The following is a 329,864-nucleotide window of genomic DNA, read 5'->3' as shown; positions in this document are numbered from 1 at the left end:
AACTTCCCTCCTTTTCTATAATTTTCTGATTCATACGCATCTTATTTTATCATAAAGGTTCAAAGTTTTCCACAAGAACTGGAAAAGAATTCACATTGTTAGCTAAAGTTATCCACAGAATGTGAATAAAGCTAAACTTCCTTATTCTAATAGGCTTCCTAATTGATTTAACAGTGGATAATTTTGTTATTTTAAAAAAAAGAAAATAACAGTTTTATTTAAAACTGTTTATAATTCTTTGATATTCTTCTTCGCTTTCAAAAGGAATAATCAGCTTTCCTTTACTCTGGCTTTTTAACTGAATAGAAACTTCCAGACCAAGAATTTTTTTAATTTTTTCCTCTTCAGATTTAGCAAACAGTTCTTTATTAGGTTTCTTTTTGAGACTCTTTTTTTGCTGGAGAAGCTTTTCAACTGCTCGAACCGATAAATCTTCTCGATAGATTTTTTCCAGCCATAGTAACTGTTCCTCTTCTTTTAAAGGAACTAGCAGACGGGCATGTCCTTGAGAAATCTCTTCTTCCTTGATAGCTTGACGAACTTCTTTAGACAGCTGTAAAAGTCTGACAATATTGCTGATATAGGGTCTAGATTTTCCCATGATTTTAGCAATTTCATCATGTGTCAAGCCTTTGTCAATCAAATTTTGATAAGACTCAGCTTCTTCTATAGGATTCAAGTCTTCTCTTTGAAGATTTTCGATAATGGCCTGTTTCAGCATTTCATCATCAGATAATTCTTTGACGACAGCTGGGATCGTTTCTAGGCCAAGAAAAGAGGCAGCTCTAAATCTCCGTTCTCCTGCTAAAATTTCATAACCAAAAAGTGAAGATTTCCGAAGAATGATTGGCTGAATGAGACCATTTTCTTTGATTGATGCCGCTAATTCTTCAATCTTTTTTTGTGAAAATTGTTTACGAGGCTGATAAGGATTGGTTCGAATGTCTTTAAGTGCAATATATTGAAAGTTTTCCATTTGTATATAGAATAACACACCTTTACGATTGTGTAAAGGTGTGTTGACAATCTTGTAAATAGGTTAATTTGAGCTTAACTCTTTTGTTGATTTAGTGAGTTTGATTTTGACTGTTTGAGATTTACCATCTCGATAATAAGTAATTTCTACTTCATCTCCAATACTATGCTTGTAGAGAGCAGATTGTAAATCACTAGTGGATTCCACATCTGTGTTATCTACTTTTGTAATGACATCATTTTTTTGAAGCTTGCCATCAGCAGGCATTCCTTGCTGAACAGAACGAACAAGAACACCTGATTTCACTGAAGAAGGAAGATTTAATTTAGAAAAATCAGAAGTTGTCAGATTAGATAAATCCATCATTTGAATTCCTAAAGCAGGACGTGTGACTGTTCCATTTTTCTCAAGTTGATTGATAATATTTACGACATCATTAGATGGAATCGCAAATCCCATCCCTTCAACAGAGGTTTGGCCATTTGTTGAGATTTTACTTGAAGTAATCCCAATAACTTGTCCTTGTATGTTAATCAACGGACCGCCAGAGTTACCAGGATTGATTGCAGCATCTGTTTGCAGTGCAGTTGTTGAAATATTTTCACCATTTTCAGATTGTAACGTAACGTTTCTGCCTAAACTAGAAATAATTCCTTGTGTGACAGAGTTAGCATATTCTGTTCCAAGAGGACTTCCGATAGCGATAGCTGTCTCACCAACTGTCAGAGATTTAGAATCTCCAAATTCAGCGACATCAGTCACTTTTTCAGAGCTAATTTTAACGACAGAGATATCTGAATAAACATCTGATCCAACTACTTCACCTGGAACCTTGTTTCCATCAGCTAGCAAGATATCTACATTGGTTGATCCGTTAAGAACGTGGGTGTTGGTTACTAGATAGGCTGATTTTCCGTCTTTTTTATAAATTACGCCAGAACCTTCACTGGAGATTTGTGATTCATCGTTGGAAGATTCATCATTGATAACGCTGCTAGAAGATTCAGCATAAGTAATTACTGAAACAACCGCATTTTGAACCTTTTTCACAGCTTCTGAAATGTCTGTAGAGTTTTTATATGAAGTAGTTACACTGGTTGTTGAATTTCCATTCATTTTTACACGTGAAGTTACTAATGTAGTAACATAATTCCCTAAACTTCCGCCGATAAAACCTACAATTAACACTGCAAAAAGCAATAAAGCCTTTTTGATGGCATTTGAAGAGTTTTTCATGTTTTCCTCCTTGAATTACAATTGATGAAATTATAGTTAGCTAAACTTAATTATAACTTAAATCCTCTAAGTTTTCCACACCTTGTGGAAAACTTATAAAAACTGTTGATAGGAATTAGAAAATACACAGATTAGCCGATTTCCAGATAAATTTTACTTGTTAATAAAGTGTGAAGTATAGATGAATATGATAGAATATACTTATGAAAATAAAACTTGTAACAGTTGGAAAACTGAAAGAAAAATATTTAAAGGATGGAATTGCTGAATACATGAAGCGTCTCAATCGATTCTGCAAGGTGGAAATGGTTGAGCTAGCGGATGAAAAAACACCTGATAAAGCTAGTGATTTAGAAAATCAGCAGATTCTTGAAAAAGAAGGAAATAAAATTCTGGCTAAAATCAATGAGCGTGAATTTGTTATTGTTTTGGCAATTGAAGGAAAGCAATTTCCGTCAGAAAAGTTTAGTCAGCTCATGATGGATACTACAGTGCATGGCTTTTCTGATATCACTTTTGTTATTGGGGGAAGTTTAGGTTTATCTCCTGCTGTAAAAAAACGGGCAAATCTTCTGATGAGTTTTGGCAAATTAACGCTACCTCATCAACTGATGCGCCTTGTTTTAATAGAGCAGATCTATCGAGCTTTTATGATTCAGCAGGGGAGTCCTTATCATAAGTAATCTTGACGGCAACCCTATTTTCTGATAGAATGAGATGGTATTGGTCTCATAGCTCAGCTGGATAGAGCATTCGCCTTCTAAGCGAACGGTCGCAGGTTCGAATCCTGCTGAGATCAGAAAGGTAAAAAAATGCGAAGTATTTTACAATATTTCGTGTTTTTTTCTTCTATTTTTTTGGTATAATGTCATTTTGGGGATAAAAAATGACATTTCAGGGAAAATTGTCACTAACTCTTTCTATTTTTCTATAATGATAAATGTAAGGTGACTTACAAGATAAAAAGATAGGAGATAGTTATGAAAATCTATTCTTTTCAAATTGCTGCAAATAGCAATTCACTTGTTCAAACCTTTTGGGATTTAAGAGGTGTTCCAAATCCATGGGGTTGGATTTTTGGAAGATAAGAATTTTAAAGTTTAGGGGAGAAATTTATGTCACTTGAAATAATAGGATTAATTGTTCATCCTTTTATTAATGTAGCTGCATTTTTGGTGATTTTATCAAAAATCACTAAAATTAATCATACTCGCTTTTTTGTAGCTGTTTGCTTTGGTCTTGAGATTATAATTCCGTTTATAATTGCTTTTTTAGGGCATGTGTTTTCATTTGAAATCTCATTTCCATCTTATACGCTGTCATTTTTTCTCCCTCTATTTATAGTTTGGTATTTTTGTAGAGTTGAAAAAATTAAAAAATATCAATCTTTCTTACTTTCCTTATTTTTATGTTTGTCAATTGATAGCTCTACTACTTTCTTTTCAGTTATTATTTCATCTGTTTTAGGAGATGATTTTGTAGCTCAGTACATGGGCTTGTTTCTGACATGTATCAACTTAATATCCTTGTTCTTTATGGTAAAGGTTATTGATATTTTTGATTTCAGAATAGATTATCTTAAAAGAAGTTTCTTTAAATCTCAGATTCTGATGATTAGTAGTTTATATGCAATAAATTGGCTGATTTTAAATCTCTCTCACTGGATTAGTAATATAAAGCATTTCAACAGTTTTAGCAGTATGATTGCTACTATTTGTTTCTTGGCCTTTCTTTCTACCTTGGTGACATTCAAGGACAGCCGTGAGAAATACGAGAAAGAAGAGCGTTTGCGTCAAAAAGAATCTGAACAGCTTCGACTTCAGGAATATACTGATGAAATTGTGAGCTTGTACTATGAAATCAAAGGATTTCGTCATGATTATGCTAGCATGTTGACGAGTATGCAAGTGGCTATTCAAACTGGAGATATCAAGGAAATTGAGCACATTTATCAAGAAGTTTTGGCTGATGCAAATTTGAACCTGCGTTCAGATAAATATACAGTTTTTGATTTGAATAATGTAGGAGATTCAGCTTTAAGAAGTGTCATGACTGAGACAATCTTTCAAGCGCGTGAACATCAGATTCAGCTGACTTTTGAAGTTAAGGATAAAGTGGAACGCCTTCCAATCAAGTTGTTAGATCTTGTGAGAATTGCTAGTATTTTATTAAATAATGCTATTGAGAGTGCCATTGACAGCCTGGAAAAAATTGTCCATGTTTCTCTGGTTCAACTGGATGATAGAACCATTTTTGTTGTTCAAAATTCTCGTAAAGAAGGAAAATTGGATTTGGAAGAACTCTATCAGCCCGAATTTTCAACTAAAGGAGAAAATAGAGGCTACGGATTAAATAACATCAAGGAAATTTTAGATAGGTATGAATTTATCACTCTTGATACACAAATTGAGCCAAACAATTTTACACAGATTTTAACAATTAGGAGATAGAATTTATGAAAGTGTTAGTTTTAGAGGATACCGTATCTCATCAAGTCAGGATGGAAACGACATTAGCAGAAATTGCTGAGGAACTTGGAATTGACATCCAGGTTCAGGTTACAGGAAAAATCAAAGAATTCAAAAAATATATTGAAAATGGAGACGTTAACCAGCTTTATTTTTTGGATATTGACATTAAGGGGGAGGAAACAAAAGGGCTGGAAGTAGCTCAATTTATCCGTCATCATAATCCTTATGCCATTATAGTTTTTGTAACCTCAAAATCTGAATTTGCTACTATGACTTTTAAATATAAAGTATCAGCACTTGATTTTATCGATAAAGATATCAACAATGATGCTTTTAAAAATAGAATCAAAGACAGTATTCTTTACACTAAGAGTACACTAATTGAAAATACCAATATGGTAGATTATTTTGAATATAGTTATCGTGGCAATGATGTTCGAATGCCTTATAACGATATTTTGTATATCGAAACGACAGGGAGCTCTCATAAACTTCGGATTGTCGGTAAAAATTTTCTTAAGGAGTTTTATGGAACGATAACAGATATTCAAGAAAAAGATCAGCAATCTAAACGATTTTTTTCACCACATAAATCTTATCTGGTTAATATTGGCAACATTGTTGATTATGACAAGAAAAATCGAGAAATTATTTTTTATGAAAATCATCGCTGTCCGGTCACTCGTTTAAGAGTGAAATATTTGAAAGATATTTTCGAAAATAAAGGGAAAAGAGTTGACAAAGCTTAAAAACCTGATATAATGGAATATGTTCTGAAAGAGAGCATACCATATGGTCCGTTGGTCAAGGGGTTAAGACACCGCCTTTTCACGGCGGTAACACGGGTTCGAATCCCGTACGGACTATATTATCCGGCATAGCTCAGTTGGTAGTAGCGCATGACTGTTAATCATGATGTCGTAGGTTCGAGTCCTACTGCCGGAGCTAGAGACACTCCTAGTGGGTGTTTTTTTATTGTTCAAAAAAAAGGCCTTCACTAGCATTGTACTGACCCCAAAAAGTTAGACAATTTATTTAAGCGAAGGATTTAGTTCTGTATTGCACAGGGCTAAGTCCTTTTAGTTTGACTTTGATTCGTTTGTTATTGTAGTAATCAATGTAGTCTACAATAGCTTGCTCAAGTTCTTCTAAAGACCTAAAGTTCTTCTCATAACCGTAGAACATTTCGGATTTCAAGATGCCAAAGAAGGACTCCATCATGCCGTTGTCTGGGCTGTTACCCTTGCGTGATATGGATGGCTGAATTCCCTTACTCTCTAGAAACCGATGATAAGAATCATGTTGGTATTGCCAGCCTTGGTCACTATGGAGAATTGTATTCTCGTAGTGTTTCTCTGTGAACGCCTGTTCCAACATCGTTTTTACTTGCTCTAAATTTGGTGAAGTAGAAAGATGATAAGCAATGATTTCACTGTTATATCCATCTAGAACTGGCGATAAATACAATTTCTGCCTGCTATTTGGAATGGCAAACTCTGTCACATCCGTATAGCATTTTTCCATTGGCTTGGATGCTTCAAACTGGCGTTGAATGAGATTCTCTGCTTTCTTGCCAATCTCTCCTTGGTAAGAAGAATACTTACGTTTTCGACGAATACGTGCCATTAAACCAAGGACTTTCATCAGACCTTGGACCTTTTTATGATTGACTACGAAGCTACGATTTCTTAGTTCAAGAGTAACTCTCCGATAGCCATAATTTCCTTTATGCTCACTATAAATTGACTGAATTTCAGCTTTAAGTTCTTGATTCTTATCTGGTTGATCTAGCTGTTTTAAGTGATAGTAGTAAGTTGAGCGAGCTAAATGTGCCGTTTCAAGAAGTAAATCTAATCGAAATCCTCCTGAAACCATTTCTCTAACTGTCTCTGCCTTTCTCTCTCTAAGGCTTCGTCCCTGTCTTCTAGCTCTTTTAACTTTTTTAGGTAGGCCACCTCGGTACGTAGACGCTCATTCTCCTCTTGAAGTCGCTCTAGTTCTGTCATTTCTTCCCAAGTTTTCTTCCGTTTACGTCCCATTTTAGCTGGTCTCCCTCTTGTTTTCTCGACAATAGTATACCCGTTTTTCTTGTATTGTGCCAGCCAATTTGAAAGTAATCCACTACTTGGGAGAGCATAATCCAGAGAAACGCTTAGTTGCGAACGACCCTCAAGTAGGACTTTATCAATCATTTTTTGTTTTAATTTTTTCGAGTAATAACGGTTTTTCCCTTTTTTGGCGATTTCTATTCCGTAGCGATCAATCAATCGGATTAAGTACTTAAGATTTGAAAGGTTCATTCCATATTTATCTGAAAGTCGCTTTAAGCTGATTCCTTGTTTTCTTAGTTCATAGATTCGAACTTTATCCTCATAAGTTAATTTCATTTAAAAACACCCCAAAAGTTAGATTTTTCTGTCTAACTTTTGGGGTGCGGTTCACATTTTAATGAAGAGCCTTATTTTTTTATATTGGTAAGGAGCTGTTTTTTTGATATATTTACATTCTCTGCCGTTTTCTACGTAGAAAATTATAGCAAACAAATAAGATTATGCCAGATATGAAGGCAATGCCACCTTCTTTCAGCCCATTAGGAATGAAAGTGAGGACAACTTTTCCTTCTCCTTTTTTCACATCTAATTTCATAAAGCCGTTTTGAGCTCGTTTTAGTGTGACAGGCTTCCCATTAAGAGTGGCTGACCATCCCTTATCATAAGGAATGGTAAAGAATAATGAAGTATCCTTTTCCGCTCTATAGTTTGTTTTTACTGTGTTTAAATCAGTAGTTGTGGAAACGGGCTGCTCTTTTAATTTTTGAATGACATTTTGATATTGCTCAGTATTAACAGCAAAAAATTCTGGCGTATCAAATGAAACTGTCGAATTGTTTGGGAATGTAAAGCGAACAGACACTGTCTGACTTTGACTGAAATAGCCAGCATTAAAGAAAGGAAATACATTATTAGTTGTATAACGTTCTGTAAAGTTATTGACAGTAATGTCAACATCTGTTTGATCATCATTACTAAAATCAATCCCAGCAACATTAACATATAGTTGACTGTTAGCAGGTACATTGACAGTATAGATTACACTAGCAAAGCTTGTATTATGCTCTCTGTCAACATCCACAGTCACTCTGTTACCAATTTGTTTGACATTTTCATTAGTAGTTATAGCATCTACTTTATCATAATATTTAAAATCAAAGCCAGTTAATTGATTCAAAAATTCTGTCTGATTATCTAAAGTCAAATTTGTAAACTTGACATCATGGTAAACATCATTGGTCAGAAAAGCTAAACCAAGAGCAGCATCATTTTGGTAGAGAGACATTTCTTTTTCAGTTTTCTCAGGAAGAAAACCAAATTTTTGAGGATCTGTCTCAGATAGATTGTAGCGAACACCAAAAATACTGTCCATTAAAATACTGTTGTTTTGATAACGTAGATTCAGATTTGTTCCTGCTGATTTAAAACCAAGTTTATCTAAAGTAGAACTTGCCTGAGTATTTCTGACAGATGAGAACTGGGAAATTCCATTGTAGTTGAATTTCATACTGTCATTTCCCGTTTGTGGATTCAATCTTTCAGTTCTAAAAAAGTCAATATTTTCCTTTTTGGAATAATTGACAAGCTTGTCAATCTCGTCAAGGTGACTGGAATATGAAGAACGAGTGGCAAATACCCATTCTTTAGCAATTCCTCCAACTTGATAATAGGAATTAAGCGACAATTCAAAAGTAACAAAGAAAAGCAAGACAGGGAGAATGATTTTTGGTTGAATCGAAGATTTTGCTAAGACAAAGCTAATCAAGAGATAAGCCAGCAGAAATTCTAATGTTAGAATATAATTCTCAGGAGCCAAAAAGTCATAATGTTTTCTCTGAATAAAAGTAAGAATGAATCCGAGGCTGAGCAAAGTGAAACTAATGGCAACATTCATTACTTTCACATCTTTCCAACGATTTAAAGTCTCAGCAGCCATATAGATAACTATCAGAGAAAATAGCCAAGAATAACGATGAAGAAACATGTTCGGAGCATGCATTCCCTGCCAAAGTAAGTCTAAATATTGAAGATAAAAACTAGCTATGAAAATTGCAATAAGTAAAAAGTAGCAAAGTTTCACGTGAAACTTAACAGATTTTAAGGTAAAAAATAAGATAGCCAGAATCAATGGGAAGGTGCCGACATAAATCATAGGGATAGAACCATACTTGGTTGTATCAAAACTCCCAATAAAATTTTTAGCAAACACATCTAAGAACCAACTTTTTTCTGTCAACAATAACGAAACTTTTGTTAAGGTTTCACCATGAGTACTTATATCTAGGTAAGTTGGTAGAATCATGATTAGGCTAGTAAGACCTGCTAAAGCAGATACGACTGTAAAGTCAAGTAAACTTTTAATTCTATTTTTGAAATCCCAAGATAATTGAAGAAGGTACCAAAAGACCAAAAAGATCGCCATCATATATCCAAAATAATAGTTTTGGATGAAGAGAATTGACAATGTTGTAAAGTATAGTACTCTGCCTTTTCCAGTTATCAACCTATGTAAACCTAGGACTATCAAAGGTGCAAGGATAAACACATCTAGCCAGGTTTTAATTTCCAATTGACTGACTGAAAAACTCATTAAAGAAAATGAAGTTGAAAGAGTGATGATGAGTAAAGTTGGAATCTTTTTAAATATTCCTTTGATACTGATAAAGGTAGAAAGTCCAATTAATCCGAACTTGATTAAGGTAAATAGATAGACGGCATCTGGCATTGATTTCAAATCAAAGAAATAAACCAAAGGAGATAGGAAGCTACCTAAATAATAACTGGATAAAGCATAGAAATTCTGTCCAAGTCCACTGGAGAAAGTATAGAAAATACTATCTGTGCCATGAAGAATATTTCTTAGGTTGGTATCAAAAATGACATATTGATGAAAGCCGTCACCAAGCAAGGGAGACGTTTCGCTATTCCAGTAAATTCCATACATCAAGTAGACAAAGAACATGATGAAAAATGGAAGAAAGAAGGCACAAAAATAAGGCCAATTTTTTTTAAAATATTCTTTAATGTGATTCATATTTCTTATATAGAAAGAGGCAGAAACGTTGTTTCATGCCTCTGTAAAGCTTTGTAAACGTAAATTGACAAGGAATTAATCTTTCCAAAGTTCTTTAACTTTTGCCTGAACTTCTTGATTTTCCAAGAATTCATCATAGGTTTCGTCAATGCGGTCAATCACACCATTTTTAGATAGGACAATGATATGGTTGGCCAAGGTTTGAATAAATTCATGGTCATGACTGGCAAAAATAATGGATCCTTTGAAGTTTTTCAAGCCATCATTTAAGCTGGAGATTGATTCCAAATCTAAGTGATTGGTTGGATCGTCCAAGACTAAAACGTTGGATTTAAGCAACATCAGCTTAGATAGCATAACCCGAACTTTTTCTCCTCCTGACAAGACATTGACAGACTTGTTAACCTCATCTCCAGAAAAAAGCATGCGTCCAAGGAAACCTCGGAGGAAGGTGTTGTCATCCTCTTCTTTGCTAGCAAATTGACGCAGCCAGTCAAGGATTGATTCACCACTAGCAAAGTCACGAGAATTATCTTTTGGTAGGTAAGATTGACTGGTTGTGACACCCCACTTGACAGTTCCTTCATACTCAATATCACCCATTAAAGCACGAATTAAAGCTGTTGTTTGGATGTCGTTTTGACCAATCAAAGCTGTTTTATCGCCAGGACGTAAAATGAAGTTAATATTATCAAGAATAGTTTCTCCGTCTATCTTGACAGAAAGGTTTTCCACTGTCAAGAGATCATTACCGATCTCACGTTCTGCTTTGAAGCTGATAAATGGGTATTTACGGCTAGATGGAACAATTTCTTCTAATTCAATCTTGTCAAGCATCTTTTTACGAGAAGTTGCTTGTTTTGATTTTGAAGCATTGGCAGAAAAACGAGCAACAAATTCTTGAAGTTGCTTGATTTTTTCTTCTGCTTTGGCATTTCGGTCAGCGAGCAGCTTAGCCGCTAGTTCACTTGATTCTTTCCAGAAATCATAGTTTCCAACATAGAGTTTGATTTTTCCAAAGTCAAGGTCGGCCATATGAGTGCAGACTTTATTCAAAAAGTGACGGTCGTGGGATACAACAATAACTGTATTGTCAAAATCGATAAGAAAGTCTTCCAGCCAAGTAATAGACTGAATATCCAAACCGTTAGTTGGCTCGTCCAGAAGTAAGACATCAGGTTTACCAAAAAGGGCTTTGGCTAAGAGTACTTTGACCTTGTCTCCGTTAGAGAGCTCGCTCATATTTTGGTAGTGAAGATCTTCCGGAATATTGAGGTTTTGCAATAATTGAGAGGCTTCACTTTCAGCTTCCCAGCCACCTAGTTCAGCAAACTCTCCCTCAAGCTCGGCCGCACGTACACCATCTTCATCAGAAAAATCAGGCTTCATATAAATAGCATCTTTTTCTTTCATGATGTTGTAGAGATGCTCATTTCCCATGATTACAACATCAATAGCCCGTTCTTCTTCATAGTCAAAGTGGTTCTGGCGAAGGACTGAAAGACGTTCATTTGGTCCTAGAGAAATGTGGCCTGTTGTTGGCTCGATATCGCCAGCTAAAATTTTTAAAAAGGTTGATTTTCCAGCACCGTTAGCTCCAATCAATCCATAAGTATTTCCTTCTGTAAATTTGATGTTGACTTCATCAAACAATTTTCGGTCACTGAAACGCAGTGATACATCTGATACTGTAAGCAATGTCTTTCTCCTATATATATAATCTTCTTCATTTTACTAGAAAACAGAACTTTTTTCAAATAATTCTGAGATAAAAAGAAAAAAACGAAGCCGAAAGAAAAAAGGAGAATAGAATGAACTAAGACTTTTAGTTTTTCCAGCCAGAATGGTTTGTCAATTAGGTTTACAAATATTGTAAAGGGATGTCAATCAAGCTGTAAAAACTGGATTTTTTGCTTTTTTCTAGAAACTTCTTTCTCATTTTCATTGAAAATGATATAATGAACTCATTATAAATTGAGGAGTAATAAATGACTAAACCAATTATTTTAACAGGAGATCGTCCGACAGGAAAATTGCATATTGGTCATTATGTAGGAAGTTTACGGAACCGCGTGCTTTTGCAGGATCAGGGTAAATATGAGATGTTCGTATTTTTGGCTGATCAGCAAGCTTTGACAGATCATGCAAAGGATCCTCAGACAATTGTTGAGTCTATTGGTAATGTAGCTTTAGATTATCTAGCGGCTGGATTGGATCCTGAAAAGGTGACTATTTTTATTCAAAGTCAGATTCCTGAGTTGGCAGAGTTGTCAATGTATTACATGAATTTGGTGTCATTGGCTCGTCTTGAGCGTAATCCTACTGTCAAGACTGAGATTGCGCAAAAAGGATTTGGTGAAAGTTTGCCGACTGGGTTTTTAGTTTATCCAATTTCTCAAGCAGCAGATATTACTGCTTTTAAAGCTAATTTTGTACCAGTCGGACATGATCAAAAGCCTATGATTGAGCAGACTCGGGAAATTGTTCGTTCCTTTAACCACGCTTATCAGACAGATGTTTTAGTAGAACCGGAAGGGATTTATCCTGAAAATGAAGCAGCTGGACGTTTGCCTGGATTGGATGGCAATGCTAAGATGTCTAAATCTCTTAATAACGGTATTTATCTGGCAGATGATATGGATATTCTGCAAAAGAAAGTTATGAGCATGTATACAGATCCAAATCATATCAGAGTGGAAGATCCTGGAAAAGTTGAGGGAAATATGGTCTTTCATTATCTGGATGTTTTTGGCCGCCCCGAAGATGCTGCTGATATTGCTGCAATGAAAGAGCATTATCAAAGAGGTGGTCTGGGAGATGTCAAAACCAAACGCTATCTGTTAGAAATTTTAGAGCGAGAGTTAGGCCCGATTCGTGAACGTCGTGTGGAGTTTGCTAAAGACATGGGACAGGTTTATCAGATGCTGCAAGAAGGATGTGATAAGGCACGTCAGACTGCCGCTCAGACTCTTTCGGAAGTGAAGTCTGCGATGGGGATTAATTATTTTAAATAACGAACATTATTGATTATAAATCACAAAAACTATCGTTTTTAGTTTCAAAAATGATGGTTTTTATTTTTTGTGTAATAATGATTGACAATTTCCTATAGAATGGTATGATATTAACAACAAAAAAACCAGCTCTTATTCAAAGAAAACTGAACTTCAATTTTCTTTGGGTATTAGTTCAAATAAGAAGGAAAAGAGGAAACTGTGGATGTCTAACTGGGACACTAAATTTTTGAAAAAAGGTTTTACCTTTGATGATGTGCTTCTGATTCCTGCTGAAAGCCATGTACTGCCCAATGATGCTGATTTGAGTACCAAGCTTGCTGAGAATTTGACCTTGAATATCCCAATCATTACTGCCGCTATGGACACTGTTACAGAGAGTCAGATGGCTATCGCTATTGCCCGTGCTGGCGGTCTTGGAGTTATCCACAAAAATATGTCTATTGAGCAACAGGCCGATGAAGTTCGAAAGGTTAAACGTTCTGAGAATGGCGTTATTATTGATCCTTTTTTCCTAACGCCAGAGCATACGATTGCTGAAGCAGATGAGCTAATGGGACGTTACCGCATCAGTGGTGTTCCTGTTGTAGAAACTCTTGAAAATCGTAAGTTAGTAGGGATTCTAACTAATCGTGATTTGCGTTTTATTTCTGACTATGACCAACCTATTTCTCGCCATATGACCAGTGAGAATCTTGTAACGGCGCCTGTTGGAACAGATTTGGGAACTGCAGAGCGTATTTTGCAAGAACACCGGATTGAAAAGTTGCCTTTGGTTGATGATAAGGGCTGTCTTTCGGGTTTGATTACCATTAAAGATATTGAAAAGGTTATTGAGTTTCCAAATGCTGCTAAAGATGAGTTTGGTCGTCTTTTGGTCGCTGGTGCTGTCGGTGTTACTTCAGATACTTTCGAACGTGCAGAAGCTCTCTTTGAAGCGGGTGCAGATGCGATTGTTATTGATACTGCTCATGGCCACTCAGCTGGAGTTTTGCGCAAGATTGCTGAGATTCGTGCTCATTTCCCTGATCGCACCTTGATTGCTGGAAATATTGCAACTGCTGAGGGTGCGCGTGCACTTTTTGATGCAGGTGTGGATGTTGTTAAGGTCGGAATTGGTCCTGGTTCTATCTGTACAACCCGTGTCATTGCTGGTGTTGGTGTTCCTCAAGTAACTGCTATTTATGATGCAGCTGCTGTGGCACGTGAATATGGAAAAACCATCATTGCTGATGGTGGAATTAAGTATTCTGGAGATATTGTCAAGGCTTTGGCTGCAGGCGGAAATGCTGTTATGTTAGGTTCAATGTTTGCAGGAACAGACGAAGCGCCAGGCGAGACGGAAATCTTCCAAGGTCGGAAATTTAAGACTTACCGTGGTATGGGATCCATCGCCGCTATGAAGAAGGGCTCTAGTGACCGTTACTTCCAAGGGTCTGTTAATGAAGCTAATAAACTAGTTCCAGAAGGAATTGAAGGCCGTGTGGCGTATAAGGGAGCTGCTGCAGATATTGTCTTCCAGATGCTGGGTGGTATCCGCTCTGGAATGGGCTATGTTGGTGCTGCAAATCTGCAAGAACTTCACGATGATGCTCAGTTTATTGAGATGAGTGGCGCTGGATTAAAGGAAAGCCACCCTCATGATGTACAAATCACAAATGAAGCCCCTAACTATTCAGTTCAATAAAAAATAAAACGAGGTTGGGAATTTTTCCTAACCTCGTTTTAAATTTACGATTTAAATTGACATATGTTTACAATTTAAAAGACTATAAAAGCTGTTCTAATAACAATTCGATATAATTCGTTTACACTATAAGCAATATTTTGTAAATGAAATTTACAAAAACGTAAAGTTTGTGTAATGCTAGGATTGAGACATGATTTGTCCTTGCTGAATGGTGAAAATTTTAATATCTTGTGGAAGATTTTTTAAATGTTCTAAAGTTGTTGTAGTGATGAAAGTTTGAATATCCTGAGAGATAGTTTCTAATAATTTTAGTTGACGGTTATTGTCAAGTTCGCTCATTACATCGTCAAGCAACAAAATAGGTGTTTCCTTTGTAATGCTTTCTATTAACTTGATTTCGGCTAGTTTCAGTGATAAAACAAGACTGCGATGCTGACCTTGACTACCAAAGTTGGCATCCATTTGATTGATAAAAAAAGCAATATCATCACGATGGGGACCAACACCTGTATTTTTTTTGAATAGGTCGCGTTTACGGCTGCTTATTAAGGAAGAGCGGTAAGTTTCTTCTAAATTGTCAATTTGGTGTAAAGGAATAGATGACAGATACTTGACAGTCAATTTTTCCAAATTTTGAGAGATGTCCCAGTGCTTGTCTTGGGCAAAGCTTTCTAATTTTTGCAAAAAATCCAACCGATGCTTTATGACACGACAGCCATAGTCAACCAGCTGTTCATCAAGGACAGTCAAGAAAGTTTCGTCAACTTTATCATTAGCTTTCAGATAGGAATTGCGTTGTTTAAGGACATGATTATAATTGGATAAATCTGATAGATAGACAGGCTTGATTTGTCCAAGCTCAATGTCTATAAATTTACGACGTAGACTGGGAGAACCTTTAATCAACTGTAAATCTTCAGGAGCAAAAAGAACAACATTCATAGTTCCAATATAGTCTGATAATTTACTTTGTTTCAAGTGATTGACTTTTGTGATGCGACCTTTTGGTGTCAAGTTAATGTCAAGGGGAACTTTACCAGTCTTTTTTTCTAAGATGCCAGAGACAAGGAGATCATTTTCTGTAAAATGAATCAAATCCTTATCTGAACGTGTGCGGTGGCTTCTTGTTAAGGCTAGGAAATAAACAGCTTCTAAAATATTGGTTTTACCTTGTGCGTTCTGGCCTAGAAAGACATTTAAACCAGGATGGAAGTCAATATCAGCTTCCTGATAATTTCGGAAATGCTTGATTTTTAATGATTGCAGCCACATGATTAGATACCAGGGAAGCGAACAGGGCTTTTAGTAGTTTTCTGCTTTTTAGGTACCCCTGTATTCCTACGCTTTTCTTTTTTAGAAGTCTGCGATTTTTTTAAATCCTTGTTCATGGCTTTGACAAGTTCAGCAACTCGTTTTTTTTCTGCGATTTCTTTTTGGTGTTGCAGAATTTCTTCTTGACTAGGAGCTGTCAGATTAATTTCAATTCCTTGCTTGGGAAGGGAAATCGTGTCATTGACACGGAGTTTTTTTCCCCGGCGGTTTTCTCGCTCACCGTTAAAAAGAACTGGATATTCACTTAGAAATGTTTTAATTGCTCCGCCGCTTTGGATAATTCCTGTTTCTTTTAAAAGGGCTTGTAGCGTGATGTAGTCATCAAATAATTTATATTCCATATTTCACCTCAACCCTGTCATTATACCATATTTGTTAGTAAAAAGTACTGAGGTGCTTTGGATAAAATTCGAAAATTTCCTCCTGTTATCAGAAAACGTTTTAATCAGCAAAAAGCTTGGTAGAACAAACAAATCAGAGGCATTTCATGATATAATAGTAGTCTATATTATTCAGTATGAGGGGCGTCATGGAAATCACTAAAGGAGTTCGTCTCCATTTTATTCAATCAGAAAAATTTAAAACAAACAAAATTAGGGTTCGTTTTTCAGCGCCTATGTCCAAAGAAACAGTAGCTGGTCGGGTTTTAACAGCAAGCATGCTAGAAACTGTCAATGCGGTTTATCCTACTTCGCAGGCCTTCAGGGAGCGTTTGGCCAATTTGTATGGTGCTGATTATTCTACGAGTCTTTCAAGGAGAGGATTGGTCCATTATTTAGATATCAATCTTTCTTTTGTGCGGGATAAATTTTTGAGTCGCAAGAATGTCCTGACAGATGCCATGCTTGATTTTTTGAAAGCCAGCTTGTTTTCTCCATTGGTAAGTCAAGACGCTTTTGATGAATCTGCTTTTGAAATTGAGAAGAAAAATATCTTGAATGATTTGGAAGCAGAAATTGAGAATCATTTTTATCATGCTCATCGAGAATTAGACAAACTCTTTTATGAAGAAGAGGAAATGCAGATGCCTCGTGTTGGGACAATTGAATTAATCCAGAAAGAGACAGCTGCAAGCAGTTTTGTTGCTTTTCAGGAGATGCTTCAGGAAAATCAGATTGACTTTTTCTTTATTGGGGACTTTAATGAAGTGGCTGTTCGGGAGAAAATTCAATCTTTCAATTTTGCACCTCGCCAACAAGAACTTCAGTTAGTTTATCAGCAAGAATATTCCAATGTTTTACGAGAAGGACTGGAGCAGAAAGATGTCCATCAGTCAATTATTGAGTTGGCCTATCACTTCCCTATTCAGTACGGAGAGAGTGAGCACCTGCCTTTGGTCGTTTTAAATGCTTTGCTAGGTGGCTTTGCCCATTCGAAATTATTTGTCAATCTTCGTGAAAAGGAAGGGCTGGCTTATACAATTTCTAGCAATTTTGATATTTTTTCAGGAATGATGCGGATTTACGCTGGTATTGACCGCAGTAATCGGACCAGAACAGTTGCTTTAATCAACCGACAGATTGTTGATTTGAAGCGTGGGAATTTTAGTCAGGAAGAACTGAATCAAACCAAGAAAATGCTGAGAAATTCAGTATTGTTAGCTCAGGATCGACAGAATACAATCTTGGAGAGAGCTTATATGGCTTCTGTTTTAGGGAACAAATTCTTATCTCTTGAAGCTTGGCTGGAAGCTTTGGAACAGGTTCATAAGGATGATATTATCAAGTCAGCTGGCCTCTTAAAATTACAAGCTATTTACTTTATGGAAGGAAAATAATGCAGGGAGAAGTGCTAGAAAAAATCAATTATTCAGCAGTGGGAGAAACTGTCTATCAGACAGTCTTGGCAAATGGTTTGCGTGTTTTTCTTCTGCCTAAAAATGATTTTAATGAAACTTATGGGATTATCTCAACTAATTTTGGTTCAGTGGATACTGGGATTGTTTCACGTGAAACCAAGCAGGTCACTCAATATCCGGCTGGAATAGCTCATTTTTTGGAACATAAGCTTTTTGAAGGCCCGCAGGGAAAGGATTTGCTGCTGGAATTTACTAAGTTAGGTGCTGAGAGTAATGCCTTTACAAGCTTTACTCGGACTAGCTATCTATTTTCTGCAACGGATAATATTTCAGAAAACCTACAGCTTTTACAAGAACTGGTTCATCGGGCTGATTTCACAAAAGAATCCATTTTGCGGGAACAGGATATTATCGGCCAAGAAATTGAAATGTATCAAGATAATCCGGATTATCGTCTCTTTTTTGGAGCCTTGGCCAATCTCTATCCTCAAACACCTCTGGCAGAAGACATTGCAGGAACGAAAGAGTCTATCTCTGAGATTACCGTCGAAAATTTAAAGGAAAATTTCAGTAACTTTTATCATCCTTCTAATATGACTTTGTTTGTGATTGGTAATTTTGATTTGGAACAGATAGCTGCAGAGATTGCAGAACAGCAGGCAAAATTAATTTTTGCTGGGAGTTCGGAACCGATTGAAAAAATTCCTGTTAGTCTTCACCCAGTGGTATCAACGGACACCTACCGAATGGAGGTAGCTAGTCCAAAACTGGCAGTTGGGATTCGGGGAACAGACTTTGTTGATGAATCGGAGTTGTATCGCTATAAAATCACTTTGAAACTCTTATTTGCCATGATGTTTGGCTGGACTTCCAAGCGTTTCCAGTCCCTCTATGAAAGTGGGAAAATGGATAATTCTTTAACGCTGGAAGTGGAAGTAGAAAAAGATTTTCACTTTGTCATGCTGACGATGGACACTCAGGAACCGGTGGGACTTTCTCATCAGTTTCGCTCAGCCATCAAGAATTTTGACAAGGATCCGGATGTGACAGAAGAGCACTTGGATACGATTAAAAGCGAGATGTTTGGTGATTTTCTGCACGGTTTAAACTCGCTTGAGTATATTGCAACCCAATATGAACCGCATTTGACGGGTGAGAATCTGTTTGATTTGCCAAAAATTTTACAGGACATCAGCCTGAATGATGTGATAAAACTAGGTCATCGATTTATCGATCAGTGTGATATGACAGATTTTACTATTTTTCCAAAATAATTCCAGAATCGTTTTTAAAATTTTGTTAAAATAGTGAAGAATAGAAAAAAGGGAAAAGTAAGTATGAGAAAAAAAACGATAGGAGAAGTGTTGAAGCTTGCCCGAACCAATCAAGGGCTGAGCTTAGAGGAATTGTCAAAAAAGACAGATATCCAGCAGGATTTGCTGGAAGCGCTGGAACGAAATGACTATGATTTGCTTCCTAGTCCTTTCTATGCCCGTAGCTTCTTACGGAAATATGCTTGGGCTGTAGATTTGGATGAATCCATTATTCTGGAGGCTTACGAAGCTGGTGAGATGATTGTCTTTGATGAAGTGGCACTGGCAGCAGATGAGGAATTCAGGAGCAGAAAAAATAAAAATAAAAGCTCTTTTCTGCCCTTGTTCTATTTTCTCTTATTGGCTTCAGCTATTGCAGCTTTCGTTGCATACTATATTTGGAACTATGCTCATACTAATTCGGTAAGTTTCAAAGCATCTAACAGCAATTATAGTCTGGTTTCCTCTACAAGCATTAACAGTCAGAAGAGTTCCTTTTCTTCGGTTGATTCTAAGTCAGTTTCTTCCTCAGTTAGCAAATTGACAGTTAGTGGAAGCGGAGAGAATTTGATTGCTGAGTATAGCGGAGCAAGTCAGCCTGTCAAAGTGACCGTTTCTGTGGAGCAAACGACCAATTTGGTAAGCATAAGCGATTCAGAACTAGCCGAAGGTATCACCTTATCTCCTGAAAAATCAAGCCAGACGGTTTCTCTTGAGCCAGGCAATAAGTATCTTATTACGTTAGCACCTGTTAAAGGAGCAACTGTGACGATAGAAGGACAAAAACTAGATACTTCGGCTTTGACTAGCGATAGTGGAACCATTAGTTTGAACATTACGAAAGGATAAAAACGAAGAGAATCCCATGAAAAAAGAAAATATTCCAAATGCCTTAACCCTTGTTAGAATTGCTTTAATCCCTGTATTTGTTGTGATTTTAACATTCGGTCATTCTTATGCCATGCATATATTGGCAGCTTTTATCTTTGCTTTTGCCAGTATAACTGATTACCTAGATGGTTATTTGGCTCGAAAGTGGGAAGTGGTAACAAACTTTGGTAAATTTGCTGATCCCATGGCTGATAAGCTTTTAGTGATGTCTGCTTTTATCATGTTGATCGAGATGAAAATGGCTCCTGCCTGGGTTGTGGCTATTATTATTTGCCGGGAATTGGCAGTAACAGGTCTGCGCTTGCTTCTAGTAGAAACAGGCGGTACAGTCTTGGCGGCTGCTATGCCTGGTAAAATCAAGACCTTCACGCAGATGTTTGCTATTATTTTTCTACTGATTCATTGGACTCTCTTAGGACAAATCCTTCTGTACATTGCTTTAATCTTTACGATTTATTCTGGATATGACTACTTCAAGGGAAGTGCCTATCTCTTTAAAGACACCTTTAAATAATATGGAAAATATCATCGAAGTAAGAAATCTTAAGTACAAATACGATAGTGAGTCTGAGAATTACACTTTAAATGATGTCTCTTTTCAGGTAAAAAAAGGGGAATGGCTGTCTATTGTCGGTCATAATGGCAGTGGAAAATCAACCACTGTTCGTTTGATTGACGGCCTTTTAGAAGCGGAAAGCGGAGATATTATTATCTCAGGCGATAAGCTGACAGCTGAAAACGTCTGGGAAAAACGTCGACAGATTGGCATGGTATTCCAAAATCCAGATAATCAGTTTGTCGGTGCAACTGTAGAAGACGATGTAGCCTTTGGTTTGGAAAATCAAGGGCTGGACTATGATCTGATGGTAGAGCGAGTCCAGCAGGCATTAGAGCTTGTCGGCATGCAGGATTTTAAGGAGCGTGAACCAGCTCGTCTTTCCGGAGGGCAAAAACAGCGGGTAGCTGTTGCAGGTGTGGTAGCTCTGAGACCGGATATTATTATTTTGGATGAAGCAACTAGCATGCTAGATCCAGAGGGACGTTTGGATCTTATCCAGACCGTGAAAAAAATTAAAGATAAGAATCAGCTGACCGTCATCTCTATCACTCATGACCTGGATGAAATAGCCTTAAGCGACCGTGTTTTGGTCATGAAAGAGGGTCAGGTTGAGTCTACCGCTACCCCGAGAGAGCTTTTTTCTCGAGAAGATTTGGAAGAGCTAGGATTGGATCAGCCATTTGTTAATCAGGTAAAGGCGGCTTTGCGTCAGTCAGGGCTTTCTCTGCCAGACTCTTACTTAACAGAAAAAGAATTGCAGGATCAACTATGGGCATTACTCTCAAAAATGTAAGTTATACTTATCAAGCTGGCACTCCTTTTGAGGGACCAGCGCTTTTTGGAGTGGATTTGGAGATAAAATCGGGCAGTTATACAGCTCTTATCGGGCATACTGGCAGCGGTAAGTCAACCATTCTTCAGCTTTTAAATGGCTTGCTGGTTCCCGATCAGGGTAGTGTTGAAGTAGGCAGTACAGTCATCACAGCTGATTCTGTCAATAAAGACATTAAACAGGTGCGCAAGAAGGTCGGTCTAGTCTTTCAATTTCCGGAAAGTCAAGTTTTTGATGAAACAGTTTTGAAAGATGTGGCTTTTGGTCCTCAGAATTTTGGTGTTTCTAAGGAAGAAGCGGAAGCTTTGGCGCGTGAAAAGCTACACTTGGTCGGGATTTCTGAGGATTTGTTCAATCGCAGTCCTTTCGAACTTTCTGGTGGCCAGATGCGTAGGGTAGCCATCGCTGGTATACTAGCCATGGAGCCCGATATCTTGGTTTTGGATGAGCCGACAGCAGGACTTGATCCATCCGGTCGAAAAGAACTGATGAGGCTCTTTGAAGAGCTGCATCGTGCCGGTATGACCATTGTTTTGGTAACACACCTAATGGATGATGTAGCCAACTTTGCTGATACAGTCTATGTTTTAGATAAGGGCAGAGTAGTCAAGAGCGGTCAGCCTGCTCAGGTCTTTCAGGATTTGGATTTTATGGAGAGTATTCAATTGGGTGTTCCTAAGATTACAAAATTTGCTCACGAATTGGCGGAGAAAGGGATGAATTTCTCGCATTATCCTATTACAATTGAAGAATTCAAGGAGATCTTGCATGGATAAGTTGATTTTAGGTCGCTATATTCCCGGAAATTCAATCATCCATCGTTTGGATCCGCGGAGCAAGTTGCTGGCGATGTTTCTTTTTATTCTATTAATTTTCTGGGCTAATAATCTTGTGACCAATCTGCTGTTGTTTGTTTTCGTTTTTAGTTTGGTCTTGCTGTCTAAGGTTCCTTTGAAGTTCTTTTTAAAGGGTATCCAGTCCATGGTTTTTATCATAGCTTTTACCACCTTGTTCCAGCTGTTTTTAACCTCTGGAGGGGCCACAATCTTTCGATTCGCTTTTATCAGAATTACAGAACTAGGACTGTCACAGGCTGGAATTATTTTTAGCCGCTTTATTCTGATTATTTTCTTTTCTACTCTTCTGACTCTGACAACGACGCCCTTAAGCTTGTCCGATGCGGTTGAGTCTTTGTTGAAACCACTGAAGGTTTTCAAAGTGCCAGCACATGAGATTGGTCTGATGCTCTCTATGAGCCTGCGCTTCGTTCCAACGTTGATGGATGATACTACTCGGATTATGAACGCCCAGAGGGCGCGTGGTGTTGACTTTGGCGAGGGAAAGCTTGTTCAAAAGGTTAAATCTATTATTCCCATTCTAATCCCTTTGTTTGCTTCTAGTTTTAAAAGGGCAGATGCTCTAGCAATTGCCATGGAAGCGCGCGGTTATAATGGAGGTGAAGGCCGGACACGTTTTCGCCGCTTGGCATGGAAAAGAAATGACAGCTTGGCTATTATTAGCTTACTTATATTAGGTGTTCTGCTTTATATATTGAAAAACTGACCTATTGTTTAAAGTGTTTTTAGAGAATAGTATAAGTTAAACTTGTCTATTTTTTGCTTGGTCAAAGAAAATATTTGGCAAAAAAGCTCTAAAAGTCTGTTTTTAACGTCTAAACTAAATGTTCTTGTAACGTTTGACTTGGTAATGTAACTTTTTGGTAATATTTTATGTGTAAGATAGTATTATCACCGAAAGGAGAATTACATTTTAATGAACAAAAAAACAGCAAAATGGACTTTAACAGGTGCAGTCGCTGCAGCGGCTTTCTTGGTTTCAGGTATTGCAAATGCTGAGACCTATACAGTTGAAGCCGGTGATACTTTATCAGCTATTGCTAACGAAAAAAATACAACTCTTGAGAAATTAGTAGAGTTAAACAAGATTGCAGATCCAAATCACATCCGTGTTGGTCAAATCTTGGAACTTGGAAATAGTGCCAAAACGTCTGAAACAAGCGTAGCAGCAACTGCAACTCCCGTAAATAATTATGCAGCACCTGCAGCAACAGCTAATTCAGCAGCAACTTCAGGAGGCCTTGTACTTAGCAATGGTAATACCGCTGGTGCAACTGGTTCTTATGCAGCATCACGTATGGCAGAAATGACTGGTGTTCCTGCATCAACTTGGGAAGCTATCATTGCCCGTGAATCAAATGGTCAAGTAGATGCTTACAACCCTTCAGGTGCTAGTGGTCTTTTCCAAACAATGCCAGGTTGGGGTTCAACAGCTACTGTTGATGATCAAATCCAATCAGCATATAGCGCCTATAGTGCTCAAGGACTTTCAGCTTGGGGTTACTAAGATAAAACTAAAAAAACCACAGAATCCCTGTGGTTTTTTTAGTTTACATAAAATTGACAATTTATAAGCAAAAAATGGTAGTGTAGATAAAGATTTAAAGATAACAATCTTATCTAGATTGACAGCTATGTAAAGTTATGAAAAGTGTTCGTTTAATATTTTTAAAATGTGTTTGGGAGAATGAGCCAGGAAATCTGCTCCATTTTCTAGTAACTCTTTTTGGCTGCCAAAGCCCCAAAGGACTCCTAGAGTTGAGATTCCTACTTCTTTACCGCCAATTATATCAAACTTTGTATCGCCTATAATTATGGTTTCTTCTGGATTTGCATCTAGTGTTCGCAGAGCTCGGAGCAGAACATCTGCTTTGTGAAATGAATCTGGCAGTGAGCCAAAAATATCATCAAATTGCTCAGAGATAGCTAGATTTGCTAATAAATCTTGTGCTGTGGGTTGATTCTTACTCGTTGTTACATAAATTTTATAACCAGCTTCTTTTAACTGTGTCAGTAATTCTGGTATCCCTTCATAGAGGCGAACGCCCCAGATGCCTTTTTCCTTATAGAAGCTACGATAATAGTTAATCGCTTCTGGAACTTGGCTTTCTTCAAGAACAGAAGCGAAGCTTACTTCCAGAGGAGGCCCCATAAAACTTTTTATAATATTTTCTTCAGGGCACTCTTTTCCAAGTTGTTTAAAACTGTATTCAAAGGATTTTTGGATGCCCTTTGAACTGTCAACTAAGGTTCCATCCAAATCAAAGAAGATATATTTCAAATGGCTCATCTTGTCTCCTTTTTTACTATCTAGTAAATCTACTTGACAAATTTGTCAAGGTTATTCTCCAAAGATTTCTTTTGAAAGTCTGCGACCTGTCGGTGTTGTAGCTAGACCACCTTCAGCTGTTTCTCTGAAAGCAGTAGGCAGACTTGACCCGACTTGATACATGGCGTCAACAACTTCGTCAACAGGAATTTTAGACTCGATTCCTGCAAGAGCCATATCAGCTGCAATAAAGGCGTAACTGGCTCCCATAGCATTTCGCTTGACACAAGGAACTTCCACCAGACCAGCTACTGGATCACAAATCAAGCCCAGCATGTTTTTGATGACAAAACAAATAGCTTGACTGGCTTGAAAAGGTGAACCTCCAGCAGCCAGAACTAAAGCAGCTGCACTCATAGCAGAAGCAGAGCCAACCTCAGCTTGACAGCCACCTTCAGCACCTGAAATTGAGGCGTTATTGGCAATAACTAGGCCAAAAGCGCCTGCAGCTAATAGAAAGTTTAGCTGTTCTTCTTCTGAGAGTCCTAATTTTTCAATAGCAGATGTAAGAACAGCTGGCAGACAGCCAGCGCTGCCGGCCGTTGGTGTGGCACAAACCAAGCCCATTTTAGCATTATGCTCATTGACAGCAATAGCATTTTTTGCAGCAGTCAGCACAGTGTGGTCTGATAAAGCCTTTCCTGACTGGATATAATGATCAAGTTTTGCTGCGTCACCACCAGTCAATCCGCTTCGAGACTTGCTCTCATCGAGTCCAAGAAGGACAGAGGCTTTCATGACTTCCAGATTGCGATGCATTAGCCGCAGGACTTCATCTCTTTCACGACCAGTCAATTCATACTCGGTAGCAATCATCAATTCAGCAACATTTCCTTGGTAATCCAAGTCAGCTTGCTCTACCAATTCTTTGATGGAATAAAACATATTTTCTCCTATTTAAAGAAATTTACATTATGCAGATGAGGAATATTGCGAATTTCATCGATGGCTTCCTCACAGCTGCGGCTGTCAACTTCAATAATCATAATCGCTTTTTCCCCAGCCTTCTCACGAGTGACATTCATCTGAGCTATATTGATATTGTAGCGTGACAGAGCTTCGGTGACATGGGCAATCATACCTGGGACATCTTGATGGACAATAATGATGGTCGGAGTATTCATGCTCAGAGATACTGAAAATCCATTCAGCTCCGTTACTTGAATGTTGCCGCCACCGATAGAGACTCCAGTCACACTGATTGTTTTATGGTCATTTTTGACTGTAATCTTTGTCGTATTGGGGTGGGGAGCATTGCTATCCTTTTGAATCGTCCAGACAATCTTGATACCGCGTTTATGGGCGATTTCAAGGCTGTTAGGAATCTCTGGATCATCTGTATCCATACCTAAAATCCCTGCTACAAGAGCCAAGTCAGTTCCGTGACCTCGGTAAGTTTTGGCAAAAGAGTTAAAGAGCTGGAACTCTACTTCCGTAGGATCATCATTAAAAATAGAGGAGACAATTTTTCCAATACGGACGGCACCTGCCGTATGGCTGCTTGATGGACCTATCATCACAGGTCCGATAATATCAAAAACAGAGTGAAATCTTAGTGAAGTCATGATTTCTCCTTGCAGCTTATTTATTATTTTCATTATAACAAAGTTAAGGGCTTTCTGCTGATTTTTTAAATGAATTAAAAGTGGATATTATAAAATTTTGTTAGAGAGGAAAGTAAACGAGAAAATCAATAAATTTACAACATTGTAAACATTCTTTACAGATAATAAATTTAGTTAAATTTCTGATTTGTTTTCCTAATCCTTTCGTGCTATAATAGGGCTTGCTCAAACGACCTTCAATCGTTGAAGCACAGCACGACCTTCAATCGTGAAATAACGAAAAGATGGGAGAACACAATGAGTGATAACTCTAAGACTCGTGTCGTTGTTGGTATGAGCGGAGGTGTCGATTCATCAGTAACTGCCTTGCTCTTGAAAGAGCAAGGTTACGATGTAATTGGTATCTTCATGAAAAACTGGGACGACACAGATGAATTTGGTGTCTGCACAGCCACAGAAGACTACAAGGATGTGGCAGCTGTTGCAGACCAGATTGGCATTCCTTACTACTCTGTCAACTTTGAGAAAGAGTACTGGGAACGTGTTTTTGAATACTTCTTGGCGGAATACCGAGCTGGTAGGACTCCAAATCCAGATGTCATGTGTAACAAGGAAATCAAGTTTAAAGCCTTCCTTGACTATGCCTTGACACTGGGCGCTGATTACGTTGCAACGGGTCACTATGCTCAGGTGAAGAGAGACCAAGATGGCTTGGTTCACATGCTGCGTGGCAAGGACAACAATAAGGATCAGACTTACTTCCTAAGCCAACTATCACAGGAACAACTGCAAAAGACTATGTTTCCTCTGGGTCATTTAGAAAAACCAGAAGTTCGAGCAATTGCTGAAAGAGCTGGTTTAGCTACAGCTAAGAAAAAAGACTCGACAGGTATTTGCTTCATTGGTGAGAAGAATTTTAAAGAATTTCTGAGTCAATATTTACCAGCTCAGCCGGGTCGCATGATGACCTTGGAAGGCCGAGATATGGGCCAGCATGCTGGCTTGATGTATTATACTATTGGTCAGCGAGGTGGTCTTGGAATTGGTGGTCAGCACGGGGGAGATAATCAGCCTTGGTTTGTGGTTGGAAAAGATCTCAGCCAAAATATTCTTTATGTCGGTCAGGGCTTTTACCATGACAATTTGATGTCAACCAGTCTTGACGCTAGTCAGGTTCATTTCACAAAAGAAATGCCAGAAGAATTTACTATGGAATGTACAGCTAAGTTCCGTTATCGTCAGCCGGATTCCAAGGTGACAGTTACTGTAAAGGGTGACAAGGCTGTTGTCAACTTTGATAAACCACAAAGGGCTATTACTCCAGGTCAAGCAGTCGTCTTCTATGATGGAGATGAGTGCCTGGGTGGAGGCTTGATTGACAGAGCTTATAAGAATGGTCAAGTCTTGCAGTACATTTAGATTGACAATCTAGCTCAATCTGCTACAATAAGATAAGCAATACCTATGATGGTCAAAGCTCATGGATGTTGCAGGCTTTTTTGTCCTGCACTTCTAGAGAATTGGCCTTTTTTGGTGAAAAAATGAAGGAAAAAGAAATGTCACACAATTTTACTGAAAGTTATGATATTATCGTGATTGGAGCAGGGCATGCTGGGGTTGAGGCATCGCTTGCTGCCAGTCGAATGGGCTGTAAAGTTCTTTTGGCAACCATCAATATTGAGATGCTGGCTTTTATGCCCTGCAATCCATCTATCGGAGGGTCTGCAAAAGGCATTGTCGTTCGTGAAGTAGATGCTTTGGGCGGAGAGATGGCCAAGAATATTGACAAGAGCTATATCCAGATGAAAATGCTCAATACTGGTAAAGGACCCGCTGTTCGGGCTCTTCGGGCGCAGGCGGATAAGGAAGTCTACTCCAAAGAAATGCGGAAGACTGTCGAAAATCAAGAAAATCTGACTCTGCGGCAAACCATGATTAATGAAATCTTGGTAGAAGATGGTAAGGTCATTGGGGTTAAGACAGCGACGCAACAGGAATATGCAGCTAAAGCTGTCATTGTTACCACTGGAACAGCCTTGCGGGGAGAAATTATCATTGGTGATCTCAAGTATTCATCTGGTCCTAACCATAGTCTAGCAGCCATTCCTTTGGCTGATAATCTGCGGGATCTAGGTTTTGAAATTGGTCGTTTTAAGACAGGAACGCCACCGCGTGTCAAGGCATCATCTATCAATTATGATGTGACTGAAATTCAGCCAGGTGATGAAAAGGCCAATCATTTCTCTTACACTTCTCGTGATGAGGACTATGTGAAAGATCAAGTGCCTTGCTGGTTGACTTATACCAATGCGGAAAGTCACGAAATTATCCAAAATAACCTGCACCGGGCTCCTATGTTTTCAGGTATCGTTAAGGGTGTGGGCCCTCGCTATTGCCCGTCAATCGAGGATAAGATTGTCCGTTTTGCGGATAAGGAACGCCACCAGCTTTTCTTAGAACCTGAGGGTCGTGATACAGAAGAGGTTTATGTGCAGGGGCTGTCAACCAGTCTGCCAGAAGATGTACAAAAGGACTTGGTTCACTCTATCAAAGGTTTAGAAAATGCTGAGATGATGCGGACAGGCTATGCCATTGAGTACGATATGATCATGCCCCACCAGTTACGGGCAACCTTGGAAACTAAGAAAATTTCAGGGCTCTTTACAGCAGGTCAGACCAATGGAACTTCTGGTTATGAAGAAGCCGCTGGTCAAGGGATTATTGCTGGGATTAATGCGGCCTTGAAGATCCAAGGGAAGCCGGAGTTAATCTTGAAGCGCAGTGATGGTTACATTGGAGTCATGATTGATGATTTGGTGACCAAGGGGACCGTAGAACCCTATCGACTTTTGACCAGCCGAGCTGAGTACCGTTTGATTCTCCGTCATGACAATGCAGATATGCGTTTGACAGAGATGGGACGAGAAATTGGTCTGGTTGATGATGAGCGCTGGGCTCGTTTTGAGATTAAAAAGAATCAGTTTGACAATGAAATGAAGCGTTTGGAATCCATCAAACTAAAACCTGTCAAGGAAACAAACGCTAAAGTAGAAGAGCTTGGCTTTAAGCCTCTGACGGATGCAGTAACTGCCAAAGAATTTATGCGACGGCCAGAAGTATCTTACCAAGATGTAGTTCAGTTCATTGGTCCGGCGGCAGAGGAGCTTGATGAAAAGATTATCGAGCTAATTGAGACAGAGATTAAGTACGAAGGTTATATTTCTAAAGCTCTCGATCAGGTTGAAAAGATGAAGCGTATGGAAGAGAAGCGGATTCCAGCTAATATTGACTGGGATGATATTGACTCGATTGCGACTGAAGCTCGACAGAAGTTTAAGAAAATCAATCCAGAAACAATTGGTCAGGCTAGTCGTATTTCTGGTGTCAATCCAGCAGATATTTCCATTTTGATGGTTTACTTAGAAGGCAAGTCTAGAAGCATTTCTAAAAATCAAGCGAAGTAACTCTTGTAAAAGGCTTAGTTTCCTTTGAGAAGCAGCCTTTTTGTGTAAATTTACAAGAGGTTTACAATGTTGTAAACTTTGAAATGCTGTTTTTCGCTTTCTTTACCCTTCTTAAATGCTTTACTTATTGGGAGAAATTCGCTTTTTTCTAGGATTTATGGTAAAATGGCGGAATAAGAGGTCTATGATGAGAAAATTTCGTTTTGCCCCAATTCACTTGGCGATGGCGGGTCTAATTTCCTTTATAATCTTAGCCATCTGTCTGAGGCTTTTTGGTGATAGTTTGGCCATGCTAGCTGCTCTCATGCTTGTGCTGGCTCTTTTGATTGTGCTTTTTATCCAGCAACAGAGAGTATCCGAGCTAGATGAGATTGAGCAGATTCATTATGTCAATCATCAAGCAGAAGGAAGCCTCGCTTCCTTGCTGGATAAGATGCCAGTTGGTGTCATTAAAATCAGTGAAGATAATGGTGATGTAGAGTGGTTTAATCCCTATGCGGAACTGATTTTTACAACCGAAGATGGTGATTTTGATGCTGATATGCTCAAGAATATCATGAAGGCTGCTTATTCAGACTCTGGTCATTATGCTACGGTTGGAGACAAGAAATATTCGGTTTACTTGGACCGTGCATCCAGTGTGTTTTATTTTTTTGATGCATCCAATGAATACGAAGCCACTGTTGGTCTGGTAACAACGCGCCCGGTAATCGGGATTATCTCGGTGGATAATTATGATGATTTGGAAGATGTTGTTTCAGACACGGATATCAGTCATATCAATAGCTTTGTGGCCAACTTCGTAGCAGAATTTTCTGAGCAGTTTCATATGTTTTACCGTCGGGTTGGCATGGATCGGTTCTATCTTTTTACGGATTACACAGTGCTGGAACAGCTGATGGAAAATAAATTTTCTATCATTGATCAATTCCGGACGGAAGCTAAAAATCGAGAGCTGTCGCTGACACTCAGTATGGGCTTTTCTTATGGTGATGGCAATCATGATGAAATCGGTCGGGTCGCCCTGCTTAACCTCAACTTAGCTGAAGTTCGGGGTGGGGATCAAGCTGTCGTCAAAGAAAATAATGACAACATGAATCCAATCTTCTTTGGTGGAGGAACGGCGTCAGCTGTTAAGCGCACGCGCACCCGTACTCGGGCTATGATGACTGCAATCTCTGATAAGATTAAGAGTGTGGATCAGGTCTTTATAGTCGGACATAAAAATCTGGATATGGATGCCTTGGGGTCTTCTCTTGGTATGCAGCTCTTTGCTAGTAATATCATTGAGAAAGCTTATGTGGTCTATGATCCGTCTCAGATGGCTTCTGACATTGAGCGGTCCATTACAAAGCTCCAGCAGGAAGGGGCTGATTATCTGGTGCCGCTTTCTGAAGCAGTAAATATGGTGACCAATCGGTCGCTCTTGATTATGGTTGACCACTCCAAGATATCTCTGACTCTGTCTAAGGATTTCTTTGATCAATTCAGTCAGATTATCGTAGTGGACCACCATCGTCGTGATGAAGATTTTCCGGAAAATGCTGTGATTGCCTATATCGAAAGTGGGGCTAGCAGTGCCAGTGAATTGGTAACGGAGCTGATTCAGTTCCAGAATTCTAAAAAGAATCGTCTCAGTAAGATGCAAGCCAGCATTCTCATGGCGGGGATTATGCTTGACACCAAAGGATTTTCATCTCGAGTCACCAGTCGGACCTTTGATGTGGCCAGCTATCTGCGGACTCGAGGCAGTGACAGTGTTGTGATTCAGGACATTTCCGCTACGAATTTTGAGGAATATCGTGCGATTAATGAGCTGATTTTAAATGGCAAGAAGATATTGCCAAATGTCATTGTAGCAGCTGGTCCAGAGGAGAACACTTATGATACGGTTGTCATCAGTAAGGCAGCTGATACCATGCTATCCATGTCAGGAATTGAAGCTACTTTTGTCGTGAGCAAGAATACCAAAGGCTATGTGTCTATTTCGGCTCGCAGTCGCAGCAAAATCAACGTTCAGCGAATTATGGAAAAGCTGGGCGGTGGCGGTCATTTCAATCTGGCGGCAGCTCAAATTGAAGGTAAAACAGTTTCTGAGGTCCTTCAGTCGTTGAATCAAGAAATTATGGATCAAGTCATTAAAGAGGAAGTAATAATAGACGAGGAGAAAAAAGTATGAAAGTAATTTTTTTAGCAGATGTAAAAGGCAAGGGCAAAAAAGGCGAAATCAAGGAAATGCCGACTGGCTATGCTCAAAATTTTCTGATTAAGAAAAATTTAGCCAAGGAAGCAACAGCGCAGGCTATCGGTGAGCTGCGCGGTAAGCAAAAGTCTGAAGAAAAAGCCCACGCTGAACTAGTGGCAGAAGCTCAGGCTATTAAGGCTAAGTTAGCAGAAGAAGCTACTCTTGTTGAATTTACTGAAAAAGTTGGTCCGGACGGCCGCACCTTTGGCTCTATTACCAGCAAGAAAATAGCAGAAGAGCTGCAGAAGCAGTTTGGCATTAAAATTGACAAGCGCCATATTAAGGTGGACTCACCGATTCGCTCCATTGGTCTGATCGATGTTCCAGTGAAAATTTATCAGGATATAACTGGGGTGATTCGTTTGCGGGTTAAAGAAGGATAATAGTGATTTGAAGGAAGGATTTACCGATGGCAGAGATTGATGAACTCCGAGCTCAGCCTCAGGATATTTTAGCGGAGCAGTCCGTTTTAGGAGCCATTTTCATTGATGAGAGCAAACTGGTCTTTGTTCGTGAGTATATCGAGCCTGCTGACTTCTTTAAGTATGCCAATCGCTTGATTTTCAAGGCTATGATTGACTTGGCTGACCGCGGCGATGCCATTGATGCAACGACGGTTCGCAATATTTTAGACAGTCAGGGTGACTTGCAGAATATCGGCGGTCTCAGCTACTTGGTGGAAGTGGTCAATTCTGTGCCAACCTCTGCCAATGCTGAATACTATGCTAAAATCGTTGCAGAAAAGGCTATTCTAAGGCGGCTGATTTCGCGTCTGACAGAGTCTATCAATCAAGCCTACGATGGTGACCGTCTGTCAGAGGAAATTATTGCCGGAGCTGAAAAAGCTCTGATTGATGTCAGTGAAACAGCTAACCGCAGCGGTTTTAAAAATATCCGTGATGTGCTGAATCTTAACTTTGGCAATCTGGAGGCTCGGTCTCTGCAGACATCAGATATCACTGGGATTGCGACTGGCTACCGTGAGCTGGACAAGATGACGACTGGTCTGCATGAGGAAGAATTAATCATTTTGGCGGCCCGGCCAGCGGTCGGAAAGACAGCCTTTGCCCTCAATATCGCTCAGAATATCGGAACCAAGCTGGATAAGACTGTAGCCATTTTCTCTCTGGAAATGGGGGCGGAGAGCTTGGTGGACCGGATGCTGGCTTCAGAAGGGGTGATTAATTCTCATTCCATTCGTACGGGGCAACTGACAGATGAAGAGTGGCAAAAATATACCATTGCGACAGCTAATCTGGCTAACGCTAGTATCTATATCGATGATACACCAGGGATTCGGATTACAGAGATTCGCTCGCGGGCTCGAAAACTGGCCCAGGAAACGGGGAATCTAGGGCTGGTTTTGATTGACTATTTGCAGCTGATTACGGGAACTGGGCGTGAAAACCGCCAGCAAGAGGTTTCGGAAATTTCCCGGCAGTTGAAAATCTTGGCTAAGGAGCTCAAGGTCCCGGTCATTGCGCTGAGTCAGCTCTCGCGTGGCGTAGAGCAGCGGCAGGATAAGCGACCAGTGCTGTCTGATATTCGGGAATCAGGTTCCATTGAGCAGGATGCGGATATCGTTGCTTTCCTTTACCGGGATGATTATTATGATCGGGCTGGTGAGGAGGAAGAAGGCATTCCCAACAACAAGGTTGAAGTCATTATTGAGAAAAACCGGAGTGGGGCGCGTGGTACAGTAGAGTTAATTTTCCAGAAAGAGTATAATAAATTCTCAAGTATTTCCAAAAGAGAGGACGAATAAAGATGAGTGATGCATTTACAGATGTGGCAAAAATGAAAAAAATCAAAGAAGATGTCAAGGCGCATGAAGGACAAATCGTCGAGATGACGCTGGAAAACGGCCGTAAGCGCCAAAAAAGCAAGCAAGGCCGTCTGATTGAAGTTTATCCGTCTTTGTTTATCGTGGAATATTCCAATGAAGGCGGTCAGCCAGGAGAAATTTCCAATACCTATGTAGAGTCTTATACTTATTCTGACATTTTGACAGAAAAGAACCTCATCCGTTATTTTGATGAATAGAAAGGTCCAGTGGGCCTTTTTACTTATATTTGAAGCAATTCCTCAGTCAAATCGACTTATATAGAGGATGATAAGCAAAGAAAACAGGTGGTCATCATGATTAAAAATTTGGTTTTTGATTTGGGCAATGTTCTGATTGAATGGAATTCTAAGAAAATCCTGACATATTTTGAACCTGAGAAAGAGCGGCGGCAGGTCCTTAGACAGGCCATTTTTGAGTCAGGTGTCTGGCATAAGACAGACAAAGGAGAGCTGAGTTTGAAAGATGCCTGTGAGGGAGTCCAGACTCAGCTAGATGCTTCCTATCATTCTGTCGTTAAGAATATCTTTTATCATTGGTATGAGGTTGTGCATGTTTACAGTGGTTTACAGGAAAGAATTCGGCTATGGGCTAATCAGGGCGGCTATCGAATCTATATCTTGTCAACCACTTGTGAGATTTTTTATCATATTGAAAAAGCTGGTTTGTTGCCCATTTACCCACTGCTGTCGGGCTATATCCTTTCCTCAGAGGTCGGTGTCGTCAAGCCAGAAGCAGAGATTTACCAAAAGCTGTTGAAAAAATATAATCTGAATCCAGTAGAATCCGTCTTCATTGATGATATTCAGGCTAACTTAGATACGGCAGCTGAATTGGGCTTTGAAACCATCTTATCCACAAGCGAGACAGAGAATATCAGGGCCTTGGAGACTTTGCTGGCTGCGAAAGGGAAGTTTGACTGATGGATGATAGTTTGCTTCATTTATAGTTGAAACATAGTGAGTCCAAGCTCCTACCTTGACATTTGCTGATGATTGCGCTATCATAGTCCTATATATGGGAGTCTGTGTACAGTCTGAGAGGAAGTGTAAGCTTCGACCGCACCTGATCTGGGTAATGCCAGCGTAGGAATCATACCGAAAATAGTGGTATTGTGCGCCTTTTCCATATATGGAAAAGGCTTTTTCTTTTATCATCTTTATCGATGGTGATATCTTGAAGAATTGCAGCGCTAAAAATGTAGGAAAGGAGAAAAATCGTTCTAATGAAAATACTACAAAGGCTGATGCGGCAGCAGATCGGTCTCTTAGGTATGCTGGGTGTCCTTGTCATCTGGCAGGTTATGGGTTGGCTCAAGCTCTTGCCCAAGTTTATCCTGCCGACACCTCTGGAAATCGGTCAGGCCTTTATCAGAGATGCTGGCTTTCTAGCAAGTCATAGCTGGGCGACCTTAAGAGTAGCCTTACTGGGTTTAGTCTTGGGTGTCATCTTGGCCTGTATACTTGCTATACTCATGGACAGCATGAGCTGGCTCAATGATCTGATTTATCCCATGATGGTCGTGGTGCAGACGATCCCGACCATTGCTTTGGCGCCAATTCTGGTTCTCTGGCTGGGTTATGGGATTTTGCCCAAGATTGTGCTGATTATTCTGACGACAACCTTTCCGATTATCGTCAGTATTCTGGATGGTTTTCGGCATTGTGACCGGGATACTCTGACTCTCTTTGAGCTTATGCAGGCCAATCGCTGGCAGATTCTCTGGCATTTTAAGATTCCAGCTAGTCTGCCCTATTTCTATGCGGGCTTGCGCGTCAGTGTTTCCTATGCCTTTATCACGACTGTGGTTTCTGAATGGCTGGGCGGTTTCGAAGGCTTGGGTGTCTATATGATTCAGTCCAAGAAACTTTTCCAGTACGATACCATGTTTGCCATTATCATATTGGTTTCGGTCATCAGCCTTCTGGGGATGAAGCTGGTGGCTGTCAGTGAAAAATATGTCATCAAGTGGAAATAGGAGCTCAGCTCTGCTATTTTCCAAATAAAGAAAAGAGGATAATGATGAAAAAAAGTTATAAAGTCTTGTTGGCAGGTTTGGCTGCCGTGTCAATCATTGGCCTAGCGGCCTGCGGTCAGTCGAAATCTACGTCTGAAAGCAAGGATAAAAAGATTGATTTTATCCTAGACTGGTCACCTAACACTAACCATACCGGCCTTTATGTGGCTCAGGAAAAGGGCTACTTCAAGGAAGCAGGCGTGGATGTGGATATCAAGTTGCCGCCTGAAGATAGCAGTTCGGATTTGATTATCAACGGCAAGGCACCTTTTGGTATTTACTTCCAGGACTCTATGGCTAAAAAACTGGATAAGGGGGCAGAAATCACAGCTGTTGCGGCTATTGTAGAGCATAATACTTCGGGTATCATTTCCAAGAAGTCGGCTGGGATTACAAGTCCTAAGGATCTGGCTGGGAAGAAATATGGTACCTGGAATGATCCAGTGGAGCTAGGCATGCTCAAAACCTTGGTTGAAAGCCAAGGCGGCCAGTTTGATGAAGTGGAAAAAGTTCCCAACAACGATTCCAACTCTATTACGCCGATTGAAAATGGTTTGTTTGATGCAGCGTGGATTTATCATGGCTGGGATGGTATTATGGCCCAGTCTCAGGGCATGGACACGAATTTCTTTTACATGAAGGACTATGTCAAGGAGTTTGACTATTATTCTCCAGTCATCATTGCCAATAATGACTATCTGAAGAAGAATCCGGACGAGGCGAAAAAGGTCCTGCAGGCTATCAAGAAGGGATATCAATATGCCATGGAGCACCCTGAAGAAGCAGCGGATATTTTAATCAAGCATGCGCCAGAGCTGAAAAACAAGCGTGACTTTGTCTTAGCTTCTCAAAAATATCTGTCTGAGCAATATGCATCAGATAAGGACAAGTGGGGTCAGTTTGAGGCTAGCCGCTGGAATGCCTTTTACAAATGGGCCAAGGATAAGGGTATCGTGGACAATGACTTGAGTGACAAGGGATTCAGCAACGATTATATAAAATAATGACAGAAATTAAACTTGAAAATGTAAGCTATGCTTATGATGAGCAGCAGATTTTGAAAGATATCAGCCTACAGGTAGAAGCAGGCCAGATCGTAGCGATTTTGGGGCCTAGTGGAGTCGGGAAAACGACCCTCTTTAATCTGATTGCTGGGATTTTGGAGGTCCAGTCGGGCAGGATTGTCCTAGACGGGCAGGAAAATCCCAAGGGCCGGGTGAGTTATATGCTGCAGAAGGACTTGCTGCTAGAGCACAAGACAGTGCTGGGCAATGTCATCTTGCCCCTCTTAATCCGAAAAGTATCAAAAAAGGAAGCGACGGAGCAGGCAAGTCAGATTTTGAAAGAGTTCGGGCTCTTTGATGTAGCAGACAAGTATCCACATGAGCTGAGTGGGGGGATGCGGCAGCGCGTGGCTCTGCTACGGACCTATATGTTCGGTCACAAGCTATTTCTTCTAGACGAGGCCTTTAGTGCCTTGGATGAGCTGACTAAGATGGAGCTGCACGCTTGGTATCTGGATATTCATCGCAGGCTGGGTCTGACGACCCTTCTCATTACTCATAGCATCGAGGAAGCTCTGGCTCTCAGCGACCATATCTATATTCTGAAAAATCGGCCTGGAGAAGTCGTTACAGATCTCCAACTGACTTGGTCAGACAGTGAGGATAAGGAATTGCAGAAGCTGCGATATAAGCAGGAGATTTTGAAGATTTTGGGAGTGTGAAGGAATGGCCTGAATTTATTTGCTTTAAAGAAACAACCTAAATCAAGCCTTTTGGCTTGATTTTTTGGATGAGCCCCTTTACTTTTGAATTTATTCATGGTACAATAACCTTTGTGTGAAATAGCAGCAGGAAAGCATGGAGCTCGTCAACAGAACATCAGCTATAAAAGTAGCCTTAGCTGTTTGGGCGAAAATGTTCTGCACGAATCAGGGCTTTCTAAGTGACTATTTCCTCAAAAATATTTTACAGGAGGACATTTTTATGTCACGTTATACAGGACCATCTTGGAAACAAGCTCGTCGTTTGGGTCTTTCTCTTACTGGTACAGGTAAAGAATTGGCTCGCCGTAACTATGTACCTGGTCAACATGGACCAAACAACCGCAGCAAATTGTCAGAATACGGTTTGCAATTGGCTGAAAAGCAAAAACTTCGTTTCACTTACGGTGTAGGTGAAAAACAATTCCGTAACTTGTTTGTTCAAGCTTCAAAAATCAAAGAAGGAATCCTTGGTTTCAACTTCATGCTTCTCTTGGAGCGTCGCTTGGATAACGTTGTTTACCGTCTTGGTCTTGCGACTACTCGTCGTCAAGCTCGTCAATTCGTAAACCACGGTCACATCCTTGTTGACGGCAAACGCGTTGATATCCCATCATACCGCGTAACTCCAGGTCAAGTAATCTCAGTTCGTGAGAAATCATTGAAAGTGCCTGCAATCCTTGAAGCTGTTGAAGCAACTCTTGGACGTCCAGCATTCGTATCATTCGATGCTGAAAAATTAGAAGGTTCATTGACTCGCCTTCCAGAGCGCGATGAAATCAACCCAGAAATCAACGAAGCACTTATCGTTGAATTCTACAACAAAATGCTTTAATTTGTATTTGTTCAGAAGTCGGTTTCCCGGCTTCTTTTTTAATATTCTCAGTGAACTAATAAACCTGATTCTAACTAAGAATAGGTCGAAAAGAGGCAGCTGTTTTTCAGAAATTTAGTGATTTCTTTCTGCTCCTATCCAATCAGGTGAGACACTTTGTAAAGATTTTTTCCAGCTTTTTTACGGAAGATTTGCTGAAATGGTGTATAATGGGGACAAGACAGAAACAGAAAATTGTATGAAAGGAGTAGCGATGAAGGTTCTAGTGACAGGAGCGACTGGCTTTCTAGGAAAGTATGTTGTTGAAGAGCTGGCTGAACAAGGCTATCAGGTGCGGGCTTTTGGTCGTAATCTGAAGGCTGGTCGGCAGTTAGAAGGTCCTTCAGTAGAGTTTTTTGCTGGAGATTTTACCAGAGAAGAAGAAATTTTTGCAGCCTGCGAAGGAGTGGATGCAGTGGTGCACGCTGGTGCTCTCTCAACGATTTGGGGACCCTGGGAGCAGTTTTATCAGACCAATGTAGTAGGAACCAAGTTGGTTATGGAAGCCTGCCGACATTTTGGAGTGCAACGACTGGTCTATATTTCCTCTCCGAGTGTTTATGCTGCGCCGCGTGACCAACTTGCTATCAAAGAAGAGGCTGCTCCTCAGGAGAATGAGCTGAATTTTTATATCAAAAGCAAGCTCATGGCTGAGCGGATTGTCCGAAGTTATCCTCAAGTTCCATCAGTTATCTTGCGTCCTAGAGGGCTTTTTGGTATTGGAGATACCAGTATCTTTCCTAGGATTCTGCGCTTAAGTCAAAAACTGGCGATTCCACTTATCAGAGATGGCCAGCAAATGATGGACATGACCTGTGTGGAAAACGTAGCCTTGGCTGTTCGTCTGGCTTTGGAAATGTCAGAAGCGCAAGGAAAAGTTTACAACATTACCAACGGAGAATCCCGTAGTTTCAAAGATATGCTGGATGAAGCTTTGGAAGGTTTACAGGTTCGTAAACGTTATATTAAGTTGCCTGCTGCTTTTCTAGGTCTTCTGGCACAGGGCTTTGAAAGCTTTTATCGCTTTTTTAATATTGAAAAAGAGCCTCCTCTGACTCTTTACACTTATTACTTAATGCGTTACAGTCAAACTCTGGATATATCAGCAGCAGTAAGGGATTTGGGCTATCAACCCAAGTTGACAATCAGTGAAGGGATTGCAAAATATGTCCAACATTATCGAGAAAATTGAGTATCTTCAGCCTGGGCGCTGCAGCAGTCACTTGCAGCAGATGTTTAAGGGAGTTGCCAAGAAAAAAATGATTTTTCCAGCTGGCGTTTTCTTCTTGAAGCATCGTGAGAAAGGCTATATTCTCTATGACACTGGCTATTCTCCAGCTATTCTGAAGCCCAATTTCAAATACTGGCTTTATGGTCTGGGAACGCCTGTTGATATGTCAGAAGAGGAGCGTGTAGATCGTCTGCTTGAGCAAAAAGGAATTGCGCCAGAAGATATTTCTTATGTCATCTTGTCGCACTTGCATCCAGATCACATCGGCGGAGCCGCTTTCTTTCCCAAGGCCCGCTTTATTATGACCAAGACCGTTTTCGAAACTTACAAGCGTGGGAAGCTTAAGGATTTGATTTTCAAGGAATTTCTTCCGCAGGATTTTGAGAGTCGGTTGGAAGTGGTGGAACCTCAGCAGGTCCAAGCAGAATTCCTCTATCGCAAGACAGTTGACTTGTTTGGGGATGGCAGTATATATCTGGCCTCAGTTGATGGCCATGCCGCTGGTCAAGCTTGTCTCTTTTTGCCAGATTATCATCTGTTTATCGGAGCTGATTTGTGCTGGGGCGTGGATCTGTTGCCTTATACGGAGCAGATGCGTTTCTTGCCGTCACTAATCCAAGATAACAAGGAAGAATACATGGCTGGTGTGGCCTTGCTGCGGCAGTTGATTGCTGTCGGCTATCAGGTGCTAGTCAGTCATGATCCGGCCGAGAGAGCGGAGCAAATTTTGTATGAAACTAGGAACATTTCTAAAAACCTTTAGCGTCATGCGCTGGGGAAATCGATTTAAAAATCGACAGGCCCTGGAAAGCTATCAAGTCAAGGCTTTAGCAATCTATCGGGAATTTCTGCAGCAGGAATCACCTTATTTCAAATCAGGTATTCCAGCAGATTTTAAGATGAATAAGGCCTTTATGATGGAGCATTTCAATGAGCTCAATACTCAGGGGCTGGATCGAGATGAGTTGTTAGCCTTGGCACTGGAGAGCGAGCGGACACGTGATTTCAGTCCCATGATAGGAGAAATTGCTGTTGGCTTGTCTTCAGGGACATCCGGTCATCGAGGCTTGTTTGTCACTACTGAAAAGGAGCGCAGTATGTGGGCGGCAGCCATCTTGGCCAAGATGCTGCCTAAAGGTAAACTCTTTGGGCACAAAATAGCCTTCTTTCTTCGAGCAGATAACCAGCTCTATCAGACTGTCAATTCAGGCTTGATTTCTCTGGAGTATTTTGATACTTTTCAGGGAGCCGAAGAGCACATAGAGCGCTTGAATGCTTACCAGCCAACGATTTTGGTAGCACCAGCATCAATGCTCTTGGAGCTAGCTAAACAAGTCCAGGTAGGGAATTTGAAAATTGCTCCTAGCAAAGTCGTATCGGTGGCAGAGATTTTGGAAGAGCCAGATCGGCAGAGGATTCAAGCAGGTTTTGGTATGAAAAAGGTAGATCAGGTCTACCAAGCAACCGAGGGCTTTCTAGCTTGCTCTTGTGTCCATGGGAATCTTCATCTAAACGAAGATATTGTCCATGTAGATAAGAACTACTTGGATGATAGGCGCTTTTATCCAATAATTACGGATTTTAAGCGGACTTCTCAGCCAATTTTTCAATATGAGCTGAATGATATCTTGGTGGAAAATCCTGAACCTTGTCCCTGCGGCTCGGTCTTTACACGGATTGACAGGATTGAGGGGCGCTCAGATGATATTTTCATGTTTGAAAATGCTGCAGGTCAGTCGGTGGAGGTCTTTCCAGACTTTATCCGCCGTTGTCTGCTCTTGGTTGATGGGATTGGAGAATATCAAGTCGCTCAGAAAAAGGACTACTCGCTGACCATTGCTATCGAACATCGTAGTCAGCAGCGAGAAGACGAGATTATCCAGCAGTTTCAGAATTTGGCGACTGATAAAGACTTTCTTATGCCGGCTATTTCTTTTGAAGATTATCAGCGGGACAGAAGCCGTAAGTTGAAACGTATCTATCGGGCTTAAGAATGCTCCAAGTGGAAAAACATATGAATCAGAGGCTGAAGCGCTTTGGCAGTTTACCCAGCTGCCGAGCAGCCCCAAGTCTGACAAGAAGGAGTTTAATATGACTGCAGTAAAGAATCATATAAAGATAGTTGGTTACGGTACGCATCTACCTAGAAATACCGTGACTTTTAAGGATCAGACTCGGTATCGGGTGGTGGAAAATGAAGAAACCCAGCTTTCCATGGCGGTTAAGGCGATTGAAAAAGCCTTAGAGCAAGCGGGTTTGACAATCAAAGACATCGATTGTATCGTGTCAGCCAGTGCGGTGGGCGTTCAGCCTATTCCCTGCACTGCGGCCCTGATTCATGAGTTGGTAGCTAAGGGCTTGTCCATTCCAGCCATGGATATCAATACGACCTGCACCAGTTTTATCTCGGCTTTGAGTCTCATGTCTCATTTGTTGGAGGCTGGTGAGTACCAAAGGATCCTCATCGTGTCCAGTGAGGTTGGAAGTTTGGGTCTCAATCCCAATCAGAAGGAAAGTTTTGAGTTGTTCAGTGATGGGGCTGCGGCTTTGATTTTTGAAGCAACAGAGGAAGAGAGAGGTGTCATCTCCAGCCTGCAGCGGACCTGGTCTGAGGGAGCTCATGATACAGAGATTCGCGGTGGTTTGACATCTTTTCAGCCTAAGGAGTATTCGGATGCTACCAAGACTCACTACATGTTTGACATGAATGGTAAGAAGATTCTCTTGCTCTCTGCCAGAAAAATTCCAGAAATGTTTAAAGAATTTAAAGAAAAGAGTGGCCTCAGCCTATCTGACTTGGATTATATCATTCCGCATCAGGCGAGTCGTGCCCTGCCAATGGTCATGCGCAGCTTGGGTATTCCTGATGATAAATACCTCAATATTGTTCAAGACTATGGTAATATGGTATCAGTAGCAGTGCCCTTTTCTCTCTGTTATGCTCTGGAGCGCAAGCTAGTCAAGGAAGGGGACACCATCGCTCTGATGGGAACAGCAGCTGGTATGACAGTTAATATGCTGGCTATGAAACTATAATATAAGGAAAATAGGGTGTACAGAACCAAAAGAGGTTTCGTACACCCTGTTTAATTTTTCAAAATATGAAAAGAGCTGGAACCCATTGGGTTCCAGCAACTTCTTACAGCATTTTCAAAAGAAATTCTGCTATTTGTTCAGGACTTTCTTTTTTTCCTCTGGCAATCCACATCTGGCAGACACCAAAGAAGGCATTGGCGAGAAAGACTCTGCTGTATTCTTTTTCAAAATGATTGTAAACACGTCTACTAAAACGGTCCTGCAGACTATCTGCCAACATCACCTGCAGCTTATGGCGCAGAAAATTCTGAATCTCTTTCGTGCCGTTTTCTGTCAAAAGAGCAGCCAAGAGTGGCTCTAGCTGGAGGAACTGAAAGACCTCTGTAATCGCAGTTTGAACATCTTCTTGATTATTCTCAAAAATATATCCCAACTGATGAAAGAGGTTTTGCTGATAACGTTCAATCATATCGTACTTGTCCTTGTAGTGAGTATAAAAACTACTACGGCTGATGCCAGCAGCTTGAGCTAACTGGACAGTAGTGATATGGTCGAAGGACTGCTTATGCAGTAGTGAAACCATGGCTCTTTCAATAATAGCCTTGGTTTTTCGGCGTTTATTGCTTTCTAACATAAAATCTCCCTTTGAGGCTAAGCCTCAGTCTGCTCTTCAAGCGAATAGCCATCATAGCAAACTACTTTTTCTTTTTCTCCGTGTACTATTATATCAAATGTTTTTCCAGTGGAAAAGAGTTAAATTCCGGAATTAAGCATAGATAGTCAAAATTTTATCTGATTAGGCTTAGTCGACTGGTAAAATAATAAAGCCGAGGCTTAAAGTAAAGTCTCGGCTGTCGTTCAGAACATTATTTGAAGCAGAGGTAGTCAGGGTCAGGAGTGACGTAAAGTAGCTCGCCTTCCTGTGAGAAGATAATAGAAATTTGTTCATTTTTATAAGAGTATAGAATATATTTGTTTTGCAACCTTGATGCTTGAGCAATATCAACTGCACCTGCTAAAAAGGCACGCGCTTGTTCAGTGCTTATTTTTCTAACATAAAACTGATTTTCTGTGTACCTACCTATGGGAAAATACCTTTTGTTTACAGATTATTCAGGGATTAAAGACAGTAGGACTAACTTATTCCGCTTCCTTGCAATCTTTTTAAACAAAATTGGACACGGTGTCCATTTTTTAAAAAATAAACTTGTAATAATTTTCGATTGGTGTATAATCAATTTTATCGAAATTTGGACACTGTGTATAATTTTAGGAGGTAGACATGTTAAGAGAATGGAAAGCTATTTTAAAAAAGCCGACTTTTATCATTGTGATGTTAGGAGTCTCTATGATTCCAGCCTTGTATAACGTTATTTTCTTGAGCTCCATGTGGGATCCGTATGGAAAGGTATCGGACTTGCCAGTGGCGGTCGTCAATCAGGATAAAGCTGTAACTGCTAGTGGTAAGACCTTGTCTATAGGCGAGGATGTTGTTTCCAGCCTCAAGGAAAATAAAAATCTGGATTTTCACTTCGTCAGTAAAGAAGATGCTCAAAATGGTCTGGAAAAGGGTGATTACTACATGGTTGTGACGCTTCCAAGTGATTTATCTGAACGTGCAGCCAGTATTTTGACCGATAATCCTCAGCAAATGAAGATTGACTATCAAACGTCTAGCGGACACAGTTTTATTGCTGGTAAGATGAGTGATTCAGCTATGGCTTCTTTGAAGCAGACGGTGGCGCAAAATGTGACGGATACTTATACAAGCGTCATATTTAAGAATATGGGAGATCTAAAAACTGGCTTGGTGAAGGCATCCGATGGTGCTCAGCAATTAGCATCAGGTAGCCAACAACTAGGTTCAGGCAGTCAGACAATTGCAGATAACTTAAGAACTCTGAATCAAGCTACGAGCAAATTATCGTCCGGTGCAGCTCAATTTAACACAGGACTACAGACTTATACTGGGAGTGTTGCACAAGTATCGTCTGGGCTGGGTAGTTTGTCAAATGGGATAAACACTTATGCAAATGGTGTAAGTACTGTGGCCACAGGTGCAAATCAGCTGTCGGGTCGATCAGCAGACTTATTGGGTGGAGTCCAACAGCTCACCCAGTCAGGAGATGGAGTTCAGGCCTTATCGACAGGTGTGACAAATCTGAATACTGGCTTGGCCACATTAAAGTCCTCGGTAGATACCACCTTAGCTAACAACCAGCAAAACGTCAATGATTTAGCAAACGGTTTGACACAGTTGAATGCTAGTATTCAAGCTGCAGCAAGTGACTCAGCAGTATCGACAGACAGCATTGAAGCTTCACTGACTAGCATAGCGGCATCCACTCAGGCCATTATCAATAATAATCAAGACGCCAAGGCCGCAGCTTTGGCAAGTGTCCAAGGGACCAGCGCTTATCGAGGACTTTCTAGTGAGGCTAAGGCTGAGATTGATGCAGCAGTCGGTGCTAGTCAAGCGGGAAGTGACCAATCTGCTCAGGCAATTTTATCAGAAGTTGATACGATGAGGGCTTCTCTTGAAGTGATAAAAGCTACCAGTCAAACGAAGATTAGTCAATTAGGAGGTGCATCAAATCAAGTTCTGCCACAGGCAGCTAGCATGATCAATGGCCTTTATAATGGCTTATCAACGGTGAGTACTGGCCTCGGTTCAGCAAGTGGAGGAGCCAATCAACTAGTCGCAGGTGTAGATACCCTAAATGAGAAACTAACGACTGGCGCAACACAATTGGAACAAGGGGTGACAAGCTATACCAATGCAGTCGGTCAGCTATCTGAGGGGACATCAGCTTTGGCAAGTAAGAATCCTGATTTGCTAGCAAATACAACAAAATTAGCAAACGGGGCAGCCCAATTAACAGACAAATCTCCAGAATTGACCTCTAGTTTTGGGAAATTAGCAGATGGAACCAATCAATTAGCGAGCGGAACAGAAAAGCTGGCTGATGGCAGCAGTGCTTTAACAGATAATCTCTCCAAACTTACTGAGGGAACGAGCAATTTGTCTAGTGGCCTCTCAGATGCAGGCGATAAATTGTCGATGGTTTCTACTAAGGAAGACAATGCAAAAACTCTAGCAGATCCTCTGACACTGAGCAAGACAGATGAGAATAAGGTAGAAAAAAACGGCATTGGGATGGCGCCTTATATGATTTCAGTAGCTTTATTTGTGGCGGCTATTTCAACCAACATCATTTTTAGCACACTTCCATCGGGCCAAGAACCTAGGACGAAACGAGACTGGCTGAAGGCCCGTATAGAGGTAAATGGAGTCATTTCTGTCGTAGCGGGTGTTTTGGTCTATGGTGCTGTGCACTTGATAGGCCTATCTGCAAACCATGAGTGGGCAACCCTTGGTTTGATTGTCCTAGCCAGCATGACCTTTATGGCTCTTGTAACGGCTTTGGTTACTTGGGATAGCAAGCTCGGCGCCTTTGCTTCTCTGATTCTTTTGCTTTTACAGCTGGCTTCTAGTGCAGGAACCTATCCGCTGGAGCTGACTAGTAAGATTTTCCAAGTTATCAACCCTTGGCTGCCAATGAGCTATTCTGTATCGGGCTTACGTCAAACGATTTCTATGAACGGTCAAATTGGTAGTCAAGTGCTCTTCCTTGCTTTTGTTTTAGTTCTTTTCATGGCACTTGGCACTCTGGTCTATCGAACAGATAAAAAACAGCTAGCTTAGGGTTCGTACTTTTATGAATCTGTAAAAATGTAGATGAAAAGTCTATCTGTAATTCTTTTAGTTTTTATCTAATCAACATCTCCTGAAAAGGGAGATGTTTTGTTTTCTTTAAGTTTTCTTTATCTTTCTTTTAAGTTTTCATCTTTAAAATTGCATTACATTCAAGAAAGATAGAGAGGTGAGAAGCCCATGGCAGAAAAATTTTTTAAACATCATTTTCAGCGCTTTGAAACCAAATACATCATTTCCAAGGAAACTTTGCTGGATCTATTGCTAGAGTTTGAAGGCTATCTGGTGGAGGATGAGCGAGCTTATTCGACTATTAACAATCTCTACTACGATACGCCGTTTTATCAGCTCATTCGTGAGTCCTTGGAAAATCCTTGCTTTGACGAGAAGGTGCGCTTGCGGACTTATCAAGAGCATCCGACCGAAGATAGTCAAGTCTTTTTGGAAATCAAGAAAAAGACAGAAGGTCTGGTCACCAAACGCCGGCTTGCAGCAGATTTGCTGACAGCGGAAGCCTATCTGGATGGTGATTATAGTCAGCTAACTGACCTTCAGATAGATAAGGAAATGGTCTGGTTGACCCAGCATTTTGGCAACATTCAGCCCATGATGTATATCGGCTACAATCGTTATTCGATGAAGGGGATTGAGGATGAGCGGATACGGATTACCTTTGATCACGACCTGACCTACCGTCCTTATGATCTGAGTCTCTTAGCTGGTCGCCATGGAGATCATCTCCTGCCAGCTAACCACGTGATTATGGAAGTTAAGATTCCAGAAGCTTGTCCGCTATGGCTGAGCGAGAGCATGGATCGCTACCAACTGTCTCCGAGCTCTTTCTCCAAATACGGCTTTGCTTATAAAAAGGCAAACTGTATCAGCAGCAAATAAAAAAGATAGGAAAAGAAAAATGAAACAATCAAAATCAACTCTTAAAAAAATTAAATTGATGATTCCACTGGTCTTGATGACAGCAGTGCTAGGAGCATGCAGCTCAAACGCCAGCAGTTCTACAACTTCAAGCACTACCCAGGCTGCTAATGCTACAAGCACCAGTCAGACTAAAACCAATACTTCTGATTACTTTGCCTCAGAGGACTCAGACGCTTCTTATGATGAGTCTAAGGCGACAACCATCAGCCTGAGTGGATCCAGTGCCAAGACCTCTGGTGACGGCGCTAGTGTCTCCGGCTCTACCGTGACAATCTCAGAAGCTGGGACCTATATCGTTTCCGGAACGAGTGAAAATGTGCAGATTGTCGTCAAAGCAGGTGATAGCGACAAGGTCCAAATCGTCCTAAATGGTGTAACCATGAGCGGGACAGATGCAGCTATTCTGGTAGAAAATGCGGGTAAAACAAGCCTAACTCTGGCTGACGGCAGCCAAAACACCATCTCAGACTCATCAAATCATAGCAATACGGATGCAGATGCAGCTATCTATAGTAACTCTGATCTGACTCTCAATGGCTCTGGAAGTCTGACAGTTGACGGCAAGTATGAAACAGCGATTAAGTCTGAGCAGACCTTGCGGGTGACAGGTGGCACTTATACGCTCAAGGCATCTAAGAATGGTCTGTCTGCAGCTTCAGCCATTAATATCAAGGACGCTACTATCGATATCACAGCGACAGAAGATGCTATCCACGCGGACAATGATGAAGATACTTCTCTGGGAAATCTCTATATTCAGTCCGGCACTATCACGATTAATGCAGGTGATGATGGTCTACACGCTAGCAATATTGCTTTGATTGATGGTGGAACGATTACAGTTTCTAAGAGTGTAGAAGCTCTGGAAGGAACCAATGTCACCATTAATGGCGGCAAGCTGGACCTTTATGCGACAGACGATGGTATCAATGCAGCTAGTGACGTAACTGGCGCTGATATCTTTATCAAGATTACCGATGGCGATATCAAGGTCGAGGTCGGTGAAGGTGATACAGACGCTATCGACTCCAACGGCGATGTTATTATGTCAGGAGGAAACTTAGACATTACTTCTACGGTATCTGCCTTTGACTTTGACGGAACGGCTACCTACACTGGCGGTACTATCACGGTCAATGGTGAAAGCCGAACAGAAATCACAGCAGACGGACCTGGCGCTGGTGGACCCGGTGGCGGCGGTGCCCCGGGCGGCCAAGGCGGTTTTGGTGGACGATAAGAAAGCCGATGAGATAACAATGAAATAGTGCCAAATGAAAAAGAAGAATCCTCATTCCGGCTGGAATGAGGATTTCTTGCTATTCATCAATTCTGATAGATAATTTCTCCGTATCCACCGTCACTTGAGCACCGATGGTAATGGTAAAGAGTGGCTGAGTATGAGCAAAGTCCAAGTCATAGAGGACGGGAATCGTCTTTAGAATTGGATGTTTGTCCAAGATATAAAGGAGCAGCTCCTCTGTCATCTGGCATTCTTTTGGAAAGCGGCCGATGAGAAGGGCTTTCGGGTTAGGATAGGCCTGAAGGAGGGCAGCTAGATTGCGGTCGAACTCCACATAATCATCTTCCTCCGCCTCTTCAACAAAGAGGACATAGTTTTCATCTGTCGGGGCATAGGGGGTGCCGCGCAGAAGTGAGAAAGTGGAGAGATTGCCGCCGATAATAGTGGCTTGGGCTTGCCCGTGATGATAGACTTTCCACTCTGTCTCATGGAAGGTCATTGGCGCATCGGGCAGATACCAAGCATTGTCGCCCCATTTTTCACTAGGAGTCAATTCATAAGAAGTCTGGCTGATGGCCTTGAGCCAGCTCTCGGTCTGATAGTCCTGCAGGGCATCCATCTTAAAGCTGGAGTAGGACGGTCCCATGTAGGTTTTCATGCCGGTCTTGCTATAGATAGCGTTGAGCAAGGCTGTTGTATCTGAGTAGCCGCAGAAAATCTTAGGATTTCTAGCAATCAATTCAAAGTCCAGATAGGGTAGGAGCTCATTGCAGTTGAAACCGCCGATAGTGGCCAGAATAGCATCAACGGAGTCATCCGAAAAGGCAGCATGGATGTCTGCCACCCGGCTTTCGATGGAGGCAGAGTCTAACATATCATTTTCCAGATAATGCTCCGAAAAAGACACGGTAAATCCTAACTTTTCCAAGCGCTCTTTGGCGGCTAGATTGGCCTCAAAGCCACCGATGTGTTCGATGGACGACGAGGGGCTGACGACCCGAATGTGCATACCAGGTGTGAGTTTTTTCATAGGAACCTCCTTGGGATAAATTTTTATAGAATATCATAGCACAAAGGCCAAGACCTGTAAAGCAAACTTAGGTCAGTGCGGGAATTTTTATCAAAAAAAGGGAGCCGCTGAAGACTCCCTGATTGTATATATTCTTTTCTATGATTTATTCGCTGAGCTTAATGCTACCGCTTTCGACGCTGGCAGTAAGTGTAGTTGTCGGATTTTCGACTTTACGGATGGCAGAGCCGCCAAGTTCATGGCCTTTGGAGTGCTCTACACTTATACTACTAGGGATGTCAATTTCACCTAGATCCGTTTTCAGATCAAAGGATAGCTGCGACAAACTGCCAGAAACCAGATGCAGATTAATATCGCCCAGTTGGTTAGTGATAGAGATTGTACCAGCTAATTCCAACTGTTCAGAGTTCAGTGAGCCGCTTGAGATTTTCAGAGTGCTGTCGGAGATTTTGCTCGAGTTTAGATTGACCTCTCCCAGAGAGTTTGATATTTCGCCAGATGCGAACTGGCTGTTGCTCAGAGTGATGGTACCCGAAGAATCAATGATTTTTCCAGAGCTAATCTGACTGTTATTGATGGTAATCTCTCCCAGAGAGTTCTTAAATTTACCAGATGCGAATTGGCTATCATTCACAGTCAACGAGCCACTGGATAGAGAGAAGTCAGCATTTTTGGCTGATAGATTGGACAGCGTAACATCTCCTAATGACGAACTGCCGCTGAATGTCTCAAGCTTGGTCCCCTTGGGCAGGGAAAGCTCCACAGTACGCTTCTCCTGAGATTCTTGGTCAAATAAGCTGAGTAAGGAGCGGATGCCAGTGCTTATGTGGAAGGAGCGGATGCCAGCGCTTATGTGGAAGGAGCCTGCACCATCTTCCTTGATGTTTAAGTTTCCGTTTTCAGAACTTGTCGTGATTTTTCCAAGCGAGCTTCCATCAATCTGATAGTTACCATCGCTTTGGTAATAGGTCAAGTGAGCCTTGTCATCAGGAGATTCGCTGATGACGAGGTTTCTAGCCGCTAAGTTAATATTTAGGGAAGAAAGATCAGAGAAACTTTCTTCTTTTTTCGTGAGTTTTACCTTGCTCTTGGCAGAATTGACCAAGTCATTGACACCGCCTGTCATGGAGCCGATAGTGGTCAAGGCTCCACCAAAGAGGCAGGCTAAAACAGCTGCGGATAAAAGAGGTTTTTTCAATTTGATGTTAGCCATGACGTGCTCCTTTCTTTGCGAAAAGTTGAGCTAGTTTGACAAAGCCAGCCTTGCCAAACTGAGTAACAGGAGAAATGCCTGCGTAGAAGATGCCGGACAGTCCCAAAGCTAGAACACTGAGCCCCAGAGTGAACAGGAAGGCCGGGATCGATGTCGTCAGTCCCACTGTCAAAGTGTCCCAGATCAGGCTGATGCCAAAGATAAAGAATGCAAAGTTACCTATAGCCATGACTAGAGCAAAGATAAAGACTAAGAGGAAGAAAACGAACGTCAAAAGTGCTGCTACTATAAAGAGCGGAATAGCCAAGGGTGCTGCCAAAATGGATAGGATAGCAATCTGGACGATGCTCTTAGTGTTTTTTGATGAACTGCTGTCTTGATTATCTTCCTCAACTTTTTTGTCCAAAAGATTCAACATAATCTCGTGGGCCGCTTCCTTAGGGCTGCCTAGATCAGCAATAGCGGCTGCCTCGCCCTCTGGGCCCACCTCGTCGAAGTACTCAGTGAAGTAATCCATAGCTTCCTCATAGTCCTTGCGTGGCAGTTTTTTTAGATATTTTTCTAGCTCAGCTAGATACTCGGTTCTTGTCATGACGGATACTCCCTTCTATGATACCGCTGATGGTCATGGTATAAGTTTGCCACTCTTCTTTTAGAGTGAGTAGATGTTCATGCCCGTAGGCAGTGAGTGAATAGTATTTTCGTTTTCGTCCTTGGTACTCCTGCGAATAAGTCGTGAGGCAGTCATTTTGCTCCAGCTTCTTCAGAATGGGGTAAAGTGTTGATTCTTTGATATTGGCAATCAGCTTGATTGTCTGGCTGATTTCATAACCGTAGGAATCGTCTTTTTCAAGGATGGCTAAGATGAGAAACTCAATCAAAGCCGATGATGTGGGGAAAGACATAGGACCACCTCCTTGTGTAAAATATTTATATATAATCTTTCTATATATAGTCTACAACCTCTTAGGAAAAAAGTCAAGCAAAATATATAAAATTTTTATATATTTTTTGAAAAAGTCTTTTAATGGCTGTTTATAAGGCACATCAAAGTACCTTTCTTCCTTACAAGAACTTTACATCTTCCTTAGCTTTTGTGTTGAAAACATCTTCCATAAAATGGTAAAATGGTGTAAGTCTAACTAAAAATATAAGAGAGATCAATGAAAAAACATCAAACCCTATATAAATTTTTGGGCCAAACCCTACTATATTTTGTTATCTTTCTGGCCTTGCTTTATTTCTTTAGCTATCTGGGTCAGGGTCAGGGTGGCTTTATCTATAATGAATTTTAATGTGAGAGAGTAGGAAACAATGTCAAATAAAGTGATACATGATATGATTGAAGCGATTGAGCATTTTGCTCAGGTGCAGCCGGATTTTCCGGTTTATGATATTTTAGGTCAAGTTCATACTTATGGTGATTTAAAGAAGGATTCCGATTCGCTGGCGGCTCAGATTGACCGTTTGGGACTTCCTGACAAGTCTCCGGTTGTGGTCTTTGGCGGTCAGGAATACGAAATGTTGGCTACTTTTGTGGCCTTGACCAAGTCTGGTCATGCCTACATTCCTATCGACAGCCACTCAGCCTTGGAGCGCGTGGCAGCGATTGTGGAAGTTGCTGAGCCAAGCTTGATTATTGCCATCAATGATTTTCCGCTGGCAGATGTAGCAGCTCCTATTTTCAGTGCGGAGCAAGTTCAGACGGCTTTCAGAGAGGGAGCATCCTATGAGCTTAGCCATCCGGTGCAGGGAGATGATAATTATTACATCATTTTCACATCAGGGACGACTGGCAAGCCTAAGGGGGTGCAGATTTCCCATAATAATCTGCTCAGCTTTACGAATTGGATGATTACGGATAAGGAGTTTGCGACTCCGGCTCGTCCTCAAATGTTGGCTCAGCCGCCTTATTCTTTTGACTTGTCAGTCATGTATTGGGCGCCGACTTTGGCCTTAGGAGGAACACTTTTTGCCCTACCTTCGGCTGTGACTCAGGATTTCAAGCAGCTGTTTGAGACGATTCTCAGTCTGCCTATTGCTATCTGGACTTCGACGCCTTCCTTTGCGGACATGGCCTTGCTGTCGGATGACTTTAATAGTCAGAAGCTGCCTCAGCTGACGCATTTCTACTTTGACGGCGAGGAGTTGACAGTCAAGACAGCTCAGAAGCTGCGCGATCGCTTCCCTCAAGCTCGCATTATCAATGCCTATGGTCCAACTGAGGCAACAGTGGCCCTGTCTGCAGTAGCAGTGACAGATGAGATGCTGCAAAATTGCAAGCGCCTGCCGATTGGCTATACCAAGGCGGACTCTCCTACCTTTGTCATTGATGAAGAGGGACAGAAGGTACCGAATGGCCAGCAGGGAGAAATCATCGTCTGCGGCCCAGCTGTATCCAAGGGCTATCTGAATAATCCTGAGAAGACAGCGGAGGCTTTCTTTGAATTTGAAGGTCTGCCAGCCTATCATACAGGAGATGTTGGCTCAATGACAGATGAAGGCTTGCTGCTCTACGGCGGCCGGATGGACTTCCAGATCAAGTTTAATGGTTTCCGTATTGAGCTGGAGGATGTGTCTCAGAACCTGAACAAATCTAAATACGTTGAGTCTGCGGTGGCTGTGCCCCGCTACAATAAGGACCACAAGGTCCAAAATCTACTGGCCTACGTCATCCTCAAAGACGGTGTGGCTGAGCAGTTTGAGCGGGAAATCGATATTACCAAGGCAATCAAGGAAGACTTGCAGGATATCATGATGTCCTATATGATGCCGTCCAAGTTTCTCTATCGAGAGACCCTGCCTCTGACCCCGAATGGCAAGATTGACATTAAGGGGCTTATTAGCGAGGTCAATAAGCGATGATGGATTTCTTGAAACAGCTCCCTCACTTGGAACCCTACGGCAATCCAGTTTACTTTGTCTATATCGTTCTAGCAGTTCTGCCAATCTTTGTTGGACTTTTCTTTAAGAAACGCTTCCCCCTTTATGAAGCCTTGGTCAGCTTGGTCTTTATCGTCCTGATGCTGACAGGCCCTAGTCTGGCGCAGCTTTGTGCTCTGCTGGGCTATGTCATCTGGCAGATAGTTTGGGTTTACTCATACAAGCTCTATCGCCGGTCGCGGGACAGCAAGTGGATCTTTTATCTGCATACCTTGCTGGCGGTTCTGCCGCTTGTGCTTGTTAAGGTAGAGCCCGCAATCAGCGGTCATCAGTCTCTCTTTGGCTTTTTGGGAATTTCCTATCTGACCTTTCGCTCGGTAGGGATGATGATTGAGATGCGCGATGGGGTTCTGACAGAGTTCACGCTCTGGGAGTTCTTGCGTTTCCTGCTCTTCATGCCGACCTTTTCGAGTGGACCCATTGATCGTTTTAAGCGTTTCAATGAAGACTATTTGAACATTCCTGAGCGAGATGAGCTGCTGGATATGCTAGAGCAGTCTGTCAAGTATATCATGCTAGGCTTCCTTTATAAGTTTATCCTGGCCCATATCTTTGGACATCTCTTGCTGGGTCATGTCAAGACCTACGCTCTCTATACCGGCGGTTTCTTTAATCTGGGGACTCTGGGCGTCATGTATGTCTTTGGTCTGGATCTCTTCTTTGACTTTGCCGGTTATTCGATGTTTGCGCTAGCTATTTCCAATCTCATGGGAATCAAGAGCCCTATCAACTTTGATAAGCCTTTTCTCTCACGCGATTTGAAAGAATTTTGGAATCGCTGGCACATGAGTCTGTCCTTTTGGTTCCGTGATTTTGTCTTTATGCGGCTGGTCATGGTCCTGATGCGCAATAAGGTCTTTAAAAACCGCAACACGACCTCTAGTGTAGCCTATCTGATCAACATGCTGATCATGGGCTTCTGGCATGGTGTGACCTGGTACTATATCGCCTACGGTCTCTTTCATGGAGCTGGTCTGGTCGTCAATGATGCCTGGCTGCGCAAGAAGAAAACGCTAAACAAGGAGCGCAAGGCTAAGGGGCTTCCGCCTCTGCCAGACAATAAATGGACTCAAGCTTTGGGGATTGTGGTGACCTTTCACGCAGTCATGTTCTCATTTTTAATCTTTTCGGGATTTTTAAATGAGCTTTGGTTTAAAAAATAAAAATGAATGAGGAAGAAAAATGGATATAAAAGCAGAAGTAATTGAAATTATTGAAGAACTATTTATGGAAGATGTGTCAGACATGATGGACGAGGATTTGTTTGATGCTGGTGTCCTAGACAGTATGGGAACGGTCGAACTGATTGTTGAGCTGGAAAACCGTTTTGATATCCGCGTGCCAGTGTCAGAGTTTGGCCGTGATGACTGGAACACAGCCAATAAAATCGTTGAAGGCGTAACGGAGCTTCGCAATGCTTAAACGACTCTGGCTGATTCTGGGGCCAGTTTTCTGCGCTATGGTCATGGTTGCCCTGCTCTTTTTCTTCTATCCGCTTGATAAAAAGCATGATATAGAAGCAGAGAAGCGCTCGGCAGTGACCCTGACAGCAGAAAACTTCAAGAGCCGCAGTAAGAAAGTGACAGCCTTGACCGATAAGAAGATGCGCTTTGTTCCCTTTTTTGGCTCTAGCGAGTGGCTGCGCTTTGATAGCATGCATCCAGCAGTGCTGGCTGAGAAGTACGACCGCTCCTATCGGCCTTATTTTCTAGGTCAGCGTGGGGCAGCATCATTTAATCAGTACTTTGGTATGCAGCAGATGTCCTCTGAGTTGGAGGGGCAAACGGCGGTCTATGTGGTGTCACCTCAGTGGTTTACCAAGACTGGCTATGATGCTTCGGCCTTTCAGCAGTACTTCAATAGCGATCAGCTGACGGCCTATCTGTCTCAGCAGCAAGGAGATGCGGCGGCGCAATATGCAGCCCAGCGCCTCCTTCAGCTCTATCCAGATGTCGCTATGGCAGAGAGCGTCCAGAAGCTGTCTGAAGGTAAAAAGCTGAGCAGCTTTGAAGAGCGCCATATTGAGATGATGGCTCATCTTAATGAGCGCCAAGATGCTTTTTTTAGCAACTTTGCTGCCCTTAATAATGGAAATTATGACCAGCGAATTTTGCCTTATATGGCGGATCTGCCAGATACCTTCTCCTATAAAGCTTTGGAAGAGATTGCCACAGCAGAAGCCAAGAAGAAGACCAATAACAACCAATTCGGCATAGACAATCAATTTTACAAGACCCGTCTGGCCGGCAAGGTTGCCAAGCTCAGAGGTTTTCAAACCAAGCAATCTTATGAAAAATCTCCTGAGTACAACGACTTGCAGCTGGTTCTGGACCAGTTCGCCAAGTCAAAGACCAATGTCATCTTCATCATTCCACCGGTCAATTCTAAGTGGATGGAGTATACAGGACTCAGTCCAGAAATGTACCAGCGGACAGTGGCTAAGATTCGTTACCAGCTGGAAAGTCAGGGTTTTACCAACATCGCTGATTTTTCTAAGGACGGCGACAAGCCTTACTTCATGCAGGACACTATTCACATGGGCTGGAATGGCTGGCTGGCCTTTGATAAGGCGGTTGATCCTTTTGTAGCCAATCCACAGCCAGCGCCAAACTATCAGATGAATGACCGCTTCTTCAGCAAGGAATGGTCTCAGTACACTGGCAAACCAGAAGAATTCAAATAAGGTTGGGACTTTCCAGCCTTATTTTTATAAAGGAGGAAAGATGAAGATTCGTTTGTCCCAAATAGAAGATATCCCAGCCATTATGGCGATTTATGATGTGGCTCGTCAGTTCATGAAAGATCAGGGCAATCCGACTCAGTGGGATGGAGGCTATCCCAGCGCGGGCTTGATTGAGGATGATATTGCGGCTGGCTACTCCTTTGTTGTCGAGGAAGAAGGGCAGCTGGTCGGCACCTTTGCTTTTATCATTGGAGAAGACCCGACCTATCAGGTCATCGAAAAAGGAGCCTGGCATTTTGTGGAGCCTTACGGCACCATTCATCGCATCGCTTCAAATGGCCAAGTCAGAGGCCTATCCCGTCAGGTCTTTGATTTTTGCTGCCAGCAGATTCTCTATTTGCGAATCGATACCCATGCGGACAATCAGCCTATGCAGGCAGCTGTGCTGAACTATGGCTTTAGGGAGTGCGGAATTATTCATGTGGCAGACGGCAGTCCTCGCCTGGCTTATGACTATCATCAATAAAAAAATCTGCTCTTGAGCAGATTTTTTGCGTTATATCAAAACATACTTTTCTATAGCTTCTGCAACTCCGTGCTCATTGTTACTTTTGGTCACGGCTTTGGCTTCGGTTTTGACGGCTTCAGGGGCATTGCCCATAGCGACTCCAAGTCCAGCTAGGCGGAGCATAGGAAGGTCATTGAAGTTGTCTCCGATTGACATGACCTGCTCTAGAGGCACTTGGTAGTGCTGGGCAAGTTCGTGCAAGGCTTGCTCCTTGGAGACATGCTTGGCTGTGACTTCCATGTAGTTGTCCTTAGAGAGGTAGAAGGCTGTCTTGGGAAAGTCTAAAGTCTGCAGGTAGTCATGGAGTTTCTGGATGATAGGCGCTTCATCAATGAGGAGTAACTTGTGAGCAGGCATTAGAACATCCAGCACTGGCATTAACACATTCTGAATCATCGGCTGCTCACCTGTAATCTCAGCCTCTATCTGCACCCATTTATCTAGACGATCAGCGATCCAATCCTTACCGGAATAGAGATTGATTGACACACTAGGAAATTCAGCCTTGACCAGCTCTATAAAAGTGCGGATTTCTTTCTTGTCGAGAGGATGCTCGATAATAGTTTCATAAGCTTGCGGGTCGCCCTTGATGACCAGAGCGCCATTGTAGCAAGCTAACGGATTATCTCCCAGTCCCAGCTCACGCGCAATCGGCTCCATGCCTAGAGGAGAGCGAGCAGAAGCGAGGACGAAAGGGATTTTTTCTCGGCTTAGCAGGGGAATCATGTCCTTGAGTTTAGAATCTACTTGGTGCTGGTCGTCCAAAATGGTACCGTCAATATCGCTGATAATCAGACGAATCGCTTGTTTTATCATAGCTCATCCTCCTATGTGTCTAATGGATCGATTTAATAAATTATTTTAACCTTGTCTCCAAGCAGTTTTTGGACTTCAGGGCTGGGCGCTTGGTCCGTAATCCAGTAGTCAAAGTCGCTGACAGGACCCAGGATGTACTTAGACTCTTTCTGCCACTTGTCTTGCTCGGCCAGCAGGATTTTAGTCTTGGTGTGCTTCAAAGCCAGTTTTTTCAGGTGGGCATCAGCTTCGTCTTCAAAGCTGACTAGACCGTCAGAGACACTAGCTGCCCCTATAAAGGCAATGTCAAAGGAAATTTGCTCCAGCAGCTCTGCTTCATTGAGCGCGTAGTAGAATCGGTTTTTGGGATAAAATTTTCCGCCTAAGAGGTGAAAGTCCACTTTGTCCTGACTGCTCAGCATGATCGCATTATCCAGAGAATGGGAGTAGATTGTCATAGGCTCCTTGATGCGCTGGGCCAGATGGAGGACGATGGTTGAGACATCAAAGAAAGCAATCTGCTCCGGCTTGAGAAAGTCATTGGCCTTCTGAGCAATAGCCTTTTTTTCTTGATTTAGTTGGTTGATACGATCGTTAAAGGAGGGGATTTGCCGGCTAGTATCCAGCGGGATAATACCTCCGTGGGTGCGCTGTACAAGCCTACGCTCGCTCAAAATCGAAAAATCTCGCCGAATAGTATCTTTAGAAACCTGAAAATGCTCAATCATATCCTTGGCTGACAGCTGTTTTTTCTCAGCCAAGAGCTCTAAAATTTCAGCTAAGCGTTGTTCTTGGTACATGCTTGTCCCTCCCTACTTTTCTAGATAGAGTATAACACAATTGATAAGTTTTTAAAAGCATTTATAATCATTTGTAAGTCATTAAGAATTACATTGGAGAAAATCAAAAAACCGAGCAAATCTCGGTTTTCATGATTTATAATAATTGAAAGACTTTTTTCAATTAAGGTGTTTGGATATTGACAGATCCATCGCTGCCGACCTTAACATCAACACCGCCGCCTTGAACATGAACGCCATCTTCATTTACGCTAACACCAGCGTTATCAGTTTGTACATTAGCAGCACCGTCTCCGTTAGTTTCAACAGAAGCATCGCCGCTTTCGTCATCGCCATTTACATTAACGCTAGTATCACCGCCGTTTACGTTGACTTTGGCACTGCCGCTTTCTTCAGATGTGCTGCTAGAGCTTGTCTTAGCTTTAGATGAAGAAGATACGCTTGAGCTGGAACTTGAGCTTTCTTCAGTCTTCTTATCTGCAGAATTTCCGCAAGCTGCTAAAAAGAAAAGTGCAATTAGTGGTAATAAAAATAAAGAAATTTTAGATAATTTTTTCATCTTACCCCTCCTTCTAGTATAATATTAAACAAATATTTCATTTGAAGCAATGAAAAACTAGATTGATACATAAATAACATACTCTGTTAATAAAAATGTTACAAAATATATGCAAAACAATTAGAGAAAACATAGATTTTATAAGCTTTTTCGCGATTTCCTGCTTATTCAGCATGTAATCGTTTTGTAATACAATTCTTGTCCGTGAGAAGGAAAAAAATAACATTTTTGCAACATTTCTTTTCCTCTGTAAATGGAGAAATCATGCTATAATCAACCTATGTTATCAAGAAATTTTCAGAAACTAATCGAGGCAGACACAGTTGCGGCAGCGCGAGCTTTGCTAGGTATGCAGCTGATTCTAAATGGCCAGAAGTTAGGCCGAATTGTCGAAACAGAAGCCTATCTAGGAAGTCAGGACAGCGCCTGTCATTCAGCTAGAGGGCGCCGCTCCCCTAAGAATGAATCCATGTATCTGCCAGCTGGTCACTGGTATGTTTATCAGATTTATGGTCATCAGATGCTGAATTTGGTGACCAAGGCTGAAAATGTAGCCGAAGCCGTACTGATTCGAGCCTTGGAGCTGCCGGACGGCCGACTTATAGCTAATGGTCCTGGCAAGCTAACCAAGTATGCTGGGATTGATAAGCGCTTTGATGGACAGAGTTTAGCGACTTCCAGTCTGCAATTAGCCCATGACCTGACTCCCAATCAGATTGCCAGCCGTTCGCGGATTGGTGTGACCTGCACAGATGCCTGGCGGGAGGAGCCCTTAGGCTTTTATGTGGCTGGCAATCGTCATGTCTCAAAAGTGCCCAAGCGAGGCCTGCTGGATGATGAGGACACTTGGAAGAAGGAGTAAAAGATGAAGAAAACAGAGATTTTTGAGCAAGTTGTAGAAATTATGCGAGAGGATTCCTCTACAAAGAAAGACATCACGGGTGCAAATCCCGAAGAATATCGAGCGCGTATCACAGACCAGATGAGCCAAGAGGACTTTCTCTACCAGATGCATTGTTATATAGCCAGTTTTGGGATTTTGTCTCATGTTTGGTTTGGGCTTAAGGAAACGCAACCGCCCGGCTTTAAACTGAGATACTACCAAGACTGCCTCTACGTCCTGCAGGCAAATAGCGATACGAGGCTGAAACGTGGAGACCAGATTCTAGCCTTAGATGGAAAAGCCTTGCCTCAGGTGTATCAAGAGCACAAGGATTATTTTGTCAGTTCCACACTAGAGCGACAGCACAAGGAGTGGGCTTACTTTGTGGGGCATGCCGGAGAAGTTACGGTGGTGCGCAATGGCAAGGAAGAGCAACTACATGTTCAGCCGACCGCTCACCCAAAGAAGCCACCGCAGTTTGAATGTCGCAATCTTTCTGAGGACATCGTCTATCTTAAGTTAGAAGATTTTACGGATGAGGCTGCTATCAGTCAGCTATATGCAGACAGCCAAGCAGCAATTGAGCAGGCCAAGTATTTAATCATTGATGTTCGAGTCAATTATGGCGGGACGGACTCGCTTTATTATCCACTTTTCAAATATATTCTCCCTCAGGGAAAGGCCTTCAGAGACTTAGATTTGCCAAGCGATGATGGGATGGAGATTCTCTATACTGATAGAAATGTTGATTTGCGTCAGCAACTGATGCAAAGTATCCTGGAAGATTCAAACTTATCAGCAGAAACTCACCAAATCATTAAAGAATTTCTAAAAGAGCTAGAAGAAAATCGAGGGAAAGGTTATGTCCTCTATGGCGATGAAGACAGCAATCAAAACTTTCTGCCAGATGTCCTAGGCCTAGCTCGACCTGAAAAAGTCTTTGTGCTAGCAGATGTTACCTGTGGGTCTTCAGGTGATAATTTTGTTGATACTATGAAAAAGATGCCCAAGGTTACGGTCCTAGGGCGTCCGACTATGGGAATTTTGGATTATTCCAATTGCTGCGTGAAGGATTTTGGTGACTATGAGCTCTTGTTTCCCACTTCACGTGACATTAGGATTGATCAAGGAAAGGGCATGAATGACAGGGGAGTTGAACCAGATATCTTGATTCCTTGGACACCAGAGCACTTAGAACGGGATGTGGACCTGGAAGAGTGCCTCAACTATTGCAAAAACGCTTAGGCTTTCTAAGCGTTTTTTCGTCTATATTAGATCTTGTCAAACTTCTCAATGTAAAAGAGTGTTAGCGTCACAATGGCAGCCAAGCCAATGAGAATGAGGATGGCTGGAGTCCAGGAATGGAATAAATCAAAGCTGTATCCAAAGAGGCTAGGTCCAAAGGCGGCCAGAATATAACCGCCAGTCTGGGCCAAGCCAGATAGCTGAGCGGTTTGTTCAGGAGTACTGGTTTTCAGCGAGAAAGTGACCATGAGGTAGGGGAAGAGGGCGCTGACGGACATACCGATTAGCAGATTGAGGATGAGCCAGTAGACAAAGGAATCTGTCTTTACCAGCAGCATACCCAGACCGACCATACCGGTTACAGAAAAGAGAGCAATCATTCCCAAGCGTTTTTTAGCGGATAGACGCGTTGTCAGACTAGGTATCGTCATAGCCAAAGGAAGGCTGATAAAGGAAAAGACAGAGGCCAAGAAACCAGTAGCATCATTGGAAAGTCCTGCCAACTGACCAAGAGTCGGCAGCCAAGTGATAGCCGTATAGAAGAGTAAAGACTGCAGACCACCGAAAACAATCAGAGCCCATACTCTAGGATTTTTTAGCAGGGAACCCATTTGCTGCTCGCGGTTTTTACTAGTCAGTTTGTGATTGTGCCGGCTGTTGGGAAGCCAAATCAAGCAGGCCAGTAAGCAGATGAGGGTCAGGACGAGAATCAGTCCTTTCCAGCCAGCTAAGCGGACAATCGGCGCAGCCAAGGGAGACATGACTGAGATGGCCAGTCCCATAGAAGTGATATAGAGCGTGGTTAGAAATCCAATTTTCTCTGGCTGATTAGCCTGAATGACATTGGGCAAGAGCACATTTAAGACAGCGATGGCAGCCCCTAGCATGATTGTACCTGCGTAGAGTAGAGGCAGGTTAAAAATACGAATAAAAGAGCCCAGAGTCAGCACAATAATAGCTATGGTAAAGAGCTTTTCCAGGCCGACCTTTTGAGCCAGGCGTGGGGAAAAGGCTGAGCAGAGGGCAAACATAATCAAGGGCAGGCTAGTCAGCAGTCCCAGAGAGTTGACGGGAACTTGCAGCCCCTTAGCAATATCGCCCAGCACAACAGGCAGAACTGCAAAAGGTGCCCGTAGGACAACGCCCACCATCAGAATACCTGGAAGTAGAAATTTCGAATGTTGCTTTTTCATAAAGTTAAGTTTCCTCATATATAAATATCAAAATAAAATCAGTCCATCAAATCCAGAAAATACTGGCTGATAACTGTTTCTGGCAATGTTTTCTTTTGCTGGAGCCACCAGCTGACCGTCTCCACAAAGGTAGAAGTCACGTAATTTCTCAGAAAGGGCTCTGGCAGCTGAGATTTTTTTCGCAGGAGCTGTTCCTGAATCATCGGAAAGAGATAGTTTTCCAGCTCAATCTTTAAGCGATTGGTGAAATAGATATTTTTCGAAAGCAGCAAGGTTGCAATCTTGTCCTGATTCTTTTGGAAATGCTTGAAAATGTGGGTGGTTGCTTCAAAGAGATCCTTGCCGTCGTCGCGTTCAAGAAAGGTATGCTGAAAGAGATCTTGGCAAACCTCCTCTAGCAAAGCTTCCTTAGTATCGAAATGGGCATAAAAAGTCGACCGGCCAACGTCTGCCAGGTCGATGATTTCTTGCACGGTGATGCTTTCATAGCTTTTTTGATGCAGCAGGCTGATAAAAGCTTGGTAAATGGCTGCGCGTGATTTCTTGACTCGTCTGTCCATAGCATTTCGGAACAAAAGAGCAGGATTGTTCAGTAACGGACAAAGCTCCTCAATTGCTTCTTGTTTCCTTTCTGAGAATAAGGGATAATAAAGATGAAAACTGAACAAGGTGTTCCGTTTTGATTACATTATACTATAAATTTAGCCAAACTGAAAGGAGGCTACTGTGAAATCTAGTAAAAATATGACTATTGCCTTTCTGTTAAACTTTTCCTTTGCCATTCTTGAGTTTATCTTTGGCTTCATGTTCAATTCCAGCGCTGTATTAGCCGACGCTGTGCACGACACAGGAGACGCGATGGCTATCGGACTCTCTACCCTTTTTGAAAAAATTTCTAATAAAAAAGAAGACAAGAAATACACTCTGGGCTACAAGCGCTACAGTCTTTTAGGAGCCCTGCTGACCTCGGTCATCTTGCTAGTCGGCTCGACCTTGGTGATTATCGAGAATGTACCCAAGGTCTTTGCGCCTGAAAAGGTTAATTATGACGGCATGCTGGTGCTGGGTATCTTTGCCATTATAGTCAATCTAGCAGCCAGCAAGGTGGTCGGCCATGGTCATGGACACAGTCATAATGAGTCTATTCTCAGTCTCCATTTTTTAGAGGACATTCTGGGTTGGGTTGCTGTTATTCTGGTCTCTATCGTTCTGCGCTTTACCGACTGGTATTTTCTTGACCCGCTGCTTTCCCTGCTCATTGCAGGCTTCATCCTCAGCAAGGCCCTGCCTAAGTTCTGGGAAAATATCAAGATTTTTCTGGATCATATCCCTAGCGATATTGATCTGAGTCAGCTTTATCAGGAAATTCTGGCAGTTGAAAACGTTCAGACTATTACCCAGCTCAATGTCTGGACCACAGACGGTATGGAAAAATTTGCTATGATCCATATCTGTCTTGAAAATCCAGATCTGCTGGCCGAGACCCAAACCACCCTGCGTCAAGAATTGCAAGCCTATGGCATCACCAAAATCACTATCCAGACGGATAGCAGCTTGGAAGAGCATGAAGAGTGGTGCCTGGGTGGAGAGGGCGATTTAAAACCTCATATTTAAATAGTATTACTGTAAACATATCTCTACAGTCCGATAATCGGGCTGTTTTTTTGTTTTATAGTCTGATTGCCATTTTTTAAGTAATTCTATTTTTATGATTTTCTTCTTATTTAAAGCCTCTATTTCTTCGTCTGAAAATTTGAGCTTTTTAAATCTTGTTACTTTGCCTGCAAAAATAGACAAGCCGCGCACATTGTGCATTTTTAGATAGGTTTTACATATAATAAAATGCAAATGTATTGACAATGCTTTTTCTTTAGCATATACTATTGGGTAGGAAGAAACAGGCAAAGCTTGCTAAGCCTTGTCCTGAAGCGCCTTTCCTAAGCATATCGACTACCGATTAGAAGAGGACAGATGCTGTCACACTGTCCATCTGAAGGTTGAAAAAGAAGCAGTAAAAGGGAAATTTCCTCAAAAAAATTTGCTTTTTTTTATCCTCGAAGTAAAAAAACGCTTTAAAAAAGTGTCAAAAAGCTTGATATAACAAGGTTTTATCAAAATTAAACATTTTTTTAAATGTAATCATTTTTTTCGAGGCAAACTTATTGACAAGTTGTCAATTATGTCATATACTGTGATAGGTAAATGTTTTTTAAAGCAAATAAAGCTTTTGTTCCTAGCATTTCCTACCAAAATATGCATATCGGTAAAAAGAAAAAACCATAAGACAAGAATTCTTATCTTATGGCATTGGCTGCTTGCTGATTCGGGTTAAACCAACTTCACACACACACGGTTTAACCTAAATCTCAAAGCATGAGAAATTTTGCAAGAGAACTTGCTTTGTATAGTATCTAAGAACGCAAGAACAAATGTTTTTGGCATCTGCTTTTTTGCGCCCCTTTTGACAAATCTAAAACGCCCCTTGTCAATCCTAGGATTGGTTTAAGGACTGTTTACTAGGTTTATCAAATGGAGATACTGCTCAAAGCATCTAACTTAAAACATTAAGTTTGGTTCTATTGGTAAATTTTCCATGTACTAGCCTAACTTAAAAAGCTTAAAGAAACCTTAAAGGAATCTTTAAGCGAGGGAGATTTTTTTAAGAAAGCTGTTATCTATTAACGCATAGAAAGAATTGAAGGATTTTTACAAAAAAATCACAGACAGGAGAAACAAATGGCACTAATCGCTATATTGGTTCAATTCAATCTGATAACGGCAGCTCAAAAAGAAGAAATTCTTCAAGATATGCCACAATCAAACATGCAGTTAGAGAGATATCTAATCAGCAAGGGCTATGTGACAGAAGAAGATATGCTGAAAGTCATGAGTTACTACTATCGTGTACCTCATGTCAATCTATCACAGTTTGTGATAGAAAAGGAAGCTGTCGAGAAGGTTTCAGAAAAAGTTGCTAAACGTCATGGATTGATTCCGATCTCTTTCACAGATGGGGAAGAGGGAGAAGAACCCAAGTTAATAGTTGCGATGGCAGACCCAAGCAACTATATCGCCCTAGATGACGTTAAAATCGTCTCTAAGATGGTGGTAGAACCTTATGTAACTTTTCGGGATGATATTGAGAAGTATATCGATCAATACTATTCCAAAGGAGAAGAAGCCCAACAGGCAGCGACCGAAATCGAAGGTTTTAATGTGGATGAAGAGATCGTCGAAGAAGATCTCGAAATCAAAAACGCTCCGGTTGTACGTTTGATTGACTCGATTATCAGTCAGGCAATCAAGACGCGGACCAGCGATATCCATATTGAGCCCTTTGAAAAAGTTGTTCGTGTTCGTTTCCGGGTTGACGGGACCTTGGTGGAAAACATGCAGTTGAAAGCCAATGCTCACTCAGCCATTGCGACACGGATTAAGATCATGAGTGGTCTGGACATCGCTGAGCGGCGGATTCCTCAGGATGGACGGATTGAGACAACCATCGACGGCAAAGAAGTCGATATGCGGGTTTCAGTCTTGCCTACTGTATTCGGTGAAAAAATCGTTATTCGGATTTTGAGCCGGAATGCAACTCTCCTCAGTAAAGAGGAGTTGGGATTCTCGCCAACCAATCAGAAGCTCTTTGAAGATATTCTTAAGGCTCCGGAAGGCATTATCTTGCTGACTGGTCCGACAGGAAGCGGAAAGACAACCACTCTCTATACAGCGCTCCGTGAGCTCAATGATGTAGGAAAAAATATCATCACCGTTGAAGATCCGGTTGAGTACCGATTGGAAGGGGTCAACCAAGTTCAGGTAAATAATAAAGCTGGACTGACCTTCGCGAGTGGTTTGAGAAGTATCCTGCGTCAGGACCCGGACATCGTTCTCTTGGGGGAAATTCGGGACGAAGAGACAGCTAGTATCGCGGTTCGTGCCGCTATCACTGGTCACGTCGTTCTCTCGACTATTCACACCAATGACACAGCTAGTACAGTCAACCGTTTGGTCGATATGGGCATCAAGCCTTATCTGGTATCAACGGCGACTGTCGGTATTATCGCACAGCGCTTGATTAAGCGCATCTGTCCTAAGTGTAAGACTGAATATACTGTAGAAACAAATGAACATGCAGGTATCGGTATTCACAAGGGAGACACCTTGTATCGCGGACGCGGTTGCAACTACTGCAGCGGTACGGGATACTATGGACGTATAGCTATCCACGAAATCATGGCAGTGACAAGGGAGATTAAATCACTAATTAATGATGGTGGAACAACGTCACAGCTTCGAGCAGAAGCTAAGAAAAATGGTATGCGAGACTTGGCGGAGGAGGCCATTGATATCGCAAAACAGGGGACTACAACGATTGAAGAAGCAATGAAGATTGCCTTTAGTCTAGAAGGGGAAGTTTAGGATGAATTTGGATGAGTTAATTAAGCAGGCGATTGAAGCGGGTGCATCAGATATCCACTTCACGGTTGGCGCTGAGCCAACCATGCGTCTGCACGGGAGGTTAACACAACTCAACAATACAATTTTGACCAACGAAGACACGGTTCGCTTCACCAAGCATATTTTAAATGAGAAGCAGATTGCTCATCTTTTAGAAGTCGGTGAAGTGGACTGTGCCTACGAGGTCGATAATGGCTATCGCTTGCGGGTCAATATCTTTAAGCAGAAAAACAACTGCGGGATTGCCTTGCGGGTCATTCCCAAGGATATTCCATCTATGGAATCTCTGGGATTGCCACCAGTTATCAAAAAGCTAGCTGAGAAACGCCGGGGGCTGATATTGGTTACCGGGCCAACAGGAAGCGGAAAGTCAACGACCCTGGCAACCATGATCAACTACATGAATAGCTTGCGGGACGAGCACATCATCACAATTGAAGATCCGATCGAGTACATGCATACGCATAATAAGTGCTTGGTCAACCAACGTGAGCTGGGAGCGGATACGCAAAGCTTCGGCAATGCCCTCCGCGGTGCCCTTCGTCAGGACCCGGATGTCATCCTAGTTGGTGAGATGCGGGATAAAGAAACGATTGAAATCGCTCTGCGTGCGGCGGAAACAGGTCACTTGGTCCTGTCAACTCTCCACACGGTCGGTGCCGTAAACACCATGGACCGGATTATCGACGTATTTCCAGCCGAGCAGCAGGAGCAGATCCGTGTGCAGCTTTCCGCCGTTATGGAAGGCGTTGTATCGCAGCAGCTTATGCGTACAGCGACCGGCAAAGGTCGTGTAGCTGCCTTTGAAATCATGCTGGGAACACCCGCTATTCGCAACCTCATTCGCGAAGGTAAGACCCACCAGCTGCTAACCCCAATCCAAACAGGGGCTCAGCTAGGCATGATTACCATGGACACTTCGCTCATGGGACTCTATCGTCGCAATGTCATCGACCAAAGAACACTGCTGTCTTACTCAGTGGACCGCGCTCAAGTTGAAAAATCCCTAGGAATAGTGGGGTACTAGAGCATGACAGTATATGTTTGTAAATACTTAGACACTCGCCAAGGGGTCGTCACACTAGAGGTGGACGCTCCTAACCGGACAGACGCCGTCAATCGGATCCGTCTCAAAGGGAAGCCAATCAGTGTCGAAGAAAAGGTCATGGGTTCTAAGGAGATTGTCCTTTTCCAAAGCAAGAAGATCAAGCTCAAGGACATATCGCTCTTCTGTAAGCAGATGTCAGTTATGCTGGAGTCAGGGATTCCCCTCAATAATGCAGTGGATATCCTAGAACAACAGGCTACTTCAAAGAACCTCAAATCTAGCCTTAAAATCGTCAGCAAGAGCCTAAAAGAAGGTAGTCAGCTGTCCAAGGCTATGCTGGATCAGGAAGGGATGTTTCCCGATCTCCTGATCCGTATGGTGCAGGCTGGTGAAAAGACTGGTAAGCTGGACGAGGTGCTGGAAAAGATGTCTGAGCACTATAACAAAGAGCTCAAGACCAGCCGCCAGATTCGTGGAGCTATGATCTATCCTGCAGTCCTGGCCTTTCTGGCTGTGGCGGCAGTCCTGGCCTTGCTCTATGTCGTTATCCCAAGCTTCTCAGGAATCTTTGAGCAGAGTGGGATGGCCATGCCGCTACCAACGCGTATCGTACTAGCAGCTAGTAACTTTGTCCGCTCTTCATGGTACATCCTCTTCGGTGTGATAGGGATTCTGGTCTTCCTCTTCTTACGCTATCGCAGTACAGAGGCAGGCCGCTACCAACTGGATCGGCTCAAGCTTAATCTGCCGGTCATCAAGGGGCCAATGCAGAAGATTGTCACTGCTCGCTTTGCCAGCACCTTGGCTATCTTGACCAGTGCAGGTATCCCTTTGGTCGAGGCTATTGAGTCTGCTGCTGCAACGACCAACAACGCTGTCGTCATTGAAAAGATGAAGATCGCTAATGAAGGTCTGCAAAAAGGGGAACGTCTGACAGGGATGATTACCTCAACCGGTCTCTTCCCGCCTATGATGCTCTCGATGGTCAAAATCGGTGAGGAGTCTGGGTCTCTGGAGTCCATGCTGGTCAAGACATCAGATTATTATGAAGAAGAGCTTGAAACAGCTATCAAGCAGTTGCTCTCACTCTTGGAGCCAGCCATGATCATCGTCATGGGGGTTATCATCGGAGGTATCGTTGCCTCTGTCATGCTGCCAATGTTTGAGCTTGCTCACGCTGTGGATGCAGGATCTGGAGCCGACCAGTAGGAAGGTGTTTCAGAAAAGTTTAGGAGGTAGCAGGGCAACTGCTCTGCACAAAAAGTTAGGAAAACCGTTCTGATGCTGGGAGTTTGTAGGGTCTCCCAGCTAGGAACAAAACAAATGCCCCTGTGGGCAAAAATAGTAAAAATTGTGAAAAAATAGGAGATCTATTCAAAATGTTAAACAAATTGCAAAAGTTCCGTCAGGACTTGAAGAAAAAAGGTAAAGGTTTTACCTTGGTTGAGTTAATCGTGGTAATTATCATTATCGCTATCATTGCAGCTGTAGCTATCCCAGCTATCACTTCCTTCCAAGATAACGCACGCCGTTCACGTATCCAATCAGAACACCGTGAGCTGGTATCAGCTATCCAGTCTTATATCGGAGCGCAAGATGATCCATCTAATCCAGGTGAGATTACACTTGAAAAACTAGCACCATACATTTCTAAAAATGCTAAAGGCGATTCAACTAAAATCGTAGATGCTCTAGCTAAGAATGGTACTGCAACTGCTCATACAATTGACTCAACAAACCATATTTTGACTTCTACCTTTAAGCCATCAGGCGCTAAAGATGCTTCAAAAGATAAAGTATGGAAGTATGACTGGTCAGCTAATGGTGTAAATGCCAACTAAAGAAGTAATCTCTAGTTAAGCTGTTTCAAAAAGTGGTAATACTTATCAAATCATCTAAGAAAAGATGAATTAAAACCCTACATTTGAGAGATATTAAAAAGGCTGCTCAGCAGCCCTTGTGAAAAAGAATTAGGAGAAGTTAGTGCTCAACAAATTGCAAGAATTTCGTCGTAATTTGAAGAAAAAAAGCAAAGGTTTTACCTTGGTTGAGTTGATTGTGGTTATCATCATTATCGCGATTATCACAGCTGTAGCGGTTCCTGCCCTTACTTCTTTCCAAGATAACGCGCGTCGTTCACGTATTCAATCGGAACACCGTGAGTTGGCAACTGCTATTCAGTCTTATATCGGATCACAGGATGACCCGGAAACTGTAAAGTCAATTACAATGGAGCAATTGGCACCATATATCTCTAAAAATTCTAAGGGAGATTCGGCTAAGATTATGGATGCCCTTGCTAAGAATGATACGGAGCCAGCTCATAAAATTGATGGAACAACTTTGGTTTCGACCTTCCATCCCTCAGGAGTGGGAACTGATAAAACCAAGGACAAAACTTGGCTTTACGATTGGAGATATAGTGGTTCAAATACAAACTAGCCCAATTAAATTTAAAACTAAGCTGATATTCAGCGAAAAATAAAGATAAAAAGAAAATAGGAGAATATTTAAATGTTAAACAAATTGCAAAAATTCCGTCAGGATTTGAAGAAAAAAGGTAAAGGTTTCACCTTGGTTGAGTTGATCGTGGTAATCATCATTATCGCTATCATCGCAGCTGTAGCGATTCCAGCTATTACTTCCTTCCAAGACAATGCACGTCGTTCGCGTATTCAATCAGAACACCGTGAGCTGGTATCAGCTATCCAATCTTATATCGGCGCGCAAGATGATCCAACTAATCCAGGTGAAATCACTCTTGAAAAACTAGCACCATACATTTCTAAAAATGCTAAAGGCGACTCAACTAAGATTGTAGATGCTCTGGCTAAGAATGACAAAAACACAGCTCATACAATTGACTCAACAAACCATGTTTTGACATCTACTTTTATCCCATCTGGCAAACAAGCAGGTGATAAAAATCAAAAACAATGGAAGTATGACTGGTCAGCTAACGGTGTTAACACTTCAGCGACAGCAAACAACAATGCTGGTGGCGCTACTCCATAATCATCAAATCATCTAAACATAGAGATTTCTCTACTCCGACTGCTTTAGCAGTCGGATATTACCAAAGTAGTTGTCAGACTGTGACAACTATTTTGGCAATATCAAAAGTAGAAATATTAGGAGAAGACTAAAATGAAAGGAAAAAAAAGACAGGGGTCTACGTTGCCCATGGTTATTGTGACCATTGTGATTCTGGTCGCTATGATTGGTATTTTAGCATCTATCGTAGATACTGGGCAAACCCAAACTCAGCGCATGTTTAGCTACCTAAAAGCTAAGTACACAGCGACTTCTGGCACGCAGTTGGCTTGGGGTGCCTATTTGGATCCTGTTGACGGCAATCCGTCATCAGTTTATGAAGAGTTTTACGAGCGGGCTCATAGCACGGATCCTTCAAGCGTGCCGATTAAGTCAACCCATACTTTTAAGGATGGCGGTGTAGCAGAGATCGAGATGAATGGTCAGCTTGTAGATGGTCTGACAGGTCCGGAAAATTATAATATCACGATTAAATCGAAGTCAAAATTAGCTGGGTCCAATGACTATTATGAGCATATTGTAACATTCAACTTTGACACAAAAGGAATTCGCTCAGAAGAAGGCCATGTAAGATCGGCACAAAAGTAAAAAAATAGGTAGGAATGATGAAACAAATACAAAAAGGTTTTACCCTGGTCGAGATGATTATGGCTATCATGTTGATGAGCATGATAGCACTCATTATCGGCGTTATATTTAACACCATGTTTTCCAGCCGAGAATTGATCGAGCGTGAAGCCAGTATCCAGGCGGAAATGCGAACCTCCATGCAGTACGTGGACCGAACTGTTGGTAAGGCAACCTCAATCTTTATCTTGGATGATTCCAAGTTCAAAGGTTCCAAGCAAGGACTAACCAGAGAATGGAGCTATATCGGCCTATCTGCGGATGGCAAGAAGGTCATGAACTATGTATGGAATAAGAAAAAACAGGACTGGGATGTCAGCGAGCTGGGAACCAAATCTCTCTACAATATGAAGTTGGACTTGGAGTTTAAGACAGAGGGCGCCTATCAGGACAACCGCTTGATTAGCTATAATCTGACAGGGAAATATCCAGATACCAATAACAAGTTAGGCATTGATACAGCTATATCAGCACTCAATACTAAGCAGGTCTTTTCCAAGGTTGCTAAAGGCAAGAAAGGGATTGCTATTGCTTATCGAACTGACCCTATTCAAGGGCAGATGAATATTGCCGTTTCTTTTGTTTTTGATACATCTGGTTCTATGAATTGGGATTTGCAGGGAAGAGAGACTAAAAAAAGTGGTAATGAGAGTCGTATGGATATTCTACGAAAGAAATCCGTAATCATGATCAAGGACCTTGCGGAAATTGGGAATATTAGTGTGAACTTAGTGGGCTTCTCTACTTCAGCAAAATATATTCAACAAAATTTTTCTAATTTAGATAACGGTACAAATACTATTATAGCCACCATAAATAAACGTGAAAATTTAAACCCGGATGGTGTTACAAATCCAGGGGACGGACTTCGCTATGGGATGATTAGTCTGCAGTCTCAACCAGCTCAGCTTAAATATATAGTTCTATTGACTGACGGGATACCTAATGCTTATTTAGTAGATTCAAGGGCCTTGTACGCTGGCAATAGAGTAGATCTTAGCCAGGGAGCTGGTCGTGTAACTTTTAACAATCCTATTTATGATCTGTCCCCAACTTTAGGGTATGAGTACAGTCGTCTGGGTTATGATTTGTATTCTAGAGACTCCATAACGCGTGAAAACTCTATTGCTTATGCTGGAGAAGTGTCTAAAAAATTTGGCCTTGGTGTTAAGCGGGTCAATGTGATTGGTTTTTCTGGTGTGGACCATGAAATCGCTTATGGTCAAAGCTTGACAGATAGGATTGGCGAGGGTGGTATGGAGACTAAATATGTATCAGCTACGAATGAAGAAGCTTTGCAAAAGACCTTTTCTGACATTAAAAAGCAGATTCAACAGGATTTGTGGTTTGTATCAGGGCCGTAGAAGGGAGCAGGGATGAAAAGATTAAAGAGACACAGAGGGATTACACTGGTCGAAGTCTTGGTTTCTCTGATTCTGATTGGAGTTATTGCCGCAGGGTTCTTGACATTCTTTTCTGGGAGTTTTAATAATATTCTCCGTCAGCGAGGTCAGAATGCTATCAACTTTGATATTCAGGAGTCTTTCGAGAAACAACTGGCTGAAAGCAAGAAACACGAAGGTACAGGAACAGATGTTGAAACCTTTACTTACCAAATCGGTAATGGAACCAAGCAGAGTATCGATGTAAAAGGTACAAATCTGTCTTATAATGATAGAATCAAAAAAATCCATCTTTTTGCTGCTAATGCAATCGAAACCCCGCTGGGACTTCCCGATATGAAGGTTACTATCCCTGGTGGGAAAAGGTATTATTATGCTGGCATGGGGATAACGACTCCTGGTGGTAAGGTAGATATAGCTGATAGTAAGAAAAAGAGTAAAACTAGGATTTACACAGAATCTGGATGGTTTCTAAGTGATCGTGCTATAGGACAAGGGGTGTCTGGCATTGTCCCAGTGGGAACGATAGGCCAAAAAGGTGACGGCACTATATCTCAGACGCTTTTCCCAGAAATGCCGACAGATTTTAAACAATTATCAAAGTTAGAAACCGGGATACATATTACAGATGATATGAGAGGGAAGTACCTGACTTTTGCTGCTCGAGCCATTAACTCTTATGGACGGGTAGGAAATTATCAGGAAGCTGACCGTATCTGGATTATGGGTCTGCCAGTTACACAAAACTTGCGTCTTCATACGGATGCTGACTTGGCTCTGCTTAAGAATGGAAATACTACCTCGCTTATACCAACTGATAACCAGTCACATACTAATACAGAAGTAAGAGATTATTTTAATGATGTTGTTTATGGTGCGACTATCCCTGTTCTGAATTACAAAGAGCCTGCAATTAACCAAGCTCGACAGTTAATAGCACTTGATGGTCGTACGATGCAGTTTAGTAATCATAACTTTAACAATGGCTATACGACTTCTGTATTGATTGGGAATCGTCAGCAGACCGGACCGCTTCTAACCTATAAACTAGATGATACACTAACTTGGGGGATTAATCTGGAAAACGATGGTAGAATTGCTATTAAAACAGTAGATACAACTACAGCTAATAACGGTGGTCAGGAATATATACAAAATGTTAAGTTAGACTATAGTAATGATAATTCTATACAAGTGCGTAGTGCTGCGAAGAATGGCTCTTTAGGGATTGAAATTTTTATCAATGGACAATCAGTCTATAATAAAACAGTTTCGCTGACCAGAAACAGAACGACGCATAATATTAGTAGTGGTCAGATTATCTTTGGTGGCAATACTTACATTAATGAGTTTGCAGTTTATACTGAAAGTCTGAATAACAGCAATATACAAAAACTTGCTGAATACTTCCGCGATAAGTACAAGGCGAGCCAATAGGGAAATAGTTTTTAGGAAAAATAAGGGAGATTAGGAGATTATGGCAAAAAATATGTTTTCGTCCAAGGGGCGCAGAAGAGCTCTGGACGAAGAAGACAATGAGAAAAAAGGCTCATTTTTAGGAAAATTAAATAAACCGCTCTTCTCATCAAAAGGGAAACATAAAGAACACTTATCTATTCAAGGAGTTCAGATCAAGTCAGATCGTCAAGAAGACTTTGACGATGAGGAAAAGTCAACAGCAAAAGGGAGCTTCTTAACCAAGCTCAACAAGCCGCTCTTTTCTAAGAATAGTGGCAGTGATGACATGCCTGCTAAGTCTGGAAATCGTTCACTCTTTGCTAAGAAAGGCAGTGGTGCAGCGAGCCAACCGGTCACTAGAATGCATGCACCTTATACTATGTTTGGCAAGCCAATCAAGGGCAATCTGATGGCCATTGACTTCACTGATGAATCAGTCTATCTGGTTGTTGCCAGACAAAAGCGCAATGAGCTGGAGATTATCAAAATGGCATCTGCTAATCTGCCAGAAGGTGTTGTACTGAATAGTGAGATTATCGACCCGATTACTCTCAAAAACATTATCAGTGACCTGATGGAGCAGCATGCAATCACTGCTAAGTACGCTTTCTTTGCTCTGGGCAATACCAATATCATCGCCCGTTCGGTTGATGTAGCCGCTAGTGTGCAGAATGATGAGGATATTGAGGGCTTGGTATCTTACGAGCTCCAGCAATATCTGGATATCGATCCGACTTCTTATGTTATTCAATTCCAAGAGCAGGAGTCTAATTCAGTTTTTCCGCTTGATGAAGATACTCGCTCACTCATGGTCTATGCTGTGCCAAAAGGCGTGGTAGAGCAATATCTGGGCTTGGCTGAGAATTTGAAGCTGACACCTTATGTCTTTGACCTTCAGTCTAATACCTTTGAAAAATGGCTGGAACGCGTTCAGGCGGTTAACAATCGTGCTAAGAAGCTGACCAAGGAAAATGTCGGCATGGTACATCTGAGCAAGAGCTTCATTGGTGTTTATCTCTACTCAGAAGGCAAGTTTGTGACCAGCAACTATCTCAACCGTGGCTACAAGGACATCCTGAGCTATGCAGACGACGCTAGTCTATTGCAGAAGCTTCCAGCAGTGGCTTCAGATGATCTGGATACGGGTCTCTTGAAGAGGGCCTTGGATGAGTGGGTGGCTGATGCTAAGAACCACATTCTCAATACTGAAAACTTCTTTAGCGGGTCAACTGGTCTCAACATTGACAGCTTCTACGTCTTTGGTGACCAGGACATTTGCTGGCAGTTGGCAGCTATTCTGAAGCAGAGCATGAATCGGGAATTCATCTCAATTGATAACGTAGATTATGAGAATGTACTGTGGGAAGGTTCTGCCGAGTTTAATGCGGAGTTCATTCCAGCTACAGCCATGTTGATTAGGAGAGCAAACTAATGCGGAGAGATTTAAACTACTTTTCAAAATATCATGTGGCACCGGCTAAGGCTAGTCCACTGAAACTTGCTGCTATTTCGGCTTTTGCTGGGATTGTAGCGATTATGATTGTGCTGATTGGTTTCTTCCAGTTTAGCGCTATGCACCTCCAAGGCGAGATTGACCGAGCGGAGCAGACACTCAAGAGTCCAGAGATGGCTCAAGAGCTGAAGGCAGTCTCTGAGACTGAAGATAAGATTGTTACGGTCAAGAATGACGAACTTCTCTTTACCAGCCTAGAAGGCGACTTCCGCCGCCTGCACCGAGTAAACAAAGCCTTTATGGACTTCCTTAATAAAAATGTGACAAGAAACTTGGTCTTTGACGATATCAAGATTAATAACGACAATGTAGAAATCAATGGTTCGTCTCAAGAGCATCTTTCTATCGCTAAGTTTGAGGAAGAGCTTCGTAAGTCTGAGAAGTTTAACCATATTTTTGTGGACAACATTACTCGCGAGGAAAAGGATAACAATACAGTGTACAAGTTTAACATTAAAATTTTGACGAAGGATGTAGATTTCAATGAAGAGCAAAAATGAGAAAGAAAAGAAAAAAATCCTGAGTAATTTAAATGAGCGTGACAAGAAATTGTTGGCCTGTGTTGGAGGAGTAGCGGTACTTGCTGGTGGTGGGTATCTGGTAACAAATTCTTATACACGGATGGCGCAGTTAGCTGAAGAGCATGCAACTATCTCGACAGAGTTGGAAGGCAAGAATGCCAAGATTAGTCAGAGGAAGTCTCTTACCAAACAGCTCCAAACATTGAATGCTAAGACTCTGGATCAGGCTAAGAAATACTATGGTACGACCAATCAAGGGGAGTTTATCTTCTTGATTGACAAGCTAGTCAACGAAAGCGGTATTAAATTCAAGTCTGTCAACTACACTGAGAGCACAGAGTTGGAACTCCAGCAGGAGGGATTGGCTGCGACTTCGTCCAAAGGGCAAAACTCCAACTCTTCTGGTACGACTAGCAGTTCAAGCTCGAGTGAGACGTCTTCTTCATCCAGTACGACCTCTAGCTCGTCTGGTACCTCGTCTTCATCTTCATCTAGCAGCAGTTCTTCATCTGATGCGAATACTGCAACAACAACTGCAGCTAATACAGCGACACCAGGGAACGGAACGACCAATAATACCAACATCACGCAGATGACAGCGGACATTGAGTTCGAAGGAACTTATACACAGGTTCTGAAATTGTTGGAATTGATTGATGGCAATCAACAAAAAATCGTTTCCAGCGAGCTGGAATTAGGCGGAAAGAAAAGCCTGTCTAGCACGGAGGAAAACAAAAACCCTGATCTAACCAGCGGTAAAATCAAGCTACGTTTCTATCAGGTTAAAGATGTCGAGCGCTATGTGACTCTAGAGAGCAATGTCGATAAGACACCGATTCAGTTTGCTAACTGGGAGTCTCCATTTGCGATTCCGACTTGGCAGGCGGGTTCTATATCTGTAACGACAGCTGGTGGCGGCACAGATGCAACTGGCAATAAGGGCAGTTTGGGGGCCGCAACAACCAATACAACTAGCAGCGCGAATGCTAACAGCAGTACCAATCTAGCTCCATCTTATCTGGAGCAGCTTAGCACTCAGTCTAGTCGGAACGATGGTCTGTCAGCTTATTACAATTCATCAACTATCTACCGCTTCGAATCACCACTGAAGCTGATTCAGTCAGGCGGCAGCAATCAATATGATGTGACGGTTGACAATACGGACTTCCTTGAGGGTTCAGGTTCCAATGTGGTTAAGATTCCAGCAACCAAGTCTTCTACTATGTATGAAATGGAATTTGCAGCACCGTATGTATCCTTGAACAATAAGCCGGATGCTATCAGCTTCTCTCTATCTCTGTCTAATCAATGGCAGGGTAAGATTGGCTTGATTGTCAAGAATGCCAGTGGGCAGAAAATTTACCTTCATGTCATTCGTCCAAACAGCTGGACTGGCTGGCGCGAAGTTAGCTTCGATCCTGAAAACATTCCAGGATTCAGCTATCCAATGACTATTGTGGGTTACTACTTTGAAACTCCAAGCGGAGAAAGCCCTGAAACGACTATGAAGCTGGATAACCTATCTGTGAACAACTTGGTAGTCAGCTAAAATACTTTGAAAAAATACCAAATAAGTCTATGGTTTAAAATTTCAAGAGCATGAGTAAATTTTTCTTAAAAAAATGCTAAAAACCAAGTTATTAGACTAGTATTCACGGTGCATTTATAGTAAACTAAAACATAGAGATATTTGAAGTATAATACAAGCAAACTCAGAATAGACGCCCGAGTCTATTTTGGGTTTTAATGGAGTTTATGGAAAAACAAAATCAAGACTGGTTTTGCATTGAAAAAGTTTAATATCATTTAGAAAGTGGGGGGTGTCGAAAATATTCAAATGGCATATTTTTTACCTTTTGGAGCAGGGCTTATAGCGCTGCATACGATTAGCATTTTATTTGTTTCTAGGATTTCATTAATAAAGCGCCTTTTTCTCGTAGTATGGGTCATGCTATTTGCGATTGGTGCTCCATTCCTCTTTCAACAAGTTCCCGGCATAGCCTTTGTTGGACTCTGTGCTTTGGCCTTGGCAGTCTATATGGTGCTGCTCTTTTCACAGGAGCTAGCTCCAGTCAAGAAGAGAGCAACTGCTTCAGCGCGAAGCAGAAGCCAGAAGCATACCAAGAGCACACGCAAGAAAGCGGAAGCGACGAGCGCAGGCTTGTCATCTGCTAGAGATTTGAACTTATCCAATGCTTCAACCGGTAGGATGAGAAAGGAAAGTAAAGAAAGGGTTCAGGCTGAGGAAAGTCCGGCAAGGCAGAGGGTATCTGCTTCTGGTCGCACCCTAGCAGACCGTTCTATCAAAAAGGATATGACAAGATTTGAGAAAGTAAAACCTCTCTACCCTGTTGATAACTTGGCTACAGCTCCTGCATTTGGAGAGTACGAGCCAAACAGTCAGCTAGCGGCAGCTGAGGTCGGCATGGTGGGTATGGACCACAGCGCACAAAAGGCCAATGATGAATTTTTGCAGTCCCTGCTTCATCACCGCAAGGGTTCTACTAAGATTAAGGTGGCCAACTCTCTGATTCAGCCTACGGAAGCAAATGCAGCCGGCAATCAAGGCTATACAGATATAGATGATCCAGCCTTTGAGACTGCTGTTCTGTCTAAGATTAGACCGATGTCCTATACGGAGTCTAGCTATGGCAACTTCAGACCGCAGGCGGTTGAGGTGACAGGTGTTGTTTCTCAAGATGAGGAAGAATTCTTCATTGAGCAAGAACAAGCTCAGCAGCCAGTGGCAGAAGAAGTAGGAGGCAACAGCCTAGAAGATGTTTTTGCTGCTACGGGAGATATCAAGCCAGTTAGAGCAGAAGAGTCGAGAGCAGCAAACAGCTTAGAATCTCTCTTCTTTGCTGACTCAGACACTGAGCCACAAGCTAAAATGGATTCCGCCTTCAGTCAAGCAGCTGCAGAGCCAGAATTTTCTGCTACTGAAGAGTCTATGGTTAGCCGTGATCGTGCTGATATTCAGGGTTATCAAGATATTCTCAGCCAGATTCAGCATGATTTGTTGGGATCTGAAGAGGAAGATTTGACTGCTGAAGTGGCAGAGGCTTGGGAGGAAGAAAGCAGCTTCGAACCTGCTGCAGAAACGTTTGAATTTGAAGAAGCTGCTGAACCAGCGGTTGTTCAATCAGTTTCTGAAGACGCTCTTTGGACACAGGCTGAGCCTATCCAAAAAGCAGTTGCAGATGAAACAGAAGAAGACTTGCTCAAGGGAATTGCTGACATCCTCAAAGCTGAAGAAGCACAAACCAAAGCAGCTCCGGTCGTTCCGGCTGTAGATGAAACAGAAGAAGATTTGCTTCAGAAAATCACTGACATCCTCAAGGCTGAGGAAGCAGCAGAAGCAAGACAAGCAGCAACTGCGGGAGATAAAGAAGTCTATTTCCAATTCCTCCTACTGGAAAGTCAGGAATTATTGGCTTCTAATGCAGTTCAAGAAGCTGAGAGCTATCTGAAAGAAATTGTCCAAGGCAGCTCAGATCAAAATCTTCGTCAAGAAGCGTTCAATATGCTGGACAAAATCGTGAAAAATTAATACTATATAAACATACAATTGATTGTAATCAATTAGAAGGGTTTTAGGGGAAATTATGAAAAGTTGTAAAACAATCACAGGGACCGTTGTCATTGAGATTGAAAAAGGGATGGGACTGGGTGAAGTCCATGAAGTCTTTGTTGACGAGGGGGTCAATCTGACTTTTGTCATTAAGTCAAAGCAGTCTGAACAGCCTTTTGCCTTGCTGTCTAGCAAGAACATCCAAGGCATCGGTGACTTTGCGGTCATGGTAGAAAACAGCTCAGTTTTTCAAGAGCTGGAAGAGGCCGATCTGAAGGTCTTAAACGACAAGCAGGGTAGTGTCTTTGACGAAATTGTTATCACAATTGATGGAAACAAGGTGGGAACTGTTGTTGACTATCATATTGATGAAAAGAATGAAATTGGCTACTTGGTGGTTAATTCTGAAGATGCCAGCGAGGAAATTCAGATTCCTAAATCACGCATCTTGATGATTGGTAAAGAGTACATTATCCTCAATGATGAAAAAAAGACAGCTCCTCATCTTGAAGCAGATGTAGAAATGGGCCGTCTGGCTGCAGCAGATTTGCTCCATGAGACTGAGGCTGCAAAACCTGCCGAAAAAATTGAGGAAGTAGTTGCTGAAGCACCTGTATTTGAGCCAGTTGTAGATGAAAAAGCAGATGTGAAAGAAGAAGCTGCGACAGATTTGACAGAGGCCTTGGCTGCTGTAGGTCTGGGATCTGCTGCTCCTGAGTTGGAGTTTTCTGAAGCAGTCGTAGAGACAGCAGAAGAACCAGAAGTCCAAGACTTGGTACAAGAAACAACAGCTCCAGCTGAAGAAGAAGTTGAAGAAACAGATGCAGCGCTGAGTCTGGATGCTGCTTTGGAAGAAGTATTGGCAGCACCTGCTGAGGAAGTAGAAACAACTATCAGCACAGCGCCAGTTGCTGAAGAAGAGTCAGGAGCAAAGAAAGCTGTTAACGACTTTATCGATCGGCAAAAACGTCTTCTGGTAGGCAAAACACTGCAAAAAGATCTTGTTAATGCAGATGGAGGAGTTATCCTGAATGCCGGAGATACTGTTTCAGATGACATCATTGATTTTCTTCGCCGTATCGACCGTAAATTCCTTATCCGCTTAGCTGAATGCGTAGTATAAGGTTGGGATGAGATTCATGTCAAGAAGAAAAAGAAAGGTTTCATCAAAATATCAAAAACTACTTCCAGCAGCGACACTTGCTGCCTTTCTGCTGGGTAGTTTATTTTATGTCATTTTTGTCTTTAATCCAACGATTGACCTGAGTATCAATGGCCGTCCCTCTATGAAGGTTCGCTCTCGGAGCGAAGCTGAGATTGAAGTTTACAGAGAACTGCCCTATAAGGCGACTTTTCAGCTGTCTACGGGGCAACACTTCTCTGTAGATATGCGCTTTTTAGGACTGAGCTATTTCACAGAAGAAGAGCTCAGGCGGCTGGATAATATCTCAGCCAAGACAGTTTGGGATAAGTTTACACCGTTTTTCGATACCAAGGAAAACCTGCAGATTTCCATCTATCCCAATCGACTCTTTTGGCTCAGACCTTTAAATGATGTCTTGGCTGCCCATCCTGATGTTCTCAGTCAGCTTCCAACGACCAATCATCTGGTCATGGACGGCGAGTCTAACGTAAAGGTGGGAGACAAGTCTAATGGCTATAAGATTGACCCTGCTGCTTTTATCCAAGCATCTGAGGAGATTGCCAAGACTGGTAAATTTGATGATGTCAAGGTTGAGAGTATACCTGTCGAAGCAGAAGATCAAAGTGAGCTTCTGAGCCAATATACGCACTTTATAGAGCGTAAGGAAGTACCACTGCCGACCAACGCTGCCCAAGCTCAAAACATGAAGACAGCCTTTTACAAGCTGCAGAATGTTTACTTGGCTCCTGGTGAGACCAAGTCTATCTCAGAATTACTGGGCGCTTTGAATGCAGAATCTGGCTATCTGCCAGTCAAGGGCAAGGATAATAAAGAAGTTTACGGTCAGGGTGCTGAGCAGATTGTAGATGCCATTCAGCAGCTCGCCTTTTCACGGACCAATGTTATTTCCTATCGAGGACAGTATTTCAACATCGGAACGCCGGCAGAAGGTTTGACCGAATTGACCATTCAAAACAATACAGAAACAGATATGGTGTTTTCATTAAGTTTGGAGGAGGGGCAAGTATCCATCATTCTGGCATCTAAGTGATACTCAAGGGAAGTCGAAGTTTGACATCGTCACCTAAGATTTTCAAAGAGTATAAAAAGGGAAAAATTATGATTGCAAGTTTAGTATTTATATTAGGTGTCGTATTTGGGAGCTTTTTCAATGTCGTCATCTACCGTGTGCCACTGGAAAAGAGCATTGCCAAAGGTCGGTCCATGTGCCCGTCCTGCGGCCATGTCTTGACTTCGGTGGAGCTGATTCCGGTTGTGTCGATTATCATGCAGGGCTTTAAATGCAAGCACTGCAAGGAGCCGATTTCACCGCGCTATCTCATTGTGGAGCTCCTGACGGGTCTGCTCTGGTTGGCCTCTTATCTGATCTTTCAAGATCAGGGGCCATGGATGGTTGTTTCAGCCTGTCTTTTGGTATCGCTTTGTCTCATTATCGGTTATATCGATTTTGATACTCAGTACATCTCGGACTCGGTTCTGCTGGTTTTCTGGCTGGGCCGCATGGCTGTTACGTTTTTTACCAATGAGTTCAATTGGGACCTGCTCCTTTCGCTGCTAGTCGGCGCTGGTCTCTACTCTCTCATTTATTTTGGGGCCAAGGCTTATTACAAGAAAGAGGCTTTCGGGATGGGAGACATTCTCTACTTAGCTGCCCTGAGCAGTTGGTTTAGCCCCTTGAATACGCTGATTTTGGGATATGGTTCTTTCTTTGTGGCTGGAGCTATTCTCTTAATCGCAACCATCTTTAAGAAATTCAAATTTAAGTTGAAAGAAGAAGTCCCTTTTGGTCCTGCTATGAGTATCATGGCGGTCATCCTATATTTCTGGGGAGGAATTTAGGAAACCAAAAGCGACAATAGAAATGGATAGAAAAAATGTTTAGGAAGAAAAAAGTTATCATAGCATTAGCGACAGCTACTGTCCTTTCAGGCAGTGTGCTGCCTGTCAGCCGCCCAGCGGCAAATGAAAAGGCCAGTCTGGATCCGTCTTTAGTGCAGGTGTCAGATCAGTTTCAGGCCAAGAAAACAGGAGCAGTCGTCTTTTCAGAAGATGTAACAGTGCCAAGCACAGTGTCAGCCGATTTCATTGATAGTCGTCTGGCTGGCACACCGATGGCTGGATTGGGAAAAGCTTTCAAAAAAGCAGAGAAAGATCATGGAGTTAATGCAATTTTTCTCGTAGGGCTGGCTATTCACGAATCGGATTACGGCCGCAGTCAGATTGCTCAGGCCAAGCACAACCTGTTTGGTTTCATGGCTTATGACTCCAGTCCTTTTTCCAGTGCAGGAAATTTCGCAACATTTGACGATGGTATAGATACCGTTGCCCGCTATCTCAGCGAGCACTATCTCAAGCCTGGCGGTCAGTTCTATAATGGTAAGAGCATGGCTGCTATCAATGTAAGATACGCATCTGACAAAACTTGGTCAAGCAAGATTATGATTCGTATTCGAAATTTTTTGAAAAAAGGTTAAGGAGGCTGGGACAATCGTGTCTCAGCTTGCTTTATTATAGAAAGAATTTCTTTTGGTGAGGCGATTGACGGGTTTTTCTTGCTCTCTGGGGCTCTAAAAACTCCTAATCGTCCTTTCGGGACTAGAAAATAAAAAAATTGCTTCTGCGACATCGTCTTTTATGGCGAAAAACGATTTAATTAGGGGATTTATGAAGAGAAAGTTTGACGTAAGCGATGTGTTAAAGGAAGCCTGGGGACTGACTGTTGATTACTTTTTTGTATGGACAGCAGGGCTTGCTATCATTCAACTGCCGTTTTTTATTCTGGGGCTGTTAATTCTATTTTTTTCTCCATTGACTTCTACATTTCTTCCAAGAATAATTCTACTGGGATTTCTATGTTCTTTTGTAATTGCTTATATCCATAAGTTTTCCTTGACCATGGTTCGTAATCCGCAGATGGTGCGAAGAAACTTCTGGAGGGCAGTTGGCTACAGTATTTCTGATGGCTTTTTTGGGCGTTTACTTTCTGTGTCTATTTACGTATTCATGTTTTTCTTGGCTATGTTACTTCTTTTTGTATACTTCTATAATGTCTTGATGCCAGATGCAAATTTTCGAGAGAATATGGGAACTTGGATGATTTGGGTTGCAAATAACCAAGAGAAGATAGCTAGCATGCTCTTCCTAGTTTTTTTGATAGCACCAATGTTTAACTTGGTATTCCATTTGTTTTACAGCTATTTTATCGTCTCTCACTTCTTCTTATTGCCCTATATTATTCAAGATACCAACTCCTCTGATAATCTCTTGCGTCCTCTGTCAGCCTTTGGCAGCTTGGGTAAGTCCTTTTCTCGTATGAATGGTCAGAGGGGGCGTTACTTACTGGTAGAGCTTGTCTTAAAGCTTATTCCTGTAGTATTGGGTCTAATAGAAGTTTTGAGTTTGCTTTTTGGTGCTGGTGTGTCTAATATTGTGGGAATGATTGTTAGTATGATAAATGGCTTTTTGCTGATTTATGCCTTGGCAGCTCGTTCGGTTATGGCCGACATCCTGATGTCTTATGATCGGGAAATAGTTAATTTTGGAGATTAATATTTATGAAAAAATTAGAAAGGGTTTTAGGATTTAGGATAATGAACGATGAATGATGTAAAAGTAACAAGGGTTTTCAGAGAAGCTTGGATTTTTGTTACAGAATATTATTTTGTCTGGCTGAAAGGCCTTTTGCTGGTCGGAATCCCGCTTGCAGTGCTGGGCTGGTTTCTTTTTCCGCTGGTTTCGAGTTGGTCTTACCGGTCCATTTTAGTCTTGACTTGTTTGGCATTTATAATTGCCTTCGGTTTTGCTTACGTCAATAAATTTGCCTTGACAGTGATACGAAATCCGCAGATGGTTAAGCTCTATTTTGGCTATGCGATTTGGTACAGTATCTCAGATGGCTTGCTTACTCGCCTCTTTTATTCCTTCATTGTCAGTGCAGTCCAGGTTCTGATTCTGTACATGGGTTGGTCGGCAATCGGCATCAATCTTGGGGTGGCTAGTCTCTTTGCCTTTTATCGGAGAGCAGTAAGTCCAGAGGCCATTGTAATTTTCCAGTTTCTTTTTCCTTTCTTGTTCATGGTTTTTTACCTGCTCTTCACTTATCTGGTTGATTCGCACTTCTTTTTGCTGTCTTATATCATTCAGGATACTAGCTCCAGGGACAATCTGGCCAAGCCGCTTTCTTTTTATGGCTGTTTGAGAAAGTCAGTCCTACTGATGAAGGAGCGCAGGGGTCGTTATGTTCTGCTCAGCTTTTTTCTCGCTTCTTTTGGTGGGTTGATTGGCTTGGGTACTCATCTCCTGATGGATCTGATAAGGCAGTATATTGGTCCCTTGCTGGGTGAACTGGATGATTTACTTGGCCTGATCCAGATGATTCCTGTTCTGGTTTTCAGTAGCTTTTACTGTGTATTTGTTCTGGTTGTTCGGACAGTTTTTGCTGATACTCTGATGGAAAATGATGCAGAAGTGGTGGATTTTGGTGATTAATTTAGGAAGTAGAAAGACCAGACAATACTTGATAGAAACAAGAGGAAGGATATGAAATCAGTAACAAGAATCTTAATAACAGCTTTGGTGCTAACTGGGATTGGCTTTATTCCTCTCCCTTATGAATTAGAGACCGTGAGGCCGGCTTTGAATGCCAAAGACTTTGTCCAAGTTCAAGGAGGAACTGATAAAGGAAAAGGTAAAATCTATGTCATGGCTGTTGGTGTTTCCAAGGCTCGAGTGTTCAGTCTCTTTTTGACTCTGCTGCCTAATTACAGGCTGGAAACAGAGTATGTCTCTGTTCCTGAAAACTATTTCGATAAGGAGAAGGGACGGGAAGAGCGAGAGAACAGCACTATGGGATCTTCCCATCTCAATGCCTTGCAGGTGGCTTATCAGGCTGCTGGTCGTACAGTTGAGATTAGACATAAAGAGATTTACGTAGGTGGTATCAGCAGTGAGACGCCTCTGTCAAAGGAGCTGCAGAAAGGCGATGTGATTTTAAAGATTGACAATCAGACTTACACTAGCCCATACGACATCGTTGATCAGATGGAACAGCGGCCAGTCGGCGATGTGGTATCAATTGAGTACAGTCGTAATGGTGTAATCGGTTTGGCTAGCGGTCCTGTGATTGTGGATGAGACAACTGGTAAGCCTGGTTTGGGAATTGAATTGGGTTCTAAAGCCAGTGTTGCCATGAATCCTCTAACGGAGTTTAAGAGCAACGGTGTAGCAGGTCCTTCTGGTGGACTCATGTTCAGTTTGGAGCTTTACAACCAGCTCGTATCTGAAGACATTACCAAAGGAAAAACTATTGCTGGTACTGGAACGATTGACCACAAGGGAAATGTTGGCCGGATTGGCGGGATAGAGATGAAGGTCATGGCTGCCGATAAGGCAGGCGCTGAGATTTTCTTTGTTCCTGATGATACCATTGACGCCGATATTGCCCAGTACAATCCCAAGTTGCGCTCTAACTACCATGAGGCACTTCGTGCTTCTATTAAAATCAAGAGTAAAATGAAAATCGTCCCTGTCAAAACTTTCAACGAAGCTTTGAACTATCTCAGAGAGATGGAATAAGGGAGTCTGCTACTCTTGAATAATCAAAAGAAACACAAGCCCCTGCTGGTTATTTATCTGGCAAGGGCTTTTATTATAGAATTTTTTCAAATAATTAACACCTTAGCACATAAATACTTGATTTCTAAATCGCTGTGTGATATATTTATAACATAAAGAGTGTTAAATATTTCTAACATAAAGAAAGGAGTCTATCATGAAAAAAATCAAAAAACGGGTGGCCTCATTACGATGATCGCCGCAGCTATCTTTATTGATTTTACTGTTTTATTTGGTTCTAATCTTAGTTGGGGACCCAAGTTAGTTATTATTGGTCTGTCAGGGATAGGTCAGATTGTAGCTATTTGGGGCTGGCTACACATGAAACCATGGCCTCATAAGAGTCAGAAAGGTAAGGGAAAGACTATTTTTGACTTGTCTGCTAAGCTGTACACGATGCTTTTGTTTGCAGCAACCATTTTTTATACAGTAGGGATTTGGGTTGCGACCCCAAGCGAAAGATCTGGCATTAAAGAATGGATTTTGGGAGTTGGCCTCGTTATTGAAGTGATTGTATTTGGTTTTTTCTCTTTGAAAAATGTCAAGGAAACTCCAGATGAACGTTTCTATGCTAATCTAGCTAAGGCAGCTAGCTTGATGTTTGTCTTTATACTAGGCGCACTGATGATCCTAGCAGTTATCATTGGATACATGGGGTCTCTCACTCTTTACATGGGCCAGATTTTGATTAGCATAGCTGCCTTGATTTGCATCTTTGCAGTTGTTTATCTTGTCTTAGAACGGAGAGGATAACCATGGCCAAAGAAAGCAAGATTATCACTAATCTCAAATCCGTTCGCGAATCCATGGGTATGACCCAGCAGGAGCTAGCCGACCGCATCGGCATGCGGCGCGAGACAATTCTGCATTTGGAAAATAACCGCTACAATCCTTCGCTGGAAATGGCTCTCAAAATTGCTCAAATCTTCAATCTGAAAGTAGAAGACCTCTTTGAACTCAGACAGAAAGAGGAGACGTAATTCTTTTCGAGACCTAGTATTAAGTTTGTTGTTCAGTTAGGGCTTGAAACAAAAAGAAAAAATCCTTTGAAATGCTGATTTCAAAGGATTTTTGTTAAATAAATTACTTAACTTCTGTAAACACAACGTGCTTGCGAAGTTTTGGTGAGTATTTCTTCAATTGAAGACGGTCTGGCGTGTTACGTTTGTTTTTAGAAGTAAGGTACAAGCGTTCACCAGATTCTTTGTGTTCAAGTGTGATATTTACGCGCATGGTAGCTCCCTTCTATTATTCTGCTGCAGCAGCTTTGGCAATCTTACGGCCCTTGTAGTATCCTTTAAGGGATACACGGTGAGAGCGTGAGTAATCACCAGTAGTTTCATCAAAAGTTACAGTTGGAGCTGTCACTTTGTAGTGAGTGCGGCGTTTGTTTTTCTTCGCTTTGGAAGTGCGACGTGCAGGTACTGCCATTGTTTGTTTCTCCTTTTAGATTGTGAATTCGATTCAATTTGATGATTTTCATCAACTTTAATAGTATAACAAAACTTTTTTGTAAAGTAAAGTTACTTGACAGATTTTTTCTTCTTTTTAAGAAAAACCTGAGCTTCTAGTTGTCATCTTTTTGCTTGAGAGGAAAAAGTTTCAAATTCGCCTCCATATTTTCCTAATCTTCTGAAAATTTAAAAATTTTCCTCTGTAAAATACAGCCTAAGTGTGGTATAATAAAGCACAAAGATTACTGCAATGAAAGGGAAAGCTATGACAGATAAGGATATTCGTCACAGAAGTAAGATTTATGACAGTATGGTTAAATCTCCTAACCGTGCCATGCTTCGCGCGACGGGGATGACAGATAAAGATTTTGAAACGCCTATTGTTGGGGTGATTTCCACTTGGGCGGAAAATACACCTTGTAACATCCATTTGCATGACTTGGGCAAGCTGGCCAAGGAAGGCATCAAAGCAGAGGGCGCTTGGCCTGTTCAGTACGGGACTATTACGGTTGCGGACGGGATTGCCATGGGAACACCGGGCATGCGCTTCTCTTTGACATCTCGTGATATCATTGCGGACTCTATTGAGGCTGCGATGGGTGGTCACAACGTGGATGCCTTTGTTGCTATCGGTGGCTGTGACAAGAACATGCCTGGTTCTATGATTGCCATTGCTAACATGGATATTCCTGCTATCTTTGCCTACGGCGGAACGATTGCACCGGGGAATCTGGACGGTAAGGACATTGACTTGGTTTCTGTCTTTGAAGGAATCGGGAAATGGAACCATGGTGACTTGACAGCTGAGGAAGTGCGCCGCATTGAGTGTAATGCCTGTCCTGGCCCTGGTGGCTGTGGCGGTATGTACACGGCCAATACTATGGCGACGGCTATTGAAGTTCTGGGCATGAGTCTGCCAGGATCTTCTTCTCACCCAGCTGAGTCCAAGGACAAGCAAGAGGATATTGAAGCAGCTGGCCGTGCCGTTGTGAAAATGCTGAAAATGGGGCTGAAGCCTTCTGATATCTTGACACGTGAAGCCTTTGAAGATGCAATCACAGTGACTATGGCTCTGGGTGGTTCTACCAATGCTACCCTGCACTTGCTGGCCATGGCTCATGCGGCCAATGTTGAGCTAACGCTTGATGACTTTAATGTCATTCAAGAGAAGGTACCACATTTGGCTGACTTGAAACCATCCGGTCAGTATGTCTTCCAAGACCTTTACGAGGTTGGTGGAGTACCGGCTGTGATGAAATATCTCTTGGCGAACGGCTTCCTGCATGGTGATCGCATCACTTGTACAGGTAAGACGGTGGCAGAGAATCTAGCAGAATTTGCTGATCTGACACCAGGTCAAAAGGTCATTATGCCGCTTGAAAATCCAAAACGTGCAGACGGTCCGCTTATCATCTTGCATGGTAATCTAGCTCCAGACGGCGCTGTTGCTAAGGTTTCTGGTGTTAAAGTACGCCGTCACGTCGGACCGGCCAAGGTCTTTGACTCAGAAGAAGCCGCTATTGATGCGGTACTGGCCGATGAAGTGGTCGATGGCGATGTGGTTGTAGTTCGCTACGTTGGACCAAAGGGTGGCCCTGGTATGCCAGAGATGCTGTCACTTTCGTCTATTATCGTAGGGAAGGGGCAAGGAGACAAGGTGGCTCTTCTAACAGATGGTCGCTTCTCAGGTGGTACTTACGGCCTGGTTGTCGGACACATTGCTCCGGAAGCTCAGGATGGTGGCCCGATTGCCTATCTTCGTACAGGCGATATGGTCACGGTTGACCAAGATACCAAGGAAATTTCCATGGCAGTCTCTGACGAAGAGTTGGCGAAACGCAAGGCAGAAACGACCATCCCACCGCTTTATAGTCGCGGGGTACTTGGTAAATATGCTCACATGGTATCCTCTGCCGCTAAAGGTGCTGTTACAGACTTCTGGAAACCAGAAGAAACTGGTAAAAAATAGCTTATATATGATAAAAGAACCCGCTAGTTTTTCTAGCGGGTTTAGTGTTTTTATTTTAAATGTAGATAAATTAAGTACCTTCTTATCTAGGACTGATCCCCAGAGCAATGCGACCGAAACGGCTGATACGAGTGATTTTCCAAGCAGGAGACCAAGTAACCTCGACAGAGGCACTTTCAATCTCATCGATTTTTTTAAGAGAATCCATAATGGCGATGGGCAGACTCTCAGCACAGTCACAGGCCGTATCAGTAAAGGTCATGACAACCTTGCAGTGGCCGTTTTCGTCTAAGTTAATTTCATAAATCAACCCTAAGTTATAGACATCCAGCTCTACATCCGGATCGTAAATACGCTCGAGCTTCTCCACCAACTTATCCTGAATGGCAGCTGCTCGGTCGTTGATTTTGATGTCGTCTCTCATAGCTATTCCCTTCTATTCTGAGTTGAATTGTTTTTATTTTCTCACAATTCAGACTTTTTTTCAAGCTATTTTGGAACGTGAAAACGGATTTAGTTCTTCCAAATGAAAAATCCCTTTCGGACTCCTCAAAATGGCGGACTTATGATAGAATATAAGTACTAAAGAAGGCGGAGGTCAGAAGATGAAATTACAAAAACCTAAAGGAACTCAGGACATTCTTCCTCAAGAATCAGCCAAGTGGCAGTATGTAGAAGACTTTGCCCGCAAGACATTTAGAAAATATAATTACGGTGAAATTCGTACGCCAATTTTTGAGCACTATGAAGTCATTAGCCGCTCTGTCGGGGATACGACAGACATTGTGACTAAGGAAATGTATGACTTTTATGACAAGGGTGACCGCCATATCACGCTGCGTCCAGAGGGGACAGCGCCTGTGGTGCGTTCTTATGTAGAGAATAAGCTTTTTGCTCCTGAAGTGCAAAAGCCTGTTAAAGTCTACTATATGGGCTCTATGTTCCGCTATGAGCGGCCTCAGGCTGGACGTCTGCGGGAGTTTCACCAGATTGGTGCAGAGTGTTTTGGCTCTAGTAATCCTGCTACAGATGTAGAAATGATTGCCATGGCGGCTCAGTTTTTCAAGGATATTGGCATTACCAATGTCAGCTTGGAGCTTAACTCACTGGGGAATCCTGAGAGCAGAGCTGCTTACCGTCAGGCCTTGATTGATTATCTGACCCCATTGAAGGCTAGCCTATCAGCAGATAGCCAACGTCGCTTGGAGGAGAATCCGCTGCGCGTGCTGGATTCTAAAGAGCCCGAGGACAAGGCGGCTGTAGAAGGTGCACCGTCTATTCTGGACTATCTAGATGAGGAGAGCAGTGCCTACTTTGCGGCTGTTCGCTCCATGCTAGAGACCTTACAGATTCCTTATGTCATCAATACCAACATGGTCCGTGGCTTGGACTACTATAATCACACAATTTTCGAGTTTACGACAGAGGTGGCTGGCAGTCAGCTGACTATTTGTGCTGGCGGCCGTTATGATGGGCTGGTGGCTTACTTTGGTGGCCCTGAAACGCCAGGTGTTGGCTTTGGTATGGGCTTAGAACGCCTACTTCTCGTACTTGACAAGCAAGGAGTAGAGCTGCCGATTGAAACCGCTCTGGATGTTTATGTAGCGGTTCTAGGACCTGGTGCCAATGGCAGAGCTTTGGAGTTAGTGCAGGCTCTCCGTACACAGGGCTTTGCGGCAGAGAGGGATTATCTCGACCGCAAGCTCAAGGCTCAGTTCAAATCCGCTGATATCTTTAAAGCTAAAACTCTTATCACCTTGGGTGAAAGCGAAGTGGAAAGCGGTCAAGTGACTGTTAAGAACAATCATAATCGTGAAGAGATTACTGTTAGCCTAGACCAAATCCAAGAAAACTATCAGCTTATTTTTGAGAAATTAGGGTTTTAAAGGTTTGAACTTGACAGTCAGAAACGCTATAGTATCAGAGGTTTGAACGAACTTAGTTGACAACATGTCGATATATTTTCTAAAAAAATATCTTTAAAAACTTGAAACATAAAGTGATTATTGATATAATGTACTCGTTATATAAATTTGCTAAAGGAGAAACAACTATGGCACAAATTAAATTGACTCCAGAAGAACTTCGTACATCTGCAAACAGATACACTGAAGGTTCTGAAAATGTAACTCAAGTTTTGACTACATTGACTAATGAACAAGCAATTATTGCCGATAACTGGGATGGTTCTGCATTTGATAGCTTTGAAGCACAATTCAATGAATTGTCTCCAAAAATCAAAGAATTTGCACAATTGCTCCAAGATATCAATGCACAGTTGGTTAAAGTTGCTGACATCGTTGAGCAAACTGACCAAGATATCGCTGCACAAATTCACTAATTTTGTTATAACGGCTTTAGGAAGGCAAGAGCCTTCCTATTTTTGTAAAGATTTAAAATGAAAAAAAGGCAGTTTCTTTCATATTTGATAAGAAAATCACTGCAATGTAAAGGCAAGCTCTGACAATCTGAATCAACATCTGAATTAGACTGTTAGAGCTGTTTGTGTCTTTCTGTGCGCTTTTTTATGTAACAGTAAACTAAAAAATTTAAAAAGAAAAAGAAATTTACATCCATGGGAAATAAAAAATTACTTAAGTATATAGGAAACGTTGTTTTAGTCATCGCCTTGCTGGCTGCAGTAGTGACGCTGAATGTCGCAGTGCAGAAGAATACAAGCAGTGCTAGAGACAGCAAAATCAAAACAGATCAAAAGACTAAACTGAATGTCGCGGTCGTCAATGAAGACCGGGCTGTTAAGGTTGACAAGAAAGAGTATAATCTTGGAGCTAGCTATGTCAAAAATCTAGAACGGGATGACTCTCAAAACTGGTACATCGTGACACGTGGAGCTGCAGATGCTGGCCTGGAAAATGGGAAATACCAACTGGTCGTGACGATTCCAAGTGACTTTTCGGAAAAAGTGCTAGATGTCAATGCTATCAGTGCAGATCGGACAATCGTCACTTATAAAGTTAACGCTGCAGGAAATCAGCAGATTGAAAATGAGGCCAACAGTCTGGCTAAGGATATTATCGCAGATCTAAATAGCCAGTTGGTTGATATGTATATGGCAAGCATCTTGAGCAATCTGTACACAGCTCAGCAAAATGTGCAGGCTAGTTCAGAGGTGCAAATTACCAATATTGGCAATTATCGAACCAACTTGTTGGAGTCTGCCATTGGCTCTAAGAATATCTTCCCAACATTAGTCAGTATGTCTGCTTCATCTGTTGAAGCCAATAACTCTCTGAAGACGACTCTGGAAACTTATGCTAAGGCTTTTGATGACTTGGATAACTCTCAGGCCACTTATGGCAAGAATTTTGATAGTCTTCTCAAACAGCGAGCGGATGACCAAGTCAACTATGCCGCATTTATGAAGCAACTGATGGAAATGGACGAAAAAGTTGTCCATGATGATACTCAAAAACTCTACGCTAAGTTAGAAGAAACACAAAAAGATTTCACTAAACAGCTTGGCCCAACAGATGATGTGAAAGATGTGGATGTTGATAATGTCAGTCAGCAATTACAGGATTTGGAAACTGCTTTGGAAACTGAACGTGGTCAATTAGATGTCCATAAACAGCAGATTAAGGACTTTGTTGATAATAAATTAAGAACTTACTATGGTGTTGAAGAAGGCAAGCCTATTACTCTTAGCGCAGTGTTAGGAGATGCTATAACAAGCTACGATGCTTCTTTGAAGGCACAAATAGCTGAAGCAGTAAAAGCTTTGCCAGCTTCTCAACCAACAGAGGTGAAATTTGGATTGCCTGTTCCTGCTCTTGACTATTCAACCATTTCGCAATTTGGAACACCACAAGGAAATGGAAGTGCTGAGTTAGACAATTTGGCAGCAGCTGCAGAGAAAGCGGCTAGCTCTACAGCCGGCCCAGTTAATAGCCAGGTTGGAAAGGCTACTTTGTCAGTCACTCCACCAACAGGTGTAACAATTAAAACTATTACATACAATGGCGAAACAGTAACAAATGGGCAAGAAATTAATTTGGCTGAAGGCGCTAATTTTAATGTGCAGTTCAGTGTAGCTAGTGATGCTGCAGCCACTTCAGTTGACAGCTCAATTGATATTTCTCTGAATGGTATTAAGGTTGCAAGTGCGCCGGTGAATGTAGAGGATGCACAAAAAGCGGCAGCGGCATATGGAGCTAAAGTACAGGAGATTTCTTCTGCCTATCAACACGTTATGTCTTTAATCCAAGTTTATAATTCTTTTGATGAGTTGAAAAATAAAGATATGTCCGAATCTTTATCTACCCTTTTGATAAATGCTATTAATTCGAATCTAGATAGTTATCAAAACAGCTTGTCTAAAAGTAACGATGGTAAGAGTCAAGGGGTTAAAGAAACTTTAGATGAAACGATTAGTAACTTGAAAAACAAGATTGAAGACGTCAAAGGAACGAACGCTAAACTCGCAGCAGAGATTGGTGAGCAGCTCAATCTTTATGAAAATCTACAAACTAGAATGTCAGATATTTCAAAAGCTCAGGCTTCTTCTACAGATGCATTGGCTAAAACAGACACCGATTTGTCATCTCTGAATTCAGAATTCTCATCCTTGTTGTCTTCGACTTCTGGTGTTAAGTCCTCTTCACAGACCAATGTGCAGGCAGCTGATAGTGTCAACCAGATCTTCAGCAGTTTCAATCGTGAGCTGGAAAATGCGCAAGGAACGACAGAGAAACTGTCTGCGAATGCTGAAAGCTTGATGGGGCAATTCAATAAGGAATTGGAAGATAATGGCAACTTTGTGGAGTCCTTTGTCAAGGTTCTTAATAATGCCTATGAGAACGGGGTTCCTAATGAAGTGTTACTGGACTTCCTATCTAATCCAGTTGCTCAATCTTCTTCATCTGTCAAAGCGACTGTCAATGTTTACCGTCCATTTACTTGGATTCTCTTGCTGGAGATTGTCAGTCTCTTTACGGCTTATCTCTTTGCAACGCAAAATATTGTGCGCAAGGTTAAAGACCGCTTTAAGCTTAATAAACTACAAGATACAGATATTACGACTGTGGGCATCCTAGGCTTCCTGTCTCTGACGATTGGGCTAGTTATTGGGATTGTCTCCAGCATGCAGCTTCACATCGGCAAGGAATATGTTCCATCTTGGGTCTTGTTGATTGTGGTTGCTAGCTTTGTCTTGATTCAGGGGCAGTATTTGTTCCTCAAGCATCTGCGCGTGATGGGCATGGGCTTGGCCTTCTTCATGATTGTCAGCTTTGTTTATCTATCTAATGCTATTGGTACGACAGCAAGCTTGACTGGCTTCCCAGCCTTTATCAAGAGCTTGAATGCCTTGTCTGTGCTAGAAGGCATGCTGTCAGGTTACTTTGACGGCAAGACCGCTGGCTTCTTTGCCATCTTTGGTCTGATTGTCTTGCTGGCTCTGCTAGTTGCAGCTAATATCTTTATCAAGACTAGAACATTAAAAACTGAGGAAGTTTAAAAGAGTATGAAAAGAATTCTGTTTTTATTCCTACTCCTAGGTTCGTTTGCGGTGACGGCTGTTGCCGCAGATGAGCTAAAGGATAATCGTCTGCAGATAGATAATTCGCGGATTGAAAAAGAGCAAGAACTGAACTTTGGTGCACAATCGGAAGGCACCAAGTCTCTTTTCGTTGCTGAGAATCAGGAAAAAATTCAGGAAATGAAGCAGTATCAAAATAAACAGTTGGCCACAGAAGCGGGACAACTGTTTTCTGCTATACAGGGGCCGACGGATATTTACCATTCCAAGGAGCTTTTTCAGCCGGGAACGGAAAAATTGTCCAAGCTGCAGACGAGTTTGAAAAGCGATGAAGAAAGCAGCTGGGATGATTTTCTGCCAGGAGTAGTCTACTTTGTAGCAGCCATACTCTTGGTCAGTATGACTGTCTTTGTCAGCTATCGTATCAGTAAGGGAGAAGTATAAAATGGAAGGACATATCAACATCACCCTCCGTTTGCGGGATAAGGACGTGGATATTCGCATTCCTAAGCGGATTGAGGTCCGTCGCTTCATTCGGGAGATTGATCAGATTTTCAATATTGAAGGAAAGCGCCATAAGTATCAGCTGCGGATTATTAACAAGGGGTTGATACTGGATGAGGGCAAGGTTTTGGCTGATTATCCAGTCACAACGGGAGATTTAGTAGAAATTGAGGAGATTTAAGGTGACTGAGGAAAAATTTGTATTTGCTGAACAAGAGTTTATCTATGAAAAAAATGACAAGAATTGGAGCCTAACACTGAAGCGTTCGGATGTGGCAACGCAGGATTTGCGAGAGCTCTTGCTTTTGGACCTGCACCATCCGCTTTTCTTGGAACAGGAGACTAAGGCTGACCATGATAGTGTCTATTTCACCTATCAGATTGAGCCTTTGGGGCTGTCCAAGGAAGAGATTGAAAAGCGTACGATTTCTGAGCGGATTCGTCTGGCTCTCAATGTGTTTGCCCTAGAGGCGGCGCTGGAATTGCCGGTTACTTTTTTGCTGCATCCTAGCAATCTCTTTATTACCAAGGATGCGCAGGCGAAGATTGCTTATCGCGGAGTTCCGGGTATCATGACACCTCAGTCTATTTCTCGGGAGGACTTTTTGCGTCAGGCTAAGTGCTTTGCGGTGACGCTCTTTGCAGATCTGGACTTTATGGAGCTTTACAAGGGCTCGCTAGAGCTAGAAACTCTGCCAGATTTCTTAGTGGAACTGCGTGAGGCTGACAGTCTGGAAGATGCGGTTGCTGTTTTGGAGAAATCCTATCAGGAAAAGGCTGCAGAAGAAGCAGAGAAGCAGACACTGGTCTCCAAGCGCCAGCATAAGATTTTCAAACTGGCAACCATCTGGCTGACAGCAGCTGTTGTGATTTTGACCATTCCTTTGATTTACCTGATTTTCATACAAAATCCTTTTAAGGAAAAGCTGTTACAGGCGGATACTGCCTTTATCAAAGTGGACTACAGCAAGGTCATCGATGAGCTGGAGGGAATCTCTCCTAAGAGTCTGCCGAATACACAGAAATATGAACTCGCCTATTCTTATATCCAGGGGCTGGAATTTTCCGATGATCAGCGCAAGGTCATCCTGAACAATGTCACACTTAAATCAGATGATTTGTATCTCAATTACTGGATTCAAGTTGGACGTAATGATTTTGAAGATGCTTTAGACACAGCCAAACGGATTAATGACTCAGATTTGATTATCTATGCCTTGACGCAGGAGATGAAAAAGGTGCGTGAGGATGATAGTTTGTCTGGTAAGGATCGGGAGACTAAGCTTGAGTCCTTGGAAGGCGAGTATAAGAAATACTGGGATAGCCGCAAGGAGCTTTTGACTGGTGATTCTAGCTCAAGCGCTTCTGGCGAGGAAGGTTCTTCAGGAGCAAGTTCTTCCTCCAGCAGTGAAGCGTCATCTAGCAGTAGCGCGAAGGAGTAAGTATGAGCAAGACAATCATCATCTATACAGACCATCTGCGCTATGAGCTGCAGCTGACAGAGGACAAGAAAGTTCTCTTGGCAGCGAGTGAGAAGGCCCAGCTTTACCTGCCCCATCAGGAGACTCCTATCCAGCTTCAGCTAGCTAAAGAGCAAGTCTTTTATCAGATGGGGGAAGAAACGGGTGTCGTAACTGACGGTATGACCCTGGGTAATCTCACCTTGTATCAATCTGATTCAGAACCGGCCGTTTACGACCTGCTGGACAGAAAAGAATTACTCATCAGCGACCAGAAGGGAGCAGCTATTAGTCTGGAAGCGCCTTTGGAGTTGCTCTTGAAGCGAACAAATGATTCTTGGCTTTTGACCAAGATGCGAGGTCAAGTCTACCTCAATCACGTTGAGTGGACAGGGGACCAAATTCAGCTGGAAGCCGGCGACGAGCTAAGCATAGAAGGTATCTGCCTCAAGGTCTATCCAGAAGAAATCTGGGTGATTGGTCCAGCTACGGTCAGCTCTAACCTGACCTTGCGGGGGGCTTCTCGCCATGGTTTTTATCCAGACTATCCAGACTATCACCGCTCACCGCGGATTATCTATCGGAGTTCAGAGGACAAGATTCAGATTGCTCCGCCAAGCAAGGAGCCTCAAAAGCCCAATGATGAGCTCTTGAGGCTGATTGTGCCGCCGCTCCTTATGGTTGGGGTGACGGTATTGATTACACTAGTTCAGCCGCGGGGGATCTATATCCTCGTTACAGTTACTATGTCAATCGCCAGTGCTATCTTTTCGGTTCGAGGTTTCTTCAAAAACCGCAAGAAGTTCAAGGAAGACAAGAAAGAGCGCATCGATCTTTATCACCTCTATCTAAAAGACAAGGCTATTGAGCTGAACAAGTTGGAACGTGAGCAGCGTGATGGCATGCTCTACCATTTTCCAAACATTAACGAACTGACGGGTCTGGTGACAGACTACAGCCACCGCATCTACGAGAAGACACCGCTTCACTTTGACTTTCTTTACTATCGCTTGGGACTTGGCCAGGTGCCAACCTCCTATAAGCTGACCTATGGTCAAGAGGAGCGGAGTGGAAAGAAAGATGCGCTGGAAGAGGAGGGCTATGCTCTCTACACTCGGCATAAGAAAATTCCCGATCTTCCTATCGTAGCTAATCTTAGCCATGGACCGGTCGGTTATATCGGTCCGCGCAATCTGGTCTTGGAACAGCTCCAGCTCTTGGTCATGCAGTTAGCGGTCTTTCACTCCTATCACGATGTGCAGGTCATTACCATCATGCCAGAGGAGGAGCGCGACCAATGGGATTGGCTGCGCTGGCTACCGCATGCGACTCTACAAGAGCTGAATGTCCGTGGCTTTGTCTATAACCAACGGACGCACGATCAGGTCCTAAACAGCCTGAATCAAATCCTAAAACTGCGCAAGGCGCAGAAGGAAGAAGCTACCCGGCAGGAGACGACACTCTACAGCCCTCACTATGTGGTATTGATCACAGATGAAAAGCTGATTCTCGACCATATCATCATGGAGTTCTTTACTGAGGATCCGACTGACCTGGGCTGCTCACTGATCTTCGTGCAGGATGTGATGAGCTCGCTGTCGGAGAATATCAAGACGGTTGTCAATATCAAGGACCGCAACACTGGTCAGTTAGTCATGGAAGAGGGAATCCTCAGAGAGATTGATTTCCGCTTGGATCATTTCCCAGAAGGCTATGACAAGGAGCAAATCGCTCGGACCTTGGCGCCGCTCAATCACTTACAGAATCTCAAAAGCTCAATCCCTGATACGGTGACCTTTATGGAGATGTATGGGGCAGAGACCTTCTCGGACCTGCAAGTCCTGCAAAAGTGGCAACAGAATGCGCCGTATAAGAGTTTGGCAGTGCCGATCGGCCTGCGGGGCAAGGAAGACCTGGTCTACCTCAACCTGCATGAAAAGGCTCACGGCCCGCACGGGCTGATTGCCGGGACAACCGGATCTGGTAAGTCAGAGACTATCCAATCCTATATCCTGAGTCTGGCTGTCAACTTCCACCCACACGATGTGGCCTTTCTGCTCATCGACTACAAGGGTGGGGGAATGGCCAACCTCTTCAAGAACCTGCCTCATCTCTTGGGAACCATTACCAACTTGGACGGGGCCCAATCCATGCGGGCGCTGGCTTCCATCAATGCGGAGATTCACCGTCGGGAGCGGCTCTTCAGAGAGTTTGAAGTCAATCATATCAACCAATATCAAAAGAAATTTAAGAACGGGGAAGCAACCGAACCCCTGCCCCATCTCTTCCTCATCTCGGATGAGTTCGCAGAGCTGAAGGTCAACCAGCCTGACTTTATCAAGGAGCTGGTATCTATCGCTCGGGTCGGACGTTCCCTTGGGGTCCACTTGATCCTGGCTACTCAGAAACCATCTGGGGTGGTGGATGACCAGATCTGGTCCAACTCCCGCTTTAAGCTGGCGCTCAAGGTGGCAGATCGGACGGACTCGATGGAAATGCTTAAGACGCCCGATGCGGCAGAGATCACCCAGACAGGTCGGGCCTATCTGCAGGTCGGCAATAATGAAGTCTATGAACTCTTCCAGTCAGCCTGGTCAGGGGCAGACTACCAGCCGGATAAGGACGAGATGGGAATTGAAGACCATACCATCTACCTGATCAACGACCTAGGCCAATATGAGGTGCTCAATCAAGACCTGTCAGGTCTCGACTTAGCCGAGGATATCAAGGAAGTACCGACAGAGCTGGAGGCTATTGTCAGTCAGATTCAACTGCTGACAGAGAGCCAGCAGATTCCTCCAGTACCACAGCCATGGCTGCCGCCGCTTAAAGAGCGGATGACTCTGCAAGAGTTGGAACCGATCCAGCCGCAGGAAGCCTGGGAGCAAAAGAAGCCTGTCTCTGTCCTTCTGGGAATAGCGGATATTCCGCAGGCGCAGAAGCAAGAGCCTGTCTCTGTCAATCTGTCCAAGGATGGGCATATCCTGCTCTACGGAAGTCCTGGTACGGGGAAGACAACCTTCCTGCAAAGTGCGGCCATGGACTTGGCTCGCAAGTTCAGTCCCAAAGATGTCACGCTCTACCTGATGGACTTCGGGACCAATGGTCTGGCACCGCTGGGGCAATTACCGCAGGTGGCCGATACCCTGCTTTTGGATCAGACGGAGAAGATTGCCAAGTTTGTACGCATCATGGAGCGGGAGCTCAACCGGCGTAAGAAGCTTTTGTCCGACTACGGTGTTGGGACATTGGAGCTCTACCGTCAGGCTAGCGGTCAGCAAGAGCCGGCTATCGTTATCCTGCTGGACAGCTATGAGTCCATGAAGGAAGAGGCTTATGAAGCGGAGCTCTTCAGGCTCTTAGTGCGGATCTCCCGTGAAGGTCTCAGCATCGGTGTTCACCTCTTGGTGACAGCGGGCCGTCAGTCCAACCTTCGGGCGCAGTTTTATGCCAACTTCAAGCACCAGCTGAGTCTGCCACAGAATGATGTGGGAGAAGTTCGCTCGATTGTGGGCTCTACCCCTCTTGCGGCGACCATGGAAGACATCAAGGGTCGGGCGCTCATGAAGCGTGACGAGGTTGATGTTATCCAACTGGCTCTGCCAGTAGCGGGTGCTAATGATGCGCAAGTCCTCAACAACCTGCGTCAAGAAGTCGCTTCTCTCCAAGAAGCTTGGACTGGACAACGCCCAAGTGCTATTCCGATGGTACCAGAGGAGTTGACAGAGGCAGACTTCTATAGCCGGGCTAGTGTCCAAGCTGCTTATGAGCAGGGCTTAGTACCGCTAGGACTGGATATGGAGACGGTTGAATCTGTTAATTGGCAATTAAATAAAGGAAATCTTCTTTATTTAACAGAACAAGAAAGTCAAATGATTGCTTTTGTAAATCAAATTCGAAGGGGGATGCAGCGTGTAATTATACTCGCTCCTACTTATCATAATTTGAATGAGCAAGAGAACGTAATCCTAGCGAATGGATCCCAAAAAGTTTCAGAGCTTCTTGAAGATATAGAAAAACGTATTACAATACGAACTAAGGAACGTAAGAATAAGCATGAAGCGACAGTGATAATCTATCAAATGACAGAATTGATGACAGAACTTGATAGTGTGGATCAAGGACGATTAGCTTTTGTCTTAGAGAAAGGATTAAGAGCTGGCTACGCTTCTATCGCAATGACTTCTCCAAATATTATTCGCAGTATAGATGTTGCATCTAAGATTGCAAGAGGCTTTAAACAATCTTTGGTGGCTATGCGTATAAGCGAGCAAACTGTCTTTAGCTCTCTTAACAACCGTCCGATTCGTGAAGGCATCTTAGATTTACAGACTCATTATTATATTCTTGATAATACGGTACACAAGATTAAAGTTTTGATGAAATAACAACAGTTATTTTAAACCAAATTATAAAATAGAGAGGAAACAAAATGAACGGTTTTAATTATTTATATACCCCTATGACTTTTCCTGGTAATCCTTTTGGAGCGTCAGCAGGTTTGAAAGCCAAAAAAGCACGATTGGAGGCCATCAAGAGTAGATTAGAAGGATATTCCTGCAATATTGATGATAAGCAGGTAACCAATGCATTGAATGGTTCAATAGGCACGATTGGAAGTATGAACTTTAGTATTAATGGTTCTCTAGGTAGCGTAGCTGGAGATAAGTACGATGAAGAGCGAAAACAAGAACAAACTGATATCAAAACTTTATCCACTTTATTGGATACAAAACGTGATACGATGGTGGAATTATTGAAGCTTGAAATCGCCTCTTTAGGATCTCAGATTTCGGCAGCTGTGGCTAGTGAATGGGAAGAATATCAAAATAATAGCTTAAATAGCTTACTTAAAACGCCAACGTTTAAGACAAAATAGAATAGAGAAGGTGACGACAGATGAGTTATAGTGTTAAAGCGCACAATTTGGGCGGTATTCAAAGCTATGGGGAATCAATTACGAGCTTTTCAGCCGCACTGACAGCGGCAGCTGCACAAACGCAGCGCTCGTTTACGGATCGTGTAGGAGGCCAAAGAGGAGAGGTGATTAAAGCCTTTTTTGGTAAGTTAAATATTTTGCAGGATCAAGTCTTTCAACAAGCCCCAGAAGCTTTAAAAGCTTATGGAGAAGGAGTTTCAGAATTTGGTCATACTGTCCAAGGCCTAGGGTTTGGCAAATTTGCCTATACTGATAAAGGTGCTATTGACGGTATTGTTAATACACTAAAAGGCCCTCAGTATGAAGAGATGATTGCCAAGAAAAATGGCTTAAAATCTTTGATGGAAGAAGCACAAGAGGCATTAGGTTTTGGGACCGTTGATTTCACAGGATATGATGAGAGAGCCCAGGGTTTCATTAATGATGAAGTTAATGCTCGTAACACTACTCATCAAGGCATTTCGGATGCGGATGATGCTTTAAAGACAATAGCTGAGACAGGTAAGGCAGCCTTCGAAGACTTGGCTGGTGTGATAAAAAATGCTCAAGCTATTATATCAGCAGGTCCAGAAAGAACTTACAATAATATTATGAAAAATAAAGCTGTAACGGTTGAAAAACTTGATTACTTGGATTTTATTCAAAATGAAGCAGATGCCGAAATCATGCTTGCAGCTTGGGAAGGTAATTTAGAAAAAACAGGTAAAATCGATCCAAAAACAATTAGTCAAAGTGGTTACTTGATTATTTCTATGGAGATTTCATCTGCTGTAGAGGAGAATGATAAAGATAAAATTGAACGTTATTTTGATTCATTTGGGAAACTAGATGTTGAAACCACTAAGGCTCATATAAAAAATCTAAAAGAAGTTAATAAAGGGTATGCTAAAAATTTGATAGCCGTTCAAGCAGGTCTGAAAGAGGCTAAATATGATGAAAACAGTCCAGAAATGCTTGCGCTGAAGAAAAGGTTGAATGCAATCAATAAATTTAATGGCTTACTTCAGTCTGTGGAGGAATTAAATATAGGTACTAGCACATCTAGCAATTATAGTAGTAGTACAATGTATACTCATCATACGGAATATGGCTTTAAAATTCTAGATTTAGGGAAAGAAAATGATGTTATTCAATTTGAAGTAACAGAAAATCAAGATGGAGTTCTAAAAACGAAACGTTATAGTAGCAGTATTTCACAAACAGTTAGTGACGAAGCTCTTTCGGAAGCAGTTAAGGGGTTAGGAGATAGTGTAGAGAAGAAAGAAAAAGAAGGGATGCATAATTTCTTGAATATATTGAATGCAGCAGCTGATTTCGTCCCTGGAGGAAAACCAACAAAAGTGGCCTTAGGAGCCTTTAAAGCTATCCTAAACTCAGTGGATTCTTCCATTGATCTGAGTGGGGGAGCTGCTACTGTGGGAAGTGCTGTTCCTGAAAAAATTAAAATAGGAGGTAAAGAAATACCTGTGAAAGAATTTACTACTGGTACAGGTAGATTACTAGCTGCATGGAAAAAACATGAAGATAACTTAAGTGGACAAAATAAAGAAATTCTAGAAGCACGCATGAAAGTTATTAACAGGCTTACAGGTAAGGGCGGAATCTCATTGATTCAAGAAAATGTTCCGAAGTATGATGTTTGGAAGGGAGATGTTCCTACAAATACTCCTAAAGTATTAAAAATAGATATAAGCAATTACTATGATTATGATGCCTATCTTCGAGAGGAATATTTAAATCAGTATGGCGTTAAGCAATATTTCGAATCAGGGATTACAAATACAAGTATGGAAGAATATATGAAACTTATAGATAAGACAACAAGTCCAGAAGTTCAGGAATATCTAAAAGGACAGTCTAGTCTGACCATTGAAAAGATGGATGAAAATCAACTCCGCGGGCTTGTCAATGCCCTTGACAAGCTTCCGAAAGGGAGGGAAGGATTTGTAGATAACTACTTAGCAAATAATAAATATCGGGAGGCTCAATAATGAAAATTTCGAAAAAGGCTGCATTTATTATCGCATTTGTTGCAGTTCTTTTGGTCTCACCTTATCTAGCTTACAAATACTATGAAAACAGATATATAAAACCATATTCTACTTTCTTATTAAAGCGAAAAATTGCAGATTATAAATATATTGAGAACGGGAAAGCCTTGGTGATTAAGTGGGATTATGATAATCTGCTTGACTATTGGATTACAGAGAATTCTACATCTGTTACTTTGGGAGCCCCTGTTGTTGGGCAAACGAAGATTGTACAAGAGTATAATAAATTGCTCACGTTAACTCCCCTAAGAAATGAACCTCTTGAAGACGAGTATTGGAAGATTGCAGTCTATGATATAAAAGAGAAAGGCTTTCCTTCCAAAGAATACGATGTTTTTAAAATGACTCGAGATTACGATTCAGACTATATTCCTACAAGAATTGCCTCTATAATCTATATCAGTGAGGGGCGAGAGTTATTGGACATTCATTTAAAAAATGCCAAAGATGGTTCTCTTGTCACAAAGTCGATTGACCTAGAAAAAGGAAAGATTGTAGAATTAGGTAAGGAACAAGATTATGAGCAATATGCTACTGCAACAAATTTTTATAATTTACTGCCCGAATCTAAAGACTACTTCATGCTTAATTGGGAAACTGGTGTTTCTGCAGGCGGGAAGTTGGATAAAGATGCCCTTATCCGTCAAAAGTATCCTGATGCAGCAAAGCTTGTAGAAGATAACAATGGCTCAATTGTAGTCCTGGCTGATAAGCCAAGTATCGAAAACAACATGCCGATTTATCAGCTGCTGTATAAAAAAGGGACCAATTTATTCGAAAATGTAACAATACCCGCAGAAAGCTCAATAGATGGGCAAGAGCATATTGTCAACAGCCAAGAAGAGTTTATTAAATATTATCATAAAAAAGAGGAAGGGATTCCTAAATATAGAATGTAAACTCTATCCAACAATATTTTTACTGAGAATAGAAAGGATATATAGATGAGTCGTAAAGAGATAGATGCTGAAAAGTTAACAGCCTTCAAAACTAGTATGCAGGAGATGAATAAAAGATTTGAGGGAGAAATTACAGGGCTAATCCAATCCTCTGCAACAGAATCTATGCAGGGAGCAGAGGACACCCTTAACAAAATGAGTGCTAATTTAGTAAACACAGTAGATTCTCTGGATGTATATTTAAATCAAGTAGCTTATTATTTTTTGCAAATGGATAACGACTTAGCTACAGGAATTGCTACTGAGACTTCGATGTTTACTTATTCTAATCCACAAGCTAGGCTGACTCCTGCACAGAAAAAGCAGTATAATGTATCAAAACAAATGAAAGAAGACTATAAACTTCCATAATTTCATTGACCACCTGAATTATCAATTCAGGTGGTTTTCTTGGCTCTTTGTCAACTGTAGTGGGTTCCCAAAAAGTCCTCTCCTTTTTGATATTCAAAGCGATGATGATTCTAGTTTTAAAGTTGTCAAAGTTCCGAAAGCGTTGCGCTTGATGACTTTGATGAGGTTGTTAGTAGCTTCTAGTTTTGCATTTGAGTAGGGCAGTTCCAGCGCGTTCAAGATCTTGTCCTTATCTTTCATAAAGGTCTTAAAAACAGCTTGAAAGATAGGATTTACACAAGAAATAGTATCTTCAATGAGACCAAAGAAATGATCAGCTTGTTTCTCTTGAAAATGAAAAAGCAAGAGTTGATAGATTTCATAGTGTTCTCGGAGTTCTTGAGAGTAAGAAAGTAGCTTTTTCAGAATCTCTCTATTGGCCAAGTGCATGCGAAAAGTTGGACGATAAAATCGTTTATGACTTAGTTTCCGACTATCCTGTCTCGTTCATTTCTTTCCATTCCCCGTCCTATCTCTCGTATGGTATAATGGAACAAGGACATTTTCCTTTTAGTACTTTGAAAACTCTATATTTTTTGAATCCTTTATCTGCTCTGCTATTTCCAAAAAAATAAAATAACTGACCTGGGCTGCTCACTGATCTTCGTACAGGATGTGATGAGCTCGCTGTCGGAGAATATCAAGACGGTTGTCAATATCAAGGACCGCAACACTGGTCAGTTAGTCATGGAAGAGGGAATCCTCAGAGAGATTGATTTCCGCTTGGATCATTTCCCAGAAGGCTATGACAAGGAGCAAATCGCTCGGACCTTGGCGCCGCTCAATCACTTACAGAATCTCAAAAGCTCAATCCCTGATACGGTGACCTTTATGGAGATGTATGGGGCAGAGACCTTCTCGGACCTGCAAGTCCTGCAAAAGTGGCAACAGAATGCGCCGTATAAGAGTTTGGCAGTGCCGATCGGCCTGCGGGGCAAGGAAGACCTGGTCTACCTCAACCTGCATGAAAAGGCTCACGGCCCGCACGGGCTGATTGCCGGGACAACCGGATCTGGTAAGTCAGAGACTATCCAATCCTATATCCTGAGTCTGGCTGTCAACTTCCACCCACACGATGTGGCCTTTCTGCTCATCGACTACAAGGGTGGGGGAATGGCCAACCTCTTCAAGAACTTGCCCCATCTCTTGGGAACCATTACCAACTTGGACGGGGCCCAATCCATGCGGGCGCTGGCTTCCATCAATGCGGAGATTCACCGTCGGGAGCGACTCTTCAGAGAGTTTGAAGTCAATCATATCAACCAATATCAAAAGAAATTTAAAAACGGGGAAGCAACCGAACCCCTGCCCCATCTCTTCCTCATCTCGGATGAGTTCGCAGAGCTGAAGGTTAACCAGCCTGACTTTATCAAGGAGCTGGTATCCATCGCTCGGGTCGGACGTTCCCTTGGGGTCCACTTGATCCTGGCTACTCAGAAGCCCTCTGGGGTGGTGGATGACCAGATCTGGTCCAACTCCCGCTTTAAGCTGGCGCTCAAGGTGGCAGACCGGACGGATTCGATGGAAATGCTTAAGACGCCAGATGCGGCAGAGATCACCCAGACAGGTCGGGCCTATCTGCAGGTCGGCAATAATGAAGTCTATGAGCTCTTCCAGTCAGCCTGGTCAGGGGCAGACTACCAGCCGGATAAGGACGAGATGGGAATTGAAGACCATACCATCTACCTGATCAACGACCTAGGCCAATATGAGGTGCTCAATCAAGACCTGTCAGGTCTCGACTTAGCCGAGGATATCAAGGAAGTACCGACAGAGCTGGAGGCTATTGTCAGTCAGATTCAACTGCTGACAGAGAGCCAGCAGATTCCTCCAGTACCACAGCCATGGCTGCCGCCGCTTAAAGAGCGGATGACTCTGCAAGAGTTGGAACCGATCCAGCCGCAGGAAGCCTGGGAGCAAAAGAAGCCTGTCTCTGTCCTTCTGGGAATAGCGGATATTCCGCAGGCGCAGAAGCAAGAGCCTGTCTCTGTCAATCTGTCCAAGGATGGGCATATCCTGCTCTACGGAAGTCCTGGTACGGGGAAGACAACCTTCCTGCAAAGTGCGGCCATGGACTTGGCTCGCAAGTTCAGTCCCAAAGATGTCACGCTCTACCTGATGGACTTCGGGACCAATGGTCTGGCACCGCTGGGGCAATTACCGCAGGTGGCCGATACCCTGCTTTTGGATCAGACGGAGAAGATTGCCAAGTTTGTACGCATCATGGAGCGGGAGCTCAACCGGCGTAAGAAGCTTTTGTCCGACTACGGTGTTGGGACATTGGAGCTCTACCGTCAGGCTAGCGGTCAGCAAGAGCCGGCCATCGTCATCCTGCTGGACAGTTATGAGTCCATGAAGGAAGAGGCCTATGAAGCGGAGCTCTTCAGGCTCTTAGTGCGGATCTCCCGTGAAGGTCTCAGCATCGGTGTTCACCTCTTGGTGACAGCGGGCCGTCAGTCCAACCTTCGGGCGCAGTTTTATGCCAACTTCAAGCACCAGCTGAGTCTGCCGCAGAATGATGTAGGAGAAGTCCGCTCGATCGTGGGCTCTACCCCTCTTGCGAAAACCATGGAAGACATCAAGGGCCGGGCGCTTATGAAGCGTGATGAAGTTGATGTTATCCAGCTAGCTTTGCCAGTAGCGGGTGCCAATGATGCGCAAGTCCTCAACAACCTGCGTCAAGAAGTCGCTTCTCTCCAAGAAGCTTGGACCGGACAGCGCCCAAGTGCCATTCCAATGGTACCAGAGGAGTTGACTGAGGCGGACTTCTATAGCCGGGCTAGTGTCCAAGCTGCTTATGAGCAGGGCTTGGTACCTCTGGGACTGGATATGGAGACGGTTGAACCAATTACTTGGAACCTATCTAAGGGCAATCTTCTCTACTTAACAGATAAAGAAGAGCAGATGAGTGCTTTGACTCGACATATTGCACGAGGCAAGCAGAAGGTAATTGTGCTAGCGCCGAAGTATCATTCTATACCAGAGATAGAAGGTGTCTTGTTAGTCAGTGGAAAAGAAGCTATAGAATTGATGATTACGGGAATCGAAGAGAAAATTCATGCCAGATTAGAAAAACAAAATACCCAACACGTAGCGACTGTTATTGCCTATAATATGACAGAACTAACCGAGGAACTATCACAATCAGCTCTTGGAATTTTAGAATTTGTTCTGGATAAAGGAATAAAAGCTGGTTATGGAAGTGTTTGTATGGCAAATCCTTCCCTTAACAGACAGACTGATTCGGTATCAAGAAAAGCGAGAAGTTATAAACAATCTTTGCTGAGTATGAGGATAAATGATCAGGTAGTTATTAGTGTTAATAATAAGCCTCTTCGAGAAGGTTTATTGCCTAGTCAAGTTCACTATTACACAGCTGATAACTTAGCTAGTAGAATAAAGGTCATTATGAAATGACAATAAATGAAAGGATGATGTAAAATGGGAGAAAAAGCAAAACTCCAAGCAGAAAGAACTGCTGCACTTTCTAAATTACAAAGAGTTGGTGATAAAATTGATGCATTGACAACAGCAAAAAATAAGCTAGAAAGCTATAATACTGAGATTTCCTATAAACTGATTGACAATGATTCTATTGCTGATACCTATCATTTAGATGGAACTAAATATGAAAAGATGACGACCGATGAACAAAAGCTATTAACTGATTTGACAGGTTTGTTTAATAGCAAGAGAGATCCAGTTATTACAGCTTTAGAATCTAAGATATCATCTTTGGGAATAGAGCGGGATGAGTTAGAAGATCTTATCACTAGTTTAGATTTTTCCATTTCCTATGCTAAGAATTAAAAATAAAGGAGAGCTAGATGAGTAAAGTCACTGTTGCAAGAATACCAGATATTGATAGATATGCTGGTGGTGTAAAAAATATTGCAAATACTTATAAATCAACTTTGGCAACTGCTAATCAGCAGTTAGTTGTTAAAAGCAAAGGTCAAAAAGCTGATGCTGTCAACAAATACCTTGAAAAATTAAATATTTTACAGTCTCAGATTTTCACACATTTTCCTCATGAAATAGGAAATTTTGGAACAAAAGTAAAAAATTATGCAGACGATTTAACGGGATTGGGTTTTGAAAATCTAGTTTGGTCACTAGATGGAGGTTCTGGGGCAGATGGGGTTGCTACTAAACTGAAAGGCGAACAGTCTAAAGAAGTTGAAGCTATATCTCAAGGCTTTCAGTCGGTTTTAAATACAGCGACAGATTTATTAGATCAAGACCGTATCAATCTGACAGATGATATCACTAAGACAAAGCAAGGATTAGAAGATTCAGCTAAACAGCGGACAACTACAGACGGCTCTATCCAAACTTCTTATGAAGTTTTTAAGTCTAGCATGCAATCTGCTGAGGAACTATTCAAAGGATTTGAAGGAATAATTACAAATGCCCAAGCTTTAACTACACTTAGTGTTGACAAGGTTTTAAGTATGATTCACAATAATCAATTAAAAGCCACTGATATGGGGATTTTAGATGCCGTTCAGGATACAGGAGATGCAGCTGTTGTTGAAGCTATTTATGCTTCTAAAAATAAATTTGAAAGTTTAGGGGATATTGATGCTACTAATGTGAGTGATGCTATGTCTATGGTGATTTTCAAAGAAGTTACCGGTAGAGCTATGCAACCAGGGGAGAGTCTGGAAGATCTTGAGACCTTTATTTATAGAGTGAGTTTCCAAGATAAGGACAAAGCGAGCATCTATATGGAGAAACTAACAAAAGCAGGTGATAAGATTGGTCTCTTAATGATTGGGCAAGGATTAGAGGAACAAGCGAAATTTCCAGAAAATCCAACAGAAGAAAACCTGCTTCGCTATAGTCAGGAATGGCAGAACTCACAGGCTAAACTGCAGGAAATCAATAATCGCTTAAATCGTACAGCAGCACTAACCAGTTTGTTTGAGGGTCTATATGCTTATGAAATCGGAGGCGTATGGACTGGGTCTAGAGAGTATAAACACCGTAGTGCTAATATGTTTAAAAAGGGCAGCTTGAAATTTACAAATGATAATCAGATGGAATTTGTATTGGAAGAAACAAATGATGGGAATACTAGCAAAGTAACTACTATCAATACTTATCACTATGCTGATGAAAATGGCGTTCAGGGTGACAAAGCTCTGCAAAATCTTCAAGGTCTGAAAGCTGAGAGAGATAAAGCTTTGTTAAACTTTGTGACGGATATTGCAAAATCAGCCTCCGTCTTTGCGCCTACTCCCGTTTCAGTTGGTATTGCAGTCGCATCAGACTTGGCGCGACTCTCTTACTCTACAAATATGAGTACGGGAGCTAGAACGGTAACGAACTTTAAGGATTTAATTGAAAACAAGAATGCAAAGAATAGTTTTGGATTCAGCGGTAATACCGCACGCGCCCTGTTTGATTATATAGATACATCCCAAAAACTTAATGCAAAAGAACAAGAAAACTTAAGTGGACTAAACGGCACTCTCTTTGGGGTAGGAGGAAATTCGGCAGAGATAAACGGAAAAACAATTAGTGTTCGTTATGCTCCAGCCTTTGACTTGCAGTCTGCTATGGAAGTGAAGGATATTCAGGAGAGTGGCTATCGGGCCCACTTCTTCCGCCAGAAAATGGGGGATCATCTCTATGGATCGACTGAGGAAATCAAAGAGGCCATAGGGGATGGTAAATCTGAAGAAGCTATAAAATATTTGAATGATTATATTGACAAAATGAAGACTAGTAGATCTGGTGGTCAGCTAGCTTCTAATGTCCGTCAGCTCCTTGAGGGTGGTGGTGAGCGTGACTTTAAGATTGTCAATTCTTTAGAACCATCTTCAAATCCAAGTGATATGACAGAAATTACAACTAAGGAGTACTGGGAAGGGATTAAGAAAGCAACTAGACAAGATGAATTGGGAACTTATTTTGGGAAGGATCCCTCTAAGTTTCTTTCTAAGCTTCATGAGGACTATGACCAGCTACTTGATAGTTCGGCTACAAAAAAATAGCCTAGAAAGTGAGATAATATGAAATGGATAAAAAATAAATGGGTCATCACCTCCCTCCTTCTAATTTCTATTTTTTCTGCAATAATCATATACAACAATCTCACTGCAAAAAAGGATGAAGTGAAGTATGATGATTATTCAACCAAAGTGGATAAGATATTATTATTCGGTGATAAGCAACAGTATGTTGTTGGCCTGGACAAAGAAGGTCGCGAAACTGGCGCAAGGCCTACTCAAAACTATCTGGTATATCAGGAGCGTAGGATGCAGGAACGTCTTGGCAATAATAATCATCAGCTAGAGGGAGATTATTGGTATCTGATTCTACATGACCTGCGTACGAAGGATTTTAAGAAACGTAAGATTGATCTTTATAAGGAGCTATATAGATATGATCATAAGCTTCAACCTTGGGGCTATGATCCTGTATACTATAATGGGAAAGATTATGTCGCTGTGTTGGTTTCTCTTAAAGAAGAACCTGATAGTCGCAATGGCCGTTATCTCTTTTGGGATATAGAGGCAGAGAAGTTCCAAGAAGCTCCTCGCGATTTTGACGCCAAGACTTATAGTGAGGAGCTAGGAATGAGATTTATGTATACTAATTTGAGTGATGCTATGACGCCCTACCATTCAGGTATAATATCTTGGACTCTCTCATTTTCTAAGCTTGATAGTGAAGAGAAATTGCCTAAGACAGCTAATATCAATTTGTATCAGGAATGTCCAGAGATGGTGAAACTAGTGCAGGAAGAAAAAATATTTGAAGTATATTTGCGAAAGGGGCAAAACACAAAAGAGTCTGTCTTTGAGGATATGCGTCATTGGTTTGCGCCGATCGGTCAAGATAAGATAGATGTGATAGCAACCGATCCTAAAACGGGAGAACAAACCCCCATCAACTCTTATCAAGAGATGGAAGCTTGGTGGGATCAGCATTAAGCCATAGGTAAAAAATAGGTTGATATGAAATGGATCAAAAATAAATGGGTCATTAGCTCCCTCCTTCTACTTGCTATTTTTTCTGCAGTACTCATACACCACCATCTTACTGCTAAGAAGGATGACGTTAAGTATAATGATTATTCAATAAAAGTGGATAAGATATTATTATTCGGTGATAAGCAACAGTATGTGGTTGGCTTGGATAAAAAAGGTCGCGATACTGGAGCAGAGCCAACTCAAAACTATCTGGTATCTCAGGAGCGTAGGATGCAGGAACGTCTTGCCAATAATAATCATCAGCTAGAGGGAGATTATTGGTATCTGATTCTACATGACTTGCGTACGAAGGATTTTAAGAAACGTAAGATTGATCTCTATAAGCAGCTATACAGATATGATTATCGGCTTCAACCATGGGGTTGGGATGCTGTTTACTACAATGGGAAAGATTATGTGGCTGTGCAAGTCACCCTGAAAGAAGATCCGGATACCCAAAATGGTCGTAGTCGCTATCTCTTTTTGGATTTAGAGACAGAGCGCTTTCAGGAAGCTCCACAAGGTTTTGACACGAAGACTTATAGGGAGGAGATGGATATGGGGTTTGGTCCGACAAACCTTCAAGAAGCAATGGATCCTTACCATGCAGGTATAATATTTTGGCATCTCTCATTTTCTGGGTTTAATGATAAGGAGAAATTTCCGAAGACAGCTAATATCAATTTGTATCAGGAATGTCCAGAGATGGTAAAATTAGTACAGGAAGAAAAAATATTTGAAGTATATTTGCGAAAGGGACAAAACACAAAAGAGTCTGTCTTTGAGGATATGCGTCATTGGTTTGCGCCGATTGGTCAGGATAAAATAGATGTTGTAGCAACGAATCCTAAAACAGGAGAGCAAACCCCCATCAACTCATATCAAGAGATGGAAGATTGGTGGAGTCAAAATTGAACAATAGACTTAGAAATGAAAGGAGTTTTACATGTCGGAACGTAATATAGATGGAAATGCAATATGGAATGCCCATGTTCAGTTTGTACAAGTACCTGGAACAGAGGGAGAAGAGTTTTCGTGGATTGAAGATGATTCAAAGGCTTCAATTCAAGCGGCAGATGCCCAGTTAGTGGCTGCTTCATCTAAGCTTAGTAATGTTGTCGAATCATTATCCGCGTACCTTGATGAAGTTGCTAGAAAATTTGTAGAGGCTGATGATGCTCTTGCGCAGTCTATTGGTACTTTGGAAGTCTTGTCATTGCAAGAGTATGACAAGCGACAAGCGGAAGAAAGAGTAAAGAAAGCAGACAAGTACATATCAGAGGCTAAAACGCCAGAAGAAAAATATAGACGTCAAAAGAATACTCAAATAGTACAACAACAATTGGAACAACTTCCGTAATTTCATTGACCACCTGAATCCTAATTCGGGTGGTTTTCTTTTTCACCTCATTCCTCTACCTAGCTATTTTCCAAAAGTTTCCGGTTTCTGTTCTAACCTTTCATTCTTATGCTATAATAGTCTATAGAAAGTCGAGGGAATGATGAAGAAAATATTATTGGTAGTTGTAGTGCAGAGCTTGGCTATCTTTGTGATTACTGGTCTGCTTTGTTTATTTATGCGAGGGGATTTTTTCTTCCGTGCTTTAGCGCCAATTTTTGGTCTAGCAGCGGGAGGGTTTCGCTTCTTGACAGCCATGGTGACAAAAGCATTTGCACCTAGTCTCTATGAGGATAGCAAGAAAAATGAATAATCTATAGAGCTGACAGTAGGTCTGGGGTCTTTGCCTCAGGCCTTTTGTCATAATTGTCAGCATTAGTCATGCGGAGTTTTAATATTTTTTAGAAAAAGAACGGACAGAAGGGCTTTCTTAGGCGCTTTGTGGTAAAATAGTAACAGAATTAAAAATTTGGAGAGTAAAGATGAAACGTTCTATGTATGCTGGGCGTGTTCGCAAGGAGCATGTTGGTCAGGAAGTCACTTTGAAGGGTTGGGTAGCCCGCCGTCGGGATTTGGGCGGTCTGATTTTCATTGATTTGCGCGACCGCGAAGGCATTATGCAGCTGGTCATCAATCCTGAGACTGTGGCTGCTGAAGTCATGGCGACAGCGGAAAGCCTGCGCAGTGAGTATGTGCTAGAGGTGACAGGTAAGGTGGCTGCGCGTGAGCAGGCCAATGACAAGCTGGCGACAGGAAGCGTGGAGCTGCATGTGGAAAGTCTGACTGTCTTAAATACAGCCAAGACGACGCCTTTTGAAATCAAAGACGGCATCGAGGTGAATGACGATACGCGCTTGCGCTACCGTTATCTGGACTTGCGCCGTCCAGAGATGCTGGAAAACTTTAAGCTCCGTGCCAAGGTGACCCACTCTATCCGCAACTATCTAGATGAGCTGGAGTTCCTTGATGTGGAAACGCCTTTCCTATCTAAGTCAACACCGGAAGGGGCGCGTGATTACTTGGTGCCTAGCCGGGTTCATCAGGGCCATTTTTACGCACTGCCACAGAGTCCGCAGATTACCAAGCAGCTCTTGATGAATGCTGGCTTCGACCGTTATTACCAGATTGTTAAATGCTTCCGTGACGAGGACTTGCGTGGTGACCGTCAGCCAGAGTTTACTCAGGTAGACTTGGAGACTTCTTTCTTGTCTGATCAGGAGATTCAGGACATTACGGAAGGCTTGATTGCTCGTGTTATGAAAGAAACCAAAGGTATTGATGTTTCTCTGCCTTTCCCGCGTATGAAGTATGATGATGCTATGGCTCTTTATGGTGTTGATAAGCCTGATACTCGTTTTGAGATGTTGTTGCAGGACTTGACAGATCTTGTCAAGGGAGTTGACTTCAAGGTCTTTTCAGAAGCTCCAGCTGTCAAGGCAATCGTGGTGAAAAATGCTGCAGACAAATACTCTCGCAAGGATATCGACAAGTTGACAGAGCAAGCAAAACAGCATGGTGCTAAAGGTCTTGCTTGGGTGAAGGTGACTGATGGTGAGCTGGCTGGTCCAGTTGCTAAGTTCTTGACAGAATTGACAAGTCAGTTGACAGAAGCTTTACAGCTTGAAAATAATGACCTAGTTCTCTTTGTAGCTGATACTTTGGAAGTGGCAAATGCTGCTTTGGGAGCTCTTCGTGTACGTTTGGCCAAAGAGTTGGACTTAATTGACCCTGATACATTTAACTACCTTTGGGTAGTAGATTGGCCTATGTTTGAATGGTCAGAAGAAGAGGGCCGCTATATGAGTGCCCACCATCCTTTCACCCTGCCTCAGAAAGATTCTGAGCAAGGGCTGGAAGGCGACCTGAGCAAGGTACGGGCTGTGGCTTATGATATCGTCCTCAATGGTTATGAGTTAGGCGGCGGCAGTCTTCGGATTAACCAGAAAGACTTGCAGGAGCGGATGTTCAAGGCGCTTGGTTTCTCAGCTCAAGAAGCTGCCGAGCAGTTTGGCTTCCTTCTGGAGGCTATGGACTATGGTTTTCCACCGCATGGCGGCTTGGCTCTAGGCTTGGACCGCTTCGTGATGCTCTTGGCTGGTGAAGAAAATATCCGCGAAGTCATTGCCTTTCCGAAAAACAACAAGGCTTCTGATCCAATGACACAGGCGCCTAGCCCAGTGCCGGTCGCTCAACTAGAGGAATTAAGTTTACAAGTGGAAGCACATGAAGAAGACTAATTTTTATAAACTCTTTCGCTATTATGTCCGCAGGTTTGCTTATAATTTTAAGATTTTGCGGTCTTTAAAGAGTATCTCGCGTGAGAAGTACGATGAGAAGATTTCTGCCTCGCTTGTCTATGGCTTTTTGTCGGCTGTCGCAGTCAATTTCTTCTTTCAGCCGGGGCATGTTTATTCCAGCGGGGCGACTGGTCTGGCGCAGGTCATTACTGCCCTCAGTACTCGCTTCTTTGGTTTTACCATTCCGGTTTCTGTGACCTTTTACGCTATTAATATTCCGCTGATGATTCTGGCCTGGTACCAGATTGGGCATAAGTTTACCATTTTCACCTTTATCACGGTTACCATGAGCTCGCTCTTTATCCAGTTTGTGCCAGAAGTAACCTTGACTGACAATCCTATTATCAACGCCCTTTTCGGCGGTGTGGTCATGGGGGCGGGGATTGGCTTTGCCCTTAAGTCCAGTATTTCCAGCGGTGGGACGGATATTGTCAGTCTGACTGTTCGCAAGAAAACAGGTCGGAATGTCGGCCATATTTCCTTTATTGTCAATGGGATTATTATGCTGATTGCGGGTCTGACCTTTGGATGGGAATATGCGCTGTACTCCATGATTACCATTTTTGTATCTAGCCGGGTGACGGATGCTGTCTTTACCAAGCAGAAGCGCATGCAGGCTATGATTATCACCAGCCATCCGGACAGGGTGATTGATAAGATTCACAACAAGCTGCATCGCGGGGCGACAGTGATCCATGGCGCCGAGGGAACTTACAATCATGAGCAAAAAGCCGTTCTGGTGACGGTTATTACCCGAGCTGAGTTTAATGAATTCAAGCAAATCATGAAAAATACGGATCCAACTGCCTTCGTCTCCGTCGCAGATAATGTCCATATCTTGGGACTCTTTGTTGAGGAGTGAAGAGATTCATTGGGTTTGGGAATGCGAAGCGGTATAGTTGGGAGTTTGTGCTTAAAATGAGCTTTTATGATAGGAGATTAATGTGCGGTAGGACAATAGTCCCACCGCTTTCTATTCTCTATTGTGGAGGGTGGAAATCTCAAGTAAGAAAGGATATATAAATGCAGGAGATTTTCAGACTATGACGACTTATAAAAAAATCATGAATATCGCCTTGCCGGCTATGGCGGAGAATTTTTTGCAGATGCTCATGGGAATGGTCGACAGCTATCTGGTGGCCAGTCTTGGGCTGATTGCGATTTCCGGTGTCTCAGTGGCTGGCAACATCATTACTATTTATCAGGCAATCTTTATCGCTCTAGGGGCTGCTATTTCCAGTCTCATCTCCAAGACTCTGGCTCAGGGAGACAAGGAGCGTCTGGCCTATCATACAGCCGAGGCTATCAAGCTGACTTTATTTCTGAGTCTTCTGCTAGGCTTCGTTTCCCTACTCTTTGGCAGGCAGATGCTGGATCTTCTGGGGACAGAAACGGCGGTTGCTGAAGCAGGCGGTCTTTATCTGGCTCTGGTTGGTGGGACTATTGTTCTGCTAGGCTTGATGACTTCTTTTGGAGCTTTAGTGCGGGTCACACGCAATCCTAGATTCCCCATGTATGTCAGTCTTCTGACCAATGTCCTCAATGCCCTCTTTTCCGGTCTGGGGATTTACGTCTTTGGGCTTGGTATTATCGGTGTAGCGCTGGGAACGGTGCTGGCTCGTCTAGTTGGTGTGCTGATTCTTTGGCGGGAGCTGGATTTGTCCACAATCCGCTGGAGCTGGGGCTTAGATGGAGAGCTCTTGCGCCTGACTCTGCCGGCTGCTGGAGAGCGGCTCATGATGCGGGCCGGTGATGTAGTGATTATCGCCATTGTGGTCGTCTTTGGAACGGACGCAGTAGCGGGGAATGCCATCGGTGAAGTACTGACACAGTTTAATTATATGCCAATCTTCGGGGTCGCGACAGCAACAGTCATGCTGGTAGGCCATGCGGTAGGTGAGGGAGATATGAAAGAAGTCGGTCTGATTCGTCAGCGGACCTTCTGGTTGTCTTTTGCTTGCATGCTGCCCGTGGCTCTAGGAATTTTTGCTTTTGGTCGGCCGCTGACCTTGCTCTATACGGACAATAGCGGAGCTATCACAGCCAGCCTTTCGGTCATGCTTTTCTCCCTGCTGGGAACTCCCATGGCAGTCGGAACCGTGATTTACACAGCTATCTGGCAGGGGCTGGGGAATGCCAGACTGCCCTTTTATGCCACGACTGTTGGCATGTGGCTGATTCGCATCGTTGCCGGTTACTTGCTGGGAGTGACCTTTGGCTTGGGTCTGCCGGGGGTTTGGACTGGGATGCTCTTGGACAATGGCTTCCGCTGGCTATTTTTAAAGGTTTTATTTGACAGAAAAATGAGGGAAATCACATGACAAAAGCGTTTATTTGGGATTTGGACGGCACCTTGCTGGATTCCTATGATGCTATTTTGGCGGGTATTGAGGAAACCTATGCTCACTATGGTCTGGACTTCGACAGGGCGAGTATTCACAGCTATATCCTAAAGCACTCTGTCCAGAAACTCTTGGAAAAAGTGGCATCTGAGAAAGGGCTGGACGCTGCTGAGATGAATGCCTTCCGTGGAGCAAGCCTAAAGGAGAAAAATGCTCAGGTCCATCTGATGGAAGGAGCTACGGAGATACTGGCCTGGGCTGAAGAGCAGGGCATTGCCCAGTTCGTCTATACCCACAAGGGACTCAATGCCCATCAAATCTTGCAAGGCTTGGGCATTCATGATTATTTTACAGAAATCATCACAACAGCCAATGGCTTTGAGCGCAAGCCTCATCCAGAAGGTGTCGACTATCTGCTCGCGAAATATGGCCTGGACAAGCAGGAGACCTACTATATCGGCGACCGGACGCTAGATGTGGATGTTGCCGTCAACAGTGGCATCCAGAGCATTAACTTCTGTGACTACCGACCAGAAATCAATCAGAAAATAGAGAAGTTGATGGATATCAAGCAATTATTTACAAGATAAAAAGCAGACCAGAACTGATCTACTGTCAGTCTAGCCTGCTTTTTCTTTTACATATGCTCAATGTGAAGTTCTAGCAAGAACTCAAGAGCCTCGGTAGAACAGTTTTCTTTTTCAATTGCGAAACCAGTGTTCTCTCCTATCAAGATATAAAAATCTTGCTTTGTCATAATAACTTTGACAATATCATCATAGGTATAGTGAAATTCACCACGTATGTTTCTTGCTATAAAAGCCTCTCTGTCAAATATCAGAGTGACTTCCATGTTCTGAAATAAAGGATTTTTTTGATAAGCCCTCTTTATCTTATAATTCATGCCAAAAAAGTACATAGAGGCGAAAATAGGGGGAAACAATATGATGGATATTATCTTTTCCTCTAATGGGCCGAGCATTACGTAGGTGAACAGCCCGATTATCAGTATGATTATGTATAATACAAATCCTTTTCGTCGCACGAGAATAGCCCATGAAAATCTTTTATAAACTTCTTCAGTCATAAGAGTTGTAATACGGATTGGAAACATCTTTTACCTCCAGTTTTTATTATTATACCATATATGAGCGATAAGATTTAGCCGAGCCTTGCTAGTCGATGCCATATTTTATAGGAGGTGAGTGATTCTTTCGTCTTTATCTAAAACTAGCACATCTGGCATGGAAAGATTATGCCAAAAGTTATAATCAATTCTGGAATCGAATGCGCTTAGTAAAATGCAGATAAGGTTACCGTGAGAGCTAATGATAATCTCTTCGTTTTGGTGTTTGCTTTCCAGTTCATGAAGAAAGGCTAAGGCTCGCTGTTGAGCTTGTTGATTAGACTCGCCACCAACAAATGAAAAAGTCGGCTGTGACCAAAGTTGCATGAGGGCTTCTTCAAAGTCTTGGTCGGCAATCGCTTGACTGCTTAGCTTTCGCTCTATTAGCCGTTTGTCGGTTTGAATAGCGAGTTTCAGACTCTGAGCTAAAGGCTCAACCGTTTGGATGGCTCTTCTGTAGGGGCTGGAATAAATGGCGGTAATGGATTTGTCTGCTAAAAATTCAAGCTGTGCCAAGGATTCTCGCCCTTTGTCTGATAATGGTCGGTTGATTTCATCAGGTGTATAGTTAGAATGCGCATGACGGATAAAATAGTAAGTGTTTTTCATAGGATGATTATAGCAAAATTTACATCTCCATTCATTTTCTACCTATTTTCCACGCCGCTGTTCCTGTCTTTGTCCGCCTTTCGTGTTATAATAAACCTATGGAAAATAAGAATAAGTTATTATTAATCGACGGTTCGTCCGTTGCTTTTCGCGCTTTTTTTGCGCTTTATAATCAAATTGACCGTTTCAAGAGTCCATCGGGCCTGCATACCAATGCCATTTATGGCTTCCACCTCATGCTCAATCATCTCTTGGAGCGCGTGCAGCCGACTCATGTCCTGGTAGCTTTTGATGCTGGTAAGACGACCTTCCGGACCGAGATGTATGCCGACTATAAGGCTGGTCGGGCCAAGACACCGGATGAATTTCGTGAGCAGCTGCCTTTTATCCGTGAAATGCTGAAACATCTAGGCATTCACTACTACGACTTAGCTCAGTACGAGGCGGATGACATCATCGGAACCTTGGACAAGATGGCTGAAAAAACAGCAGTGCCTTACGATGTGACCATTGTCAGCGGCGATAAAGATTTGATTCAGCTGACGGATGATAATACCGTAGTGGAGATTTCTAAGAAAGGCGTGGCCGAGTTCGAGGAATTTACCCCAGCCTACCTCATGGAAAAGATGGGCATCACACCAGAGCAGTTTATTGACCTCAAGGCGCTGATGGGCGATCAGTCGGACAATATCCCTGGAGTGACCAAGATTGGTGAGAAGACTGGTCTCAAGCTCCTCTTGGAGTATGGCTCTTTGGAAAATCTCTATGAAAATATTGACCAGCTCAAGGCTTCCAAGATGAAGGAAAATCTAATCAATGACAAGGACAAGGCTTTCTTATCAAAAACCCTAGCCACCATCTATACTCAGGCTCCGATTGAAATCGGGCTGGATGATTTGGTTTATAAGGGTCCTCAGATAGAGACCCTGAGCAAGTTCTATGACGAGATGGGCTTCAAGCAGCTCAAGGCTCAGCTAGGAACTGGTCAAGAGCCGGTAGAAGTCAAACCAATTGAATTTACCAAAGTGACTGAGGTGACAGCGGATATGCTGGCACCAGAGCAATTCTTCTATTTTGAAATCTTGGGTGACAACTACCACAAGGAAGAGATCGTTGGTCTTGTCTGGGGGGATAGCCGTCAGATTTATGTCGGCTCCAGTGATTTACTACACCAGCCTCTCTTTCAGGAGTTTTTGACAAAAACAGCTCTAAAAACCTACGACCTCAAGCGGACCAAGGTACTGCTCAGTCATTATGGCATTGAGCTACCAGCAGCATCCTTTGATGCGCGCCTAGCCAAGTATCTGCTTTCTACAGTTGAGGATAATGAGCTGGCGACTATTGCTCGGCTTTACGGCCAAACCATTCTGCCGACTGATGATGAGGTTTATGGCAAGGGGGCCAAGCGCGCTCTGCCGGAGCAAGAGCAGCTCTTTGAGCATCTAGCTCGTAAGGTTCAAGTACTGCTGGAAACAGAAGAGCCGATGCAAGAACAGCTCCGCGCCCATGATCAGCTAGATTTGTTGCTTGAAATGGAGCAGCCGCTGGCCTTTGTCTTAGCCAAGATGGAGATTGCGGGGATCAAGGTTGAGCGGGAAACCCTGCAGGGTATGCAGGCGGAAAATGAAAAGACGCTGGAAAGTCTAACGCAGGAGATTTATAATCTGGCTGGTCAGGAGTTTAATATCAACTCGCCGAAACAGCTGGGAACCATTCTCTTTGAGGATATGGGGCTGCCGCTGGAGTACACTAAAAAGACCAAGACGGGCTACTCGACAGCAGTCGATGTGCTGGAGCGTTTAGCGCCGATTGCACCGATTGTGTCTAAGATTCTGGAATACCGTCAAATCAGCAAGCTTCAGTCCACTTATATCATCGGACTGCAGGAGGCGATTGCGGCTGACGGCAAGATTCACACTCGCTATGTTCAGGATTTGACCCAGACGGGCCGTCTGTCCTCGGTTGACCCGAACTTGCAGAATATCCCTGTTCGTTTGGAGCAGGGGCGCCTCATTCGCAAGGCTTTTGTGCCGGAATGGGCAGACAGCGTACTACTCAGCTCGGATTATTCCCAGATTGAGCTGCGGGTGCTGGCTCACATTTCGCAGGACGAGCATCTGATTGCTGCCTTTCAGCATGGAGAAGATATTCACACGGCTACCGCCATGCGGGTCTTTGGTATTGAAAAGGCAGAGGATGTGACACCTAATGACCGTCGTAATGCTAAGGCTGTCAACTTCGGAGTAGTTTATGGAATTTCCGACTTCGGACTGGCCAATAATTTGGGAATTTCCCGCAAGGCTGCCAAGGACTACATTGAGACCTATTTTGAGCGTTTCCCTGGTATCAAGAATTATATGGAAACCATCGTTCGCGAAGCGCGTGATAAAGGCTATGTAGAGACCATTTATCATCGCCGCCGCTCCTTGCCGGACATCAATTCCCGCAACTTTAACATCCGAAATTTTGCGGAGCGCACAGCTATTAACAGCCCAATCCAAGGCTCCGCCGCAGACATTCTCAAAGTTGCTATGATTAATCTGGATCGAGCTCTGACAGAGAAAAATTTCAAGTCTCGCATGCTCTTGCAGGTGCACGATGAAATCGTGTTAGAAGTGCCAAATGACGAACTAACAGCCGTCCGCCAACTAGTCAAAGAAACCATGGAAGCTGCGATTGAGCTGGCCGTTCCACTAGTAGCTGATGAAAATGCCGGCCAAACTTGGTACGAGGCGAAGTAAAACAAGATACAAAGAGCGTCAAAACCGACTGAAAATTAGCAATTCGGACGAAGGAGCGATGCTCCTAGAATGGATTATCTATTTTCCAAGGTTTTAGCTCATGTTCAGTTTAAGATATCAAGGGCGTGAAATACAAAGTGAAAATAGAAAGCTGACACAGTATTCGATGAATGCAAGGAAGCTTGTCTTTTTCACACGGTGTTTAGCCCGGATTCAGCTAAGACGCAAATACTACAAAACTATCCAGCTTTATTATGAATGAGGAGGAAGCCTATGACTTATCATTTTCAAAATCCCAGCGACGCAATCGTCAAGCATTATTTGAACAACAGCAAAGTAATTGCTGTTGTTGGACTGTCTGACCGCGAAGAAACGACCAGCAACCGCGTGTCCAAGGAGATGCAGGAGCGAGGTTATCGCATTATCCCTGTCAATCCGCGGGCAGCGAGCAGTCAGATTCTTGGTGAGACTGTTTATGCAAGTCTCAAAGATATTCCTTTTCCGGTGGATATTGTCGATGTATACCGTCGCAGTGAGTTTTTGCCGGATGTGGCACTTGATTTTCTGCAGTCGGATGCCAAGATTTTCTGGGCTCAGTTGGGCTTGGAGAGCGAGGAGGCTGAGCAGATTTTGCGGACAGCCGGTCGGGATGATATTGTCATGGATCGCTGTATTAAACGCGAGCATACACGCTTGATTCTGGGCGAATAAGATGGCCGAGTTAGTTATCATTCGTGGAAATTCCGGCTCTGGTAAGTCTAGTCTCGCTGGGAAACTGCAGACTCACTACGGCCGAGGAACTCTCCTGATATCGCAGGATACGGTTAGACGGGATATGCTCAAGGAAAAGGTTGAGCCAGGGAATTTGTCTATTGACCTGACAGAGACATTGGCACGCTTCGGCTACGAACATGAGTTACTGGTTCTGGTAGAAGGATTTTATGAGACAGACATTTATGGACAAATGCTAGAACGGTTGAAAAAAATCTTCGCTCCGCAGGTCTTTGCTTACTACTATGACCTATCCTTTGAAGAAACAGTCCGTCGCCATCAGACCAGAGCTAAACAAGAAGAATTTACCCCAGCAGACATGAAGCGCTGGTGGAAAGACAGAGACTTCTTAGGATGGGAAGAGGAAGCCTTTTTCACAGATGAGGATTCACTAGAGGCAGCCTTTGACAAAATCTGCGCCACCCTTGACAAGACAGCCTATAATAGCAAATAAAAAAACAACTCACAAGCTTAGGACAAGGAGTCCTGTGCCTGTGGGTTGTTTTTATGTGAGATTGCGTTTTATCTTTTCAATTCCTCATAAAAGAGAATGTGAGCAGTCGCTGTATAAGGGAGAACTATAAAATTCAGCAAGCCGTAAGTTAATCTGGCCAATAAATTCCAGCCGATGAAGCTCAGATCTAGCACAAATAGCTTTCCTTTATAGCCTTTCATTAGCTTCCGGCTTTGACGGATAGCATAGAAAGCTCCCTGGTAACTCCCAGCCTCAAGCTGGTCATAGAGGATAAACTCTGCTTGAGCATAGGCATAGTACTGAGGGATGGCAATACCTAAGCCAGTGAATATCAAGAGGGTTCCCAGTAACATACCAGGGGTGTATTGAAGAATCTGCTGGCCTGCAGCACTTTGAGCCGTCACTACTGTATGGGCTGGGATTTTTTCCGAAATAGAGAGGATTTTATAAGCATTAAAGATTGCTAGAAGACTCCCGTAGAACATAGGAATATTCCAAAGAAAAATCAGTAGTTGCTTGAGCAAAACCGTCTTGAAGACAGGTGTGAAAGTCTTGCTCGTAAAAAGCCGGCCAATATCTGAAAAGCCAACGTCATCCTTTGTCTTACGAAGGACCTTCATCATGGTATAGCTAGCAGAAAGCAGTAGCAAGGTCAAGATAAACTGGATGGTTGTTGGGAAAAGATTTTTGCTAATGAGAAGATAGATGGACTGGCTAAAAGTTAGGCTGGGAATGGAATCTCTTAGATTGTCATTAAGGGAAAGTAAGATGCTGAGGATGCTGACAAGGGTTGGGGCCGCAAACAAAAGAAAAATCCCTCTCGTTTGATTTCGGACGGTACGAGCCTGAGCTCTGATGTGACTTAGATTCATAATTCCTCCATTTGGATTTGTCTGTTACATTATATCATACCCCGTGACAGATAGAAGTTTTTTTGGTAAAATCATACGGTATCTTGTGAGCTATTGTTGCTCATTATATAGAAGAAAAATCGCTGGGACTGTTTTTCCCAGCAGGAGGAAACATGTCAACATCACCGATTCAATATCGTTTGATTAAAAAAGAAAAGCATACAGGTGCTCGTTTGGGGGAAATTATCACGCCTCACGGGACTTTTCCGACGCCTATGTTTATGCCGGTTGGTACCCAGGCGACGGTCAAGACCCAGTCACCAAAAGAGCTCAAGCAAATGGGTTCTGGTATCATCTTGTCCAATACTTACCACCTCTGGCTGCGGCCGGGCGATGAGTTGATTGCCCGTGCAGGTGGCTTGCACAAGTTCATGAACTGGGATCAGCCAATTCTGACGGATAGCGGTGGTTTTCAGGTCTATTCTCTAGCTGACAGCCGCAATATCACAGAAGAAGGAGTAACTTTCAAGAACCACCTCAATGGATCTAAGATGTTCCTATCGCCAGAAAAGGCCATTTCCATCCAGAACAATCTGGGCAGTGACATTATGATGTCCTTTGATGAATGCCCGCAGTTCTACCAGCCTTATGATTATGTCAAGAAGTCCATTGAGCGGACTAGCCGTTGGGCAGAGCGTGGACTCAAGGCCCACAGCCGTCCACACGACCAAGGTCTCTTTGGGATTGTTCAGGGTGCTGGCTTTGAAGATTTGCGTCGTCAGTCTGCTCAAGACTTGGTCAGCATGGATTTTCCGGGCTACTCTATTGGAGGACTGGCTGTTGGTGAGTCCCACGAAGAGATGAATGCTGTGCTGGACTTCACAACGCCTATGCTGCCTGAAAACAAGCCTCGCTATCTCATGGGAGTTGGAGCGCCAGATAGCTTGATTGACGGGGTTATCCGTGGTGTGGATATGTTTGACTGCGTCCTGCCGACTCGGATTGCCCGAAACGGTACCTGTATGACCAGCGAAGGACGTCTAGTTGTTAAAAACGCTCAGTTTGAGGAAGATTTCACGCCGCTTGACCAAAACTGTGACTGCTACACATGTACCAACTACACGCGGGCCTATATCCGCCACTTGCTCAAAGCGGATGAAACCTTTGGCATCCGCCTGACCAGCTATCATAATCTCTACTTCTTGGTAAACCTTATGAAGAAGGTGCGCCAAGCTATCATGGATGACAACCTGCTGGAATTCCGTGAAGACTTTATTGAGCGCTACGGCTACAATAAATCCAGCCGAAATTTCTAAGAAGTTCCATTTGAAAGGGGAAGCCATGTCTGATGAAGAGAAATTGCTGAAAAGATTGACAGCGTATCTGTCAGACGACCAGAAACACACCCTGCGTATTTACGGTCATGGTGCTTCGGGGAAGTCAACCTTTGCTCGAAAACTTCAGCTAGCCTTGGGTGAGGACCGAGCCAATCTGTTGGAAACAGATCCTTATGTAATTACTGGAGAGTATCGAGATTTGCTCAGTTCCAAAGATTTTCCTCATCAAAAAGTCACAGCCTGCCTCCCAGCCGTTCATGAACTCGGGAGTCTGGAGCGAGATATTTGTGCCTTGCAGTCTGGTCTGGATATTCTGACCATTGGCACAGCTTGGTCGCCTAGCTTGCGATTATCAGCCCAAAAGCCTATTCTGATAGTAGAAGGTATGTCGGCTGCCTTTTTGCCTGAAAGTTTGTTTGATTTGTCGATTTGCTTTTACACGGATAATCAGACTGAGTTAGAACGCCGCTTAGCTCGGGATGTGGCTGTGCGAGAGCGCAGGCCAGAGTGGATAGAGCAGACGCATCTAGCTCGACGAGAGCAATATAGGCACTTTTATCAACCCTATTTAGCAGCTGCCGACCTTGTCATCTGCCAGTCAGGCAACAGCTTTCGCATCGAAAAGGACAGCCCCTTACTATAAAACAAAGTAGCCAAGGGTAAATTTTCGTTTCTAGTCTCACTGATGTGCGTCAGTGGGATTTTGTATTTTCTGAATACAAAATCGAATAAATAGGTTAAAAGTCTAAATTTTCTTCTCTATAATGATTTACAAGACTTATAAATTGTTTAGAAAACACTTTCATAAAAAATCATCCTAAAAATCTTTAAAAAATTACTCAAATCCCTTGCAATGACTGGTTCTTTGTGTTAAGATACTATGGTGCTGTAAAAATACAGTGTGTAGCTTTGATGCAAGAGGTTGCGACACGCTCGGTTGCATTGCCACGCAATCACCTGTCGGTTTTCTTGTGGAGCTAGCCTATTATCTTAAATAGACGAAAAGGAGAAAAAGATGGCAAACAAAAAAATCCGCATCCGTTTGAAAGCTTACGAACATCGTACACTTGATACAGCGGCTGCAAAAATCGTAGAAACTGCTACTCGTACTGGTGCTGAAGTTGCGGGTCCAATCCCACTTCCAACTGAGCGCAGCCTCTACACAATCATTCGTGCGACTCACAAATACAAAGACTCTCGCGAACAATTTGAAATGCGTACTCACAAACGCTTGATCGATATCATCAACCCAACTCAAAAAACAGTTGACGCTTTGATGAAATTAGATCTTCCAAGTGGTGTGAACGTAGAGATTAAACTTTAATCTGAAGCTTGATCTAAACCAGAGCATGAAAAACGCTCGTTAAAAACTTTTTGAAAAAAATTATAGAAAAGGAAACATTTTCTCATGACAAAAGGAATCTTAGGGAAAAAAGTGGGAATGACTCAAATCTTCACTGAAGCTGGCGAATTAATCCCTGTAACTGTTGTTGAAGCAGCTCCAAACGTTGTTCTTCAAGTTAAAACAGTTGAAACAGATGGTTACAACGCAGTTCAAGTTGGTTTTGATGACCTTCGTGACGTATTGAGCAACAAACCTGCCAAAGGCCATGTAGCGAAAGCTAACACAGCTCCTAAGCGCTTCATTCGTGAATTCAAAAACATTGAAGGCTTGGAAGTAGGAGCAGAAATCACTGTCGATACATTCGAAGCTGGTGATGTTGTTGATGTAACAGGAACTTCAAAAGGTAAAGGTTTCCAAGGTGTTATCAAGCGCCACGGCCAATCTCGTGGTCCAATGGCTCACGGTTCTCGTTACCACCGTCGTCCTGGTTCAATGGGACCAGTTGCGCCAAACCGCGTGTTCAAAAACAAACGCTTGGCTGGACGTATGGGTGGCAACCGCGTAACGATTCAAAACCTTGAAATCGTACAAGTTGTTCCAGAGAAGAACGTTATCCTGATTAAAGGTAACGTACCAGGTGCTAAGAAATCTCTTATCACTATCAAGTCAGCAGTTAAAGCTGGTAAATAATAAAGAAAGGGGAAATCAGTCACAATGGCAAACGTAAAATTATTTGACCAAACTGGTAAAGAAGCTGGTGAAGTAGTTCTGAACGATGCGGTCTTTGGTATTGAGCCAAATGAATCAGTTGTCTTTGATGTTATCATCAGCCAACGCGCTAGCCTTCGTCAAGGAACTCACGCTGTTAAAAACCGTTCTGCAGTATCAGGCGGCGGACGCAAACCATGGCGTCAAAAAGGAACTGGACGTGCTCGTCAAGGGTCTATCCGCTCTCCACAATGGCGTGGCGGTGGTATCGTATTCGGTCCAACTCCTCGTTCATATGCTTACAAACTTCCACGTAAAGTTCGTAGATTGGCATTGAAATCAGTTTACTCTGAAAAAGTTGCTGAAAACAAATTCGTAGCTGTAGACAGCCTTTCATTTACAGCTCCAAAAACTGCTGAGTTTGCAAAAGTGCTTGCTGCACTGAGCATCGATACGAAAGTTCTTGTTATCCTTGAAGAAGGAAATGAATTCGCTGCACTTTCAGCTCGCAACCTTCCAAACGTGAAAGTTGCAACTGCAACAACTGCAAGCGTTCTGGACATCGTAAACAGCGATAAACTTCTGGTTACTCAGGCAGCTATCTCTAAAATCGAGGAGGTTCTTGCATAATGAATTTGTACGACGTAATCAAAAAACCTGTTATCACTGAAGGCTCAATGGCTCAGTACGAAGCAGGCAAATACGTATTTGAAGTGGACACTCGCGCTCACAAGCTCTTGATCAAGCAAGCTATTGAAGCTGCTTTTGAAGGAGTTAAGGTTGCTAACGTTAACACTATCAATGTAAAACCAAAAGCAAAACGCGTTGGACGCTACACTGGTTTTACAAACAAAACTAAAAAAGCTATCGTAACACTGACAGCTGATTCTAAAGCAATCGAGTTGTTCGGTGCAGAAGAAGAATAATCTAAGGAGGAAATATCGTGGGAATTCGTGTTTATAAACCAACAACAAACGGTCGCCGTAATATGACTTCTTTGGATTTCGCTGAAATCACTACCAGCACTCCAGAAAAATCTTTGCTTGTTTCTTTGAAGAGCAAGGCTGGTCGTAATAACAACGGTCGCATCACTGTTCGTCACCAAGGTGGCGGCCACAAGCGTCACTACCGTTTGATTGACTTCAAGCGTAACAAAGACGCTGTTGAAGCAGTTGTAAAAACAATTGAGTATGATCCAAATCGTTCAGCAAACATCGCTTTGGTTCACTACACTGACGGTGTGAAGGCTTATATCATCGCTCCTAAAGGTCTTGAAGTTGGTCAACGCATCGTTTCAGGTCCTGAAGCAGATATCAAAGTCGGAAACGCTCTTCCGCTTGCTAACATCCCAGTTGGTACTTTGGTTCACAACATTGAGTTGAAACCAGGCCGCGGTGGAGAATTGGTTCGTGCTGCTGGAGCTTCTGCTCAAGTATTGGGTCAAGAAGGTAAGTACACACTTGTTCGTCTTCAATCAGGCGAAGTTCGTATGATTCTTGGTACTTGCCGCGCTACAGTTGGTGTTGTTGGAAACGAACAACATGGACTTGTAAACCTTGGTAAAGCAGGACGTAGCCGTTGGAAAGGCATCCGCCCAACAGTTCGCGGTTCTGTAATGAACCCTAACGATCACCCACACGGTGGTGGTGAAGGTAAAGCACCAGTTGGTCGTAAAGCGCCATCTACTCCATGGGGCAAACCTGCTCTTGGACTTAAAACTCGTAACAAAAAAGCGAAATCTGACAAACTTATCGTTCGTCGTCGCAACGAGAAATAATTTAAAACAATCTATCCGCCAGCTCGGTAGCGCTGCTTAGTCAGCGCAGGCCGCTGTGGTACTTATTTAAAGGAGAAAATATAAAATGGGACGCAGTCTTAAAAAAGGACCTTTCGTCGATGAGCATCTGATGAAGAAAGTTGAAGCTCAAGCTAACGACGAAAAGAAAAAAGTCATCAAAACTTGGTCACGTCGTTCAACGATCTTCCCAAGTTTCATTGGTTACACAATCGCAGTTTATGACGGACGTAAACACGTGCCTGTTTACATCCAGGAAGACATGGTAGGTCACAAGCTTGGTGAATTTGCGCCAACTCGTACTTACAAGGGTCACGCTGCAGACGACAAGAAAACACGTAGAAAATAAGGAGAACATAAATGGCAGAAATTACTTCAGCTAAAGCAATGGCTCGTACAGTGCGTGTTTCACCTCGTAAATCTCGTCTGGTTCTTGACAATATTCGTGGTAAAAACGTCGCTGACGCAATCGCAATCTTGAAATTCACTCCAAACAAAGCTGCTGGCATTATCGAAAAAGTTTTGAACTCTGCAATCGCTAATGCTGAAAACAACTTTGGTTTGGAAAAAGCAAACTTGGTAGTATCTGAAGCTTTCGCAAACGAAGGACCAACTATGAAACGTTTCCGTCCGCGCGCTAAAGGTTCAGCTTCACCAATCAACAAACGCACAAGCCACATCACTGTGGTCGTTGCAGAAAAATAAGGAGGTAACATCGTGGGTCAAAAAGTACATCCAATTGGTATGCGTGTCGGCATCATCCGTGATTGGGATGCCAAATGGTATGCTGAAAAAGAATACGCGGATTACCTTCATGAAGATCTTGCAATCCGTAAATTCGTTCAAAAAGAATTGGCTGACGCAGCTATTTCAACTATTGAAATTGAACGCGCAGTAAACAAAGTAAACGTTTCTCTTCATACTGCTAAGCCAGGTATGGTTATCGGTAAAGGCGGAGCAAACGTTGATGCACTTCGTGCAAAACTCAACAAATTGACTGGAAAACAAGTCCACATCAACATCATCGAAATCAAGCGTCCTGACTTGGATGCGCATCTGGTTGGTGAAGGAATTGCTCGCCAACTTGAGCAGCGTGTTGCTTTCCGTCGTGCTCAAAAACAAGCTATCCAACGTACAATGCGTGCAGGAGCTAAAGGAATCAAAACTCAAGTATCAGGTCGTTTGAACGGTGCAGATATTGCCCGCAGCGAAGGTTACTCTGAGGGAACTGTTCCGCTTCACACTCTTCGTGCGGATATCGATTACGCTTGGGAAGAAGCTGATACTACTTACGGTAAACTGGGTGTTAAAGTCTGGATCTACCGTGGAGAAGTCCTTCCAGCTCGTAAAAACACTAAAGGAGGTAAATAACCAATGTTAGTACCTAAACGTGTTAAACACCGTCGCGAATTCCGTGGAAAAATGCGCGGTGAAGCTAAAGGCGGAAAAGAAGTAGCATTTGGAGAATACGGTCTTCAAGCAACTACTAGCCACTGGATCACTAACCGCCAAATCGAAGCTGCCCGTATCGCTATGACTCGTTACATGAAACGTGGTGGTAAAGTTTGGATTAAAATCTTCCCACACAAATCATACACTGCAAAAGCTATCGGTGTACGGATGGGATCTGGTAAAGGTGCTCCAGAAGGATGGGTTGCACCAGTTAAGCGTGGCAAAGTAATGTTTGAAGTTGCTGGTGTTTCAGAAGAAATCGCTCGCGAAGCACTTCGCCTTGCAAGCCACAAACTTCCAGTTAAATGTAAATTCGTAAAACGTGAAGCAGAATAAGGAGAAGGCATGAAACTTAATGAAGTAAAAGAATTTGTTAAAGAACTTCGTGGTCTTTCTCAAGAAGAACTCGCGAAGCGTGAAAATGAATTGAAGAAAGAATTGTTTGATCTTCGTTTCCAAGCAGCTGCTGGCCAATTGGAGCAGACAGCTCGCCTGAAAGAAGTGAAAAAGCAAATCGCTCGTATCAAAACTGTTCAATCAGAAGTTAAATAATAGACTAGGGAAGGAGAATTTCAATGGAACGCAATAATCGTAAAGTTCTTGTCGGACGCGTTGTTTCTGACAAAATGGACAAAACAATCACAGTTGTAGTTGAAACTAAACGTAACCACCCAGTCTATGGTAAACGTATTAACTACTCTAAGAAGTACAAAGCACATGACGAAAACAATGTTGCCAAAGAAGGCGATATCGTTCGTATCATGGAAACTCGTCCGCTTTCAGCTACAAAACGCTTCCGTCTTGTAGAAGTCGTTGAAGAAGCGGTTATCATCTAATCAAACCAGAAAGGAGAAAACTTAAATGATTCAAACAGAAACTCGTTTGAAAGTTGCCGACAACAGCGGCGCTCGCGAAATCTTGACAATCAAAGTTCTTGGTGGCTCAGGACGTAAGTTCGCTAACATCGGTGATGTAATCGTTGCGTCTGTAAAACAAGCTACTCCTGGTGGTGCGGTTAAGAAAGGTGACGTTGTAAAAGCTGTTATCGTTCGTACTAAATCAGGTGCTCGTCGTAAAGATGGTTCATACATCAAATTTGACGAAAACGCTGCAGTCATCATCCGTGAAGACAAAACTCCTCGCGGAACTCGTATCTTCGGCCCAGTTGCTCGCGAATTGCGTGACGGCGGCTTCATGAAGATCGTATCATTGGCTCCAGAAGTACTTTAATCAAAATTAACAAACACAGTCCCCTGACAAAAGTCAGGGTGCCCTATGGGCGTAAGAATTAAGAGGAGAAATAAATGTTTGTAAAAAAAGGCGACAAAGTTCGCGTAATTGCTGGTAAAGACAAGGGTGTTGAAGCGCTTGTTGTTACAGCTCTTCCAAAAGTAAACAAAGTTGTTGTTGAAGGTGTAAACATCGTTAAGAAACACCAAAAACCAAATAACGAAAACCCTCAAGGTGCTATCGTGGAAAAAGAAGCACCAATCCATGTGTCAAACGTTCAAGTTCTTGACAAAAATGGTGTTGCAGGACGTGTTGGCTACAAGTTTGTAGACGGCAAAAAAGTTCGTTACAATAAAAAATCAGGCGAAGTGCTTGACTAATCACGAAGGAAAGGAGAAGTATAATGGCAAATCGTTTAAAAGAAAAATATCTTAAAGAAGTAGTTCCATCTTTGACTGAAAAGTTCAACTACTCATCTGTTATGGCTGTGCCAAAAGTGGATAAAATCGTTTTGAACATGGGTGTCGGTGACGCTGTATCAAACGCTAAAAACCTTGAAAAAGCTGCTGAAGAATTGGCTCTTATCTCAGGTCAAAAACCACTGATCACTAAAGCTAAAAAATCAATCGCCGGCTTCCGTCTTCGTGAAGGTGTAGCGATCGGTGCTAAAGTAACCCTTCGTGGCGAACGTATGTATGAATTCTTGGATAAATTGGTTTCAGTTTCTCTTCCACGTGTTCGTGACTTCCACGGTGTTCCAACAAAATCTTTTGATGGACGCGGAAACTACACACTTGGTGTGAAAGAACAATTGATCTTCCCAGAAATCAACTTTGATGACGTTGATAAGACTCGCGGTCTTGACATCGTTATCGTAACAACTGCTAACACTGACGAAGAGTCACGCGAATTGCTTACAGGCCTTGGAATGCCTTTTGCAAAATAATATAGGAGGTAAAACAAATGGCTAAAAAATCAATGATTGCTAAGAACAAACGCCCAGCTAAGTTCTCTACGCAAGCTTATACTCGTTGTGAAAAATGTGGCCGTCCACATTCCGTTTACCGCAAGTTTAAACTTTGCCGTGTTTGCTTCCGTGAATTAGCATACAAAGGACAAATCCCAGGCGTTACCAAAGCATCTTGGTAATTCTAGCTTCCAATTCCGTTATGATTCCGCGTTATCGGCTTTTGCCTAACTTTAGTTATGCCTGCAAGCCGATGCCTAGACTCACTTAGGAATTGAAACCTAGAAACATATTCTGAGCATAGCTCAATCATTAACTAGCAAGTGCAGCTTGCAAACTACTAGTAAGAGGAGAAATATAAAATGGTTATGACTGACCCAATTGCAGACTTTCTGACACGTATCCGTAATGCTAACCAAGCAAACCACGAAGTGCTTGAAGTGCCTGCGTCAAACATCAAAAAAGGGATTGCTGAAATCCTGAAGCGTGAAGGTTTTGTAAAAAACGTTGAAATCATTGAAGATGACAAACAAGGCATCATCCGTGTATTCCTTAAATACGGACAAAATGGTGAAAAAGTTATCACTGGTTTGAAACGTATTTCAAAACCAGGTCTGCGTGTTTACAAGAAACGCGAAGATCTTCCAAAAGTTCTGAATGGACTTGGAATTGCTATCCTTTCAACATCTGAAGGCTTGCTGACTGATAAAGAAGCACGCCAAAAGAATGTTGGTGGAGAAGTTATCGCTTACGTTTGGTAAAATCAAGATACAAAGAGCGTCATGGGCAATGTGAAAATAGGAAATCTGACAAAGAGTGTTAACACTCTAGGAAGATTTGTCTTTTTCACACAGACCATAGCTCGTGTTCAATTTAGCTGATTTACTGATCAGCTAAATAGAGAGTAAAATAGTTTAGGAGAAAAAGATGAAAGCTACTGAATTGAATGAAAAACTTATTGTTGCAGAAGACGCTTTGGCTGAATTGTCAAAAGATGACCTTGTATCTCTTTTATGTGAAATTGGTTATAGTCCTGCGGCTATTGATGTATTGACAGAATATCAGGAATTTGTCAAAGCTTTTCGAAAGAAACTAGGTTTGCTCTAATCCGAATGCCCCCCCGTGAAAACTGGTCGCATGCGGCCTGACAATCTAACAGGAGAATATATACATGTCACGTATTGGTAATAAAGTTATCGTGTTGCCTGCTGGTGTTGAAATCAGCAACAAAGACAACGTTGTAACTGTAAAAGGACCTAAAGGAGAACTGACTCGTGAGTTCTCAAAAGATATTGAAATCCGTGTGGAAGGAACTGAAGTAACTCTTCACCGTCCAAACGATTCAAAAGAAATGAAAACAATCCACGGAACAACTCGCGCCCTTTTGAACAACATGGTTGTTGGTGTATCAGAAGGATTCAAGAAAGAACTTGAAATGCGTGGGGTTGGTTACCGTGCTCAACTTCAAGGCAAAAAGCTTGTACTTTCAGTTGGTAAATCTCATCCAGATGAAGTAGAAGCACCAGAAGGCATCACTTTTGAACTTCCAAACCCAACAACTATCGTTGTCAGCGGAATTTCAAAAGAAGTAGTTGGACAAACTGCAGCTTACGTACGTAGCCTGCGTGCTCCAGAGCCATACAAAGGTAAAGGTATCCGCTACGTTGGTGAATTCGTTCGCCGTAAAGAAGGTAAAACTGGTAAATAATCTTGTCTGGCTGATTTTTTCAGACAAACAAGTTGTTTCCCAAGGTTGTGCCTAGGCACTCATTAAAATTAAGAGGTGAAAATTGTGATTACGAAACCAGATAAAAATAAAATCCGCCAAAAACGCCACCGTCGCGTTCGCGGAAAACTCTCTGGAACTGCTGATCGCCCACGTTTGAACGTATTCCGTTCTAATACAGGCATCTACGCTCAAGTGATTGATGACGTAGCGGGTGTAACGCTCGCAAGCGCTTCAACTCTTGACAAAGAAGTTTCAAAAGGAACTAAAACAGAACAAGCCGTTGTTGTTGGTAAGCTCGTTGCTGAACGTGCAGTTGCTAAAGGTATTTCTGAAGTCGTCTTCGACCGCGGTGGATATCTCTATCACGGACGTGTAAAAGCTTTGGCTGATGCAGCTCGTGAAAACGGATTGAAATTCTAAGAGGAGGACACTAGAAAATGGCATTTAAAGACAACGCAGTTGAACTTGAAGAACGTTTAGTTGCCATCAACCGTGTTACAAAAGTTGTTAAAGGTGGACGTCGTCTTCGCTTTGCAGCTCTTGTAGTTGTTGGTGATCGCAATGGTCGTGTTGGCTTCGGTACTGGTAAAGCTCAAGAAGTACCAGAAGCAATCCGCAAGGCAGTTGAAGATGCGAAGAAGAATTTGATTGAAGTACCAATGGTTGGCACAACAATTCCTCACGAAGTTCTTTCAGAATTTGGCGGAGCGAAAGTATTGCTTAAGCCAGCTGTTGAGGGTTCTGGAGTTGCTGCTGGTGGCGCGGTTCGTGCCGTCATCGAGTTGGCAGGTGTAGCAGATGTTACATCTAAATCTCTTGGCTCTAACACTCCAATCAACATCGTTCGCGCAACTGTTGAAGGTTTGAAACAATTAAAACGCGCTGAAGAAGTTGCTGCCCTTCGTGGTATTTCAGTTTCTGACTTGGCATAAGAAAGGGGATAACATGGCTCAAATTAAAATTACTTTGACTAAGTCTCCAATCGGACGCATCCCGTCACAACGTAAAACTGTTGTAGCACTTGGACTTGGCAAATTGAACAGCTCAGTTATCAAAGAAGATAATCCAGCAGTACGCGGTATGATTACTGCAGTATCACACTTGGTAACTGTTGAAGAAGTTAAATAAGCTTTGCTGGTTTAACAACTTTAAATTAAAATACGTTAGGGGATGGGATTTTCTCAGCCCCTAAAACTAAATATATGTATAGGCGAGTTTATATAGGAGACACCTTTTCTCCTATATGAGCGCTAGCATTTTACAAAAGAGGAGAAATAATATAATGAAACTTCATGAATTACAACCTGCTGCAGGTTCTCGTAAAGTCCGCAACCGTGTTGGTCGTGGTACATCATCTGGTAACGGTAAAACATCTGGCCGTGGTCAAAAAGGTCAAAAAGCTCGTAGCGGTGGCGGCGTTCGCCTTGGTTTTGAAGGTGGACAAACTCCATTGTTCCGTCGTCTTCCAAAACGTGGTTTCTTGAACATCAACCGCAAAGAATATGCGATTGTTAACCTTGACCAACTGAACGCCTTTGAAGATGGCGCTGAAGTAACACCAGTTGTTCTCATCGAAGCAGGTATTGTAAAAGCTGAAAAATCAGGTATCAAGATTCTTGGTAACGGAGAATTGACAAAGAAATTGACTGTTAAGGCAGCTAAATTCTCTAAATCAGCTGAAGAAGCTATCACTGCTAAAGGTGGTTCAGTGGAAGTCATCTAAGCGAGGTGACCTATGTTTTTCAAACTATTAAAAGACGCATTTAAAATCAAACAGGTACGGTCTAAGATTCTGTTCACGATTTTTATCATCTTAGTTTTCCGTATCGGTACAACCATAACGGTTCCGGGGATTAATGCCAAAGCCTTAAGCAATTTGAATGATTTACCATTCTTGAATATGCTGAGCTTGGTCTCTGGTAATGCCATGCGCAACTTCTCTGTCTTTGCACTTGGGGTCAGTCCTTATATCACAGCTTCTATCGTTGTTCAGTTGCTGCAGATGGACTTGCTTCCGAAGTTTGTAGAGTGGGGCAAGCAAGGGGAAGTAGGACGTAGGAAGCTGAATCAAGCGACTCGTTATATCGCCCTAGTATTGGCCTTTGTGCAGGCAATAGGGATTACCGCTGGTTTTGATACTCTCTCAAGAGCTAATCTGGTTGCCAATCCTAATGTGCAGACCTACGCTTTGATTTGCGTTCTTCTAGCAACTGGTTCAATGATTGTAACTTGGCTGGGTGAACAGATTACAGACAAGGGTTACGGGAATGGCGTTTCCATGATTATCTTCGCTGGTATCGTTTCCGCTATCCCTGATATGATTAAAGGTATCTATGAAGATTACTTTGTCAATATCCCTAGTGAACGTTTGACTTCATCTTTCATTTTTGTAGGAATTCTGATTGTGGCAGTCCTGCTTATCATTTACTTTACAACCTTTGTACAGCAGGCTGAATATAAAATTCCAGTTCAGTATACGAAAGTAGCTAAGGGTGCACCTTCTAGCTCCTATCTGCCACTGAAAGTCAATCCGGCTGGGGTTATTCCAGTAATCTTTGCCAGCTCGATTACAGCTGCACCGGCAGCGATTTTCCAAGTTGTCAGTGCCTTGGGCTATGACGCAGATTGGGTTAAGACAGCTCAGTCACTTTTGGCAACAACGACCATTAGTGGTATGTTCATGTATGCCTTTCTGATTGTCCTCTTTACCTTCTTCTATACTTTTGTACAGATTAATCCAGAGAAGACAGCAGAAAATCTGCAAAAGAGCGGAGCCTACATTCCAGGTGTTCGTCCGGGTAAAGGAACAGAAGACTACATGTCTAAGCTGTTGCGTCGTTTGGCAACAGTGGGCTCTCTTTTCCTAGGTTTCATCTCTATCCTGCCTATCTTGGCTAAAGATGTATTTGGATTGACAGATGCCGTTGCTCTTGGAGGAACCAGTCTCTTGATCATCATCTCAACTGGTATTGAGGGAATGAAACAGCTAGAAGGCTACCTGCTGAAGAGAAAGTATGTCGGCTTTATGGATACTTCAGAGTAAGGGAACTTTTGAATAGCTTTTCTAATGAGAAGCCTGTTCAGATAACCTTTCTTGAACCGAAAATAAACAAAATAAAAGGGGACAGAGTAGACTCACCCCCTTCTATTTTGTTTTTAAACGAGTTTATTAATCGGTTTAATAGATTGCTTTAAAAACAAAAAAGGAGACCAATCATGAATCTTTTGATTATGGGCTTACCAGGTGCTGGTAAAGGAACTCAAGCTGCTAAAATCGTTGAGAACTTCAATGTTGCGCATATTTCGACTGGAGATATGTTCCGTGCGGCGATTGCTAACCAAACAGAGATGGGCGTTTTAGCCAAGTCCTATATTGACAAGGGCGAGTTGGTGCCAGATGAAGTCACAAACGGAATCGTTAAAGAACGCCTTTCACAGAACGACATCAAAGAAACAGGTTTCTTGTTGGATGGTTACCCACGTACGATTGAACAAGCACATGCCTTGGACCAAACTCTGACAGAGCTTGATTTGGCTTTGGATGGCGTTATCAATATCGAAGTGGATCCTAACAGCTTGCTGGAGCGTTTGAGCGGTCGGATTATCCATCGTGAAACAGGCGAAACCTTCCACAAGGTCTTCAATCCGCCAGCAGACTACAAGGAAGAGGATTATTACCAGCGTGAAGATGATAAGCCTGAGACGGTTAAACGTCGTTTGGATGTCAATATTGCTCAGGGTCAGCCGATTATTGATCACTATCGCAGAAAAGGTCTGGTCCATGATATTCAAGGAAATCAAGATATTAATGATGTCTTCTCAGCTATCGAAAAAGTCTTGACAAATTTGAAATAAAAGCGTTTTTCCTGCTTGCAATATTTGACAAGTAGTGATACAATGAATTAGTCTGACTTATAATTGTTACCTCTGTGCTCAGAGGGATCAAATCGAAATTTATGGAGGTACTTTTGCGTGGCAAAAGACGATGTGATTGAGGTTGAAGGCAAGGTAGTTGATACAATGCCTAATGCAATGTTTACGGTTGAACTTGAAAATGGACATCAGATTTTAGCAACAGTTTCTGGTAAAATTCGTAAAAACTATATTCGTATTTTAGCGGGAGACCGTGTGACTGTAGAAATGAGTCCTTATGATTTGACACGTGGACGGATCACATACCGCTTTAAATAATCGAAAAACTTGGAGGGAAAAAATGAAAGTAAGACCATCGGTCAAACCAATTTGCGAATACTGCAAAGTTATTCGTCGTAATGGTCGTGTTATGGTAATTTGCCCAGCAAATCCAAAACACAAACAACGTCAAGGATAAGATAGAAAGGAGAAAAAATGGCTCGTATTGCTGGAGTTGACATTCCAAATGACAAACGTGTAGTCGTTTCACTGACTTATGTGTACGGTATCGGACTTCCAACTTCTAAGAAAATCTTGGCAGCTGCTGGAGTTTCAGAAGACATCCGTGTAAAAGATCTTACAATCGAACAAGAAGACGCTATCCGTCGTGAAGTAGATGCGATTAAAGTTGAAGGTGACCTTCGTCGTGAAGTAAACTTGAACATCAAGCGTTTGATGGAAATCGGTTCATACCGTGGAATCCGTCACCGTCGTGGACTTCCTGTCCGTGGACAAAACACTAAAAATAATGCCCGTACTCGTAAAGGTAAAGCTGTTGCGATTGCAGGTAAGAAAAAATAATATAAGGAGGTAAAAAGTCTTGGCTAAACCAACACGTAAACGTCGTGTGAAGAAAAATATCGAATCCGGTATTGCTCATATTCACGCTACATTTAATAACACTATTGTTATGATTACTGATGTGCATGGTAACGCGATTGCTTGGTCATCTGCTGGAGCTCTTGGATTTAAAGGTTCTCGTAAATCTACACCATTTGCTGCCCAAATGGCATCTGAAGCAGCTGCTAAATCTGCACAGGAACACGGTCTGAAATCAGTTGAAGTTACTGTAAAAGGTCCAGGTTCTGGTCGTGAGTCTGCTATTCGTGCTCTTGCTGCCGCTGGTCTTGAAGTAACAGCTATTCGTGATGTGACTCCTGTACCACACAATGGTGCTCGTCCTCCAAAACGTCGCCGTGTATAATCACCAACCGTTACACTGCTTTTCGTTTAAGAGGGAGTATAGCAAATGATTGAGTTTGAAAAACCAAATATAACAAAAATTGATGAAAATAAAGATTATGGCAAGTTTGTAGTAGAGCCGCTTGAGCGTGGTTATGGTACAACACTGGGAAATTCTCTTCGCCGTGTGCTTTTGGCTTCACTTCCAGGTGCTGCTGTTACTTCAATTAATATTGAAGGTGTTTTGCACGAGTTTGATACAATTTCCGGTGTCCGCGAAGACGTGATGCAAATTATTCTGAACGTCAAAGGGATTGCTGTAAAATCTTACGTCCAAGACGAAAAGATTATTGAACTGGATGTTGAAGGACCAGCAGAAGTAACTGCCGGAGACATTTTGACAGACAGTGATATTGAAATTATAAACCCTGATCATTATCTCTTTACAATCGGAGAAGGCGCAAGCTTTAAGGCAACGATGACTGTTAACAGCGGCCGTGGTTATGTGCCTGCTGATGAAAATAAGAAAGATGATGCACCAGTGGGAACACTTGCGGTGGATTCTATCTATACGCCAGTGACAAAAGTTAATTACCAAGTTGAGCCAGCTCGTGTTGGTAGCAACGATGGTTTTGACAAACTAACCCTTGAAATTTTAACGAACGGAACAATTATTCCAGAAGATGCTTTGGGACTTTCAGCCCGCATCCTTACGGAACATTTGAATCTCTTCACTAATCTGACAGAAGTAGCTATCGCTGCAGACGTTATGAAGGAAGCAGAAAAGACTTCTGATGACCGCATTTTGGAACGGACCATCGAAGAATTAGATTTGTCAGTTCGCTCATACAACTGTTTGAAACGTGCAGGTATCAATACTGTATTTGATTTGACAGAAAAATCTGAGCCTGAAATGATGAAAGTTCGTAACTTAGGACGTAAGAGTCTGGAAGAAGTAAAAGTTAAACTTGCTGATCTCGGTCTGGGGTTAAAAAACGATAAATAAAGGAGGAATACATGGCTTACCGTAAACTAGGACGCACTAGCTCACAACGTAAAGCAATGCTTCGCGATTTGACTACTGATTTGCTGATCAACGAATCAATCGTGACAACTGAAGCTCGTGCTAAAGAAATCCGTAAAACAGTTGAAAAAATGATTACATTGGGCAAACGTGGAGACTTGCACGCTCGTCGTCAAGCTGCAGCTTTTGTACGCAATGAAATCGCATCAGAAAACTATGATGAAGCAACAGAAAAGTATACTACAACTACTGCTCTTCAAAAATTGTTCTCTGAGATTGCACCACGCTATGCAGAGCGCAACGGTGGATATACTCGTATCCTGAAAACTGAACCGCGCCGTGGAGATGCTGCGCCAATGGCAATCATCGAATTAGTTTAAGATCATCAATCTTTGTTGAGTGTTATGATGATGGAATAGAATCTCTATTCTTAGTCTAGCTCTGGTCTACCGCTAGGATTCTTTCCTAGCGGGAACACTCATCATATAGTTGATAATAGGTAGACGCTTGTTTACGAAATTGCTTTTAAGGCAAAAACAATTTCGTAAGCAGGCGTTTTTGTATGAGGCTAGGAAAATACCTGAAATTTTGTTATAATACTCTAACACTATCAAAAATTTATAGGAAATGGAAATGACTGATTCAATCCAAATTTTAAAAGAGCGTTATTTAAAGAATATTAAAGAGAATCCAACGGTATACATTGGCATTGAGTTAGAATTTCCTATTGTCAATAGCCAGGGCGGAGCGACTGATACAAATGTTGCAAAAAATCTCTTGAAACGTCTGTTGGAAGAGTATGATTTTGAGGCGGAACGATTTGATAGAGACGGCAATCCCATTCAACTAAAATCTACTAAAAATGAAGACAGAATTCTTTTTGAGGTCTCTTACAATACTTTGGAATTTGCTTTTGCCAAGGCTTCCAGAATCCAAGAAGTTGAAGAGCGTTTTAAGAAGTATCTAGACATTATTCAGCCAATTCTGCGTGAAGAACATCATGAAATTCAAGGAGAAGGTATTCATCCTTTCTGGGCTGAAAATGATAATAGTCCAGTTAAATATCCAAGATATGAAATGCTGATGCAGTATTTAGCTATGGGAAAGAACATGGAAGGTTTGCACAATTATCCAGAATATGGTGCTTTTATTTGTGGGAGTCAAGTTCAGCTGGATGTCTCAAGAGAAAATTATTTAACTGTTATCAATGTCTTCAATCAAATTGAAGGTGCTAAGGCATACCTTTTTGCCAATTCAGAGTTTTCAGATTCTTCTTGGAATACAAAAATCGCTCGAGATATTTTCTGGGAGCAATCGATGCATGGCATTTTACAGGAAAATGCGGGTGTTAATTCGAAAGATTTTCAAACTGAAGATGAATTTTTTGCATATCTTGATAGATCAGCACTTTTTACTGCCGAACGAAATGGTCAATCCTACTATTTCTATCCGATAGCTGCTAATGAATACTTGAGCCAGAAAACTATTGAGGCTTATGACCTTTCAGGCGAAAAAGCAAACTTGACTCCAAGGGAAGCAGACTTCAAGAATCACAGAAGTTACCAGTATCAAGATTTGACGACACGGGGGACAGTAGAGTTTCGGAGCGTTTGCACCCAGCCTTTTGATAAAACTTTTGCTTCTGCCGCTTTTCATCTTGGTATTTTAGAAAACTTGGAGAATGTAAAAGCCTATTTACAAGACGCTCCCTTCTTTCAGGAGGAAGGCCGGGATTACAAAGCTTTAAGAAGAAAGTTTTCTAAAAAAGAGTTGTCTGCAAGTGAAAGAGAGCATATTTATGAATTCACAAAGAGTTTGCTTCAGCTGGCTAGAGCTGGTTTATTAGCTCGTCAACTAGGTGAGGAAGCTTATCTTCCCTCTCTTTAATAGAGGCTAGCCTCTGATGAATAAAAAATTCTAGAAAAATTTTAAAAAAAATGGGAAAAGGTATTGACAGGAGGTGTGGTTGGGTGATATACTAATATAGTTGTCGCGAAAGACAAAGCCCTTTGAAAACTGAACAAGACGAACCAAGTGCAGGGTGACATAGAGATATGTAACCTGTCAAAAAAACGAAAATAAATCTGTCAGTGGACAGTAATGAGTGCGAACTCAAACTTTTTAATGAGAGTTTGATCCTGGCTCAGGACGAACGCTGGCGGCGTGCCTAATACATGCAAGTAGAACGCTGAAGAGAGGAGCTTGCTCTTCTTGGATGAGTTGCGAACGGGTGAGTAACGCGTAGGTAACCTGCCTGGTAGCGGGGGATAACTATTGGAAACGATAGCTAATACCGCATGAAATTGCTTATCGCATGATAATTAATTGAAAGATGCAATTGCATCACTACCAGATGGACCTGCGTTGTATTAGCTAGTTGGTGAGGTAACGGCTCACCAAGGCGACGATACATAGCCGACCTGAGAGGGTGATCGGCCACACTGGGACTGAGACACGGCCCAGACTCCTACGGGAGGCAGCAGTAGGGAATCTTCGGCAATGGGGGGAACCCTGACCGAGCAACGCCGCGTGAGTGAAGAAGGTTTTCGGATCGTAAAGCTCTGTTGTAAGAGAAGAACGGGTGTGAGAGTGGAAAGTTCACACTGTGACGGTATCTTACCAGAAAGGGACGGCTAACTACGTGCCAGCAGCCGCGGTAATACGTAGGTCCCGAGCGTTGTCCGGATTTATTGGGCGTAAAGCGAGCGCAGGCGGTTAGATAAGTCTGAAGTTAAAGGCTGTGGCTTAACCATAGTATGCTTTGGAAACTGTTTAACTTGAGTGCAGAAGGGGAGAGTGGAATTCCATGTGTAGCGGTGAAATGCGTAGATATATGGAGGAACACCGGTGGCGAAAGCGGCTCTCTGGTCTGTAACTGACGCTGAGGCTCGAAAGCGTGGGGAGCAAACAGGATTAGATACCCTGGTAGTCCACGCCGTAAACGATGAGTGCTAGGTGTTAGGCCCTTTCCGGGGCTTAGTGCCGCAGCTAACGCATTAAGCACTCCGCCTGGGGAGTACGACCGCAAGGTTGAAACTCAAAGGAATTGACGGGGGCCCGCACAAGCGGTGGAGCATGTGGTTTAATTCGAAGCAACGCGAAGAACCTTACCAGGTCTTGACATCCCTCTGACCGCTCTAGAGATAGAGTTTTCCTTCGGGACAGAGGTGACAGGTGGTGCATGGTTGTCGTCAGCTCGTGTCGTGAGATGTTGGGTTAAGTCCCGCAACGAGCGCAACCCCTATTGTTAGTTGCCATCATTGAGTTGGGCACTCTAGCGAGACTGCCGGTAATAAACCGGAGGAAGGTGGGGATGACGTCAAATCATCATGCCCCTTATGACCTGGGCTACACACGTGCTACAATGGCTGGTACAACGAGTCGCAAGCCGGTGACGGCAAGCTAATCTCTGAAAGCCAGTCTCAGTTCGGATTGTAGGCTGCAACTCGCCTACATGAAGTCGGAATCGCTAGTAATCGCGGATCAGCACGCCGCGGTGAATACGTTCCCGGGCCTTGTACACACCGCCCGTCACACCACGAGAGTTTGTAACACCCGAAGTCGGTGAGGTAACCGCAAGGAGCCAGCCGCCTAAGGTGGGATAGATGATTGGGGTGAAGTCGTAACAAGGTAGCCGTATCGGAAGGTGCGGCTGGATCACCTCCTTTCTAAGGAGTCCGTAAGGACATACGGAATGCACTTGAGTCTTGTTTAGTTTTGAGAGGGCTATGTGGGGCCTTAGCTCAGCTGGGAGAGCGCCTGCTTTGCACGCAGGAGGTCAGCGGTTCGATCCCGCTAGGCTCCATTATCTAGTTTGACTAGATAAAGAACTTGTCCATTGAAAATTGAATACCGATATCAAATAGTAACAAGAAAATAAACCGAAAACGCTGTGAATATTAATGAGTTTAAGACTGAAAGGTCAAAATAAGGTTAAGTTAGTAAGGGCGCACGGTGGATGCCTTGGCACTAGGAGCCGATGAAGGACGTGACAAACGACGAAATGCCTCGGGGAGCTGTAAGTAAGCACTTGATCCGGGGATGTCCGAATGGGGGAACCCAACAGGTTGATGCCTGTTACCCATTTCTGTTAAGGGAATGAGGAGGAAGACGCAGTGAACTGAAACATCTAAGTAGCTGCAGGAAGAGAAAGCAAAAGCGATTGCCTTAGTAGCGGCGAGCGAAGAGGCAGGAGGGCAAACCGAAGAGTTTACTCTTCGGGGTTGTAGGACTGCAATGTGGACTCAGAATTTATAGAAGAATGACTTGGGAAAGTCAGCCAAAGAGAGTAAGAGCCTCGTATTTTAAATAGATTCTGTACCTAGCAGTATCCTGAGTACGGCGGGACACGTGAAATCCCGTCGGAATCTGGGAGGACCATCTCCCAACCCTAAATACTCCCTAGTGACCGATAGTGAACCAGTACCGTGAGGGAAAGGTGAAAAGCACCCCGGGAGGGGAGTGAAATAGAACCTGAAACCGTGTGCCTACAACAAGTTCGAGCCCGTTCATGGGTGAGAGCGTGCCTTTTGTAGAATGAACCGGCGAGTTACGTTATGATGCGAGGTTAAGTTGAAGAGACGGAGCCGTAGGGAAACCGAGTCTGAATAGGGCGCTTTAGTATCATGATGTAGACCCGAAACCATGTGACCTACCCATGAGCAGGTTGAAGGTGCGGTAAAACGCACTGGAGGACCGAACCAGGGCACGTTGAAAAGTGCTTGGATGACTTGTGGGTAGCGGAGAAATTCCAAACGAACTTGGAGATAGCTGGTTCTCTCCGAAATAGCTTTAGGGCTAGCGTCGACATCAAGATTCTTGGAGGTAGAGCACTGTTTGGGTGAGGGGTCCATCCCGGATTACCAATCTCAGATAAACTCCGAATGCCAATGAATTATGGTCGGCAGTCAGACTGCGAGTGCTAAGATCCGTAGTCGAAAGGGAAACAGCCCAGACCACCAGCTAAGGTCCCAAAATAATTGTTAAGTGGAAAAGGATGTGGGGTTGCACAGACAACTAGGATGTTAGCTTAGAAGCAGCTATTCATTCAAAGAGTGCGTAATAGCTCACTAGTCGAGTGACCCTGCGCCGAAAATGTACCGGGGCTAAAACAATTTACCGAAGCTGTGGATACCTTTTATAGGTATGGTAGGAGAGCGTTCTATGTGTGGAGAAGGTGTACCGTGAGGAGCGCTGGAACGCATAGAAGTGAGAATGCCGGTATGAGTAGCGCAAGACAGGTGAGAATCCTGTCCACCGTAAGACTAAGGTTTCCAGGGGAAGGCTCGTCCGCCCTGGGTTAGTCGGGACCTAAGGAGAGACCGAAAGGTGTATCCGATGGCCAACAGGTTGAGATTCCTGTACTAGAGTATGAAGTGATGGAGGGACGCAGTAGGCTAACTCGTGCGTACGAATGGATGTACGTCTAAGCAGTGAGGCGTGGTATGAGTCAAATGCTTATACCTATAACGTTGAGCTGTGATGGGGAGCGAAGTTTAGTAGCGAGTGAGTGATGTCACACTGCCAAGAAAAGCTTCTAGCGTTGTATCATACTCTACCCGTACCGCAAACCGACACAGGTAGTCGAGGCGAGTAGCCTCAGGTGAGCGAGAGAACTCTCGTTAAGGAACTCGGCAAAATGACCCCGTAACTTCGGGAGAAGGGGTGCTGACTTTTGTCAGCCGCAGTGAATAGGCCCAAGCAACTGTTTATCAAAAACACAGCTCTCTGCTAAATCGTAAGATGATGTATAGGGGGTGACGCCTGCCCGGTGCTGGAAGGTTAAGAGGAGTGCTTAGCGGTAACGCGAAGGTATGAATTGAAGCCCCAGTAAACGGCGGCCGTAACTATAACGGTCCTAAGGTAGCGAAATTCCTTGTCGGGTAAGTTCCGACCCGCACGAAAGGCGTAATGATTTGGGCACTGTCTCAACGAGAGACTCGGTGAAATTTTAGTACCTGTGAAGATGCAGGTTACCCGCGACAGGACGGAAAGACCCCATGGAGCTTTACTGCAGTTTGATATTGAGTGTCTGTGCCACATGTACAGGATAGGTAGGAGCCTATGAAATCGGGACGCCAGTTTCGATGGAGGCGTTGTTGGGATACTACCCTTGTGTTATGGCCACTCTAACCCGGTAGGTTTATCATCTACGGAGACAGTGTCTGACGGGCAGTTTGACTGGGGCGGTCGCCTCCTAAAAGGTAACGGAGGCGCCCAAAGGTTCCCTCAGACTGGTTGGAAATCAGTCGCAGAGTGTAAAGGTATAAGGGAGCTTGACTGCGAGAGCTACAACTCGAGCAGGGACGAAAGTCGGGCTTAGTGATCCGGTGGTTCCGCATGGAAGGGCCATCGCTCAACGGATAAAAGCTACCCTGGGGATAACAGGCTTATCTCCCCCAAGAGTTCACATCGACGGGGAGGTTTGGCACCTCGATGTCGGCTCGTCGCATCCTGGGGCTGTAGTCGGTCCCAAGGGTTGGGCTGTTCGCCCATTAAAGCGGCACGCGAGCTGGGTTCAGAACGTCGTGAGACAGTTCGGTCCCTATCCGTCGCGGGCGTAGGAAATTTGAGAGGATCTGCTCCTAGTACGAGAGGACCAGAGTGGACTTACCGCTGGTGTACCAGTTGTTCTGCCAAGAGCATCGCTGGGTAGCTATGTAGGGAAGGGATAAACGCTGAAAGCATCTAAGTGTGAAACCCACCTCAAGATGAGATTTCCCATAACGCAAGTTAGTAAGAGCCCTGAGAGAAGATCAGGTTGATAGGTTAGAAGTGGAAGTGTGGTGACACATGGAGCGGACTAATACTAATCGCTCGAGGACTTATCCTAGAATAAGAAATTCATCAGAGTGCAGCGAATGGTTTGAGTTTTTGTGAGATTTGATATTGTATTCAATTTTGAGTTGACAAGGCTTGTCTGAGAGGACAGGACAGTTAATTCAATAGTTAAGTGACGATAGCCTAGGAGATACACCTGTACCCATGCCGAACACAGCAGTTAAGCCCTAGAACGCCGGAAGTAGTTGGGGGTTGCCCCCTGTGAGATATGGTAGTCGCTTAGCGAAGGGAGTTTAGCTCAGCTGGGAGAGCATCTGCCTTACAAGCAGAGGGTCAGCGGTTCGATCCCGTTAACTCCCATATTCAAGCGGGTGTAGTTTAGTGGTAAAACTACAGCCTTCCAAGCTGTTGTCGCGAGTTCGATTCTCGTCACCCGCTTTGAACGAAAGTTCATACCAAGTTTTTTGAACTTGGGCGCGTAGCTCAGGTGGTTAGAGCGCACGCCTGATAAGCGTGAGGTCGGTGGTTCGAGTCCACTCGTGCCCATTTTAATAATATTATGGTCCGTTGGTCAAGGGGTTAAGACACCGCCTTTTCACGGCGGTAACACGGGTTCGAATCCCGTACGGACTATATATTTGGAGGATTACCCAAGTCCGGCTGAAGGGAACGGTCTTGAAAACCGTCAGGCGTGTAAAAGCGTGCGTGGGTTCGAATCCCACATCCTCCTTAGGGACGAATAGTATTGACGCGGGATGGAGCAGCTAGGTAGCTCGTCGGGCTCATAACCCGAAGGTCGTAGGTTCAAATCCTGCTCCCGCAATAATTGGCTCGGTAGCTCAGTTGGTAGAGCAATGGATTGAAGCTCCATGTGTCGGCGGTTCGATTCCGTCTCGCGCCATAATTTTATAATCGGAAGGGTAGCGAAGAGGCTAAACGCGGCGGACTGTAAATCCGCTCCTTCGGGTTCGGGGGTTCGAATCCCTCCCCTTCCATAACCTTTACGGGCATAGTTTAAAGGTAGAACTAAGGTCTCCAAAACCTTCAGTGTGGGTTCAATTCCTACTGCCCGTGTTTAAATATGGCGGGTGTGGTGAAGTGGTTAACACACCAGATTGTGGCTCTGGCATGCGTGGGTTCGATCCCCATCACTCGCCTATTTATTATTATTGGGGTATCGCCAAGCGGTAAGGCAAGGGACTTTGACTCCCTCATGCGTTGGTTCGAATCCAGCTACCCCAGTTAAAAACTTGAGCCGGCGTGGCGGAATTGGCAGACGCGCTGGACTCAAAATCCAGTGTCCGCAAGGACGTGCCGGTTCGACCCCGGCCGCCGGTATAGCTTAAGTTTAGCGAAGCATTTTAGTTTCGTTTTTTTTTGTTTTCTCTTTAATAATTATTTGCAAGCTAATGCGGAAGATTGAATCATGATTTTACTTGTAAATCCACACTCAACTAATGTAATGGATTCAACATCAAATTTGTTATAGAATCTAGAATGATAATATGAATCAGCTCGCTTTGTTCTTTTTTATTCTCTGATTGAATTTTATTTAAGGCTTAAGAATCTAATTGTAAGATTAAATATTTTTTGTGAAAAGCATCTTACTTTTACTGAAAATTCTTGACTCTTTTCTTTTTTGTGGTATAATTAACCAGTAAAGCTTTAACTGGTTAAGAGAAGGAGGGAAGGAATGACTCATTTAGCGCAGAAGATCGATCAATTTTTAAATGAAGTTATTTTGAAAGCAGAAAATCAGCATGAGATTCTGATAGGTTCTTGCACGAGTGATGTGCCTTTAACCAATACGCAGGAGCATATTTTGATGCTTTTATCTGAGGAATCTTTGACAAATTCTGATTTGGCAAAAAGACTGAATGTGAGTCAAGCCGCTGTGACCAAGGCTGTGAAATCTTTGGTTCAGCAAGAGATGCTGCAAACCTTTAAAGATAAGAGAGATGCACGGGTCACTTTTTACCGTTTGACTGAATTAGCTCAGCCGATTGCAAAGGAACATCAACATCATCATTCGCATACTTTGGAGACCTATCAAAAATTGGCAGAGCAGTTTTCTGCTAGTGAACAGGCGGTGATTGCGAAGTTCTTGGAAGCCTTAGTGGGAGAGATTGGTAAATGAGATATATCACAGTGGATAATCTTTCCTTTTACTATGACAAGGAGCCTGTGCTAGAGCATATTCATTATTTTCTAGACAGCGGTGAGTTTGTGACCTTGACTGGTGAAAATGGAGCTGCTAAGACTACGCTTATCAAGGCTAGTTTAGGTATTTTGCAGCCTAAGCATGGGGAAGTGAAGATTTCCAAGACTAATGTGCGAGGCAAGAAATTGCGGATTGCCTACCTTCCTCAGCAGATTGCTAGTTTTAATGCTGGTTTTCCTAGTACGGTGTATGAGTTTGTCAAGTCGGGACGTTATCCGCGCAAGGGTTGGTTTCGTCGTTTGAATGAGCATGATGAGGAGCATATCAAGGTAAGTCTGGAGTCGGTTGGAATGTGGGAACATCGGGATAAGCGGATTGGTTCTCTCTCTGGCGGGCAAAAGCAGAGGGCAGTGATTGCTCGGATGTTTGCTTCGGATCCGGATATTTTTGTCCTTGATGAGCCGACAACAGGTATGGATGCAGGCAGCAAGGATGAATTTTACAAGCTCATGCACCATAGTGCTCATCAGCATGGGAAAGCTGTCTTGATGATTACACACGATCCGGAAGAAGTTCGTAAATATGCCGACCGCAACATTCATCTGGTTCGTAATCAGGACTCGCCTTGGCGCTGTTTCAATGTGCATGAAAGCGACAATAGTCAGGAGGTGAGTCATGCTTAATCTATTTTCCTATGATTTTATGCAGCGAGCCTTCTTGGCAGTTATTGCCATGAGCCTCTTCTCACCGATTCTGGGGACCTTCCTGATTTTACGTCGGCAGAGCCTTATGAGTGACACCCTCAGTCACGTTTCATTGGCAGGTGTAGCTTTTGGCTTGGTTCTTGGACTATCGCCCACTCTCACAACGGTGCTTGTCGTCATTGCCGCAGCAGTCTTCTTAGAGTATCTGCGGACTATCTATAAGAATTTCATGGAAATCGGAACGGCCATTCTCATGTCAACCGGCTTAGCTATTTCCCTGATTGTTATGAGTAAAGGCAAGAGTTCTAGCTCGATGAGTCTGGACCAGTATCTATTTGGATCCATTGTGACTATCAGTAGGGAGCAGGTGATTTCTCTCTTTGTCATTGCTGCTGTGGTGCTTGTCTTGACCTTCCTCTTCATTCGCCCCATGTACATCTTGACCTTTGATGAGGATACGGCCTTTGTGGATGGGCTGCCTGTGCGTACCATGTCCATTCTCTTTAATATCGTGACGGGTGTTGCGATTGCCCTCATGATTCCAGCTGCGGGAGCCTTGCTAGTTTCGACCATTATGGTCTTGCCAGCCAGTATTGCTCTGCGGATTGGGAAAAATTTCAAGTCGGTTATTTTGCTGGCAAATGCCATTGGTTTCTTTGGTATGATTGCCGGACTTTATATTTCTTACTATGCAGAGACGCCAGCTAGCGCTAGCATTACGATTATTTTCGTCAGCTTGTTCTTGCTGGTCAATCTGGTCAAAAAATTTATGAAATAGGAGCAGAAAATGAAAAAAATTAGCTTACTATTAGCAGGTTTACTGAGTATTTTCTTAGTAGCTTGTTCCAATCAAAAAAATGCAGATGGCAAGCTCAATATTGTCACGACTTTTTATCCTGTTTATGAGTTTACCAAGCAGGTGGCTGGAGATGAGGCCAATGTTGAACTTCTAATCGGGGCAGGTACAGAGCCGCATGATTATGAGCCTTCAGCTAAGGCAGTTGCGACGATTCAGGATGCAGATGCCTTTGTCTATGAAAATGAAAACATGGAGACTTGGGTTCCAGATTTGCTAAAAAACTTGAAAAATAAGGAAGAAAAGGTTATCAAGGCGACTGGAAATATGCTCTTGCTGCCTGGCAGTGAAGAGGAAGAAGACCACGACCATGGGGAAGAGGGACATCATCATGCCTATGATCCCCATGTTTGGTTATCTCCGAAGCGGGCTATTAAAATGGTGGAGCACATCCGTGATAGCCTGAGCAAGTCTTATCCTGACAAGAAAGCGGCTTTTGAGAAAAATGCAGCGGCTTATATCAAGAAGCTGGAAGCCTTGGACAAGGAATATGAGGATGGGTTGGCCAATGCCAAGCAAAAGAGCTTTGTTACTCAGCACGCTGCCTTTAACTATCTGGCATTGGACTATGGCTTGAAGCAGGTGCCAATTTCTGGACTTTCACCAGACAGTGAGCCATCCGCTTCACGCTTGGCTGAATTGACCGAGTATATTAAGAAAAATAAAATCAAGTATATTTACTTTGAAGAGAATGCTTCCCAGGCTTTGGCTTCTACATTAGCTAAGGAAACAGGTGTAGAGCTTGATGTCCTGAATCCGCTGGAAAGCTTGACCGAAGAGCAGACCAAGGATGGGGCAGACTATGTTTCTATCATGCAGTCCAATCTAAAGGCTCTCAAGAAGACAACTGACCAAGAGGGAGCGGAGATTGCAGCCGAGAAAGAAGAAGACGATAAGACAGTCCAAAACGGCTACTTTGAAGACAGTGCCGTCAAGGATCGTACTTTGTCTGACTATGCTGGCGAGTGGCAGTCTGTTTACCCCTATCTGAAGGATGGTACTTTGGACCAAGTCTTTGACTACAAGTCTAAGCTGACTGGGAAAATGACGGCAGCTGAATACAAGGCCTACTATGACAAGGGCTACAAAACAGATGTTTCCAATATCAATATCACAGACAAAACTATGGAATTTGTGGTAGATGGAAAATCCAAGAAATATACTTATAAATACGTTGGTAAGCATACTCTGACTTACTCTAAGGGAAATCGTGGAGTTCGCTTTATGTTTGAAGCGACAGACGCGGATGCTGGGGAGTACAAGTATGTTCAGTTTAGCGACCACAACATTGCACCTACCAAGGCAGCTCACTTCCACATCTTCTATGGAGGCGAAAGCCAGGAAGCTCTCTTTGATGAGCTGGAAAACTGGCCAACCTACTATCCAAGTAAGTTGACCGGTCAAGAAATTGCCCAAGAGATGTTGGCACACTAATATAAATAAATTAAGAAGACGGGATTATCCCGCCTTCTTTTTTGTATATCAGGAATTGACGATAAAAACACTTGACAAACTACGATTACAAATGTAAACTAATAAAGAGTTAGATTACAAATGTAAATGATAAGGGAGTGTTAAACAATGGAACAGCAAAATATTAGCCAAGCAGAATGGCAAGTGATGCGTGTGCTATGGGCCTATCCACACAGTCGCAGTACAGAGATTATAGCTCGTTTGGAAGCCGATTTTTCCTGGAAACCGGCAACCATCAAGACTCTTTTGAATCGTCTGAAGACCAAAGAATTTATCGCTATGGAAAAGATCGAGGGTAAGTTTTACTATGATGCTCAGATTTTAGAAGCGGACCATCTGGAAAGTACTTGGCAGGCTCTTTTTGACAATATCTGTAACACTAAACACGGAGAGCTTTTGATTTCGATGATTGAGAGAAGTCAGTTCAGTCAAGGGGACTTGGAGCGGCTCAGTCAGGTCATTGATAAGAAAAGAGCCTCGGCTCCTTTGGAAGTCAAATGCGACTGCTCTCAAGGCCAGTGTCGTTGCGGTCACGGAAAGGAGACGCATTGATGAGTGAGAAGAAAGAATACAAGCTCTCAGGAATGACTTGCGCTGCCTGTGCTATGACGGTAGAGATGGCGGTCAAGGACTTGGAAACAGTCGAGGATGTCAGTGTCAATCTGGCGACAGAACGTCTCAGTTTGCTGCCTAAGGCAGGATTTGACAGCCAGCAAGTGCTGGATGCTGTAGCCGAGGCTGGTTATCAGGCAGAAGAAAAAGGAAAAGACAAACCGTCTGATGTAAGCGAAGAAGCTGTGATTAAAGCTCAGAAATTGCAAAAAAAGAAACAAGAGTTACTGATTCTTTTGATTACGGCTCTGCCTTTGCTTTATATCTCAATGGGTAGTATGGTCGGTCTTCCTCTGCCTAGCTTCTTAGACCATATGGTGCATCCCTTGGTCTTCGTTCTGTCACAACTACTTTTGACTCTGCCTGCTGTGTGGATTGGTCGTGGTTTCTATCAGAGGGGATTTCGCAATCTTATCAAGCGACATCCCAATATGGATAGTTTGATTGCGGTGGGAACCAGTGCAGCATTTCTTTATAGCCTCTACTCGGTCAGTCAGGTTTTTCTAGGTCATCATGCCTTTGTTCATCAGCTCTATTTTGAGTCTGTTGCAGTGATTATTGCCTTAGTTCTTCTGGGTAAATATCTGGAAAGTTCAGCCAAGGGGAAAACGTCTCAAGCGATTCAATCTCTGCTTGAGCTAGTGCCTAGTCAGGCGACAGTGATTCGCTATGGCGAGGCTGTAACCATTGATACGGAGGATATCCGAGTTGGAGACATTATCCGTATCAAGCCAGGGGAGCGTATGCCGGTAGATGGCTTAGTGACAGACGGGCAGACCTTTGTGGATGAGTCTATGATGACTGGTGAAAGTGTCCCGATTGAAAAGAAAGTCGGCGACACCATTACCAGTGCCACAATCAATCAAAATGGTAGTATTGATTACCAAGCAACTAGGGTGGGTTCGGATACGACCTTAGCTCAGATTGTTAGATTAGTGGAGGAAGCGCAAGGGTCTAAGGCTCCGATAGCGGCTTTGGCCGATAAGATTTCGCTCTATTTTGTCCCAATCGTGCTGAGCTTGGCTACTTTGTCCGCGCTTGGCTGGTATTTTCTGGATGGTGAGAGTCTTAGCTTTTCTCTGTCAATCTTTATCGCAGTTCTGGTCATTGCCTGCCCTTGTGCGCTGGGGTTAGCTACTCCGACAGCCATCATGGTCGGGACTGGTAAAGGAGCTGAAAATGGGATTCTGATTAAGTCTGGGCAAGCTTTGGAAGCAGCTTATCAGCTGGATACTATTGTTCTTGATAAGACTGGGACGATTACGGTTGGTAAGCCCAGTCTGACGGATTTGTTACCTTTGAGTGATTTTAATCGCTCTGACTTATTGCAGCTAATAGCCAGTGCTGAGCAGCATTCTGAGCATCCTTTGGCTCAGGCTATCTTAGAAGCAACTGAAGAGGAGGGGCTTGACTTACTGCCTGTCAGTCATTTTGAGGCTATGGTTGGACGAGGCTTATCCGCTCAGGTTGAGGGCAGACAGCTTCTGGTGGGAAATGAGTCATTGATGAAAGACAAGAACATTGACAGCAGTGTCTTTCAAGAACAGTTGTTAGAGCTGTCCAAGGAAGGGAAGACAGCCATGTTTGTCGCAGTAGATGGACAGCTAGCTGGTATTTTAGCGGTAGCAGATGAGATGAAGTCTAGCAGCCTGAAGGCAGTGCAGGAGCTCCAGTCTATGGGGCTGGAAGTCATCATGCTGACAGGAGATCGTGAAGAAACAGCGACAGCTATTGCCCAGAAAGCTGGCATCCAAAAAGTCATCGCAGGTGTATTGCCAGATGGGAAGGCCGCTGCTATCAAGAACTTACAGGAAGCTGGGAAAAAACTGGCTATGGTAGGAGACGGTATCAATGATGCGCCGGCTCTGGTCCAGGCCGATGTTGGAATTGCCATCGGCTCTGGCGCCGATGTGGCTATTGAGTCAGCAGATGTAGTGCTCATGCATAGTGATTTGCAGGATGTAGTCAAGGCTATCAAGCTCAGCCAAGCGACCATCCGTAATATCAAGGAAAATCTCTTCTGGGCTTTTGCCTACAATACACTAGGTATTCCGATTGCTATGGGGCTATTGCATCTTTTCGGCGGTCCCTTGCTCAATCCTATGCTGGCTGGTCTAGCCATGAGCTTGAGCTCAGTGTCGGTTGTCGTCAATGCTCTGCGTCTAGGACGCTTTAAAATGAACTAAATATACGGAGGAATGAATCTATGAAACAAACAGTTCAGTTAGAAAATTTATCTTGTCAAAATTGTGTCAAACACGTCACCCAGCACTTCCTATCTATGGAGGGAGTGTCAGATGTGGCGGTAGACCTAGAAAAGCAGACAGCCCAAGTCACGACTGATAAGCCTTGCGGTGCATCTGATTATGAAGCAGCTCTGGCAAAAACAATCTACAGGGTTCTGGATGTGGCAGAAGCTGAGTAAATAAGGTCAGTAGCTGTGCGCCTGCCCAGCTGCTAGGATTCTTCTTGTAAAAAGCGATAAAATAATCTATAATGTTACTAATCACATGATTTATCTTACCGTGAGAAAGAGGAGAAAAATGAAGAAAAAAGCTTTACCTTTTTTACTAGCAGGAGCTGCTTTATTAGCTATGACAGCTTGCTCGAATGGCAGTGCTACGAATCAATCAGAGACTACTACTAGCAGTACGGGCTCGGTAACAAGTTCTGTGGAGCAGGCATCCAGTCAATCAACTGCAGCAGCATCTTCAGCAGCTAGCAGCGCTAGCTCAGAGAGTGCGAGCACAGAAAAAACCAAGGAGAAGAAGGAAGCGATGGACATTTCAGCACTTGCAAATGGCAATTATGCCAGCGTTAAAGGAACCTGGCAGGATGCTTCTGGCAACCAGCTTGTTTTTGATGACAAGGGCTTGGTTTCAAGTGGTTATGAATTGTATGGAGCTTCTCTGACAGACTATGGCACTGCTGCTGGAGGTGTCTACGGCGGAGAAAGCGGAGGTTTTCTGATTGAGTTTCTTCCTAAGGGAGTTAAGGTCGCAGACAAGGAAAACTTTACAGACAACTCCGATGCTGGCCAAGATAGAATCTGGACAGGTGTTGGCCTGAATAGCTTTGACGAACAAGGCAGCTTCTATTATCGCGTAGATTAAATGAAGCTTGGTGTTTAATTTTATAGCTTATATATTGATGAGAGCAGGAGACTAACTGCTCTCTTTTCTTTGGGAGAGTAAGAAATTTCACAGACAAAAAAAGCCTGCCTAAATTAGGCGGGCTTCATAATTTTGAGTTGAATTAGGATTCACTGTGAGGTGTTATAAACTGATCCATAGGGGTTGAAATCACATTCAGGAAGAGCTTGGCGAAATCCTCTGCTGGCATAGGATCTTCTTTGATAATCCAAATTTCAATGAGGGAGTTAATCCATCTAACAACAATTTCCGTAGCCATTTCTTTTGGAATTCCCAATTTTTTAGAGTCAATTTCTAAATTTTGCACGACCCACTGAGTGAAGAAGGTAGATAGATAGTCACTCCAGAAAGGATCGATAGCTGTAGTATAGAGCACCTTCATCCATTTCCTATGTTCATAAAGGGTAGGAATCATATGTTGGGCAAAGAAACAGAACGGATTTTCTCCATTTCCTTCTTCGTAGCTTTCATACAGGGGCAAAAACGGAGTCATAATTGTCTGGCGGATGTATTGGATAATGTCTTCAACATTACTAAAATGCTTTTTATAGATAGCCTGGCGCGATAGACCAGCTTGTTTTGCAATCTCTGAAAAAGTAAAATAAGACTTTTCAGGATTTTGCTCTGCCAGCTCAATTAAGGCATTAACGACTTTGTCTCGAGTATCTTGGGGCATAAGTACCTTCCTTCTTTTATATTAAGTTCTTGCTGGTATGTCTAAAAAAATAGAGCAGACTCCAACAGAGCAGTTTACCATTTGTCAACTAAAATGATAACACTTTATAGAGAAAATGTCCAATTATTTTTAAAATTTAATATAAAAAAACCAGTCTTCCCTTACAAGGACCGGTTCTGTCATTTCTCTGTTTTTCTTCTAGGTGGTTATACGATAACAATTTTGTTTGAAGGACCAGCAGAACTATCATAGGCAGCAAAGCTGGTTAGGGGTGAAGATACAAGGTTGAGAAATGTCTTAGAAAACTGCTTGCAAGGAACGGGGTCATCCTGAGTGATCCAATTCTCGATAAGAGAACTAATCCAGCCGGCCAGCAGTTGATTGGCCAGGTCTTCAGGAATACCTAATTTTTGATGGTCAAGATTTAGATTCTGCTCGATCCAGTCCTTGTAACTGGCAGTAATAAAATCGCTCCACAGGGGATCGACAGAACTAGTATATAATATTTTAATGCGTTGGCGTTGCTCATAAATAGCGGGAAGAATCGTTTGAGCCAAAAAAGTGAAAGGATCTAAGTCCGCTTCAGAATGGTTGCTATTCCAGTTGGGAGCAAAGGCTTGCTCCACCATATCTTGGCGAATGTATTCGATAATTTCAGTAGTGTTATTAAAGTGTCGTTTGTAAATAGCCTGTCTTGATAAACCGGCTTCTTTAGCGATTTCTGTAAAGGTAAAACGCGGTCTATCTGGCTGTTTATCTGCTAATTCAAAAAATGCATCCAAAATCCTATCTCGTGTATTAAGAGCCATAATTTTATCCCTCCTATACCATTTTACTTTTTCTGTCTGAAATAAGCTAGAAAATAGCCCAGAATTTTTACTAAAAAAGTTTACACATTGTTAAATGGAAAAATTTTTAGTTTAATTTCTGGACATCTTGTCTATTTAAAAACTGGACAATTTTATAATAAATGTACATAAATCAAGCCGATAATTCTTTTATTTTAACAAGTTAATATGATAAAATAATAAAAAGAAAATCTTATCAGAAGTCAAATAGAAAGTGTAGTTTAACGATTACCTAATCTGAAAGATTTACGGGAGGTTTGACTGGACTTTTTATTAAGGGTTACTGATCGGGATCATAAAATATGTTCAGGGGAGAATAAAATGAAAAGAACAGAAAAAGTTTTGCGATATTCTATTCGGAAGTCAGTTTTAGGTGTTGGTTCAGTCCTTATTTGTGCTCTGTTTTTGGGTCACAGTATGGTGGCGGCAGATGAGGAGCAGCCTGTTGCAAATGCAGTAGAGACTCCGGCCGCTGCATCACCAGTAAATCAGGATTTGACAACGGTCAGGGAGGCTGCTAATACGGAAGTAGGTACGTTTCTGGCTGAGAAAGTGACAGATCTTGGGAATAATCCAAATTTGTCAGATGAGGAGCTTGCAGCAGCTAAGGAGGAAGTCAATCAAACAGCTGCGAAGGCTCAGAATGAAATTGCTGCAGCTGAGGATAAAGAAAGGATTGATCAAGCTAAGGAAGATGGATTGGCAGACATCAACTCTGTCAATCCAGTCGGCAAAGATTTGCTTCTAGATGAAATCCAAAATGGAAAAGCAGAGTTTGATAAACTTGTAGATAGTAGCGATTTACTGCCTGAGGAGCAAAAGAAAAGCTTCCAAGAGTCTGTAAGGAAGAAGGCTGCAGAAGCAGAGGATGCAATTCAGAAATTAGATGTTAATGCAGCAACAGCAGAGCAGGCGGAAGTGATTCAAGAGCAGGCAGTAACCGAGGAAGATAAGTTTTTCAAATTTATAGCAAGTTCAACCGTAGATTTCACTCTGGCTGCCAAATTAGCTGACTTGGAAGCAAATCCTAATCTTTCAGAAGCAGAAAAGAAAGCAGTTAGAGGCGAGATAGAGCAGGTGGTGGAAGCAGCCAAGAAGGCTATTGAAGGAGCAGATTCTCAGGAAGTCTATGACCGGGAAAAAGAAACAGCTATAGCCCGCTTAGCCAAGATTCACCCTATTGGCAAAGAGCAGTTCTTAAAAGAAATTCAGGAAGAAAAAACAGCTACTATCGAGGCTGTTGAGAAGAGTCAAAGTCTTTCTGTTGAGGAAAAAACTGCAGCTAAAAAGAAAATTGAAGATGCAGCAGCCATAGCTCAAAAAGCAATTGCAGCTTATAATGCTTGGGTTGAAAGTCCTGATGATGCCGAAAAAATTCAAGAACAGGTAGCGGCAGAGAAGCAAGGTTTGCTGAAAGCTACGACTGGACTGAAACTAGATCTTGCTCTGTCTGATAAGCTAGCAGACTTACGGAGCAACCCGAATCTGTCAGATGCAGAACGGGCTACGGCTAAAGCTGAAGCGGAAGCAACTCTAGCAGATGCGAAAACAGCGCTTGAAAAGGCTGATGCCGAAGAAGAACTAGAGAGAATTGAGGAAGCTGGAATTGCTAGCTTGGACACGATTCATCCAGTTGGCAAAGATTTGGTTTTAGATGAGCTTGAAGAAGAAGTCGACAAACAGATTGAAGCAATTGAACATCACCAAAGACTTTCAGAACTCGATAAAAAGCAAGCTAAAGAAAAGATTCGAGCAGTATTAAAGACGGTGACAGATGCGATTGCGCAGCTAGATGATAGTGTAGACAGTGCTGAAAAAGCAGAGAAGCTGCAGGAACAGATTGCTGCTGAGCAGACAAAAGCTCTTGAAAATCTAGAAGCGATTGTCAAGAATGCTGCTAAAGCTAAGACAGCTTCTTCTATTCCAAGTGATTCACCACAAGAAACCAGGAAAGAATTTAGTGGAGGCGTCAGCGACTCTGAGCCAGCAATAGCAACGGCGTCGGAATATGATTTGTCTAGCCATGAAGTTGGAACTCATCCCGATACAGCTCCGCAGTCCTCAGTACAACCAGAATTCAGTGGCAATGTTAATGATTCAGAAGCACCAACAGCAACGTGGCCTGAATTTACAGGAGGCGTCAATGATTCTGATCCAACTATAACAGAAAACAACGCCTATGATGCTGGCGTTCAGCCATCAGTCAGGAGTGCACATCCAGACAGCGCTCCTCAGATGGCGGCTCTTCCGGAATTTACCGGCGGTGTCAATGCTGCTGACGCGGCAGTAGCTGATGCTTTACCTGCTTACCAAGTAACTAGCGGTATTTTGCCAGCAGTTGATGGGGCCAAATCAGTACAAGAGCAGTCTTCATTAGCTAAGGTCACCCAGCTAGATCAGCTTAAAAACAAGGGAAGTAAGAGTGGTGCGTCAGTCTTGCCGCATACGGGTCAAGCTTCTAATGCTCTTCTCACAGTTGCAGGAGTTATCAGCGCTTTAGGCGCAGCTGGATTGTCACTCCGTAGTAGAAAAAAGAAGGATAAGTTTTGAAGAGGCCACTTGGTCTCTTTTCTGATGGAGAAAATTTTTAAAAATTATGCAAACGTTTTACTAAAAGTGCTTGAAAAAGTCAAAAAAAAACGATATAATGGACAATGTGAAAGCGCTTTGCAAACGAGAGCTTGAAAGAAAATATTTTTATTCAAAAGAAGGGGCTTATTATGGTCGAATTAAATCTGAAAAATATCTATAAAAAATATCCCAACAGCGACCACTACTCAGTGGAAGACTTCAATCTAGATATCAAGGACAAGGAATTTATCGTCTTTGTTGGTCCGTCTGGTTGCGGGAAATCAACTACGCTGCGTATGATTGCAGGTCTTGAAGACATCACTGAAGGAACTGCCTCTATTGACGGTACAGTGGTCAATGATGTAGCTCCAAAAGACCGCGACATCGCCATGGTCTTCCAGAACTATGCCCTTTATCCGCACATGACTGTCTACGACAACATGGCTTTTGGTCTCAAGCTGCGCAAGTACAGCAAGGAAGATATTGAAAAACGGGTCAATGAAGCAGCAGAAATTCTGGGCTTGAAGGAATTTTTGCAGCGTAAGCCAGCTGATTTGTCTGGTGGTCAGCGTCAGCGGGTAGCTATGGGACGCGCTATCGTTCGGGATGCAAAGGTTTTCCTTATGGATGAGCCTCTGTCTAACTTGGATGCTAAGCTGCGTGTTTCTATGCGGGCGGAGATTGCTAAGATTCACCGCCGTATCGGGGCAACAACTATTTACGTTACCCACGACCAGACTGAAGCTATGACTCTGGCTGACCGGATTGTTATCATGTCAGCAACCAAGAATCCTGCTGGAACTGGAACGATTGGACGAGTGGAACAGATTGGTACGCCGCAGGAAGTCTATAACAACCCAGTTAATAAGTTCGTTGCCGGCTTCATTGGCAGCCCAGCTATGAACTTCATCCCAGTTAAGCTTGAAAGGAATGAGATTGTCGCAGAAGGACTGCGCTTGACTGTGCCAGAAGGAGCTCTTAAGGTTCTGCGGGAGAAAGGATACGAGGGCAAGGAGCTAATCTTCGGTATTCGTCCGGAAGATATCAATGCGGAAGCTGCTTTCTTGGAAACTTTCCCGAATTCAGTTGTGCATGCTAAAATTTCTGTTTCAGAATTGCTGGGAGCAGAGTCTCATCTCTACTGCCAAGTGGGTTCTAGTGAGTTTGTAGCGCGTGTGGATTCACGGGATTACCTAGAAACTGGTGCGGGTATTGACCTAGGCTTTGACCTCAATAAAGCGCACTTCTTTGATCCAGAGACAGAGAAGACAGTCTATTAATCAGTTGATAAACAAAGAACGCAGACAGGCTTGTCTGCGTTTTTAAAATGGCTGTTATAACATCATTTTTTACTGAAAGGTGATCAGATTTTTTCTTGTTTTAGTTTTCCGATAAGAATCTCAGCTGAAATGGTGGCATGTGTAAGCTGCTCCCAATTGATTAGATTTTTTTCAACATGAAAGAGTAAAGGAGTCATCTGCAGCAGGGCAGTTTTCTCCTCAGAATGCAGAGCATGGGTTGATTCTACGGTTTTTCTAGATAGAATCGTAAAGTGCTTCTGGAAGTGCTGGATGATATCTTGATTAGAATAATCTTTTTGACGGAGCTGGTCAGCTACTTTAGTTCGAATTTCTTTCAGATGATTCTCTGTTGGGATGACTTTAATGATAAGTCCCTCTTTTTTCAATACTCGTTGAAATTCATGGTAATTAGCTGGTGAGAAGATGTCCAGCAAGACATCCATGCTTTGATCCTGAACGGGCAAGTGTGCCAAATCCCCGACGAACCATTTTACAGCCAGGCTCTGATCGCTTTTGGCAGCTAACTGGATGGAATCTTTGGATAAATCAAAAGCGTAAATTTCTTTGTTGGGGAATTTTTCCTGAATTTTTCGAGCATAGTAGCCCTCTCCGCAAGCGACGTCTAGAATGGTCTGTTCTTCAGGCAGGGCCTGCAGCAGATCCTGCAACTCGTCTAGGATATGCTGATAAAAGCCGGCTTCCAAGATGACTTGCCTATTTTGAAAGCTTGTTTTGTCATAGTCTTTAGCTTGTTTAGCCTGGGGAGCTAGATTGACATAACCGAATTTGGCGATGTCGTAGGAATGGCGATTAGGACACTTGAGGCTGTTTTCTTCCATAGCCAAGCTTTGCTGGCAGAGTGGACAGGCCAGAGCTGGAGCTTGGGCAAAACGGGCAAGTTTTGGTTTCATAGGCGTTCTCTTTCTATTGTTTTTATAGTAAGGTATAGAAAAATCCGATTATTTGAATCGGATTTTTATCTTTAGTAGGTCAGGACAAAGTATTTCTTTTTACCGCGGCGGATAACTGTTAGCTCGTCTTCCAGTTTATCTGAGGCGCTGAGGACATAGTCTAAATCTTGAATGCGCTCACCATTGAGATAGATAGCGCCGTTTTGGACGTCCTCGCGAGCTTGACGTTTTGAGTTTACCACGCCAGCTGTCACAAGCAGTTCTACAATATTGAGGTTGTCTTCTGCTTGGACCTGATAGTTAGGCACACCGCGCAGGCCTTGTTTGAGTTCCTTGACGGACAAATTCTTGATATTTCCGGCAAAGAGCTGCTCAGTGATGTTGAGAGCTTCTTGATATGCTTCTTGACCGTGAACCAGACTGACCACTTCGCGAGCCAGAACTTTCTGCGCCAATCGTTCGTGTGGTGCTGCTTCAAACTGTTGGCGAATCTCTTCGATTTCATCCAAGGACAGGAAGGTGAAGATTTTCAGGAAGCGGATAGCGTCTGCGTCCATGACATTCATCCAGAATTGATACATTTCGTAAGGAGAAGTCTTGTCAGGATTGAGCCAGACAGCATTACCTTCTGACTTACCAAATTTTTTGCCAGTAGCATCGGTAATGAGCGGAACGGTTATCACATGGCCAGTCTTGTCAGCCTTGCGGCGCAGGAGTTCTGTACCTGCTGTCATGTTGCCCCACTGGTCAGAACCACCGATTTGCAGGGTTACACCGTGATTTTGATTGAGGACATAGAAGTCATATCCTTGCATGATCTGGTAGGCGAATTCTGTATAGGAAATCCCTGTCTCAATCCGGCTCTTGACAGAATCTTTACTCATCATGTAGTTGACAGTGAAGTATTTGCCGACATCGCGCAGGAAGTCGATAAAGCTGATGCTGCTGAACCAGTCATAATTGTTGACCATTTCGGCCTTATTATCACCCTTTTCAAAGTCCAGAAAGCGAGAAAGCTGATCTTGGATAGATTTCACCCAGCCTTCCACAGTTTCCTTGGTTTGGAGGCTGCGTTCTGCATCCCTAAAGGATGGATCGCCAATCAATCCAGTTGCTCCACCGACCAGAGCGTAGGGTTTATGGCCAGCTAGTTGCAGGCGGCGGCTAGTCAGAATGGCTACTAAGTGGCCAAGGTGCAGGCTGTCAGCGGTCGGATCGTATCCACTATAATAAGAGACTTGTCCTTCTTCTAAGGCCTTGCGTAAAGCTGCTTCATCAGTAGTTTGGAATACCAAGCCACGTTCTTTTAGCTCATCAAAAATGTGCATCATGTCTCTCCTATTCTAAAAGCCAAGAAATTGGCTTATCTATATTTTAAATTTATGTTACTCTATTGTATCATAAAGCTTTTAAATAGCAATGATTCCTTGAAATAAATCATAGATATTTGGTATAATGGGAAGATAACAAGGAGAATCAAACTTGGAACAATTAATAGAGAAATTAAAAGAGTTCTGGGGAAAAGCCCAGCAGTTTATCAAAAAAATACATCTTCCAGAATGGAGCAAGAAAATCGGCAGTGGTAACAACGGCTGGTCTATCAGTGATGTTTTTGCTGTTTTCTTGCGGACTTTTAAACTTCTGATGAATATGGCTTTTGTGTTTATCTTCTTCGGTGGCGTAATCGGTGCTGGGATTGGGATAGGCTATGCAGCTAGTCTTTTCAGTAAGGTGGAAGTGCCCAAGCAGGAAGAGCTGGTCAAGCAGGTGAATAATATCTCTGGTATTTCTAAGCTTACCTATGCCGATGGCAGTTTGATTGCAGAAGTGGACAATGATTTGCTCCGCATCCCAGTTAAGAGTGACGCCATCTCTGAAAATGTTAAAAAAGCCGTTATAGCTACAGAGGATGAGAACTTTGAAACGCATAACGGAGTGGTGCCCAAGGCTGTGCTTCGGGCTACGCTCGGTTCAGTTGTTGGAGTTGGCTCGTCTAGCGGGGGGTCAACCATTACCCAGCAGTTGATCAAGCAGCAGGTGGTGGGCGATGCGCCGACCTTCAAGCGGAAAGCGGCGGAGATTGTTGATGCGCTGGCTTTGGAGCGCTACATGTCTAAGGATGATATTTTGACGACTTACTTGAACGTTTCGCCTTTTGGGCGCAACAATAAGGGGCAGAATATCGCCGGTGTGGAAGAAGCTGCTCAAGGGATTTTTGGTGTCTCTGCTAAGGATTTGACAGTGCCCCAGTCCGCTTTTATTGCCGGCTTGCCACAGAGTCCGATTGTTTATTCGCCTTATGCTGCGGATGGTAGTCTCAAGAGTGCAGGAGATATGGCTCTGGGCTTGGAACGTGCCAAGGATGTGCTCTATAATATGTATCGGACGGGCCAGCTAAGCGAGAAAGAGTACAAGGAGTACAAGGACTACGACCTGACCAAGGATTTCAAGCCTTCTGAAAGCTCGGAAAAATCTTCGCATGGCTACCTTTACTACACAGCGATTGAAGAAGCCCAGCAGACCATGTACGAGTACTTGATCCAGCGGGACAATGTTTCCCAGCAAGAGCTGAAAAACAATGATACTGTCAAGGCCTACAAGGAATTGGCTGCTAAAGAACTGAGCGATGGCGGCTATACTGTCACCACCACGATTAACAAGAACATCCACACTGCTATGCAAAATGCAGTAGCGAACTATGGCGGCGTCTTGGACGACGGAACTGGTGCAATTGAAGTGGGAAATGTCCTCTTGGATAATAAAACCGGTGCTGTGATTGGCTTTGTCGGAGGCAGAGATTATGCTTCTAATCAGAACAATCACGCCTTTGATACGGAACGCTCACCGGGTTCGACTATTAAGCCGATTTTGGCTTATGGGATTGCTATTGACCAAGGTCTGATGGGCAGCGCCAGCGTTCTTTCTAACTATCCGACTAACTTTTCAAGTGGTGATCCAATCATGCACGTAGATAGCCGTGGTACAGCCATGATGGACCTGCAAGAAGCGCTTAATACTTCTTGGAATATCCCGGCTTATTGGACTTACCGCGGATTACGCGAAAAAGGTGTCAATGTCCGTGGCTATATGGAAAAAATGGGTTATTACATTGATGACTATAGCATTGAGAGTCTCCCAATGGGCGGCGGAATCGAAGTATCTGTGGCTCAGCATACCAATGGTTTCCAAACCTTGGCTAATAATGGAACCTACCAGAAAAAATACATGGTTGAAAAAATCACAGACCGAGATGGCAAGGTGATTTACCAGCATAAGGCCAATCCTGTTCAGATTTACAGTCCAGCTGCGGCTACGATTATGCAGGAGCTCATGCGGGGAGTTATCAATTCTGGGGCTACTACGACCTATAAATCCAGAATCAGTCAGGTCAATGGAACCTTGGCTGGAGCTGATTGGATTGGTAAAACTGGAACGACCAACACCAACGGTGATATGTGGCTGATGCTTTCTACTCCTAAGATGACTCTGGGAGGCTGGATTGGTCATGATGATAATAGCTCTATGGCGGCGTTGACTGGTTATAACAATAACGCTTCCTACATGGCCTATATGGCAGATGCTATCTATCAGGCAGATCCGAATGCCTGGGGTGTTGGTGATAAGTTCACTCTTGATCCGAGTGTGATTAAGTCTGATGTACTCAAGTCCACAGGGGAAAAGCCAGGTACAGTAACGGTAAACGGCCGCTCTGTTAATCTCAGCGGTCCTACAGTGCCTAGCTATTGGGCTAAAAACGGTGCTCCGACCACGACCTACCGCTTTGGTATCGGGGCATCAGATGCGGATTATCAGAAGGCTTGGTCAGCTATACTGGGCGGTTCTACCTCTAATTCTAATTCAAGTTCCAATTCTAACAATAATCGGCAGGGGAACTAGCGCATCAAGAACAGTTTTTAACTTTTCAGAAAGCGGATGAAATCCTTGCAATTTCTAGCTAAATAAGGTATAATGATAACAATAATTTGTCGTGTGCTTTATTTGAAATATTGTCCAAATAGAAGCTTACAGCAGTTAAATCAAACTTGAATAAGTCAGATTTAGCTGCTCTTTTTGTGCCTATTTTTAGGAAAAACGGATTATGTAACCATAATTTAATTTTTCTGAAAATTATACAAAAGGGACTGATTGTAGCTGTTTTGCAGCATTGTAAATGAAAGAGGATTTTCCTCTGAAAACATTTCACAGAACTCGCCCTCAAAGCGTTGAGAAAAAGATACGTCTTTTCTCGCTTTATCAAGGGCTTAGTATCTTATCATAAAGGAGTAAAAACTTGGCAGGACATGAAGTTCGATACGGTAAACACCGTACCCGTCGTAGTTTTTCAAGAATTAAGGAAGTTCTTGATTTACCAAATTTGATTGAAATCCAAACGGATTCGTTCCAAGATTTCTTGGATCATGGTCTGAAGGAAGTCTTTGAAGATGTACTTCCTATTTCAAACTTTACCGACACCATGGAATTGGAATTTGTCGGCTATGAAATCCGTGAGCCTAAATATACGCTGGAAGAAGCCCGCATCCACGATGCCAGCTATTCAGCGCCAATCTTTGTAACTTTCCGTCTGATTAACAAGGAAACTGGTGAAATCAAGACTCAGGAAGTCTTCTTTGGTGATTTCCCAATCATGACTGAAATGGGAACCTTCATCATCAATGGTGGAGAGCGGATTATCGTATCCCAGTTGGTGCGTTCTCCAGGGGTTTACTTTAACGATAAAGTTGATAAAAATGGAAAAGTTGGCTACGGTTCAACGGTTATTCCTAACCGCGGAGCTTGGTTAGAGTTGGAAACAGACTCAAAAGACATTGCCTACACTCGTATTGACCGGACACGGAAGATTCCTTTTACCACTCTGGTGCGTGCGCTTGGTTTCTCAGGAGATGATGAGATCTTGGACATCTTTGGTGACAGCGACTTGGTGCGCAATACCATTGAAAAAGATATCCACAAGAACCCAATGGACTCTCGTACAGATGAAGCCCTGAAAGAAATCTATGAGCGTCTTCGTCCAGGTGAGCCTAAGACGGCTGAAAGTTCTCGTTCCCTTCTTGAAGCGCGTTTCTTTGATCCGCATCGTTATGATTTGGCAGCGGTTGGTCGGTACAAGATTAATAAGAAACTCAGCGTCAAGACACGCTTGCTGAACCAAACCATTGCAGAGCCATTGGTAGATGCTGAAACTGGAGAAATCTTGGTTGAAGCTGGTACAGTTATGACCCGCAGTGTGATTGACAGCATTGCAGAGCAGCTGGACAATGGTTTGAACAAAATCACTTATATTCCAAACGACTCAGCTGTCTTGACAGACCTTGTAGAATTGCAGAAGTTCAAGGTTGTGGCACCAACTGATCCAGACCGCGTTGTGACCATCATCGGTAACGCAAATCCTTCTGACAAGGTACGGATTGTGACACCAGCTGATATCTTGGCTGAGATGAGCTACTTCCTCAACTTGGCTGAAGGCATTGGTCGCGTAGATGATATTGACCACTTGGGGAACCGTCGTATTCGTGCAGTTGGCGAGCTTTTGGCTAACCAAGTTCGACTCGGACTTTCTCGGATGGAGCGTAATGTTCGTGAACGGATGTCTGTTCAGGACAATGAAGTACTAACTCCACAGCAAATCATCAATATCCGTCCTGTGACTGCAGCTATTAAAGAATTCTTTGGTTCTTCACAATTGTCACAGTTCATGGACCAACACAATCCGCTGTCTGAACTTTCTCACAAGCGCCGTCTGTCTGCCTTGGGACCTGGTGGTTTAACACGTGACCGCGCTGGCTATGAAGTGCGTGACGTGCACTATACTCACTACGGTCGTATGTGTCCGATTGAAACGCCTGAAGGACCAAACATCGGTTTGATCAATAACTTGTCTTCTTATGGACACCTTAACAAATACGGATTTATTCAAACACCTTACCGTAAGGTAGACCGTGAAGCTGGCGTAGTAACCAACGAAATCGTTTGGCTGACAGCTGATGAGGAAGATGAATTTATCGTAGCGCAGGCCAACTCTAAGCTTAATGAAAAAGGCGGCTTTGCAGAGCCTATCGTTATGGGACGCCACCAAGGTAATAACCAAGAATTCCCATCAGACCAAGTAGACTACATGGATGTATCGCCTAAGCAGGTAGTTGCCGTAGCGACAGCATGTATTCCTTTCTTGGAAAATGACGACTCCAACCGTGCCCTCATGGGAGCCAACATGCAACGTCAGGCTGTGCCTTTGATTGATCCAAAAGCGCCTTACGTTGGTACTGGTATGGAATACCAAGCTGCCCACGACTCTGGTGCAGCAGTTATTGCCCAGCATGATGGTAAGGTTACCTATGCAGATGCAGACAAGGTTGAAGTCCGCCGTGAAGACGGTTCTCTCGATGTTTACCAAATTCAAAAATTCCGCCGTTCCAACTCAGGAACTGCTTACAACCAACGTACCTTGGTAAAAGTTGGCGATGTCGTTGAAAAAGGCGACTTTATCGCTGACGGACCTTCTATGGAAAATGGAGAAATGGCTCTGGGACAAAACCCAATCGTTGCCTACATGACATGGGAAGGTTACAACTTCGAGGATGCGGTTATCATGAGTGAGCGTCTGGTGAAAGACGATGTCTACACCTCAGTTCACTTGGAAGAATACGAATCAGAAACTCGCGACACCAAGCTTGGTCCTGAAGAAATTACCCGCGAAATTCCAAACGTAGGGGAAGATGCCCTGCGCAATCTGGACGAAATGGGGATTATCCGCATCGGGGCGGAAGTCAAGGAAGGCGACATCCTAGTCGGAAAAGTCACTCCTAAGGGTGAAAAAGACCTTTCTGCTGAAGAACGCCTGCTTCATGCCATCTTTGGTGACAAGTCTCGTGAAGTCCGTGATACCTCTCTGCGTGTGCCACACGGTGCCGACGGAGTGGTTCGTGACGTGAAGATCTTTACCCGTGCTAATGGTGATGAACTGCAATCTGGCGTTAATATGCTGGTTCGCGTCTACATCGCTCAAAAACGTAAGATCAAGGTCGGAGATAAGATGGCCGGTCGTCACGGAAACAAGGGGGTTGTATCCCGTATCGTTCCTGTGGAAGACATGCCTTACTTGCCAGATGGAACACCAGTTGATATCATGCTAAACCCACTCGGGGTACCATCTCGTATGAACATTGGTCAGGTTATGGAGCTTCACCTTGGTATGGCAGCACGTAACTTGGGCATCCATATTGCAACACCAGTCTTTGATGGAGCAAGCTCAGAAGACCTCTGGGATACAGTACGCGAAGCTGGTATGGACAGCGATGCCAAGACTATTCTCTACGACGGACGTACCGGTGAGCCGTTTGACAATCGTGTATCTGTCGGTGTCATGTACATGATTAAGCTCCACCACATGGTAGATGACAAACTCCATGCCCGCTCAGTAGGACCTTACTCAATGGTTACCCAACAGCCGCTCGGAGGTAAAGCTCAGTTTGGTGGACAACGTTTTGGTGAGATGGAAGTTTGGGCCTTGGAAGCTTACGGTGCTTCTAACGTTCTGCAAGAAATCCTGACTTACAAGTCAGATGATGTCAACGGACGTTTGAAGGCTTATGAAGCTATTACCAAAGGGAAACCAATTCCAAAACCAGGTGTGCCAGAATCCTTCCGCGTTCTTGTCAAAGAATTGCAATCTCTTGGTCTGGACATGCGCGTTCTCGATGAAGATGACAATGAAGTAGAACTGCGTGACCTAGACGAAGGTGAAGATGATGACGTGATTCACGTTGATGATCTTGAAAAAGCGCGTGAAAAAGCAGCTCAAGAAGCGAAAGCAGCTTTTGAGGCTGAAGGAAAAGAATAAGAATACACACTGATTAGAAAATGAAGAAAGGTAAGAAATAGTGGTTGATGTAAATCGTTTTAAAAGTATGCAAATCACCCTAGCTTCTCCCAATAAGGTCCGTTCATGGTCTTATGGGGAAGTGAAGAAACCTGAAACAATCAATTACCGAACCCTGAAACCAGAACGCGAAGGTCTTTTTGACGAAGTGATCTTCGGTCCAACAAAGGACTGGGAATGTGCCTGTGGTAAGTACAAACGGATTCGTTACAAAGGAATCGTCTGTGACCGCTGTGGTGTTGAAGTAACTCGTGCTAAGGTTCGCCGTGAGCGCATGGGTCACATCGAACTGAAGGCTCCTGTTTCACATATTTGGTACTTTAAAGGAATTCCAAGCCGCATGGGGCTCACTTTGGATATGAGCCCACGTGCCCTGGAAGAAGTCATTTATTTTGCGGCTTATGTGGTGATTGACCCTAAGGATACACCGCTAGAGCACAAGTCCATCATGACGGAGCGTGAGTATCGTGAGCGTTTACGCGAGTACGGTGCAGGTTCATTTGTAGCCAAAATGGGAGCAGAAGCTATTCAAGACCTCTTAAAACAAGTGGACTTGGAAGCTGAGATTGCTGTCCTCAAAGAAGAATTGAAAACTGCTTCAGGTCAAAAACGGATCAAGGCTGTCCGTCGCTTGGATGTTTTGGACGCCTTCTACAAGTCTGGCAATAAGCCAGAATGGATGGTTCTTAATATCCTGCCGGTTATTCCGCCAGATTTGCGCCCGATGGTTCAGCTGGATGGTGGTCGTTTTGCGGCTTCTGACCTCAATGATCTCTATCGCCGGGTTATCAACCGGAACAACCGTTTGGCTCGTTTGTTGGAACTCAATGCCCCTGGTATCATCGTTCAAAATGAGAAGCGGATGCTTCAAGAAGCGGTTGATGCGTTGATTGACAATGGTCGTCGTGGTCGTCCGATTACAGGACCAGGCAGCCGTCCGCTTAAGTCTCTGAGCCATATGCTGAAAGGGAAACAAGGCCGTTTTCGTCAAAACTTGCTGGGTAAACGGGTTGACTTTTCAGGTCGTTCCGTTATCGCCGTGGGTCCTACATTGAAAATGTATCAATGTGGTGTGCCGCGTGAAATGGCGATTGAGCTCTTCAAGCCGTTTGTGATGCGGGAAATCGTTGCTCGCGATATCGTGCAGAACGTTAAAGCTGCCAAACGCTTGGTAGAGCGTGGAGATGAGCGTATCTGGGATATTTTGGAAGAGGTAATCAAGGAACACCCAGTGCTTCTTAACCGCGCACCGACCCTTCACCGTTTGGGAATCCAGGCCTTTGAGCCAGTTCTGATTGATGGTAAAGCTCTTCGTTTGCATCCGCTGGTCTGTGAAGCCTACAATGCCGACTTTGACGGTGACCAAATGGCTATCCACGTACCGCTTTCAGAGGAAGCGCAAGCTGAAGCTCGTATCCTCATGCTGGCTGCTGAGCACATCTTGAATCCGAAAGACGGTAAGCCAGTTGTAACACCATCTCAGGATATGGTCTTGGGGAACTACTATCTGACCATGGAAGAGGCTGGTCGCGAAGGCGAAGGCATGATTTTCAAGGATATGGATGAGGCGGTGATGGCTCTCCGCAATGGCTATGTTCACTTGCATACTCGTGTTGGTATCGCAACAGACAGTCTTAATAAGCCTTGGACAGAAGACCAGAAGCATAAGATTTTGATTACAACTGTTGGTAAAATCCTTTTTAACGCGATTATGCCAGAGGAGTTGCCTTATCTGCAAGAGCCAACCAATGCTAACTTAACAGAAGGTGTGCCAGCTAAGTATTTCTTGGAGTCAGGACAAAATATCAAGGAAGTCATTGAACAGCTTGAAATCAATGTTCCGTTTAAGAAGAAAAATCTTGGGAATATCATTGCGGAAATCTTTAAACGCTTCCGTACAACAGAAACATCTGCTCTTCTTGACCGCTTGAAGAATCTGGGTTATCATCATTCTACTTTGGCTGGTCTGACAGTGGGTATCGCTGATATCCCAGTTGTCGAAGACAAGGCTGAGATTATTGAAGAATCCCATAAGCGTGTTGAACAAATTACTAAACAATTCCGTCGCGGTATGATTACTGATGACGAACGCTACAATGCAGTTACTGCTGAGTGGCGGGCGGCTCGTGAGAAATTGGAAAAACGTCTGGTTGCCAACCAGGATCCGAAGAACCCTATCGTTATGATGATGGACTCTGGAGCTCGGGGTAACATCTCCAACTTCTCTCAGTTGGCTGGTATGCGTGGTTTGATGGCTGCGCCAAATGGACGTATCATGGAATTGCCAATCTTGTCTAACTTCCGTGAAGGTCTGTCCGTTCTGGAAATGTTCTTCTCTACCCACGGTGCTCGTAAGGGTATGACCGATACGGCCCTTAAGACTGCCGACTCAGGTTACCTGACTCGTCGTCTGGTTGACGTTGCCCAAGATGTGATTATCCGTGAAGACGACTGTGGTACAGACCGCGGCTTGCTCATCACTTCTATCACAGAAGGCAAGGAAATGATCGAGTCTCTGGAAGAGCGTCTCAATGGTCGTTACACTAAGAAAACAGTTAAACACCCAGAAACTGGTGCTGTCATTATTGGTCCAAATGAATTGATCACAGAAGATAAGGCACGTGAAATCGTTAATGCTGGTGTTGAAGAAGTGACAATCCGCTCTGTCTTTACATGTAACACCCGCCACGGTGTCTGCCGTCATTGTTACGGTATCAACTTGGCAACTGGCGATGCGGTTGAAGTTGGTGAAGCAGTCGGAACAATCGCTGCTCAATCCATCGGGGAACCTGGTACACAGCTGACCATGCGTACCTTCCACACGGGTGGTGTTGCCTCCAATACCGATATCACACAAGGTCTTCCTCGTGTCCAAGAAATCTTTGAAGCCCGCAATCCGAAAGGGGAAGCGGTCATCACTGAAGTCAAGGGTGAGGTTACTGCTATCGAAGAAGATGCATCTACTCGTACCAAGAAGGTCTTTGTTAAAGGCCAAACTGGCGAAGGTGAATATGTGGTACCATTTACAGCCCGCATGAAGGTTGAAGTGGGTGACCAAGTTTCTCGTGGTGCTGCCTTGACTGAAGGTTCTATCCAGCCTAAGCACTTGCTGGCTGTTCGGGATGTCTTGTCTGTTGAAACTTACCTGCTTGCTGAAGTACAGAAAGTTTACCGCAGCCAAGGGGTAGAAATCGGCGATAAACACATTGAGGTAATGGTTCGTCAAATGATTCGCAAGGTGCGCGTCATGGATCCAGGAGATACAGATCTTCTTATGGGAACTCTCATGGATATAACCGACTTTACAGATGCTAACCGTGATGTGGTTATCTCAGGCGGTGTGCCTGCGACAGCTCGTCCAGTCCTCATGGGAATTACCAAAGCTTCCCTTGAAACTAACAGCTTCCTGTCTGCAGCTTCCTTCCAGGAAACAACTCGTGTCCTGACAGATGCTGCTATCCGTGGTAAGAAAGACCACCTGCTCGGACTCAAGGAAAATGTTATCATCGGTAAGATTATCCCAGCTGGTACTGGTATGGCCCGCTATCGCAACTTGGAGCCTCAGGCTGTCAATGAAGTTGAAATTATCGACGAAGTGACAGAACTGCCAGGTGGATTTGAAACTGAAGAAAATATTGTTCTTAAATAAAGAACTTTCCCTCCCGATTTTCGGGAGGGATTTTTTGTTGCAGCCGATAATTTCTTGCTCACCACTAAATATTATCCTATAATATACTTAGAAAGTTGTTTTTAAGTTCTCCGTTATGGATAAACAACTATAGAAGAAACACTCGAGATTTTCTATTTTAGTTTTTCTATGATGCGAGACGCCATATTCATTTTTAATCAGGGAGGTAGCTGGTTTTTTGTAGTATGATAGCGCTAGGTTATACTATTTTAAAAATCCTAAAATAGTAGGAGGAGAGGTTTGAAATTTAAAAAAAGAGGAGGTTGGTTTTAATGGTGGTGGTCGAAGTTTGTAGAGAACGATAGCTGGCGTTTATCTAGCTAGCTCATTCATGAAGGGAAGATTTTGAAATATAAAGAATAGAAAACAATTAGATTACAAATAGAATAATATTTTATTACAATGAATAAGGATTAAAAAATATAGGTAAAAAACACAAAATTCTGCATAAAATACGACTTTAAGCCTATAAGTTCTTTCCTTTTTATTTATTTTTTTGAGAAAACCGAAAAATTTCAGCAATTTTAAGTTACAGTTAAGTTAAGAAAATTAAAATAATCTTAAATAAGTTACCAACATGTAAATTACTATTAAGAAAGTATAAAATAATAGTTCATGCTTTGATTATTGAAACGCTTGATGGTAAAATAACTAAGGTTACTTAAAACAAACATTTTTTAGTAAAAAGTTAATATAACAATGTTGATTTTTGGTGAGGAAAAATGAAGAAAATTAAGGTAATGGTTGTTTTTGGAACTCGTCCAGAAGCAATTAAGATGGCTCCACTGGTTATTGAACTGAAGAAGCAGGCAGACTTGTTTGAAACGACAACAGTTGTGACTGCTCAGCATCGTCAGATGCTGGATCAGGTACTTGAAACTTTTAAGATTAAGCCTGATTATGATTTGGATATTATGGGGAAGAATCAAACCCTGACAGATATTACTGTCAAGATCTTGCATAAGCTAGATGATATCTTAAAGGAAAACAAGCCAGATATTATGCTGGTGCACGGTGATACGACAACGACTTTTGCGGCTAGTCTTGCAGCGTTTTATAATCAAGTTCGTATCGGCCACGTAGAAGCTGGGTTGCGGACTTGGAATAAATATTCTCCTTTCCCAGAAGAGATGAATCGTCAGATGACCGACTCTTTGACTGACTTGTATTTTGCGCCAACAGAACAGAGTAAGGCTAACTTGCTCAAGGAAAACCATCCAGCAGAAACAGTTTTTGTGACAGGGAATACAGCTATTGACGCTCTCAAGCTGACCGTCCAGTCTGATTATCATCACGAGGTGCTTGATCGTATTAATCCAGCTCGCAAGATGATTTTGGTGACCATGCATCGCCGGGAAAATCAAGGTGAGCCGATGAGAAGGGTCTTTCGAACTCTACGGCAGATTGTAGATGCCCATGATGATGTGGAAATTGTCTATCCCGTTCACCTGAGCCCAGCGGTTCAGGAAGCGGCTAGAGAAATTCTGAGTGACAATGAGAAAATTCATCTGATTGAGCCTTTAGATGTGTTGGATTTCCATAATATCGCAGCTAAAAGCTACTTTATCATGTCAGACTCAGGCGGAGTGCAGGAAGAAGCGCCTTCCTTAGGTAAGCCTGTACTGGTACTTCGTGATACAACAGAGAGACCAGAAGGAGTTGAGGCCGGCACATTGAAGCTGGTCGGTACAGAAACTCAAGCAGTAGCAGAGGCAATGGAAGCCCTGCTGACAGATGAGTCACTCTATCAGGAAATGGCCCAAGCCAGCAATCCGTATGGTGATGGTAAGGCTTCTGAGCGGATTGCTCAAGCTATTGCCCACTATTTTAAGCAGACGGCTAGGCCAGAAGAATTTAAGACAGGAGTAAAAAATGTTTAGGAAAAAAGGACTAGAAAAATCATTAGCAGTCTTTGTGCTGGCAATTGGACTAATTCTTTTCTACAGTTGGAATTTTGCAGCTAACATATTTTATATTGGAATCGCTCTGATTTTATTAGGTATTTTTAGTGTCTTTGTCCTATCCGATCTCTTGGTGACATGGGCTATGATTCTGGGTGTGGTTATCGCAACTTTAATCTTGCTCTTTGATGTAACCTACCTACCAGATAATCAAGTTCTCTTCTTGCTTTATGTCTTCCCTGTCAGCGCTTGGCTGACCAGTCGAGTGAATTTCTATCTTCACCAGCGCTTGGGATTAGTGCAGGATGACAGTGAAGATGCTGCTGAGGCCTATGAAGAAATGGTTCAGAAAGTAAATCAGAAACAAGCTCCAGCCTTTCAGGCCTTATTGGTCCATTGGGCGCATAATCATCATTTTTATCAAATTCACTCTCGGGAGTACAAGCGGATGCTCAAGAGAATTTTACGACTGCTTAACTGGGACTTCCAGAATGTAGAAACAGTTTACTATGTATCCAATGGTAACTTTCTCGTTCTGGTAGAAGATCTGGATCAGGAAGTCAAGGAATATTTCCAAGAGAAAGTGCGTGACGATTTAACGATGATGCACTTTGAGAATAAGAAAACTGATCAAAAAATTCAGTTTCAGTCTGGCAGTTTAAAACTGAACGCTCAAAATATTGACAAATTCCATAATTTCGATGACGCTTTGAGCAATCTGGAGCGTCAGCTTGAAACCGACATTATCGTAGAATACTAGGAGGTAAACACATGTCTTTAACAGAAGTATTTTTTATCATCTCTATGGTGCTAAGTATCTTTTTTGCTATTAGCTTTTTGGTCCTCTTCATTTATTATCTGGTTATTTACAATCGGGTCAATAAAAATTTTAGGGCGGTGACTCGTCATGATTAGTCAACTTATTATGATTGTCACTCTGTTCTCCATCTGGATGTCTCTGGCTTGGGCTTTGGTTATTCTATGCTCTTCCGTGCATTTCTGGATGAAACGCAGTGACTTCAACGTGGATACCAGCCCATTGGAACATTATCCTATGGTTACAGTCGTTGTCCCAGCCCACAATGAAGATGTGGTTATCGCTCAGACGACTAAGGCCATTCTGGATTTGGACTATCCTCATGACCGAGTGGAAGTTCTGCTCTTTGCGGACAATTGCTCGGATGACACTTATCAAGAAATGCTGAAAGTACAGGCTATGCCTGAGTATGCTGGACGCAATATTACAATTACAGACCGTACAGGTACGGGAGGTAAGGCAGGGGTGCTGAATGATGCCCTGAAGATGGCCAAGGGTGAATATATCTGTGTCTATGATGCGGATGCCATGCCAGAAAAGAATGCTCTTTACTTCCTAGTCAAGAAAGTTTTGGAAGATCCAGAACGCCACGTTGCTTCTTTCGGACGCAACAAGACTCGCAATGCCAACCAGAACTTCCTGACACGTTGTATCAATCAAGAAATCGTTGTAACTCAGCGTGTTTACCACGTAGGTATGTGGCATCTCTTCAAGATTGGGCGGATTCCAGGTACGAACTTCTTGATTAACACGGAGTTTGTTAAGAGTATTGGTGGTTGGAAAAATGGTGCCTTGACAGAGGATACGGAAATTTCCTTTAAGATTATGCAGAGCGGCAAGCTGATTGCTTTGGCTTATAATTCAGAGGCCTTCCAACAAGAGCCAGAAACCCTCAAGTCCTACTACATGCAGCGTAAGCGCTGGGCTAAGGGAAATTACGAGGTAGTTCTTGCCAACTTCAAGCATCTTTTTAGCGGCGGTAACTGGCGCGTGAAACTGGAAGTGTTCAATTATTCTTGTATCTTCTTCTGGTTCAATCTGGCGATTGTCTTATCTGACTTGGTTTTCTTTGCCAATGTAGCGGCAATGATTACCCAGCTCTTTATCCCGGATGTGCGGATTCCTTTCGCTTTTGATGCTCAGAATATCTATATCGTCCAGCTGATGCTCTTTAACTGGCTTCTGATGATTTTGCTTTATCTTTTGCAGATCAATATCGCCCTGGCTTCTCAGTTTGGACAGGCGACCACCAAACAGATTTGGCTGGCCCTTGTGTCCTATTTGACTTACTCTCAGCTCTTTATCGTTGTTTCTTTAGATGCAGTAGGATCTGTTATCTTGGACAAGATTTTGAAGCGGAAAGAAACCAAGTGGGTTAAAACAAAACGATTTGCAGGTTAGGAGAAAGTGTGAAAAGAACAAGATTAAGATTTATTTGGTTTGTGACAATTCTGGCTGTTTTGGCTGGTATCCTGCTGTACACCCGCATGGGCAGTACTCCTAATATCAAAAAGAAGATATACAGCCAATGGTCTAAAGAATATGTCGTAACCAAGGACAAATTGTCTTATATCAGGACGACAAACAGTAATACTGAAGATGTTGTGCTGTCTGAGGCACAGGGTTATGGCATGGTGATTGCTGTGGATGCAGCTAAGCAAGGCGATGCCAGTTCGGCTGATTTTGAAAAGCTCTACCAATATTATCTAGCTCATCGTCTGAAAGATACCCAGCTCATGTCTTGGAAACAGACGATTAAGGATGGTAAGAGCAACCATGAAGACGAAAACAATGCTACAGACGGCGATCTCTACATTGCCTATGCTTTGATTCAGGCTGCTAAACAGTGGCCAGACAAGGCTAAAGAATACCAAGATCAGGCACAGGCTATTCTGAAAGATGTCTTGGCATATAACTATAATGAAAGCAACGGCGTTTTGACAGTTGGGAACTGGGCAAATGCAGAATCGAAATTTTATAATCTCATGCGGACTTCTGATACATTGCCGCAGCAGTTCCAAGCTTTCTATGAGTTGACAAAGGATAAGCAATGGCTGACAATCCGGGATAACATGCTCAGCAAACTTGAAGCAATCAGCGCTGATAATAAGACTGGTTTGATACCAGACTTTATCTGGGTTGAAGGCGACAAAGTTCGGGCAGCTGATGCTGATACAGTTGAGTCTGCAAATGATGGCTATTATTCTTATAATGCCTGCCGACTTCCTTACAACTTGGCTCAAAGCAAGGATGAAAAAAGTCAAAAAATGCTGAAGAAGATGTTGAACTTCTTCCTCAGTCAAGAAAAGATCTATGCGGGCTACACTTTGAAAGGGAAAGCTCTAAATAGTAATCAGGCTGGCAGCTTTACTGCTCCAGTATTCTATGCGGCTAACAACAACATTGAATTCCGCAAATTGGTGCAGCAGAATAAATATCTCTTCATGCAAGGCTTGCCGTCAGATAATTACTATGACGCAGCTGTGACTACAATGATTGCTTTAGAAACTTTATAATGCAGAAACGAGTAAGATGAACATTTTGCTTAAGCTCATGCAGACAATAAGGTGGGACAAAATGATATTTGTCTCACTTTTTTTGAACAAAAAGATTAAGATTTATTTGACAAACCGTTAAAATAGAAAGCCTTTATAAGAACGCAACATTTGTTTCTAAGATTATTAAGATTACTATCCGTGAGGTTAATCTTCATATCATGAAGAGTGATGTGCTTGTCTCCGTTCCAATAAAGTTCTTGTTTTCTGATTTTGAGCAAAATAGTTTTGTTCGTCAAAGAATTCATATATAATATACGGTACAAAGAGAGGACGAGTATGTATTGTGTAATTGAGATGTACGGGGACTATGAACCGTGGTGGTTTCTGGATGGCTGGGAAGAGGATATCGTTGCAAAGAAGCAGTTCGATGATTATTATGAAGCCCTTAAGTATTATAAAAGCCGCTGGCTGCAAATGGAAGAGCAGTCACCTTTGTATAAGAGCCGCAGTGATTTAATGACAATTTTTTGGGATCCGGAGGATCAGCGCTGGTGCGAGGAGTGCGATGAGAATGTTCAGCAGTACCACTCGCTGTTTTTGCTGGAGAATGATTGCCAGATTCCTAAGAGCAAGTACCGGCCAGGCTATACTAAGCAGAACGGTCTTGAAAAGCACCAAGCTTGTTCAGTTAAACTAAAAAACGCTAAGCCTCTTTAAATCGAAAGAATATATTTTGCAAATCTGATAATATAGCAGCAGAAGAGACCTAACTTGTTAGAAGTTAAGTTTCTTCCGCTGTTTTTTCTTTTTCTGGATTTTTTGCGAATAGTAAGGTGAGGAGGATGTATGGTTCAAGAAATTGCAAAAGAAATGATTAGGCAGGCTCGGCAAGAGGGGGCGCAGGATATTTACCTCATTCCTAAGACTACTTGCTATGAGCTTTATATGAGAATCGGTGATGAACGTCGTTTTATAAAGACTTATGATTTCGAGCTTCTGTCAGCTGTTATCAGCCACTTTAAGTTTGTCGCAGGTATGAATGTTGGAGAGAAGCGCCGCAGTCAGCTTGGGTCTTGCGATTATGACTGCGAGGAAGCCAAGCTTTCAATCCGGCTGTCGACAGTTGGGGATTACCGTGGTTTTGAAAGTCTGGTTATCCGACTCCTTCATGACGAAGACAGGGAGCTGCGCTTTTGGTTTGAGCAATTGCCGGAGCTGCGCAAGAAAATTCAGGCTCGCGGCCTCTATCTATTCTCAGGACCAGTCGGCAGCGGCAAGACGACCTTGATGTATCATTTGGCTCAGCTCAAATTTTCTGGCCAGCAGGTTATGTCAATTGAAGATCCGGTTGAAATTAAGCAAGAGGCTATGCTGCAGCTGCAGCTGAACGAAACCATTGGCATGACTTATGACAGTCTGATTAAGCTGTCTCTGCGACATCGGCCGGATCTCTTGATTATCGGGGAAATCCGTGATCGAGAGACAGCTAGGGCAGTGGTTCGGGCAAGTTTGACCGGAGCTACGGTCTTTTCAACGATTCATGCCAAGAGTGTTCGCGGTGTCTATGAGCGGCTTTTGGAATTAGACGTTAGTGAGGACGAGCTAAGAATGGTGCTTCAAGGTGTTTGTTACCAGCGTTTAATTGGGGGAGGAGGTGTCGTTGATTTTGTCAGTCAAAACTATCAAGAGCACGAAGCCGCAGTCTGGAATCAGCAGATTGATCAGCTTTTTGCAGAAGGACATATCAGTGCTGAGCAAAGGCAGACAGAAAAAATTGTCTACGCCTAAGCAGAAAAAGATTATTGAGCTCTTTCATAATCTCTTTAGCAGCGGTTTTCACTTAGCAGAGATTGTAGACTTTCTGAGACGAAGTGCCTTGCTGGAGGAAGTGTATGTCGCAGAAATGCGGGCAGGCTTGTCAGCTGGTCAGTCCTTTTCAGAGATTGTCAGTCGACTGGGATTTTCCGACAGCGTTGTAACCCAGCTTTCCTTATCTGAGCTGCATGGCAATCTGACACTTAGTCTGGGCAAAATTGAGGCCTATCTGGAAAATCTGTCCAAGGTTAAGAAAAAATTGATAGAGGTAGGGACCTATCCTCTCATGCTGCTGGGCTTTTTGGTCCTTATCATGCTGGGATTGCGCAACTATCTTCTGCCTCAATTAGACAGCCAGAATCTAGCTACTCAGCTGATTAATCACCTGCCTCAGATTTTTTTGTGGAGCAGCCTTGCTTGGGCCGCCTTGGTTTCAGTGGCTCTCTTTTATTATCGAAAGTCATCCAAGATTCGTTTTTTCAGCAAACTAGCAGCTCTGCCCTTTTTTGGACATTTGGTACAGGCTTACTTGACCGCTTATTATGCTCGTGAATGGGGAAATATGATTGGTCAGGGCTTGGAACTGAGTCAGATTTTTGCGATTATGCAGGAGCAGCCTTCCCAGCTCTTTAAAGAAATCGGAGAAGACATGTCTGCAGCTTTGCAGGGCGGTCAAGGCTATGCGGACAAGGTGGCAAGCTATCCTTTCTTTAAGAAAGAATTGTCCTTAATGATCGAGTATGGTGAGGTAAAGTCCAAGTTGGGGAGTGAACTGGAAGTCTATGCTGAAAAGACTTGGGAGGAATTTTTCCTACGTATCAACCGAGCCATGAATTTCATTCAGCCCCTAGTATTTATTTTTGTTGCCTTAGTGATTGTTTTACTTTATGCGGCAATGCTCTTGCCCATTTATCAGAATATGGAGGTTCATTTGTAATGAAAAAACTTAATAAATTGAAGGTTCAAGCATTCACCCTTGTGGAAATGCTGATTGTCTTGCTGGTTATCAGCGTACTCTTGCTGCTCTTTGTGCCTAATCTGACCAAGCAAAAAGATGCTGTTTCAGATACAGGAACTGCAGCGGTGGTCAAGGTGGTAGAAAGCCAGGCAGAGCTGTATGAATTGAAGAATACCAATGAAAAGGCTAGCCTGAGCAAGCTAGTCAGCGCAGGAAATATCAGCCAGAAGCAGGCAGATTCATATAAGGCTTACTATGGAAAACACAGTGGCGAAACTCAAGCAGTTGCCAATTAAGGCTTTTACGCTGCTGGAAAGTCTCCTCGTTCTTTTTGTTGTTAGTTTTCTACTACTAGGATTATCTGGCTCGGTCAGGGCTGGCTTCAATCAGGTTCAAGAGCAACTCTTCTTTTTAGAGTTTGAGAGGCTCTACCAGGAGACGCAGAGGCTGAGCTTGGCTGGGCATGAGAAGCTTTCTCTCAAGATTTCAGGACGGCAGATTTCCAATGGCTATCAAGAGCTGGACTTTCCGCAAACTTTGCAGGAACATGAGCAGCAAGTCATTCAGTTTGACCGGGCTGGTGGGAATTCATCACTCAGCAAAATTACTTTTCAGACGGAGGACAGGACAGTTGTTTACCAGCTTTATATGGGGAATGGCAAGTTTAAAAAGACGACAGCTTCAGGCTAGCATTCTGCTGGAAGCTCTGGTTGCCATGGCAGTTTTTGCGGCTATTGCTAGTCTGCTTCTGGGACAGATTAGCCGGTCTCGTAAAGAGCAGCAGATCCTTCTGCAGCAGGAAGAGGTGCTTCGGGTAGCTCGTATGGCCCTGCAAACAGGACAAGAAGAGCTTCATATCAATGGAATTGCAGTGCGTCAGCTTAAGACAGATAAGCAGCTGCTGGTCTATCACGAAGGGGAGGTAGTTATTCGTGTCCAAAAACCTTAAAGTCAAGGCCTTTACTCTCTTGGAGGCTTTAGTAGCCTTGCTGGTTCTCAGTGGCGGTGTGTTAGTCTTTCAGGCCATGACCCAGCTCTTATCTTCAGAACTGCATCAGCAGGAAAACAATCAGCAGCAAGAGTGGCTTTTGTTTACCGACCAACTGGAGACGGAGCTTTCGCGAAGTCAATTTGACAAGGTAGAAGACAATAAAATCTACATCAGACAAGATGGCAGGGACTTGGCCTTGGGTAAATCCAAGGGCGATGATTTCCGTAAAACAGATAAGAGTGGTCGCGGCTACCAGCCCATGATTTATGGTTTAGAAGCAGCTGACGTCCGTCAGGACGGTAAGCTTGTCCATCTTCATTTTCGCTTTGAAAAAGGCTTAGAGAGGGAGTTCGTCTATCGTGTGGAAGAAGAAAGTTGAGGCAGGTATTTTACTGTATGCGCTATTGATGGCCGCTGTCTTTAGCCTGCTCCTGCAGTTTTATCTCAACCGTCAAGTCAGCAGTCAGCGTTTGCAGCTTTTCAACAGGGAAAGGACGGAAGCCTATGCAATGGCAGTTCTGACAAAAGCTACAGCCAAGGATGATAGCGGTGAGATGGAGTTTGAGCAGGGCAAGGCGGTCTACCGTAAGAAAGGGAAGGAACTGGAAATCAGCAGTCAGCTCAGCAGCGGGCATTCCTATTCCTTTACTTTTACCATTTCTAAGAAGGAGGAAGAGAAAGCTAAGGAAGACAAGAAACCAACTGAGAAAAAGGAGAAAGCGGTTTCGGACAAAGCTGGTAAGTCGGACTAATATAACTGTAAAATCTTTGTAATTTTATATATCTTGGAAAGGGGCCTTATTTTTGGTATGATAGGATGAACGGAGGATTCCATGAATTTTGAAAAGATAGAACAAGCTTATACTCTGATTCTCGAAAACGTCCAGAATATCCAAAACACTCTGGCGACCAATTTTTACGATGCTCTGATTGAGCAGAACGGCATTTACCTAGATGGAGATACGGACTTACAAGAAGTTCTGGCCAACGATGAAAAAATCCGCGCTCTGCATTTGACCAAGGAAGAGTGGCGGAGAGCCTATCAGTTTATCCTGATGAAGGCTGCCCAGACGGAGCCCATGCAGGTCAACCATCAGTTCACTCCTGATACAATTGGTTTTCTGATTACTTTCCTGCTGGACCAGCTAGCTCACGGAGAGGAAGCTGATGTATTAGAAATCGGCAGCGGAACCGGAAATTTGGCTGAGACTATTCTCAACCATACTCAAAAGAAGATAGACTATCTGGGTCTGGAGCTAGATGATTTATTAATTGACCTTTCTGCCAGCATTGCAGAGGTTATGAACTCTAAGGCTCACTTTGCTCAGGGTGATGCGGTTCGGCCTCAGGTTCTGAAAGAGAGTGACATCATTATCAGTGATTTACCGGTCGGTTATTATCCGGATGACAGTATCGCCTCTCGCTATGAAGTGGCTAGTCCGGATGAGCACACTTATGCCCACCATCTTCTAATGGAACAGTCGCTCAAATATCTTAAACCGGGAGGCTATGCCATATTTCTGGCGCCGAATGACCTCTTGACCAGCGCTCAAGCTCCTCTGCTGAAAAAATGGCTCCTAGCCAAAGCTCAGTTCATCGCGATGATAACCTTGCCAGAGTCTATTTTCTCAAGCAGCAAGCATGCCAAAACCCTTTTTGTCTTGAGGAAGCAAGAAGCGAATAACATTCAGCCTTTTATCTATCCTCTGCGGGATTTGCAGGATCATGAAGAAATGTTTAAATTCCGTCAAAGTTTTCAAAACTGGTACAAAGATAGTGAAATTCAAACAAAATTTTGATATAATGATTTTGAAAACGCTTAAAGAGGTGAAGAAATGTCGAAAACAATTTCTATTAATGCAGGAAGCTCAAGCTTAAAATGGCAACTCTACTTGATGCCGGAAGAAAAGGTCTTGGCTAAGGGCTTGCTGGAACGGATTGGTCTCAAGGATTCTATTTCAACAGTGAAGTTTGATGGTCGTTCAGAGAAGCAGGTTCTTGATATTGCAGATCACACGCAGGCCGTAAAAATTTTGCTGGACGATTTGAAACGTTTCAATATCATTGAATCTTATGATGAGATTACCGGTGTGGGCCACCGTGTTGTGGCTGGCGGTGAACACTTTAAGGATTCAGCCCTCGTTGATGAAGAAGTGATTCAAAAGGTAGAGGAGTTGTCTCTTCTAGCTCCATTGCATAATCCAGCCAATGCTGCAGGCATCCGTGCTTTTAGAGAAATTCTGCCAGACATTACCAGCGTGGTAGTCTTTGACACCTCTTTCCATACAACTATGCCGGAAAAAGCTTATCGCTATCCGATTCCGACTAAATATTACACTGAAAACAAGGTTCGCAAGTACGGAGCTCACGGTACCAGCCATGAGTATGTGGCCAAGGAAGCTGCTAAAATTTTGGGACGTCCGATTGAAGAACTCAAACTTATTACTTGCCATATCGGTAACGGAGCTTCTATCACAGCAGTTGACAAGGGCGTTTCTGTAGATACATCTATGGGATTCACACCACTTGGCGGTGTCATGATGGGAACACGTACAGGGGATATCGACCCAGCCATCATTCCTTACCTGATGCAATACACAGATGACTTTAATACTCCGGAAGATATTAGCCGCGTTTTGAATCGTGAATCTGGCTTGCTTGGAGTTTCTGAGAAGTCAAGTGATATGCGTGATATTCATGAAGCAATGCGGGCAGGTGATGCCAAGGCTCAATTAGCTAATGACATTTTTGTGGACCGGATTCAAAAATACATTGGTCAGTATCTTGCCGTCTTGAATGGAGCTGATGCTATCATCTTTACCGCAGGAATCGGTGAAAATTCTGTGACCATTCGTGAACTGGTTATTAATGGTATTTCTTGGTTTGGCTGTAACGTAGATCCAGAAAAGAATGTGCGTGGTGCAGAGGGCGTGATTTCCAGTCCTGATGCCAAGGTCAAAGTCTTGGTTATCCCGACTGACGAAGAGTTGGTCATTGCCCGTGATGTTGAACGTTTCAAAAATCAATAAAACAAAAAATCCAAAAGCTCAGTTTGACTGGGCTTTTTGTATGCTTTAAGAAAAAAATTCTTGGTCTTTGGCTTTGGAATAAACTGAGCGATTCTATCTCATAGTCACTATCAGTATTGGCTCACAATACGTGATATATAAAATGTTTGCAGTTAAGAATTGTCTATACAAAATAAGAAAATTGAGCTATACTAGGAAGGAAAAGGAGGAAGATATGAAAGCAATTCTAAAAAAATTAGAGTACATCCTACTGACTCTGTTTGTCTTATTTCTCAGCCAGATACCATTTATATTTATCCGACAGATGACTGTTTCTGAGAAGAATTTTTCAGCTGGACAGACTATCTTTGTGCTGGTTGTATATCTTTTGATTGTCTTTTTTGTTCTGAGAATGGCTAAGCAAGAAGAACTGCTGAGCCTTGACTTTAGCTTTTTCAAATGGTCTTCGTTTGGCTGGTTAGCTGTTTCTAATGTTGTCATGATTGGCGTCAACATGCTGGGAGCAATTATCATGCTGCTGGAAGGTCAGGCCATATCCACTGCCAATCAGGATGCCTTGAACGCTTTATTTCAGCATGTACCCAAGATTTTATTAGTGGTAGGAGCTGTGATTCAGGCCCCTATCTTGGAGGAAGTAGTCTTTCGCGGCTTGATTCCTCAGAAAATTTTTACCAAGCATTATGTTTGGGGATTGGTTGTAGGAGTCATTCTTTTCGGTCTTTTTCATGGTCCGACCAATATCGGCAGTTTTGTTATATATGCAGGTATGGGTGCTGTTTTAGCCGCGGTTGCTTACATATTCAAGCGTTTGGAAATGTCTATTTTAGCGCACATGCTGAGAAATGGAGTTGCAGTACTCATTATGATACTGACAGGTTTGGTGAACAAGTAGAAAAGCAGAGAATATCTGCTTTTTTTGTCATTTGAGGCACAAATTAGGACATTTGAGGGGATTTCTACCAGCTTGCTCTTACTTCTTCTATAATGATAAGAGAAGAATGGAGAGAATATGCTGAAACTAGAGAAAATCATTCAATTGTTACTACTGGCTATGTTGACTCAGACGGGACTGCTGCTCATGCTTCATCCAATGCCTCATCGCTTGGTCTTTAGTCAGGCTAATCTGCTTTTTATGGTGGGCTTGCTGGGGTTGCTTTTTTGTTGTGCCTTTTATTTTTCCAGAGAACTTCAGGAAATCAAAGGTTCTCTTCGTCAGTCAAGCAATTATCGACACTTGCTTTTCTTGTATTTTTTGATGATTTTGGTCAATGCTGCGGGGGTTCTTCTGCTGTGTGGCAAGGAGGCGCAGTCAGGACAGGCGGTGGAGCAGATGCTGACGGAGAGTTTTCTGTCATCTTCTCTTTTGCTTCTGGGGATTGACATCGCCGTTTTATCCCCTGCAGCACCGAAATTTATTGACAGTGACTCCTCTCTTCGCTATCGGAAGAGCTGGGGGATTGCACTAGGTTTGCTCTGCTTTTCCCTTGCGAAAAATCTTCAGGAAACTCTGTGTTTTCTTTCCTATCTGCTTTTGGGACTAGTCTTTGCCCATCTCCTCAGGCCTTATTTTCAGCGTTTGGAGCTGTCTATGCTGGCCCATATTCTCAGAAATATGATTATTCTCAGCCTTTTACCCTTTTGCTTTTAGAAAGTGTTTTGTCAAATAGAAGAATTATGGTAAAATGGTAAATGAAACAAGGGACTAGATAAGGTCTTCTTGTGAAGTCGAGTGCAGTTCATAGGACTGGATGCTGCATCTGCTGAGAGCTTTGCGGTACACTAGATGAGTGTGACTTTTTTGTTGAAGAGCAGGGCAGTCGATAGAAATGAGATGAAAGTCAAATGGTGAATCTAAAAGCAATTGCTCCAGATGGCCGAACGGGTCTCTGTGGCATTATCAATGCGACGCCGGATTCCTTTTCAGATGGTGGGCGCTACAATACGGTTGAGACGGCATTGGCTCAGGCTAGAAAGCTGATTGCTGAGGGAGCTCACATGCTGGATATTGGTGGTGAGTCTACTCGGCCAGGTAGTCATTTTGTGGCTATTCAAGAAGAGATAGAGCGGGTCGTGCCAGTCATTGAAGCTATTCGTCAGGAAAGTGATATTGTGATTTCTGTGGACACTTGGAAGTCTGAAGTGGCTGCAGCGGCATTGGCTGCGGGTGCAGATACCATCAACGATATTACCGGTCTCTTGGGCGATGAAAAGATGGCGGAGACAGCTGCGAAATATGGTGCGCCAGTCATTGTCATGTTTAATCCAGTGATGGCTCGTCCTCAACATGCCAGCTCAAAAGTTTTCCCAGAATTTGGCTTTGGTTCAGCCTTCACAAAGGAAGAGTTATCTCTTTTTGCAGAGCTACCAATTACAGAACTGATGTGGAAGTGTTTTGAGAAATCTTTGAAGGTGGCAGAACATGCCGGCCTTTCGCGTGATAATATCATGCTGGATCCAGGGATTGGTTTCGGTTTGACCAAGCGGGAGAATCTTCTCATTTTGCAGGAGCTGGATAGTCTCCATCAGGCTGGTTTCCCTATTTTTCTTGGGGTTTCTCGTAAACGGTTTCTCGTTAGTATCTTAGAAGAAAACGGCTTTGAGGTCAATCCTGAGACTCAGGATGGCTTCGAAAACCGTGATACAGCTTCAGCCCATCTGACTACCCTTGCGGCCAGCAGAGGCGTTGAAGTTGTCAGAGTGCACGAAGTGGCTAAGCACCGGATGGCTGCTGCCGTTGGCGATGCGATTCGTCTAGCGCAGCAGACAGAAGATCTCAATCTAGGTCAGTATAAGTAAGATGAAAAAACAAGAATTACCTGATTTAAGTTGGCTGGATGCTTATCGGACAGCCAGTCCCAATTTTGGCTTGGAGCGGATGGAGCGTTTGCTGGAGTTGCGAGGGAATCCGCATTTGCAGCTACCAGTCATCCATATTGCGGGGACTAATGGCAAGGGTTCAACCATTGCCCATCTGCGCCAACTTTTGGAGGTGCGAGACCAGCGTGTTGGCACTTTCACCTCTCCCTACCTAGTCAGCTACAATGAGCAGATTGCCATTAATGGCAATGCGATTTCCGACCAAGATCTTCAGCGATTGCTGAGCCTTTATCAGGACCTCTTAGCCCAGCATGCGACAGACTCTGGCTTGCAGGGGGTGACTGAGTTTGAGATTGTAACTGCTCTAGCTTATGATTATTTTGTCCAGCAGCAGGTGGATGTGGCTATTATCGAGGTCGGCATGGGTGGGCTTTTGGACAGTACCAATGTCTGCCAGCCCTTGCTGACTGCTATCACAACAGTCGGTCTGGATCATGTGGCCTTGCTGGGTGACAGTCTAGAGGCTATTGCCCAGCAGAAAGCTGGCATTATCAAGCCTGGAGTTCCCATTGTGACCGGTAGGTTGGAGCCAGAGGCTCTGGCAGTAGTTGAGCAAAAGGCTGCTGAAAAAGATGCTCCGCTCTTTTCTTGGTCTCAAGACTATCAAGTGGAACATCAAGAGTCAGAGGAGGGGGAGTGCTTTTCCTTTTCGAATGCCTATCGGGCCAAAGACTTGTATCAAACAGCTCTGATGGGACTGCATCAGGCAGATAATGCTGGACTAGCTCTGCACTTGTGCGACCTATACTGTCAGCTACAGTCGCTGCCCTTATTGACAAAAGCAGAGGTTGAGAGGGCTTTGCTTGCTGCTGTATGGCCTGGGCGTTTGGAAAGGATATCGGATCAGCCGCTTATCTTGCTGGATGGAGCCCATAATCCCCATGCCCTGCGGTCGCTAGCTGCGACATTGGACCAGCATTATCCGACTTATAAGAAGCACATTTTATTTGCTTGTATCCAAACCAAGGCCTTGGATGATATGGTGGAGTTGCTGCAAAAGATTCCCAAAGCAGCTATAAGCTTGACAGCCTTTGCTGATCCGCGGAGTTTTTCTAAAGAGAGCATGCAATCCTTGGCTGAGCAGCAAGGCCTCTCTTACAAAGAATGGCCGGATTATTTAGCAGATTATTTAGCAGTAGAGCATGAGTCAGATGAGCTTTTGCTGATTACGGGTTCTCTTTATTTTCTGGCTCAGGTTAGAAAATCAATCCTTGAGAATCGCAAGTTAAACTTTGCTGAGCGTCCTTCTCAGTCAAGTCAATTATCAAAAAATAAAAATGAACATAGGAGCATATATGGACACGAAGAAAATTGAAGCAGCTGTTGCCCAGATTATTGAGGCGGTTGGAGAAGACGGAAGCCGCGAAGGTTTGCAGGAGACGCCACAGCGCATTGCTAAAATGTACCAAGAAATCTTTGCTGGGCTGGGCGAGACTGCTGAGGAGCATCTGGCCAAGTCTTTTGAAATCATTGACAATAATATGGTAGTGGAGAAGGATATTTTCTTTCATTCCATGTGTGAGCATCACTTCCTGCCATTTTACGGAAAAGTTCATATCGCCTATGTGCCTAATGGTCGGGTAGCAGGCCTGTCCAAGCTGGCCCGAACAGTAGAGGTCTATGCCAAGAAACCGCAGATTCAAGAGCGATTGACCGTAGAGATTGCTGAGGCCTTGATGGACTATCTGGGTGCTCAAGGGGCCCTGGTCTGGGTGGAAGCTGAGCATATGTGTATGAATATGCGCGGAGTCAGAAAGCCTGGCACTGCAACGGTTACTACAGCAGCGCGTGGCGTTTTAGCGACGGACAAGGATCTAAAAAATGAAGCTTACAAACTGATGGGGCATTGATCTTATCAGTAGTAGAGCGTGTCGGGAAAGGCTAGATAGTTTTATCAAGGATAAAATGCAGAAACTTGAATCAGAAAGGATAAGAAAATGGATCAGCTGCGCATTAAGGATTTGGAAGTGTATGCTTATCACGGTCTGTTTGGAGCAGAGAAAGAATTGGGCCAGCGTTTTGTGCTGGATCTGATTTTGGACTATGATATGACTCGGGCTGCCAAAGCAGGCGATCTGACAGCTTCTATCCACTATGGAGAATTGGCTCAGGATTTGACCCACTGGTGTCAGGAAAGCAAGGAAGACTTGATTGAGACGTTGGCTTACAAGCTGATTGATCGGATTTTTCTGACTCATCCTTTGGTGCAGAAGGTCAGCTTGGAGGTCAAGAAGCCTTGGGCACCCGTGCCGCTGCCTTTAGAGACCTGCTCAGTCAAGCTGGTGCGTCAAAAGCGGAAAGCCTTTATCGCTCTGGGGAGCAATCAAGGAAACCTAGCTGCCAATCTGGATGCGGCTTTGGAAAAAATAGCAGAGCAAAATATAAGAGTTTTGCAGGCATCAAGCCGTATCCAGACAGAGCCTTGGGGTGGCGTTGAGCAGGATCCGTTTCTCAATCAAGTTGTTGAAGTTGAGACTTGGCTCAATCCTGAGGAGTTAATGCAGACCCTCTTGGCTATCGAAGCGGATATAGGGCGCGTGCGGGAAATCAAATGGGGTCCGCGTGTGATTGACCTGGATATTCTTTACATAGGACAGGAAGAGCTATACAGTCCGGACTTGATTGTTCCTCATCCTTATGTGGCTGAGCGAGCTTTTGTCTTGCAATCTCTGGTGGAAATCGCGCCACACTTTGTCGATCCCGTGCAGAAAAAAAGCATCCACCAGCTCTGGGATGCGGTTGAAAAATGAGAAAAGAAACTTGTCGCAAGGCAAGTTTTTTTATTGTCTGAACTTTCTCTGAACTTGCCCCTGTATACTAAAGAAAAATCAAAAGGAGTTCAGTATGGAACATATAGTGAAAATAGAAGGAGTCTGCAAAAAGCATGGCAGCAAGCAGATTTTAGAAGATATTTCTTTTACAGCTAGAAGCGGGCGGATTACAGCCTTTCTGGGCCCAAATGGTGCTGGTAAAAGCTCGACCTTGAGGATTCTCTTGGGGTTAGATCGGGCGACGTCTGGGACTGCGACTTTTGATGGGCAAACCTATCAGTCAATGACCTATCCGCTCAGAACGGTAGGTGCAGCCTTTGACGGCATTGGCGGTCTGCCAAATCGAAAGGTCTATGACCACTTGAGGATTATTGCGGCGAGTAATGCTATTTCCAAGTCTCGAATCGATGAGGTTTTGGAGATGACTGGAATTACTCATAAGAGGAAGGACCTTTTGTCAAGCCTGTCTCTAGGGGAAAGTCAGCGGCTGGGTTTGGCAGCAGCTTTGCTGGGTGATCCTCAGTTTCTTATATTAGATGAGCCGACCAATGGACTGGATCCAAGTGGGATCAAGTGGTTTAGAAAGTTCATCCGTCAGCAGGCTGATTTAGGGAAAACGGTACTTCTATCTTCTCATATCCTATCAGAGGTGCAAATGGTGACAGATGATGTAGTCTTGATTCATCATGGGCGAATTATTGAGCAGGGACAATTGGAAGAGGTGCTGCAAGATTCAGACAGCCTAGAAGATCTCTTCTTTGATTTGACAGAGGAGGTTTAAGATGAAAGAAACGATGTCCTTACTGCATTCAGAATGGTTGAAAATTTGCTCAACCAAGGCTTTCAAAGTGAGTATAGCCTTCATGCTGCTATTGGTGCCTGTCGTATCCTGGCTGGAGGGCCGACAGTATTTATCTGTCGGCTTGGATGCCACACCTGAGACGGTTCCCGGTCTGGCAGAAGCCATTGACCCGCTGGAATATCTAGGCCTCAACGGGGCCTCTATGGCAGTCATGGTTTTGGTCATTCTAGCTGGAATTTTGGGAGCTATGGAATTTCAGTCTCATAGCTTGAGAACCAGTCTTTTGACCTGTAATAACCGCCTGAAGTTGCTTGTGGGGAAACTTATGACCTTTACTTGCTTTTCTCTTGCCAGTAGCTTTTTATCAATCTACTTTAGTTATATGGTCATGCATCTGGCTTTAGGAAAGGAAGGGCTTGATCCGATTCTGCTCAATAAGGCAGCTTTGAGTTTGATTTTGTGGAAAACCTTATCTCTAACCCTCTTGGGGATCCTTTCATTTTTGTTAGGTTTATTGGCTCGGACCATGCTAGTTCCTCTGCTTTTTCTCGTGCCACAGATCTATAATCTGGGAAACTACTTGGCAGCTCACACGAGTTGGGGAACTTATCTGCCACAGCCAGCAGGAGAGTTGTTTGCGGCAACGCCAACTTCCCAATATGCCAACAATCCCTTCCAAGGGTTGTTGATACTTGGTGCATGGTTACTAGTCATCGGCGGCATGACCTCTCTGCGCTTTTTGAAGACGGATTTAGGAGGGCGATACTGATGATAATAGCTCTGATTAGAAGTGAATGGATTAAATTCCGTTCTTACTATCTCGCTCTTGGTGCAGCCTTGGTGGCTCTGGTAATCGTTCCATTTTTTCTGATGAATCTTGACTACAGTCAGACAGCAGTTGGCCAGACGAAGGCTCTGAGCGAGGCTTTGCATGCCCTCTATCTGGCGCAGCCTGTCATCGTCATCTTTACTTCGCTCTATTTTGCTCAAGAGTTTGTCAAGTCTGGGATGCGAACGAATTTTCTAACCGTATCAAATAGAAGGGCTTGGTTGGCTGGGAAAATCCTTTTTCTGGCCGTGCTGCTCCTGATCCTCTACAGTATCATGATAGGCAGCTGTTTCCTTGTTATGCTGGGTCGTTTTGACCTAGACTTTAGCTGGTCCTTACTGGGGAAATTCCTCTATTACAGCTCTTTTTGTCTTCTCAGCAATCTTTTTCTGGCTTTCTTAACTGCCGGCCTAGCTTTGCTATTTCAATCTTGGGTTGTGCCGGTGTCGGTGCTCTTTCCTCTCTTGATTGGTCTCAGCCGTTTATTGGCAACGTTCATCAAGGAAGCAAAATACCTGCCCGATCTGGCTACCCTAAATCTTTTTGAGTATGAAGGGCTTCAGCATTCAATAGATCTATCAGGGCTGGGAACACAGCTGTTATGGTTAGCTTTGGTTTGGAGCTCTGCTATATTCTTAACCTTGAAACGAGATGTTCGCTAGAGGTATGCTATAATGGAATTCATGAGACAGTATCGTATTTTGGTGGTTGATGACGACCAGAGCATTTTGAAGCTGGTGAAAAATGTCCTGGAGCTCGATGCTTATGATGTGACGACGCTTAATCGGATAGAAGAGCTAGAATTGACGCATTTTGTCGGATATGACTTGATTCTGCTGGATGTGATGATGGAGCCTGTTAATGGTTTTGAGCTGTGTTCCTACATTCGTCCTCATCTTTCGTGTCCAATCATCTTTCTGACGGCCAAGGAGTTGGAGGCGGACAAAGTGGAAGGGCTCTTTCGAGGAGCAGATGACTATATTGTCAAACCTTTTGGGACCAAAGAATTGCTGGCGCGTGTCAGAGCTCATCTTCGGCGGGAGGAAAGACGTGAGGAGCGCTATTCTGAAATTGCTTCTTGTCAATTTTATCCAGAGCGCTATGAAGTTGCCTGTTCTGGTAAAGTCTTGAAATTTTCAGAGCGAGAGTTTAAGTTACTGCATTTACTTGCTAGCAATCCCAAGCAGACCTTTTCAGCTGAACGCCTGCATATCTTGCTTTATCCAGAAAGCTCAGAAACACAGCTTCGCTCCATCTCAGAATACGTATATCAAATTCGCCAAAAATGCAAACAAGAAGGGCTGCAAGCAATCGCAACAGTGAGAGGAGTAGGCTATAGATGGCAATTAGGACCCGAAATTTCAAAAGTCTAGTCTGGACAACCAGTTTAAAAATCGTCTTTTTTCATGTTTTGATTTTTGTGCTTATAGGTTATGAATTTACGCAAGGCAGTGATCACGTTCTTTTCACCTTGTTCTTTTGGGCAGGGAGCTTGCTGCTGATTACTTTTTATCATATTTTGAAATTGCTCCGAAAAATCGACAGGGAAATAAAGATGCTAAAGAGTGAGAAGCTTTTAGAAGAAAATCAAAGCCAGCTTTTTCGGATCGAGGAAATGCTCGAAGTTTATAGCGATTTACGGAGCAGCCATCAAGAAAATGCTCGTCTTCTAGAAAAAGAGCAGCAGCATAATCAGGAGTTGATTTTACAGCTATCAGCGACATCGCACGATTTGAAGACGCCCCTAACTGTGATCAAGGGGAATGCTGAGCTCTTGGAATTGGCGCAGTTGGGCTATCCACAGGCAGACTATGCTGCTGAGATTTTGCAGGCTAGTCACAAGATGGAAGAGTATTGTGGCTCTTTGATTGATTACGCTAAGACTTTTCAGATTGATTCTAATCAGTTCAGTCAGCTTTCCTTAGGGGACTTTTTGGCTTATCTCCAGGACGATTGGGCACTGTTCAGCAAACAGGAAAGCTATCGTTTCTATCTCCAAGAAGATTGTGATCTTAGTCTGATTTTGTCAATTCATTTGGACTATCTCAAGCGAGCTTTGCTCAATATTTTACTGAATGCGCTTGAATATGCTAATCAGGACCAAAAGGAAGTGAAGCTGATGGTATCAGTGCAGCAGGACCAGTTAGTTTTTGCTATCTGGAACAATGGTCCTGCATTTTCAGAGGAGATGCTGCTAGGAGCGGAACAGCTCTTTTACCAGAGTGACCAAAGCCGCAATTCAGCTAATCCTCATCATGGTATCGGTTTAGCCTTTTCTAAGCAGGTAGCTCTCTTGCACGGTGGTCGTCTGACTCTGCTCAATCCAGACCAAGGAGGAGCATGTGTCGAGTTGGCTGTGGCTTTAAAAAGCAAATAACAAAGGAAATCAATAAAGATGATGAAAGGACTGCAATGTTTAAATTTTCAGTCCTTTTTTTGCCGCTTTCTTCTTGACAAAATATGTAAAGGGAGCTATACTATATTTGAAAAGTAAAGCTTATTTTACATTGTGAAAAGGAGGCAGCCTTGGAAAATCGAATTCAAGAATTACGAAAAAGAAAAAAGCTCAGCCAGGAGGAGCTGGCTGAGAAGCTAGAGGTCACGAGACAAACGATTATTTCTTTGGAAAAAGGCCGCTACAATGCCTCGCTGCTTTTGGCTCATAAAATTGCATCCTTTTTCAATTTAAGGATTGAAGAAGTGTTTCTCTTTGAGGAGGATGAATCATGAAATGGACTTATTTGTGTAAATGGATATTGGCTATTTTGGTGGTGGTTGGCTTATCTTATCTCCATTTGCAAGCCAATTTTATACCTAAGGAAATCCTGCCTTTTGTGGGAGTTATCTTGATTGTGGTGATGTTGAAAATTTTTCAAGCGTATGAAAAATAGGAGGCTGACATGGAAACATTAACTAAACAAGAATTTCGGAAAAAACTTCAAAGGAAGGTTATCGTAGGGCGTATCTTAACCTTTATCATCTTGGTAGGACTGGCCTGGAGCCACTTTCATTCTCTGGATGATCAGCAGGAAGGAGTCATGGTCGGCATACTGCTGGGGCTTTCTTTGCTGACCATTCGGTATAATCTTGCCCTAAGACGGGAGGAAAATTTTGAGAAGCTCTACATTCAGGTGACTGATGAGCGCAATCGCATGATTGACGAAAAGACTCGCACTCTGCTTTTTAATATTCTTTTGCTTCTGGCAGCGTGCTTGAGCGTTTTGTCTATGGTTTTTCCAATCATCTTAAGTCTCAATCAGTTTCTGACCTTGACCATTATCTTGGTTTTGGGACTTTACTATCTTTTGCGCTTTCTCCTGTCCAAGCGTTATTAACAAAAAAAGCTGGCGACGCCAGCTTTCTAAACAAGCTTTTAACAGAGCTTGTTTTTATTTTCTATAGAGTCTATCATACTGGTAAACGGGGTCCATGGTAATATGGATGCCTAGTTTGCGCAGGACGTTTTTGTCTTCATCAGTCAGAGTGACGGTGGAGTGGGCCTCGCTGCCCTTGAGATTGCCGAGTTGTTGCATGGCATTTGCTGCATCTTGATTTTCCATGGCTGTGATTGCCAGAGCCATCAAGATTTCGTTTGAGTGGAGGCGAGGATTGCGGCTGCCCAGATGATTGATTTTCAGGCCTTGGATTGGCTTGACATACTCAGGCTCGATCAGCTTGGTCCCTTTGGCGATATTGGCTAATTTCTTAATGGCATTAATCAATACAGCTGCCGTAGGGCCAAAGAGTTCAGAGGTCTTACCGGTTACGATTTCACCGTTTGGCAATTCCAAGGCCAGAGCTGGCTCGCCAGTGGTTTCAGCTTTATCGCGCGCAACAACTGTTACTTTACGGTCCAGCGGTGTGATGCCCAAGTCGTTCATCAAAAGTTCGATTTTCTTGACAGCAGATTCAGAAACGCGCTCCGCCTTGAAGTCCAGAATAGTTTGGTAGTAGCGACGGATGATTTCCTGTTGAGATGCCTCGATAGCCGCATCATTATCTACAATGGCAAAGCCGACCATGTTGACGCCCATATCCGTTGGAGAAGCATAAGGTGATTTTCCAAGGATGCGCTCTAGCATACGTTTGAGGACTGGGAAAATTTCAATATCGCGGTTGTAGTTAACAGTGGTTTTTCCGTAGGTCTGCAGATGGAAAGGATCAATCATGTTGACATCGTCCAGGTCTGCTGTCGCCGCCTCATAAGCTAAATTGACCGGATGGTGTAGGGGCAGATTCCAAACGGGGAAGGTTTCAAACTTGGCGTAGCCTGATTTGATGCCATTGATTTGGTCATGATACATGTTGGACAAGCAAGTAGCCAATTTACCAGAACCAGGACCAGGTGCGGTCACAACGACTAAATTACGGCTGGTTTTGATGTAGTCGTTTTTCCCCATACCTTCAGGTGAGATGATATGGTCCATGTCGGTCGGATAGCCCTTGATTGGGTAGTGGATATAGGAGGCAATGCCATTCTTTTCCAGCTGGCTGCGGAAGAGATCAGCTGCCGGCTGACCGGAATACTGGGTGATGACCACTGAGCCTACATAAATATCCAGCTCGTTAAAAGTATCAATTAGTCGCAGCACTTCCTGATCATAGGAAATGCCCAAATCACCACGCGCCTTAGAGTGCTCAATGTTGTTGGCATTGATAGCAATGACAATTTCTACTTGGTCTTTGAGCTCTTTGAGCAGTCTGATTTTATTGTCTGGCTCATAGCCTGGCAGGACACGGGCAGCATGGAAGTCTTCCAGCATTTTACCGCCGAATTCCATGTAAAGTTTGCCCTCAAATTGATTAATGCGCTCTAAGATATGGTCGCGCTGCAGGTTTAAGTATTTCTCAGAATCAAAAGCAATTTTTTTCATGTATATTTTCACCTCTGCTAAGCATTATAACAAAATTTTCTTCAAATTGGAAAGTTGAAAGGGAAAGTATTAGACAAAAGAGATAGCAGCCCGAATGAAGAACGGGCTGCCTTTTGAAATTAATAGTTGGTAATCGTGTCCACCGTTGAGCGATCCAGCTTTTTGACCAGAGCTTGCAGGAAAGCTTGGGCTTGTAGGAAATCGTCCATGGCATAGAGAGTTTGGTGGGAATGGATGTAGCGGGCGCAGACACCTATGGTAGTAGATGGTACGCCGCCGCTTTGGAGATGAGCAGCACCAGCATCCGTTCCGCCCTTGCCGCAGTAGTATTGATACTTGATACCTGCTTCCTCAGCAGTTGTCAAGAGGAAGTCCTTCATAGCTGGCAGCATGAGATGACCAGGGTCAAAGAAGCGAATTAGCGTTCCGTCGCCGATGGCTCCTTGACCGCCGTAGATGTCACCCGCTGGGGAGCAGTCCACAGCCAGGAAGACCTCAGGGGCAAATTTTGTCGTAGAAGCATGGGCACCACGCAGGCCAACCTCTTCTTGAACATTGGCACCGACATAGAGTTGGCTGTCTAGTGGTTGACCAGACAAGGCTTGAGCTAATTCGCTGACCATTAGGACGCCGTAGCGATTGTCCCAGGCTTTGGAGATGATATTTTTCCCGTTAGCTGTGAGAATAGCAGAGCTGTCTGGCACGATCGTGTCTCCTGGACGGATGCCGTAGCTTTCGGCTTCCGCCTTATCCGCAAAGCCTCCGTCAAAGACAATATCTGCAATTTGTGGCATAACTGGTCCGCCAGATCCGCGCGTCAGATGAGGAGGGACAGAGCCTGAGATGACAGGAATTTCCCGACCTTCACGGGTAAAGAGTTTGAAGCGTTGGCTGCTAACGACCAGCGGGTTCCAGCCACCGATTTCCACTACACGGAAAGTCCCGTCGGGCTTGATCTCGCTGACCATAAAGCCGACCTCGTCCATGTGAGCCGCTACCAATACACGGGGAGCATTTTCAGCTTCTGCATGGCGTACCCCAAAGATACCGCCTAGACCGTCAGTGACGATCTCATCGACATGCGGAGTGATTTTTTCCCGCAGGTAGCTGCGAACAGGTGCCTCGTGACCTGAAATAGCAGAAAGCTCTGTTACTTCCTTGATTTTTGAAAATAATGTTGTCATAAACTTACCTTCTTTCTGCTCCCTATTTTATCACTTTTTGCGGTAAATGAGTAGGAAAATCTTATAGCTTGCCTGAATCAAGAGGACTGCCCGCTTAGGAATCCAGCTTCTCCCAGGAAAATCTGGAATATTGTTTGTCGCCTCTGCTCTTTTGTGTTAAAATATTCTACATGAAAGCTAAAAAAATCATTTTAACCACAACCGCCCTTTTGGGGGCTGGAGCGCTGGCTTTTGGGGCAGCCAAAGTCGTACAGGAGCAGAAACGACTGCGTAATCGTGAGGAAATCGTCGAGCTTGTGCGAGATTTCTTTTCCAGTCAGGGTACTATTTCCTGCCTTTATGTCAAGCTATACGAGTCCACAGATGACCGCTTGGTTGGTGGTCTGGTCCTAGAGGATGACCGTCATTTTGCCTTTGTCTATGAAAATGGTCAGCTAAGCTACGAGGAAGAAGCATGATTATCCCTACAAATTTAGAGGGATTGGCTTCTTATGTCAATGATGGGGAGAAGACTGTCTTCTTTTTCACGGCTGAATGGTGCGGAGATTGCCGATTTATCCAACCTTTTTTGCCAGAGATAGAAGGGGAAAATCCTGACTATCGCTTTATCCAAGTGGACCGTGATGCCTATTTGGATCTGGCCAAAGAGTGGGACATTTACGGGATTCCCAGCTTAGTAGTGTTGGAAAAGGGACAGGAGATTGGCCGTCTGGTCAATCGTGACCGCAAGACCAAGAGCCAAATCAATGAATTTTTAGCTAGTATAAGAGAAAAAGGGAGCGTAAAATGATTTTTACCTATAATAAAGAATATGTCGGCGACGTGTTGATGATTATTGCTGCGGACAATCAAGGAGCTAAACTGGCAGCTGAGCGCAAGGGACGGGTAGCGCGTGTTTACCGCGAAGACAATGGCCAGACTGTTGCTTGGAATATTTTTGAGCAGTCAGACCTTTTTGAAATTGCAGAGCGCGGACAGGTCTTTTTGACAGATGAGCAAGTGGTCATTCTCAATCAGGAGCTAAGCAAGGAAGGATTCCCAGCGGACTTGGTCAATGACAGCCAGCCGAAGTTTGTGGTTGGAGAAATCGTTGATATGGTAGCTCATCCAGATAGTGATCACCTGAATATTTGCCAAGTGCAGGTAGCTGCTGATAAGACCGTTCAAATCGTGGCCGGTGCTCCTAATGCCAAAGTCGGCCTCAAAACGATTGTGGCTCTGCCGGGTGCTATGATGCCGAAAGGGAATTTGATTTTCCCGGGAGAACTTCGAGGCGAAAAGAGTTTTGGGATGATGTGCAGCCCACGGGAACTTCAGTTACCTAATGCGCCTCAAAAACGCGGCATCATTGAATTAGCCGATAGTGAACTAGTTGGAACCGCCTTTGATCCAGCCAAACATTGGCAGGGATAAGGGAGAGGATTCAACATCATAAAAAGCTCAGAAATGGGCGGGGTATCCTAATAACATCCGAAATATAAAATAGGGCGAAACGATTTGTGTAGTCGTTTCGCTCTTTTTTTATAGTAATAAATTTAGCGTTATAAATCTATCTCATGCTAATGCTAGAGAAAATAAATGATTAACAGATGAAAAATCAATCTAACACAATGATGAGTATAATGAATTTGCTTCTTACTCATTTTTCTGTCATAGAAAAAACTTACTGAGATCAAAATTAAAAGTATGGATATTAAAGTTTTCAGTAAAAAATTGAAGAAAAATAAATTCAGAAGGGTTAGGAAAAATAAAAATAAACTTACGATTAATGAGATTTTGGAGCTGCCAATCTTCTTTTTATAAGCAAAATAGGTTGAAAATAATAAGAGAATGGAGTAAACAAAAGCTATATAGTTCATTAGATATCCTCCGTAATCTAAAGTGATTTGTCTTAACAATCACAACACTGTCTCAAAAGAAGACGCAGTCGCTATTACTTTGCGAGTCGGTTGATGATTGAGGAGTGGCTGTGGGAATCTGGCTCGGAGTGCTGTATTTGTATTGGTAGATAAGGCTGTTTAGGCTGTGGTCTTCCAATGCTTTGAGGCGCTTTCTCTTGAAAACAATACCGATGAGCTGGCTGTCAGGATAGGCATAAATTTTGTGGTGGGGATGGTTAAAGGCTGCAAAGTCATGGAAACCGTCCTCCATCCAAAGACTAATCTCGGATTCTTCACTGTCTCGGCTGTAGCGAGCATGACTAATCTGCTGCATAGGAATGCAGTAGGTGGCAGCTGATAAGAGTCCGCTATAATAGTAGGTTACATTTTCGTGGTCAAAGGAGAGGATAGTCGCATGAATGGTTAGCCTGCGAATAGCAAAGATAAGGAGCAGTAAGAAGAAAGCAGCAACCAGCAGACTAAGGACAAAGAAACTAGTGTCTTTGTAGGGGTTGGAGCTAGTTAGGTAGTCTACGGCAGCCCAGGCAGAAAAACCTCCGAACCACAGAGAAATCAGGATAAAAATAAGATTTTTCACAGGGGAATGTTTAATGGCCATCGGAGCCTCCATTATACAAATCTAATAGGAAGGGGACAAAAAGCTGCAACTTTCCTTTTTATCTATACTATACCACATTTTTTTCACTTTTTGCCTCCTTTTACGAATGATAAGTTAGGAGGATATAAAATGTATAATAAAGTAATTGTAATCGGCCGGCTGACGGCTACGCCTGAACTGCACAAGACTGCGAATGAAAAATCTGTGGCCCGCGCAACGGTCGCGGTTAATCGTCGTTATAAATCTCAGAGTGGTGAGCGTGAAGCGGATTTTGTAAATGTCGTTGTCTGGGGTCGTCTAGCTGAGACTTTAGCCAGCTATGCAAGTAAGGGCAGCTTGATTTCTCTGGATGGTGAGCTACGGACTCGTCGCTATGAAAAGGAGGGGGCGACACATTATGTGACAGAGGTGCTCTGTCATAGCTTCCAGCTGCTGGAAAGTCGGGCCCAGCGCGCTCTGCGTGAAAATAATAGCGGAGCTGATTTAGCAGATTTGGTGTTGGAAGAAGAGGAACTTCCCTTTTAAGCAAGAAGCAAAGACTGGGAAATGACCTTGCTCTAAAAAATCATCATTCAGTTTTGCAGGATACAAGATCTGTTTGACTGAAAGTCTATTTCTATCAAGCTTTTAAAAGTTTAATTATGATTGTCGAGGTGGGACCAAGAATCAAAAATCATGGATTTTTTAGATTCTGTCTCGCCTCTTTTATTATAGCCATTTCTGGAAAGATTTTGCTTTTTGGTAGCTTTGTAATATAATAATCCTATATGTTTCATAAAGGCGCTTACGGCATAGGGGGTGAAAAATGGTATCAACTAAGGTCAAAAAACGGATACAGCATTATCAGAAGAAGGCTCTCTGGCCGCTTTTCATTCTGCTTATCTTGGTTTTGCTTTTTGTTTATTTCAAGGGCGTTCTGCCAGATGAGAAGCAGGTCAAGATTGGGGTGACCTACATGACCATGAACAATGACTTTTACAAGACCTTAAATGCGGAGCTGGAGAAGAAAACCAACCAGCAGGGCAGCAGGCTCTACGTTCGGGATCCTGAGCTGGATGAGGGCAAGCAGAGCCAGCAGATTGACTTTTTTGTCCGAGAAAAGGTTGATGTCATTGTCATCAATCCGGTGAAAAGCAATAGTCCAAGTATCATTTCCTCTCTTCAAAAGGCCAAGAAAGCTGGTATTAAAATCATCGTAGTAGATGCGCCTATCAGTCAGGATGTAAAAGTGGATACGACTATTGTGTCTGATAACTACCAAGCAGGCGTCCTGATTGCCCAGGACATGATGAAGCGTCTGCCTTCTGCCAATATTCTCCTTCTAGAGCACCGCAATGCCGTCTCTGCCATGGACCGGATTCAGGGATTTATTGATACGATTGAAAAACAGCCTAGCTACAAGATTATTTCCCAGAAAGAAACACTAGGCCAGACTGAGGAAACCATGCCGCAGGTCAAAGGGGCTCTGGATGAAGGTTTAGACTTTAATGTAGTTATGGCGCTCAATGATCGAGCAGCCATCGGGGCCTTGGCTGCTATTAAAAATCAAGGTCTTGATAAGAAAATCTCAATCTATGGCGTGGATGGTTCACCAGATATCAAAAACTTTCTGGCTACGACTAGCGACATAGAGGGGACCGTGGCCCAATCGCCCATTCAGATGGGACGCAAGGTGGCGCAGGTAATTGAGCTGATGCAAGAGGGGAAATCCTACGACAGCCAATACCTGATTCCAGTTCATCTGGTTAATAGGGATAATATCAGTCAATACACAGTTACAGGGTGGCAATAATGAGACCTCAAAAAAGTATATTTTACAGCAAAATAGCCTTGATGGTCATCAATCTGGTTGCCATTGTCTATAATGCGTCCATCTATCTCTTTGCGACCAACTATGTAGCAGCTAAGGGCTTCAGTCACTCGCTTTTGGAGCGTTTGGATGCCATTCCGGGCTCTCCCAGCTTGATTTTCTGGGTATCAATTAGTCTGTATGCCTGTCTGCTTTTGGTCATGTACTATCGCGAGCGCCACCCCAATCAGCTGTCCGTCTATGACAAGGCGACCATTATTGAAATCCTGCTCATGCTGGTCATCTTTTCCGTATTACACTCGTCCTACAATGGCTTGATTCTCTTGGTGTTTGCGGATATTTTCTATGGCTCTAAGGAGTTCAATTCTTCCAAGGACAAGAAGTACTGGTTTTCTTTCATTATTTTGAGCTTTGGCATGCTGCTCTTGTCCAACTATGACCTCATGTCGCTCTTTATCAAGCTGCCTTCTCTAGATACCTATATTCGTTTTTACCCAGAGTCCGTCCGGTTGTTACTGCTTTTTGGCAAGAACTTTCTCTACTCCCTCAATATAGTTGTCTTTATGATTTCCTTGCTCTTCTATATCTTGTCGGCTATTACAGAGCGTCATCGGATTGAGGAAGAGCTGCGCATGGCTTCTCAGGCCAATCGCGAGTTGAACTCTTATCTGGCCTTGTCCGAAAAAATAGCAGAAGATCGAGAGCGGAAGCGGATTGCAAGAGAGATTCACGATACATTGGGCCATGCCCTAACGGGAATTTCGGCGGGTATTGATGCGGTCAAGGTCTTGGTTGATATTGATACCAATCGGGCTAAGGAGCAGCTCAATAATGTCTCAGTCGTTGTTCGAGATGGTATCCGTGATGTCCGAGGCTCGCTCAATAAGATGCGGCCGGGAGCTCTGGAAAATAACACTTTGAAGGAAGCTCTGATTAAGATTATCCGTGAGTATGAAGCCATCTCTAATTTGGAGATTCATCTCCGCTACGAATGGGATAATATTGACCTGGATATCGCCAAGGAAGACATTGTCTTCCGGGTGATTCAGGAGTCTATTACCAACTCTGTCCGCCATGGGCATGCCAAGACTATCTGGATTGAGTTGCTGGAGGAAGAAGAAGCTTATGTAATGACCATTCAGGATGATGGTGTTGGATTTGATGAACTCCATTATGGCTATGGCCTCAAGCAGATGCAGGAGCGCCTAATGATTATTGGCGGAAGCGTCCGCTTTGAAAATCGGGACGGTTTCTACACGCATATCGAAATCCCAAAAATAGGAGGAAGACATGATTAAGGTTTTAATAGCAGACGATCAGGCCTTGATTCGCGAGTCTCTGCAAATCATCCTGTCAGCCCACGCTGATATTGAGGTTGTCGGGACAGTTGGAGACGGCAAGGAAGTGCTGGAAAAGCTTCATCGGGTGCGCCCAGATGTGATTTTGATGGATATTCGCATGCCAGTCATGGACGGTGTTCTCTGTACTAAGGCTGTCAAAGAGCAATATCCGGATGTTAAGATTATCATTCTGACAACCTTTGATGACGATGAATTTATCTTCTCCGCTCTCAAATACGGTGCGTCTGGTTATATTCTCAAAGGGGTTTCGACAGAAGAACTTCACGAAGCCATTCAGACTGTCTATCGAGGCGGAGCCATGATTAATCCCAATATTGCCACCAAGGTCTTCAAAATCTTTTCACAGATGGCCCAGTCCAACTTTGCTATCACGGTGACGGAGGAAAATATAGAGGACATGAGCCGGACGGAGTGGAAGATTATCCAGCAGATTGGCTTTGGGATTTCTAATAAAGAAATTGCAGCCAAGCTCTTTCTGTCAGAAGGGACAGTCCGAAATTACCTGTCAGGCATCCTAGCCAAGCTAAACTTGCGCGACCGAACCCAGCTGGCTATCTGGGCTGTGCAGACCGGAGTCACCCAGAGAGATTTTAGTAAGGAAAACGACAAATGAAGTGGAGATTGAGACATTTGGCCCTGCTGGTTGTCCTGATCATATCTGTTGCTTTGGCTTTTGTATTTTGGGCTTCAGCTCAGGAAAAAGTCCTGCGTATCGGGGTCTATGCTGGATCTAGCTGGGATGTGCCTAATAGCCGCGAAAACAAGGTCTTGGACAGTCTGATTAAAAAATTTGAAAAGACGCATCCTCATGTCAAGGTCGTCTACGAAAGCGGTATTCCCAAGGATGATTATGCTGACTGGTTGGCAGAGCAAGTCTTGAAAGGCGAGCAGCCGGATCTCTTTATGGTACCGGAAAACGACTTTAGCATGTTGGCTTCGACTAGCGCGCTCAAATCCTTGGATACCCTCTTAACGGATGATGAACGGACAGCCTTTTATCCAGTGGCTTATGAAGCTGGGCAATATCAGGGAGTCAGCTATGCTCTTCCAGTTGAGAGCAATCCTATCATGATGTGTGTCAATAAAGACCTGCTTGAAAAAGAAGGGATTAGCATTCCTGAGTCAGGTTGGACCCTGGCGGATTTCTATGAGATTTGCAAGAAAGTAACCAAGGATACCAATGGCGATGGTGTGGTGGATCAGTACGGTATAACAGATTACACTTGGCAGCAAGCTCTGGTAGCTTATGGCGGCCATCTTATCGATAAATCCGGTATCAATGTAGACAGCTCAGAGATGCACCAAGCCTTGGCCTTTATGAGCAAGCTAGACATGCTCAGCCAGCATTATAAGGTGAGTTCTAATGACTTTGATGAGGGGCGCGTGGCTTTCTATCCTATGAGTCTGGCCCAGTATCGGACCTACAAGCCCTACCCTTACCATGTTGCCAAGTATTCTAGCTTTTCTTGGACCTGTATCCCGATGCCGACTGCCAATAGCCAGGTGATGGGAACACAGGTTAAGACCTCGCTCTTTGCCATGTCTTCCAATAGTAAGCAAGAGAAGCTGGCTTGGGAATTTATGCTCTTGCTATCACAGGATAAAGAAAGCCAGCAGACCTTGTTTGAAAAATCGCAGGGGACCTCAGTCTTACCATCTGTGGTGAAAAGTCAACAGGCTAGAGAAATCTTACAGGCTGATGATTTTGGCTTGGATTCCTTGACTTCTGAGAGGCTAGACCACATGATGAATCGCTCCATCATTGACATCAGTCTGGAAGTGGACCGTCATACGATGGATCGGATGGACTATCTGATTCAAAATGCTATGCAGAATCAAGAGATTGATAGTGCCTTGCCGAGCATTCAAAGAGAAATAGAAAGCGGAAAATAATCTGCTTTCTTTTTTATTGCCAATTAAATCAGAAAAAGTACAGCTGCCTAGACCAATATGACAAATGTCATATTTTTCCTAACAAATGTCATCTGGGCAAAGTGACATTTGACAATATGAAACCGGTTCCATATTCTGTACAATAAAATCATAAATAAATCCTTCGTCATCTAAAGCCTGACTGGGCTACGAGCTAGAAGGATAAAGGAGGCAGGAAAGATGAAATACCTTGTACTGGTCAGCCATGGGGGACTGGCTGCAGGCGTGCAGAGTTCCTTGAAGATGTTTGCCGGAGACAAGACGGATCAGGTGATTGCGGTCGGTCTTCAGGAAGGCAAGTCAGTTGATGATTTTGCAGTTGATTTTACTCAGGCCTTGGCTGGTTTAAGCGCTGATGACAGTGTCTTAGTTCTGGCTGATATTGTAGGAGGCAGTCCTCTGACGACAGCAGCTAGCGTCTTAGCTGACATGGGTAAGCTCGACTCAGCAGTTATCTTGGGAGGTTTGAACCTGACCATGGGACTGACTGGCTTGGTTATGAAAGACATCTTGGACGGAAAAGAGCTGGCTCAGGCCATCCTTTCCGAGGCTACAGCTGCTTTGCAGGAATTTGAAGTCGTAAGCGATGCAGCTGACGAAGATGAAGATGACATTTAGTGCTTCCGCTATACATTATAAAAGATAAAAGGAGATTTTAAAGATGACAGTATCATTTGTACGGATTGACGACCGCATGATCCACGGTCAAACAGTCACTCGCTGGGCTAAGGAATACCCTTGTGATGGCTTGATTGCAGTTAATAATGCAGCCGCAGGAAACAAGGTTTTGATTCAGGCCTACAAGGGAGCTTCTGACAAGAAGACTTTTGTTTGGACCAAGGAAGCCTTCAAGGAAAAATCAGGCAAGGTCACAGAGTCAGACAGCCGTTATTTCCTCATTACGAAAAATCCTGTAGACATGAAGGAAATCCTAGTGGACCAAGGTTTTGTACCTGGGGATGTTAAGGAAATCATCGTCGGTCCTGCTAATGACCGTCCGGGAGCTGTTAAGCTGGGCAACAACCAGTCCATCACTCAGGAAGAGGCAGAAGCGATTGAGGCGATCGAAAAAGCTGGCTACAAAGTCAAATTCCAGCTCTTACCAGATGTTTCCATCGGTTACTGGAGCGATTTCAAGTCTAAATTTGGTTTTTAATTACAATAATGAAAAGGAGAGTCTATTATGACAATTTCTTGGCTGCAAGCCGCTTTACTGGGTCTTTTTGCTAGTTTAGCTTCTATGCCTGGTATGGGTGGTTCTAGTATTGGTAACTACACTCTGGGACGTCCTCTGGTCGGAGGCTTGATTAGTGGCTTGATTCTTGGAGATTTAAAAACAGGGATTATGGTTGGGGTAGCCCTTCAGGTCCTCTATATCGCTCTGGTAACACCAGGTGGTACAGTTTCCGCTGACGTGCGGGCGATCTCTTACATTGGGATTCCTCTCGCAATCTTGTTTGTTCACTCTAAAGGAATCACGTCTGAATCTGCTATCGCTGCAGCAGCTGCACCAATCGGAGCAGCAGTTGGTACTATCGGTACAGTTCTCTTCTATGGAACAGCTACTACAAACTTGCTTTGGCAACATATTGGTTGGAAAGCTGTTGAAAAAGGCGAATTCAAAAAGCTTTACGCTGTTGACTGGGTCTATCCTTGGATTTCCCACTTTGTCTTCTCTTTCCTTCCAACCATGATCATCACGAAGTTTGGTCCGAATATGGTTGAACTGATGAAAACCCACCTGCCAATGGATGGCTTCATCATGAAATCCCTCTTTACAGTCGGAGCTCTTCTCCCATGTGTCGGTATTGCCATTCTCTTGAAACAAATCGTTACCAAGGCTGCTGACTTTATCCCATTCTTTGTGGGCTTCACCTTGGCTAAGTCACTTGGTCTTAATTTGGTTGCCAGTGCAGTTGTTTCATTGATTTTTGCAGTAATTTACTATGAATTGGAAGTAATCAAATCAGCTCGAGTAACCGCGCCGGCTGGTGGAGCTGATTTTGATGACGATGAGGAGGATATCTAAGATGGCTGAAAGAAAGAAAATAACTAAAAAGACTTTAGCGAAATCATTCCACCATTGGTACTATGGTCATTTGACTTGCTTCTCTCAAGAGCACATGCAGACTTTCGGCTACTTGACCTCTATGCTGCCAATCGTGGAAGAACTCTACAAAGACAAAGCTGAGCAGAAAGAAGCTATGCAGACCTATACAGCTTTCTTCAACACAGAACCTCAGCTTGGAGCTTTGGTAGTGGGGATTACAGCTGGTTTGGAAGAAGCGCGTGCCAATGGTGACGCTGTTGACGGCGAAACTATCAATGGTATGCGTGCCGGTCTCATGGGACCTATCGCAGGTATCGGTGACTCTTTGGTTGTTGGAACTTTGATTCCAGTTCTGCTGGGGATTGCCCTTGGACTCTCTAAAGGTGGAAATCCTATCGGCGCTCTCTTCTACATCCTTGTCTGGAATGTTCTCATCTATGGCGGTATGCGCTTTGCCTACTTCAAAGGCTATGAATTAGGGGACAAGGCGGTAGAATTCCTTGTAGGACCTAAAGGACAGGCGCTTCGTAAGGCAATCAGTGTCATTGGTGGTATGGTTATCGGGGCAGTTGCTGCAACTTGGGTATCTGTAACGACTTCATTAGAGCTGAAAAATGCTGATGGCGAAGCTTTCCTGAAGTTGCAAGAAAAGATTGATGGTGTTTATCCAGGTCTCTTAACAGCTGGCTTTATCACGCTTTGTTGGTGGCTGATGGCCAAGAAAAAAGTATCACCAAACCTCGTTATGCTCCTCTTGGTTGTCATTGCTTTGATTGGTGTAGCGCTTGGCATCTTTGACCCTCAACTTAAATACTAATTCTCGCTCAATTTTAGGCTGGCAGTAAGTCCGATTTGCAGCTAGTCTAATACAAATTTGTTTGAGCAGAGTAAAAGAAAGAACGGAGAAGATCATGACAGAACAAGAATTGATTCAAGGCTATGAAACAGAAATTCACTACCAGAAGCATATGATTGAAAATCTAGGACGCTGGTTCAGTCTCTTCTTTGCCATTGCCAGCATCGGTCTTGTTCTGATTTATCTCTTTCATGAGACCAATCTCCTAGCACTTATTGCAGGAATCGTCCTAGCTCTACTTGGTATCTTAGCCATGCTTTTGTTTGGCTATGGTATCTATAGAGGACGCCTAAATCTGCAAAAAGTGATTGATGATTTTGAAGCAAAACTAAAACTTGCAAGATAGATATTCCCCTAAAGACAAGTCTGAGAGGATTTTAGCTCGGACTTGTTTTTTCTTTGACTTTAGGAGGCAGCGAAGAAAAAATAAAATTTTTCTTTCATCTAGCCGGTTTTTTTCTTGACTATTTCTGACCAAGTGATAAAATAATAACTATAGATTAGCACTCGATAGTTTAGAGTGCTAAAAATTCAATCTTTGGAGGAAAACTATGTTAAAACCATTAGGAGACCGTGTGGTCTTAAAAGTAGAAGAAAAAGAGCAGAAAGTTGGCGGATTTGTCATTGCAGGCAATGGCCAAGCAGCGACTAAGACAGCAGAAGTTGTCGCAGTCGGACAAGGTATTCGTACTTTGAACGGTGAGCTGGTAGCCCTGAGCGTTAAGGAAGGGGACAAGGTTCTCGTAGAAAATCACGCAGGCGTGGAAGTCAAGGACGGAGATGAAGCTTATCTCTTAGTCAGTGAAGCCAATATTCTAGCAGTTGTCGAGTAAGATTAGAAGAGAGGAATAATAAAATGGCAAAAGATATTAAATTTTCAGCAGATGCAAGAAGCAGCATGGTTCGTGGAGTTGACATCTTAGCGAATACTGTTAAGGTAACTTTGGGTCCTAAAGGCCGCAATGTCGTTTTGGAAAAATCCTTTGGCTCACCCCTTATCACCAATGACGGTGTGACCATTGCCAAGGAAATCGAACTGGAAGACCATTTTGAAAATATGGGCGCTAAGTTGGTGTCAGAAGTTGCTTCAAAGACCAACGATATCGCTGGTGATGGAACAACAACGGCAACTGTTTTGACACAGGCTATCGTCCGCGAAGGGATTAAAAATGTTACAGCTGGTGCTAATCCAATCGGTATCCGCCGTGGGATTGAAGCAGCCGTTGCGACAGCTGTTGAAGCCCTGAAATCTAACTCAGTACCAGTTTCCAACAAGGAAGCTATTGCTCAGGTCGCAGCCGTATCTTCTCGCAGCGAGAAAGTCGGTGAATACATCTCTGAAGCTATGGAAAAAGTTGGCAATGACGGCGTTATTACCATTGAAGAGTCCAAAGGAATGGAAACGGAACTGGATGTAGTTGAGGGAATGCAGTTTGACCGTGGCTACTTGTCTCAATATATGGTAACCGACAATGAAAAAATGGTAGCCGAACTGGACAATCCTTACATCTTGATTACTGACAAGAAAATTTCTAACATTCAAGAGATTCTTCCTTTATTGGAAAATATCTTGAAAACTAATCGTCCGCTCTTGATTGTCGCAGATGATGTGGACGGAGAAGCTCTGCCAACGCTGGTTCTTAACAAGATTCGCGGGACCTTTAATGTCGTAGCTGTTAAGGCACCAGGCTTTGGTGATCGTCGTAAGGCTATGTTGGAAGATATCGCTGTCTTGACAGGCGGTACAGTGATTACAGATGACCTTGGTTTAGAGCTCAAGGACGCTACGATTGAAGCGCTTGGACAAGCTTCTAAAGTCACTGTTGATAAGGACAGCACTGTGATTGTGGAAGGTTCTGGTAATCCAGAAGCCATTGCTAACCGTGTGGCAGTCATTAAATCGCAAATTGAAAGCAGCACTTCTGAGTTTGACCGTGAAAAACTGCAAGAGCGCCTGGCTAAATTGTCCGGTGGTGTAGCTGTGATTAAGGTCGGAGCTGCAACTGAAACAGAACTCAAAGAAATGAAACTCCGCATCGAAGATGCCCTTAACGCAACCCGTGCAGCGGTAGAAGAAGGAATCGTCTCCGGTGGTGGTACTGCCTATATCAACGTATTGGACGCTGTTGCAGGTCTTGAGTTGGCAGGGGATGAAGCGACTGGTCGTAACATCGTTCTCCGCGCCTTGGAAGAGCCCGTTCGTCAAATCGCTCTGAATGCAGGCTTTGAAGGTTCAATCGTCATTGACCGTCTGAAAAACTCTGAAGTTGGTACAGGATTTAATGCTGCGACTGGCGAATGGGTTAACATGATTGAGGCTGGAATCATTGACCCAGTTAAGGTGACTCGTTCAGCCTTGCAAAATGCCGCTTCTGTTGCTAGTCTTATCTTGACAACTGAAGCAGTAGTGGCTAATCAACCAGAACCAGCAAGCCCAGCTCCAGCTATGGATCCAGGCATGATGGGCGGTATGATGTAGAAAATAACGGGATTATATATTTCTACAAATTAGATATAATCTTTATCTTATATTTATCAATTAGAAAACTGAGCAGATTTGTTCAGTTTTTTTATTGTGACTAGTTATCTAGCAAGCATTAATAATTATGCTTATTTTTAAAAACAAATTTATATATATGAATATTTATGGTCATATAATTCATATTTGTTCATTTATTATGCATCCAAATATTACATTTTTGTTTCAAAGAAATACAAGAAGATGACGGAGGAAACGGTTTTCAATTCTTATATGACAAGGTTTTTGGAGAAATAAATTGGTTTACACATTGTCGACAAAAGCTGAACTGGTAAAGGTAAATAGTTGACTTATAGTCAATCGTATGCTAGTCTAATATATGTAGTATATTGGAAATGTAAAGGAATTTTAATATTTTTACATGTTCGATAAAAAGGAAAAAAGGAAAAAAACGGAGGGATTATTTATGAAAAGAATATCTCAGACTATTGCGCGCTTTTTCTCAGTAGCCTTTGTGCTCCTCTTTAGCCTGTTTTCTAGCAGTCAATCTGCCAGAGCCAACACGGTAGACGATGTTATCACGTCAGTAAATGTTTACAATCAAAAGGGTGAAGAATTGACTGACGGCCTCTCCCCTTGGGAAAAATTCCAGATTGACGCAAACTTTGCCTTCAATTACGGTAAGGTTCAGCCAGGAGATACTACGACCATTGGACTTCCTGCTGAATTTGCCTTGGAGGGAGCTGATTTTGAAGTCAAAGATGATGACGGCAATCTCGTAGCGACAGCTGTGGTTGATGCAAGCTCTAAACAGCTTACACTGACTTATACAGACTATGTCCTGACTCGCTCTCATATTGAAGGGAAAGTTCATCTCTTGGCTCGCGTTGATCATACAGTAGCCAGAGATAAAGGCTCTATTCCTCTGAAACTTATCGTTGGCAAGAAGATTGTTGAGTATGGGAAAATTGACTACAAAGGTCTTCCTGGCCAAGCAACTCCTTATACTTTCATAAAATACGGCTGGAATAATGCGGATAATATCAAGAGCATTACTTACAGCCTGAATATCAACCAACAAAATCAAGAATTGGATAATGTTGTTATTTCAGATACTCTGGGCTTTAATACCGGAGAAATTGATCTCAACAGCTTCCAAATTCTTAAAGGCTCATGGGTTGTTGACCCGGCTGATAACTCTTACCGACTAAGCCAGCAACGCGAGGATGTGACAGCAAATTATACGATTAATCTTGCTGCTGACAAGCGTTCCTTTACCATTAACATGGGGCATATCGGTGCCAACGAAGGATTCTATGTTCGCTACCGTGTTAACTTCCCTACAGTTCCGACTGATGGAACACTCTTCCCGAACGAAGCAATCATGCGAGCAGATAATATTGAAGAGCAAAAATCATCAGTTGCTGTCCGCTACCAACGTGCAAACGGCTATGCACATGGGGATGTCTACGGTGTGCAGGTGACTAAAAAAGACGAAGCTGGTAAAGCCTTGGCAGGTGCTGAATTCACATTGTACGATGAAGATGGTGTGACAATTGTTCAAAAAGCAACTAGTGATGCTAACGGGATTGCTTCTTTCAGCAACTTGATTAAGGAGCATTATCTGATTAAGGAAACCAAGGCACCAGAAGGTTACCAACTGTCAGATGAAGAGATTCAGGTTAATGCCGCTCAGCTCAAAAATTATGGTTCTGGTATTATTTACAAAGACTTTACCAACCGTAAGGCATTGATTACCGCTTCAGGTACCAAGACTTGGAATGATGACAACGATAAAGATGGCAAACGTCCAGACAAGATTACCGTTCGTCTCTATGCAAATGGCACTGAAGTTGCTCATAAAGAAGTTGGTCCGAATGATAAGGGTGAGTGGAAGTATGAGTTCACTGACTTGCCAGCGACTGGTGAAGATGGAAAAGATATTGTCTACTCAGTTACTGAAGACCGTGTTTATGGTTATACAGCTACTGTTGATGGTATGAACATTACCAATACACCAGTTCCAGGAGTTCCGCAACCGCCGAAACCTAGCTCGGACAATAGCTCTAAGAGCAGCAGTAGTAGTTCTAGCTCTAGCTCAAGTAGCAGTAGCACGACTTCTAGCTCAAGCAGCACTACAGGAAGCACTGTTGTGATCATCGAATCAGACAATGGTACTGGCGGAGGAAATGCCTCTAATGTTGGAACCAAGAAAGTTCTCCCTAAAGCGGGTGAGAATGCTAGCTGGATCATGATTGCTGCTGGAGTAGCTCTAGTAGGCTTGGTAGGCTTCATTGTCTTCCGTGCTAAGAAGAAATAAATTTCATCTCTGTTCCTTTGAGGGACAGAGATTTTTTACTCCAAACCCGGATTAGCTATAGCCATTTTTTAGAAAGCAAGAAAATGCTTTTTTTACAATCAGTCACTATCTTGTATTCTTTTGTTAATCCAGACTGTGATGTTCCGTAATATAGTTGTTTTAAAATAAAAAGCAACTAAGATGTTTCCTAGAACAAATTAGTTGCTCAGAACTACGGGGAAAGCCGCTTGGATATGCAAGCGTGAGGCATATCAAAACTTGATATATATAATCTTTCTTAATTCCTAAACCAAAAAAATTATAAGACATCCTTAGGAATATGCTCGGTGTGTAACCATCTTTATCAAGTTTTCGTCAAACTTATTATACTTCAGTCTTCTCTCGTAGTTTTTGTTATGCAATGCCCCCTCCTTTCTTGTGCCTAAAGGAAGGGGATTTTTCGTGTGGAAAATCTACTTTGAATTTAAGGAGATGATTGAGCTGAAAAAAGCGAAATTAAATAAGCAAAAAAGCCTTGATTTCAAGGCTTTTTCTTATCTATTTCTATGCCCCCTGCATGAATTTGTAAGAACTTTTCATATTGAAAATAAACAAAAATGTTGAAATATAGCTGATTTTAGGGAAATACTTTTAGGTATTTTCAATGTCAGGATTTAAAAATGGGGCAAAAGTGGGGCAAAAACAAATTAACGAAAAAAATATCGAGTTCGTGCATCAAGTAAATGATAAATTGCAAGAATAAGTGCAACATTTACTTGAACTCATCCTCTAGAGCTTCACTAGCAGTTCTGTAAGCTAAACATTTTCGTGGTCGGTGATTGATATCATATAAAGCCTTGGTTCCCAAAGCTTTTTTATGTTATAAACTCATTAAAAGAACCCCCAGTTAGATTTGGAATATTTTTTATTCTGTGTCACATAAAAATAAATAAAATGAATGGCTATAGCTAGAGCTAAAATGGTTGTTATACTCACTACTATTATAGGATTAGAAGCAAAGATTAAAGAGAGAATCAAGGCAGCCAGATAGAGTGTCGCTTGGACACAGTAGTAACTTTTCGAATAGCGAAGATAGTGTTTGTTATAGGGCCCATTTACTAGGACAGCAGCTTGAAAGAGGCCAAATCCGATATAAGAGAAGCTGGTTGCAAAGAGAAGATTAGCTTCAGGATTCAGAAGAAAACTCATCGAAACGGTCATCATAATAAGTCCAATGAAAATAGGATAGTGACTGTAAATTAGAAATAGTCCCTTTTGATTAGATTCTTCATCAATAGCATGGTCGAATTGACCAAAATAAAACAAGAACAGAGAAAGCATAATAATGAAATAAAGAACCGAATAAATCGAGAAATTCTCGATTGTAAAGAAGTTAGCTAGCTCCATAATCATCTCTCCAAACGTAATAATGACAAGAAGGGAGATGCGCTCGATTAAATGGGGGAGATTTACCTGGTAATGCTTATCTTTACTAAGCAAGATAATTGGCATAATAAATGTTAGCAGAATACTAGCAAATAAGACAGAGACTCCAACGTAAATAGGAAGAAGAGCTGCTAGATAGACTCCTAAACTTCCTAGACCTGTTATCCATAGAAAACCTTTGATACTTTCCCGTTCAACATTATCGGTTGATTTTCTAAAAAATTCAACCAAATATTGTAAAAATAAGGTAAAGGTTAATGTACCAACAGCCCAACAAAGATAATGAAAATATTGTTGCCAATCAGGTCCAATCATATTGGCTATAAAGAGTAAAAGTCCCATTTTGATAAACATGATTACCATGTTAAATAAAGAGTTCTTTCCATAGCGATTGGTATAAACGGTTTGAATCATCCATGAATCAGTGAGAACCAAAACAGCCATGAAAAAATCAAGGAAAGAATTCCAAGTCAAAATACCGTTATGAAGATGCTCAATTAAAGTAGTTGCTTTTGAAATTGCAAAAACAAAAACTAGGTCATAAAAAAGTTCTGAAAATTCTACACGTTTATGTTTAATAAGAGTTGTCATCTTAAGTCCTTTCTATTCTAGAAGTACAATTTATTATAACAGAAAATGGTAATGAGAGAAAAGGAGATGCTTAAATAACTTCATGTGACGCGAATTGTCAAAACCTTGGAGCACATTTACCTCATGTACCAACTCACAGGCAGAGTGTTTGATGATTGATAATGAAGAATAAGATTTTACAATAGAAAAGCGAGGATATCCTCGCTTTTTTTATTTAATCTAATAGCTCCTTATTTTCAATTAAGAGCTCTAGTGGAGATTTATCTCTTGCTTCAATAAAACCAGGTTCATATTGGGTATGAAGTGTTCTTTTCTGAGAAGTTGGATCAATATACAACTCTTTTCCATCTTCTGTGTATAGTTGGTTGCCTCTTGTTAGGTAAAGAGACGAAAAAGCTGAGAATATGATTTCCCAGCTTTTTTGAATGCGATAGAAATAGCAACTAGACTATTTACGAAAGGCCTCAATAATGTAGGTGAAGCCAGTAACTAAAAATGCAAAGGCAATGACATAAACGACAAAGACACCTGTAGCCACTGGATTGAACAGAATCACTAGACCTAGTAAAAATGTAAGCAAGGCTACCCACATGATATTGCTACCAATAATAGGGAAAATCAATCCTAGACGATTGCCTTTAAAGAAAGCAATAATGGCTTCTACAATTAACCAAATTCCTACAATGGTCGGAATGACGACCGGCAGGGTCACAAAGCCATAAGCCACGAGGTAAAGAGCTAAGAGAAGACTAACAAACCCTTGGAAAAGATAAACAGGTGAGCGAAGCTCTTTTGGTGCAGAGAAATAGCCTAAAATAGCTGCTATAGAAGAAACCAGTAAACCAAATGCAATCCACCAGCTGTAAGCAACAAGATTAGCTACTGGGTTTGTAAATAGCAAAAGTCCTAAAAAGACAAAAACAACTCCTGCAAGGAATAGCAGTAAACGATTAGAAAATTTCATACCAATACCTCCGATATAGTATAGTTTGCTAATAAAACTATTGTACTTATTTTTATAGAAAATGTCAATAAAATAAATAAACAATTTGGAAGTTTCAGTCTGACTTACAAAAAGAAAAGGAGTTTTCACTCCTTTTCACAGATTGAAGACAAAGTCCTTATAAAAGTGTCTTCTAAAGATTTTAACTTCAATCTGAAGCGAGGTTATCCTCGCTTTTTCTATTTATCAAACAATTCCTTATTTTCAATTAAGAGTTCTAGTGGAGATTTATCCCTTGCTACAATAAAACCAGGTTCATATTGGTTATGAAGTGTTCTTTTCTGAGAAGTTGGATCAATATACAACTCATCTCCATCTTCTGTGTATAGTTGGTTGCCTCTTGTTAAGTAAAGTAAATCCTCTAAGTACTGTCCATCAGTTTCTAGAAAATCTTCGATGTATTTGACAGCTTTTAAAATCTCACTTACTTTATCAGAGTATTCATTAGATTCAAGAACACTCTTTTCTAACTCAATCTCTTTACTCGTTCCAAAGAGTTGGGTTGGAGTTGCATTAAAATATTCTGCTATCTTATCCAAATTTGCAAAGGTAGGATAGCTTTTTTGTTTTTCGTAATCAGAGATGGACTGTTTACCGATTCCTAAATCTTCAGCTAGTTGAGTTTGGCTTACTCCTTTTTCTATGCGCAATCGTGCCAAATTGGGTCCAAAATTTTGAATAATAAAGGTCATGGGAAACTCCTATTTTTATTTTTAACTTATTTTATCACCTATAAACTTACAAATCAAGTTTTTAGCTGACTTGCCCAAATATTTTTTATAAAATATATTTATAACTTAGAAATAAGTTATAAATGATAAAAAATAGTTCATAAGTTTAGGGACAGTGAGTGAGGAGGAAGTTGAGGATGAGACTATGACTTATGACTATTCGAAGCCTTGGAGCTAGAAATTGTGTGGACAAGGACAAGGGACGAGCCTGACGGAAAGTCAGGCGAAGTCCTGCAGACTGCCGTCCAGACAATTTCTAGCCAAGCAAAAGCTGGCTATTCTAACAGCCAGCAAAAAGGGACACTTAGGACAACGTCCAAAGAACGACGGAACGAACAAACGTTGATTTGACGGTGTTTCCGAGACCTAAAAAATCTAAAAGAAGGGGGGACAATTTTGTTGGTTTCTATACAAGATTTAAGAAGTACTCAAGAACGATGTGATGTAGGAGAATTAGTACAGCGGATAGATGTCAGTATTGATAGATTAACGGTTATCTGGGATACAGACATTGGTTCCCTAAGACGAATTTTCAAAAATCTGAAACAGGCAATAAGTACAAGAGTTGATTCATTTGAAATACATGATAACGTACGAGATGATGTATTTACTTTAGCTAAAGATTTTAATGAGTATGATTCAATCAATATTATATTTTTCCAATTATCCACTTATGGAAATGAGCAATTGATTCGAATTGATTTTAATCCTAATACTTTAAAAGAATTTGGCGGAATGAAAGTATGGAGGCAATTAATGTACTTTGCTAGATTGAATTCATTGACGGTACGCTTGTCTCGTTTTGATTTGGCATTTGACATTTTCAACAGGCCTGAAATCGTTAATTTGCAACATATTAAAGGTGGTGTTACCCATAAGGCCTTCTATGGTAGAGGGGGTGAATTAGAGACGAAATATTGGGGTTCTAGCGGTAGTAATGTACAAGTTAGGTTATATGATAAGAATAAAGAAATCATTGCTCACAAGCGCGAAGAGAAGCTAGATTTGGATGTAAATCCGTTTTGGTGGAGACTAGAGTTCCAACTCAGAACCAAAGCGATTGGTGAGGAGATGGTCCAAGATGTTATGAATCGACTTGATAATTTCGGATTTTATAAGCTAGAACATATTCGAGTGGAGCAAAGAGCATTTACAATTATCTTTCTCAACAATCCTGAACTGTTATCATTGGCTTTTCCAAATTTAAAATCAGACAGCATCAAAAAGAAAAAAACAAGAGTCCGCAAACTATTGAGAGAAGAAACGAACCAATTTGCGGAAGAATTAAAAGAAGTATTAATACAGAATCTCCCTAAATTAAATACAGAATTACAACTACTTGTAGGTGAGTTTCTGAATTTAGGAAATAAATAAGGAGGATAACTATGGACAATAATTTAATTAGTAACAAAGAATTAATTGAAATGGGCTATCGCCCTCATACAGCGAATGATATCATTCATCAGGCAAGAGAATTACTTGTATCACGAGGCTATACATTTTATAATCGCAAACGTTTGATGGTTGTTCCCAAAAGTGTTGTAAATGAGATTCTAGGAACAGAGGTGGCGTAATATGGCAAGTGTTCGTTACCGAAAGCGAGGAGATAGTAACTTATGGACCTATGAAATTCGTAACGAAGGAAAAACTGTTGTTCATAATAGCGGTTTTAAAACAAAAAAACTTGCAGAGTCAGAAGCTGAACCGATTCTGCAAGAACTTCGTTTAGGAAAAAGAATTTCTAGAGATATTTCTCTTGTAGATCTATATCAAGAATGGCTTGAATTAAAAATTCTACCGAGTAGTAGGTCGGAAGAGACAAAGAAAAAATATCTTCTCCGTAAAAACACAATTGAAAGATTATTTGGAAATAAAAAAGTCACTCAAATTCGTGCGAGTGAATACCAAAGAATAATGAATAAGTATGGGCAAACAGTTGGTAGAAATTTTCTTGGTAGATTGAATACTGGGATTCATCAGAGCATCCAAATGGCAATTGCCGACAAAGTTCTAATAGATGATTTTACACAACATGTCGAGTTATTTTCATCCAAAGAACAACAGATGACGGAAGAGAAATATTTACATACCGAAAAGGACTATCTGGATTTACTTTTAGCAGTAAAGAGAAAATTTGATTACCAACGTTCAATTGTTCCTTATATCGTCTATTTTCTATTAAAAACAGGCATGAGATTTGGAGAGTTAATAGCGTTAACTTGGAATGAAGTTGACTTTGACAGAGGACTGCTAAAAACATATAGGAGGTTTAATACCCTTTCTCATAAATTTGTCCCTCCAAAAAACAAAACGTCTATTCGGATGGTACCGATAGACGAAGAATGTATTAAGATATTACAATTTCTAAAAATTGAACAAGAGAAGGCTAATAAAGAGCTAGGAATCAAGAATAGGTATAAAATGATTTTTCAGCATTATGGATATATTCACTTGGTACCAGATATTGCAAGTGTCAATAAAGCTTTGAGTGTTCTTTTAAATGAATTAGATATTTATCCAATTATCACGACAAAAGGAGCACGTCATACCTATGGAAGCTACCTCTGGCACAAAGGTTTTGACCTTGGAGTTATTGCAAAAATTCTAGGGCATAGAGATATTTCAATGTTAGTAGAAGTATATGGACACACTTTAGAAGAGAAAATTTTTGAGGAATTTAATCAAATAAGAGATGTTTGGAAAGATTGCTCATAAAAAAATGTGGGGCAAACGATGGGGCAAATCAGTTATAGACAAGCAAAAAAGCCTTGTAAATCAAGGCTTCTTCCTGTTAATTTAGATGCCCCCTGCAGGGATCGAACCTGCGACCCACGGATTAAGAGTCCGCTGCTCTGCCAGCTGAGCTAAGGAGGCAATAGAAAAAGCTGTATTGGTGCCGGACCTTCACGATTTGTATTGAACCCGCGCAATTAAGCAGGTGGGCAACTCGCTCTAACTGAAGCTGCTTCCGCGTGACACGGCTTGCATGCTGTTAGAAGTCTTTTGTTTCCCTAATAATACAAAAAATAGTCGGTCAACACTTAAGTGTGAAGTCGTACACCACAGCGTTTCTATAATTATAATACCATAAATTTTGAAAAATTCAAGAGAAAAATGTGATTTTTTGCAAACGATGTCATCATTTTTTTAAGTCGTCAATCTTATCCTTAGTCATCCCAAGGGCTCGCTCGTATTTGCCATTCTTGTTAGGAGTGAAATAATTGGCATCTTTTATCTTGTCGGGCAGATAGTCCTGCTTGACCCAATTGCCAGGATAGGAGTGAGGGTAGAGATAGTCCTGAGCATTACCCAATTCCTTGCTGCCGGCATAGTGTCCGTCGCGTAAGTGGCGGGGGATGGGCAGATTTCCATTCTTTCTTAGGTCGGCTAGGGCCTTGTCCATGGCTAGATAGGCTGAGTTGGACTTGGGCGATAGAGCTAGATCAATGACAATATTGGCAATAATGATACGAGCTTCAGGAAAACCGATCCGCTGAGCTGCCTCCAGAGCTGTAACGGTATGGACTTGAGCGTCAGGATTTGCTAGGCCAATATCTTCGTAAGCGATAACGGTCAAACGTCGAGCTAGGCTAGGCAGGTCTCCTGCCTCAATGAGGCGGGCTGCGTAGTGGAGACTGGCATTGACATCGGAGCCACGGATAGACTTCTGCAGGGCAGAGAGGACATCGTAATGGCCGTCTCCGTCCTTATCCATGGTGATATAGCTTTTTTGCAGGCTGTTTTCCATGACATCGAGTGTGATGTGGCGAATGCCCTTGCTATCTTCTGGGGTAGAGAGTACGGCTAGGTCCAGCGAGTTATAGGCGGAGCGCAGGTCTCCGTTGGTAGAGATGGCGATGAAGTCCAGAGCTTCATCGTCTAGCTCCACTGGGAAATTAAATCCTCGTTCCTTATCCGTCAAGGTTAGCTGGATGGCTGTCCGGATGTCTTCGTTGCTGAGGGGCTCAAGCTCAAATATCTGAACTCGGCTTCGGATGGCAGGAGTGACAGAAAAGAAAGGATTTTCTGTCGTCGCTCCAATCATGATGACCAGACCACTTTCTAATAGCGGCAGTAGAAAGTCTTGTTTGGTCTTGTCCAAGCGGTGAATCTCATCCAGCAGGAGCACCAGTCCGCCGGAAAATTTCGCTTCTTCAGCGATCTCCTGCAGGCGTTTCTTACTATCTACGGTGGCGTTAAAGGTCCGGAAGGCAAACTTGGTTGTACCGGCAATAGCCGAGGCGATAGAGGTCTTGCCGATGCCGGGTGGCCCGTAGAGGATCATCGAGGACAGGCGATTGGCTTCAACCATGCGACGGATGATTTTCCCGGGTCCGACCAGATGTTGCTGGCCGATGATCTGATCAATGTCAGTAGGTCGCATGCGCAGGGCGAGGTTTTCTGGCATAAAATTTCCTTTCTGCAAGTGTTTTTCTTGGCTTTTTGTGTTACTATTGTAGATAGTAATATTTTATCACAATGAAAAGAGGAAATCATGGCTAAGTACGGTTTTTTGGAGATATTGGACGAGGAAATGGGGAAGAACTTTCCTTTTGATTATGAAATAAACTGGGACAAGAAGAATCACGCAGTCGAGCTTGCCTTTCTCCTTGAGGTGCAAAATCCAAGCGGAATTGAGACGGTTGATGCTGAGGGAAATGCCTCGGCTGAGGATATTTACTTTGAGGAAGCCGTGCTTTTCTACAATCCGACCAAGTCTCGTTTTGAGGCCGAGGATTATCTGGCTGCCCTGCCCTATGAGCCTAAGAAGGGCCTGTCACGGGAGTTTCTGGCTTATTTTGTGGATTTCCTAACCCAAACGGCTGAGTCTGGTCTCGATGCACTCATGGACTTCTTAGCGGATCCAGAGGCAGCAGAGTTTGAGATAGCTTGGAATGCTGAGGCTTTTGAAAATGGCAGAGCTGACTTGACTGAGACAGACTTTTATCCTTATCCGAGGTATTAGGAGGCGCTTATGGAAAATGCAGAAGGACTAGATTTACTGCAAAAACAGATGGAATTTTCTGGCTGCAAGATTGCTTTGATATGTGATGATAAGCTGCTGACTATCTTGCGAGACGATATTTCAACCATTCCTTGGCCCAATATGTGGGAGCTGCCGGGCGGTGGCCGAGAGGACGAGGAGACACCTTTTGAATGCGTCCAACGAGAGGTTTTTGAAGAGCTTGGTTTGAAGCTTGAAGAAGCGGATATTCTCTGGGCCAAGGAATATCAAGGAATGCTTGATCCAGACGAAACTTCTATTTTTATGGTGGGAACCATCACTCAGGAAGATTTTGCCAGTATCGTCTTTGGTGATGAGGGCCAGGCTTATCAGATGATGGATGTGAGCCAGTTTTTAGCAGCTGCCAAGGTTATTCCGCAGCTGCAGGACAGGTTGAGAGATTATTTGGAGGTGCGAGCATGATTCATATTGAGCGGGCGGGAGCTGAGGATTTAGAGACCATTATTGCCATTCAGCGAGCGAGTTTTAAGGCTGTTTATGAAAAATATCAGGATCAATACGACCCCTATCTGGAGGAGCGAGAGCGGATTCGCTGGAAGCTGGTTGAGCGGCCCAATAGTTTTTATTATTTTGTCAAAGACGGCGAGAAGATTCTGGGCTTTATCCGCTTGAATACAAATGATGAACAGACAGCAGGCTGGATTGGGACAGTGGCGATTTTGCCAGAGCACCAGAATAAAGGATATGGCTCTGAGGGGCTTGGCCTGATAGAGGAGACATTCTCTACCATTAGGCAATGGGATTTGTGTACGGTTTTCCAGGACAAAGGCATGGTGGCTTTTTATGAGAAAAACGGCTATCATCAGACCCATACGGAGCCCGAGAAAGCGGGCATGGATATGGTCTATATGACGAAGACAATGAAATAAACAAAGAAAGGATTGTTCAGTTAAATTTCTAAACTGAACCCGCCCTAAATACTATGCCAAAAAGATAAAGTTTTCTTATACGCAAGCGTCGTCAGAGAATTTCCTATTTTGGCTTTGTGTTTTACGGGCATGGTATCTTAATGATGGACACTTGGCAGGAATTAACGATTGAAGTGAAGCGTGAGGCGGAGGAAGCAGCCTCTAATATTCTGATTGAGCTGGGCAGTCAGGGTGTGGCTATCGATGACAGCGCAGATTATCTGGGGCAGGTTGACCAGTATGGTGAGCTTTTTCCAGAAGTTGAGCAGAGCGAGCGGGTCAAGATTACCGGCTACTACCCGGATTCAGTGGATATAGAGGCTGTTGCGGCCCAGGCCAATGAGCGACTGGCTGAGCTGGATGGCTTTGGCTTGGAGACGGGAGATATTCAGCTGACTCGGCAGGAACTGGCTGAGGAAGACTGGGCGGATAACTGGAAGAAGTACTTTGAGCCGGCTCGGATTACCCATGACTTGACTATTGTGCCGTCCTGGACGGAGTATGAAGCGACAGCTGGTGAGAAGATTATCAAGCTGGATCCTGGCATGGCCTTCGGTACGGGCACTCACCCGACGACCAAGATGAGCCTCTTTGCGCTGGAGCAGGTCTTGCGAGGCGGAGAAACTGTGCTGGATGTGGGCACAGGCAGCGGCGTCCTCTCCATTGCCAGCTCTCTCTTGGGCGCTAAGGAGATCTACGCCTATGATTTAGACGAGGTGGCGGTGCGCGTGGCTCAGGAAAATATTGAGCTCAACCCTGGTATGGAGAACATTCATGTGGCTCCGGGGGATCTTCTCCGAGGTGTAGAAATCAAGGCGGATGTCATTGTTGCCAATATCTTGGCCGATATTCTCATCCATCTGACAGAGGATGCCTACCGTCTGGTCAAGGATGAGGGCTATCTGATTATGAGTGGGATTATTTCTGAGAAGTGGGAAATGGTGCGCGAGTCAGCAGAAACGGCAGGATTTTTCCTGGAAACGCATATGATTCAGGGCGAATGGAATGCCTGTGTCTTTAAGAAAACGCAGGACATTTCAGGCGTGATAGGTGGTTAGATGCAGCAGTATTTTATAAAAGGAAGTCCTCAGTCTCCTCTGGTGGTCACGGATAAGGACACGGCCAAACACATGTTTTCAGTCATGCGGCTCAAAGAGGGCGACCAAGTCACACTGGTCTTTGATGATGGCGTGAAACGGCTGGCTCGGGTATTGGATCCCAACCAGCAGAGCTTGGAAATCTTGGAGGAGCTGGCAGACAATACAGAGTTGCCGGTTCAAGTGACCATTGCTTCGGGCTTTCCTAAAGGCGATAAGTTGGAATTCATCACTCAGAAGGTAACGGAGCTAGGAGCCAGTGCTATCTGGGCTTTCCCAGCTGACTGGTCAGTGGCCAAGTGGGATGGCAAAAAGCTGGCTAAAAAGAGTGAAAAACTAGAGAAAATTGCTCAGGGAGCAGCCGAGCAGAGCAAGCGCAATCTGATTCCTGAGATTCGGCTCTTTAATAAAAAAGCAGACTTCCTGGCGGCCTTGGCAGACTTTGACCGTATCATCGTGGCCTATGAAGAATCGGCCAAAGAAGGAGAAGCTGCAGCTCTAGTCCGAGCTCTGTCAGGCTTGGCAGCCGGAGCAAAAGTGCTCTTTATCTTCGGGCCGGAGGGTGGTCTATCGCCAGATGAAGTAGCGGCCTTTGGCCAAGCAGGTGCTGTATCAGCAGGTCTAGGCCCACGTATCCTGCGGGCTGAAACAGCTCCGCTTTATGCCTTGACCGCAGTCAGTGTTTTGCTGGAATTAAGCAGTGACAGTCTTTAAAAAGCAAAATCAGCAGCCAAAATAGCTGCTGATTTTTTAATTATTGTCTTTCTCGTTTTTTAAAGGCGAAGATTCCTGCAAGTCCGGTCATGACAAGTCCCAAGAGTCCAAGCGAGGATGTCTTTTCTCCAGTTGCTGGGAGGCTTTCTGCTCCTGCCTGTCTGTGGGATGCCTGCTTGTTTGTGCTAGGGTCAACAGCAGTCAAGACAGGGAAGTCTACTCTACTATGCTGCAGATTGGCTGCTTCGACTGCGATAGTCGGAGAGCTTGACTGTTCGATAGGCACCGGTTCAGTTTTCGGTGCGACGTAGACGAATTTGTATTCGCCGAATCCTTCTTGGGCAGAAGCTGCTAGATAGACGATGTCTCCGTCAGTACCAATCAAGTTCTTGGCCTTATCAGCTGTCAGGAAGCGCAGGTCTAGTCCCTTGATGGTATCAGCGAAATGCCAGTTCTGATCTGCACTTGGATTGATATTTTTGACAGCCAAAATATAGTTGATGATAGCTTGGCGGTTTTCCAGATTGAGCAGACGGTTGAGGCTGGCTTCTCGAACACCTGGGAAGTTACCGTTGGACCGGTAGTTGTTGGTCACGACGATAAATTCCTGATTTGGATCAATCTCCTTGCCTTGGTATTTCAGATTACGGACTCGACTGGCATTTGGGTTGGCCAGTTTGCCTTCGCGGTCGTATTTATTAGGCTGGGTAATGTCAAACTCATAGGTAACACCGTCGATAACATCAAAGTTATAAGTCCGGTAGTCAGTATTGACCAGATTTTGCGGTTGGCTATTGTTTGGGTCAATGGTATTGAACTGGCCCGCTGACATTTCCAACCATTCTTTGAGCTGGGCACCGTTGACCTTGAGGATAGCTGTGACATTGTCATAGAGATAGAGGTCTGCTACATTCTTGATGGCAATAGGACCAGCTGGAATGTCTGTGTAAGCCGTTGCGTCCCCACGAGTTCCTGCCTTGAAAGGCGCTGCTGCAGACAGGATAGGAAGATTGGCTTCAGGCGTGCCAGCCAGCTCTTGCTTAGCATACCAAAGCTGGGCATTGTTGACGATTTGCACGGATGGATCGTCTTTGACCAGAGAGAAGTAGCTTGTAATCGGTGCAGTCGTAGTGCCGACTTGCTGGCGGACATAGTTAATAGTCCCTTGGTGGGATTCTTTGGCAATGTCAATGACGCGCTGATCTGCTACATTAGACTTGGTATCTACCTTGCGGATGGAGCCTTTGCTGTCAGTGACTTTCCATTTGCCGTCGGTATAGTTGAGCTTGAGGTCGATGACGCCCAGATGGTCGCCGTATTTTCCAGCCATGGTTACTGGAGTGCCATTGATTTTACCGTTGACACCGTCTACACCAGGATATTTTTCGTAGAATCCAGTTCCATTTCCGCTTGGAAATTCTGCGTGGGAGTGGCCCGTTACAACAGCATCCACACCTGGCAGACTGGCAATTTGATAGCCTTCATTTTCCTCGCCTTTTTCATACTTGTCATCTCCGATACCGGAGTGAGAAAGCACCAAAGTGATGTCTGCACCAGCCTTGCGCATCTCAGGAATGATGTCTCGAATGGCCTCAACAGAATCGCGAACGACCACTTTTCCTTCTAGGTTTGCCTTATCCCAGTTGAGGATCTGTGGCGGTACAATCCCAGTCACACCAATCTTGACGGTCGTCAAGCGTCCCTGAGTATCCGTAAAGGTCTTTTCGATGATTTTGTAAGGCTGATAAATGAATTTACCAGTCGCTGGATCCAGCACATTGGCATTGACAATAGGCAAGCCAGCTGTCTCAATCACGCGGTTGAGATAGTCCAGACCGTAGTTGAACTCATGGTTCCCTAGCGTACCAGCTTCAAAGCCCAGAGCCTGTAGAGCAGCATACATAGGGTGCTGCTCGCCCTTCTCCACAGGATTCACAATGGCCTTGTAGGTTCCAAGCGGCGTTCCTTGGATGGTATCGCCATTGTCAACTAAGAGGACGTTCGGATTTTCTTTCTTGGCCTTCTCGATTAGCACGGCTGTTTTAGCCAGTCCTAAGGTCTCCACCGGCTTGTCCTGATAGTAGTCGTAGTTGACCAAGTTGGTATGGAGGTCGGTCGTTGCCAAGATACGAACATCGACAGTCTGTCCCTCCACGGGTTTAGTGTCCTCAGTAGCCGCGACATTGCGAGCCATAGCCATCAGAGCATCAGCGTTTCCGCTGGCATTTTCTGGGGAAATAGCAGAGCTAGGATCCGTGCTCTCTGGTGTCGCAGTAGCTTCAGTAGGATTTGCAGCAGTCGTTGGTTTTGCTTCCGCTGCGCTGCTTTCTACTGGGGCAGGATTAGCAGTGACTGCTGGAGCATTCTCATCAGCTTGAACAGCATTTACAGCTGCCGCAAGAGCCGCTGCACTCAAAAGCACAACCGTTTTTTGAAGGGATGATTTAGACATAATATCTCCTTTATTAAAATGAATTTCAGACTTATATTATACTATATTAAAGCGCTCTCATCAAGAAGAAATTTCCAGTATAGAGCTTTTATGCTTTCTAATATTGGTTTGAAAATACTGAATGAAGACATCAGCGGATAAGTGAATAATCGGATGGAGGTAGAATAAAATAGAGTTTTAAAAATTTATGGTACACTATAGAGTGACTGAAATAAGTTACTTTGTTAAGTATAATAAACAAGGAGAATATCATGGAAAAGAGAATTTTTCTCAAAATATTACTTTTAGGGGGAGTCATGATAGGATTAATAGGATGTGGAGAAAAGAGGAGCAGCCGAGATTGGATTGAGAATAAGGTAGCTGAAGTGAGTCGCGTCTATCCCACTGAAAACCTATTGGATTTGTTTAAGCAATTTCCGTATGGGTTTAAAGTAGAGCAAGTGTATATCAAACGGGGGACTTATCTTATCGAAATGTCTTTACAAGGGGATAGTAGTAATCACACAATTTCTGGAGTGCTAACCAAGACACGGGCTTCTGATGATATTACTGAAAAGCCAGAAGAAACAATAAGAGTTGATTATATAGATGGGAAATTTGTCTTTTCTGATGAGGGGCAAGCGAAAGAATTATGGCCTTTTGATGGATTCTTATTTCAAAAGTTAACCATTAATCAGTCTTTTCTATCTTCTTTATCTATGAAATCCAAAAGTTATAATGGCAACAACGGGGCGTTTGATATTTATTATTCAGTTCAAAATCAAACTATCAATCAGTATTTTCACAAAAATGAAAGAGAGCAGGCAACTTTAGGATTTGGAAGTTCGAACCGAAACGACGATTATTACTATTATTCAGTAACTGTCAACTACGACAATGTTTATTCATTTAGAGAAACCGTGTCAAATTAAAAGGAGATAAAAAATTGTTAACAGTGACATTCCTACGTTAGATGCTTCAAATTTAGCATGTTATCTACTTTGATAAAATCATTATTAGGAGCAATTGCCTCACCGCCTTGTATCCGTTTTCATGTTTTGGTATAATAGTGGTGAGCTCACTTGGGTAAGTCGGAAAGGGAAATAAAACGGAAAAAATCAGACTGCCTAAGCTGAGAAGCGTATCTGCATTCTTTGCCTGATAAGGAGAGGAGGTTCGCCATGACTATGTCTGCCTTATTTGAGTTGTTTGTCGCCCTTTTAGGTGTGGCATCTACTTGCTACCTTGTCTACGCTTATTGTCAATTTATCAAGGAAGAAGTTCATCACTTTCTTCACCACACCCCGCCCGTTTAAGGCGGGTTTTTGCTTTTGGTAAAATAGTTTATATTATATAATGAAACTGACAAAGATTGAGGAGTGTTTATATGTCTAAGAGAAGAAATAGGATTAAGGGGCTTATTGGCCTAAGTGTATTGATATTGCTGGGAGGAGGCCTCTACCTAGCTCATAAAAATCATGAATTTCAGAATGAGATGACAAGAATTGTCCACAGTAAGAAAGTGAAGAATCTAATAGAAAAGAAATTAAAAAAATTAGATTCTCATGCTTTAACGGATAAGGGGAAAATTCAATCCTATAAAATTGATGATAGAAGCATTCGTCATAATCCAATGGGAGGCATTATGTTTGATATTATCATTAATGATGACCCTGATATTGTTGGGTCAACAGGCCTTAGAAAATATGGAGAGAATGAGGAGATACGAACTGTTGGTATGGATAGGTCAAAAGGTCTTCAGAAGTTGCTAGAGGAGTGATGGCCAAAGAGTCATAAGGAGATTTCTTTATTTAGAGGTGAATATATGAAGAAAAAACATAAAATTGTCTTATCAGTTGTTAGCTTGTTTGTGGCTGCTTGCATAGGAGTAGGTCTCTACCTAGCTCATAAAAATCAAGAATTTCAAAATGAAATGTTCAGGATTGTTCACAGTGAGGAAGTGCGGAAGCTAATTGAAGAAGATTTAAGGAGAAAGGATCCTCATGCTTTAACGGATAAGGGAAAAATTCGTTCTTATAAAATAGATGATAGCTCCATTAAACATAATCCGATGGGGGGTATTATGTTTCATATTATCATTAATGATAGTATAAGTATGGTTGGGAAGACTGGTCTTCAGATGGATGGTGAGAATGGGAAAATTCGTACGGATGGTATGACTGAATCAGCGGGTTTGCAGGCGTTGTTGGAAAGTGACGACAAGTGATTCACTATTCTAGTTATAGCGAAAACCTCTTGCTTTAATTGGAATTGCAAAGTCTATACCACATACTAAATTATAATAGTCGTAGGAGTGTCTAATGAAGCAAAAACATAAAATTATCTTATCAGTTGTTAGCTTGTTTTTAGTTCTTTGTCTGGGAGGAGGAATATACTTGACTTACAAAAATCAAGAATTCCAGAATGAGATGATAAGAATTGTCCACAGTGAGGAAGTAAAGAAATTGATTGTGGAAGAATTAAAAGCAATCGATCCAAATGCTTTAACGGAGAAAGGGAAAATCCGTTCCTATAAAATTGATGATTCAACCATTCGTCATAATCCGATGGGAGGCATTATGTTTGATATTATCGTCAATGATAGTATAAGTATGGTTGGGAAAATGGGAATTCAAAAAGATGGCGGAAGTGAGCAACTAAGCTCAGTAGGTATGGATGAATCAGTAGGTTTGCAAGCTTTGGTAGGGGAATGATGACAAGTGATTCACTATTCTAGCTATAGCGAAAACCTCTTGCTTTAATTGGAATCGCAAAACCTATACCACATACTAAATTATAATAGTCGTAGGAGTATCTCATGAAGCAAAAGCATAAAATTATCTTATCGGTTGTCAGTTTGTTTTTAGCTCTTTGTCTGGGAGGAGGAATATACCTGACTCACAAAAATCAAGAATTCCATAATGAGATGACAAGAATTGTCCACAGTGAGGAAGTTAGAAAAATGATTTTAGAAGCATTAAAAGAAGAAGATCCGAATGCTTTAACGGATAAGGGGAAGATTCGCTCTTATAAAATAGATGATGCGAGTATTCGTCATAATCCGATGGGGGGGATTATGTTTCATGTTATAATTAATGACGATTCGGATGCTATATTTAAATTTGGTATAAGGAAATATGGTGAAGATGGTAGAATGAGTTTAGTTGGTGGTTCTCTTACGGAAAAACTTCAACAGTTATTAGAGGAGTAGATTATATGACTTATAGCGATAAAGAAAAGAACGAAATTGCTTGGGAAGAATATACTAGTTATAAAATCGGTGACAAGGCAAAGTATGGTGAGCAGAGAAAGATGTTTGGATATGTTTCTGATATTTTTAGTGATTCTACTGGAACTAATATAAAGAATGAAGATGGTCTGAACAATGTCTTCAAAAGGATGGACGAGGAACGGTTTGGTTTAGATGGTTATGTCATTACAGATAAAAAGGTGGGGGGGAATGTTAAACCTGAGGATGTAAAAGAAATTACCGTGTTATTTCAAGGATCTGAGTTTAATCTCTCTTCTATTAAAGGTGTAAAAGGCTCGATAAATGATTGGGGAATTACAGATACTCAGATGGCTGTGAATATTTTGCGTTCTCGGTACCTTGGCACTAATATGGGAGTGGCTAAACAGCAGGAGTTGGCAGCAAAGGGGCTTAAAGAAATGATGGATAAGTATCCGAATGCTCGGGTTAGTCTCTACGCTCACTCTCTGGGGTCAATGGATGGCCAGGTCGCTTTGGCAAGTCTAGAAGACAGCTATCTGCAGCGGATTGATGGGGCCTATCTATATGAGGGGCCCAATACCTATCTAGTTTTAACTGATAAACAGAGGAAGCAAGTTGATAAAATCAAGTACAAAATTTTTAACTATGTTGATCCGAAAGACTTCATTGCTATGCAGTACCCAGAAACGGGGAGCGAGGGAGTTGTTGGGACACTTGTAAAAATTAACAGTAAGGGAAAAGATAACTGGATTCAACAGCATATGTGGGGTGGTTATGAATATGACTCAGGTTATTTAAATGTGAGAGAGTCAGATCTTCAGGATTACCGCCTTGCCCGCGCCAAGCAAGCTATGGAGCAGCTTGATATTAAGAAAAAAGCATTGAGTGAACGCTATCAGAAAATGGTTGCTGCTGGTTATACTAGATCTGAAATGATTTACCTAGATAGTGAGCAAGCTACAACTTTTGCATCCAGTTTGCAAAACTTGGCAGCTATTTCGACTGAAGCAATTATGGCTTTTTGTGATTATGGTGTATCTAAAGTCAGTGGAAGGTGGGATGCTCTGTTAGCTCAAGCTCAGGCGATGCCGAATGTCTCTAGATTGCTAAGTGAAGCAGAGGTGATAGATGCTCTTTCTCAAGTAGGAGCTACAAAGGATACCGTTGAAACTAGCATCATAACTGAGCTGAAAGATATGCGGAACAAAGCCGTCAAGACTAAAGAAGAATTTGATGGACTAAGTTCTAAACTTCTTAATGGAATTCAAGAATTAGTGAAAAAGGATGAGGGGCTTGCTAGGGAGTACAAAAGATGGGGCAACATATAGAGAATAAGAAGGATAAGCTTTATGAACGGCTCAGGAGTACTCAAGAACGCTATAATGCGGAATATGATAAATATTTAGATGAGAAGCGAAATTTCGAAGAAATGATGACTGAAACGGATGACCTCTATCATTCTGCAAGGCAGCATTGGCGGAAGTTCAGAAGGAAAGAGATGATGTCAAAAAAAACGTCTCTACTATTGCGACAGACTGGGATCGGTCTGTGGGACAGATTATAGGTGGCTTAAATCAAGTTTTGGTCGGTCAATTTTCTAATCAAGTCAAAGAAAGTGCCCAGCAAAAGAGAAGTGGTATTCAGGAATTGCAGGATAATAAGTAAGGCTTTGTTTTTACCAGCCTCGCACCGGATAACTCCCGCCCGTTTAAGGCGGGTTTTTATATGAACCGTCTTCTAGGTTTTCATATTGGGCTAAAAGTGATAAAATAGTAGGCAGGAATTGGAGAGACGAGATGCCAAAAGAAGTGAATTTGACGGGCGATCAGGTATTGGCCCTTACGAGAAAATATCTGGCTGCGGAGGATGTGGCCTTTATACAGAAAGCTTTGATCTATGCGATTGACTGTCACAGTGGGCAGTTTCGCAGGTCAGGTGAGCCTTATATTGTGCATCCTATTCAGGTGGCAGGAATTTTGGCCACGCTCAAGCTAGATGCGGTAACGGTTGCCTGCGGCTTTCTGCATGATGTGGTTGAGGATACCCGTGCAACGCTGGATGATTTGGAAAGAGAGTTTGGGACGGATGTGCGCGTGATTGTGGATGGGGTTACCAAGCTGGGCAAGGTCAAGTACAAATCCCACGAGGAGCAGCTGGCGGAAAACCATCGCAAGATGCTGATGGCCATGTCGGAGGATATTCGGGTTATTTTGGTCAAATTGGCAGACCGTCTCCACAATATGCGGACGCTGAAGCATCTGCGCAAGGATAAGCAGGAGCGGATTTCCCGAGAAACAATGGAAATCTACGCACCCTTGGCTCATCGCCTAGGGATTTCCAGTGTCAAGTGGGAGCTGGAAGATTTGTCTTTCCGTTATCTCAATGAAGTGGAATTCTACAAAATTTCCCACATGATGAAGGAGAAGCGTCGGGAGCGTGAAGAACTGGTAGAAGAGGTGGTTCAGAAGATTGAGACCTATGCTGGCGAGCGCAATCTGCACGGTAAGATTTATGGCCGGCCCAAGCATATCTACTCGATCTATCGCAAGATGCAGGACAAGAAGAAGCGTTTTGATGAGATTTATGATCTGATTGCCATTCGCTGCATCTTGGATACTCAAAGTGATGTTTATGCCATGCTGGGCTACATTCATGAGCTTTGGCGGCCGATGCCGGGGCGGTTCAAGGATTATATTGCCAACCGCAAGGCCAATGGTTACCAGTCTATCCATACGACCGTTTATGGCCCCAAAGGTCCGATTGAGTTTCAGATTCGGACCAAGGAAATGCATGAGGTCGCTGAGTATGGGGTTGCGGCTCATTGGGCTTACAAGAAAGGTGTCAAGGGACAGGTAGACAGCAGAGAATCAGCCATCGGGATGAACTGGATTAAAGAGCTGATGGAGCTGCAGGACCAGTCTAACGATGCCAAGGATTTTGTTGACTCGGTCAAGGAGAGCTATCTAGCTGAGGAAATTTACGTCTTCACACCGGATGGAGCAGTGCGTTCTCTGCCTAAGGACTCGGGTCCAATTGACTTTGCCTATGAGATCCACACTAAGGTCGGTGAGAAAGCCACGGGAGCCAAGGTCAATGGACGCATGGTTCCTCTGACAACCAAGCTTAGGACAGGTGATCAGGTGGAAATCATCACCAATGCTAACTCCTTCGGACCGAGCCGCGACTGGCTCAATATTGTCAAGACCAGCAAGGCCAGAAATAAAATCCGTCAGTTCTTTAAAAATCAAGACAAGGAGCTGTCTATCTCCAAAGGGCGGGAGCTCTTGCAGGCTCAATTCCAGGAGCATGGCTATGTAGCTAATAAGTACATGGACAAGAAGCACATGGAAGAAGTGCTGCAGAAGACAAGTTATAAGACTGAAGAGGCGCTTTTTGCGGCGATTGGCTTCGGTGAGATTGGTGCCATTAGTATTTTCAACCGTTTGACAGAAAAAGAGCGTCGTGAGGAAGAGCGGGCCAAGGCCAGAGCAGAAGCGGAGGAATTGGTCAAGGGCGGCGAAGTCAAGGTCGAAAACAAAAAAGACACTCTCAAGGTTAAGCACGAAGGTGGTGTAGTCATTCAGGGGGCGTCTGGTCTCCTCATCCGGATTGCCAAGTGCTGTAATCCTGTACCGGGTGATGATATTGTCGGCTATATTACCAAAGGGCGCGGTGTAGCCATTCACCGGCAGGACTGCATGAATCTCAAGGCCCAGGAAAATTACGAGCAGCGGCTGATTGATGTGGAATGGGAAGACAACAATACGACCAAAGAGTACACGGCTCACATTGATATTTACGGTCTCAACCGGTCTGGCCTCCTCAACGATGTGTTGCAGGTTCTGTCTAATACCACCAAAAACATTTCAACAGTTAATGCTCAACCGACCAAGGATATGAAATTTGCTAATATCCACGTTTCTTTTGGTATTGCTAATCTGTCCATGCTGACGACGGTGGTGGATAAGATCAAGAGCGTGCCAGAAGTCTACTCGGTCAAGCGGACCAATGGTTGATCCATTTCGGAAATCATTATCGAGCTGTAAGTTACCCTTGGTGACTTGCTTAAATCAAAGGAAAAGATATGAAAATAGTGATTCAGCGCGTGAAACGTGCTCAGGTCAGCATTGACCAGCAGCTGCGCAGCAGTATTGGACAAGGCCTCCTGCTCTTAGTAGGAGTCGGTCCTGACGATAGTCAAGAGGATATGGATTATGCAGTCAGGAAGATTGTCAATATGCGGATTTTTTCCGATGCTGAGGGTAAAATGAACCTGTCTATCAAGGACATTGGCGGAGAGATTTTGTCGATTTCCCAGTTCACTCTGCATGCAGATACCAAAAAAGGTAATCGGCCAGCCTTTGTCAAGGCTGCTCCGCCAGAGATGGCTAGCAATTTTTATGATGCCTTTAATCTTGCCTTGCAGCAGGAGGTGGCAACTCGGACGGGGATTTTTGGGGCAGACATGCAGGTAGAACTAATCAATGATGGTCCAGTGACTATTATCTTGGATACAAAGAATCGCTGATAAAAAGCATGAAAAGGAGTTTGAACACTAGTGTTCAAACTCCTAATTTTTTTGCTTCTGTAGCAATGAATAGATAGTTTCCGACAACATTACTAAAAATCGCCAATAATTTCTTGAGGAATGACTTCTTTGATGGTCGTCACTAGCTGATTGATAAGCTTTATGGCTTCAGCGGGCTCAGTGTAGAGTTTTTGAAAATAGGTCTGTATATTTTCTTCGAAATGCTGAGGCAATAGCGAGCAGTTTGTTTTTGCAAACTCCAGCATTCTCTTTTCTCCAGGGTGCGTCTGTTCGTTTAGAGCGAAGAGCAAGTCAAAATAGGAAGCAAAAAATTCACTGCTGCGGTGATTGATGCTGAGCAAGTCCTGACGCTTGAGCGCTTTTTCTATTTGTTTGGAGAAAGCTGGCATGGCTTGATCGAGTAAGAGGAGCTGCTTCTTAATAATATTCTTTTTCAGCTCAGCTGGATAAGGTAGTCTGTACTTGTTCTGAAGTGTCTCGTAGCGACCATTTCGGTCATAGATGATTTTGCTGTGGAGCAGATTGTGCCACATACAGGTGGTATAGGCATTCTGGGCTTGGTGGTCTAGGACGACAGTCTGCAGGTCTTTATCAAAGCTATCTAGAGTACGGTAAATGAGCTCAATTTCGATGTCGCTCTTCAGCACACAGTCATCCTCTAGTTCCCAAAACTGATTGCCGATTTCCATGTAGGAGCAGTACTTGCTGAGGATATCGCGTCGGGTCAGGGGAGCAATGGAATCTGTCAAGTAGATATAAACATCATAGTCTGAGTCTTTGTCAAAATGCTGTCCAGCACGAGAGCCACCGAGAACAATAGCTTCCACTTGATCTAGCTGGGCAAATTCTTTAAAAAGTTCTTGTGGCATAATTTTTCCTCGCTGATTTTTGACATCATTTTAGCAAAATGTAAGCGGGTTGGCAAGAAGGAAAAAATAGCTTTTGGCATGTTAGCAAGCCTGTAAAATTGAAACCCCAAGGGGTAGAGAGTGGATGAGCGGGAGCTGGAAGTATTGAACTAAAAAGAAAATCATCTAGGATAGATAGGCTGAAAATTTGACTTTGTGTGATAAAATTTTAGGACTTTTTTCTTTCTTTAATTCATTGTCAATTTTCTATTTTGTAAACTCATCGCCTTATTTTTATCTGCAACTTTTCTTAGATTTTGAGATAGGTCTTTAAAGAGTTTTTTGACATCATTTAGTCCAAAAATGAGAAGCATAGTAAGCAAGTGGAAGTGGCAATAATCTTTGATTGTTTATGTTTATGATTTCTTTCATTCTTTAGAAATATTTTAGAATTACTTTATAAATTCTTGAAGTTTGTCTTGTATAATCATATTAAAGAAAAGAAAGGAGTCTCTTATCATGGAAAATCTAGTTCAACAGATGCTGAACGCTCTGATTCAAATTGCTTTGTTTGCTTTTCTTCCTTTTGTTTGGTGGTTGATAAGTGCTAGAAGAAAAAGTCCATTTTTAGAATGGCTTGGCTTAAAACCACTAAAAGATGCTGGCAGCCGAAAGATCTGGCTGTGGATTTTGTTGGGTTCGCTATCTTTCTTGCTTCTTTCGTTTTTGCTAGTATATCCTGCTGTAAAAAATCTGGATACAGCGACTTCGAATTTCTCAGGCCTAGGCTTCCAAGCCTTGCCAGCTGTTCTGATTTATGGTATTTTTCAAACTTCTCTGTCGGAAGAACTGCTATTCAGAGGTTTTCTTTTAAAGAGATTGGCTAGTCGCTTATCCTTTGTGGTAGCCAACACCATACAAGCTGCTCTTTTTGGTCTGCTCCATGGCTTAATGTCTATAACAGTGCTCTCTTGGCAGCAAACCCTGCTCATCATTTTGTGTACGGGTGGCATCGCGGCTTATATGGGCTTTGTCAATGAAAAGAAATCTGATGGCTCCATTTTAGCTAGCTGGATTATACATGCTTTAGTAAATGTGATTACGGGTAGTTTATTTGCTTTTATGCTGATTTGATAAATCGATAATTTCACTTCAAATCAAAAAGTTCCGATTTTCCTTGAGAATCGGAACTTTAGATTTAATGACAGGTGAGCAAAGGTTTAGGTGTAAGTCAAACGAAGCTGCTTCTACTGATTTGCAGGGCTGTCCAGTTTCATTTGCTCAAAAACATAAAGGAAGAAGTCCTTCGAAACTTCGAAATGTCCGTATCTTATCTGAGAAGCATATTGGCGCCACTGAGGATGCTGCCGAACTTGCTCAATGGGACAGTCTTTGACAGACTGGTAATAGCTTACATCTCGCCGAAATGGGACAAAGCCTTCAAACATCTCTACTTGATAAGCAGTGTCATCTAGAATCTTGCCAACTGCTGTAAAGGCCTGCAATTTTTCCTGACCGTTCAGTTGATACTTGGGGCTGTAGTACAGAAGATAGTCCCCCTTTTCCATTCGGTTTAGAGGTGCTTTCTTTCCATGGCAGACTTGACAAAATCCACCCTCTACACCTCTTAGGACGTGTTCTTTTGATACGACACCAATCCAAAATCTAGTCATTTTCTGCCTCCAGTTCCATTAAGAGTTGATTTAATATTTCTGTATTATTTTCTAATTTTCCAAAGAACGCCTGATCAATGCCTTCTACTAGAGGGAGGGCTTGGTTGACCTTTTGCAGCCCCGTATCCGTTAGAAGTATGATGTTGGCGCGGCTGTCCTTGGGATGGACTTCCCGCATTATCAATTCTTTCTTGACCAAGAGGCGGATGATTTGGGATACGGTCATAACATCCATGTCAGAAAATTGTGCAATATGGGTCTGACTCACCCATTCTTGCTGACGCAGGAGTGCAGCAAGAGTGGTCAAAACGACAAACTGAGGATGGGTCAAATCAATCGTTCTCAGTTTGTTTTTTGTCAGCCCATGCCACTTGTGGTAGGCACGGATAAAGAGCAGACCGGTTGATTTTTTGTATTCATCCTTGTAGATGGAGTTAAACTGAGTTTTTTCCATTAGCCTTCCCTCTAGATATTTTGTAAGCACACTTATTATATTCCGACATCTTATTTTTGTCAATAAAAACCCAGTTTAGACTAAAAAGTCCGAACTGGGTTCTGTTTATAGTTTTTCTACATAAATCTGCTGGGCAATCATAGGATTGATTTGGATTTCTTGGGTTTCTGTCTTGAGGAGATAAGCTTGAGCGAAAGAATCGTATTGGATGAAGGTGATGGTTTGGCCGATTTGCAGGTTATATTTTTCCAAGTATTTGAGCAAGTCAAAGTCGTCGTGTACGCGTTTGATGATATAGTCGCCAGGAGCAGAAGCCTCTTCCAGAGTCAGTTGGTTTTCTTCGTCCAGAAGCTCTCCCTTGGCTGGGATGGTGCCTCCGTGAGGACAAGTCTTGGGGTACTGGAGCATGGCATCCAGACGCTCAACGAAACGCTCAGAAACAGTGTGCTCTAGGACTTCGGCTTCCTCATGGATTTCATCAGTCGAGTAGCCGAGATGGTTGACCAGAAAGACCTCAATCAGCCGGTGCTTGCGGTAGAGGTCGGAAACTAGCCTTAGCCCCAAATTAGTCAGCAGGTAGCCGGCTTTTTTATCCTTGACCAGAAGTTCTTCCGCCAGCATTTTTTTCATCATTTCCGTCACAGCCGGAGGTGAAACCTGCATGAGCTGGGCGATTTCTTTATTGGTGATTTTTTTGTGGCGGCTGCCAATCTCATAGATACACTTGAGATAGTCTTCTTTATTTGGGGTCATCTTGCATCCTCGCTGAACTTTCTATCACTAGTATAACAAAAATCACTGTAAGAATACAGTGTCTAAGCCTTTCTTTGATGTTTAGATTTTCTTCATTGTGATGGTCGCTGGGGCGGCAGGAAGTATGGTCCTTACAGCATGGATGCGACAGGATGCGTGCCGTTGGTACCAGCATCTTTGCCCATTATCCAGTAACTCATGAGCTGGTTCTTAAAGGCTATGACAATGGAAAAACCTATGTCCGTGACCCTTATAATGCAGCTAATAATGGCTGGTATCCAGTAGACTATCTCTTTGGAGTCAAGAGTGTAGATCCGACGGATCACCCTTCATTGCCATCAAAGGATAAGAAATTCGTGAATAAGGAGACCGCTCGTTGCTTGACGGGCGGTTTTCTGCATTCTATGACTATTATGTTTGTAATCGGTTAAGAGTTTATCATCGGCAAGATTAGTAAGAGTCAAATTCATTATACAATTATAGCTAGAGACACAGGTTTTTTGGAAGCGATGGAGATGAGATTCTATTTTTGGACATATTTGCGATAAATGTTCTCAAAAAAACATGTAAATAGTTTGACAAACAAAGTTTTTCTCATTATACTGTTAACATATCAGGAGGAAACCCATGAAAAAAATCCAAAAACATGTCATTCTAGGTGCAGCAGTTCTTGCTAGTACTGGCTTTGCTCACACTGTAACTGCAGATACAACTCCAGTGGATGCAAATGCCCCTGCAGACCAAAATAAGGCTCTATCTGCAAGTCCAGAAGCTCTTAAACAGCAAACTGAGCAGGTCAATCAAGCCAAAGCGGCTGTTGACCAAGCCAAAGAACAGGTTGCGACTGCTGAGACTAAAGTTGAAACCGCTAAGAAAGATAATGCTGATACAAGTGCACAAAAAATTGCCGAAGCTCAAGCAGCTGTGACAGAAGCTGAGAAGAAAGTTGCTCCAGCAGAAAACGCGGCCAAGCAAGCCCAAGCAGCTCTTGATACAGCTAAAAAAGCAGAAAACACACAGGCAGCTTTAGCTCAGGATGCTCAAGCTCAAGCAGCTAAGGCACAAAACGAGACTCAAGCTGCTCAGGATGCTGTGAATGCAGCCCAAAAAGCTGTGGATAGCAAACTGGTGAGTGAAAAGGTAACGAAGGCAAAGGAGGAGCTTGACAAGGCGCAAAAGAACCTGGATTCTTACCAAGATCAGTTGAAGACAGCTGAAGCCGAAGATGCGAAACGTCAAGCAGTGATTGATCAGGCCCAAGCAGATATCAAAGCAGCCCAAGCAGATATCAAAGAAAAAGAAGCGAAACTTTCTTCCCAGGACCAAGTACACAATACCTTTACCCTATCGCAAGATTACATCAGGGCAGCAAGAACTATTGATAAAAAAGGATCGGGCCAGTTAACTCCTGAAGCGAAAGAAATGCTTGCAAAAGAGGCAGCGATTCTAAAATCAAGTAATAACTTCATTAGCAGTCAAAAGGATGCTCAACGTATAGTAGATATTAATAATATTCCTAAAGAGATCCTTTTGGAAATTAACTACTATGCTCAAGATTTAATCAACCAAATCCGTAAGCAAGTAGGCAATGCTCCTGTAACATTAACGCAAAATAGCATAGATTATGCGGCGGCCCTAAGCCAAGCAGCCCGTGAGCAAAAATATAGAGCCCAAGCAAAAGATCCTATAACTTCACAAGTGAATGTTCCAAAAGATGTGGTTGCTAAATTTGGGCTTGATCAGTTTGGATATAGAGTTACTGGTTTAAATGAGCTTGGTTTTTATCCTACGTTGGCCAGTCAAGAAAAAGTGTCCGTGGATTATTTGAAGAAGACTATCTATGACAATATTAAATTCCAATTATTTGACCTTGGAGATAGCTTTAGAGACCCCATTAGAACAACAATCTATGCTCAAAAAATAGTTGGCAGCCTAGATAGGCAGAAAAAGGGAGATTATGTAGCTGTTAACTTTAGCAACAACGGCATTATTAACCGAATTAACTTCCTTCTCTTCGCGAATAATGACGGTGATATTAAGGATCCTTACAAAATCACACCAGCCTTGATCAATCCAAATGCCAATAATCAAGAGGCAGACGCTGCTCGTAAAGATTTGGCGGCCTCACAAGCTAAGTTGGACGTTGCTCAACGTACGTTGACAAATGCTCAGAACAAGCAGGAGACAGCCCCATTACTGCGCGAGGTTGTGAAAACTGCTAAGGACAAGTTGGCCAAGGCGGAGCGTACTTACCAAGCTGAACTCGAAAATAGCAAGAATTCGGCTTCTGAAGAAACCAAGGCTAAACTTGCGGTTTTAGATAAAGCTCAAGCAAGCTTGAAAGAAAAAGAAGCAGCCCAAGCAAGTGCGCAAAAAACAGCTGAGGGAGCTAATGCCAAGCTTGCCGAATTGAAAGCAGCTACAGCGACCGCTCAAGAAAAGGCAACTGCTGCGGCTACAGCTCTGGAAGAGGCTCAACGTGCTGTTCAAGCTGCTAAAGACTATGTTACTCGCTTGCAAAACGCCCCTGCTCTTCTAAAAGAAGCAGAAGCGTCTCTCAATGATGCTAAAGCAAACTTGGCAAGTAAGGAAGAAACCTATAGAGTCGAAAATGCCAAACTTGAAGCTTTGAAAGCAGCTCTTGCAGCCCTTGAGACAGACGACCCAACCAACCTCGTTTCTAAGAATGAGCGAAAGGTTCTGAAAGTCACTACAACAGGAGTGAAGAACGGAAAGAAACCAGTTCAGACCTATCAGGCTCCAGCAGCTCTTCCAAAAACAGGATCTGCTGAATCTTCTCTAGCGCTTGCAGGATTGGGATTGCTCTCTATGCTGGGACTGGCTTTTGCAAAACGTCGTAAAGCTTAAGAGCATTTATTGATAAAATCGAATTCTAGATGAATTGTAGCAAAATCAAAGTTGGAACAGCTCATTTAAACAAAACTCATACTGAGAGAGGACCAGTTTGGTCTTCTCTTTATTTATTGAGTAATTTGTTAAGAACATCTTTATTGTTAGCACTCCAAGGGTTCATATTTTGTTCTTTGCTATCATGTGAGTTTGTGATAAAATCTAATTGTTCTATGTAGATTAGATTTTTTATTGTAATCTCTACAGTTTTGAACTATTATAGCTACAAGAAAGGAGGGGAGCCATGTATCCGAAAGAAGGGAAAGAGCAGCTCTTTCAGCAATTGCAATCAATCGGTTGGTCTCAGGCAGCGTTGGAACAAGTTTTTACAGGGTTAAATAACGAGCAAGGGAAAACATTGACAGAAGAAAGAGATTACCTGCAGGAGGCTCAACTTTTTGGCAGTCCCTTCTTTCAAGAGCTCTGGCAGGCTGAGGAGACTCAAATCAGCAGGTTAGGAGCTCAGGAGCTGCTGGTTTTGGCTATGAATCTTGTTAATATGCCTGAGGAGCTGAGCGGAAACAAGGCAGAGACAGATCTTTTACTGGCTCGGATTGCTCCAAACCTAACACCACATGATCGCTTTTGGAAGATTTTTTCAAGCACCTTGCGCCAGGCTTTTCCAGCAGATGATTTTAGCCAAAGGGATGGCAATCAAAAGCTCAAAAGGCAGCTACATCAGTTTCGCTATGTCATTTCCTGCCAGCAGGCCCAGTGGGTCAGAGATTACTACCGTCAGACTGGTATGACAGATGCAGAAGCCTTGGTCTCCTATCTAAAGGCTTTTCCAGCGCTGCCTTATAACTTTCAAGAATCCTCTCGCTTGCATAATAAAGCCTATATTGATAAGATGTCTAGTCAAGCTATCTATCCGGATGGTCAAGCGAGTCAGGCCAATATAAAAATCCTGATTGATTTTCATACAGAGTTTATTCTGGATCAGGCAGATTGTTTTCTCAATATCATCGATCCAGAGGGGGCTAGCCAAAATGGTATTGTGAATGGCGCCAGCTTTAACTATGGTGAGCGCAATCGTCCGGTCAATCAGGCTTCTCATACTCGCTACGATGTCAAAACGCCTGCAGTCTGGGATCCTCACTTTCGAAGGCTTGCCATTGAAAATGGCGGTCGTAAGTTCAAGTCACCTCAGAATAATCGTGGTCCGCTGGGCTATCGTTCGGCTAAGAGCCCTTATGCTCGAAAGGGGCGGAGTGCTCAGAAACAGGTAAAGGCAGAGATTGCTCGGTTCAAGAAATTGCTGAATCGGCCATCCATCCTCTTGCGTTCCTGGGCTTGGTTCCGTCAGTTTTGGCAGAAGTTTTTCGCACAAAAAAATACGGACTAGCAGGTCCGTATTTCTATCTCTTATAAACTCTTAACTGCTGCAATCGCCGCATCATAGTCAGGCTCGGTATTGATATTGTCGACATATTCAGCGTAGGTCACAGTGTTGTTTTCGTCTAAGACAAGAACTGCACGAGCCAAAAGGTGCCATTCATTGATGAGGACAGCATAGTCACGGCCGAAAGAATGGTCGAAGTAGTCAGAGAGCATGACAGCATTCTCAATGCCTTCAGCAGCACACCACTTGCCTTGAGCAAAAGGCAAATCAACTGAAACCGTGATAACAACGGTATTATCCAAGTCAGAGAGCTCTTGATTGAAACGACGAGTCTGAGTTGAGCAGACACCAGTATCGATAGATGGGATGATGCTCAGAACTTTCTTTTTGCCAGCAAAGTCAGCCAGAGTTTTCTTTGAAAGATCAGTTGCTGTCAAGCTAAAATCGTGGGCAGTGTCGCCGACTTGCAGTTGTTTTCCAGTAAAGGTTACAGGATTTCCGAGAAAAGTTGTCATAGGAAGTCTCCATTCATGTTTGATAGCTTCATTGTACAGCGAATTGGGTTTTTTTTCGAATAATTTGACCGGAAATTTGACAATATAACTATTTAAAACTCATTATAAAAAAATAAAGAGGTTAGGATTTTGTCTTCCTAACCTGTTATCATTATTTTGCCAAGCCTTCAGAAATTTTATCCAGATTGTATTTCATCATGCTGTAGTAGCTGTCGCCTTCTTCGCCTTCATCAGCGATTGAGTCCGTGAAGATTTTAGCGTGGATTGGGATCTTGGTGTCTTTAGAAACAGTCTTCATCGGACGGTCGTCCACACTTGATTCGACAAAGAGAGACGGCACTTTTGTCTTGCGTAGTTTTTCAACTAAGCTTTTGATTTGGTCTGGAGTTCCTTCTTCTTCGGTGTTGATTTCCCAGATGTAGGCTGATGGCACATTGTAGGCCTTAGAGAAGTACTTGAAGCATCCTTCACTTGTCACAATCATTTTCTTTTCCTCTGGGATATTGTTGAATTTCTCCTTGGCTTCCTTGTCCAAAGCGGTCAGTTTTTCCACATAAGCTTTGAGATTTTTCTCGTAAGTGGCCTTATTGTCAGGGTCTTTTTCAATCAAACGTTTGGCGATGTTTTGCGCATAGATAATACCGTTTTCTAAGTTGAGCCAAGCATGAGGGTCTTCCTTACCCTTTTCACTTTGCCCTTCAAGGTAAATGACGTCAACGCCATCGCTGACAGCATAGTAGTCCTTGTTTTCTTCCTTATTGGCATTTTTGACCAACTTGGTAAACCAAGCATTGCCGCCAGTTTCTAGGTTGATACCGTTGTAGAAGATGAGATCCGCTTGAGAAGTCTTTTTGACATCTTCGGGCAGGGGCTCGTATTCGTGGGGGTCTTTGCCGACTGGTACAATGCTGTGCAGGTCAATCTTATCGCCAGCTATATTTTTGGTAATATCAGCGATAATTGAGTTGGTCGCAACAACCTTGAGCTTGGACGAGTCACTGGACGCGTTCTTCTGATTGGAGCAGGCAAAGAGAGTGCAGACTGCTAGCAAAAGCAGGGATAAAAAACCTAATTTTTTCATGGGAGTCCTCCATTGATTTTTATTTTAGTTTAGGTCGGTTTTTAAGTTTTAAATAGCGTTGCTTAGGTGCAATAAAGAAAGAGATGAGAAAGATGAGGGCTGAGGTCAGGACAATGCTGGATCCTGCAGCGACATTAAAGCTATAGCCGATAAAGAGGCCAAGTACAGAAGCCAGAGCTCCCAGTCCTGAGGACAGCAGGATCATGGTTTTCAGACTATTGGCATAGAGGTAGGCCGTTGCTGCCGGCGTAATCAAGAGAGCGACAATCAGAATGGTTCCCACGCTCTGCATGGCTGTCACAGAGACCAAGGTCAAGAGAATCATCAGCAGATAGTGATAGAAGTTGACTCGCATGCCCATGGCTTGAGCCAGCAGTGGGTCAAAGGAAGTAATCAATAGCTGCTTGAAAAAGAGTATGATGATTAAGAGCACAGCTATTCCGACTCCGATACTAATCCACATATCAATATCCTGCACGGCCAAAATATTCCCAAAGAGAATATGAAAGAGGTCTGTGGAGCTATTGGCAACGCCTATCAGAATCACACCCAGAGCTAGGAAGGAAGAAAAGGTAATCCCAATGGCTGTATCGCTTTTGATAATGGAATTTCCCTTGATGTAGGTGATAATAATTGAGGCCAAAAGTCCGAAGGTGATGGCTCCGATAAAGAAATTAATCCCTAAAATGTAGGACAGGGCCACACCGGGCAGAACCGCATGAGAGATAGCATCCCCCATGAGCGACATGCCGCGCAGAATGATAAAGCAGCCGACAGCTCCAGCAACAATCCCAATGACGATGGCTGTGATGAGGGCATTTTGCAGGAAGTGAAAATCCCGCAGCCCTTGGAAAAATTCTAAAATCATCCTAGGCACCTCCATTCATAAAGAGCTGGGAGCCGTAAGTCTTTTTCATATTGTCCTTGGTAAAGCTGGTCTCAGTAGGACCGAAAGCGATCAGCTCACGATTGAGCAGGATGACCTGATCAAAATAATCAACCACCTTACTCAGGTCATGATGGACAATCAGGATAATCTTGCCTGCGGCTTTGAGACTGCGCAGGGTAGCCATGATAATCTCTTCGCTGACAGAGTCGATCCCGACGAAGGGCTCGTCCAAAAAGATACAATCCGCCTCTTGAACCAAGCAGCGAGCAATCAAGACCCGCTGAAATTGGCCGCCGGACAGCTGGCTAATCTGGCGCTCAGCCAAGTCTTCTAAACCGACAATTTTCAATGCCTCAGCCACCTTGTCCCAATGGGAATTCTTTAGCCCTTGAAAGAGCTTGAGCTGCGGGTAAAGTCCCAAAGAGACACACTCTTTGACTTTGATAGGAAAATGATAATCAATATTAATCTTTTGCTCTACATAGGCAACCCGTTGGAGAGAGTTCTGCAGCGGCTTTTGATCTAGCAGAGTCTGGCCTTGGTGGTCAATAATCCCTAGCATGCCCTTGAGCAGGGTGGATTTTCCGGCTCCGTTAGGACCAATAATCCCAGTAATAGTTGGCTCCTTAATGGTTAATGAAAGGGGCTCAAGAGCCAGCGTATCCTGATAGCTGACAGTCAAATCTTTAATAGTAATCATCTCATACACCTCTATGAGATTAATATACATTAAAATAAAAATTAAGTCAAGTTAATTTTTGATAAATCTCTAAAATTAATATAAGAAACGTTTGAAAAAATAAGTAGATTTTGATAAGGTTATATCAAAAGCATGAAAGAGAGAAGAAGATGACACGACTACAAGATGATTTCTACGATGCGATTAATGGTGAGTGGGCCAAGACGGCGGTCATTCCTGATGATAAGCCAGTGACGGGCGGCTTCATGGATTTGGCAGATGAGATTGAAGATCTTATGCTCGCCACGACTGACAAATGGTTGGCTGGCGATGGAGTGCCAGAAGATGAGATTCTGCAGAACTTTATTGCTTACCATCGCCTAGCAGCGGATTATGACAAGCGGGAAGCGGCAGGGATTGAGCCTGCGCGTGCTTACATTGATGAGATTCGCAACCTAGCGTCTTTTGAAGAATATGCTTCTAAGATTGCTGATTTTGAGCTGGCTGGCAAGCCGACTTATTTCCCCTTTGGTGTGGCGCCTGACTTTATGGATGCCCGAATCAATGTTCTCTGGGCAGACGGACCGGGAACGATTTTGCCAGACACGACCTACTATGCTGAGGACCATCCGCAGAAGGCTGACCTGCTTGCAAAATGGCGCAAGGCTCAGGAAGATTTGCTGGCCAAATTTGGCTTTGCGGAAGAGGAAATCAAGGATCTTTTGGATAAGGTCTTGGAGCTGGATGCTGTTTTTGCTCAGTATGTTCTGTCTAGTGAAGAAAGCTCTGAGTATGCTAAGCTCTACCATCCTTATAAGTGGGAAGATTTCAAAGCCTTGGTGCCGGAGTTGCCTTTGGCCGATATTTTCACCAAGTTGATCGGTCAAGAACCCGACCAAGTTATTGTTCCTGAGGAACGCTTCTGGAAAGCAGCTAAGGATATCTATACAGCCGCTAACTGGGACAAACTCCATGCTCTGCTGATTCTCTCTGCGATTCGCAATACAACACCTTATCTAACGGATGACATCCGTGTCTTGGCAGGTGCTTATCAACGTGCTTTATCGGGAACTCCTCAAGCTCAGGACAAGAAAAAAGCAGCCTTTTACCTGGCCCAAGGTCCCTTTAATCAAGCTGTCGGTCTCTGGTATGCCGGTCAGAAGTTCTCGCCAGAAGCCAAGGCTGATGTGGAGCAAAAAGTGGCGACGATGATTGAAGTTTACAAAAATCGCCTGGCCCAGAATGACTGGCTGACACCAGAAACTCGGGACAAGGCTATTGTCAAACTCAATGTCATCAAGCCTTATATTGGCTATCCTGACGAGCTGCCTGAACGCTATTCCCGCAAGGTTGTGGATGAAAATCTGACTCTCTTTGAAAATGCTCAGAAGCTGAGCCAGATTGATATTGCTTACAGCTGGAGCAAGTGGAATCAACCAGTAGATTACAAGGAATGGGGTATGCCAGCCCATATGGTCAATGCCTACTACAATCCACAGAAAAACCTGATTGTCTTTCCAGCGGCTATCCTGCAGGCGCCTTTCTATGACCTGCACCAGTCCTCTTCAGCTAATTATGGTGGTATCGGAGCGGTCATCGCCCATGAGATTTCTCATGCTTTTGATACCAATGGTGCTTCCTTTGATGAAAATGGCAGCCTTAATAATTGGTGGACGGAGCATGACTACCAAGCCTTTACCGAACGGACTCAAAAGGTCATTGATCAGTTCGAAGGACAGGATTCCTATGGTGCTAAGGTCAATGGCAAGCTGACTGTTTCAGAAAATGTGGCAGATCTGGGCGGTATTGCAGCTGCCTTAGAAGCAGCCAAGAAAGAAGCGGATTTCTCTGCTGAGGAATTCTTTACCAACTTTGCACGCATCTGGCGGATGAAAGGTCGAGAGGAATATATGAAGCTCTTGGCAAGCGTTGATGTCCATGCGCCAGCCAAGCTTCGGACCAATGTGCAGCTGCCTAACTTTGACGACTTCTTTACAACCTTTGATGTGAAAGAGGGAGATGGCATGTGGCGGAGCCCAGAAGAGCGGGTGGTCATCTGGTGATGCAGAGATAAGACGTTTATCGAATCTTGCTCAAATCAAAAATAATCGAGTGCATTTCAATAGTCTGCTTTTGGTTTTGAAAGCAGACTATTTTGTCAAAGAAAATATAAAGCGTTTACATTTTTCTAGCCTTGTGCTATACTGTAGTTGATAACAAAAAATAAACAAAACATCCAAATAGAATAGATTTCAAAGTGTTTATTAATGAATAATAAAGAAAAGAGATGTTCTTATGGTAAAACGATTCATTAGTTCAAATGCTTCAGAAATTTTAAGTATGACTGCGCCGGAGCTGAAACAGAGCATCAAGGTCAGTGAGGGCCGCGTTATCCTGTCTGAAAACGTAGCTTTCAAAGAATCTTATATCGGTGATGTGACCAATGCAGAGATTGCTAGGTCTTTTGGTGCTGACTTGATTTTGCTGAATGGGATTGATATCTTCCAGCCTTTTGTGGCTGGTCTGGATGCCAAGGAAGATTTTGTTAAGGAGCTGCACCGCTTGGTGGGGCGTCCTATCGGTATCAATCTAGAGCCGGTGGACAGTCAGGCCCAGATGGCAGGAGAACGCCTGATTATCAATGAGGGGCGTCAGGCTAGTCTAGCGACCGTTCAGCGAGCAGAAGAGTTGGGCGTTGACTTTATCTGCCTGACGGGTAATCCGGGAACTGGTGTCACCAATCAAGCCATTATTGACACCATTCGAGTGGTCAAGGAGAATTTTTCAGGTCTGCTGATTGCAGGCAAAATGCATGCTTCGGGTGTGGATGAGCCGGTAGCAGACCTAGAAGCAATCGCTCAATTTATCGAAGCTGGTGTTGATATTGTCCTAGCACCGGCAGTCGGCAGTGTGCCGGGCTTTGATGAGCAGGACTTGAAGCAGATTGTCCGACTGGCCCATCAAAAGGGGGCTCTGGTTATGAGTGCGATCGGTACCAGCCAGGAGAGTGCTGATGAGGATATTGTGAAGCAAATGGCTATCCGCAACAAAATCTGTGGTGTAGATATCCAGCATATCGGAGATTCAGGCTACGGCTGTCTGGCTCCGGTTGAAAATATCTTTGCCATGAGCAAGGCTCTCAGAGGACAGCGCCACACCATTTCCATGATTTCACGTTCGATTAATAGATAGTAAAATGAGACAGACTTTTAGGGGTAAGCTCCTAGAAAGCCTGTCTCTATTTTTTATAAAAGAAAGGCCGAGATTGATGTCTCGGTCTTTATAGGTTTCCTTTTTTATCTAAAAATTCATGATAGACACAGAGGCTTACTGCAGAGCGGGCAATGCTGTATTTAGAGTAGGGGATAATAACAATCTCTGCTTGTTTTTGTTTTGGAAAGAGAGGTACTTCCTGCTCTAACTGAGCCAGAACCTGCTCGGCAATAATCGGGTAGGAGAATATTTGGCCGTCCAGATAAATCCTTTCGCTATCAATAAGCTGGCAGAGGTTGGAAATGGAAATGGCTAGGTAGCGGCAGGCAGTATGAATCAACTCAATGCTGCCCAAGTCTCCTAAGCGATAGGCGGTCATCAGGCTTGTCAAATCAATGTCATTGACGTCCTCTACAAGGGTCTTTAAGAGTGAGGTCTGGGAAGCCCGATACAGGATAGCTGCTTTATCAATCAGAGCGCTCTCGCTGGCATAAACCTGCAGGCAGCCGTGCTTGCCGCAAGGACAGCGCTCGCCTTCAGGATTGATGACGGTATGCCCCACCTCTCCGATAAGATAATTCTCCTGACTGTAAATACTGCCCTTGTACATGTAAGAGCAATGAATACCTCTGGCGACATGATAGACGATAAAATTACTGTCTGTCGGATGATAACTAAAGAGGCGTTCAGCCAGTGTCAAACAGTGGGACTTATTGGCAAAGTAGACAGGAAGGTCGAAGGCTTCTTGAATAGTCCGCAAGTTAATCTGTCCCCAGTGGGGATTTTTAGAAATGATAAAATCACTCTCAGAGAGATTCACATGCCCCGGCAGCCCGAGGGCAATCGCTGAGATGGGGTATTGGCTGTTCTTTTTCAGAAAATCTTGAATCAGCCGGATAATTTCCTGGTCAGACGGGCCGCCTGTCACCTCGACCTGATAAGTCCGAATGCTGCTTTCTGCAATCTCACCAGTATTGTCAGCGATGACTATGGCCAGCTGTTTTTCAGAAATCTCAAAGCCTAAATAGTAGCGACTACGAGGCGCAATATCCAGCAGGGTTTTCTTGCGGCCTACGCTCTCGTCATTGAGCTCGCCTAGCTCCAGTACCAAGCCTTCCTTGATCAGTTCATTGATGATACTGCCAGTCGTGGCTGGTGTAATCTGAGTTTCTTTTGAAATATCAATCCGAGAAATCGGTCGTTTGGCATAGAGCTGATCCAGAACAGTTGCCCTTAGCTCGTTTTGTTTTCTAGTTCGTGTCATCTTGTTTCCTCTGCTGCTATACTATCAAAAAAAGCTATAAATCTCAAATGTAAGCGTTGACATAGTACAGAAAAATAGTTATAATGTTTATAGAATATTAATAACATAGTGAAAAATATTCTGTTTTTGGATTTTTGTTTATATATTGAAAACAAATAGCAAGCGTCGTTGCAGGCTAGGTCAGATTCATTAAGGAGGATGCCGATGGAAACAAAACAAATTATGTTAGTCTGTGCGGCTGGGATGAGTACCAGTCTCATGGTCAATAAAATGCAGAAAGCTGCAGAGGAGCGAGGCTTAGCTGCGACGATATTTGCGGTGCCAGTATCAGAAGCAGAAGACTATCTAAGCGAGAAAAAGGTTGATGTCCTTTTGCTGGGGCCTCAGGTCCGCTATCTGCTGGAGGATTTACAGGAAAAACTAGCTTCAAAAGGTATTCCGGTGGATGTTATCCCTATGACGGACTACGGAATGATGAAGGGGGATAAGGTCCTGGATTTGGCAGAGTCGCTCATGAAGTAGGTACTTTTATGGAAAATAAAGATTCCTTAGAGGTCGCTATGACCCTCATTATGTATGGCGGAGAGGCCAAGTCTTGTGCTATCGAAGCAATTGCTGCAGCTAAAAAGCAGGACTTTGACCGAGCTCAGGAGAGACTGAGTCAGGCTCAGAAGGCCCTGCTGCAAGCCCATCACGCTCAAGCTGAAATGCTGAGCAAGGAGGCACAAGGAGAGAAGACAGAACTTAGTTTATTTATGGTGCATGGGCAGGATCATCTCATGACCAGTATCGCCTTTGTTGATTTGGCAAAGGAGATTGTTGATTTGCATAAAAAATTTGATGAATAGGAGAAATGCAGATGAGTAGTTTGGTTGATAAATGGCAAGCGCGTCTCATGCCTATTGCCAATAAAATCGGCAACCAAAAATTTCTGGTTGCCCTGCGGGATTCCTTTATTGGAACCATGCCTGTGATTATGACGGGCTCTTTCGCCCTCATGGTAAATGCCTTTCTATCTGACTTGCCAGGACAGTTCGGCTGGACCTGGATTTCATCTACCTTCCAGTGGCTGATTGATATTAACTGGCTGGTATTTAAGGGCAGTATTCCTATCGTTACCCTCTTGTTCCTCTTTACCTTCGGGGTCAATATCGCTAAGATTTACAATACTGATAAGGTGTCTGCCGGTCTGGTAGCTGTTGCTTCCTATATCATTACCATTGGTGGATCAGTTACTAAAACCTTTGAGTTGGCTGGCAAAACACCAGGGCTGAGCAAGGCGATTTCAAAACTTCCAGAGCTAAAACTTGACGGCAGTAACTTGTCTGTGACGATTAACAGTGTCATTCCAGGTGACCAAATCAGTGCGCGTGGTTACTTTACTGCCATTCTGATTGGTTTTGTATCTGTTATCATCTTTTGTAAGGTCATGAATCGTAACTGGACTATCAAACTTCCAGATTCTGTTCCGCCAGCTATCATGAAGCCCTTCCTGTCTATCATTCCGGCTGCGATTGCCATGTATGTCGTGGGGATTGCAACCTACCTCTTTAATCTGGTGACAGGCGAGCTGTTGATTGACTGGATTTATAAGATTCTTCAGGCACCGCTTCTCAGCTTGTCTCAAAGTTTTTGGGCTGTACTGCTCATTGTCTTTCTCAATAAGATTTTCTGGTTCTTCGGCCTGCACGGTGGTAATGTGCTGGCGCCGGTTATGGCCAGTCTCTTTGGTGTGACCATGCTGGCTAATCTAGAAGCTTATCAGGCTGGGCATGCGATTCCTTACATGTGGACGGATAATTCTTTCGGTGCTTTTGTCTGGTTTGATGCGATTGGAGTTGCCATTGCCATTCTCTGGCAATCTCGGAACAAGCACTATCGTGAAGTGGCCAAGTTAGGAATTTTCCCAATGGTCTTCAACATCGGTGAGCCGGTCATGTACGGTCTGCCAATCGTTTTGAATCCAATTATGTTTATTCCATACGTCCTGACGCCAATGGTCATGGTAACAGTAGCCTACTTTGCAACCTCTATGGGCTTGGTTGCGCCGGTTACTCAAAACGTCACCTGGGTCATGCCGCCGATTCTCTACGGTTTCTTTGCGACAGCCTTCGACTGGCGGGCAATTATTCTTTCGCTGGTTAATATCGCTATTTCAATCGCTATATATCTGCCCTTTGTCAAGATGGCAGATAAACAGGAGGAGCTTGGATAGATGGCAAAATTTGAAATTAAAGAAGAATTTTACCTGGATGGCAAGCCTTTTAAGATTTTATCGGGAGCTATTCAGTATTTTCGGCTTCATCCAGACCAGTGGCGAGATACCCTTTACAATCTCAAAGCTCTAGGCTTTAATACGGTAGAAACCTATATTCCTTGGGCATTGCATGAACCTCAGGAAGGTCAGTTTCAGGCAGAGGGCATGCTGGATTTTGAAGCATACTTCAAGTTGGTTGAGGAGATGGGGCTTTATCTCATTGTCCGGCCAACGCCTTACATCTGTGCAGAGTTTGACTTTGGCGGTCTGCCGGCCTGGCTCTTGAGATATCCTTCGATGCGCCTGCGGGTCAATCATCCGCTGTTTCTGGAAAAGGTCAGTCATTTTTATGACTGGCTCTTTCCCAAGCTTCTGCCCTATCAAAGTGATCAGGGCGGCCCTATCCTCATGATGCAGGTGGAAAATGAATACGGTTCTTACGCCGAGGACAAGGCCTACATGCGCAGCATTGCGCAGATGATGAAGGTACGTGGCGTTACGGTTCCCCTCTTTACCTCTGACGGGACATGGATAGAGGCTTTGGAGTCTGGAACTTTGATTGAGGATGATATTTTTGTGACGGGGAATTTTGGCTCTCAACCCAAGGAAAATACAGATAATCTGCGAGCTTTCATGGAGCGCTATGGCAAGAAATGGCCACTTATGTGTACCGAGTTTTGGGACGGCTGGTTCAGCCGTTGGAGCGAGGAAATCGTTCGGCGAGAAGCCGAAGATTTGGCCCAGGATGTCAAAGAAATGCTGCAGTTGGGCAGTATGAACCTCTTCCTACTGAGGGGTGGGACAAACTTTGGTTTTATCAGCGGCTGTTCAGCCCGCAAGACCAAGGATTTGCCACAGATTACCTCCTATGATTTTGACGCACCCATTACTGAGTGGGGGCAGCCAACCGAGAAATACTACGCTGTTCAGCGGGTGACACACGAGGTCTTTCCAGAGCTTGAGCAGATGGAGCCGATTAGCCGACAGGCCAAGGCCTATGGCAGTTTTCCGCTGCTTGGGACTGCAAATCTGCTGGATGTGGCAGCGGATATCACAGAGGAAATTCTGCTGGATTATCCGCAGCCTATGGAGCAGATTGGGCAGAATCATGGCTATATCCTCTACCGTTCCGATATCAAAAATCAATACCATGAGGAAAGGCTCAAGGCCTTGGAGACTCATGACCGCTGTCATTTCTATGTCAATCAGGAGCACCTGGCTACTCAGTATCGTGAAGAAATCGGTGATGAATTGCTCTTCTCAGCTGATACCGAGCGGATTCAGATTGATGTGCTGGTGGAAAATATGGGGCGGGTCAACTATGGTTACAAGCTGGGCGCACCCAGTCAATCCAAGGGAGTCAAGGGCGGTATCATGATTAACCACCAGTTCCGTAAGGGCTGGAAGCATTATGCGCTTAAGTTTGACCAGGAAATGCTGGTCAAGTTAGACTGCTACTCAGATCCACCGGAAAAAGTCAAAGCACCGACCTTCTATCGCTTTGAAGCAGAGTTGGATGATATCGCTGATACCTTCATCGACTGCTCTAAGTATGGGAAGGGCTGTATTTCGGTCAACGGCTTCAACCTAGGCCGCTACTGGAATGAAGGGCCGATTCACTATCTCTATGTGCCGTCTGGCTTGCTTAAGGAAAAGAATGAATTTATCGTCTTTGAAACTGAAAATGTCAAGATTGAAGAGTTGACTTTGCTTGACCATCCAGTCTATAAGAAATGAGGTGTTGCGATGAAATATATGACAGTCGGGAATGAACTGGAAGGAGCCAGTCAGCTGATTTTGGGCTGCATGCGTCTGGCAGAGCATGCTCCTGAAGAGGTCGTTTCCGTTCTTGAAACAGCATTAGAAGTGGGAATCAATTTCTTTGACCACTCAGATGTTTATGCTGGCGGCCAGTCTGAAGCCAAGTTTGCGCAGGCTCTTCGCTCGTCTAAGATTCCCCGGGACCGTGTTCTCATCCAGTCCAAGTGCGGACTGCGGGATGTTCATACCAACTACCATTTTGACTTTTCTAAGGATTATATCATCAGCTCGGTTGAAGGCAGCTTGGAGCGCTTGCAGACGGACTATCTGGATGTGCTCCTCCTGCACCGGCCAGATGCTCTTGTGGAGCCGGAAGAGGTGGCTGAGGCTTTCTCACAGCTGCACCAAGCTGGGAAGGTCCGCTATTTCGGAGTCAGCAATCAAAACCCTTATCAAATGGAGTTGCTTCAGAAGAGTGTGGAGCAGCCCTTGATTGCCAACCAACTACAGTTTGGTCCAGCCCATACTCCGATGCTGGACGCTGGGCTCAATGCCAATATGCTCAATCCTTTGGCAATCGTTCGGGATGGTAGTGTACTGGACTATTGTCGATTGCATCATATCACGATTCAGCCTTGGTCACCATTTCAGGTCGACTTGAATCAGGGACTTTTTATGGAGCATCCTAAATATGCTCAGCTTACAGAAACTCTGCATGCCTTTGCGTCAGACTATCAAGTTTCTTTTGAAGCCTTAGTTCTCGCCTGGATTTTGCGTCATCCAGCACAAATGCAGCCGATTGTTGGCTCCATGAATCCACAGCGAATTCGCTCAATGGTGGCTGCTTTTGATATTGAACTCTCTAGGGCTGATTGGTATAAGATTTACAAGAGCGCGGGGAATCCTCTGCCCTAAGCTTGTTTTTGCAGGGAGATTATTTGTTATTCAGAATCAATGAAGGTTAAGAGCAGTGAATCAGTCTGCTTGCTTTATTGATTAAGCTCGACTCTGCACCTTATGAAAGGAGAATGATATGAATAATAAGTTTTCTTGGCAAGCCCTAGCAAAATCTACTTCTGCTGCTAAGTATGGGAGCAGCTTGCTGCTATGTGCTTCCCTCTTGTCCTTAGCAGCTTTGACAGCTGTCTCAAGAGTTGAAGCAGAAGATGTTTCCCCTGCCGCAGTAGCTGAAACGCCGGCTTCTCCAGCAGCGCAAGCAAGCCCCGAGGCTGAAAATCCAGCTGTAGCTGAACCCCAAGCAGCTCCTGCAAATCAGGCCGAATCAGCTGCAGCCGCTAGCGAGTTGCCAGCCAGTCAGGTCATGTCCGATGAGCAGAAGCAGCGCGCCATTGCTCAGATGGGAGCCAATCAAGGGGATGTCTGGGTTTGGTCGGAGGAAAATGTCGTTGAAGAAAATGGGGAGCGTCAAAAGCGCGGTCCTAATGGCGGTCCTGGCCAATTTAATGGCGGAGCTGTCGTGTTAGGCGGCCGTCCGACATATGACCCAGCGGCGGATTGGTACTACCTTGCTTATAAAGGCGAAGGGATGACCGACGAAGAAGCGAAGGCTGTCTTTGACAAGGAACGCGGCAAATGGATGAACGAATTTGATCCTTGGGGCGTTGTGATGGAAATGACGGACAATAAGGCCAGCAATGCATGGGCGGATATTCGTAACATGCAGGCTTTTGTGCTCCGGAAGGATTCCAATGTCTGGGAGAAAATTGTGGATCACCCTCAAGGAGTTCAATGGGTTTCTCAATTCAAGGGGAATATGTCCAGCAACGTAGGAGATGCCCGGCAGGAAGCCTTGGCTGGCGGGGGTACAGCTATTGAGGTATTACCTAAGCAGGATCGGGTTGCCCACTGGGGCTCTGATCAAGCCCGTGATATTCCAAGTCCTCAAACTATTCGGGCTGTTTTAGTTTCTGTAGAAGCTCGTATTTCTGAAAAATCTGACCCAAATGCCAAGCTTGGTATTCAAGTTGGCGGTGACTGGAAATTTGCTGAAGAAGTGAGCAAGCCGCTCTGGTATCCAGGAGCTGGTCTGGCTGGTATTCAGCGACTGACCAAGGATTGGGCTCGTTACTATTTTGTCAGCCTCACTGGTATTCAAGATGCAGTTGAAGAAAGGGCCATTTCACAAGATGAGTTTATGAAGAGTATCGTGCCGTTGGCCGATATGGAGCAGGCCTCTCAAAATCAAGCCCAGCAGCCAACCCCTGCAAAGCCTGATCCAAAGGGTAGCCAAGCGGAAAATCTGACCTACAAAGCAAGCGGCCAGAGGGACCCTCAAGCAACGTCTCAAGAGCCAACTCTTCAGCAAGCTTCTTCCAAACAATTGCCTAAGACCGGCAGCCAAAGCAGCCTATTGACCAATCTGCTTGGACTCGGGCTCTTAGGACTGGGTGCTGGCTTCCTTGGCTTGAAGAAAAAATCTTAGTTTTGCAAGCTAGAGGGAAAAATAATCTATAAAAAAGCAACAGCAGATTCTAGCTGTTGCTTTGTGTTTGATTTAGGTTTTGCACGACAGGCTGTCCAAAATTAGGTATTTGCGCAGCGGGCGGACTGCAGACTGGCTCCTGGTATTTTTGAGTAAAGCGGCATCTAGGGAAGTTGGAGCAGCCCCAAAATTTCTGACCGGCCTTAGAACCTTTGCCTGCTGTACGGAGCACCAATCCATGTTGGCAGCGAGGGCAGATCTTTTCTGCTTCTCTACGCTGCTTATTCTGAGCAATGTGGTTAATATGGCGCTCTTTGATGACCTGCTTTCGCTTGGTCAAGGGCAGGAGCATACGATAGAGGTCGTCAATCTGATCAGGCGACAGGTAGACTTGACTTTGGCAGGCCTGCCGGTCAATTGTCCCAATCACTTGCCAGGTCTGAATAACCTTATGCCTGTCACTGTTTAGATGGATTTCCTTAAGCTGACAGTCATTGCCAAAGACGATATAGGAATATAGATTTGGCGTGTATTGGTTGAGATAGTAGTTGAGCCATTTGAGATGAACTTTATTTTGAATAATGGGATTGAAAAAAGAATGCTTGTAAGATTTTCCGCGGCCACCGGAAAGAACCTGAGTCCAGTATTGCTGGTTTTCTGAGCCGAAGATCCAGCCCTTGTAGTTTTTTGACTCAAAAATGTAAATTCCAGATGGATGAATCAGCAGGGCATCAATCTCAGTGGTAGTGCCATCTTCTTTGAAGATATAGAGATTGTACAAGATCTTTTTATAGCCATAGAGCTGGTTCAGGACCTGACCAAGCTGGTACTCTCCTTGTTTTCCCTTGTTATATTTGAGTTCCCAAGGGGCAGTCTGGGTTTGCTGGAAATAGTCAGGCTCTGGGCTTTGGCTGGACGACCAATCCGAGTCCGTATCTTCCCTGTCTTCGAGTAGCTTATAACTGATAAAAAAGACGATGCCAAAGACAGCCACAAATGCGACGAAAAAGAATCCAAACATTTCCTAATCTCCCTTAAAATCCCTATTTTGAGTATAGCACAAAATAAAGGACGAAAGATTTTTATAAGTGTAAAAACACAACAATTGAACAATAGGTTAAAATATGTCTAAAAATAGAAAGCTATCCTTTAAAAACTTATTTTTCCAAAAACACCTCACAAACCTAAAAAATCATGTATAATAAAAAGACAGGAAAAGAATAGGAGTTATCATGTCTCAGGAATTAATCAGTGTTATCATCCCTGTTTACAATGTTGAGCAGTATTTAGCAGAATGTGTGAACAGCGTCTGTCGTCAGACCTATCAAAATCTGGAAATTATTCTAGTCAATGATGGTTCAACAGATGCTTCTGGCCAGATTTGCCAAGAGCTGGCTGACCAAGATGCGAGGATTCGTCTTATTCATCAGGACAATCAAGGCTTGTCCGGTGCCCGCAACACAGGGATTGAGCACTCTAGTGCAGACTATTTGATTTTTGTGGATTCGGATGACTGGCTGCCTGAGCAACATGTTGCCCGTCTTTATGAAAAGCTCAAGGAGTACGATGCGGATATTGCCATTGGTCACCACTGTAGCTTCCGTGCAGAGGATTCAGCCTTCCTCTACTATTCGACAGAGCATTTTGAAACCCTTTATACGCGAGAAGAGATAATCGAGGAGTATCCTAGACGGCGCATGCTAGACGGTGTCTTTCTCTGTGCCTGGGCCAAGCTCTATAAGCGTAAGCTCTTTGATACAGTGCGCTATCCAGTCGGCCGAGTGGCCGAAGATGCCTTTACAACTTATAAGCTGTACCTCCAGTCAGAGAAGATTATCTACCTCAATGAACCGCTCTATTACTATCGCTTGCGACCAAATAGCATCTCCATGACTTGGAATGAGCAGTGGTTCCGAGACTTGATTGTAGGTTTTGAGGAGCAGCTAGCCATTTTGGGTAAGCTAGGCTATGACCTGAGCTTCTACTACAAATACTACACTTTCCTGCTCCAGTATTGTCGCGACAGCGCTGCAGCTGTCGGCATGCAATCCAGCTTGGTCTATCAGGAAATTGAAAGCAAACTCAAACTATTTGGAGAATAAATAAAACAAGCTACCTTTCAACCACAGGGCTGAAAGCGTAGCTTGTTTTTTGGTGTTTGAAAAATTAAAGACTAAAAATAACAATTAATGTCATGCTTCAAAAAGACATCTTGGTATTCAAATAAGTCTTCAGGGTGCAAGGCCTTGACATCTTCCATGGCATACTTTCGGCCAAGTAATTTGTATTTATTTTCGCCAAATTGATGGAAAGGCAGCAGCTGGACTTGATCGATGGATAGTTCATTAAACAGAGTCGCAAACTGCTCCGCATCTTCTAAAGAGTCATTAAAATTCGGAATGACAGGAATGCGCAGAACAATCGTCTTTTGATGAGTGAAGGCGTAGTGGATATTCTGAACAATCAATTCGTTTTTTACTCCAGTCACCTTGCGGTGGTTGACAGAGTTATAATGCTTCAGGTCGGTATAAATAAAATCAACGTACTGGATGAGATCCACGAATTTTTCGTGTTCTACAAAGGCAGTTGTTTCGATAGCAGTATGAATCCCTTTTTCCTTAGCTGCTTTGAGAATGGCCTTGGCAAATTCAAACTGGGCGAAAATCTCTCCGCCAGATAAGGTTAGGCCGCCGCCAGATTCTTCATAAAAATCTCTGTCCTTTAGGACTTCGTTGATAATCTCCTCGACACTTCTTTCCTCCCCCATAGTGATGCTTTTTTTGGTAGTAGCATCCAGCATAGGCTCGGGTCTGAATTGCTGTGATTCTGGGTTAGAGCACCAAGGGCAGCGCAGAGGACAGCCCTTGAGGAAAACCGTTGTACGAATCCCTGGTCCATCATGAATACTGAAATGTTGGATGTTGAAAATAATTCCTTTTGTTGTTTCCATACTCAGGCCTCCTTTGGATACAATCATTATAACTTATTTTAGAAAGAAAAACAATTACGAATGAAAGTTATTTTTATTTTATTTTTAAGGCGTCTTTTGTTACAATAATAGCAGAGGTGATAGAATGGAACGTTTAGATGAAATTGTTAAATTAGTATCTGAATTTGAACGAATTGATGTCAATACTTTGTCTGACCGCTTAAAAGTGTCCAAAGTAACGATTCGCAAAGACTTGGATAAGCTGGAAACCAAAGGTCTGTTGCGCAGAGAGCATGGCTATGCTGTTTTAAATAGCGGCGATGATCTGAATGTCAGGCTTTCCTTTCATTATGATACCAAGCGCCGAATTGCCCAGGAAGCAGCAAAAATCGTTCAGGATAATGAAACCGTTATGATCGAATCAGGTTCGACCTGTGCCTTGCTAGCTGAGGAAATCTGCCGAACGAAGAAGAATGTCAAGATTATTACCAATTCTTATTTTATTGCGGATTATATAAAACAAACTGATTCTTGTAAAATTATCTTGCTAGGCGGAGAATTTCAGAAAGATTCTCAAGTGACAGTAGGGCCTCTTCTCAAGGAAATGATTCGGTTTTTCCACGTAGAACATGCTTTTGTCGGAACAGATGGCTATGATGAAAATCTAGGCTTTACAGGCAAGGATCTGATGCGGAGTGAGGTTGTGCAGTATATGTCAGAGGCATCTGACCAGATGATTGTCTTGACGGACTCAAGTAAGTTTACCAGAAAAGGTACGGTTAAGAGATTTGGCTTCAAGCAGATTGCCCAAGTGGTGACTGACAAGGCGATTCCGAAAGAGGCTGTTGAGCGCTTGAAAGCTGCGGATATCAAACTGACTCTAATCTAGCAGAGAGAAGGAGATAAGATGAAAAATGAAAGAAAAAAACTATTGGCAAAAATTGCTTATCTCTACTACATAGAAGAAAGAAGCCAGTCTGACATTGCGGCTGAGACAGGGATTTATCGCACCACCATCAGCCGAATGCTGGCAGAAGCTAAAAAAGAGGGCATTGTAAAGATTGAGATTGAAGACTTTGATACCCGCTTGTTCCATTTGGAAAACTATGTAAAAGAAAAATACGGGCTCAAGGGAATCGAAATTGTCAGTAATTTAGTGGATGAATCTCCAGCAGACCTGGAAGAGAGGTTGGCTCAAGCTGCTGCGGGTATGCTACGCAGCCTGATTAAAGACAATGATAAAGTGGGATTTTCTTGGGGCAAGAGCTTGAGCCTTTTAGTAGAGCACTCCAGCAGTAAGCATTTGACAAATGTCCATTTCTTTCCTTTGGCCGGTGGTCCCAGTCATATCCATGCACGCTACCATGTGAACACCCTCATCTATAGCATGGCTGGAAAATACCATGGGGACTGCCGTTTTATGAATTCCACAATTATTCAGGAGAATGAGCAACTGACAAATGGAATATTGGCGTCTAAATATTTTGAAGATCTGAAAAGTAGCTGGCAGGAGCTGGATGTGGCTGTAGTTGGTATTGGAGGGCAGGTTGACACGAGAAATCGTCAATGGTTGGACATGCTGACCTCGGAGGATTTTCTTGCTCTAGAGAGTCAGGATGCTGTTGGAGAAATCTGCTGCCGCTTTTTTAATAAAAAAGGGGAGATAGTCTACCAGCATTTGCAAAATAGAACGATCGCCATCTCTTTGGAAAATTTGAAAAAGGTGCCGCTTAGTTTGGCTTTTGCCTATGGCAGTCAAAAATCTGCTGCTATCTTAGCGGTGTTGCGAGCTGGCTATGTCAATCATTTGGTTACGGATGAAGCGACGATTCTAAAAATGCTTGACTTGGACGGAGATAGGAGTTTCTTCACTTCTTAATGTCAGTGGAATCTCATGTGCAAGAGATTTCCAAGACGTAATTTAGGATCCCATTTTTAATAGTGGATTAGCAGCTATGTATGGAGGTGGATTCTTGATTTGAAAAAGCCGATGAAACGAAAATTGACTAGTTTAGCCACAGGAGAGCTAGTCGCTGTGCTAGTATTTTGGATGAATTTTTTCCTTCTCAAAAAATGGATTCTTACTACTGGAGCTTTGATTTCTATTTCTTTCTCCTTGTTTGTACTGAGTTTTATTCTGATACAGGGCTCTGTTTTTTGGTGGATTTTGATAAAAAGGATTTCCAATCCAAGATTTGCTGAAAGATATACAGGCAAGATTTACAGGGTACTAAAGATTTTAGACCTTATTTTACTGGGTGTGGGAACCCTGATAATCATTTTTAATTCCAGTGATTTTTCCACCTTCATAATCTCTGTAGCAATTTGGTTTTTTGCTGTCATCGAGTGGATTAATTATTTTAAATGGCAATTATCCTACAGTCTGAATCCTGCTGTTTTATTGGAATACATCCTCCAGAGGAAATTGCGGAAAAGTAAAATAGCAAAGGAAATTGAGAAGGCCGTATAAAAAGATAAGTTTCGGTTTCTTAAAATAGCATATATGAGGAAGTAGAAGCAAATAGCCGCTGCTTCTTTTTTGTGCCGAATCTGCTTATCGTTCTTATCTAATAGAGTGCCTTTGAATCGCAGATGAATACAGCTGTACAGAACTGTCCTTTATGGGGGGAGTTTTTATTCTGCACAAATGTGCAAAATAATTTAAATAAGCTAATTTGTTCTATAATATATTGACGGACTGAGATAAAGGTGATACATTCTAGTTACAAACAAAAATAAATCACTTTCAAACAAAAGAACAGGTTTTTGTTAATTATAAAGATAGGAGCGGTTGTAACATATGGAAATGATTGTAGCAGATCAAATTATCATGGGCCTTATCCTAGACGCCGGTGATGCCAAGCTGCATATTTATCAAGCTTTATCACTAGCTAAAGATGGTAAGTTTTCAGAATGCGATGAGCAGATTGAGCTGGCAGATAAGGCGCTGTTAGAGGCCCATAACTTGCAGACCAAGTTCCTAGCTCAGGAAGCTGGAGGAACAAAAACAGAGATTACAGCGCTGTTTGTCCATTCTCAAGATCATTTGATGACCAGCATTACAGAGATTAATCTCATCAAGGAAATCATCGACTTGAGAAGAGAATTACAAGGGAAAAATGAATCATCAGGAGGATGAAAAGATGGTTAAGATTGGTTTGTTTTGCGCGGCAGGTTTTTCAACAGGGATGTTGGTCAACAATATGAAGATAGCTGCAGCTGAAAAAGGGCTGGAAGCTGAGATTGAAGCTTACTCTCAGGCTAAGTTGGCTGATTATGCAGCGGATCTGGATGTCGCTTTATTGGGCCCGCAGGTAGCCTATACACTAGACAAATCTACAGCTATTTGCGACAGCTGCCATACTCCGATTGCAGTTATTCCGATGGCTGATTACGGTATGCTAGATGGCGAAAAAGTGTTAAACCTCGCTTTGAGTTTGTTGGATAAACATTAAAATCAAGGAGCTTCGTTATGTCTAAAGTGGATACTCAAAAAATCATTGCGCCGATTATGAAGTTTGTCAATATGCGCGGGATTATCGCCTTAAAAGACGGTATGTTGGCAATTTTGCCCCTTACAGTTGTGGGAAGTCTATTCTTGATTGTAGGGCAATTGCCGTTTGAAGGTCTAAATCAAGCCATTGCTGGTGTGTTTGGGGCAGACTGGACAGAACCGTTTATGCAGGTTTATTCAGGAACCTTTGCCATTATGGGGCTGATTTCTTGTTTTTCAATCGGCTATTCCTATGCCAAGAACAGCGGCGTAGAGCCTCTGCCAGCAGGGGTGCTGTCTCTTTCTTCTTTCTTTATCCTCTTAAAATCCTCCTACATACCAGAAAAGGGTGAGGCGATTGCAGATGCGATTGCCAAGGTCTGGTTTGGCGGACAAGGAATCATTGGGGCCATTCTCATTGGTCTGGCAGTTGGCAGTATCTATACGATTTTCATTCAAAAGCATATTGTCATCAAAATGCCAGAGCAGGTTCCTCAAGCGATTGCCAAGCAGTTTGAAGCCATGATTCCAGCTTTCGTTATTTTCTTGCTGTCAATGCTTGTTTACATTATTGCCAAGATAGCGACTGGTGGCGGTACCTTTATTGAGATGATTTACGATGTTATTCAGGTGCCTTTGCAAGGTCTGACGGGCTCTCTGTATGGAGCTATCGGTATTGCTTTCTTCATTTCTTTCTTGTGGTGGTTCGGCGTCCATGGGCAGTCCGTTGTCAATGGTGTCGTAACAGCCTTGCTGTTATCAAATCTGGATGCCAATAAAGCCCTGCTTGCTGCAGATAAGCTGTCTGTCAGTCAAGGCGCTCATATTGTGACCCAACAGTTCTTAGATAGTTTTCTTATCTTATCGGGATCCGGTATCACTTTTGGAGTGGTCGTAGCCATGCTCTTTGCTGCCAAGTCCAAACAGTATAAGGCTCTGGGGAAAGTTGCTGCTTTCCCGGCAATCTTTAATGTCAACGAGCCAGTTGTCTTTGGCTTTCCGATTGTGATGAATCCGGTCATGTTCCTGCCCTTCGTTTTGGTACCGGTTCTAGCCGCTTTGATTGTCTACATGGCGATTGCGGTTGGCTTTATGCAGCCATTCGCTGGTGTGACTTTGCCTTGGAGTACACCGGCTATCATTTCTGGCTTTATGGTCGCTGGCTGGCAAGGGGCAGTCATTCAAATTGTCATCTTAGCCATGTCCGCCTTTGTCTATTTCCCATTTGTGAAGTTTCAGGATAAGATTGCCTACAATAACGAATTGAAAAATGAAGAATAATCTGATTTTGATGGATAAAAACACAAAAGTTTCTTGGCTCAGATGGCACAAATGTGCAAAAAATCTTTAATTCAGTAATCGCCTATAAATGATTGAATTCTAGGATTTTGCATGTTAAAATAGTTACGAAAGAAATAAATTAAATTTCATAAGAAAGGTCGTAACCAAATGATCCAAGTAAAAGAAGTAGAAAGAACAACAATAAAAACAGACTATTTTGGCAGCTTAACAGAGCGGATGGATAAGTATCGGGAAGATGTTTTAAATAAAAAGCCCTATATTGATGCAGAGCGCGCTGTCATAGCTACCAAGGCTTATGATAAGCATAAGGAAAAACCAAATGTGTTGAAACGTGCTTACATGCTCAAAGAGATTTTGGAGAATATGACGCTTTATATCGAAGATGAAACGATGATTGTCGGTAATCAAGCTTCATCTAATAAAGACGCGCCTATCTTCCCAGAGTATACTTTAGAGTTTGTACTCAATGAACTAGATCTTTTTGAGAAGCGGGACGGAGACGTCTTTTACATCACAGAGGAAACCAAAGAGCAGCTCCGCAGCATCGCTTCTTTCTGGGAAAACAATAACCTCCGTGCGAGAGCAGGAGCTTTACTTCCAGAAGAAGTTCAGGTTTATATGGAAACAGGTTTCTTTGGCATGGAAGGAAAGATGAACTCTGGTGACGCCCACTTAGCGGTCAACTATCAAAAACTCTTGGCTTATGGACTGAAAGGTTTCGAAGAAAAAGCTCGCGCAGCTAAGGAAGCCTTGGATTTGACCGATCCGGCTAGTCTTGACAAATACCACTTCTATGATTCCATTTTCATCGTAGTAGATGCTGTGAAAGCTTATGCGGAGCGTTTTGTGGCCTTGGCCAATCAGCTTGCTGAAAAAGCAGAGCCTAAGCGCCGTCAAGAGCTCTTAGAAATCGCTAGAATCTGTTCTAAAGTGCCGTACGAGCCAGCATCAACCTTTGCTGAAGCTGTTCAGTCTGTTTGGTTTATCCAGTGTATCCTTCAGATTGAGTCCAACGGACATTCACTCTCTTATGGACGCTTTGACCAGTACATGTATCCTTATGTCAAGGCGGATTTGGAAGCTGGACGTGAGACAGAGGCTAGCATTGTAGAACGCTTAACCAATCTCTGGATTAAGACGATTACCATTAATAAAGTGCGCAGCCAGGCCCACACATTCTCATCTGCGGGCAGTCCCCTTTATCAAAATGTGACAATCGGTGGCCAAACGAGAGATAAGAGAGATGCAGTCAACCCGCTTTCCTACCTTGTGTTGAAATCTGTAGCTCAAACTCATCTTCCTCAGCCGAATCTGACTGTTCGCTATCATGCAGGCTTAGATGCTCGCTTTATGAATGAGTGTATCGAAGTCATGAAGCTTGGCTTCGGTATGCCGGCGTTCAATAATGATGAAATCATCATTCCGTCCTTTATTGCTAAAGGAGTTTTGGAAGAAGACGCATACGACTACAGTGCTATCGGCTGTGTGGAAACTGCTGTGCCTGGTAAATGGGGCTACCGTTGTACAGGTATGAGCTACATGAACTTCCCTAAGGTACTCCTGATTACTATGAACGATGGGATTGATCCGGCATCTGGCAAGCGCTTTGCACCAAGCTTCGGTCACTTTAAAGATATGAAGAGCTTTGCTGAGCTGCAAACGGCTTGGGACAAGACCTTGCGCCATTTGACCCGCATGAGTGTCATCGTGGAGAATTCTATCGACCTGTCTCTTGAAAGAGAAGTGCCGGATATCCTCTGCTCAGCTTTGACAGATGACTGTATCGGACGCGGTAAGCATTTGAAAGAGGGCGGAGCTGTCTATGACTATATTTCTGGTCTTCAAGTCGGTATTGCCAATCTATCAGACTCACTGGCGGCCATCAAGAAGCTGGTCTTTGAGGAAGGCAGGCTGACTCCGGCTGAACTCTGGCATGCACTTGAAACGGACTATGCTGGTGAGCGTGGTAAAGAAATTCAAGAGATGCTGATTCATGATGCACCAAAATATGGTAATGATGATGATTACGCAGATAAGCTAGTGACAGATGCTTACGATATTTATGTGGATGAAATCGCTAAATATCCAAATACCCGCTATGGTCGCGGTCCAATTGGCGGTATCCGCTACTCAGGAACGTCTTCTATTTCAGCCAATGTAGGTCAAGGTCGCGGTACTTTGGCGACACCAGATGGCCGCAATGCCGGAACACCGCTCGCTGAAGGCTGCTCTCCATCCCACAATATGGACAAGAATGGCCCGACCTCCGTATTGAAATCTGTTTCTAAATTGCCGACAGATGAAATCGTAGGAGGCGTTCTGCTCAATCAAAAAGTCAATCCTCAGACCCTGTCTAAGGAAGAAGATAAAGTGAAACTTATTGCCTTGCTTCGTACATTCTTTAACCGTCTGCATGGCTATCATATCCAATACAATGTCGTTTCTCGGGAAACCTTGATTGATGCTCAGAAGCATCCTGAAAAACACCGCGATTTGATTGTTCGTGTTGCAGGCTACTCTGCTTTCTTCAATGTGCTTTCCAAGGCGACGCAAGATGATATTATCGGACGTACGGAGCACACATTGTAAAAGAGGTCCAATTTATGGAATTCATGCTTGATACCTTAAATTTAGAGGAGATAAAAAAATGGTCGGAAGTCCTCCCCTTGGCGGGAGTGACCTCCAATCCGACCATCGCAAAAAAAGAAGGAGAAATAGATTTCTTTGAACGGATTCGCGCTGTTCGGGAAATCATAGGAGAAGGTCCATCTATCCATGTGCAGGTTGTTGCCAAGGATTATGAGGGAATCTTGAAAGATGCTGCTGAAATTCGAAAAAAATGCGGCGATGCTGTCTATATTAAAGTTCCAGTCACACCGGCTGGGCTGGCAGCTATCAAAACTCTCAAAGCAGAAGGCTACAAGATTACAGCGACAGCCATTTATACAACTTTTCAAGGGCTATTAGCTATTGAAGCGGGGGCGGACTACCTTGCTCCTTACTATAACCGCATGGAAAATCTCAATATTGATTCAGATGCTGTCATCAGCCAGCTGGCTCAAGCGATTGAGCGGGAACATTCCGCCAGCAAAATATTGGCAGCGTCCTTTAAGAATGTTAGCCAAATTAATCGTGCTTTTGCTGATGGGGCCCAAGCCATTACAGCAGGACCAGATATCTTTGCAGCAGCCTTTGCCATGCCGTCTATCTCTAAGGCAGTGGATGACTTTGCAGCAGACTGGTCAGCAATTCACAATCAGGAATACATTTAAAAGGCATATTTAATGCTCTATTTATGAATAAATGAAAGAGGTGTTCTATGAGAATTTTTGCAAGTCCGTCTCGTTATATTCAGGGAGAAAACGCTCTGTTTGAAAATGCAAAACAGATTCTTCAATTAGGAAGCCATCCAGTCTTGCTTTGTGATGATGTGGTTTACCAGATTGTTGGGGAAAAATTCAATGACTACCTTACTCGTTATGGTTTTCATGTGCTGCATGTCGCTTTTAACGGAGAAGCTTCAGATGCTGAAATTGATCGGGTCGTTGCTTTGGCTGAAAAAGACGGAGCAGACTTAGTTATTGGCCTAGGTGGTGGAAAAACCATTGACAGTGCGAAGGCGATTGCAGACATACTAGGACGTCCTGTGGTCATTGCGCCAACCATTGCCTCTACAGATGCCCCAACTTCAGCACTTTCTGTTATCTATACAGAAGACGGCGCCTTTGAAAAGTATATTTTCTATAGTAAAAATCCTGAACTCGTCTTGGTGGATACGAAAGTGATTGCTGGAGCGCCAAAACGACTTCTAGCTTCTGGGATTGCAGATGGTTTGGCGACTTGGGTAGAGGCGCGTGCTGTTCAGCAGAAAAATGGCACTACCATGCTGGGACAAAGACAGAGCTTAGCTGGTGTAGCAATTGCGAAGAAGTGTGAAGAAACCCTGTTTGCAGATGGCCTGCAGGCTATCGCAGCCTGTGAAGCAAAAGTTGTAACTCCAGCTCTGGAAAATATCATTGAAGCCAATACCCTTCTCAGCGGCGTCGGCTTTGAGAGCGGCGGTTTAGCGGCAGCCCATGCTATCCACAACGGCTTTACAGCTCTTACAGGCGATATTCATCACTTGACCCACGGCGAAAAAGTTGCCTATGGAACTTTGACCCAGCTCTTATTAGAAAACCGACCTAAAGAAGAATTGGAAAAATATATTCGCTTCTATCAAAAAATCGGTATGCCGACAACTCTGAAAGAAATGCATTTAGAAAATGCTAGCTATGAAGATTTGCTCAAAGTTGGTCAGCAAGCGACGATTGAGGGCGAAACCATTCATCAGATGCCATTTGAGATTTCAGCTTCTGACATTGCAGGTGCCATCCTAGCGGTTGACCAATATGTCAGGGATTTGGATAAATAAAAGCAAAATATAAAACAAGCCACCTTTCAACCATAAGGCTGACGAGGCGGCTTGTTTTTTAATGAGATTACCAGATATAAGGAAAAACTCGGTATCTAACCTTTTGGCAATAAGCTTCGTAATTTTTCCCAAAGTGATTGCCTAAAGCTTTTTCTTCTACTCTAAGTCGAATGCTATATCCTACCACCAGTAAAATAAGACTGATAATGATTGTCAGAGGATTTAGTGATGTAATCGATAGACCAAGGATAGACAAGATACTGCCAGTATAAGCAGGATTTCTCACAATAGCATAAGGACCATGGTCTACTAATTGTTGACTATCGGTTGTCTGAACGGCCAGTGTGAAGTTTTTTCCGAGATAATTGACTGCATAGATTCGCAATGCGAACCCTGCTAGGGAGATGAGAATTCCAAGATAGATAGTGAGGCTGGGTAAGTGGGGGACAAAGTCGAGAAATTGTCCGTTTATCAAAAATAAGCAGCAGATAACACTGCCGATAATGATGTAGCGGCTCCCTTTATCTGCAGAGTCGTTTACATTGTTTGACTTAGTTTTATTTTTAATCCACATTTCTGTGCTAATAAAAATAACAAAGAAAACATAAGTGAAAATAGTTTGTAAATTCATGATTATTCCTCCAGTCAGAATTATACAACTTTTAATTTTAGAGGTCAATCAGAGACTAACGCTTTAGAGATGAGTTATAGTTTTTGTCAGTGAAAACTGGATTCCGTCTTTCAAAATCCCTTGAAAATGGTATAATAGAAACAGTACAAAAAATGGAGAAAAGAATGGCTTATTATAATCACAAAGAAATCGAACCCAAGTGGCAGAAATATTGGGCGGAGCACCATACATTTAAGACAGGTACGGATAAGGACAAGCCTAACTTTTATGCGCTGGACATGTTTCCTTACCCATCAGGAGCGGGGCTTCATGTAGGGCATCCGGAGGGCTACACGGCGACAGATATCCTCAGTCGCTACAAGCGAGCTCAGGGCTATAACGTCCTTCATCCTATGGGCTGGGATGCCTTTGGTTTGCCAGCTGAGCAATACGCTATGGATACAGGGAATGATCCAGCTGACTTTACAGCGGAAAATATTGCCAACTTTAAGCGTCAAATCAACGCTCTGGGCTTCTCCTATGACTGGGACCGGGAGGTCAATACAACTGACCCTAACTACTACAAGTGGACCCAGTGGATTTTCACCAAGCTTTACGAAAAAGGCCTGGCTTATGAAGCTGAAGTGCCAGTAAACTGGGTTGAAGAGCTGGGAACGGCTATCGCCAATGAGGAAGTTCTGCCAGACGGAACATCTGAGCGCGGTGGTTATCCAGTTGTCCGCAAGCCTATGCGTCAGTGGATGCTGAAAATCACAGCTTATGCAGAACGTTTGCTCAATGACTTGGAGGAGCTGGACTGGCCAGAGTCTATCAAGGATATGCAGCGCAACTGGATTGGCAAGTCAATCGGTGCCAATGTAACCTTCAAGATTAAGGGCACAGACAAGGACTTCACTGTCTTTACCACTCGTCCGGACACTCTTTTTGGTGCGACCTATGCTGTTTTGGCTCCAGAGCATGCTCTCGTCGATGCCATTACAAGTGCAGAACAAGCCCAAGCAGTAGCAGACTACAAACATGCAGCCAGCCTCAAATCCGACCTGGCTCGGACTGATTTGGCTAAGGAGAAGACTGGTGTCTGGACAGGAGCTTATGCCATCAATCCTGTCAATGGCAAGGAAATCCCCATCTGGATTGCCGACTATGTGCTTGCAAGCTACGGAACAGGGGCTATCATGGCTGTTCCTGCGCACGATGAGCGCGATTGGGAGTTTGCTAAGCAGTTTGATTTAGAGATTATTCCGGTTCTAGAGGGTGGCAATGTTGCTGAAGCTGCTTATACAGAGGACGGTCCGCATATTAACTCTGGCTTCCTAGATGGATTAGACAAGGCTGCCGCTATTGAAAAGATGGTTGCTTGGCTGGAAGCAGAAGGTGTCGGAAACGAAAAAGTCACCTATCGTCTGCGCGACTGGCTCTTTAGCCGTCAACGCTACTGGGGTGAGCCGATTCCAATCATTCATTGGGAAGATGGCATCTCAACGGCTGTTCCTGAAAATGAACTTCCACTTGTCCTGCCTGTAACCAAGGATATCCGTCCTTCTGGTACCGGTGAAAGTCCTCTGGCCAATCTGACTGACTGGTTGGAAGTGACTCGCGAAGACGGTGTCAAAGGACGCCGCGAAACCAACACCATGCCCCAATGGGCTGGTTCCAGCTGGTATTATCTGCGTTACATTGACCCGCACAATAATGAGAAATTAGCAGACGAAGATCTGCTCAAGGCTTGGCTGCCAGTTGATATTTACATCGGTGGTGCGGAGCATGCCGTGCTCCATCTCCTCTACGCTCGCTTCTGGCACAAGTTCCTCTATGATATCGGAGTGGTTCCGACCAAAGAGCCTTTCCAAAAACTCTTTAACCAAGGGATGATTCTGGGGACTAGCTACCGTGATAGCCGCGGTGCTCTTGTCGCGACAGATAAGGTGGAAAAACGCGATGGTTCTTTCTTCAACATCGAAACAGGAGAAGAGCTGGAGCAGGCGCCTGCTAAGATGTCTAAGTCTCTGAAGAATGTAGTCAACCCAGATGATGTAGTAGAGCAATACGGTGCCGATACACTGCGTGTCTATGAAATGTTCATGGGGCCGCTGGATGCATCTATCGCTTGGAGCGAGGAAGGGTTAGAAGGTAGCCGCAAGTTCCTGGATCGGGTCTATCGTCTTCTTAACTCTAAGGAGCTGGTCTCTGAAAATAGCGGAGCCTTGGACAAGGTATACCACGAAACGGTTAAGGCTGTCACAGAGCAGATTGAGGAGCTCAAGTTTAACACAGCCATTGCCCAGCTCATGATCTTTGTCAATGCAGCCAACAAGGAAGAAAAACTCTATGTCGAATATGCCAAAGGCTTTGTCCAATTGCTGGCTCCTTTTGCCCCGCACTTGGCTGAAGAACTCTGGCAGTCACTAGCTCAAACAGACGAGAGCATCTCCTACGTAGCTTGGCCAACTTATGATGAAAGCAAGCTTGTCGAGGCAGAGGTCGAAATCGTAGTTCAAATCAAGGGCAAAGTTCGTGCTAAGCTAGTCGTAGCCAAAGATCTGAGCCGTGAGGAACTGCAGGAAATTGCCCTTGCAGATGAGAAAATTAAATCTGAAATTGCCGGCAAAGAAGTTGTAAAGGTCATTAGCGTTCCAAATAAATTGGTTAATATTGTAGTGAAATAATTGGTTTGCATTGCATTTGCAGGAGATTTCAATCAAGTCCGCATTAGACAATAAAATGCTATTGCTATCAAATACAAAGAAGACCTTGAGAATATTTTCTCAAGGTCTTCTTTGTTAGAACAATTCCCAATTAGGTCTTGAGAATTTCTTGGTCTGTTTCATATAAAAATGAGTAAAATGAATTTCCATCGCCAAGGTCATTAGAGTTGCGATAGCAATGACGATGGTTGGGTTGTCTGAGAACAGAAGGGAAAGAAGCAGTCCGATAAGGAAGAATGTAGCTTGTAAGCCATAATAGATTTTGTCATACTTGAGGTAACTCGTGTTGAAGCGACCATTTGACAAGACCGCAGCTTGGAAGAGCCCGATACCAGCATAGAAGAAGCTAGTCGCAAAGAAATGATTGGCTTCTGGATTAACCAGAAAACTCATGGAAACAGTGACCATAATCAAACCAATAAAAATCGGATAGTGGCTATAAAGATGATGTAGCCTATCTGCTGGGCTATTCGGAAGTGTCCTCCTTCTCACGAGCCTTTAAAAAGTGGACAGGAAAGACCATTTCAGAGTATCGAGAAGAGATTTAGAAACAGCTCTAAAAGCAATAGCTATCCATTATAAGCATCAGATAATAATATCTGGTACTTTATTTTTAAAAAAATTCAGATTTTTTTCTTGACAAGTGAGTGATTACTCACTATAATAGGTTTATATTTAGTAAGTAATCACTTACCAAGGAGGAAGTAAATGAAAACATTACTACATTTACAAGATTTAGTAAAATCTTTTGACCATCAAATAGTTCTGAATCATGTCAGCTTTGAATTGCAGACAGGAGAAATTATAGGATTAATTGGTCCGTCTGGTGCTGGTAAATCAACTATGATTAAGACTACGTTAGGAATGGAAAAGGCTGATGGAGGCGTAGCTTTAGTGTTAAATCACACTATGCCCAATCGCCATATTTTAGGAGATATTGGTTATATGGCCCAGTCAGATGCTTTATATGAGGCTTTGTCAGGTCAAGAAAATCTAGAATTTTTTGGTCAGCTAAAAGGGCTATCCAAAAGAGATCTGACAGCTGAAATTGCCCATGTGGCTCAAGTTGTGGATCTGACAGAGCATTTGAATAAAACGGTATCCGGTTATTCTGGAGGAATGAAGCGACGCTTGTCTTTAGCCATCGCGCTTCTGGGGAATCCTCAGCTCTTGATTTTGGACGAACCGACAGTTGGAATCGACCCTTCTCTTCGAAAGAAAATCTGGAAAGAATTATTCGCCCTTAGAGACAATGGGATTGGGATATTAGTTACTACCCATGTTATGGATGAAGCAGAGTTAACGGATAAGGTCGGCTTATTATTAGGTGGAGAAATCATTGCTTTTGATACACCGCAACACTTAAAAGATGGTTATCAAGTTTCAAGTATTGAAGAAGTATTTTTGAAAGCAGAAGGAGAGTAAGATGAGAACCATTGCTATTGCTAAAAAAGTTATCAAAGAATTGCTTCGTGACAAACGAACCTTGGCTATGATGTTTGTAGCGCCGGTATTTATTATGTGGCTGATGAACCTCATGTTTTCAGCTAGTACAACCGTGAATGTCAAGTTAGCGACACAAGATCTACCAACTGGTTTGGTAACGAAAATGGATGAGCTCGATCATGTGGACGTCGAGACTTATCAAGACTTAGATCAGGCTAAAAAAGCTCTAGCTGACGAGAAAGTAGATGCAGTCATATCGTATAAAGATGGTGAGTATCAGGTCGACTACGCAAATACGGATGCTTCTAAAACAACTATGACACGACAAGTGTTACGAACAAGTATCGTCAATGAAGGCACCGATCAGTTATTATCTCGTGTCAAACAAGCTCTTCCACAATTGAAATTAGATGCAAAGGCGCCTGAAATCAAAGAATCTTACCAATATGGAGATAAAAATACTGGATTCTTTGCACGTATGATTCCAATTTTAATTGGCTTTGTGGTCTTTTTCTTTGTCTTTTTGATTTCTGGTATGGCACTTTTGAAAGAGCGCACAAGTGGAACCTTGGATCGCTTGTTAGCAACTCCAGTGAAACGTTCTGAAATCGTCTATGGCTATATGTTGTCTTACGGTATTATTGCGATTTTTCAAACGGCAGTTGTCGTCTTAGCAGCAATTTGGCTACTAGATGTAGAAGTTGTAGGAAATATTTTAAATGTTATAATAGTTAATGTGGTACTGGCTCTTGTAGCACTTGCTTTTGGAATTCTCTTGTCTACTCTAGCAAAATCAGAATTCCAAATGATGCAATTTATTCCTCTCGTGATTATGCCCCAACTTTTTTTCTCAGGAATTATTCCATTGTCATCCATGGGAGAATGGGCTCCAACTGTGGGGAAATTTTTGCCATTAACCTATTCTGGTGATGCAATAAGCCAGATTATTCTTTACGGGCACAATCTTGGTGATATTTTGTCAAATCTTGGTGTTTTAATGGTTTTCTTGATCATTTTAACAATTCTTAATATTGTTGGATTGCGTCGTTATCGTAAAGTTTAGAAATCAACATAAATAATGCTAAAAAGGTGTGAAGATTAGATGGATAAGACTGTTTTTGAATCGTTTGAAGATTACTTAGAAGAAGCGAATTACCCTCAAGGAAAGAAAAAAATCATGCAGGCAGCAGTGGATCTCATATCAACCAGGAGTTACCATGGGACCTCAACTCTTCACATAGCTGAGCGTGCTGGACTAAGTCAGGCAACTTTGTTTAAGTATTTTAAGACGAAGGATGATTTACTGACGGCTATTTTACATCCTGTAGTCCCAGGCATTTTCGGTAGTTTTTTTGAGGAACTCTTAGCTTTTGAAACGACAGAAGAGAGGGTTCGTTATCTCGTCCACGATCGTATGAGCTATCTCAAAAAAAATCGTGCTTTGATGAAAATCATTCTGCAAGAGAGTTTTTCAAATAAAAAACTAAAAAATGAACAGATTTTTATCTGGAATGCTATTCAAGATAAACTTCGAGTGCTTCATAAGGAATTGCTAGCAGATCCACGTGTAAATCCAGAGTTAACGATTCCTCAAATGGTTCGTATTTGTGTTGGTCCATTGTTGGCTTACTTTGCTCAGCTTTATATCGTTAGCGACAATGGAGAAATAAAAGAGGAAGACTTAGACTTATTAGAAAAACAGATCTTAGGTGGTTTGTGGAGATGATGCTTGCATTGTATTAATGAAGTTTAAGATTTATCTTTGAGGAATATTTTTATTAATCTATTCTTTCTCTTAAATAGTAGAACTTTTCTCATTTTTCGATTTTTCCTTGTATTAGGTCAACTCTTTATTTATAATGATTATAAATAAAAAATAGGGAGCACAATAAAAATGGAAGAGCATAAAATTGATAAGAATTTTAGTGGTCGGCTAAATATCTTGCGAGCTGGGGTTTTAGGAGCCAATGATGGCATTATTTCCATAGCAGGTGTGGTTATTGGAGTAGCTAGTGCGACAGATAATGTTTGGATTATCTTTCTGTCAGGTTTGGCAGCTGTCTTAGCTGGTGCCTTTTCTATGGCTGGTGGAGAGTATGTGTCTGTGTCTACTCAAAAGGATACAGAAGAAGCTGCTGTTGCCAGAGAGCGGGAGCTTTTAGAAAAAAATCCAGATATCGCTAGGCAGTCTCTCTATGCTGCCTATGTTCAAAATGGCGAGTGTGAGACTTCTGCCCAGCTCATGACCAATCGGGCTTTTCTCCAGGATCCGTTGGAGGCTTTGGTGCAGGAAAAATATGGCATTGAGATTGAGGAGTTCACTAATCCTTGGCATGCTGCCGTATCAAGCTTTTTAGCCTTTGCTGTTGGTGCGCTTTTTCCTATGATTACCATTATCCTGCTTCCAGCCGGCGTTCGTATCTGGGCAACCGTATTAATCGTGGCCTTGGCCCTCTTGGGAACAGGCTATACCAGCGCTAGATTGGGCAAAGCACCGCTCAAAAATGCTATGATTCGCAACCTCGCGATCGGTCTTTTAACCATGGCAGTCACCTATGCAGTAGGGCAAGTCTTTGCAATTTAGATAGTAGAAAAAGTTGAAGTCAGTAGTTTTACTGACTTTTTGAATTGTTAAATCTAGAGAAAAAATCCAGCTTTAACTATTGTCTGAATGAGTTTAGCGCCCTTTTTCCTATTCTCTAATTCCAAAGTTCGAGAGAAAGAAGTGCGTGGCACTTCTTTTTTGTGAAAATTTTCCTTATATCAAGAAAACTTTTGGAAAATATGATATAATAGTTGCGTATAAAATATGAAAAGGAGTTTTTGTAACATGGCAAAATTTACTGTTAAAGACGTTGATTTGAAAGGTAAAAAAGTCCTCGTTCGTGTAGACTTTAACGTACCATTGAAAGACGGAGTGATTACAAATGACAACCGTATCACTGCCGCTCTTCCAACTATTAAATACATCATTGAGCAAGGCGGTCGTGCAATTCTCTTCTCTCACCTTGGACGTGTAAAAGAAGAAGCAGACAAAGAAGGTAAATCACTTGCACCAGTAGCTGCAGACTTGGCTGCTAAATTGGGTCAAGACGTTGTTTTCCCAGGTGTCACTCGTGGTGCTGAATTGGAAGCAGCTATCAATGCTCTTGAAGATGGACAAGTTCTTTTGGTCGAAAACACTCGTTTTGAAGATGTGGACGGCAAGAAAGAATCTAAAAACGATCCAGAACTTGGTAAATACTGGGCATCTCTTGGAGATGGTATCTTCGTAAATGATGCATTCGGTACAGCTCACCGTGCACACGCATCTAACGTAGGTATCTCAGGCAACGTTGAAAAAGCAGTTGCTGGCTTCCTTCTTGAAAACGAAATTGCTTATATCCAAGAAGCGGTTGAAACTCCAGAACGTCCATTCGTAGCCATTCTTGGTGGTTCAAAAGTATCTGACAAGATCGGTGTTATCGAAAACTTGCTTGAAAAAGCTGATAAAGTACTTATCGGTGGTGGTATGACTTACACATTCTACAAAGCACAAGGTATCGAAATCGGTAACTCACTTGTAGAAGAAGACAAATTGGATGTTGCGAAAGCTCTTCTTGAAAAAGCAAACGGCAAATTGATTTTGCCAGTTGACTCTAAAGAAGCAAATGCTTTTGCGGACTATACTGAAGTGAAAGATACTGAAGGTGAAGCAGTGGATCCAGGCTTCCTTGGTTTGGATATCGGTCCTAAATCTATCGCTAAATTTGATGAAGCCTTGACTGGTGCGAAAACCGTTGTTTGGAATGGCCCTATGGGTGTATTTGAAAACCCAGACTTCCAAGCAGGTACAATCGGTGTCATGGACGCTATCGTGAAACAACCAGGTGTGAAATCAATCATCGGTGGTGGTGACTCAGCTGCTGCAGCCATCAACCTTGGCCGTGCAGACAAGTTCTCATGGATTTCTACTGGTGGTGGTGCATCAATGGAACTCCTTGAAGGTAAAGTATTGCCAGGACTTGCAGCACTGACTGAAAAATAAGCAGCAAGCTTAGAAACTTTGATTTTGTAGATAACAAGTACAAAACTGTAATAAGGAAAGACTAGTGAAAGCTGGTCTTTTTCTTGAATTCTCATTGTCCTGCTGTAGGGAAAAATCCCACAATAAAAATACGTTTTTCCTTGGATGTCTAAATCTGCATAAAGGTAAATAAAACGAGCATAAAATGCTTGCAAAACGAGGCAAAACTTGTTAGGATTAAGATACATATATATTCTGATGCTTAAAGAGGATCAAAATAAGAATGGAGCTTCTGATGAGAGGTTTCCATTACTTTTTGATTTTCAGAGGGCATGAGAAAACTGCTGACTGTAAAAGTTAGCAGAGGGAGGAGAAAAATGAAGAAAAAAGAAGTTTTTGGTTTTCGGAAAAATAAGGCTGTTAAAACTTTATGCGGTGCCGTTCTAGGTGCGGCTTTTTTAACGTCAACGATGCAAGTAAGAGCAGATGAAGTAGTAACTGATACCAATAGTCCTGTCAATACTGAAATGGTGGGCACTGGAAATGCAGCGACCAATCTGCCTCAAGCTCAAGGATCAGCCAGTCAGGCATCTAAAGAGAGTCAGGCGCGAGCAGGTCAGGCAGATGGCGGTGTGACAGTGACTGTTCCAACAGCTGGTTTAGATGAAAGCGCCAAAAAAGCTCAAGAAGCTGGGCTGACAGTGGTCAAAGACCCAGCTGTTGACAAAGGAGTAGCTCAGACTGCTCAAGAAACTGCAGACAAAAAAGCGGAGATTGCAGAAGATTATGAAGCGCAAGTAACCGATATTGATGCCAAGGTCAAGGAGTACAAAGAAAAAGTATCAGCCTACGAGGCGGAAGTAGTTCGGATTACAGCAGAAAACAAAGCGGCTGCAGACCAATACGCTAAAGATTTGGCTGCTCATCAAGCAGAAGTGGCTCGGATTACAGCAGAAAATGCTCAGCTGAAAGCAGATTATGAAGCGGCACTTAGTAAATACAAAACAGATTTAGCAACGATTCAAAAGACCAACGCAGAAAAAGCGGCTGCTTACCAAGCGGCAAAAGCGGCCTATGATGCAGAGTTGGCCCGTGTTCAAAAACTGAATGCGGAAACAAAGGCTAATTATGATACGGCTCTGGCGGCTTATGCTAGTGAGCTGGACCGTGTTCAAAAAGCGAATGCGGAAGCTAAGGCTCGGTATGAAAAAGCTTTGGCTGACAATGAAGCTGCCAATGCTAAGATTGCTGCTGATAATGAAGCTATTAAACAGAGGAATGCGGCTGCAAAAGCGGCCTACGAGGCAGCACTTGCCCAATATCAAACAGATTTAGCAACGATTCAAAAGACCAACGCAGATAATGCGGCTGCTTACCAAGTGGCTAAAGCAGCCTATGATGCAGAATTAGCCCGTATCCAAAAGGAAAATCAAGATAAAAAAGCTCAATATGAAGCAGATTTAGCAGCTTATAAAGCTAAAAAGGCTCAAATTGAAGCTGCAAATGCAGCAGCTCAAAAAGAATATGAGCAAAAGCTAGCAGAGAACCAAACTAAGAATGCCACTATAGCAGCTGAAAATGAAGAAATCAAGAAGCGTAATGCTCAAGCCCAAGCAAACTATCAAGCTCAGTTGGCCCAGTATAATGCTGATTTGGCTGTCTATAACACAAAATTAGCCAAGTATCAGCAAGATAAGGCTAAATATGATGCTGAACAGGCCAAGATTAAGGCTGGACTGGCTCTTGCAGAAACAAAGAAGACTGAAGACGGGCATTTGAGCCGTCCAATTGCGCAAAGCCTGGTTTTCAAATCAGAACCTAATGCTGATCTGTCACTGACTACAACTGGTGAGTTTGTCAGCTATGCTGGTATGGAAGCCGCTGTAAAGAATACTGCAGAGTTTTCTAAGAAACTCTTCCAACTGGACAACTTCAAAGTAACAGATATTCAAAATGCTAACTATCAGACCAACCAGCAGGAAAGCTTTGGTACCGTTGGCAAGTATGCAGACTACAGTTCTAACGTAACAAGCGGTAAAGGACCGACTGAATGGTCTTCTGTTTTGTTGAGCCGCGGTCAGTCTGCAACAGCAACCTATACAAATCTTCAGGGAACTTATTATCGAGGGAAAAAAGTTTCTAAAATTGTCTATACTTATACCCTTGATCCAAGCTCTCAATTCCGCAATGATAAGGCCTGGTTAGGTATTTTTAAAGACCCGACAATGGGAGTTTTTGCTTCAGCTTATACAGGAAATTTTGAAGATGCAACCTCTCTCTTTGTGAAGACGGAATTTGTCTTTTATGATGATAAAGGCCAACCTATTAATTTTGATCAGGCCTTGATGTCCGTGGCTTCCCTCAACCGTGAAGCTAATTCTATCGAAATGGCCAAAGATTATACCGGAACTTTCAACAAGATTTCAGGTTCATCTATTGGTGAAAAGAACGGCCAAATTTATGCGACTGAGTCTGAAAACTTCAAAAAAGGAGTTGGCGGATCTCGCTTTACCATGTATAAGAATGCTCAGCCGGACTCAGGCTGGGACACTACAGATGCTCCTAACTCATGGTATGGAGCAGGAGCGGTAGAAATTTCTGGCACAACCAACAGTATGACGATTGGAACAATTTCCTCTTCTGAAGTGTTAGGCCAGCCAGAGGCTACTGATCCACGTAGGGCTGACAAACTAGCTCCTAAGAAGCCAAATATTTGGTTTGCGATTAATGGTGATGTCCGAGCGAATGCTCTGCCAATCATCACAGTAGAAGAACCGGAAGCGCCAGTAGCTCCTACAGCTCCTGCAGCGCCAAGTGAAGAAGCGCTTAAGCCTTTGGAGCCAGCTCCAACTACACCAACACCGAAGGCTCTTCCAACACCTCCGGCAGCACCGACTTATGAAAAAGAACCGACGCCACCGACACGTACACCGGAAACACCAGAGCCTAGTAAGCCTTCTGAGCCAAGCTATGAAGTAGAAAAAACTGTCCGGCCAGCAGTGGTAGAACCGACCTATGAAAAAGAGCCAACCCCTCCGGCAGCACCGACTTATGAGAAGGAGCCGGAAGCGCCAACTCCTACACCAGATACACCGGAGCCTAATAAGCCGGTAGAACCAACTTATAGCCCGCTGCCAACCTCACCAGCAGAGCCTGTTTATCAAAAAGAGCCAGCAGCGCCCGTAGCTCCGACTGTGCATTATCATTATCATCTCTTGCAATCTCAACCGCAGATTAATAAAGAGATTCAAAATGACCAAGGCACCAATATTGATAAGACTCTAGTGGCTAAGCAGTCCGTCGTTCAGTTTGCCTTAAAGACAGAAGCTCTTCCAGCCGGACGCAGTGAGACGACTTCTTTTGTCATTGCTGATCCACTGCCAAGTGGTTATGAATTTGACTTAGAAGCAACAAAAGCTGCTAGTGCAGGTTTTGACGTCAGCTATGATAAGGCTAGCCACACAGTGACATTTAAAGCAAATGCAGCAACCTTAGCTACTTATAACGCAGATACGACCAAAGAGGTTGCTACGCTCTTTCCGACAGTGGTTGGCCGAGTACTCAATGATGGCGCAACCTATACTAATAATTTCACACTGACAGTCAATGATGCCTATGGTGTCCGCTCAAACGTAGTACGCGTGACCACGCCAGGCAAGCCTGATGATTCAGACAATCCTAGCAATAATTACATCAAGCCAACCAAGGTTAATAAAAATAAGGCAGGATTGGTGATTGATGGTAAGGAAGTCTTGGCTGGTTCGACCAATTACTACGAGCTGACTTGGGATTTGGATCAGTATAAGGGTGACAAGTCATCTAAGAGCACGATTCAAAAAGGTTTCTACTATGTAGATGACTATCCAGAAGAAGCACTTGAACTTCGTCCGGAATCAGTCAAGCTAGTAGATGCGGATGGCAAAGCTGTGGCAGGTGTGACAGTGACCCACTACGAAAGCCTTGAAACAGCCCCTGCAGCAGTTCGAGAGCTCCTTCAAAAGGCGAATATCACTGTTAAAGGTTCTTTCCAACTCTTTGCAGCAGACGATGCCCAAGCCTTTTATGACCAATATGTCGTAACAGGTAAGTCTTTAACGATAACAAGCCCTATGGCAGTCAAAGAAGGAATGGGTCACACAGGCGGCAAATTCGAGAACCGAGCTTATCAAATTGACTTTGGAAATGGTTATGCGACAGACGTAGTCGTGAACAATGTTCCTAAAATCAGTCCTGAAAAAGATATTACATTGAGTCTTGATCCAACAAGTGCAGAGAACTTGGATGGCAAGGAACTGACTTTGGGACGGCATTTTAACTATCGTCTCATCGGAGGCTTGATTCCTGCTAACCACTCTGAAGGTTTGACAGACTATAGCTTTATGGATGATTATGACCAACGAGGAGATGAGTACACGGGTGCTTACAAAACCTTTGCCAAAGTGGACATCACGCTCAAAGATGGTAAGGTGATAAAGGCTGGTACAGATTTGACTGAGTATACAGCTGCGAATGTTGATCTTGAGAAAGGCTTGATTTCTATTCGTTTCAAGGAAGAATTCTTAGAGACTATTTCTTTGGATTCAGCTTTTCAGGCTGAAACCTATCTACAGATGAAGCGGATTGCTGCGGGTACTTTTGAAAATACCTACATCAATACTGTCAACCACGTAGTCTATGCTTCAAATACAGTTACAACAGTCACTCCTAAGGCACAGCATCTGCTTGTTTCGGATATAAACGATCCAAGAAGAGCCAATCCAACTCCAGCAGCTAAAAAGATTCCTGTTTCTCTTCTGCCAGAAACGGGAGCCAAAGATACAGTCTATCTTCCATATCTAGGTTTAGCAGCCATTATCGGTGCTTTAGGTCTAGGAAAATTGAAAGGTAAAGAAGATTGATAATGGATGAGGCTAGGGAATCCCTAGCCTTTTTATCTTTAAAAATACTGCAAAATCTTATGTAGCAAAAGTCTAAATCATTTGTAACATGACAAAAACATAACTCTAAAAAAACTGACATGTAAATGAGGTATGATTTTTTTATCATCAAATTATACGGAGAAAAACAGTTATGAAAAAAACATTTGCTAAAGCGACTCTTGGTTTAACTTCCACAGCTTTTTTGGCGACAATCGGCGCTCAAGCTGTTCATGCAGATTCTTATGTTGTCCAGCAAGGGGACTCTTTTTTTGCCATTGCTAGTGCCAATGGAATGAATCCTTACGAACTTGCTGCCAATAATGGAAAGACAATTTTTGATACGATTAACCCAGGAGATGTGCTGCAAGTAAATGGTACAGCTTTGGCTCAGACTTACAATCCTTACAGCGCTCCAGCTTATGAAGCGACAAGTGATGCTGCTTTGGTATCTGATACTGAAGATGTTGTCTTAAATACGCCAACTGACTATGGCAATTCTTACCCAATCGGCCAATGTACCTGGGGCGTGAAAGAAATGGCTCCCTGGGCAAGCAACTGGTGGGGCAATGCTAATACTTGGGCAATTAATGCTGGTGCTCAGGGTTATGCAACAGGAAATGTTCCAGTACCAGGTGCTATTGCAGTTTGGGATGGTGGCGAATACGGACATGTTGCTTATGTGACAGATGTGCAAAGCGACAGCTCAATTCAAGTTCTAGAAGCGAACTACAATCGCCAAAAGCAAATTAACAACTATCGTGGCTACTTTAACCCAAATGAATTTATGGGTGGCGTTACCTACATTTATCCAAACTAAAGATAATAAAAATGCGGCTGGGACAGATAATGTCTCAGCTTTTAAATAGTCGATAGCTCTTGATGCGGTAGCTGATAGGGCTTTTTCTTTGTGTGGGAAAAGTCCTGAGCAGAAAGAGTTTTTTTGAGACGAAATATGTTAAAATGAAGAGAGGGAGGATTTCCTGGAAGGAGACTAATGAGTTATTTCAATAAGTACAAGTTTGATAAATCGAAATTTCGTCTGGGCATGCGTACCTTTAAAACCGGTCTGGCTGTTTTCATCATTCTACTGCTCTTTGGGCTTTTTGGTTGGAAAGGCCTGCAAATTGGTGCTTTAACGGCGGTCTTTAGTCTTCGTGAGGATTTTGATAAGAGTGTCCACTTCGGGACATCGCGAATCTTGGGAAACAGCATCGGTGGTTTTTACGCTCTGCTCTTTTTCATTGTCAATAGTGTCTTTAAGGAGCAGTATTGGGTCACCCTCCTTTTAGTGCCGGTCTGTACCATGCTGACAATTATGACCAATGTCGCTATGAACAACAAGGCGGGAGTCATTGGCGGAGTATCTGCTATGCTGATTATTACCCTGTCCATTCGGCCGGAAGATACCATCTTGTATGTCTTTGCCAGAATCTTTGAAACCTTTATGGGAGTCTTTGTTGCAATTCTGGTAAATTCTGATATAGATCGGCTGCGAACCATCTTTGAAAAGAAAAAATAAAATCCGTGTAAGAAAATCTGACATTATTTCTTGACATAAGATTTATTTCGTCCTATAATAGTGCGTAGAGAGGAATTTGAATGAAGGAAAAAGAGTTTCGCCGAAACATGGCAGTCTTTCCCATCGGCAGTGTTATGAAACTGACGGACCTATCTGCCCGTCAGATCCGTTATTATGAAGACCAGAATCTGATTACCCCTGCTCGAAATGAGGGCAATCGTCGGATGTATTCTTTGAATGATATGGACCGTCTTTTAGAAATTAAAGATTATATTTCGGAAGGTTATAATATCGCTGCAATTAAGAGGAAATATGCTGAGCGTGAAGCTAAGTCCCACAAGACCATTAGTGAAAAAGATGTCCGCCGTGCTCTGCATCATGACATCTTGCAGCAAGGCCGTTTTGCTTCTTCTCTGCCAACCTTTGGTCAGATGCGTCGACCATAGCTATTTTGTTTGAATTACAAGGAGAAATTTAATGTCTATTACAGCAGCTGATATCCGTCGCGAAGTAAAAGAGAAAAATGTTACCTTTATTCGTCTTATGTTCTCTGATATTTTAGGAACTATGAAGAATGTGGAAATTCCTGCCACGGATGAACAGCTTGACAAAGTCTTATCCAATAAAGCCATGTTTGATGGTTCTTCCATCGAAGGTTTTGTCCGTATCAATGAATCAGATATGTATCTTTATCCTGATCTGGATACTTGGACAGTCTTTCCCTGGGGAGATGAAAATGGCAGTGTAGCGGGTCTGATTTGTGATGTTTATACGACAGATCATGTACCGTTCCTAGGGGATCCTCGCAGCAACCTCAAACGCGCTCTCAAGCATATGGAAGAACTGGGATTCAAGTCCTTTAACCTCGGACCAGAGCCAGAATTTTTCCTCTTTAAGCTGGATGAAAATGGCGATCCGACGCTGGAAGTAAATGATAAGGGTGGCTATTTTGACTTGGCGCCAACAGACTTGGCAGACAATACTCGTCGGGAAATCGTCAATGTCCTGACCAAGATGGGCTTTGAAGTAGAAGCTAGCCACCATGAGGTCGCAGTCGGCCAGCACGAGATTGACTTTAAGTATGACGAAGTGCTCCGTGCTTGTGATAAAATTCAGATTTTTAAGCTGGTTGTGAAAACTATTGCTCGTAAGCACGGCCTTTATGCGACCTTTATGGCTAAGCCGAAGTTTGGCATCGCGGGATCTGGTATGCACTGTAACATGTCCCTCTTTGATCAAGACGGAAATAATGCCTTCTTCGATCCAGAAGATCCAAAGGGTATGCAGCTGTCAGAAATAGCCTACCATTTCTTGGGTGGTTTGATTAACCATGCTTATAACTATACAGCTATCATGAATCCAACGGTTAACTCATACAAACGTCTGGTTCCTGGCTATGAAGCGCCAGTATATATCGCTTGGGCAGGACGCAATCGTTCACCATTAGTGCGTGTGCCAGCTTCTCGTGGTATGGGTACTCGCTTGGAACTGCGCTCCGTTGATCCGATGGCTAATCCATATATTGCTATGGCTGTTCTCTTGGAAGTTGGACTGCACGGTGTTGAAAATAAAATCGAAGCTCCAGCCCCAATCGAAGAGAATATCTATATCATGACTCCTGAGGAGCGGAAGGAAGCAGGAATTACAGACCTGCCATCAACTCTTCACAATGCCTTGAAAGCCTTGACAGAAGACGAAGTCGTTAAAGCAGCACTTGGCGATCATATCTATACAAGCTTCTTAGAAGCTAAGCGTATCGAGTGGGCTAGCTATGCAACCTTTGTCTCTCAATGGGAAGTGGATAATTATCTAGATTTATACTAAACTTAGAGCAGGAGGATTGGCATATCCCCTGCTTTTTCGTGGAGGAGAAAGATGGAAAAATTTCATGATTTTATAAAGCGGGTTTTTGATGAGCAATATGAGGCTTGTTTTGGTTCAGGTATGCTTGAAAAACTTGAACCTCAAGATTATTATCTAAGGCGGGAGGAGGGTGGCCGGTTGATTGCCTTGCTCCATGCCCAACAGGTGCTGGAAAACATTCATATCAAGGCTTTGGTGGTGGATAAAGAACATCAGGAAAAAGGTTTGGGAGCCAGTCTGCTGGCAGAATTAGAAGAAAAGGCTGCAGAAGCTGGAGTGAGTAGCATTACTTTGTCCACTAAATCTTATCAGGCCAAGGATTTTTACATCAAGCAAGGCTATGAAATCTATGCCAGTCTAACAGATGTCCCGCAAAAGGGCATTACCAAATATCATTTTATCAAGCGATTGAGCTGAGCTAGTCTCATTAGATGGAAGTCAATTTGGCTTCTGTTTTTTTATGCTATAATAATAGCAATGACTGTTAAAAGGAATAGGAAATGAAAAGGCAGAAAACAATAGGCATAGCTTTAGTAAGTCTAGGAATTATCGGTAGAGCTTTTTTCCTTGGAAATCAGGAGAGCTTAAATAAAATTATAACCAAAAAGCCAAATTTGCAAACGATAAAGGGAAAGCAGTTGGATGAACTGAAAAAACATGAGGAAGAAATCAAAGATTTTATCAAGTCACAAAATCCTAAGATTGAATCTGTTCAGGTGGATTGGAACCAGATAAACTGGGAAGAAGTAGGCAATGGTACTCCGTGGGGAGGAGGAGAAGTGATAAGAATTTTTGGAGGATTTAACCATATTGAAGACTCGAGTTGGAGTGTTTTGGTTGATGTAAAAGATGGGAAAGTGGATATCGATTCTATCATGCAAGGTAGTCCATTACGAGCAGGAGGAGAGATTTTTGAGTGAGAGCAGTTCAAATCATCGGATAATTTCTATACAGATTTCACACATCTTTTTATGTAATTTTGTGTCATAATATGTAACTTCTATTGTCTAGGAGGAAGAAAATGAAGAAACATAAAATCATTTGGTTGCTATTTATTGTCCTTGTTATTGGAGGAGGAATTTTATATATGTTCAGCCAGGGGAATTTGTTTTCAGATGGCAAAGCTAATTTGCAATCCATAAAAGAGAAACAGCTAGATTATTTAAAGTCACAAGAGGAAGAGATTAAAAAATTTGTGAAGTCACAAAATCCTAAAATTGAATCAGTGGAGATCAATTGGGAGGAAACGAATTGGGAAGAAGTAGGCAACGGAACACCACGGAGCGCTGGAGAAATTGTTAATGTATATGGGAGATTCAATCATATTGAAAATTCTTCTTGGAATGTCACCTTTTTAGTAAAAGATAATGAGGTAGTTCCAAATTCAATGTCTTTAGCAAATGATTTATATGTAGGAGGTAGGATTTTTGAGTAATAGTAATTTAAAATCCTTTGATAATTTTTATGTAGATTTAGCAGAGAAAGAGGAAGAAGCAGTGAGAAGTCTGTTAAGAGGAATTAAAAATCATGGCAAAAAAGGTTAAAGATTATTATGATTTGATTTATGCGGGGGATTTGAGTAGTCGCTTGCAAGAAGTCACAGATAAATTTGATGCTCAGCATTTTATGTCTCTAGTTGAAAGCGAATTAGAGGCTTTGGAATTTACTCAGCGTCAAGAGTTGATGGCAAAGAGTATCAAAGAATGCTTGCCGCTTTCTTATGCTGATTCTCTGAAGGTTTTTGAGCAGATACTTGGTCCGGAGTTAGAGGGCGGCTTGGGGATGTTCTCAGAAGGGTACTGGTTGTGGCCGATTGGCAAATACGTAGAACTTTACGGAAGTCAGGAATTCGAGCTGAGTGCAGCCTTCAGCAAGGAATTAACCAAGCGATTTACTGGAGAATTTTCCATGCGGCCCTTGCTGGCTAATTATCCTAAAGCTACGATGGATTTACTGCTAGAGTGGAGCCAAGATGAGAATATACGCGTCCGCAGATTAGCCAGCGAGTGTATGCGTATCCGACTGCCCTGGGCTAAGAAGCAGACTGTGGTCTTAGATTATTTTGATGAATTTACCGCTATTTTAAAGAATCTAAAGGATGATGCGGATAAATCAATCCAAAAAAGTGTCGCTAATAATCTGAATGATTTATATAAAGAAGCTCCTGAAAAGTTTGAGTGTATCATTCAAGTTTGGCAAAAGGAAGAATTGAGTCCGAGTTGCGCTTGGATTATCAAGCATGCTTCGCGAACAAAAAATAAAGCAGAAAAATAAGCCTTGCTAAATCTAGCAAAGCTTATTTTTTAGTTATCTTCGTCTGGTGTAAGCACCATCGGAATAATAATAGGTTCGCGCTCGGTACTTTCGTAGAGGAAAGGACGCAAGGCGTTGACGATAGCGCCGCTGACAGATTGGACGCTGGCGTCTTTATTCTTGAGTGCAATGCGAATAGCATTGAAGAGGATGCGCTGGCTTTGGCGAATGAGGTCACCTGATTCGCGCATGTAGATAAAGCCACGGCTGAGAATATCTGGACCGGCTAAAATCATCTTGGACTCAAAATCAACCGTCGCGACAGCCAGGACAACGCCGTCCTCTGACAGGTCTTTACGGTCGCGCAGGACTGCAGCTCCGATTTCACCAATGCGGTTCCCATCAACATAAATATCCTGAGCGTTGAAGCTGCCGGCAATACGAGCTGAGTCAGCTGTCAGAGCCAGCACATCACCATTGCTCATGATGAAGATATTGTCTTTTGGTACTCCAGTATCAACGGCTAGACCTGCATGGACTTTTTGCATACGGTATTCACCATGGACTGGCATGAAATATTTAGGCTTGATCAAGCGAAGCATGAGTTTCTGCTCTTGCTGGCCACCGTGTCCAGAGGTGTGGATGTTGTTAATCTTACCGTGAATCACTTCTACACCAGCCTCGGAAATGATGTTAATCAGCTTGTTAACGCTGGTCGTATTACCAGGGATAGGACTGGATGAGAAGATGACCGTATCTCCAGGCTGCAGCTGAACCTGACGGTGGGTACCATTGGCAATCCGAGACAGTGCTGCCATCGGCTCACCCTGACTTCCGGTACACATAATCAGCACTTCGCCAGCAGGATAGTCCTTGAGTTCATTTGGCTCGATGAAGGTATCTTTAGGAACCTTGATATAGCCCAGCTCAATCCCGTTGACAATAGCCTTTTCCATGGATCGGCCAAAGACCGCAATCTTACGACCGGTCTTGACAGCAGCATCTGCTGCCTGCTGGAGTCGGAAGATGTTTGAAGCAAAGGAGGCGAAAATAATCCGTCCATGAATGCCTTCGATAATCTTCATGATAGACTGTCCGACCACTTTTTCGGAATTGGTAAAGGTCGGAACTTCAGCATTGGTCGAGTCAGATAGGAGACAGAGAACGCCTTCCTCACCCAGAGCAGCCATACGGTGCAAGTCTGCCGGCTCACCGACTGGAGTAAAGTCAAACTTGAAGTCACCGGTACAGACAATCTTACCCTGCGGCGTATGGATGACAATTCCCAAAGGCTCTGGAATAGAGTGGGTTGTCCGGAAGAAAGTAGCTTTCAGATGCTTGAACTGCAGTTCTGTGTTTTGATTGATTTCATAGAGCTTGGCATCGCGCAATAGACCATGCTCTTCTAGCTTGCCGCGAATGAGGGCCAGCGCTAGAGGACCAGCATAGATAGGAACATTGGCTTGCTTGAGCAGGAAAGGAATACCGCCGATATGGTCCTCGTGCCCGTGGGTGATGAGAACAGCTTTTACGCGGTCAATATTTTCCACGATATAAGAGTAGTCAGGAATGACATAGTCAATTCCTAGCAGGTCGTCTTCTGGGAACTTGATGCCGGCGTCTACGATGATAATTTCATTTTGGTATTCAATCCCGTAGGTGTTTTTACCGATTTCGCCTAACCCACCAATCGCAAAAACGCCAACTTCTTTGGGTTTTAAGGTATATGCCATGGGTTAGAACTCCGTCAATTCAAAAGTGCCTGACTCTTTTTCGTATTCGAGGTGTTTGTCAGACAAGAGCTCGATAAATTCAATATTGTAAGGGGTATTTTCTTCGATGAGCTTACGAGCCCGAATACGGCCTTCCAATTCATTAGCTGCTTCAATCTCTAAATAAAGGGCACGTGTCTTTTCACGGCGCGGGCTGCGCTCTTTTGTTTCCTGATAAAAAACTTTGTAAATCATTACATTTCCTTTCATATTTTCATGATTAACCTGCAGAAAACAACAGCTGATTAGCTGTTTTCTTTTATTTAATTCTGAGTAGTAGATTAATCCTGATTCGTTACAATTATAATGATTATAACATAAAATAGAAGAATAGTAAAAGGTGGAGATAAGAAAATGTAAGAGTGATTTAGTCTGAAAGCATTCGGATTCTATATTCCTGAAATGCCTGTTCGGAATACTTTTAATTTTATGAGAGGTAGCCGTGCTCTTTGTACCAAGCTAGGACATCTTTGAGAGTTTCTTCAAAGGGACGGAAATGGGCTCCCAACTCATTTTGGGATTTTGCAGAATTGAAATGTGTTCGGAGATATTCCTCTTCGGTAGAGGTCACAGCAGCCTTACTCAACAAAATAGGCCGTTTTGTTAGGCTATGATATAGTTCATTGGACTGAGCAATTATCTTTAGAAGAAAAAGAGGAATCCGTTTAGTTGGAGCGGCAACTCCGCTGACCGCTTCTAGGTTCCTCAATAATTCTTCCATCGTCATATGCCTACCAGCTGCTAAATATCGTTCTCCTTGTCGGCCATACTGCATAGCTAGGATTTCGCAGTCTGCAACGTCTCGGGCATCTACGACGCTGTAGCTGCCGGGAATGATTCCAGGCAGTTTTTTATGAACGAAGTCGAAAATCAACTGTCCCGCAGAGGTGGGACCGATATCGCCTGGGCCAAACATAAATCCAGGCAGGACAAAACTAACAAAAAAATCAGGATGTTTTTTTGAAAAATCTAAGAGAACCTCTTCGCTTAATATCTTACTGCGGTAGTAGTCATTGCTTGTATTCCTGCTGCGTAGCATGCTTTCATCAATCAGTTGATTTTGTTCACCATAGAGAACTGCAATTGATGAGGTATGGATTGCCTGGCGAATGCCAGCTTTATAAGCAGCTTCAAAAAGTTCCAAACTACCCTTCACATTGGTATTATACAGTTCTTGCCAGTGCTGACCGCCTTTCAAACTATCTCGAAAGAAAGCAGCTGTATGAAAAAGACTATCACAACCTTGCATATGATTTTGATAGCTGTCTGGCTTGCAAATATCTCCTTCAATGAAATGGATTGGCAAATTGCCAAACTGTTCTAAGGCTTTCTGTCGAGAGCGTACTAAAGCAGTCACCTGAATTCCTTTTTTTAGAAGGGCTCGCACTAGATTATTTCCTAATAAACCTGTTGCGCCAGTAACGAAGGCGTGGTGAATACTTCGGCTTTGGTGTTTTGGGGGCATGGATATTCTCCTTATATTATATTTAGATGACATGTCATCTATTCTCTTATTTTATATTTTGCAAGATTAATTGTCAACAATTAAGGGAATTAGTGTAAAATAGATACAGAAGAAATTTGCAAAGGACGGGAATAGAATGTCATCTTTAGGAGACCGTTTTAGATATTTATTCAGAAGTGCGGAAAATCAAGCGATGAACATTTGGTCACTTGATTTTGAGGGCTGCTTATTTGGCGAAATAGCCGTGCTTGCGGTACCAATCTACCACGTCAGCTAAGCTTTCTTCGAGAGGGCGATGCTGTCCGCCTAGCTCGCTCTCGGTTTTGGCAAAGCTAAAATTACTTTTGAGATATTCTTCGGCCATGAGATGAGCGAGCTCATTGGTAACCAAAATTGGTTTTTTGGTGAGCCGGTGGTAGAGCTCACTTGCTTGGGCATAGATTTTGACGAAAAGAGGGGAGATCTTGCGCTTGGGGGCGGGAACGCCAGTGATTTTTTCCAGTATTTGGTACAATTCTGTCATGGTCACTTGCCGTCCAACTGCCAGATAGCGCTCCTTTGAGCGTCCGTATTTCATGGCGCGGAGATGAATATCTGCTACATCTCTAGCATCCACCATATTATAGCTAGCCTTTAAGATACCTGGAAGTTTTTGCTCTACAAAATTGATAATCAGCTGCCCACTGGAGGTCGGACCAAGGTCTCTAGGACCCAACATTACACTCGGCAAGATAAAGCAACCGAAAACATCTGAATGCTTGTCCAAGAAATCACGAACGGCCTCTTCACTCAAAATCTTGCTGCGATAGTAATCAAAAGGAGTATCTTTTGAGCGAGACATGCTTTCATCGATTAGCTGATTGGCCTCACCTTCCAGTACGACACAGGAGGAAGTATGGACAAATTGGCGGATACCAGCCTCGTAAGCAGCTTCTAGGAGGTTATTTGTGCCTATAATATTAGTGTCGTAGAGCTCCTGCCAGTGCTTGCCGCCTTTATAATTATCGCGGAAAAAAGCAGCGGTATGAAAGAGGCTGTCGCAGCCTGCTAGATAGTCACGATAGCTTTCGGGCTCTAAAATATCCCCCTTGACAATCTGGATAGGCAGGTCGGCAAATTGTTTGCGCGCTTTTTCCTCGGAGCGAACGAGAGCGGTCACTTGAATGTTTTCTTTTAGCAGAGCACGCACGAGATTATTTCCTAAAAGACCGGTCGCACCAGTCACAAAAGCGTGGGTCATTGTTCTAGCTGGTTTTTGATTTGTAGGGTTTGGGGTCATCCGTTATTCCTCCTTTCGCAAATAGATGATATATCATCTATTTAAGATTTTATATTTTTTAACTAAAATTGTCAACAATTTACCTAATCTAGTGTAAAATAGTATAGAAGTGATTTTTGAAAGGAGAGCAGCGTGGTAGCAGAAGGAATTCGATTTGGCTATTTGTTTAGAAGTGCAGAGAGCTTAGCGACGAGAGAATATGGGAAGTTGCTAGAGCCTTTGGGAATTACGCCCAATCAAAGCGAGGTCTTGCTCGTTTTGGGCGAACATGCTCCGCTGTCTCTCAAGGGCTTGGGGGAATCCCTGATTTGTGAGGAAAAAAGCCCTAGTCGCTTGGTGCAGGCTTTGATTAAAAAAGGCTTGGTCAAGAAGGAAATTTCTAGCAAGGACAAGCGCAGTTCTCGCTTGAGCTTGACTGCTGCTGGAGCGGATTTGCTGCCCAAGATTGCTGAGCAAGAAGCGATTTTTGGAAAACACTTGGCGCAGCAAGTGCCTAATTTGGAGGCTTTTAGCCAGATTTTAGAGGAATTTTTGGTAGATAGTTTCTACGAAGACAAATTAAAACGCCGCTCACTTTGGCGGCAAGAGGAAAAATAGAGGATAAGCATGAAGATTGCAGCTTTTGATACGTCAAGTAAGGCGCTGACGCTCGCGATTTTAGAGGACGAGACCTTGCTGGCGCAGATGACTTTAAATATAAAGAAAAACCACAGCATTACCCTGATGCCGGCTATTGATTTTCTGATGAATAGTCTGGACATGAAGCCGACGGATTTGGATCGTATCGTAGTTGCTCAGGGTCCGGGCAGCTACACAGGTCTGAGAATTGCGGTGGCGACAGCCAAGACTCTGGCTCATACCCTCAAGATTGAGCTGGTCGGTGTGTCTAGTCTGCTGGCTTTAGTCCCAGAGCAGGCGGAAGGCTTGGTCATTCCTGTCATGGATGCCCGCCGCAATAATGTCTATGCTGGCTTTTACCAGTCTGGTCAGGCTGTACGGCCGGAAGCTCATCTACCTTTGGCAGAGGTTTTGGAAATAGCTGTCGCTGCTAACCAGCCGGTCACCTTTGTCGGAGAAACGATAGCTTTTGTGGAGCAGATTGAAGCGGCTCTTCCTCAGGCTGCCATTCAGCCGACCTTACCAGACGCAGCAGCTGTTGGTCGTCTCGGTCTAGACCTGCCAGCCCAGTCCATTCATGACTTTGTTCCTAACTACCTCAAACGGGTAGAGGCTGAGGAAAATTGGCTCAAGACCCATCAGGAATCCAGTGATTCTTACATTCAGCGCCTATGATTGAGATGAGAAAATGGAGCGCTAACTCGGATGTGGACGCGGCAGTTCTGGCAGAAGAGCTGGAACAGCTCTTACTTGCTGTCTATGCGGTCAGCCATTGGACCGCAGGCCAAGTGGAAGAGGTTCTGCGTTCGGATGTGAACAGTTGTGCGCTAGCAGCAGATGAGAATCAGCTTGTCGGCTTTTTAGTCTGGCAGGAGACAGACTTTGAAGCGGAAGTCCTGCAGATTGCTGTATTGCCTAGCTATCAGGGGCAGAAAATCGCAACAGCCTTGTTTGACTTTTTGCCAGCAGACAAAGAGATTTTCCTTGAAGTTAGGGAGTCCAACAAGCCAGCTCTGCTATTTTACAAAAAAGAAAAATTTGAAGAAATCGCGCGGCGGAAGGCCTACTACCATGCGCCGGTGGAAGATGCGATTGTCATGAAAAGAGAGATCCATGAAAGATAGATATATTTTAGCTTTTGAGACGTCTTGTGACGAGACCAGTGTGGCAGTTCTGAAGAATGAGACTGAGCTTTTGAGCAATGTCATTGCCAGCCAGATTGAGAGCCACAAGCGTTTTGGCGGAGTGGTACCAGAAGTGGCCAGCCGTCACCATGTAGAGGTCATTACGGTTTGCATTGAGGAGGCCTTGGCAGAAGCAGGGATTAGCGAGGAGCAAGTCACAGCGGTGGCGGTCACCTATGGTCCTGGTCTAGTCGGGGCGCTTCTGGTCGGCTTGGCAGCGGCCAAGTCCTTTGCTTGGGCTCACGATATTCCCTTGATTCCAGTCAATCATATGGCCGGGCACCTGATGGCAGCTCAGAGCGTGGAGCCCTTGGAATTTCCCTTGCTGGCTCTCTTGGTCAGTGGCGGCCATACTGAGCTGGTCTATGTTAGTCAGGCTGGTGACTATAAGATTGTGGGGGAAACTCGCGATGATGCGGTCGGTGAAGCCTATGATAAGGTCGGTCGAGTCATGGGGCTGACCTATCCAGCAGGCCGGGAGATTGATCAGCTGGCTCATGAGGGACAGGATATTTATGATTTTCCGCGGGCCATGATTAAGGAAGACAATCTGGAATTTTCTTTTTCCGGTCTCAAGTCAGCCTTTATCAATCTGCACCACAATTCCCAACAAAAAGGAGAGGTTTTGTCTAATCAAGACTTGTCTGCTAGCTTTCAGGCAGCGGTTATGGATATTCTCATGGCCAAGACTAAGAAAGCCTTGGAAAAATATCCAGTCAAGACTCTAGTCGTGGCGGGCGGTGTTGCGGCTAATCAAGGCTTGAGAGAACGCTTGGCTGCTGAGATTCAGGATGTTAAGGTGATTATTCCGCCTCTGCGCCTTTGCGGTGACAATGCTGGTATGATTGCTTATGCTAGTGTCAGTGAGTGGAATAAGAAGAATTTTGCCAGTTTGGACCTCAATGCTAAGCCAAGTCTGGCTTTTGAAACGATGGAGTAAAGGAGAAGAATGCGCGGGCAGACATTTAAACAGGGGGCACAGGCGGCAGTGCCAACGGCTCTGGGCTATATTGGGATTGGCCTAGCCTGTGGCATCATGGCGGCACCCTATATGAATCCCTTGGAGATGGGGCTGATGAGTATTTTGGTTTATGCCGGCAGTGCCCAGTTTGCCATGATTGGTTTATTTACCCAGCAGGCGCCGGTTTTAGCCATTGCACTGACTGTTTTTCTCATCAATATTCGGCATCTTCTGCTCTGTCTGCATGCATCAACTTTTTTTCGTAAGTCTAGCTTGATGCAGAATATTGTCATTGGCTCTTTTTTGACGGATGAATCTTATGGAGTCTTGATGGGAGAACGGGCACATACAGAGGAAATCGCTGCTAGCTGGATGATGGGTAACAATTTCATGAGTTATACTGCTTGGATTTTGGGGTCTATTTTGGGAACTGCCCTCGGTGCCCTTCTGCCCAATCCTGAGAGCTTCGGCCTGGACTTTGCCCTAGTCGCCATGTTTATTGGCATTTTTTCTTCTCAGTTTACAATCATGCTGCGCCGGGTCAAGATAAAGAAGCTCTTTTTCGTCTTGGGCATGGTGGGTCTTGCCTACTTGCTCCTGACCATGCTGCTTCAAAATTCGCTGGCGGTGCTTTTTGCAACCTTGCTAGGCTGTACAGTGGGGGTGCTTTTGGATGATAAGTAAATATATTTTGCTGGCTATTCTTTTGTCAGCCCTGGTCACTTGGATTCCGCGGGTTTTGCCCTTTATCCTAGTCAAGTACAAGGGGCTTCCGCCCATGGTAGAGCGTTTCCTCAAATATCTGCCAGTTTCCATTATCTTTGCCCTAATCCTGTCCAGTGTCACCAATGCTAAAACAGGCCAGTTGCCGAGTTTTAAATGGCTGGATTTAATGGCCATTTTTCCGACTAGCTATGTGGCTTTTAAGTATAAAAACTTAATTGCAACTGTTATATTTGGCGTGGTCTTGGTGGCCCTGCTACGCTATCTGGCTGGATTTCTTGGGCTGTAAAGAAGATACAAGACAGATTGAATCGGTCGATTCGGTCTGTTTTTTTGCTAAATTCTAAGAATTATCTGAAAATATAATATTTTATGCTATAATGGAAGCAATCAAAATCATGGAGGTTCGGAAATGGCAGAAGCAGGTCATAAATTTTTAGCAAAATTAGGAAAGAAACGCCTTCGTCCCGGTGGTAAGCTGGCAACTGACTGGCTGATTGAGCAGGGGCAGTTTTCCAGCGATAAGAAAGTTCTAGAAGTTGCCTGCAATATGGGGACCACAACAATCGAGCTAGCTAAAAGATATGGCTGCCAGATTACTGCAGTTGATTTGGATAAGGCTGCGCTGGCTCAGGCTAAGCTTAATGGAGACAAAGCTGGTGTTGGTGAACTCGTCACATTTGAGCAGGCTAATGCCATGAAGCTGCCTTATGATGATAATTCGTTTGACATCGTTATCAATGAAGCCATGCTGACCATGCAGACAGATAAGGGGAAGGCCAAATGTATGGATGAGTACTACCGGGTGTTGAAGCCAGGCGGAGTGCTCCTCACCCATGATGTCATGCTCAAACAAAGAGATGAGAATGTCCGGGAAGAGCTATCTCGTGCAATTAATGTCAATGTCGGTCCTCTGACAGAAGGCTCTTGGATTCAGCTGGCGCGTTCTCACGCTTTTAATCGTGTAGACACTTTTGTCGGCGAAATGACCTTGATGAGCCTTCGAGGTATGATTTATGATGAAGGACTTGGAGGAACTCTGAAAATCTGCTTTAATGCCCTTAAAAAAGAGAACTACGGCCAGTTTATGAAGATGTTTAAGATGTTTCAAAAAAATCAGGAAAAACTGGGCTTTATTGCTATGGTTTCTCGTAAATAACTGCTAGACGCTTTGGGAACTTTAAATAGGTTTAAAAAAATTTCTAAAAAAGCTTGACTCTGACCTTTGGTCAGGGCTTATACTATAGTAGTAAGGAGGTCTATCATGTACCATATCAAAGAAGCTGCGCAGCTTTCAGGAGTCTCTGTCAAAACCCTGCATCATTATGACAAAATCGGACTGTTAGTCCCTGCCAAATCAGAAAATGGCTATCGAACATACAGCCAAGCTGATTTAGAGCGGCTGCAGGTCATCCTTTACTATAAGTATCTGGGTTTTTCTTTGGAGAAAATAGCAGAGCTGTTGAGTCAGGATGAACAGGCTTTATTGCCGCATCTGGTTAGGCAGTTAGAGTATTTGCAGCAGGAAAGAGACCGCTTGGATACCTTGATTTCCACCTTACAAAAAACCATCCAAGATGAAAAGGGAGAAAGAAAAATGACAATGAAAGAAAAATTCGCAGGTTTTACCTATGAAGACAATCACAAATATCATCAAGAAGCCGTCGAAGAATACGGTCAAGAAGTCATGTCGGAAGCATTGGTTCGTCAAAATGGACGGGAAGAAGAATCTGCTGCAGCCTTCAACCAAGTTTTTCAGAGTCTGGCAGAGAATATGCAGCAAGGCTTGCTAGTTGAGGCAGCAGAAAATCAAGAGCAGGCTACACGTCTCTTACAAGCCATTCGCACTTACGGTTTTGACTGCTCGCTGCAAGTCTTTGCTCACATCGGTCAGGGCTATGTTCATAATCCAGAATTCAAGAAAAATATCGATAAATTTGGATCAGGAACTGCCCAGTACACAGCAGATGTGATTGCTGCTTATGTGCGGACAAATGCAGAATAAAAACTGGTGAGAATATTCTGCACTGCACCCCAAAAGTTAGTTAACTTTTAGGGTGCAGTGCAATGTTCCTCGACCAGTTTTTTCAATTACTTTAAAATATTTTTCTAATCACTCATAATGCAAGCTTCCTGCCACCCAGCCGGTACAGAGGGCAGATGTGATGTTGAAGCCACCTGTGTGGGCATTGATGTCTAGGACCTCTCCAGCAAAGTGGAGACCGGGAACGAGCTTGCTTTCCAGAGTTTTGGGATTAATTTCTTTGAGGCTGACTCCGCCCTTGGTTACAAAGGACTTGGCCAGAGACATTTTGCCAGTGACAGGGATGGGCAGTTCTTTGATTTGTTTGATGAGAGCCTCTTTTTCACTGAGATTGAGTTGTTTGACTTTCTCGGGAAAGGGTTGGGCAAAAAAGTCTGCCATTCGCTCGGGTAGGAGGATTTTCAGGCAGTTCTTCAGCGATTTTTCCCGATGTTCTTCTAAAAAATCCGCCAGAGCCTGCTGACTCATCTGTGGCAAAAGGTCCAGATAAATGGTTTCGCCACCCTTGACAAAGCTAGACAAGCGCAGAGCGGCCGGACCTGATAGACCAAAGTGGGTAAAGAGCAGATCGTGGGTGATGACATGCTTGCCATAGCTTAGGGTCACATCGTCCAGCGAAATCCCCTGAAGCGCTTTGTGAGGAAAGTCAGTCATAAGAGGACTTTCAGCAGCTTCCAGCTCAGTCACCGTGTGCTTGAAGTGTCGGGCAATATCGTGACCAAATCCTGTCGAGCCTGTTGAAGGGTAGGACTTGCCGCCAGTCGTCACAATCAATTTTTGGCAGGTCCAAGTATGATCGCTGGATCTGATAGTGAAAAGATTATCATTTTTTTTGACGGAGACGATTTCAGTATTGGTGATGACAGTGCCACCCAGCTCTGCAATTTTCTTTTCCAAAGCTTCGATAATAGTGCGGGACTTGTCTGTCGCTGGGAAAACACGGTCGTGGTCTTCGACCTTGAGTTTGACGCCGTTCTCTGTAAAAAAGTTGATGATATCATGGTTGTCAAACTGAGAAAAGACGCTGTAAAGAAAGCGCCCGTTGCCTGGAATACCGGCCATGAGGTCATCTAGGTTTCCGTTGTTGGTCACATTGCAGCGCCCGCCACCTGTACCAGCTAGTTTCTTACCCAGTCGTTTATTTTTCTCGAGGAGCAAGGTTTTCTGTCCGTAGAAAGAACTGGAAATGGCAGCCATCATGCCAGCCGGTCCTCCGCCGATGATGATTGTGTCGAAATACTTCATTGGTCTTTTCCTTTCGTGGAGAGTGGTTTCTATCTGTTGGTTGGAAGTCTAGTATGTCCTTACAGGTGCCTTTTTGCTGTCTTGTGGTTCCTCTTGGAGGACTATAGCTAGGAATATCTAGATTTCTACATTCATTATATTTTTTTATTTCTCTTACTAGACTAATCTGTCTCATTGTATCATAAAAAAGGGCTAAAAAGATAGGAGTCAGGCTCAAAAAATATTGTGAAATTTGACAGTTAAGGCTTGATATGATAAGATTTAGGTATCTACAAACTAGAAAAAGTTTTTGAGGAAATTATGGCAATTGAAAAGACAGTCAGCGAGTTAGCCGAGATTCTTGGAGTTAGCCGCCAGGCGATTAACAATCGTGTCAAGGCACTGCCGCCAGAAGATACGGAAAAGAATGAAAAAGGAGTCACGGTGGTGACCCGCAGCGGCTTGATTAAGCTGGAAGAGATTTATAAGAAAACTATTTTTGAAGATGAACCTGTTAGCGAAGATGTGAAGCAACGCGAGCTGATGGAAATCTTGGTGGATGAAAAAAATGCTGAGATTGTGCGTCTCTATGAGCAGCTTAAGGCCAAGGACAGCCAGCTAGCTAAGAAAGATGAGCAGCTGCGCATCAAGGACGTCCAGATTGCTGAAAAGGACAAGCAGTTGGACCAGCAGCAGCAGCTAACAGCTAAGGCTATGAATGAGCGTGAAACCTTGCTGTTGGAGTTGGATGAAGCCAAGGAAAAGGTGCAGGAGCAGGAAAGCAAGGGCTTCTGGGCACGTTTATTTGGAAAATAAAAATAAGGTTGGGACATCTGTCTCAACCTTGTTTTAAATAAGAATCGCTTTTTAGCAAGTTTTATATTGTTCACAACATAAAGGAGGAAAATGAAATCACAAAGACTGGGACTTTTACGTCTCTATCGTAATCTTGATAAAATTCTGTTGCTCTTTTTCACAGTCTTTATGCTCATGGAGCTGGCCTGGGTGCCTTTCAACTCCTTTGCAGCAGAGACTTTGCTCAAGCAGACAGGCTACCTCTTCTTATCCTATACGAATGCCCTGAAGGTTCTGACTTCAAATGTCTGGGTTGGCTTGGCCTTTCTAGCACTTTTTGCGGCCAACCTCTTTGTCGCTTATTTTCAGATTGGACTGATATTTATGGGGCTCCGCAATCTTCTGGACGAGGAAGAACGAAGCGCCTTTCAGTTTATTAAGAAAAGTTTTAAAGACAGCGGTTCGCTGATTCGCTACGCCCGACCCAGCAAGGTCCTCTTTATTGCACTGTATATGGGCTTTATCTTTCCCTTTCTGCGGCAAATTCTCAAAATCTACTACTTGAATAAAATTCTGATTCCAGAATTTATCGTGACCTATCTCAAGACGGCCTTATGGATGAAATTATCAATCTATGCTTTAGGTTTTCTGCTTTTTTTGATAGCTGTCCGACTAATGTTTGCCCTGCCCAAGCTCTTTTTTGAGCATTTCCGCCTACGAGATGCGATTCGGTATAGTTTGGAGAAGACCAAGGGGCACTTGATTCGCTATACTTGGCAGCTCTTTTGGATACTGGCCAAGAGCTTTCTCTTCTTTCTTTTAAGCAGCATTCCGATTTTAGTGTTGCAGCAGTATGCGGATGGCCAGTCCAATCAGATAGCCTTGACAGCAGCGGTTGTCAATTACTGCCTCATCAAGCTGGCTTATTACTTTATGGTAGCCTACTTTCTGATTAAGTTTGTGGCTTTTCTGACAGACAGTAAGCTATCTGAGTACCGATACAGGAAAGGCCTGCCACTCATGCGCTGGTTTATCCTTTTGGTCACTAGCTCTGTCTTTGCCCTTGAAGGCTTTGTCTATCTCAATCTTCCCTTGGAAAACGTCCCTCTGACTATCTCGCATCGTGGAGTTTCACAGGGAAATGGTGTCCAGAATACGGTTGAGTCGTTAGAGAAAACCGCCCTGCTCAAGCCAGATTATATAGAAATGGATGTTCAGGAGACTAAGGATGGCCAGTTTGTCATGATGCACGATGCCAATCTAGAAGCATTGGCCGGCGTCGATGCCAGACCGCAAGAGCTGACTCTGCAAGAGCTGACGGCTTTAGATATTTCAGAAAATGGACACACTGCCAAAATTTCCAGCTTTGATGCTTATCTCAAACGAGCCAATCAAATGGGCCAGAGACTCTTGATAGAAATCAAGACTAGCAACTTGGACTCAGCTGATATGATGGACCGTTTCCTTAGTCAATACGGAGCCAATATCAAGGTTTATGGCCACCAGATTCAGTCTTTGGACTATCAGGTTATTGACAAGACAGTCCAGTATGATAAGGGCATACCAACCTTCTTTATCCTGCCCTACAATACCATTTTTCCACGGACACAGGCTTCTGGCTATACGATGGAGTACTCGACCCTCGATGAAAACTTTGTCGATAAGCTATGGACGACAGATAAGCAGCTTTATGACTGGACCATCAATGATGCAGATAGCATTGGCAAATCCTTCCGCTTGGGCGTTGACGGCATGATTACCGATGATTTGGAGCTGGTGCAGAGCTCTATCAAGGAGCTGCAAAACAAACCCGACTATGCCCTGCTTTTGATGAGTAAGGCAGCGGATTTGCTTAATTTTGTGTAGTGGACTGATGAGGGAACAACTATAAATCAAAAAAGACTGAGATTCTTCAGTCTTTTTTGCTGGTTCGAGTATTGCTTGACTTATGTTTAGTCAAGTTGGAAAGTTATTTATCTTGCTTAAAATGGCAATTTGCCTGCGAAAGCGCCCATTTTCTTCTGAGTAGCATCATCAATCTGAGCCAGCGCGTGATTCAGGGCCTGTGCAGTCATCTCTGACAGAGTTTCCAAATCTTCAGGATCCACAACTGCTGGATTGAAGTCAATGCTGACTACCTTTTTATCGCCAGTCAGTTTAGCAACGACTAAGTCTTGAGCTGATTTGCCGGTAAATTCTGTTGCAGCTAGTTCTGCCTGTCCTTTTTCCATTTGTTTTTGAAGCTTTTGTGCTTGCTTCATCATGCTTTGCATGTTCATCATAAGATTTTCTTTCCTTTCTCTCACAAGGGCTAAGCCCTTGGTAATCTTCACTCTTCAAATTATATCATTTTTTGGAAAAGTGGCAAGAAGAAGATTTCTAAGAGGTTTGACAAAAATTTAGCCTTTATAGTAGAATGGTCATGAATCTATATACCAAGGAGAAGACAACTTGAAAAACAAGAAGATAAAAGCTTTGCTGTTGGTAGTGCTCTCATCCCTCTTCATCCTAATTGGCTGCAGTGGCAGTCCCAAAATTCAGGGAAAATGGAATGTACAGGATGCTAGCGGTGAACAAAAGACCATTGAAATAAAAGACAAGACCATTATTGTCAACGAAGAAGAGTATGAGTATACTCAAAATGCAGTTGGTTTTAAGAATGGAGTGAGTTATTACGGCCTGACTCGGAAAGATAATGGCGGAACATTTTCTATCGTCTTTCCTGAGAAAGATAAAAACATTGCTATTATGCTAATTCCTGACTCAAACGATGACTATCTCACAGGCAGTATGCTCTTTGCTATGAACCGCAAGGAAAAGCCAGATTATAAAAAATATGCAGAGGAATATCTCAATCTACAATAAAAGAAAAGCCCTTAGAAACTTCTGTTCTTAGGACTTTGTCTTCAATCTGAAGCGCTGAATTTCAGCGTCTTTTTCTTTTATTAATGTGATGTCATTGTTGGCAAATCCAAACTAGATTGCTCCAAATCTACCGTCAGCTGATAGTCGATCTTATCACGGACAGTATGCTCAAAGTCTGTAGTGTAGAGAACGAGGCGCAGTTGGTCTCCTTTTTTCATCTTATAGATGGTTGGTTGCAGTTCAAAGGAAAATTCCAGCCATTGGTCAGGAGTGACTTCTTCGACGCTCAGTAGATTGGTTCGATTTTGCAAATTGAGAAAACCTTTGGTGATGACGCGATGGGGCGTTTCGGCAAAGGGCAGTTCAACCAGATTGTCCAGCATATAGTAGCGGCCGTTGTCCATGACTCTAGGTTCAATAGGCGTAGGAATTGGTGTGTGTCGTTTAGCTAGTCCGAAGTCCAGCAATTGAGCAGAAATCAATCCCTTATCGGTGCTGGATTTGAGGCGAAGATTGAGCTGGGTCGCTCCGTTGAGAAAGAGGTCCTTTTCCAAGGTCCAGTCCAGAGTAATCTGGTTGACCTTACCTTCAAAAAGCTCAGTCTTAAAGCTTTGGTAATTTTTAGCAAAACGATTATAGTCTTCTTCTGGATATTGATTTTGGATAGATTGGCAGTCTTGGCCTAGTTGGAGCTGAAGTTTCTGCTCTTGTCCGCCGAAGTCTTCCAAGGTCAGCCAGTTTTGAGCTTGACTGTTGTCCTGCCAGATGACTGTTGGCAGCTCGAAGTCTGATTCACAACCCAGCAGTTTTTTGCTCAGCAGAGCATTGATAGACTCACGAAAGTCAACGGACTGCCAGTTGTTCATGTAAACATGGGCGCTGTTATGGAAGAAGAGATGTTTTTTGATGTGGGGCGGTAAGGCTCGAAACATATTATAGACATGAAGGGGCTTGACATTCCAGTCTTGAGAACCATGGGTGAAGACGACTTCAGCCTTGACCTTATCTGCATGGAGCAGGTAGTTGCGGTCATGCCAAAATTGATTGTAATCTCCGGTTTGCCGGTCTAGGTCTTTGCGCTGTTGCTCTAGGCTTCGCTGATAAGTATCATTATGACGCAGGTAGTCACCAGCCCTCAGGTTGCGGGAGTAGGTCAGTTCGGTCAGGGATTCAAAATCCTCTCCTGGATAGCCGCCAGGGCTTGTGACAAGGCCGTTTTCGCGGTAGTAGTTGTACCAAGAAGAAATCCCAGCTTCGGCGATAATGACTTCCAATCCGTCTACGCCAGTCGTAGCCAGCCCGTTGGACATAGTGCCTAGATAGGAGATACCGGTCGTAGCCACTTTTCCGTTGGACCAACTAGCCTTGATTTCCCGCTGGCGTGTGTGGTCGGTGAAGGCTCTGCAGCGGCCGTTGAGCCAATCAATAACGTTCTTATAGGCTTCGATCTGCTGATAGTCGCCGCTGGTCATCAGTCCTTCAGAGTCTTTAGTTCCTACGCCAGACACATAGAGATTGGCAAAGCCACGGGGCAGCAAGTAATCATTGAGCGTGTAGGTGCCGATATGACCTAATTTTTCCTCGGCTTCAGAGACTTCTTGGGCAGGAGCTGGCGAATCCAGCTGGAGCAATTTGAGCTTAGAATCTTGTACTGTGATTTGATGGGGCTCTTTTTTTGCTAAGTCCACATTCATATCATGGAGAGCCTTGTCGCTGGCAGGGTCATTGGTTCCTTGATGATAAGGAGAAGCAGTCATGACAGCAGGGACTTGTCCTTGATAGCGGGGTCGGATAATGCTGACCTTGATGAGATCCGGACGACCGTCTCGATCAGTGTCCACACGTGATTCTACATAAACCACTTCACGGATGGCATCATGGCTGGAAAAGGTTGCCAGACTCTTGCCGTTGAAGTAGTGGTGGGTATTGTCCTCAGGAATTAACCCCTCGCTGACTAGCTTATCAACTAAGAGGTTACCATTTTTTGTCCGAGTGTTGAGCAGCTGGTAGAGATTTTCCAATAAGTCTCCAAATGTAATGGGAAAGCCCGTTTCTTTGCGAAAGGCCTCAACATCTGTAAAATCAATAAAGGGCGAGAACTCAAGCAGCTGAAAGGCCACAGTATAAAAGACAGACGCCGTCAGTTCTCTGTCAGACTGGAAAAAGCTCAGCAGGTCTGTTTGGCTGTCAGCAGCCCAGGATTTCAATGGATGATCTGTATTTTTATAAGTGAAAAAGCTGGTGCGGAGAAAATCTTCAAGATTTTCCTTATCAGAGCGATTGCTGTCATAAAAAAAGCCTAGTTCAGCTAATTCTGTCAACATATTTTCCCTTTTCGTTCTTGCATAACTATACTGATTAAAACGCATATTCTTCCCTCTTTTTCTTATTTTTATTAAAAATGACCTTTACATTATCCATTATACTTGATAAAATAGACTTTGTCTAAAAAATATTTAAGGAGTATCACTAAATGGATTTCGAATGGGTCGTTAAATACGCCACAGAATTTTTAGGAACAGCTATCCTCATTGTCTTGGGGAACGGAGCTGTTGCCAACGTTGAATTAAAAGGAACTAAGGGACATCAGAGCGGTTGGTTGGTCATCGCTGTCGGATACGGTATGGGGGTTATGATTCCAGCTTTGATGTTTGGTAATGTGTCCGGTAACCATATCAACCCTGCCTTTACTTTGGGACTTGCTGTCAGCGGGTATTTCCCTTGGGCACAGGTTGCGCCATACATTGCAGCACAGATTTTGGGAGCTATCTTCGGACAGGCCTTGGTCGTTGCGACCCACCGTCCTTACTATCTGAAAACAGAAAATCCTAACAATATCTTAGGTACTTTCTCTACTATCTCTAGCCTAGATCATGGCACACCTGAATCACGTAAAGCTGCCTTGTTCAATGGTTTTATCAATGAATTTGTTGGTTCTTTTGTTCTTTTCTTTGCTGCTCTAGGCTTGACTAAGAACTTCTTTGGGGCAGAAGCGTTACAATATTTGAAACCATTTATTGAGCAATCTGGTCAGCAGTTGACTGATGCAGCAGTGAAAGCACAAGTGGCTCCGCATACTGCTGCTGGTCTTTCAGTCGCTCACTTGGCACTTGGTTTCTTAGTAATGGCTTTGGTAACCTCTCTGGGAGGCCCTACTGGACCTGGGCTGAACCCAGCTCGTGACCTTGGACCTCGTATCCTCCACTTCATCCTGCCAGAATCTGTTTTGGGCAAACACAAGGGTGATTCAAAATGGTGGTATTCTTGGGTTCCAGTTGTGGCACCGATTCTTGCAGGTATCACAGCAGTCCTCTTGTTTAAAACAATCTACGGATAAGCACATAAGATCAGAGTTGGGGGATTTCCTCAACTCTTTTTTCGAACGAAAGAGAAGGTAAAGATGGAGATGCAAGTATCAAAATATCATAAGATCAGTGGCCGCAGAACCTTACTCTTTGGTTTTTTAGCCCTTGTTTTTGGCCTGATTATCATTGTCAATGGCTTCAGATTTACCCAGCTGGCCTTCGATTTTATTTCGCTTTATCTGACAGTTGTTGGCTTGGTAAATATTGTTCTTCATGTTTTTACGCGCAAGAAAGAAGGGGCTGTCTGGCATAGTCTGCTTCAGATTGCAGTCGCTATGGGTATCAGCTGGCTTAACCGAATCAGTGATGTGCCTGTCAATATTGTGATTATCAGTTTGGGTAGCTACCAGATTTTGACGGCCGGTATTTACGGAGTGACCTATCTGCTTTATCGGCAAAATCATGTCAAGGGCGGCTTGCGCTATCTATTTGATACCGTTCTCTATGGTGGGATTGGACTGACCAGTATTCTTTCGCCTGCGACTGACGGACACTTGCAGTTTTTGATTTTGGGAATCTATTTGATGATGCTGGGAATGTCCAATATCCGGGATGGCCTCTTTTTCGACAATGACCGTGAAAAACATCGGCTGCGTAGGCAAATTCGTATTAACCTACCTATTATTTTTGCAGCCTTTATTCCGGTAGAAAATCTGGAACGCTTTAATCGACTGATTCAGGGAGATGCAGCTTCTGATCGTAAAAATGTTTATAGTCTTGTTAAGAATAGAGAAAAAAAGGCGGACTTGGAGGTCTTGGTCCATACTTCAAAGACAAGTTTATTAGGGGGCATTGGTCATGTAGATATTTGTTATCAGGGACAAGTGATTTCTTATGGCAGCTATGATGTTTTTTCTGAGCGATGCAAGGGCATGATTGGAGACGGTGTTCTCTTCAAGGTTCCTAAAGACGCCTATATTGAGCTTTGCAAAAAAGAAAGCAAGAAAACGCTCTTTGGTTATTCTCTGGCTTTGACAGATAAGGAGAAGGAAGCGGTTGAGAAGCGCCTGGCTGAAATTGATCAGCTGTTAGTAGAATGGGAGCCGCCAGCAGAACTGAAAAATGGCCAGCCAACATACTCCTACAAGTTGAAGCATGAACTAGGAGCGCAGCTGTATAAGTTTAAAACCAGTCGTTTCAAGACGTATTTTGTCCTGTCGACCAACTGTTGCCTGCTAGCAGATTCGATTATTGGGCAGACTGGGACAGATATTCTGGATATTCGTGGTATTATCGCGCCCGGTACCTAGCAGTCCTATCTGCAGTACGAGTTTGAGTCCGCTAGGGGTTTGGTCATTGCTCAGACCGTTTACCAATAAATCCAAGGTCTTCTTGTTTTAAAAATTGTTTATTTGCGCATAATTTCTTGTCAAAAAGATGAAAATCCATTACAATAAAATGGTTTGGAGGAATTATGAGCGCGAATCATATTATTAGAATTATCCCTGTATTAAAGATCAATAATCGTCATTTAAATCAAGAATTTTTTGTCAATCAGCTGGGCATGAAGGCCCTTTTAGAGGAAGCGGCTTTTCTGTCTTTAGGAGATCAGACTAAGACAGAGAAACTGCAACTGGAAGAATCACCCAGTATGCGGTCTCGGCGAGTCAAAGGTCCTAAAAAATTAGCCAGAATCGTTGTCAAGGTTGCAGATGCTAAAGAAATCGAGTCTCTATTGGCCCAAAAGCCTGCTTGGACTAAGCTGTATCAAGGAGAGAAAGGCTATGCTTTTGAAGCTCTGTCACCAGAGGGTGACCTAGTTCTCCTGCATGCAGAAGAGAATAGAACAAATCTTCAAGAAGTGGCGGAGGCGCCTGAATTTGAAAAGCAAGAGGACTTCATCGGTCTTAGTCAATTTGAGATAGAGACAGTAGAAATTCGTGTGCCTGATGCCAATGCAGCCCAAGAATTTTACAGCAAGATTGAAAATGCGCTGGATTTCCTGACCTTTACAGAAGCAGAGGGACAAGACTTGCAGGCAGACAATGCCCTAACTTGGGACTTGACTATGCTCAAAGCTCAAGTCAATCGTTTAGAAACCGCTGCGCTGCGTCCTATCTTTGAAGGACACGAGGTCTTTGTACCCAAGTCAGATAAGTTCCTGCTGAGTCAGGATTTTAGTAAGATTGAATTGTGGTTTGAAGCATGACTCTAGAAAACATCATCAGTAAAATCAAAGAACAGCTAAAAGATGGTATCTATCCCGGTGCTAGTCTGGCCTTGTACCAAGCTGGCCGGTGGCAGGAATTCTACTTTGGTCTAGCTGATCCGCAAGAAAAAAAGGCCACTCAAGCGGGTTTGGTCTATGACTTGGCTAGCGTCAGCAAGGTGGTCGGAGTTGGTACTCTGGCAGCCTTTTTGTATGAGCAGGGCAAGCTGGAGCTGGATTTGCCCTTGCAGCACTATTATCCGGCCTTTCATCGAGAAGATGTGACCTTGCGTCAGCTCTTGACCCACACGTCAGGGTTGGATCCCTTTATTCCCAATCGTGACCAGCTGACAGCTCCTGAGTTGAAAGCAGCGCTCAATCATTTGACGGTGCTTGAAGATAAGACCTTCCGCTATACGGATGTGAATTTTCTGCTCTTGGGCTTTATGCTGGAAGAGATCTACGGTCAGTCCTTGGATCAGATTTTTCAAAGTCAGATTTTCCAGCCTTGGGGTTTGGCTAAGACTAGTTTTGGACCAGTTCCAGGGGCTGTGCCGACCGTTCGCGGTGTCCAGGATGGTCAGGTTCATGATCCAAAGGCGCGTGTACTTGGTGTCCATGCTGGCAGTGCTGGCTTATTTTCAACTCTCAGGGATTTGGAAATATTTTTAGAGCATTATCTGCAGGATGACTTTGCGGTCAATCTGACCCAGAATTTTTCCAAGGAGCCTGGCAAAAGACGCAGTCTAGCTTGGAATCTAGAGGGCAGCTGGCTGGATCACACTGGCTACACAGGAACCTTTATCATGTATAATCGCAAGGAGCAAAAGGCGGCTATTTTCCTATCCAACCGGACCTATAAAAAAGACGAGCGGGCTCAATGGATCTTAGATCGTAACCAGCTGATGGACCTGATAAGAAGAGAACTTTAAAAGACTCCGGCTGCAAGCCCCGGAGTTTTATCGTGTCTGCCTATATAAATATCGGTCTCTAGCCCCAGTGATTTTCTCTTAATAAAAATCGCTTTTTTTGCCAAAGTATATTAAAATAAGATAGAGAGAATCTACAGACAAGAGAAGAATATGACAAAAGAAATCGGTGTCGGCAAGGCACATAGTAAAATTATTTTAATGGGAGAGCATTCGGTGGTCTACGGCTATCCGGCCATTTCCCTGCCTCTTAATCGTATTGAAGTGACCTGTCAGGTCTTTCCATCTGAGCGGGCCTGGACCCTCTATGCCGAGGATACGCTGTCTATGGCTATTTTTGCCTGTCTAGAACATCTCGGCCGGCAAGGGGCTAAGATTCGCTGTCAGGTGGAGTCCATGGTCCCTGAGAAGAGGGGAATGGGTTCTTCAGCCGCAGTTAGTATTGCGGCTATTCGGGCGGTCTTCGACTACTTTGAGGAAGAACTGGATGACCAAACACTGGAGATTCTAGCCAATCGGGCAGAGATGATTGCTCATATGAATCCCAGTGGTCTTGATGCCAAGACCTGCCTTAGCGATGTAGCTATTAAGTTTATCCGCAATTTCGGTTTCAGTGAAATAGAGCTGGATCTGGATGCCTTTTTAGTGATTGCAGATACGGGTATTCACGGTCATACCCGCGAAGCCATCCGTGCTGTAGAAAGTCAGGGTCAAAAGGCTCTGCCCTTGCTGCAGGAATTGGGGAATTTAACGAAAATCCTTGAGAAAGCCATTTCTATCAAGGACCTGATGACAATGGGACAAGCTATGACCAAGGCTCATGAGAAGTTAGCCAAGCTAGGAGTGTCTTGCCAGAAAGCAGATGAGCTAGTAACGGCAGCTCTTGAAAATGGAGCTTTGGGTGCTAAAATGAGCGGCGGTGGTCTGGGCGGCTGTGTCATTGCTCTTGTAGGAGAAAAAAGTCAGGCGGAGGCCTTAGCCGCCTTATTGAGAGAGAAAGGGGCCATTAACACATGGATCGAAAGCCTGTAAGTGTCAAATCCTATGCCAATATTGCAATTGTCAAATATTGGGGGAAGAAAGATGCAGAAAAGATGATTCCGTCTACCAGCAGTATCTCGCTGACACTGGAAAATATGTATACCGAGACGCAACTGAGTCCTTTGCCGGCTACAGCGACTGAAGATGAGTTTTATATTGACGGTCAGTTGCAAAGCCCGGCAGAACATGCCAAAATCAGTAAGATTATTGACCGTTTCCGCTCTCCAGAAGATGGTTTTGTCCGCGTTGATACCAGCAATAATATGCCAACTGCAGCAGGGCTGTCTTCCAGCTCCAGCGGTCTATCTGCCCTAGTCAAGGCCTGCAATGCTTATTTTCAGACGGGCTATCAGACGCAAGAGCTGGCCCAGCTGGCTAAGTTTGCTTCAGGGTCATCAGCTCGGTCTTTCTTTGGTCCGCTAGCGGCCTGGGATAAGGACAGTGGGGCCATTTATCCAGTCAAGACGGATTTGAAACTAGCCATGATTATGTTGGTTCTGCACGATGAGAAAAAGCCCATTTCCAGCCGCGACGGCATGGAGCTCTGTGCTAAAACTTCCACCATTTTCCCAGATTGGATTGCCCAGTCTGCCTTGGATTATCAGGCCATGCTAGGCTATTTACGAGACAATAATTTTGCCAAGGTGGGTCAGCTGACGGAAGAAAATGCTCTCCGGATGCATGCCACGACAGAGAAAGCTTATCCGCCGTGTTCTTATCTGACAGAGGAGTCTTACCAAGCTATGGATGCTGTCAGAAAGCTGCGGGACCAGGGCGAGCGTTGCTACTTTACCATGGATGCGGGGCCAAATGTCAAGGTGCTCTGCTTGGAGGAAGACCTAGCCCATCTGGTGGCTATTTTTGAGAAGGACTACCGGCTTATCGTCTCCAAAACAAAGGACTTGTCAGATGAAGACTAGTGTAAGAGTCCAAACCTGTGGCAAGCTTTATCTAGCGGGTGAATATGCAGTGCTGACGGCTGGTCAGCCAGCCATTATCAAGGCCATTCCTATCTATATGATTGGGGAAATCCAGACAGCCTCTGCCTATCGCTTGACATCAGATATGTTTAATCATAGTGCTAACCTAGAGCCAGACCCTGATTATGCCTTGATTCAGGAGACGATAGCAGTTATGAACACTTATTTGCTAGCCTTAGGCTGCCAACTTCAGCCTTTTTCTCTGAATATTAGTGGCAAGATGGAAAGGGACGGCAAGAAGTTCGGGATTGGCTCCAGCGGTAGTGTGGTTACTCTGATTCTGAAGGCCATGGCAGGACTTTATGAGCTGGACTTAGAGCCAGAGCTACTCTTTAAAATGGCTTCTTACGTTCTCCTCAAGCGAGGGGACAATGGCTCCATGGGAGATCTAGCCTGCATTGCTTATGAAGACCTGATTTACTACCGATCTTTTGATAGAGAGCTGGTTCGCAAGCGTATGGGCAAAGTTAATTTGCTACAGCTGTTAGCAGAGGATTGGGGTTTTGAAATTCGCAGTATTAAGCCTTGCTTAGCCATGGATTTTCTAGTTGGCTGGACCAAGCAGCCGGCTATCTCTAAGGACTTAGTCAATCAGGTCAAGTCAGCTATTTCAGAGTCCTTTTTGACAGGCAGTAGGACGCAGGTTGATGCCTTGGAGAAGGCTTTATTAGCAGGAGATAAGCTTGCTATTCAATCTAGTATGGAAAAGGCTAGTCAGCTCTTAGAAACACTCAGTCCAGCTATTTATACAGACAGGCTGAAAGTCTTAAAAGAAGCGGCAGAGGGACTGAACTGTGTGGCTAAGAGCAGTGGTGCCGGTGGTGGCGACTGCGGGATTGCTCTCAGCTTTGATGTCGCATCTAGCAACCAACTGATTCAAGCCTGGCAAGAAGCTGGCATTGAGCTATTATACAGAGAAAGGATGGGCCATGATGAGCCAGAATCGTAAGGACGACCATATCAAATACGCTTTAGAGCAGCATCCGGGTTACAACAGTTTTGATGAAATGGAACTGGTTCACCGTTCTTTGCCCAAGTACGATTTGGCAGAGATTGACCTATCTACTCACTTTGCTGGTCGTGATTGGGACTTTCCTTTTTATATCAATGCCATGACTGGTGGCAGCCAAAAAGGCGGTCAAATCAATGAAAAGCTGGCTCAAGTAGCTGAAAGTTGCGGCCTTCTTTTTGTGACTGGATCTTACAGCGCAGCCTTGAAAAATCCTTCTGATCCTTCCTATCAGGTGGCGGCTGGTCGGCCTAATTTATTGCTGGCTACCAATATCGGCTTAGACAAGCCTTATCAAGCCGCCCAGCAGGCAGTAGCTGATTTGCAGCCCCTCTTTTTGCAGTTTCATGTCAATCTCATGCAGGAATTGCTGATGCCAGAGGGCGAGCGGGAGTTTCGTTCTTGGCGCCAGCACTTGACTGATTATAGTCAGCGGCTGGATCTTCCCCTAATTCTTAAAGAAGTTGGCTTTGGCATGGATCGCTCTACTGTCGAAGAAGCGCGCTCCTTGGGGATTCAGACTTTTGATATTTCAGGACGTGGTGGAACTAGCTTTGCCTATATTGAAAATCAGCGGGGTGGCAATCGTGACTACCTCAATGATTGGGGGCAATCTACTCTGCAAAGCCTACTAGCTCTTCAGCCACTTCGCGATGAGGTCGAGCTCTTGGCTAGTGGAGGTGTCCGCCATCCTTTGGATATGATCAAAGCCCTGGTCTTAGGAGCCAAGGCGGTCGGCCTCTCTCGCACCATGCTGGACTTGGTGGAAAATCACTCTGTGGAAGAGGTTATTGATATTGTAGAAGGCTGGAAATCGGATCTGCGCCTCATCATGTGCGCCCTGTCCTGCCGAAACTTGCAAGAATTAAAGAGTGTACCCTATCTACTCTACGGTCGGCTAAAAGAAGCTCATGAACAGATTAAATAGCATAAAGACATACAAAAAAGGCCATCAATGGCCTTTTTACTTGTCCTGTTTTCGTAAGTCAGCTAGGATTTCCTGAGCAGTAGCGAGGTTGAAAGTCTTCATGGCTGTTAAGCGATTGGCTACAGTAGCAATTTCTTCGCCTTGGGCTCCAGCTTGTAATGCTAAAGATTTGGCTTGCAATTTCATGTGTCCGGCTTGGATACCAGTGCTGACCAGTGCTTTGAGGGCGGCGAAATTTTGTGCCAATCCAACCGATACGATGAGGGAAGCCAAGTCCTTGGCCTGAGGCTGCCCTAGCAAGTCAAAGCTGGCTGTCACTGTGGGATTGAGGCCGATGGAGCCTCCCTTAGTTGCAATGGGCATGGGCAGGGTCATCTGACCATGAAGCTGGCGTTTGTCTGGGTCTGCCGTCCAAGTAGAGAGGCCGCGGTAGCTTCCTTCTCGGCTGGCATAGGCATGGGCACCGGCTTCTATAGCCCTCCAGTCATTTCCAGTAGCCAGCACCAAAGCATCAATACCATTAAAGATACCTTTATTGTGGGTAGCTGCCCGGTAAGGGTCGACCTGGGACAATTTGCTGGCTAGCTGCATCTTATCTGCAAGAAGTTCCGCCTCAGCCTTATCCCGACTGAGAAAGCGATAGTCGATGACACAGCGGGCTGTTACTAGGCTATCTGTTGCATAGTTTGACAGGATAGCCATCAGACTCTTACCGCCAATCAGATCTTCCAGAGGAAGGGTGAGGGCCTCCAGCATGGTGTTGAGCATATTGGCTCCCATAGCTTCCTGCGTATCCACAGATAGATAGAAAATGAGGAAGTCTTCCTTTGGCTCCAGCCAGAGATCTCTAGCTCCGCCCCCACGGGCAACAATTGATGGATAGGCTTGGTTGGCCTGCTCCAGTAACTCTTTCTTTTTTTTGAGAACATTTTTAATAGCTTGGTCTGGATTATCAACCTGGTAGAGGGCGATTTGCCCAATCATCTGGCGTTTGTGAACCTCGGTCTCAAATCCGCCTGAACGTTTGATAATCTTAGCCGCAAAGCTAGCCGCTGCTACAACAGATGGCTCTTCTGTCACAAAAGGAACTTGATAGCTTTTGCCATCCACCAAAAAGTCTGGCACTAGAGAGTAGGGCAAGGCTAGAGTGGCCAGTACATTTTCACTCATCTGGTTGGCCGTTTCCAGAGGCAAAGTCTGCTGACTGTCTAGCAGCTGCCAATGTTCATCTTGTAAAAGTCCCTTTTCTTTCAGCATCTGCAGCCGTTCAGCAGGAGTTTTTTTGGAAAATCCAGTCCAGTTTACTTTCATGATGATTTCTCAACTTTGATGTACTTACGCTGGTGCTCTGCAATTTCTGCCAGAGCAAAGCTTTGTTCCTCATATCCAGAGAAGCTGGCATTGCCTTCCGCATCCAGCTCAGCTTCTTCAAAAAAGATGCGCTCGTAGTCTGCGATGGAAAGAGCCTGACGCTGGTTTAATTCCTCTAGGCGTGTCTGGGATAGATGCTTTTCATAGCCTTCTACCAAATTGGCACTAAAGATTTCAGAGACAGCTCCGCTGCCATAGCCAAAGAGAGCAATTCGATCGCCAGCCTTGAGGTTGTCAGAGTTTTCTAAAAGAGACAGAAGACCTAGGAAGAGGGAGCCTGTATAGATATTTCCAACCTTTTGGCTGTAGAGAATAGAGGCTTCAAAGTTCTTTCTAAGCTGGTCTTGCTGCTCTTGAGGCAGGCTTTTATCCATGATTTTATTGAAGCCTTTAAGGGCCAGTTTTGGATAGGGCAGGTGGAAGCAGTAGGCCGCAAAATCTTTGAGAGAAAGCTTGTGGCGTTTCTGGTATTCCGTCCAAGTTGTCTTTAAGCTATCCAGATACTGCTGGGTTGAATAGAGCCCGTTGACATAAGGTGTTGTCGAGTAATTTGGGCGCCAAAAATCCATGACATCGCGTGTCTGGGCCACATTATCATCATTGAAAGCGAGGATACGGGGATTGCTGCTAATCAGCATAGAAATGGCTCCCGCTCCCTGCGTTGGCTCGCCTGGTGTGTTAATGCCATACTTGGCAATGTCGCTAGCTAGCACCAAAACTTTGCTGTCTGGATGTTTTTCAATATGGAGCTTGGCATAGTCCAGTGCAGCAGTAGCTCCATAGCAGGCTTCCTTAATTTCAAAGCTGCGGGCAAAAGGCTGGATACCCAAAAGGCCATGGACAAAAACAGCTGCCGCCTTGCTTTGGTCAATCCCTGACTCAGTAGCCACGATGACCATATCAATCTTTTCTTTGTCCTCTGCTGTCAGGATGGGGTCTGCTGCCGCCGCTCCCAAGGTAACAATATCCTCAGTCAGAGGAGCAATGCTTAGTTCCTTGAGTAAGAGCCCCTTGCTAAGCTTGTCTGGGTCAGTTCCACGGGCTGCAGCTAAATCATTTAATTTTAAGACATAATTACTGGTCGCAAAACCGATTTTGTCGATTCCGATTGTCATTATAAGACCTCTTTAAATCCTTTTATTCTAGTATATTCCGAAAACTATTTTACCATACTTAGGAATAAAACTCTTACAAAAACATCTAATCTCAGCTAAATCAGGCTTAAGATGTATTTTCCAAAATAAAAACAGCAGATGGCTCTACTGTTTGTTTGCTGTGAGTTTGCTTTGGCGCTTTTTCAAGTAGTGGTAGAGCTTGAGTACGACAGTGCCGCTGGCCATGCCAATCGAGATGACCAAGGCCAGAATGACCACCAGAGTGGCGTGAATCATGGCTTGGCTGTAGTCACCAGTGACAAAGAAGGCAGTCGTCCGATAGGAAATGTAGCCTGGGACCAAGGGGGCTAGAATGGCCAAAATAAAAACAACAGCGGGCGTTTTGTAGATGATGCTGAGAATTTGGCTGACGCAGGAACCAATGATAGCAGCCACAAAGGTTGCTATAATGACATTTGTCGGTCCTTTGAGCAGGAGATAGAGCAGCCAAATAGCCATACCCAGTACTCCACCGGGAATCAGCATACTGCGCTGGACATTTAGAACGATTAAAAAAGTAATGATAGCCAGTAGGCTGGCAACTGCTTGCAGTAAGAATGTCAAGATTGTCATAGGCTTATTTCATAATAAGGAGGGCAACAGAAGTGCCTGCACCGAGAGCAAGAGTGATGAGGAGCGATTCAAAGAGCTTGCTCATCCCAGAGTTGATATGGTTGGTCATGATGTCACGCACAGAGTTGGTCAGAGCAATGCCGGGCACAAAAGGCATGACAGAGCCCGCAATAATCAAATCATCTGTGGAGTTAAAACCGGAATAGCGCGTCCAGACATGTGCCAGCAGTCCGAAGACAAAGGCTCCAGCAAAAGCTGTCACAAAAGGAATGCGGATATACTTGTCAACATACAAAGAGAAGGCAAAGCCAAAGAAGGTAGCAATGGCAGCCCCCAAAGCATCGTAGAAGTTTCCGCCAAACATGATGGAGAAGAAGGGAGCACTGAGCGTTGCGGCAGCAATCAGCTGCTTGTTGTTATAGGGCAGCTCCTTCACCTTGAGGCGATTCAGCTCATCAAAAGCCTCCTGAAGACTGATTTCTCCTGTTACCAACTGACGGGAGACCTGATTGACATCGCAGACCTTCTCGATATTGTAGTTGGTCTTGAGATTACGCTTCATCCGTGAAACATTTGTATTTTCAATCGAAAAGAAAATAGCTACTGGCATTGCTAAGGCATTGCAGTCGATAATCCCTTGCGAATGAGCGATACGAATCATGGTGTCTTCCACCCGATAAGTCTCGGATCCGCTCTGTAGCAGCAGTGTCCCAGCCAGCATGATGACATCTACCGCCAGATTGAAATCTTTGGCTTCTTCCCTGATACCTTTCTCTGTCATTTCCCCAGTCCTTTTCCTAGTATAGCAATAGAACCATTATACCATAAAGCCTCTGAAAAATATCATCAAGTTGGCAGTCACTCGAAGTCTGAAATACAAAAAAGAAGATTGGAGATTTCCAATCTTCTTTCAAATGGTTTGTAAGTCCTTAGTCGTTTATTAGCTCAAAGCATCGTCCATAGAGAGCACTTCGTGGAAGACACGTTGAGTCAATTCAGTCTTTTGCTCTGGAGTCAAGTACTTAGTGTTTACACAGTAACCTGAGATACGAACGATAACATCTTCGCCAGACATAATCTTGTCGTAAACATCCTTCAAGTCCATAACGTTCAAGTTAACGTGCTGACCACCGTTTTCGAAGTAGCCGTCCAAGATAGTAACCAAGTTGTCTACTTGTTCGTCGTGTGTCTTACCAAGCGCACGAGGTGATACTTGAGTTGTCAATGAGATACCGTCAGCTGCGTAACTGAAGTCCAGACTAGCAAGAGAGTTCAAGTTTTGCAACCAGCCACCTTTTGCCTTGTTTGATGGGTTAGCACCTGGTGAGAAGAATTCCAATTTAGACAAGTTTACGCTACCATCTTCGTTGAGGTAAACTCCTTTGTGAACTGGTGAGTTACCAGTTTGTTTAGAGTAAGCAACGTTAGATGTGATAGTCAGAAGAGACACAGTAGCTTCTGCATTCTTATACAGTTTGTGGCTGCGCAGACGAGTTGTGTAAGCTTCAACCAACCATTCAGCCAGTTCGTTTGAGCGAGGGTCATCTTCACCCCAACGTGGGTATTCTCCGATCGTTTCATAGTCGTAGATATAGCCATTTTCGTCGCGGATTGGCTTAACAGTTGCATACTTGATAGCAGACAAGGTATCAACAGTGTTGGCAAATCCACAGATACCGAATCCCATGTTAGCGCGTTGGTAAGTTGGCAAGAAGGCCATTTGAACAGCTTCGTAGTTGTACTTGTCAGTCATGTAGTGGATGATGTTCAAAGCATCTACGTAAGTGTCAGTCAACCAGTCCAGAGATTTTTCAAAGTTCGCTTTAACTGATTCGAATTCAAGAACTTCGTCACGGATAGGTTCGATGTCAAATACCTTGTAGTCTTTATGAACATCGTCGTAACCACCGTTAAGACCTGTCAGAAGGGCTTTCAGCACGTTTACACGAGCACCAAAGTATTGGATGTTGTGGCGTTGTTCTTCATTTTCAGGGTCAAGCGGAGACACACAACAAGAGATACAGCTCATTTCACCGTAACCATCTCGAGCCATTGTTGTTACACCTTCGTATTGGATAGAAGAGTGCTTGTGGCTCATGTGCATACAGTAGCGACGGAATGAGTATGGAAGTTTGTCAGTCCAGAGAACGGTCAAGTTTGGTTCTGGGGAGTTACCAATGTTGTCAAGTGTGTTAAGGAAACGGTAGTCCATCTTTGTAACACGGTGACGGCCGTCGTTACCCATACCTGCCATAGAAGTAGTGATGAAGGTTGGGTCACCAGAGTAAAGTTGGTCGTAAGCTTTCGTACGAGCAAACTTCACTGTACGAAGTTTCATAACGAAATCATCAACAAATTCTTGGATTTCTGATTCAGTGTAAGTACCGCGAGCCAAGTCACGTTCAGCATAGATGTCAAGAACGATAGGCACACGTCCGAGAGAAGTAGCAGCACCGTTGATGACACGGCAGACAGCCATGAAGGCGATGTTAGTCCATTGGATAGCTTCTTTAACGTCGAAAGCAGGACGGCGAACGTCAACTCCGTAAAGGTCACCAAGTTTTACAACTTCACCAAGTGCTTGGTATTGCAGGTTGATTTCTTCGCGCAGACGGATTGTTTCTTCGTCAATATCAGTCAAACCATTCCAGTCGCGAACTTTTTCAGCCATGAGGTAGTCAGCTCCATAAAGAGCAAGACGTGCGTAAACACCGATGATACGTCCGCGTGAGTAAGCATCTGGAAGACCAGTTACAGTGTGGGCGTGACGAGCACGGCGGATGTTAGAAGTGTAAGCACGGAAGATACCGTCATTTACTGTAGTAACATATTTAGTAAAGATTTCGTGAACAGCAGGATCTGGTTCGTATCCATTTTCTTTCAAAGTAGTTTCAGCCATGCGGATACCGCCTTTTGGCATGAAGTTCAATTTGAAGAGTTCGTCGTTTTGGATACCGTAAATCAGTTCGTTGTCCTTGTCAATGTAACCAGCGTCAATATCAGCGATAGATGCTGGACGAGTGTCCATTGGGAAACGAGTTTCTTCGTAGTGAGCTTTTGTTTCTTCTACGATTTTCTTGATGTGGAGTGAGCGCTCAGTAGGACCTGCCAAGAAGCTTTCATCTCCATCATAAGGTGTGTAGTTAGCTTGAACGAAGCGAGAAACACTTGCTTTCTCTTTCCAGTCTTCACCTTTGAAGCCTTCCCAAGCTTTGTCAAAAATATCTTGAGCTTCAACAACTGTTTTTACAACCATTTGATTTTCCTCTTTATTCTAGCAACATAAACTGTTACATTTATAAGTAAAGTATATCATATGGTAATCGGTTTCACAAACCATTTTTGGCAGAAAGAAAGACTTTCTTTTATAATACAGAAAGTAAAAAGTCTCAGATGTGTACTATAGATTTGAAAAACATAACTCTTTTCAAATATTTTGGAAAAATGGGTAAAAAAGTTATAATAAAAGTAATTAAAATGTCATACAAAAATTGCTGACGAAGAATCTTACGTTTAAAATACTTTTTACAAGAACGAAAAACTGTTTCAGATTTATTTGAGCAAAAAGGGCTGACTTTGTGAAAGCCTGTAAGCTGAGATTGATGGCAGGAGAAAGGAGGAGGGTATGCTGATTTTTCCACTGATTAACGATACATCTCGGAAGATTATCCACATTGATATGGATGCTTTTTTCGCTTCGGTGGAAGAGCGGGATAATCCTAAGTTAAAGGGGCATCCAGTCATTATCGGCAGCGACCCACGCTTGACAGGCGGTCGTGGTGTCGTCTCCACCTGCAATTATGAGGCCAGAAAGTTCGGAGTTCATTCGGCTATGAGCTCCAAGGAAGCCTATGAGCGTTGTCCCCAGGGGATTTTTATCTCGGGGAATTACGAAAAATATCAGGCGGTCGGATTGCAGATCCGAGAAATTTTCAAACGTTATACGGACTTGATTGAACCCATGAGCATCGACGAGGCTTATCTGGATGTAACGGAAAACAAGCTGGGGATTAAATCCGCAGTCAAAATAGCCAAGCTGATTCAGCATGATATCTGGAATGAACTCCATCTGACAGCTTCGGCAGGCGTTTCTTATAATAAGTTTCTGGCCAAGATTGCCAGTGACTATGAGAAGCCTCATGGTCTGACTGTTATTCTGCCTGAGGAAGCAGAGGCCTTTCTGGCGCCTATGGATATTGCCAAGTTTCATGGAGTTGGTAAGAAGAGCGTTGAAAAACTACATGGCATGGGTATTTATACCGGTGCAGATCTGCTCAAGGTATCAGAAATGACCTTGATTGATAAGTTTGGTCGCTTTGGTTTTGATCTCTATCGTAAAGCGCGTGGCATCAGCAATAGTCCAGTCAAATCCAATCGTATTCGTAAGTCGATCGGGAAGGAGCGGACCTATGCCAAACTGCTCTATAGTGAGGAGGACATCAAGAAAGAGCTGACCCTGCTGGCACAGAAGGTAGAAAATAGCTTGACTAAGCATGACAAGAAAGGGCGAACTATCGTTCTGAAAATCCGCTATGCTGATTTCTCCATCTTGACTAAAAGGAAAAGTTTGAATCTAGCCACTCAAGACAAGGAGCAAATCGAGCGAACGGCTCATGAGATTTACGATAGCTTGGAAGAACAACCACGAGGTATTCGTCTGCTAGGACTGACAGTGACGGGGTTTGAATAAAGATAAAGGCTTGGTTCATTACCGGGCTTTTTTAGATATAGTTTTTAGTATGAGAGAGTTGCTTGTGACGAGTTTCTAAGTTGTCTGATAATTTTCATTGACTAAAAATAATCTTTTTTGAAAAAATACTGGACAAAGTTTTCTGTGTCTGTTATACTGAGTTTATAAAATAAAAAACCGTCTGGTCGGTTTTTAAAAAGAAAGGAGCCGAAATGAAGAAATCTGTAGTAGAAAAAACAAGCGAGCACATCCTCAAGTTTAATCAGGAGCTGGATCGGCAGCGGGAAGGTCAGAAAGAGTTTTTGCAGCAGCAGGCAGAAAAACGTAAGGTGTGGCTAGAAAAGATAACACAGGGTGAGAATCTCATACGCTATTCTAAGTGGGGAGTCAAAGCTGGATATGCTGTCCTTGCTGGTGGCTTGCTGACTTCTGTCTTTAGCCCTTGGCGAGGACTGGGTATTATGGCAGTAGGGGGTCTGAGCCTTGCCTCCAATCTCTGGCATATCCGGCGATTGCAAAATAAAGAAAGGAGCAAGTAGCAGAGAAATGGCCTGTCTTAAGCATCAGAGTCAGGACAACTTAGAAACTAAAAGCAGCAGGCAGTAGCTAAACGGTGCTGACATAACTTTTAGCATTATTTAGTCTATCTTTGCTTTTTAGTTTAGTCAAGGACTAAAAGACTACGTTTTCTATTTGGCGCAGGTCTTTATTTTTTATAATAAAACAAACCGAATGGTCGGATTTTAAAAATCTGCGTTTCAAAACAGGCAATCATCTGAAAGACTGAAAGTAAAGGATGCCTTTGTCCAGTTTTCGGATGACTTTTCACTATTCTACATTTGATAAGGAGTTATCGTATGAACACACAAACACATGTAGAGCCAGAGACAAGGCATATCCTGCCCTTTCTGGCCTGGACTTTTGGCATTACCTGGGGAGCCTGGCTGCTTCAGTATATTTTAACCGCCCTGAAGCTGACCAACGGGGCTGAGCCTTTGGGCTTTGCTCTCAATTTCATCGGGGGCTTCGGACCGACTTTGGGAACTTTTATCAGCCTCAAAATTTCTCATCCCAAGAAGATGCTGGACTTTATCTTTTCTCATGCTAAGGGCTGGTGGATTTATATGCTGGCCTTCTGTCTGGTTCGGGTTTTGACCCTTTTTATCGCCAATCCAGCCCTGCCGCCTCTGAATGCCATTCTGATGTTTCCTCTGGGCTGGACCTTTGTCACCTTTGCTGGGGGCGGCAATGAAGAACTGGGCTGGCGGGGCCTCCTGCAGCCGGCTCTGGAGAAAAAATTCTCCTTCCCTCTGGCAACTGTCATCACGGCTCTGGTCTGGGTGGCCTGGCATCTGCCCCTCTGGCTGATTCCGGGAACGAGTCAAAGTCAGATTTCTTTGCCCTTCTATCTCTCCTTTGGTATCTTGCTCTGTTTCTGTCAGGCGGTTCTCTACAAGCAGACGGCCTCTGTCTTTGCCTGCATGGTCTTTCACGGCTGCATTAACTTTGCTCAGGCGACGATTGTCGGCAGTGCTACAAATGGCGGAAGGTATCTCAGCTTCCAGGCTGCTAATCTGGTCATGACCGCCCTGCTGGTCGGCTGGTGGTATTGGAAGGGCAACCGGAAAGGAGTTCAGAAAGATGCAGGCTAAAAATCTTGGCAATCGCTCTTCTTCCAAAGAAAAAGGAGTAATCATATGAAAACACAAACACATGTAGAGCCAGAGACAAGGCATATCCTGCCCTTTCTGGCCTGGACTTTTGGCATCAGCTGGTCTGCTTGGCTGGCTTCGGCTTTCCTGAGAATTCCTATTATTTCCCAGGTCCTAACCATCGTTGGTGTTTTTGGCCCGGCCATTGGAGCCAAACTGGTCTTAGGAAAATCGTTCAAGGAGCTCTTGGCTTCTATCGGATCGGCCCGAAAAAGGACTTGGGTCCATCTCTTGATTTTGACAATTCTTTATACCCTTTCCATAGTCTTTTGGAGCCCGCTCCTGCCTGGTTTTAGCCCCCTCAGGATTGCTCTGCTTTTTCTCATGACGACTCTTCTGACAGGCGGCAATGAAGAGATTGGCTGGCAAGGTTTTCTGCAGCCGACTCTGGAAAGACTTCTGCCCTTTCCGATAGCGACTGTAACAACCGGTCTGATTTGGGCTGTCTGGCATCTGCCCCTCTTCTTTACCCCCGGCAGCAGTCAGGCAGGGACTTCTTTTCTAGTCTTTACTGCCGCCTGCCTGCTCGCCCGTTTCTGGCTGGCGGCTCTTTACAAGGTCAGTCAGTCCATCCTTTACTGTGTTCTTTTCCACGGGGCCATCAATACCATTGGTGAAGGCATTTTCCTGGGGAAGGGGACGGAAAATCCGCTCTTTTTCCTAGGCTATATCTTGATGGCGGCTTACAGTATCTATCTTTGGTATCAAAGGGATCAGCAAGACAAGGCTTAAAGATATTTTTATGATTTTGTATTTCCCCGGCTTTTTTGGTAGAATAAAGCTATATTAGAAACAAAGGGGAACAGAATGGCGCAACGAAAAGACAAATCCCAGGCCATGAGAGAAAAAATTTTAAATACAGCAACCCAGCTCTTTATCCAAAAGGGGTCCGAAAAGACCAGTATGCAGGATATCGCCCAGACGGCAGGCATTTCCAAGGGGGCTATCTACCATCATTTCAAGTCAAAAGATGAGATTGTCGTGGCGGTGATGAGGAGCCGGCAGGAGTTGATGGAAGAAGAGATGAAGCAGTGGCTCAAGGCTACGGAAAATCTGACTGGCAGGGAGCAGCTGCAGACCATCCTCAAGTCTAATCTGGAAAGTCAGACAGCCCGGGCTACGGACGGCATTGTGGGTGAGTATGAGAAGGACGCGGGCTTTATTTTGACCATGATGCGGGACAATCTGCGGATAGGCGCCCCTGTGGTCAGTGACATTATCAAAAAAGGGATGGCAGATGGCTCCCTTCAGACCCAGTATCCGGAAGAGGCTGCAGAAGTTTTTCTGCTGCTGGTGAACTTCTGGATGCATGGGACCGCTTTTGAAAGTGAGCCCGAAAAACTGCCAGAACGTTTCCATTTTCTGCAGTTTATGATGACCTCGGTCGGTCTGGATATCTTTACTGACGAGCTCCTGCAGCTCTTTAGCCGGAAAAATAAGGCATAAAAAAAGGCGATAGGACAGAACTAAAAAATTTAATTCTGTTCCAGCCTTTTTATTTATGTGCTGAATATACTGTGGATATCTTCCTCGGTCAGGCCGATTAGGGGGTCGATTTTCAGGAAATTTTCTTCGGTCAGAACATAGTTTTCCACAGCTCTTTCCACGCTATCCACAGGACTGTGGGCAAGTTCTGGAGGGGACTGAAGGTCTTCAAAACGCTCTCTCAGATAGGTTTTGCGGGCGGTACCGGTGTTTTTGACGGCATAGTCAAAGGCTACTTTTTCCCCAAGTAAGATCAACTTGCTCTTGGCGCGGGTGATAGCAGTGTAGACCAGATTGCGCTGGAGCATGCGGTGGCTGCTGCGGGTGATGGGCAAGATAACCACCGGAAATTCACTGCCCTGAGACTTGTGGATGCTCATAGCGTAGGCCAGGCGGATCTTGTACCATTCACTGCGCTGATAAACAAGTTCATTGCCGTCAAAGTTGATGGTCAGCTCATCCTGCTTGGAGTCGGTGTACTTAGCAGGCAGAAGGTCGCTGATATAGCCTAAGTCACCGTTGAAGACATTGCTTTCGGCATCATTGACCAAGTGGATAACCCTATCTCCTTGGCGATACTGACAGTCGGGAGCTTCAAAGGTCAATTCATCTTTCTTTACAGGATTGATGAGATTTTGCATAAGATTATTAATCTGGTCAATGCCGGCTGGCCCCCGATACATAGGTGCTAATACCTGAACATCTTGAGCTGGGATGCCGCTGCGAATGGCTGCGCTAGCGATTTTCTCAATCATAGGCGGGATATGCTCATTTCTAGCTTCAAAATAAGAGCGGTCCGCTTTTTTCTCTGTAAAGTCTGCTGGTAGAATGCCCTTCTGAATCTGGCTAGCCAGTGTGACGATTGTAGACTCTTCGCTCTGCCGATAGATGGTTTCCAGCTTGGTCTGTGGAATAGTCGGTATCTGCAGCAAATCTGCCAGAACCTGACCCGGACTGACAGAGGGCAGCTGGTCGGCATCTCCGACAATCAAGAGTTTGGTCTGAGAGGAGATATTGCTGAGGAGCTGATTAGCCAACCAAGTATCCACCATGGAAAATTCATCCACAATGATAAAATCAGCATCCAGATAATCATCCAAATGACTGGTGTCATCATCTCCAGTCATCCCCAAGTGGCGGTGGATAGTGGCGCTAGGAAGACCGGTCAATTCGTTCATGCGACGAGCAGCACGTCCAGTGGGAGCCGCTAGCAGAATAGGCAGATCATTGACCTTTCGCAGATCCAAACCACGAAGTTGGGCGTAGACTGCGATGATACAGTTGATAACGGTAGTTTTTCCAGTACCCGGTCCGCCGGTTAGAATAAAGACCTTCTGATTGATAGCCTGACGGATGGCTTCTTTTTGGATACTGTCATAGAAGATACCAGAGCTTTCTTCCACTTGCTGGATAGCCGCAGTAATGTTATCTGTGTCAAAGCAGTCTTGCTCTCCTTTTTCCAACAGACGGACCAGATTGCTCTTAATCCCTTCTTCAGCAAAAAATAGACTGTTTTCAAAGATTTTGGTCTCTACATTCTGGACCTTATCTTCCTCAATTAAATGAGCCAGCTCATCAGCGACTAGACTAGGGTCCAGCTCCACTTGGCGTGAGCTTTCTAAAAGCTCGATGGTATGTTCTAGTAAATCACGAGCTTCGACATAGGTATCTCCCCGCTCCATGGACTGGGTCAGCAAGGTGTGGACAAGGCCAGCCCGAAAACGCTCGGGGGCATCACTTTGGATACCCAGCTCTTCTGCCAGATGGTCAGCGATTTTAAAGCCGATCCCCTGAATATCCTCTACCAGCTGATAGGGATATTTTTCGACAATACCCAGCGT

General features: G+C 43.4%; 322 protein-coding genes, 17 tRNA genes, 3 rRNA genes, 5 pseudogenes and 1 riboswitch (1 of these 348 only partly in view). Of the genes and pseudogenes, 280 read left to right on the top strand and 67 right to left on the bottom strand.

Annotation, left to right across the window (positions count from 1 at the left end):
- Window positions 1-214: 214 nt before the first annotated feature.
- On the bottom strand, window positions 215-976 hold the full coding sequence (locus RSK81_RS12525) for a ParB/RepB/Spo0J family partition protein (RefSeq protein WP_315686999.1): 762 nt from the start codon (window positions 974-976) through the stop codon (window positions 215-217).
- 63 nt (window positions 977-1,039) lie between these two features.
- Entirely contained in the window at window positions 1,040-2,212 is a 1,173-nt protein-coding gene (locus RSK81_RS12520; RefSeq protein ID WP_002927420.1) for a S1C family serine protease, read from the bottom strand.
- Between the two features lie 203 nt (window positions 2,213-2,415).
- Here RSK81_RS12520 and rlmH point away from each other — a divergent pair, with 203 nt between their 5' ends.
- From rlmH to RSK81_RS12485, 7 genes are all read left to right on the top strand, one after another.
- Window positions 2,416-2,895, top strand: a complete 480-nt coding sequence (gene rlmH / locus RSK81_RS12515) for a 23S rRNA (pseudouridine(1915)-N(3))-methyltransferase RlmH (RefSeq protein ID WP_315686997.1) — start codon at window positions 2,416-2,418, stop codon at window positions 2,893-2,895.
- A 42-nt stretch (window positions 2,896-2,937) separates the two neighbouring features.
- Window positions 2,938-3,011: transfer RNA gene (locus RSK81_RS12510), tRNA-Arg, on the top strand.
- 181 nt (window positions 3,012-3,192) lie between these two features.
- A complete protein-coding gene (locus RSK81_RS12505) occupies window positions 3,193-3,300 on the top strand; it encodes a hypothetical protein (protein ID WP_002894290.1) in 108 nt (35 codons plus the stop codon).
- A 27-nt stretch (window positions 3,301-3,327) separates the two neighbouring features.
- On the top strand, window positions 3,328-4,662 hold the full coding sequence (gene comD / locus RSK81_RS12500; protein ID WP_002927417.1) for a competence system sensor histidine kinase ComD: 1,335 nt from the start codon (window positions 3,328-3,330) through the stop codon (window positions 4,660-4,662).
- Between the two features lie 5 nt (window positions 4,663-4,667).
- On the top strand, window positions 4,668-5,432 hold the full coding sequence (gene comE, locus RSK81_RS12495; RefSeq protein ID WP_002899424.1) for a competence system response regulator transcription factor ComE: 765 nt from the start codon (window positions 4,668-4,670) through the stop codon (window positions 5,430-5,432).
- Window positions 5,433-5,477: 45 nt separating this feature from the next.
- Window positions 5,478-5,549, top strand: a tRNA-Glu gene (locus tag RSK81_RS12490).
- Window positions 5,550-5,554: 5 nt separating this feature from the next.
- A tRNA-Asn gene (locus tag RSK81_RS12485) sits at window positions 5,555-5,628 on the top strand.
- Between the two features lie 90 nt (window positions 5,629-5,718).
- Here the strand turns inward: RSK81_RS12485 and RSK81_RS12480 are convergent.
- The 3 genes from RSK81_RS12480 to RSK81_RS12470 all read right to left on the bottom strand — a co-directional run bounded on the left by RSK81_RS12480 (window position 5,719) and on the right by RSK81_RS12470 (window position 11,466).
- Window positions 5,719-7,070, bottom strand: a protein-coding gene (locus RSK81_RS12480) for an IS3 family transposase (protein WP_111681466.1) whose coding sequence is annotated in 2 segments (ribosomal slippage) — window positions 5,719-6,620 and window positions 6,620-7,070 — 1,353 coding nt in all. Because the reading frame shifts where the segments join, the coding sequence is not laid out codon by codon here.
- Window positions 7,071-7,182: 112 nt separating this feature from the next.
- A complete protein-coding gene (locus RSK81_RS12475) occupies window positions 7,183-9,768 on the bottom strand; it encodes a YfhO family protein (RefSeq protein WP_002927412.1) in 2,586 nt (861 codons plus the stop codon).
- 75 nt (window positions 9,769-9,843) lie between these two features.
- Window positions 9,844-11,466, bottom strand: coding sequence for an ATP-binding cassette domain-containing protein (locus tag RSK81_RS12470; protein ID WP_002899531.1), 1,623 nt, complete (start codon window positions 11,464-11,466; stop codon window positions 9,844-9,846).
- 290 nt (window positions 11,467-11,756) lie between these two features.
- Here RSK81_RS12470 and trpS point away from each other — a divergent pair, with 290 nt between their 5' ends.
- Window positions 11,757-12,782 carry a tryptophan--tRNA ligase gene (gene trpS / locus RSK81_RS12465; protein ID WP_002894281.1) on the top strand — a complete coding sequence of 342 codons (1,026 nt, stop codon included), beginning with the start codon at window positions 11,757-11,759 and terminating at the stop codon, window positions 12,780-12,782.
- Between the two features lie 205 nt (window positions 12,783-12,987).
- Complete coding sequence (gene guaB, locus RSK81_RS12460; RefSeq protein ID WP_315686994.1) at window positions 12,988-14,469, top strand: IMP dehydrogenase; 1,482 nt, start codon at window positions 12,988-12,990, stop codon at window positions 14,467-14,469.
- A gap of 180 nt (window positions 14,470-14,649) precedes the next feature.
- Here the strand turns inward: guaB and recF are convergent, their stop codons facing one another.
- Together recF and yaaA are read right to left on the bottom strand one after the other, a co-directional pair.
- The gene (recF, locus tag RSK81_RS12455) at window positions 14,650-15,744 is read right to left on the bottom strand and encodes a DNA replication/repair protein RecF (RefSeq protein ID WP_002927407.1); all 1,095 of its coding nucleotides are present in this window, start codon (window positions 15,742-15,744) and stop codon (window positions 14,650-14,652) included.
- Window positions 15,745-15,746: 2 nt separating this feature from the next.
- Entirely contained in the window at window positions 15,747-16,145 is a 399-nt protein-coding gene (yaaA, locus tag RSK81_RS12450; RefSeq protein WP_002927406.1) for a S4 domain-containing protein YaaA, read from the bottom strand.
- Window positions 16,146-16,333: 188 nt separating this feature from the next.
- Between yaaA and yfmF the strand changes: the two genes are divergently transcribed.
- The 8 genes from yfmF to RSK81_RS12410 all read left to right on the top strand — a co-directional run bounded on the left by yfmF (window position 16,334) and on the right by RSK81_RS12410 (window position 23,561).
- Window positions 16,334-17,581 (top strand): EF-P 5-aminopentanol modification-associated protein YfmF, encoded by a 1,248-nt coding sequence (yfmF, locus tag RSK81_RS12445; RefSeq protein ID WP_301280173.1) that lies wholly within the window; start codon window positions 16,334-16,336, stop codon window positions 17,579-17,581.
- Window positions 17,581-18,876, top strand: coding sequence for an EF-P 5-aminopentanol modification-associated protein YfmH (gene yfmH, locus RSK81_RS12440; protein WP_002927403.1), 1,296 nt, complete (start codon window positions 17,581-17,583; stop codon window positions 18,874-18,876). The genes yfmF and yfmH overlap by 1 nt, the downstream gene beginning before the upstream one ends.
- Before the next feature lie 33 nt (window positions 18,877-18,909).
- A complete protein-coding gene (gene rodZ / locus RSK81_RS12435) occupies window positions 18,910-19,764 on the top strand; it encodes a cytoskeleton protein RodZ (protein WP_002927402.1) in 855 nt (284 codons plus the stop codon).
- 16 nt (window positions 19,765-19,780) lie between these two features.
- Window positions 19,781-20,320: a CDP-diacylglycerol--glycerol-3-phosphate 3-phosphatidyltransferase gene (gene pgsA / locus RSK81_RS12430; protein WP_002927401.1), complete on the top strand. Its 540-nt coding sequence runs from the start codon at window positions 19,781-19,783 to the stop codon at window positions 20,318-20,320.
- A 1-nt stretch (window position 20,321) separates the two neighbouring features.
- Window positions 20,322-21,158: an energy-coupling factor ABC transporter ATP-binding protein gene (locus RSK81_RS12425; protein ID WP_002927399.1), complete on the top strand. Its 837-nt coding sequence runs from the start codon at window positions 20,322-20,324 to the stop codon at window positions 21,156-21,158.
- The gene (locus tag RSK81_RS12420) at window positions 21,134-21,973 is read left to right on the top strand and encodes an energy-coupling factor ABC transporter ATP-binding protein (protein WP_002927398.1); all 840 of its coding nucleotides are present in this window, start codon (window positions 21,134-21,136) and stop codon (window positions 21,971-21,973) included. The genes RSK81_RS12425 and RSK81_RS12420 overlap by 25 nt, the downstream gene beginning before the upstream one ends.
- The gene (locus RSK81_RS12415; RefSeq protein ID WP_223338109.1) at window positions 21,966-22,760 is read left to right on the top strand and encodes an energy-coupling factor transporter transmembrane component T family protein; all 795 of its coding nucleotides are present in this window, start codon (window positions 21,966-21,968) and stop codon (window positions 22,758-22,760) included. Before RSK81_RS12420 ends, RSK81_RS12415 begins: the two co-directional genes overlap by 8 nt.
- Window positions 22,761-22,970: 210 nt before the next feature.
- Window positions 22,971-23,561 (top strand): LysM peptidoglycan-binding domain-containing protein, encoded by a 591-nt coding sequence (locus tag RSK81_RS12410; RefSeq protein WP_002894257.1) that lies wholly within the window; start codon window positions 22,971-22,973, stop codon window positions 23,559-23,561.
- A 135-nt stretch (window positions 23,562-23,696) separates the two neighbouring features.
- Here the strand turns inward: RSK81_RS12410 and RSK81_RS12405 are convergent, their stop codons facing one another.
- Genes RSK81_RS12405 through sdaAB form a run of 3 tightly spaced genes read right to left on the bottom strand, consistent with a single transcriptional unit; the run spans window position 23,697 to window position 25,948 of the window.
- Window positions 23,697-24,344: an HAD family hydrolase gene (locus RSK81_RS12405; protein WP_315686991.1), complete on the bottom strand. Its 648-nt coding sequence runs from the start codon at window positions 24,342-24,344 to the stop codon at window positions 23,697-23,699.
- Window positions 24,345-24,395: 51 nt separating this feature from the next.
- Window positions 24,396-25,268 (bottom strand): L-serine ammonia-lyase, iron-sulfur-dependent, subunit alpha, encoded by an 873-nt coding sequence (gene sdaAA / locus RSK81_RS12400; RefSeq protein ID WP_315686990.1) that lies wholly within the window; start codon window positions 25,266-25,268, stop codon window positions 24,396-24,398.
- Between the two features lie 8 nt (window positions 25,269-25,276).
- Window positions 25,277-25,948, bottom strand: coding sequence for an L-serine ammonia-lyase, iron-sulfur-dependent subunit beta (sdaAB, locus tag RSK81_RS12395; protein WP_315686988.1), 672 nt, complete (start codon window positions 25,946-25,948; stop codon window positions 25,277-25,279).
- A gap of 273 nt (window positions 25,949-26,221) precedes the next feature.
- On the opposite strand from sdaAB, the gene mnmA reads away from it, so the two are divergent.
- From mnmA to RSK81_RS12320, 15 genes are all read left to right on the top strand, one after another.
- The gene (gene mnmA / locus RSK81_RS12390) at window positions 26,222-27,367 is read left to right on the top strand and encodes a tRNA 2-thiouridine(34) synthase MnmA (RefSeq protein WP_315687786.1); all 1,146 of its coding nucleotides are present in this window, start codon (window positions 26,222-26,224) and stop codon (window positions 27,365-27,367) included.
- A gap of 137 nt (window positions 27,368-27,504) precedes the next feature.
- Window positions 27,505-29,412 (top strand): tRNA uridine-5-carboxymethylaminomethyl(34) synthesis enzyme MnmG, encoded by a 1,908-nt coding sequence (mnmG, locus tag RSK81_RS12385; RefSeq protein WP_315686987.1) that lies wholly within the window; start codon window positions 27,505-27,507, stop codon window positions 29,410-29,412.
- Window positions 29,413-29,569: 157 nt separating this feature from the next.
- The gene (locus tag RSK81_RS12380; RefSeq protein WP_315686986.1) at window positions 29,570-31,591 is read left to right on the top strand and encodes a DHH family phosphoesterase; all 2,022 of its coding nucleotides are present in this window, start codon (window positions 29,570-29,572) and stop codon (window positions 31,589-31,591) included.
- The gene (gene rplI / locus RSK81_RS12375) at window positions 31,588-32,040 is read left to right on the top strand and encodes a 50S ribosomal protein L9 (RefSeq protein WP_002894242.1); all 453 of its coding nucleotides are present in this window, start codon (window positions 31,588-31,590) and stop codon (window positions 32,038-32,040) included. The genes RSK81_RS12380 and rplI overlap by 4 nt, the downstream gene beginning before the upstream one ends.
- 26 nt (window positions 32,041-32,066) lie before the next feature.
- Complete coding sequence (gene dnaB, locus RSK81_RS12370; RefSeq protein WP_002894241.1) at window positions 32,067-33,422, top strand: replicative DNA helicase; 1,356 nt, start codon at window positions 32,067-32,069, stop codon at window positions 33,420-33,422.
- Window positions 33,423-33,424: 2 nt separating this feature from the next.
- Window positions 33,425-33,700 (top strand): Veg family protein, encoded by a 276-nt coding sequence (locus RSK81_RS12365; RefSeq protein WP_315686985.1) that lies wholly within the window; start codon window positions 33,425-33,427, stop codon window positions 33,698-33,700.
- 96 nt (window positions 33,701-33,796) lie between these two features.
- Entirely contained in the window at window positions 33,797-34,423 is a 627-nt protein-coding gene (locus RSK81_RS12360; RefSeq protein ID WP_315686984.1) for an HAD family phosphatase, read from the top strand.
- 84 nt (window positions 34,424-34,507) lie between these two features.
- Window positions 34,508-34,609: riboswitch (TPP riboswitch) on the top strand.
- 116 nt (window positions 34,610-34,725) lie between these two features.
- On the top strand, window positions 34,726-35,478 hold the full coding sequence (locus RSK81_RS12355; RefSeq protein ID WP_023917136.1) for an ABC transporter permease: 753 nt from the start codon (window positions 34,726-34,728) through the stop codon (window positions 35,476-35,478).
- Window positions 35,479-35,522: 44 nt separating this feature from the next.
- A complete protein-coding gene (locus RSK81_RS12350) occupies window positions 35,523-36,521 on the top strand; it encodes an ABC transporter substrate-binding protein (protein ID WP_023917135.1) in 999 nt (332 codons plus the stop codon).
- On the top strand, window positions 36,521-37,243 hold the full coding sequence (locus tag RSK81_RS12345; protein ID WP_002927384.1) for an ABC transporter ATP-binding protein: 723 nt from the start codon (window positions 36,521-36,523) through the stop codon (window positions 37,241-37,243). Before RSK81_RS12350 ends, RSK81_RS12345 begins: the two co-directional genes overlap by 1 nt.
- 262 nt (window positions 37,244-37,505) lie before the next feature.
- Window positions 37,506-38,117 (top strand): 30S ribosomal protein S4, encoded by a 612-nt coding sequence (rpsD, locus tag RSK81_RS12340; RefSeq protein WP_002899562.1) that lies wholly within the window; start codon window positions 37,506-37,508, stop codon window positions 38,115-38,117.
- Window positions 38,118-38,316: 199 nt separating this feature from the next.
- Window positions 38,317-39,348 (top strand): NAD(P)-dependent oxidoreductase, encoded by a 1,032-nt coding sequence (locus RSK81_RS12335; protein WP_315686982.1) that lies wholly within the window; start codon window positions 38,317-38,319, stop codon window positions 39,346-39,348.
- Entirely contained in the window at window positions 39,323-40,150 is an 828-nt protein-coding gene (locus RSK81_RS12330; RefSeq protein WP_315686980.1) for an MBL fold metallo-hydrolase, read from the top strand. Before RSK81_RS12335 ends, RSK81_RS12330 begins: the two co-directional genes overlap by 26 nt.
- Window positions 40,119-41,378, top strand: coding sequence for a F390 synthetase-related protein (locus RSK81_RS12325; protein ID WP_315686978.1), 1,260 nt, complete (start codon window positions 40,119-40,121; stop codon window positions 41,376-41,378). Before RSK81_RS12330 ends, RSK81_RS12325 begins: the two co-directional genes overlap by 32 nt.
- Before the next feature lie 100 nt (window positions 41,379-41,478).
- Window positions 41,479-42,423 carry a 3-oxoacyl-[acyl-carrier-protein] synthase III C-terminal domain-containing protein gene (locus RSK81_RS12320; protein WP_002927380.1) on the top strand — a complete coding sequence of 315 codons (945 nt, stop codon included), beginning with the start codon at window positions 41,479-41,481 and terminating at the stop codon, window positions 42,421-42,423.
- Between the two features lie 103 nt (window positions 42,424-42,526).
- Here RSK81_RS12320 and RSK81_RS12315 read toward each other — a convergent pair whose 3' ends face one another.
- The gene (locus RSK81_RS12315; RefSeq protein WP_002894223.1) at window positions 42,527-43,057 is read right to left on the bottom strand and encodes a TetR/AcrR family transcriptional regulator; all 531 of its coding nucleotides are present in this window, start codon (window positions 43,055-43,057) and stop codon (window positions 42,527-42,529) included.
- A 232-nt stretch (window positions 43,058-43,289) separates the two neighbouring features.
- Window positions 43,290-43,508, bottom strand: coding sequence for a DUF4947 domain-containing protein (locus RSK81_RS12310; protein ID WP_268869670.1), 219 nt, complete (start codon window positions 43,506-43,508; stop codon window positions 43,290-43,292).
- A gap of 197 nt (window positions 43,509-43,705) precedes the next feature.
- Here RSK81_RS12310 and RSK81_RS12305 point away from each other — a divergent pair, with 197 nt between their 5' ends.
- From RSK81_RS12305 to RSK81_RS12295, 3 genes are all read left to right on the top strand, one after another.
- Window positions 43,706-46,129 carry a YhgE/Pip domain-containing protein gene (locus tag RSK81_RS12305; RefSeq protein WP_002927379.1) on the top strand — a complete coding sequence of 808 codons (2,424 nt, stop codon included), beginning with the start codon at window positions 43,706-43,708 and terminating at the stop codon, window positions 46,127-46,129.
- A 189-nt stretch (window positions 46,130-46,318) separates the two neighbouring features.
- Entirely contained in the window at window positions 46,319-47,032 is a 714-nt protein-coding gene (locus RSK81_RS12300) for a polyphosphate polymerase domain-containing protein (protein WP_002910966.1), read from the top strand.
- Window positions 47,033-47,051: 19 nt separating this feature from the next.
- Complete coding sequence (locus tag RSK81_RS12295) at window positions 47,052-48,311, top strand: carbohydrate-binding domain-containing protein (protein WP_002910967.1); 1,260 nt, start codon at window positions 47,052-47,054, stop codon at window positions 48,309-48,311.
- A 79-nt stretch (window positions 48,312-48,390) separates the two neighbouring features.
- Here RSK81_RS12295 and RSK81_RS12290 read toward each other — a convergent pair whose 3' ends face one another.
- From RSK81_RS12290 to RSK81_RS12275, 4 genes are all read right to left on the bottom strand, one after another.
- A complete protein-coding gene (locus tag RSK81_RS12290) occupies window positions 48,391-49,344 on the bottom strand; it encodes a S66 peptidase family protein (protein ID WP_315686977.1) in 954 nt (317 codons plus the stop codon).
- Between the two features lie 145 nt (window positions 49,345-49,489).
- Window positions 49,490-50,557, bottom strand: a complete 1,068-nt coding sequence (locus RSK81_RS12285; RefSeq protein ID WP_315686976.1) for a DUF4097 family beta strand repeat-containing protein — start codon at window positions 50,555-50,557, stop codon at window positions 49,490-49,492.
- On the bottom strand, window positions 50,550-51,149 hold the full coding sequence (locus RSK81_RS12280) for a DUF1700 domain-containing protein (RefSeq protein ID WP_011837698.1): 600 nt from the start codon (window positions 51,147-51,149) through the stop codon (window positions 50,550-50,552). The genes RSK81_RS12285 and RSK81_RS12280 overlap by 8 nt, the downstream gene beginning before the upstream one ends.
- A complete protein-coding gene (locus RSK81_RS12275; RefSeq protein ID WP_002899377.1) occupies window positions 51,124-51,462 on the bottom strand; it encodes a PadR family transcriptional regulator in 339 nt (112 codons plus the stop codon). Before RSK81_RS12275 ends, RSK81_RS12280 begins: the two co-directional genes overlap by 26 nt.
- A gap of 258 nt (window positions 51,463-51,720) precedes the next feature.
- Between RSK81_RS12275 and RSK81_RS12270 the strand changes: the two genes are divergently transcribed.
- From RSK81_RS12270 to RSK81_RS12245, 6 genes are read left to right on the top strand one after another with little or no spacing between them, the layout of a single operon-like run.
- Window positions 51,721-51,852: a teichoic acid D-Ala incorporation-associated protein DltX gene (locus RSK81_RS12270; protein WP_002894209.1), complete on the top strand. Its 132-nt coding sequence runs from the start codon at window positions 51,721-51,723 to the stop codon at window positions 51,850-51,852.
- Between the two features lie 19 nt (window positions 51,853-51,871).
- Entirely contained in the window at window positions 51,872-53,422 is a 1,551-nt protein-coding gene (gene dltA, locus RSK81_RS12265; RefSeq protein WP_268682471.1) for a D-alanine--poly(phosphoribitol) ligase subunit DltA, read from the top strand.
- On the top strand, window positions 53,419-54,663 hold the full coding sequence (gene dltB / locus RSK81_RS12260) for a D-alanyl-lipoteichoic acid biosynthesis protein DltB (protein WP_002899375.1): 1,245 nt from the start codon (window positions 53,419-53,421) through the stop codon (window positions 54,661-54,663). Before dltA ends, dltB begins: the two co-directional genes overlap by 4 nt.
- A 19-nt stretch (window positions 54,664-54,682) precedes the next feature.
- On the top strand, window positions 54,683-54,922 hold the full coding sequence (dltC, locus tag RSK81_RS12255; RefSeq protein ID WP_002894204.1) for a D-alanine--poly(phosphoribitol) ligase subunit DltC: 240 nt from the start codon (window positions 54,683-54,685) through the stop codon (window positions 54,920-54,922).
- Complete coding sequence (dltD, locus tag RSK81_RS12250) at window positions 54,915-56,183, top strand: D-alanyl-lipoteichoic acid biosynthesis protein DltD (protein WP_315686974.1); 1,269 nt, start codon at window positions 54,915-54,917, stop codon at window positions 56,181-56,183. Before dltC ends, dltD begins: the two co-directional genes overlap by 8 nt.
- 40 nt (window positions 56,184-56,223) lie before the next feature.
- On the top strand, window positions 56,224-56,709 hold the full coding sequence (locus RSK81_RS12245) for an N-acetyltransferase (protein ID WP_315686973.1): 486 nt from the start codon (window positions 56,224-56,226) through the stop codon (window positions 56,707-56,709).
- A 30-nt stretch (window positions 56,710-56,739) separates the two neighbouring features.
- Here RSK81_RS12245 and RSK81_RS12240 read toward each other — a convergent pair whose 3' ends face one another.
- From RSK81_RS12240 to RSK81_RS12230, 3 genes are all read right to left on the bottom strand, one after another.
- Entirely contained in the window at window positions 56,740-57,567 is an 828-nt protein-coding gene (locus tag RSK81_RS12240; RefSeq protein ID WP_315686971.1) for a Cof-type HAD-IIB family hydrolase, read from the bottom strand.
- 32 nt (window positions 57,568-57,599) lie between these two features.
- Window positions 57,600-58,346: a DeoR/GlpR family DNA-binding transcription regulator gene (locus tag RSK81_RS12235; RefSeq protein ID WP_315686970.1), complete on the bottom strand. Its 747-nt coding sequence runs from the start codon at window positions 58,344-58,346 to the stop codon at window positions 57,600-57,602.
- A 163-nt stretch (window positions 58,347-58,509) separates the two neighbouring features.
- Entirely contained in the window at window positions 58,510-58,905 is a 396-nt protein-coding gene (locus RSK81_RS12230; RefSeq protein ID WP_002899368.1) for a hypothetical protein, read from the bottom strand.
- A gap of 280 nt (window positions 58,906-59,185) precedes the next feature.
- Between RSK81_RS12230 and RSK81_RS12225 the strand changes: the two genes are divergently transcribed.
- Both RSK81_RS12225 and RSK81_RS12220 read left to right on the top strand, forming a co-directional pair.
- Complete coding sequence (locus tag RSK81_RS12225) at window positions 59,186-59,767, top strand: DNA-3-methyladenine glycosylase (protein WP_315686969.1); 582 nt, start codon at window positions 59,186-59,188, stop codon at window positions 59,765-59,767.
- Between the two features lie 3 nt (window positions 59,768-59,770).
- Window positions 59,771-61,033, top strand: a complete 1,263-nt coding sequence (locus tag RSK81_RS12220) for a S41 family peptidase (protein ID WP_315686967.1) — start codon at window positions 59,771-59,773, stop codon at window positions 61,031-61,033.
- A 26-nt stretch (window positions 61,034-61,059) separates the two neighbouring features.
- On the opposite strand, the gene RSK81_RS12215 is transcribed toward RSK81_RS12220, so the two are convergent.
- Both RSK81_RS12215 and RSK81_RS12210 read right to left on the bottom strand, forming a co-directional pair.
- The gene (locus RSK81_RS12215; RefSeq protein WP_315686965.1) at window positions 61,060-62,226 is read right to left on the bottom strand and encodes an MFS transporter; all 1,167 of its coding nucleotides are present in this window, start codon (window positions 62,224-62,226) and stop codon (window positions 61,060-61,062) included.
- 38 nt (window positions 62,227-62,264) lie between these two features.
- On the bottom strand, window positions 62,265-62,786 hold the full coding sequence (locus RSK81_RS12210; RefSeq protein ID WP_315686964.1) for a TetR/AcrR family transcriptional regulator: 522 nt from the start codon (window positions 62,784-62,786) through the stop codon (window positions 62,265-62,267).
- Window positions 62,787-62,952: 166 nt separating this feature from the next.
- Here RSK81_RS12210 and RSK81_RS12205 point away from each other — a divergent pair, with 166 nt between their 5' ends.
- The 23 genes from RSK81_RS12205 to RSK81_RS12095 all read left to right on the top strand — a co-directional run bounded on the left by RSK81_RS12205 (window position 62,953) and on the right by RSK81_RS12095 (window position 87,637).
- Window positions 62,953-63,840: a cation diffusion facilitator family transporter gene (locus RSK81_RS12205; protein WP_315686962.1), complete on the top strand. Its 888-nt coding sequence runs from the start codon at window positions 62,953-62,955 to the stop codon at window positions 63,838-63,840.
- A gap of 1,122 nt (window positions 63,841-64,962) precedes the next feature.
- Window positions 64,963-66,645: a GspE/PulE family protein gene (locus RSK81_RS12200; RefSeq protein ID WP_315686961.1), complete on the top strand. Its 1,683-nt coding sequence runs from the start codon at window positions 64,963-64,965 to the stop codon at window positions 66,643-66,645.
- Between the two features lies 1 nt (window position 66,646).
- Window positions 66,647-67,711: a type IV pilus twitching motility protein PilT gene (locus RSK81_RS12195; protein ID WP_002899359.1), complete on the top strand. Its 1,065-nt coding sequence runs from the start codon at window positions 66,647-66,649 to the stop codon at window positions 67,709-67,711.
- A gap of 3 nt (window positions 67,712-67,714) precedes the next feature.
- Entirely contained in the window at window positions 67,715-68,941 is a 1,227-nt protein-coding gene (locus RSK81_RS12190; protein ID WP_004190372.1) for a type II secretion system F family protein, read from the top strand.
- A gap of 122 nt (window positions 68,942-69,063) precedes the next feature.
- Entirely contained in the window at window positions 69,064-69,573 is a 510-nt protein-coding gene (locus tag RSK81_RS12185) for a prepilin-type N-terminal cleavage/methylation domain-containing protein (RefSeq protein WP_111676827.1), read from the top strand.
- A gap of 142 nt (window positions 69,574-69,715) precedes the next feature.
- Window positions 69,716-70,174, top strand: a complete 459-nt coding sequence (locus tag RSK81_RS12180; RefSeq protein WP_049542294.1) for a type II secretion system protein — start codon at window positions 69,716-69,718, stop codon at window positions 70,172-70,174.
- A gap of 72 nt (window positions 70,175-70,246) precedes the next feature.
- Window positions 70,247-70,747: a prepilin-type N-terminal cleavage/methylation domain-containing protein gene (locus tag RSK81_RS12175; protein WP_049542296.1), complete on the top strand. Its 501-nt coding sequence runs from the start codon at window positions 70,247-70,249 to the stop codon at window positions 70,745-70,747.
- A gap of 132 nt (window positions 70,748-70,879) precedes the next feature.
- Entirely contained in the window at window positions 70,880-71,374 is a 495-nt protein-coding gene (locus tag RSK81_RS12170) for a hypothetical protein (RefSeq protein ID WP_125341486.1), read from the top strand.
- Between the two features lie 14 nt (window positions 71,375-71,388).
- Window positions 71,389-72,777 carry a prepilin-type N-terminal cleavage/methylation domain-containing protein gene (locus tag RSK81_RS12165; protein ID WP_049542299.1) on the top strand — a complete coding sequence of 463 codons (1,389 nt, stop codon included), beginning with the start codon at window positions 71,389-71,391 and terminating at the stop codon, window positions 72,775-72,777.
- Between the two features lie 12 nt (window positions 72,778-72,789).
- Entirely contained in the window at window positions 72,790-74,253 is a 1,464-nt protein-coding gene (locus RSK81_RS12160; protein ID WP_125402634.1) for a type II secretion system protein, read from the top strand.
- Between the two features lie 40 nt (window positions 74,254-74,293).
- Window positions 74,294-75,706, top strand: coding sequence for a pilus assembly protein PilM (gene pilM / locus RSK81_RS12155; RefSeq protein ID WP_002928443.1), 1,413 nt, complete (start codon window positions 74,294-74,296; stop codon window positions 75,704-75,706).
- The gene (locus RSK81_RS12150; RefSeq protein ID WP_002922896.1) at window positions 75,706-76,287 is read left to right on the top strand and encodes a PilN domain-containing protein; all 582 of its coding nucleotides are present in this window, start codon (window positions 75,706-75,708) and stop codon (window positions 76,285-76,287) included. Before pilM ends, RSK81_RS12150 begins: the two co-directional genes overlap by 1 nt.
- Window positions 76,271-77,857, top strand: a complete 1,587-nt coding sequence (locus RSK81_RS12145; RefSeq protein WP_002894176.1) for a hypothetical protein — start codon at window positions 76,271-76,273, stop codon at window positions 77,855-77,857. Before RSK81_RS12150 ends, RSK81_RS12145 begins: the two co-directional genes overlap by 17 nt.
- A gap of 264 nt (window positions 77,858-78,121) precedes the next feature.
- Complete coding sequence (locus RSK81_RS12140; RefSeq protein WP_315686953.1) at window positions 78,122-79,858, top strand: MFS transporter; 1,737 nt, start codon at window positions 78,122-78,124, stop codon at window positions 79,856-79,858.
- A gap of 55 nt (window positions 79,859-79,913) precedes the next feature.
- Window positions 79,914-81,002 (top strand): hypothetical protein, encoded by a 1,089-nt coding sequence (locus RSK81_RS12135; RefSeq protein ID WP_002928435.1) that lies wholly within the window; start codon window positions 79,914-79,916, stop codon window positions 81,000-81,002.
- A gap of 7 nt (window positions 81,003-81,009) precedes the next feature.
- Window positions 81,010-82,074, top strand: coding sequence for a hypothetical protein (locus RSK81_RS12130; protein ID WP_315686952.1), 1,065 nt, complete (start codon window positions 81,010-81,012; stop codon window positions 82,072-82,074).
- A complete protein-coding gene (locus RSK81_RS12125; protein ID WP_315686950.1) occupies window positions 82,071-82,883 on the top strand; it encodes a prepilin peptidase in 813 nt (270 codons plus the stop codon). Before RSK81_RS12130 ends, RSK81_RS12125 begins: the two co-directional genes overlap by 4 nt.
- A 35-nt stretch (window positions 82,884-82,918) precedes the next feature.
- Window positions 82,919-83,518 carry a glucosaminidase domain-containing protein gene (locus tag RSK81_RS12120; protein ID WP_002899346.1) on the top strand — a complete coding sequence of 200 codons (600 nt, stop codon included), beginning with the start codon at window positions 82,919-82,921 and terminating at the stop codon, window positions 83,516-83,518.
- 160 nt (window positions 83,519-83,678) lie between these two features.
- Window positions 83,679-84,593: a hypothetical protein gene (locus RSK81_RS12115; protein WP_002928420.1), complete on the top strand. Its 915-nt coding sequence runs from the start codon at window positions 83,679-83,681 to the stop codon at window positions 84,591-84,593.
- 48 nt (window positions 84,594-84,641) lie between these two features.
- Complete coding sequence (locus RSK81_RS12110) at window positions 84,642-85,532, top strand: hypothetical protein (RefSeq protein WP_002928417.1); 891 nt, start codon at window positions 84,642-84,644, stop codon at window positions 85,530-85,532.
- A 51-nt stretch (window positions 85,533-85,583) separates the two neighbouring features.
- Window positions 85,584-86,618, top strand: a complete 1,035-nt coding sequence (locus RSK81_RS12105) for a SepM family pheromone-processing serine protease (protein ID WP_002928415.1) — start codon at window positions 85,584-85,586, stop codon at window positions 86,616-86,618.
- Between the two features lie 231 nt (window positions 86,619-86,849).
- Window positions 86,850-87,410 carry a DUF3796 domain-containing protein gene (locus RSK81_RS12100; RefSeq protein ID WP_315686948.1) on the top strand — a complete coding sequence of 187 codons (561 nt, stop codon included), beginning with the start codon at window positions 86,850-86,852 and terminating at the stop codon, window positions 87,408-87,410.
- A 2-nt stretch (window positions 87,411-87,412) separates the two neighbouring features.
- A complete protein-coding gene (locus tag RSK81_RS12095; RefSeq protein ID WP_002928410.1) occupies window positions 87,413-87,637 on the top strand; it encodes a helix-turn-helix transcriptional regulator in 225 nt (74 codons plus the stop codon).
- A 103-nt stretch (window positions 87,638-87,740) separates the two neighbouring features.
- Here the strand turns inward: RSK81_RS12095 and rpmG are convergent, their stop codons facing one another.
- Window positions 87,741-87,890: a 50S ribosomal protein L33 gene (gene rpmG, locus RSK81_RS12090; protein ID WP_001265622.1), complete on the bottom strand. Its 150-nt coding sequence runs from the start codon at window positions 87,888-87,890 to the stop codon at window positions 87,741-87,743.
- Between the two features lie 15 nt (window positions 87,891-87,905).
- On the bottom strand, window positions 87,906-88,088 hold the full coding sequence (gene rpmF, locus RSK81_RS12085; RefSeq protein ID WP_002894148.1) for a 50S ribosomal protein L32: 183 nt from the start codon (window positions 88,086-88,088) through the stop codon (window positions 87,906-87,908).
- Window positions 88,089-88,376: 288 nt separating this feature from the next.
- Between rpmF and ilvD the strand changes: the two genes are divergently transcribed.
- Window positions 88,377-90,080, top strand: coding sequence for a dihydroxy-acid dehydratase (gene ilvD / locus RSK81_RS12080; protein WP_032907459.1), 1,704 nt, complete (start codon window positions 88,377-88,379; stop codon window positions 90,078-90,080).
- A gap of 82 nt (window positions 90,081-90,162) precedes the next feature.
- Here ilvD and RSK81_RS12075 read toward each other — a convergent pair whose 3' ends face one another.
- A complete protein-coding gene (locus RSK81_RS12075) occupies window positions 90,163-90,504 on the bottom strand; it encodes a metal-sulfur cluster assembly factor (protein ID WP_002899327.1) in 342 nt (113 codons plus the stop codon).
- Window positions 90,505-90,685: 181 nt separating this feature from the next.
- On the opposite strand from RSK81_RS12075, the gene hisS reads away from it, so the two are divergent.
- From hisS to RSK81_RS12020, 11 genes are all read left to right on the top strand, one after another.
- Window positions 90,686-91,966: a histidine--tRNA ligase gene (hisS, locus tag RSK81_RS12070; RefSeq protein WP_004190338.1), complete on the top strand. Its 1,281-nt coding sequence runs from the start codon at window positions 90,686-90,688 to the stop codon at window positions 91,964-91,966.
- A 167-nt stretch (window positions 91,967-92,133) separates the two neighbouring features.
- Complete coding sequence (locus tag RSK81_RS12065) at window positions 92,134-92,421, top strand: WXG100 family type VII secretion target (RefSeq protein WP_023917057.1); 288 nt, start codon at window positions 92,134-92,136, stop codon at window positions 92,419-92,421.
- A 234-nt stretch (window positions 92,422-92,655) separates the two neighbouring features.
- Entirely contained in the window at window positions 92,656-95,556 is a 2,901-nt protein-coding gene (gene esaA / locus RSK81_RS12060) for a type VII secretion protein EsaA (RefSeq protein ID WP_004190335.1), read from the top strand.
- A gap of 6 nt (window positions 95,557-95,562) precedes the next feature.
- Window positions 95,563-96,021, top strand: a complete 459-nt coding sequence (essA, locus tag RSK81_RS12055; RefSeq protein WP_004190333.1) for a type VII secretion protein EssA — start codon at window positions 95,563-95,565, stop codon at window positions 96,019-96,021.
- 1 nt (window position 96,022) lies between these two features.
- Complete coding sequence (locus RSK81_RS12050) at window positions 96,023-96,262, top strand: EsaB/YukD family protein (RefSeq protein ID WP_002894139.1); 240 nt, start codon at window positions 96,023-96,025, stop codon at window positions 96,260-96,262.
- Window position 96,263: 1 nt separating this feature from the next.
- Window positions 96,264-97,523, top strand: coding sequence for a type VII secretion protein EssB (essB, locus tag RSK81_RS12045; RefSeq protein ID WP_072074831.1), 1,260 nt, complete (start codon window positions 96,264-96,266; stop codon window positions 97,521-97,523).
- A gap of 2 nt (window positions 97,524-97,525) precedes the next feature.
- The gene (gene essC / locus RSK81_RS12040; protein WP_315686945.1) at window positions 97,526-101,929 is read left to right on the top strand and encodes a type VII secretion protein EssC; all 4,404 of its coding nucleotides are present in this window, start codon (window positions 97,526-97,528) and stop codon (window positions 101,927-101,929) included.
- 44 nt (window positions 101,930-101,973) lie between these two features.
- Window positions 101,974-102,420, top strand: coding sequence for a hypothetical protein (locus tag RSK81_RS12035; protein ID WP_004190323.1), 447 nt, complete (start codon window positions 101,974-101,976; stop codon window positions 102,418-102,420).
- Between the two features lie 20 nt (window positions 102,421-102,440).
- Entirely contained in the window at window positions 102,441-104,471 is a 2,031-nt protein-coding gene (locus RSK81_RS12030; RefSeq protein WP_004190321.1) for a hypothetical protein, read from the top strand.
- Entirely contained in the window at window positions 104,471-105,430 is a 960-nt protein-coding gene (locus RSK81_RS12025) for a hypothetical protein (RefSeq protein WP_004190318.1), read from the top strand. Before RSK81_RS12030 ends, RSK81_RS12025 begins: the two co-directional genes overlap by 1 nt.
- 45 nt (window positions 105,431-105,475) lie before the next feature.
- Window positions 105,476-105,841, top strand: coding sequence for a hypothetical protein (locus RSK81_RS12020; RefSeq protein WP_004190317.1), 366 nt, complete (start codon window positions 105,476-105,478; stop codon window positions 105,839-105,841).
- A 73-nt stretch (window positions 105,842-105,914) separates the two neighbouring features.
- On the opposite strand, the pseudogene RSK81_RS12015 reads toward RSK81_RS12020, so the two are convergent.
- Window positions 105,915-106,324: pseudogene (locus RSK81_RS12015) on the bottom strand (transposase); the annotation flags it as partial.
- Window positions 106,325-106,495: 171 nt separating this feature from the next.
- Here RSK81_RS12015 and essC (RSK81_RS12010) point away from each other — a divergent pair.
- The 11 genes from essC (RSK81_RS12010) (at window position 106,496) to RSK81_RS11960 (ending at window position 119,491) form a co-directional block, all read left to right on the top strand.
- Window positions 106,496-109,297, top strand: coding sequence for a type VII secretion protein EssC (gene essC, locus RSK81_RS12010; RefSeq protein ID WP_410530909.1), 2,802 nt, complete (start codon window positions 106,496-106,498; stop codon window positions 109,295-109,297).
- A 24-nt stretch (window positions 109,298-109,321) separates the two neighbouring features.
- Entirely contained in the window at window positions 109,322-109,690 is a 369-nt protein-coding gene (locus RSK81_RS12005) for a hypothetical protein (protein ID WP_002927305.1), read from the top strand.
- 17 nt (window positions 109,691-109,707) lie between these two features.
- Complete coding sequence (locus RSK81_RS12000; RefSeq protein ID WP_315686943.1) at window positions 109,708-111,882, top strand: hypothetical protein; 2,175 nt, start codon at window positions 109,708-109,710, stop codon at window positions 111,880-111,882.
- An 18-nt stretch (window positions 111,883-111,900) separates the two neighbouring features.
- On the top strand, window positions 111,901-112,824 hold the full coding sequence (locus RSK81_RS11995) for a hypothetical protein (protein ID WP_315686942.1): 924 nt from the start codon (window positions 111,901-111,903) through the stop codon (window positions 112,822-112,824).
- Window positions 112,825-112,848: 24 nt separating this feature from the next.
- Window positions 112,849-113,778, top strand: a complete 930-nt coding sequence (locus RSK81_RS11990) for a hypothetical protein (protein ID WP_268697851.1) — start codon at window positions 112,849-112,851, stop codon at window positions 113,776-113,778.
- 31 nt (window positions 113,779-113,809) lie between these two features.
- Entirely contained in the window at window positions 113,810-114,223 is a 414-nt protein-coding gene (locus RSK81_RS11985; protein ID WP_002927300.1) for a hypothetical protein, read from the top strand.
- Window positions 114,224-114,362: 139 nt separating this feature from the next.
- Window positions 114,363-114,575 carry a hypothetical protein gene (locus tag RSK81_RS11980; RefSeq protein ID WP_002927299.1) on the top strand — a complete coding sequence of 71 codons (213 nt, stop codon included), beginning with the start codon at window positions 114,363-114,365 and terminating at the stop codon, window positions 114,573-114,575.
- A 169-nt stretch (window positions 114,576-114,744) separates the two neighbouring features.
- Entirely contained in the window at window positions 114,745-116,499 is a 1,755-nt protein-coding gene (aspS, locus tag RSK81_RS11975) for an aspartate--tRNA ligase (RefSeq protein ID WP_002927298.1), read from the top strand.
- A complete protein-coding gene (locus RSK81_RS11970) occupies window positions 116,486-117,421 on the top strand; it encodes a YitT family protein (protein ID WP_315686941.1) in 936 nt (311 codons plus the stop codon). Before aspS ends, RSK81_RS11970 begins: the two co-directional genes overlap by 14 nt.
- A 181-nt stretch (window positions 117,422-117,602) precedes the next feature.
- The gene (locus RSK81_RS11965; protein WP_315686939.1) at window positions 117,603-118,880 is read left to right on the top strand and encodes an MATE family efflux transporter; all 1,278 of its coding nucleotides are present in this window, start codon (window positions 117,603-117,605) and stop codon (window positions 118,878-118,880) included.
- A complete protein-coding gene (locus RSK81_RS11960) occupies window positions 118,877-119,491 on the top strand; it encodes an HAD-IA family hydrolase (RefSeq protein ID WP_002927296.1) in 615 nt (204 codons plus the stop codon). The genes RSK81_RS11965 and RSK81_RS11960 overlap by 4 nt, the downstream gene beginning before the upstream one ends.
- A gap of 47 nt (window positions 119,492-119,538) precedes the next feature.
- Here the strand turns inward: RSK81_RS11960 and RSK81_RS11955 are convergent, their stop codons facing one another.
- Window positions 119,539-120,015, bottom strand: coding sequence for a YcxB family protein (locus RSK81_RS11955; RefSeq protein WP_301412808.1), 477 nt, complete (start codon window positions 120,013-120,015; stop codon window positions 119,539-119,541).
- Between the two features lie 78 nt (window positions 120,016-120,093).
- Entirely contained in the window at window positions 120,094-120,636 is a 543-nt protein-coding gene (locus RSK81_RS11950; RefSeq protein ID WP_315686936.1) for a histidine phosphatase family protein, read from the bottom strand.
- 98 nt (window positions 120,637-120,734) lie between these two features.
- Between RSK81_RS11950 and polA the strand changes: the two genes are divergently transcribed.
- From polA to RSK81_RS11935, 3 genes are all read left to right on the top strand, one after another.
- A complete protein-coding gene (polA, locus tag RSK81_RS11945; protein WP_315686935.1) occupies window positions 120,735-123,377 on the top strand; it encodes a DNA polymerase I in 2,643 nt (880 codons plus the stop codon).
- A 273-nt stretch (window positions 123,378-123,650) separates the two neighbouring features.
- Window positions 123,651-124,088 (top strand): CoA-binding protein, encoded by a 438-nt coding sequence (locus RSK81_RS11940; RefSeq protein WP_061595399.1) that lies wholly within the window; start codon window positions 123,651-123,653, stop codon window positions 124,086-124,088.
- Between the two features lies 1 nt (window position 124,089).
- Window positions 124,090-124,602 carry a kinase gene (locus RSK81_RS11935; RefSeq protein WP_315686934.1) on the top strand — a complete coding sequence of 171 codons (513 nt, stop codon included), beginning with the start codon at window positions 124,090-124,092 and terminating at the stop codon, window positions 124,600-124,602.
- Window positions 124,603-124,670: 68 nt separating this feature from the next.
- On the opposite strand, the gene RSK81_RS11930 is transcribed toward RSK81_RS11935, so the two are convergent.
- Window positions 124,671-125,495, bottom strand: coding sequence for a DUF975 family protein (locus RSK81_RS11930; protein ID WP_315686933.1), 825 nt, complete (start codon window positions 125,493-125,495; stop codon window positions 124,671-124,673).
- Between the two features lie 152 nt (window positions 125,496-125,647).
- Here RSK81_RS11930 and tgt point away from each other — a divergent pair, with 152 nt between their 5' ends.
- The 57 genes from tgt to RSK81_RS11645 all read left to right on the top strand — a co-directional run bounded on the left by tgt (window position 125,648) and on the right by RSK81_RS11645 (window position 157,854).
- The gene (gene tgt / locus RSK81_RS11925) at window positions 125,648-126,790 is read left to right on the top strand and encodes a tRNA guanosine(34) transglycosylase Tgt (RefSeq protein WP_315686932.1); all 1,143 of its coding nucleotides are present in this window, start codon (window positions 125,648-125,650) and stop codon (window positions 126,788-126,790) included.
- Window positions 126,791-126,815: 25 nt separating this feature from the next.
- The gene (locus RSK81_RS11920) at window positions 126,816-127,454 is read left to right on the top strand and encodes a uridine kinase (RefSeq protein WP_061595402.1); all 639 of its coding nucleotides are present in this window, start codon (window positions 126,816-126,818) and stop codon (window positions 127,452-127,454) included.
- A gap of 372 nt (window positions 127,455-127,826) precedes the next feature.
- Entirely contained in the window at window positions 127,827-128,135 is a 309-nt protein-coding gene (gene rpsJ / locus RSK81_RS11915) for a 30S ribosomal protein S10 (RefSeq protein ID WP_002894478.1), read from the top strand.
- An 84-nt stretch (window positions 128,136-128,219) separates the two neighbouring features.
- The gene (gene rplC, locus RSK81_RS11910; protein WP_002894479.1) at window positions 128,220-128,846 is read left to right on the top strand and encodes a 50S ribosomal protein L3; all 627 of its coding nucleotides are present in this window, start codon (window positions 128,220-128,222) and stop codon (window positions 128,844-128,846) included.
- A 24-nt stretch (window positions 128,847-128,870) separates the two neighbouring features.
- Window positions 128,871-129,494 carry a 50S ribosomal protein L4 gene (rplD, locus tag RSK81_RS11905; protein ID WP_002894480.1) on the top strand — a complete coding sequence of 208 codons (624 nt, stop codon included), beginning with the start codon at window positions 128,871-128,873 and terminating at the stop codon, window positions 129,492-129,494.
- Window positions 129,494-129,790, top strand: a complete 297-nt coding sequence (locus RSK81_RS11900) for a 50S ribosomal protein L23 (RefSeq protein WP_002922993.1) — start codon at window positions 129,494-129,496, stop codon at window positions 129,788-129,790. The genes rplD and RSK81_RS11900 overlap by 1 nt, the downstream gene beginning before the upstream one ends.
- Before the next feature lie 17 nt (window positions 129,791-129,807).
- Window positions 129,808-130,641, top strand: a complete 834-nt coding sequence (gene rplB, locus RSK81_RS11895) for a 50S ribosomal protein L2 (protein WP_002894482.1) — start codon at window positions 129,808-129,810, stop codon at window positions 130,639-130,641.
- 85 nt (window positions 130,642-130,726) lie between these two features.
- The gene (gene rpsS / locus RSK81_RS11890; RefSeq protein WP_000533766.1) at window positions 130,727-131,008 is read left to right on the top strand and encodes a 30S ribosomal protein S19; all 282 of its coding nucleotides are present in this window, start codon (window positions 130,727-130,729) and stop codon (window positions 131,006-131,008) included.
- Window positions 131,009-131,019: 11 nt separating this feature from the next.
- Window positions 131,020-131,364: a 50S ribosomal protein L22 gene (gene rplV, locus RSK81_RS11885; RefSeq protein ID WP_002894484.1), complete on the top strand. Its 345-nt coding sequence runs from the start codon at window positions 131,020-131,022 to the stop codon at window positions 131,362-131,364.
- 12 nt (window positions 131,365-131,376) lie between these two features.
- A complete protein-coding gene (rpsC, locus tag RSK81_RS11880; protein WP_002894486.1) occupies window positions 131,377-132,030 on the top strand; it encodes a 30S ribosomal protein S3 in 654 nt (217 codons plus the stop codon).
- A gap of 3 nt (window positions 132,031-132,033) precedes the next feature.
- On the top strand, window positions 132,034-132,447 hold the full coding sequence (gene rplP, locus RSK81_RS11875) for a 50S ribosomal protein L16 (protein WP_000960948.1): 414 nt from the start codon (window positions 132,034-132,036) through the stop codon (window positions 132,445-132,447).
- A 9-nt stretch (window positions 132,448-132,456) separates the two neighbouring features.
- Window positions 132,457-132,663, top strand: a complete 207-nt coding sequence (gene rpmC, locus RSK81_RS11870; protein ID WP_002894488.1) for a 50S ribosomal protein L29 — start codon at window positions 132,457-132,459, stop codon at window positions 132,661-132,663.
- A 23-nt stretch (window positions 132,664-132,686) separates the two neighbouring features.
- The gene (gene rpsQ, locus RSK81_RS11865; protein WP_000440801.1) at window positions 132,687-132,947 is read left to right on the top strand and encodes a 30S ribosomal protein S17; all 261 of its coding nucleotides are present in this window, start codon (window positions 132,687-132,689) and stop codon (window positions 132,945-132,947) included.
- Between the two features lie 25 nt (window positions 132,948-132,972).
- A complete protein-coding gene (gene rplN, locus RSK81_RS11860; protein ID WP_002894494.1) occupies window positions 132,973-133,341 on the top strand; it encodes a 50S ribosomal protein L14 in 369 nt (122 codons plus the stop codon).
- A gap of 74 nt (window positions 133,342-133,415) precedes the next feature.
- Window positions 133,416-133,721: a 50S ribosomal protein L24 gene (gene rplX / locus RSK81_RS11855; RefSeq protein WP_002894497.1), complete on the top strand. Its 306-nt coding sequence runs from the start codon at window positions 133,416-133,418 to the stop codon at window positions 133,719-133,721.
- A gap of 23 nt (window positions 133,722-133,744) precedes the next feature.
- Window positions 133,745-134,287 carry a 50S ribosomal protein L5 gene (gene rplE / locus RSK81_RS11850; protein WP_011836336.1) on the top strand — a complete coding sequence of 181 codons (543 nt, stop codon included), beginning with the start codon at window positions 133,745-133,747 and terminating at the stop codon, window positions 134,285-134,287.
- A 17-nt stretch (window positions 134,288-134,304) separates the two neighbouring features.
- Window positions 134,305-134,490 carry a type Z 30S ribosomal protein S14 gene (locus tag RSK81_RS11845; protein WP_001085697.1) on the top strand — a complete coding sequence of 62 codons (186 nt, stop codon included), beginning with the start codon at window positions 134,305-134,307 and terminating at the stop codon, window positions 134,488-134,490.
- Between the two features lie 180 nt (window positions 134,491-134,670).
- Window positions 134,671-135,069, top strand: coding sequence for a 30S ribosomal protein S8 (gene rpsH, locus RSK81_RS11840; protein WP_002894501.1), 399 nt, complete (start codon window positions 134,671-134,673; stop codon window positions 135,067-135,069).
- Window positions 135,070-135,235: 166 nt separating this feature from the next.
- Complete coding sequence (locus RSK81_RS11835) at window positions 135,236-135,415, top strand: hypothetical protein (RefSeq protein WP_000648250.1); 180 nt, start codon at window positions 135,236-135,238, stop codon at window positions 135,413-135,415.
- A gap of 64 nt (window positions 135,416-135,479) precedes the next feature.
- The gene (rplF, locus tag RSK81_RS11830; protein WP_002894503.1) at window positions 135,480-136,016 is read left to right on the top strand and encodes a 50S ribosomal protein L6; all 537 of its coding nucleotides are present in this window, start codon (window positions 135,480-135,482) and stop codon (window positions 136,014-136,016) included.
- 84 nt (window positions 136,017-136,100) lie between these two features.
- Window positions 136,101-136,457 carry a 50S ribosomal protein L18 gene (rplR, locus tag RSK81_RS11825; RefSeq protein WP_009659213.1) on the top strand — a complete coding sequence of 119 codons (357 nt, stop codon included), beginning with the start codon at window positions 136,101-136,103 and terminating at the stop codon, window positions 136,455-136,457.
- A 17-nt stretch (window positions 136,458-136,474) separates the two neighbouring features.
- Entirely contained in the window at window positions 136,475-136,969 is a 495-nt protein-coding gene (gene rpsE / locus RSK81_RS11820; RefSeq protein WP_002894506.1) for a 30S ribosomal protein S5, read from the top strand.
- Window positions 136,970-136,982: 13 nt separating this feature from the next.
- A complete protein-coding gene (rpmD, locus tag RSK81_RS11815) occupies window positions 136,983-137,165 on the top strand; it encodes a 50S ribosomal protein L30 (RefSeq protein ID WP_002894509.1) in 183 nt (60 codons plus the stop codon).
- A gap of 154 nt (window positions 137,166-137,319) precedes the next feature.
- Window positions 137,320-137,760 carry a 50S ribosomal protein L15 gene (gene rplO / locus RSK81_RS11810; protein WP_002901833.1) on the top strand — a complete coding sequence of 147 codons (441 nt, stop codon included), beginning with the start codon at window positions 137,320-137,322 and terminating at the stop codon, window positions 137,758-137,760.
- 12 nt (window positions 137,761-137,772) lie between these two features.
- On the top strand, window positions 137,773-139,080 hold the full coding sequence (gene secY / locus RSK81_RS11805) for a preprotein translocase subunit SecY (protein ID WP_002898721.1): 1,308 nt from the start codon (window positions 137,773-137,775) through the stop codon (window positions 139,078-139,080).
- A 173-nt stretch (window positions 139,081-139,253) separates the two neighbouring features.
- On the top strand, window positions 139,254-139,892 hold the full coding sequence (locus RSK81_RS11800) for an adenylate kinase (protein WP_002905789.1): 639 nt from the start codon (window positions 139,254-139,256) through the stop codon (window positions 139,890-139,892).
- A gap of 117 nt (window positions 139,893-140,009) precedes the next feature.
- Complete coding sequence (gene infA / locus RSK81_RS11795) at window positions 140,010-140,228, top strand: translation initiation factor IF-1 (protein ID WP_001029883.1); 219 nt, start codon at window positions 140,010-140,012, stop codon at window positions 140,226-140,228.
- A gap of 22 nt (window positions 140,229-140,250) precedes the next feature.
- Window positions 140,251-140,367: a 50S ribosomal protein L36 gene (rpmJ, locus tag RSK81_RS11790; RefSeq protein ID WP_001808836.1), complete on the top strand. Its 117-nt coding sequence runs from the start codon at window positions 140,251-140,253 to the stop codon at window positions 140,365-140,367.
- 17 nt (window positions 140,368-140,384) lie between these two features.
- The gene (gene rpsM, locus RSK81_RS11785; RefSeq protein ID WP_002894516.1) at window positions 140,385-140,750 is read left to right on the top strand and encodes a 30S ribosomal protein S13; all 366 of its coding nucleotides are present in this window, start codon (window positions 140,385-140,387) and stop codon (window positions 140,748-140,750) included.
- Between the two features lie 19 nt (window positions 140,751-140,769).
- Window positions 140,770-141,153: a 30S ribosomal protein S11 gene (rpsK, locus tag RSK81_RS11780; RefSeq protein WP_001118385.1), complete on the top strand. Its 384-nt coding sequence runs from the start codon at window positions 140,770-140,772 to the stop codon at window positions 141,151-141,153.
- Between the two features lie 45 nt (window positions 141,154-141,198).
- Entirely contained in the window at window positions 141,199-142,137 is a 939-nt protein-coding gene (locus tag RSK81_RS11775; RefSeq protein WP_002894519.1) for a DNA-directed RNA polymerase subunit alpha, read from the top strand.
- Window positions 142,138-142,148: 11 nt separating this feature from the next.
- Window positions 142,149-142,535, top strand: a complete 387-nt coding sequence (rplQ, locus tag RSK81_RS11770; RefSeq protein WP_002894521.1) for a 50S ribosomal protein L17 — start codon at window positions 142,149-142,151, stop codon at window positions 142,533-142,535.
- A 247-nt stretch (window positions 142,536-142,782) separates the two neighbouring features.
- Window positions 142,783-144,042 (top strand): glutamate-cysteine ligase family protein, encoded by a 1,260-nt coding sequence (locus RSK81_RS11765; protein ID WP_223311196.1) that lies wholly within the window; start codon window positions 142,783-142,785, stop codon window positions 144,040-144,042.
- 233 nt (window positions 144,043-144,275) lie between these two features.
- Window positions 144,276-145,823, top strand: a 16S ribosomal RNA gene (locus RSK81_RS11760).
- A gap of 64 nt (window positions 145,824-145,887) precedes the next feature.
- Window positions 145,888-145,960: transfer RNA gene (locus RSK81_RS11755), tRNA-Ala, on the top strand.
- 126 nt (window positions 145,961-146,086) lie between these two features.
- A 23S ribosomal RNA gene (locus RSK81_RS11750) occupies window positions 146,087-148,987 on the top strand.
- Window positions 148,988-149,103: 116 nt separating this feature from the next.
- Window positions 149,104-149,219: ribosomal RNA gene (gene rrf, locus RSK81_RS11745) — 5S ribosomal RNA — on the top strand.
- The 16S, 23S and 5S rRNA genes sit together here with 13 tRNA genes alongside, the layout of an rRNA operon.
- Window positions 149,220-149,222: 3 nt before the next feature.
- Window positions 149,223-149,295, top strand: a tRNA-Val gene (locus RSK81_RS11740).
- 7 nt (window positions 149,296-149,302) lie between these two features.
- Window positions 149,303-149,373, top strand: a tRNA-Gly gene (locus RSK81_RS11735).
- A gap of 34 nt (window positions 149,374-149,407) precedes the next feature.
- Window positions 149,408-149,481: transfer RNA gene (locus RSK81_RS11730), tRNA-Ile, on the top strand.
- Between the two features lie 15 nt (window positions 149,482-149,496).
- Window positions 149,497-149,568, top strand: a tRNA-Glu gene (locus RSK81_RS11725).
- Between the two features lie 7 nt (window positions 149,569-149,575).
- Window positions 149,576-149,665 (top strand) — tRNA-Ser (locus RSK81_RS11720).
- Between the two features lie 19 nt (window positions 149,666-149,684).
- A tRNA-Met gene (locus RSK81_RS11715) sits at window positions 149,685-149,758 on the top strand.
- Window positions 149,759-149,763: 5 nt separating this feature from the next.
- Window positions 149,764-149,836, top strand: a tRNA-Phe gene (locus tag RSK81_RS11710).
- Window positions 149,837-149,849: 13 nt separating this feature from the next.
- Window positions 149,850-149,930 (top strand) — tRNA-Tyr (locus RSK81_RS11705).
- Between the two features lie 8 nt (window positions 149,931-149,938).
- Window positions 149,939-150,009 (top strand) — tRNA-Trp (locus RSK81_RS11700).
- A gap of 10 nt (window positions 150,010-150,019) precedes the next feature.
- Window positions 150,020-150,092, top strand: a tRNA-His gene (locus RSK81_RS11695).
- 13 nt (window positions 150,093-150,105) lie between these two features.
- Window positions 150,106-150,177, top strand: a tRNA-Gln gene (locus RSK81_RS11690).
- A gap of 12 nt (window positions 150,178-150,189) precedes the next feature.
- Window positions 150,190-150,273, top strand: a tRNA-Leu gene (locus RSK81_RS11685).
- Between the two features lie 355 nt (window positions 150,274-150,628).
- Window positions 150,629-151,072 carry a zinc-dependent MarR family transcriptional regulator gene (locus RSK81_RS11680; RefSeq protein ID WP_315686900.1) on the top strand — a complete coding sequence of 148 codons (444 nt, stop codon included), beginning with the start codon at window positions 150,629-150,631 and terminating at the stop codon, window positions 151,070-151,072.
- Window positions 151,069-151,779, top strand: a complete 711-nt coding sequence (locus RSK81_RS11675) for a metal ABC transporter ATP-binding protein (RefSeq protein WP_175859701.1) — start codon at window positions 151,069-151,071, stop codon at window positions 151,777-151,779. Before RSK81_RS11680 ends, RSK81_RS11675 begins: the two co-directional genes overlap by 4 nt.
- The gene (locus RSK81_RS11670) at window positions 151,772-152,578 is read left to right on the top strand and encodes a metal ABC transporter permease (RefSeq protein WP_002919889.1); all 807 of its coding nucleotides are present in this window, start codon (window positions 151,772-151,774) and stop codon (window positions 152,576-152,578) included. Before RSK81_RS11675 ends, RSK81_RS11670 begins: the two co-directional genes overlap by 8 nt.
- A gap of 9 nt (window positions 152,579-152,587) precedes the next feature.
- The gene (locus tag RSK81_RS11665; RefSeq protein ID WP_315686899.1) at window positions 152,588-154,090 is read left to right on the top strand and encodes a zinc ABC transporter substrate-binding protein AdcA; all 1,503 of its coding nucleotides are present in this window, start codon (window positions 152,588-152,590) and stop codon (window positions 154,088-154,090) included.
- Window positions 154,091-154,237: 147 nt separating this feature from the next.
- Complete coding sequence (locus tag RSK81_RS11660) at window positions 154,238-154,681, top strand: CopY/TcrY family copper transport repressor (RefSeq protein WP_268699130.1); 444 nt, start codon at window positions 154,238-154,240, stop codon at window positions 154,679-154,681.
- Window positions 154,681-156,927: a heavy metal translocating P-type ATPase gene (locus RSK81_RS11655; RefSeq protein WP_315686897.1), complete on the top strand. Its 2,247-nt coding sequence runs from the start codon at window positions 154,681-154,683 to the stop codon at window positions 156,925-156,927. Before RSK81_RS11660 ends, RSK81_RS11655 begins: the two co-directional genes overlap by 1 nt.
- A 20-nt stretch (window positions 156,928-156,947) precedes the next feature.
- A complete protein-coding gene (locus RSK81_RS11650; protein ID WP_315686896.1) occupies window positions 156,948-157,166 on the top strand; it encodes a heavy metal-associated domain-containing protein in 219 nt (72 codons plus the stop codon).
- A gap of 85 nt (window positions 157,167-157,251) precedes the next feature.
- On the top strand, window positions 157,252-157,854 hold the full coding sequence (locus RSK81_RS11645; RefSeq protein ID WP_168956680.1) for a DUF6287 domain-containing protein: 603 nt from the start codon (window positions 157,252-157,254) through the stop codon (window positions 157,852-157,854).
- Window positions 157,855-157,996: 142 nt separating this feature from the next.
- Here the strand turns inward: RSK81_RS11645 and RSK81_RS11640 are convergent, their stop codons facing one another.
- Window positions 157,997-158,569, bottom strand: coding sequence for a TetR/AcrR family transcriptional regulator (locus tag RSK81_RS11640; RefSeq protein ID WP_002896832.1), 573 nt, complete (start codon window positions 158,567-158,569; stop codon window positions 157,997-157,999).
- A gap of 206 nt (window positions 158,570-158,775) precedes the next feature.
- Window positions 158,776-159,378 carry a TetR/AcrR family transcriptional regulator gene (locus tag RSK81_RS11635; RefSeq protein WP_315686893.1) on the bottom strand — a complete coding sequence of 201 codons (603 nt, stop codon included), beginning with the start codon at window positions 159,376-159,378 and terminating at the stop codon, window positions 158,776-158,778.
- Window positions 159,379-159,738: 360 nt separating this feature from the next.
- Here RSK81_RS11635 and RSK81_RS11630 point away from each other — a divergent pair, with 360 nt between their 5' ends.
- Together RSK81_RS11630 and RSK81_RS11625 are read left to right on the top strand one after the other, a co-directional pair.
- Window positions 159,739-161,967, top strand: a complete 2,229-nt coding sequence (locus RSK81_RS11630; RefSeq protein ID WP_315686891.1) for an SIALI-17 repeat-containing surface protein — start codon at window positions 159,739-159,741, stop codon at window positions 161,965-161,967.
- A 170-nt stretch (window positions 161,968-162,137) separates the two neighbouring features.
- Window positions 162,138-163,268 carry an ABC transporter ATP-binding protein gene (locus RSK81_RS11625; protein ID WP_032912214.1) on the top strand — a complete coding sequence of 377 codons (1,131 nt, stop codon included), beginning with the start codon at window positions 162,138-162,140 and terminating at the stop codon, window positions 163,266-163,268.
- An 83-nt stretch (window positions 163,269-163,351) separates the two neighbouring features.
- Here the strand turns inward: RSK81_RS11625 and RSK81_RS11620 are convergent, their stop codons facing one another.
- A complete protein-coding gene (locus RSK81_RS11620; protein WP_315686889.1) occupies window positions 163,352-164,200 on the bottom strand; it encodes a putative RNA methyltransferase in 849 nt (282 codons plus the stop codon).
- A gap of 71 nt (window positions 164,201-164,271) precedes the next feature.
- The gene (tyrS, locus tag RSK81_RS11615) at window positions 164,272-165,528 is read right to left on the bottom strand and encodes a tyrosine--tRNA ligase (protein ID WP_315687781.1); all 1,257 of its coding nucleotides are present in this window, start codon (window positions 165,526-165,528) and stop codon (window positions 164,272-164,274) included.
- A gap of 154 nt (window positions 165,529-165,682) precedes the next feature.
- Between tyrS and pbp1b the strand changes: the two genes are divergently transcribed.
- The 32 genes from pbp1b to RSK81_RS11455 all read left to right on the top strand — a co-directional run bounded on the left by pbp1b (window position 165,683) and on the right by RSK81_RS11455 (window position 198,408).
- Complete coding sequence (pbp1b, locus tag RSK81_RS11610) at window positions 165,683-168,097, top strand: penicillin-binding protein PBP1B (protein ID WP_002919874.1); 2,415 nt, start codon at window positions 165,683-165,685, stop codon at window positions 168,095-168,097.
- A 394-nt stretch (window positions 168,098-168,491) separates the two neighbouring features.
- A complete protein-coding gene (gene rpoB, locus RSK81_RS11605) occupies window positions 168,492-172,058 on the top strand; it encodes a DNA-directed RNA polymerase subunit beta (RefSeq protein WP_315686888.1) in 3,567 nt (1,188 codons plus the stop codon).
- Between the two features lie 40 nt (window positions 172,059-172,098).
- Complete coding sequence (gene rpoC, locus RSK81_RS11600; protein ID WP_081107573.1) at window positions 172,099-175,746, top strand: DNA-directed RNA polymerase subunit beta'; 3,648 nt, start codon at window positions 172,099-172,101, stop codon at window positions 175,744-175,746.
- A 761-nt stretch (window positions 175,747-176,507) separates the two neighbouring features.
- Window positions 176,508-177,665: a non-hydrolyzing UDP-N-acetylglucosamine 2-epimerase gene (gene wecB / locus RSK81_RS11595; RefSeq protein ID WP_002923019.1), complete on the top strand. Its 1,158-nt coding sequence runs from the start codon at window positions 176,508-176,510 to the stop codon at window positions 177,663-177,665.
- Entirely contained in the window at window positions 177,658-178,446 is a 789-nt protein-coding gene (locus tag RSK81_RS11590) for a hypothetical protein (RefSeq protein ID WP_002896779.1), read from the top strand. The genes wecB and RSK81_RS11590 overlap by 8 nt, the downstream gene beginning before the upstream one ends.
- Window positions 178,447-178,457: 11 nt before the next feature.
- Complete coding sequence (locus RSK81_RS11585) at window positions 178,458-178,601, top strand: hypothetical protein (protein ID WP_002896778.1); 144 nt, start codon at window positions 178,458-178,460, stop codon at window positions 178,599-178,601.
- Window positions 178,594-179,904: a glycosyltransferase family 2 protein gene (locus tag RSK81_RS11580; protein ID WP_002901729.1), complete on the top strand. Its 1,311-nt coding sequence runs from the start codon at window positions 178,594-178,596 to the stop codon at window positions 179,902-179,904. The genes RSK81_RS11585 and RSK81_RS11580 overlap by 8 nt, the downstream gene beginning before the upstream one ends.
- 8 nt (window positions 179,905-179,912) lie before the next feature.
- A complete protein-coding gene (locus RSK81_RS11575; RefSeq protein ID WP_002923025.1) occupies window positions 179,913-181,019 on the top strand; it encodes a glycosyl hydrolase family 8 in 1,107 nt (368 codons plus the stop codon).
- Window positions 181,020-181,337: 318 nt separating this feature from the next.
- A complete protein-coding gene (locus tag RSK81_RS11570; protein WP_002901723.1) occupies window positions 181,338-181,718 on the top strand; it encodes a DUF1033 family protein in 381 nt (126 codons plus the stop codon).
- Window positions 181,719-181,847: 129 nt separating this feature from the next.
- Window positions 181,848-182,789: a competence type IV pilus ATPase ComGA gene (comGA, locus tag RSK81_RS11565; RefSeq protein ID WP_315686885.1), complete on the top strand. Its 942-nt coding sequence runs from the start codon at window positions 181,848-181,850 to the stop codon at window positions 182,787-182,789.
- Complete coding sequence (gene comGB, locus RSK81_RS11560) at window positions 182,719-183,753, top strand: competence type IV pilus assembly protein ComGB (RefSeq protein WP_260469178.1); 1,035 nt, start codon at window positions 182,719-182,721, stop codon at window positions 183,751-183,753. The genes comGA and comGB overlap by 71 nt, the downstream gene beginning before the upstream one ends.
- Window positions 183,753-184,070 carry a competence type IV pilus major pilin ComGC gene (comGC, locus tag RSK81_RS11555; RefSeq protein WP_002927120.1) on the top strand — a complete coding sequence of 106 codons (318 nt, stop codon included), beginning with the start codon at window positions 183,753-183,755 and terminating at the stop codon, window positions 184,068-184,070. The genes comGB and comGC overlap by 1 nt, the downstream gene beginning before the upstream one ends.
- The gene (gene comGD / locus RSK81_RS11550; protein ID WP_002934686.1) at window positions 184,030-184,464 is read left to right on the top strand and encodes a competence type IV pilus minor pilin ComGD; all 435 of its coding nucleotides are present in this window, start codon (window positions 184,030-184,032) and stop codon (window positions 184,462-184,464) included. The genes comGC and comGD overlap by 41 nt, the downstream gene beginning before the upstream one ends.
- Window positions 184,430-184,723 (top strand): competence type IV pilus minor pilin ComGE, encoded by a 294-nt coding sequence (comGE, locus tag RSK81_RS11545; protein WP_002911065.1) that lies wholly within the window; start codon window positions 184,430-184,432, stop codon window positions 184,721-184,723. Before comGD ends, comGE begins: the two co-directional genes overlap by 35 nt.
- Window positions 184,707-185,144 carry a competence type IV pilus minor pilin ComGF gene (gene comGF, locus RSK81_RS11540; protein ID WP_002927109.1) on the top strand — a complete coding sequence of 146 codons (438 nt, stop codon included), beginning with the start codon at window positions 184,707-184,709 and terminating at the stop codon, window positions 185,142-185,144. Before comGE ends, comGF begins: the two co-directional genes overlap by 17 nt.
- Window positions 185,125-185,517 (top strand): competence type IV pilus minor pilin ComGG, encoded by a 393-nt coding sequence (gene comGG / locus RSK81_RS11535; protein ID WP_048771947.1) that lies wholly within the window; start codon window positions 185,125-185,127, stop codon window positions 185,515-185,517. The genes comGF and comGG overlap by 20 nt, the downstream gene beginning before the upstream one ends.
- Before the next feature lie 81 nt (window positions 185,518-185,598).
- Window positions 185,599-186,564, top strand: coding sequence for a class I SAM-dependent methyltransferase (locus RSK81_RS11530; protein WP_314831042.1), 966 nt, complete (start codon window positions 185,599-185,601; stop codon window positions 186,562-186,564).
- 36 nt (window positions 186,565-186,600) lie between these two features.
- A complete protein-coding gene (locus tag RSK81_RS11525) occupies window positions 186,601-187,794 on the top strand; it encodes an acetate kinase (RefSeq protein ID WP_002911070.1) in 1,194 nt (397 codons plus the stop codon).
- A 142-nt stretch (window positions 187,795-187,936) separates the two neighbouring features.
- On the top strand, window positions 187,937-188,686 hold the full coding sequence (locus RSK81_RS11520) for a CPBP family intramembrane glutamic endopeptidase (protein ID WP_061595031.1): 750 nt from the start codon (window positions 187,937-187,939) through the stop codon (window positions 188,684-188,686).
- Window positions 188,687-188,803: 117 nt separating this feature from the next.
- A complete protein-coding gene (locus RSK81_RS11515; RefSeq protein ID WP_061595030.1) occupies window positions 188,804-189,442 on the top strand; it encodes a hypothetical protein in 639 nt (212 codons plus the stop codon).
- A 194-nt stretch (window positions 189,443-189,636) separates the two neighbouring features.
- On the top strand, window positions 189,637-190,590 hold the full coding sequence (gene folP, locus RSK81_RS11510; RefSeq protein WP_315686880.1) for a dihydropteroate synthase: 954 nt from the start codon (window positions 189,637-189,639) through the stop codon (window positions 190,588-190,590).
- A gap of 1 nt (window position 190,591) precedes the next feature.
- Window positions 190,592-191,986, top strand: a complete 1,395-nt coding sequence (locus tag RSK81_RS11505) for a folylpolyglutamate synthase/dihydrofolate synthase family protein (RefSeq protein WP_315686878.1) — start codon at window positions 190,592-190,594, stop codon at window positions 191,984-191,986.
- On the top strand, window positions 191,967-192,521 hold the full coding sequence (folE, locus tag RSK81_RS11500) for a GTP cyclohydrolase I FolE (protein WP_002896758.1): 555 nt from the start codon (window positions 191,967-191,969) through the stop codon (window positions 192,519-192,521). Before RSK81_RS11505 ends, folE begins: the two co-directional genes overlap by 20 nt.
- 87 nt (window positions 192,522-192,608) lie before the next feature.
- A complete protein-coding gene (gene folK, locus RSK81_RS11495; protein WP_002903491.1) occupies window positions 192,609-193,421 on the top strand; it encodes a 2-amino-4-hydroxy-6-hydroxymethyldihydropteridine diphosphokinase in 813 nt (270 codons plus the stop codon).
- Window positions 193,422-193,515: 94 nt separating this feature from the next.
- A complete protein-coding gene (locus RSK81_RS11490; protein WP_002903490.1) occupies window positions 193,516-194,223 on the top strand; it encodes an ABC transporter ATP-binding protein in 708 nt (235 codons plus the stop codon).
- Between the two features lies 1 nt (window position 194,224).
- Window positions 194,225-195,013, top strand: coding sequence for a lantibiotic ABC transporter permease (locus RSK81_RS11485; protein WP_315686877.1), 789 nt, complete (start codon window positions 194,225-194,227; stop codon window positions 195,011-195,013).
- A complete protein-coding gene (locus RSK81_RS11480) occupies window positions 195,013-195,735 on the top strand; it encodes a lantibiotic ABC transporter permease (protein WP_315686876.1) in 723 nt (240 codons plus the stop codon). The genes RSK81_RS11485 and RSK81_RS11480 overlap by 1 nt, the downstream gene beginning before the upstream one ends.
- Window positions 195,736-195,747: 12 nt before the next feature.
- On the top strand, window positions 195,748-196,446 hold the full coding sequence (locus RSK81_RS11475) for a response regulator transcription factor (protein ID WP_002918346.1): 699 nt from the start codon (window positions 195,748-195,750) through the stop codon (window positions 196,444-196,446).
- On the top strand, window positions 196,413-197,450 hold the full coding sequence (locus tag RSK81_RS11470; RefSeq protein ID WP_315686874.1) for a HAMP domain-containing sensor histidine kinase: 1,038 nt from the start codon (window positions 196,413-196,415) through the stop codon (window positions 197,448-197,450). The genes RSK81_RS11475 and RSK81_RS11470 overlap by 34 nt, the downstream gene beginning before the upstream one ends.
- A gap of 149 nt (window positions 197,451-197,599) precedes the next feature.
- Window positions 197,600-197,803, top strand: coding sequence for a helix-turn-helix transcriptional regulator (locus RSK81_RS11465; protein ID WP_002896748.1), 204 nt, complete (start codon window positions 197,600-197,602; stop codon window positions 197,801-197,803).
- A complete protein-coding gene (locus RSK81_RS11460) occupies window positions 197,800-197,964 on the top strand; it encodes a hypothetical protein (RefSeq protein WP_080980268.1) in 165 nt (54 codons plus the stop codon). Before RSK81_RS11465 ends, RSK81_RS11460 begins: the two co-directional genes overlap by 4 nt.
- A 9-nt stretch (window positions 197,965-197,973) precedes the next feature.
- Window positions 197,974-198,408: a hypothetical protein gene (locus RSK81_RS11455; RefSeq protein ID WP_002923049.1), complete on the top strand. Its 435-nt coding sequence runs from the start codon at window positions 197,974-197,976 to the stop codon at window positions 198,406-198,408.
- A gap of 54 nt (window positions 198,409-198,462) precedes the next feature.
- Here RSK81_RS11455 and RSK81_RS11450 read toward each other — a convergent pair whose 3' ends face one another.
- Window positions 198,463-199,947 (bottom strand): DUF1846 domain-containing protein, encoded by a 1,485-nt coding sequence (locus tag RSK81_RS11450; RefSeq protein WP_315686872.1) that lies wholly within the window; start codon window positions 199,945-199,947, stop codon window positions 198,463-198,465.
- 119 nt (window positions 199,948-200,066) lie between these two features.
- Complete coding sequence (pepA, locus tag RSK81_RS11445; protein ID WP_002903482.1) at window positions 200,067-201,131, bottom strand: glutamyl aminopeptidase; 1,065 nt, start codon at window positions 201,129-201,131, stop codon at window positions 200,067-200,069.
- Between the two features lie 170 nt (window positions 201,132-201,301).
- On the opposite strand from pepA, the gene RSK81_RS11440 reads away from it, so the two are divergent.
- Genes RSK81_RS11440 through ytpR form a run of 3 tightly spaced genes read left to right on the top strand, consistent with a single transcriptional unit; the run spans window position 201,302 to window position 202,544 of the window.
- On the top strand, window positions 201,302-201,589 hold the full coding sequence (locus RSK81_RS11440) for a DUF4651 domain-containing protein (RefSeq protein WP_002903480.1): 288 nt from the start codon (window positions 201,302-201,304) through the stop codon (window positions 201,587-201,589).
- Window positions 201,586-201,921: a thioredoxin family protein gene (locus tag RSK81_RS11435; RefSeq protein ID WP_002903478.1), complete on the top strand. Its 336-nt coding sequence runs from the start codon at window positions 201,586-201,588 to the stop codon at window positions 201,919-201,921. Before RSK81_RS11440 ends, RSK81_RS11435 begins: the two co-directional genes overlap by 4 nt.
- Entirely contained in the window at window positions 201,918-202,544 is a 627-nt protein-coding gene (gene ytpR, locus RSK81_RS11430) for a YtpR family tRNA-binding protein (RefSeq protein ID WP_002903477.1), read from the top strand. The genes RSK81_RS11435 and ytpR overlap by 4 nt, the downstream gene beginning before the upstream one ends.
- A gap of 498 nt (window positions 202,545-203,042) precedes the next feature.
- Here ytpR and RSK81_RS11425 read toward each other — a convergent pair whose 3' ends face one another.
- A complete protein-coding gene (locus RSK81_RS11425) occupies window positions 203,043-203,630 on the bottom strand; it encodes a hypothetical protein (RefSeq protein WP_002911087.1) in 588 nt (195 codons plus the stop codon).
- 129 nt (window positions 203,631-203,759) lie between these two features.
- Between RSK81_RS11425 and RSK81_RS11420 the strand changes: the two genes are divergently transcribed.
- From RSK81_RS11420 to RSK81_RS11360, 13 genes are all read left to right on the top strand, one after another.
- A complete protein-coding gene (locus tag RSK81_RS11420; protein ID WP_002896737.1) occupies window positions 203,760-204,155 on the top strand; it encodes a single-stranded DNA-binding protein in 396 nt (131 codons plus the stop codon).
- Between the two features lie 280 nt (window positions 204,156-204,435).
- Window positions 204,436-205,422, top strand: a complete 987-nt coding sequence (locus RSK81_RS11415; protein ID WP_002903471.1) for a substrate-binding domain-containing protein — start codon at window positions 204,436-204,438, stop codon at window positions 205,420-205,422.
- Complete coding sequence (locus RSK81_RS11410) at window positions 205,422-206,738, top strand: sensor histidine kinase (RefSeq protein WP_002911092.1); 1,317 nt, start codon at window positions 205,422-205,424, stop codon at window positions 206,736-206,738. Before RSK81_RS11415 ends, RSK81_RS11410 begins: the two co-directional genes overlap by 1 nt.
- The gene (locus tag RSK81_RS11405; protein ID WP_002911094.1) at window positions 206,731-207,414 is read left to right on the top strand and encodes a response regulator transcription factor; all 684 of its coding nucleotides are present in this window, start codon (window positions 206,731-206,733) and stop codon (window positions 207,412-207,414) included. Before RSK81_RS11410 ends, RSK81_RS11405 begins: the two co-directional genes overlap by 8 nt.
- Window positions 207,411-208,694 carry an ABC transporter substrate-binding protein gene (locus RSK81_RS11400; RefSeq protein ID WP_002911095.1) on the top strand — a complete coding sequence of 428 codons (1,284 nt, stop codon included), beginning with the start codon at window positions 207,411-207,413 and terminating at the stop codon, window positions 208,692-208,694. Before RSK81_RS11405 ends, RSK81_RS11400 begins: the two co-directional genes overlap by 4 nt.
- Before the next feature lie 219 nt (window positions 208,695-208,913).
- On the top strand, window positions 208,914-209,351 hold the full coding sequence (locus RSK81_RS11395; protein WP_002896730.1) for a PTS sugar transporter subunit IIA: 438 nt from the start codon (window positions 208,914-208,916) through the stop codon (window positions 209,349-209,351).
- Between the two features lie 43 nt (window positions 209,352-209,394).
- Window positions 209,395-209,889: a PTS system mannose/fructose/N-acetylgalactosamine-transporter subunit IIB gene (locus tag RSK81_RS11390; protein WP_002896729.1), complete on the top strand. Its 495-nt coding sequence runs from the start codon at window positions 209,395-209,397 to the stop codon at window positions 209,887-209,889.
- Window positions 209,890-209,916: 27 nt separating this feature from the next.
- Window positions 209,917-210,762: a PTS mannose/fructose/sorbose/N-acetylgalactosamine transporter subunit IIC gene (locus RSK81_RS11385; protein WP_002896728.1), complete on the top strand. Its 846-nt coding sequence runs from the start codon at window positions 209,917-209,919 to the stop codon at window positions 210,760-210,762.
- Window positions 210,746-211,600 (top strand): PTS system mannose/fructose/sorbose family transporter subunit IID, encoded by an 855-nt coding sequence (locus RSK81_RS11380; protein ID WP_002896727.1) that lies wholly within the window; start codon window positions 210,746-210,748, stop codon window positions 211,598-211,600. The genes RSK81_RS11385 and RSK81_RS11380 overlap by 17 nt, the downstream gene beginning before the upstream one ends.
- A gap of 94 nt (window positions 211,601-211,694) precedes the next feature.
- Entirely contained in the window at window positions 211,695-211,985 is a 291-nt protein-coding gene (locus RSK81_RS11375) for a hypothetical protein (protein WP_002901670.1), read from the top strand.
- A 205-nt stretch (window positions 211,986-212,190) separates the two neighbouring features.
- Window positions 212,191-212,472, top strand: coding sequence for a co-chaperone GroES (gene groES, locus RSK81_RS11370; protein ID WP_002898579.1), 282 nt, complete (start codon window positions 212,191-212,193; stop codon window positions 212,470-212,472).
- Between the two features lie 23 nt (window positions 212,473-212,495).
- Window positions 212,496-214,118, top strand: coding sequence for a chaperonin GroEL (groL, locus tag RSK81_RS11365; protein ID WP_002903605.1), 1,623 nt, complete (start codon window positions 212,496-212,498; stop codon window positions 214,116-214,118).
- Window positions 214,119-214,584: 466 nt separating this feature from the next.
- On the top strand, window positions 214,585-216,438 hold the full coding sequence (locus RSK81_RS11360; RefSeq protein ID WP_032913433.1) for a Cna B-type domain-containing protein: 1,854 nt from the start codon (window positions 214,585-214,587) through the stop codon (window positions 216,436-216,438).
- An 870-nt stretch (window positions 216,439-217,308) separates the two neighbouring features.
- Here RSK81_RS11360 and RSK81_RS11355 read toward each other — a convergent pair.
- The 3 genes from RSK81_RS11355 to RSK81_RS11345 all read right to left on the bottom strand — a co-directional run bounded on the left by RSK81_RS11355 (window position 217,309) and on the right by RSK81_RS11345 (window position 220,149).
- The gene (locus RSK81_RS11355; RefSeq protein ID WP_002919842.1) at window positions 217,309-218,454 is read right to left on the bottom strand and encodes a low temperature requirement protein A; all 1,146 of its coding nucleotides are present in this window, start codon (window positions 218,452-218,454) and stop codon (window positions 217,309-217,311) included.
- 448 nt (window positions 218,455-218,902) lie between these two features.
- Window positions 218,903-219,418 carry a DUF308 domain-containing protein gene (locus RSK81_RS11350; protein ID WP_315686866.1) on the bottom strand — a complete coding sequence of 172 codons (516 nt, stop codon included), beginning with the start codon at window positions 219,416-219,418 and terminating at the stop codon, window positions 218,903-218,905.
- Window positions 219,419-219,636: 218 nt separating this feature from the next.
- Window positions 219,637-220,149, bottom strand: coding sequence for a helix-turn-helix domain-containing protein (locus RSK81_RS11345; RefSeq protein WP_002919839.1), 513 nt, complete (start codon window positions 220,147-220,149; stop codon window positions 219,637-219,639).
- Between the two features lie 207 nt (window positions 220,150-220,356).
- Between RSK81_RS11345 and RSK81_RS11340 the strand changes: the two genes are divergently transcribed.
- Genes RSK81_RS11340 through RSK81_RS11325 form a run of 4 tightly spaced genes read left to right on the top strand, consistent with a single transcriptional unit; the run spans window position 220,357 to window position 222,903 of the window.
- Window positions 220,357-220,539, top strand: coding sequence for a hypothetical protein (locus RSK81_RS11340; RefSeq protein ID WP_080558681.1), 183 nt, complete (start codon window positions 220,357-220,359; stop codon window positions 220,537-220,539).
- A 45-nt stretch (window positions 220,540-220,584) separates the two neighbouring features.
- Window positions 220,585-221,562, top strand: coding sequence for a replication initiation protein (locus tag RSK81_RS11335; protein WP_049547830.1), 978 nt, complete (start codon window positions 220,585-220,587; stop codon window positions 221,560-221,562).
- An 11-nt stretch (window positions 221,563-221,573) separates the two neighbouring features.
- A complete protein-coding gene (locus tag RSK81_RS11330; protein ID WP_000369785.1) occupies window positions 221,574-221,762 on the top strand; it encodes a DUF3173 domain-containing protein in 189 nt (62 codons plus the stop codon).
- A gap of 1 nt (window position 221,763) precedes the next feature.
- Complete coding sequence (locus RSK81_RS11325) at window positions 221,764-222,903, top strand: site-specific integrase (RefSeq protein WP_009659642.1); 1,140 nt, start codon at window positions 221,764-221,766, stop codon at window positions 222,901-222,903.
- 86 nt (window positions 222,904-222,989) lie between these two features.
- Here RSK81_RS11325 and RSK81_RS11320 read toward each other — a convergent pair.
- Both RSK81_RS11320 and RSK81_RS11315 read right to left on the bottom strand, forming a co-directional pair.
- A tRNA-Lys gene (locus RSK81_RS11320) sits at window positions 222,990-223,062 on the bottom strand.
- A gap of 265 nt (window positions 223,063-223,327) precedes the next feature.
- On the bottom strand, window positions 223,328-224,596 hold the full coding sequence (locus RSK81_RS11315) for a replication-associated recombination protein A (RefSeq protein ID WP_268682781.1): 1,269 nt from the start codon (window positions 224,594-224,596) through the stop codon (window positions 223,328-223,330).
- Window positions 224,597-224,683: 87 nt separating this feature from the next.
- Here RSK81_RS11315 and RSK81_RS11310 point away from each other — a divergent pair, with 87 nt between their 5' ends.
- The 5 genes from RSK81_RS11310 to RSK81_RS11290 all read left to right on the top strand — a co-directional run bounded on the left by RSK81_RS11310 (window position 224,684) and on the right by RSK81_RS11290 (window position 227,933).
- On the top strand, window positions 224,684-225,154 hold the full coding sequence (locus tag RSK81_RS11310; protein ID WP_268689221.1) for a DUF3013 family protein: 471 nt from the start codon (window positions 224,684-224,686) through the stop codon (window positions 225,152-225,154).
- 9 nt (window positions 225,155-225,163) lie between these two features.
- A complete protein-coding gene (locus tag RSK81_RS11305; RefSeq protein ID WP_315686864.1) occupies window positions 225,164-225,616 on the top strand; it encodes an NUDIX hydrolase in 453 nt (150 codons plus the stop codon).
- Window positions 225,613-226,083, top strand: a complete 471-nt coding sequence (locus tag RSK81_RS11300; RefSeq protein WP_124765776.1) for a GNAT family N-acetyltransferase — start codon at window positions 225,613-225,615, stop codon at window positions 226,081-226,083. The genes RSK81_RS11305 and RSK81_RS11300 overlap by 4 nt, the downstream gene beginning before the upstream one ends.
- Before the next feature lie 143 nt (window positions 226,084-226,226).
- Window positions 226,227-227,180, top strand: coding sequence for a 50S ribosomal protein L11 methyltransferase (gene prmA, locus RSK81_RS11295; protein WP_315687780.1), 954 nt, complete (start codon window positions 226,227-226,229; stop codon window positions 227,178-227,180).
- Window positions 227,181-227,933: a 16S rRNA (uracil(1498)-N(3))-methyltransferase gene (locus RSK81_RS11290; RefSeq protein ID WP_315686862.1), complete on the top strand. Its 753-nt coding sequence runs from the start codon at window positions 227,181-227,183 to the stop codon at window positions 227,931-227,933.
- A 40-nt stretch (window positions 227,934-227,973) separates the two neighbouring features.
- On the opposite strand, the gene RSK81_RS11285 is transcribed toward RSK81_RS11290, so the two are convergent.
- Window positions 227,974-230,385: a bifunctional 2',3'-cyclic-nucleotide 2'-phosphodiesterase/3'-nucleotidase gene (locus tag RSK81_RS11285; protein WP_315686860.1), complete on the bottom strand. Its 2,412-nt coding sequence runs from the start codon at window positions 230,383-230,385 to the stop codon at window positions 227,974-227,976.
- A 251-nt stretch (window positions 230,386-230,636) separates the two neighbouring features.
- Here RSK81_RS11285 and RSK81_RS11280 point away from each other — a divergent pair, with 251 nt between their 5' ends.
- The 10 genes from RSK81_RS11280 (at window position 230,637) to dtd (ending at window position 238,124) form a co-directional block, all read left to right on the top strand.
- Entirely contained in the window at window positions 230,637-231,296 is a 660-nt protein-coding gene (locus RSK81_RS11280) for a hypothetical protein (RefSeq protein WP_002911114.1), read from the top strand.
- Window positions 231,297-231,551: 255 nt separating this feature from the next.
- Window positions 231,552-231,680 (top strand): hypothetical protein, encoded by a 129-nt coding sequence (locus RSK81_RS11275; RefSeq protein WP_268869550.1) that lies wholly within the window; start codon window positions 231,552-231,554, stop codon window positions 231,678-231,680.
- Between the two features lie 71 nt (window positions 231,681-231,751).
- Window positions 231,752-232,144 carry a DUF1310 family protein gene (locus tag RSK81_RS11270; protein WP_002911115.1) on the top strand — a complete coding sequence of 131 codons (393 nt, stop codon included), beginning with the start codon at window positions 231,752-231,754 and terminating at the stop codon, window positions 232,142-232,144.
- A gap of 45 nt (window positions 232,145-232,189) precedes the next feature.
- A complete protein-coding gene (locus RSK81_RS11265) occupies window positions 232,190-232,591 on the top strand; it encodes a DUF1310 family protein (RefSeq protein ID WP_002911116.1) in 402 nt (133 codons plus the stop codon).
- A 94-nt stretch (window positions 232,592-232,685) separates the two neighbouring features.
- On the top strand, window positions 232,686-233,078 hold the full coding sequence (locus RSK81_RS11260; protein ID WP_002911117.1) for a DUF1310 family protein: 393 nt from the start codon (window positions 232,686-232,688) through the stop codon (window positions 233,076-233,078).
- 104 nt (window positions 233,079-233,182) lie between these two features.
- Complete coding sequence (locus RSK81_RS11255; protein ID WP_002911118.1) at window positions 233,183-233,575, top strand: DUF1310 family protein; 393 nt, start codon at window positions 233,183-233,185, stop codon at window positions 233,573-233,575.
- Between the two features lie 5 nt (window positions 233,576-233,580).
- Complete coding sequence (locus RSK81_RS11250; protein ID WP_002911119.1) at window positions 233,581-234,924, top strand: DUF2974 domain-containing protein; 1,344 nt, start codon at window positions 233,581-233,583, stop codon at window positions 234,922-234,924.
- A 145-nt stretch (window positions 234,925-235,069) separates the two neighbouring features.
- On the top strand, window positions 235,070-235,261 hold the full coding sequence (locus tag RSK81_RS11245; RefSeq protein WP_002911120.1) for a hypothetical protein: 192 nt from the start codon (window positions 235,070-235,072) through the stop codon (window positions 235,259-235,261).
- Window positions 235,262-235,392: 131 nt separating this feature from the next.
- On the top strand, window positions 235,393-237,612 hold the full coding sequence (locus RSK81_RS11240; RefSeq protein ID WP_002910788.1) for a RelA/SpoT family protein: 2,220 nt from the start codon (window positions 235,393-235,395) through the stop codon (window positions 237,610-237,612).
- Window positions 237,613-237,680: 68 nt separating this feature from the next.
- On the top strand, window positions 237,681-238,124 hold the full coding sequence (gene dtd / locus RSK81_RS11235) for a D-aminoacyl-tRNA deacylase (RefSeq protein ID WP_002911121.1): 444 nt from the start codon (window positions 237,681-237,683) through the stop codon (window positions 238,122-238,124).
- A gap of 92 nt (window positions 238,125-238,216) precedes the next feature.
- On the opposite strand, the gene RSK81_RS11230 is transcribed toward dtd, so the two are convergent.
- Window positions 238,217-239,014 (bottom strand): DUF4037 domain-containing protein, encoded by a 798-nt coding sequence (locus RSK81_RS11230; RefSeq protein WP_002911122.1) that lies wholly within the window; start codon window positions 239,012-239,014, stop codon window positions 238,217-238,219.
- Between the two features lie 498 nt (window positions 239,015-239,512).
- On the opposite strand from RSK81_RS11230, the gene RSK81_RS11225 reads away from it, so the two are divergent.
- Window positions 239,513-240,127 (top strand): CPBP family intramembrane glutamic endopeptidase, encoded by a 615-nt coding sequence (locus RSK81_RS11225; RefSeq protein WP_002911124.1) that lies wholly within the window; start codon window positions 239,513-239,515, stop codon window positions 240,125-240,127.
- Between the two features lie 113 nt (window positions 240,128-240,240).
- Here the strand turns inward: RSK81_RS11225 and RSK81_RS11220 are convergent, their stop codons facing one another.
- The 3 genes from RSK81_RS11220 to RSK81_RS11210 all read right to left on the bottom strand — a co-directional run bounded on the left by RSK81_RS11220 (window position 240,241) and on the right by RSK81_RS11210 (window position 241,873).
- Complete coding sequence (locus tag RSK81_RS11220) at window positions 240,241-240,666, bottom strand: EVE domain-containing protein (RefSeq protein ID WP_002911125.1); 426 nt, start codon at window positions 240,664-240,666, stop codon at window positions 240,241-240,243.
- Window positions 240,659-241,120, bottom strand: a complete 462-nt coding sequence (locus tag RSK81_RS11215; protein ID WP_002911126.1) for a MarR family winged helix-turn-helix transcriptional regulator — start codon at window positions 241,118-241,120, stop codon at window positions 240,659-240,661. Before RSK81_RS11215 ends, RSK81_RS11220 begins: the two co-directional genes overlap by 8 nt.
- A gap of 105 nt (window positions 241,121-241,225) precedes the next feature.
- Window positions 241,226-241,873 (bottom strand): metal-dependent transcriptional regulator, encoded by a 648-nt coding sequence (locus RSK81_RS11210; protein WP_002898534.1) that lies wholly within the window; start codon window positions 241,871-241,873, stop codon window positions 241,226-241,228.
- Between the two features lie 155 nt (window positions 241,874-242,028).
- On the opposite strand from RSK81_RS11210, the pseudogene RSK81_RS11205 reads away from it, so the two are divergent.
- From RSK81_RS11205 to RSK81_RS11195, 3 genes and pseudogenes are all read left to right on the top strand, one after another.
- Window positions 242,029-242,199: pseudogene (locus RSK81_RS11205) on the top strand (M protein); the annotation flags it as partial.
- Between the two features lie 301 nt (window positions 242,200-242,500).
- The gene (locus RSK81_RS11200) at window positions 242,501-244,741 is read left to right on the top strand and encodes an SEC10/PgrA surface exclusion domain-containing protein (RefSeq protein WP_315686853.1); all 2,241 of its coding nucleotides are present in this window, start codon (window positions 242,501-242,503) and stop codon (window positions 244,739-244,741) included.
- A gap of 286 nt (window positions 244,742-245,027) precedes the next feature.
- Entirely contained in the window at window positions 245,028-246,128 is a 1,101-nt protein-coding gene (locus RSK81_RS11195) for a DUF3114 domain-containing protein (RefSeq protein ID WP_315686851.1), read from the top strand.
- 20 nt (window positions 246,129-246,148) lie between these two features.
- On the opposite strand, the gene tpx is transcribed toward RSK81_RS11195, so the two are convergent.
- From tpx to RSK81_RS11175, 4 genes are all read right to left on the bottom strand, one after another.
- Window positions 246,149-246,640, bottom strand: a complete 492-nt coding sequence (gene tpx, locus RSK81_RS11190; protein WP_033179104.1) for a thiol peroxidase — start codon at window positions 246,638-246,640, stop codon at window positions 246,149-246,151.
- A 151-nt stretch (window positions 246,641-246,791) separates the two neighbouring features.
- Entirely contained in the window at window positions 246,792-247,721 is a 930-nt protein-coding gene (ssaB, locus tag RSK81_RS11185; RefSeq protein WP_295344772.1) for a metal ABC transporter substrate-binding lipoprotein/adhesin SsaB, read from the bottom strand.
- A 19-nt stretch (window positions 247,722-247,740) separates the two neighbouring features.
- Window positions 247,741-248,589 carry a metal ABC transporter permease gene (locus RSK81_RS11180; RefSeq protein WP_315686849.1) on the bottom strand — a complete coding sequence of 283 codons (849 nt, stop codon included), beginning with the start codon at window positions 248,587-248,589 and terminating at the stop codon, window positions 247,741-247,743.
- 1 nt (window position 248,590) lies between these two features.
- The gene (locus tag RSK81_RS11175) at window positions 248,591-249,310 is read right to left on the bottom strand and encodes a metal ABC transporter ATP-binding protein (protein ID WP_315686848.1); all 720 of its coding nucleotides are present in this window, start codon (window positions 249,308-249,310) and stop codon (window positions 248,591-248,593) included.
- A 149-nt stretch (window positions 249,311-249,459) separates the two neighbouring features.
- Here RSK81_RS11175 and RSK81_RS11170 point away from each other — a divergent pair, with 149 nt between their 5' ends.
- Together RSK81_RS11170 and RSK81_RS11165 are read left to right on the top strand one after the other, a co-directional pair.
- Complete coding sequence (locus tag RSK81_RS11170) at window positions 249,460-251,352, top strand: M13 family metallopeptidase (RefSeq protein ID WP_315686847.1); 1,893 nt, start codon at window positions 249,460-249,462, stop codon at window positions 251,350-251,352.
- Between the two features lie 232 nt (window positions 251,353-251,584).
- Window positions 251,585-252,481 (top strand): haloacid dehalogenase-like hydrolase, encoded by an 897-nt coding sequence (locus RSK81_RS11165; RefSeq protein WP_315686846.1) that lies wholly within the window; start codon window positions 251,585-251,587, stop codon window positions 252,479-252,481.
- Between the two features lie 88 nt (window positions 252,482-252,569).
- Here the strand turns inward: RSK81_RS11165 and RSK81_RS11160 are convergent, their stop codons facing one another.
- The gene (locus RSK81_RS11160; RefSeq protein WP_315686845.1) at window positions 252,570-253,766 is read right to left on the bottom strand and encodes an ROK family protein; all 1,197 of its coding nucleotides are present in this window, start codon (window positions 253,764-253,766) and stop codon (window positions 252,570-252,572) included.
- Between the two features lie 204 nt (window positions 253,767-253,970).
- On the opposite strand from RSK81_RS11160, the gene RSK81_RS11155 reads away from it, so the two are divergent.
- The 6 genes from RSK81_RS11155 to RSK81_RS11130 all read left to right on the top strand — a co-directional run bounded on the left by RSK81_RS11155 (window position 253,971) and on the right by RSK81_RS11130 (window position 260,227).
- A complete protein-coding gene (locus tag RSK81_RS11155; RefSeq protein ID WP_004188921.1) occupies window positions 253,971-254,288 on the top strand; it encodes a PTS sugar transporter subunit IIB in 318 nt (105 codons plus the stop codon).
- Between the two features lie 8 nt (window positions 254,289-254,296).
- Complete coding sequence (locus RSK81_RS11150; RefSeq protein WP_002898520.1) at window positions 254,297-254,614, top strand: PTS lactose/cellobiose transporter subunit IIA; 318 nt, start codon at window positions 254,297-254,299, stop codon at window positions 254,612-254,614.
- A gap of 5 nt (window positions 254,615-254,619) precedes the next feature.
- Window positions 254,620-255,981: a PTS sugar transporter subunit IIC gene (locus RSK81_RS11145; RefSeq protein ID WP_002926928.1), complete on the top strand. Its 1,362-nt coding sequence runs from the start codon at window positions 254,620-254,622 to the stop codon at window positions 255,979-255,981.
- Window positions 255,982-257,760 (top strand): glycoside hydrolase family 35 protein, encoded by a 1,779-nt coding sequence (locus RSK81_RS11140; RefSeq protein WP_301412485.1) that lies wholly within the window; start codon window positions 255,982-255,984, stop codon window positions 257,758-257,760.
- Between the two features lie 9 nt (window positions 257,761-257,769).
- Window positions 257,770-258,699 (top strand): aldo/keto reductase family oxidoreductase, encoded by a 930-nt coding sequence (locus tag RSK81_RS11135; RefSeq protein ID WP_125346854.1) that lies wholly within the window; start codon window positions 257,770-257,772, stop codon window positions 258,697-258,699.
- Window positions 258,700-258,817: 118 nt separating this feature from the next.
- Window positions 258,818-260,227, top strand: a complete 1,410-nt coding sequence (locus RSK81_RS11130; RefSeq protein ID WP_315686843.1) for an LPXTG cell wall anchor domain-containing protein — start codon at window positions 258,818-258,820, stop codon at window positions 260,225-260,227.
- Between the two features lie 49 nt (window positions 260,228-260,276).
- Here RSK81_RS11130 and RSK81_RS11125 read toward each other — a convergent pair whose 3' ends face one another.
- A complete protein-coding gene (locus RSK81_RS11125; protein WP_301412484.1) occupies window positions 260,277-261,248 on the bottom strand; it encodes a nuclease-related domain-containing protein in 972 nt (323 codons plus the stop codon).
- A gap of 211 nt (window positions 261,249-261,459) precedes the next feature.
- Between RSK81_RS11125 and RSK81_RS11120 the strand changes: the two genes are divergently transcribed.
- On the top strand, window positions 261,460-262,329 hold the full coding sequence (locus tag RSK81_RS11120) for a glycosyltransferase family 2 protein (RefSeq protein ID WP_049539565.1): 870 nt from the start codon (window positions 261,460-261,462) through the stop codon (window positions 262,327-262,329).
- Between the two features lie 71 nt (window positions 262,330-262,400).
- Here RSK81_RS11120 and RSK81_RS11115 read toward each other — a convergent pair whose 3' ends face one another.
- Window positions 262,401-263,177 (bottom strand): glycyl-radical enzyme activating protein, encoded by a 777-nt coding sequence (locus RSK81_RS11115; RefSeq protein ID WP_301412483.1) that lies wholly within the window; start codon window positions 263,175-263,177, stop codon window positions 262,401-262,403.
- A gap of 124 nt (window positions 263,178-263,301) precedes the next feature.
- On the opposite strand from RSK81_RS11115, the gene RSK81_RS11110 reads away from it, so the two are divergent.
- The 9 genes from RSK81_RS11110 (at window position 263,302) to RSK81_RS11070 (ending at window position 272,365) form a co-directional block, all read left to right on the top strand.
- A complete protein-coding gene (locus RSK81_RS11110) occupies window positions 263,302-264,045 on the top strand; it encodes a DeoR/GlpR family DNA-binding transcription regulator (RefSeq protein ID WP_301412482.1) in 744 nt (247 codons plus the stop codon).
- A gap of 18 nt (window positions 264,046-264,063) precedes the next feature.
- Entirely contained in the window at window positions 264,064-265,035 is a 972-nt protein-coding gene (locus RSK81_RS11105) for a sugar-binding transcriptional regulator (RefSeq protein ID WP_301412481.1), read from the top strand.
- Between the two features lie 99 nt (window positions 265,036-265,134).
- The gene (locus tag RSK81_RS11100; RefSeq protein WP_301412480.1) at window positions 265,135-265,626 is read left to right on the top strand and encodes a hypothetical protein; all 492 of its coding nucleotides are present in this window, start codon (window positions 265,135-265,137) and stop codon (window positions 265,624-265,626) included.
- A gap of 330 nt (window positions 265,627-265,956) precedes the next feature.
- The gene (locus RSK81_RS11095; protein ID WP_315686840.1) at window positions 265,957-266,295 is read left to right on the top strand and encodes a PTS lactose/cellobiose transporter subunit IIA; all 339 of its coding nucleotides are present in this window, start codon (window positions 265,957-265,959) and stop codon (window positions 266,293-266,295) included.
- Between the two features lie 4 nt (window positions 266,296-266,299).
- The gene (locus RSK81_RS11090; protein ID WP_002896658.1) at window positions 266,300-266,611 is read left to right on the top strand and encodes a PTS sugar transporter subunit IIB; all 312 of its coding nucleotides are present in this window, start codon (window positions 266,300-266,302) and stop codon (window positions 266,609-266,611) included.
- 17 nt (window positions 266,612-266,628) lie between these two features.
- A complete protein-coding gene (locus RSK81_RS11085) occupies window positions 266,629-267,930 on the top strand; it encodes a PTS sugar transporter subunit IIC (protein ID WP_002898504.1) in 1,302 nt (433 codons plus the stop codon).
- 168 nt (window positions 267,931-268,098) lie between these two features.
- On the top strand, window positions 268,099-270,540 hold the full coding sequence (locus tag RSK81_RS11080) for a glycyl radical protein (RefSeq protein ID WP_315686839.1): 2,442 nt from the start codon (window positions 268,099-268,101) through the stop codon (window positions 270,538-270,540).
- A gap of 14 nt (window positions 270,541-270,554) precedes the next feature.
- Window positions 270,555-271,223: a fructose-6-phosphate aldolase gene (locus RSK81_RS11075; RefSeq protein ID WP_315686836.1), complete on the top strand. Its 669-nt coding sequence runs from the start codon at window positions 270,555-270,557 to the stop codon at window positions 271,221-271,223.
- 47 nt (window positions 271,224-271,270) lie between these two features.
- Window positions 271,271-272,365: a glycerol dehydrogenase gene (locus RSK81_RS11070; RefSeq protein WP_315686834.1), complete on the top strand. Its 1,095-nt coding sequence runs from the start codon at window positions 271,271-271,273 to the stop codon at window positions 272,363-272,365.
- Window positions 272,366-272,432: 67 nt separating this feature from the next.
- Here RSK81_RS11070 and RSK81_RS11065 read toward each other — a convergent pair whose 3' ends face one another.
- Complete coding sequence (locus tag RSK81_RS11065) at window positions 272,433-272,996, bottom strand: methyltransferase family protein (protein WP_002901585.1); 564 nt, start codon at window positions 272,994-272,996, stop codon at window positions 272,433-272,435.
- Between the two features lie 164 nt (window positions 272,997-273,160).
- Here RSK81_RS11065 and leuS point away from each other — a divergent pair, with 164 nt between their 5' ends.
- Complete coding sequence (gene leuS / locus RSK81_RS11060) at window positions 273,161-275,662, top strand: leucine--tRNA ligase (protein WP_315686832.1); 2,502 nt, start codon at window positions 273,161-273,163, stop codon at window positions 275,660-275,662.
- Between the two features lie 114 nt (window positions 275,663-275,776).
- Here the strand turns inward: leuS and RSK81_RS11055 are convergent.
- Window positions 275,777-276,145, bottom strand: a pseudogene (locus RSK81_RS11055) (beta-carotene 15,15'-monooxygenase); the annotation flags it as partial.
- Here RSK81_RS11055 and RSK81_RS11050 point away from each other — a divergent pair.
- The 15 genes and pseudogenes from RSK81_RS11050 to RSK81_RS10980 all read left to right on the top strand — a co-directional run.
- Window positions 276,145-276,249, top strand: a pseudogene (locus tag RSK81_RS11050) (helix-turn-helix domain-containing protein); the annotation flags it as partial. The pseudogenes RSK81_RS11055 and RSK81_RS11050 overlap by 1 nt on opposite strands.
- Before the next feature lie 160 nt (window positions 276,250-276,409).
- Window positions 276,410-277,126, top strand: coding sequence for an ABC transporter ATP-binding protein (locus RSK81_RS11045; protein WP_048768150.1), 717 nt, complete (start codon window positions 276,410-276,412; stop codon window positions 277,124-277,126).
- Between the two features lies 1 nt (window position 277,127).
- Complete coding sequence (locus tag RSK81_RS11040; protein WP_315686829.1) at window positions 277,128-278,210, top strand: ABC transporter permease; 1,083 nt, start codon at window positions 277,128-277,130, stop codon at window positions 278,208-278,210.
- A 39-nt stretch (window positions 278,211-278,249) separates the two neighbouring features.
- Complete coding sequence (locus RSK81_RS11035; RefSeq protein WP_002901577.1) at window positions 278,250-278,873, top strand: TetR/AcrR family transcriptional regulator; 624 nt, start codon at window positions 278,250-278,252, stop codon at window positions 278,871-278,873.
- A gap of 168 nt (window positions 278,874-279,041) precedes the next feature.
- Window positions 279,042-279,731 (top strand): VIT family protein, encoded by a 690-nt coding sequence (locus RSK81_RS11030; protein WP_315686827.1) that lies wholly within the window; start codon window positions 279,042-279,044, stop codon window positions 279,729-279,731.
- A 246-nt stretch (window positions 279,732-279,977) separates the two neighbouring features.
- Entirely contained in the window at window positions 279,978-281,174 is a 1,197-nt protein-coding gene (locus RSK81_RS11025) for a phosphoglycerate kinase (RefSeq protein WP_315686825.1), read from the top strand.
- 311 nt (window positions 281,175-281,485) lie between these two features.
- A complete protein-coding gene (locus RSK81_RS11020) occupies window positions 281,486-286,051 on the top strand; it encodes an antigen I/II family LPXTG-anchored adhesin (RefSeq protein WP_315686824.1) in 4,566 nt (1,521 codons plus the stop codon).
- 172 nt (window positions 286,052-286,223) lie between these two features.
- On the top strand, window positions 286,224-286,889 hold the full coding sequence (locus tag RSK81_RS11015; RefSeq protein ID WP_004188880.1) for a CHAP domain-containing protein: 666 nt from the start codon (window positions 286,224-286,226) through the stop codon (window positions 286,887-286,889).
- Window positions 286,890-287,066: 177 nt separating this feature from the next.
- The gene (locus tag RSK81_RS11010) at window positions 287,067-287,591 is read left to right on the top strand and encodes an FUSC family protein (RefSeq protein WP_002898470.1); all 525 of its coding nucleotides are present in this window, start codon (window positions 287,067-287,069) and stop codon (window positions 287,589-287,591) included.
- Window positions 287,592-287,671: 80 nt separating this feature from the next.
- Entirely contained in the window at window positions 287,672-288,037 is a 366-nt protein-coding gene (locus tag RSK81_RS11005) for a MerR family transcriptional regulator (RefSeq protein ID WP_002898467.1), read from the top strand.
- A 31-nt stretch (window positions 288,038-288,068) separates the two neighbouring features.
- Entirely contained in the window at window positions 288,069-289,415 is a 1,347-nt protein-coding gene (gene glnA, locus RSK81_RS11000; RefSeq protein WP_002919765.1) for a type I glutamate--ammonia ligase, read from the top strand.
- Between the two features lie 51 nt (window positions 289,416-289,466).
- Window positions 289,467-289,871, top strand: coding sequence for a GNAT family N-acetyltransferase (locus RSK81_RS10995; protein WP_002919764.1), 405 nt, complete (start codon window positions 289,467-289,469; stop codon window positions 289,869-289,871).
- Between the two features lie 83 nt (window positions 289,872-289,954).
- A complete protein-coding gene (locus RSK81_RS10990; RefSeq protein WP_315686821.1) occupies window positions 289,955-290,374 on the top strand; it encodes a hypothetical protein in 420 nt (139 codons plus the stop codon).
- Window positions 290,375-290,475: 101 nt separating this feature from the next.
- Window positions 290,476-290,889 (top strand): hypothetical protein, encoded by a 414-nt coding sequence (locus tag RSK81_RS10985; RefSeq protein WP_315686819.1) that lies wholly within the window; start codon window positions 290,476-290,478, stop codon window positions 290,887-290,889.
- A 92-nt stretch (window positions 290,890-290,981) separates the two neighbouring features.
- Window positions 290,982-291,728, top strand: coding sequence for a DNA alkylation repair protein (locus tag RSK81_RS10980; protein ID WP_315686818.1), 747 nt, complete (start codon window positions 290,982-290,984; stop codon window positions 291,726-291,728).
- Window positions 291,729-291,757: 29 nt separating this feature from the next.
- Here RSK81_RS10980 and rnjA read toward each other — a convergent pair whose 3' ends face one another.
- The 4 genes from rnjA to RSK81_RS10960 all read right to left on the bottom strand — a co-directional run bounded on the left by rnjA (window position 291,758) and on the right by RSK81_RS10960 (window position 296,223).
- Window positions 291,758-293,440 carry a ribonuclease J1 gene (rnjA, locus tag RSK81_RS10975; protein ID WP_002898451.1) on the bottom strand — a complete coding sequence of 561 codons (1,683 nt, stop codon included), beginning with the start codon at window positions 293,438-293,440 and terminating at the stop codon, window positions 291,758-291,760.
- Between the two features lie 3 nt (window positions 293,441-293,443).
- Window positions 293,444-293,674 carry a DNA-dependent RNA polymerase subunit epsilon gene (locus RSK81_RS10970; protein ID WP_032914983.1) on the bottom strand — a complete coding sequence of 77 codons (231 nt, stop codon included), beginning with the start codon at window positions 293,672-293,674 and terminating at the stop codon, window positions 293,444-293,446.
- Window positions 293,675-293,906: 232 nt separating this feature from the next.
- Window positions 293,907-294,944: an SDR family oxidoreductase gene (locus RSK81_RS10965; protein WP_061592275.1), complete on the bottom strand. Its 1,038-nt coding sequence runs from the start codon at window positions 294,942-294,944 to the stop codon at window positions 293,907-293,909.
- Window positions 294,945-295,170: 226 nt separating this feature from the next.
- Window positions 295,171-296,223, bottom strand: coding sequence for an SDR family oxidoreductase (locus tag RSK81_RS10960; RefSeq protein WP_002903702.1), 1,053 nt, complete (start codon window positions 296,221-296,223; stop codon window positions 295,171-295,173).
- Window positions 296,224-296,355: 132 nt separating this feature from the next.
- Here RSK81_RS10960 and RSK81_RS10955 point away from each other — a divergent pair, with 132 nt between their 5' ends.
- The 8 genes from RSK81_RS10955 (at window position 296,356) to RSK81_RS10920 (ending at window position 301,714) form a co-directional block, all read left to right on the top strand.
- A complete protein-coding gene (locus RSK81_RS10955) occupies window positions 296,356-296,820 on the top strand; it encodes a MarR family winged helix-turn-helix transcriptional regulator (protein WP_000225125.1) in 465 nt (154 codons plus the stop codon).
- Window positions 296,821-296,829: 9 nt separating this feature from the next.
- Entirely contained in the window at window positions 296,830-297,516 is a 687-nt protein-coding gene (gene tsaB / locus RSK81_RS10950) for a tRNA (adenosine(37)-N6)-threonylcarbamoyltransferase complex dimerization subunit type 1 TsaB (RefSeq protein WP_002910728.1), read from the top strand.
- Window positions 297,513-297,965: a ribosomal protein S18-alanine N-acetyltransferase gene (rimI, locus tag RSK81_RS10945; protein ID WP_315686812.1), complete on the top strand. Its 453-nt coding sequence runs from the start codon at window positions 297,513-297,515 to the stop codon at window positions 297,963-297,965. Before tsaB ends, rimI begins: the two co-directional genes overlap by 4 nt.
- Window positions 297,955-298,965, top strand: coding sequence for a tRNA (adenosine(37)-N6)-threonylcarbamoyltransferase complex transferase subunit TsaD (gene tsaD, locus RSK81_RS10940; protein WP_268681606.1), 1,011 nt, complete (start codon window positions 297,955-297,957; stop codon window positions 298,963-298,965). Before rimI ends, tsaD begins: the two co-directional genes overlap by 11 nt.
- A 9-nt stretch (window positions 298,966-298,974) precedes the next feature.
- A complete protein-coding gene (locus tag RSK81_RS10935) occupies window positions 298,975-299,670 on the top strand; it encodes an AzlC family ABC transporter permease (protein ID WP_315686807.1) in 696 nt (231 codons plus the stop codon).
- Window positions 299,660-299,998 carry an AzlD domain-containing protein gene (locus RSK81_RS10930; protein WP_002923128.1) on the top strand — a complete coding sequence of 113 codons (339 nt, stop codon included), beginning with the start codon at window positions 299,660-299,662 and terminating at the stop codon, window positions 299,996-299,998. The genes RSK81_RS10935 and RSK81_RS10930 overlap by 11 nt, the downstream gene beginning before the upstream one ends.
- A 123-nt stretch (window positions 299,999-300,121) precedes the next feature.
- Window positions 300,122-300,868, top strand: a complete 747-nt coding sequence (locus RSK81_RS10925) for a class I SAM-dependent methyltransferase (RefSeq protein WP_315686804.1) — start codon at window positions 300,122-300,124, stop codon at window positions 300,866-300,868.
- Window positions 300,869-300,973: 105 nt separating this feature from the next.
- On the top strand, window positions 300,974-301,714 hold the full coding sequence (locus RSK81_RS10920; protein WP_315686802.1) for a MerR family transcriptional regulator: 741 nt from the start codon (window positions 300,974-300,976) through the stop codon (window positions 301,712-301,714).
- A gap of 108 nt (window positions 301,715-301,822) precedes the next feature.
- On the opposite strand, the gene RSK81_RS10915 is transcribed toward RSK81_RS10920, so the two are convergent.
- Entirely contained in the window at window positions 301,823-302,998 is a 1,176-nt protein-coding gene (locus tag RSK81_RS10915; protein WP_002910712.1) for an NAD(P)/FAD-dependent oxidoreductase, read from the bottom strand.
- A gap of 300 nt (window positions 302,999-303,298) precedes the next feature.
- Here RSK81_RS10915 and RSK81_RS10910 point away from each other — a divergent pair, with 300 nt between their 5' ends.
- Window positions 303,299-303,793 carry a DUF536 domain-containing protein gene (locus tag RSK81_RS10910; protein ID WP_002896624.1) on the top strand — a complete coding sequence of 165 codons (495 nt, stop codon included), beginning with the start codon at window positions 303,299-303,301 and terminating at the stop codon, window positions 303,791-303,793.
- Between the two features lie 90 nt (window positions 303,794-303,883).
- A complete protein-coding gene (locus tag RSK81_RS10905; protein ID WP_002901535.1) occupies window positions 303,884-305,638 on the top strand; it encodes a glycerophosphoryl diester phosphodiesterase membrane domain-containing protein in 1,755 nt (584 codons plus the stop codon).
- A gap of 116 nt (window positions 305,639-305,754) precedes the next feature.
- Here RSK81_RS10905 and RSK81_RS10900 read toward each other — a convergent pair whose 3' ends face one another.
- Window positions 305,755-306,054, bottom strand: a complete 300-nt coding sequence (locus RSK81_RS10900; protein ID WP_002919734.1) for a YbaB/EbfC family nucleoid-associated protein — start codon at window positions 306,052-306,054, stop codon at window positions 305,755-305,757.
- Between the two features lie 169 nt (window positions 306,055-306,223).
- Between RSK81_RS10900 and RSK81_RS10895 the strand changes: the two genes are divergently transcribed.
- On the top strand, window positions 306,224-306,637 hold the full coding sequence (locus tag RSK81_RS10895; protein ID WP_002901533.1) for a hypothetical protein: 414 nt from the start codon (window positions 306,224-306,226) through the stop codon (window positions 306,635-306,637).
- Between the two features lie 80 nt (window positions 306,638-306,717).
- Here RSK81_RS10895 and RSK81_RS10890 read toward each other — a convergent pair whose 3' ends face one another.
- Window positions 306,718-309,006 carry a Xaa-Pro dipeptidyl-peptidase gene (locus RSK81_RS10890; RefSeq protein WP_315686798.1) on the bottom strand — a complete coding sequence of 763 codons (2,289 nt, stop codon included), beginning with the start codon at window positions 309,004-309,006 and terminating at the stop codon, window positions 306,718-306,720.
- A gap of 104 nt (window positions 309,007-309,110) precedes the next feature.
- Here RSK81_RS10890 and gla point away from each other — a divergent pair, with 104 nt between their 5' ends.
- The 8 genes and pseudogenes from gla (at window position 309,111) to fni (ending at window position 317,038) form a co-directional block, all read left to right on the top strand.
- Complete coding sequence (gene gla, locus RSK81_RS10885) at window positions 309,111-309,974, top strand: aquaglyceroporin Gla (protein ID WP_002914417.1); 864 nt, start codon at window positions 309,111-309,113, stop codon at window positions 309,972-309,974.
- Between the two features lie 63 nt (window positions 309,975-310,037).
- Window positions 310,038-311,321 (top strand): annotated as a pseudogene (locus RSK81_RS10880) (DUF308 domain-containing protein).
- A gap of 95 nt (window positions 311,322-311,416) precedes the next feature.
- Window positions 311,417-312,151, top strand: coding sequence for a CppA N-terminal domain-containing protein (locus RSK81_RS10875; RefSeq protein WP_002898402.1), 735 nt, complete (start codon window positions 311,417-311,419; stop codon window positions 312,149-312,151).
- Entirely contained in the window at window positions 312,148-313,083 is a 936-nt protein-coding gene (locus RSK81_RS10870; protein WP_268681985.1) for a serine hydrolase domain-containing protein, read from the top strand. The genes RSK81_RS10875 and RSK81_RS10870 overlap by 4 nt, the downstream gene beginning before the upstream one ends.
- Window positions 313,084-313,233: 150 nt before the next feature.
- Window positions 313,234-314,112 carry a mevalonate kinase gene (gene mvk, locus RSK81_RS10865; protein WP_268681986.1) on the top strand — a complete coding sequence of 293 codons (879 nt, stop codon included), beginning with the start codon at window positions 313,234-313,236 and terminating at the stop codon, window positions 314,110-314,112.
- Window positions 314,094-315,041 (top strand): diphosphomevalonate decarboxylase, encoded by a 948-nt coding sequence (gene mvaD, locus RSK81_RS10860; protein WP_002926816.1) that lies wholly within the window; start codon window positions 314,094-314,096, stop codon window positions 315,039-315,041. The genes mvk and mvaD overlap by 19 nt, the downstream gene beginning before the upstream one ends.
- Complete coding sequence (locus RSK81_RS10855) at window positions 315,031-316,050, top strand: phosphomevalonate kinase (RefSeq protein ID WP_315686792.1); 1,020 nt, start codon at window positions 315,031-315,033, stop codon at window positions 316,048-316,050. Before mvaD ends, RSK81_RS10855 begins: the two co-directional genes overlap by 11 nt.
- Window positions 316,031-317,038, top strand: a complete 1,008-nt coding sequence (fni, locus tag RSK81_RS10850; RefSeq protein WP_080980273.1) for a type 2 isopentenyl-diphosphate Delta-isomerase — start codon at window positions 316,031-316,033, stop codon at window positions 317,036-317,038. Before RSK81_RS10855 ends, fni begins: the two co-directional genes overlap by 20 nt.
- Before the next feature lie 36 nt (window positions 317,039-317,074).
- Here the strand turns inward: fni and RSK81_RS10845 are convergent, their stop codons facing one another.
- The 5 genes from RSK81_RS10845 to pflB all read right to left on the bottom strand — a co-directional run bounded on the left by RSK81_RS10845 (window position 317,075) and on the right by pflB (window position 323,392).
- A complete protein-coding gene (locus RSK81_RS10845) occupies window positions 317,075-318,349 on the bottom strand; it encodes a hydroxymethylglutaryl-CoA reductase, degradative (RefSeq protein WP_049547853.1) in 1,275 nt (424 codons plus the stop codon).
- Window positions 318,346-319,524: a hydroxymethylglutaryl-CoA synthase gene (locus tag RSK81_RS10840; protein ID WP_049547854.1), complete on the bottom strand. Its 1,179-nt coding sequence runs from the start codon at window positions 319,522-319,524 to the stop codon at window positions 318,346-318,348. Before RSK81_RS10840 ends, RSK81_RS10845 begins: the two co-directional genes overlap by 4 nt.
- A 144-nt stretch (window positions 319,525-319,668) precedes the next feature.
- Window positions 319,669-320,136 carry a threonine/serine exporter family protein gene (locus RSK81_RS10835; protein ID WP_002898388.1) on the bottom strand — a complete coding sequence of 156 codons (468 nt, stop codon included), beginning with the start codon at window positions 320,134-320,136 and terminating at the stop codon, window positions 319,669-319,671.
- Window positions 320,137-320,140: 4 nt separating this feature from the next.
- Window positions 320,141-320,917 carry a threonine/serine exporter family protein gene (locus RSK81_RS10830; RefSeq protein ID WP_049547855.1) on the bottom strand — a complete coding sequence of 259 codons (777 nt, stop codon included), beginning with the start codon at window positions 320,915-320,917 and terminating at the stop codon, window positions 320,141-320,143.
- Window positions 320,918-321,076: 159 nt separating this feature from the next.
- Window positions 321,077-323,392 (bottom strand): formate C-acetyltransferase, encoded by a 2,316-nt coding sequence (gene pflB, locus RSK81_RS10825; protein WP_049547856.1) that lies wholly within the window; start codon window positions 323,390-323,392, stop codon window positions 321,077-321,079.
- A gap of 369 nt (window positions 323,393-323,761) precedes the next feature.
- On the opposite strand from pflB, the gene dinB reads away from it, so the two are divergent.
- The 5 genes from dinB (at window position 323,762) to RSK81_RS10800 (ending at window position 327,984) form a co-directional block, all read left to right on the top strand.
- On the top strand, window positions 323,762-324,826 hold the full coding sequence (gene dinB / locus RSK81_RS10820; RefSeq protein ID WP_002901512.1) for a DNA polymerase IV: 1,065 nt from the start codon (window positions 323,762-323,764) through the stop codon (window positions 324,824-324,826).
- A 212-nt stretch (window positions 324,827-325,038) separates the two neighbouring features.
- Complete coding sequence (locus tag RSK81_RS10815; protein ID WP_315686788.1) at window positions 325,039-325,365, top strand: hypothetical protein; 327 nt, start codon at window positions 325,039-325,041, stop codon at window positions 325,363-325,365.
- A gap of 318 nt (window positions 325,366-325,683) precedes the next feature.
- On the top strand, window positions 325,684-326,478 hold the full coding sequence (locus RSK81_RS10810) for a CPBP family intramembrane glutamic endopeptidase (protein WP_268699173.1): 795 nt from the start codon (window positions 325,684-325,686) through the stop codon (window positions 326,476-326,478).
- 45 nt (window positions 326,479-326,523) lie between these two features.
- Window positions 326,524-327,270, top strand: a complete 747-nt coding sequence (locus tag RSK81_RS10805; protein WP_268699174.1) for a CPBP family intramembrane glutamic endopeptidase — start codon at window positions 326,524-326,526, stop codon at window positions 327,268-327,270.
- 75 nt (window positions 327,271-327,345) lie between these two features.
- Window positions 327,346-327,984 (top strand): TetR/AcrR family transcriptional regulator, encoded by a 639-nt coding sequence (locus RSK81_RS10800; protein ID WP_002896597.1) that lies wholly within the window; start codon window positions 327,346-327,348, stop codon window positions 327,982-327,984.
- 53 nt (window positions 327,985-328,037) lie between these two features.
- Here the strand turns inward: RSK81_RS10800 and RSK81_RS10795 are convergent, their stop codons facing one another.
- Window positions 328,038-329,864: the 3' portion of an ATP-dependent RecD-like DNA helicase gene (locus RSK81_RS10795; RefSeq protein WP_315686787.1), read on the bottom strand. It continues 540 nt past the right edge of the window; 1,827 of the gene's 2,367 nt are visible here — the last part of the coding sequence; its start codon lies beyond the right edge, outside the window — the gene reads right to left on this strand; it ends in the stop codon at window positions 328,038-328,040.

Origin of the sequence: Streptococcus sp. DTU_2020_1000888_1_SI_GRL_NUU_041A, from assembly GCF_032387735.1 — a bacterium.
Taxonomy (GTDB): Bacteria; Bacillota; Bacilli; order Lactobacillales; family Streptococcaceae; genus Streptococcus; species Streptococcus sanguinis.
Note: the sequence above shows the minus strand (reverse complement) of the source record. Positions and strands in the feature narration are given on the sequence as shown.

Excerpts from the sequence above, each read along its gene's own strand:
- RSK81_RS11440 (WP_002903480.1), top strand. The coding sequence starts at position 201,302 with ATGAAAGCTAAAAAAATCATTTTAACCACAACCGCCCTTTTGGGGGCT.
- RSK81_RS10900 (WP_002919734.1), bottom strand. The coding sequence starts at position 306,054 with ATGATGAACATGCAAAGCATGATGAAGCAAGCACAAAAGCTTCAAAAA.
- RSK81_RS11250 (WP_002911119.1), top strand. The coding sequence starts at position 233,581 with ATGACTTATAGCGATAAAGAAAAGAACGAAATTGCTTGGGAAGAATAT.
- RSK81_RS11935 (WP_315686934.1), top strand. The coding sequence starts at position 124,090 with ATGGCCGAGTTAGTTATCATTCGTGGAAATTCCGGCTCTGGTAAGTCT.
- RSK81_RS11425 (WP_002911087.1), bottom strand. The coding sequence starts at position 203,630 with ATGGCCATTAAACATTCCCCTGTGAAAAATCTTATTTTTATCCTGATT.
- rpmF (WP_002894148.1), bottom strand. The coding sequence starts at position 88,088 with ATGGCAGTACCTGCACGTCGCACTTCCAAAGCGAAGAAAAACAAACGC.
- RSK81_RS12355 (WP_023917136.1), top strand. The coding sequence starts at position 34,726 with ATGAAAATACTACAAAGGCTGATGCGGCAGCAGATCGGTCTCTTAGGT.
- essA (WP_004190333.1), top strand. The coding sequence starts at position 95,563 with ATGAAAAGAATTCTGTTTTTATTCCTACTCCTAGGTTCGTTTGCGGTG.
- polA (WP_315686935.1), top strand. The coding sequence starts at position 120,735 with ATGGAAAATAAGAATAAGTTATTATTAATCGACGGTTCGTCCGTTGCT.
- RSK81_RS11965 (WP_315686939.1), top strand. The coding sequence starts at position 117,603 with ATGACGACTTATAAAAAAATCATGAATATCGCCTTGCCGGCTATGGCG.
- RSK81_RS11525 (WP_002911070.1), top strand. The coding sequence starts at position 186,601 with ATGTCGAAAACAATTTCTATTAATGCAGGAAGCTCAAGCTTAAAATGG.
- pilM (WP_002928443.1), top strand. The coding sequence starts at position 74,294 with ATGGCAAAAAATATGTTTTCGTCCAAGGGGCGCAGAAGAGCTCTGGAC.
- RSK81_RS11635 (WP_315686893.1), bottom strand. The coding sequence starts at position 159,378 with ATGGCTCTTAATACACGAGATAGGATTTTGGATGCATTTTTTGAATTA.
- RSK81_RS10870 (WP_268681985.1), top strand. The coding sequence starts at position 312,148 with ATGACTCTAGAAAACATCATCAGTAAAATCAAAGAACAGCTAAAAGAT.
- rpsJ (WP_002894478.1), top strand. The coding sequence starts at position 127,827 with ATGGCAAACAAAAAAATCCGCATCCGTTTGAAAGCTTACGAACATCGT.
- RSK81_RS11380 (WP_002896727.1), top strand. The coding sequence starts at position 210,746 with ATGAGGAGGATATCTAAGATGGCTGAAAGAAAGAAAATAACTAAAAAG.
- RSK81_RS12365 (WP_315686985.1), top strand. The coding sequence starts at position 33,425 with ATGAGTGATGCATTTACAGATGTGGCAAAAATGAAAAAAATCAAAGAA.
- RSK81_RS11315 (WP_268682781.1), bottom strand. The coding sequence starts at position 224,596 with ATGCCAGAAAACCTCGCCCTGCGCATGCGACCTACTGACATTGATCAG.
- RSK81_RS12050 (WP_002894139.1), top strand. The coding sequence starts at position 96,023 with ATGGAAGGACATATCAACATCACCCTCCGTTTGCGGGATAAGGACGTG.
- RSK81_RS11950 (WP_315686936.1), bottom strand. The coding sequence starts at position 120,636 with ATGAAAAACACTTACTATTTTATCCGTCATGCGCATTCTAACTATACA.
- tpx (WP_033179104.1), bottom strand. The coding sequence starts at position 246,640 with ATGACAACTTTTCTCGGAAATCCTGTAACCTTTACTGGAAAACAACTG.
- RSK81_RS12005 (WP_002927305.1), top strand. The coding sequence starts at position 109,322 with ATGGGAGAAAAAGCAAAACTCCAAGCAGAAAGAACTGCTGCACTTTCT.
- ytpR (WP_002903477.1), top strand. The coding sequence starts at position 201,918 with ATGATTTTTACCTATAATAAAGAATATGTCGGCGACGTGTTGATGATT.
- RSK81_RS12235 (WP_315686970.1), bottom strand. The coding sequence starts at position 58,346 with ATGTACCAAGAACAACGCTTAGCTGAAATTTTAGAGCTCTTGGCTGAG.
- rpmJ (WP_001808836.1), top strand. The coding sequence starts at position 140,251 with ATGAAAGTAAGACCATCGGTCAAACCAATTTGCGAATACTGCAAAGTT.
- RSK81_RS12345 (WP_002927384.1), top strand. The coding sequence starts at position 36,521 with ATGACAGAAATTAAACTTGAAAATGTAAGCTATGCTTATGATGAGCAG.
- rimI (WP_315686812.1), top strand. The coding sequence starts at position 297,513 with ATGATTGAGATGAGAAAATGGAGCGCTAACTCGGATGTGGACGCGGCA.
- RSK81_RS11210 (WP_002898534.1), bottom strand. The coding sequence starts at position 241,873 with ATGACCCCAAATAAAGAAGACTATCTCAAGTGTATCTATGAGATTGGC.
- RSK81_RS12425 (WP_002927399.1), top strand. The coding sequence starts at position 20,322 with ATGGAAAATATCATCGAAGTAAGAAATCTTAAGTACAAATACGATAGT.
- RSK81_RS11405 (WP_002911094.1), top strand. The coding sequence starts at position 206,731 with ATGATTAAGGTTTTAATAGCAGACGATCAGGCCTTGATTCGCGAGTCT.
- RSK81_RS11630 (WP_315686891.1), top strand. The coding sequence starts at position 159,739 with ATGAAAAGAACAGAAAAAGTTTTGCGATATTCTATTCGGAAGTCAGTT.
- RSK81_RS11900 (WP_002922993.1), top strand. The coding sequence starts at position 129,494 with ATGAATTTGTACGACGTAATCAAAAAACCTGTTATCACTGAAGGCTCA.
- RSK81_RS12220 (WP_315686967.1), top strand. The coding sequence starts at position 59,771 with ATGAAGAAAACAGAGATTTTTGAGCAAGTTGTAGAAATTATGCGAGAG.
- RSK81_RS12525 (WP_315686999.1), bottom strand. The coding sequence starts at position 976 with ATGGAAAACTTTCAATATATTGCACTTAAAGACATTCGAACCAATCCT.
- RSK81_RS12035 (WP_004190323.1), top strand. The coding sequence starts at position 101,974 with ATGAACGGTTTTAATTATTTATATACCCCTATGACTTTTCCTGGTAAT.
- RSK81_RS12025 (WP_004190318.1), top strand. The coding sequence starts at position 104,471 with ATGAAAATTTCGAAAAAGGCTGCATTTATTATCGCATTTGTTGCAGTT.
- RSK81_RS12275 (WP_002899377.1), bottom strand. The coding sequence starts at position 51,462 with ATGTCTTTCCCCACATCATCGGCTTTGATTGAGTTTCTCATCTTAGCC.
- RSK81_RS11325 (WP_009659642.1), top strand. The coding sequence starts at position 221,764 with ATGGCAAGTGTTCGTTACCGAAAGCGAGGAGATAGTAACTTATGGACC.
- RSK81_RS10990 (WP_315686821.1), top strand. The coding sequence starts at position 289,955 with ATGAAAAGGCAGAAAACAATAGGCATAGCTTTAGTAAGTCTAGGAATT.
- RSK81_RS11275 (WP_268869550.1), top strand. The coding sequence starts at position 231,552 with ATGTCTGCCTTATTTGAGTTGTTTGTCGCCCTTTTAGGTGTGGCATCT.
- RSK81_RS11485 (WP_315686877.1), top strand. The coding sequence starts at position 194,225 with ATGAAAGAAACGATGTCCTTACTGCATTCAGAATGGTTGAAAATTTGC.
- leuS (WP_315686832.1), top strand. The coding sequence starts at position 273,161 with ATGGCTTATTATAATCACAAAGAAATCGAACCCAAGTGGCAGAAATAT.
- RSK81_RS11240 (WP_002910788.1), top strand. The coding sequence starts at position 235,393 with ATGCCAAAAGAAGTGAATTTGACGGGCGATCAGGTATTGGCCCTTACG.
- RSK81_RS12215 (WP_315686965.1), bottom strand. The coding sequence starts at position 62,226 with ATGAAAAAGCAACATTCGAAATTTCTACTTCCAGGTATTCTGATGGTG.
- RSK81_RS12160 (WP_125402634.1), top strand. The coding sequence starts at position 72,790 with ATGAAAAGATTAAAGAGACACAGAGGGATTACACTGGTCGAAGTCTTG.
- RSK81_RS11355 (WP_002919842.1), bottom strand. The coding sequence starts at position 218,454 with ATGACAACTCTTATTAAACATAAACGTGTAGAATTTTCAGAACTTTTT.
- RSK81_RS11260 (WP_002911117.1), top strand. The coding sequence starts at position 232,686 with ATGAAGCAAAAACATAAAATTATCTTATCAGTTGTTAGCTTGTTTTTA.
- RSK81_RS11930 (WP_315686933.1), bottom strand. The coding sequence starts at position 125,495 with ATGAATCTAAGTCACATCAGAGCTCAGGCTCGTACCGTCCGAAATCAA.
- RSK81_RS11670 (WP_002919889.1), top strand. The coding sequence starts at position 151,772 with ATGCTTAATCTATTTTCCTATGATTTTATGCAGCGAGCCTTCTTGGCA.
- RSK81_RS12175 (WP_049542296.1), top strand. The coding sequence starts at position 70,247 with ATGTTAAACAAATTGCAAAAATTCCGTCAGGATTTGAAGAAAAAAGGT.
- tsaD (WP_268681606.1), top strand. The coding sequence starts at position 297,955 with ATGAAAGATAGATATATTTTAGCTTTTGAGACGTCTTGTGACGAGACC.
- yfmH (WP_002927403.1), top strand. The coding sequence starts at position 17,581 with ATGCAGGGAGAAGTGCTAGAAAAAATCAATTATTCAGCAGTGGGAGAA.
- RSK81_RS10960 (WP_002903702.1), bottom strand. The coding sequence starts at position 296,223 with ATGACCCCAAACCCTACAAATCAAAAACCAGCTAGAACAATGACCCAC.
- RSK81_RS11940 (WP_061595399.1), top strand. The coding sequence starts at position 123,651 with ATGACTTATCATTTTCAAAATCCCAGCGACGCAATCGTCAAGCATTAT.
- RSK81_RS12190 (WP_004190372.1), top strand. The coding sequence starts at position 67,715 with ATGACAGTATATGTTTGTAAATACTTAGACACTCGCCAAGGGGTCGTC.
- groES (WP_002898579.1), top strand. The coding sequence starts at position 212,191 with ATGTTAAAACCATTAGGAGACCGTGTGGTCTTAAAAGTAGAAGAAAAA.
- pgsA (WP_002927401.1), top strand. The coding sequence starts at position 19,781 with ATGAAAAAAGAAAATATTCCAAATGCCTTAACCCTTGTTAGAATTGCT.
- mnmG (WP_315686987.1), top strand. The coding sequence starts at position 27,505 with ATGTCACACAATTTTACTGAAAGTTATGATATTATCGTGATTGGAGCA.
- rpsH (WP_002894501.1), top strand. The coding sequence starts at position 134,671 with ATGGTTATGACTGACCCAATTGCAGACTTTCTGACACGTATCCGTAAT.
- RSK81_RS11140 (WP_301412485.1), top strand. The coding sequence starts at position 255,982 with ATGGCAAAATTTGAAATTAAAGAAGAATTTTACCTGGATGGCAAGCCT.
- RSK81_RS10905 (WP_002901535.1), top strand. The coding sequence starts at position 303,884 with ATGAAATCACAAAGACTGGGACTTTTACGTCTCTATCGTAATCTTGAT.
- RSK81_RS10855 (WP_315686792.1), top strand. The coding sequence starts at position 315,031 with ATGAAGACTAGTGTAAGAGTCCAAACCTGTGGCAAGCTTTATCTAGCG.
- groL (WP_002903605.1), top strand. The coding sequence starts at position 212,496 with ATGGCAAAAGATATTAAATTTTCAGCAGATGCAAGAAGCAGCATGGTT.
- RSK81_RS11280 (WP_002911114.1), top strand. The coding sequence starts at position 230,637 with ATGGAAAAGAGAATTTTTCTCAAAATATTACTTTTAGGGGGAGTCATG.
- comGD (WP_002934686.1), top strand. The coding sequence starts at position 184,030 with ATGGAAAACACAGTGGCGAAACTCAAGCAGTTGCCAATTAAGGCTTTT.
- RSK81_RS11435 (WP_002903478.1), top strand. The coding sequence starts at position 201,586 with ATGATTATCCCTACAAATTTAGAGGGATTGGCTTCTTATGTCAATGAT.
- RSK81_RS10835 (WP_002898388.1), bottom strand. The coding sequence starts at position 320,136 with ATGACAATCTTGACATTCTTACTGCAAGCAGTTGCCAGCCTACTGGCT.
- RSK81_RS12335 (WP_315686982.1), top strand. The coding sequence starts at position 38,317 with ATGGTGTATAATGGGGACAAGACAGAAACAGAAAATTGTATGAAAGGA.
- RSK81_RS11255 (WP_002911118.1), top strand. The coding sequence starts at position 233,183 with ATGAAGCAAAAGCATAAAATTATCTTATCGGTTGTCAGTTTGTTTTTA.
- RSK81_RS11835 (WP_000648250.1), top strand. The coding sequence starts at position 135,236 with ATGAAAGCTACTGAATTGAATGAAAAACTTATTGTTGCAGAAGACGCT.
- RSK81_RS12000 (WP_315686943.1), top strand. The coding sequence starts at position 109,708 with ATGAGTAAAGTCACTGTTGCAAGAATACCAGATATTGATAGATATGCT.
- RSK81_RS11645 (WP_168956680.1), top strand. The coding sequence starts at position 157,252 with ATGATTTATCTTACCGTGAGAAAGAGGAGAAAAATGAAGAAAAAAGCT.
- mvk (WP_268681986.1), top strand. The coding sequence starts at position 313,234 with ATGACAAAAGAAATCGGTGTCGGCAAGGCACATAGTAAAATTATTTTA.
- rpmC (WP_002894488.1), top strand. The coding sequence starts at position 132,457 with ATGAAACTTAATGAAGTAAAAGAATTTGTTAAAGAACTTCGTGGTCTT.
- RSK81_RS11285 (WP_315686860.1), bottom strand. The coding sequence starts at position 230,385 with ATGTCTAAATCATCCCTTCAAAAAACGGTTGTGCTTTTGAGTGCAGCG.
- RSK81_RS12230 (WP_002899368.1), bottom strand. The coding sequence starts at position 58,905 with ATGAAAAAATTATCTAAAATTTCTTTATTTTTATTACCACTAATTGCA.
- RSK81_RS10875 (WP_002898402.1), top strand. The coding sequence starts at position 311,417 with ATGAGCGCGAATCATATTATTAGAATTATCCCTGTATTAAAGATCAAT.
- RSK81_RS11270 (WP_002911115.1), top strand. The coding sequence starts at position 231,752 with ATGTCTAAGAGAAGAAATAGGATTAAGGGGCTTATTGGCCTAAGTGTA.
- RSK81_RS11655 (WP_315686897.1), top strand. The coding sequence starts at position 154,681 with ATGAGTGAGAAGAAAGAATACAAGCTCTCAGGAATGACTTGCGCTGCC.
- folP (WP_315686880.1), top strand. The coding sequence starts at position 189,637 with ATGGTGAATCTAAAAGCAATTGCTCCAGATGGCCGAACGGGTCTCTGT.
- RSK81_RS11145 (WP_002926928.1), top strand. The coding sequence starts at position 254,620 with ATGCAGATGAGTAGTTTGGTTGATAAATGGCAAGCGCGTCTCATGCCT.
- rpsS (WP_000533766.1), top strand. The coding sequence starts at position 130,727 with ATGGGACGCAGTCTTAAAAAAGGACCTTTCGTCGATGAGCATCTGATG.
- dltD (WP_315686974.1), top strand. The coding sequence starts at position 54,915 with ATGCTTAAACGACTCTGGCTGATTCTGGGGCCAGTTTTCTGCGCTATG.
- rplD (WP_002894480.1), top strand. The coding sequence starts at position 128,871 with ATGGCAAACGTAAAATTATTTGACCAAACTGGTAAAGAAGCTGGTGAA.
- RSK81_RS11130 (WP_315686843.1), top strand. The coding sequence starts at position 258,818 with ATGAATAATAAGTTTTCTTGGCAAGCCCTAGCAAAATCTACTTCTGCT.
- RSK81_RS12270 (WP_002894209.1), top strand. The coding sequence starts at position 51,721 with ATGAAAAAACATCAAACCCTATATAAATTTTTGGGCCAAACCCTACTA.
- RSK81_RS10980 (WP_315686818.1), top strand. The coding sequence starts at position 290,982 with ATGGCAAAAAAGGTTAAAGATTATTATGATTTGATTTATGCGGGGGAT.
- sdaAA (WP_315686990.1), bottom strand. The coding sequence starts at position 25,268 with ATGTTTTATTCCATCAAAGAATTGGTAGAGCAAGCTGACTTGGATTAC.
- RSK81_RS11985 (WP_002927300.1), top strand. The coding sequence starts at position 113,810 with ATGTCGGAACGTAATATAGATGGAAATGCAATATGGAATGCCCATGTT.
- RSK81_RS12320 (WP_002927380.1), top strand. The coding sequence starts at position 41,479 with ATGACTGCAGTAAAGAATCATATAAAGATAGTTGGTTACGGTACGCAT.
- RSK81_RS11845 (WP_001085697.1), top strand. The coding sequence starts at position 134,305 with ATGGCTAAAAAATCAATGATTGCTAAGAACAAACGCCCAGCTAAGTTC.
- RSK81_RS11590 (WP_002896779.1), top strand. The coding sequence starts at position 177,658 with ATGTTTAGGAAAAAAGGACTAGAAAAATCATTAGCAGTCTTTGTGCTG.
- RSK81_RS11360 (WP_032913433.1), top strand. The coding sequence starts at position 214,585 with ATGAAAAGAATATCTCAGACTATTGCGCGCTTTTTCTCAGTAGCCTTT.
- yaaA (WP_002927406.1), bottom strand. The coding sequence starts at position 16,145 with ATGGAATATAAATTATTTGATGACTACATCACGCTACAAGCCCTTTTA.
- rplC (WP_002894479.1), top strand. The coding sequence starts at position 128,220 with ATGACAAAAGGAATCTTAGGGAAAAAAGTGGGAATGACTCAAATCTTC.
- sdaAB (WP_315686988.1), bottom strand. The coding sequence starts at position 25,948 with ATGACTTCACTAAGATTTCACTCTGTTTTTGATATTATCGGACCTGTG.
- RSK81_RS11490 (WP_002903490.1), top strand. The coding sequence starts at position 193,516 with ATGGAACATATAGTGAAAATAGAAGGAGTCTGCAAAAAGCATGGCAGC.
- RSK81_RS11395 (WP_002896730.1), top strand. The coding sequence starts at position 208,914 with ATGAAATACCTTGTACTGGTCAGCCATGGGGGACTGGCTGCAGGCGTG.
- comGC (WP_002927120.1), top strand. The coding sequence starts at position 183,753 with ATGAAAAAACTTAATAAATTGAAGGTTCAAGCATTCACCCTTGTGGAA.
- RSK81_RS11920 (WP_061595402.1), top strand. The coding sequence starts at position 126,816 with ATGTCTGATGAAGAGAAATTGCTGAAAAGATTGACAGCGTATCTGTCA.
- RSK81_RS12380 (WP_315686986.1), top strand. The coding sequence starts at position 29,570 with ATGGTAAAATGGCGGAATAAGAGGTCTATGATGAGAAAATTTCGTTTT.
- yfmF (WP_301280173.1), top strand. The coding sequence starts at position 16,334 with ATGGAAATCACTAAAGGAGTTCGTCTCCATTTTATTCAATCAGAAAAA.
- RSK81_RS11765 (WP_223311196.1), top strand. The coding sequence starts at position 142,783 with ATGGAAATGACTGATTCAATCCAAATTTTAAAAGAGCGTTATTTAAAG.
- secY (WP_002898721.1), top strand. The coding sequence starts at position 137,773 with ATGTTTTTCAAACTATTAAAAGACGCATTTAAAATCAAACAGGTACGG.
- RSK81_RS11775 (WP_002894519.1), top strand. The coding sequence starts at position 141,199 with ATGATTGAGTTTGAAAAACCAAATATAACAAAAATTGATGAAAATAAA.
- rpsD (WP_002899562.1), top strand. The coding sequence starts at position 37,506 with ATGTCACGTTATACAGGACCATCTTGGAAACAAGCTCGTCGTTTGGGT.
- rnjA (WP_002898451.1), bottom strand. The coding sequence starts at position 293,440 with ATGGCATATACCTTAAAACCCAAAGAAGTTGGCGTTTTTGCGATTGGT.
- guaB (WP_315686994.1), top strand. The coding sequence starts at position 12,988 with ATGTCTAACTGGGACACTAAATTTTTGAAAAAAGGTTTTACCTTTGAT.
- RSK81_RS12100 (WP_315686948.1), top strand. The coding sequence starts at position 86,850 with ATGATCGCCGCAGCTATCTTTATTGATTTTACTGTTTTATTTGGTTCT.
- rplN (WP_002894494.1), top strand. The coding sequence starts at position 132,973 with ATGATTCAAACAGAAACTCGTTTGAAAGTTGCCGACAACAGCGGCGCT.
- comGE (WP_002911065.1), top strand. The coding sequence starts at position 184,430 with ATGGCAAGTTTAAAAAGACGACAGCTTCAGGCTAGCATTCTGCTGGAA.
- RSK81_RS11020 (WP_315686824.1), top strand. The coding sequence starts at position 281,486 with ATGAGAAAACTGCTGACTGTAAAAGTTAGCAGAGGGAGGAGAAAAATG.
- gla (WP_002914417.1), top strand. The coding sequence starts at position 309,111 with ATGGATTTCGAATGGGTCGTTAAATACGCCACAGAATTTTTAGGAACA.
- RSK81_RS12305 (WP_002927379.1), top strand. The coding sequence starts at position 43,706 with ATGTTAAGAGAATGGAAAGCTATTTTAAAAAAGCCGACTTTTATCATT.
- RSK81_RS11215 (WP_002911126.1), bottom strand. The coding sequence starts at position 241,120 with ATGGAAAAAACTCAGTTTAACTCCATCTACAAGGATGAATACAAAAAA.
- RSK81_RS11110 (WP_301412482.1), top strand. The coding sequence starts at position 263,302 with ATGGAACGTTTAGATGAAATTGTTAAATTAGTATCTGAATTTGAACGA.
- RSK81_RS12475 (WP_002927412.1), bottom strand. The coding sequence starts at position 9,768 with ATGAATCACATTAAAGAATATTTTAAAAAAAATTGGCCTTATTTTTGT.
- RSK81_RS11010 (WP_002898470.1), top strand. The coding sequence starts at position 287,067 with ATGAGTTATTTCAATAAGTACAAGTTTGATAAATCGAAATTTCGTCTG.
- tsaB (WP_002910728.1), top strand. The coding sequence starts at position 296,830 with ATGAAGATTGCAGCTTTTGATACGTCAAGTAAGGCGCTGACGCTCGCG.
- RSK81_RS12300 (WP_002910966.1), top strand. The coding sequence starts at position 46,319 with ATGGCAGAAAAATTTTTTAAACATCATTTTCAGCGCTTTGAAACCAAA.
- RSK81_RS11115 (WP_301412483.1), bottom strand. The coding sequence starts at position 263,177 with ATGGAAACAACAAAAGGAATTATTTTCAACATCCAACATTTCAGTATT.
- RSK81_RS11990 (WP_268697851.1), top strand. The coding sequence starts at position 112,849 with ATGAAATGGATCAAAAATAAATGGGTCATTAGCTCCCTCCTTCTACTT.
- RSK81_RS11170 (WP_315686847.1), top strand. The coding sequence starts at position 249,460 with ATGACACGACTACAAGATGATTTCTACGATGCGATTAATGGTGAGTGG.
- RSK81_RS11025 (WP_315686825.1), top strand. The coding sequence starts at position 279,978 with ATGGCAAAATTTACTGTTAAAGACGTTGATTTGAAAGGTAAAAAAGTC.
- RSK81_RS11330 (WP_000369785.1), top strand. The coding sequence starts at position 221,574 with ATGGACAATAATTTAATTAGTAACAAAGAATTAATTGAAATGGGCTAT.
- RSK81_RS11400 (WP_002911095.1), top strand. The coding sequence starts at position 207,411 with ATGAAGTGGAGATTGAGACATTTGGCCCTGCTGGTTGTCCTGATCATA.
- RSK81_RS11410 (WP_002911092.1), top strand. The coding sequence starts at position 205,422 with ATGAGACCTCAAAAAAGTATATTTTACAGCAAAATAGCCTTGATGGTC.
- recF (WP_002927407.1), bottom strand. The coding sequence starts at position 15,744 with ATGTGGCTGCAATCATTAAAAATCAAGCATTTCCGAAATTATCAGGAA.
- rplF (WP_002894503.1), top strand. The coding sequence starts at position 135,480 with ATGTCACGTATTGGTAATAAAGTTATCGTGTTGCCTGCTGGTGTTGAA.
- RSK81_RS11220 (WP_002911125.1), bottom strand. The coding sequence starts at position 240,666 with ATGACTAGATTTTGGATTGGTGTCGTATCAAAAGAACACGTCCTAAGA.
- RSK81_RS11075 (WP_315686836.1), top strand. The coding sequence starts at position 270,555 with ATGGAATTCATGCTTGATACCTTAAATTTAGAGGAGATAAAAAAATGG.
- RSK81_RS11420 (WP_002896737.1), top strand. The coding sequence starts at position 203,760 with ATGTATAATAAAGTAATTGTAATCGGCCGGCTGACGGCTACGCCTGAA.
- RSK81_RS12415 (WP_223338109.1), top strand. The coding sequence starts at position 21,966 with ATGGATAAGTTGATTTTAGGTCGCTATATTCCCGGAAATTCAATCATC.
- RSK81_RS11030 (WP_315686827.1), top strand. The coding sequence starts at position 279,042 with ATGGAAGAGCATAAAATTGATAAGAATTTTAGTGGTCGGCTAAATATC.
- wecB (WP_002923019.1), top strand. The coding sequence starts at position 176,508 with ATGAAGAAAATTAAGGTAATGGTTGTTTTTGGAACTCGTCCAGAAGCA.
- RSK81_RS11415 (WP_002903471.1), top strand. The coding sequence starts at position 204,436 with ATGGTATCAACTAAGGTCAAAAAACGGATACAGCATTATCAGAAGAAG.
- RSK81_RS11230 (WP_002911122.1), bottom strand. The coding sequence starts at position 239,014 with ATGCCACAAGAACTTTTTAAAGAATTTGCCCAGCTAGATCAAGTGGAA.
- RSK81_RS12290 (WP_315686977.1), bottom strand. The coding sequence starts at position 49,344 with ATGAAAAAACTCACACCTGGTATGCACATTCGGGTCGTCAGCCCCTCG.
- folK (WP_002903491.1), top strand. The coding sequence starts at position 192,609 with ATGGATCAGCTGCGCATTAAGGATTTGGAAGTGTATGCTTATCACGGT.
- dltC (WP_002894204.1), top strand. The coding sequence starts at position 54,683 with ATGGATATAAAAGCAGAAGTAATTGAAATTATTGAAGAACTATTTATG.
- prmA (WP_315687780.1), top strand. The coding sequence starts at position 226,227 with ATGGACACTTGGCAGGAATTAACGATTGAAGTGAAGCGTGAGGCGGAG.
- RSK81_RS11620 (WP_315686889.1), bottom strand. The coding sequence starts at position 164,200 with ATGAAACCAAAACTTGCCCGTTTTGCCCAAGCTCCAGCTCTGGCCTGT.
- RSK81_RS11080 (WP_315686839.1), top strand. The coding sequence starts at position 268,099 with ATGATCCAAGTAAAAGAAGTAGAAAGAACAACAATAAAAACAGACTAT.
- RSK81_RS12285 (WP_315686976.1), bottom strand. The coding sequence starts at position 50,557 with ATGGCTAACATCAAATTGAAAAAACCTCTTTTATCCGCAGCTGTTTTA.
- RSK81_RS10830 (WP_049547855.1), bottom strand. The coding sequence starts at position 320,917 with ATGACAGAGAAAGGTATCAGGGAAGAAGCCAAAGATTTCAATCTGGCG.
- RSK81_RS10985 (WP_315686819.1), top strand. The coding sequence starts at position 290,476 with ATGAAGAAACATAAAATCATTTGGTTGCTATTTATTGTCCTTGTTATT.
- dinB (WP_002901512.1), top strand. The coding sequence starts at position 323,762 with ATGCTGATTTTTCCACTGATTAACGATACATCTCGGAAGATTATCCAC.
- RSK81_RS11515 (WP_061595030.1), top strand. The coding sequence starts at position 188,804 with ATGCTGAAACTAGAGAAAATCATTCAATTGTTACTACTGGCTATGTTG.
- RSK81_RS11090 (WP_002896658.1), top strand. The coding sequence starts at position 266,300 with ATGGTTAAGATTGGTTTGTTTTGCGCGGCAGGTTTTTCAACAGGGATG.
- RSK81_RS11585 (WP_002896778.1), top strand. The coding sequence starts at position 178,458 with ATGTCTTTAACAGAAGTATTTTTTATCATCTCTATGGTGCTAAGTATC.
- essC (WP_315686945.1), top strand. The coding sequence starts at position 97,526 with ATGAGCAAGACAATCATCATCTATACAGACCATCTGCGCTATGAGCTG.
- RSK81_RS11960 (WP_002927296.1), top strand. The coding sequence starts at position 118,877 with ATGACAAAAGCGTTTATTTGGGATTTGGACGGCACCTTGCTGGATTCC.
- RSK81_RS11065 (WP_002901585.1), bottom strand. The coding sequence starts at position 272,996 with ATGAATTTACAAACTATTTTCACTTATGTTTTCTTTGTTATTTTTATT.
- RSK81_RS11150 (WP_002898520.1), top strand. The coding sequence starts at position 254,297 with ATGGAAAATAAAGATTCCTTAGAGGTCGCTATGACCCTCATTATGTAT.
- RSK81_RS11345 (WP_002919839.1), bottom strand. The coding sequence starts at position 220,149 with ATGACCTTTATTATTCAAAATTTTGGACCCAATTTGGCACGATTGCGC.
- RSK81_RS10925 (WP_315686804.1), top strand. The coding sequence starts at position 300,122 with ATGGCAGAAGCAGGTCATAAATTTTTAGCAAAATTAGGAAAGAAACGC.
- RSK81_RS10935 (WP_315686807.1), top strand. The coding sequence starts at position 298,975 with ATGCGCGGGCAGACATTTAAACAGGGGGCACAGGCGGCAGTGCCAACG.
- RSK81_RS12030 (WP_004190321.1), top strand. The coding sequence starts at position 102,441 with ATGAGTTATAGTGTTAAAGCGCACAATTTGGGCGGTATTCAAAGCTAT.
- RSK81_RS11460 (WP_080980268.1), top strand. The coding sequence starts at position 197,800 with ATGAAATGGACTTATTTGTGTAAATGGATATTGGCTATTTTGGTGGTG.
- tyrS (WP_315687781.1), bottom strand. The coding sequence starts at position 165,528 with ATGCACATTTTTGATGAGCTAAAAGAACGTGGCTTGGTATTCCAAACT.
- rplX (WP_002894497.1), top strand. The coding sequence starts at position 133,416 with ATGTTTGTAAAAAAAGGCGACAAAGTTCGCGTAATTGCTGGTAAAGAC.
- folE (WP_002896758.1), top strand. The coding sequence starts at position 191,967 with ATGGACACGAAGAAAATTGAAGCAGCTGTTGCCCAGATTATTGAGGCG.
- RSK81_RS11970 (WP_315686941.1), top strand. The coding sequence starts at position 116,486 with ATGAAGAAGACTAATTTTTATAAACTCTTTCGCTATTATGTCCGCAGG.
- RSK81_RS12410 (WP_002894257.1), top strand. The coding sequence starts at position 22,971 with ATGAACAAAAAAACAGCAAAATGGACTTTAACAGGTGCAGTCGCTGCA.
- RSK81_RS12065 (WP_023917057.1), top strand. The coding sequence starts at position 92,134 with ATGGCACAAATTAAATTGACTCCAGAAGAACTTCGTACATCTGCAAAC.
- RSK81_RS12350 (WP_023917135.1), top strand. The coding sequence starts at position 35,523 with ATGAAAAAAAGTTATAAAGTCTTGTTGGCAGGTTTGGCTGCCGTGTCA.
- RSK81_RS12195 (WP_002899359.1), top strand. The coding sequence starts at position 66,647 with ATGAATTTGGATGAGTTAATTAAGCAGGCGATTGAAGCGGGTGCATCA.
- dnaB (WP_002894241.1), top strand. The coding sequence starts at position 32,067 with ATGGCAGAGATTGATGAACTCCGAGCTCAGCCTCAGGATATTTTAGCG.
- RSK81_RS10800 (WP_002896597.1), top strand. The coding sequence starts at position 327,346 with ATGGCGCAACGAAAAGACAAATCCCAGGCCATGAGAGAAAAAATTTTA.
- rpmD (WP_002894509.1), top strand. The coding sequence starts at position 136,983 with ATGGCTCAAATTAAAATTACTTTGACTAAGTCTCCAATCGGACGCATC.
- RSK81_RS11475 (WP_002918346.1), top strand. The coding sequence starts at position 195,748 with ATGGAATTCATGAGACAGTATCGTATTTTGGTGGTTGATGACGACCAG.
- RSK81_RS11165 (WP_315686846.1), top strand. The coding sequence starts at position 251,585 with ATGGTAAAACGATTCATTAGTTCAAATGCTTCAGAAATTTTAAGTATG.
- RSK81_RS10845 (WP_049547853.1), bottom strand. The coding sequence starts at position 318,349 with ATGAAAGTAAACTGGACTGGATTTTCCAAAAAAACTCCTGCTGAACGG.
- RSK81_RS11040 (WP_315686829.1), top strand. The coding sequence starts at position 277,128 with ATGAGAACCATTGCTATTGCTAAAAAAGTTATCAAAGAATTGCTTCGT.
- RSK81_RS12280 (WP_011837698.1), bottom strand. The coding sequence starts at position 51,149 with ATGACAAGAACCGAGTATCTAGCTGAGCTAGAAAAATATCTAAAAAAA.
- RSK81_RS11520 (WP_061595031.1), top strand. The coding sequence starts at position 187,937 with ATGTTTGCAGTTAAGAATTGTCTATACAAAATAAGAAAATTGAGCTAT.
- RSK81_RS11580 (WP_002901729.1), top strand. The coding sequence starts at position 178,594 with ATGATTAGTCAACTTATTATGATTGTCACTCTGTTCTCCATCTGGATG.
- RSK81_RS10920 (WP_315686802.1), top strand. The coding sequence starts at position 300,974 with ATGTACCATATCAAAGAAGCTGCGCAGCTTTCAGGAGTCTCTGTCAAA.
- rplV (WP_002894484.1), top strand. The coding sequence starts at position 131,020 with ATGGCAGAAATTACTTCAGCTAAAGCAATGGCTCGTACAGTGCGTGTT.
- rplO (WP_002901833.1), top strand. The coding sequence starts at position 137,320 with ATGAAACTTCATGAATTACAACCTGCTGCAGGTTCTCGTAAAGTCCGC.
- RSK81_RS11225 (WP_002911124.1), top strand. The coding sequence starts at position 239,513 with ATGGAAAATCTAGTTCAACAGATGCTGAACGCTCTGATTCAAATTGCT.
- RSK81_RS12145 (WP_002894176.1), top strand. The coding sequence starts at position 76,271 with ATGAAGAGCAAAAATGAGAAAGAAAAGAAAAAAATCCTGAGTAATTTA.
- fni (WP_080980273.1), top strand. The coding sequence starts at position 316,031 with ATGATGAGCCAGAATCGTAAGGACGACCATATCAAATACGCTTTAGAG.
- RSK81_RS12405 (WP_315686991.1), bottom strand. The coding sequence starts at position 24,344 with ATGAGCCATTTGAAATATATCTTCTTTGATTTGGATGGAACCTTAGTT.
- dtd (WP_002911121.1), top strand. The coding sequence starts at position 237,681 with ATGAAAATAGTGATTCAGCGCGTGAAACGTGCTCAGGTCAGCATTGAC.
- RSK81_RS11035 (WP_002901577.1), top strand. The coding sequence starts at position 278,250 with ATGGATAAGACTGTTTTTGAATCGTTTGAAGATTACTTAGAAGAAGCG.
- dltB (WP_002899375.1), top strand. The coding sequence starts at position 53,419 with ATGATGGATTTCTTGAAACAGCTCCCTCACTTGGAACCCTACGGCAAT.
- rplQ (WP_002894521.1), top strand. The coding sequence starts at position 142,149 with ATGGCTTACCGTAAACTAGGACGCACTAGCTCACAACGTAAAGCAATG.
- comD (WP_002927417.1), top strand. The coding sequence starts at position 3,328 with ATGTCACTTGAAATAATAGGATTAATTGTTCATCCTTTTATTAATGTA.
- RSK81_RS12110 (WP_002928417.1), top strand. The coding sequence starts at position 84,642 with ATGAATGATGTAAAAGTAACAAGGGTTTTCAGAGAAGCTTGGATTTTT.
- RSK81_RS12210 (WP_315686964.1), bottom strand. The coding sequence starts at position 62,786 with ATGGACAGACGAGTCAAGAAATCACGCGCAGCCATTTACCAAGCTTTT.
- RSK81_RS12120 (WP_002899346.1), top strand. The coding sequence starts at position 82,919 with ATGTTTAGGAAGAAAAAAGTTATCATAGCATTAGCGACAGCTACTGTC.
- RSK81_RS12240 (WP_315686971.1), bottom strand. The coding sequence starts at position 57,567 with ATGATAAAACAAGCGATTCGTCTGATTATCAGCGATATTGACGGTACC.
- esaA (WP_004190335.1), top strand. The coding sequence starts at position 92,656 with ATGGGAAATAAAAAATTACTTAAGTATATAGGAAACGTTGTTTTAGTC.
- RSK81_RS12075 (WP_002899327.1), bottom strand. The coding sequence starts at position 90,504 with ATGAGAGACGACATCAAAATCAACGACCGAGCAGCTGCCATTCAGGAT.
- RSK81_RS11125 (WP_301412484.1), bottom strand. The coding sequence starts at position 261,248 with ATGTTTGGATTCTTTTTCGTCGCATTTGTGGCTGTCTTTGGCATCGTC.
- RSK81_RS11390 (WP_002896729.1), top strand. The coding sequence starts at position 209,395 with ATGACAGTATCATTTGTACGGATTGACGACCGCATGATCCACGGTCAA.
- RSK81_RS10815 (WP_315686788.1), top strand. The coding sequence starts at position 325,039 with ATGAAGAAATCTGTAGTAGAAAAAACAAGCGAGCACATCCTCAAGTTT.
- RSK81_RS10995 (WP_002919764.1), top strand. The coding sequence starts at position 289,467 with ATGGAAAAATTTCATGATTTTATAAAGCGGGTTTTTGATGAGCAATAT.
- RSK81_RS11290 (WP_315686862.1), top strand. The coding sequence starts at position 227,181 with ATGCAGCAGTATTTTATAAAAGGAAGTCCTCAGTCTCCTCTGGTGGTC.
- RSK81_RS12295 (WP_002910967.1), top strand. The coding sequence starts at position 47,052 with ATGAAACAATCAAAATCAACTCTTAAAAAAATTAAATTGATGATTCCA.
- RSK81_RS10965 (WP_061592275.1), bottom strand. The coding sequence starts at position 294,944 with ATGCCCCCAAAACACCAAAGCCGAAGTATTCACCACGCCTTCGTTACT.
- pflB (WP_049547856.1), bottom strand. The coding sequence starts at position 323,392 with ATGGTTGTAAAAACAGTTGTTGAAGCTCAAGATATTTTTGACAAAGCT.
- RSK81_RS11675 (WP_175859701.1), top strand. The coding sequence starts at position 151,069 with ATGAGATATATCACAGTGGATAATCTTTCCTTTTACTATGACAAGGAG.
- RSK81_RS11570 (WP_002901723.1), top strand. The coding sequence starts at position 181,338 with ATGTATTGTGTAATTGAGATGTACGGGGACTATGAACCGTGGTGGTTT.
- RSK81_RS11470 (WP_315686874.1), top strand. The coding sequence starts at position 196,413 with ATGGCAATTAGGACCCGAAATTTCAAAAGTCTAGTCTGGACAACCAGT.
- tgt (WP_315686932.1), top strand. The coding sequence starts at position 125,648 with ATGTCAACATCACCGATTCAATATCGTTTGATTAAAAAAGAAAAGCAT.
- RSK81_RS11995 (WP_315686942.1), top strand. The coding sequence starts at position 111,901 with ATGAAATGGATAAAAAATAAATGGGTCATCACCTCCCTCCTTCTAATT.
- RSK81_RS12245 (WP_315686973.1), top strand. The coding sequence starts at position 56,224 with ATGAAGATTCGTTTGTCCCAAATAGAAGATATCCCAGCCATTATGGCG.
- RSK81_RS10805 (WP_268699174.1), top strand. The coding sequence starts at position 326,524 with ATGAAAACACAAACACATGTAGAGCCAGAGACAAGGCATATCCTGCCC.
- RSK81_RS11005 (WP_002898467.1), top strand. The coding sequence starts at position 287,672 with ATGAAGGAAAAAGAGTTTCGCCGAAACATGGCAGTCTTTCCCATCGGC.
- rpsM (WP_002894516.1), top strand. The coding sequence starts at position 140,385 with ATGGCTCGTATTGCTGGAGTTGACATTCCAAATGACAAACGTGTAGTC.
- RSK81_RS12150 (WP_002922896.1), top strand. The coding sequence starts at position 75,706 with ATGCGGAGAGATTTAAACTACTTTTCAAAATATCATGTGGCACCGGCT.
- RSK81_RS12115 (WP_002928420.1), top strand. The coding sequence starts at position 83,679 with ATGGCGAAAAACGATTTAATTAGGGGATTTATGAAGAGAAAGTTTGAC.
- RSK81_RS12135 (WP_002928435.1), top strand. The coding sequence starts at position 79,914 with ATGAAAAGTTGTAAAACAATCACAGGGACCGTTGTCATTGAGATTGAA.
- RSK81_RS12325 (WP_315686978.1), top strand. The coding sequence starts at position 40,119 with ATGAAACTAGGAACATTTCTAAAAACCTTTAGCGTCATGCGCTGGGGA.
- RSK81_RS12105 (WP_002928415.1), top strand. The coding sequence starts at position 85,584 with ATGAAATCAGTAACAAGAATCTTAATAACAGCTTTGGTGCTAACTGGG.
- RSK81_RS10930 (WP_002923128.1), top strand. The coding sequence starts at position 299,660 with ATGATAAGTAAATATATTTTGCTGGCTATTCTTTTGTCAGCCCTGGTC.
- RSK81_RS11200 (WP_315686853.1), top strand. The coding sequence starts at position 242,501 with ATGAAAAAAATCCAAAAACATGTCATTCTAGGTGCAGCAGTTCTTGCT.
- RSK81_RS11175 (WP_315686848.1), bottom strand. The coding sequence starts at position 249,310 with ATGATTACTATTAAAGATTTGACTGTCAGCTATCAGGATACGCTGGCT.
- RSK81_RS11640 (WP_002896832.1), bottom strand. The coding sequence starts at position 158,569 with ATGCCCCAAGATACTCGAGACAAAGTCGTTAATGCCTTAATTGAGCTG.
- RSK81_RS12360 (WP_315686984.1), top strand. The coding sequence starts at position 33,797 with ATGATTAAAAATTTGGTTTTTGATTTGGGCAATGTTCTGATTGAATGG.
- rpsE (WP_002894506.1), top strand. The coding sequence starts at position 136,475 with ATGGCATTTAAAGACAACGCAGTTGAACTTGAAGAACGTTTAGTTGCC.
- RSK81_RS12315 (WP_002894223.1), bottom strand. The coding sequence starts at position 43,057 with ATGTTAGAAAGCAATAAACGCCGAAAAACCAAGGCTATTATTGAAAGA.
- RSK81_RS11160 (WP_315686845.1), bottom strand. The coding sequence starts at position 253,766 with ATGACACGAACTAGAAAACAAAACGAGCTAAGGGCAACTGTTCTGGAT.
- RSK81_RS11070 (WP_315686834.1), top strand. The coding sequence starts at position 271,271 with ATGAGAATTTTTGCAAGTCCGTCTCGTTATATTCAGGGAGAAAACGCT.
- RSK81_RS11310 (WP_268689221.1), top strand. The coding sequence starts at position 224,684 with ATGGCTAAGTACGGTTTTTTGGAGATATTGGACGAGGAAATGGGGAAG.
- RSK81_RS11135 (WP_125346854.1), top strand. The coding sequence starts at position 257,770 with ATGAAATATATGACAGTCGGGAATGAACTGGAAGGAGCCAGTCAGCTG.
- RSK81_RS10915 (WP_002910712.1), bottom strand. The coding sequence starts at position 302,998 with ATGAAGTATTTCGACACAATCATCATCGGCGGAGGACCGGCTGGCATG.
- aspS (WP_002927298.1), top strand. The coding sequence starts at position 114,745 with ATGAAACGTTCTATGTATGCTGGGCGTGTTCGCAAGGAGCATGTTGGT.
- RSK81_RS11155 (WP_004188921.1), top strand. The coding sequence starts at position 253,971 with ATGGAAACAAAACAAATTATGTTAGTCTGTGCGGCTGGGATGAGTACC.
- RSK81_RS10910 (WP_002896624.1), top strand. The coding sequence starts at position 303,299 with ATGGCAATTGAAAAGACAGTCAGCGAGTTAGCCGAGATTCTTGGAGTT.
- RSK81_RS11800 (WP_002905789.1), top strand. The coding sequence starts at position 139,254 with ATGAATCTTTTGATTATGGGCTTACCAGGTGCTGGTAAAGGAACTCAA.
- hisS (WP_004190338.1), top strand. The coding sequence starts at position 90,686 with ATGAAATTACAAAAACCTAAAGGAACTCAGGACATTCTTCCTCAAGAA.
- RSK81_RS10970 (WP_032914983.1), bottom strand. The coding sequence starts at position 293,674 with ATGATTTACAAAGTTTTTTATCAGGAAACAAAAGAGCGCAGCCCGCGC.
- ilvD (WP_032907459.1), top strand. The coding sequence starts at position 88,377 with ATGACAGATAAGGATATTCGTCACAGAAGTAAGATTTATGACAGTATG.
- RSK81_RS11455 (WP_002923049.1), top strand. The coding sequence starts at position 197,974 with ATGGAAACATTAACTAAACAAGAATTTCGGAAAAAACTTCAAAGGAAG.
- RSK81_RS10840 (WP_049547854.1), bottom strand. The coding sequence starts at position 319,524 with ATGACAATCGGAATCGACAAAATCGGTTTTGCGACCAGTAATTATGTC.
- RSK81_RS12225 (WP_315686969.1), top strand. The coding sequence starts at position 59,186 with ATGTTATCAAGAAATTTTCAGAAACTAATCGAGGCAGACACAGTTGCG.
- RSK81_RS11375 (WP_002901670.1), top strand. The coding sequence starts at position 211,695 with ATGACAGAACAAGAATTGATTCAAGGCTATGAAACAGAAATTCACTAC.
- RSK81_RS11980 (WP_002927299.1), top strand. The coding sequence starts at position 114,363 with ATGATGAAGAAAATATTATTGGTAGTTGTAGTGCAGAGCTTGGCTATC.
- RSK81_RS11665 (WP_315686899.1), top strand. The coding sequence starts at position 152,588 with ATGAAAAAAATTAGCTTACTATTAGCAGGTTTACTGAGTATTTTCTTA.
- RSK81_RS11180 (WP_315686849.1), bottom strand. The coding sequence starts at position 248,589 with ATGATTTTAGAATTTTTCCAAGGGCTGCGGGATTTTCACTTCCTGCAA.
- RSK81_RS11300 (WP_124765776.1), top strand. The coding sequence starts at position 225,613 with ATGATTCATATTGAGCGGGCGGGAGCTGAGGATTTAGAGACCATTATT.
- RSK81_RS11085 (WP_002898504.1), top strand. The coding sequence starts at position 266,629 with ATGTCTAAAGTGGATACTCAAAAAATCATTGCGCCGATTATGAAGTTT.
- RSK81_RS11450 (WP_315686872.1), bottom strand. The coding sequence starts at position 199,947 with ATGAAAAAAATTGCTTTTGATTCTGAGAAATACTTAAACCTGCAGCGC.
- RSK81_RS11350 (WP_315686866.1), bottom strand. The coding sequence starts at position 219,418 with ATGAAATTTTCTAATCGTTTACTGCTATTCCTTGCAGGAGTTGTTTTT.
- RSK81_RS12420 (WP_002927398.1), top strand. The coding sequence starts at position 21,134 with ATGGGCATTACTCTCAAAAATGTAAGTTATACTTATCAAGCTGGCACT.
- RSK81_RS12095 (WP_002928410.1), top strand. The coding sequence starts at position 87,413 with ATGGCCAAAGAAAGCAAGATTATCACTAATCTCAAATCCGTTCGCGAA.
- rpmG (WP_001265622.1), bottom strand. The coding sequence starts at position 87,890 with ATGCGCGTAAATATCACACTTGAACACAAAGAATCTGGTGAACGCTTG.
- RSK81_RS11955 (WP_301412808.1), bottom strand. The coding sequence starts at position 120,015 with ATGTTTCCAATCCGTATTACAACTCTTATGACTGAAGAAGTTTATAAA.
- RSK81_RS11305 (WP_315686864.1), top strand. The coding sequence starts at position 225,164 with ATGGAAAATGCAGAAGGACTAGATTTACTGCAAAAACAGATGGAATTT.
- RSK81_RS10890 (WP_315686798.1), bottom strand. The coding sequence starts at position 309,006 with ATGCGTTTTAATCAGTATAGTTATGCAAGAACGAAAAGGGAAAATATG.
- RSK81_RS11385 (WP_002896728.1), top strand. The coding sequence starts at position 209,917 with ATGACAATTTCTTGGCTGCAAGCCGCTTTACTGGGTCTTTTTGCTAGT.
- RSK81_RS12505 (WP_002894290.1), top strand. The coding sequence starts at position 3,193 with ATGAAAATCTATTCTTTTCAAATTGCTGCAAATAGCAATTCACTTGTT.
- RSK81_RS11120 (WP_049539565.1), top strand. The coding sequence starts at position 261,460 with ATGTCTCAGGAATTAATCAGTGTTATCATCCCTGTTTACAATGTTGAG.
- glnA (WP_002919765.1), top strand. The coding sequence starts at position 288,069 with ATGTCTATTACAGCAGCTGATATCCGTCGCGAAGTAAAAGAGAAAAAT.
- RSK81_RS11105 (WP_301412481.1), top strand. The coding sequence starts at position 264,064 with ATGAAAAATGAAAGAAAAAAACTATTGGCAAAAATTGCTTATCTCTAC.
- RSK81_RS12200 (WP_315686961.1), top strand. The coding sequence starts at position 64,963 with ATGGCACTAATCGCTATATTGGTTCAATTCAATCTGATAACGGCAGCT.
- RSK81_RS12130 (WP_315686952.1), top strand. The coding sequence starts at position 81,010 with ATGAGATTCATGTCAAGAAGAAAAAGAAAGGTTTCATCAAAATATCAA.
- comE (WP_002899424.1), top strand. The coding sequence starts at position 4,668 with ATGAAAGTGTTAGTTTTAGAGGATACCGTATCTCATCAAGTCAGGATG.
- RSK81_RS10810 (WP_268699173.1), top strand. The coding sequence starts at position 325,684 with ATGAACACACAAACACATGTAGAGCCAGAGACAAGGCATATCCTGCCC.
- comGA (WP_315686885.1), top strand. The coding sequence starts at position 181,848 with ATGGTTCAAGAAATTGCAAAAGAAATGATTAGGCAGGCTCGGCAAGAG.
- RSK81_RS12520 (WP_002927420.1), bottom strand. The coding sequence starts at position 2,212 with ATGAAAAACTCTTCAAATGCCATCAAAAAGGCTTTATTGCTTTTTGCA.
- RSK81_RS11530 (WP_314831042.1), top strand. The coding sequence starts at position 185,599 with ATGAATTTTGAAAAGATAGAACAAGCTTATACTCTGATTCTCGAAAAC.
- ssaB (WP_295344772.1), bottom strand. The coding sequence starts at position 247,721 with ATGAAAAAATTAGGTTTTTTATCCCTGCTTTTGCTAGCAGTCTGCACT.
- RSK81_RS11195 (WP_315686851.1), top strand. The coding sequence starts at position 245,028 with ATGTATCCGAAAGAAGGGAAAGAGCAGCTCTTTCAGCAATTGCAATCA.
- dltA (WP_268682471.1), top strand. The coding sequence starts at position 51,872 with ATGTCAAATAAAGTGATACATGATATGATTGAAGCGATTGAGCATTTT.
- RSK81_RS11015 (WP_004188880.1), top strand. The coding sequence starts at position 286,224 with ATGAAAAAAACATTTGCTAAAGCGACTCTTGGTTTAACTTCCACAGCT.
- RSK81_RS12330 (WP_315686980.1), top strand. The coding sequence starts at position 39,323 with ATGTCCAACATTATCGAGAAAATTGAGTATCTTCAGCCTGGGCGCTGC.
- RSK81_RS11680 (WP_315686900.1), top strand. The coding sequence starts at position 150,629 with ATGACTCATTTAGCGCAGAAGATCGATCAATTTTTAAATGAAGTTATT.
- RSK81_RS11660 (WP_268699130.1), top strand. The coding sequence starts at position 154,238 with ATGGAACAGCAAAATATTAGCCAAGCAGAATGGCAAGTGATGCGTGTG.
- trpS (WP_002894281.1), top strand. The coding sequence starts at position 11,757 with ATGACTAAACCAATTATTTTAACAGGAGATCGTCCGACAGGAAAATTG.
- rplI (WP_002894242.1), top strand. The coding sequence starts at position 31,588 with ATGAAAGTAATTTTTTTAGCAGATGTAAAAGGCAAGGGCAAAAAAGGC.
- RSK81_RS11265 (WP_002911116.1), top strand. The coding sequence starts at position 232,190 with ATGAAGAAAAAACATAAAATTGTCTTATCAGTTGTTAGCTTGTTTGTG.
- RSK81_RS11625 (WP_032912214.1), top strand. The coding sequence starts at position 162,138 with ATGGTCGAATTAAATCTGAAAAATATCTATAAAAAATATCCCAACAGC.
- RSK81_RS11095 (WP_315686840.1), top strand. The coding sequence starts at position 265,957 with ATGGAAATGATTGTAGCAGATCAAATTATCATGGGCCTTATCCTAGAC.
- rplE (WP_011836336.1), top strand. The coding sequence starts at position 133,745 with ATGGCAAATCGTTTAAAAGAAAAATATCTTAAAGAAGTAGTTCCATCT.
- rlmH (WP_315686997.1), top strand. The coding sequence starts at position 2,416 with ATGAAAATAAAACTTGTAACAGTTGGAAAACTGAAAGAAAAATATTTA.
- RSK81_RS11505 (WP_315686878.1), top strand. The coding sequence starts at position 190,592 with ATGAAAAAACAAGAATTACCTGATTTAAGTTGGCTGGATGCTTATCGG.
- rpsQ (WP_000440801.1), top strand. The coding sequence starts at position 132,687 with ATGGAACGCAATAATCGTAAAGTTCTTGTCGGACGCGTTGTTTCTGAC.
- RSK81_RS12170 (WP_125341486.1), top strand. The coding sequence starts at position 70,880 with ATGAAAGGAAAAAAAAGACAGGGGTCTACGTTGCCCATGGTTATTGTG.
- RSK81_RS12165 (WP_049542299.1), top strand. The coding sequence starts at position 71,389 with ATGATGAAACAAATACAAAAAGGTTTTACCCTGGTCGAGATGATTATG.
- RSK81_RS11045 (WP_048768150.1), top strand. The coding sequence starts at position 276,410 with ATGAAAACATTACTACATTTACAAGATTTAGTAAAATCTTTTGACCAT.
- mvaD (WP_002926816.1), top strand. The coding sequence starts at position 314,094 with ATGGATCGAAAGCCTGTAAGTGTCAAATCCTATGCCAATATTGCAATT.
- pepA (WP_002903482.1), bottom strand. The coding sequence starts at position 201,131 with ATGACAACATTATTTTCAAAAATCAAGGAAGTAACAGAGCTTTCTGCT.
- rplP (WP_000960948.1), top strand. The coding sequence starts at position 132,034 with ATGTTAGTACCTAAACGTGTTAAACACCGTCGCGAATTCCGTGGAAAA.
- RSK81_RS12020 (WP_004190317.1), top strand. The coding sequence starts at position 105,476 with ATGAGTCGTAAAGAGATAGATGCTGAAAAGTTAACAGCCTTCAAAACT.
- RSK81_RS11650 (WP_315686896.1), top strand. The coding sequence starts at position 156,948 with ATGAAACAAACAGTTCAGTTAGAAAATTTATCTTGTCAAAATTGTGTC.
- RSK81_RS11480 (WP_315686876.1), top strand. The coding sequence starts at position 195,013 with ATGATAATAGCTCTGATTAGAAGTGAATGGATTAAATTCCGTTCTTAC.